A 461,373-nucleotide genomic window follows, 5' to 3' on the forward strand; every position below is an offset into this window, starting at 1 on the left:
GGAAGGGCCGCAGCTGAGCACCAACTGGCGGTGGAGCGCGGACCTGTTCACCGCGGCCGAGGCCGACCGCCTGGCCGAGCTGTGGCAGCGCAGCATCGCGGCGCTGGCCGCCGCCCTACAGCAGACATCAGACAAGGAGTGACAGCGGAATGGAGTCGGCACAGCAACGGGGAGACGCCGCCACGGCGGGCATCGGCAAGGACGAGGTCCGCGCCGCGATCGCGGCGCAACTCGGCCTCGCCGTCGAGGACATCGCCGACGGTGACGATCTCATCCAACTGGGACTCGATTCGATCCGCACGATGAAGCTGGCCGGTGGCTGGCGCAAGCGGGGCGTGGACGTCAACTTCGCCCAGCTCGCCGCCGAACCCACCGTCGAAGCCTGGTACGCCCTGCTCGGCGCGGGTGACGGCGCCGAACCGGTGGCCGCCGAGGAACCCGCCGGGCAGCAGGCGGCGGCCGACGCCGACGAGTCGGCTCCGTTCCCACTGGCCACCATGCAGCACGCCTACTGGATCGGCCGCTCCGGCGAGCAGGAGCTCGGCGGTGTCGCCGCGCACCTCTACGTCGAATTCGACGGCGGCCGTATCGATCCCGCGCGGCTGGAGAAGGCGGTGGCCGACCTGGTCGCGGCGCATCCCATGCTGCGCACCCGCTTCCTGCCCGACGGCACCCAGCAGACCATGCCCGCCCCCGGCAAGCCGGTGTTCAGCGTCGTGGACCTGCGCGACCACGACGCCGACGCGACCGAGGCGGCCCTGGCGGACCTGCGCGAGCAGAAGACCCACCAGCTGCTCGACATCGAGGCCGGGCAGGTCATCGACATCACCCTCACGCTGCGCGACGAGAACAGCACCCGCCTGCACCTCGACGTCGACATGCTCGCCGGCGACGCCATGAGCTACCGGGTGCTGATCTCCGATCTCGCCGACCTCTACCACGGCGCCACCCTGCCCACCCCGGGCTACAGCTACCGCCGCTACCGCACCGAACGGCAGATCGACGAGGCCGCCCGTGAGCGTGACCGCCGCTGGTGGCAGGAGCGCCTACCGGAGCTGCCGGGCGCGCCCGAGCTGCCCACCGTGCCGGTCGCCGAGCGCACCGACCCGCACCGGACCGTCCGCTACAACCACTGGCTGGCCCCCGAAGCCAAACAGCGCCTGCTCGCGGCCGCCCACGAACGCGGCATCACCCCGGCCATGGCGCTGGCGGCGGTGTTCGCCGAGGTGATCGGCGGCTGGTCGGCGCAGAGTCGCTTCCTGCTGAACGTGCCGCTGTTCCACCGCGAACCGGTGCACCCCGACATCGACCGGGTGATCGGCGATTTCACCTCCTCGATCATGCTCGAGGTGGACGTCACCGAGAACATGACGGTCGCCGACCGCGCCCGTGCCCTGCAGCGCAGCATGCACGACAGCGGCGCGCACACCGCCTACTCCGGTCTCGAGATGCTGCGCGACCTCGGCCGTCACCGCGGTGAGCCGGTGCTCGCGCCGGTCGTCTACACCAGCGCGCTCAACCTCGGCGAACTGTTCGCCGACAAGGTCACCGAAACCTTCGGCGAGCCGGTGTGGATCATCTCGCAGGGCCCGCAGGTGCTGCTCGACGCCCAGGTCACCGAGGTGCGCGGCGGCCTGCTGCTCAACTGGGACGTGCGCGAATCCGCCTTCCCCGACGGCATGATCGAGGCCATGTTCGCCTGCTACACCGAGGCGATCGGCCGCCTCGGCGAGGGCGAGGCGGGCTGGCAGGCCGAGGCCGCCGTCCGGCTGCCGCGCGCCCAGGCCGAGGTGCGGGCCGCGGTGAACGCGACCGACGGCCCGGTCAGCGGACGCTGCCTGCACGAAGGCTTCTTCACCCGGGCCGCCGCGAACCCCGACGCCACCGCGGTGGTGTGGGGCATCGGCGCGGACGAAGGCCGATGGACCTACGGCGAGCTGGCCGGCCAGGCGCTGGCCGTCGCGGGCGCGCTGCGGGCCGAGGGCGTCGGCCGCGGCGACGCCGTCGCGGTGCAGCTGCCCAAGGGACGCGATCAGATCCTGGCCGTCCTCGGCGTGCTCGCCGCGGGCGCGACCTACGTGCCCATCGGTTTCGATCAGCCGGTCGGGCGGCGCGCCGAGATCCTGCGGACCGGCGACATCGTGGCGGCGCTGACCGTGCCCGGCGCGGACCTGGGTGTGCCGATCCCGACGCTGTCCATCGACGCCGCCCGCGCCTACGCGGCCCCGCTGGACGCACCCGACATCCCGCCGACCTCCGAGATCGCCTACGTCATCTTCACCTCCGGTTCGACCGGTGTGCCCAAGGGCGTCGACGTGCCGCACAGCGGCGCGATGAACACCATCGACGCGGTCAACGACTGGTTCGAGGTGGGCAGCGCCGACCGCGTGCTCGCCCTCTCGGCGCTCGAGTTCGACGCCTCGGTCTACGACATCTTCGGCATGTTCGCCGTCGGCGGTTCGATCGTCGCGGTGGATGCCGAGCGCCGCGCCGAGGCGACCACCTGGGTGGATCTGCTGCGCCACCACCGGGTCACGATCCTCAACTGCGTGCCGAGCATGCTCGACATGATCCTCGAGATCGGCGGCGACGAGCTGGGCGACTCGCTGCGCGCGGTCACCCTCGGCGGTGACTGGGTGGGCGCGGACCTGGCCCGGCGGCTGGCGCGGCAGGTGCCCGGCTGCCGGTTCTCCGGCCTCGGCGGCGCCACCGAGACCTCCATCCACAACACCATCTGCGAAGTCGTCGGCGAGCCGCCCGCGCACTGGGCGACCGTGCCGTTCGGTGTGCCGCTGCGCAATGTGCGCTGCCGCGTCGTCTCGCAGGCCGGGCGCGACTGCCCCGACTGGGTGCCGGGTGAGTTCTGGGTGGGCGGTGCCAATGTCGCCGCGGGCTACCGCAACGATCCCGAGCGCACGGCCGAACGGTTCGTCGAACACGACGGCATGCGCTGGTACAAGACCGGCGACATGGCCCGCTACTGGCCCGACGGCACCATCGAGTTCCTCGGCCGCGCCGACCACCAGGTCCAGATCCGCGGCTACCGCGTGGAATTGGGCGAGGTGGAGAGCGCGCTGCGCACCGTGCCGGGCGTGCGGCACGCGGTCGCGGCCGTCGTCGGCGCGGGCGCACCCAAGCTGGTCGCCGCGGTGGCGGGGGAGCGCGGGGAGATCGGCGACATCACCGGCGCCGTCGCACACCTGTTGCCCGCCTACATGATTCCCACCCGGATCGAGTACCTCGACCAGATGCCGCTGACCGCCAACGGCAAGCTGGACCGCCGCGCGGTGGTGGCCCTGCTCGAGCCGCGCGTCGACGGCGAGGACGTCGACGGCAGCCCCCGCGACGACGTGGAGGCCGCGCTCGCCGACATCGTCGCCGGTGTGCTCGGCGTCGAGTCCGTCGGCGTGCACGACGACTTCTTCGGCATGGGCGGCGATTCGGTGCTGGCCACCACGGTCATCGCCCGGATCCGCGAATGGCTCGATCTCGACCACGCCCTGGTCGCCGACCTGTTCGCCAGCCGCACCATCGCCGCCCTCGCCACCCGCCTGGCCGAGCGCGAATCCGACCCGAACCGGCTGACCGAGGTCGCCCGCATGTACCTCGAGGTATCCGCGATGACCGACGAGGAGATCCTCGCTCAGATGTGAGCGACGCCCGGGGCGGCTCGCCCGCCCCGGGCCCCTGGATCAGAGCAAGCCGTACTCCCGGCCGACACAGCGGTCGATGCGGGGAACTAGGTCGCGGGAGAGCCGATGATGATGCTGCCGACGCTGCATTCCTCGAGTTCGTCGACGCCCGCCGCGCTGACGAAGGCGGCGGTGTCGCCGAAGCCCTGGGCGCAGGCACCCAGCCCCATGGCGGTGGCGGCGAGATAGATGGTCTGCATGAGGACGCCGACGTGCTTGAGGATCACCGCGTAGGCGACCTGCTCGTAGGTCCACATCACCCGGCCGGACCGCGCGCCCATCACGATCAGCACCTGCGGCTCGGCACCGTCGGCCAGGGTCGCCGAGGTCGACTTGATCAGCTTCTTCACCGCGGGCGAATCCGCGGGCGCCACCGGGCGCAGCACGTGATCGAACGAATCGTAGTGGTACATCCCGGACGCCAGCCCGGCCACATTGCGCACCACCGGATACAGCTCCAGCTCGTAGACGCTGCCGCCGGAGGGATACGGCCGCGACAGCAGTTCCTCCCCGTCCGGTGCGGGCTTGTGTCCCCGCGTGCGCGCCGTGCGATACAGCAGTTCGGCGAGCTGGTCGACGGTCATCGGATGCGCGTCGTCGAAGGCGCGCACCGAGACCCGGTCCTCCATCACCGCCGCCAGGCTCGGGTCGGCGACCCGCAACGCCTCCAGATCCGGCACCGGCAACGGCACCGGCGCGCCCGGGTACTGCGGTTTGCGCGCGGGCGGCTGCGGGAAACTGCCCTTGGCCCACTTGGTCGGGCCGAAGTGGTCCCAGGTCACCACCCGCTCGCCCAGCGTGCTGCGGCGGTGGAACCACAGGTCCGGCGCACTCCAGCTGCGGGTGCCGAACTCGGCGTCCTCGGCGAACTCGTCGGCGACCAGGAACCCGCACCAGTGCAGGTCCTCCACGAACTGGGTCTTGATCGGGATCGGCACGTTGGCGTCGGCCGCGCCGAGCCCGTCCAGCAGCGCGAGCAGCCGCGGATCGTGGATGCGCAGATCGCACCACGACCGCGGATGCTCGAGCACGAACCCCTCGGAATCCCGGTGCAACACCGCGAATTTCGACAGCGTCGCCGACCACGGCAGCGGCGCCGACGGCCGCGGCGCGGGCTGCCCGAAGGGCCGGATGGTGTAGAGGTCGCGCCCGCCGTCGCGGATGGTCACCGACAGCCACCCGCCGTCGGCGAGCCGGTCCATCAGCGTGGCCACGTCGGCGCCGTCGGCGGTCGCGGCCATCTCCGAGACCGTCTTCGGGCCCTGGTTCAGGGTCTTGAGCGCGCGCAGCTGCCCGGCCGCCAGACCGGTGAGCTTCTCGTTGCGCGGCGGGTCGAGCAGCACCGCGCCGGCCGGTGTCGTCAGACAGGTGACGCCGTCACGCAGCGCGAATCTGGTCTGGTCGGGATATGTGACGGCAGGCAAAACCGCTGACCTCCGCGTGTTCGTCGAACTCGATGACTGCGCTGGCTACTTCGCGGCCGCGGCGAACGCGGGCCCCAGCTTGTCGAGGATGTAGGGGACCGACAGGGCCGTCGGCTGGTTGACCGCGCTGATCTCCTGCGTGGTCAGGAACACCACGGCGCCCTTCTGCACCGAGGGCAGCTCGGCGTAGCCGGGCAGCTGGCGGTAGCGCTCGTCCATGCCGGGGGAGTAGCCCGCCAGCAGCAGATCGGCGGTCAGCTCGTCGACCCGCTCCGGGGACAGTGCGACGCGGCCCTGGTTGGCGGGCAGGTCGCGCAGGTTCTGCGGAATGGTCATGCCCAGCTGCTCGAACACCTTGGCCGAGCCGTCGTTCGGATCGGTGAGCACCATCAGCTGGGCCGGGCCGGCCAGCCAGGTGCTGGCGAAGGTCTTGCCCCGCAGCGTCGGGTTGGCCGCCAGGATGCCGGCGATCTTGTCGTCGACGCCCGCGATCACCTTGCTCGCGTCGTCCTGCTTGCCCAGCACCTTGCCCAGCGTGGTGATCTGCTCCTGCCAGGGCGTGACCGCGTCGGAGGTGAGCGCGGGCAGCGTCGGGGCCACCTTGCTCAGCTCGTCGTAGGTCTTCTGATCGGCGATGAACGGATCGGCCAGGATCAGGTCCGGCTCCAGTGCCGCGACCTGCTCGGCGATGTTGCCCGACGGGCTGATCTGGGTCGCGGAGTCCAGCGAGCCGGGCCGCTGCCACGGCGAGGTCGACTTCGACGCCACCGCGACGTTGTCGATGTAGCCGGCCGGGGTGACGCCGAGCGCGAGCGTGCTGTCGAGCCACTGGTTGCCCAGTGCGACGATCTTCTGCGGGGTGCCCTCGATCACCGTCTCGCCGCGCGCGTGGGTGATCGTCACCGACTCGCCGCCGGAACCGCCGTCCTCGGACGAACCACACGCGCCGACGCTCAGCACGAGCGCGCCGGCCAGCACGGCCAGCGCCGCCCGCGCCCAAACGCGCGTCCTCCCAACAGACCTCATCGTGTGCACCCTCCTTCATCGAGGACAGTCCTCGATCGGCTCGCCGAGCCGCCGGTAGTAGTCAGCCAAGGCTAACCTATCTATCTAGGCGGTCCTATGGTCACCTCCCGGTTCGCCCGTTCCACTCGACACCGCGACGCCCGGCGCCCACGCATCTGCCGGGTTAGACTGCGCCGACTTTGTGGCTCGTCGTGGGATGGGAAGCTCTGGGTTGGAAACGTCAAGGGACTGGGGCAACGAGTTCGTCGAATCCCTGAAATGGTTGGGCATCGCCTTCACCGCCACCGCCGTCGGCTTCACCATCGTGGTGGCGCTGCTGCTCACCCTGACCAAGTGGGGCAGGCAGTTCTGGTCCGTCTCCGGCGGCTACTTCCGCGGCCCCGGCGCCTGGCGCACGCTGCTGTTCGTCGGGGCACTGTTGTTCATGACGCTGGTCGTCGTCCGATTGAACGTGCTGCTCAGCTACTGGGGCAACGACATGTTCAGCTCGTTGCAGGCCGGTGGCTCGGCCTTCGCCGCAGGCGACTCCGCGGCGCTGGACCAGGCCGAGGACGCCTTCTGGAAGTCGATGATCGTGTTCACGGTCCTGATCGTCGTCTGGATCGTCAACCAGCTGGTCAACCTCTACGCCTCGATGGCCTTCGACATCCGCTGGCGGGTCTGGCTCACCGAGCACGTCACCACCGACTGGCTGCGCGACCGCGCGTTCTACCGGTCCCGGTTCATCGACAACACCATCGACAACCCCGACCAGCGTGTACAGCAGGACATCACGACCTTCGTGAACCAGTCGCGGGTGCTGTCGCTCGGCGCGGTGGAAGCGGTCGTCTCCATCGTCTCGTTCACCAAGATCCTCTGGGATCTGTCCGGGCCGATGACCCTGCTCGGGGTCACCATCCCGCGCGACGCCGTCTTCCTCGTCCTCATCTACGTGCTCGGCACCACGTTCATCGCCTTCTGGATCGGCCGTCCCCTGATCCGGATCAACTTCCTGCTCGAACGGATGACCGCCAACTTCCGCTACGCGCTGGTGCGCGTCCGCGATTCCGCCGAGAGCGTGGCCTTCTACCGGGGTGAGGGCACCGAGCGCCGCGGCCTGCTGGCCCGCTTCGCCGAGGTCATCCGGGTGCAGTGGAAGTACGTCTTCCGCTACCTGAAGTTCCAGGGCTGGAACTTCACCGTCACGCAGGCCGCGGTCATCTTCCCGTACCTGATCCAGGCCCCGCGCTTCTTCGACGGCGCGGTCAGCCTCGGCGGGGTCAACCAGACGGTGACGGCGTTCGGCAACATCCACGATTCGCTGTCGTTCTTCCGCAACGCCTACGACGAGTTCGCGGCCTACCGTGCCGCGCTCATCCGCATCGACGGCCTGCTGGTGGCCGGCGACGACTCCCGCGAGCTGCCCGAGATCGACGCCGCCGACCTCGCCGAGGGCGTGCGGCTGGACAAGGTCGACGTCCGCAAGCCCGACGGCCACGTGCTCATCGACGACCTGTCGCTGGCGCTGAGCCCCGGCGAAGCGCTGGTGGTGAAGGGCCCGTCCGGCAGCGGCAAGACCACCCTGCTGCGGGCGCTGGCGCAGATGTGGCCCTACGCCGACGGCCGGATCGAGCGCCCGGCCGGCGACGACACGTTGTTCCTGTCGCAGATCCCGTACCTGCCGCTCGGCGACCTGCGGGTGGCCGCCGAATACCCCGGCAAGCCGGAGGACATTTCCGACGACCGGCTGCGCGCCGTCCTGGAGAAGGTGCACCTCGGTCATCTGGTGGACCGGCTCGACGAGGAGGCCGACTGGGCCAAGATCCTCTCGCCCGGTGAGCAGCAGCGGCTGGCCTTCGGCCGCATCCTGCTGCTGAAGCCGAAGGTCGTCTTCCTCGACGAGGCCACCTCGGCCGTCGACGAGGGCCTGGAGTACTCGCTGTACAAGCTGGTGCGCACCGAGCTGCCGGAGACGATCGTGGTGAGCGTCGCCCACCGCAGTACCGTCGACCAGCACCACACCCGGAAGCTGGAACTCCAGGGCGACGGCCCGTGGACCCTGCAACCGGTGGCCGTGACCGCCTGAGCCGAGCGCGATGCGCCCGGATTTGGGCCGACCTGGGCTTTCCCTTACACTAGACCGGTTGCCTGCGGGAGCTCTGCCCGCAACTCGGCCGCGAACCCCCGGTGGTCGGCTCCGGAGTGCCCAACTCGGATCCAGAAAAACCGCTGGTAGGCGCGCGTTCGGGGGGTGACACGACCATGCCCGTCGGGTCGGCAATCCGGCGTGCTTTTACGTCCAGGTCAAGGAGGCTGAAGTGATTCAGCAGGAGTCGCGACTGCGCGTCGCCGACAACACGGGTGCGAAGGAAATCCTCTGCATCCGCGTTCTCGGTGGTTCGTCGCGTCGCTATGCCGGTATCGGCGACGTCATCGTCGCCACTGTGAAGGACGCCATCCCCGGCGGCAACGTCAAGCGGGGTGACGTGGTGAAGGCCGTCGTCGTGCGCACCGTCAAGGAGCGCCGCCGTCCGGACGGTTCCTACATCAAGTTCGACGAGAACGCCGCCGTGCTCATCAAGGCGGACAACGATCCGCGCGGCACCCGCATCTTCGGCCCGGTCGGCCGCGAGCTGCGCGACAAGAAGTTCATGAAGATCGTCTCGCTGGCCCCGGAGGTGCTCTGACATGAAGGTGCACAAGGGCGACACCGTGCTCGTCATCTCGGGTAAGGACAAGGGCGCCAAGGGCAAGGTCATCCAGGCCTACCCCAAGGAGAACCGGGTCCTCGTCGAGGGCGTGAACCGTATCAAGAAGCACGTCGCGAACTCCGCCAACCAGCGCGGCGCCTCCTCCGGCGGCATCGTGACCCAGGAGGCCCCCATCCACGTGTCCAACGTGATGGTCGTCGACTCCGACGGCAAGCCGACCCGCATCGGCTACCGGACCGACGAGAACGGCAAGCGGGTCCGCATCTCCCGTCGCAACGGGAAGGACATCTGACATGACCACCACCGAGAAGATCCAGCCGCGCCTCAAGGTCCGCTACCGCGAGGAGATCAAGGACGCGCTGGCGAAAGAGTTCAACTACGCCAACGTGATGCAGATCCCGGGCGTGGTGAAGGTCGTCGTGAACATGGGTGTCGGTGACGCCGCCCGCGACGCCAAGCTGATCAACGGCGCCGTCGAGGACCTGGCCCTGATCACCGGCCAGAAGCCGCAGATCCGCAAGGCCACCAAGTCCATCGCCCAGTTCAAGCTGCGTGAGGGCATGCCGATCGGCGCCAAGGTCACCCTGCGTGGCGACCGGATGTGGGAGTTCCTGGACCGCCTGGTGTCCATCGCGCTGCCCCGTATCCGCGACTTCCGCGGTCTGTCGCCGAAGCAGTTCGACGGCAACGGCAACTACACGTTCGGTCTGAGCGAGCAGTCGATGTTCCACGAGATCGACGTGGACAAGATCGACCGTCCGCGCGGTATGGACATCACCGTGGTCACCACCGCGACCAACAACGAAGAAGGCCGTGCCCTGCTCAAGCACCTCGGCTTCCCGTTCAAGGAGAACTGAGCCATGGCGAAGAAAGCTCTGGTCAACAAGGCCAACCGGAAGCCGAAGTTCGCGGTCCGCGCCTACACCCGCTGCCAGCGCTGCGGCCGTCCGCACGCGGTCTACCGCAAGTTCGGCCTGTGCCGCGTCTGCCTGCGCGACATGGCGCACAAGGGCGAGCTCCCCGGCGTCCACAAGAGCTCCTGGTGAGCTGACGCTCACCCGAGCACAACCGAACACCGCCCGAAGGCACGGACTCCCCGAGTCCGTGCCTTCGCGCGCATGGGGAGACCGCCACTCCGACTACGATGGGCGCATGCCGAGCCCACAGTCCGGCCCGCCGGACCTCCCCGAGTACCTCACGTGGGACGAGCTCGAGCAATTGCCGGACGAGATCGCCAGCCGGATCGAACTCTGGGACGGCCGCGTGGTCTGGCTTCGGAGGGGGCCCGCCGAGCATCAGGCGTTCACCTTCGCGTTGACGGCCGCGCTGAAACGGTGCACGAAGGAAGCGCACACGCATCGTCCGGACGAATGCTGGCGTGCGGACTTCGAGACGAACGTCTTCTTCGGCTCGACCGGCAAGAACGACTTCGTCACGCCGGACTTCCTGGTCTACCGGTGTCCGGACGCGCCCTACCAGGACATTCGCGCCAAGGATGTGCTGATCGTGGGTGAGGTGCTTTCCCCGTCGAACACCCCGTCCGACATCGAGGACAAGAAGGCGCGCTACGCGAAGGCGCAGATCCCGTGGTACTGGGAGGTGGTGTTGGACCGCGAGCGCAGTGCTATCCGCTACGTCCATGCCTACGCGTTGGAAGCCGGGCACGGGCGCCTGCCCGCCGGCGTCCGTCCGTTGTATCCGGCCAACTACCTGTTGGTGGGCAGGTGGCCGGCCGACGCCACGCCGGGCATCGACCTGGAGGTCCCGTTCCCGATCCGGATTCCGTGGTCGGAACTCGAATTCTGAGTGCTTTCCGGCGTTACGGGATGGCGATCGTGTTCTGTCCCTCGCTTCACCGTAGGGCGATCGCCGCTCCCGGGGAGGCGGGGGCTGCACGGAGGACGAGGGTGGCGGGGGTGGTGTCGGCGGGGAGGTCGAAGGCCAGTTGGAGGGTGGTGCCGACGCCGGGGTTGTAGTCGTGGCGGAACTCGCCGTTGAGGGACATGCTGCCGGGCAGGTCGGGGGTGTGGGCGGCACCGCGGCTGTCGATCAGCTGCTGGTGCGCGTAGTCGAAGGTGACCGGCTCGTCGCCGGTGTTGGTCACCTCCACGCGGGCGACCGCGAACCGGCCCGTGGCGTCCGCGCCGGTGACGGGGCCGCCGAGGTGGGTGGCGCCGAATTCCACGCGGGTCACGACGAATTCGAGCGCGCCGTCGCGGACGGGCAGGGTGCTGCGCGCCGGGATCGGCAGCTCCTCGGGGCCGCTGTCGCCGCCCGCGGCCGTGCCGCCGCAGCCGGTGCCCGACAGGCAGATCGCGGTCAGCGCGATCACGACCCGGACGGGGAGCCTTCGAGGGCCTACTGCACGGGGTCTGCGCCGCTGTCTCACACGAATCTCACTGATGTGGTGCTGATCTCGAGCGGCGTTCCCGGTCACCGTGGTCGGCCGTCTCAGCAGCGTATCCGCGATGTCGCGCGCGAGTGCCGGTTTTGCGACCGAACGGACGGTCCGGACCGTCCCGATAGGCTGTCGGTCATGACTGTCGAGGTATCTCACCTGCCGAGGATCGTTGTCGGTACATACTTTTCGTCGCGCAATACCCGCCGGTGCCCCCGCGCCGCCGCCCGTGCGCTACCGAGCGGCTGACCCGTGGTGGCACATGAGACCGCGCTGGCGTTGATCCAGCTGGGGGCGGTGTTCTTCGGGTTGGGGTTGCTCGGGCGGGTCGCGGCCCGGATCGGCATGTCGCCGATCCCGCTGTATCTGCTCGGCGGATTGGCATTCGGCACCGGTGGCCTGGTCGAACTGCACCAGGTGGACGAGTTCATCCACCTGGCCAGCGAGATCGGTGTCGTCCTGCTGCTGTTGCTGCTCGGACTGGAATACAGCGCGAGTGAACTGGTCACCGGCCTGCGCAAATCCTGGGCGGCCGGTGTGCTGGACTTCGCGCTCAACGCGACACCGGGGGTGCTGGTCGCCTTCGCGCTCGGGTGGGGTTTCACCGGCGCGATCGCGATGGCGGGCGTCACCTACATCTCTTCGTCCGGAATCGTCGCGAAGGTCCTCAACGATCTCGGTCGGCTCGGCAACCGCGAGACACCGGTCATCCTGTCGATCCTGGTGTTCGAGGACCTGGTGATGGCCGGGTATCTGCCGGTGCTGACGGCGGTGCTGGCCGGTGTCGGCTTCGTCGCCGGATTGCAGACGCTCGGTATCGCGCTGGCGGCGGTGACCGTGGTCCTGGTCGTGGCGCTGCGGTACGGGCGGTTCGTCTCGCTGATCGTGGACAGCAAGGACCGCGAGATCTTCCTGCTGAAACTGCTCGGCTCGGCGCTGCTGGTCGCTGGCATCGCCTCCGCGGTGCAGGTGTCGGCGGCGGTGGGCGCGTTCCTGCTCGGCATCGCGATCTCCGGGTCGACCGCGCACAACGCCACGAAACTGCTGGAACCGCTGCGTGATCTGTTCGCGGCTCTGTTCTTCGTGTTGTTCGGGTTGAGCACCGATCCGGCGACGATTCCGCCGGTCCTGGGCTGGGCGTTGCTGCTCGCGGTGGTCACCACGGCGACCAAGGTGGCGACCGGCTGGTGGGCGGCCCAGCGGGCGGGCGCCTCGCGCCTGGGCCGGGCCCGAGCGGGCACCGCGCTGGTCGCCCACGGCGAATTCTCCATCGTCATCGCGGGTCTCGCGGTGACGGCGGGCGCCGTCCCCGCCGAGTTCGCCGCGCTGGCGACCACATATGTGCTGCTCATGGCGGTCGCGGGTCCGGTGGCCGCACGCGTGGTGGAGCCGGTGATGGGGCTGCTCGCGCGCACACCGGCCAAGCCGGCGCCGGCGTCCCTGTCACGGCTCGATGAGCCCGACGCGGATGGCGTAGCGGGTCAACGCCAGCCGGTCGCGCAGCCCCAGCTTCTGGAGGATGTTCGCCCGGTGCCGGTCGACCGTCTTGACACTGATGACGAGAGTGTCGGCGATCCCGCGTGAGGAGTAGCCCTCCGCGACCAGTTTGAGGATCTCCTCCTCGCGGGCGGTGAGGATGTTGTCCGGGGGCGGTGTGCCCGCACGGGTGCGCTGCAACCACTCCCGGATCAGCGACGTCACCGCCCCCGGGTACAGGAACGGCTCACCGCGCAGCGTGGCGCGACAGGCCTCGAGCAGGTCGCGGTCGGCGACCGACTTGAGCACGTAGCCGGAGGCGCCCGCCTTCAGCGACTCGAAGAAGTACTGCTCGTTGTCGTACATCGACAGCATGAGCAGCCGGAGGTCCGGGTGACTGCGGTGGATCTCACGGGCGGCCTGGATGCCCGTCATGCGCGGCATGGCGATGTCCAGGATCACCAGGTCCAGCAGGGTGTCGGCGGCCCGCTGCACCGCCTCGTACCCGTTGGCGGCCTCGGCGACCACGGTGAGATCGGGTTCGGCATCGATGATCAGGCGCAACCCGGCGCGCACCAGGGCGTGGTCGTCGGCGAGCAGGATCCGGGCCGGTGCGGCGGCGGTCATGAACGACTCCCTTGGTCGGTGCGCGGGATCGCCAGGGCGATGTCGGTGCCTCCGCCCGGCGGCGAGTCGATGGTGAGTGTGGCGTCCACGAGCAGGGCACGCTCGCGCATCCCGCGGATGCCCGCGCCGTCGGTGGTCACTCCGCCGCGGCCGTCGTCGCGGACCCGCAGTTCGATCAGGTCGGCGCTGGCGTGCAGGCGCAGCAGGGCGCGGTGGGCCACGGCATGGCGGACCACGTTGGTCAGCGCTTCCTGCGCGACCCGGTAGCAGACCAGCTCGACGTCCGGGCCGAGCCGGGGCAGTGCTCGATCGATCTCGCGGGTCACCTCGATGCCCGCGGTGGCCGCCACCTCGGCGCACAGGGCGTTGAGCGCGCTGGCCAGGCCGAGATCGTCGAGCACGTCCGGGCGCAACCGGCGGGCGATGCCCCGCACTTCGTCCAGGCAGGCCCGCACCGTCTCCTGCGCCCCGCGCAGCTCCTCGCCCGCCGGGCCTGGCGCTTTGTCGATGGCGCGCTTCATCGACAGCAACGCGACGGTGAGGCTCTGCCCGATCTCGTCGTGCAGTTCGCGGGCGATGCGGCGGCGCTCGCCCTCCTGGGCCGCCAGGGCGGAGGCGCTGGCGGTGGTGCGCTCGGATTCCAGCCGGTCCACCATCGCGTTGAAGGCCTCGATCAGCTGGGCGAGGTCACCGTGCACGGGGGCGTCGAGCCGCCCGCTGCGCCGCAGCGGGTCGACCCGGCGCATGGACGCGATCAGCGTGTCCAGCGGGGCGAGGCTGGTGCGCAGCAACACCGCGTTCGCGGCCAGGATCACCGCGAGCCCGACGACGAGCACCGGGATCTCGGCCAGCCGCACCCGCGCGGACACTGTCGCCGGGGAGAGCGCCAGCACGAGCGTGCCCACCGTGAACACCAGGCCGTTGATCAGGAAGATCCGCCGGAACAGTGTGTCGGCGGGGGTCCGGGTGTGCCGCCGGAAGCGGCCGAGCGCGCGCACCGCAGCCTGCATCCTGCCAGTGTGGCCGCTGGGGCGTGGGGTGTCCATGAGGTCGGGCACCCATCCGGCAAGCCTCCGGCTACAGGATCGGCACCGCGGGAAATGGGTGTGTGCGCCGATGGTGGCGGGCCGGATGTCCGCCCAGACTGGAGCCACCGGTTCGGCTGGCTCGGCGGGAGGAGTTCACGAATGGACGTCGACCGCGTGACGGTACCGGGCACCGGCGTGCTGCACCACCTGCGCACCCGCGCGGGCGTCCGGTTCGCCCTGCTGACCCGCGGCGACGACAGGCAGTTGCTCGTCTACGACCAGCAGTGGCCCGACGAACCGGCCCAAACCATCACGCTGGCGCCGGACGAGGCCGATCAGCTGGCCGACCTCCTGCACAGCGCGCCGCTGCCGGACCGAGTGGCCCGGTTGGAGCGACGGATGAGCAGGCTGCTCGCCGAACGGGATCCGGCGTGAGCTCCCGCCGCGCCCGCCTCGATCCCGGCGACTGACCTGCCCCCGGCCGGGACGAGGCGACGATGCACCAACTCCTGGCGCTGACGATCTTCGCGGCGGCGTTCTGGTGCATTGCCACCGAGCGGTTCGACAAGGTCGCGACCGTACTGGTCGCGGCGGCCCTGATGGCCCTCACCGGGGTGATCCCCGGCGACGAGGTCTTCTACGACCCGCACGCGGGTATCGACTGGAACGTCGTGTTCCTGCTGCTGGGCATGATGATCATCGTCGGCGTGGTGAAGCAGACCGGATTGTTCGACTGCCTGGCGATCTGGGCCGCCAAACGCTCTCGCGGCGACCCGTTCCGGCTGATGGTGCTGCTGATGACCATCACCGCGGTCGCCTCGCCGATCCTGGACAACGTCACCATCATCCTGCTGATCGCACCGGTCACCATCGTGGTGTGTGATCGGCTGCGGCTGCCCGCGCAGCCGTTCCTCATCGCCGAGGTGCTCGCCGCCAACATCGGCGGCGCCGCGACCCTGGTCGGCGACCCGCCCAACATCATCATCGGCAGCCGGGCGGGCCTGAGCTTCAACGACTTCCTGATCCACATGGCGCCCGCCGTCGCGGTGATCTTCGCGTTGTTCGTCGTGTTCACGCGGTTCCTGTTCCGCGCGCACCTGCGGGACCGCGCGGCCGACGTGACCGCCGTGCTCGCGCTCGAGGAACGACACGCGATCACCGATCCGCGGCTGCTGCGCCGGTCGCTGCTCGTGCTCGCCGGTGTCGTGGTCGGCTTCGGGCTGCACACCGTGGTGCACGTGGCGCCCTCGATCGTGGCGCTGCTCGGCGCGGGAGCGATGCTGCTGGTCGCCGACCTGGAGGTCGGCACGGTGCTGCGTGAGGTGGAGTGGGGCACCCTGGTGTTCTTCATGGGCCTGTTCGTGATCGTCGCCGGGCTCATCCACACCGGCGTCGTCGATCGGCTGGCGGCCGTCGCGGTCGGCGCTTTCGGAGACGACCCGGTGCTGTCCTCGGCGGCGCTGGTGTTCGGGTCGGCCATCGCGGGCGCATTCATCGACAACATCCCCTACACCACCACGGTGGCGCCGGTGGTGGAGGAACTGGTCGCGCAGGCACCCGACCACGCCACCGGGCAGGCGCTGTGGTGGTCGTTCGCGTTCGGCGCGGATTTCTCCGGCAACGGGACGGCGGTCGCGGCGGGCGCCAACGTCGTCGCACTGGGGATCGCCCGCCGCGCCGGGCATCCCATCACGTTCTGGCAGTTCACCAAGTACGGCGTGGTCGTCACCGCGCTGTCGACCACGCTCGCCTGGCTGTACGTGTGGGTGCGCTACTTCTGACCCGGGTCCGCTGGGAGGGCGGCGGTGAGGGCGGTGCGGAAGTGCGGGCAGGTGCGGACGTCCTCGGCGGTGCAGTCGAGGGCGTGTTCGATGGCGGCGCGGGCGGCCTCGGCGCGGGCGATGTGCTCGGTGAGCCGGGCGTGCTGGGCCTGGAGCAGCCTGCGTCGGCCGGACCGGTCGGCGACCCGGGCGAACAGCTCGCGGATCTCGTCGAGGGAGAAGCCGACGGATTTGCCGATCAGGATGACCCCGACGCGCTCGACGTCGTCGGCTCGGTAGCGGCGCCGCCCGCCCGCGTCCCGGCGCGGGGTCAGCAGGCCCGCGTCCTCCCAGTGCCGCAGCACATGGGTCGCCAGACCGAAGCGCGCCGCGAGTTCCCCGATCGACAACTCCGCCACTCTCCCGACTCTAGGCGCCGCCGGGGCGCGCGGTGATCCGCGTGAACAGGCTGAACCACGACAGCGGTGCGCGCTCGACCGTGCCGAACACCGATCGCAGGGCGGTCAGGGCCGGTGCGGTGCGGACGAACCGGAAGTCGTAGACGACCAGGCGTCCGCCCGGGGCGAGCACCCGCGCGAGTTCGGCCGCCGCCGCGGGCAGATCCGGCCATTCGTGCATCGACAGCGTCGAGACCACGTAGTCGAGGCTGCCGTCGGGAAACGGCAGGTCCGCCACGTCCGCGACGGCCAGCCGGGCGCCCGGGGCGCGTCGGGTGGCGAGCTCGATCATGTGTGGGGAGAGGTCGGCGCCGGCGAGGACGAGGTCGGGGCGGCGGCGCGCGATGCGGGCCAGCAGCCGCCCGGGCCCGGTCCCCACATCCAGCAGCCGGGCGCCGGGTGGTGCGTCCACCTCGGCGGCGACGCGGTCGTAGAAGCGGGTGAGCAGCCGGGTCGCCCGGCGGTCGTAGGCGGTGCTCGCGGCCGGGTCGAGGAAGGTGTTCATGGACCGAGCGTGCGAGTTCAGGTCGACCTGAAGTCAAGGCCGCTACGATCGGACGATGGCGTCGCTGGTCACGAAGGTTCTCGGTACGGTCGCCGGCCAGCTGGGCAATCCGCACGGTGTGCTCGGCAAGGGCGTGGCGCTCATGCTCAACCGCACCAACCGGGCGATGATCGCGGCCGCGGTGGACGCCGCCGAGGTCGGCCCTGGCGACATCGCCGCCGACGTCGGTTTCGGCGGGGGCGTCGGCCTGTCGATGCTGCTCGACCGGGTCGGCCCGGACGGCTCCGTGGTCGGTGTGGAACTCTCGCCGGACATGCTCTCGCGCGCGCGGTCGGGGTACGCCCGCGAGATCGCGGCGGACCGGCTGACCCTGCGCGAGGGTTCGCTCACCGAGCTGCCGCAGCCCGACCGCAGCCTGGACGCGCTCATCACGGTCAACACCCTCTACTTCGTGCCCGAACTCGACCGCGCCTGCGCCGAGCTGGCGCGGGTGCTGCGCCCGGGCGGGCGTGCGGTGGTCGCGGTCGGCGATCCCACCGACATGGCGAAGCTGCCCTTCACCGAGCACGGTTTCCGGTTGCGCCCGGTCGCCGAACTCCGGGCCGCGCTGACCGCCGCCGGCCTGACGGTCGAGCACGTCGGGCGACCGCGCAAACCCGTCGGCCTGCACCTGCTCGTCGGCCGTCGGCCCTGACCGTTCGCCCGTGTCGGCGGGACCACCCGCCCCGCCTCGGGTGATGCGAAGCGGGGCCCGATTTTGTCCAGGTCGGCCGGTTGCCTACACTAGAGCGGTTGCCTGGGCACTTCCATGCCTTCGTGCGTGTCGTGCGCCCGGGCGATACGTACCCCGCCGGTCGGCAGCTGCCGCCCGGACCAGCCGAATTGTTGTAGGCCCACCATCCGTGTGCGCGAGCACGTGGGTGCTGCATGGGAACCGCAGCGAGAAAGGTGTCGAGGTCGAACCATGACCATGACCGATCCGATCGCAGACTTCCTGACCCGTCTGCGCAACGCCAACTCGGCGTACCACGATCAGGTGAAGGCTCCGCACTCGAAGCTCAAGGCGAACATCGCCGAGATCCTCAAGCGCGAGGGCTACATCGCCGACTACCGGACCGAGGATGCCCAGGTGGGCAAGACGCTCGTCGTCGACCTCAAGTACGGCCCCAGCCGTGAGCGCAGCCTCGCCGGCGTGCGCCGCGTGTCCAAGCCCGGTCTGCGTGTGTACGCGAAATCCACCAACCTGCCCAAGGTCCTGGGCGGCCTCGGCGTGGCGATCATCTCCACGTCCCAGGGTCTGCTCACCGACAAGCAGGCGGCCAAGCAGGGCGTGGGCGGCGAAGTCCTCGCTTACGTCTGGTAAGGGAGTCAGGACAAATGTCGCGTATTGGTAAGAAGCCCATCGCAGTCCCGTCGGGCGTCGAGATCACCATCGACGGCCAGCACGTGTCGGTGAAGGGGCCCAAGGGCACCCTGACCCACACCGTCGCGGAGCCGATCACCGTCACCCGTGGCGAGGACGGCCAGCTCGAGGTCGCCCGCCCCAACGACGAGCGCCGCAACCGCTCGCTGCACGGCCTGACCCGCACCCTGATCGCCAACATGATCGAGGGCGTCACCAAGGGCTACGAGAAGAAGATGGAGATCTTCGGCGTCGGTTACCGCGTGCAGGCCAAGGGCTCGAACCTGGAGTTCGCGCTCGGCTACAGCCACCCGGTGCCGGTCGAGGCCCCCGAGGGCATCACCTTCGCGGTGGAATCGCCCACCAAGTTCTCCGTGTCCGGAATCGACAAGCAGAAGGTCGGCCAGATTTCGGCGGTCATCCACGGTCTGCGCAAGCCCGACCCGTACAAGGGCAAGGGCATCCGCTACGCAGGCGAGGTCGTTCGCCGCAAGGTCGGAAAGACGGGTAAGTGATCATGGCGCAAACCGAAAACCAGAAGTCCAAGCGCATTCCGCTGGGCAAGGACGTCTCCACCCAGCGCCGTCTGTCGAAGGCGCGCCGCCACTTCCGCCTGCGCAAGAAGATCGCCGGTACCACCGAGCGTCCGCGCCTGGTGGTCCACCGCTCCTCGCGGCACCTGCACGCGCAGCTGGTGGACGACACGGTCGGCAAGACCATCGCCGCCGCCTCCTCGATCGAGCCCGATGTGCGGGCCGTCGAGGGCGACAAGACCGCCAAGGGCAAGAAGGTCGGCGAGCTGATCGCCGCCCGCGCCAAGGCGGCCGGTGTCGAGGCCGTCGTGTTCGACCGTGGTGGTCACGACTACCACGGCCGCATCGCGGCGCTGGCCGATGCCGCTCGTGAAGGCGGGTTGAAGTTCTGATGATGAAGACTGCGAACGGAAGGAACGTCTGATGCCGGGACGTCAGCGGCGTGACGGCGGAAACGGACCCGCCGGACAGAACAGCAATGGCCCCGAGGGCCGTGACAACCGTCGTGGCGGCGGCGACCGCCGCGGTGGCGGTGACCGTCGGGACAACGCGGCCGAGAAGAACCAGCTCGAGCGCGTCGTCGCGATCAACCGTGTGTCGAAGGTCGTCAAGGGCGGCCGTCGCTTCAGCTTCACCGCGCTGGTGATCGTCGGCGACGGCAACGGCCTGGTCGGCGTCGGCTACGGCAAGGCCAAGGAAGTTCCCGCGGCCATCCAGAAGGGTGTCGAGGAAGCGCGCAAGGGCTTCTTCCGCGTCCCGATGATCGGCTCCACCATCACCCACCCGGTCCAGGGTGAGGCGGCCGCCGGTGTGGTCATGCTGCGTCCGGCTTCGCCGGGTACCGGTGTGATCGCCGGTGGTGCGGCGCGCGCCGTGCTGGAGTGCGCCGGTATCCATGACATCCTGGCGAAGTCGCTCGGCAGCGACAACGCCATCAACGTCGTGCACGCGACCGTTGCGGCTCTCAAGCAGCTGCAGCGCCCCGAAGAGGTGGCGGCCCGCCGTGGCCTGCCGCTCGAGGACGTCGCTCCTGCGGGCATGCTGCGTGCGCGCGCTCAGGCGGCTGGAGGTGCCAGGTAAATGGCAGATCTCAAGGTGACCCAGATCAAGAGCTCGATCGGCGCCAAGAAGAATCAGCGCGACAGCCTGCGGACGCTCGGTTTGCGTGGCATCCGCAAGTCGGTCGTGCGGGAGGACAACCCCCAGAACCGCGGGCTGATCAACGTCGTGCGCCACCTCGTGACCGTTGAGGAGGTCTGACATGACCATCAAGTTGCATCACCTGCGTCCCGCCCCGGGCGCCAAGACCGACAAGACCCGCGTGGGTCGCGGTGAGGGCTCCAAGGGCAAGACCGCGGGCCGTGGTACCAAGGGCACCAAGGCGCGCAAGAACGTCCCGGCCGCCTTCGAGGGTGGCCAGATGCCGATTCACATGCGGCTGCCGAAGCTCAAGGGCTTCACCAACAAGTTCCGCACCGAGTACCAGGTCGTGAACGTGGGCCGCATCGCCGAGCTGTTCCCGCAGGGCGGCACGGTCGGCAAGGCCGAGCTGGTCGCCGCGGGCGCGGTGCGCAAGAACCAGCTGGTGAAGGTCCTCGGCGACGGCGAGATCGGCGTCGCGGTCCAGGTGACCGCCGACAAGGTGACCGGCTCCGCCAAGGAGAAGATCACCGCGGCCGGTGGCACTGTCACCGAGCTGGCCTGACGGTAGGCTCTGACGTAGTGGCACCGGACGAGAAGCCTCGTCCGGTGCCACTGTTAGAGTTCAATAGCTCTGCCAAGCCAAGCCTCGTCATGGTTTTCGGCGTCCTCAGCTGAAACATCCATGTCTTGACCATGTCGTTCGCGCCAGGAGGATCTGTGCTTTCCGCCTTCGTATCGGCCTTCCGGACTCCGGACTTACGGCGGAAGATTCTCTTCACGCTGGGGTTGGTCGCGCTGTACCGAGCCGGTGCCTCGTTGCCGTCTCCCGGCGTGGACTACAAGGCCGTGCAGGAGTGCGTGGACCTGGTCTCCGGCGGTGAGAACGCCGGCATCTACCAGCTGATCAACCTCTTCTCCGGTGGTGCGCTGCTGCAGTTGTCGGTCTTCGCGATCGGCATCATGCCCTACATCACCGCGAGCATCATCATCCAGCTGCTCACCGTCGTCATCCCGCGGTTCGAGGAACTGCGCAAGGAAGGCCAATCCGGCCAGACGAAGATGACGCAGTACACCCGGTACCTGTCGATCGCGCTGGCGATCCTGCAGGCCACCGGCCTGGTCGCGCTCGCCGCGCGCGGGCAGCTGTTGCAGGGCTGCCAGCAGGACATCCTGGCCGATACCAGCATCTTCGGCATGATCATCATCGTCCTGGTGATGACCGCCGGCGCGGCGCTGGTGATGTGGTTCGGCGAGCAGATCACCGAGCGCGGTGTCGGCAACGGCATGTCGCTGCTCATCTTCGCCGGTATCGCCGCCCGCATCCCCACCGAGGGCAAGGCGATCCTGGACAGCCGCGGCGGCATGGTCTTCGCGCTGGTCTGCGTGGCCGCGTTCCTGATCATCGTCGCGGTCATCTTCGTCGAGCAGGGCCAGCGCCGGATTCCGGTGCAGTACGCCAAGCGCGTGGTCGGCCGAAAGATGTACGGCGGCTCCTCGACCTACCTCCCGCTGAAGGTCAACCAGGCCGGTGTCATCCCGGTGATCTTCGCCTCATCCCTGCTGTACCTGCCGAACCTGATCGCACAGCTGACCGGCTCGCAGACCGCCACCGATCCGAGCTGGTGGCAGGAGATCATCCAGAAGTACCTGGTCAACCCCAGCAACCCGATCTACATCGCGATCTACTTCGGCCTGATCGTCTTCTTCACCTACTTCTACGTCGCGATCACCTTCAATCCGGAGGAACGCGCCGACGAGATGAAGAAGTTCGGTGGCTTCATCCCCGGGTATCGTCCCGGTAAGCCGACCGCCGATTACCTGAATTTCGTGCTGAGTCGCATCACGCTGCCCGGCTCGATCTACCTCGGTCTCGTCGCCGTCCTGCCCAACGTGTTCCTCGACATCGGCAACTCCGGTGGCATCCAGAACCTGCCGTTCGGCGGCACCGCGGTACTGATCATGGTGAGCGTCGGTTTGGACACGGTGAAGCAGATCGAAAGCCAGCTGATGAACAGAAATTACGAAGGGTTCCTCAAGTGAGAGTTGTACTGCTCGGTCCGCCGGGTGCCGGCAAGGGCACCCAGGCCGTCCTGCTGTCGGAAAAGCTGGGCGTCCCGCACATCTCCACCGGGGACCTGTTCCGCGCGAACATCAGCCAGCAGACCCCGCTGGGCCGCGAGGCCCAGAAGTACATGGACGCCGGCGACCTGGTGCCCAGCGATGTGACCAACCGCATGGTCGAGGCGCGGGTGAACGAGCCCGACGCCGCCAACGGGTTCGTCCTCGACGGGTATCCGCGCACGGTCGACCAGGCCGACGCGCTGGAGAAGATCCTCGGCGACATGAACTCCAAGCTGGACGCGGTGCTGTGCTTCGTCGTCCCGGAGGACACCGTCGTCGAGCGCATGCTCGCGCGCGGCCGCAACGACGACACCGAGGACGTCATCCGCAACCGCATGCGGGTCTACCGCGAGGAGACCGAGCCGCTGCTCGACCACTACGACGGCCTGGTCGTCACGGTCGACGGTGTCGGCGAGGTCGACGAGGTCAACGAGCGGGCGCTGCGGGCGCTCGGCCGTTGACGCCGGAGCGCTGAACCAGTGGTCTTCGGCCGGAAGAACAAGAAGGTGGTGCCGTTCCGCACCGCCGGTGAGCTCGACGCGATGGCGGCGGCGGGCGCGGTGGTCGGCCGCGCTCTCGTCGCCGTCCGCGCGGCCGCCAAGCCGGGGGTGTCCACCCTCGAGCTCGACGAGGTCGCCGAGCAGACCATTCGCGAGGCGGGCGCGGTGCCCTCGTTCAAGGGCTACCACGGTTTCCCCGGCTCCATCTGCTCGTCGGTGAACGACCGGGTCGTGCACGGCATCCCCAGCGCCGAGGAGATCCTCGCCGAGGGTGACCTGGTGTCCATCGACTGCGGCGCCATCCTCGACGGCTGGCACGGCGACTCCGCCTGGACCTTCGGCGTCGGCTCGATCATCGAGGCCGACCGGCTGCTCAGCGAGGCGACCCGCATATCGATGGAGGCGGGCATCGCGGCCATGGTGCCCGGCAACCGGCTCACCGACGTCTCGCACGCCATCGAGCTGGGCACCCGGGCGGCCGAGCAGGAGCACGGCCGCGCCTACGGCATCGTCGACGGGTACGGCGGTCACGGCATCGGCCGCGAGATGCACATGGACCCGTTCCTGGCCAACGAGGGCGAGCCCGGCCGTGGCCCGCAGCTGGTCGTCGGTTCGGTACTGGCCATCGAGCCGATGCTGACCCTCGGCACCACCCAGACCAAGGTGCTCGACGACGACTGGACCGTGGTCACCGTCGACGGCAGCCGCGCCGCGCACTGGGAACACACCGTGGCCGTCACCGAGGACGGGCCGCGGATTCTCACCCCGCGGCCGGAGTAGGTCTCAGATACCCCGTCGAGCGCGGCGACCCGCGGCGATCTCGACGGGGTCGCCGTTCTCATCCCATTTCCGGCGCCGGATCATGCGTCCGGCGTCGTCGAATTCGCGTTCCTCGGCCAGCTGTCCGTTGCGGTGCCAGAACCGGTGCACGCCCACCGGCATGCCGTGGCGCATCTCGCCCTCGGCCTTGCGCCCGCCGTCGGCCCACCATTCCCGTTCCGGCCCGTGCGCGATGCCGTCGACGTAGAACTGCTGGGATACCAGCTGTCCGCCGACCTGCTCGACCACCTCGCCGGTGAACGGCTCGCCGTCGTGCTCGAGGCGCTGGTCGTCGGCGTACGAAACGGCGTCCACCGCGAGGTCGATGCGTTTCACTGGCCCTCCTGCTCGTGCTCGGTGCGGCCCGGCTCGTCGTTCGGTGGCTCGGGTGTGTCCGAAACCCGGTGGGGTTCGGGGACGTACCCGTCGACCAGGTGCGCGGGCAGGTGCGGGAAGCTGTGGTACCGGCCGCTGTGGTTGGTCGCCCTGCCCATCGTATGGTGGCAGTTCGCGCAGTACGGCTTGGGTTCCAGCGGCAGCGGATCGCCGTTCTCGTCCTTGGGTGGGACCAGGGAGTACGTCTGCGAATAGAACTCGGCCATCGCGGCGGGCGAGGCGTCGAGTCCGTGCTCGTCGCGCGCCCACAGTGCCTCGTTGGCGGCCTTCACCTCGGCGTGCCCGTAGGGGTTGTCGAAGTGCGGGTAGGGGCGGGTCAGCGCGGGCGATTCCGGGTTGCCCGCGCGATCGAGCGCGGGATAGCCACCGTTCTCCAACACGTGGCCGCGCCTGCGCATCTCGGTGATGTTGTGTTCGATGGTCGGATGGGTGTCGTCCGCGGCGAGAGTGTCCGCGCCCGAGCCGTTGAAGCCTTCGTACACCACGCCGGTCCGCAGATCCATGACGACCGCGGACACCTTGCCGTGCGACTTGAAGTTGGCGTAGATGCCCTTCTCCTGCCACCGGGCCACCCGGCTCCGGCCCGCCGCGTTCGACTCGCCGGCCGGCGTGGCGCGGGCGGCGGTGAACTTCTCGGCCCGGTCGCGGGCGATGGCGTCGACCACCTCGCCGACCGGCCGTCCGCCGATGCGGATGATGAGTCCGTCGCTGTTCCTGGTCACGCCGTCCGGATGGTTGCTCAGGTCGGCGATGGCCTTCGGGCCGGGATCGATCGGGGCGACGGTGTGGTCGTGGGGTGGATACGCGCCGAGTTCCCAGCGCGCGACCTCCACCGCGTGATCGGGATTGCGGGCGGCGGGCAGGTCCTTCGGCAGGAAGGCGTGCTCGACGCGCGCGGCGAGTTCGGCGCGGTCGGTGGGGGCCGCGGGGATCTGCTCGAGCAGCGCGCGCAGATGAGCCGGTGTGCCGGGTGCCAACAGCCGCACCGCACCGTCGACGACGACCGCCATGAGCCCCCGGGGGCGGTGGTCGATGTCGGCGGCGAGGGCGAGCCGCTGACCGTAGCCCTGCCACGCGCGGTAGTCGTCGGGGTCGAAGTCGGGGTCGTTGGTCAGTTCCTCGATCAGGGCGGCGCGCGCGGGGTCCGTCGTGGCGTCCGGGCTCGCGGTGTCGTCCGCTGCGGTGTCGTCGGAATCGGCGGCGGGCGTGGTCGATTCGACGGGCGCCGCCCCGGATTTCGCGGCGATGTCGTGTTGTTCCTCGGGGGAGCGGAAGACCGGGACGTCGCGGTGGGCGGCCAGGGCGTCGGCGACGGCACGGCGCACGTCCTCGGGGGTGCTGAGGGTTTCGGCGCTGCGGCGGATGAGGGCGACCTCGTGTTCGGGGGTGCCCGGGCGCAGCTCACCGGCGAGCTCGTCGTCGGCGTCCAGCCACGAGCGGTAGGTGGCGATGTCGAAGCCGGGATCGGCGGTCAGTTCGGTGACGCGGTTCACCATGTCGCCGGTGTCGCCGGGTAGCCGGCTCAGCGCGTCGGCCACGTGCCAGGAGGTCATGGTGCGGTCGACGCCCTCGACCGACAGATCGGCCCACTCGACCCGCGGCGGCCGCAGCGCCCCGAACACCACCAGCGGTTCGTTGTCGGTGTCCGGGTCGGGGTCGGGCTGGTGCGAGTCGATGATCTTCTCGAAGTTGCGTTCCCGCTGGTAGGCCGAGGGCGGGTCCCAGTAGACGTGCGGGCCGTGCTGCACACCCGCGCGCAGGATGGCCAGGTTGCGTTCGTGCTCGCGCAGTTCGGCGGGCGTAAGGCGGGTGCCGTCGGCATGTCGCAGGTCGAACAGGTCGTGGTCGCCGGTGATGGGGCGGAATTCGCCGTCGACGGCGGCTTCTACGATGCCCTGCTCCGTGGTTCGGAAGGTGCCCTGCCGCTCGAACTCGCGCATGCTCGTCTCGTAGGCGTCGAAGTCGGCGGTGCGGTCCTGCAGCCGCTTCTTCAGTGCCGCACTGTGTTCCGGTGTCATTCCGGCGGTGTCGGGCATCCGCAGCATGCCGGGGGCGAACCGGCCGACCAGCCCCTTGGCTTCCGGTGGTGCGCCGAGTTCGATGTCGAGGTCGTTGATCGTCTTGTCCTTGATCGCCATCGGTTTGGGGACCGCGCCGCGTTTCAGATGCGGCACCGAATCCGGGTTGGTGGGCCGCACGAACATCCGCAGGCCGTACCGGTCGACGTAGCGCTGGAGCTTCTGCTGGTTCTCGATCGGGATGCCGTAGAGCTCCTCGATCTGTTCGGGTGTCGGTTCGTCGTCGCCGGGCACGGGCACGGCGGTGTCGTCGGTGCCGTCGCCGATTCCGCCGTCACCGGGGGCAGGGGTGCCCTCGGCCGGTGTGGTGGCGGCGGGAGTTGTCGAGGCCGGGGTGGTCGCGGCCGGCCCGGTGGGCTCGTAGACGATCACCATGCGGTGGTCGGGCCGCGGGGGCGTGAACTTCGCCATCTTGCCCGCGTCGAGGACGTTGCTGCCGCCCGCGTTGATCGTGTAGTCGTAGTCGTCGTTGCCCGCGCCGGGGAACTCCGTGCGCTCGTCGATGCGGAACGGCAGCTCCGAGTCGGCGAACAGCCGCTCCAGCGCTTCCCACAGCCGGTCGCCGTCGATGTGGCCGCGGTCCCCGGGGTAGCCGCCGTCGGCCTCGGACTTCTCCGGTTTCATGTCCCACTGCAACTCGATGCGCGCGCCGGGCGCCAGGCCGTCGATCATGCTCCGGGCCAGTGCGTCGTAGACGTCGTCGTCGAAGTGGGCGCTGACATTGTTGATGTAGATGCGGCCGATCCGCCCCGCACCGTCCTCGGCCAGGACGTGCCCGTCGAAGAGCATGTCACCGAACACCATCACCGTGCCCGGCTCGGTGAGCGGGCCGGGGTCGAGGATGCCGCGGTCGCGACGGCGCTGGGCGGCCACCGGGAACTCCGAGGCGAGTTCGGTCTTGATGATCAGGCCCTCGCCCACGCGGTCGGGCGTCGGCGTCATCTCCACCGCGAAGGCGCTGCGGCCGACGCCGACATCGATGGTGTGCGCGCCCGTGGCGGCGGCGGGCGCGGCGGGCCGTGGCCGGTGCGCGATGCGCTCGTTGTCCTCCCCGAAGACGTTCTGCTCCAACGGCAGCCGGTGCTGCGGGCGGGGGCGCGGCAGGATCTCCACGGCCGCGCGTCCGTCGACCCGATCGTGCACCACCACGGTGTACTCGACGTTGACGCCGAGTGCGGTCGCGGCCCGGTTGGCGCGGTCGACCTCGCGCAGTAGATCCGCGAACGGCATCGTTTCGCCGTCGAGGGTGACGGTCGCGTCGGCGTGGTTCAGCTCGGTCGCGAAGCGGCGCGGTTGCGTGCCCAGGTCGTCGGCGGCCTCGTGCATGCGGCGGAAACCGTCCTCGCCCAGGGTCTCCCGGAAGGCGTCGGGCAGGGCGGCCCGGAGGTTGTCGATGGCGGCGTGCACGGCCGCGGCACGCTGGACCTCGGTGAGCGTGGTGTCGTTGAGGGCGGCGTTGATCGGGTCGAGCGCCGCGAACAGCTGTTTGGCCGGCACGGTCTTGCGCGCGGCGGCCGCCTGCTTGCCGGTGAACACCGGGTCGAACACGCGGCGGACCAGCTCCTCCCGGATGCGGCCCTGCGTCGCGAGCGTTTCCATCCTGACCAGGCTCTCGTCGCCGAGGCGCTGTTCGAGCAGCGTCCGGTAGTCGGCGAGGTCGCCGAAGTCCGCGGTGTCGGGTCCGATCGCGGGACGGTGCGCGAAGGGGCTGTCCTGTTCGAGGTCGAATCGCCCGGCCAGCACCGGGTCGTACCGGGACAGCAGCTCGTGCGCCTGCGCGGCGCGGGCCGGGTCGGTCAGGCCGAGATGAGCGGCCAGGTCGGCCAGGTCCCGGCGCAGGGCGGGCAGTTCGGCGGTGCGGGCGGGGTCGAAGGTGGCGCGGTCGATGTGCGCGAGCAGCACCCGCAGTTCGGCGAAGCGACCGCCCAGGTGGGTGGTGAGCGTGGCGGGTGTCTCGGTGGCCGGGTCGATGTCGATCGCCGGTTCCAGCGACAACGCGATCTCGGCGAGCTCGTGCGCGACCGCGCGCGGGATGTCCGCCGTTCGGGCCGTGGGCGACACGCGCACCTCGTAGCCAGCCTCCGGGCGGCCGTCGAGCGGCCCGAACTCGGCGACGGCGCCGTCCTCGGTCGGCGCGACCCGCACGTGGATCTCCCGGCCGTCGGGGAGGACGAAGTAGCCGCCGTCCCGGTTCCAGGCGATCGATCCCGGGGTGATCAGCAGCAGATTGTTGCCGATCTCGGCCAGCAGCTGGCCCTGGTCCAGTCCGGGCAGGTCGGCGGGCCGGGCATCGCCGCGGAAGTCGCCCACCGGGCCCGCGGTACCGCGCTGGTCGCCCGGCCGGTCGTTCCACGGCATCCGCGGGTTGGATTCCGGCACCGGGACGACGGGCCCGACCGGGACCACGAGACCGGCGTCGCCGCCACGGTCGGCGGCGGGCACGTCGACACCGGTGGACCGGGCCTGCACCGCGACCACGGGCGGCGCGACGCTGCCGTCCACGATCCCCGCCCTGGCGGCACCGGCGGAAGCCGGGGCAGCCGGGGATGTTTCGGTGATCGAGCCGGTCGGCGCGCCCGCGGCCGGGGCGGATGTGGCGCCGGGGGCGGCATCGACTCGACCGTCCGCGGTGGGTGCGGTGCCCGGGGTCCCGGGTGCGTGACTGTCGACGGTCGCGGGTGCGGCGTGCGTGGCTGCCGACGGGGCCGCGGACAGGTGTCCGTCGACGGTTGCGGGGGAGGCGTGCGTGGGGGCGATCGAAGCACCGGGTGCCGTGCCGGGGGACGCGGGTGGCCGGCCATCCGCGGTGGGCGTCGGCTGCGGCTGGGCAACCGTTGCGGAGGGTGCGCCGTCGCCAGGAGCGGTCGATTGGTTCGCGGTTCCCGTCGCCGCCGAGGTGCCCGCCGGCGTAGGGGTGCCCGGCGAGGTAGACGTGCCCGGCTGTGTGGGGGTGCCCGTCGACGTGGAGGTGCCCGGCTGTGTGGGGGTGCCCGTCGACGTGGAGGTGCCCGGCTGTGTGGAGGTGCCCGCCGACGTGGAGGTGCCCGTCGACGTGGAGGTGCCCGGCGGCGTAGCGGTGCCCGACGACGAAGTGCCGCCGACCGGGGCGGTACCGGGGCCGGGGGTGGGCGCACCCGCGCCGGGCGCCGCAGTGGCAGCGGGTATTCCGGCGCCGGGCAGCGCACCATTCGGTAGCGCCGTGCCACCGGCCGTCGCCGCGCCGGGCGTGCCCGCCGTCGCGGCCGTCGACACACCGGCGCGGGTGTCGAGTGGGTTGCGGTCGGTGACCCCGGTCCGCTCGCCCTGGCCCGGCGTGCCGGTGGAGTCGCGGGCCTCGCCCGTCGGGGTGTCCGCGGCGGTGTCCCGAGGGGTGGGGGTGGCCGAGTCGGCGGTCTGGTGGCCCGGCGCTTCGTCGCCGGTATCGGATTCGCGTCTGGTGTCCGCCGCGGGCGGGGACCCACCGTCCGTCGCGGTGTCCGCGTCCGGGGTCGGGGTGGCCTCGGTGGTCGGCCCGGCGTCGGCCTGGGCGGACGGCACGTCGCCGACCGAGCCGGCCGGTTGGGTGGACTGCGGGGTCGGACCGCCCGCGGACTCCGCGCCGGGCGCGGCGGCTGCCGCCGGTGTGGTGGCGCCCGGCGCCGCGTCGTCGGCCGTGCGGGTGCCGGACGCGGGGTCGGTCTGCCCGGGTGCCTCCGCGGTGGGGGAGCGGTCGGCGGCCGGTGTGCCGCGGTCGCCGGTCGCGGGATCGGTGCCGCGGTCACCGGTGGTGGGCGTCTGGCCGGGAGAGCGCTCGCCCGGGGTTCCGGTCGCGGTCGGGTCGCTCGCCCTCGGCTGTCCGGCACCGGGATCGGTGCCGCTGTCGCCGGCGGGGACGGTGGCCGGGTCACCCGGGACGGGTGGGGCGAGGCTGCCGTCGACCGGCGGGACGGTCTGTACCGGTCCGCCGCCTGGCCCGGTGAACTCGCCGGTGCCGCGGTAGCCGTAGATGCCGCCGGGCAGTGCGCCGGAGAACGCGCCGCCGGTGATGCTGCGCGGATCGAAATCCCAATTGCCCGTGAGCAATCCGGTGGCACCGTAGGCCGCCGCCGCGCCGCCGGTGCCCGCCAGCCCGCTGACCAGTGCGCCGTTGAACGCACCCCGCCAGCCGCCCATGCTGGTGTCGATGTGCCTGCCCGCGCCGAACCCCACGAGGCCGCCCGCGCCGCCCGCGACGGCCGAGATGGCGGCGTTGAGCCCGACCGCGTTCCAGTCGTACCCGTCGATGTGGCCCTTGGCGTTCTGGTAGGCCTGCACCGCCAATTCCTGGGTGGTGCCCTGGAAGGTCTCGATCAGTGCTTCCTGCATCACCTCGAAGGTCATGTGCCCGATGAGGTCACCGACCCGCTTGGCGGCGACGGCGCTCATCCGCCGCCCGATCATCCGGACGATGATCTCGCTGATCCGCCGGATGAAGGCGTTGCTGATCGCCCGGAACGCCACCCGGGCGCTGGCGAACACCGCCGCCGTGGCGAACGGACTCGCCGGGCCCGATGCCAGCGCCCACGCCACCTCGGCCACCAGCCAGCCGCCCGCGATGTAGAAGTTCAGCTTCGCGGCCTCGAGCTGATCGCCCATGGAATCGGCGGAGTCGGCCAGCGCTTGGTAGTTGTCGGCGAACTGGCGCAGCGAACCGTGCGCCTCGGCGGAACCGTCGCCGTCGCGCAGCGGCTGGATCCACTCGAGGATCTTCTCGCCGCCGCTGCCGTCGGGGTAGGCGTTGGCGAGGCCGCTGATGATGCCGTCGAGATCGGGGATCAGCTCGCGGATGTCCCCGGCGACCTGCTGGAGTTCGCGGCCCATCTGCCACATCAGGTCTTCGTTGCCGTGCGGCCAGTCCGCGCCGATGAGCCACTCGAACGGCTCCAGCCACGAGGGAAAGTACAGGGCCACGGGGAACCTCAGTTCTCAGCGGCGTGGCCGGGCCGCGAGCCGGACGAATGAGCCGATGGCGCGAACCCTCCCACTCCAAGCTCCTCGCTCAGCACGCCGGCGTGTCCCGCCGGACTCTCCTCCCTCGGAAACGACTGTCCCGATCCGGCTTTCGATTGGTGACGCAGAATCGACTCTGTCACAACCGCTCGATGAAGACAATACGAACAGCGGGTTCCGCGCGTCGCGCCGGGGGCCCGGTCCGGATGCCCGGCGGTGTGCGCGGGCAGCGCGATGATCACGGGTTTCGGCGGTGGTAGCGTCGACTGGCGGAGGACGGAATGGCAGAGATGGCGGACGCGCGGGCCGAACTGGACCGCTGGGGCGGCGAACTGCACGAGCGGGTCGCCGAGCTGGTCGCGGTGTGTACTCCCGGCGCCGAGGTGCGTCCGCCGGCGGAGCCACGGGTGGCCGACTGGCACGAGCCGGTGCGCTACCGGCACACGCTCACCGTCCGCGCCACCCGTGATCCCGCGGTATCTCCGGCGACACTGGCCGAGCGGGCCGCCGCCGCCCTGGCCGCCGCGGGCTGGACCGTGCACCGGGAAGCACCCGACGGGCCGGACGGGCCGTTGATCGTGTCCGGCACCCGGCCGGAACTCGCGCTGCGCGTGCGCTTCTCGACCACGTCGACGGTGGTGCTCTATACCGGCGAGACCGCCGCCGTCGCGCTGCGTCCCCCGGCGTCCCTGGACGTGCCGCCCCCGGTCCGCACCGCCGACGACGTCGACGACGGCTATCTGCTCTGCTACGAATGCGCGGGCACCGGCTGGTGCCCGCAGTGCCACGGCCGCGGCTGGGTACCCGACGAACAGCGGGGCAGGCGTCGCTGCCCCGAGTGCTTCGACCGCCGCGTCTGCCCGGTGTGCGAGGGCGCCGGGCAATTGGCGGTCGCCACGCTGACACCGGCCCAGCGCGCCAATTACGGTCACGAGGCATGAGGGGAGCCGCTGTGCCGCAGTCACTTCCGCTCGCCCGCAGCAACGCCGAAGCCAGGGTGTTCCTGCGGTTGCAGCCGTGCCACGTGTGCGGCTCCAAGGACTGTGCGTTCGACAGCGCCGTGCTCCGGGTGGACGGCGAGCTGGTCGGCCGCTACCGCGGCGGCTGCGCGGTGTGCGGAGCCGAGCGGGAATACCTGTTCCGGATCCCCGAACAGGTGCTCGTGCCGCCCGCGGACGGGGTGCGCTTCGGCGACGAGCGACCCTCCCAGCTGCTCGATCCCGGGGTGTGGCTGTGGTATTCCGACCGCTGCGCGCGCCGGCTGCCCGAACCGGGGGCGGCGCTGGACGACTCCCGGCGCCGGACGGCGCGGCACACGCTGGCGACCGCACTCGCGGCCGTCGAGGAGGTGCTCAAGTTCGTACCCGCCGGGGCGAGCGCGGTGCCCCCGGCCGCCTTCACCTCCGTGGACGGGCGCGCGGTCTACGAACGCGAACCCGGCCGGTTCGACGCGGCGCGGCTGGCGGCGCTGCGCGACCACTACGCGAGCACGCTCGCCGGCTGGTAGACCCCGGTCACCATCCCTCGTCGGTGACACCGGTGGCGCGGGCGGCGCGCCAGGATTCGTAGTCCTCGACCGGTTCGGAGCCGGCCGGCATCGGGTCGGCCGTGGGCTGTTCCCGCGCGCTGAGCGGCGCCATCGAGGCGGGCGGGATCGACGGCCGGTGTGATTCGAGGTCGGGCATGCCGTCGATGAGGTCGGAGAGCTTGGGCATGCGCGCCCGCTGCTCGGCGACCGGCGCCAGCAACTCCTGCGCTTTCCGTGCGGCTTCCTTGGCGGCCTCCTGCGCGGCCGCGGTGACGGCGCGGGCGATCTCGTCGTAGTCCAGATCGCCGATGTCGGCGGAGAATCGGGTCTCCAGCACCGCGCCGTCGGCGTTGACCGTCACCTTCACCCGCTTGCCCTGGGCGTAGGCGGTGGCGGTGAGTTCGGCGCGCTGCTCGGCGGCCGTCGCGATGGCGCGCATCTGGGCGGCGAACCCGTCCAGGATGTCGGCGGTGGCGGCCTCGGCGAAATCCTTCGGCATGCGTGCCTCCCGGCGTCAGAAGGTCAGCTTGTTGCCCTGTTCGAGCCGGGCGAGTTCACCGGCGGCCGTGGCCAGCCCGCCGGCGAGATTGTCGAAGGTGGTGGCGATGGTGCGCGCGTTGGTGCTCATCGTGGTGGCGCCCGGACGGAAGCCCTTGGCGTCCTCGCCCTCGGCGAACCGGGTGCCGAACTCGTCGTCGCCCCAGGCCGACGGGCCGGGGGAGGTCGCCGCGTCGGCCGCGTCGGCGATGCGGCGCAGCCGTTCACCGAAGCTCTCCACGTCACCGGCCAGCGCGGACAAGCTCTGCGAGGTCACCTGGACTCTGCCCATCGTGGAACTCCCTCCCGGTTACGCAGCACGTGGAATCGACTGTGCCACAGCCGGAAGGTGAACTCAATATGAACACGGCCGCTCAGAAGCGGATGACGCGTCCCTGCCGCACCAGTTGCAGTCGCCCGTCGCCGTCGACGGCGGTGTAGGGACAGCCGTCGGTGCCCTCGCGCAGTGTCGCGGTCGGGTCGCCGGGGGCGATCCACCGCAGCTTTCCGGACGTCAGCCAGGGCGCCAGGTCGAAGTCGTAGTCGGCGGTGTTCTGCTGGTGTTCGGCCCAGCCGCGCCAGTGGCCGCGCGCGTCGTAGGTGTCGTAGCGCCGGGTGCCCCAGAGGTTCTCCAGGGCGACGTCGGTGGGCCGCGCGGTGCCGAAATAGGTGATGGCCCAGCCGGTGTGGGCGCCGATCGGCAGTTCGACGACGACCGCGCGCACCTCCTCGCGCGCGAGCAATCGGGGGACGACGTAAGGGCGGTCGGGGCCGGGCATGCAGTCGAACGGCGCGGGGGTCACCGGCTCGGACAGCCGGACCGCGCCGCCCATGGCCAGCCAGGTGGGCGGGACCGGATCCACCAGCCGGCGGGTCGGCACGTCGTAATCCCAGTACCAGCCGTCCAGGTCGACCAGGTCGATCGGCCAGGACACCGGCGTGCCGGTGAAGGGGCAGCGCGCGACCACCACGTCGGGAAGCAGTTGCTCGTACTGCTTGTGCACGTCGAACAGCGCGAACACGGCGTCGGGATCGGTGTCGCGCAGCGCCCGCAGCCGCTCGCCCTCGGCGAGCAGTCGAGCGCGTTCGGCGGCGAAGGTGTCGGCGGCCACGGCCCGCGATCCTACCGGCCGCCGGTCACGGTGCGTCCGTGCGGAAGTACAGCACGTGATCGTGGTCGAGCAGCGGCGCGGTCTTGCGCACCTGCCGGATTCCGCTGTTGGGCAGGTAGGTCAGGTTGGCGAAGCTCTGGGTGTTGCCGAAGGCGACGCGCAGCTTGTTCTCGGTGGCGAAGCTGGCGCCGTAGGCGGCCAGCCAGCCGAAATCCAACGGCGCCAAGGGCTGGTCGAGTGTGCTCGTGCCGGGCGGCCTGCCCATCGCCGCGTACTGGGTCGGCTTACCGCCCTCGTACCGGCACAGTTCGTAGGCCTGGTTGTCGGTGGCGGTCACGCTGACGACCGGCCACTGCTGGGACAGCCGCAGTGCGAGCGGATGCCTGCCGACCGGCGCGAGTTCCCAGTTGAGGCTCATCACCGTGATCCAGCCGCCGTAGGACAGATCCACGATGACGATGTCGTCGCCCAGCGCGGTGGCGGGGTTGGGCGTGGCCGCGCCGATGGTCCAGTCGGTGCCCTCGCCGCCGTAACCGGCGGCGTCGACCGGGCGCGCGTCGTCCATCGCGTATGCGGCCACGATGGCGGCCTTGACCTGGGCGATCGCGTCGCGGTCGGGGCAGCGCACGCCGAGCGCGCCGAAGGTGGGGCCGATCTCGACCGGCATGGCGGGCGGCTCGGGGTCCTCACCCGGCGCCAGCGGCCGTAGCCCGACCAGGGCCAGCCGCCAGTTGATCTCCTCGACGGTGGAGAGGTCGCCGGAGGTCTTGCGCAGGATCTGCTGCTGGGTGAGCCGGGCGGCCTGCTCGAGGGTTCGGCAGTCCAGTTCGGTGAGTGCCCGCAGCGATTTCGGGGTCAGGTCCAGGTCACGGATGCCGCAGGCGCGCAACCGGATCTGTAGCCCGGTCGGGGTGAACGAGGCGTACCGCTCGCGGTACATCGACACCGCCAGTTTGCGCGAGCGTCCCACCATCAGCGTGCGCAGCAGGGTGCTCAGGCTCGCCAGGTACTTGCCCGCCAGTTCGGGATGGGCGGCGGCCAGCTCGGCGCGGATGCGGGCGGCGTCCTCGGTGGCCGCCACGGCCGCGTTCTGGTCCAGCCTGCCCAGCCACACCCCGCACTTGCCGAGCCCGTCGGCACAGGTGCCCGCGACGGCCGGGTAGGCCTGCGCGACCTGGCGGTAGGCATGGCAGGCGTTGCGGATGGTGCTCACCGCCAGTTCCCGGTGCCCGGTCTGCCGGGTGGCCTGCTCGAACACGCGCAGCGCCTCCTGCACGTCGCCCGCGTGCCGCGCGGTGACGTGCCCGTGGGTGAGCCAGTGCAACCGGATGCCGACGGCCTCCTGGGCAGGCGCGATGGCCTCCGCCGTCCGGTCGCGCAGCGCGCCGTTGGTTCTGGTCTCGAGCAGGGCTTTCGCCAGTTCGCACAACGAGGCCGCCAGCCGCAGTTCGCTCTCGGCGGTCCGGTCCCGCGCCGCACTGCGATCCGCCGCCACCCGGCGCTCGATCGCGCTCGGTTCCATCGCGATCTTCAACTCCCGCATCACCTTCCGCACACGGTCGTCGATTCGGCCGCACTCGTGCCCGCCGAGTTTGCCACATCCGCCGCCGCGGCGCTGCCGAAGGGGCGAGCCGAATCGGCCGCCACTGGGTGGGACGCACGGTGCGCGCGGCGGTGTTGTTTGGCACACTCCGTCGCAGTCGCAACGAAGGGACAGGACATGGGCGTCTACGCGGTGACCGGGGCCGCCTCGGGCATGGGCAGGGCTGTCGCCGAGAAATTGCGGGCCGAGGGGCACCGGGTGATCGGGGTCGACCTGCGCGACTGCGAGGTGGTCGCGGATCTGGCCACGCCCGCGGGCAGGCGCAGCGCGGTCACGGGGGTGCTGGCCGCCGCCGACGGCAGGCTCGACGGCGCGGTGCTGGCGGCCGGGCTCGGGCCGGTGCCGGATCCGTCCCGGCTGCCGGTGATCGCGGCCGTCAACTATCTCGGTGTGGTCGAACTGCTGGAGGGCTGGCACGGCGCGCTGGCCGCGTCCGGGGCGGCCCGGGTGGTGGTCTTCGGCAGCAATTCGAGCACCACGGTGCCCGGCGTGCCAGCCCGCACGATCCGGGCGTTCCTGGCCGGGGACACCGACAAGGCGGTGCGGACGGTGAAGATCTTCGGCAAGAACGCCGCCCCGTTCGTCTACGCCGGGTCCAAGATCGCGGTCAGCCGCTGGGCCCGCAGGCACGCGGTGACGCGGGAATGGGCGGGCGCGGGCATCCGGCTCAACGTCATCGCGCCCGGCGCCATCCGGACGCCGCTGCTGGAGCGGCAGCTGGCCACCCCGGCCGAGGCGAAGGCGATCAAGTCGTTCCCGGTGCCCACCGGCGGCTTCGGCGAACCCGATCACATCGCCGACTGGGTGCTGATGATGCTCTCCCCGGCCGCGGAATTCCTCTGCGGCAGTGTGGTGTTCGTGGACGGAGGTTCCGACGCCTATCTGCGCGCCGACGACTGGCCCCGTCCGGTTCCGCTGCGTCAGATCGGTTCCTACCTGCGGAAGTTCCGCGGCTTCCGGGCCAGTCGCTGAGTGGCGGTCAGGATTCCAGCAGCAGCGTGACCGGGCCGTCGTTGGTCAGTTCGACGTGCATGTGGGCACCGAAACGGCCGGTGGCCACGGTGGCGCCGAGCTCGCGCAGGGTCGCGGCGAAGGTGTCGACGAGCGGTTCGGCCACCGGGCCGGGCGCGGCGGCCGACCAGGACGGGCGGCGGCCCTTGGCGGTGTCGGCGTAGAGGGTGAACTGGCTGACGACCAGGATCGGGGCACCGAGGTCGGCGGCGGAGCGCTCGCCGTCGAGGATCGCAGCCGCCAGAGCTTGTCGGCCAGGGCGCGGGCGGTGGCGTCGTCGTCGCCGTGGGTCACGCCCACCAGCGCGACCAGGCCCTGCGGGTTCGGCTCGATCCGGCCGACCACCTCGCCGTCCACGGTGACCTGCGCGGATGTCACGCGCTGCACGAGTACACGCATGGCAACGATCATCCCATCGCCGCGGCCGGCCGCTCGGCGCCGATCGTCGTTCCGTGGAAGGTCAAGAGCGGCAAGGTCTTCGACGTCACTCGGCTGTCGTGCGTCACCGGGGTGCCATAGACTCGTCACCACCCGGGGCTAGGGTGCCCGCGACGGGAGTCGTCGGTGGCGGATCGAGGAGCGTTGGCGTGGGTGCGGAATCGGCGTGGTCGGGACTGGCGGGGGCACGGAAGGTCTCGGTCTGGCCGGACGCGGCGCTGCAGAGCGCGAATGCCTGCTCGGACATGATCGCGGCCATCAAGGGATACAAGAATCTCTACGACGGGCAGGGCCTCGGCAAGTTCACCGGGGCGCAGTTCGGTGGTCTCGACTCGGGTGGGCGGCTGGCCACGGCGTTCAACGACCGCGCCGTCGACATCTATGAGCAGTTCGACAAGCACATCGAGACGCTCACCGACCTGGTGGAGCTGTTCAAGGCGGCGGGCGCGGCCTACAAGGGCACCGACCACCAGTCCGGTGACACGTTGCGCAGGCTCGGCGAGGTGGTCGGCGATCCCGCCGCGAAGAACATCCCCTGGACCAAACCCGACCAGAACGCGCAGAACGGGAAGTTCTACTTCCCCAAAACGATGCTGAACGACAGCGAGCCCGCGGTGCCGAAGGGGCTCAGCCAGCCACCGCCCGCCGTGCAGTTCGCCCCGGTGACCGTGACGGTCAAACCGGAGGAGCCGGAGAGCATGTCCTGGTCGGAGCTGTACGACCTCGGGCAGAAGATCGATGTGTGGCCGCTGATGACGGTCGCCCCGATCTGGGGTGAGATCGCCGACAAGTCCTACGACGCCGCCTACGATCTCTACCGCAAACTCCAGGTCATCACCACCGACAGCTGGCGCAGCGACGGCGCCGACCAAGCCGTCCAAGCCATCGGGAAATACGCCGAGAGCGTGGTCGCGCTGAGCCGCGGCATCCAGGTGATGGAGACCAACATCGAGTACACCGCCGACTGGTTGCACCGGACCAAGACGGAGATGCCGTCGCAGCCGGAGAAGCCGTGCGGTGGGCCAAGCCTGGGCGACTACCAGGCCGAGTTCGGCAAGTACTACGTCACCGGGGCGTTGCAGTCGGAGAAGTCGTTCCCGATGGTGAGTGATCCGCCCGGTCCCGGCGCGCCGCCGCCACCGCCGCGGACGGACGACCCGGGCAAGGGTGACCCGCGCGGTGACGGTCCGCGCGGTGACAATCCGGGCAACGGCAACCCGGGGTCGGGTACCCCGGGTTCCGGGAATCCTGGTTCCGGTAACCCGGGTTCCGGTAACCCCGGCTCGGGTAAGCCCGGTTCCGGCAATCCCGCCCCGACCCCGACCCCGACCCCGTCACCCGCGCCGACCGCGCAGACACCGCAGATCCCCGGTGCGGGCGACCCCAACGCCACACAGAACCCGACCGGCACGCCCGCACCCGGATCGACCGGCACCGGCACCGGACAGAGTCCCACGGGTCAGCGCGACACCGGCCAGGGAGTGCCGATGCTCAGCGCCCTGACCTCGGCGATGTCGTCCATGCTGCCCGCCCTCGGCCAAGCCGTCCCGGCACTGGCGCAGGCGCTGCCCGGTCTCACCCAGGCACTGCAACAACTGCCCCAGCAGCAGGCCGCGGCCGCGGGGGTCGACACCGGTGCGCTGGCCCAGCTGTTCGACCGGTTCCCGGAGCTGCGCACGATCCTGGCCGACTCGCCGCAACTCGCCGAACTCATCGCGGCCCACCCGGAACTGCGACCCCTCGGGGATCTGCTCGGCATTCCTGCAGGGCCACAATCCATCGAGCCGCAGGCCGCCGAGCCGCAGACGACCGAGTCGCAGACCACCGGACAGAGCACCGCGCGGCCCGCCGAGACCTCGGGGACGCCCGCGCCCGCGGATTCCGGCGGTTCGCGGCTGTTCCCGCGCGCGGCGCTGCCCGACACCTCGTTGGCCCCGTTCCCGACCCCGGGCGTGCCCGCGGATCCCGGTGTCGCGGTCTCCGCGGGCCCGTCGCGCGCGGCGGCCTACGAGTCCGGTGCCGGCTGGACCGTGCCCGGCGTGGTCGCCGGGTCCACGCCGGGTGAGCCGCTGGTCCGGCAGAGCACCGACGGCGTGGAACAGGAAGCGGTGGACGAGGATTCGCTGCACTACGCCCGCCCCGTGGTCGAGTCGTGAACCGCACCTGGGAGTTCACCGATCTCGAGTTCCGCGTGCTGTGCGAGCGCTACGGCGACAGCCGTATCCCGGAACCGCTGACGTACCTGGCGCGCATCCGTTACGCCGAGGACTACGACCGGGCCAAGTTCGAGGTGTGGGAACGGTTGCGGGCCACCGCGGATCCGGACTTGCGCGAGATCATCCCGATCCTGATCCGGCCGGAAGTATCCGTGCGGGTGCTCACCTGGTACGACCGCGGCCGCGACGACCCCGCGCTGTGGGTGCGGGCACGCGGCGGGCGCACCGGGGCCCGCGGCTACCTGGTGGTGCAGAAGCCCGGTGAGACCGTCGAGCACAGCGGCGGGTACGTCATCCACGACTGCGGGCCGCGCGGTTTGGCCGAGGCGATCGTGCGCCTGCTGCCGCCGGGAGTGGAGGCGGGGCGCGCGGGCAGCATCCCGGTGGTCGCCGAGCACGTCGACGATCTCGAGAGTTACGGCGGCGTCCGGTCGCTGGTCACCGACGACCGGGACGATTCCGGGATCGCCCGCAGCCGTCGGTTCTTCGAGACGCCGGCCGAGCGCACCGGCGCCGTCACCGTGCATCAGGGCCACTCCCGGTACGGGCCGCGCGGCATCATCGAACACATCCTGCTGTGGCGCGACCTGCCCGGCGACGGCCGCTACGTCATCGAACTGCCCTCGGCGGCACCGATGGCGGTCGGCATGGGCCGCAAATGGCTGACCAAGAAGATCGACGATGCGGTGGAGACCATGCTCGACCGCACCGAGAGCCACTGGGAGCTGCGCGGCTGAGCGCCCGCATGCCCGCAGCGCTACCGAACCAGGTGCCGTCGAACCAGGTGCCACCGAATCACGTTGTGCCACCGAACGTCAGCCGGGCGGCACCTCGCGTTCACGTTGGCGATACCGGGCGGTCGCCCGCCGCTGGCACGGTCGAATCCACGCACGCGCTTTCGAGGAGCGAACATGGGTGTGGAGAACTATCCGCCGTTGCTGGACAAGGCGGCGCAGAAGACCGGTGAGGTCAGGGACCGGATCAACGCCGTCCTGACCACGCTGTCGGCCTCGCTGGCCGGCCGTGGCGCGCCGTGGGGCAACGACAAGATCGGGGACCAGTTCACCCAGGGCGAGAACGGCTACTTCGTCTCGCGGGAGAACCTGACCACCAGCGCCGCCAACATGGCCACCACGTTCGACAACTTCAGCACCTCGCAGACCGACGCCGCCTTCCACCTGCGCACGATGGACCTCGGCAACGGCGACCAGTACCGCACCTGAACGGGTCGCACCAGCGCATGAGCAACGAATACGCCAAGGCCGAGATGCTCTCCGTGCTCGACGAGGTCCGGCAGCAGATGCGGATGATCGGGCGCCTGCAACAGGAGCGATCCCGGCTGGTCGCCAGCGCGACCGTCCGCAAGCAGGTGACGGTCACCGTCAACGCCGACGGAGTCGTCATCGAGACCAAGTTCGGTTCCGGCATCGAGGATCTCGGCTACCCCGAGATCGCCAAGGCGGTGACCGAGGCCGCGCAGCAGGCCGCCGCCGAGGTGGCTCGACGCGGCCAGGATCTGCTGGCGCCCCTGCAGGATCGGCGCGCGCGGCTGCCCAAGATCTCCGACCTGGTCGAGGGGATGCCCGACCTGAACGCCGAGATCCCGGCGCCGCCGCCGGTGTCGACCGCACCGCCCGCCGCCCGGCAACGGTCCGTGGTCGACGACGACGACAGCTCCGCCCTGCGGTTCGAGGACGTGGAGGCGATCGATCCGGCCCGGCACGACCGCGGCGTCACCGACTCCGGTTGGTGAGCCGGGTAGGCGCTGATGGCTGAGCTGCCTGGTTATCTCCGGTGGCTGGAGTGGGTCGCGGGCTCGGACTGGCCCGCCGGTGAGCCCGAGGGGATGTGGGGGATCGCCGACGACTGGCGCACGGCCGCCCAGGGGTTGCGCGAGATCCTCGACGACATCGACGCCGCCAAGAGCGCCTCCCTCGCCGCGTATCCGCAGGGCGAGGGCATCGACAAGATGGTCACGATGTTCGACGACCTGCGCAGCGGCGATCAGTCGCTGGAAAAGCTCGCCGAGAACTTCGACCTCATCGCCGAATCCGCGGACGGTGTGGGCACCGAGATCGAATACGCCCAGCTGATGATGATCACGTCGCTGGCGATTCTGGCGGCCGAGATCGCGGCCGCGTGGATCTTCCCGCCGACCGCGCCCGCCGTACAGGCCGCCGCCATCGGTGTCACCCGGGTGGGTATCCGCATCCTGGCCCAGCAGGTGATGAACCGGATCATCCAGTGGACGGCACGCCTGGTCGGGCGCAAGGTGGCCACATTTCTGGTGCGGCACATGGCCATCGACACCTTCATCGGCACTTTCCAGGAAGTCGGCATCCAGGCCTACCAGGTCGAATTCGGCCGCAGGCCCGACATCAACTGGGAGCAGGTCGCCGTCACCGCCGTCAGCTCGGCGGCGGGCGGCGCGGCGGCGAGCCCGTTCGGCGACTGGATCGCCAAGAAACTGCCCGACGCCATGCCGAATTGGCTCAGCGGCGCGGTCACCGGTGCCACGGCGGGCGCGGTGGGCGCGGGCGCGGGTTTCGCCGCGAGCGTGGCGACCCAGTTCGGCATCGACGCCTACCAGGACGGCTGGGACAAGGCCTGGGAGAACGCCAAGAACACCGAGTTCGACCCGCGCATGCTCACCGCGGGCGTCTCCAACGGTGCGATGTCGGGTGCGAGCCGGGCGATGGCGGACGGTTTTTACCACAACCGGCATCCGGAGTGGTATCCCGCGCCGTCGCAGGACCCGCCGCGTCCCGAACCGAGGATCGGCGGCACGCCACCGGGATTCGATCCGGCGGGCAACGGCACCGACCCGGGCGGCACCGGCAACGCCGACGGCGGCCACACGAACGGCACCGGCCCGGTGGGAGGCGATCAGAACGGCACCGACCCGGCGGGAAGCACCGGCGCGGGCGCCGACCGCGCCGGGATCGCGCCGGAGACGACCGCGCCGGGAACCGCCGCCCCCGAAGCGGGGCCGGCCGGGGAACCCGCCAGCCAGACCTCGCCCGCGGCGGGCGCGACACCGCCCGAGACCGGCGCCGCCGACCCGACCACACCGCGGGGGGAGGGGAGCACCGCACCCGCCGACGGGGAGACCGCGCCGGGCCGCGCGGCGGACCACGCCCCGCAGGACGACGGCGACACAGGCACCCGGGGCGAGTCCGACGGGCCGGGCCGGACCGACGCGGACGGCCGTCCCGCCGAGGGCACCGACACGGCCGGCGACGGGCAGCGCGCGACCGATGGGGAAGCGACGCGGGACGGCTTCGACCCGTCGACACCGGGCGACCGCGCCGCGACCCCCGAATCGGCAGACGGCGGCGCCCGGACCGCCGCACCGGAGGCGAGCCCGGCCGCATCACCCTCGGATACGGGTGCCGCGCCGGGCGCCGACGCCGCAGCCGCCGCGCCTCGGCCCGACGCAGCACCGGAGGCGAGTCCCGTCGCAACCCCCTCGGACACGGGTGTCGCGCCGGGCGCCGACGCCGCAGCCCCTCGGTCCGACGCCGCCGCGGAGGCGAACCCGGCTGCGATCCAGTCGGATACGGGCGCGCCGCGCGCCGATACCGCCCCCGCCGACACGGCCGCCCCGCGCGACGCAGGGCACCCGTCGACCTCGGTACCCGAAGGACGGACCGGCGGCAGCGCGGACGGCACCGCCGCCCCGCGCGTCCTCGACGGGACCGCGCCCGCCCGGCCCGACAGCGCACCGCAGCCGACCGGTACCGCGTTCGGCTTCCCCGGCGCCGCCCCGATCCCCGCCGCGACACCGCCACCGCCGGGCGCTCTCTCGGCTGCCGCGCCACCGAGCGCGGTCACACCCGGCACCGGCGCCGTACCGGCGAGTTCGACACCTGGCACCACCCCGGGCACCGGCTCATCCCCGGCGGGATCGCTCGCCCAGCACACCCCCGGCCAGCACGGCACCGACCGGCCGAGCGCCCCCGGGGAATCCCGCCAGACGCCCGGCCCGGCGGCCCGCCCGTCGGCCGCACCGGCGGCCCGCGCGGGCATCGCCGACGGCACCTCGCCGTTCGGCCGCGAGGGCGGTGTGCAGGCCCGGCACGCCGACGCACCGGCGCCGCTCGCGGAACGCCCTGTTGCACAAGATGTTTCCTCCGAGGACGCCGAAAGCGTCCAGGTGCCGCCGGAGGGCATGCTCGCCGTCCCGCCGCTGGTCGCCGACCTCGCCGCACCGCGCGCGGGCCGCACCGACGGCGCCGACCGCCCGGCGTCACGCCCCACCCCCGAGGACAGCGACCGCGTCGCGGGCGACGACCGGGCGCGTCCGTCGCGCGCCGGCACCGACGCACCCACCACCCCGCGCGCCGACGATCCGAACCGGGACGGGGGCACGTCGAGCGACCCGGATCGCGTCGGCGCTCCCCACCACGATTCCGATCCGGCCCGGCGCGGCCGGTGCGCTCCGCTGTCGCTGGGCGAGATCGCCGACGCGACCGGCAGCACGTCCATCCGCGTTCCCGAGGACGTGGGCCCGGAGGGATTGTCGGCCGCCGAGTTGGAGCACTACGCGGGGGGCCGGTTGCACGGCGTGCCCACCCCGGCCGACCCATCCGCACCGCGCCACCAGGCCCTCGCCGACCTGCTGCTGTCGGAGGACAACCCCGCCACGTGGGCGCTCGTGGTCGACGAATACCGCGGGCCGGTCGACGAATACGGTGTCGGCGCGCACGCCTACGTCCTCTCGGTCCAGGTCGATCCGGCCACGGGCGCGCGCTCGGTGGTGGTGAGCGACCCCGCCACCGGCGTGCGCCGTGGCTTCCCCCCGGTCGTGCCGCCGGAGCTCGGCCGTGTGCACGCGATCCTGTTCGACGCGGGCGGCCATGCGCTGCCCGAGGACGCCGCCCATCCGTTGGCGGATCTCGTCGGCGAGGGTGGCGCGCGCATCGGCCGCTCCGCCGACGAGCACCGCGATCAGATCCGCGAACTGCTCGCGCTGACCCCCACCGGCCGCGACATCCTGGCCACGCTGGACAGTGGGCCGGTGCGCGACGCCTACGAGCGCGGGGCCGAGGACGGGCGGGTCGGCTCGTTCCGGCGCGGCGCGCTGGCGGCGGTCGCGTTCACCGAGGGCAACAGTCATCTGCGCCAGGCGTTGGCGTTGGCGCACGAGTCGGTGCACGCCCAGCGCTTCGTGGACGGGCAGACCGCGCACACCCGCGACGGCATGCGGTCGATGAGCCGCGACGACTACGTGCGGGCGATGATCGAGGAGGAGGCCGCGGCCACCGGCAGGCGGTTCCAGTTGGCGCGGGAGCTGCGCACGCTGGGCTTCGACATCCCCACCAACCAGTTGGAGGCGGTCTACACCGACGCCTACGAGCGCGCCGAACTCGGTCTGTCGCGCTCGGAGCCGGAGCTGCCCCCCGCCGAGGTCGCCCGGATCGCCCACGAGGTGGCGGTCGACGCGCTGCGCGGCCCGTTGGCGGACTACGAGTTCGACAACGGCGTCACCTACACCCGCTTCTACGGCGAGGCATGGGACCGGGTGCGGCTACCACCGGCCCACGGCGCCGACGCGCCGACCGCGGACCTGGTGTTCCGGCCCACCGATGCCGGCGTCGTGCAGGACCTGCGCCGCGCCGTGCTCGCGCTGCGCGCCGACCTCCTTGCGCTGGAGGACATCTCGCAACGGTTGACCGCGCTGGCCGCGACCGTCGATGTCGACGCGACCGCGCCGCGGCAGGTGTTCGACGCCAGTATCGCCGAGCGGCTCGCCGATCTCGCCGCGGGCGGGCGGGCGAGGGACAGCGATCCGGCGCGGGCCGCCGAACTGCGCCGGGTCGAACACGATCTGCGCACCCTGTCGGGTCTGGCCGACCAGCGCGACGCCGCCCAGCGGGCGGTGGACGAGCGGTCCCGTGACCTCGGTCTGCGGGCCGCGCGCGAGTACGTGCACGCGCGCGCCGAGTCGACCACGGACGCGCGGGTGCTGACCGACCAGATCGTGCTGGTCCCGGGGGAACCCGACCGGGTGCTCGTCGCCGCGCCGCCCGGAGAACATCCCGCTGTTCTCGACGGCGCCCGTACCGATCCGGAGCTGGCCGCCCTGCTCGACCGCGCGGAGGTCGAGCCGTTCGAGGTGCGGGTCGACAACGACGGCCGCGTCTTGCTCGACGCCGTCGATCCGCGGGCGATGCCCGGCGTCGACCCGCGTCCGAGCCCCGAGGGGTCGGCCGATCGGCCCGAAGACGCGGTGGCACCGCGGGATCCGGCGGGAGCGGCGGCCGATGCCCGCATCGCCCGGGTGCGCGCCGAACTGGGCACCACCGAGGTCGGGCGGTGGGCCGACGACGTGCTCGACCGCGCCGGGGTGCAGGTCGTCTACGGTTCCGACGGCGCGGACCGCTACCTGCCCGCCCGACGCACCCTGCGCCTTGACGTCGGAGCCACCGACGCCGAACAGATGGTGGCGCTCGTGCACGGCGCCATCCACGCCGACACCGCGCACGCCCGGGACACCCCCGGTGGTGCCCGGGAGCGGATGCTGCTGCCGCGAGCCGAGTACGTCGGCCGGATGCTGGACGAGGAGACCAGGGCGCACGCGCTCGAGATCGTGGCCCGCCTGCAATTGCGCGCGGCCGGGCACGACCTGCCGGTGACGGACCTGGAACGGGCCTACACCCGCGCCTTCGATGCCGCCCGCGCGGCCGCCGTCCGCGAGCACCCCGACGCGCCCGCCCACGACCTCGACCGGCGCGCCAACGAGGCGGGCCTACGGGCACTGCGTCCGCTGGTGGCCGACCTGCCCGCGGATCCGACCGGCATCACCTACGGCGAGGCCTACGGCGCGGATTGGGATCGGGCACACGGCATCCGCCCGTTCGACGCCCTGGTGCGCACGGCGCTGGCGGCCGGCGAGGTGTCGGCGCAGATGCGGCACGAGGGCACCTCGGTCAACAGCGCCCGCCGGGTGGAGCTGGTCACCTTCGCCGACGGCACCCAGCTGATCCGCAAGACCATGATCAACTCCCGGCACGCCGACGCCGAGCAACTGTTCTCGGCCCTGGCGCGGGCGGTCGGTGCGCCGGTGCCCGAGGCGTTCCGCGCCGGACGCAACGTCGTCTACCTGCGCCCGGTGCCCGGGGTGACCGCGCACCAGCGCTGGCCGGGCTTCCTCGACCCGCACGAACTCGGCGCGCTGGACTCCGACGCGGGCCGCGCGCTCGGCCTGGCCGACGCGCTGGCCGGGGTGCCCGACCGCGATGCGAGCGGCTGGATGGTCGACTCGGACGGCGGCATCCACGGCATCGGCAACCACCGTGCCTTCGAGGGCACCGTCACCCCGGCGACGCTGAGCCCCTTCGCCTCCCATTTCCTGCGCGCCACCGCGAACGGCGCCCTCGAACCTGTCGAGCATCCGCTCACCGATCGTGAGATGGCCGATCTGCGCGAGCGGGTGGCGGCGCTGCGCCCGGAGTTCGAGCGACTCGGCCGCCCCCGCTGGCTCGACGGTGCGCTCGCGACTCTCGACGCGCTGGCCGAGCACGCCCGCCCCGCCCCGCCGCCCGACCCCGGGCTGCCGGTCGACGCGGGCGAGGACGACCTGGTGTATGTCAACCGGTACGGCGGGACCGGCCGCCACGGCATCTCCGGTGTGGTCGACGCCGACGGCGTGCTGCACTACGAGATACGGGCGGGCCGGGCCACGCCCTCGGGCCGGGAGATGTTCGCCGACATGATGCGCGAACTCGGGCACGCGGTCCGCGCCATCGAGGACGACTGGTTCGCCGAGGGTGGCTTCGACGACCAGCTGGCCACCTTCAACGCGGCGATCCAGGACACCTTCGCCACCCCCGAGGAAGCGGCCCTGTCGACGTTCACCGGACGTCTGGCGGCCGAACTCGGGTTCACCCGAGTCGAATTCGGCCCCGACGGACTGGAAGGCCCGCTGGGTGAGAACACCGCTGTCACGGTGCGATTCCTGCGCCCGGAGGAGGCGTTGCCCGCGCCCGGCCTTCGTCCATCCGAGGGCGGCCGGACCGACAGGCCGCTCGGCATGCCGCCGTTCACCTCGCGCGACACCGACAACCCGACGCGCCCGGTCGACCGCGACCGCGGCACCGACGCCGTCGATCCACCGGAGTTTCCCGCCGAGCACGGAGCCGGCGATGCCGATGCCGACCGGGCCGCCGCCGCGCAGCAGCGGCGCGCGGAGCTGGACCGCCTGGCCGCCGAACGCGACGCCGCCGTCCGGGACCGCGAGCACGCGCTGGCCGCCGGGGACCGCGAGCGGGCCGAAGCCGTCCGGGAGCGGATCGACCGGTTGGGCGAGCAGATCGGCGCCGCGATCGAACGGGACGCGCTCGCCGGGGTCGATGCGCGGCCGCTCACCGACCGGGTCGGTGTCATCGACGGCGCGCGGCCGGTCGTCGTGGTCGCCAACCGCGGGGGCGCGGACGTACGGGCGCTGCTCGCCGAAGCGGCTGGGCGAAACCCCGAGCTCGCGCGGCTGCTCGCCGATCCCGAGGTCACGGTGCGGGAACTGCGGATCGACGAGTCCGGCCGCGTCGCCGTCGTGCGAGTCGAGAACCCCGGGCCGGCAGGGCGTTCCGACGACCCCGGGGCACCGTCCACCCCGGCCCAGACGCCACCGCTCGCCGCGGACGGCGGTGCGGGCAAGCCGCCCTCCGAACCGCCGGTGTCGGCCGGACCGGACCCCGGCGAGCCCGATCCCGGCGCCGGATCGACCGGGCGCGACTGGACCGCGGACGGCCCGGCGCGGACGCACCAGCCGACCACCGACCGGGCCCGGCGGGACCTGGCCGGGGCGGGGGAGCGGATCGCCGATGCCGTCGCGACCCGCCGGATGGCCGAGGAACGCCTCGCCGACCTCGCGTGGCAGGCGGGGATCGACCCGGATGGGCGCACGCCCCACCAGCTTTCGCGACTCGCCGACGACCTGCTCGCCGCGGCCGAAGCACGCGTCGAAGCCTTGCACGGCCGGACCGCGGTGCCGCGCGAGGAGATGGTCCGGTACTTCGACGAGTTGCGGGCGGCGCAGGCGGAGCTGGGCCGGACCGTGCGCGCGGTCGGTGCGTTGCGCGCGGAGGTCGGCCGCTGGACGGCCGCGGTACGGGCCGAGGACGAGGCCAGGACGACGGCGGGTGTGCTGGCCGCCCGCGATGTACTGACCGCCGAGGGCACGCGGATGATCAGCGAAGGCGTCGGCCTCGCGCCGGACGGGCAACGCGTCGTGGTCGCCTCGCCGCTGACCCGGCCGGACGCCGTGATGCCCGCCGAGGTGCGGCGCATGCTCGCCGACCGCGGTGTCGCCGTGGACTATCGGCTCGTGGCGGTGGACGCGGCGGGCCGGGTCACCGTGACCGACCTGCGCCCGCCCGCGGCGGAGGCGGAACCGGCCACCGGGCCGGAGAGTGCTCGACCGGACCCCGCCCGGTCCGCCGCCGAACCCCGGCCGCGCGTGCGGCAGCCGGACACTTCGGTGGAGCAGCCGGTCCGTCCGCGACCTGCCGAACCGGATACCGATGTCACCCCCGAGCCGACCGCGCCGCCTGCGCGACCGGACGGCGGCCCCGACGACTACGACGCGCTGCTGCGCGACCGGGCGGCCCTGGCGTCCGAGCGTGAGTTCTGGCGGGCGAAGCGGGACGATCGGGCGGATCGGTTGGGTCTGGCCGATTCTGATCGGGAGCTGGGTCCGGACCGGCTGGAGCCGACGTTGCAGCGTTTGCTCGGTGAGGTGGTCGGTATTCGGGAAACCGCGGGGACCGGTGAGGAGTTGCCGGGGCGGACGTCGGAGCTGGTGGGTTCGGCGGAGCTGTCGCAACGGCGCGAGCGGATCTTCCGTCTCCAGGACGCGGCGGAACGGTTCATCGCCGCTTCCGACGCGCTGGCCGAGCTCGACCGCCGGATCGCCGCGCTCGAAGCGGCGAGCGCGGGTGCGGGCAGACACCCCACCGCCGAGGTCGCCGCCGAGCTCGACCGGCTCGGCCGCGAACGCGCCGGACAGGTGCTTGCGCTCAAGCCGTGGCGGGTGATGCGTGACGACATCGCGGCCCGGCTGCGAGTCGACCCGGACCGGTTGGGTCCGGAGGATCTGCCGGCCACGCTCGACGAAGTGGCGAACCGTCGGGTGCGCGCGGACGAGATCGAGTTGCGGATGCGCAACCTGCGGTTGCTGGCCGAAGCCGCCGAACAGGTGAATCGGCGGGAGAACGAGATCGGCCGAGTGCAGGACCGGATGGCCGAGCTCGCCGGGTCGGCGCGGGCGTTGTTCGACGCCGCCGGCGCTCGTCCGATCACCGATCGGGTGGGGTTGGTGGACGGGCCGAATCCGCGGATCGTGGTCGTCGGTCCGCGCGGGCGGTGGGATGCGCCGTTCGCCGATCACGACGCGGCGTTGGCGGAGGCGCTGCGCCGGAGCGGTGCCGTGGCGCAGGCGATGGTGCGGCCGGAGACCACGATCGAGTACCGGCAGATCGTCGCCGACCGGGACGGCACCTGGCGGCCCGTCGATCTCGCCCCGCCGCGCCGGGAGTTCATCGATGCACCGCCCAGCAACGGCAGGCCCGGCATCCACCTGACCCGCTGGCGCGACGGCGACGGCGAATGGCACCACGTCGACGCCGCGCGGCCGGACTGGGACACCGGCCGGGACGAGAGCGGGGCGCCGAAGAAGTTCGAGCCGCGTGACCTGCCCGAGGGGGTGAGCGGGTGGGCGGTGAATCCGTTCCAGGCCGCCGTGGTCGACCCGTTCGTCGACCCCTCCGGCGGCACACCCGCGGGCGCGATCAACGAATCGTTCCTGCCGACGATCCCGGGTGGCATGCCGCCCGGCGACATCCCCAGCTACTCGCTGCCGTTCGCGGACGCGTTCTATCACACGATGCGGATCATTCTGGAGTCCGCGAAGTTGTCGGGCTTCACCTGGTACAGCGACAGCGAACATCCCGGGCGGATTCGTCCCGGCTTCAAAGGACATCCGTGGTTCCGCGCCCCTCGCGCGGACGTGCAGCCGATGGTGCGGGAGTGGAATGCCGCCGACCGTATCCCCGACGACGGCAACCTCACCCGCCCCTTCCTCGACCGCCAGGAGGCGGCGCGGCAGCGATGGGCGCGGGTGCAGGCCTGGGCCGACGAGCAGTACCGGACCTTCCGCGCCGACGACAGCGACATCACCCGCATCGCCGACAACCTCGCCGACCGGGCCGCCGCCGACCGGATCGCGCACGCGCGGGAACTGATCGACCGCGTGCGCGCGGTACTGCGCGGCGACGCGGAGGTGGACGCGCTGGTCGACGACCTCACGGGCGCGCTGGCCGACGAACGACCCGGTGACGCCGCCCGCCTGGTGGCCGACCTGCTCGACGTGGTGGGCAGGCCGATGGACCCCGCCGACCACGCCGAGGTCACCCGACTGGTGGCCGACCAGCTGGCCGACCGCGGGCCGACCTTCACCGCCGAGGACATCGAGCGGATCAAGAACCACCTGATGCGCGACGAGCACCTGATCCGCGATCCGCACGACGGCACCCTCGTCCGCAGGCCGCTCGATGCCGTCGCCGACGTCGCCGAAGCCTGGCATCGCCTCCTCGCCGGCGAGCCACTGCCGCAGGACATCCTGCTGCTCCAGGACGCCCGTGCCGAGTCGGACTTCCTGCGCGACAACCCGATCGCCACCTGGCGCGACGCCAACCAGCACGCGATCAGCCTCGGCTACGACTGGAACGCCGACCGGCCACCGCTCACCGACTGGCGCGCGAACATCCCCTACGCACCCGCACCGGTCGGCCCGCAAGCCCCGCCCGCCGCCGGACCTCCGGCGAGCAGGCCGGAGTCGCCGGAGGGACAGCCCGACCGCCCGCCCGCCTCGCCGGCGCCAGCCACGCCGGAGCCCCCGGACGATTCGGCTTCGCCACCCCATCCCGAGGCCGAGGCGACGCGTCCCGAACTTCCGCCGGCGCCGCCCGAGCTTCCCACCTCGCGGGCCGAACCTCAGCCGACACGGGGCGAACGCCCACCGACGCAACCGGCTCCGACCCCACCGGTTCCGGCCGAGAGCGCAGGCGTCTCCGAGGCCCGTCCGGATACCGCGCTGCCCGCGGCCGTCTCCGACCCGGTCGAGGGCATGCCATCGGCGGACGACGGACGGGCGAGCGCCGCACCCGCGCGGTCGCGGCCCGTGGTTCCGGAGGAAACCGGCTCGCCCACAACGGAATCCAATGGCGGTGCGGGTCGCCCGCCGTCCGATCCGCCGACCCGGGGCGCGCCCGACCCCGACGAGCCCTCGGAGTGGTTGCGGGCGCGGTTGGCCGAGCAGGAGGAGTGGAACGCGCGGATGCGCGCGGAGCTGGCCGAGTGGGCGGCGCGGATGCGCAACGGTGCGGTGGCGCGCGAGTTCGAGGGCATCCAGCGCGATGTCGACGACGCCTTCGCCGCGATCGATCGGCGCCTCGCCGAGCAGCGCGCCGACGAACGCCGCCGCAACGACGAGTTCTTCGACGAACTACTCCGCCGAGTCGCTCTGCCCTGGGCGCCGGCCGACCCCGCCACCGAGGGACAGGTCGATCCCCGCCGCGGCTCCGAGGACGATCCCGACAACCGCGCGGAAACGCCCACCGGCGGCGAGCATCACACCCGGCACGACGGCGCGCACCACCCCGAGCGCGGCGGCCATCGCGACTATCCCACCGACCCGGAGGACGGGACCGACGGTGCCGCGGGCCATCCCGCGGACCCACCCTCGCGTCCCCCCGCCGCCCCGTCCGCCGCCGCCCCGGAGTCGGTCCCAGACCATGTGGCGCCGGTATCGGAGGACGGACGGTCCACGGGCGAACCGGCGGCGGGTGACAGCGCCGAGCGGGACGGTCCCGCCGCATGGTCGCCGGTCGGGCCCGGACAGGAGGTCGCGCCACCGTCGGAGGCGGTGGCGCGGGAGTTGCGCGCGCTGGGTGAACGGGCCGCCGCGGCGGCCGCACGCCGCGCGGATATCGAACGGCAGCTGCTGCGGCAGGTGGGTGAGCTGCCGATCGATCGCGCGGATCTGTCGGTCGAGGAGGTCGTGCGCGCCGCCGAAGAGCATCTGCGCGAGGCCCGCGCCCGCGAGGACGAGCTGCGCGACCGGTGGGATGTGGCGCTGGACGAGGTCGACGGGCATCAGCGTGCGGTGGCCGAGGCGGCCCATCTGGCCGACCGGGCGGGCCGGGTGGTCGAGGCGATCCGTGCGGCAATGCGAGAGCGTGCCGAGGCGATCCGCGCCGAACACGACGCGCGGATGACCGCGGGTGTCCTGGCCGCGCGTGCGGTCCTGGACGCCGAGGGTGTGCGGATGATCGGTGAGGGCGTCGGACTGTCGCCGGATGGCCGCCGGGTCCTGATCGCCTCGCCGCTCGCGGACCCCGGCGCGCTGTTGCCGCCGGAAACCAGGGCGCTGCTGGCCCGCAACAACGTCGAGATCGACTACCGGCTGGTGGAGGTCGACGGGACCGGCCGGATCACCGCCACCCCCATCGCCCCGCCCCGCACGCCGGAAACCTGGAGTACGCCGGAATCCACCGCCGAGGCACCGCCGAGCCGGGAGCCGGACGAGCATCGCAGCCGGCTGCGGGAGCAACTCGACGGTCTGCGCGAGCGGCGCGCCGAGGCGGCGGACCGGGCCGAGCGGCTGCGCGACGAGATCGCCGACCTCGCCCGGAGCACCGCCGACGACCCGACCACCGACGCCGCAACCACCGAGGCCGACGTCCTCGACCGGCGGGTGCGCGATCTGGCCGAGGCCGAAGCCGAGGTCGCCCGTCTCGACGAGATGCTGGACTACCTGCGGACGGCCGCCACCCCGGACGCGGACCACGAAGCCCTGCTGCGGGAACAGGCCCGACTGACCTCCGAGCGTGAGTTCTGGCGGGCGAAGCGGGACGATCGGGCGGATCGGTTGGGTCTGGCCGATCCTGATCGGGAGCTGGGTCCGGACCGGCTGGAGCCGACGTTGCAGCGTTTGCTCGGTGAGGTGGTCGGTACTCGGGAAACCGCGGGGACCGGTGAGGAGTTGCCGGGGCGGACGTCGGAGCTGGTGGGTTCGGCGGAGCTGTCGCGACGGCGGGAGCGGATCTTCCGTCTCCAGGACGCGGCGGAACGGTTCATCGCCGCCTCGGACGCGCTGGCCGAGGTCGACCGCCGGATCGCCGCGCTCGAAGCGGCACGTGGTCTGCCGGATCGCTCGCGCGCCGCGGAGGTCGCTGCCCAGCTGGAACGACTCGGCCGGGAGCGGGCCGGGCAAGTGCTGGCGCTCAAGCCGTGGCGGGTGATGCGTGACGACATCGCAGCCCGGCTGCGGGTCGATCCGGACCGGTTGGGTCCGGAGGATCTGACGGCCACGCTCGACGAAGTGGCCGGTCGCCAGGTCCGTGCCGACGAACTCGAACTGCGCGCCCGCAACCTGGAATTGCTGGCCGAAGCCGCCGATCAGGTGAATCGCCGGGAGAACGAGATCGGCCGGTTGCAGGACCGGATGGCGGAATTGGCGGGAGCCGATCGCGAGATCTTCGATACCGCCGGTGCGCGCGGCATCACCGACCGGGTGGGGTTGGTGGACGGACCGAATCCGCGGATCGTGGTGGTGGGTCCGCGCGGCCGGTGGGATGCGCCGTTCGCCGATCACGATGCGGCGCTGGCGGAGGCGCTGCGGCACAGTGCCGCGGTGGCGCAGGCGATGGTGCGACCGGAGACCACGATCGAGTACCGGCAGATCGTCGCAGACCGGGACGGCACCTGGCAGCCGGTGGATCTGCCGTCCCCGCGCCGTGAATTCGTCGACGCCCCACCGCGTAACGGAGGACCGGGTATTCACCTGACCCGCTGGCGCGACGGCGCCGGCGAATGGCACGAGGTGAACACCTCGCGTCCGGACTGGAGTACCGGCCGGGACGAGAGCGGGGTGCCGAAGAAGTTCGAGCCGCGTGACCTGCCCGAGGGGGTGAGCGGGTGGGCGGTGAATCCGTTCCAGGCCGCCGTGGTCGACCCGTTCGTCGACCCGTCGAACGCGCCGCCCGGCGCGATCAACGAATCGTTCCTGCCGACGATCCCGGGTGGCATGCCGCCCGGCGACGTGCCGAGCTACTCGCTGCCGTTCGCCGACGTCTTCTATCACACGATGCGGATCATCTTGGAGTCCGCGAAGTTGTCGGGCTTCACCTGGTACAGCGACAGCGCGAATCCGGGCCGGATTCGGCCGGGGTTCAAGGGGCATCCGTGGTTCCGCGCGCCGCGGCCGGATGTGCAGCCGATGGTGCGGGAGTGGAATGCCGCCGACCGCATCCCCGACGACGGCAACCTCGGCCCCGAGTACCGCGCCCGGCAGCAAGCGGCACGCGAGCAATGGGCGCGGGTGCAGGCCTGGGCCGACGAGCAGTACCGGATCTTCCGCGACATGGGTGACGACGATCTCGCGGCCATCTTCGACAACCTCACCGAGGCCGCCCGGGCCGACCGCGCCGCCCGGGCACAGGATCTGATCCAGCGCCTGCGCGAACTGGCGGCCCAGGACGACCCCGATGTCGAGGCGATCATCGCCGAACTCACCGGGACGTTGCCCGACGAACAACCCGGCGACGCGGCACGGCTGGTCACCGACCTGTTGGCGGTGGTCGGCAGGCCGGCCGACGCGCTGCGCCCCGACGAACTGGTCGAACTCGTCGCTCAGCAGCTGGGCGCCGACGAACCGGAGTTCACCTGGGAGGAACTCCAGCGGATCAAGAACCATCTGATGCACGACGAGCATCTGATCCGCGACCCCGAGGACGGCACCCTCGTGCGCCGCCGCCTCGACGCCGTCGCCGACGTAGCCGAGGCCTGGCACCGCCTCATGAACGGCGACCACCTACCCCAGGACCTGCTGTTGCTGCGCGACGCCCGTGCCGAGTCGGACTTCCTGCGCGACAACCCGATCGCCACCTGGCGCGACGCCAACCAGCACGCGATCAGCCTCGGCTACGACTGGAACGCCGACCGGCCACCGCTCACCGACTGGCGCGCGAACATCCCCTACGCACCCGCACCGGTCGGCCCGCAAGCCCCACCCACCCGCCCGACCCCGCCCCCAATCCCGCCCAGCACACCGGGCAATGCCGCGTCACCCGGCCCCGGCGCGGACCGCACCCGTCCAGCCGACACGGCTCCGCACCGACCATCGGAGGCGGCGACCACCCCTGCCGACGACCCGTCCGCACTGTCGCCCGAGGTCACCGGCGACGGCGGCGAGTCCGGCCCGCAGCCAGCGCGGCCGGACGGGACCATCCGTGCCGAAGACCGGGCCGCCTTGTCACCGGAGGGCATAGCCGACGATGGCGAGTCCGGCTCACGGCCAGCGCGGCCGGACGGGACCACCGACGATCGGGCCGCCCCGTCGCCCGAGGTCACCGGTGAATACGGCGAGACCAGCCCAGCGCGGCCGGACGGGACCATCCGCACCGAGGAACCTCCCCCCGACGAGGACGAGGGCGACGACCCACCGGCCGCCGCGCCGCCCGCGGGGCCGCCGTCGCAACCCCCGGCCGCCCCGCCGGCCGCCGGTGACCGGGGAGACCCCGGGGACGAGGGCGATGCGCACCGCGCGCGGGAGTCCGCGACCACCGCGGAGTCCACGGACTCGGCGTCCCGGGTCGCGCCGCCGGAAGCCAGGGGTGCCGATGCCTCGTCGGAGTCCACAAATCGTGTCGGCACGTCCGAGACCACACCGGTCGATCCCGCGCCGGAGCCCCGGCCTGCCGCGCCGACGCGGCCGGCCGCCGACCCGACTGCACCCCCCGCGGCCGACACGCAATCGCAGCGGCGCGACGCGGTGCCGAACCGGCTCGCCGCCGACATCGAAGCGGCCGTCCGGGAACGGGACGCCGCCCGGATCGCGGGCGACGATCGGGCCGTCGAGGCGGCGACCGAGCGGATCGAGCGGCTCGCGGGCGCCCTGCTGACGGCCAACGCCCAGCACGCGCTACGGGCAGCGGGCGCGCACCTGGTCGGCTCGCGCGTGGGTGTGCTCGGCGGTGAACCGCCGCGGTATCTCGTCGCCGGATGGGGTGGTGCGGACACCGGCGCCGCGCTCGCCGATGCCCTGGCCGCCGACCCGGCGCTGGCCGAATTGCTCCGGCTGCCCGGCGTCGAGATCCGCGAATTGCGCCTCACCATCGACGAGAACGGCGCCATCAGCGCTCACCTCGTCGACCCGCCCGCGTCCGCAGCCGATCGCGGTGATCAGACGGCGGATCGCGACACGGTCGGCCAACCACCCGCCACCGCACCGGAATCGGACGCGCCACAACGCGACCACACCCGCGTCGGAGCCGGGGAACCCGCGAACCCCGGGGACGATCCAGCACGTGACAGCGCCGACGATCCCGGCGCGCGCGACTCCGCCCAGGCCGAGGCCCGCCGGGCGCACGCGGAAGCCCTCGCCCGCCGCGACGAGCTGGCGGCCCGGATCCGGGAGCTGGGGGAGCGGTTGCCGATCCGCGAGCCGGAAGCACTCGACCCGGACCACATCGCGGCCACCGTGCGGGAACTGTCCACCTGGAACTTGTCCGAGCCGGACCAGGTCGCCGCACTGGCGGAGCTGGTCGATCTGGTGCCGGGCTTCCTCGAGGCCCACGCCGATGCCGCCCTGCTGGCCGCCCGCATCGGCCTGCTCGACGACTACGACCGGTTGCTCGCCGAGCACAGGGAGTTGGTGCGGGAGCGCGAGTTCGTCCGCGCCAAGGCCGACGAGCGTGCCGAACACCTGCTCGGCACCGACGACCCGCCGTGGACCACGCGCGACTCGGACAGCCGCGACGACGCCATCCGCGCCCGCTACGCCGAGGCGCGCACCGATCTGATCGACATCCCCGCCGGACCCGACGAGGTCGGTCACCAGGAGCGCAGGCTCGCCGACCCGGACGACGTGCGCGAACGCCGTCGCGCGCTGGAGAAACTGATCGAGACCACCGGTCGCTTCGACGATCTCGCCGAACAGGTCAGGCAGGTGGAACAGCGACTGGCCGACCTGGAGAACGCCGGCATCGCGCAATACCGCCCGCCCACCGCCGAGGTCGCCGACCGCCTCGACACGCTGGCGCGCGAGCGTGCCGCCGAACTACGCCGCATCAAACCGCGCCGCGCCATGCGCGACGATCTGGCGCTGCGCCTGGGCGTCGTCGACGACACCGGCGCACCCGACGAGCCCGCGCTGAGCCGCGATCTCGACCGCACGCTCGCCGACCTGCGCGGGCGGGTGGCCGCCGACCTGCGTTCCGGCGCCCTGCCGGTGAACGAACTGCCCGCGCGGTTGCGTGCGATCGCCGCGCTCGCCGACGCCGCACCCGAGGTGGCACGGGCGCACAACCGGATCGGCCGGCTGCAGGACGAGATGGCCGGACTGGCGGGTGCGTGGCGCACGCAGATCGAGGCCGAGGGCGGACGGATGGTCACCGACCGGGTCGGCATCGTCGAGGGCGAGCGGCCGCGCATCGTCGTGTTCGGCCCGCGTCCCGACCCGGAGTCTCCACGGGCCGAACACGATCGGGCCTTCGAGGCCGCGCTGCGCACCGCCGCGCCGGTGGCGCAGGCCGTCGTGCGCCCCGAGACGACCGTCGAATACCGGCGGGTGCTCGCCGACCGCCGGGGCGAGGTGCGGTCGGAGACGATGCCACCGCCGGAGGTGGAGCGGTTGTCCGCGGGCGGTGTCGGCGGCCGTCGCCTGGACATGACCCGGTGGCGCGACGCCGAGGGCACCTGGCATCCGGTGGATCCCACCCGGCCGGACTGGACGACCGGACGCGACAGCGGCACGCTGCCGAAGAAGTTCACGCCCAAGGACCCGCCCGACGGCGTCAGCGGCTGGGCGATGGAGGACGTGGTCAACGACATCACGCTGCCCACCGACGACGTGCCGCCCGGCCAGATCCCGGAGAGCACGCTGCCCGTCAACGCCCCGATGGCGCCCTCGCAGTACAGCACCGCGGGCGTGCCCGACGGCGCGACGGTGTTCGGCCAGCACTGGGGCGCCGACTCCTACAACGTGGTGCGCCTGATCCTGATGGCCGCGCAGGTGCCCAAACACCCCGCGGTGCAGGCGTGGATCCAGCGGCATCCGGAGATCGGCCGCTGGGTGCAGGCCAGGCCGTGGTTGCGGCACATCCCACCCTTCGGCACCGTGTTCCGCGACTACCAGTGGTTCGCGCCGCCGGAACGCAACGTGCAGCCGATGTTCCGGGCCTGGGACGTCGCCGACCACGCCCCGCCCGCGGAGCGGGTGGACATTCCGGAAGGACTGCGCGCGGAGTGGGACCGCGAGGTCGCCGACTGGCAGCGCGTGCAGGACTGGGCCGACGCCGAGTACGAGCGGTTCCTCGCCGACGACTCCGATGTCGACGCCATCGTCGAGGGCCTGGACGCGCATCGGCGGGATCGGCAGCGGGAGCTGGCCCGCGAGGTGGTCGACGTCGTGCGCGCCGAACTGGTCGACAGCCACCGCGGTATCGACCCGGTCGGCGACATCGACGCGCAACTGGCCATGGTGGCCGCCGACATCGATCGAGTCGCCGCCGACCTGGCCGACCGCTTCGCCGCCGCCGACCCACCGGCCGTGCGGTCCACGGTCGAGGACATCAGGGAGCTCCTGCTCGCCCCGGACCAGCCCGCGAGTTTCGCGGCCGAGCTGCGCCCCGGCGAGACCCCCGAGGACGCGATCGCCCGCCTGCTCGCCGAGCACATGCGCGACGACGTGCCGGTGTTCACCCGCGAGCAGATCCAGCAGATCAAGGACCACCTGATGCGCGACGAGCATCGGGTGCGCGACCACACCGACCCCGGCGGCGGCTACGTGCGCCGCCCGATGGACCGCCTGGCCGACGTGGCCGAGGCGTGGCACCGCCTGAGCACGGGCAGGCCGCTGCCGCAGGATTTCGTGCTCCTGCGCGACGCCCTCGCCGAATCGGAGTTCCTGCGCCGTCATCCCACCGCGGGCTGGCGCGAGGCCAACACCCACGCCGTCGGCCTCGGCCACCACTGGGACGCCGACCGCCCCCCGCTCACCGACTGGCGAGCAGGCATCCCCTACGCCCCCGCACCCCTGCCCGTCGACCCGGGCTGGACTCCGCCGGGTGAACGCGGCACCGCCCTGCCCGCCCCCGACGGACCCGAAACCGGGCCGCCCGGCGGGCGCTCCGCCCAGCTCCCACCCGGCGAGACCGCCCGGCCCGGCGATCCCGCGACCGACGGCGCCCCACCACATCCGGGCGACCGCCGGGTGTGGCCGCCGGAGCCGCCCACGCCACGTGATTCCGCCGACACCGAGGCCGACGAGTCCACGACTCAATCGAGGTCGCCCGGGCCCCCCGCTGATTCCCAACACAGCGACCCGATCACCGAAGCCGATGCGCCGCACCGGCCGGCGGAGACGCCGTCCCCCGAGTCGACGACCGGCAGCGGGCAGTTGTCCGCCGACGAGGGGCACCGGCAGGCGCGGGACCGGGTCGACGGCGCCGGGCCGGTCGGTGGCCGCGGGCCCGGCGAGGTGCCGGATTCCGCCGAGGGACCTCAGGTGCCGGACGGCGGGGAGCCGGGCGACGCATCGGCGACGGAGGGCTCGGCGGCACCGCGGACCGGGTCCACCCTCGGTGCCGAGTCCGAGTCCGAGTCCGAGTCCGAGTCCGAGTCCGAGTCCGAGTCCGAGTCCGAGTCCGAGCCCGGCGTGCGGCACGACGGTGATGATCCGGACGGTGCTGCTGGTCGGCGGTCGACGGGGCCGGACGCTGAGGAGGGTGCTGTCCGGTCGGAGGGCGACATGCGGACCGACGGTGATCGCCGCTCGGACGGTGCCCCCTCGGACGGTGCTGCCCGGACCGACGGTGACGCCCGATCGGACGGTGACGTCCGCCCGGACGGTGACGCAGGGACGGACAGTGACGCAGGGACGGACGGTGACGCAGGGACGGACAGTGACGCCCGTCCGGACGGTGACGCAGGGACGGACAGTGACGCCCGTCCGGACGGTGACGCACGGACGGAGGGAAACGCGCGGACGGAGGTTGACGCGCGGACGGAGGTTGACGCGCGGACGGAGGGTGACGCGCGGACGGACGGTGGCGCGCGGACGGTGGGTGACGCGCGGACGGAGGGGAACGCACCGCCGGAGGGGGATGCCCGCCCGGACGGTGACGCACGGACGGACGGTCAAACCCGCTCGGAGGGTGACGCCGACCAGGGCGGCCGTGCTCGAGGCGCCGATGGGGGTCCGTATGAACCGGGCACCGGGGAGAGCCCCGCGGCGTCCCGTCCACCGCGGCTGCCGGGGTCGTCCATGCGGTCGCACATCCCGCACCCGCCCAAGGACCACGACATCGAGTTGCCGCCGACCGGGATCATCCCGCCGCGGGACCCCGGACCGTGGCCGTTGCCCGACCCGCCCACCGAGCCCGGTCCGGGCGATCCGCCGCACGACCCGCCGCACGATCCGCCGGGTTCCGATTGCCCGCCGACCCCGCCCGCCACGGACTGCCCGCTGCCGCCCGCTGCGGACTGCCCGCCGCTGCCCGGCGCGGACAGTCCACCCGCGCATTCCACGCCGGTGCCCCCTGCCCCGCCGACACCCGACCCGTCGTGCCCGCCGGCCCCCGCCGAGCCGGACCCGCCCTGCCCACCCGACGGCACCCGACCGCCGGACCAGCAGCTCCCAGCCGACACCTGCCCGCCTGGTGGGTGGTCGCCGGGTGAGGTGCCGTCTGGTGGGTGGTCGCCGGGTGAGGTGCCGTCTGGTGGGTGGTCGCCGGGTGAGGTGCCGTCTGGTGGGTGGTCGCCGGGTGAGGTGCCGTCTGGTGGGTGGTCGCCGGGTGAGGTGCCGTCTGGTGGGTGGTCGCCGGGTGACGTGCCGCCCGGTAAATGGTTCCCCGGCGAGGTTCCCCCCGATGGTTGGTTCCCCGGTGCGATCCCGCCCGGTGACCGGCCGTCGTATCCCGGCCCGACGGGACCGGGCGACGTGCCCGGTCCGGGCCGGCAACCGCCCGCGAACGGTTGGCAGCCGCCGCACGCACCGCAGCCGAACGGCGCCCCGCCCGGTACACCGCACACGTCGGACACTCCCGGCCGGTGGAACCCACCGGATTCCTGGCTGCCGCCGGGCGCGGGACCGAACGGTCCGACGTCCGGCGCCACCCCCGGCACCGGCGCCCCCACCCAGGGCGGCGACCGGCCGGACCGGTGGCCGGCGAACGGCTCCGGCGGATGGCCGCACGGTACGCCGACGCCCCCACCGGTCCAGGACCAGAGCCACCCCGCGACGGCGGCGCCGATGATGCCGCCCGGTGTCCCGGGCATGCCGGGGGCGAGCGCGCACCCCGCGGGCGCTGCTCGGCGTCGTGGCGCCGACGGCTACCGTCCCCCCGATGCCGCCGAACCCACCACGCTGCTGGTCCGCCCGCATTCGGGTTTCGGCGTCTCGGCCGAGTTCGACCCGGAGACCGGCGCACTCCAGGCCACGTCGCTGCGCACGGGTGTGGAGTCCGGTGTGTACGGCGAGCTCGCCGGCGTGCCGGTGGTGCTGTACCGCCACGACTCCCGGTTGCGGGCGCGGGTCGGGCAGCAGAGCATCGATCTGGACGGCCCGGTGACGGTGAACTGGGTCGCGGGCGCCCAGCGGCAGACCACGTTCACCATCAGCGCGGGGGAGACGGTGCTGTGCACGCTGACCTACCGGACGGTGCCCGCCGAACTCGACATCGGCCGGTTCATCCGCGAGGTCTGGGCCGATCCGGACCGGCGTGCGCGGATGTTCGCCTGATGGCGGCGACCGGCCGAGCCGATCACCGCCGCTGTGCCAGGATTGGGCGTCGGCGACGGCGATGAACCAGCGGCACAAGGCCTTCCGCTCGCAGCGGCGGTGCAGGCACGAGGACGAGGAGAGGGCTGCGACGTGACCACCCCAGACGACCGGACCCCCGACGAGGAGCCCGCCGCGGCCGCTCCGGAGCCGGACGGCCCGCGCCCCGATGCGGTCGAGACGGCCACCGCCGCCCACGCCGAAGCCCAGGACGGCGACGCCGAAGACGACGACCCCGACATCGGGTTCACCCTCGCCGAGGACCCCGCCGAGCTGGCCGAGCGGGCGAAGCAGTTGTGCCACCGCATCGCCCGCGGCCTGGCCGCGCAGGGACCGCAGGGCTGGGCCCGGCTGGACGCGGTGTTCACCCTCACCACCACCACCGAGATGGTGCAGGTCTTCTTCTCCGACGAGCAGCGCCGCGCGGTGCGGGTGCAGCCGGCGCCCGACGTGCTGGCCCTGGTGCGCGACCACCGCAGGCTGTCGGCCGAACTCGGGGACGGCCCGTGGTGGCGGCTGCTGCTGACATTGCACAACGACGGCGCGATCGAGGTCGATTTCGACTACGGCGACGAGCCGTTCCCCGACGACCAGCTGTTCCCGCCGGAGGTCTACGCCGCCGATCTACAGACCTATCCGCGCGCATCGCTGCCGGTCTGGCTGGCCGCCTACGTCCGGCACGGCGGCCGGCAGTCGCGTCCGGCGCACGTGGCGGCCGCGCAGGCCCGCGCCGACCGCGCCGCGCAGGTGCGGCCGGTGCGCAGCGACACCGATTTTCCGGCATTGCCGGTGATGTGGGGCCGATGGGCGGTGATGGCGGCGGCGTTCGTGGCGGCGGGCTCGCAGTGGGGGCCGCGAATCCTGCCCGCGCTCGGCTTCTTCGAGGGCGCGCGGCGCAGCGGCGCGACGCTGTACATGGTGCCGGGTGGCCGGGCCGTGCTGTCCGGCGGCGTGTGGAACGCACCCGAGCTCGACGCCGCCTACAACGGCGGCGCCGACCTGCCGCGGGTGTATTCGGGCGCGCCGGAATGGGTGGCCAACCCGGTGCTCAATCCGCGCGCGGGCAACGGGCTGCTGACGTTCTGCTACTGGTGGGAGGCGGGCAGCTGGTATCGCGGCGAGTCGCCCGCCGCCACGGCGCTCGCCGACGCGGTGCCCGGCATCTGGACCACCGACACCGTGGTCGACGTGGTGTGCGGGCTGCTGGCCGAGCGGCCGACCGAGGCGCAGCGCGCTGCCGTCGCGACGCTGGTCGCGGCCGCCGAGGTGGGCGTGGTCACCCGGGACACGCTGGTGGAAGTGTTCGGGGAGGGCGGCGATTTCGATGTCGACAGCGCCTTCTACCAGCTGACGATGGCGGGTGTGGCGGTGACCGTCCCCGAGCCGATGCCGCAGGAGGACGCGGTGGCGAAGGTCCGGCGGTTCATCGTCGAGCGCGGCATGGACGCGGCGGGCTACCCGGTCGAGGACCTGCGCGCGGAACGGATCAGCGTCGGCTGGATGGTGTACGCGCCCGCGCGGGAGCTCGCCGTCGGCCGGGCGGTCTTCTACATCGCCGACGACGGTGTGCTCGAGCAGTCCTCGTCGTCGGTGGCGCCGTCGGTGTTCGTCGCCGAGTTCGAGCGGCGGTTCCAGCAGCGGCACGGCGCGGTCGGCGCGTGAGTACGAGCCCGCGCGCGGGGCCGGGAATCGCGCGCCGGGCGAGCACGATTCACGCCTGCGCTACTGACCGTTCACGTGATCCGTGGGATGATCGGCGGGAGTGGCAGGGGCCGAAGCGATGTCGAGCGACAGGCTGCACTGAGCAGGGCAGGAGTTGACCGATGGCTGAACCGAATCCCTACGAGGGTTTGCGGAGCGCCGCGCAGAACCGGGTCTTCAAGATCGACGAGCAGGTCGCGACGGACGCGGTGAAGATCATCGCCGACGCGATGGACATCATGGAGTTCGCCGCGGGCGATTTCAAGGCCGATGCGCCGGGAGGGCAGCTCAGCCAGGGCGAACAGGCGGCCTACGACCAGCTCTACAAGGACATCAAGACCGTCGACCACTTCGGCAATCTCGGTTCGGGCAAGACGCTGTCGAAAGCGTTCCAGGATCTGGGCATCGAGCTGATGGACACCACGCTGCCCGCGTTCAAGAAGTCGCTGCGGGACCTGGCGGAGGCGTTCATCATCGCGGGCGGGATGGTGAAGAACCAGGAAGACACCAGCGAATCGGTCTTCAACGCGCTGAAGAACGAGAGCGCCGCCGCCGGTCAGGTGCACCATGTCGGAATGCGCAGGCACGGCGATCGCTACATCTCCAACGATCCGGTGATTCCCACCAACGTCGGCGGCGAGAGCTACAGCGGGCGGCCGCTGGACGCGAAGGCACCCGGCATGCGCTCGATCAACACCTTCCTCGAGCCCGCGGCCTCGCTGACCTACCCGGTGGCGAACTCGCTGCGCAATTCGCTCGAGGGCCGGATCAACGGGCTGACCATGCTGGCGGGCGAGTGGCAGCGCATGGCCGATCGGCTGACCATCGGCTTCAACAACATGGCTCGCGGTATGACGGGCCTGACCGAATCCCGTTGGCGCGGCGACAGTGCCGAGCAGGGCATGGGTGCGGTCAACCGCTACAGTGCGGCGGCAGGCCAGCTCACGACCGCGATGAACCACGTCGGCACGCTGTTGGAGAACGCCTCGGCCTGGATGTCGAAGTTCTACGCCGAGCTGCCCGACGCGCCGGTGGCCGCCAGCGACACCGCCGAGAACCAGGCCGTGACGCGCGCGCAGGCGGCCTTCACCGCGTGGTACGCCCCGGGCGTCACCGCCTCGTCGGTCCTGCCCGAGCTGCCCGGCCCCACCGGTATCCAGGGCCAGAACCCCGGACCGCGCGAGACGGTGCCCACCGGCAATCCGACGGGCAATCCCACGTCCCCGACCGGTAGCCCGAGCCCGAACCAGCTGCAACCGGCGTTCACCCCGGTGTCGCAGAACCAGCCCAACGCGCAACTCGCGCAACTGCAGAGCCAGGCGAGTCAGCAGGACAAGGCACTGCGCGACCTGGCCGCCCAGCAGGCCGCCGCCCAGCAGGCGGCGCAGCAGGCCGCCGCCCAGCAGTCCGCCCAGCAAGCGGCGCAGCAGGCCGCCCAGCAGGCGCAGCAGGCTTTGCAGCAGGGCTTGCAGGGCGCGCAGCAGGCGATCCAGGAAGGCTTGCAGGGCGCCCAGCAGAACATGCAGCCCGCGGGCCTGGCCGGTCTGCCCGGCTCGTTGTCGGATCTGCAGAAGGACCTGGCGAAGAAGGGCGGCGGTGGTGGCGCGGGCAAGGGCGCCGGTGGCGGTGGCGGCGGTGGCGGCGGCCTGCCCGGTGGTGCCAATCCCAAGGACCTGGCGGCCACGTCGAAGCTGTTCCCCCGCGCCTCGCTGCCGACGACCACCGGCATGGAAGCCGCGCGGGCGGGCATCGCCGCCACACCGGGCATGCCGGGCGCGCCCGGTGCGATGGGTGCGGCGGGCCAGGGCGCCAACCAGGGCCAGAAGGAATACAAGCGGGCCGACTACCTCGATTCGGTGGAACACCTCGAGGAAGCGCTCGGTGAGGCGCCGATCGTCGTGAAACCCGTTGTGGAGAAATGAACCAGACCTGGAAGTTCACCGACCTCGAGTTCTACGCGCTCTGGTACGACAGCGAGCGCGAGGCACTGCCGTGGCCGTTCTTCTTCGCCACCCGCACCGAACTCGACAGCGTGTTCCGGGTGGAGCAGGCCGAGGCGCTGGCCAACGCCCGCCGGACCCACGGGGCGTTGTGCCGGGAGGTGATCGAGGCGCTGGTGCGACCCGACCTGCGGATCATCGCCAGCGGCCGGGACGGTCGCGAGCCGCGCAAGCCCGCGGGCCTGGTCCGTATCCACGCGGTGCGGCGGGGTGATCGCGGGTTCGTGGTGAACCAGCTGCCGGGGGAGACCTTCTACCACGGCACCTCGTTCACCGTGTCCGAATGCGACGCGGTCGCGCTCGCCGAGGCGGTGGTGCGCGCCATGCCTGACGCCACGCCGGGCCGGCTGGCCGATGTCACCCTGGCGGCGCGCGCCGACACCGAGGAGTTCGACTACAGCTACGGCCGTTCCGCGGTGCAGGACTCCTTCGACGACTCGGTGGCCGAGCGGGCCGCGCGGTTTCTCGCCGAGCCGGTGCAGCACCAGGGCAGTATCGAAGTGATCCAGGGCCGTTCGCTGTTCGGGCCGCGCGGCATCACCCGGCACCGGCTGGAGTGGCGCGACCTGCTCGACGACGGCCGCTACGTCGTCGACGACCAGCATCCGCCGTTGGCCGTCGCCGCGGACCGCAAGCGGCTGATCTCGATGATCAATATCCGGGTGGCCGAGGTCGTGCGTGCCATCAAGGACGAACGACCGTGACCGGCCGCGCATCCGACCGACCGCGACACAGGCAGGAGTACCGATGAGCGAGCAGCAGGGCCCGGTGGAGTGGACCGCCTCCTCGCGGGACGGCTCGATCACCGTGCGCACCACCGAGCAGGGGTTGCCGCGCGGCATCGCGATCGAGCCCGCGGAATTGCGCCGCGACCCCGCCGATCTGGCGGCGCAGGTGCTGCGGCTGTGCAAGCAGGCGGCCAACCGCGCCGGGGTGGCGCGGCGTGAGCAGTTGACGGCGGCGGGCATGGCGCCGGAGATGCTGGCGTTGCTCGGATTGCCCACCCAGGAACAGGTGGCTGGTCAGGAGCTCGCCGACGAGGAAGAATACGAGGATCAGCCGCGCAGCTGGCTGCGTGAGGTGTAGCCGAGCGGGGCGGATGGCGCGGCGGGAGAGGGGATCCGATGTACGAGACGATGGACGAGCTGGAGGCCGCCGTGCGCACGCGGCTGTACCGGCTGCGCGACCTGGCCGAGGACATGTCGGGGGTGCGGGCGAGTGCGACATCGGCGGACGGGGCGATCACCGTCGAGGTCGACGGTAACGGCACTCTGCTGAATCTCACTTTCAAACAAGGGATTTCCACAATGTCGCCGGCAGAGTTCGAGCAGGCGTTGGTGTCGACCTCGACCGCGGCCGCGGCGGCGGCCTTCGCGCAGCGTGCGGATCTGGTCACCGCATTCAACGAGGAAGTCGCCGGGTAGTCATCCCTCGTTCACGAAATTGCGGCACAGTCTCGATGGAGTCGAAAGAACTTCCGAGAACCGGCGCTTCGTTGGTATGTTCGACTGGGTAGGTCAATTCCTTTACAGGAACGGGGAATACGATGAGCGACCTCGTAGCTGCACCTGACGTCATCCGCGGATACGCGGACGCCGCCGCCGCGATGGCCGCCGGGGTTGCGACCGCGGGCACCGTGGACCAGGCCGCCACCATGGCCGCGGTGGTCCCGGTCTTCGGCCTGATCGGTCAGGATTTCCTGTTCGCGTTCGCCGGCGCGCAGGCCAATCATCTGTCCTCGGTGATGGAACTCGCGGCCGTGCACGCGGCCACGGCGGTGACGGCGCAGCAGAGCGCCGCCGCCTACGAGGCCACCGAGGCGACCTCGGTCGCCGGATTCGACGCGGCGGCACACGGCCTCTCATGACCTCGCCGGTGGATCCCACGGTCCTGGACCTGTTGCGGGGCAGCGTGCTCGCGCCGCTCATCGACCGGCCCGTGAACGACATCCTGCGGGACATGGGGTTACCGCCGCTGCCGGATCCGGCAGCGGCACCGCCGCTTCCCGAACTGCCGCCGCTGCCGGTGATCGACATCGCGGCCCTCGCGCGCCCGCTCACCGACATGGCCAGCAGTTTCGGCACCGGCGCGCTGGACGCCGCGGCCGGTGCCGGGCCCAATCCGGCCCAGATGCTGTCCGGCATCGGTACCGCGCTGCAGACCGCGATGACCCTGGGCAGCACGGCACTACAGGCCGCGATGGCGGCCTGGCAGGGCATGGGTGCCACCGCCGCCGCCGAGAAGGCGGGCCAGGCACAGCAGGACGGCGCCGAGCTGGCCACCCAGAGCACCCAGGAGAAGGCCGTGCTCACCGGCGCGGCCACCTCGGTGGCGGTCGGGGCGGGGCTGATGTCGGCGGTGATCGCCAAGTACGTCGCCTCGATGGTGGCGGCCGCCCCGCTGCTCGGTTCGCCGGGTGGCCAGCTGTTCATGGTCGCCGCGACCACCGAGGCGATCGCGGAGGCACTGGCGGTGATCGCCAAGACCCGCACCGAATTGACCGCCCATTCGGCGAGCATGACGCAGGCCGGACAGAAGGTCCCGATCACCAGCGCGCCCAAGGGCGTCGACTCCATGCAGCAGGCGATGCAGATGCTGCAGATGTTGACCCCGCTCATGACGATGGCCGGCCAGAGCGCGCAGAGCCTGACCCAGCTGGCCGCCGCGAACACCGCGCTGCTGGCGCCGAAGCCGGCCGCCGATCCGGCGGCCGCGGACGCCGAGCAGCTGGACGAGGCGAAGGCGCTGGGTGGCGGTGCGGGCGGCGGCGCCGCGGGCGGCGGCGTCGGCGGCGGTGGCGGCGGCTTCGCGCCCGCCGCGACGCCGTTGAGCCCCTACACCGGCACCAGGGCCGCGGGCGTCTCCCCTGGTGTGCCCGGTACGGGCGCCGAACTCGGCGCGACCGGCTCGACGGCGCGGCCCGGCGGCACCGTGCCCGCGGGCAGTCCGGGCGGCATGGTGCCGATGGGCGGCGCCGCGGCCGGGGCGGCGGGTGCGCGCGGCGCGGGCGACAGCGGCGAGGTGCCCGGCTTCCTGGTCAACGCTCAGCACGGCGACGAAGTCGTCGGCGACATCGAGGGGGTCGCGCTGCCGGTGGTCGGCGCGACCGAGCAGATGTCGGCAGAGGCACCACCCGACAAAGATCTCACGCTCTGATCAGGAGGTTCGGCATGGTTCGCGGTGGAGTGGATTTCGCGGGAGTGCAATTCGACCCGACGGTCGCGCGGGAGGTGGCGACGCGGCTCGACGACCTCGCCGACCGGCTCGAACAGGGCTTGCGGGACAACGAACCCGCCCTGACGGTCGAACCCGCGGGGCTGGACGCGGTGTCGACGCGCGCGGCGCAGACCATGAACCAGGTGGCGGCGAACTACGCCGAGAACGCCGCCGCGGGCGTGCTCGAGCTACGCAAGCTGGCCGCCGTCCTGCGCGGTCAGGTCGACGAGTTCGGCCGCGCGGAGGACGACAACACCGCCGATTTCGGTGGCGCCGGTTCCGGCGGTGCCGCCTGAGATCCGGGCGGACCCGGTACGGAGCACGACGATGATCGAACCACCGCAGCCCGGATTCACCGGGGTCGTCTGGGAGGCCATGGAGCCGGACCGGATGGCGCGTGAGCTGCGCACCGGTCCCGGCTCCGTCCCGCTCGCCGAAGCCGGCGCGGCGTGGGGCAGGCTCGCCGAGAGCTTCGGCGCGGCGGTGGTCGAATACGAGCTGGTGATGGCGACCCTCCGGGGCGCGTGGCAGTCGACCACCAGCCGGGATGTGCTCGAGAAGGTGACCGGCCTCCGTGATTGGCTGATCGAGGCGGCGGGTGCGGCCGCCGATCACGCCGCGAAGGCGCACGCCCAGGCCGCCGCCTACGAGGTGGCCCGGCTCGCGATGCCCGACGGCGGGGAGCTGGCCGCGCTGGCCGAGGCCAAGCGCATGCTGGAGGCGATGACCGCCGGGCTCGGCGCGCCCATCCGGGCGGTGGCCGCCGAGACCGACGCCGATGCCGATGTGGCCAAGGCCGCGGCCTCCCGGGTGATGCGCGCCTACGAGGCCGCGACCGAGCCGCTGGCGATGCCGTGGGAGCAGCGCGAACCGCCCGCACTCGTCTCGCCCGCGGCGCTGGCGGCCGAGCAGACGGCCGCCGCCGCGCCACCCGTGACCGCCGGCGCGGTGCCGCCCGCGGCGCCGGGTGTCGTCCGCGCGGGTGGCTACGGCCTCGGCGCGATTCCGCGCGCCAAGACCGCCTACCAGGCGCCGGTGTTCGTGCAGTCCGCCGAGACCGAAACCGTCACCCACACCGCGCCGGCGCCGCAGCCGGTGCCCGCGGGCGGATCGGCGGTGCCGCTGGTGCCCGGTGCGGTCGGCGCCGCGGCGGCCGCCCAGGAACAGGAGTACGAATCGCCGTCGGGCGCCACCGCCGTCGGTGACGCACTCGGCGCCGAACTGGGGATCGTCGCCGCGCCCGCCGTGCTCGGTGCGCCGGAACCCGGTGCGGTGCCGCAGGATCGCGGAACGACCGGGAGCGCGCCGTGACGACTTTGACCAACGACGGCGTGCTCGCCCTCGCCGAACGGCTCGGCATCCAGACCATGCCGCTGGTGCTCGGCATCGGCCCGCGCCAGCAGACCTACGACGCGTGGACCGCGGCCCAGCGTCGCGCCGTCGCGGATCTGACCGGCGCGGGCCTGATCGACGGGTACGGCGAGGTCGACCCCGAACTGGCCGATGCGATGTACGTCCTCGCCCAGCCGGACCGCGAGCTGGTGGCCCGGGTCTACCCCGGTGACGGCGCGCCGACCAGGTTGTGCCTGGCGCTGCGTGGTGAGCGGCACGCGCTGGCGCTGCGCCGCGGGGACGACATCCGGATCGAGCCCGCCTGGTCGGACGAGTCCGGGTCGGCGCTGGTGGCCGCGCTGCTGCGCGCGCTCGGCCCGGCCGAACCCGCCGACGTCGCGCCGTTCAGCGCACCGGCGGCCGAACTGGCCGAGCGGCTGTCGGCGGCGCGCACGTCGGCCGACTTCACCGACGCCGTCTACGCCCTCGGCGTCGCCGAGCGCGACGCCCCCCGCTACGGACTCGCCTTCGAGTCCTGCCGTGCCTACGCCGAGATCGTCGCCTACGCGCACGTCGACGGCGTGACCACGCGACCGCCCTGCGCGGCCGTGGTGTACGAGACCGGTCGTGGCCGCATCGTGGTCGCCCCCGGGATCGCGCCGGACCAGCAGGTCTGGTCCACCGTCACACCGGGCACCGATCACCGTGTCGCCCAGGCGATTTCCGGGCTGATCGAAACCTTGCCCGGGGGGAGGTGGCTACCGCAGTAATCATCTCCGACTCGGGTGATGCCGTCCCGGCATCACCTTCTGGCACACCGCATACACCCAGAAGGAAGGTGCACACGTCATGGTGCAAGCACAGCACGACATAGCCGAAGCCGCCAAGAACGAGATGGCCGACGCCGTCGACGCGATCCAGCGCACGCTGGCCGCCATCGACACCGCCGTCGACGCCGCGCGCGCCGGCTGGAAGGGCGAGGCGAACACGGCCTTCGCCCAGGCCGTCGCCGAATGGGACGCCGAGACCCACCGCCTCAACGGCGTGCTGCGCGAGATCGAGCAGCAGGTCGGCACGGGCACCGTGCAGCTGCGTGAGATGGACGCGCAGGGCTACGAGGAGTTCGGCGGCCTGCGGCTCGCCTGATCCTCCAGGACACAGACTCCACTAGACGAAGGGCGGGATTATGTCCGACCACATGCTTTACGACGAAGCCACGATGACCGAGTTGTTCAACAACTTGAACGAGAACTACGCCAAGCTCCAGCAGGAGGGCGAAAACCTCGAGACCGCCGCCGCCAAGCTGTCCCAGGCCTGGGAGGGCAACGCGGCGCTGGCCGGCTTCACCACGGTGAAGTCCAAGTGGGACAACGAGTTCGGCGACACCCTGGTCATCCTGAACAAGGTGGCCGCGGCCGTCGAGAACGCGCTGCAGCGCGCGCTCGGCACCGACCAGAAGATCGGCGACGGCTTCAGCTTCTGAGCGCCCGAGCCACGACGGCCGGTCGACACCGTGTCGGCCGGCCGTTGTCGTGCGCGCGGATCAGCGCGCGGCAACCAGGGATTCGCCGATGTAGCGCATTTCGTCGGGGGTGGTGACCATCGTGACCGTGGTGGTCGCGGTGGAGGTGCGCACGGTGATGGAGTTGGGCGCCGCGGGATCCTGGATCAGCACCACATCGGCGTCCACCGCACTCGCCGGTGCGTGCGGTGCGCGCACGTGCACGATCGTGGCGCCACCGGCCTGCGCGGTCGGCGCGATGCCGTCGAAGACGATGACCGTGGCGGCCGGGAACGGACCCGGCGTGGCGGCGGCCGGGGGAGCGGGGGGATGGCCGGTGCCCGCGAAGCGCGGGGCCAGCGAGAGCGCGTACGGGTCACCGACGTTGACGACCATCGAATGCCACGCCTCCGGCCGGTCGGTGTGCACCACCACGTGCGCGCCCAACGCGATCGCGCGCAGGATCACCTGCTGGGCCAGGTCGAGCTTGCCGATCACCTCGAGGTGCCGGGTGCCCTCGCCGATCAACGGCACGGCGATGCCCTGTCCGAGTTCGTCGGCGCCGATCAGCTGGCCACAGCCCGCGGTCGGCAACGCGATGCCGTCCAGCGCGTCGAGCGGGCCGCGGTAGTCGCTCACGCCGTCGTGCCCGGTGAACTGGGCGGGCAGGCAGTCGAGCAGGGCGCGGAACTGCCGTCCCGGCAGCGGCCGCAGACCGGCCACGGGCGGGGCGGTCGGCTCGGCCTCGGTGTCGAAGCGCACCAGCGCGCCCAGGGTGATCGGCGGGGAGTCCTCGGGCTGCGCGGACCGCTGCTCGCCGGGGCGCAACCGCACGGTGACCGTGGTGCTCATACTCGGGGTCGCCCAGATGTCGGCGAACCCGCGGGAACCGATCAGTTCCGGGCCGATCTCGTAACTGGTCAGGTGCACACCGTCGTACACGAGCGAGTGCGGCGTCTCCGCGAAGTCCTCCAGGGCGACACCGCGGGTGAGCACCCGCACGGCCGCGTTCATCTCGCTCGCCGTCAGCACCGAGGTGGAGATGTCGAGGGCGGCGAGCCGATTGGCCACCCGCCGGGTGGCGATGATGGCGGTGCGCAGGGTGCCGGTCGCGCCGCCGCCGCGATTGTCCACCGCGCGCACGTTCGCCAGCGGGTCGAGCCGCAGCACCAGCCACACCGTGCGGTGCGCGATGGCGGGCAGCGGGCCGATGATGCTGTCGTAGAGGCGGGCGACGATGCCGTTGCTCGCGGTGCGTGCGCCGGTGCTGATGACGTCGATCGAGGCGAGCTGGATGTCGAACTGGCTCAGGCACCTGCCGATCTCGGTGAGCGGCAGCACCTGGTCGGTGCTCAGCGAACCGCGGCGTAGCAGGGTGAGCGCGTCCGGCGGCGGGTCGATCCGCATCATGGTGATCAGCAGGCCGTTGTCCCAGCGCACGCCGTAGCTGCCGCCCTCGGCCAACGGCACGTCCACCGCCTCGCCGCCCGCGGGCAGCTTGTCCGGCCGCACCCGGCGACGCCGGAACGCGATCGCCCGCGCGATCATCCCCACCACATTGCGGGGGTGGCGCCGCCGCACCGGCGCCGCACCGGCGATCAGCACCACCGCGACGACGGTCGCGATCACGGCGGCGGGTGCGTCGAATGCGGTCGCCACCCAGGCCGCCAGCGCCGCGAACAATGCCAGCGGAATCATGTAGCGCAACGGAATATGGCGGAACAACCAGAATTCCGGGTCACGCAATGCGGCGTTCACCGTATTTCGGTTCTCCGTTCGCTCGCGCGCGCTGTGCGCGGATTCGGAATTCGGTTCGTTCACGGCCTCGTCCACGATTGATCGGCTCCGAGCGCGCACCGGATCACCCGCTCCGGCGGCATCTTTCGTGCTCACCCTACCGCCTGGCCGGGCGCGCCGCCCGTGCCCGCGATACTGTAAAGAATCACCGGACAACCGGCCGTGAAGCATTCGATGGAGCCAAGCATTCGATGGAGACCACGTGCCCGCTCAGCTGACCACGAAGGCTCAGGTCAACGGATACCGATTTCTGTTGCGCAGGCTCGATCACGCCCTGGTGCGCCGGGATGTGCGGATGCTGCACGACCCCATGCGGTCGCAGGCCCGTTCGCTGATGGTCGGCGCGGTGATCGGGCTGCTGGTGGTGGCGGGCGCGGCGATCATGGCGTTCCTGCGCCCGCAGGGCGCCATCGGCGACGCGCTGATCGTCGTCGGCAAGGACAGCGGCGCGCTCTACGTGGTGGTCGAACGCGAGGACGGCGAGCGCAGGCTGCATCCGGTGCTCAACCTCGCCTCGGCCCGGCTCATCGCGGGCAGCAGCGAATCGCCGCATTCGGTCAAGGACAGCAAGCTCGCCGGTGAGCCGCGCGGCCCGCTGCTCGGCATTCCCGGTGCGCCGTCGGCGCTGCCCGGCTCCGCGCAGGGCGACCGCTCCGACTGGACCATCTGCGACACCGTGGCGTTGTCGGTCACCGGCAGCGCGGCTTCGGCGACGGGCGTGCAGACGACGGTCGTGGCGGGAGAACCGCAGCTCAGCGAGCGCATTCGCGCGTTGGGTGCCGACGAGGCCGTGCTGGTGCGCCGCGCCGACCGCACCTACCTGCTCTACGACGGCAAACGCGCCGCGCTCGATCCGGGCAACTCGGTGATGGCGCGGGCCCTCGACCTGTCCGGGCATCGGCCGCGCCCGGTCGGTGCGGGACTGCTCGACGCGGCCGCCGCCGTGCCGCCGCTGGCCGCGCCGGAGATCCCGGACGCGGGCAAGCCGGGGCCGGGCCGGCTGGCCGAGGTGCCGGTCGGCGGCGTCATCTCCGTCGGGGGCTCCGGCTCCGGCGAGCTGTACGTGGTGCTCGCCGACGGCGTGCAGCGCGTCAGCGCCTTCACCGCCGAGGTCATCCGCACGGCGGACTCCCAGGGCATGAGCCAGATCAAGACCATGCCCCCGGATGTGCTGGCCGGTATCCCGCTGCTGAATACGCTGCCGGTGGACCATTTCCCGGAGACCGCGCCGCGGATCGTGTCCGCCGAGGACGCGCCGGTGAGCTGCCTGACCTGGGGCAAGACCGACCCCACCGAAGACGCCACCGCCGAGGGCAGCGCCGACCGCGCCACCGTGCGGCTGCTGGCGGGCACCCGCACGCCGATGCCGGAATCGGCCCTTCCGGTCACCCTGGCGACCTCCGACGGCATCGGCGACCGCGTGGACACCGCCTACCTGCGCCCGTCGTCGGGGGAGTTCGTCCAAGTGACCGGCATGGAGCCGGGCAGCCCCCGCCGGGGCAGCCTGTTCTACGTGGCCGACAACGGAATCCGCTACGGCATCCCGGATCTGGCCACCGCGGCGGTGCTCGGACTCGGGGAGGAACCGCGGCTGGCCCCGTGGGCCGTCATCGGGCAGCTGGTGCCCGGTCCGACGTTGTCGGCCACCGACGCGCTGGTCCAGCACGACGCCCTGCCGACCACCCGCTGATGCGGCTCAGGCTGTGCCTGATTGCACCTGAGCGGGGCGGCCTGCGTGGTGATGCTGCGCTGCCGCCTCCGGCCGCTGACCCGCTCAGGCGGTGCCTGATCGCACCTGAGCGGGGCGGCCTGCGTGGTGATGCTGCGCTGCCGCCTCCGGCCGCTGACCCGCTCAGGCGGTCGGCAGGTCGGTCACTCCGAGCGAGGACAGCACCCCGGCGAGCGCGGCCCGCATGTCGGCGGCCTCGATGCGCATCAGCACCGACGCGTCCACCGTGCTCAGATCGAGGGAATCGTCGTTGGCGAGCCGGAATTCGCGTTCCTCCTCGGCTGCCTCGATGACATTGCGCACGAAGCGCCCGTTGCCCGCCAGGTCGATGCCGCGCCGCGGCTGACCGCTCTGATCGATGCGCTCGGAGTGGTACAACCCGTCGCAGGCCTGTTCCAGCAGTGCCAGCGCCTCGTCCGAGAGTTCCGAATCCCGCGAGGAGGCGATGAGTTTGCCGATCTGGCCCAGCTCGGTGGGAGTGTAGGACGGGAATTGCAGGCGTTTGGCAAAGCGTGAGGCCAAGCCGTCGTTGGCGGCCAGCAGCCGGTCGATCTCGCCGTCGTAGCCCGCGACGATGACGACCAGCCGATCGCGGTCGTTCTCCATCCTGGCCAGCAGGGTGTCCACCGCTTCCCGGCCGAACGCGTCACCGCCGGACAGCCCGGTCTGGATCAGCGTGTACGCCTCGTCGATGAACAGCACACCGTCCATCGCGCTGTCGATCAGCTTGTCGGTCTTGATCGCGGTGCTGCCCAGGTGCTGGCCGACGAAATCCATGCGCTTGGCCTCGACCACCTTGTCGGTCTTGAGCAATCCGACGCCGCAGTAGATCTTGGCGACCACGCGGGCGATCGTGGTCTTGCCGGTACCGGGCGGGCCGGTGAAGGCCAGGTGGTTGCCGCGCGGTACCGACGCCATGCCCTTCTCGGCACGGATCTTCGCCAGCTGCGCGGTCGCCTGGAGCTTGGCGACCTGCGTCTTCACCGACTCCAGGCCGATCTGGCGGTCGAGTTCGGCACGGGCCTCGGCGAGGATCTTCTTGGCGCGGTCCTCGGCGTCGGCGTTGCGCATCTGCTCGGCCGAGGGCGCCGAGGCCGGATCCCACTTGTCGGTGCGGGCGTCGATCACCTCCTTGGTGGTGACCGTGATGCGGTAGGTGCGGTCGCGCATGGCCGCGGTGTTGGCCGCGAAATCCGGTGACTGCGAATACACCTTCTCGAACAGCGCCTGCGCCTTGTCCTCCTCGCCGGTTTCGCGCAGGCACAGGCCGCGGCTGTACATGGCGGTGGTGCGCGCCGCCGGGATCGGCCCCGCCTCGGCCTGCTCCAACCGCCGGATCGCCTCGCCGAACAGGCCGAGCTGCGCGCAGGCGGTACCGACCATCACGTGCGCGCCGGCGGCCAGATACGGGTCGTCCCACTCCGCGGAGCCGGCCAGCACCGACATCACGTCGGGCCAGCGCTGGGTGGTGAAGTGCAGGACACCGCGCACATACGCACAGATCCGGTCGTCGGCCACCCGCTCGGGTTCGGGGGTGCTCACCCGGCGCCGGTGTTCGGCGAGTTCGTCGAGCACCTGCTCGGCCTCGCCGAATTCCTTCTCCGAGATCAGGTGCGCGGCCTTGGCCAGCCAGATCTCGGTGTAGCTGGCCAGCGGGTAGTCGATGTACAGACCGGAGAGGAACCGGCCCGACAGCGCCCGCGGCGGCAGGCCGAGGCGGCGCTGCTCACGAAACAGCGTGGTGGTGCTGGTCTTGTAGAGGTTGTGCAGTACCTCGCCGGTCACCTCACCGGCGGCGGCGCGCCCGAGCCAGGCGTCGCACATCGTCGGATCCCATTCGGTGGCACGCTGGAACGCCAATTTGGCGTATTCGAGATCGCGTGTCGACTCCTGGCCGTCGATGGTGAGGCCCAGCGAGAGGACCCCCGCGTCGAAGGCGCGCTGAGCCTGCCGGTTGCCGCTCATCGGAACCGGCCCCCGAGCTGTTCACCAGTGATACTGCCTGCGTTCATATTTCAGCCAGCCTACCGATCGCGTGCGTTGAGTCTGTCCGATACATTAGGTTTCGCTGCCGGTCCGCCGCAACGCGCGTACCCGCAGCGCGCGAATGCGCAAGGGTCGTGTAATGGTCGGGATTTGTTCAGTAGGGAACTGGGGTCGTTCAGCAATTGACCGAATCGCTGAGCAGCGGCGCGGTAGCCGCTGAGCCCGAACTGTGCCGTGTCTCGGTGATCGGCGGCAACACCCAGGTGGATGTGGGCCTGCCCGCGACGGTGCCGATCGCCACCTTCATGCGGGATCTGGTGGCGTTGATCGAATCCCGCAACCCCGACCCGGTGGACAGCGAGGAGGGCGCCGCGCCGCTCGAGACCCAGCACTGGACGCTGGCCCGGCTCGGTCGCGACGCCATCCCGCCCAGCCGCACGCTGACCGAGGCCGAGGTCTACGACGGCGAACTCCTGGTGCTGCGCTCGGTGACGGCCAAGGAGTCGCCGGCGCTGTTCGACGACGTCATCGACGCCGTCTCCCGGCTGACCGCCGAAGACCACCACAGCTGGTCGCCGCGGTCGGCCCGCTGGACCGGCCTGGCCGCCTGCGTGACGGTGGTGCTGCTCGCGCTCGGGTTGTTCGCGGTCGGCCGCGGCCACGGTGGTGGCCTCGCCGCGCCGTTCCTCGCGACCGGCGCCGGGCTGGCCGCGGTCGCCGCCGCCGTCATCGCGGTGCGCAAGTACGACGACCGGCTCACCGCGCTGTGGCTGTCGCTGACGGCGCTGCTGCTGTTCTTCGGCGGCGCCGCCCTTTTCGTGCCCGGTGAGCTGGGCAGCCCGCACCTGATGCTCGGCTGCTCGGTGAGCCTGGTGATCGCCGTCGGGCTGTACCGTGCCACCGGCGTCGGGGCCACCCTCTGCGCGGCGGCGGTCACGCTGGCGCTGTTCGGCGGGGTGGCGGCACTGGTGCGGATGGTGTGGGACACGCCGCTGCCCCGGATCGCGGTCGGCCTGCTGGTGGGCGCCATCATCCTGCTGTCGATGATCCCGCGGCTCGCCGCCGTCGCCGCCCGGCTGCCGGTGCCGCCGGTGCCGACCGCGGGCGCCGCCATCGACCCGGCCGACCACGAGCAGCGCCCGACCATCGAGGGCATCGGTGCGATCGGTGCGACCGCGCTGCCCTCGGCCGTCGGGCTCGGCGAGCGCGCCAGGGCCGCCAATCAGTACCAGACCGGCATGGTGATCGGCGCGGCCGTCGTCGCGGCGGTCGGCGCGCTCGGCACCGCCGACCCGTTGGGGCACGTGCGGTGGCAGGGCCTCACCCTGGCCGTGATCACCGCGATCATCCTGTGCCTGCGCGGCCGCGCGTTCGCCGATCTGGTGCAGGCGGGCACGCTGATCGTGGCGGGTGCGTCGGTGATCGCCGGCCTGCTCACCGCCCTGGCCTTCGGCGATTCCGGGCTGTGGCTGCTCTCGGGTGGGCTGCTGCTGGCATTGGCCGCCGCCGTGGTCGCCTTCGGTGTGATCGGCCCGCACATCGAGATCACCCCGGTCACCAGGCGCGCCGGTGAGATCTTCGAATATCTGCTGATCTGCGCGATCATCCCGCTGGCGCTGTGGCTGCTCGGCATCTATTCGATGGCGAGGAACCTGAACCTATGAACCGGCGGCTGGGGCTGCGCCGCGGCGCCGGAACAGTCGGCGCCGCCGTGGTTCTCGGCGCGGCGGTGTTCGCCCTGCCTGCCTCGGCGGCGGCGATCGGGCCGCCGGTCGTCGACGACGGCGCCCTGGGCGCGGCGCTGGCCATCAGCGGCAGGCCCGCCCCGCTCGAGCCCACCGAGCAGCGATCGGTGTGCGCGGAGCCGATCCTCACCGGTGCGCCGCCGGTGGAACCGCCACTGGCGCAGGCCGTGCTCGACCTGCCCACGGCCTGGCAGTTCAGCCGCGGCGCGGGCCAGAAGGTCGCCGTCATCGACACCGGCGTCAACCGGCATCCGCGGCTGCGCGCGCTGCAGGCGGGCGGCGACTACGTCGCCGACACCGACGGCACCGTGGACTGCGACGGCCACGGCACGCTGGTCGCGGGCATCATCGCCGCCGCGCCGAGCCCCGACGACGCCTTCGCCGGGGTCGCCCCCGACGCGGAGATCCTCGCCATCCGCCAGCTCAGCCTGGCCTACGAGCCCAAGGACCGCCGCTCCGGCGAGCAGTCCGGGGCCATCACGACCTCCGGCTACGGCAATGTGCTCACCCTGGCCGGCGCCGTGGTGCGTGCGGTCGACATGGGCGCCACCGTCATCAACATCTCCGAGGTGGCCTGTTCGGCGGCGGGCGCGACACCCGAGGACGCCGCCCTCGGCGCCGCGGTGAAGTACGCCTTCGACCGCAACGTCGTGGTGGTCGCGGCCGCGGGCAACCTCACCGCCGAAGGCGCCTGTAAGACCCAGAACGAGCGGCCCGGCTGGTCGTCGGTGCAGACGGTGGCCAGCCCGGCCTGGTTCGATCCGTACGTGCTCTCGGTCGCCTCCATCGATCCCGACGGCATGGTGTCGGAGCTGTCCCTGCACGGCCCGTGGGTGCGCGCCGCGGCGATCGGGCGCCGCATCGTCTCGCTGGACAGCAAACCGGGCGGGACCGGGCTGGTCGACGGTGTGCAGACCAGCGAGGGCATCAGCCCGATCGAGGGCACCAGCTTCGCGGCACCGTACGTGTCGGGCCTGGTCGCCCTGGTGCGGGCCCGGTTCCCCGAGCTCAGCGCGGCCCAGGTCATCGACCGCGTGGTCCGCACCGCGCACGCGCCGGGCACCGGACGCGACGACAAGCTGGGCCACGGCCTGATCGACCCGGTCGCCGCACTCACCGCCGAACTGCCCGACCAGCCCGTGCACGCCGGTGCCGACACCCCGCGTCCGCTGGCCGAACCGGCCCGCCCGCCCGGCCCCGATCCGCTCCCGCGCCGGGTCGCCGTCATCGGCTCGATCACCAGCCTGGCAGTGCTGGGGGTCGGCGCCGCCCTGTCGATTCCGTTCCGCAACCGGCGCGAGCTCGACCTGGACCACCTCGATCGGGAAGTCCTCGACCGGGAAGTCACCGAGGGATAGCGAATGGTTACCGAAGGTTTCGTGCGTCGTCCGCGGATCGCGCCGCCGCGTGCGCCCGGTGGTGAGGTCGCGCTCAATCCGCCACCGGAGATCCCTCGGCCGCTGCCCGCGCCGCTGCTGATGAAGCTCATGCCGGTGGTGATGGTCATCGCGGTGGTCGGCATGATCGCGATGATGGCCATGATGGGCCGCAATCTGCTGGCCAATCCGATGGCGATGATGTTCCCGATGATGATGATCATGTCGATGGTCGGCATGATGATGGGCTATCGCGGCGGCACCTCCAAGACCGCGGCCGAACTCAACGAGGAACGCAAGGACTACTTCCGCTACCTGGACCAGATGCGCAAGGACGTGCGCAGGACCGGGAAGAAGCAGCTCGAGTCGCTGCTGTGGAGCCATCCGGAGCCGCGCGATCTCGTCTCCGTGATCGGCACCAGGCGGATGTGGGAGCGCAGGCCCAACGACCCCGACTTCGGTCACGTGCGGGTCGGCGTCGGCAGTCACCGGCTGGCCACCAAGCTCGCCCGGCCCGAGACCGGTCCGCTCGAAGACCTCGAACCCGTCTCCACCGTCGCGCTGCGCCGGTTCGTGCGCACGCATTCGGTGGTGCACCAGTTGCCCACCGCGGTCTCGCTGCGCGCGTTCCCGGCCGTCAACATCGGCGGCGACCCCGACCAGGCGCGCACACTGGTCCGGTCGATGCTGATGGAACTCACCGCCTTCCACGGACCCGACCACGTCGCGATCGCGGTGGTGTGTGCCGATCCCGACGCGCCGACCTGGGCGTGGCTGAAATGGCTTCCGCATCTGCAACATCCGACCGCCCGCGACGGCATGGGTTCGGCCCGCATGATGTACGGCTCGCTCGGCGAGCTGGAGACCGCGCTCAACGACGAACTGCTCGAACGCGGCCGGTTCATGCGCAATCCGCAGCCCACGCAGGGGCGGCTGCACCTGGTGGTCGTGATCGACGACGGCTACGTCAACGGCACCGAGCGCCTGATCAGCGAATCCGGCCTCGACGCGGTGACCGTGCTCGACCTCAACGCCCCGGAGAACGGCCTGGCCGCGCGGCGCGGGCTGCAACTGGTGGTCGAGGACGGCGACGTGAGTGCCAAGAGCGCCGCGGGCGTGGAGAAGTTCGCCGTCGCCGACGAGGTGAGCATCGCCGAATCCGAGGCGTTCGGACGCGGGCTGGCCCGCTACCGGATCGCCACCGCCGCCCAGATCGTGAGCCTCGGCGACGAGACCCGCGCCGACCCCGGACTGATGGCGCTGTTGAAGATCCCCGACGCCGCCCAGATCGACCCGGCCAAGGTGTGGCGGCCGCGGACCGCCCGGGAGCGGCTGCGGGTGCCGATCGGCGTGACGCCCGACGGCACCCCGGTGGAGATCGACATCAAGGAGTCCGCCGAGAACGGCATGGGCCCGCACGGGCTGTGCATCGGTGCGACCGGCTCGGGCAAGTCCGAATTCCTGCGGACGCTGGTGCTCTCACTGGTCACCACGCACTCCCCGGACTACCTGAACCTCGTGCTGGTCGACTTCAAGGGCGGCGCCACCTTCCTCGGCCTGGAGCCGCTGCCGCACGTCGCCGCGGTCATCACCAACCTCGAGGAAGAACTCTCGATGGTCGACCGCATGAAGGACGCGCTGGCCGGTGAGATGAACCGGCGTCAGGAACTGCTGCGCGCGGCGGGCAATTTCGCCAACGTCACCGACTACGAGAAGGCCAGGGCCGCGGGTGCGCCGCTGGACCCGCTGCCCGCGCTGTTCGTGGTCGTCGACGAGTTCTCCGAACTGCTGTCGCAGAAACCGGATTTCGCCGACCTGTTCGTGATGATCGGCCGCCTGGGCCGCTCGCTGCACGTGCACCTGCTGCTGGCCTCGCAGCGGCTCGAGGAGAACAAGTTGCGCGGCCTGGACTCGCACCTGTCCTACCGCATCGGTCTGCGCACCTTCTCGGCCAACGAATCACGCGCGGTCCTCGGCATCACCGACGCCTACCATCTGCCCAGCGTGCCGGGCTCCGGCTACCTCAAGAGCGACGCCGACGACCCGCTGCGCTTCAACGCCACCTACGTCTCGGGTCCCTATGTCTCACCCAGTGGTACCAGCGAGGTCGACGGGCGCACCGTCGGCGGGCAGAGCCCCACGCTGTTCACCGCCGCGCCCGTGGAGATCACCGCCCCGAGCGAACCCGCGTCGGCCGTCCGGTCCGGCCTGCCGGAGCTGCCGCCCCCGCCGCCCGCGGCACCCACGCAGGAGGAGGGCCTGCCCGACACCCTGCTCGAGGTCGTCGTCAAACGCCTGACCGGCCACGGCCGCCCCGCCCACGAGGTGTGGTTGCCGCCGCTGGACGAATCGCCGAGCGTGGACATGCTGCTGCCGGAGCCGGACTGGCGTTCGCCGGTGAACCGGCACGGTCAGCTGTGGCTGCCGATCGGCATCATCGACAAGCCCTACGAGCAGCGCCGCGACGTGCTCACCGTGCACCTGGCCGGCGCGGCGGGCAACGTCGCGGTCGTCGGCGGTCCGCAGTCGGGCAAGTCGACCACCGTCCGCACGATCGTGATGGCCGCCGCCGCGACCCACACGCCCGAGCAGGTGCAGTTCTACTGCCTGGATTTCGGCGGCGGCAGCCTGGCCGGCCTGTCCGGCATCCCACACGTCGGCTCGGTGGCGGGCCGATTGGACAGCGATAGGGTGCGCCGCACCGTCGCCGAGCTGACCACGCTGATGCGCCAGCGCGAGGAACGCTTCACCGAACTGGGCATCGAATCGATGGCCGAGTTCCGCCGGCGCAAGTTCGCGGGCCTGGAAGCCAGGATGATCAACGGCACCGCCGCCGACCCGGCGCGCGACCCGCTGGCCGCCGACCAGTTCGGCGACGTCTTCCTCGTCATCGACGGCTGGGCCGCGATGCGCGAGGAGTTCGACGTGCTCGAACCCCAGATCAACGCCATCGCCGTGCAGGGCCTGTCGTACGGCATCCACCTGATCATGACCGCCTCGCGCTGGGGCGAGATCCGCCCGGTCATCAAGGATCAGATCGGCACCAGGCTGGAGTTGCGCCTGGGCGATCCCACCGATTCCGAGATGGGCAGGCGCACCGCCGCGCTGGTGCCGATGGGCAGGCCCGGCCGCGGCCTGACCCCGGAGCAACTGCACATGCTGATCGCGCTGCCGCGGCTGGACTCCAGCTCCGATGCCGCCACCGTCGCCGACGGGGTCGCGCAGGCCAAACAGGACCTGGTCCAGATGTACGGCAGCAGGCGCGCGCCCGAGGTGCGCATGCTGCCGCTCGAGATCAGCCGCGAGAACGTGCTCGCGATCGCCGCCGACCACGATGTGAAGCCCAGCCCCACCAAGGTGGTCGTCGGCCTCGGCGAGAACGAACTCGCCCCCTGGGTGATCGATTTCGAGGCCGAACCGCACTTCATGGCCTTCGCCGACGTCGAGTGCGGCAAGACCACCCTGCTGCGCAACATCGTCATGGGCGTGGTGGAGAACTCGACGCCGCAGGAGGCCAAGGTCATCCTCATCGACTACCGGCGCACCATGCTCGGCCTGGTCGAGGGCGACCACCTGGCGGGCTACTCGACCTCCTCGCAGACCTCCGGCAAGATGCTCAACGGCCTGGCCAAGTACATGTCTCAGCGCATTCCCGGCTCCGACATCACCCCGCAGCAGTTGCGCGAACGCAGTTGGTGGACCGGCCCGGAGATCTACCTCGTCGTCGACGACTACGACATGGTGGCGACCGGCGTCAACCCGCTGCTGCCGCTGGTGGAATACCTGCCGCAGGCCCGGGACATCGGCCTGCACCTGATCGTCGCCCGGCGCATCGGCGGCGCCTCCCGCGCGCTGTTCGACGGCGTGCTCGGCACCATGAAGAACATGTCCGTCGACACCCTGATCATGAGCGGTCCCCGGGACGAAGGAAAGCTGCTCGGCGACGTGCGGCCCACGAAACTGCCGCCCGGCCGCGGCGTGCTGGTCTCGCGCTCACGCGGTCAGGAGATGGTGCAGATCGCGCATCTGCCACCGCTCTGAGGAGGAAACGACCGGTCGGTGTGCGATCGGAAAATCGCTGTGCGACATACGAAAGACGCCGTGTGGCGCGCTTGGACCCCGGCCTGCCCGCGTCTATTGTGAGGACGTCCTGATCCGGTGTTGTGCGGCTAGGAATGGCGAGGCAACGTGGCAGGTTCGGATTCATCCACGGTCGTGATGGCGATCTCCCCGGCGACGGCGTGCGCCGGTCCGGCGGTCGGGGCCGATGCCCCCGGCGTGCTCCCCTCCTCGGATCTGCTCGTGCGGGCCTGTCGCGGGCACCGCGTCGTCGGCGGTCCGCTGCTGTGGTTCGCGCGGGATCTGGCCGTTCTGCACGAACGGCGCCTGGTCGGACGCGGCGGCTCCATCGAATCCGATCCGGCGGTCATCCTCGAAAACCAGCGCCGCCGTGGCGAACTGGTGATGGCCATCGACGACTGGGTGCTGCGCAGCGTGCCCCAGCACCGGCTCGGCGCCACCCTGCACACCGAAACCGTCGGCGCCGTCATCGACCGGCTGGCCGAATCCGCCGTCCGCGCCCACCACGCGCTGGTCACCCTGGACGCCCACGACGAGATGCTGCACGGCGCCTGGCACCACCTCGCCGAACTGGCCGACGCCTACGACGCCCTGGTCCGCGAGGTCGTCGCCGGACGCCGCCGACTACCCGAATGGTGAACCGGCGGGCCCGGGCACCGCACCGCTGTCAGTGATAGCGACGGTGGTCGACGCCGAACTGGTCGGCCACCGTGGCGGCCAGTTCCACGTAGGCCCGCTTGGCCTGCTTGCTCAACCGGTGCAGATCGATCTCGGCGCCCTCGGACAGATGCTGGTCGTAGGGGATGATGTGCACCGCACGACAGCGCGAGAGGAAGTACTCCCGCAACTGCTGCACCCCGACGTTCGGTGAACCCTCGCGCGGCAGGTTGATCACCACGACCGCATTGCGCACCAGGTGGTCGTGCCCGTGCAGCGAGAGCCAGTCCAGCGTCGCCGCGGCACTGCGCGCGCCGTCGATCGCCGCCGAGGACACCAGCACCAGCGAATGCGCCAGATCCAGCACACCCGCCATCGCCGAGTGCATCAGGCCGGTGCCGCAGTCGGTGAGGATGATGTTGTAGAAGCGCTGCAGGATCCGCGCGACCGCCCGGTACTCCTCGTCGTTGAACGCCTCCGACGCCGCCGGATCGCGTTCGCTGGCAAGCACTTCCAACCGGCTGGTGGCCTGCGAGGTGTGCCTACGCACATCCGAGTAGCGCTCGATGGACGGGTCGAGCAGCAGATCGCGCACGGTCGACCTGGTCTGCAGTGGCACCCGCTGCGAGAGCGTGCCGAAGTCGGGGTTGGCGTCCACCGCGATCACGCGGTCGCCGCGGATGGAGGCGAAGATCGAGCCTAGGCCCATCGTGGTCGTCGTCTTGCCGACGCCACCCTTCAACGACAGCACCGCGATCCGGTAGTCACCGCGCACCGGCTGCCTGATCCGCGCGACCAGCTCCTGCAGCCGTCGCTCCTCGGCCGACATGCCCGGATTGATCGCGCCACCGGACATGTGGTGCACGGCCTTGCGCCAGCCGCTGCCCGGCGCGCGCTTGGCCCGTCGCATCGGCACGTCGTCGAGGGAGGGATGGCCGGGCTGCGGCGCCTGCGGCGGCACCTGACCCCACTGGGATGCGCCACCCGCCGGGTTCCACGGCGGGGTACTCGACGGTGGCGGCGCCTGGGGAACGGGTGCGACCTGCGCCTGCACCGGGGGCTGCCCGGACTGCGGGGGGTGCTGTTCGCCGGGCGCCGCCGGGTAGCCGGGCTCGGGCAGGTAGCCGGGCTCGCCGGGTCGCCGGTCGCCGGGGATGTGGTAGTTGCCCGGTGCCGCCGCGAACGGCGGTGCGGCCGGGTACCCCTGCTGCGCGGCCGGAGCGCCGTAGGGGGAGTGCGGCGGGGCGCTCGGCTGCGGCTGGTTCCAGCCGGGCATCGACGGATCGGCCGGGGCCTGGGCGAAGACATTCGGGTCGCGTCCGAGGACACCCGGTGCGGGCTGATCGCTCACCGGGGCGCGATGGGCCGCGACGCCGCTGTCGGGAGATGGTCCGGGAAGGCCGGTGGGCAGCCGGTGCCTGCCACCGGTTTCCGCGCCCGCCGACGGTGCCTGCCGATCACCCGGACCGAAACGCTGCCCCGCCCGATGATCGACCGGGGTGAACCCGTCGATCGGCGCGCTGCCGCTGAAACTGTCCGCACCCGGCCGGAGGGTGGGCGCACCACTCGCGGAGGCACCGGCGGACGGAGTGGAGTCCGTGGATGCGGGGGTGTTCGTAGGCCCGGTGGGGTTCGTGGACGCCGCGGTGGTTGCGGGCGGGGCGGGGCTTGCGGATGCCGCGGAGTGTGCGGGCGGCGTGGACTGGATGGGCGCCGACAGATTCGGCGGAGCGTCGGCGTCGGCGCGCGCGGTGGATGCGGTGGAGGTAGTGGGATGTCGAAGCGATTCGGGTGCGGCGGTATCCGCGGGCGCGCCGGTGTTCGTCGGCGCGCTGGAGTCTGTGGGGGCCGCGGGGTTTGCGGGTGTGGCGGTGTCGGCGTGCGCGGTGGTTGCGGCTGTGGTGGGGGTCGCGGGTTGCCGAAGCGATTCGGGCGCGGTGGTATCCGCGGGCGCGCTGGCATCCGCGGGCGCGTGGGTATCTGCGGGGGCGCTGGCATGCGCCGGCGCGTGGGTATCTGCGGGCGCGCTGGCATTCGCGGGCGCGCTGGCGTTTGCGCGTGCATTGGCGTTCGGGGGCGCGCTGGAGTCTGTGGGGGCCGCCGGGTTTGCGGGTGTGGCGGCATCGGCGTGCGCGGTGGCGGGTGCGGTGGGGTTCGGAGTTCGCCGAACTGCTTCGGGCGCGGCGGCATCCGCGGGGCGGTCGATGTTTGCCCGCGCGCCCGCATCGGGGGGCGTGTCGGCGATCGTCGGGACCACGGGGCCGGTGGGCACCGCGGGAGTTCCGGGCGCGGTGCCGTTGTCGGGCGCGGTCGGGTCGCCCGTCGCCGTAGTGCTCGTGGGAGCGGGAGGCGTGGTGCCGTCTGCTCCCGACCACGCGGGTGGGAGATCGGACGCGTCAGGAGGTGAGGCGGGCTCCGATGTCGAAGACGATGCGGGCGACCGCATTCCCGGTGGCGGTGGCGGTAGGTCCGGCAGAGCCCGAGGCCGTCGCGGCGCGTTGTCGTCCGCCGCGTCGGTGGCCGTGGACGACGGGGCACCGGCTGCGGGGTTCTCCGCGGCGGTGGCACCGGCGGCCCTCGACGCGCCGCCCGGCGCCGATCCACCCGGCGGCGTGGCGCCCTGGCCACGGTCGGAGGGGTCGGTGCCGGTCGGCGCGGGGGAGCGGCGGCCCAACGGCTGGAAGGCCTCGGAGGGCTGGCTCGGCCGACGAGTCGGAAGACCCGGCACCGCGGACGTTCCCGCGCTCGCCCGAGACCCCACCGCTCCCGGCGAAGGCTCGCCGCCCGACCCGGGAGCACCGGGGACGGAACCCGGCCCCACGGGCGCAGACCCACCCGGAATCCCCCGACCCCCGAACGGCCCACCGAGAGCGGGCCCGTCGCCCACCGATCCGCTCGGATCGGAGCCCGGCACGCCACCGGGTGCGCCCATCCCGTGGGTCGGACTGGCAGGAGTGGGGCCGCCCGATATCGGCGCGCTGGGGATGGGGCCGCTCGGGGTCGGACTGGCAGGAGTGGGGCCGCCCGATATCGGCGCGCTGGGGATGGGGCCGCTCGGGGTCGGACTGGCAGGAGTGGGGCCGCCCGATGCCGGCGCGCTGGGGATGGGGCCGCTCGGGGTCGGACTGGCAGGAGTGGGGCCGCCCGATGCCGGCGCGCTGGGGATCGGGCCGCTCGGGGTCGGACTGGCAGGAGTGGGCCCGCCCGATACCGGCCCGCTCGGGATCGGCCCGCTGGGGATCGGCCCGCTGGGGATCGGCCCGCTGGGGATCGGCCCGCTGGGGATCGGCCCGCTGAAATCCGAGCTGCCCTGGTCAGTCCCGCTGAAACCCGGCCCGCTGGGGATAGGTCCACTTCCGATCGGCCCACCGTGGCTCGTGTCGGAGGGCGCCGGAACGCCGGGCGCCGCGTTCGGGGGCGGCCCTACCGAACGAGATCCCGGCGCGAACGCCGGTGCGCCGCCCTCCCCGCCGGGATGGCCGGAGATCGGGCCGGACGGTGCGTCCTGGGGGTGGGGCGGCTGGGTGAAGCCTGCGGGGTGGCCGTGTGGTCCCGGGCCGGGCGCGGGTGTGCCGGGGGAGTACGGGGTGGGACCCGAGTGCGGCGCGGGTGCGCGGTCGAGCGGTGCCTGTCCGGGGTGGCCGGGAAGCGGCGGCTGTCCGACGCCGGGGCCGGGCATCATTTCGCCGGGGTGCGTCCCGTTGGGCCGGGTCTCGTTCGGCCCCGGGCGACCCGCGATCGGCCCGGACGGGCCAGCGGGCTCCGGTTGCGTACCGGGCTGCCCGTATCCGGACGGCGCCCGGTCGGTGCCGGGCGCGTGGGATGCGGGATCGGACGACGCGGGATCGAACGACGCGGAGCCGCCGGGCCCGTCGAAGGCCGGGCTCCCCCACGACCCGCCGGACCGTGGATCGGGTTCCGTCCACCCCTGGGCGGGTTCCGGCTTGTCGGCGTCGCGGTCGCGGCCCAACCAGCCGCGGCGTTTCTTGTCCTTGCGGCCCGCGCTGTGACCGGGGTCCTGCCTGCCGTCGGGGGACTGGCGGCGACGGCCACGCTTGCGCTCGGGAGCGTCGTCGATGAGGTCTTCGTGCGGGAGATTCTGGACCGGTGCTTCGTAGCCGCCGCCGGCTTCGCTCTCGGACAACCAGGGTGGCAGCATGGGGAGGCCGTCGTCACTACGGCTCAACACATCCCCCTAGATCTGCTCGACCGATGCCTGGACTGCGCCCAGTTTACGGGACGGGTCACCGCCCTCGTGGGCCAGGGAGCGCCGCTGCGCCCGGGGGTCGGAGGGGGTGCTTTTTGCCGGATCGCGCGGCGGTCGGTAAGCTGGAGCGGCGGTGCACCTATGCGCCGACTGTTTGCGTGCCGCCGGTGGGAAACACCCGACCGGTCCATCCAAGCAGAAGCCAGGCAATCAAACCAGGTTTGAGCATAAACCGGGATCGCGGAGGACATGGCGAAAAAGGACGGGGCCATCGAGGTCGAGGGTCGGGTTGTCGAACCGCTGCCCAATGCGATGTTCCGTATCGAGCTCGAGAACGGGCACAAGGTTCTCGCGCACATCAGCGGGAAGATGCGGCAGCACTACATCCGTATCCTCCCCGAGGACCGCGTGGTCGTGGAGCTCTCGCCGTACGACCTGTCCCGCGGTCGCATCGTTTACCGCTACAAGTGAGCCCGTCGTCCCGGTCCGCCGGGACGGCCCGGGTGGGTCCGGGCGGGATGTCGGAGCGATCCGCCGCGCCCGGAACGGAATGAAGACTTCCCCAGTCGCCGACTGGGGAAAAACTGTGTTCACACCCCAGTGAACCCGGAACAGATTGGACGGACGTGAAGGTTCAGCCGAGCGTCAAGAAGATCTGCGAGAAGTGCAAGGTGATCCGCCGTCACGGGCGGGTCATGGTGATCTGCGACAACCTGCGCCACAAGCAGCGCCAGGGCTGATCGCGGGAAGCACCGCCGGGCACCGATCGCATGATCGGCTTGGCCACAAGTCAGTGAAGAAACTCCCAGCTCCAGCGGCACGCTGTGGAAATTCGGGTCCCTCCCACGGAGGACAGCCCGGGGTGTGCACGCCAACCACCGGTACGGAGGCCGGTGCCCCAACTCGAGACGCGGGGACGGACAGGGAGCAGACCTCCGCCACACCGATAAGGAACTGCCACCATGGCACGTCTGATGGGCGTCGATCTCCCGCGCGAGAAGCGCATGGAGATCGCGTTGACCTACATCTACGGCATCGGCCGTACCCGCTCCAAGGAGATCCTCGAGGCCACCGGCGTCAGCCCGGACCTGCGGTCGAAGGATCTCAGCGATGACGACCTGACCAAGCTCCGCGACTACATCGAGGCCTCGGAGTTCAAGGTCGAGGGTGACCTGCGCCGCGAAGTGCAGGCCGACATCCGTCGCAAGATCGAGATCGGCTGCTACCAGGGTCTGCGGCACCGCCGCGGTCTGCCGGTGCGCGGCCAGCGCACCAAGACCAACGCGCGGACGCGCAAGGGTCCGAAGAAGACCGTCGCCGGCAAGAAGAAGTAGGGACAGCATGCCTCCGAAGAGTCGGGCCTCCGGCCCCAAGAAGACCCAGAAGTCGCGGCGCCGGGACAAGAAGAACGTTCCGCACGGCAACGCGCACATCAAGAGCACGTTCAACAACACGATCGTGTCCATCACCGACCCGAACGGCAACGTCATCTCCTGGGCGTCCTCGGGTCACGTCGGCTTCAAGGGTTCGCGCAAGTCGACCCCGTTCGCCGCCCAGCTGGCCGCCGAGAACGCGGCCCGCAAGGCGCAGGAGCACGGCGTCAAGAAGGTCGACGTGTTCGTCAAGGGCCCGGGTTCGGGCCGCGAGACCGCGATCCGCTCGCTGCAGGCCGCCGGCCTGGAAGTGGGCACGATCTCCGATGTCACCCCGCAGCCGCACAACGGCTGCCGTCCGCCCAAGCGGCGTCGCGTCTAGCGGGAAAGGAAGGTAGAACGACATGGCCCGTTACACCGGACCCATCACCCGCAAGTCGCGTCGTCTGCGCGTCGACCTCGTCGGCGGCGATCAGGCGTTCGAGCGTCGCCCCTACCCGCCCGGCCAGCACGGCCGCGCGCGGATCAAGGAGAGCGAGTACCTGCTCCAGCTGCAGGAGAAGCAGAAGGCGCGCTTCTCCTACGGCGTCATGGAGAAGCAGTTCCGCCGGTACTACGAGGAAGCCAACCGCCAGAAGGGCAAGACGGGTGACAACCTGCTGCGCCTGCTGGAGACCCGGCTCGACAACGTGGTCTACCGCGCCGGTCTGGCCCGCACCCGCCGCCAGGCCCGTCAGCTCGTCAGCCACGGCCACTTCCTGGTCAACGGCGTGAAGGTCGACGTGCCCAGCTACCGGGTGAGCCAGTACGACATCATCGATGTCAAGGAGAAGTCGCTGTCGACCCTGCCGTTCCAGGTCGCGCGCGAGACCCTCGGCGAGCGCCCGGTGCCGGGCTGGCTGCAGGTGCTCCCGGGCCGCCTGCGGATCCTGGTCCACCAGGAGCCCGAGCGCGCGCAGATCGATGTGCCGCTGCAGGAACAGCTGATCGTCGAGTACTACTCGAAGTAATCAGCGCGCTGTGCCGCTGGTGCGTGGCCGTCCGACGTCGAACGGCCACGCACAACCCCTGAAACGTGGCGTCAAATAGCGGGCGCCCTAGAAGGAGGAAGATCCTCATGCTGATTTCTCAGCGACCGACGCTGACCGAAGAGGTCATCGCCGAGAACCGGTCGAAGTTCACCATCGAACCCCTCGAGCCGGGCTTCGGTTACACCCTCGGCAACTCGCTGCGGCGCACCCTGCTGTCCTCGATCCCGGGGGCCGCGGTCACGAGCATCCGCATCGACGGCGTCCTGCACGAGTTCACCACCGTGCCCGGTGTGAAGGAGGATGTCACCGACATCATCCTGAACCTCAAGGGTCTGGTCGTGTCCTCGGAGGAGGACGAGCCGGTCACGATGTACGTGCGCAAGCAGGGCCCCGGCACCGTCACCGCGGGTGACATCGTGCCGCCCGCCGGTGTTGTCGTGCACAACCCGGACATGCACATCGCCACCCTGAACGACAAGGGCAAGCTCGAGATCGAGCTGGTCGTCGAGCGGGGTCGTGGCTATGTGCCCGCGGTGCAGAACAAGGCGTCCGGTGCGGAAATCGGCCGGATCCCGGTGGACTCGATCTACTCGCCGGTGCTCAAGGTGACCTACAAGGTCGAGGCGACCCGTGTCGAGCAGCGCACCGACTTCGACCGGCTCATCCTGGACGTGGAGACCAAGAACTCCATCAGCGCGCGGGACGCGCTCGCCTCGGCGGGCAAGACCCTGGTCGAGCTCTTCGGCCTGGCCCGTGAGCTGAACGTCGAAGCCGAGGGCATCGAGATCGGCCCCTCGCCGGCCGAGGCGGATCACATCGCCTCCTTCGGCCTGCCGATCGAGGACCTGGACCTCACCGTCCGGTCCTACAACTGCCTCAAGCGCGAGGGTGTGCACACGGTGGGCGAGCTGGTCGCCCGCACCGAGTCGGACCTGCTGGACATCCGCAACTTCGGCCAGAAGTCCATCGACGAGGTGAAGGTCAAGCTGCACGCGCTCGGCCTCTCGCTCAAGGACAGCCCGGCGTCGTTCGACCCGTCCTCGGTGGTGGGCTACGACGCGAGCACCGGTACGTGGAGCGACAGCGGCACTTTCAGCGACAACGACGGCGGCGAGCAGGACTACGCCGAGACCGAACAGCTCTAGGCCGGCAGGGGTAGGCAACCCGGCCCGGCCTTGACCCGCGGCGTGCGCGACGGGCCCGGAGACGGTGGTGAAACGCCACCGCGAAGGGCCCCGCGACCACCGCAATCAGACACAGGAGAACAACAATGCCTAAGCCCAAGAAGGGTGCTCGCTTCGGCGGGTCGGCGTCGCACCAGAAGGCGATCTTCGCCAATCTGGCGACGGCGCTCTTCGAGCACGGCCGGATCACCACGACCGAGGCCAAGGCCAAGGCCGTGCGCCCCTACGCCGAGAAGCTCATCACCAAGGCGAAGGCCGGCACCCTGGCCGACCGTCGCGAGGTGCTGAAGGTGATCCGCAACAAGGACGTCGTGCACTCGCTCTTCGCGGAGATCGGGCCGTCGTTCGAGGGCCGCGAGGGTGGCTACACCCGCATCACCAAGACGCTGCCCCGCAAGGGTGACAACGCGCCGATGGCGATCATCGAGCTGGTCCGGGAGAAGACCGTGACCAACGAGGCCGATCGTGCCCGTCGCGTCGCCGCCTCCAAGAAGGCCGAGGAGCAGGCTCCGGCCGCCGAGGCCGAGGAGCAGGCGCCCGCCGCCGAGGCCGAGGCCCCCGCTGCCGACGCCGCTGCGGAGGCGAAGGCCGACGAGGCCGCCGAGGACAAGAAGGACGCCTGATCCTGACTCGGGATGCCACGCATGAGCCCGCCGCCCTTCCGGGTGGCGGGCTCATTCGCGTACGCCTCGACATCGCCTACGACGGCACCGATTTCGTGGGCTGGGCGCGGCAGCCCGGCCTGCGTACCGTGCAGGGCGTGCTCGAGGACGCGCTCGGCACGGTGCTGCGCGAGCCGATCCAGCTCACGGTCGCCGGACGCACCGACGCGGGTGTGCACGCCGAGGGGCAGGTCGCGCACTTCGACACCGCGGCGGAGTTCGACGGTCCGCAGCTGGTGCACCGGCTGGCCCGGTTCCTGCCCAAGGACGTCCGGGTCAAGCGCGCGGACGTGGTCCCACCGGATTTCGACGCCAGGTTCTCCGCGATCCGCCGCCACTACGTCTATCGGCTGACCACCGCGCCCTACGGGGCCGAACCGCTGGCGGCCCGCAGCGTGGTGCCGTGCAAGAGCGCGGTGGATGTCGATGCCATGCGCCGTGCCTCGCGCATGCTGCTGGGGCTGCACGATTTCGCCGCGTTCTGCCGTCGCCGGGAGGGCGCCACCACGGTGCGGGAACTCCAGCGGTTCGATTGGGAGCGGCAGGGGGATCTGCTGCTCGCGCACGTGAGTGCGGACGCGTTCTGCTGGTCGATGGTGCGCAGTCTGGTCGGCGCCGTACTCGCGGTGGGGGAGGGCAGGCGCAGCCCGGAGTGGGTGGCCGGGCTGCTGCGCGAGACGCAGCGCTCGAGTTCGGTGACGGTGGCGCCCGCGCACGGCCTCAGCCTCGTCGCGGTGGACTATCCGGCCGATGACGAACTCGCCGCGCGCAACGTCCAGACCAGGGAGATGCGGTCGGCGCCCGCGGTGGAGGGGTGCTGCGGGGAGTGAGCGCCCCGTGGACGGGCATCGCGAGCCGTCCGGAGACGACTCGCGATGCGGTGTTCGTGGCGATCCGCGTCAGCTGTTGGAGCTCGCTTCGATCGTTTTCTGTTCGGATCCGCCGGTGATCTCGATGCGGCGCGGCTTGGCCTTCTCGGCGATCGGGATGGTCACCGACAGCACGCCGTTGTTGTAGGTGGCGCTGATCTTGTCGGTGTCGACGTTGTCGCCGAGCGACAGCTGGCGCATGTAGGTGCCCGCGAAGCGCTCCGAGGCGATCCACTGGACGCCTTCCTCGCTCGGGACGCTGCGCTGGGCGCGCAGGGTCAGCGTGCCGTTGTCCACGCTCACATCGACGGAACCGGGATCGACACCGGGCAGGTCGGCATTGAGCACGTAGTGGTCACCGGCCTTGAACAGATCCATCGGCATGAATCGCGGCGCACGTGCCGTACCGGTTCCCTCGCCGAGCAGATGGCGAGCAACGGTGTCGATGTCATGGAATGGATCGAACCGCAGCACAGCAATCACCTCCATTTCCATCACGGCGGTGCTCGCCACGGCGGCGAGCGCCGGAAGCTGTGCACCATCAAATTTAGCACTCTCCGGGCGAGAGTGCTAACACTTTTTCCGCTCGATTCCGCCCTCGGCGGAATAGCCGTTGGCGTCGTCGCGGTTGCTCGGGGCATGACGGCACACGAGCTCGGACTTTTCGGGGTATGGCGCGGCTACAAGGGATTTCGGCCCGAGGAGGCCGCCGAACTGGAACAGCTCGGCTACAGCGCGCTGTGGCTGGGCGGCTCGCCGCCTGCCGCGCTGCCCACGGTGGAGCCGCTGCTCGCGGCGACCACCACGCTGACCGTCGGCACCAGCATCGTCAACATCTGGACCGCGCCCGCCGCCGAAGTCGCCGAATCGTTCCACCGCATCGACGCGCGTTACCCCGGACGGTTCCTGCTCGGCATCGGGGTCGGTCATCCGGAGGCGGTCAGCGCCTACCGCAAGCCGTACGACGCGCTGGCGGAGTACCTGGACGACCTGGACGCGGCGGGCGTGCCGCGCGAACGCCGGGCGGTCGCGGCGCTCGGACCGCGAGTGCTGGAACTGGCCCGGGATCGGTCGGCGGGCGCGCTGCCGTATCTCACGACTCCCGAACACACCCGTCGCGCGAGGGACGTCCTCGGGGCGGCGTCGCTGCTGGCGGTGGAGCAGAAGCTGGTGGTCGACGACGACGCGGAGCGGGCCAGGGCGGTGGGCCGCCCGGTGGTCGCGCGCTATCTCGGCTTGCGCAACTACGTCGCCAATCTGCGCCGACTCGGCTACGAGGAGTCCGACGTCGCCGGTCAGGGCAGTGACCGGTTGGTCGACGCGCTGGCCGTGCACGGCACCGCGGCGCAGGTGGCCGATCGGCTACGCGCGCATCGGGACGCGGGCGCCGACCACGTCGCGCTGCAACCGCTCGAGGAGGACTATCTGGCGCCGTTGCGCGCGCTCGCCCCGCTGTTGCGTTGAGCGGACGTCAGGACCGCACCAGGCGGGCGATGGCGTCGGTGGCTTCCTTGATCTTGGCCTCGGCCTCCGGGCCGCCGGCCACCGCGGCGTCCACCACGCAGTGGCTGATGTGATCCTCGAGCAGGCCCATCGCCACGGCCTGTAGCGCCTTGGTCATGGCCGAGACCTGCGTGAGGATGTCGATGCAGTACTTCTCCTCCTCGACCATCCGCTGCAGGCCGCGTGCCTGGCCCTCGATGCGGCGCAGGCGCTTGAGGTAGTCGTCCTTGCTCGTGATGTAGCCGTGTGCCGCGTGGTCGTGGGTGCTGCTCGCGTCCGGGGTGGTCACCGACTGTCTCCTTGCTGCGTGTGGCCCGCCGATCGGCGAGTCAATACCCCCCTAGGGTACAGGGGATCGGGCGGCTTGTCAGGTGGCCTGGGGGCCCGGCGCGGGCACCTCCGACGCGGCCGGACGGCGCTGCCCGCCCGACCGCGCCAGCGCGATGCCGCCGACCACCAACAGCGCGCCGACCATCTGGATCGGCGCGATCGCCTCGCCGAGCAGTATCCGCGACAGCGCCACGGCGAACAAAACCTCGCTCAGCAGCACCGGCGACATCAGGGTGGAACCGATCCGCGCGGCCCCGGCCACCCCGCACGCGTACGCCACCACCGTGCTGATCGTGATGAGCAGGGCCAGCGCGGCCCACACCGGCAGCTCCCGCGCGGCCAGCACCGCGGTGCTCGTGCCGAAGTGCAGCGGCAATACGCTGCTCAACCCGAGTGCCCAGCTGGTCACCGCGGCCACCCCGAGACCCGCGCCGAGCAGCGTGACGGGTGCGAGGCTGTCGGAGGTGCGCGCCGAGAGCAGGAAGAACGCCGCGTTGCACAGCATCGACAGCGCCGCCCAGGCCAGGCCGACCGGGCGCAGGCCCTCGGTGTGGAAGACGTCGATCACCAGGGCCGCCCCGCCCAGCGCCACCGCGGCGCCCAGCAACGTCAGCGGGGTGGGCCTGCGCCCGCGCACCACCCAGTCCCACGCGATCACCACCACCGGCGCCAGGAACTGGATCATCAGCGCGACGCCGACCTGCAGGTGCTGCAGCGACAGGAAGAACGTGGCCTGCACGCCCGCCACCGCGACCACACCGAACCCGCCGATGGTGCGCAGGTGACGCGGACTGCGTGCCAGCCCGCGCGGGTCGGCCAATGCCGCGGCCACCAGCATCACCGCCGCCGCGCCGGTCAGCCGCACCGCCAGCACCGCCCCGGGCGACCAGCCCGCAGCCAGCACCGATTTGGCCAGCGGGCCGGAACTGGCGAACGCGAGTCCGCTCGCCACGGTGAGCCACACACCCGCACGCGCTCGCGACACCACACCTCCCACGACAACCGATGAATCGTCCCATCATTGCCCATCCCGGAGGGCGGTCCGGACACCGGTGACCTCCGTCACGACCGCCGTGGACCTGGTGTGCGCCACCCGCGGGCCTCGGGAAGAATCCAGCCCATGAGCGCGCTTCCCCGCCCCGCCCTCGCCGTCATCGGCGGCACCGGTTTCTACGACTTCTTCGACACCGCGACCCAGGACGTCGAGATCGACACCCCCTACGGCGCACCCAGCGCCCCGATCGCGGTCGGTGAGGTCGCCGGACGACCGGTCGCGTTCGTGCCGCGGCACGGCAAGCGGCACGAGTACGCCCCGCACACGCTGCCCTACCTGGCCAACATGTGGGCGCTGCGGTCGCTGGGCGTACGGCGGATCTTCGCACCGTGCGCGGTGGGCAGTCTGCGCGCGGACTGGGGTCCCGGTACCGTCGCGGTACCCGAGCAGCTGGTGGACCGCACCTCGGGTCGGCCGCAGACCTACTTCGACGGCGGCGGTGTGCACGTCTCCTTCGCCGACCCGTACTGCGACGAATTGCGCGGCGCCGCCATCGGTTCCGCCGTCGAGGAACTGCCGATGCAGCCCGGCGGCACGATGGTCGTGGTGCAGGGCCCGCGATTCTCCACCCGCGCCGAGAGCCGCTGGTTCGCCGGGCAGGGCTGGGATCTGGTGAACATGACCGGTTATCCCGAAGCTGTGCTCGCCCGGGAACTGGAGATGTGCTACTGCGCCGTCGCACTGGTCACCGACCTCGACGCCGGTCTCGAAAGCGGCGAAGGCGTGCACGCGGTCGACGTGTTCGCCGAGTTCAAGCGCAACATCGAGCCGTTCAAAGAGCTGATCCGCGGGGCCATCTCGGCGGTCGAGGGTACGGACACCTGCGCGCGCTGCCGGGTGCACGAGGGCGTGACCCTGCCCTTCGACCTGCCCTGACCGTCCGCGCGGCCGGGCGATGTACCCTCGGGCCGTGGACACACCGCTGCGGCTCGAGGTCATCGTGGCCAGCGTGCGGCCGGAGCGCTTCGCCCCGGTCGTGGCCGACTGGTTCCTGCGTACGGTGCGCGCGCGTCCGGAGTTCGACACCGGGGTGATCGATCTGCTCGACACCCCGCTGCCGGTGGATCTGACCGAGAACAGCGAGGTCGCCGCCTTCCGGGCGCGGCTGGCGGCGGCCGACGCCTTCGTGGCGGTGACGTCGGAGTACAACCACGGCTATCCCGCGTCGTTGAAGACCGCCTTCGACTCCGCCAAGCACGAATGGCGGGCCAAGCCCATCGGTTTCGTCTCCTACGGCGGGCTGTCCGGTGGCCTGCGCGCGGTCGAGCAGTTGCGTCAGGTGGTCGCCGAGATCCACATGGTGTCGGTGCGCGAGACGGTCAGCTTTCATCAGGCCAAGCGTCGCTTCGACGCCGACGGGCAGACCGCCGACGGTGCCGCTGTGGACGCCGCCGGCCGCATGATCGGCCAACTGGCTTGGTGGGCAAGGGCATTGCGCGACGCCCGGCGCGCCGATCCCTATCCCGGCTGACTCACTGCGCGGCCGCCATCGGCCGCCGCCCGCGCGGATGCCCGATGTAGGTGGCCTCTTTCGCGATCGAGACCAGCGTCAGATCGACCTGGGTGGTGCCGGTGCGCACGATCACCCGGTTGCCGATCGCGCCGGGCTGGTGGATGGACAGGTCCGGCCGGGTGGCGGGCCAGCCCATCGGGTCACCGGTGACATAGATCGTGGTGACACCGGCGTGCGGCGCCGGTGCGAGCACCCCGTCGACGACCGCGGCGGTGTATCCCGCGTCGGACTGGTGCGTCTCCACCGCGATGGTCAGCCGTTCCGGGTTGCCGATGGTCTGCACCAGGTGCTCCCAGGTATGCGGCCGGTCGGTGCGGATGAGGATGCGCTCGCCGACGGCCAGCGCGCGGAACACCAGCTGCTGGGCCAGATACAGCTCACCGGCCACATAGACCGTCGAGATGCCCTGACCGATGATGCGCACCGCGACGCCCTGGTTGTTCTCGTCCGAGCCGATCAGCTGGCCGCAGCCCGAGGACGGCAGGTGCAGCGCGCCCACGACGTCGATCGGGTACTCGGTCATCGGCACGGTGTCGTCGACGTTCGGCACCGCCAGCGGCAGATTGGCGAGCAGGCCCTCGCGGTGGCGGCCGTTCATCGAGATCATGCCGGTCTGCTTGGCGCGCTCGGGCAGTTCACGCGCGGTGAGCCGCCAGGAGGCGCCGATGTTCACCGTCTCCGCCGAACTGCCCGGGCGCAGCCGCACCGTCACGGTGGTGCCGCGCGACGGCGCCACCCACAGCTGCGCGAGCAGGTCCGAGCCCAGATGATCGGGGTCGACGGCCGACCCGATGTTCACCGCGTTGCCCAGCTCGGCATAGCGCCAGCGGTGGGTCAGTGCGCGCGGGTCGTAGCCCGCGGTGATCTGCAGGACGGCCTTGCGGATCTCCGGGGCGGTGAGGATGCGGGCGTTGCAGTCGGCGTCCTCGAGCGCGCGCATGATTCGTTGGGTGGCAATGGTGACCGCGCGCGAGGCGCCTTCGGTGCCACCACCACGTCGCTCGGCCGCACCGGGGCAGGCGACCGCGTCGAAACTGATCGCCAGCCACACCGAGCGGTGCGCGGTGGCGGGCAGCGGGCCGAGCAGTGTCTCGTAGATCTTGCCTGCGGGCGTGCCCGCCCTGCTGCGGTGGCCGTGGCTGATGATGTCGATGCCGCTGAGCAGAATGTCGTGCTGGTTCAGGCATTTCGCCAGTTCCGGCAGCGGCAGCAGGTGCGAGGCGAGCACCGTGCTGCTGGAGATACGGGTCAGTCCGCCGCGCGGCGGCAGCACCTCCACCACCGTGACCACCCGGCTGCCGTCCCAGTAGAGGCCGAGGGAGCGGTCGTCGGGACCGCGGAAGTCGACGGTGTCGCCCAGTTCGTACTCGCGGCGGGTGCGAAAGCGCCACCAGGTGACGATCCAGTCGAGCACCGTGCGTTTGGCGACGGGGATCAGCGGCAGCAGCATCGCGACCACCGCGACGGCGAGGGCGACGACGGCGTCGAGCCCGGCGAGCAACGCGACGGTTCCGGCGAGGAGACCGATGACCTGCGCGGCCAGCAGATTCGGCATCGAGATGCGTCCGAAGAGCGGGCGCGGCCCCGCTCCGGTGGCTTCGGCCATCACGTCCCCCAAGTAACCGGTGTCGGCCGAATCCGCCCGGCCGAGCTGAACAACAGTCCCACGGAACTGTACTGTGTTCGGCGGACGTGAGCACTGTTCGGGGGAGGAACCATGCCTTCAAAGCCCACCACTCGCTGGCAGGTGAGCGGCTATCGCTTCCTGGTGCGCCGGATGGAACACGCGCTGGTCCGCCGGGACGTCCGGATGCTGCACGATCCGATGCGCTCGCAGTCGCGCGCGTACGCCGTCGGCCTGGTGCTCGGCTGCGTGGTGCTGGCCGGTTGCGGCATTCTCGCGCTGCTGCGCCCGCAGGACAAGATCGGCGACAACGTCCTGCTCATCGGTAAGGAATCCGGTGGTGTCTACGTGGTCATCGACGGCGTGGTGCATCCCGCGCTCAACCTCGCCTCGGCTCGGCTGGCCTCCGGTGATTCCGGAAAAGCGGTGATCGTCAAGGAATCCGAACTCGGCAAGAAGCCGCGCGGGCAACTCATCGGCATCCCCGGTGCGCCCGCCGCTCTGCGCTACGACAAGGACGGCAAAGGCAGGCCGTGGTCGGTCTGCGACGTGCTGAAGGTCGACGGCAGCAAGGATCTCACCACCTCGGTGCTCGCCGGTGACCTGGAGCTGGGGGAGAAGGCCTCGGTGCTCGGCGCGGACCAGGCGCTGCTGGTGAAGGTCAAGGAACAGGCCTACCTCGTCTACGACAACAGCCGCGCGCGGGTGGACATGTCCGACCGCAAGGTCACCGACGCGCTCGGCATCACCGGCATGACGCCGCGCCCGGTCGGTGAGGGGCTGCTCAACGCGATTCCCGAAGTGCTGCCGATCATTCCGCCCAAGATCAACGACCCGGGCGCGAGCGTGAGCTACCAGATCGGCGGCCACCGGGTCGGCGACGTGGTGCAGGTGGCGACCGAACCGGACAAGGACTACGTCGTGCTGCAGGACGGTCTGCAGCCGGTCACCAAGCTGACCGCCGACATCATCCGCAACACCTACCGGTCCTCGGCGACCAGCACCCACATCGACCAGACCGACCGGGTCAGCGCGCCGGTGGCCGCGTCGCTGCCCGTCGACACCTACCCCGAACGCCAGCCCTCGATCGTCGAGGTGAAGGACCGGCCGATCAGCTGCCTGTCCTGGAAGCCGATCCCGGCCGCCGCCGACAACAGCGACGGCGGCAGACGCGCCGAACTGTCGGTGATCACCGGTGTCGCGCTGCCCATCCCGGACAACGCCAAGCTGGTGCCGCTGGCCCAGGCCGACGGTTCCGGCGCCAACGCCGACTCGGTGTACGTGCCGCCGGGCACGGGCGCGTTCGTGCAGACCACCGGCATCGAGCCGGACAGCAGCCGCAAGGACTCGCTGTTCTATGTCGCCGACACCGGCGTGCGCTACGGCATCAAGAACGCCGACGCGCAGAAGGCGCTCGGCCTCGACAGTGAATCCGGGGTGAAGCCGGAGCCCGCGCCGTGGCCGATCGTCGGGCTGCTCGCGGGCGGTCCCACCCTCGGCCGGGAAGAGGCGATGGTCGCCCACGACGGTGTCGCGCCGGACCCGTCGCCGGCCAAACAGCAGGTGGGTAAGCAGAACTGAGCGTTCAGGCGCGGTCGAGGGCCCCGGGCGGATCGACCGCGCCGTCGTTCCCGGCGCCGGGCGACGACCGCGCGTCGCGCAGGGCCGCCACTTCCGCCCGCAGCTCCTTCAGCTCGACGAGCAGCCCGCCGATCTCGCGGTCGGTGCGCTCCTGGGTGGCCTCGACCGTCTTCAGCTGGTCCATCACCCAGCTGGTCGCCGTGCCGATCGCGAAGCTGATCAGGCCGATGCCGAAGGTCATCAGGATCAGCGAGACCAGTCGCCCCTCGGCGGTCACCGGGTAGATGTCGCCATAGCCCACAGTCGTCACGGTGACGGCAGCCCACCACAGGGCGTCGCCGTAGCTGTCGATCTTGCTGTCGCTCGCGCCGTACTCGGCGTCGAAGAACGCCAGGCTGCCCAGCAGCAGGATCAGCACCGAACTGGCGCCGACGAACACCGCGAGCCGGGGCCGGGTGATGGAGCTGCGCTGGAAGGTCCCGAGCAGCAGCAGCGCGGCGCGCAGCAACCGCAGCGGCCGGAACGGCGGTACGACGACGATCAGCAGATCGAGCGGGTGGGTGCGGACGAACCGCAGCCGATCGGTCGACAGATAGGCCCGGATCAGGAAGTCGGCCGCGAACAACGCCCAGATCACCACGTCTATCCAGGTCAGCCAGGCATCCAGGCGCGGTGACGCACCGGTGTCGAGCACGTGCCAGGCGTAGACGGCGATGAACACGACCGCCAGCACCAGCATCGGTACGTTCGTCGCGCGCTCCCATACCTGCCTGCGGGTCAACTCGGGAGATTCGGTCATGGGCTCACCTGCGTTGGGGGATGACCTGGGGTTATCGCCCGGGCCGCCGCAGACGCTACGCTCCCGGCCGCCGCCGTGCGACCGGAAACGCGGCTACATGTCGTCGCCGGAGACGCCGAAGCGGCGGCGGATCGGGAACGAGGCGAGATAGCCGAGCACCAGCGCACCCGCGATCACGCCGCTGCCGATCAACGCGACATTGCGGGGGGTGTTGTTCGGCGGCGGGGGCGGCGCGGGCACCGCGAGCTGCCTGCTCTTGGCCGGGGTGGGCCGCTTGGGTGGCAGCTCACCGGGCACGGCGTTGGTCAGCGCCGCGATGGGGTCGACGGCGCCGTAGCCGATATAGGGATTCCAGCCCTCGGCGGGCGCATGCGCGGTCGCCTGGATACGCTTGATCACCTCGAGCGCGCTCAGCTCCGGGAACCGGGCGCGCACCAGGGCGGCCACCCCGGCGACGATCGGTGTCGCGAAGCTGGTGCCACTGACCGCGCCCTGCTGTCCGCGCTGGTCGACCACACCGATCGCGGTGCCGGTGCCCCGCGGATCGAGCGAGACCATGTTCTCCCCGGAGGCCGCGACCCCCAGCCAGGGGCCGGGGATGGTGAAGCTCGACGGCGCACCGTTGGCGTCGATCGAGCCGACCGAGAGCACATAGTCGTCCCAGCGCGCCGGGCTGATGTTGTAGGTGACCTTGCTCCACGGGTCGGCGGTCGGGTCGAGCGGGTCGATGACCTGGTTCTCGCCCTTGCACTTGTCGTCCTTGTTCCCGGCCGCCACCACGACCACGACGTCCTTCTCGATCGCGGCGTAGTGCAGGGCCGCGCCGACCTTGTTGTCGGCGTCGGGGCTGCCCGTGCCACACCAGACCTCGGAAATGTTGATCACGGTGGCGCCGAGGTCGGCGGCGCGCACGATGGCCGAGGCCATCGTGTTGAGGTTGCCGTAGCTGTCGGGGAACTCGTCGGGCGCCTTCTCCGCCGAGCGACCCTCCTTCTGGTACATCTTGCTGGTCTGGCGGATGGTGATGATCTGCGCTTCCGGCGCCACCCCCGCGAAGCCCTGGCCCTCCACCTGGGAGGCGGCGATGATGCCCGCGACCAGGGTGCCGTGGCCGTCGCAGTCCTCGGTGCCGTCGCCCGAGTTCGCCACGAAATCGCCGCCTGCCTCCAGACCGGGGAGCCGCGGGTGCCGGGCGACACCGGTGTCGATCACCGCGACACGCTGGCCCGCGCCCTTGGAGAACTTCCAGGCCCGCTCGAGATCCAGCGCGCGCTGGGCCTCCGGAATGGTCGGGCCGTCGCCGCCGGTGAGGATGTCGGCGCAGGCCGAGTTGGCGGGGCGCTCGGTCTTCTCCGGCGGCGCCGCGGGATCACCGGGCGGTTTGAGCCCCGGATTCACCGCGGGCGGCCGATCCGCGTGCGCCACACCGGCGTTCGCGCCGATTCCGAAGGACGCGCTCATGCCGAGCGTCACCGCCGCGGCGGCGACGCGCCACCGCTGCCTCACAGCCCGCGGACGAGGGAGTAGAGCGAGGTCACCCAGAACACCAGCGGCAGCACCGCCGCCACGAACGCGTACTCGAGCAGTTCCACGCCGCGGCGCATGGGCGGGGTCGCCGATTGGTTCGGGATGATGATGCCCAGGATCAGCGCGGCCACCAGCATCAGCATGGTCGCACCGAAGACCGCCAGCGGGATCTCCATGGTGAAGGCCGCGCCGACCAGCATGATCAGCACGATCGCCGCACCGCCCGCGATGAGTACCACGGCCTGTTCAGCACCCGCGTAGGTGCGGCTGCGGAACATCAGCACCACCGCGCAGACCAGGGCCAGCGCGATGCCCTGCCAGTACGGGTCGTCGGCCTGCGGGTCGGTGGCCGCCAGCGCGCCGGCGGCGGTGACCAGTGTGGTCGCCGCGACCAGCCCGGCCAGATACATCCTGGCCCGTTCGGATTTCACGCGCAGCGCCTCCATGGTCGGCAGCGCGCGGTGATCGTCCGGGTCGTCCTCGGTGGGGTCGATCGGGGTGCCGGGCGAGGGCACCGGCGGCAGCGGCAACTTCGCGAGCAACATCGACAGCCGCGGCGCCAGCGAGAGCCCCGCCAGCCCCAGCGCGGCCGCGACCGCGCCGATCGCCCGGAGCGGCTGATCGGTCAGCAGGCCGACGAGCGCCGCCGGTACCAGATACACCGCCACCGCGGCCGTGCCGATGAAAAGCGCCAGGCCGACGCCGGTCACGCGCCAGGCCAGGATCGCGGTCGCGCCCAGCAGGGTGCCGCCCAGCAGCAGATGCGCCCAGCCGTAATGGTCGGGCACATAGAGCATTCCGGCGGTGAACGCCGCGGGCAACGCGCATCCGCCCAGCACCAGCGCGGTCGCGGTGTCGCCGTACATCCGGCTCAGCACCATGCCCGCGACCACGAGCAGGATCACCACGGCCAGCGCGATCGAACCGCTCACCCACTCGGGCATCGCGGCGGGCGAGGCCAGCAGGCCGAGGCAGCCGACCAGCATCGTCACCGCGGCGAGCACCGAGCCGGTCAGCCGCGCGGTCTTGGGGGTCCACCCGCGGAAGTGGTCGGCGTCGGCGATCGCGACGTTGTACATGATGTCGTCGAACAGCGGTGTCGGCGCGGTGTGCGAGGCGCTCTCCAGCATGAGCAGCTCACCGTCGCGCACGCCGTGCTCACCGAGGCTGAGCGAATTGGAGAAGGGCGGATGCCCGATCCGGGCGAGCACCCACTCGGCAGGCTCGAAGCGTTCGCCCTCGTTGTCGAAGTCGTTGCTGCGGCTGTGCTGGGCGACCATGTCCACGACGCTCGGAATCACCAGGGCGACCGGGACATCGACCGGAATGGCCATGTCCACCTGCGTGTGCTTGGCCAGAATCGTCACCCGGGCCAGGTCCGGCGCACGAACGATGCCGCGCGAGGAGTCTTCGTCGATGTGGTCAAGTCGCGCGTGCGTCAAGATTCCCCCAACCTGGTGTTCTACCTCGGATTTCCGCTGACCCGCGCGCGTGGGGGCGAGTTTGCGAACCCTGACGTCCGGGCAGCAGAATGCAGGTCGAACTGTACGACATGTCGGCGTCGGCCTCTACACTGAGCCCGAAGTCGCCGCATGCGAAGAGGGGGAATCTCGTCGATGAGCACTGTCCGGTTCCAGCGCCGTGCGCGCCGGGAGATGCCCCGAACTCCGGGCGGTGAGGTCACCCTCCAGCCGCCGCCCGAGATCCCCCGCGTCACACCGGGCAACCTGCTCATGAAGATGATGCCGGTCGTCATGATCATCGGCATGGTGGGCATGATGGCGCTGCTGTTCACCCAGGGCAGCGGCATCGCGTCCAATCCGATGACCTTGATGTTCCCGGTCATGATGCTGTTCTCGATGGTCACCATGTTCGCCGGGCAGGGCGGGGGCAAGGGGCAGAAGGCCGCCGAGGCGAACGAGGACCGCAAGGACTACCTGCGCTACCTGGACCAGGTGCGCAAGGACGTCGACGAGACCGCGCGGCAGCAGCGCGCCTCCGTGGAATGGAGTCATCCGGAGCCGGGCCTGATCTGGATGCTGGCGGGCACCAGCCGCATGTGGGAGCGGCGCGCGGGGGACAAGGACTTCTGCCATGCCCGCATCGGCATCGGTCCGCAGCGCCTGGCGACCCGGCTGGTGGCGCCGGAGACCGGCCCGGTGGAGGAACTCGAACCCATCGCCGCGGTCTCGCTGCGCCGCTTCGTCCGCGCGCACTCCACGGTGCCCGACCTGCCCACCGCCATCGCGGTGAAGGGCTTCGCGACCATCGCCCTCGACGGTGACCGTGCCCAGGCGCGCGACATGGTGCGCGCGATGTTGTTGCAGCTGTGCATGTTCCAGGGCCCCGACCAGGTGCTGGTCGCGATCGTGTGCGGTCCCGACACGGCCCGCGAGTGGGAGTGGACCAAGTGGCTGCCGCACACCCAGCACCCGGACGCGCAGGACGGCATCGGCACCCAGCGGATGTTCTACGGGTCGATCCGGGAGGCCACGGCGAGCCTGCACCCGCTGCTGGGCAATCGCGTCAGGTACTCGCGTAACCAGCCCGCCAACCCCGGCCTGGTGCAGGTCGTCATCGTCGTGGACGGCGGCCTGCTCGAAGCCGAGGAAGACCAGCTGCGCGAGTCCGGCTACGAGGGCGTCACCATCATCGACCTGTGCGGATATGCGCCGCGGCTGGCCGTCTCGCGCGGCATCAAGATGGTCATCGAGGACGGTGAGTGCGTCGGCCGCGGCGCCACCGGCAACCTGGAGCGCTTCGCCGCCATCGACCGCATCAGCATCGAGCAGGCCCAACAGGCCGCGCGCAGGCTCGCGCCGTACCGCGCCGCGACTCAGCGCAGCAGCGATGTGGAGGCCGAGGACACCGAGGTCATCTCCTCGTGGGCCCAGCTGATGAACCTCGGCGACATCGGCACCTTCAATCCCGAGAGCGCCTGGCGGCCGCGCTACGGCCGGGAGCGGCTGCGCGTGCCGTTCGGTGTCGGCGCCGACGGCCTGCCCATCGAACTCGACATCAAGGAGGCCGCCGAGAACGGCATGGGCCCGCACGGCCTGTGCATCGGCGCCACCGGCTCCGGTAAGTCGGAGTTCCTGCGCACGCTGGTGCTGAGCCTGCTGGCGACGCACTCGCCCGACCAGCTCAACCTGGTGCTGGTCGACTTCAAGGGTGGCGCCACCTTCCTCGGCCTCGAGGGTGTGCCGCACGTCGCGGCGGTCATCACCAACCTCGAGGAGGAGGCCGACCTCGTCGACCGGATGAAAGACGCGCTGGCCGGCGAGATGAACCGCCGCCAGGAGGTGCTGCGCCAAGCCGGCAACTTCGCCAATGTCTCCGAATACGAGAAGGCCCGCGCCGCGGGCGCCGATCTCGATCCGCTGCCCGCGCTGTTCGTCGTCCTCGACGAGTTCTCCGAACTGCTCACCCAGCACCCGGATTTCGCGGAGCTGTTCGTGATGATCGGCCGCCTCGGCCGCTCGCTGCACGTGCATCTGCTGCTGGCTTCGCAGCGGCTGGAGGAAGGCAAGCTCAAGGGCCTGGAGAGCCACCTGTCCTACCGGATCGGCCTGAAGACGTTCTCCGCCAACGAGTCCCGTCAGGTGCTCGGTGTTCCCGACGCCTACAACCTGCCCAACAGCCCCGGCGGCGGCTACCTCAAGTCCGACTCGGGCGAGATCCAGCGCTTCCAGGCCGCCTACGTGTCCGGGCCCTACGTCGGCGGCGGTTCCCAGCGGGAGGTCACCCAGGCCGGTGTCGCCGGTGGCGAAATCGACGTCAAGGCAAGGCCTTTCACCGCGCACCACGTCGACTTCCGGCCGATCGACCGGGTGCCGCTGCCCACCCAGGCGGCCGACGAGCCCGAGGAGCACGGCGAGGACGGCGAGCAGATCTCGAACCTGAACATGCTGGTCTCGCGGATCCGCGGCCACGGCCGTCCCGCGCACGAGATCTGGCTGCCGCCGCTGGACGAGGCGCCCACCCTCGACCAGCTCATTCCGCGCTCCATCCTCACCGGCGACTACTCGCCGATGGCGACGTTGCGCGCACCCATCGGCATCGTGGACCGGCCCTACGATCAGCGGCGTGACCCGCTGGTGGTCGACCTGTCCGGCTCGCGCGGCAACGTCGCGGTGGTCGGCGGCCCACAGTCCGGCAAGTCGACCGCGCTGCGCACGCTGATCATGGCCATGTCGATGACCCACACCGCCGAGCAGGTGCAGTTCTACTGCCTCGACTTCGGTGGCGGCACGCTGGCCAGTCTGGAGGGGCTGCCGCACGTCGGCTCGGTGGCCAGCCGGCTCGACGAGGACAAGGTGCGCCGCACCGTCGCGGAGATGACCACCATCGTGCGCCAGCGCGAGGCCAGGTTCCGCCAGCTCGGCATCGAATCGATGGCCGAGTTCCGCAGGCTGCGATCGATGGATCCGGCGAGCAGTCCGGCCGCCGCCGGGGCGCACGAGGACCCGTTCGGAGACGTGTTCCTGGTGATCGACGGCTTCGGTTCCATCCGCCAGGATTTCGACCCGCTCGAACAGCCGATCATGAACCTCGCCGTGCAGGGCCTGTCCTACGGCGTGCACGTCGTGATCGCGCTGGCCCGCTGGGCCGAGGCGCGGCCCGCGCTCAAGGACCAGATCGGCACCCGCATCGAGCTGCGCCTGGGTGATCCGATGGACTCCGACCTCGGCCGCAAGTTCGCGGCACTGGTGCCGATGGGCAGGCCGGGCCGCGGTATGACCCCCGACTGCCTGCACATGCTCACCGGCCTGCCGCGCATCGACGGCAGCGCCGACCCGGACACCCTGGGCCAGGCCGTGGCCGACGCGGTCGCCACCATCGCCCGGCTCACCCCGGGCAGGCCCGCGCCCGCGGCCCGCATGCTCCCCGAGGTGCTGCCGCGCGAGCAACTGCTGCACCTGGCGGGCAACTGGCCTTCGCAGCTCACCGCGGGGGTCAAGAACATGCGAATCCCCATCGGCATCAACGAATCCGAACTCGCGCCGGTGTACATCGACTTCAACGAGAGCCCGCACTTCATCATCATCGGCGACACCGAGTCGGGCAAGACGACGCTGTTGCGCTCGATCATCGAGGGCATCGCCGCCGCCAACTCGCCGAACGAGGCCCGCTTCATCCTCGGCGACTACCGCCGCAGCATGCTCGGCCTGGTGCCCGACGGTTACCTGGCCGGCTACGGCTCCACCGCACCGCAGTTCACCAAGAACATGAACGACCTGGCCGCCTATGTCGCCCAGCGCACCCCGGGCACCGACGTGACGCCGCAGCAGCTGCGCGAGCGGTCCTGGTGGAGCGGCCCGGAGCTGTACGTCATCGTCGACGACTACGACCTGGTCGCCACCTCGATGGGCAATCCCGTCTCGGCGCTGCTCGAACATCTCCCGCACGCTCGCGATCTCGGCTTCCACCTCATCGTGGCCCGCCGCGCCGGTGGCGCCAGCCGCGCGATGTACGAGTCGACGATGGCGCGGATGAAGGATCTGGGCTCGGCGGGCCTGATCATGAGCTGCCCCAAGGACGAGGGCGTGCTCATGGGCACCGTCCGCCCGAGCCCGCTGCCGCCCGGCCGCGGCACCTACATCACCCGGAACGCGCAGGAGTTGATCCAGCTGGCCTGGATGCCGGCGGCCGAGTGATGTCCGCGGTCGATCTGGTCCTCACCGACACCAGGATCTGGGCCCGCGGTCCGGCCACCCACTGGGACGGCGCACCAACGGTCGTGCTCGGCAGCGACGGCGGCCTGGTGGTCGGTGCCCCGTTCAGCCCGCCGGACCAGGTCAGCTCGGCCGTGCAGTTCGTCGATGCCGAACGGATCGCCCTGCCGCCGCGCATCCCGGCCGTCGCCGAGACGCTCACCGCGCTGTTCGGCACGGTGCTGGGCCATCTCGGGCTCACCGCCCCCTGCGTGCGGATCACCGTCGTCTGCCCGACCGAATGGGGTGCACGTCGCCGCGGGGTGATCGCCGCGGCGGCGCGCCGCTACACCGACGACGTGGCGTTCGAGGAACTCGCGGTGCGGGCCGTCGCCACCGACGACGGCACCCTGCGCGCCCGCCGGATCGTGGTACTGGAATTCGGCTCCCTCACCACCACGGCCTCCGTCGTCGCCCGCACCCACCAGGGCATCCACGTCGAATCCTGCGAATACGAGCCGGATCTCGCCGCCGCCGACCTCGGTGTCGACCCGTTCGCCGCCGAAGGTCTCACCGCCCTGCTGCGCCGTCTCCTCGACGGCGGCCGCGCCGACGTCGTCCAGGTCTTCGGCACCGCCGACCCGGCCACCGTGGACCTGGTCGACGGCATTGTCCGCGACATATGCGGCGCGGAAACAGAATTGCGCCCCGTCTCCGGCGTCGACCTCGTCCGCGGCCCCACCCCGCCACCGTCGTACCGTCCCGACCCGGTCCGCGCCATGCCCGACACCGAATGGCTGCAACCCCTGCGCCAGCGGGCCGCCGCCGCCCACACCCCGCGCCGCCCCGGCACCGCCTATCTCGGCGCCGCCGCGGCCGCCGTCGTCCTCGCCGCCGCCGCGATCGGCGCCTTCCTCGTCCTGGGCGGGAGCGACGACCCCTCGGCCGCCACCGCGGCAGCCCCGACATCCCCCGCACACTCGGTCCCGGCCACCACCACGCCGACCACCACCACCGCGCCGCCCACGCCGCGAACCACCAACCCCCGAGAAGCGTTCGGCCCCATCACCTTCCAGGTCCCCGAAGGCTGGCGCATCACCACACCCACCCGATCGGGCAACCGCCTCGACCTCACCCCCGAGGACGGCGCCCGCCTGCGCCTGACCCTCGTCCACACCCCCGTCGACCCCGCCGCCGGCTACACCCGCATCGCCGCCGACCTCGAAGCCCAGATGGCACAGAAACCCTCCCTGAGCGACCTGCGCCGCGACGTCGTCTTCGCCGGCCGCCCAGGACTCTCCTACATCGAACGCCCCGACGGGGGCTCCACCGTGCACTGGCACGTCCTCGTGGAACACGGCACCCAGGTGAGCATCGGCTGCCAGTACGCCGGAGACGGGTGGGAGCGGGTGGAATCGGCGTGCGAGAGGTTCGCGGAGTCGATCGACGTGCGGGGGTAGGGGGCGAGCTATCGGCCGAGCAACATTCGGAAACCTCGGTGATACCAAAATTCGAGCCCCGGGCGGTGCGCCCGGGGCTCGAATTCCGTGGGGTACAACCTCAGAAGAGGTTGGCCAGCGCGGAGTCGGTGCTCTGCAACTCGGAGTTGCCACTGCTCACCAGCTGACCGGCACCGGCCAGGGTGGTGTTGAGCTGGTCGACATTCTGCTGCCAGGTGCGCTGCAGCTGCGCGAAGGCCTCGTTCGTCGCACCCTTCCAGTTGGTGGTGACGAATTCCTCGACCTTCTTGTGAAAGGCCTCGAGTTCGTCCCGAATGCCCTCGGCGCGCTTGATGATCTGCCGGGCACCGTCCTCGACGCCGGCGAAATTGGCGGAGATTTGCTGCGACATTGTTCAGGCTCCTTTTAAGTCCGAATCTGCGGAGATTACACCGGGGGCAGATCCAGGCTCGACACCTGAGCCTGCACCTTGGAGGCGAAATCCGTGTCCTGATCGGCGAACGACGAACCGGCCTTGATGAGCTTCTCCGACGTCTCCATCAGCTTGTCGTTCAGCTTGTCGGCCTGGAAGTAGTAGCGCTCCATGAACGCGTTGAACGCGTCGCGCGCCTGGCCCTTCCAGTTGGCCCCGTTGGTGACGGCGTCCTCGTCCGCCTTCAGGGTCCGGATGGCCGCCATCAGGTTGGCGTGCTGCTCCTGGAACTCCTTCGCCTTCTGGGCGATCAGCTCGGGGCTGGCATCAAGACTGCCTGCTTCAGCCATTGCGGCTCCTCCTGTTTGTGTTCACGGTCAACGTAGTAGGTGCCCAGCTGACCTGTTCATATGGTTTGACGCGGTCCGCGCTCGATCGGTTCCATCGACTTGGGTGGAACTCCGACGGAGTTTTCCTGCGTCCGCACGCAATACCGACAGGCCGCACCGTGGACGGAGGGCCTTGACGAGATCCCCCCGGACATCTCGGACCGCGGTGCCGTCACGTCGGTCGCCGCCAGCGCTCGTTCCCCTCCTTCCCCCTGCTCGGCACACTTGAACCGGCGAGTGGGCTGGCTTGGATCACCCTAACCCAACCGGTTGTGTCGGCGCTAGCAGGGAACGGCACGACCGCGCAGGTCGGCGGCGGTTCGGGCGTGTCAGCTACTCGGTGACGGTCTTGGCGATCACCGGCACCATCTTGTCGACCAGGACCTGCGGCGACTGGTCGGTCCAGACCTGGAAGGCCTGCACGGTGGCGAGATCGTCGATCACCACGATCTGTGCCGAACTGGCCATCAACGCGTTCGGCAGTCCGCGCAAGCCACCGTTGCCCGCCTCGCGATCCGAGCGCAGCACGATCACCACTTCGGAGTCGATTTCGGTGGAGTAGCCGCTCACCGAGAGCGGACGTGGGGATTTCTCGTCACCGACCGCCTTGTATTTCGCGCTGTACTGAAAGCCGATGTCCTGCAGGAACTTCGCCTGGGAACTCGGGGTCAACACGGCCGAGAGCGTGGCGTCGCCGAAATTGAACGCGGTCACCGTCTTCCCGCTGAACTGCGGATAGTGCGTGCGGACCGCGGCGACCGGGTCACCGCCACCGGCGGCCGCGTCGGGACGGGTGAGAAAATAGGTGCCCGCGGCGACAGCGGTGGCGACCACGAGCGCAAGGATCGCGGGCAGGAGCAGGCGGCGCGCACGGGGCCGCCGCGGGCGCCCGTTGCGCAGCGTGTCGATCAGGTGCTGATCGGTCTGCTCGTAGGGCGAGACCGACGGACCGAACGGGCCGGGGGACGGCTGGGCCACGGTCGCCAGCTGCGGCTCGGAGGGATGGCGCGACAACGGCATCCGTGGATCGGTGCCACCCGGTGTCCGGCTGGGCGCCTGCGGCACCGGTCTGCCGTACAGCGCGGCCTCGGCGTCCTGCACGAACTCGCGGCAACTGGCGTAGCGATCGGCCGGATTCTTGGCGAGCACCTTCGCCATCACCGCGTCCAGCGCCGGTGGCAACCCGGGCCTCGCCGCGCTCGGCTTGGGTGGCGCCTCGTGCAGGTGGCCCATCATCACGACGGCGGGCACCGTCGACGGGTAGGGGTTCTGCCCGGTGAGCATGCGATAGAACGAGCAGCCGAGGCTGTAGATGTCGGACCGGTGATCGAGGCGCTCACCGAGGAGTTGCTCCGGCGAGGCGTAGGCGACCGTCGCCATGAAATTGCCGGTCGCGGTCAGGTCCTGCCCGTCTTCGGCGGACTTCGCGACACCGAAATCGGTGAGCAGCACCCGCTCCTCGTCATCGCCGTCCACGGCGGACAACAGGAAGTTGGCGGGTTTGACGTCGCGGTGCAGCAGGCCGCGCCGGTGCGCGTAGTCGAGGCCCTTGCCGACTTCGGAGACGATGCGCAGCGCACGCTGTGGCGTCATCACCGACGGTCCCTTGGCCGCTTCCTCCGCGGCGTCGGTGCCGTCGACGTACTGCATCGCGATCCAGAGCTGACCGTCCTCCTCACCGCGGTTGTAGACCGCGACGATGTTCGGATGGTCGAGTCCGGCGGCGAGATTCGCCTCCCGCTCGAACCGCGCGCGGAACTCGTCGTCGGTGGACAGATCCGCGCTGAGCACCTTGAGCGCGTCCCGGCGCGGCAGGATCGGATTCTGCGCCAGATACACCGTGCCCATGCCGCCGCTGCCCAGAACCTGGATCACCCGGTAGCCGCCCACGATCGCGCCGGGCCGCAACGCCATCCGATCCTCCCTCATCGATGTCCGTCGGCCGGACACGAGCCTTGCAGCAATCTAGCAAGCCCGGCCCGGGTATTCGACCGGCGCGGTGTCAGGATGCGGCCAGGATCTTGTATTGCGCGGCGGTCTGTTGGTACACGTGCTGCTGGTTGTCACCGGTGAGTACCGCGACGAATCGGTCGTAGCCGAGATAGCAGACCGGGGGATAACGCGTGGCGGAGTCCTTCGGATCCTTGCGGTCGTGGCACCGGACGCCGGGCATGTGCGGCGGGCTGTCCATCGGGGCGTAGTGCGCCGAGTCCTCGTCGGCGAGCGCGGCGACGAGCCGTTCGGCCGCGGCAGCGTCGGCGGTGCGGTAGAGGGTGGCTCCGGAGACGGCGACGAGATCGACACCCGCGTCGGCGTAGGCGGCCTTGGCCCTGGTGGGGAAGTGCGACGAGTGCAACCACGCCTGCCGGGTCAGCACCATCGACGGATCGGTAGCCCGGGTGAACTGAGTCGCGTCCTCCAGCGGCAGCGTGCGCCGCAGCATCTGTTCGGCGTCCACGGGCAGGGTGGCGAATTGGTCCACGGGAGTCGGTGTATAGCGGTTCAGGCCGTTCAGCATCTCGGTGAAGGCCCGTCCGGCCAGCGCCGCCTGCGGAGCGCTGTCGGGAGGTTCGGTGACGGGGTCCTCGACCCGGACCAGCAGCAGCATGCCCTCGCGCGCGAGCTGGGCGTTCAGCTGCCGGTTCGACACCGACCAGGTCGCGGTGGCGTCGCCGAGGCCGGGTACGGCCACGGGATCACCGGGTGTCCGCGAGTGCAGCCGCTCCGCGAGTCGCCGCCCGGCCGTCTGCGCCGCGGCCTGCGACTCGAAACGCAGCGCGAACATCTCCAGGGCACTGCCGAGCCCGGGCCGTTCCCGGCGTTGCCCCCTGGTGTTCCAGCCGGCCACCAGGCCCTCGGTCAGCTCGGTGAACTCGGCGAGATCGGCAAAGGTCGAAACGTCGGGTGGAACCTTCACCGGGGTGATGCGCCGGTCCACGTACACGGTCGGCCGGAACGCGAACTTGCCGTCGATGTCGGCCGCCAACGGCAAGGCCGCGCCGAGGCGAGCGGCTTCGAGCATGGCGCCGGTGTATTCGGTCCTGGCGGTTTCGGCGTCGCGCGGGACGGTCGGATAGTTCCCCGAATCGACCTGTGCCAGGTCGTATCGCGAGGCGGCGTGGTCGGGGTCGCTCGTGCACGCGGTGAGTCCGGTGAGCGCGGCGGCGGCCACGCAGAGCAGGGTGCGGATACGCATGCGGTTCACTCGCTTTCGGCCAGGATCGCGTACTGTGCCGCGGCCCGCTCGTACAGTCCCTGGTCGATGCGGGAGGACGCGGGGAAGCGGCTGACGACCACGGCGACATAGCGCCCGTGGACCACCACGCACAGTCCGTCGTAGTGGCGCACCGGGTCGCGGTCATCCAGGCGCAGGCAGCGAGCGTCCACCAGGCCCGGTGGTGGCGGCAGTTCCTCGTCGTTGCGTCCCGGGGCGGCGAGCACGGATTGCAGCCGGAACGCGCCCGCCAGATCCCGGGCGCGGTACACCACGCCCGCGCGCCTGCCCACCAGGTCGACGCCGCTCTCCTCGAAGGCGCGGCGCACCCGCGCGGGGTCGCGCTCGAAGTGCAGCTGCCCGGCCGGGGTGAAGGCACCGAAGTCGTCGTCGCCGAAGAACGGGTCGGTCGAGGCCGTCGAGGTGGGCAGGGCCCGGCGCATGATGCCGTCGGGATCGGCCGGTATGTCGAGCAGATCGTCCATCGGCACCGGCTGCTGCCGATCCAACCGCGCCGTCTGCAGGTCGAGGGTGGTATCGATCATCGCGGCGAGCGCCCCCGGATCGGGCTGTGGCACCGCAGCGTTGACCATGATCACGTACGCGCCGTGTGCCAGGAAGGAGACGGCCGTGATGTCGTCGGCCGAGGAGGTGCGGGCGTCCGGGCGATCGGGCACGGCGATCGGATGCCGGTCCGGTGCGTCGTGGGTGATCTGGTCGAACTCCGCCGCCGCCTGCCTGCTCGCGGCATCGGTCGGGAATCGCAGGACCGAGATGATCAGCTTCTTGCGGCTGCGCAGGTCACCGTTGGTGCGTGACACGTACACCCCGGCGATCAGATTGTTGTGGTCGGCGGCGGGCTGGTACTGCGGCGGGAAGGTCTCCGACTGGGCCATCGACTGGCCGTTCCAGAAGAACGCGAGATCGCCGAGCGTATCGATCTCCGGGTCGACCTCGTCGGAGTGCACCAGGTGGCCGAGCATGCGGCGCGCTTCGATCAGGCGGATGTCCGGGACACCGTCGATGCTCGGTTCGTAGGCGGTCGGTTCCGGCCGGTAAGGACCGGTTTCCAAGGTGGAGAGGTCCACGGCGGTCAGGCCCGGCTGTGCGGTCCCGGCAACGGTAGAGGCGCAGCCGACCGCACACGCGGTGACCATCGCGGCCAGTGTTGTTCGCCGCACTCGTCGCAGCAGATTCATGGTTCCCCCCGAGCCCATCACTTCGCGGTCAACAGTACATACTGTGCCGCCATCTTCTGGTGCAGGTCCCGCAGGTTCCGGCCGTATGCCTGCACGACGTAGCGGTCGACCTGGAACATGCAGATGTTCATGTCGAGGGTGCTGGACTCTGCCGACGGCGAGTCCAGCAGGCATTCGACATGGTCGCCCAACCCGTCGGGCGCGTCGACCAGGGTCTGATCGGGGTCGAGATGGGTCGAGAACTGCCAGTCGCGCCACAGCTGGGTGGCGCCGGCCGCCGTCTTGCTGCGGAAGACCACGGCGTCACCGAAGGACATCAGGTCCACTTCGGCCCGGTCCAGTTCGGCCAGCAGTTCGGCGCCGCCGTCCATGAGGGTCACCGCGCCGCGGCGGGTGTAGACGCCGTCCGGCTCGGCGCGCGGCGGCCGGTTCGCGTCGCTGGGTAGCGTGCGTCCGAGCAGCCCGGTCGGATCGAGCGGAATCTTCGCCAACTGGTCGGGCGGAGTGGGTTCGAACTCGTCGAGCAGCGGGATCTGGACGTCGAGGATGCGTTCGACGTGGCCGACCAGGTTCGGCAGATCCGGCGGTACCAGGTTGTCGTCCACCTTGACGAAGACGACGTAGCGGTCATGCACCGTCCAGGAGCCGAGCGACGAGACCCCGGGCCGCCAATGTGCCGTGGTGGTCGGGTATTTCGTGATGGGGACCGGTTGATTGTCGATGTTGTAGGTGAAGTCGTCGTGTTCGAGCGCTGGACCGACGCGTTGTGCGGTGGCGGCGTCGGGGAACATCAGCACGGCGATGCTCAGCGTCCGGCGCGGCGCCTCCGGCGGGCCGCCGGTCGACCAGGAATTCACCCAGCCGGCCACCAGGTCTTCGGCCACGTCGTCGAAGGTGTCGTTGATGACGAGACTGCCGAGCGCTTTGCGGTTGAGCACGATGTGCGGATTGACGAACCAGGCGTCCTGCACGTAGCTCGGATCGGCTTCGAAGGGCAGCGCGACGTAATCGGCCAGCCGTAGGGCTTCGACGCTGCGGGCCTGCTTGTCGTTCTTGGCGTTGCCGAGCACTTGCGGCTCGACCCGGTAGTTGCCGGCGTCCACGGTCGACGGATCGGTCGTCACTCGGACGGGGGTGCCGGTCACTGCGGAACCGCAGGCTGTCAGGGCCACGGCGCAGCCGAGGGCGAGCAGGATGGCCTTCGCGGACCTCACGGGCGTCGTTCCTTTCCGGGCGGGGGAGTGCTCACAGGTCTGCCATGAGCAGGTACTGGGCGGCGAGGCGTTGGGTCAGGTCCTGGGGTTGGGTGGAGCCGACCAGGGCGACGTAGCGGCCGCGGACGAGGTAGCACTGGGTGACGCCGCCGGGGTCCTGGCTGGAGACGGGGCGTTCGGTCAGGCAGGTGGCGGGTGGGCCGCCGGTGGGCGGCTCGGCGGGATCCATGTCGTCGGACTGGTGGGTCACCAGGGCGCCGGCGAGCCGTTCGGCGGCGTCGGCGTCGGCGGCGCGGAACAGGACCGTGCTGCCGCGGGCGACGACGTCGACACCGGCGTCGGTGAACGCGCGGGCCATCAGGTCGGGGCGTTTGACCATGTGCAGGAACACCCGTGCCGGGTAGACGCCGGTGGGGTCGTCGTAGCTGTTGGCGCCGTAGGGCAGGGTGCGGGCCAGCATGCCGTCGGTGTCGGCGGGCAGGGTGCCGAGCCGGTCGGGCGGCGTGGGCCGGTACTCGGCGAGCATCGCGATCTGGCGGTCGATCACGGCGCGGGCGGTGTCCAGCAGTGGCGCGGTGTCGGGTGGGGTGGCCAGGCCGTCGGAGACGTAGGTCCACAGCAGGTACTCGTCGTGGACGGTGTAGGACTGCACCGCGTCGTACATCGTGTGATAGGTCCGCTCGGTCTCGTGGCCGGGTAGATCGAGCGGGCCCTTGGGCGGGTATTTCGCGTTCGCGGCGTCGGCCAGCTGGTTCATCGCCTGGATCGCCTGTTCGCCGGTGGTGAAGCGCAGCACCGCCAGGGTGACGTCCAGGCCAAGCGCGGTCGCGGCGCGGCGTGCGGCGCCGGTGCGCCACCCGGCGATCAGGCCGGGCAGGCGTTCGTTGAAGTTCTCCAGGTAGCTGACACCGCCGCTGGCCAGTGGCGGGTGCTGCGCGGTGAGGTGCGCGGTGTTGTAGCCGCGACCGAAGACCAGCTTGCTGTTGATGTCCATCAACAGCGGCACGTGCTCGGCCAGGCGGATCGATTCCTGGAGTGTGCCGGTGGCCGGGGTGCGGGTGGCGTCGATGTCGCGCGGGGAGGTGGGATAGTTGCCCGGGTCGAGGGCGAGGTCGGGTGCGTCCGGTTCGGTGGCGCCGGTGCAGGCGCTGGTCGCGGTCAGGAGCAGCAGGGTCACCACCGCCGCGCGCCACCGGCGCCGGCGTGCGGGGGGATTCGGTTGGCGTGCAGAGGGAATCAATGGCACGGTCACTCGCTTTTCGCCAGGATCGAGTACTGGGCGGCGGCCCGCTGGTACAGGCCCGCGTCGAAGGTCATCCGGGCGGATTCGACGACCGCCACGTAGCGGCCACGCACCAGCGCGCACTTGTAGGTCGAGCTGCGGACCGGGTCGCGGTCGTCGATCTTCCAGCAGCGGGCGTCGGTGAGGCCGGGCGGCGGGTCGATTTCCTCGTCGTAGCGGCCGAGCCGGGCCAGCGCCGTCTGCAACAGGAAGGCCGACTGCAGATCTGCCGTGCGGTACACCACGCCGCTGTACTGTCCGACCAGGTCCACCCCGGCCCGTTCGAAGACCGGGCGCAGCGCGGCGGCGTCGCGCTCGAAGTGCAACCGGGCGGCGGGGGAGAGCGCGCCGACGAACTGGCGCGGCAGGTCGGAGTATTCACCGTCGCCGGGCGGCAGGGTGCGGCGCATGATTCCGTCGGGATCGGCAGGCAGATCCAGGATCTCGTCGACCGGGACCACGGGGGTCTTGTCGATGCGGTCGTACTGCAGGGTCACCAGCTTGCCGATCCGGTCGCCGAGCCCGGCCGGGTCCGGCGCGGGCAAGGTCACCATGCTGAGCAGGGTGAAGGGGCCGCGCGCGGCGAACAGGAAGCCCTTCTTGTCGTCGGCGGTGAGGAACTCCAGGCCGCTGTGTCCCGGCACCGGTACCCGGCGCCCGCCGGGCACGAGTTCGGCCATGGTCGTGGCGAGTTCGGCGGCGGCAGTGCGGGCCGCGGCGTCGGACGGGAAGCGCAGCAGCGAGTGCAGGGTGTTGCGGATGGTGCGCGGCGTGTTGTTCGAGCGGGTGGTCGTGACGCCGGCCAGCAGGAAGTTGCGGTCCATCACCGGTTTGAACGCGGCGGGATAGATGCCGAGCGGCGGCTCGCCGAACAGGCTGTCGAGCGATTCCACCACGCGCAGCTCGTCGAGATGGTCCATCTCCGGGTCCACCTCGTCGGGGGAGACGAGGAAGCCGAGCATGCGCCGGGCTTCGATCCGGAAGACGTCCATCTTGGTGGAGACCTCCGACTCGTAGTCGACCGGTTCACCGGGGTAGGGGCCCAGATTCAGCGCGGTGAGCTCGACCGGCGCCATCCCGGCTTGCGGCAGGCCGGGCACGGTCTGCCCGCATCCGGCCACGGCGGCGACCACGACGACGAAGCCCGCGGCGCGACGCACCCAGTGTCTGCCCGGCACAGAGCATCCCCCCTCGCTGTTCTTGCTCGGCCCCGCGCATCCTACGACAGGACGCGCATCCGGGCACTCCGCGTCACCGGCGCATCACAGGCTGTTGGCGAACAGCGCGTACTGCGCGGCCACCTTCTGCCGCACGTCGGGTTCCTTGTCGCTGGTGACGATGCCGACGTAGCGCTTGTACGGCACGTAGCAGCGATACTTGTATTCGCGTTCGAGGTCGCCTCTGTCGTTGAGCTGCAGGCATTTCGCGCCGGGCACGTCCTTGGGGGCGTCGATCGGATCGAATTGCTCGCCCGCGGTGTCGATCATGCCGTCGATCAGGCGGGGTGCGGCCTCGGCGTCGCGGACCCGGGTCACCGAGCCCGCGTCGACGACGGCGATCTTGTCGGCGCCGGTCTGTTCGACCAGGCGCAGGGTGGCGGACTCGTCGTCGGAGACGTGCACGGCGTGGTTGGGGCCGTAGATCGCGAAGTCGGCCGGATCGGGTTCCCGGTCGGTGCGCTCGGCGACGACGACGCGCGCGAGCAGGCCGTCCGGGTCGACCTTCAGGGTGTCGAGCCGGTCGACCGGGGTGGGCTGGAAGCGGTCGAGGGCGGGCAGCTGCGCGTCGAGGGTCTTGTCGATCCACTTCACCAGGTCGGTGCTGTCGGCGCGGGGGCGCTGGATGAACAGCGACACGACGAACTGGCGGTGCGCGATGAAGGCGCCGACGTTGGCGATGCCGGGCCGCCAGTGGATATAGGCATCGGGGTATTTCGTGGAGCCGAGCCGCTGATTCTCCGGCGAGACACCGATGTCGGCGTCCTCGAGTTCGCGGGCGGCGAGCTTGGCGGTGGCCTCGTCGGGGAAGCGCAGCACCACGTCGGTGACGGCGGTGGTGTCGGGCGCGGGGCGGGTCTCGCCGGCAGGGTCGGGCTCGTCGGCGCCGCTGGCCGCGAAGCCGGTGACGAGTTTCCGGTTGTCCAGCACGGGTTTGGACACCTTGGCGAGGAAGTCGAGCGCGTGCTCGCTGTCGGTGAGCACGGTGCTGCCGCGGCCGAACTTCAGCGACGGGTCGATCGTCACCGTCGGCACCACGGCCTCCGACATGCGCATGCCTTCCAGCAGCGCGCCCTTGCCCGCGGAGTTCTGGTCGTAGGAGTGCCGGGTGACCGGATAGGTACCGACCTCGAGGCGGCGGACATCGGGTTCCGCCGGTAGCGCGGTGCCGCTCACCGCACCGCACCCGGCGAGCGTCGCCGCTGCCGCCACCCACGCCACGATCGTCGCGATGCGCGAAGTCCGAACCATGACAGGCCCCTCGTTCCTCCCGTACGTGCTGATGAAGTTACCGGACGGAGGGCAGGGAGAGCGAGGCATCGGTCCGGGAGGTGCAATACCCTGGTGCCCATGGCCAGCACCCCTGCCCCGACCGTCCGCGGAGGCCGATTCCGGTGAAGGATCGGCAGGTCGAGGTGGTCGCGGGCGGTCATGCGGTGGCGCGGGTTTCGGGGGCGCTGCTGGTGGTGGCCCACCGCGGTGCGGCACCGCTGACACCGGCGTCGCCCGCGGCGCTGGCGCTCACCGACCTGGCGGAGTTGGTGCGCGAGGCGCAGCGCCATCGGCCGGACAGGCCGGGCGCCCTGGTCGCCAGGGAGGCGACCCGCTGGCTGATGAAGCGCGCCGAACGCATCAGCCCCGGCGTGCCCATCGATTTCGGGATCGTCTCACCGGCCGAGCACGGCGGGCTCGCGGTGTTCCTGCACGGCGCGATCACCGCGGTGCTGGCCGGTGACGGCGGCGTGGAGCTGTTGCGCGGCAGCGATGCGGCGTTCACGGTGGACCGGGTGGCGCCGGTGCCCGCGCGGGCGGCCGCGTTGTTCGCCGACGACGCGCACGGCCGGGTGCCCGATCTCCCCGCGGCGCCGGGCATCGGATCGCTGGTGGAGGGCGTCGCGCAGGCGGGCGGGGCGATCCTGTGGACCGATGCCGCCCTCGCCGAGACGGCTCCCGCCGGCCGGGGCGCCGAGCCCGCGCCGGTGCCGACGGCGCGCATCGACCGTGAACCACGGGCGTACGCGCCCACCGAGCGCGACCTGGCACCCGCCACCGGTGCCCAGGAACAGGTGCCCGGCCGCACCGAGACGCAGGCCTCGACCTCGATGCTGGACTCGGTCGAGGAGCAGCACCCGGACCGGCACGCCGCGCACACGCTGGCCGGTACCAACCCGGCTCCGCGCCCCGATCCCGACCTGCAGCGCAGGCTGGAGGCGACCGCGAAGGCGACGGCGCTGACGGTGAAGGTGCTCGGATTCAAATGCGCCCGAGCGCATCCCAGCGACCCGCGCTCGGCGTTCTGCACCGTGTGCGGCATGCCGGTCGACCAGACCCAGGCGTTGATCGAGGTGGTGCGCCCGCCGCTGGGCATGCTGGTGCTCGACGACGGGATGACCTACATGCTGGCGGCCGACGCGGTGCTCGGCCGCGACCCGGAACATTCCGATGCCGCGCAGCGCGGCCTCGTCCCGTTGAAGGTGGACGACGCCTCGGGCGGGATGTCGCGCGCGCACGCCGAGATCCGGCTGGTCAACTGGGATGTGACGGTGGTCGACCGGGGTTCCACCAACGGCACCAGGACGCGGTTGCCCGGCTACCGGGACTGGGTGCGCCTGAACCCGGGGCAGCCGATGATCCTGGTGCCCGGTGCCGAGGTGATGCTCGGCAACCGGGTGCTGCGGTTCGAGCCGATCGCCCCGCCGCCGTTCGGCGGGTGAGGGTGTGTCCGGTCAGGAGTAGCGCGACATGCAGGTGTTCTCGCCGTAGAGCACGCCGGCACGGAAGGCGTCGACCCGGGAGAAGCCGCTGGGCACGGTCTTGCCCTGCACGTCGCTGGCGGCCAGCCCGTCGGTGAGCAGGCCCGAGACCGCCTCGTCCAGGTCGCCCGCCGCCAGTGAGATGTTGCCTTGGGAGCGTTGCCGATTCGGGTCGGCCAGCTTGCCGGTGACCACGCCGGCCAGGCAGGCGGCGCGCAGGCCGGTCTTGGCGCCGGTGAGCGATTGACCGTGGCTGTGCTGCACCGCCAGCGTGTAGCGGGCGATGAAGACGACGTAGCCGTTGTAGTCGCCGGTCACCTTCAGCGGCAGTGGATCGGTCTCGTCGACGTCGGCGGTGCCGCGTTCGGCCAGCAGCGGGATGTCGGTGGCGATGGTGTTGTCGCTGGGACAGTAGGAGACCGGTGCGGTGGTGACGCCGTCGCGGCAATCGATCCCGGCGCCGGAGTAGACGTAGGTCGGGCTGTCGGGCACCGGCAGGATCGCGGCCAGGGCCTTGCTGAGCTCGATCAGGCTCTCCTTGTCGATCGGGTACTCGCCGTCGGTGCCGCCCAGCGTCTGCGGGAGGTTGCCGCGGCGCTGGTTGATCTCGTCGATATCGATGTTCTTGCAGGCCTGCGGGCCGTCTGTGAAGCCGATCTGCACGGCGGTCACCCGCTCGAAGGCCGAGCCGTGCACGCTCTCCGGGTCGTCGGGGTCGGAGTCGCGGATCGCGACGGTGGCGGCCAGCACCGAATTCAGGCCGTCGGAGGTGTTGATGGTGAAGTGCGCCGACTTGCCTTCGGCCACATGGCGGATGAACGCGCCGGCGAAGCAGTCGGCCTGCTGCTCCTTGACGATCACCGGATCCTTCGGATCGACGATCTCGGCCTGGTCCTGGATGGCGTGGCCGTATTCGTGGGCCAGCACCATCACCACGGCCATCTGACCGAAGGTCTCGGCCATGGTGGGCAGCAGCACCGCCCGGTCCCAGCCGATCGAGGTGTCCAGCCGGCAGTAGGCCGCGTTCACCAGCCGGTAGGTCGACTCCTTGCAGAACTCCGCGGCGTCGGCTCGGCTCTCCTTCGCGCTCCAGGAGACCAGCCGTTCGACCGGGGTGAATTCGCCGCCGAACGCGCGCGGGTATTCGGTGCGCCAGTAGGACTGGATGTCGTCGATGGCGTTGAGGGCGAGGGTGTCGATCTCCCCGCCGTCGCCGTCGATCGCGGTGAGGGTGCTGTCCGGGACGCCCGAACGCGGTCCGCTCGGCCCGCTCGTGGTGGGCAGGCCCGCCACCTTGAACGGGTCGTCGTAGACCGAGACCGCCCGGCCGTCCACCTCACGGGTGCATCCGGTGAGCAGGGCGATCGCGCACACGGCGACCGTGAGGAAGACCCTCGCTCGGAGTTTCGCCAAGGCTCCCCCTCATCGGCCCGTTACGGTGGTCGGATCAGTGCCCGGATCGGGGCGAAAGGCGCATCACGGGCACCTCCGATGTCCGGTTGATGGCATAGTATCCGCTGCATGTCTTCACCGGGGGCGCAGACCATCACCGTGCGCCATGATGGAACCGAACGGGTCTTCGATTCGAGCCAGTTGGTCACCCTGGGCCGTGCGCCGGAGGTGACGCTGTTCGTCGACAGCCCGTTGGTGTCGCGGGTGCACGCGACGTTGACCTGGCAGGGGAGCGGCTGGGTCCTGACCGACAACGGAAGTACGAACGGCGTTTTCGTCGACGCGCGCCGGCTCACCCAGCCGGTCTCGATCGACCGGCCGACGCAGGTGCGGCTGGGCGACGCGATCAACGGCCCGCTGCTGCATCTGCTGCCCGCGGCGCCCGCCCAGCGGCCGCACCCGCCGCAGGGATCACCGCCGCAGGGGGCACCGCAGCAGGGGACACCGCAGCACCGTCCGCCGCAACGGCCCAGCTATCAGCGTCCGCCGACGCCGCCGTACCAGCCGCCGCACGCCGCTGCGCGTCCGGGCGCGGCCGCGTCCGGACCTCAGCAGGCGGCACCGCCACCGACCGGTGCGGCGCCCGCGCGCCCGACTCCGCCACCGGCGTCCCAGCAGCAACCCAACGTCAACATGACCACCAAGGCCGATACCTCGGCCCTGCCGCCGCTGCGCGCCCGCGCGTCCACCGCCGCGATCGCCCGCGCCGACCGGCTGCCGCCGGGCGGGCTGGCGATCGGCCGTACCACCGACAACCAGATCGTCGTCAACGACCCGCTGGCCTCGCGCAAGCACGCGCGGCTGGTGGCGGGCCGCGAGGGCCTCACCATCGAGGACCTCGGCTCGGCCAACGGCACCTTCGTCAACGGCACCCGGCAGCAGCGCGCGGTGCTGCGCGAAGGCGATGTCATCACCATCGGCAACATCGACTTCGTCGTGCAACAGGGCACGCTGGTGCTGCGGCAGAAGCCGGTCGCCGAGCAGGGCCTGCACGTGCACGGCGTCGGCTTCACCGTCGAGGGCAACAAGCAACTGCTCGTCGATGTGAACATGCAGGCCGGCCGCGGCACACTGACCGCGCTGATCGGCCCCTCCGGCGCGGGCAAGTCGACGCTGTCCAAGCTCATCGCGGGCAGCACCCAGCCCTCCGGCGGCGTGGTGACCTTCGAGGGACGCAACCTGCACGCGGAGTACGAGGCGCTGCGGTCCCGCATCGGCATGGTGCCCCAGGACGACGTGCTGCACCGTCAGCTCACCGTGCGCCAGGCACTGGGCTACGCCGCCGAGCTGCGGCTGCCGCCGGACACCACCAAGGCCGACCGGCAGCAGGTCATCGACGGTGTGCTGCAGGAACTCTCGCTCACCGAACACGCCGACACCCGGGTGGACCGGCTCTCCGGCGGCCAGCGCAAGCGCGCCTCGGTCGCGCTGGAACTGCTGACCGGTCCGTCGCTGCTGATCCTCGACGAGCCGACCTCGGGTCTGGATCCGGCGCTGGACCGGCAGGTGATGGTGATGCTGCGCGAGCTCGCGGACGCGGGCCGCGTGGTCATCGTCGTCACCCACTCGGTGGCCTGCCTGGACATGTGCGATCAGGTGCTGCTGCTGGCGCCCGGCGGCAAGACCGCCTTCTGCGGGCATCCGGCCGGTGTCGGCGCGGCGCTGGGCACCAGCGACTGGGCCGAGATCTTCGCCAACGTCGCCGCCAATCCCGATCAGGCGTTCGCCGCCTATCGTTCGCGGCAGGCCGTCGCACCGCCGCCGCCTCCGCCGCCGCGCTACGGTCCCGCCGGTTCGCCGCCGCAGACCAGCTCGATCAAGCAGTTCTCCACGCTGGCCCGCAGGCAGCTGCGACTGATCGTCTCCGACCGGGTGTACTCGCTGTCGCTGTTGCTGATGCCGATCATCGTCGGCGCGGTCACGCTGGCGACGCCGGGCAAGAACGGCTTCCAGCCGCCGCCGCTGGTGCAGACCCCCGAGGGCATCGGGCCCGCGGTGAGCGGTGAGGCGCAGACCCTGCTGTCGTTCCTGGTGATCGGCGCCTGCTTCATGGGCATCTCGCTGAGCGTGCGCGACCTGGTCGGCGAGCGGACCATCTTCCTGCGCGAGCGCGCGGTGGGGTTGTCCTCGACCGCCTACCTGCTCGCCAAGATCCTGGTGTTCAGCCTCGCCGCGGTGTACCAGGTCGCGGTGATGCTGGCGATCGTGCTGGTCGGCAAGAACGGGCCCCGCGCGGGCGTGGTGATCCCGCCCGGCGCCGTCGAACTCTTCGTCGACATCACCCTGCTCGCGGTGTGCAGCGTCGTGCTCGGCCTGCTGATCTCCTCGCTGGTCAAGTCCAACGAGCAGGTGATGGTGGTGCTGGTGATCGCGATCATCGTGCAGCTGGTGATGATGGGCAGCTTCATCCCGGTGACCGGACGGCCCGGCCTGGAACAGGTGTCGTGGCTGTTCCCGTCGCGCTGGGGATTCGCGGCCAGCGCCTCGACCGTGGACCTGACCACGCTGTTCGTCAAGGCCGAGCAGGACACGCTGTGGCAGCACACCGTGCAGTGGTGGGTGATCGACGTGTCGGTGCTGGCCGCCATCGCGCTGGTGCTGGCGTTGTTCACCCGGCGCAACCTCCGGCTGAAGAAGTCCGCGACGTGAGCGTCCCGGCCCGCCGCCCGCGCGCCCGGCACCCGATCGCGCGCGCCTCGCGCACGCACCAGGCACACTTATGCCTGTGACGGTGCGAGTAGGGGCGGTACATCTCGGGTGGGATGTGGTGTCCGTGGCTGCGGGTGGTGGCGGCACCCCGATCCGCCCGGTGAAGGTGGAGGGTACCTACACACCGCCCGCGTATCTGCTGGCCGACGCGGCGGGCAGGCTGCACACCGCGGGGGCGGAGCGGCAGCGGCGCGATCTCGGGATGGCGATCGCCGACGTGCGTGACATCCTCGGCTATCCGCAGATCGTCGTCGCGGGCGCGACCTGGCCCGCCGAACTGGTGTTCCACGCCAGGATGTACCACCCGCTGGCCGCCATCGGCGGTTATCTGCGCGGCAAGCCGGACGTGGTGGCGCTGCCCTTCCCGGACGGCTGGCCCGACGAGAAGGTCGAGCTCTACGCCGAGCTGGTGGAGAAGCTCGACATCGCGGTGGAGCCGCTGCCGGAGAGCGTCGCGCTGTCCGGCTACGTCCGGGCGATCGGCCTGGTCCGCCCGCCGGACGAACGCGACCCGCGCGGTGTCGGTGCCACCGGTGTGTACTCCGACGGTCGTACGATGCTGGTCGTGGCGGTGCACGGCGACGACGAACAGCCCACCGAATCCATCGAGGTGCCGGTCACGGCGGACGCGATGCGCGATGCCCACTCCGCCGACAACGTGGTGATCGAGGCCATGGCCGCGGCCCGCTCGATCGGCGCGGACACCGCCACCGTGCTGCTCACCGGCAACGTCTGTTTCAACGAGGCGCTGCGGCTGGCCTTCCAGAACCACCTCGGGCACCGCCTCCAGGTGGCCCAGCATCCGATGCACGCGCTGGTGCTCGGCGCCACCCACCTGCTGGTCACCGAGGCGGCCGAGGCCGGTCCGCCCGCGGCGCCGCCGTACCCGCCGCACCAGGCGCCGCGGCCGGCCACCGCGCCGGGTTCGCCGGTCGTCACCTACGGTCCCGGGTACCCGACGGGGGCGCCCGTGGGTGAGGAGCCGACCACCCGGGTCACCCGGCCGGATCCGTCCGGTGGCGTGCCGCCGCACGCGGCCGGGCCGGGCAGCCGGTTCACCCGTCCGCCCGGTCACGGCGACGACCAGACCACGGTGCTGGCGCGGCCGCACGCGGCGCAGGGCACCGGCGCCGCGGGCACGGTCTGGTCGAAGATGAAGGACAATTTCTTCGGCGCCCCCGCCGTGATCGGCGCGGTGGCCCTGGCCGTGGTCGCCCTGCCCGGCGACGCCGGGGCACCCCCGGCGTCCGGCACGGAGGCGGCGGCCGTCGACCGGGTCGTGCGCACCTGCGGGACCACGCCGCGGGTCGAGCAGCAGCGGCAGGGCATCGCCACCGTCCGGGACGGCACCACCACCGAGCCCGACTGCACCCAGCCGAACATGGACACGCTGCGCTACGTCGTGCCCGGCCCGCCCGGCGCCGTCGATCCCGGCCCTCCGGTCGAGATCTAGGGCTCGACCACGCGATTCTTTCCCGGCGATACCCTCCTGGTATCGTGGCTCGTTGGCGTGTGGGCCCTACCGAGGCCCGGGTCTCCACCGGCCGCCGGGAGCACCTCGGCCACACGCTTGGCTGGCAACACCGACGACAGACAGGGAAGCACTGTGCCTACGTACAGCCCCAAGGCGGGTGACGTGACCCGGCAGTGGTACGTCATCGACGCCACTGACGTAGTGCTCGGCCGTCTCGCCGTGCAGGCAGCGAATCTGCTGCGCGGCAAGAACAAGCCGACCTACGCCCCGCACGTCGATGGTGGCGATTTCGTCATCATCATCAACGCCGAGAAGGTCGCGATCAGCGGCAACAAGCGGCAGGACAAGCTCATCCACCACCACTCCGGGCACCCGGGCGGCCTCAAGTCGCGCACTGTCGGTCAGGTGTTGGAGACCCGTCCCGAGCGTCTCGTGGAGAAGGCCGTCAAGGGCATGATCCCCAAGAACAAGCTGGGTAACGCCATCGCGGGCAAGCTCAAGGTCTACGCGGGCCCGAACCATCCGCACGCGGCGCAGCAGCCCGTTCCGTTCGAGATCAAGCAGGTGGCCCAGTGACCGCTCCCGAGGAATTCAACGAGGACTACACCGCCGAGGACGCGGCCGTGGAGGTCGTGGAGGAGGACTACGGCTACGAGGCCGAGCCCGCCACCTACGCCCCGGTCGTCATCGACCGCCCGGTGCAGACCGTCGGCCGTCGCAAGGAGGCCGTCGTGCGCGTGCGCCTGGTGCCCGGCACCGGCCAGTTCGTGCTCAACGGTCGCAGCATCGAGGACTACTTCCCGAACAAGGTGCACCAGCAGCTGGTCAAGTCGCCGCTGGTGACCGTCGAGCGGACCGAGTCCTTCGACATCCACGCCCGCCTGGTCGGCGGCGGCCCGTCGGGTCAGGCCGGCGCCCTGCGCCTGGCCATCGCGCGCGCCCTCATCGAGGTCACCCCGGAGGACCGTCCCGCGCTCAAGCGCGCCGGCTTCCTGACCCGTGACCCGCGTGCCACCGAGCGCAAGAAGTACGGTCTCAAGAAGGCCCGCAAGGCGCCTCAGTACTCGAAGCGCTGATTTTCCCCGCGTCGGTTCCGGCGCCCGGCACCCCGGTGGTGCCGGGCGGCGAGTCAGGCGCGGCAGCTGTGCGAGAGCAGGCTTCCAGCATCGCTGGTCGCCTGCTCTCGTGCTGTATATGAACGCATGTCCACCGATAGGGGCGAGGTATGGGACGTTTGTTCGGCACCGACGGTGTGCGCGGGCTTGCCAACGGGTCGTTGAGCCCGGAGCTGGCGCTGCGTGTGTCGGGTGCGGCCGCACAGGTGCTCGGCCGGGGGAAGACCCGGGCGCTGGCGCTGGTCGGCCGTGATCCGCGCGCGTCGGGGGAGATGCTGGAGGCCGCGGTCACGGCCGGGCTCACGGCCGCCGGGGTGAACGTGCTGTCGGTCGGTGTGCTGCCCACGCCCGCGGTCGCCTACCTCACCGGCCTGTACGACGCGTGCCTCGGCGTGATGATCTCCGCCTCGCACAATCCCATGCCGGACAACGGGATCAAGATCTTCGCCGCGGGCGGGCACAAGCTCGACGACGCCGTCGAGGACCGCATCGAAGCGCTGGTCGCCGCCGACGACCCGGTCCGCCCGACCGGCGCGGGCATCGGCCGCGTGCTCAACGCCTCCGGCGCGCGCGACCACGGCCTGCACATTCCCGACCAGTACAGCGTCGAGGGCACGCACGAGCGCTACGTCGAGCACTTGGTCGAGGCCACCGGCCGGGATCTGAGCGGGCTGACCGTCGTGGTCGACTGCGCCAACGGCGCCGCCGCCGAGGTCGGGCCCGCCGCCTACCGGGAGGCAGGCGCCACGGTCATCGCCATCAACGCCGAACCCGACGGGCTCAACATCAATGACGGCTGCGGCTCCACGCACCTCGACCAGGTGCGCCGGGCGGTCGTGGAGCACGGTGCCGACCTGGGCCTGGCTCACGACGGTGACGCCGACCGCTGCCTGGCGGTCGCCGCCGACGGCAGCGTCGTCGACGGTGACGCCATCCTCGCCGTACTGGCGATCGCGATGAAGGAGTCCGGCGAACTCGCCCAGGACACCCTGGTCGCCACCGTCATGAGCAATCTGGGGCTGCATCTGGCGATGCGGGCGGCCGGAATCGCCGTGCGCACCACCGCGGTCGGCGACCGCTACGTGCTCGAGGAACTGCGCGCGGGCGGCTACACCCTCGGCGGCGAACAGTCCGGGCACGTCGTGTTCCCCAAGTACGGCACCACCGGTGACGGCGTGCTGACCGGGCTCAAGCTGATGGCGCGGATGGCGCAGACCGGGCGATCGCTGGCCGATCTGGCCGGTGTGCTGACCACCGTCCCGCAGGTACTGGTGAACGTGCCGGTGAGCGACAAGGCGGCCGTCGCCGCGGCACCGGATGTGCGCGAGGCCGTGGCCGACGCCGAGCGCGAACTCGGTGACTCGGGCCGGATCCTGTTGCGCCCCAGTGGAACCGAGCAGCTGGTCCGGGTGATGGTGGAGGCCACCGACCCGGTGAAGGCCGAGCAGTTGGCCGCCGATCTGGCGAAGCTGGTCGCCTCTCTGTAGCAGCGGCGGTGGCCCCGCCCGCCGCGGTTGTCCACAGCGGCGGGCTTGTCAACAGACCTGCTGTCCGCGCAGGTCGGCGGAGGTGCCGTCGGCCCGCGCCCGGCCATCCTCGAACCCATGAAACCGGGATTGGCGCAGGTGCGCGACAAGCAGTTCGGGGTGTTCACCGGCTGGCAGGTGTTGTGCGAGTACAGCCGGGCGGAGATGCGGGAGCAGATCGACCGCGGCGTCTGGGTGCGGGTGTTCCGCGGGGTCTACCGGGAGGCGGACTCGCCGCCGACCGCCCGGCTACGGCTGGAGGCCGCGCGGTTGTTCCTCGGCGTGCCCGCGCTGGTGGCCGCGTACGGCACGGCGGCGCAACTGCACGGGTTTCCGGTGCGCGCCGATCACGTCACCCACGTCCTCGGTGCGCATCCGGCGCGCTACGCCCGCCTGATCGTCCATGCCGATCCGATCGACGCGCGCGCCCTGGAGACGATCCAGGGCGCGGTCGTCACCGGCGCCGCCCGCACCGCCGTCGATGTGGCCCGCACGGCGAGCCGTGCGGAGGGACTGGCGGTGATCGAAGCGGCCATGCGCGCGGGGGTTTCGCACACGGCGCTGGTCGTGGAGTGGGACGCCCAGCGTGGCAGGCGCGGCCGTGGGCAAGCGGACGAACTGATCGACGCGGCACGGGCCGGGGCGGTGTGCGAGCCGGCAGACGGTAGCGGCCGCCCGCGAGCCGCCTGCGCGGGTGGTGCACACCGGGCAGGGCGGATCTCCGTGTCGGCGAACGGTTCGCGGTGAGGTCAGTCCTCGTGCAGCAGTCCGTCGCGCAGGTGCCAGCGGCGGGTCGCGCGGACCGAGTCGAGCATCCGGCGGTCGTGGGTCACCAGCAGCAGCGTGCCGGTGAAGGAGTCGACGGCCTGTTCGAGTTGCTCGATGGCGGGGAGGTCGAGGTGGTTGGTGGGTTCGTCCAGGACCAGCAGGTTCACCCCGCGCGCCTGCAACAGTGCCAGGGCGGCACGGGTGCGTTCACCGGGGGAGAGCGTGTCGCAGGCGCGCAACACGTGCGGGCCGCGCAGGCCGAATTTGGCCAGCAGCGTGCGGATCTCCGCGTCCGGCGAGTCCGGCATCTCGCGGCCGAACCGCTCGGCCAGCGGTGTCGTGCCGCGGAAGAGGCCGCGGGCCTGGTCCACCTCGCCGATCTCGACGCCCGAGCCGAGCGCGGCCGATCCGCTGTCCGGTGCTATCCGGCCGAGGAGCAGGCCGAGCAGGGTCGACTTGCCCGCGCCGTTGGCGCCGGTGAGCACGATCCGATCGGCCCAGTCGATCTGCGTGGTCACCGGGCCGAGCCGGAAATCGCCGCGGGTCACCACCGCGTCGGTCGCGGTGGCGACGACGGCGCCACTGCGTGGCGCGGCGGCGATCGTCATCCGCAGCTCCCACTCCTTGCGCGGCTCCTCGACCACCTCGAGACGCTCGATGCGCCGTTGCGTCTGGCGCGCCTTGGCGGCTTGCTTCTCGGTCGCCTCGGCACGCATCTTGCGCCCGGCCTTGTCCGAGTCCAGCTTTCGCGGATCGCGGGCCTTGCGGCGAGCGTTGCGCACCCCGTGCTCGAGCCAGTTGCGCTGCATCTGCGCCCTGGCCTCCAGGGCGGCCCTGGTGTCGGCGTACTCCTCGAACGCCTCGCGCGCGTGCCGTCGCGCGATCTCCCGCTCGGCGAGATAGGCCTCGTACCCGCCGTCGTAGAGTCCCACCTGCTGCTGGGCCAGATCCAGCTCCACGATCCGGTTCACGGTGCGGGCGAGGAATTCTCGGTCGTGGCTGATCACCACCAGCGGTACCCGCACGCCGCGCACGAAGTCCTCGAGCCGGGCCAGGCCGTCCAGGTCCAGGTCGTTGGTGGGCTCGTCGAGCAGCAGGATGTCGTAGCGGGACAGCAACACCGAAGCGAGCCCGGCCCGGGCGGCCTGCCCGCCGGACAGGGCGGTCATCGGGGTGCCGAGGCCGTCGGCCAGCGACTCGGCGAGCCCGAGGTCGGCGGCCACCTCCTGTGCCCGCGCCTCCAGATCGGCGCCGCCCAGCGCGAGCCAGCGTTCCAGCGCGGGGGAGTATTCGTCCGGTCCGCCCTCGGCCAGGCGCTCGGCGGCGGCATCCATCGCGCGCTGCGCCGCGGTCACGCCGGTGCGGCGGCCGAGGAAATCCAGCACGGTCTCGCCCGGCACCCGTTCCGGCTCCTGCGCCAGGTACCCGACCGTCGCGTCGGGCGGGCTCAACGTGATGGTTCCGGTGGGCGTCTCGCGCGCGGCGAGCATCCGCAACAGCGTCGACTTGCCCGCACCGTTCACGCCGACCAGGCCGATCACATCGCCGGGCGCGATGGTCAGGTCGAGGTCGTCGAACAGCGTTCGTTCCCCGTGTCCGGCGGAGAGGCCGCGCGCGTGCAGAGTGGTGCTCACGGGGTCGAGTCTGCCTGGTCGCCGCACCCGCATCCGCGCGGCCCCGGCGACCCGTCCTCCGGGTCGCACCCCGAGTCCGCGCCGCCGGAAATCAGGGTCGGGATGGGTCGGTCGACCGATGCGCGGCACGGCGCGGACGGCGACAGTGGAAGACGTACCGATCGACACGAGAGGGAATCCGATGACCGCACCGACCCGCCGCCTCACTCGCTCCGACGACAAATGGATCGCAGGCGTCTGCGGTGGCATCGCCGAGTACTTCGGCTGGAGCGCAGGCGTCGTCCGACTGTTGTTCGTGCTGTCCTGCCTGCTGCCGGGCCCGCAGTTCCTGCTCTACGCGGTCCTGTGGGTGGTCATTCCCAAGCGCTGACCGGCGCGGGGCTGGGGCTGACGCATGGGCGCGGGGATGACAGGATGAGCACATCCCCGCGCCCGCGTTTCGAGGAGGAGCCATGGTCACGTCCGGCGAGTTCGGCGGTCTGGAGCTACCCGGCATCGACACGTCCTCGTCCCTCGGCGGCCTCGGTCCCGTCGAACTCGAACACCCCACCCAGGACATCGACGGCGACGGTCTCCTCGACACCGCCACCACCCGCGGTGAGGACGCCATGCAGGTCTGGACCGACTTCGACCACGACGGCATCGCCGACCACGTCACCGTCGTCGAGAACGACGGCGACTACAGCGCGTGGGAATTCCACCGCCACCCCGACGGAACCTCCGAATGGGTCCGCACGGACCAGGGGAAATTGGGGGAGTGAGGGCGGTCCTCCGCGCGTCGAGACGCCGCGGCTCGCCCCGGAGGGCGGGAACCGGATCGCGTCCGAGCGCGTCCAGTCCTTTGTGACCATCACTGGATTCGACGGGGATTCGTCGGTGGATGCCGGATCCGACAGGAAGGGGTGGAACCGTGAGTTCGCAGAATCTCGGCGTGCAGACCGGTGAGCTGGGCAAGTTCGCCAACGACCTGCGGCTGTCGGCCGGTGTCGTGGGAACCAGCGCGCAACGGGTGTCGCAGCACATGTTCGGGGACGGCTCGAACGGGCACGGTCCCGAGGCCGGCCGCAACTACGTGTCGCAGGGCGCGGCGATCCACACCGGTCTCGAGAACGTCGTGCAGTGGCTGGAGAACTGGGGGTCGGCCGGAAAGGCCGTGGCCGACAGCATCGGAGCCGCCACCGTCGTCTACTCCGACACCGACGCGGAGGCGGCGAAGAAGACCCGGCAGCAGACCCAGAACGTGTAGCGCGGTGACGATCCAGGGAAGGAACTGACATGGCGAGCACCACGCTGCCCGACCTCTCCGGTGACAATGTCGACCGGATGCTCGACGACGGCGCCACCGGCCTGCAGTATTTCGCCCAGCTGCACGGTCGCTACACCGAGGCCTTCGGTCACGAGCCGAGCCACTCGCTCGACCGGATCTACGCGCTCTACGACGAGCAGCGGGGCATGGATTTGGACAAGCTCGCCGCGACCGCCGGTGCCTTGGCCACCACGCTCGGCGAGGTCGACGAGCAATGGGACACGCAGAAGGCGTTGTCGGAGCGGCTGCCGACGTTGTGGCAGGGCCAGGCCGCCGAGGCGGCGCAGTACATGTTCGGCCAGCAGGTCACCATGGCCGACGACGACCGGGCCAAGGCCCGCGCAGCTCTCGACGCGATGACGACCGCGATCCCCGCGCTGCGGACGGCCGTGCGCGCGAAGGCCGATCACGTGAAGAAGCTGGTGAACGGTCAGGTCGAGGTCGGTTCGCTCACCGTCGACGATCTCGACACGCTGATCGCCTGCGCCGCGGGCGGGGTCGGGCGAGCGCTGACCCACGACTTGTCGGATCTGCTGAGCAAGGCGGCCGGAAACGTCCTCAACTACTACGTGGGCGGTTTCGGCCTGTCGTATCTCGGTGGCCGCGTCGTGGCGAGCCGGATACTCGAGCGGGTCTTCAAACCGCACTTCGACGCTCGGCTGCAGAACTACGTCGACATGTGCAAGCTCACCGACGATGCGGTGAAGAGCGCGTACGCGGCCCTCGTCACCGCCGTCGAGGAGCTGGACCGGAACCCCTACCCGCAACCGGCCGCCCAGAATTCGACGCCGAGCACTCCGGGTGACAACACGACCAACCCCGGCACCAACACGACGAATCCGGGCAGCAATACCACCAATCCAGGCGCCAATCCGACGAATCCGGGCAGCAATACGACGAACCCGGGTACCAACACCACCGACCCCGGCAACGACACGAGTACGCCCGGCACGCCCGGCTCGGACGACCCGGGGCAGACGAACCCGGCGGGGACCGCGAATCCGCTGAGCGGTCTGGCCGGGCTGAGCCAGCTCGCCCAACAGCTCTCGCCGCTGGCGACCACGTTGGCCCAGGAGATCCAGACCGGGCTCACGTCGTTGAGCGGGCAGGTGAGCGACGGCATCGACAAGGCCGTGGAGCAGTGGCAGTCGGCGCTGCAGCACGACACCGCGGCCGAGGACGATGCTCCCGGCACCGACGCCGACGATCCCGACGGCGATGCGAAGGAGAAGGGCGTGTCGGCCGAATTCGACCTCGGCGACAAGCACATGGAATTCACGGTGGGACCGGACGGACAGCCGAAGCTGGTGGCGACCGGTCCGGACGGGTCCGTGCAGGAGTACACGCTGGAACTGGACGAGAACGGCCGCCCGGTGATCGTCGAAAGCGGCGCTGGGAAAGACGATTCGGACGGCGAGCAGCCGCCCGCCTCGGACCGCCCGTCGGGCGACGAATCGAATCCGCAGCAGCCCGCGGGCCGGCAACCCGCTGAGGCGATGTCGCCGGGAGAACAGCCGGACGCCGGGCAGCCCCCGGCGGCGCAGCCCACGCCGCCCGCCGACGATCCCTCCGCCGAGGAGGGCAGCCCGGCCGGAAATTCGCAACCCGCTCCCGGGGTTCCCGGAGTTCCCTCCGGTGTCCGCCGCGAGGAGGACGGCGAGTACCAGCCGCAGCCGTTGCCCGTCGACGCCCCGGCCGCCGACATCGATCAACCCGCCGATAGTGGTGCCCAACTGGCCGAGGCGGGCCCGCTGTGAACTACGCCGAAGCCATCGAGCGGGAACTCGAGGAATTCCGCCGCCGCGCCGGGCTGCTCGGCCTGGAACTGGACGAGATCGATCAGCGCAGCGGTGCGACGCTGCGCGACATCGCCGTGGAAACCGCGGCGGAGATCCAGCGAGCCCTCGACGAGCAAGCCGAGCGTGAACAGGCGGATCGGGAACGGGCCGAGCGTGAACAACCGGAGACCGAGCGGGCGGAGTGCGAGCCGACCGGGTCGGCGCGCACGGAGTGGCAGCGCTCCGAGTTCGAGCGGGCCGGGCGTGTGGAGACGGACCGCCGATGGCTCGAGCACGGCTCGCAGGTCCACGGCGCTGTCGGGCCTACCCACCACTCCGGCAGCGACCTGACGGCGGACCGGGCCTTCGGTGAGCCCACCGAGCGGGAGCGGATGGCGGCCGAGTTGCGCGCGCAGCGCGAGGCCATTGCGCGATCGATCGCGGCGCGCCGGGCCACGGATGTCGTGACGCCGATCGACGAGGACGACGATCCGGAGGGGGAGTACTACCGCAGGGAGAGCTGGCTGGTGTAGTCGCGGCCGGCGGGCGGTGCGTGGCGCCGACCTACCCCCGCACCAGCTTGCGGAGGGTGCCGACGGAGAGCTTCGGCTTCTCCTGTTCCTCGTCGCGCGGGGCGTTCGGGTCGACGACGGTGGTGCGCGGGATCTCGGTGTCGGGGTCGGCGAACGGCGCGTAGGTCTTGTCGTCGGTAAGGGTGTGCAGCAGGTAGCCGGTGAGCAGGGCGCGGACGGTGCGGGCGGTCTTGGGTTCGTGCTTGCCCGCGCCGAGGGCGGCCAGCGCGCGGCGGCCTTCGACGAGGCCGTTGTGGGTGGCGCCGTCGACGACGCGCAGGGTGGCCGGGCCGGACCAGGCGGCGGCCAGGGGGAGCGCGTTGGAGCTGACCGAGGAGATGTCGACGGCGCCGGCCAGCAGGAGGGCGGGAATGTCGAGGTCGGCGGCCAGGGGTTCGGCGGCGGGGGCGGTGGGCGCGGGGAAGAGGGCGACCACCGTGCCGACGCGGCGCTGGGCGGCGGCGATGACGGCGGCGCCCGCGCCCATGCCGTGTCCGGCGAGGGCGAGCCGGTCGGGGTGCACCGTGACGGTGCCGTCGCCCAGGCGCACGCCGGTGCAGATGTCGAGGGTGGTGAGCAGGTCGGTCGCCAGGCCGAGGTGTGACGGGATCGGTCCGCGCTCGGTGTCGGGGGCGGCGGTCACGATGCCCCAGGAAGCGAGGTGCTCGAGCATGCCCCGATAGTGCGACACGCCGGTCAACCAGCTGTGACCGAAGGCGACGGCGGGTAGTCCGCGGCCGGTCTCGGGGGTGTAGACGACCCCGGGCTGGCCCGCGATGCCCAGGTTGCCGCGCAGTACCCGGTGCGGGCCACGGCGGGTCAGGGTGCTCAGAAGCTCTTTCACAGACGCCGACACGACGTGAACGTTATCCGATAAGTACTCTGGGGAGCCATGTGCGGAATCGTTGGCTACGTCGGGTACCGGGACGCGCTCGGCGTCGTCGTTGACGCGTTGCGCCGCATGGAATACCGCGGGTACGACTCCGCCGGGGTGGCGATCCTGGACGGCGCGGGCACCCTCGCGGTGGAGCGCAAGGCCGGTCGGTTGGCGAATCTGGAAGCCGAGCTGGCCGAGTCCGGTGCGGGCGCGTTCGCGGGCACCACCGGCATGGGACACACCCGCTGGGCCACCCACGGCGCGCCGACCGACCGCAACGCGCACCCGCACCGGGACGCAGGCGGCAAGGTCGCCGTGGTGCACAACGGCATCATCGAGAACTTCGCGCCGCTGCGCCGCGAACTCGAGGACGCGGGCATCGAACTGCACAGCGACACCGACACCGAGGTCGCGGTCCACCTGGTCGCGCGCGCCTACGCCGAGGGTCCGACCGCGGGTGACTTCACCGCGAGCGCGCTGGCCGTGCTGCGCCGCCTGGAAGGCGCGTTCACCCTGGTCTTCGTGCACGCCGACCATCCGGACACGATCATCGCCGCCCGCCGCAACACGCCGCTGGTGGTGGGTGTCGGCAAGGGCGAGATGTTCATCGCCTCGGATGTGACGGCGTTCATCGAGCACACCCGGGAAGCCGTCGAGCTCGGCCAGGACCAGGCCGTGGTGATCACGGCCGACAGCTATACCGTCACCGACTTCGCGGGTCGCGGCGACGGCGTGCGCACTCGGCCGTACACCATCGACTGGGACATCGCCGCCGCCGAGAAGGGCGGCCACGACTACTTCATGCTCAAGGAGATCGAGGAGCAGCCCGCGGCGGTCGCGGACACCTTGATCGGGCATTTCACCACCGACGAGGCCGGCGGCCGCATCGTGCTCGACGAGCAGCGGCTGGCCGATCAGGAGCTGCGCGAGTTCGACAAGGTGTTCGTCGTGGCCTGCGGCAGCTCCTACCACGCGGGTCTGCTGGCCAAGTACGCCATCGAGCACTGGACCCGGCTGCCGGTGGAGGTCGAGCTGGCCAGCGAGTTCCGCTATCGCGACCCCGTGCTGGACCGCTCCACGCTGGTGGTGGCGATCTCGCAGTCCGGCGAGACCGCCGACACGCTGGAGGCCGTGCGCCACGCGAAGGAGCAGAAGGCCAGGGTGCTGGCCATCTGCAACACCAACGGCGCGCAGATCCCGCGCGAATCCGACGCCGTGCTCTACACCCGCACCGGTCCGGAGATCGGGGTCGCCTCGACCAAGGCGTTCCTGGCCCAGGTCGCGGCCAACTACCTGGTCGGCCTGGCGCTCGCGCAGGCCCGCGGCACCAAGTACCCCGACGAGGTGGCCCGCGAGTTCCAGGAACTCGAGGCGATGCCGAAGCTGGTCTCGCGGGTGCTCGAGACCGCGCCGCAGGTACGCGCGATCGCGCGCGAGCTGGCGCACGTGCCGACGGTGCTGTTCCTCGGCCGCCACGTCGGCTACCCGGTGGCGCTGGAGGGTGCGCTCAAGCTCAAGGAATTGGCCTACATGCACGCCGAGGGCTTCGCGGCGGGCGAGCTCAAGCACGGTCCGATCGCGCTGATCGAGGACGGGCTGCCGGTGATTGTGGTGATGCCCTCCCCCAAGGGGCGCGCGGTGCTGCATTCCAAGCTGCTCAGCAACATTCGCGAGATCCAGGCCCGCGGCGCGCGCACGATCGTGATCGCCGAGGAGGGCGACGACACGGTGCGCCCGTTCGCCGACGACCTGATCGAGATCCCGTCGGCGCCGACGCTGTTCCAGCCGCTGCTGTCGACGGTGCCGCTGCAGATCTTCGCCGCCGAGGTGGCCCAGACCCGCGGCTACGACGTCGACAAGCCGCGCAACCTGGCCAAGTCGGTCACCGTCGAATAGCGGTTACTCGACGGTGACGCTGCCGCGCATCTGCGGGTGCAGTGTGCACAGGTAGCGGAAGGTGCCGGGCACGGTGAAGGTGTAGCTCCATTCGCCGCTGTCCAGGATCGGGCTGTTGATGCCCATCGCCTTGTCGCCGATGCCCTGCACGGAGTGCGGCGCGCTGTCGGAGAACTTCCAGGTCACGGTGTCGCCGACGCCGACGGTGATGTTCTCGGGGGAGAAGGTCATGTCGTCGACGGTGACCGTGACGCTGGACGGGCCCGCCGGGGCGGAGGTCGCGGGGGCGCTGGTGGTGGAGGCGGAAGTGCTGCTCGGTGCGGACTCCGACGCGTCGGAACCGCATCCGGCCAGCGCGATCGACGCGGTCAGGGCGAGGGCGGCAACGGCTCGGGCGGACAGGCCACGGTGCAGGGTCGGCATATTCGTCGAGCGTAGTCGCCGGGCGGGTAATGTCCGGATCCGCGGCTCGCGCGGTGTGGCGGGCCCGACGCAGGGCCCGATCGAATCGTGGAGGCGAGCGCTCATGTCCGGTCGACACGGCTATTTCACCGCCGACGAGGTGCGGGCGGCCGAGGCGGAACTGTTCACCCGGGTGCCTGCCGGTGTGCCGATGCAGCGCGCGGCGCACGGGCTGGCACGGGTGGTGGCGGAGGAACTGCGCGAGCGGACCGGCGGGATCGCGGGACGGGCGGTGACCCTGCTGGTGGGGTCGGGGGACAACGGTGGCGACGCCCTGTGGGCGGGGGCGAAACTGCGGGCGCGCGGGGTGGCGGTGACCGCGGTGCTGCTGGACCCGGATCGAGCCCACCGAGCCGGTCTGGCGGCCTTGCGCCGGGCGGGCGGCCGGGTGCGGACCGACCTCGGGGAGCCGGACCTGGTGGTGGACGGCATCGTCGGCATCTCCGGGCGCGGGCCGTTGCGACCGGCCGCGGCACGTCTGGTCGCCGAGGTGGACGCGCCCATCGTCGCGGCCGATCTGCCCAGCGGCGTCGATCCCGACACCGGCGCGGTGACCGGGCCCGCCGTGCGCGCGGAGGTGACGGTGACGTTCGGCGCGTACAAGCCGGTGCACGTACTGGCCGCCCCGTGGTGTGGGCGAATCGAACTGGTGGACATCGGATTACGGCTGCCCGAGCCGCGGCTGGCCGCGCTCGCGCCCGCGCTGATCGGTGCGGCCTGGCCGGTTCCGGGGCCGGCCGACGACAAGTACACCCAGGGCGTCACCGGGATCTGCGCGGGCAGCGCGACCTATCCCGGCGCGGCGGTGTTGTGCACGGGTGGTGCGGTGGCGGCCACCTCCGGGATGGTCCGCTACGCCGGAACCGGCGCGGAGCAGGTGCTGGCCCGCTTCCCCGAGGTGATCGCGGCGCCGGACGTGCGAGCGACCGGGCGGGTGCAGGCGTGGGTGGTCGGTCCCGGCGCGGGCACCGACGCCGCCGCGCGCGAGCGGCTCGCCGAGATCCTGGCCACCGATCTGCCCGTGGTGGTCGACGCCGACGGGCTGACCCTGCTCGCCCGGGACCCGGACCTGGTGCGCGGACGAGCCGCCGCGACCGTATTGACCCCGCACGCGGGCGAATTCGCGCGGCTCACCGGGCGGCCGGTGGGTGATGACCGGGTCGGCGCGGTACGGGAACTGGCCGAGAGCTGGGGCGTGACCGTCCTGCTGAAGGGCCGCGCGACCCTCGTCGCGCAGCCGGGCAGGCGGGTGTTGGTCAACGAGGCGGGTGGGTCCTGGGCGGCCACCGCCGGTGCGGGTGACGTGTTGTCGGGCGTCATCGGCGCGCTGTTGGCCGCCGGACGGGACCCCGCCTGGTCGGCCGCCGCGGCCGCCCGGGCGCACGCCCTCGCCGCCGCCCTGGCCGCCCACGACCGCGGCCCGGTCGGCGCCCCCGTCTCGGCCTCGCCGCTGCTGCATCAGCTGCCCGCCGCGATCCGTACGCTGCGCGCGCTGGGCGAGGTGGGGGCGGAACCGCATCCGGCATGAGTCCATCGGTCGCCGGTTGACGCGAGTTCGGTGGGCCGCGATCGCCTCGTCACCGCCCATCGGAGCGGGTCGGGGACGTACCGGTCCGGCCGATTGCGCGGAGTTGTCTGGTGCATCCCATCCGGGGCGCGCACAGCCCCGGGCCGACCATGTCCCGGCCGGGCCGGGCGCCACCGGTTCGCCTCGCGTCCACCGCCCCCACTTGTGACGTTCCCGACCATCAGCCCAGGTGAGGTCCGAACCCACCCCCGATGACCTGCCTTTTCTTCGGGAACTTGCACAGGTGCCCACAACACTCGGGGCAGCGGGTGGCAGGATCGGGAGACGTGAGTGCCCAAGTGGAGGCCGTGGTCGACCTCGATGCGATTGCCCATAATGTGCGGGTCCTGCGTGAGTACGCGGGCGATGCGGCGATGATGGTCGTCGTCAAGGCGGACGGCTACAACCACGGGGCGGTGGAGGTGGCGCGCACGGCGCTGGCGGCGGGGGCGCGGGAACTGGGCGTGACCACCGTGGCCGAGGCGCTGCGACTGCGCGAGGCGGGGATCACGGCACCGGTGCTGTGCTGGCTGAACACCCTGTCCGCCGATTATGCCGCCGCGGTCGCCGCCGACATCGAGATCGGCGTCTCCGGCACCGAGCAACTGCGCGCCGTCGCCACCGCGGCCCGCGCCACCGGCCGCACCGCCACCGTGACGCTCAAGGTCGACACCGGACTCAACCGCAACGGCATCGCCGCCGACGAGCTGGCGACCGTGCTCGACCTGCTCGGTGAGCTGGTCGAGGAGAAGACGGTGCGATTGCGCGCGATGTTCTCCCACCTGGCCCACGCCGACGAGCCCAAACACCCGTTCCTCGACGAACAGCGCGACCGCTTCACCGCCGCGGCCGCCGCGGCCACCGCCCGCGGGCTGCGTCCCGAACTGCTGCACCTGGCCAACTCCGCCGCCACCGTGACCCGGCCCGACCTGGCCTTCGACATGGTGCGGCCCGGCATCGCCGTCTACGGCCTGAGCCCAGTGCCCGAACTCGGCGATTTCGGGCTGCGGCCCGCCATGACCTTCCAGGCGCAGGTCGCGCTGGTCAAACGCGTCGCCGAGGGCGAGGGCGTCTCCTACGGCCACCAGTGGATCGCTCCCCGTGACACCACCGTCGCGCTGATACCCGCCGGGTATGCCGACGGCGTGTTCCGGCCGCTCAGCGGCCGCTTCGACGTGTGGCTCGGCGGTGCCCGCCGCCCCAACGTCGGCCGGGTCTGCATGGACCAGTTCGTCGTCGACCTCGGCGACGATGCCGCGGGCGTGGCGGCGGGCGACACCGCCGTGCTGTTCGGCGGTGGGCCCGGCGTGCCGGGTGCCCAGGAGTGGGCCGACCTGCTCGGCACCATCCACTACGAGGTGGTCTGCTCGCCGCGCGGCCGGGCCGTCCGCCGGTACGTCGGAACGGGCCGCTGACGTGCGCGGCCGGATCGGCCGCGGCGGCTTCGCCACGGCTGTCCTCGTCGGCGCGCTCGCCGGTGCCCACGTGGTGCGCAGGCTCGGGCAGTGGGTGCTGCACCTCGATGTGCCCGACGACTACGTGGCCGAGGACTTCGCCCTGTTCGAAGCCGACGAACCGAGCACCGTCACCGCCACCGACGGCGTGCCGCTCGCGGTGCGCGTCCACGGACCCGAGAACGCCGACGTCACCATGGTTTTCGTGCACGGCTTCTGCAACAGCATGGAGTCGTTCCACTTCCAGCGCCGCGATCTGCCCGCCCGGTGGGGCCCGCGCGTGCGGCTGGTGTTCTTCGACCAGCGCGGCCACGGCCGCTCCGGGACCCCGTCGACGGACAGCTGCACGGTACCGCAACTGGGTCGCGACGTGGCCGCGGTGCTGGCGGCGGCCGCGCCCAGCGGTCCGGTGGTGCTGGTGGGCCATTCGCTCGGCGGGATGGCGGTGCTCGCCGCCGCGGCACAGTTCCCGGCCCTGTTCGGCAGCCGGGTCGCCGCCGTCGCACTGCTGTCCACCTCGGCGGCGCAGGTCACCTCCACCGGCATCACCCAGCTGCTGCGCAATCCCGTGATCGACGGCTTCCGCCTCGCCGTCGAGGCCGCACCGGCGCTTGTGCAGGCGGCCAGGACCGCGGGACGGCACGTCATCACCCCGCTGCTGCACGTGACCTCCTTCCACGGCCCGGTCAGCCCGGCGCTGTCGCGCTTCACCGCGCGCATGATCGACCGCACCCCGGTCGAGACGATCGTGAAATTCCTGGAAGCCATTCGTGTGCACGACGAATCGGCGGCGCTGCCCACCCTGGCCCAGCTGCCCGTGCTGGTACTCGGCGGTACCCGCGACGTGGTGATGCCGTTCCGCAATTCCGAGGCGCTGGCGCGCGAACTGCCCGACAGCGAGCTGGTGCTGCTGCCCGGCGCCGCCCACATGCCGCACCTGCAATACCCGGACCTGGTGAACGACGCGCTGCACCGGCTGATGGTGCGGGCGGGCGTGTTCCGGCGCGATCGGTCCCGCCGCGACGGCCGGACCGGGTCGGCCTGAGTGTTCCGGCCGGGGCGGTCGAGCCCGCGCGGCGCTGCGCCGGCCGCCGTCCCGCCCCGCGCGGCCCGGTCGGCCCCGCGGGTACGCTGGCCGCGGCCGGAAGGTGAACCCGGAAGGTGAACGAGGACGAAAGGACGGTCGTGGCCAAGCACCAGCGCACCCTGCCCACCGTCGCCGACACCGAGGCGCTCGGCCGGGAACTCGCCGCGCAGCTGGCGGCGGGTGATCTGGTGGTGCTCGACGGACCGCTCGGTGCGGGCAAGACGGCGCTGACGCGCGGCATCGCCGCCGGGCTCGGCGTGCAGGGCCGGGTCAGCTCACCGACGTTCATCATCGCCCGCCAGCACCGGGCCGGGCCGCGCGACGGCGCGCCGCCGGTGCCGATGGTGCACGTGGACGCCTACCGGCTCGGCGGCGATCTGGACGAGCTGGACGCGCTGGACCTGGACACCGATCTGCATCAGGCGGTCGTGGTGGTCGAGTGGGGGCGCGGGGTGGTCGAGCATCTGACCGACCGGCACCTGTGGGTGCGGCTCACCAGGGAACCCGATTCGGAGGTCCGAACCGCCGTGTGGGAGTGGGTGGACCGGCAGCCGTCGCCGCCGAGCCGGTAGCTGCGCGAAGGGGTCGGCTACCACCCGGTATCGTGGGGGCAATCATGCTTGTACTAGCCGTCGACACCGCGACCCCCGCCGTTACCGCGGGACTGGTGGAACTGGAACAGGCCGCGGACGGCTCGGCCACCGCGGCCCGGCTGTGCACCATCGCCGCGCGGGTCCGGGTCGATCCCCGCGCCCACGCCGAGGTCCTCACCCCGCAGATCCTCGAATGCCTCGCCGAGGCAGGACGTTCCAGGACCGACCTGGCCGCGGTGGTCGCGGGCATCGGGCCCGGTCCGTTCACCGGTTTGCGGGTGGGCATGGCGACGGCGGCGGCCTTCGGTGACGCGCTCGGCCTGCCGGTGCACGGGGTGTGCAGCCTCGACGCCATCGCGGCGGACGTCACCACCGCCGCCGACCTCCCCGCCGGGGGTGAGCTGCTGGTGGTCACCGATGCCCGTCGCCGCGAAGTCTATTGGGCCCGCTACCGTGACGGAGTTCGCATCGCGGGCCCGGGTGTGATCAAGCCCGCCGAGCTGGATACCGCCGGTGCCACCTCGGTGGCCGGATCCGCTTCGCACGTCGACTACTTCGATCTCCCCGTGGTCCCGGTCGAGACGCCCTCGCCGGCCGGCCTGGTCCGGGTCGCGGCCGCGGACCTGCTCGCCGGCGTGGCGCCCGAACCGCTGGTCCCGCTGTACCTGCGCCGACCCGACGCCGTGGAGAACGCCTACCGCTCGCTCGACCGGACGGGGGCCTGACGGTGGCCGAATCGAGTGTCCGCGCCGCGGGCTTCCACATCGAGCCGATGACCGTCACCGACATCGAGCGCTGCGTCGAACTCGAGCACCTGCTCTTCCCCGAGGACGATCCCTGGCAGGCGGTGGCCTTCCACTCCGAGCTGGCCGGACCACACAACCGCTACATCACCGCCCGCGACGCCGACGGCCGGATGGTCGGGTACGCGGGGATCGCGCTGCTCGGCGACGACGAGCACCCCGAAGCCGAGGTGCACACCATCGGCGTCGACCCCGACTACCACCGCGCGGGCATCGGCACCCTGCTGCTGGAGGCGTTGCTCGCCGAGGCGGGCAAACGGGGCGGCCCGGTGTTCCTCGAGGTGCGCACCGACAACGCGCCCGCCATCGCGCTGTACGCCAAGCACGGATTCCACATCATCGGGCTGCGCAAGAACTACTACCACCCCAGCGGCGCCGACGCCTACACCATGCGCAGGCCGGAACTGACCGCGCAGGGCCGCGAATGGCGCGCGAACCAGATCGACGAGGTGCTGTCGTGATCGTCATGGGCATCGAATCCTCCTGCGACGAGACGGGAGTGGGCATCGTCCGGTGGCGTCCGGACGGCACCTGCGAACTGCTCGCCGACGAGGTCGCCTCCAGCGTCGACCAGCACGCCCGGTTCGGCGGGGTGGTGCCGGAGATCGCCTCGCGCGCCCACCTCGAGGCGATCGTGCCCGCCATGCGGCGCGCGCTCTCCGCGGCGGGCATCGCCAAACCGGATGCGCTGGCCGTCACCATCGGGCCGGGGCTGGCGGGTGCGCTGCTGGTCGGTGTCGCCGCCGCGAAAGCCTATGCGGCGGCGTGGGATGTGCCGTTCTACGCGCTGAATCACCTCGGCGGGCACGTGGCCGTCGACACCCTCGAACACGGGCCGATGCCGCCGTGCGTGGCGCTGCTCGTCTCCGGTGGGCACACCCATCTGCTGCACGTGACCGATCTGGCCGCGCCCATCGTCGAATTGGGCAGCACCGTCGACGACGCGGCGGGCGAGGCCTTCGACAAGGTCGCCCGGCTGCTCGGACTCGGCTTCCCCGGCGGCCCCGCGCTCGATGCCGCGGCCCGCGACGGCGACCCGCACGCGATCGCCTTCCCGCGCGGCATGACCGGGCCGCGCGACCCGCGCTACGACTTCTCCTTCTCCGGCCTCAAGACCGCGGTCGCTCGCCACGTGGAGGCCGCCCAGCGCGCCGGCGTCGCCACCGCCGACCTGCCGATCCCCGACATCGCCGCGTCCTTCCAGGAGGCGGTGGCCGACGTGCTGACCATGAAGGCCGTCCGCGCGGCCCAGGACGTGGGGGTGGACACCCTGGTGCTCGGCGGCGGCGCGACGGCCAACTCCCGCATCCGCTCGCTGGCCGAGGAACGCTGCGCGGCAGCGGGTTTGACGCTGCGGGTGCCCAAGCCGCGGCTGTGCACCGACAACGGCGTGATGATCGCGGCGCTGGGGGCCCATGTCATCGCGGGCGGGGCACGGCCATCGCCGCTGACGGTGGCCAGCGATCCCGGGCTGCCGGTCTCGGTCAGCCAGACCGCCTGAGCGCGTTCGCCTCGACTATTCGGTGTTCCCGCTCGCGGAGCCGGAACCGGCGCGCGGGAACGGGACTCGGGACTGCGCCGGCGCCTGTGTGGGCGTCGGCGCCGTGGTCGAGGGCGACGTGGTGACGGGCGGGCTGCCCGCGTCCGGCTGCTCCGACAGCGGCGGCTCGGAATTCTGCTCCTGCGGGGCGTTGCGATCCAGCAGCGGGCCGAGGAGTTCGGGGAACGGGATCGGCGGCAGGTTCGGATCCGGGCGCAGCGTCGGCGTGGTCGACGGCGCGGTGGTGGGAGCGACCGGGGACCCGGTGGTGCTCGGCACGCCGGTGCGCTCGGTGGTGGTGGGCGCGGCCGAGGTGGGCGGCGCCAGGGTGGTGATGCCGCCCGCGGTGGGAGCCGGAGCGGTGGTCGGCACGACCGCGACGGGAGCGCCCGGCAGCCGGGTACCGCTCGTGGTGCCCGCGGGGGAGACCTCGTCGTCGGCGGTGGGGGCCAGGGTCTTCACGCCGTAGCCGATGATCAGCCCGACCACCACGACGGCGCCGACGAGAGTGCCCGCGACCTTGGTGAAGGTGCTCACCGAGGATTCCGCGCCCATCGCGCCGACCGGGAGCGTGGCGGGCTGGGCGGCATCGGCCACCAGCGCCGCGCCCTTGGCGATCACGGCCTCGGGATCGTCGACCGTCAGCACCGGGACGTCGAGGCTGCGGCGCAGCGTCTCGACCACCGCGGGGATGTTGGCGCCGCCACCGATGACGGCGACCGCCTCCGGTGCGCGCGGCGACCGGGCGAAGGCCCCGGACACGTACGCGGCGGTGTCGGCGAGCAGGTCGGCGATGAGTACCTCGAAATCGGACCTGGTGAGCTTGAGCGGCTGCCCGGCCACGTGGTCGATGGTGACCGCGGGCGCGATCGACAGATGCTCCTTGGCGGCCCGGCCGCGATTGACCAGCATCGCGCGATTCGGGCGGGTGCCGCGGCGGGCGAAGTGCAGGTCGACCAGGTGGTGGTAGATGAGGTCGTCGATGGCGTTGCCACTGATGGCGTGGGTGCGCTGGGTGTGCAGCAGGGTGTCGTCGGCCTGCTCGGCCACCGAGACGCTCAGGCCGGTGGCGCCGAGGTCGACCACGGCAACGGTGCCGTAGCGGTCGGTGAGGCCGGTGTGGCGCAGGTAGGTCAGCGCCGCGGTGGCCTCGTGGACCAGCTCGAGCTCGCGCTGCCTGCCGGTCGCCGAGCGGATCACCTGCGCCTGTTCCCGGCTGCGGTAGGCGACGGCGACACTGGTCGGCGGTTTGCTCGCGGCGGCCTGGAGGCCGAGACCGCTCTCGCCGCCGACGCCGATCGGGTGGGCGGGCCACGCGACGTCGTGCGGTACCTGCCGGGCGGGCAGCTGGGTGGTCATCAGGTCGATGGAGGATGCGACCAGATCGCCGATGTCGGAATGGGCGGCGTCGGCCGAGACGACGCGGTAGTCGAAGCTCTGGGCGCCGTTGGGCGCGGTGGCGACGAGCGCCGAGCAGACGACCTCGTTCCCGGCGGAGATGCCGAGAGACGTTCGCATGGTTCACCTCCCTTCGAGCGGATGGTCGCGGTGCGGCCGACCATCGGCGAATGGATTGCCGGAGCACCGCTGGTCGGCGACGTTCCGGACGCGTGGTCCGGCCGACCCGCCGACCGGTGGGTCGGACGGTCGACCCGGGGATCACGTGTGTACTTGCCCTGGTGAAGCTGGTGGTGCGCAACGTCTCGTGACGAAGTACCGGTCTTCTCGTGATGCCCGGACCGCGCACGAGGCGCCGACCCGTGACGGACACCGGCAGCCGTGGTGCGGGCAGCCGTGGTGCGACCGTCGCCAATACTGTCACAATCCGTTATCCGAACGTTACAGTTTCCGCGATCCGAAGGGAAGTCCCGGCGGGTTTCGTCATGAACCCTGAACAGTGTTGGCACCGCCCGCCCTTGAGCGCTGGCACTCTCGTGTATAGAGTGCTAGTGACACTGGTGAAACGCGGCGGCCGGGCCTTCACCCGCCCTCGCGCAGCGCCGGTGTCGACGCAGTTGTGACTACTGAGCAGGGGTCCCGGCACCCGCGACGACGGGGCTATGCGCAGGGTCAGCACCGTGACCGAACCGATGGTCCGGGACAACAGTCCCGGACGACCGTATCCCCTGAAAGTGGAGGGCTCAACGTGGCGAGCGTGAACATCAAGCCGCTCGAGGACAAGATCCTCGTCCAGGCCAACGAGGCCGAGACGACGACGGCCTCCGGCCTGGTCATCCCGGACACGGCGAAGGAGAAGCCGCAGGAAGGCACCGTCGTCGCCGTCGGCCCCGGCCGGTGGGACGAGGACGGCGAGAAGCGCATCCCGCTCGACGTCCAGGAAGGTGACACCGTCATCTACAGCAAGTACGGCGGCACCGAGATCAAGTACCAGGGTGAGGAGTACCTGATCCTCTCCGCGCGCGACGTGCTGGCTGTCGTCGGCAAGTGACCGCGCTCGGCGCCGCCTGCTCCGGCGCGCGCCACCCGGCTCCGTCCGGGATCGAGTCGTAGCGACGTGCCCCGGTTCCCCTCCCACGGGGCCGGGGCACCGTCGTTTCGGGCTCCTCCTCTCCGGCCCCCATCCAAGGAAAAGGACTCATGGCAAAGCAGATCGAGTTCGACGAAAAAGCTCGCCGGGCTCTCGAACGCGGCGTCGACAAGCTCGCCGACGCGGTGAAGGTCACGCTCGGGCCGCGCGGCCGTCACGTGGTGCTCGCCAAGGCGTTCGGCGGACCGACCGTCACCAACGACGGCGTCACCATCGCGCGTGACATCGACCTCGAGGATCCGTTCGAGAACCTCGGCGCCCAGCTGGTCAAGAGCGTCGCCACCAAGACCAACGACGTCGCGGGCGACGGCACCACCACCGCCACCGTGCTGGCGCAGGCGCTGGTGCGCGGCGGCCTGAAGAACGTCGCGGCGGGCGCCAACCCGATCGCCGTCGGCTCGGGCATCGCCAAGGCCGCCGACGCGGTCTCCGAGGCGCTGCTGGCCGCGGCCACCCCGGTCTCCGGTGAGCAGGCCATCGCGCAGGTCGCGACGGTGTCCTCGCGCGACGAGGAGATCGGCGAGATGGTCGGCAAGGCGCTGACCACCGTCGGCAAGGACGGCGTGGTCACCGTCGAGGAATCCTCGACGCTGCAGACCGAGCTCGTCGTCACCGAGGGCGTGCAGTTCGACAAGGGCTACCTCTCGCCCTACTTCATCACCGACACCGACACCCAGGAAGCGGTGCTGGAGGACGCGTTCGTACTGCTGCACCGTGAGAAGATCAGCTCGCTGCCGGACCTGCTGCCGCTGCTCGAGAAGATCGCCGAGGCGGGCAAGCCGGTGCTGATCGTCGCCGAGGACGTCGAAGGCGAGGCGCTGTCGACGCTGGTGGTGAACTCCATCCGCAAGACCCTCAAGGCCGTCGCGGTCAAGGCGCCGTTCTTCGGCGACCGCCGCAAGGCGTTCCTCGACGACCTGGCCGTGGTCACCGCGGGCACCGTGGTCAACCCGGACCTGGGTATCACGCTGCGCGAGGCGGGCATCGACGTGCTCGGCAAGGCGCGCCGCGTGGTGGTCACCAAGGACGAGACCACCATCATCGACGGTGCGGGCACCGCCGAGGACATCGCCGCGCGCGCCGCCCAGCTGCGCCGCGAGATCGAGGCGACCGATTCCGACTGGGATCGCGAGAAGCTCGAGGAGCGGCTGGCCAAGCTGGCCGGCGGCGTCGCGGTCATCAAGGTCGGCGCGGCCACCGAGACCGCGCTCAAGGAGCGCAAGTACCGCGTCGAGGACGCGGTGAGCGCGGCCAAGGCGGCCGTCGACGAGGGCATCGTGCCCGGTGGCGGCACCGCCCTGGTGCAGGCGGCCACCAAGCTGGTCGAGCTGCGCGACTCGCTCTCCGGTGACGAGGCGGTCGGCGTCGAGGTCGTCCGCAAGGCGCTGGAGGCGCCGCTGTTCTGGATCGCCAGCAACGCGGGCCTGGACGGCGCCGTGGTGGTCAGCAAGGTGGCCGAGGGCAAGGAGGGCTTCAACGCCGCCACCCTCAGCTACGGCGACCTGCTCACCGACGGTGTCGTCGACCCGGTGAAGGTCACCCGCTCGGCCGTGGTGAACGCCGCGTCCGTGGCGCGCATGGTGCTCACCACCGAGAGCGCCGTGGTCGACAAGCCCGCCGAGGAGGCCGAGGACCACAGCCACCACGGTCACGCGCACTGACCGTACGGCGGTAGCGAGGCCCCCGGGAAATCCCGGGGGCCTTCGTCGTTTCCGCGGGGCGGTCGAGCCCGCGCCGAATCACGAGGCGGCTACCGGGCGGGCGCGACGGCTACGCGACTGGGCTGCCCGTGCGCCGGAGACGGTACGGCCGACGGGACGATGGAAACGGCTGGCTCGTGGGGAGATCCGCGGGGGCTCGTTCAGGAGGCCACGGGCGGCTGCTCGGCGGCGATCGCGGCCAGCAGCCGGGCGCGCAAGGCGGGTGGCGGCGCGGTGGCGGTCAGCTCCGCCAGCGCGGTGAGCGCGTCGGCGCTCTGCTGTACTTCGGTGTGGAACGCGGCGCGGACCTCGGGGTCCGCGCTGTCGAGCAACTGCTGCACTTCGTCCTGGTCTTCGTCGTCGATCGATCCGAGCGCGACGGCGTGCGCGAGATCGATCCGGCTGTCGGTCATCTCACGTCACCCCCAAACTTTTCTTCAGTCGTGTCAATCCATCCCGTATCCGGGACTTCACGGTCGGCAGCCCGACCCCGAGGTGGGCGGCCACCTCGGCGTAGGTGCGGCCGCCGTAGTAGGCGAGCGAGATGGCTTCGCGTTGGGTGTCGGTCAGCTCGGCCAGGCTCGCGCGCACCGCGTGTTGTTCGGCCCTGCGCTCGACCTCCTCGACCACCTCGTCGAATTCGTGGTCGAGCACCCGCGCGCCGTAGGCCGCCTCCCGGGAGGAGTGCGCCTGCTCGGCCCGCACGCGGTCGACAGCGCGCCGGTGGGCGAGCGTCATCAGCCAGGTCATGGCGGAACCGCGATCGGGGTCGAAACTGGCGGCGGTGCGCCAGATCTGGAGGTAGACCTCCTGGGTGGTCTCCTCCGCGTATCCGGGGTCCTGGAGCACCCGGAGTACCAGACCGAACACGCGCGCGCTGGTCCGGTCGTACAGTTCGGCGAAAGCGTGCTGGTCGGCCCGGCCGCAACGATGCAGGAGTGCGGCCAGCTCGATGCTTTCGGCTGCGCGTGACGCTCCGTTCTGTGTCATCGGCCACCACGCTAGCGCGGTGCTATCACCAGCCCTCCGCTGGGGTGCCCCGGCAAACGCCAAGCGCCCCAGCTACTTTGCGGCAATTCGCGACACGCCGCGCGCAATGCTGCCCGACGACCCGCGAACCACCGATAGTTGTCGCAAAACTGCCCGGGCCGACAGGGCCTGCGGCGGACCGGACAGGTCCACCGTGGGCGTGTCGGCCCGGGCATCTGCAAGGGATTCGGTGCCCTGCGGGGGCCGGATGGGTCGGCGCGACTACACCGCCATGCGGCGCCGGTTGCGCCGGGCGTGCATCTCGCGTTCGGTCTCGGACATGCCACCCCAGATGCCGTAGGGCTCGCTCACCTTCAGTGCGTGGCTGCGGCACTGCACGAGTACCGGGCAGGTACGGCAGATCTCCTTGGCGCGCATCTCGCGCGCGGTGCGGGCGCGGCCGCGCTCGCCGTCGGGGTGGAAGAACACCGCCGAGTCCACGCCTCGGCAGGAACCGCGCATCTGCCAGTCCCAGACGTCGGCGTTCGGTCCGGGGAGGTGGGTCGGCATGGGCATGGTGAACTCCTCGTGATGCGAGCTCGTCAGCGTTGTCGAGCAGTTTCGTCTCTGCACAGTCATGGGCCACGGCGCGATCGGCTGCTTCGGCAGGTCTCGCCCTGGGGGATCGCTGCAATTTCGCGCGGCGCGGTCCGTGGCGATGAGCTACGTTAGGGCCAGCCGGGAAATTCCGTCAATAGTTCGACGCACCGGTTTTCCAAATCCGCGAAGGCGAGATTTAACCTTCCAGCTGTTTACTTTTTACGTGTGCTCCGGTAGTACTGGACGGTTGGCCGGTTGGCGGCTGACTGCCCGCAGGGCCCGCCGGTGGGGTATCCGTCCAGGTCATAGGCACTTTTTAGGTCGGCTCACGAGTTGCTGGCCGGTCTCGCGGTGCGGTAGCGGACGTGACCCGGGCCACCGGCGGTGCGGCGCGTACGACGATTCGAGATGGCGGAATCGGGGCGCTCAGGTTAATTGCGAGAAACGCATGTGAATTCGCGACGCCGTTCATGCTCGGACTCGCATACGAGTTTTACCCGATGGAAACATGGGGTCCGTACCAGAAAGCTGAAAGGTTGCCGGAAAGGCCCGGGCATTGCCGGGGAGCCCGCGCACCGCGGCGCCGGGTTAGGCTGCCGTCCGTGTTCGTGCCCGCTCCGCTCGCGGATCCTCGCTTCGAAATCCTCGTCGATGCCGCGTTCGGCGCCGGTGACCGCACGGACGCCGCCGGGTTGCCGACCCCGCCCGGACCCGGTGCCGGATGGTTGCGGGCGGTCGCGCTCGGTGGTCGTGGTCACTACGCCGCCGCGCGGACCGAACTGGCCCGCGTGCGCCGGACCGGCCCCGATCCGGTGCTGCGCGCACTGGTCGACAGCACGACCGGATCGCTGCTGCGCCAGCTCGGTTGGCACGCGGCCGCCGCGGAGTTCGACGGCCGGGCCGCCGCCGCGGTGGTCCCGCACCTCGCACGCGCCCGGCACCCGGCGGCGCCCGGCCTGCCGGACGGCGTGGACGCCGCCTGTGACGCGCTGACCGGGCTGGCCGCCGACGCGCTCGGCGTGGGGCGGCTCGATTTGGCCCGACGCCTCCTCGACCGGACCGCCGCGCTGCTCGACACCGACGCCGATACCGCCACCACCGCGGGCACCGCCGACATCACCGACCGGACCCGCGTCCGCATCCGCCTGCACTGGGTCGCCGCCGAGACGGCGCTGGCCGCGGGGGACGCCGCGAGGGCCCGGCCGCACGCGGAGGCGGGGCTGCGGCTGGCGCAGGACTGGTCGTCGGTGCGGCACCGGGTGAAATCGCGTCTGCTCGTCGCCGCCACCGCCGCGGCGGCCAGCGATCGGGCCGATTCCGCCGCCCGCGCCACCGCCGTGGCCGCCGAGGCGCGCGCGCACGAACTGCTGCCGCTGCGGTGGGCGGCGGCGATGTTGCTCGCCGGCGTCGGTGATTCCGAGCACGCGCGCGCGGCCGCCGCGGCGGAGGCCGCGACCTGCGCCGCCGAGATCGCCCGCCGCGGAGGCCGCTTCCGACCGGCCCAGACGTGCTGAAAGTCACTTCTACGGCCCCGTAGGTTGTAGCGACAAGTGACCATGTTGACCGATGCGCTCGCGCCGGTCGCTATTGTTGGTTCCGTTCCGCCACTTCGGTGGAAGCACAGGTCATCGGGCCCGTGCCACTTGTAACGCCAGGAATATCTCTGACGATGACGCACACGGGCGAAGAGTTGGACCTCGCCGTCGCTGCCGCTGCGCAGGGCGACAGGACAGCTTTAGCTCAGGTACTGGAGCTTGTCCGCCCGCTCGTTGTCCGTTATTGCCGCGCGCGTATCGGCGCGGCGGAGCGCGGTCAGCTCTCCGCGGATGACGTTGCGCAGGAGGTATGTCTGGCCGTGATGACCGCCTTGCCCCGCTATCAGGATCAGGGCAGGCCCTTCATGGCCTTCGTATACGGAATCGCTTCGCACAAGGTCGCCGACGCCCATCGCAACGCCGCCCGTAACAAGGCGGAGGCAATGGCCGAAGTACCAGATGTCATATCCACCGACCAAGGGCCGGAGCAGCGAGCTCTCGAGTCAGAAACGAGCAGGCAGATGAACCGCTTGCTCGCGACGCTTCCTGAGAAGCATCGAGAGATCCTGGTCCTGCGTTTGGTCATGGGTTTGTCAGCGGAGGAAACCGCGGCCGCCGTGGGCAGTACGGCGGGCGCTATACGAGTGGCCCAGCACAGGGCGCTCGCGAAACTGAAGTCACAAGTGGCGAGGGCAGGTGAAATGTATGGCTAGGGATGGCGAGCGCGGTCGGGGCGACTGGAAGGCGCGGCGCGGATCGCGGAACAGCGGTCCCTACGCCGGGGGGGCTGGAGACACCGGACCGGTGGACATCGCCGCGGTGCGCCGCGACGATGCGCTCATCGACGCCATCGCCAGCGATGGCCCGGTGCAGACCGACAGTGCGGAGGAGTTCCAGCTCGCCGCGCTGCTCGCGGACTGGCGTGCGGAGCTGATCGCTGCGCCGCTGCCGAGCGCTCCCGACCTGGACACGGTGGTCGCCGCCGTCAACCAGGAGATCGGTGCGCGCAAGGTCCGTGTCGGTGCCCAGGCGCGTGGGAAGCTGCGACTCCTCTACCCGATCACGGGGGCGGCCGCCGCCCTCGCGTTGATCATCGGCGGTACCACGGCGTTCTCCTACGGCGCCGAGCCGGGCGATCCGCTGTGGCGGGTCAAGGAAGTTGTGTTCAGCGAGCAGGCCCAGACCACCGTGGTGCAGCGCGCGGACACCGAGCTCGATCAGGCGAAACAGGCGCTGGCGCAGGGCAACACGACGCAGGCCGTGGCGCTGCTCGAGCGGGCGCAGGGCAATGTCGACCAGATCAGCGACGGCGCCAAGAAGCAGGATCTGCAGAACGAATGGCAGCGCCTGTTCGCCCAGCTGCGCAGCATCTCCCCGGAGCTGGCCACCCAGCTGGAGCAGACGGTGCAACCGAGCCAGCCGCAGCGGCCGGAGCCCGGACCCACCGGCACGGTGCTACCGACCAGGCCTTCGCCCGGGGACGGCAGCACGGTGACCATGCTGCCGGGCGGAACCACCGAGCCCACGCAGCCCACCCAGCCGACGCAGCCCACCGAGCCGGTCGAGCCGACCACCGAGGAACCCCCGGTGACGCCGACCCAGCCGCAGCCCACCACCGAGCCGCCCGCGACCGGCGGGCCCACCCAGATCCCGCCGACGGTCGTGCCGACCGGGAACACCGGCTCGCCGGGCGTTCCCGACACCGGCGCGCCGACGATGGGCCCGGGCGGAATCCAGATTCCGCCGGGGCTGTTGCCTCCGGGTGTGCTGCCGGCGCCGTCGAGCTAGCGGTTCCCGCGCAGCGGATCGCGGAGACTTCGATTCAGCGGCGCGTTGTCGGAAACGAGTTGCACAGAGACCGATCGCCCGACGGCGATCGGCTTTCGTGTTTTCGCGGGCCTGTGCTGTCGGGCACGGGGTGACCCCGCCGATCGACGGGGCCGGGGATTCAGCTGTCGAACCCGTCGAAACCGTCGCCGTGGAACGCCTCGTTCATCGAGGCGTCCGCGTAGCCGCGGCAGTAGTCCCAGGTGACGTACGCCTCGGGAGTGGGATCGTAGGCGGGCTCATGGGGGCGCACCGTGCCGTCGACCAGCAGTTGCAGGAGGTTGGCCCGGAGCATGTCCCAGTCGTGGTAGTGATCCTGTCTACAGTCCTCGCAGCTGACCACGAGTCCGCGGATGCCGCGGTGGGCCAGGAGAGCTTCGTACACGGCGAGATCGGCGAGATCCTCCTCGACCGCAAGGCGCTCGTGGGGATCCAGCGGTTCACCGGGCTCGATGGCATCGAGCGCGGCGGACGGGTCGGAGGGATCTCCGGCGAATGGATCCGGCGGCAAGCCAGGTGGTAGATGGTCACGCACACACCCACGGTACGCAGAACAGGGCGGTCTGCGCCAGCGCTGCCGGGTGCCAGTTTTCGACGGCGGGATCGGTTCCCCGGCCTGTTTGCGCGACAGATACCATGGTGGGCAGGCGCCGGACAGTACCCGACACGCTGATCTCGCCGCCACCGTCCATCCCATCAGTTGTGCGCGACGCCGGTCGGCGTCTCTCGCTTTCGACGTCCAGGAGGGGTCGATCCGAATGAGTAATCCCGTAACGGGCGAACGAAACACAGTCCGCCCCCCTACGGGTGGCGACGATCCGAACAAGATCGCCATGCTCGGCCTCACGTTCGACGACGTGCTGTTGCTGCCTGCCGCATCGGATCTGATTCCCAGTTCGGTCGAGACCTCCAGCCGGCTCACCCGGGAGATCCGGTTGCGCACCCCGCTGGTGAGTTCGGCCATGGATACCGTCACCGAGGCCAGGATGGCCATCGCGATGGCGCGTGCGGGCGGCATGGGTGTGCTGCACCGCAACCTGTCGGCCGCCGACCAGGCCGCCCAGGTGGAGACCGTGAAGCGCTCCGAGGCGGGCATGGTGACCGATCCGGTGACCTGTCGTCCCACCGACACCCTCGCCGAGGTCGACGCCATGTGTGCCCGCTTCCGTATCTCGGGCCTGCCCGTGGTGGACGAGACGGGCGCCCTCGTGGGCATCATCACCAACCGTGACATGCGGTTCGAGGTGGACCAGAACCGCCGGGTCGCCGACGTGATGACCAAGGCGCCGCTGATCACCGCCCAGGAGGGTGTCACCGCGGAGGCCGCGCTGGGGCTGCTGCGCCGCCACAAGGTGGAGAAGCTGCCGATCGTGGACGGCAACGGCAGGCTGCGCGGTCTCATCACCGTGAAGGACTTCGTCAAGACCGATCAGTACCCGAACGCCACCAAGGACCGCGACGGCCGCCTGCTGGTCGGCGCGGCGGTCGGTGTCGGTGAAGACGCCTGGTCGCGAGCGATGACGCTGGCCGATGCCGGGGTGGACGTGCTGGTGGTCGACACCGCGCACGGGCACCAGTCCCAGGTGCTGCAGATGGTGGCCAAGGTGAAGGCCGAGGTCGGTGACCGCATCCAGGTCGTCGGCGGCAACATCGCCACCCGCGCCGGCGCGGCCGCGCTCGTGGAAGCGGGCGCGGACGCGGTGAAGGTGGGCGTCGGCCCCGGCTCGATCTGCACCACCCGCGTCGTCGCGGGCGTGGGCGCGCCGCAGATCACCGCCATCCTGGAGGCCGTCGCGGCCTGCAAGCCCGCCGGTGTGCCGGTGATCGCCGACGGTGGCATCCAGTTCTCCGGCGACATCGCCAAGGCCATCGCGGCGGGCGCGTCCACCGTGATGCTGGGTTCGCTGCTGGCGGGTACGGCCGAGTCGCCGGGCGAGTTGATCCTGGTGGGCGGCAAGCAGTTCAAGAGCTACCGCGGCATGGGTTCGCTGGGCGCGATGCAGGGCCGTGGCCAGGCCAAGTCGTTCTCCAAGGACCGCTACTTCCAGGACGACGTGCTCGCCGAGGACAAGCTGGTCCCCGAGGGCATCGAGGGCCGGGTCCCGTTCCGCGGGCCGGTGAACCAGGTGATCCACCAGCTCGTCGGCGGCCTGCGCGCCGCCATGGGCTACACCGGCTCCCAGTCCATCGCGGACCTGCAGGAGGCCCAGTTCGTGCAGATCACCGCGGCGGGCCTGAAGGAGAGCCACCCGCACGACATCACCATGACCGTGGAGGCCCCCAACTACACGGGCCGTTCCTGACGAGCGCCCCAGACGGCCGGGCACCCCAGCGGTCCCGGCCGTCACTGCTGTCCGGCCCACCCCACCGAGCCGTACCCGGAGCGGCGCGACCCCCCGCTCACCGCAGGCGATAGTCTCGAGCCGACCCCCGAGCAGCAAACAACACGCTCACCCGCCCGGATCACCATGAGGGACGAGCCCCGTTCGCGGCCCGTCTCGCGGTCGAGTGGCCGATGCGCAAGCGACGAAGGAGCAAGCATCGGCGACTCGACCGCGAGACACCAGGGGGCCGCGAACCCGCCGCGACGAAGGAGCGGCAAATCCAACACCGAAAGGACAACTCACGTGCGCGACATGGTCGAGATCGGCATGGGCCGGACCGCCCGGCGTACCTACGAGCTGGACGATGTCGACATCGTTCCGTCGCGGCGTACCCGCTCGTCGAAGCAGGTGTCGTTGGCATGGCAGCTGGACGCGTACCGCTTCGAGATCCCGCTGGTGGCGCATCCGACCGATGCGCTGGTTTCGCCGCGGTCGGCGGTGGAGCTGGGTCGTCTCGGTGGGCTCGGGGTGATCAACGGCGAGGGCCTGTGGGCCAGGCACGCCGATGTCGAGACCAAGATCGAGCAGCTGACCGAGCTGGCGGCGCAGGGTAGGTTCGACCGGGCGGTGGCGTTGCTGCAGCAGTTGCACGCCGCGCCGATGCAGCCGGATCTGCTGGCGGCGGCCGTCGCCGAGGTGCGCGCGGCCGGGGTGACGGTGGCGGTGCGGGTGAGCCCGCAGAACGCTCGGACACTGACGCCCGCGCTGTTGCAGGCGGGCATCGATCTGCTGGTGGTGCACGGCACGATCATCTCGGCCGAGCATGTGGGCGACGGTGAGCCGCTGAACCTGAAGACCTTCATCGCCGAGCTGGATGTGCCGGTGGTGGCGGGCGGGGTGAGCGATCACCGCACCGCCCTGCACCTGATGCGCACCGGTGCGGCGGGCGTGATCGTGGGCTACGGCTCGTACCCGGGCGCGACGACGACGGGTGAGGTGCTCGGTATCGGGGTGCCGATGGCGACGGCGATCGCGGACGCGGCGGCGGCGCGGCGGGACTACCTGGACGAGACGGGCGGTCGTTACGTGCATGTCATCGCCGACGGCGACATCGCGACGTCGGGTCAGCTGGCGAAGGCGATCGCCTGCGGTGCGGACGCGGCGATGCTGGGGGTGCCGCTGGCGGTGGCGGCCGAGGCGCCCGGCCGCGGCTGGTACTGGCCGTCGGCGGCCGCGCATCCCTCGGTGCCGCGCGGTTCGCTGTTGCAGGTGGGTGACGGCTGGGATCTCGGTGCCGAGGACGAGGCGGACGAGGCCGCGCGGCCGCCACTGGAGCGGGTGCTCTTCGGCCCGTCCGACGATCCGTTCGGTTCGCTGAACCTGGTCGGCGGGCTGCGGCGCTCGATGGCGAAGGCGGGTTACTCGGATCTGAAGGAGTTCCAGAAGGTCGGCTTGAGCGTGCGGGCGTGACCTGGCGCGCACCGGGCATGCCCGTGCGTTCCGGGCGCGGGTCCGCTCACTAGACTGGGCCGGTGGCAGAAACCCAGAGACCGGTCCTCGTCGTCGACTTCGGTGCCCAATACGCCCAGCTGATCGCTCGCCGGGTCCGCGAGGCGAGCGTCTACTCCGAGGTGGTTCCCCATACCGCCACGGTGGAGGAGATCGCGGCGAAGAAGCCGCTCGCGGTGATCCTGTCCGGTGGCCCGTCCAGCGTGTACGCCGAGGGCGCGCCGCAGCTGGATCCGCGGCTGTTCGATCTGAACCTGCCGGTCTTCGGCATCTGCTACGGCTTCCAGGCGATGGCGCAGGCGCTCGGCGGCACGGTGGCCCACACCGGCACCCGCGAATACGGCCGCACCGAACTCAACATCGACGGTGGCGTGCTGCACGGCGGCCTGCCCACGATTCAGCCGGTGTGGATGAGCCACGGTGACGCGGTGACCGACGCGCCGGAGGGCTTCGAGGTGACCGGCACCACGGCGGGTGCGCCGGTCGCGGCGTTCGAGGACCGCGCGCGGCGGCTGGCCGGTGTGCAGTACCACCCCGAGGTGCTGCATTCCCCGCACGGCCAGCAGGTGCTGAGCCGGTTCCTGCACGAGCTGGCCGGTATCCCGGCGAGCTGGACACCGTCGAACATCGCCGATGTGCTGGTGGAGCAGGTGCGCGCGCAGGTCGGCGACGGCCACGCGATCTGCGGCCTGTCCGGCGGCGTGGACAGCGCGGTGGCGGCGGCCCTGGTGCAGCGCGCCATCGGCGACCGGCTGACCTGCGTGTTCGTCGATCACGGGCTGCTGCGCGCGGGCGAGCGCGAGCAGGTGCAGCAGGATTTCGTCGCGTCCACCGGTGCCAAGCTGGTGACCGTCGACGCGGTGGACAAGTTCCTCGGTGAGCTGAAGGGCGTGACCGATCCCGAGGAGAAGCGCAAGATCATCGGCCGGGAGTTCATCCGGTCCTTCGAGGACGCGGTGCGCCAGATCGTCGACGAGCAGGGCGCGGCCGAGGGCAAGCAGCCCGAGGTGGAATTCCTGGTGCAGGGCACGCTCTACCCGGATGTGGTGGAGTCCGGCGGCGGCACCGGCACCGCGAACATCAAGTCCCACCACAATGTCGGCGGACTGCCGGAGGACCTGGAGTTCGAGCTGGTCGAGCCGCTGCGGTTGCTGTTCAAGGACGAGGTGCGCGCGGTGGGCCGCGAGCTCGGCCTGCCCGAGGAGATCGTGGCCAGGCAGCCGTTCCCCGGGCCGGGGCTGGCGATCCGCATCATCGGCGAGGTCACCGCGGACCGGCTGGCGACGCTGCGGCAGGCCGACGCGATCGCCCGCGAGGAGCTGACCGCGGCCGGGCTGGACCGGCAGATCTGGCAGTGCCCGGTGGTGTTGCTGGCCGACGTGCGCAGTGTCGGGGTGCAGGGCGACGGCCGCACCTACGGTCATCCGATCGTGCTGCGTCCGGTGTCCAGCGAGGACGCGATGACCGCGGATTGGACCCGGCTGCCCTACGAGGTGCTCGAGCGGATCTCGACCCGGATCACCAACGAGGTCGCCGAGGTCAACCGCGTGGTGCTGGATGTGACGAGCAAGCCGCCGGGGACCATCGAGTGGGAGTGATCCCGAGGCAGTGAACGGCCCGCACCGCTCCGGTGCGGGCCGTTCGTCGTTCGCGGGTCAGTCGCGCACGGTTCTGCCGTGGTGGCCGTAGACCAGGTGGCCCAGGCGCAGGCCGGGAATTCCCCGGCTCCCGCCGCGGACCAGCCGGGCCAGCGGAGTGCCTGGATCGCGGTCGGCCTGGGCGGGCGGGGTCGCGGTGCTCCCCTCGGTGGGGCCGGTGCCGGTCATCGGCGGCGCGGGGAGATCACCAGCAGCAGGCCGACGACGATCGCGCCGATCACCAGGATCCAGCCCAGGGAGACGGCGCCACCGGCGGTGGCCGCGGGGCCGACGAAACCCCACACGCTGACGGCCAGGGCCAGCAGCCCCATGATCAGCAGGGAGGCGGACGGGCCGCCGTTGCCCACGCGCTCGGTTTCCTTGCGCTCAGCCACGCTGCACCTCCACGCTGCCCATCCGCACGTCCACGTTCAGGTCGAGCACCGGCGCACCCGGGGTGTTCGGGCCGGTGATGCCCTCGGGGCAGAGGTTCTCACCCATCCGCACCGAGCAGTCGGTGTGCACCGTCATCCCGGCGGGCACGAGGATGCGCGCCTCACCCATCTGCACGTCGAGGTTCACCGTGCGGTTCTCGGTGAGTTCGATCGAGCGCAGGTCCAGCGTGCCCGACCCCATCGTCACCCGGTAGTCCGACCGCAACTCCGCCGCGGTCGGCGGCGCCCAGACGTGTTCGCCCATCGCGCCGCGGTCGAATTCGATCGGGCCGATCAGCGAGGCCAGCAGCACGAACCCGGCGAGCGGGGCGGTCACCACGAGCAGGCCGTAGCCGCGCCGCAGGAACGCGCCCAGCACCAGCCCGAGACCGATCACGGCCAGGGCCACCGCGCCGATGCGGCCGGGTGTCATCCACTCGACGCCCGCCGCGGCCAGCGCGCCGGCGCCCGCGGCAGCCATGATGGCCAGGCCGAGCACCACCGGGGTGAGCCGGGAGCGGGGCCGTTTCGGCGGGGGCGCGACCACGGGGCGCGCCGGGGTGGGTTCGGGAAGATCCCAGGCCAGCGGGGCGACGCCGAGCGGATCCCAGGACGGGGGGACCGGTCCGGCGAGCACCGGGGGCGGGGCCGCCGCCAGGGTGCTCGGCGTGGGGCGGGAGCCGGCTGTCCCGGCGGGCGACGGGGCGTCCGCGGAGGTGGCCGCCACGGTGGCGCCGTCGCGGGCCGTCTCGGCCGAGTCGGATCCGGCCGCCGGGCCGGGCTCGGCGGGGTCGGCGGTGGTCTGCTCGGGCGGCGCCGATGCGCCGGATTCGGCGGCGACCGTGTCGTCGGCGGTCGGGCGGGCCGTGTCGGTGGGTGCGGGACGATCCGATGCCGCTGGTGCCGCGTCGGTCGTGGCGGCCGGTTCCGGTCGCTTGTGCAGTTCGACGGTCGGCGCGTCGGCCCGGTCGTCGGGGATGTAGGCGTCCGGCAGCTTGGTGTAGGGCGTGTACATCGGTGTGGTGTGCGTCGCCTGCGCCATCGGGAAGCCGCCGGTGGTGCGCATCGGGCCGGTCGGGAAGGCGGTACCCGGATAGCCGGTCGCGGTGCCGCCGGGGTAGCCCGCGTCCCAGAGACTGGTGCCCGGCGGTGGTTGCGGGCAGCGCATGAACAGCATCCACCAGCCGGCCAGCATCAAGGCGAGGCTGATCATTCCGGAACCGGCCAGCCCGACGCCGATCGGTCCGACGGTGGTGACCGCGATGGCCAGCGCCACGATGAGCACGACCGTCTTGGTCTGGGACTGCGAGCTGTGCCCCTTGCCGAACAGCGATTCGGCCGGGGAGGACCGCTCGCCCGCTTCGCTGAGCATCAGCCAGGCGAACAGGTAGAGCACGATGCCCGCGCCGCCGAACATGCTCGACACCACGAACGCGACCCGGATCAGCACCGGGTCGACGTTGTAGCGCTGGCCGAAACCCGCGGCGACGCCCGCGATCGGCCCTTGCCGCGGCAGCCGTACCGGCCGCGTCTGCCACATCTGCTGAAGCTGATCGCCGAAGGTCGTTCTCGTCATGTTCTCCATGGTGAGCGCGCACGACCGCCACCGCATCGGGGGTAACCCTGAAAATCCACGGAACTCCCGGACCGCGCCGCCTGTCGGCACACGGCGCGGTCGCGGGCGGCGGACCTGCGCGGATGCGGTGGGTGGGGGTGAAGATCAGGGAGAATCCCGATGCCGGTGGTCGGGGTGGCGTGCCAGTATCGAAGGCATGTACCCGACCGGCCCCGCGTTCGACGCTGCCCGGGGCGCAGGCTCCGCGTGGGGGGCAGGCGCCGCGCCCGGCCATCCCGCCGGCGGCCCCGATCCGTCCGGAGCGGGGATGCCCCGCGGGTTCGGGCCCGCCCCGGTGCTGGCGCTCGGGCAGACGCCCCGGTTGCGGCTGGTGCGCCGGTCCGGCGGGCGGATCGTCGGCGGTGTCGCCGGTGGTCTGGCCGATCATCTCGGTCTCGACGTGTTCAAGGTGCGGATGGCTTTCGTGCTGCTGTCCGCGCTGGCCGGGGCGGGCATCATCGCCTACGGCATGCTGTGGGTGTTCACCCCGGGCGGCGTCGACACCGCCGAGCCGTCGGGCACCGAGCGGCGGCAGGCGATCGGCCTGGCGATGCTCGGGCTCGGGCTGGCGATCGCGGTCTCCTGGGCGATGAACGCGACCGTGGCGGCGAAGGTGATCGTGCCGATCGTGGTGGTCGCGGTCGGCGCGGCGCTGGTGTGGCGCGAATACGACACCGACGGGCCGCGGTCGCTGCTCGGGCTGCCCGCGCGGCCGTCGGTGGTGACCTGGGCCCGCATCGTCACCGGCGCGACCCTGGTGGTGCTCGGGCTCGGCGTGCTGGTGCTGGCCAGGATCGACCTCGGTTCGCTCGGCTCGGCGCTGATCGCGGTGGTGGTGACGCTGGCGGGCGCCGGTCTGCTGACCGTGCCGCTGTGGCTGCGCATGATGGGCGCGCTGAACGCCGAACGCGCCGCCCGCATCCGCAACGAGGAGCGCGAGGAGATCGCCTCGCACCTGCACGACTCGGTGTTGCAGACGCTCGCGCTGATCCAGCGCCAGGCCGACGATCCGCACGAGGTGATGCGCCTGGCCCGCAGCCAGGAACGTGAACTGCGCCGCTGGCTCTTCGACGACTCCGGTCCCGCGCATTCCAGCCTGGCCGCCGCGCTGCGCACCATCGCCGGTGAGGTGGAGGACCAGCACGGCGTGAAGGTCACCCCGGTGACCGTGGGCGATGTGACGATGGACGTCGACGATTCCGGTTTCGGCCTGCCCAAGGAGCATTTCACCGCCCTGCTCGGCGCGGCCCGCGAGGCGATGGTGAACGCCGCCAAGCACGCCGGGGTGCCGACCGTCGACCTGTTCGCCGAGGTGGAACCGCATCAGGTGAGCGTGTTCGTACGCGACCGCGGCGCCGGATTCGATCCGGCGGCCGTGCCGCAGGACCGGCAGGGCCTGGCCAAATCGATCCGCGGGCGGATCGAGCGGCGCGGCGGCCGGGTCGAGATCCTGTCCACGCCCGGCCGGGGCACCGAGGTGCGGATCCACATGCCGCGCAGCGACGCCGCCGGGCTGGACTGCGCGGGGGAGCCGGACGAGGACGCGACCGAGCGGACGCGCGAGCCCGCGGGCCGGGCCGACTGACGCGGCGCGCGGGCGGGACAGTGGTGGTGTGATACCGATGGAGGTGCGGTCGGCGCGTGGGCTCGGGCCGCCGACAGGTGAGGAGATGTAGGTGACCGTGCGGGTCTTTCTCGTCGACGATCACGCGGTGTTCCGCTCGGGGGTACGGGCGGAGCTGAGCAGGGAGGCCGATCTGGAGGTGGTCGGCGAGGCGGGCGGTGTCGCCGAGGCGATCGCCGGGATCAAGGCGACCGAGCCCGACGTGGTGCTGTTGGACGTGCACATGCCCGACGGCGGCGGTGTCGCGGTGCTCTCCGGTATCGAGGACGGGCCGGTGTGCCTGGCGCTGAGCGTCTCCGATGCCGCCGAGGACGTCATCGCGGTGATCCGGGCCGGCGCGCGCGGCTACGTCACCAAGACGATCTCCGGCGCCGAACTGGCCGACGGCATCCGCCGGGTGGCCGGCGGCGACGCGGTGTTCAGCCCGCGACTGGCCGGTTTCGTGCTCGATTCGTTCACCGGCCGCTCGCCGGTGCCCGAGCCGCCGCTCGACCCGGAACTGGATTCGCTCACCCCGCGCGAACTCGAGGTGCTGCGCCTGCTGGCCCGCGGCTACACCTATCGCGAGATCGCCGAGACCCTGTTCATCTCGGTGAAGACCGTCGAGACGCACGCCTCCAATGTGCTGCGCAAGACCCAGCAGTCCAATCGCAACGCGCTGACCCGTTGGGCACACCGCCGCCGCATCGACTGAGCCGGCGGCGCTACATCGCCACGACGATGACGCCGATGATGATGATCAACCCGATCAGCAGCCCGATGGTCACCGCCAGCGCGGCGTTGGTCTGCCGCGGCGCGGCCACCCTGGCTCGCTGGGCGGCGGGCGCGTTCGCCGCCGACGCGCCGCGATGCGGGCGGGGGAGCGGGGCCGAGTGCGGGCTGCGCAGGCCGATGGCTCCGTTGCGGGTCGCCCAGGACGGGATGGTGCCGTCCTCGGTGCGTACCGGCGCGCCGAGGATGTAGGAGGCGGTGCCGGGACCGAATGCGGCGGTGAGGATTTCGTCGCGCGCCTCGGCCATCGTCGGCCTGCGCTGCGGGGCGGGCTCCATCATGTGCAGCAGCGCGTCGGTGAGCACGCCGCTGCGCGAGGGCGGGATGATCTGGGCCATCGCGGCCCGCTGTACGACGGCGTCGCTGTCGTCGTCCATGCCGAACGGCGGCTGACCCTCGATCGCGGTGTAGAGGGTGGCGCCGAGGGAGAACACGTCGCTGGCCGCGGTGGGCTGCGCGCCGCGGGCCACCTCGGGCGGCAGGTAGGCGGGGGTGCCGGTGATGATGCCGTCCGGCTCGTCGGATGTCTCGCCCGCGCCGCGGGAGATGCCGAAGTCGCTGAGCTTGGCGAAGCCGACCCGGGGCCCGCGGTCGGCGACGAGGATGTTGCCGGGCTTGATGTCGCGGTGCACGATGCCCACCGCGTGCGCGGCCGCGAGCGCGTCGGCCACCTGGGCGCCGATCTGGGCCACCTCGAGTACCGGCAGCGTGTCGACCAGGCCGAGCGCACGCGCGACGCTGCGTGAGGGCAGATGCTCCATCACCAGCCAGGGCTCGCCCGCCTCGAGTACCACGTCGTAGACGGCGATGGCGTGCTCGTGCGAGAGCTTGGCCGCGACCCGGCCCTCGTGCATGATCTGCTCGCGGATCCTGGCGGCCTCCGCCTCGGGCAGCCCGGCGGTGGAGAGCACCTGTTTGATGGCCACGTCGCGATCGAGCAACCGGTCGTGCGCCAGCCACACCGCGCCCATGCCGCCGCCGCCCAGCTTCGACTGCAGGCGGTAGCGACCCGCGACCAGATAGTCGGGGCCGACGATGGGACGGGCGCGATCGATCATGGTGTGCAGAGTATCCGAATTCGGTGGTAGGGGACCTGATTCGAGACCAGCGGCACCGCCCTCGGACGATCGGCCCGGCGCGGGCCGGACGGTGGCGGTGAGGGTACCGCGCGGCCCCGCCTGCCGATCCCCGGGGTGGGCTTCTGTTCGCCGACTATCGAACGTATATTCGATAGCGATCGATAGCTGAATCGGTGCTGGCGCTCGCTTCGCCTCGGAGTCCATCTGGGAAGTAGGTGGTTGTGATGGGTTCGGACGCGCGGGTGGGGGAGACGGAAAGACAACAGAAGCTGGCCGAACTGCGGCGCAGGATGGCGGCGATTCCCGGCCGGGGCGAGTCCGCGGCGGCTCGCAGCCCGGTGGCGCCGCGGTTGCGGCGCGAACCGCTGCCGGTGCCGCCCGCGCTGGCCGGGCTGCTGCCCGACGGCGGGCTCGGCAAGGGCACGGTGGTCTCCTACGCCGGGGCGCGTTCGCTGCTGGCCGGGTTGCTGGCCGCGGTCACCGAGCCCGGTGGGCACGCCGCGGTGGTCGGCGTCCCCGGTTTCGGGCTGCTCGCCGCCGCCGAAATGGGCGCCGACCTGGGCAGGCTGGCCGTCATCCCGGATCCGGGGCCCGATCCGGTCGAGGTGGCCGCGGTGCTGCTGGACGGACTCGACCTGGTCGTGCTCGGCCTGCGCGGCGCCGCCGTACCGCCCGCGCGCGCCCGGGTGATCGCCGCCCGCGCCCGCAACAAGGGCGCCACCCTGGTGGTCACCGACGGCCGCTGGCCCGACGCCACCCTGCGGATGGACGCCAGGATCGCCGGCTACACCGGTCTCGGCGCGGGCTACGGGCGGCTGCGCTCGTTCTGCCTCGACGTCACCGCCGCGCACCGGGCGGGACCGCCGCGGCGCGGACGCATCGAACTGCGTCCGCACGGTGGGCGGGTGGCCTGGTTCGACGTGGACACCGGGCACACGGTGAGCGATCTTCCGGTGGCGGGGGAGGCCGCGTCGTGACCCCGGCCGCGGCGCGGGCGAGCCGGGTGCTGGCGGTGTGGTGCCGGGACTGGCCCGCGGTCGCCGCGGCGGCGGTGGCGGAGGTGCCGCCCACCCGGCCGGTGGCGGTGCTGTCGGCCAACCGCGTCACGGCGTGCTCGGCGACCGCGCGGGTCGCGGGGGTGCGCCGCGGCCTGCGCCGCCGGGAGGCGCAGGCGCGCTGCCCCGAGCTGCATCTGGCGCAGGCCGATCCGGACCGCGACGCGCGGCTGTTCGAGCCGGTGGTCGCCGCGGTCGACGCGACCGTGCCCGGCGTGGAGGTGCTGCGCCCCGGGCTGCTCGTGCTCGGGGCCCGCGGCGCGGCCCGGTTCTTCGGCTCGGAGGAGGCCGCCGCCGAACGGCTCGTCGACGCGGTCGCCGCGGTCGGCGTCGAGGCGCAGGTCGGCATCGCCGACGAGGTGTTCACCGCGGTGATCGCGGCCAGGCACGGCGCCGTCGTCGCACCCGGCGCGGGGGCGGATTTCCTCGCGCCGCTGCCGGTGGCCGAGCTGGCCGTCGAGCCGAGCCTGGCCGCGCCCGAACGCGCCGACCTGGTCGATCTGCTGCACCGGCTCGGCCTGCGCCGGGTGGGCGACTTCGCGGCGCTGCGCCCGGCCGAAGTGGGCTCGCGTTTCGGCACCGATGCCGTGCTGGCGCACCGCAGCGCGCGTGCCCTCCCGGAACGGCCGCCCTCGGCGCGCAGGCCCGCGCCCGACCTGGTCGTCGAGCATCGCTGCGATCCGCCGATCGACCGGGTGGACGCGGCCGCCTTCGCGGGCAGGCTGCTCGCCACCGAGTTGCACGGCGCGCTGGCGGCGGCGTCGCTGGCCTGCACCCGGCTCGCCGTGCACGCCGAAACCGAAGCGGGCGAACAGCTCTCGCGCACCTGGCGGTGCGCGCAGCCGCTGACCCCGGCCGACACCGCCGACCGGGTGCGCTGGCAGCTCGACGGCTGGCTGACCCGCGGCGACCGCCCGAGCGCGCCCGTCACGCTGCTGCGCCTGGAACCGGTGGAGGTGGTGCGCGCGGGTGCGTTGCAGCTGGGGCTGTGGGGCGGGGTCGGCGAGGAGGACGAGCGGGCGCGGCGCGCCCTGGTCCGGGTGCAGGGGCTGCTCGGCGGTGAGGCGGTCCGGGTCGGGGTGCTCAGTGGCGGGCGCGGGCCCTCCGAACGCGTCACCCTGGTGGTGCTCGGTGACGAACGCGTGCCCGCGGCCGATCCCGACCAACCGTGGCCGGGCCGGCTGCCCGAGCCCGCACCCGCGGTCCTGCTGACACCCCGCCCGCAGGTGCGGTTGCTCGCCGCCGACGGCGCACCCGTGGAGATCACCCCGCGCGGGCTGTTCACCGCCGACCCGGTCCACCTGCACTGGGAGTCGCGCAGCTGGCGGTTGACCGGGTGGGCCGGGCCGTGGCCGGTGGACGAGCACTGGTGGGCGCCCGGCGGTTCGGCGGCGCTCGCCGCTCGCGCCCAGGTCCGCATCACCGACTCCCAGGACCGGGTGCTGCTGCTCGGCTACCGGGACGGGGTCTGGGAGGCCGAAGGGGTGTACGGCTAGCGGGCACCGCGTCCTCGTAGACTCCCCTCGTGAACTCGACGTTTGCCCACCTGTCGTCCCACGGCGTGCGCATCGCCTACCGCGACTCGGGTCCGGCCGACGGCGTGCCCGTGCTGCTGGTGCACGGCATGGGCGGCGACGGCCACACCTGGGACCGGTTCGCGCGCCGCCTGCTGCGCGACGGCCGCCGGGTGATCGTGCCCGATCTGCGCGGCCACGGCCGCAGCTCCCGGGCCGCCACCTACGGATTCGACGAGTTCGGCGCCGACCTGCTCCGCCTGTGCGAGCACCTCGGGCTCGACGGTGTCGACCTGGTCGGTCATTCGTTGGGCGGCTACGCCGTCTCCTGCGTCGCGCAGGAGCGGCCCGCGCTGGTGCGCAAGCTGGTGATCGAGGAATGCCCGCTGCCGTTGCGGTCCGGCGACGAGGAACTGAGCCTGACCCGCCGTTTCCCCACCGTGCCCGAACTGTGGCACGCCGCCTCCAGCCTGGTGCGGCATCCGCGCGCGGTGTGGGCCTTCGACCGGTCGATGACCCGCGTCGCCCTCGAACAGTTCCGCAAGCCGAACCCGCAGTGGTGGGAGCGGCTGAGCGAGATCACCGCGCCCACCCTGGTGCTGCGCGGTGGACCCGGCGGCATGGTGGACCCGGAGAAGCTGGCGGTCCTGACCGCGGCCGTGGCCGACTGCACGGTCACCGCCTTCACCTGCGGTCACAGCATCCACCGCGACCGCTACCGGGAGTTCGAGGCGGCCGTGTTGCCGTTCCTGACGGCATGACCGGATTCGCGGGCATGCCGTGCTCGGCGGCCGCCGTGGACGTGCCGCTGGCGGGCACCGCCACCCGGGTCGACGGCTGGCTCTGTGTCGAACACCCCGGCGCGTGGGGCCGCGACGTGCTCGGCGACCAGGTGCTCGGCCCGCGGATCAGCACCGAACTCGCCGCCCGCACCGCCGCCGCGCGCGTGCGCCCCACCCTGATCCGCAGACCGGGCCGCACCGAGTTCACCGGCGCCCGCACCGTGCTGCTGGCGGCCTCGCGCCCGCAGGGCTCCTGGTGCGAGCGGCTGCTGATCGACGACCTGGACCAGCTGCTCGACATCGATCTCGGCCTGCTCGCCGGGCCGCCGCCCGGCCTCGGCGAACCGGTCGCCGACCCGCCGGTGCTGGTGTGCGCGCACGGCAAACGAGACCGGTGCTGCGCCCTGCTCGGGCGCCCGATCGCCGCGAGCCTGGCCGCCGCGTTTCCGGGCCGGGTGTGGGAGTGCTCGCACACCGGCGGGCACCGGTTCGCGCCCGCGATGGTGCTGCTGCCCGCCGGGCTGACCTACGGCCGGGTGGACGCCGACACCGCGGTCGCCGCCGTGCTCGCCGCCGACCGCGGGGCCGTCTCGCTGCCGGGTCTGCGCGGCCGCAGCTGCTACCCGCCCGTCGAGCAGGTCGCCGAACTCGCGGTGCGGGAACGGATCGTCGCGGGTATCGATGACCTCACCGTCGCGCCCGCCGACCCGGGCACCGCCGAGGTGGCGCACCGCGACGGCCGCCGCTGGGTGGTGCGCACCCGGACGGTGGGACTCGCGCCGCGCCAGGCCAGTTGCGGTGCCGCGGCCAAACCGGTCACCGCCGTCGTCGCCGACACCGTCGAGGAGGCGGACGGGCCGCACCGACCGCAGTGATGTCCGCCTGGTCGGGCCCGGTCGATGCGGTGCCCTCGTGGGCGATGTGCCCGGAGCGGTAGGGTCGCGTGTCGGACGGGGCAGCGCCGAGGGCTTCATTCGGCAGCTGGTCGCCGTGCCGCCGCCGGGGCTGCTCGATCGGGGCAGGGGCGAACGGGCAGGGTCGAAGTGAGTAGGGAGGGAACGCATGTCGACGCCGTGGGGGAAGAGTCCGACACCGCCGGACGGGGGCACCGGTGGGGGTGCGGCTGTGCACCCCGCCGCACCGCCACCCGCGCCGATGCCAGGACCGGGGTACGCGTCCGGTCCCGTCCCCGCGCCGCCGGGCAGCGGACCGGTGAATCCCGCACCGCCGCAGGGATATCCGCCGCATCCCGCCGCACACCCCGGAGCTCCGATGTCGCCGTCGGGTGCTCCGGCGCATCGGTGGGCCGGTCCGGCGCATCCGGTTCCGCCGCACGCTCCCGCGCCGCCGGGGCAGCGGCACGGTGTCTCCGGGCCGCCCCCCGCGGTCGCGCCGCATCCCGCTGTCCCGCACGGGCATCCGGGAGTACCCGATGCCGCAGCCACGCAGGCGCATCCTGCCGCGCCGGGTCCCGCGCACATGCCGCATCCCGTCGTCGTGACGGGACAGCCTGGCGCCCCGGCGCATCCGGTTCTCTCGGTGCCCCCGCACCCGCCCACCGACGGGGCTTCCGTCGCGGTTCCGGGACAGGCCGTCGATCCGATGCAGGACGAGGTGGAGCGGTATCTGGCGGCCGTCGCCCACCAGATGGCGATGGGCCGGTTGCAGGTCGGCCGGAACTGGATCGGTCCGGTGTGGAGCCTGCTCGGGGTCGGGATGGCCGTGGCCACCGAGTTGAATCCGATCGAGCTGGCGGTGTGCGCGGCGGGCGTCGCGGAGATCACCCCCGCTGCCGTCACCGACTTCCCCTGCCGGGTGGACGAATTCGCGCAGTCTCTGCGCAGGCGCAGCGCCTTCGTCGTCAAGGGTGGTGCCTTCGGGGTGGCCGCGCTGGTCTCGCACCGCGTTCACCCGGAGGCGCTGCGGGCGTTGAAGAACCGGTCCCTCAGCTACGGTTCGGTCATCGTCCCCGCCGTCGTCGACCTGGCCGCGCGGCGCCTCCACATCCCGGACAACACACCCCTGATCGGGTTCGCCGTCTGGGGCAGTGTCCGCTCGCAGGCCCGCACCTACCTGCCCGAGCCCCGTCTCGTCCTCGGCTGACCGGGTCCACTCGTGCTTTGATCGTGACCATCGGACCGACGAGCAGAAACAGGTGTGCCCGATGTCGAAGATCGTGCTGTTCGGGGCGACCGGTTATACCGGCCGTCTGACCGCCGCCGAGCTGGTCGCCCGCGGCGCCACACCCGTGCTGGCCGGGCGGGACGCCGCCGCCCTGGCCGCGCTCGCCGCCGAACTCGGCGGGGCACCGACCGCGGTCGCCGACGTGGGCGACCCCGCCTCGGTGCGGGCGCTGCTGGGGCGCGGCGATGTCCTGGTGACCACGGTGGGCCCGTTCCTGCGCCACGGCCGTCCCGCGCTGGACGCCGCGATCGACGCCGGGGCGCACTACATCGACTCCACCGGGGAAGGCCCGTTCATCCGGAGCGTGTTCGAGCGGCACGATCGGGCGGTGGCCACGGGGTCGGTGCTGCTGAGCGCGTTCGGCTTCGATTACGTGCCCGGCAACCTGGCCGCCGGACTGGCGCTGCGCGAGGCGCCCGACGCGGCGCGTGTCGAGGTCGGCTACTTCATCGACCGGCCCGGCACCAGCGGTGGCACCCGCGCCTCCATCGCGGGGATGCTGTTCGAATCCGGCTTCGCGTTGCGCGGCGGCGCGCTCGTCGACGAACGCGCCGGTGCCCGGCTGCGTCGCTTCGACGTGGCGGGCGCGACCCGCGCGGGTGTGTCGATCCCCGCCTCGGAACAGCTCGCCCTGCCGCGCTCCTACCCGAACCTGCGTGAGATCGATGTCTTCCTCGGCGTTCCGGAACTCGCCGGACGCGGTATGCAGGCGACCTCGGTGCTGACCGCGGCGCTAGGTCACCTCCCGCCGCTCGAGCGGGGGCTGCGGGCGGGGGTGACCGCGCTCGTGCGCGGCTCCACGGGCGGGCCCGACGCCGCGTCCAGAGCCCGCACCCGGTCCTGGGTGACCGCCCGGACCTTCGACGCCGCGGGCCTGCCCCGCGCGACCGTGACGCTCGCCGGCGGCGACCCCTACGACTTCACCGCGCGGATCATGGCGTGGGCGGCCGACACCGTGCGCGACGACGGCGTCTCGGGCACGGGCGCCCTCGGCCCGGTCGACGCGTTCGGCCTCGACCCACTGCACGCGGCCTGCGCCGAGGCGGGCTGGCGTCCGGCGCGCTGACCGGGGTCCCGGTCGGGCCTTCCTCGCGCCGCCACCGCCACGATGCCCGGCGATCCACTCGGCCGACCGGCCGGGTCGGAGCGGATGAGCCCTGCGCTGTCGGGCCGAGGGCCGAGTCACCGGGCCCCACGACGGCAGTTCGGGTGCACGGCACCCCGGCTCGGGCGGGTCAGTTCGGGCGCAGGACGACGATGCCCGGGACCGTGCGCAGGTAGTCGGTCAGCGGGGTGTCCACGACCCGGTCGACGCCGGGGACCGAGGAGGCGTTGCGGAAGACGGGGCCGTCGGGGGTCTGCACGACGAGGCCGACGTGGGTGACGTCGAGGCCGGGGGCATCGGCGTAGGCGCCGAGGAAGTCGCCCGTGCGCAGCCCGGCCAGGACGGCGGCGTCCACGGCGCTGGCCGGGATGAAGCCGAGGGTGCGGTCGACGACGGGCAGGCCGGGCAGGTAGGCACTGCCGTCGGCCTTGGCGTTGAGGTGCTTGGTGACGGTGACCGTGGCGGGGCTCAGGCTCGCGGTGATGTCGGTGGCGGCGATCCGGTCGACGTGCGCCCAGTCGGTGAAGAAGTGCTTGCGGTGGGCGAAGTCGACCTGTCCGCCGGCGTAGCGGGTCTCGATCAGGTGCCGCACGAAGTCGTCGCGGTCGCCGGACCGGCTGAGGGCCGCCACGTAGTCCAGGAAGGTGAAGCAGTCCACCCGGCGCAGGTCGACGACCAACTGCTCGGGTTCGCCGGCCGAGCCGATCAGCATGTTCGCCCCGTACGGGGTGCCGAGCAACGGCCGTGACAGCGCCTCGAGCAGCTCACCCGTCGGCAACCCGGCCGATGCCGCGCGCACGGCGAGCAGTTCGTCGATCCGGCGGGCGGTGACCTCGTCGACCGCCACGCCCGGCGCGGCCACCGCGGCGGGCAGCAGCGGGACCAGGCCGCAGACGAGCGCGATCACGGCGGCCAGTGCGCGGGCGAGGAACCGCAAGACGCCTCCAACGGGTAGCGGGCGACGGACCCCTCCACGGTAGCCGGGCGCACGCCCGCTCGCGTCAGGTCCGGCACGACGGTTCCGATGCCGCTCGAAGGTCGGGACCGTACCCGGGTGGCCGTCGCCGCGACCCCTCGCCGCCCGCGCCGAACCACCCGGGTACCACCCGCCAACCGGGTACCGCGCTGTCGCGGTGCCCCGGCCCCCTGGTCTCACTCGCGCCCGCCGTGGGCGCTCCGCGAACCGCCTACCAATAGACCCCCGGCACCAGTCGTGCGGCTCGGCGCAGGGCGGTCCCGGTGAGGCGGCGGGCGGTCGACGGGCCGGAAGGTGCCGGTCGCGGGGACGGTGCGGGTAGGTGCGCACCGTTCGCGCCCGCGCTGTCCGAATCGCTGATCTCCCCCTTGGCCGCGGGGGAGTCCGGCAGTGCCCGGTAGTAGCGGTGCAGCACGCGGTCGCGGAACTTCGGGGTGAACAGCGCGCCGAACTCGGCGATCGTGCCGAGCGGCACGTCGATGCGCTTGGGGCGCTCGACGAGCGCGCGCACGATGAGCGCGGCCGCCCATTCCGGCGATTCGGCGCGGCCCTGCCGACCGCTCGGGGCGATCATCGGCGTGCGCACCAGCGGCATGTGGATGGTGGTGAAGGTGACCCCGTCGGCCATCGTCTCCACCGCCGCCACCTCGGTGAACTTGTCGAGCGCGGCCTTGCTCGCCAGATACGCCGAGAACCGGGGCGTGGCGGCCTGCACGCCCGCGCTGCTGATCTGCACGATGTGGCCGGACTTGCGGGCCCGCATCTGCGGCAGCAACGCGAAGGTCACCCGCAGCGCGCCGAAGTAGTTGACCGCCATCGTGCGTTCGTAGTCGTGCAGCCGGTCGGTGGAGCGGTGGATGGCGCGGCGGATGCTGCGGCCCGCGTTGTTCACCAGCATGTCGACGTGGTCGTGCTCGTCGAGGATGGCCTTGATCGTGTGGTCGACGGACTCGGATTCGGTGATGTCGCACTGGTAGCCGTGGGCCTGCCCGCCCGCCGCCCGGATCTCCTCGACCACGGCGGTGAGTTCCTCGCCGCGGCGGGCCAGCAGGAACACGGTGGCGCCCTTGCGCGCGACGGCCACCGCCGCCGCGCGCCCGATGCCGGAGGAGGCGCCGGTGATGAGGACGTGCTTGCCGGTGAGATCGCGCCCGTGGTCGGAGGCTGGGGCCATTGATCGCTCCTCGATGCCGAAGCGGCGCCGGAGTGGGCGCCGGATGGGCTTGAACTTACTCCAAAGTAAGTTAGTTCTCCATCGAACATATGTGCGATACTCGTGCGCATGGCGGACGATCGGATGGCGGACATCTTTGCCGCGGTGCGGCTCGGCAGCGACAACCCGGAGGCGGCCCGCAAGGCGCTCGGGGCGCTGTGGGACGAGCTCGACCCGTCCGCCGCCCCGCTCCAACGCTGCGTGGTCGCCCATCACCTCGCCGTCCTCCAGGACGACGACCAGGAGGCGCTGGCCTGGGATCAGCGTGCGTTGGGCGCGGTGTTCGGTCCCGGCGTCGCGCTGGACGAGGGCATGCGCTGCTTCCTGCCCTCGCTGTATCTGAACCTGGCCGACAGCCATCGCCGCGTCGGTGATTTCGACGCCGCCCGCATGCAGCTGGCCATCGCCCGCGGGCACCTGCGCATCCTCGCCGAGGACGCCTACGGCGAACTGATCCGGTCCGGTCTCGACCGGGTGGCCGCGGCGATCGCGGCAGGCTCGACCGAACGTCTGCGCCGGGAGTAGGCGCATGGGCTGGGGTACCGGGCCGCCCTCGTGGTCGGAGCTGGAACGGGTGCTCTCGGGTCGTCCCGGCCGGACGGACCCGGAAGCCATGTACCCCGGCGACGGCGGCGACAGCCCGGCCTGGTCCCGCAAGCGCGAGCCCTACCTGGCCGAGCCGATCCGACCCGTCGACCGCCCGACGGTGCCCTACGCCGAGCTGCACGCGCATTCGGCCTACAGCTTCCTCGACGGTGCGAGCCAGCCGGAGGAACTGGTGGAGGAGGCCGTGCGGCTGGGGCTGGAGGCCATCGCCCTCACCGACCACGACGGCTTCTACGGCACCGTGCGGTTCGCCGAGGCCGCCAAGGAGTGGGGCATCGCCACCGTCTTCGGCGCGGAGCTGTCGCTCGGCGTCGCGCGGCCCGCACCCCGGCGGAGTGCCCGCAAGGCGGCGCGGGGCCGCGGCGGTGCCGTACGGTACGCCGCCACACCGGAATTCGAGCACGCCGCGGCTCCCGACTCGGCGCCGCGCACCGGCGAGCCCGACCCGCCGGGACCGCACCTGCTCGTGCTCGCCCGCGGGCAGGAGGGGTATCGCCGGTTGTCCCGCGAGATCGCGGCCGCGCATCTGGCGGCGGGGGAGAAGGGCGTGCTCCGCTACGACATCGATGCCCTCACCGCCGCGGCCGGCGGGCACTGGCACATCCTGACCGGCTGCCGCAAGGGGCATCTGCGCACGGCACTCGCGGACGACCTGGCGGCGGGCGAGACCGGCCTGCCGCGCGCCGAGGCCGCACTGCGCGACCTGGTCGAGCGGTTCGGCGCCGACCGGGTGAGTGTGGAACTCACCCACCACGGCGTCCCGGCGGACGACGAGCGCAATGCCCTGCTCATCGCCCTCGCCGACCGGGTCGGCCTGCCCGTGCTGGCGACCACCGGTGCCCATTTCGCCGGTCCCGAGCAGCGGCGGCGGGCGATGGCGCTGGCCGCCATCCGCGCCCGGCGCAGCCTGGACGAGATGGCGGGCTGGCTGGCCCCGGCCGGCGGCGCGCACCTGCGTTCCGGCGCGGAGATGGCGCGGCTGTTCGCCGCCTGCCCCGACGCGGTCGCCAATGCCGTTGCGCTGTCCCGGGAATGCGCGTTCGACCTGCGCCTGATCGCGCCCCAGCTACCGCCGTTCGCGGTGCCGGACGGTCACGACGAGAACTCCTGGCTGCGCGAACTGGTACTGCGCGGCGCGGCGCGGCGCTACGGCCCGCCGCACGCCAACCCGCCCGCCTACCGCCAGCTCGAACACGAGCTCGAGGTGATCGCCACCCTCGGCTTCCCCGGCTATTTCCTGGTGGTGCACGACATCGTCAGCTTCTGTGAGCGGAACGGAATCCTCTGCCAGGGCCGCGGTTCGGCGGCCAACTCCGCGGTCTGCTTCGCCATCGGCATCACCAATGTCGACCCGGTGGCCAACGAGCTGCTGTTCGAGCGCTTCCTGTCCCCGGAACGCGACGGGCCCCCCGACATCGACATCGACATCGAGTCCGACCGCAGGGAGGAGGCCATCCAGCACGTCTACGCCAGGTACGGCCGGGAATACGCCGCGCAGGTGGCCAATGTGATCACCTACCGCGGCAAGTCGGCGGTACGTGACGCGGCCAAGGCACTGGGGTTCTCGCCCGGCCAGCAGGACGCCTGGAGCAAACAGGTCAGCCGCTGGACCGGGGTCGGCGCCGAGACCGGCACCGACATTCCCGAACAGGTGTTGCGCCTGGCCGCCGACCTCGAGGGCCTGCCGCGGCACATGGGCATCCATTCCGGCGGCATGGTGATCTGCGACCGGCCCATCGCCGACGTGTGCCCGGTGGAGTGGGCGCGCATGGCCGGGCGCAGTGTCCTGCAGTGGGACAAGGACGATTGCGCCGCGGTCGGGCTGGTGAAGTTCGACATGCTCGGCCTGGGCATGCTCTCGGCACTGCACTACATGATCGACCTGGTGCGCGAGCACGAAGGCGTCGAGGTGCGGCTGCACGAGCTCGACCTGAAGGAACCCGCGGTCTACGAGATGCTCTCGCGCGCCGACTCGGTCGGTGTCTTCCAGGTGGAGTCGCGGGCGCAGATGGCGACGCTGCCCCGGCTGCGACCGCGCGAGTTCTACGACCTGGTGGTGGAGGTCGCGCTGATTCGGCCGGGTCCGATCCAGGGCGGTTCCGTGCACCCCTACATCCGCCGCCGCAACGGCACCGAGCCGGTCACCTACGACCATCCGGCGCTGGAGAATTCGCTCGGCCGCACGCTCGGGGTGCCGCTGTTCCAGGAACAGCTCATGCAGATGGCGGTCGACGTCGCCGGCTTCACCGCCGCCGAGGCCGACCAGCTGCGCCGGGCGATGGGGTCCAAGCGCTCGCCCGAGCGGATGCGGCGGTTGAAGGAACGCCTCTACCGGGGGATGGCCGAGTTGCACGGCATCACCGGCGAGGTCGCCGACCGGATCTACGAGAAGCTCTATGCCTTCGCCAATTTCGGCTTCCCGGAAAGTCATTCGCAGAGCTTCGCGGCGCTCGTCTTCTATTCGGCCTGGTTCAAGTTGCACCATCCGGCCGCGTTCTGCGCCGGGCTGCTGCGCGCGCAGCCGATGGGGTTCTATTCGCCGCAGTCGCTGGTGGCCGACGCGCGCAGGCACGGGGTACCGGTGCACGGGCCCGACGTCAACGCCAGTCTGGCCGAGGCCACCCTGGAGAACGGCGGGCGCGAGGTCCGGCTCGGCCTGGCCGGGGTGCGCCACATCGGGTCGGAGCTGGCCGAGCGCATCGTCGCCGCCCGCGTCGAGCACGGCCCCTACACCTCGGTTCTCGACCTCACCGGGCGCGTGGAACTGACCGTCGCGCAGGCCGAGGCGTTGGCCACGGCGGGCGCGTTCGACAGTGTCACCGGCCCGTCCGGCGCCGAGCGCTCCGGTGGGCGGCGGGCGGCGCTGTGGGCGGCGGGGGCGGCGGCGCGGGAACGCGCGCATCTGCTGCCCGGCACCGGCCCGGCCGCCGACGCGCCCGCCCTGCCCGGGATGAGCGCGCTCGAACTCGCCGCCGCCGACGTCTGGGCCACCGGGATCTCGCCCGGCAGTTATCCGACCGAATTCCTGCGCGCCCGCATGGACGAACTCGGCGTGATCCCGGCGGGCCGGCTGCTGGAGGTGCGTGACGGTTCGCGGGTGCTGGTGGGCGGGGCGGTCACGCACCGGCAGCGCCCGGCCACCGCGGCGGGCGTCACCTTCCTCAATCTGGAGGACGAGACCGGGATGGTGAACGTGGTCTGCTCGGTGGGCTTGTGGACGCGCTATCGCGCACTCGCCCAAAGCGCTTCGGCGTTGCTGGTGCGCGGGCGGGTGCAGAACGCGGAGGGGGCGGTCAGCGTGGTCGCCGAGCATCTGCAGCTGTTGTCGTTGGGCATGGGGTCGCGCTCACGCGATTTCCGTTGACGCCGCGGCGAACTCCGGCCGTGCGCGGCGCGGCGATCCGTACGATGATCCCTCGTGTCTGTGATCCTCGCGTCGGTGCTGATCCTGCCGACCATCCTGCTCAGCCTGCTGATCGTCGGCACGGCGGGCGCGCTGCTCGGGTCCTGGGCGGTCCTGGTGCTCGGCGGCGCCTGGCTGCTGTACGGCGTGGTGCTGGTGTGGATCGCCTGGTACGCGCCGGAGCGCGCGAGGATCGCGGCTGTGCTCGACGGTTACCGCCGGCCCGAGCCCGCCGAGGCGCGGCTGCTGGCGCTCGTGTGGGAGCCCGTCGCCCGCGCGGCGGACGTGCCGGGGCGGCATCCGTTGCGGGTACAGGACGGTGCGCGGGCCACCGCGACGCCCGCGCCGTCGTCGGCGATCGCGGTCACCGCGTGGGCACTGCACGATCTGCCCGCGGCACAGGTGTCCGCTCTGCTGGCGCAGGCGCTGGGGCATCACGCGGGCGCCGACCCGCGGCTGCGGCTGTGCGGTGCCTGGTGCGCCTGGCCCGCGGCGATGCTGTGGCGGGTGCTCGCCTTGGTGGGCAGGCCGTTCGACCTGCTCGGGTACCGCGCCCCCGTGGTGCGCGCCGTCCTCGGACTGGTCTCGCTGCCGGTCCTGGTGGTGGTGCTCGGCCACCGTGTCGGGCTGCCTGCCGCGATCTTGCTGGCGGCGGTGCTCGCCGTCGAACCCTTCGCGCGCGCCGCTCGTTCCCGCGCCGCCGAGACGGCCGCCGACCGCTACGCGGTCGCCCTCGGGTACGGTCCGCCGCTCGCCGCGGCCCTGCGCACCTGGGCCGCCGCGCACGAGCCGCCGCTGCCGCTGTGGTATCGCCGCCTGCTCGGCAGCGAAGCGCCGACGCCGGTGCGGCTGCGCGAGATCGAACGGGCCGCACCCGAACGCCCGGTCCCCGGCGGCCGGGCGGCATGACGGTCTCGGCGCCGCGCCGAATCCACTTCCGTCGCCGTCCCGGCCGCTACGCTGCGACCATGCGGAAGCTTGCGGTCCTGTGTGTCGCCCTGCTCGGGTCGGTGTTGCTCGTCTCGTGCGGCGGTGACGGCGAGGATTCCGGCGCCCGGCCCGACATGGGCACCGCCGCGCCCGCGATCAGCCCGCCCGGCCTGCGCGAGCAGGCGCCGAGCCCGGCCGACAACGCCCCCGACACCTCGACGCTCGACCGCAAGGAGGTGGTCACCGGCAGCGTCGAGATCACCACCGCCGACCCGATCGCCGCGGCGGGCCGGGTCGCCGACCAGGTGCGCGCCGTCGACGGCCGGATCGACAGCCGCACCGAACAACCCGGCACCGACGACACCGACCCGTCGGCCACCCTCACCGTGCGCGTACCCGCCGACCGCACCGACGCCTTCGTCGACGGACTCGGCGGGATCGGCGAACTCACCCGGGTCAGCACCAACCGCGACGACGTCACCATGCAGTGGGAGGACCTCGACGCCAGGATCAAGGCGTTGCAGGCCTCGGTCGACCGGTTGCGCGCGCTCATCGCGGGCGCCACCACCACCGCCGACCTGATCGCCGCCGAGGAAGCGCTCGGCAGCCGCCAGGGCGAACTCGACAGCCTCACCGCCCAGCAGCGCCGCCTCGCCGACCAGGTCGCGCTGTCCACCCTGACCATCTCGATCACCGCCGCCGACAAGGGGTCTCGCGACGACGGGCCGACGAACTTCTGGGACGGCGTGGTGGCGGGCTGGCATTCGCTGGTCGACTGGTTGCAGGACGCGATCGTGTTCCTCGGCAAGGCGGTGCCGTGGCTCGGCTTCCTCGCGCTGCTCGGCGCGCTCGGCTGGGCGCTCCTGCGACTGGTGCGCCGCCGCCCCGCGCCCGCCGCCGGCACCCGACCCACCGCGGCCGCCGGCCCCGATCGACGCGAAAGCGCTCCGCAGACAGGAGGTTCCGGTGCCGACCAGGGTGGTGCGCGCGACGATCAAACCGAACAGCCGTAAGGGCCCGCTGGTCGAGACCGCCGCCGACGGCACCCTCACCCTCTACGTCCGCGCCCCCGCCGTCGAGGGCAAGGCCAACAAGGCCGCCATCGACCTGCTGGCCGCCCACTACGGTGTCCCTAAGTCGGCCGTCCGCCTCACCGCAGGCGCCACCTCCCGCCACAAACGTTTCGACATCGACGAATAGGCGCGGCTCCAGCCGACTACGGCCACGCGACTACGGCCACGGCGCCGGACCGGTGGCCGACGCCCACGCGGCCGGCGCCCTGTTGTCCACCAGCCGGATCGCCATCCGCTCCGCGTAGGACCGCGCCTGTGGGGTGAACGCGGCCGCCGTCGTCACCACCGCCGCGACATCGAGCACAGTAGCGGCGCCCACCGACAGGCGGGGGCGGATCCGGGGATCAGATCGCGCCGGGGAAGCCCTGTTGGCGCCAGGCCTCGTAGACGGTGACGGCGGCGGCGTTGGAGAGGTTCATCGAGCGGCGGCCGGGCAGCATCGGGATGCGCAGGCGGTCGGTGATGTGCGGGTCGGCGAGTACCTCGGCGGGCAGTCCGGTGGGCTCGGTGCCGAACAGCAGCACGTCACCCGGGCGGTAGGCGATGTCGGTGTAGCGCGTGCTGCCCTGGGTGGTGAAGGCGTACACCCGCTCCGGCGCCAACGCCTCCCACGCCGCCGCCAGGCTCTCGTGCACGGTCACACTGGCCAGGTCGTGGTAGTCCAGCCCCGCCCGCCGCAGCTTCGCCTCCGACAGGTCGAACCCCAACGGCTCGATCAGATGCAGCGCACACCCCGTCCCCGCCACCAGCCGGATCGCATTACCGGTGTTCGGCGGAATCCGCGGCTCATGGAAGACCAAATGGAACACAACGCAGAAGCTTCGCACGACCGCCCGGCGGCGCCGCGGTCCGGTCCGCGACCGTGCCCCTTCGCATGGAAGAATCGCGCGGGTGAGTGATGTGGAGGGTTCCGGCGAGCCGCGGGGCGGGGCGGGCCAGTTCCTGCGTACTCATCTGCCGATGGTGCTGGTGGGGCTGGTGGTGCTGGTCGCGGTGGTGTTCGTGGCCTCCGACCGGTGGCGGCGCGGTGCGCTGATCTTCGGCGGGGCGGCGTTGCTCGCGGCGGCGCTGCGGCTGTGCCTGCCGAGCATTCGGGTGGGGGTGCTGGCGGTGCGCAGCAAACCCTTCGACGTGGCGGCGCTGACGCTGCTCGGCTCGGCGATCGTGTTCCTGGCGGTGACCATCAACACGCTCGGCGTGGGCTGATTCAGCGGTGGGCGCGCGCCAGCCGCATCGTCTCGACCAGCAGTTTGCCGATGGCGGCGGTTTCGGTGAGGAACCCGTCGTGTCCGTCGCGGGAATGCACGACCTCGAGCCGCGCGCAACCGGGTAGCTGGTCGGCCAGCTCCTGCTGGGTGTGCAGCGGGTAGAGCCGGTCGGAATCGACGCCGCCGACCACGCACGGCACCGGGGTGGCGGCCAGCGCGGCCGCGACGCCGCCGCGCCCGCGCCCGACGTCGTGCCGGTTCATCGCCTCGGTGAGCAGCACATAGGTGGCGGGATCGAAACGCCTGCACAGCTTCTCGGCCTGGTGCTCGAGGTAGCTCTGCACCGCCCAGCGCCCGCCGTCGAACGGATCCTCGCCGTCCTGGGCGTGATTGGCGAAGCGGTGGTCGAGTTCGTCCTCGGTGCGGTAGGTCAGGTGCGCGATGCGGCGCGCGATGCCCATTCCGGTGGTGGGTGCGCGGCCGGTGTCGTGGTAGTCGCCGCCCTGCCAGTCCGGGTCGGCGGTGATGGCGGCGATCTGGGTGGTCTGGGTGCCGATCTGGTCGGCGGTGGCGCGCGCGCCGACCGCCAGCACCAGCGCGGCGGCGACCCGCTCGGGAGCGCCGACCATCCATTCGAGCACCCGCATGCCGCCCATCGAGCCGCCGACCACGGCGGCCAGCCGGTGGATGCCGATCCGGTCGAACAGCGCGGCCTCGGCGGTCACCTGATCGCGGATCGAGATCGCCGGGAAGCGCGAGCCCCACGGCTTGCCGTCGGGTGCGGTGGAACCGGGGCCGGTGCTGCCCTTGCAGCCGCCGAGCACGTTGGTGGCGATGACGCACCATTCGTCGGTGTCCATCGGCGCGCCGGGCCCGACCATGCCGTTCCACCAGCCGGGCAGCTGGTGCACGTCGTCGGCCGGGCCGACGACGTGGGAGTCGCCGGTGAGGGCGTGCTCGACGAGCACGACGTTGTCCAGGCCGGGGGAGAGCTCGCCCCAGCGCTGCACGCCGAGGTGGACGTCGGGGATGACGGCGCCGCTCTCCAGCCGGATGTCGCCGACGGGCACGATGGCCAGGGTGCCGTCCGGCGGCGGCAGCAGTTCCGCCCCGGTGGCCGAGGGGCAGGGGCTCTGATCGGTGCTCACGGTCACGCGGACCACTCGATCATGTCGGGAAAACCTCCTGCGAGCGCGCTTGCCCCCGACCTTCGGGAGCCCGGTCATCACCCGGAGCACCCCACCGCAGCTGGAGGGTTGCCGGCCAGCGAGCCGGGGCTTGACGCTGGCGCTCATGACCTGACCGCCATGGTAACCGGGCGGGCCGCGATGGCCGAAATCCGGCCCCCGGTGTCATCATGGGTGAGGTGCTCGAGATCACTCCGAGCTTACTGGCCGGTAACCGTCACATCGCCCGCACAGGGCCCCCTCCCCGCACGGTGCGGACGGCGGCAGCAGTACGCTCGTCTTGTTTGCACCACGTGTCCCGCGGACAATGCGGGGCATATACGTTGTCTGTTGAACAGCTGGGGTCCGCTCACAAGCGTGTTCGCCTGGCCGTGCAATGAGGGCACACATCCTAGGAGGACACGAAGATCCATGTCCAAGATCAAGGTTGAAGGCACCGTCGTCGAACTCGATGGTGATGAGATGACCAGGATCATCTGGCAGTTCATCAAGGACAAGCTGATCCACCCGTACCTCGACGTGAACCTCGAGTACTACGACCTGGGCATCGAATACCGCGACAAGACAGACGACCAGGTCACCGTCGACGCGGCCGAGGCGATCAAGCGCCACGGCGTCGGTGTGAAGTGCGCCACCATCACCCCGGACGAGGCGCGCGTCAAGGAATTCGGCCTGAAGAAGATGTGGCGCTCGCCCAACGGCACCATCCGCAACATCCTCGGCGGCACGATCTTCCGCGCCCCGATCATCATCTCCAACATCCCGCGCCTGGTGCCGGGCTGGACCAAGCCGATCATCATCGGCCGCCACGCCTTCGGCGACCAGTACCGCGCCACCGACTTCAAGGTGTTCCAGGGCGGCACCGTGACCCTCACCTTCACCCCCGACGACGGCAGCGAGCCGATCGTGCACGAGGTCGTGAAGATGCCCGAGGACGGCGGCGTCGTGATGGGCATGTACAACTTCAAGAAGTCCATCGAGGATTTCGCGCGGGCCTCGTTCAACTACGGCCTGCAGCAGAACTACCCGGTGTACATGTCGACGAAGAACACCATCCTGAAGGCCTACGACGGCATGTTCAAGGACACCTTCCAGGAGATCTTCGACACCGAGTTCAAGAGCCAGTTCGACGCCGCGGGCCTGACCTACGAGCACCGCCTCATCGACGACATGGTGGCCTCCTCGATGAAGTGGGAGGGCGGCTACGTCTGGGCGTGCAAGAACTACGACGGCGACGTGCAGTCCGACACCGTCGCGCAGGGCTTCGGCTCGCTGGGCCTGATGACCTCGGTGCTGCTGACCCCGGACGGCAAGACCTGTGAGGCCGAGGCCGCGCACGGCACCGTCACCCGGCACTACCGCCAGCACCAGCAGGGCAAGCCGACCTCGACCAACCCGATCGCGTCGATCTTCGCCTGGACCCGTGGCCTCGAGCACCGCGGCAAGCTGGACAACACCCCCGAGGTGATCGGTTTCGCGCAGACCCTCGAGGACGTCGTCATCAAGACCGTCGAGGGCGGCCAGATGACCAAGGACCTCGCGCTGCTCGTCGGCGGCGACCAGGGCTACCTGACCACCGAGGAGTTCCTCGGCGCGCTCGACACCAACCTGGCCCGCGCGCTGCGCTGACCCAGCCGACGGGGCGGGGCCTGTCGGACCCACCCCGCCCGGCGCCGGGCACACGGACCCGGTGCCGGATCGAACGGGCACCCGCCCACCGCATGCCGCGGTGGCACGGGTGCCCGAGCCGTCTGCGGGGTCAGGAGGTCACCGGCGCCGCGGTCAGCGCCGCGACCGCGCGGGTGAAGCTGGCCGCGCCATGACCCGCGGCGACCTCGGCGTCGAAGATCCGCTGCAGCGGGTCGAGCAGGTCGGTGGTCACCCCCTCGGCCCGGGCGGTCGCGCGGATGTCGGCCAGGCCGCTGCGATTGACCGCAAGGTCGGAGTAGTTCACCGGGTACTCGCCCGAGTCGATCTCCGCGGCGAGGGTGGGCAGCATGTCCAGCAGCGCGCGCAGCCAGGGCGCGAGGTAGGTCTCGGTGAAGCCGACCGCGCCGGCCCGCTCGCCGCGCGTCATCGCCACGGCCTGGAAGAACCCGCCGAACAGCCCGTACATCCCGGCGAGCACGGCCATGTCGTGCCTGGCCGCCGAGCCCGGGTCGGATCCCACGTAGCGGGCGTCGCCGAGCAGCGCGACGACCGCGCCGAACTCGGTGTTCGCCGCGGGCGACCCGCTGTAGACGAGCAGGGTGTCGGGGGTGCCGAGGGTCTGCGGGACACCGAAGATGCCGGCGTCCAGCACCGGGATGCCGCCCAGCCGGGTGGTGAGTTCGGCGGCCTGGTCGGGGCGTCCGGTGGCCACGTTGAGCACCGTGCGTCCGGCCAGCGCGTCGGCGAGCGGGGTGAGCAGTTCGGTCGCGGCCGGGGTGTCGGCGAGCACGGTGATGATCAACCGTCCCGCCGCGACCGCCGTCCGCGGGTCCGGTGCGCGCCGGGCGCCGAGGGCGTCGAGATGCGCGGCCCGGCCGGGGGTGCGGTTCCACACCGTGGTCGGGTGGCCCGCGCGCACCAGGATCTCGGCGACGGCGGCGCCCATCCGGCCGAGGCCGAGCACGGTCACGGGTGTCTTGCTCATGGTTCCTCCGTGGATTTCGGGGTTGTCGGGTGGGCGCCCTGGATTCAGTTTCCGGACGGATGCACCGCAGCGGTGAGTGGCAGAACCGACCACAACCGAACGTTTCCTGCCACACTGGTGCCATGACCGGACGGACCGTCGCGATGGCGATCGCGCCGGGTGCGCTGCACCCCTGGGATCTCTACGAGCTGGGCGTGGTGGCCGCGATCTTCGGGACGCCCCAGCCGGACCTGGCCGACCCCTGGTACACGCTGCGGGTGTGCGCGGTCGCACCGGACCAGGGCGAACAGTCGATCGGCTTCGGCGCCTTCCTGCGTCCCGAACACGGTCTGGCCGAGTTGCTGGCCGCCGATACCGTGATCGTGCCCTCGGTGGCCGCGCACTGCCGCACGGGCGAGCGCGCGCTACCCGCGGAACTGCTCGACGCGCTGGTGGCCGCGCACCGCCGGGGCGCCCGGCTGGTCGCGCTGTGCGACGGGGTGTTCGCGTTGGCGGCGGCGGGCATCCTGACCGGGCGGCGGGTGACGGTGCACTGGGAGCACGCCGGCCTGCTGGCCCGCCGCCACCCCGATCTCGTGGTCGACGACTCGGTGCTCTACCTCGACGACGGCGACGTGCTCACCAGCGCGGGCATGACCGCGGCCCTCGACCTGTGCCTACACCTGGTGCGCCGCGACCTCGGCGCGACCGTCGCGAACCGGCTGGCCCGGCGCATGGTGATTCCCCCGCACCGCTCCGGCGGCCAGGCGCAGTACGTCGACCGCGCGGTGCCCGCCGATCCGCGTGACGACCTCGGTCCGGTACTGCAATGGGCGGCCGCGCACCTGGACCAGCCGCTCACCGTCGACCTGCTCGCCGCCCGCGCGAACATGAGCACCCGCACCTTCCACCGGCGCCTGCAACGGGCCGGCGGGGTCACACCCAAGCAGTGGCTGCTGAACCAGCGCCTGGCCTATGCCAGAAGCTTGCTCGAGTCGACCGACCTGACCGTCGAGGCCGTCGCCCGGATGGCCGGGCTCGGCACCGCCACCAACCTGCGCAGGCACTTCACCACGGCACTCGGGGTGACGCCCGCGGACTACCGCCGCACCTTCGCCCGCCGCGAGCCCGGGACCCCGCCGCGGGACGGCGCGGTGGCGTAACTCACGCGATCTCGGGAAGCGATGCCGGTTGCCGGTCGGTTACATGGACACGTGACGAGTCCCGCGACCATCGCCCCCGTCCGTTCCGACTCCCCGCGCACCGAGTGGCACGTGCCCGCGATGCTGGCACTGGCGCTCGGTGGTTTCGGCATCGGCACCACCGAATTCGTCACCATGGGCCTGTTGCCCGACATCGCCGTGGCCATGCACGTCTCCGAGCCGACCGCCGGGCACGCGGTGTCGGCCTACGCGCTCGGCGTCGTGGTCGGTGCGCCGCTGCTGGCCGCGCTGTGCGCGCGGGTACCGCGCAAACGTCTGCTGGTGGCCCTGATGGTGGCCTTCACCCTCGGCAATCTCGCCACCGTGCTCGCGCCGACCTTCCACACCCTGGTCGCGGCGCGCTTCGTCGCCGGCCTGCCGCACGGCGCGTACTTCGGCGTCGCCTCGCTGGCCGCGGCCTCGCTCGCGCCGGTCGGCCGGCGGGCGAAGGCGGTCGCCGCGGTGATGCTCGGCCTCAGTGCCGCGAACGTCGTCGGCGTGCCCGCGGCCACCTGGCTCGGCCAGCACTTCGGCTGGCGCGACGCCTTCGTGGTGGTGGCGCTGATCGGCGCGGCGACGGTGGCGGCGCTGCTGCGCTTCGTGCCCGAACTCACCGGGTTGGTGATCACCAACCCGCTCACCGAACTCGGCGCGCTGCGCAGGACGCAGGTGCTGGCCACTCTCGCCGTCGGCGCGATCGGCTTCGGCGGCATGTTCGCTGTCTACACCTACATCGCGACCACCTTGACCGACGTGGCGGGCATGGCCGCGGGCGCGGTGCCGTTGGTGCTGGCGCTGTTCGGCCTCGGCATGGTGGCGGGCAACGTCGCCGGCGGCGTGCTGGCCGATCGCGGCGTGGACCGTTCGATCTTCGTCGCGATGGTGACGATGGCGGTCGTGCTCGCGGCCTTCGCCGCCGCCGCGCACCACCCGGTGACCGCCGCGATCGGCGCGTTCCTCGTCGGTGCCTCGGGCGCCGCGCTGGCGCCGGGCCTGCAGACCCGCCTGATGGACGTGGCCGCCGACGCGCAGACCCTCGCCGCCGCCCTCAACCACGCCGCGCTCAACATCGCCAACGCGGCGGGTGCCTGGCTGGGCGGTCTGGTGATCGCCGCGGGCTTCGGCTACACCGCGCCCGCGTTGGTCGGCGCGGGCCTGGCGGTGACGGGCGTGCTGCTGTTCACCGTGACGGTGTGGGCCGCCCGCCGCGGCGCGCCGGCGGCGCAGTGACCGACAGGCGCACCGACACAGACACATCGACATCGGACGCACTGACATACAGCTCTGTATGTAACCGTAGAATCGCCGGATGACCACGACCGGCAGGCGGCCGCGGCGCACCCAGGAGCAGCGCAGCACCGAGATGCGCACGCGGCTGCTCGACGCCACCATCGAATGCCTCGTCGAGTACGGCTACGCGGGCACCACGACCCCGCGCATCGCCGAACGCGCCGGGGTCACCCGTGGCGCGCAGGTGCACCACTTCGGCTCGAAGAACGATCTGGTGATCGCCGCGATCAACCACCTGGCCCAGCGCCGGGTGCAGGCGGTGCTGCGCGAGATGGCCGACCTGGCGCCGGGCGCCGATCCGGTGGCGTCCGCCCTCGATTTCCTGTGGGAGCTGCACCAGGATCCGCTGTTCACGGCCACCGTGGAGCTGTGGGTGGCCGGTCGCACCGAACCCGTCCTCGCCGCCGCGATGGCGGAGGTGGAGCCCTTCGTCAACGGCGCCGTGCTCACCGCCGTGGAGCGGTTCGTGCCCGACGAGATGCGCCGCAAGGGCGCGCGCGACTTCGTCTACACCGCGATGGACACCCTGCGCGGCATCCTGCTGGCCGGCTCCGGTGACACCGACACCGAGCGTGCGCACCGGCGCTGGCGGCGCGCCTGCGCCCTGCTGCGTGCCGCCGCGCGCGCCTCGGACACCTGACCGGCGAGCCGCGCGCCACCCGTTGCGCCGTTACATACAGCTCTGTACGTTTGTGGCAGCTCGATCCGCCGGACTCGGCGAGCGGCGCAGCGACGGGAGTGAACGACGATGTTCGAATGGTCCGAGACCGATCTGATGGTGCGCGACGCCGTGCGCGGTTTCATCGACCGCGAGATCCGGCCCAACCTCGACGCCCTCGACAGCGGCGAGATGCTGCCGTACCCGATCCTGCGAAAGATGTTCGCGGAGTTCGGCATCGCCGCCATCGCGACCGAGTCGCTGGAGAAGTCGCTGGCCGCCGAGGAAGCCCGCACCGAGGGCGGTGACGCGCCCGAGCGCGGTGGGTCCGGTGCGTTCGGTCAGCAATCCATGATGGCCGTGGTGGTCAGCGAACTGTCCGGCGTCTGTCTCGGCCTGGTCAGCGCGATGGGCGTGAGCACCGGGCTCGGCGCGGCCACCATCATGGCGCGCGGCACCCTCGCGCAGAAGAAGCGCTGGCTGCCGGAACTGGTGACGATGGAGAAGGTCGCCGCCTGGGCGATCACCGAACCCGACTCCGGCTCGGACGCCTTCGGCGGCATGAAGACCTACGTGCGCCGCGACGGCGAGGACTACCTCCTCAACGGCCAGAAAACCTTCATCACCAACGGCCCCTACGCCGACGTCATCGTCGTCTACGCCAAGCTCGACGAGGGCGACGCCGGCGTGGACAAGCGCGACCGCAAGGTGCTGACCTTCGTCCTCGACAAGGGCATGGAAGGTCTCACGCAGGGCAAACCGTTCAAGAAGATGGGTCTGCACGCGTCTCCCACCGGCGAACTGTTCTTCGACAACGTGCGGCTCGGGCGCGATCGTCTGCTCGGGGAGACCGAGGAGCACCGCGGCGGCGACGGCCGCGAATCCGCGCGCACCAACTTCGTCGCCGAGCGGGTCGGGGTGGCGTTCCAGGCGCTGGGCATCATCGAGGAATGCCACCGGCTCTGCGTCGAATACGCGAAGAACCGCAGGCTGTGGGGTCAGGAGATCGGGCGGTTCCAGCTGGTGCAGCTCAAGCTGGCCAAGATGGAGATCGCGCGGATCAACGTGCGCAACATGGTGTTCAGCACGCTGGAGCGCGGCCGGGCGGGCAAGCCGCTGTCGCTGGCCGAGGCCTCGGCCATGAAGCTGTACTGCTCGGAGACCGCCACCGAGGTGGCGATGGAGGCGGTGCAGCTGTTCGGCGGCAACGGCTACATGAGCGAATACCGCGTCGAGCAGCTCGCCCGCGACGCGAAATCGCTGATGATCTACGCGGGCAGCAACGAGATCCAGGTGACCCACATCGCCAAGGGGCTGCTCGGCCGCTGAGGCCCCGTCGGTTCGCGGCGATCCGTCGAGAAAGGCACACAGATGAGTTCAGCCGCACGGATAGCGGGCAAGGTCGTCGTCATCACCGGCGGCGCGCGGGGTATCGGGTACGCCACCGCGCGCACGCTGCGCGATCTGGGCGCGCAGGTCGCCATCGGCGACGTCGACGAGGCCAAGGTGAAGGAATCCGGCGCCGAACTGGGCCTGGACGTCTACGGCGCGCTCGACGTCACCGATCCGGACAGCTTCGAGGCCTTCCTCGACCAGGTCGAGCGCACCCTCGGCCCGATCGACGTGCTGGTGAACAACGCGGGCATCATGCCGACCGGCCACTTCGCCGACGAGCCCGACCGCGTCAGCCGCCGGATCCTCGACATCAACGTCTACGGTGTCGTCCTGGGCAGCAAGCTGGCCACCCGGCGGATGCTCGAACGCGGCCGCGGGCACGTCATCAACATCGCCTCCCTCGCCGGTGTCGTCGCCACCCCCGGCCTGGCCACCTACTGCGCCAGCAAGGCCGCCGTGCTCGCCCTCACCGACACCCTGCGCCTGGAGTACCGTGACCGCGGCATCGAATTCTCCGCCGTGACACCGACCTTCACCAACACCGAACTGGTCGCGGGCACGGCGGGCGCGAAGGGCATGCGCAACGCCGAGCCGGAGGAGATCGCCGCGGCCGTCGCGGCCCTGATCACCACCCCGCGCCGTCGCGTCGCGGTGACCAAGCTCGCCGGCAGGCTGGCCAACCTCCAGTACTACGTGCCGGAAAAGGTGCTCGACTTCCTCGGCGACAAGCTCGGCATGAAGGAGGTCTTCCTCAGCGAGGTGGACCAGCAGGCCCGCGCCGCCTACGAACGCCGCGCCCGGGGCGAGGACGACGAATCCTGAAGTCCGGCACTGCGGCGGCCTGCGTGGTGATGCTGCGCTGCCGCCTCCGGCCGCTGACCCGCTCAGGCTGTGTTGGATTCGCCTGAGCGGGGCGGCCTGCGTGGTGACGCTGCGCTGCCGCCTCCGGCCGCTGACCCGCTCAGGCTGTGTTGGATTCGCCTGAGCGGGGCGGCCTGCGTGGTGATGCTCCGCTGCCGCCTCCGGCCGCTGACCCGCTCAGACGGCGCGCAAGCGGGTGCGGCTGGCGTAGACGTGTTCGGCGATGAGGGTGGCGATCCGGTCGGGTGCTTCCAGCATCGGCACGTGGCCGACCCGGTTGACCAGGATGCGGTCGGCCGAGTCGGGCAGCTCCTTCAGGAACCGTCGCGCGTAGACGCGGTTGGGGATCACCCGGTCGTACTCCGACAGCAGCAGCCGCACCGGCGTGGCCAGATCCGACAGGTCGGCCAGCGCGGGCGCGCGCAGGCTGCCCAGGATCAGCGGCACCATCGCCCGGCAGTTCACCGCCGCGGTGACGGTGGCGACGGCGTCGCGGCGCGCCACCGCGGTGGGATTCTTGACCACCGGGAACAACGCCAGCCGCCGCACCACCGGGTTGCGCGCGGCGAAATCGGCCATCCGCGCACCCAGGCGAGTCACCGGCACCAGCGACAGGAATTTCAGCGCGACCCGGAACTGGGTGAGCGAGGGCACATTCCAGCCGCCCGCCGGTGCGATGAGCGTCAGGGTGCGGGCCCGCCCGCGCCGGGCCAGCTCCACCCCGACCCACGCGCCGAGTGAATTGCCCGCGATATGGCAGGTGCGCCAACCCATCTCGTCGAGTTGCCGCTCCACCGCGTCGGCCAGCGCGGCGATGTCGATGGTGCGTCCCGGCGCGTCCGGCCCACCCCAGTGCCCCGCCAGGGCGGGGGCGAACACCTCGCAGTGCGCGGCCATCAGCGTCGCGGTCTGCTCCCAGCAGTGCGGCGAGAGCAGGAAGCCGTGCAGCAACAGCAGCGGATCACCCGAACCGATGTGCAGCGCCGCCATCGCGGCGGGCCGCTCCACGGGCTTCTTGCGGGCCGGCTTCGCGCCCGTGGCGGCGCTCGCACGCGCGGCGGGGGAGGCGGGGGACGGGGAGGTGTCGGACGTCATCGTCAGCACCCCTTCCTGGACGGCGGAGTCCGGGGCAGGTACATCTGACCAGCATTGTACGGTCGGACGGTGCCGAACATCGTCGCAACGATCAACGTCAACGGGGTCAGGGCCGCTGCGGGCAAGGGGATGCTCGCGTGGCTGGCCGCCACCGAGGCCGACATCGTCTGCCTACAGGAGACCCGCGCCACCGACGAGCAGACCGCGGCCGCGCTGGCGCCCGCGCTCGCGGACGGATGGCAGCTGGCCCACGCCGAGCCCGGCGCGAAGGGGCGCGCCGGGGTCGGGATCCTGTCGCGGCGGGCACCGGACGCGGTGCGAATCGGGTTCGGCAGCAGCGAGTTCGACGGCTCGGGCCGCTATCTCGAAGCCGATTTCGGGGATGTGACCGTGGCCAGCGTCTACGTGCACTCCGGTGATGCGGGTACGCCACGGCAGGACGAGAAGTACCGCTTCATGACGGAATTCGGCGCGTACCTGAAGGCCCGCACCGGCGATTTCGTGGTGTGCGGCGACTGGAACATCGCCCACACCGAACGGGACCTCAAGAACTGGAAGGGCAATCGCAAGTCCGCCGGATTCCTCCCCGAGGAACGCGCCTGGATCGACGAACTGCTCGCCGCGGGCTACGTCGACGTCGTCCGCGCCCTGCACCCCGACGTCGACGGCCCCTACAGCTGGTGGTCCTACCGCGGCCGTGCCTTCGACAACGACTCCGGCTGGCGCATCGACTACCACCTCGCCCGCGGCGAACTGGCCGGCCGCGCCAAACAGGCCGTGGTCGAGCGCGCCCCGTCCTACGACCAGCGCTGGTCCGACCACGCACCCGTCACCGTCCAGTATCGCTGAGGGAGGGCCGTCCACGATGTCTCCGAAGGTGCTTCGACTGGTGGGGGCCTTGGGAGCCCTGGCGGTGGTGGTGCTGATCTCCGTCCTCACCACCCGCGGCTCGGACACCGCGCCGAGCGCGATCTCGGCCACCGCGACGCCCGCGGCGGGTGCGAGCTCGACCGGCAAGCCCGCGGCTCCGGTCACCTCGCCGACGCGGGTGGCGGGCGTGCCCGAGCGGGCCTACACCACGCTCGCCGAGATCGATGCGGGCCGCTGGCCGGATTCGGCGAACGCGCCGGGCACCAAGGGTGGGGAGCGGTGGATGAACCGCGACGGTGATCTGCCGCGCGCCGATGCGGCGGGCAGGCCGATCACCTACCAGGAGTGGGACGTCAATCCCAAGCAACGCAACCGGACCCGGGACGCTGAACGCATCGTCACCGGCAGCGACGGTTCGGCCTGGTACACCGGCGACCACTACCAGACCTTCACGAGGATGCGCTGATGCCTGTTCCGCTGTCGCGATTCCTGGCCCGCCCCACCGAAGCCCGGCCGGAATCCGCTACCCCCGAGCCGATCGCCGCCGCCGCGGAACCGGTGTTCGGCGCGCTGGCAGTGAGCGCGCCGGAACTGACCGAGGTGCGCTATCGCGCGCCCGCCGGTTACGCGGTGCGCGAGTTGCGCGGGACGCGGATGCGGACGGTCGCGGGCGTGTTCGACGAGTGGGCGGCGGCCTTCCAGTTCCCCTACTACTTCGGGCAGAACAAGAACGCTTTCGACGAATGCCTACGTGATCTCGACGATTTCGTGGGTGAGGCCGCCGGGTATGTCGCGGTGGTGCGCGACGCGGCCGACCTGCTGGCCGAGCAGCCCGCCGAACGGGATTGGTTCGACGAGGCCATGCGCGACTGCGCCGACTACTGGCGCCGCCGCGACGTCAGCTTCCGGGTGGTGTTGCAGGGCGATCCGGACACCACCGCGGTGGAGCTGGAACTCGACTAGGGCTTGGGCAGCCGGCCCGCCAGATCCTCGCCGAGCAGCACGAACACGTCGGTGGTGTGCTCGACGAGTTCGTCCCGGTCGAGCGCGATCTCGCCCTGCAACCACGAGGTCAGCGTGTGGACCAGGCCGCCGACCAGGTAGGTCGCGCGGAAATCGATCACCGCGTCGGACACCGGCTCGCCGCGGCCGTAGAAGCCGACGCCCTGCGCGGCGACCATGCGCGCGAACGCGCGGACGGTCTGGTTGCCGCGCGCCCGCAGCTCCGGCGTCGACATGCCCGCGATCAGTGCCGCGCGTGCCTTGCGCGGGTCGTCGGTGAGCAGGTGGATACCCGCGGCGATGGCGGCGTGCGCCTTGGCGCGCGTCTCGTCCGGCGCCTCGCGCAGTGCCGCGAGGATGGCCAGCGCCAGTTCCTCGGCGATCTGGTCGAACAGGGCGGCCAGCACGGCCTCGCGGCTGTCGAAGTTCTCGTAGTAGTAGCGCTCGTTGAGACCGGCGCGCGCACAGAGCCCGGACACGGTCAGTTTGGCCGTGCCCTCGGTGCCGACGATCTCGAGCGCGGCGTTCAGCAGCGCGGTGCGCCGCTGCGCCCTGCGCTCCTCGGCGGAGACGCCGCCGTAGGTCCGCTGCGCAGTCACCCGTCCGATTCTGGCACGCCGACCGTTCTGAGGTTTTTGGCAGAGTGTCTTGCCAGAATGGGCAATCTGGTGGATTCTGTTGCCAGATGACTCGATGAGGAGGCCGCCATGTCCGAGCCCGGATACTTCGCCGAGCACTCGATGATCCGGCGGGTGATGCGCAAACGCGCGGTGGGCATCACCTACGGACTGCGGGCGCTGGTGATCGGCGCGGTGCACCCGCTGCTGTATGTGGGCACCGCGGAGAGCACCCACCACCGGAGCACGCCCTACACCCGGCTCGCGATCACCGGCAAGCTGTTCGAGGCGGTGTTCCTGGGCAGCAAGGACGAGGCCGACCGGGCGCTGTCCTACACCGGTAAACGCCACGTCCGGGTCAGCGGCGCGCTGCCGGAGGACGCGGGCCCGCACCCGGCGGGCACGCACTACTCCGCGCTCGACCCGGACCTGATGTTCTGGACCATGGCGTTCACCTTCGACTCCGCGGAGGTCATGCACGACCTGCTGGTCCGCAGGCTGACCGACGGTGAACGGGAGGCGCTCTACCACGACTACGTGCGCTGGGGCGAGCTGTTCGGGATGCCGCGCTCGGCCGCCCCCGACAGCTACGCCGGTTTCCGGGCGCGCTACGACGGCTACCTGGCCTCGAACCAGCCGCATCTCACGCCGGAGGCGCGGATGGTGGGCTCGTACCTGATGGGGCAACGGGTGCCCTACCCGCTGCCGGTGCCCGCCCAGCAGGTCACCGGCGGGTACTACCTGCTCGTGCAGGGCAGCCTGCCCGAGCCGGTGCGGCGGTTGTACGGCCTCGACTGGGGGTGGGCGCAGGAACGCCGGTTCCGGCTGCTCGCGGCCGGGGTGCGGGCCGCCCATCTGGCCCCGCCGGTGGGCCCGCGCCTGCTGGCGAACACCCTGCGCGGTCCGAGCGCGCCGCTCTACCAGGTGGCCTCGCGCCGCGAGCAGGACCTGCAACGCTCCGGAAAGCCGAGTATGCCCGGTGTCGATCCGCGCTCGTGGGCGGAGCGGAATTCCGCTTGAGCGGCATGGAAAGATCGGGGGTATGTCCAGTCCTGCATCAGCCCCGGCCGCGGAGCGCAAGCAGCGTGTGCTGTCCGGGATCCAGCCGACCAGCAATTCGTTCCACCTCGGCAACTACCTCGGTGCGCTGCAGTACTGGGTAGGGATGCAGGACGACTACGACGCGCTGTACTTCATCCCGGACATGCACGCGATCACCGTCGCGCAGGAGCCCAAGCAGCTGCGCGCCCGGACCAGGGCGGCCGCGGCCCAGCTGCTGGCCATCGGCATCGACCCGAAGCGCTCGACGCTGTTCGTGCAGAGCCAGGTGCCCCAGCACGCCGAACTGGCCTGGGTGCTCAGCTGCATCACCGGTTTCGGCGAGGCGAGCCGGATGACCCAGTTCAAGGACAAATCGGCCCGTCACGGCGCGGACAACGCCACCGTTGGCCTGTTCACCTACCCGGTGCTGATGGCCGCCGACATCCTGCTCTACCGCCCGCATCAGGTGCCGGTCGGCGAGGACCAGCGCCAGCATCTCGAGCTCACCCGTAACCTCGCCCAGCGGTTCAACACCCGCTTCAAGAAGACCTTCGTGGTGCCCGAGGCGCACATCGTCAAGGGCACCGCCAAGATCTACGACCTGCAGGATCCGACCTCGAAGATGAGCAAGTCGGCGGCCTCGGACGCCGGTCTGATCAACCTGCTCGACGATCCGAAGGTGAGCGCCAAGAAGATCCGCTCGGCGGTCACCGACACCGGCCGCGAGATCCGCTACGACCCGGACACCAAACCCGGTGTCAGCAACCTGCTGGTGATCCTCGGCGCACTGACCGGAACCTCGCTCGACACGCTCGAGCGCGATTACGACGGCAAGGGTTACGGCGACCTGAAATCCGACGTCGCCGACGCGCTGGTGGAGTTCGTCACGCCGTTGCAGGCGCAGGTGCGAGAGTATCTGGCGGATCAGGGCGAACTCGATCGCATCCTCGCCGCCGGAGCCGAGCGCGCGCGCGAGATCGCCGGCAACACTCTCGCACAGGTCTACGACCGAGTGGGTTTCCTGGCACGCTAGCCCGGGTACGACGCTTGCGAGGGTAGGCGTCGAAGGGGTGTACAGGTGCAGGTGATCGACAACGTCAAGGCCGGTATCGAACGTCGCGTGCAAGCGCGACCGTGGCTGGATCACCTGATCCGCGCCGGTGGGCAGTACCAGCGGCAGCGCGGCGACTACTTCGCCGCGGGCATCACCTATTTCACGGTGCTGTCGCTGTTCCCGCTGCTGATGGTCGCATTCGCGATCGCGGGCTTCGTGCTGGCGGGCAACCAGGACCTGTTCACCGAGCTCCAGAACAAGATCGTCGAGAACATTCCCGGCGAATTCGGCACGCAGGTCAACGATCTGGTGGACCAGGCGGTCGAATCCCGCGGCACGGTCGGTGTCCTCGGCCTGATCACCGGCCTGTGGACGGGGCTCGGGTGGATGGCGAACCTGCGCGCGGCGCTCACCGAGCAATGGGAGGGCAAGCACGAGGACGGCAACTGGTTCCTCACCAAGCTCTCCGATCTCGGCGCGCTGCTCGGCCTCGGTGTCGCCCTGGTGCTGTCGCTCGGTCTGTCGGCGGTGGGTTCGAGCGATCTGGGGGAGCGCGTGCTCGACGGCCTCGGCCTCGGCGGGGTGCCCGGTGCGCGGCTGCTGCTGACCGCGGTGTCGATCCTGCTGGCGCTGGTGGCCAGCTGGGCGGTGTTCGCCTGGATCATCGCGCGGCTGCCGCGCGAGCCGGTCACCCTGGCCAGCGCCGCCAAGGCCGCGCTGCTGGCGGCACTGATCTTCGAGGTCTTCAAGTTCGTCGCCTCGATCTACCTGCGCACGGTGCTGCGCAGCCCCGCGGGGGCGACCTTCGGGTCGATCATCGGCCTGATGGTGTTCAGCTACGTCACCTACCGGATCATCCTGTTCGCCACGGCCTGGGCCGCGACCGCCGAGGAGAACCGGAAGGACGCCGAGGTTCCCACGCCCGCACCGGCGGTCATCCGGCCGCGCGTGGTCGATCGCGGGGTGTCCGGCGGGGCGGGTGCGGCCGCGTTCGGAGCGGGCGCGCTGGCGGCGCTGGCGTTGACGATGTTCCGGCGCAAGTGAAGTCGTAACGGTCCCGGTGCCGAAGCCTGCGCCCGAATTCGTGGAACCGACCGGCGGGCTGCGGCGTCCAATCTCATGACGCGATATCCCGATCGGGGATCGCGGGGACCGGCGGGACGAGGGCTGCGTGCGGCCGGTCACGGGACAGGCCGGTGCCCGGCGAGGGGCGGGCACCGGCACGCACCCGAACGATTCCCCCGCGCGGGCGGTGTCAGCGGCGGGGGCGGCTGACCCGGCGCGCGCCGAGCAGCAGCACGGCGATCGCTACGAGACCGCCGACGATCAGCAGCGTGCGGGCGCCCGCGTGCCTGCGTTCGGGTTGTGCGGCGGTGGCCGTCTCGTCGTCGCCCGGCGGCGGCGCGGCCAGTACCACGTTCTGCTCGGTGTCGGTGGCGTCGGTCGCCGCGCCGGGCAACGACCCCACCGAAGCACCCGCGGGCAGCGCGAAGCCGTAGTCGAGCAGCCGGGCGGCCTGCTCCCACGGACGGATCGGCAGCACGTCGGCCTTGAGCAGGGTCACCACCAGGCGGCGGCCGTCGCGCTCGGCGGCGGCGACGAAAGTCTGGCGGGCGTCGTCGGTGAAGCCGGTCTTGCCGCCGAGGGCGCCCGCGTAGTTGTAGAGCAGCTGGTTGTCGTTGCCGATCGGGAAGCCGGGGTGGTCGGTGTCGTCGGGGATCAGCGGGTTCTTCGGATAGCCGGGGAAATCGATCTGCTCGGTGCGGATGAGTTCGGCGAACAGCGGGATCGTCATCGCCTCGCGGAACAGCAGGGAGAGGTCGTAGGCCGAGGTGGTCATGCCCGGTCCGTCCAGTCCGGAGGGCGTGGCGGCGCGGGTGTCGAAGGCCGACAACGACTTCGCGACCTCGTTCATCCGCGCGACGGTGGCCTTGTCGCCGCCGAGTTGCGCGGCGATGGCGTGTGCGGCGTCGTTGCCCGAGGCCATGATCAGCGCTTGCATCAGCTGCCGGTTGGTGTAGCGGCCGCCGGGGCCGATGCCGACGCGGGTGCCGTCGACGTCGGCGTCGGCCTGGGTGCCGGTGACCACCCGGTCCAGGTCGAGTGTGCGCAGCGCCACGATGGCCAGCAGCACTTTGATGGTGCTGGCGGGACGGTACCGGCCGTGCGGATCCTTGGCCGCCAGCACCTCGCCGGTGTCCAGGTCGGAGATCATCCACGCGGTCGCGGAGATGTCGCGGGGCAGTGGCGGCGCGTCGTCGGGCACCACCACACCGCATTCGCCCATCCGCGCACCCCCGATCGGCGGCACCGGCACCGGCAGCGGGGTGGGCGCCGGCTCACCGGGGGCGGGCACCTCGGAGGTGTCCACCGCGGGCGGCGGGACGTTCTTCTGCGGGCAGGTGTCGGTCTCGGGGGTGGTGAACGGCGCCGTCGTGGTGGGTGGCGTCGGCGCGGTGGGCGCGGCCGCGGCGGGGATCGCGACCGCCGCGCCGAGTGCGGCCGCGACGGTGAGCGCCGCCGTCAGCCTGCGCAGGGGGACGGAGAGGCGAGCAGTCATCGACAGCGAGCCTATCGGGCGCTCCGAGTCCAGCCGCGCGGGCGGCGGCCGGTGTTGCCCGGCAGATATTGACAGAAGCTCCGAAATGAGAGTTACTATCAAAATCCATAAACTTCCATTTTCGGAGGATTCGTGCGAACCGACTCCGCTTCCCGTCTGCTCGCCCTGGGCGCCCTGTCCGTGGCGACGCTGACCATCGGGCTCGACATGACGGTGCTCACCGTCGCGCTGCCCACGCTCGCCATGGATCTGCACGCCGACGTCGGCGCCCTGCAGTGGTTCAGTACCGCCTACACCCTGGCGCTGGCCGCGCTGATGCTGCCCGCCGGCGCGCTGGGCGACCGTTACGGCCGCAAACGGCTGCTCCTGGCGGCGTTGGTCGTCTTCGGATCGGCCTCCGCCGCGTGTGCTTTCGCGACATCCTCGGGGCAGCTGATCGCCGCCCGGGTGGTGCTCGGCGCGGCCGCGGCGGCGATGATCCCGCTGTCGATGGCGGTGCTGCCGGTGTTGTTCCCCGAGCCCGGAGAACGCGCCCGCGCGTTGTCGATCTGGGTCACCGCGATGGGGCTCGGCCTGCCGCTGGGCCCGGTGCTCGGCGGATGGCTGATCGACAACTTCTGGTGGGGGTCGGTGTTCCTCATCAACGTGCCGATGGTCGTGGTGGCCGCGATCGCGGTGGCCGCGCTGGTGCCCGAATCCCGCGACCACGCCCGGCGACCGCTGGATCTGCCGGGAATGGGACTGTCGACCACGGGCATGCTGGCGCTGACCTACGGACTGATCCGCTGCGGTGAGCAGGGGTGGGGCGACCCGCTCGCCCTGGCCTGCGTCGCCGCCGGTCTGGTCGCCGGTGCCGCGCTCGTCGCCTGGCAGCGGCGCGCTACGCATCCGCTCATCGACCCGGGCCTGTTCCGGGCGCCCGGCTTCCGGTGGGGCGCGGTGTTCGCCGTGCTGATCAGCTTCGCGCTGTTCGGGTTGTTCTTCACGGTCCCGCAGTACTTCCAGGAGGTGCTCGGCACCGACGCGCTCGGTAGCGGACTGCGGTTGCTGCCGATGATCGGCGGACTGATCGTCGGCGCCAGGGTGGGGGAGCGGCTGTTGCCGAAAGCCGGCGCGCGCGCGGTGCTGACCGGCGCGATGGTGGTGCTGGCGCTCGGCCTCGGCTGGGGTGCGCTCACCGGCGTCGACAGCCCGTACTGGTTCACCGCCTGCTGGATCGCGCTCGTCGGTGCGGGCATGGGCGCCGGCCTGCCGGTCGCGATGTCGATGGCGCTCGACGATCTCGACCTGGACCACGCCGGCGTCGGCACCGCGTTGCTGCAGGCGGTGCGCCAGGCCGCGGGCACCCTCGGCGTCGCGGCCCTGGGCGCGGCGCTGGCCACGCGGTACCGCAGCGAACTCGGCGCGCTGAACACCGCCCCCTACGACGCCGGGGTCAGTGCCGGGGTCGCGACGGCGAAAGCCACCGGCGACACCGCCGCGCTGGCGCAGGTGCAGTCGGCGTTCACCGGCGGGATGGCGCTCATGCTCTGGGTGTGCGCGGCGGTGGCGGCGGCCGGGGTGGTACTCGCGCTCGCCGCGCTGCCGCGGCGGGCCGACGCACCCGTTGATGCGTCAGAATCGACGCATGTCGGTTGAACCATCGGACGCCGCGCCCGCACCAGGCCTCCGGGAACGCAAGAAGGAACGGACCCGGCGCGCCCTGCGGACCGCGGCGTTCCGGTTGTTCCGCGAGCAGGGGTACAGCGAGACGACCGTCGAGCAGATCGCGGCCGCGGCGGAGGTCTCGCCGAGCACCTTCTTCCGGTACTTCCCGTCCAAGGAACACCTGGTCGTCGCCGATGATCTCGACCCGGTCATGATCGCCGAGATCCGCGCCCAGCCGCGTGGACTGTCGCCCTTCCTCGCCTTTCGCAACGCGATGAGTGCCGCCTTCGCGACGCTGACGCCCGAGGAACTCGCGTTCGAGCAGGAGCGCCAGGCGCTGCTGTATCACGTGCCGGAACTGCGGGCCGCGATCGGCCGGGAACTCGAGCGGGGCATCGAGATGATCGCCGGCCTGCTGGCCGAATACCTGGAGCGCTCGCCCGACGACTTCGACGTCCGCGCGGCCGCGGGGGCGATCGCCGGAGCGGGTATCGCCGTCTCGCTCCGGTCCCCGGTCAACGCCGAAAACCTCGGCCGGGTGATGGAATTCCTCGACGCGGGCATGCCGCTGGGGGCCGGCCGCCCCGGCTGAGCTCCGGACCCGCCCTAGCCTCGCGAGCCGGACCCGACGCGCCGCGCGCGCAGCGGGGTCTCGTCGTCCATCTCCGCGAAGAACCCGCCGATCACGTCCTCGATCTGGCCGATCGACTCCGCGCAGTACAGCACCGGCTGATAGTGCGTGATGTCGTACGGTTCGGTGCCCATCGCGACCACGTCCAGCGGACGCAGCCGGGCCCGCCGGAACTCCTCGATCTCGCCGAACGAGGACAGCAGACCCGCTCCGTAACAGCGGATCTCGCCGCGTTCCCGGACCACCCCGAACTCCATCGAGAACCAGAACACGTCCGCCAGGAACTTCAGCGCCGCCTCGGTACGCAGGCGCGCCACCGCCGCGCCGACGGTCCGGTAGATCGCGGCGAACCGCGGGCTGGCGATCTGGTTCGCGTGCCCGATGATCTCGTGGATGGCGTCCGGCTCGGGGGTGTACAGCGGTGCGGAATGGTGGCGGATGTACTGGGTGGAGTGGAACACCGACTCGGCGAAGGAGCCGAAGAACTCCCGCAGCGGCACCAGACCGGCGGCAGGGACGTAACGGAACCCGCTGAGCGGGGCCAGCGCCGCGCTCACCTCGTCGAGCTGCGGGATGTGGTCGGTGGGCAGGGCGAGGCGCTCGGCGGCGGCCAGCACCTCGGCGCTGGCGTAGGTGCGGTGCTTGCGCGCCAGCTCGGTCGAGACCATCCGCCAGACCCGCTGCTCCTCCTCGGTGTAATCGACCCGGGGAAGGGCCGCGCCGGGCGTGTAACCCAGCGCCAGCGCGGCGATGGCGTTGCGCCGCGCCCGGTAGTCCGGATCGCGCACGCCGGGGTGCTCGTCGCTCAGGTGCACCGTCACCGCACCGTCTCGGTCACGGGTCACCGGCGAGTACAGCTGCGCTTCGGTGAACATGATTCGATGCAAGCACCGGTGCGCCGCCGGGACAACGAACACCCGGACAACTGGACAATCTGCTCAGTTCCCCCGGCCGGTACCGCTCGATTGCGGCAGCGCGGGCGGAATCGATCAGTGGTAGGCGTGCACGACCGCGTGGCCCTTGCCGCGGCCGATCAGCCACTTGTTCACCGGCGTGGTCACCACGAACGCCACCGCGAAGGCCAGGGCCAGTGAACCCCAGAACAGCGCGTCGGTGATGCCGGCGTGCATGGCGCCCGGCACCAGGAGCAGCACGCCGTTGTCGACGATCTCCATGACGGTGATCGACACCGTATCGGCGGCCAGCGCCACCGACAGCGCGGCGCCGAAGGCGACCCCGGCTCGCATCACGCCGCGCATGGTCAGGCCGTAGCCGAAGACGAAGGCGAGCACGATCGCCAGCACCATGGTCTGCACGTTGCCCCAGCCGAGCGCGGTGCCGATGACCATGCCCAGCACCTCGCCGATGGCGCAGCCGGTGAGGCAGTGCAGGGTGGCGGTCATCGCCATCTGCCAGGTGGAGTGGTCGCTGTGGGCTGCGTGGTCGGCGTGGGCAGCGTGGTCCGCGTGGTCGATGTGGTCCGCGTTGTCGGTGTGGTCGGTGTGGTCCGCGTGGGTGGCGTGGTCGTGGGCAGGGTGATCGGCATGGCCGGAGTGGTGGCCTTGCATGTCCTCCATACCCCGGACTATACCCCTATAGGGTATATCGTCAAGGCGAGTCGTCGCCCCGGTGTCGGTGGGCGGTGGCATGATCGCCCCGTCACGTCGGATGGCGAGGGGGGATGGGGATGTCGGTACCGATCGCGCGGATGCCCAGCTCACAGCGGCCGCGAGAGCGTCTGCTCACGCTCGGGCCGATGGCGCTCAGCGACGGTGAGCTGCTGGCGCTGCTGCTCGGCCAGGGCCGCCGCGGCGCGAGTGCGCTGGAACTCGCCGCCGAGCTGCTGGCCGACCACGGCGGCATCGCCGGCCTGGCCGCGGCCAGGCCGGAAGAACTGGCCCGCCGCACCGGCGTGGGCTCGGCGAAGGCGGCGGCCCTCATCGCCGCTTTCCACCTCGGCCATCGCGCCCGCGCCGAGTCGGCCGCGGCGCCGCGGCTCACCCACGCCGCCGAGGTCGCCCGCGTCGCCGCGCCCCTGTTCGCCGGTGCCCGCGTCGAACGCCTGCTCGTGCTGATCTGCGACACCCAGCACCGGCTACGCCGCCACGTCTTCGTCGCCGAGGGCGCCGTCGACCGCGTCGCCGTCCCGGTCCGCGAGATCCTCAACACCGTCCTGCGCCACGACGGCCGCTCCTTCGCCGTCGTCCACAACCACCCCTCCGGCGACCCACACCCCAGCCCCGACGACCGCCGCGCCACCACCCTCCTGCACGCCGCCGCCACCACCGTCGGCCTCCGCTTCCTCGACCACATCGTCCTCGCCGGCGAACACTGGTCCCGCGCCGCACCCCTGGACGATGCGCCGTACTGAAACGCGAAGGCCGCCCGCGTCTGTCGACACGGACGGCCTTCGTGGGCGGCCTGGACTCAGCGGGCGAAGAGGAGGGCTCGCTTGACTTCCTGGATGGCCTTGGTGACCTCGATGCCGCGGGGGCAGGCGTCGGTGCAGTTGAAGGTAGTGCGGCAGCGCCACACGCCTTCGACGTCGTTGAGGATGTCGAGGCGTTCGCGGGCGCCCTCGTCACGGCTGTCGAAGATGAAGCGGTGCGCGTTCACGATCGCGGCCGGGCCGAAGTAGCTGCCGTCGTGCCAGTACACCGGGCACGAGGTGGTGCAGCAGGCGCACAGGATGCACTTGGTGGTGTCGTCGAACCGGGCACGGTCGGCCTGGCTCTGGATGCGCTCGCGGGTCGGCTCGTTGCCCGAGGTGATCAGGTACGGCTTCACCGCGCGGAAGGCATCGAAGAACGGCTCCATGTCCACCACGAGGTCCTTCTCCACGGGCAGGCCGCGGATCGGCTCGACGGTGACGGTGATGCTCTTGCCGTCCTTGGGCAGCATGTCCTTCATCAGCACCTTGCAGGCCAGCCGGTTCACACCGTTGATCCGCATGGCGTCGGACCCGCACACGCCGTGGGCGCAGGAGCGCCGGAAGGTGAGGGTGCCGTCGAGGTAGGACTTGATGTAGATCAGGACGTTCAGGAAGCGGTCGGTCGGCAGGACCGGCACCTGGAAGGACTCCCAGTGCGCGCCCTGGCCGTCCTCCGGGTTGAACCGCGCCACCTTGACGGTGATCATGGTCGAGCCCTCGGGCACCGGAGCCGGATTCGACGCGCTGGTCTTCTCGAGTACGGCAGTCATCAGTACTTACGCTCCATCGGCTCGTAACGGGTCTGCACCACCGGCTTGAAGTCGAGCCGGATGTCGGACAGCAGATCCGTGCCCTCCTTGTAGGCCATGGTGTGCCGCATGAAGTTCACGTCGTCGCGGTCCGGGTAGTCCTCGCGGGCGTGGCCGCCGCGCGACTCCTTGCGGTTGAGCGCGCCCACCACGGTGACCTCGGCCAGCTCGAGCAGGAAGCCCAGCTCGACGGCCTCGAGCAGGTCGCTGTTGTAGCGCTTGCCCTTGTCCTGCACCGTGATCCGCGAGTACCGCTCCTTGAGCGCGTGGATGTCGGTGAGGGCCTGCTTGAGCGTGTCCTCGGTGCGGAACACCGAGGCGTTGTTGTCCATCGACCGCTGCAGCTCGGTGCGGATGTCGGCGACGCGCTCGTTGCCGTGGTCGGACAGGATCAGCGCCAGCCAGTCCTGCACCATCTGCGCCGGGTTCTCCGGCATCTCGACGAAGTCGGTGCGCTCGGCGTACTCGGCGGCGGCGATGCCCGCCCGGCGGCCGAAGACGTTGATGTCCAGCAGCGAGTTGGTGCCGAGGCGGTTGGCGCCGTGCACCGAGACGCAGGCGCATTCACCCGCGGCGTAGAGGCCGGGCACGATGTCGTCGTTGTTGCGCAGCACCTCGCCGCGGATGCGGGTGGGGATGCCGCCCATCACGTAGTGGCAGGTCGGGAAGACCGGCACCAGCTCCTTCACCGGGTCCACGCCCAGGTAGGTGCGGGAGAACTCGGTGATGTCGGGCAGCTTCTCCTCGAGCACGTCCTCGCCGAGGTGGGTCACGTCGATGTAGACGTAGTCCTTGTTCGGCCCGGCGCCGCGGCCCTCGAGCACCTCGAGCACCATCGAGCGGGCGACGATGTCGCGCGGGGCGAGGTCCTTGATGGTGGGGGCGTAGCGCTCCATGAAGCGCTCGCCGTCGGCGTTGCGCAGGATGCCGCCCTCACCGCGGACCGCCTCGGAGATGAGGATGCCCAGACCGGCCAGACCCGTCGGATGGAACTGGTGGAATTCCATGTCCTCGAGCGGCAGGCCCTTGCGGAACACGATCGCCATGCCGTCACCGGTCAGGGTGTGCGCGTTCGAGGTGGTCTTGTACATGCGGCCCGAGCCGCCGGTGGCGAACACGATCGACTTGGCGTGGAAGACGTGCAGGTCGCCGGTGGCCAGCTCGTAGGCGACCACGCCGGTGGCGACCGGACCGCGGTCGGTCTCGGTGAGCACCAGGTCGAGCACGTAGAACTCGTTGAAGAACTGCACGTCGTGCTTGACGCAGTTCTGGTACAGCGTCTGCAGGATCATGTGGCCGGTGCGGTCGGCCGCGTAGCAGGCGCGGCGCACCGGCGCCTTGCCGTGATCGCGGGTGTGACCGCCGAAGCGGCGCTGGTCGATCTTGCCCTCGGGCGTGCGGTTGAACGGCAGGCCCATCTTCTCCAGGTCGAGCACCGCGTCGATGGCCTCCTTGGCCATGATCTCCGCGGCGTCCTGGTCCACCAGGTAGTCACCACCCTTGACGGTGTCGAAGGTGTGCCATTCCCAGTTGTCCTCTTCCACGTTGGCCAGCGCGGCGCACATGCCGCCCTGGGCCGCGCCGGTGTGGCTACGGGTCGGGTACAGCTTGGTCAGCACGGCCGTCCGGACGCGCGGGCCCGCCTCGATGGCCGCGCGCATACCCGCGCCGCCGGCACCGACGATGACGACGTCGTAGCGATGTTCCTGAACAGGACGGGCTGCGACGGCGCCGCTGTTACGTTCGCTGGACTCACTCATGCGAGGTGGCCTGTTCCTAACTGATGTTGGGGTCGAAGGTGAAGATGACGTAGGTGCCGACGCCCATGATCAGGATCATCGAGACCGCGAGCAGGGTCTTGAGCCAGAAGCGGGTCGAGTCCTTGCGGGAGTAGTCGTCGATCACGGTGCGCAGGCCGTTGCCGCCGTGCAGCTGGGCCAGCCAGAGCATGGTGAGATCCCAGATCTGCCAGAACGGCGAGGCCCAGCGGCCGGCCACGAACGCGAAGTTCAGGCGCTGCACGCCGCCGTCGATCATCAGCATGATGAACATGTGACCCAGGACGAGCACGATCAGCAGCAGCCCGGAGAAGCGCATGAACAGCCAGGCGTACTTCTCGAAGTTGTTGCCCGCGCGCCCGCGCGGCGCCCGGGGTAGGTCCAGGCTGGCGGGGCGGTCGTAGGACTTGCCGAGAACAGGTGCGGTCATCGTGATCAGTGCTCCGTCAGCAGGTAGAAGAACTGGCGGCCGACACCGGCGGCCGAGGCCACGATCCAGATGGCGAGCACGATCCACAGCATCTGGCGCTGGAAGCGCGGGCCCTGGGACCAGAAGTCGACGAGGATCACGCGGACGCCGTTGAGCGCGTGGAACAGCACGCAGACGACCAGGCCCATCTCCATCAGGGCGACCAGCGGGTTCTTGTAGGTCTCGATGGCTTCGTCGTAGACCTCCGGGCTGACCCGGACCAGCGCGGTGTCCAACACGTGCACGAAGAGGAAGAAGAAAATCGTGACACCGGTGATGCGGTGCAGCGCCCAGGACCACATTCCCGGGTCGCCTCGATACAGCGTCTTCCGCTTCGGCTGGGCCGGAGCTTCGATCGTGGTCATAGAGTGCGGTGCCTCCAACGTCGTTGATGGACCCGGTTTCAGGTCCGGTGCCGACCGCGTGGGAGGGGCGAATGCCCAGGTGGCTGCGCTGTGCTCCTGAAGCGCATGCCCGCTGCCGGGAACCTGAACCGATCTGTCTTGGACTCTAATCCCCTCCGATTCGCGGAACTAATTCGGCGTGCCGTGCGTTGCGTGGTAATGCGGTGGGTTAGGTTTACCTTTGTTGCTGCGTAACGGGGTGCGCTGCGGCACTCGCGCGCGTGGGTGCGGCCCGTGGAGGAGAAGGTCCGCTGTGCCCGAAATCGACTGGAATTCTTTGCGCGACAATGCTTTTCGGGTAATGCATAACGCCTATGCGCCGTACTCGCGGTTCCCGGTCGGCGCGGCGGCTCTCCGTGCCGACGGCGGAATTGTGAGCGGATGCAATGTGGAAAATGTCTCATACGGACTCGGCCTCTGTGCCGAAACTGTACTGGTCGGTAACTTCATCGCGGGTGGGGGCGGGCGGTTGCTGGCGGTCTCGGTGACCGATTCGCGCGGCGAAATCCTGCTGCCCTGCGGGCGCTGTCGCCAGGTGCTCTACGAGCACGGGGGAGCGGGGTTGCTGGTGGACCACCGGGCCGGTCCGGTCCCGCTGGCGCGGTTGCTGCCCGATGCCTTCGGCCCCGACGACCTCGCCGCCGGGCAGCGGTGAGTGCCAGACTGGCCGCGTGACGGCTCTGGACGCGGTTTCCCTCATCACCACCAAACGCGACGGCGGACAGCTCTCCGACGAACAGATCGACTGGGTGATCGACGCCTTCACCCGGGGCGCGGTCGCCGACGAACAGATGGCGGCGCTGGCGATGGCGATCCTGCTGCGCGGGATGACCAGGCGCGAGACCGCCCGCTGGACCGCCGCCATGATCGCCTCCGGGCAGCGCATGGACTTCACCGACCTGCCCCGGCCCACCGTCGACAAGCACTCCACCGGCGGCGTCGGCGACAAGATCACCCTGCCGCTGGCGCCACTGGTCGCCGCCTGCGGCGCGGCGGTGCCCCAGCTGTCCGGCCGCGGGCTCGGGCACACCGGCGGCACCTTGGACAAACTCGAGTCGATCCCGGGCTGGCGGGCCGACGTCCCGGTGGCGCGGATGCGCGACATCCTGGCCGACCCGGCGATCGGTGCGGTGATCTGCGCCGCCGGCGCCGACCTCGCTCCCGCCGACAAGCGCCTCTACGCACTGCGCGACGTCACCGGCACCGTCGAGTCGGTGCCGCTGGTCGCCAGTTCGATCATGAGCAAGAAGATCGCCGAGGGCACCGCCGCGCTGGTCCTCGACGTCAAGGTCGGCTCCGGCGCGTTCATGAAGGACCGCGCGACCGCGACCGAATTGGCCACCACGATGGTCGAGCTCGGCGCCGACGCGGGCGTGCGGACGGTGGCCTTGCTGACCGCGATGGACAGCCCGCTCGGCCGCACGGCGGGCAATGCGCTCGAGGTCGCCGAGGCGGTCGCGGTCCTGGCCGGTGGCGGGCCCGCCGACGTCGTCGAGCTGACCCTGGCACTGGCGCGCGAGATGGTCGCCCTCGCCGGCCTGGACACCGATCCGGCCGACGTGCTCGCCTCCGGCCGCGCGATGGACCACTGGCGCGCGATGGTGCGCGCCCAGGGCGGCGACCCGGACGCGCCGCTGCCGCGCGCCACCCACACCGAGATCCTGCGCGCCGACCGTGACGGCGTACTGACCCGCCTCGACGCGATGGGCGTCGGTGTGGCCGCCTGGCGGCTCGGCGCGGGGCGGGCACGCCAGGGCGACCCGGTGCAGCACGGCGCGGGCGTGGCACTGCACGTCGGGGTCGGCGACCGCGTCACCGCTGGCCAGGCGCTGTGCACCCTGCACACCGACACCCCCGAGGCGTTCGACTCCGCGGCCGCCGCGCTGCGCGAGGGGATCGAGATCGGCGACGCCACCGCCGGCACGGGCCCGCTCGTGCTCGACCGGATCGGTTGAGCGCCGGACGTCCGGCGCTCAACCGAGCGTGGCCGCCAGTTCCGCGAGGTACCCGGCGACCGGTCCCGCGGTGAACAGCCCGCCCGCCGCCCGCGGACTCGGCGGCCGCGGGCAGCAGCGCCGCGCGCGCACGCGCGACGGAGTCGCGGCCACCGGCCAGCAGCGCGTCGCGACCGATCACGCACCACAGCGCCTCGGCGTGCGGGTCCGCCGGCGGATCGGGCAGGTCCCGCAGCGCGGCGCGGGCGCAGGCGAGATCGCCGTCGGTGGCGTGCAGCAGCGAGATCCGGGCCGCCTGCCTCGCCGCATCCCGTGCCGCGGTGCCATCGATCGTCGCCGACTACCGCGCCTCCGCGACCGTCGACGTCGAGCACGACCGCGCCGGCCGGGCGCACCCTCGGCATGCCGGTCGCGGTGCTCCCACAGGACTGGGGAGCCGCGCTCGGTTACGACGCCGCCGCACTGTGGCGAACCTGGGCGCCCGACCTGCGCCATCGCACCGTCTCGGCCGGTCATTTCCTAGCCGAACAGGACCCCGCCCTGGTCGCCGCGGAGATCCGCGCCCTGCTCGCTCGCCCGGCCCCGGATCGGGCGGCCACACGGTCGTGATCGCACCCCTCGGCCCACCGCCGAATGGCCGCGGACCGACAAGTCCGTGACCGTGCGGCGACGGGTGTGTGGCCCGCGCCCGTGTCGCCTGCCGAATCGGCCGGGCGCGGCTACCGTGTGGACATGACAGGACCGACGCCGCTGACCCTCGCCTCGATCCGCCGAGCACCCAAGGCCCTGCTGCACGACCACCTCGACGGTGGCCTGCGGCCCGCGACGGTGCTCGAACTGGCCGCCGAGTGCGGCTACGACGAATTACCCGCCGACACCGAGGCCGAGCTGGCGGCCTGGTTCCGGGAGGCCGCCGACAGCGGCTCGCTGGAACGGTATCTGGAGACCTTCGCCCACACCGTGGCCGTCATGCAGACCCCCGAGGGGCTGCGCCGGGTCGCCCGGGAATGCGTCCTCGATCTCGCCGCCGACGGCGTGGTCTACGCCGAGGTCCGTTACGCGCCCGAGCAGCACCTGGAACGCGGGCTCAGCCTCGACGAGGTGGTCGAACACACGCTGGCGGGCTTCCGCGAGGGGGAGCGGGCGGCCGCGGCCGCCGGCCAGCCGATCGTGGTGACCTGTCTGCTCACCGCCATGCGGCACGCCGCGCGTTCCCGCGAGATCGCCGAACTCGCGGTGCGCTGGCGCGATCGCGGGGTCGGCGGTTTCGACATCGCCGGGGCCGAGGCCGGATACCCGCCCACCCGGCACCTGGACGCCTTCGAGTACATGCGTGCCAACAGCGCGCACTTCACCATCCACGCCGGTGAGGCCTTCGGGCTGCCGTCGATCCACGAGGCACTGGCCTTCTGCGGCTGCGACCGCCTCGGGCACGGCGTGCGGATCACCGACGACATCCGGGTCGGTGATTCGGTGGCCGACGCCGAACTCGGCCTGGTCGCCCGGTACGTGCGCGACAAGCGGATACCGCTCGAGCTGTGCCCGTCGTCCAACGTGCAGACCGGCGCGGTGCCCTCGCTGGACAAGCATCCGTTCGACCTGCTGGCCCGGCTGCGCTTCCGCGTCACCGTCAACACCGACAACCGGCTGATGAGCGACACCAGCATGAGCCAGGAGATGCACAAGCTGGTGCAGACCTTCGGCTACGGCTGGAGCGACCTGGAACGGTTCACGATCAACGCCATGAAGTCGGCGTTCATCCCGTTCCCGGAACGGTTGCGCATCATCGACGACATCATCAAGCCCGGCTACGCCGTGCTGATCGGCTGACGTCTCACTCGCTCACCAGGCGCGCCTCGAAGTTGCGTTCCAGCTCGCGCCAGGCCTGCGCCTCGGCCGCGTAGGGCGGGTTCGGGGCCAGCCTGGTCGGGTCGGGGTTCAACAGGTAGGAGACGTACCAGCCCAGCGGCGTGGACTTGGCCAGCGCGGTTTCCACCGCGTCGTCGTCGGCGTAATCGGCTGCGTCGGTGAACAATTCGACCGCCAGGTCGAGCTGATCGATGTCCACCGCACGCGGGCCCTCGGCCAGGTCCTCGGCCAGGCCGGGCAGCACGTAGACGTTCTCGTCGGTGACCTCGACCTCGAGCGAGCCGTCCACGGCGGCGGTCTGCACGTCGCCGTAGGTGCTCACCCGGGCCAGGTCGTGATCGTGGTCGTCGGCCAGGTAGCGGGCCAGCGCGCGCTCGGAACCGAACACCAGGATCGAGCCGTCGCGGCCCAGGAAGATCGGTTCGTCGTCGAGGTAGCAGCGCAGCGTGAAGTACGTGCCCTCGGAGGTGACGATCTTGACCGGGTCGATGCCGACCTCGTGCCAGAACGACTCCTCCTCGTCCTCGTCGTCCGCGTCCAGATCGACGGGCTCGAACTCCTCTTCCTCCTCGGCGTCGGCGACGTCGTCGGCGTCGACCACGTTCTCCTCGGCGGCGAGCAGCTCCGCCTCGGCCACGGCGAGCGCGTCGGCGTCGACCTCCGGAATGCTCACCACGGTGTCGACCGCGTCGAGTACCGCGTCCCAGTCCTTGGCGATGGCGGCGCCGATCTGGTCCCACAGCTCCTCGCCGTCACGGCCGACGAACGCGCTCACCCCGCTCGGCAGCGCACCGAGCACCGGGTGGGAGCTGAAGAACTTGGTCACCGTCTCCAGCTCGCAGACATCACCGATGTTGCGGACCATCTCGAGGGTCTCCTCGAGTTCGGCGATGGTCTCCGGATCCGGATCGCCCGCCGCCAGCTCGGGAACGCCGACCAGATCGTAGGAGTAGTTCTCCTCCGGCTCCAGCTCCGCCGCCGACAGCCCCACCACCACCTTCCAGGCGGGATGGTCGACGAGATCGTTGTCGGAGTTGGTCCGGACGAACGCCGCCAGCTCGGCGACGCCCTCGAAACCGTAGAGGGTGTCCTCGTGTCCGAGGAACGCCATCCACTCGTCGTCACCGTCACGCCAGCGCGGTGCCCACAGGGTGACGAGATCGCCGTCGGTCAGGCCGAGCTCGATCGGGACGATGTCTCCAGAAGCCATGTGCGGAAGCCTATCGACCTTCCGGCTCAGGCACTATCCGGCCTGCCTCCCGGCGACCCCGGAACCGAGGTCGTGTCCGAAGCGAACGATTCGTTCAGTGTCGCAACGACCTTCGACCGCTGGGCGCCCGCGTCCTCGGCGGCCTGCCGGCAGGCCCACACGATGAGCTGACCGACGTCGGCGGGCGCCATCGCGGTGACCGCCTCCGACAGCCGCAGGCCGACCAGCGCGCCGTCGCTGTTCACCTCCACGCTCACCGCGCCGTCCTCGGTGGTGAAGGTGCCTTTCACCTGCTTCAGGCCGTACAGCGCGGCCTCGAGCGCCTCCAGTTTCGCGGTCGCGCCGGCGACCAGGGCATCCATTTCCGCGCTCATGCTGTGCCTCCCTCAACGCGCATCGCGCGCCCTCCCGTCATACCGGCCTCATCCAGCTCGTCGGACCGGTGTCGGCGTCATCGATGCGGTCCAGCTCGTCGACGGCCTGCTGCCGGGTGGGCAGCCCGAGCCGGTCCAGGATGTCGGCGGGCATGCCCGATTCGGCCAGCACCTCGCGGCGTTTGGCCCGGGCGGCGACGGCCGAGCGCTGCGTGAGCCGCAGGATCTCGTTCGCCAGCGCCTGTGCGCCGTAGCGGTATTCGCTGCGCTCGAACTTGATCTCCACCGGCATGCCCTGGTCGGTGGCCTTGACGGCGATGGTGCCCGACCGGTTCTGGCTGACCGCGACCGTGACGTTCGGGATCTGCTGCTCGCTCATGCGGTGGGCCTGTAGAAGCCGTAGAACTCCATACCCATGTTCTCCGTTCGGATGGAACTGATCGAGACCGGATCACCGGCCTCCACGAGCTGCCCGTTGCCGATGACCATCGCGACGTGGCCGTCCCACACGGCCAGGTCGCCGGGCATCAGGTCACCGGGCGAGACCTGGGGGTGGCCGATGTGCTGTTCCTGCGCCAGCCGCGGCAACTCCACCCCCGCCTCGCCGTAGGCGTACTTGGTGAGACCGCTGCAGTCGATGCCCGAGCCCGGGTCGTTGCCGCCCCACACATAAGGCGTGCCCACGGCCCCGATCGCGGCCTGCACCGCCGTGGCGGCCTTCTCGTTCGGCGCCTCGACCACGCTGCCGTCGGGCAGGGTGATCTTGACCCCGTCGGTGGTGGCGGTCGTCGACGTGGACGAGTTCGGGTTCTGCCCGCTGGGCGCGGCCGAACTCGGCGTCGTGCCGGTGGTCGCCGCCTTCGACACCTGCTTCAGCGGGGTGCTCGCCATCGTGGTGGCGAGTGAACCGGCCTGGCCCACCACGCCCATCAGGCCCTGTAGGCCCGAGGACGCGCCGCCCGCGAGCGCGCCGGGCAGCGAGGCCACCGGCGGGGTGGAGGGCGGCGGGGTGAGCTGGGTGATGGCGGCGGTCTGGGTGTCGAGTTCGCTGCGCACCCGCCCGACCACCGCCAAGCCCTGGTTCAGGTGTTCGATGGCCGAGCCGACCAGCACCGTGAGGCCCTGCGGCGTCGCCAGCGTGGGACCGAGCGCGGTGGCGGTGTTCACGAAGGACTGGACGATGCCGTTGAGATCCTTCTGGCCCGTCTCCACCTGGGCGGCAGCCTGATTCACCACGGTGGCCATCTCGGTGCCCCGGTCGGAGATGGTGGCGGCGGAGGTCTGCACCCGCAGCGCCTTGGCGGTCGCGGCGTCGGCGGCGACCCCGTCCCAGGCGCTGTTCATCTGGTTGATGCTCGCGCGGCCCTGCTGGTGCAACTGCTCGAGGGCGGTGGACGCCGACACCAGCGCGTCGGAGGGGCCGCCGCTGGGCAGCACGCCGGAACCGAAACTGCTCAGCAGGTCGAGCAGCGGTTTGACGAGCACGTTGATGTCGATCACCGGCTCATCCGTCCAACTCGGCGCCGCGCAGGGCGGCGGCGTTGGTGAGGTCCGTCTCAGTGAGCACCGTGGCCGCGCCCGCCGCGGCCCCGCCCATGCTGGACAGCACGGCCGACAACTGCGCGATCGAGGCGACGTGCCCGGCGTGCGCCGCGCTGTAGGCGGCCACGAAATCGCCGCCGATCAACCCCATGACGGGCCCGAGCAGCGCCGGTGCGGCGGCCGCGGCCCCCGCCGCGACACCCGCCATCTCGCCCGCCATGACACCGGCGGTCGCGCCATACGCGGCGATGCCCTCGGTATCCGCCGACATCTTCGACATAGTGCTTCCCCCATCCGTTGTTCCCAGGCAGAGTACGTCATCCACCTAGTTCGACGCGCCGCCTCGCCCCGCGGTTCCACCCCCGCGGCAACATTTTCCACCGCCTCGCCCGACTGCGCACTCGCGTCGACCTTATCGTTCCCTCATGCGCACGCACACCGTGGATCACCCGCTGGCCGCTGCCCTGTTGACGACGATGCGCGACGAGCGCACGCCCAATGCGGTCTTCCGCGCGGCGCTGTGCGATCTGACCGGCATCCTGGTCTACGAGGCGCTGCGGGAGGCGCCGGTGGACACCTACGAGATCAACACGCCCGTCGCCCCGGCCACCGGTGCCCGGCTCGCGCAGCCGCCGCTGTTGGTGCCGGTGTTGCGCGCCGGGCTCGGCATGGTCGATGCGGCCGCCGGGCTGGTGCCGGACGCGCGGGTGGGTTTCGTCGGGATCGCGCGGGACGAGAGCACCCATCAGCCGGTGCCGTACATGGAGTCGCTGCCGGAAGACCTCGCGGGCGTGCCGGTGTTCGTGCTGGATCCGATGCTGGCCACCGGCGGGTCCATGCGCCACACCCTGGAACTGCTCGCCGCCCGCGGCGCCACCGACATCACCGCCCTGTGCGTGGTCGCGGCGCCGGAAGGCATTGCCACGCTGGAACGCAGCGGCCTGCCGGTACGGCTGGTGACCGCCGCGGTCGACGAGGGATTGAACGAGAACGCCTACATCGTGCCCGGTCTGGGTGACGCGGGCGATCGGCAGTTCGGGCCGCGCTGAGGGAGCGTGGCGAACGCGATCGAGGCCGGTGTCAGAGCCTGCGGCAGTAATCCGCCAGCTCCGCGAGCCGTTCCCGCGCAGCCTGTTTCGCCGCGGCCAGGGCCGCGGGTGCGCGTACCGGCTCCACCACCTCCAGGTAGCACTTGAGCTTGGGCTCGGTGCCGGACGGCCGGATCACCACCCGCGAGCGTTCGCCCTCGAAGATCAGCGCGTCGGTGCGCAGCCGGCCCCGCACCCGCAGCTGGTCGGTGTAGCGCATCGGTTCGCCCGCGAGTGCCGCGGGCGGGTCGGCGCGCAGCCGTTCGACCACGGCGGCCGCGGCGGCGGTGTCGGCCGTCCGCAGCGAGACCTGGTCACCGGCGTGCACGCCGAATCGCACCGCGTAGTCGTCGAGTTCGTCGAGCAGGGTGCGTCCGGCGGCCTTGCCGGCGGCCACCATGTCGGCGGCCGTCACCGCCGCGGAGATGCCGTCCTTGTCGCGCACGGTGGCCGGGTCGACGCAGTGCCCGATGGCCTCCTCGTAGGCGTACACCAGGCCGTCACCGGCGCGGGCCAGCCACTTGAAACCCGTCAGGGTCTCGGCGTAGCGGGCGCCGCGCGCGGTCGCGACCTTCGACAGCAGCCGTGAGGACACGATCGTGGTCGCCACCAGCGCGTCGGCGGGTGCGGTGCGCAGGACGCGGTCCCCGAGCAGCACGCCGGTCTCGTCGCCGCGCAGCATGCGCCACCCGTCCGGGCCGGGCACACCCAGCGCGCAACGGTCGGCGTCCGGGTCCAGCGCGATGGCCAGATCCGCGCCGACCCGCCGCGCAGTCGCCAGCACCAGGTCGGCCGCGCCGGGTTCCTCCGGGTTGGGGAAGGCGACGGTCGGGAAGTCCGGATCGGGGTCGAACTGCTCGGGCACCACGTGCACGTCGGTGAAGCCCGCGGCGGCCAAGGCGCGCACCGCGAGGTCGCCGCCGACGCCGTGCATCGGGGTCAGCGCGATCCGCACGGCCGCGCGCGGGCCGGGTCCGCCGATCAGCGACGGCAGCGCGGCCACCCGCGCGAGGTAGTCATCCACCAGCTCCGCGCCCGATGGCGCGACGGCCGCCCGGTCGAACGGGGGCCGCGCGGCCTCGATACACCGTTCGATCTCGGCGTCGGCGGGAGCGATGAGCTGCGATCCGCCGTCGAGGTAGAGCTTGTAGCCGTTGTCGGCGGGCGGGTTGTGCGAGGCGGTGATCTGCACGCCCGCCACCGCGCCCAGCGCCCGCACCGCGTAGGCGACCACCGGCGTCGGCAGCGGTTCGGGCAGCAGCGTCACCGGGAAACCCGCCGCCTGGAAGATCTCGGCGGTGACGGCGGCGAACTCGGCCGAACCGTGCCGGGCGTCGCGCCCCACCACCACCCGGCCGCCGCCGAGGCAGCGGCCGCGCAGCCACTCGACCACGCCCGCGGTCGCGCGCGCGACCGTCTCGGTGTTCATCGCGTCCGGTCCCGGTCCGACCGGTCCGCGCAGTCCCGCCGTCCCGAAGCGCAGCATGGCTAGCGACCGTGTCCTTTCCACCCGCCGCGCCGGATCACGGTGCGTCGCCGGGGCGGGACGATCGACGCGATCATGCGGCGCCGTCGGGCGCCGAGCCGAGCCGCTCCAGCACGCCGCGCAGGAGTTTGCCCAATCGCGGCGCGGCCGCGTTGCCCTCGGCGAGCACCTCGGCATGCGAGAGATGTTCCCCGGTGACGCCGGCGGCGAGATTCGTGACGAGGGAGATGCCGAGCAGGCGGGCGCCCAGCGACCGGGCCGCGATGGCTTCGAGGACCGTCGACATGCCGACCAGGTCCGCGCCGACGGTGCGCAGCATCCGGATCTCCGCGGGCGTCTCGTACTGCGGACCGGTCAGGCCCGCGTACACGCCCTCGGTGAGTTCCGGGTCCAGTTCCCGTGCCAGGGCCCGCAACCCCGGATCCCAGGCGTCGACGAGATCGACGAAGGTGGCGCCGGCCAGCGGGGAGCGGCCGGTCAGATTCAGGTGATCGGCGATCAGCACCGGCTCGCCGACCCGCAGGCCCGCTCTGATGCCGCCCGCGGCGTTGGTGAGCACGACGGTCTCCGCGCCCGCGGCCACCGCGGTCGCGACCGGGTGCACCACCTCGGCGGGGGAGTAGCCCTCGTAGAGGTGCTGCCTGCCCATCAGCACGAGCACGTGCTCGGACCCGACCGGCACCGAGTGCAGTACGGGCACGTGGCCCTGGGCGGACGGGGTGCCGAAGCCGGGCAGCTCGGGCATCGGCACCGAGGCCGACGGCTCGCCGATCTCGGCGGCCGCGGCCTGCCAGCCCGATCCCAGCACCACGGCGGCCCGGTGCCGCGGCACCCCGGTACGTTCGGCGATCGCCTCGGCGGCCTCTGCGGCAAGCATGGGTCAAGTATCGCCGTGATCGGCCGCGGGCGCCGGGCAGGGGGTGCTACCCACGAGTAGGACCGCGCTCCGGTTGGTTAGGCTGCCCGCATGCCGTATCTGGAACGTCAGGGCGATGTGTTCGTGCTCCACCTCGGAAACGAGGGACAGACCGACAGCGAGAACCGCTTCCATCCCGACTGGATCGACCGGTTCAACGCGCTGCTCGACGAGGTCGAGGCCAGTGAGGGCCCCGCGGCGCTGGTGACCACCGCCACCGGCAAGTTCTACAGCAACGGCCTGGACACCGACTGGCTGTTCGGCAACCTGAAGCAGATGCACGGCTACCTGGACCGGGTGCACGCGATCTACAGCCGCCTGCTCACCTTCCCGCTGCCGACGGTCTGCGCGATCAACGGGCACGCCTTCGGGGCGGGCGCCATGCTGGCCAGCTCGCACGACTTCCGGGTGATGCGCGCCGACCGCGGCTTCTGGTGCCTGCCCGAGGTGCACCTGGGCATGCCGTTCACCGTCGGGATGAACGCCCTGCTCACGCATCGCCTCGGCAACCAGGTCTGCGTGCAGGCCATGACCACCGGTCACCGGTTCCCGGCCGCCGAAGCCCGCGCCGCGGGCATCGTCGACGACGTGGCCGAGGCGGACGCGCTGCTCGAGCAGGCCGTAGCGCGCGCGGCGGCGCTGGCGGCCAACCGCAAGCCGATTCTGCCGATCATCAAGCGGGCGCTGCACGCCGACGCCCTGGCCGGACTCGCCGTGCACACCACGCCGGAGAACCTGGCCTTCGCCCTGGGCTGACCCGGCGCCGACCCGCCCCGCGGGTGCGTGCCGCGCCGCGGGCGGCCAGCAGTGCCAGACTGTGTCCCATGCCACCACCTCCGCCCGTCCCGCCGTCCCGCGACGGCGCGCGGGCGGACGCGGGCGCGCGGGTGGACGCGGCGGCGCGCGCGGATGCCGCGATCGGTGCCGCCGGCCCGCGGTTGATCGCCCTCTCGCACGCCATCCACGCCGAACCGGAGCTGGCCTTCGCCGAGCACCGCAGCGTCGCCAAGACGCTCGAGCCGCTGGCCGAACGCGGCTTCGAGATCACCACCGGCGTCGCGGAGCTGCCGACGGCCTTCCGCGCCGTCTACGGCAGCGGATCGCTGACCGTCGGACTGTGCGCCGAATACGACGCGTTGCCCGAGATCGGCCACGCCTGCGGGCACAACATCATCGCCGCCGCGTCGGTCGGCGCCGGACTCGGCCTGGCCGAGGTGGCCGACGCGCTCGACCTCACCGTGGTGGTGCTGGGCACCCCGGCCGAGGAGAGCGGCGGCGGCAAGGTGCTGATGCTCGAGCGCGGCGTGTTCGACGACATCGCGATGGCGATGATGGTGCACCCCGGCCCCTGCGACATCGCCGGTGCGCGGTCGCTGGCCCTGGCCGACATCGCGGTGCGCTTCCACGGCCGCGAGGCGCACGCCAGCGCCGCACCCGACCAGGGCCGCAACGCGGGCGACGCGGTGACGGTCGCGCAGGTGGCGCTGGGTCTGCTGCGCCAGCACCTGAAACCCGGCCAGCAGCTGCACGGTATAGTCAGCGACGGTGGCATCGCCCCCAACATCGTGCCCGGCCATGCGGAACTGCTGTACTACCTGCGCGCAGCCGACTCCGCGTCCCTCGACGACCTGATGCGACGAGCGTCGGCCTGCTTCGAGGCGGGCGCCCTGGCGACCGGCTGCACCCACGAGATCCGGACCCTGGCGCCGACCTACACCGAGCTGACGCCCGACCCCGGCCTGTTGCGGGTGTACCGGGAGCAGATCGCCGATCTCGGCCGGGTGCCGATCGCGGCCGACCTCGAGGCGGCGCGCCCGCTGGGCAGCACCGATATGGGCAACGTCACCAACGTGGTCCCGGGCATCCATCCGGTCATCGGCATCGATGCGGGCGGGGCGGTGACGCATCAGCCGGGTTTCGCCGCCGCCAGCGTCAACGCCTCGGCCGACCGGGCGGTGATCGACGGCGCGCGCGCCCTCGCGCGTACCGCCATCGCGGTGGCCCGCGATGAAGAACACAGAGGCAGGTTGTGGCAACGGCTGGTTCGACGACAGGAGGACATTCGGTGAGCACATCCGGGCAACCCGTCGGGCATGCGAGCGGCTCCGCGGCGGCGGCATGCGTGACCGCTCAGGCGGCGCCGCCGACGCGTCCGCCCGCCCCGGATGTGACCGTGCGCGCGGTGGCCGACGCCCCGGACGGTGAACCGGTGCCCGAGCCCGCGTTGGACGGCCGCGCGGCGGTCGAGCGGTGGCTGACCGCGCACGGTGCCGACCTGATCCAGTGGCGCAGGCACATCCACGCCAACCCCGAACTGTCCCGCACCGAGTTCGCCACCACCGAATTCGTCGCCACCTGGCTCACCAAGGCCGGGCTCACCCCGCGGCGGATGCCGGGCGGCACCGGTCTGCTGTGCGACATCGGACCCGAGGACGGGCCGCGCATCGCCCTGCGCGCCGACATGGACGCGCTGCCACTCCAGGAGTTCACCGGGCTGCCGTTCTCCTCCACCGTGCCGGGCGTCTCCCACGCCTGCGGCCACGACGCGCACACCACCATCCTGCTCGGCACCGCCCTGGCGCTGGCCGAGGTGCCCGAGCTGCCGGTCGGCGTGCGGCTGATCTTCCAGCCCGCCGAGGAGGTGATGCCCGGCGGCGCGCTGGACATGGTGGCCGCGGGCGCGCTGGACGGCATCGAGCGGATCTTCGCGGTGCACTGCGATCCCCGGCTGGAGGTGGGCCGGGTCGGCATGCGGGTGGGTGCCATCACCTCCGCCGCCGACACCGTGGAGCTGGTGCTGGACTCGCCCGGCGGGCACACCTCGCGCCCGCACCTGACCAGCGACCTGGTCTATGCCATCGGCACCGTCATCACCGGGCTGCCCGGCCTGCTCAGCCGCCGCATCGACCCGCGCACCAGCACCGTGATGGTGTGGGGCGCGGTGTCGGCGGGCAAGGCGCCCAACGCCATCCCGCAGACCGGTATGCTCACCGGCACCGTCCGCACCGGCGACCACGCCACCTGGTCGCTGCTCGAGCCGATGGTGCACGAGATCGTCGACGGCCTGCTCGCCCCGACCGGCGTGCGCTACCAGCTGAACTACCGTCGCGGCGTGCCGCCGGTGGTCAACGACGAGCACTCGGCCCGCCAGTTCGAGGACGCGATCCGCGCGCTCGGGCCGGACGCGCTGTCGGACACCCCGCAGTCCGGCGGCGGCGAGGACTTCTCCTGGTACCTCGAGGAGGTGCCGGGGGCGATGGCGCGCCTCGGCGTGTGGTCCGGGCACGGCGAGCAGCTCGATCTGCACCAGCCGACCTTCGACATCGATGAGCGGGCGCTGGCCGTCGGCGTGCGCGTGTTCACCAACCTGGTGCTGCAGCAGCGACCCCGCTGAGACGCCGTCGAGCCCCCGGTTCCCGCGTCGGAACCGGGGGCTCGACGGGTGTCGCTCAGCCGGAGAAGTTGCCCGGGCCGACGTTGCGGCTGTTCCTGGTGCGCAGCGCGTGCACGTAGTCGGCGGGCGCGCCCGCCTTCTCCGCCGCGTCGGCCATCACGCCGAGGTACCGGGCCGAGGGCAGCCCGCCTTCGTAGGCGTCGAGCACGTACAGCCACGCCAGGCGCGGCTCGGTGCCGCTGCCGGGGTTGGGGGTGACCCGCAACCGGATCTTCTTGTGGATGCCGAAGTCGGAACCCTCCCATCGGTCCAGCCGCTGCTCGTCCTCCGGCGAGACGTCGTAGAGCACGACGAACACCCGCGAGCCCGGGTCCTCCACCACCGTCGCCAGCGGCCCCTCCCAGCCGATGTCGTCTCCGGCGAAGGTCAGCCGCCAGCCCTCCAACCAACCGGTCCCGGACATGGGGGAGTGCGGACAGCGCTCGAGCATCTGCGACGAGTCCATGTTCGACCCGTAAGCGGCGTAAATCGGCACGTAGCAAAGGTTAGCCTGCTCGGTGCACAGTTCGCCGGGCATACGCGCGTGGGAATGCGGGCACGGCACGGCAGGTGTGTGGCGAAGACGACACCGGGGGGCCGATTAACGTAAGCCTCATACCGGAGATCCCGGTCGACGAGCTGAAGGGGAGTACCCATGACCCGTATTGCGATCATCGGTGGCGGACCGGCCGGTTACGAGGCCGCGCTGGTGGCGGCGCAGCACGGCGCCCAGGTGACACTGATCGACCGCGACGGGATCGGTGGCGCGTGCGTGCTGTGGGACTGTGTGCCGTCGAAGACCTTCATCGCCTCCACCGGCATGCGCACCGATCTGCGCCGGGCCCGCGATCTCGGCATCACGCTCGACCCGAGCCAGGCCGCCGTGCAGTTGCCGGAGGTGAACGCGCGCGTCAAGGCGCTGGCGTTGGCGCAGTCCTCCGACATCCGCTCCAAACTCCTGTCCGCGGGCGTGACATTGATCTCGGGTACCGCGTCCTTCACCGACCCGGCGCCCGGCCGGGCGCCGCACCGCATCACCGTCCGGCCCACCGGCGAGCGCGCCGGTGAGCGGGTGATCGATGCCGAGGTGGTGCTCATCGCCACCGGCGCCAGCCCGCGGGTGCTGCCCGGGGCCGAGCCGGACGGCGAGCGCATCCTCACCTGGCGTCAGCTCTACGACCTGCGCGAGCTGCCGGAGACGCTGGTGGTGGTCGGCTCCGGTGTCACGGGTGCCGAATTCGTCTCGGCCTATACCGAATTGGGCGTGCAGGTGAAGCTGGTCTCCAGTCGCGACCGGGTGCTGCCCGGCGAGGACGCCGACGCGGCGCTGGTGCTGGAGGAGGCGCTGGCCGAGCGCGGTGTCGAACTGGTCAAGCACGCCAGGGCCGACGCGGTGGAGCGCACCGCCGACGGCGTGGTGGTCAAGCTCTCCGACGGGCGCACCGTCACCGGCACGCACGCGCTGATGACCGTCGGCTCCACCCCCAACACCGGCGACCTGGCGCTGGACAAGGTCGGCATCGAACTCGACCGCGGCGGATACCTGCGGGTCGACCGGGTCTCGCGGACGGCGGTCTCGGGCATCTACGCCGCGGGTGACTGTACCGGCCTGCTGCCGCTGGCCTCGGTGGCCGCGATGCAGGGCCGTATCGCGATGTACCACGCGCTGGGCGAGGGCGTGAGCCCGATCCGGCTCAAGACCGTCGCCTCGGCGGTGTTCACCCGCCCCGAGATCGCCACCGTCGGCGTCAGCCAGACCGCCATCGACAACGGCGAGGTGCCCGCCCGCACGGTCATGCTGCCGTTGAACACCAATCCGCGCGCCAAGATGTCGGGCCTGCGCCGCGGTTTCGTCAAGATCTTCTGCCGTCCGGCCACCGGCGTGGTGATCGGCGGCGTGGTGGTGGCGCCGATCGCCTCCGAGCTGATCCTGCCGATCGCGCTGGCGGTGCAGAACAATCTGACCGTGAACGACCTCGCCCAGACATTCTCCGTTTACCCCTCGCTCACCGGCTCGGTCACCGAAGCGGGCCGGCTGCTCATGCGGCACGACGACCTGGACTGACCCGCCGCGCACCGGCGCGAGTGCCGTTGCCGGTGGACGGCTTTCGGTCGCATTGCCTCGAACCGCGCTGATGTGGTTGACTCGCTCGCGAGAGACGCGATCGGCGGGCGGTCGCGGGGTTCTGGTGGGGGATCGTCCTTTTCCGGGCCTCGTACAGTGCACGGGGTCGCCGGTGGTGCCGCGTGCCCGCACAGGCGGGCGCCGGCCCAGGGGGTGACCGTCGGTCATTCGGCGACCGGACGCGTCTCGTCAGGGACGAACTGAGTGCGACCGCCTCGGCCGCACCCGGGAAGGGATTGGGCGAAAAGTGAAACATCGTAAGCCGAGTCGGGCGCAGCGAGCGATGGCCAGCACATCGTTGCCTCTGGCCACCGCGGCGGCTGTGGCTACCCTGTTCGCTGCGCCGGCGGGGGCCGTTCCGAACGAGCCGAGCACACCGGCCACGCCGGCGCCGGTGCAGCCGGGCACCAACGACGCACCGCAGGGGACCGACACGCCCGGCACCGCGCAGCCCGGGCAGGGCTCGCCGGAGCAGGGCTCGCCGGGTCAGGGAGACGAGAAGAAGAAGCCGGAGAACAAGCCGACGCCGAGCCAGCCGGGTGTCACCACGCCGGAGCCGGAGCAGGTGATGCCGGAGCCGGAGAAGGATCCGAAGCTGGCCACGCCGACCCAGCCGGGTGTCACCACCCCGCGCGTCGCACCGCTGCCGGTGCCGGGTCAGAGCGACCAGCCGCAGCCCGCCGTCGCGCCGGAGAACGGCGCCCAGACCCCGGAGTCCGTCGCACCGGGCGCGGGCGAACACGGCGCGCAGCAGGACACTCCCGCCGCCGACGACGGCCAGGCACGCCCGGCCCAGCCGGAGCGCCGCGTGACCCCGAGCCAGCCGGAGTCGCAGACCGAGACGCTGGTGCAGGAGCCGCGCTGGGAGGCGCCGCGCCTGGAGGCCGCCCCGGCCGCCCCGGTCGTCGAGATGACCGGCCCCCACCAGGAATTCGGCGCGAACGTCGACGGTGGTGCGGTGCTGCCCGGCTACGTGGCCAACACCCACCACTTCAGCAACGAGGCCGGCTACGTCGGCACCATCGGCTACCGCACCCCCACCGGCGCGGGCGAGGCCGGCGCCTCGGTCGAGTTCCTCGACGTGAACACCGTCAAGGTCACCACCTACACCGGTGGGGAAGGCCTGGCGGACAACAAGAACGCCTTCGTGCTCGACACCACGCAGGTCAACGCGGCCAAGGCGGCCGTGGAGCAGTGGATCGCCGCGCAGCCGGGCGGCGCCGCCGCGCTCGAAGCCGCCGCGCAGGTTAAACTGCCGCCGCTCGTTCCCGCCGGCGACCTGGCGCCGCAGACGGTGAACGTCGCAGGCGTGACCACCCAGTGGGGTGGTTCGTTCCAGTACTGAACGGGATGATTCGACGGGTGGGGCGGTCGTTCGCGGCCGCCCCACACGTGTGTCCCGGGGAGAGGAATGGGTGTGGTTTCCGAGGATGACGCGAAGGATCGCGACACCGATCGGCCCGGGTCGCAATTCGGTTCACCGGTAGGCGATTTCGGCCCACCGGTCGGCGACTTCGGTCCTCCGGTGGGCGATTTCGGGCCGCCGGTCGGCGACTTCGGTCCTCCGGTCGGCGAGCCCCCGACGGCCGATTTCGGGCCGCCCGTGGCCGAGTTCACCGGCCCGCCGCTGGCCGAGACCGGGCCGCGCTGGCAGCCTGCGGGTGAGCAGCCCGAGATCGGCTGGCGTCCCGCCGATCAGCCGCCGCCGCCCGCCACCGCGCCGGGTGGCCGGTTCCGCGCGCCCGAGAGCGGCCCGGCTCCCGAGACCTCCGCGCCCACCCGCCCACCCGCCGGCGCCGAGCGCCCTGGCCGGAATGAATCCGAACCCGACGTCTCCACCGAGGAGACCGTGCGGCACAGCGCACCCGTGCCCGAAGCCACCCCGCAGCGGTGGTGGAACAGCCCCACCGAGTCCGGCGAGGTGCCCAAGCCGCCCGCCGAGCCCGCGGGACTGTCCTGGGCCGACGACCCGATCGCGCAACGCCTGGCCCCCGGCACGCCTGCGGCGGGCCCGAAGAAGTCCGGCGGCGACAACCGGCGCATTCTGCTCGGTGTGGCCGCCGCCGTGGTGGTGCTGATCGGCCTGGTGGTCACCATCGTGTCGGTGTCCGGCGGTGACGACGGCACCGGCCGCGCCGCGGGCCCCACCACCACCGCCGCGCTGAGCTGCCCGGCCACCAAGGACGGCAAGGTCGCCGTCGGCAACGGTCAGGGCTCCACCGCGAGCGGGCCGGACGCGATCCTCGGCTTCCAATACGCCTTCTACGTCGAGCGCAGCGGGGAGCGGGTGCGCAGGTTCGTCGCGCCGGACGCGGAGAACATCTCCACCGCGGCGATCATCCAGCAGGCCATCGACGAGCAGATCCCGGTCGGTACCACGCATTGCCTGCGCATCACCGAGGTCGCCGCCGACACCTTCGAGGTCGACCTCACCGAACACCGCCCCGACGGTACGACCACGGTGTATCCGCAGACGGTGACCACCGTGAACCGGGACGGCAAGACCCTGGTGTTCGCCATCCGCGAGCGGCTCTGATCTCGGGATCTGGGATACTCGTTTCACTCTCTGGTCGGGGATGTGAAACAGTGGGGTATCCCGTTCCGTGCCGTTCCCGGAGGTTTCGATGTCGTCGACCCTGCCACCGCTGGCCGGTAAGCTCGGCGGACTCACCAGCTCGGCGATCCGTGACCTGCTGAAACTCACCGCCGACGCCGACATCGTGAGCCTCGCCGGCGGCCTGCCCGACGCCGAGCTGATGCCGCGGGAACGCATCGCGGCCGCCGCCGACGCGGCCCTGCGCGGCCCCGGCTGTCTCCAGTACACCGAATCGCCGGGGTGGGGGCCGTTGCGGGAGGTGCTGGCCGCACGCGAGTCCGCCCGGCTGGGCCGGACCGTGCCCGTGGCGGAGGTGTTCGTCACGCACGGCTCGCAGCAGGCGCTGTCGCTGCTGGCGGAGGTGTTGCTCGACCCGGGCGCCCTGGTCGTGGTCGAAGACCCGGCCTACGTGGGCGCGCTCCAGGTGTTCCGCGCCGCCGGTGCCCGCATCGTCGCCGTGCCGCTGGACGCCGAGGGCATGCGGGTGGACGTGCTGCGCGAGCTGCTCGGACGCGGCGAGCGACCCGCCGTGGTGCACACGGTGAGCAATTTCCACAACCCGGGCGGGGTCACCATGAGCCCGGCCCGCCGCCGCGAACTCGCGGAACTGGCCCAGACACACGGCTTCTGGGTGATCGAAGACGATCCCTACGGCGAACTCTGGTTCGACCGGCCCGCACCGGCGCCGGTGGCGAGCCACGCCCCCACCGTGATCCGGCTGTCCAGCGCCTCGAAGATCATCGCGCCCACCCTGCGAGTCGGCTGGATGGTCGCGCCGGACCCGGTGTGCCGGGCGGTCGAGCTGCTCAAACAGGGCGCCGACCTGTGCGGTTCGGCGCTGACCCAGCAGATCGCCGCCGAGCTGCTGGCCGACACCACCTGGCTAACCGGCCACGTGGACCGGGTGCGCGCGGTCTACGGCGCCCGGGCCACCGCCCTGGTGCACGCGGTGCGGGAGACCTTCGGTGAGCGCATCGTCTGCACCGATGCCGCGGGCGGCATGTTCGTGTGGGCCGACTTCACCGACGGCACCGACACCGGACAGATGCTGCCGCGCGCCCTCGAAGCCGGTGTCGCGTACGTCCCCGGCCAGGCCTTCGCGGTGAGCGAGGGATACCGCGGCTCCCTGCGGATGTGCTTCACCACCTCCGAAGCGCCGGTGCTCGGCGACGCGGTGCAGCGCCTGGCGAAAGCCCACGCGGCGGGCTGACCCGGCTCAGGCTGTATCTATCGTGCCTGTGCCGGGGCGCCCTTCGTGGTGATGCTGCGCTGCCGCCTGCGGGCGCTGACCCGGCTCAGGCTGTATCTATCGTGCCTGTGCCGGGGCGCCCTTCGTGGTGATGCTGCGCTGCCGCCTCCGGGCGCTGACCCGGCTCAGTCGGTCCAGTTGTAGGTGCGTTCCACCGCCTTGTTCCAGGCGGCCAGGTGGGTGGCGCGGTCCTGGTCGCTCATCGTCGGGCGCCAGGTGGTGTCGGCGGCCCAGTTGGCGCGGATGTCGTCGGTGCCCGACCAGTAGCCGACGGCGAGGCCGGCGGCGTAGGCGGCGCCGAGCGCGGTGGTCTCGGCGACCACCGGGCGCACCACCGGCACGTCGAGGATGTCGGACTGGAACTGCATGAGCAGATCGTTGGCCGTCATGCCGCCGTCCACCTTCAACGTCGTCAATTCCAGGTCGAGCTGCTGGGATTCGGCGTCGGCGCGCATGGCGTCGACCACCTCGCGGGTCTGGAAGGCGGTGGATTCGAGCACCGCGCGGGCCAGGTGCGCCTTGGTGACGAACCGGGTGAGGCCCGCGATCACCCCGCGCGCGTCCGGACGCCAGCGCGGGGCGAACAGGCCGGAGAAGGCGGGCACGATGTAGGCGCCGCCGTTGTCGTCGACACTGCGCGCGAGCGGTTCGATCTCGTCGGCGGAGGAGATCAGGCCGAGGTTGTCGCGCAGCCACTGCACCAGCGACCCGGTGACGGCGATCGAGCCCTCCAGGGCGTAGACGGCGGGCTGGTCGTCGAGCCGGTAGCACACCGTGGTGAGCAGGCCGTGTTTGCTGAACACCGGCGTGGTCCCGGTGTTGAGGAGCATGAAATTGCCGGTGCCGTAGGTGTTCTTGGCCTCACCGGGCGACAGGCAGGCCTGGCCGAAGGTGGCGGCCTGCTGGTCACCGAGGATGCCCGCCACCGCGACACCGGCCAGCGGGCCCGCGGTGATCTCGCCGTAGACCTCCGAGGAGCTGCGGATCTCCGGCAGCATGGCGGGGGGCACCCCGAAGTCGGCGCAGATGTCCTCGTCCCACCGCTGGGTGCGCAGATCCATGAGCATGGTGCGCGAGGCGTTGGTGACGTCGGTGATGTGTGCGCCGGTGAGGTTCCACAGCAGCCAGCTGTCCATCGTGCCGAAGCACAACTCACCGGCCTCCGCGCGCTCCCGCGCATCCGGGACGTGGTCGAGGATCCAGCGCAGCTTGGGTCCGGCGAAGTAGGTCGACAGCGGCAGGCCGGTGCGGTCCTGGTAGCGGGTCGGCCCCTGCGCGCCGCCGAGTTCGCCGACGAGGCGGTCGGTGCGGGTGTCCTGCCAGACGATGGCGTGGTGGATGGGCTTGCCGGTGGCGCGCTCCCAGACCAGCGTGGTCTCGCGCTGATTGGTGATACCGACGGCGGCGATGTCGGCGGCGCTCAGCTCGAGGGTCCGCATCGCCTCGGCGAGGACGAGTTCGGTGTTGCGCCAGATGGTTTCCGCGTCGTGCTCCACCCAGCCCGGGCGCGGGAAGATCTGCTCGTGCTCGCGCTGGGCCAGGCCGAGCACGCGACCGCCGTGGTCGAAGACGATGCACCTGGTCGAGGTCGTGCCTTGATCGAGGGCGGCCACATAGCGACGCATGGCAGCAGGATACGCAACGGCGAGCCCGCCGGGGATCACATCGCGACCGCCGCCCGCCGGGACTAAGCTCCGTAGTTACCGGCGAGTAGTCCGTGTCGACGCGGGGACGACCGCGTGCGGCCGGGGTAGCTCGTGGATTGCCTGAGCCGGTCAGCGGCCGGAGGTGGCCGCGGAGTGTGACCACGGAGGCCGCCCCGGCTCGGGCAGATGGGCACAGCCTGAGCGGTTCGTCGCCCGGCGGCGGACGCGGAGTGCGACCCCGCGGGGCGTACCGCTCGGGTGACCGGGGAATTGCTTAGCCTGTAGGGAAGCGCTCGCAGACCAGTCGGCTGGAGGAGTCGAGATGACCAAGAGACCGCAATCGCAGTGCCTCGGCCCCGAGCAGCGCCGCACGGCCTGGGAGCGACTCGGCAAGGAGCATTTCGACGTGGTCGTCGTGGGCGGCGGCGTGGTCGGCGCGGGCATCGCGCTGGACGCGGCCACCCGCGGCCTGGACGTGGCGCTGGTGGAGGCACGTGACCTCGCCTCCGGCACGTCGAGCCGCTCGTCGAAGATGTTCCACGGCGGCCTGCGCTATCTCGAGCAGTTGGAATTCGGCCTGGTGCGCGAGGCGCTGCGCGAGCGCGAGCTGGCGCTGTCGACGCTCTCGCCGCACCTGGTGAAGCCGCTGCGGTTCCTCTACCCGCTGACCCATCGCGGCTGGGAGCGGCCGTACGTGGCCTCGGGCCTGGTGCTCTACGACACCATGGGCGGCGCCAAATCCGTTCCAGGGCAACGCCACCTGACCAGGCACGGCGCGCTGCGGCTGGCACCCGGCCTGCGCCGCGACGCGCTGATCGGCGGGGTGAGCTACTACGACACCGTGGTCGACGACGCCCGCCACACCATGACCGTGGCGCGCACCGCCGCCCACTACGGCGCGGTCATCCGCACCTCCACCCAGGTGGTCGGGTTCCTGCGGGAAGCCGACCGGGTGGTCGGGGTGAAGATCCGCGACACCGAGGACGGGCGCACCGGCGAGGTCAGGGCGCACGTGGTGATCAACGCCACGGGGGTGTGGACCGACGAGGTGCAGGCGCTCTCGCAGACCCGCGGCCGGTTCCACGTGCGCGCGTCCAAGGGTGTGCACGTGGTGGTGCCGCGCGACCGGATCGTCAGCGACACCGCGCTGATCCTGCGCACCGCGACCTCGGTGCTGTTCGTCATCCCGTGGGGCGCGCACTGGATCATCGGCACCACCGACACCGACTGGAACCTGGATCTGGCGCACCCGGCCGCCACCAAGGCGGACATCGACTACCTGCTGGACCGGGTGAACCAGGTGCTGGTCACCCCGCTGACCCACGACGACATCACCGGTGTGTACGCCGGGTTGCGCCCGCTGCTGGCCGGGGAGAGCGATTCGACCTCCAAGCTGTCGCGCGAGCACGCCGTGGCCAGGATCGCGCCCGGTCTGGTGGCCATCGCGGGCGGCAAGTACACCACCTACCGGGTGATGGCCTACGACGCGGTCGACGAAGCCGCGCAGGACATCCCGGCGCGGGTGTCGCCCTCGATCACCGAGAAGGTGCCGCTGCTGGGCGCCGACGGCTATTTCGCGCTGGTGAACCAGACCGTGCAACTCGCCGAGATGTACGGCGTGCACCCGTACCGGATCAAGCACCTGCTCGATCGCTACGGCTCGCTGATCGACGAGGTGATGGTGCTGGCCCAGGACCGCCCGGAGCTGTTGCAGCCGATCACCGCCGCACCGTCCTATCTGCGGGTGGAGGCGGTGTACGCCGCGGCGGCCGAGGGTGCGCTGCACCTGGACGACATCCTGGCCCGGCGCACCCGCATCTCCATCGAGTACGCCCACCGCGGCGCGGACTGCGCCGAGGAGGTCGCGCGGCTGGTCGCGCCGGTGCTCGGCTGGGACGAGGCCGAGATCGAGCGCGAGATCGACACCTACCGCTCCCGGGTGGAGGCCGAGGTCCGCTCGCAGACCCAGCCCGACGACGCCTCCGCCGACGCGCTGCGCATCGCCGCGCCCGAGCCGCGCCCGCAGATCCTCGAACCGGTGCCGAGCGAGGGCTGAGACTCAGTCCGGCGCACCCTGTTCGACGCGTACCGCCCAGGCCACCAGGGAGCGCAGGTAGCGCAGCACCACCTCGTCCGGACACGCCGCCGGATCGGCCAGGTGCTGACGCAGCAGTTCCTCGAGCGCGGCGTGCACCAGCCGCTGGGTGGGCCCGTCCGGGTCCACCGGCACCCCCGCGTAGCGGGACAGGTGCCTGGCGCCGATGGCGCGGGCGTAGCGGCGGCCGATCTCGACACGCTCGCGCAGCAGGGCCGGGCCGCCCTCGGGCGGGCTGAGCAGGATGCGCCAGCTGATCGGCGCGGCGTGCAGGTAGGCGAGAATGCCGCGGCCGACCCGGTCGATGTCGGCGTCGGCCCAGTCCACGGTGAGCATGCCGCGCAGGGCGGTCTCGGTCTCGCGTTCGAGCAGCGCGGTGGTGAGTCCGGTCAGATCGCCGAACTGCTGGTAGATCAGTGCCCGCGCGACCCCGGCGATACGGGCGACGCGGTCGATGCCGACGGCGGCGAAGCCTTCGGCGACCACGATGTCGCGGGCGACGTCGAGCAGTTGATCGCGCCGGTCGGCCGCCGACATACGCCGCCGCGGCTCGCCCACGTCCGCTCCTCCCGATCAACTGACGGATTGTCAGTCAATCCGGCGGTGCGGCCGGGCGTCAAGGGTGCGGTGCGACGATCGCGGGCCGCGGGGTCTCGGCGGTGCCGGCCGGCGTGGGCAGTTGCAGCAGGGCATAGCTGAACAGCGCGGTCGCGGCGCAGCAGAGGACGGCGACGAGCAGCCTGGTGGCTACCGCGAGGATCGGCGGCCCGGCGGTGCGCGGTCGGCGCGGCATGGTCGTTCTCCCGGGGATCGGCGGGTTCGGCGCGCGGTGGACGGCGCCGTTCGATCTGTCGCGCGCGGCGGCCGGGTTGTTAGCAAACGTAAGGCAACGGGATGGTCAGGGGAGCCGGAGGCTCCAGCGGCCGCGGTGACGCAGGCGCACCACGGCACCGGGGCCTACGTCCAGGCGCCAGAACGCGGCGGGCGGCGCGTCCAGCGCGACCACCAGGGCAGCCCGGATCACCGCCGGATGCGTGACCGCGACGGTGGATCGCCCCGAGTCGGCCACGTCCGCGAGCCACCGGCCGGTCCGGGCGAGCACGTCGAGCACCGATTCGCCGCCGTGACCGCGGAATTCCGGGTCGCTCAGCCAGTCCCGCAGGTGCTCCTCGGGGATCGCGGCCAGGTCCGCGCCCCGCCAGGCACCCGCGTCCAGGTCGCGCAGCCGCTCGTCGACCGTGGCGGTGAGGCCGAGCAGTTCGGCGGTTTCCAAGGCCCGGCGTTCCGGCGCGGTGAGTACCGTCGCGGCGCGCGACGGCCGGCGCCCGGCCAGTGCGTTGCGGCCGCCCTCGGTGAGCGGCTCGTCGGCGGGGAAGCGGGCGGCGCGCATCGCCTCGGTCATGCCGTGGCCGACCAGGTCGAGTCCGAGCACCGTACGCACGCACCGAAGCGTACGGGCACTCGCGCGGCGGCGCGGGTCGGCGGCGGCGGGCCTGTCGGTGCGCGGGTGCACACTGAACTCATGGTCTCGTTCTCCACCGCGGTGTTCTCCCGCGCGACCCAGGAGTGGTTCGACGGCGCCTTCCCCGCGCCGACCTCGGCCCAGCTGGGCGCGTGGCAGGCCATCGCGGCCGGGGAACACACCCTGGTGGTGGCGCCGACCGGCTCGGGCAAGACCCTCTCGGCGTTCCTGTGGGCCATCGACGAACTCGCCGCCACCGCGCCGGACCCGGACGCGCCAGGCGGCACCACCGTGCTCTACATCTCCCCGCTCAAGGCGCTGGCCGTGGACGTCGAGCGCAACCTCCGCGCGCCGCTGGTCGGCATCACCCAGACCGCCAAGCGGCTCGGGCTCGACCCGCCCGAGATCACCGTCGGCGTGCGCTCCGGCGACACCCCCGCCGCGGCCCGGCGCAGTATGCAACGCACCCCGCCCGACATCCTGATCACCACGCCGGAGTCGCTGTTCCTCATGCTGACCTCGGCGGCGCGGGAGACGCTGCGCACGGTACGCACCGTCATCGTCGACGAGGTGCACGCCATCGCCGGTTCCAAGCGGGGCGCGCACCTGGCCCTGTCGCTGGCCCGGCTGGACATGCTGACCGAACGGCCGGTGCAGCGGATCGGGCTCTCGGCGACGGTCCGTCCGGCCGAGGAGGTGGGCCGGTTCCTGGTGGGCGCGGCGCCGATCACGATCGTCTCCCCGCCCGCCCCGAAGACCTTCGACCTCACCGTGCGGGTGCCGGTGCCGGACATGACCGAGCCGGGCGAGTCCGACCAGCCGGGCTCGATCTGGCCGCACGTGGACGAGGCCATCGTGGATCTGGTGCTGGCGCACCGCTCCTCAATCGTGTTCGCCAATTCGCGCAGGCTCGCCGAGCGGCTCACCGCCCGGCTCAACGAGGCCTGCGCCGCGCGCGTCGGTGACCCGGTGTCCACCTCGCACGCTCCGCCCGCGCAACTCGGTCCGTCCACCGAGGTGATCCACGGCGCCGAGCAGTTGCTCGCGCGCGCCCATCACGGCTCGGTGAGCAAGGAGCAGCGCGCCCTCATCGAGGACGATCTCAAGAGCGGGCGGCTGCGCTGCGTGGTGGCCACCAGCAGCCTGGAACTCGGTATCGACATGGGCGCGGTCGACCTCGTCGTGCAGGTGGAGGCGCCGCCGTCGGTGGCGAGCGGGCTGCAGCGGATCGGCCGGGCCGGGCACCAGGTCGGCGAGATCTCGCGCGGTGTGCTGTTCCCGAAGCACCGCACCGACGTCATCCACTGCGCGGTCGCCGCCGAACGGATGGTCACCGGCCGCATCGAGGCACTGCGCATTCCCGCGCACCCGCTCGACATCCTGGCCCAGCAGACCGTGGCGGTCTGCGCGCTCGAACCGATCGACGTCGACGCCTGGTTCGACGCGGTGCGCGCCACCGGCAGCTTCGCCACCCTGCCGCGGTCGGCCTACGAGTCGGTGCTCGATCTGCTCTCCGGCCGCTACCCCTCCGACGAATTCGCCGAGCTGCGGCCCCGCCTGGTGTGGGACCGGGACGCGGGCACGCTCACCGGGCGGCCCGGCGCGCAGCGGCTGGCGGTCACGTCCGGCGGCGCCATCCCCGATCGCGGCATGTTCGCGGTGTACATGGTGGGGGAGAAGAACACCCGGGTCGGCGAACTCGACGAGGAGATGGTCTACGAGTCGCGGGTGGGCGATGTGTTCGCCCTCGGCGCGACCAGCTGGCGCATCGAGGAGATCACCTTCGACCGGGTGCTGGTCACCCCGGCGTTCGGGCAGCCGGGCCGGTTGCCGTTCTGGCACGGTGACGGGCTGGGCCGTCCCGCCGAATTGGGCGCCGCGCTGGGTGAATTCGTGCGCAAGGCCGCCAAACAGACCGCGAACCGGGCGGACGCCGCCGCCGACACCGACCTCGGCGGGTTGCTGGCCGGGGCCGGCCTGGACGCCAACGCCGCCGCGAATCTCGTTGCGCTGCTGGACGATCAGCGCGCGGCCACCGGGCAACTGCCCACCGACAAGACACTGGTGGTGGAGCGGTTCCGGGACGAACTCGGGGACTGGCGGTTGGTGCTGCACTCCCCGTTCGGGCTGCCGGTGCACGCGCCGTGGGCGCTGGCGGTCGGGGCGCGGCTGCGCGAGCGCTTCGGCGTCGACGCCGCGCCGAACGCCTCCGACGACGGCATCGTGGTGCGGCTGCCCGACACCACCGACGATCCGCCGGGCGCGGAGTTGTTCGTCTTCGAACCCGACGAGATCGACGACCTGGTCACCGAACAGGTCGGCGGTTCGGCGCTGTTCGCCTCCCGGTTCCGGGAATGCGCGGCGCGGGCGCTGCTGCTGCCGCGCCGCGACCCGGGCAAGCGCGCGCCGCTGTGGCAGCAGCGGCAGCGCTCGGCGCAGCTGCTCGACGTGGCCCGCAAGTTCCCCGACTTCCCGATCCTGCTCGAGACCGTCCGCGAATGCCTGCGCGACGTCTACGACCTGCCCGCCCTGCGGGATCTGCTCGGCCGGGTCGCGCGCAGGCAGGTGCGCTTGGTGGAGGTGGAGACCGCCACGCCCTCGCCGTTCGCGAACGCGCTGCTGTTCGACTACATCGGCCAGTTCATGTACGAGGGCGACAGTCCGCTGGCCGAGCGCCGCGCCGCCGCCCTGTCCCTGGATTCCGGCCTGCTCGCCGAACTGCTCGGCCGGGTGGAACTGCGCGAACTGCTCGACACCGCCGTGCTCGAACAGACCGAACGCGAACTCCAACGTCTCACCCCCGAACGCCGCGCCCGCGACGCCGAGGGCCTGGCCGACCTGCTGCGGCTGCTCGGCCCGCTGACGCCGGAGGAAGCGGGGCAGCGGTGCGTGCGCGGGCGAGCCGACGAGGTCGCCGACACCGGGCTACCGGAGGCCGATCCGTCCGTCGCCGCGGCGACGACGCGGTCCGCGGACGGTGCGCCGGACGGGTCGATGGCCGGCGCCGAACCGGAGCCGTCGGAGTTCCCGGCGGACGACGGGACCGGCCCCCATCACCGCTGGTTCGCCGAACTGGTCGCCGCCCGGCGCGCCCTCGAGGTGAGTTTCGCCGGCCGGACCTGGTGGGCCGCGGTCGAAGACGCGTCCCGGCTGCGCGACGCGCTCGGCGTGCCCTTGCCGATCGGCACCCCCGCCGCGTTCATCGAGCCGGTGGCCGATCCGCTCGGCGATCTCGTCGGCCGCTATGCCCGCACGCACGCCCCGTTCGGCCTCGACGCGGTGGCGCGGCGCTTCGGGATCGGACCGGCGGTGGCCGCCACCGCGCTGCACCGCCTCGTGACCGAAAAACGTGTCGTGGAGGGCGAATTCACGCCGGGCGCGAGCGGCCGGGAGTGGTGTGACACCCAGGTGTTACGGCGGCTGCGGCGCCGTTCGCTGGCGGCGGCACGGCACGAGGTCGAGCCGGTCGCCACCGCGGCGTTCGGCCGGTTCCTGCCCGCGTGGCAGCACGTGGGCACCGGGGAGCTGCGCGGCGTCGACGGCGTCGCCACGGTGGTGGAACAACTGGCCGGGGTGCCCGCGCCCGCCTCGGCGTGGGAATCGCTGATCCTGCCCGCCCGGGTGCGCGACTACACCCCCGCCATGCTCGACGAGTTGACGGCCACCGGCGAGGTGATCTGGTCCGGGCACGGCGCCATCACCGCCAAGGACGGCTGGATCGCCCTGCACCTGGCCGAGCAGGCGCCGTTCACACTGCCCCCGCCCGACGACATCGAACTCTCCGAGACCCACCTACGGCTGCTGGCGGCGCTCGGCGCGACGCCCGCCCCGCGCGCCGGCGCCGACGGCCCGGTGCCGTTGCCGCCGGTCCTGCACGGCGGCGGCGCCTACTTCTTCCGTCAGCTCAGCGATGCCACCGGCCTGCTCGACGACACCGCCGTCGCCGCGGCGCTGTGGGAGCTGGTGTGGGCCGGGCTGGTCGCCGGGGACACCTTCGCCCCGGTGCGCGCGCTGCTGTCGGGCACCACCCGCACCACCACCGCGCACCGCACCCCGCGCCGCGCCCCCCGTGGCCGCGCCTACCTGCCACGTCCCAGCCTGCCGACGCGCACCGGCCCGCCCGCCGTGGCCGGGCGCTGGTCGCTGCTGCCCGAGCGGGTCACCGACAACACCGTGCGCGCGCACGCCACCGCCGACATCCTGCTCGAGCGCTACGGCGTGCTCACCAGGGGCTCGGTGCAGAACGAGGGCGTGCCGGGCGGCTTCGCGCTGATGTACCGGGTGCTCACCGAGTTCGAGGATCGCGGCCGCTGCCGCCGCGGCTACTTCGTCGACTCGCTGGGCGGCGCCCAGTTCTCCACCACCGACGTGGTGGATCGGCTGCGCTCCCACGACACCGACCGCGGCAGGCCGGACGATCGTGCCCCCGCGCCGAGCGGTCTGGTGCTGGCGGCCTGCGACCCCGCCAACCCGTACGGGGCGGCACTGCCCTGGCCCAAGAACGAGGGGGAGGGTGGGCACCGGCCCGGCCGCAAGGCGGGCGCGCTGGTCGTGCTCGTCGGCGGTGAGCTCGTGCTGTACCTGGAACGCGGTGGCAAGACGCTGCTCACCTTCACCACCGACCCCACCGCCCGCCGGGCCGCCGCGACCGCCCTGGCGGAGGTCGTGTTCCACGGCCGCGTCGATGCGCTGGTGATCGACCGCATCGACGGGGAAACCGTGCACGGCAACACCTTCGCCGCCTTCCTCACCGACGCCGGTTTCGCCGACACCCCGCGCGGCCTGCGCCTGCGGAGCACCCATGCCCGAAGGTGACACCGTCTTCCGCGCCGCCCACCGGCTGCACCTGGCGCTGGCCGGAAAGACGCTGGTGCGCAGCGACTTCCGGGTGCCCCGCTATGCCACGGTCGACCTGGTGGGCGAGCGGGTGGAGGAGGTGACCAGCTACGGCAAGCACCTGTTCATCCGCACCGCCGACGCCAGCATCCACACCCATCTGAAGATGGAGGGCGTGTGGCGCACCTATTGCGTCGGCGAGCGCTGGACCCGTCCGCGGGTACAGGCCAGGGTGGTGCTCACCACCGACGACACCGAGGCGGTCGGCTTCGCCCTCGGCAAGGTCGAGGTGCTGCGCCGCGCCGACGAACACACCGTGATCGACCACCTGGGCCCCGACCTGCTCGGCCCGGACTGGGACCCGGCCGAGGCCGAACGGCGGCTGGCGAGCGTGCCCGAGCGGCCGATCGGACTCGCGCTGCTCGACCAGCGCAACCTGGCCGGCATCGGCAACATCTACCGCAGCGAGATCTGTTTCCTGCGCCGCGTCCACCCCGCCACCCCGGTCGCCGCGGTACCGGATCTGCCCGCGGTCGTCAGCGAGGCACATCGCGTGCTCGGCGCCGCCGCGCACCAGCCGCCGTGGCGGCCGATGGTCTACGGACGCACCGGCCTGCCTTGCCGCCGCTGCGGCACCCGCATCCAGGCGCGCCCGCTCGGCGAACCCACCCCGGTCTCCGACCGCATCGTGCAACGCGAACGAGGAATCTTCTTCTGTCCGCGCTGCCAACCGACCGGCGAGTAACCAGAAAACTCCGCTTTACTCCGGTAATTCACCGGAGTAGGTTTCAGGTCGTTCTGATCTATGTGAGCCGCAATTCATGTTGCGTTGCCACACCACGGCCTTGGAGTCACACCCTATGGAGCTCTCGGCAAAGCAGCGCGCGGCGCTCGAGCTGATCTGCGACACCTTCGCCCCCGGAGACGGGCTCGCGCTACCGTCGGCCACCCAACTCGGCGTGCCCGACGTCATGCTGCGCATGCTCGGCCGCGACCCGAACGAGGCGGCGGGCAAGCAGTTGGCGACCCTGCTCGGCATCTGGGACACGCCACTGCTCGGGCTGCTCGCGGGTGCGGGGCCGCGCCCGTTCTCCCGGCGCTCGCCCGCCGAACGCGAGCAGCTGCTGCTGAAGCTCGGCGCCTCCCGGCTGGGCGTCAAACGGGCCCTGTTCCAGGCGCTCAAGCAGGGCTCGCTGCTGTCCTACTACGTCACGCCCGGGCCGGACGGCTTCAATCCCCTGTGGAAGGAGATGGGCTATCCCGGTCCGCCCGGACAGCTCGCCGCCGCGCCGAGGCCCGCGCTCGACCCGCTGCGCTGCACCGCGCCCACCACGCTGGACTGCGACGTCGTCGTGGTCGGTTCCGGCGCGGGCGGCGGCACCGCGGCCGCGGTGCTGGCCGAAGCCGGCCTGGACGTGGTCGTGCTCGAGCGCGGCGACTACTACGACGACGCCGACTTCGGCAACGGCGAACTCGACGCCCTCACCCGCCTCTACGCGCCCGGCCCGAACGCCACCGCCGAGGGTCAGCTGACCCTCGTCTCGGGCACCTGCCTGGGCGGCGGCACGGTCGTCAACTGGAGCACCTCGCTGCGGACGCCGGATTCGGTGCGCGCGGAATGGGCGAGCCTCGGTGCCACCCAGTTCGCCGAGGACGAGTTCGGCGCGGCCCTGGACGCCGTCGAGCGGCGGTTGTCGGTCACCTACGACAAGTCGCCGATCTCGCGGCGCGACAGCGTGCTCGAGCGTGGCGTGCGCGCGCTCGGCTGGGACATCGGTCCGCTGCCCCGCAATGTCACCGACGCCTGCGACGCGGGCGAGGAGTGCGGGCGCTGCGGCTACGGCTGCCGGGTCGGCGCCAAGCAGTCGGTGACCAAGACCTGGCTGGCCGACGCCGCCGCCCGCGGTGCGCGGCTGGTGGTCGGCGCCGACGTGCGCCGCATCGTCGTGCGCGGCGGCACGGCCGAGGGCGTCGTCGCGGTCACCGACAACGGCGCGGAGCTGACCGTGCGGGCCAAGGCGGTGGTGGTGTCGGGTGGCGCGATCCAGACCCCGGCGCTGCTGCGCCGATCCGGCCTGCGTAACAAGAACATCGGCGCGCACCTGCGGCTGCACCCGGCCTCGGCGGTGTTCGGCACCTTCGAGGAGGAGGTGCGCCCCTGGGAGGGCGGCCTGCAGACGCGGATCTCGCGTAAGCACGCCGATCTCGACGGCGCGGGCTACGGCGTCATCTACGAGACCGGGCCGATGCATCCCGGCATGCTGGTCGGCTTCATGAACTGGCGCGGCGGCGCCGAACACCGCCGCGCCATGCTCGATCTCGCGCACACCGCCGCCATCGGTGTCATCACCCGCGACCGCGACAGCGGCCGGGTGGAGGTGGACAAGGCGGGCCACCCGATCGTGCACTACACGATCTCCGATCGCGACCGCGACCACCTCCACACCGGAATCCTCGGTGCGGCAAGCATTCTGGAGGCCGCCGGGGCGAAGAAGATCTTCTCCGGCCATCAGGCGGGCCCGGTCTACCAGCCGGGCGTGCGCGGGTCGCACGCGGAGTTCGCGGCGGCCTGCCAGGCGGCGGGCTACCGGCCCGGCCGGTGCGGCATGGCGGCGCTGCACATCATGGGCTCGGCCCGGATGGGCGGCAGCCGCGACACCTGCGCCCTGGATCCGGACGGCGCGACCTGGGAGGTGCCCAATGTCGTCGTCGCCGACGCCTCGTGCTTCCCGACCTCGTCGGGGGTGAACCCGATGGTGTCGATCGAGGCGATCGCCTACATGAACGCCACCCGCCTCGCCGCGCGCTTGTCCTGAACGACAGGCGGTGGCCGGTTCCCGGAGGGATCGGCCACCGTCGTGCCGAGGTCGACCGGCCCGCCGCGATGACCGCCCCTGCTGGGAGCAGCGTCAGAGTGCCTGGATGCCGCGCAACACCGCCCGCAGCGTGCCCAGGTCGCGTGGTCCGGCGTCCGGGGTCGGCTCGGGCGCCCGGAAGTCGAGCAGACCGTCGTCGATGAGATCGCCGACCAGCACCTTCGTCGTGGTCAGCGGCAGATGCAGCTGCGCGGCGAGTTCGGCGATGGATTGCACCGTGCGGCTGAGCCGCAGGATCTCCGCGTACTCGGGTTCGGTCCGGCGCAACGTCCCCGACCCCGAGTACACCACGAGCGTGAGCATGTTCAGGTCCGGACGAGCGTCCGACCGTCCGCGGGTGACCGCGTACAGCCGGACGAGCGGACCCGCCTCGTCGTCGAACCAGGACTCACGCCGGTTGTTCATGGCTGCCGCATACCGACCTCATCGAAGGGATGAGGCCGTGGGTCGACGGACAGATGCGCGCCGACGCGCTGCACCGTCTGGTTCATCTCGTAGGCGACCATGCCCATGTTCGCCGACTCGGAGGTGAGCACGGCCAGGCAGGCGTTGTCGCCCGCGGCGGTGATGAACAAGACGGCTCGGTCCAGCTCCACCACCGTCTGGCACACCCCACCCGCCTCGAAGTGCACGCCCGCGCTGCGGGCCACGCCGTGCAGGGTGGAGGCCATCGCGCAGAAGCGCTCGGCATCGGAGCGGTCGATCTTGGTGCTGTGCCCGAGCAGCAGGCCGTCGGTGGACAGCACCACGGCGTAGCGGACATCGGGCAGCCGCTCGATGAGATCGTCGAGCAACCAGTCGAGGCTACGGGGCTTGGAAATCGTCACCAGCACCTTCTTCGTGATCGGACGCCGTGGGCGTGGAGTCGACGTCGACGCGGTTCAGCCTGCCCTGCCGGGTGCCGTTCTCGATCGCCGACATGAGATTGCGCGCCTGTTCGGCGGTGCGCGGTCGCGCCGTGGTCGGGGCGGCCGGTGCGCTCGCCGTCATCGGCTGGGTGGCGGCGGGCGACTGGCGCCGCCGCCGCGGCAGCGCCGGACGCGCCGCCGGTGCGGCCGGAGCCGCGGATTCGACCGCGGACCCGGTGGTGGCCACCGCGCTCACGGTCGTCACCGGCGGGACGAACCCGTTGAACGAGCCCTTGCTCATCAGGTTCGTCGGCGGCATCGTCGTGGTGGTCGACGCGGCCGCCGGCACCTGGGCCGGTTCCCGGCCGGTGGACAGCAGCTGGGTGGGCACCAGCACGATCGCCTTGACCCCGCCGTAGTCGGATTCGGTCAGTCGGACCGAGATGCCGTGGCGCGACGCCAGTTTCGCGACGACGAACAGGCCGAGGCGGGCGTCGCCGGACAGCGCCGCGACGCTGAAGTCCGGCGGCTCGGCCAGCAGCGCGTTGCGCTCGGCCAGCTCCGCCTCGGACATCCCGAGGCCCTGATCGGTGATCTCGAGCGCCAGGCCCTTGCCCACCAGGTTGCCCGAGACCTCGACCCGCGATTCCGGTGGCGAGAACGCGGTCGCGTTGTCGGTGAGCTCGGCGATGAGGTGGATCAGGTCGGCCACCACATTGCCGAGGATGCGGACCTCGGGCAGCTTGCCGGTCTGGATGCGGGTGTAGTCGAGGCTCTCGGCCACGGCGCTGCGGACCAACTCCACCAGCGGCACCGGGTTGCGCCACTTGCGGCCCGGCTGCTCGCCGCCCAGGATCACCAGGTTCTCGGCGTTGCGGCGGGAGCGCGTGGCCAGATGGTCGAGCTGGAACAGCAGGTCGAGCCGGTCGGGATCCTCTTCCTCGCGCTCGGCCTTGTCCAGCAGCACCAGCTGCCGGTGCACCATCACCTGGCTGCGGTGGGCGATGTTGAGGAACACCGCGTTCACGCCCGCCCGGGTCTTGGCTTCGGCGACCGCGGCCGCCACCGCGGCGGCGTGGGCGCGGTTGAACGCGTCGGCGACTTGGCCGATCTCGTCACCGCCGAAGTTCAGCGGCGCCATGTCGTCGGGCTGGACCTCCTTGCCCGCGCTGAGCTGGCGGATGGTCTCGGGCAGTCGCTCGTCGGCCAGCTGCAGGGTCTCCCGGCGCAGCCTGCGCATCCGGCCGACGAACCGGTTGGCCAGCAACATGGCCGCGACGAACGCGAGCAGGGTCAGCGCGGCTACACCGGCGCCCGCCCACGACGAGCCGGTCGCCTGATCGTCGCCGATGGCCTTGGCCAAGGCGTGCGAGTCGCGGCTCTGGTCCTCCCACAGCTTCAGCAGCTGCGCGGTGACGGCGTCGGCGGCGTGCTCCCAGTCCTCCGCGGTGAGCGGCAACTCGACGTCGTCGGTGGCGCTGCCGGAACCGGTGGTGGATCCGCTGCCGGAACCACTGCCGGTGCGGGCGGTGCTGTCCTCGGGTAGTACCGGGCCGCGCTGGATGAAGGCGTCCTCCATGGCGGTGAGCCGTTGCCAGTCCGGACCGGCGACGATCGCCTTGGCCTGCTCGAGCCGCGGCCCGGTGAGCACCGCGGTGACGTAGCCGACCTCACCGCGGGCATCGCCGACATAGCGGCTGAATTCGGTGAGCTGCCCCGGCGGCAACTGCTCGGTGAGCAGCGCCGTGACGCCGAGCGCGCCCGCGCGCGACACGGCCTCTCCGGCGCGCAGCGCGTGCACGGCCTTGTAGAGACCGACGGAGACCTCGGCACTCGGCGCGACCTCGGCGGCCAGCAGGGAGGCCTGCACGATGGTGTCGATCACCAGCCCGAAGGCGGCGAAGACCTGCGCGGCGGGCACGGCGCGCGCGTCGATGCCGCTGCGCAACTGCGGAAGTTGTTGATACAGCTGGTCGTAGCTGTCGATGTCGTCGACGACGTCGCCGCGCAGCTTCTTGGCCGCCTCGCCGTTGGCGAACAGGCCGTCGATCGCGGCGTCGGAATTGCGGCGGGCCGCGGCCAGGCTCTCGGTGCCCCGCGGGTCGCCGGACAGATGCAGCATCGAGGCCCGCCGCTCCTCCTGCATCGCCTCGATCATCCGGATGGCCGGTTCGGTGGTCGAGGCCGCGACGTCGGCGAAGTCCTTCGCCTTGCGGCCGTCCTGAACGAGATACACGGCGCCGCCGATGCCGATCGCCAGCAGCGCCACGCTCGGAATGAGCACGATGGCCAGCAAACGGGTTCTGACTCCGATGGGTCCGCGGAAACGTGCGCGAGAACTCGGCTTCAGCACATCGGTCGGTAATACGCGCTTGATACTGCTGCTGATCACCGATCTTGCCTACTTCTGGGCAGTGAACGCCCTTTGCGGATTTGGGCGTAACACTATCCAGTGCGGGAGGGGGCCGCAACCAATTCGTGATCCGAAATGCCCGATCCGGCAAGCCCGCTCGGCAATTCCGCGCGCGTGCCGAGTTATTCGGATCCGCTACCGCCGGAGGCGTCGAAATGCCGCCGGGAAAAGCGGAAGGCTCCCGGAGAATCTCCGGGAGCCTTCGTAGTAGCGGGGACAGGATTTGAACCTGCGACCTCTGGGTTATGAGCCCAGCGAGCTACCGAGCTGCTCCACCCCGCGTCGGTGTGGAACCAACCCTACACACAGCCGGTGGTGCATGCCTAATCGCCTGGTCGGCGGGCGGTTCTCAGCCGAACTCGACGCCCTGGGCCAGCGGTAGCTCGGTGGAGTAGTTGATCGTGTTGGTGGCCCGGCGCATGTAGGCCTTCCAGGCGTCGGACCCGGATTCCCGGCCGCCGCCGGTGTGCTTCTCGCCGCCGAACGCGCCGCCGATCTCCGCCCCGGAGGTGCCGATGTTGACATTGGCGATGCCGCAGTCGGATCCGTCCGCGGCCAGGAAACGTTCGGCCTCGCGCTGATCGGTGGTGAACACCGCCGAGGACAGGCCCTGCGGCACCCCGTTGTGCAGCCGCACCGCGTGCTCGAAATCCCGATAGGTGAGCACGTACAGGATCGGGGCGAACGTCTCCTCCCGCACGATCGCGGTCTGCGCGGGCATCCGCACGATGGCGGGGCGCACATAGAACGCGTCGGCACCGAACCCGGGCACCCGCTCACCGCCGAACACCAGTTCGCCGCCGTCGGCCAGCGCGCGGTCGAGGGCGGCGCGCATGTCGCGGTAGGCGCCCGCGCCGATGAGCGGGCCGACCAGCACGCCGTCCTCGCGCGGATCGCCGACCGCGAGGCTGCGGTAGGCCCGGGTCAGCCGGTCCAGCAGCGGCCCGACGACGTCGACGTGCGCGATCAGGCGGCGCAGCGTGGTGCACCGCTGACCGGCCGTGCCCGCGGCGGCGAAGACGATCCCGCGCGCGGCCAGCTCCAGATCCGCCGACGGCGTGACGATCGCCCCGTTGTTGCCGCCGAGTTCGAGCAGGCAGCGCCCGAACCGGGCGGCCACCCGCGGCGCCACGGCGCGGCCCATCCGCACCGAGCCGGTCGCGCTCACCAGCGCCACCCGCTCGTCGTCCACCAGCACCGCGCCGACCGCCGCGTCGCCCTGGATCAGCTGGTGCACCTCGGGATCGGCGCCCACGTCGGCGGCGGCGCGGCGCAGCAGGGTGTGGCAGGCCAGCGCCGTGAGCGGAGTGGTCTCCGAGGGCTTCCAGACCACCGTGTCACCGCACACCAGCGCGATCGCGGTGTTCCACGACCACACCGCGACCGGGAAGTTGAACGCCGAGATCACCCCGACCACGCCGAGCGGATGCCAGGTCTCCATCAACCGGTGCCCGGGCCGCTCCGACGGCATGGTGCGTCCGTAGAGCTGGCGCGCGAGGCCGACGGCGAACTCGCAGATGTCGATCATCTCCTGCACCTCGCCCAGCGCCTCCGCGCGGATCTTGCCCGCCTCCAGCGTCACCAGCCGGGCCAGGTCCGCCTTGTGCGCGACCAGCAGCTCGGCCAGCCGGCGCACGACGGCGGCCCGGACCGGCGCGGGCACGGTCCGCCAGCGCTGGAACGCCGCGCTCGCGCGCTCGACGGCGGCCTGTGCCTCGGCCGGGGTGTCGGCGGGCAGGGTGAGCAGCCGCTCGCCGGTGATCGGCGTGCGGGCGACCAGGTCGCCCGGCGGCGGCATGTCGACGCCGAGGGCGCGCAGGACGGCGGCGGCCTCGTCGCCGAGGTCGGTGCGGGCGGCGGTGCCGAGGGTGTCTGTCATCGGTTGTTCCCCTTCGTCTTCGGGCCGGTGCGGCGGTTCCGATCCCGCCGCGCCGGGTGGGCCGGCATCGCGGCGGTGATCGCGGACAAGTTCTCGACACGGGTCGCGTCGGCTGGGTTAGCCTTCGCTGATGGCGGATACACCGGCAAAACCCGTACTCGACGACATCGATCGCCTGCTGATTCGTGAACTGATGGCCGATGGTCGCGCCACCCTGTCGAATCTGGCCGAGAAGGCGAGTCTGTCGGTCTCCGCCGTGCAGTCGAGGGTGCGCAGGCTGGAGGCACGCGGGGTGATCCGCGGCTACACCGCCAAGGTCGATCCGGAAGCGCTGGGGCAGTTGCTCTCGGCATTCGTCGCCATCACTCCTCTCGACCCGTCGCAGCCCGACGACGCGCCCGCCGTGCTGCAACACATCCCCGGCATCGAGGCCTGCCATTCGGTGGCCGGTGACGAGAGCTACGTCCTGCTGGTCCGGGTGGCCTCGCCGCGGCATCTGGAGCAGCTGCTGCAGGAGATCAGGGCCACCGCGAACGTTCGCACCCGCAGCACCATCATCCTGCAGACATTCTACGACAGGTAGTCGTTGGATGTAATTTGTCCGTTAAGTCATGGAGTTTGCCTGAATATTTTCGTACCCTACGGGTGTGACCCTCGAACTGGACCGCACCTCATCCGGTGCCGAGAACGCGCAGGACGTCCCCGCGACCCGGGTGCACGACGTGCTGTCCGCGCATCTGCTCGCCGACGGGTTCCCGCTCGTGCTGGATCTGCGCGCGTCGCGGGGCTGCCTGCTGGTGGACGCCCGTGACGGCAGCACCTACCTCGACATGTTCGGCTTCTTCGCCTCCAACGCGCTGGGCATGAATCACCCAGCGCTGGCGGACGATTCGCTGTTCCGTGCGGAACTGGCCACCGCCGCGGTGAACAAGCCGAGCAACTCCGACGTCTACACCGTCGAGATGGCGCGCTTCGTGGCCACCTTCGCGCGCGTGCTCGGTGATCCACGGTTGCCGCACCTGTTCTTCATCGACGGCGGCGCGCTCGCGGTGGAGAACGCGCTCAAGGTCGCCTTCGACTGGAAGAGCAGGCACAACGAAAGCCGCGGCAGGCCGGCCGATCTGGGCACCAAGGTGCTGCACCTGACCGGTGCCTTCCACGGCCGCACCGGCTACACGATGTCGCTGACCAACACCGAGCCGGTCAAGACCGCGCGCTTTCCGAAGTTCGACTGGCCACGCATCGACACCCCCTACCTGGCGCCTGGCCGCGACATCGAGGCCGCCGAGGCCGCCGCCCTGGCCCAGGCACGGCGCGCCTTCGCCGAGAACCCGCACGACATCGCCTGTTTCATCGCCGAACCGATCCAGGGCGAAGGCGGCGACCGGCACCTGCGCCCGGAGTTCCTGCGGGCGATGCAGCGGCTGTGTCACGAACACGACGCGCTGGTCGTGCTCGACGAGGTGCAGACCGGCGCGGGCGGCACCGGAACAGCCTGGGCCTACCAGCAACTGGGCCTCGCGCCGGACGTCGTCGCCTTCGGCAAGAAGACCCAGGTGTGCGGGATCATGGCGGGCGGGCGGGTGGACGAGGTGCCCGAGAACGTCTTCGCGGTCAGCTCTCGGCTCAACTCCACCTGGGGCGGCAACCTCACCGACATGGTGCGGGCCCGCCGGATCCTCGAGGTACTCGAGCGCGACCGGCTGATCGAGGCGTCTCGCCCGCTCGGCGCCCACCTGCTGAGCAGGCTCACCGACCTGGCCGCCGCGCATCCGGCGGTCGACGACCCGCGCGGACGCGGCCTGATGTGCGCGATCACGCTCGCCTCCACCGAACTGCGCGACGCCGTGGTGACCGCGCTGCGCGACCGCGAGCACGTGCTGATCCTCGGTACCGGTACCCGGGGCATCCGGTTCCGGCCGCCGCTCACGGTCACCGTCGAGCAGCTCGACCGCGCCGTCGACGCCCTCGACCGGGTCCTGACCGAGCTGGCCTGAGACTCAGGCGGTGCGCAGGCCGAGCGCCCCCTCGGCGAACCGGGCCACGGCCGTGCGGGCCGCCGCCAGGGCGGGTTCCTGCCCGGCGCGGGCCCAGCCGGTGATCTCCGCGGTGCCGTCGGCACCCGGGGTGAGCACGATCTCGGCCATCAGCTCGGCGGTGGTCGGCTCGCAGACCGCCCACGAATAGCGGGTCTCTTCGGCCCAGTCGGCGGCGCGCCGCGCCACGTGCTCCGGGTCGGTGATGCCGCCCTCGGCCAGGGCGGGCCGGTCATCGATGCGCTCGTCGGCCCGCAACGCCCGCAGGTACCAGGTGCCCGCGTTGATCTCGATCGGTTCCATCACGTCTCCCACATCGACAACCCGCTGCCCCGCTCAGGCGAGAGCCAGTACAGCCTAGTGGGGGTCTGCGAACTCACACTGCTGGGCGTTTCCGGGTCCGGGTACGCTCCAGGTACGGCTCGGCCCGGTGAACTCGGTGACGTGGACAGGACTTCCGCCGGGACGCCCCGGTGCCGGCGGCGGGAGGTGTGGCGATGGAGGCGGCGCAGTTCGGTCCCTACCGGCTGGAACGGCCGCTCGGCAGCGGCGGGATGGGCCAGGTCTGGGCAGCGCACGACACCCGCCGCGGGCGGCGCGTCGCACTCAAACTGCTGCCCGCCGACCTCGCGGCCGACGACGGCTATCGCGCCCGCTTCGAGCGGGAGGCCGAGCTCGCCGCGACGTTGCGGCACCCGCACATCGTGCCGATCCACGGCCACGGCGCGGTCGACGGACGGCTCTACATCGAGATGGAACTCGTCGAGGGCACCGACCTGGGCGCCCGGCTGGCGGCGGGAGGACCGCTCGACCCGTCCACGGCCCTGGACATCCTCGATCAGGTGGCCGCCGCGCTGGACGCCGCGCACGCCGCCGGTCTGGTGCACCGCGACGTCAAGCCCTCCAACATCCTGCTGCGGCCGGACGGCTTCGCCTACCTCATCGATTTCGGCATCGCGCGCGGGGTCGGCCAGACCTCGCTCACCGCCACCGGCCTGACCATCGGCACCTGGGCGTACATGGCTCCCGAACGCTTCAGCGGGCACGCCGACGCCCGCTCCGACGTCTACTCCCTGGCCTGCGTGCTCTTCGAATCCCTCACCGGCCGCCGCCCCTACGGTGACACCGATCCCGCACAGCAGATGCACGGCCACCTGATGAACGACCCGCCACGCGCCGCCGCCGTGGACCCCACCATCGGCCCGCGCCTGGACGCCGTCATCGCCCACGGCATGGCCAAGGACCCCGCGCACCGGCACGCCTCCGCCGGCGAATTCCTCCGCGCCGCCCGCGCGGCCCACGCGGGCGCGGGCGCGCCCTCACCGACCCGAACACTGCCCGCCTCCGGCCCCACGCCGACCAAGGCCGTGACAGCGCACGAGCCTGCGGGCCGGATACCGCCGGGTGCTGCCGCGGGTGGTTCGTCGGGTGCTGCCGCGGGTCGCTCGTCGGGTGTGGTCGCCGCCCCGGGGCGGGACGCCGTGGGGTCGTCGCCGGTGCCCGATCCGGCCCACCACGGCGTCGGCGCGGGTTCGGCGGTGCCGGGCCGGAACCCGCATCCGACGAAGGTCATGCCGGCACCGATGACGGGAACGACCGGCACCCCGGCCCCGGTGCATCGGGAACACGTCAGAGCGCGGTGGGTCCCGCCGTCGGCTCCCGCGCCGGATCCATTGCGGCACGACCCACCCGCCCCGGAACCCTTGCGGCACAACCCCCCTGCCCCGGACCCGGCGCGGGGCATCCCACCTGCCGCGGATCGGGCGCGGTGCACCCCACCTGCCGCGGATCGGGTGCGGGGCACCCCACCGGCGTCGATTCCGGCGCGGCGCAATCCGCTCGTGCCTGCTCCGGCGCGGCGCAACCCACCCGCGCCGGCGCCGTCCCGGGGAACCGCTCCCGCGTCGATCGCGCGGCCGGTGCTGCCCGCACCCGGCGCACGGCAGTGGTACCTGCGCCGGAAGGCGTCGACCCAGAACGCGGTCCGCCGCACCTGGGGTCCCTCCTGGCCCGCGCGCAGGCCGGGCCCCGTCGCACCGCCGCCACCCCGGCGCAGGCGGCGGGGCGGACTGGTTCGGAAGCTGCTGTGGGCGACACTGCTGGTCGTGCTCGCGCCGTTCGTGCTGGCGGTAGGCTGCCTGGCCGCGTTGGCGGCGAACTCCGGCGACGGCGGCGAGCCCGCCACCGGTGCGCCACCGCCCGCCGCGGTGGTCGAGGAACCGCCGCCCGGCGAGCCCGACCCCGCCGGTCCAGATGCCGGACCCGCGCCCGCCGGCACCCCCGTCCGCGACGGGAAATTCGAATTCCGAGTCGCCGCGATGGAGTCCGGCGTGCCGCGGGTGGGGCTGCAGACCGCGCGCGGTGCCTTCGCGATCGTCACCCTGGCCGTGCGCAACATCTCCGACCAGCCCAAGTGGTTCCTGCCGTTCGGGCAGAAGCTGGTCACCGGCGACGGCACCGTCGTGGAACACGACACCACCGCCACGGCATGGCAGGCCGTACAACACCGCCTCGGACACAGTTTCGAAGTGGCACCCGGAGCGTCCGGCACCGCGGTCCTGGTCTTCGACGTCCCCGCCCACACGGCGCCGGCGCACCTCGAACTCCACGACTTCGTCCTCTCCGGCGGTGTCACCGTCGCGGTGAGCTAGCCCGCCGGCGCTCGGGCGGGCGGACATGACCGCGGGCGCGGCCGAGCCCCCGGGCCGGCAGACGAACGGAACTCAGCTCGTGGTGACCGGCGCCAGCGACGAATGCACCGCTCGGCGGCCGAGTTCCAGCGCGCGGCTGAGCAAGCCGGTGTCGCGGGCGGTGCCGTCCACGACGGGGGAGCCCGGCGGGGGATGGATCTGCCACACCTTCTCCCCGAGGTCGGCCAGCAGCCGGTCCTCGGCGCGCTCCTGGTCGGGCCGCGCCAGCCAGGCGCGGTAGGCGCCGGGCGCGCGTCGGCGCAGGTAGCCACCGCCCACCAGCCGGTGCACCCGGGAGGCGGGTGGCCGGGACTCGTCGGCGCGGCGGGTGCGCAGCACCAGGAAATGCGTGCCGCCGCCGCGCACCGCGGCGTGGATCGGAATCGGTTCGGCGAGCCCGCCGTCGAAGTAGGGCACACCGTCCAGCAGGATCGGCCCGCCCGCCAGGATCGGCAGATTGGCGCTGGCCCGCAGGGCGCGCATCAGGCTGCGCTTGTCGTAGATGTGCGGGCGCAGGTCCACCGCGTTGCCGGTGCGCGCGTCCGTCGCGATGGGGTGGAACGTCGTCGCATGGTTCAGGATGGCGTCGAAGTCCATCGGCTCCACGCCGTCGTAGACCCGGTGCACCAGATACCGCACATCGAAGGCCGCGCCGCCGCGCAACAGTCGCGCCGGATCGATGACGGCGCGCATGATGTCGGGATTCGACCACGACCGCATGCCGGGCACCGCCCGCCCGCACAGCAACCAGGCCCCGTTGATCGCGCCGGCCGAGGTGCCGTACACGGCGTCGAACACCGCCGACAACCCCAGCTCCTCCAGCCCCTGCACCATGCCGCTGGAGTACACCCCGCGACTGCCGCCGCCCTCGATCACCAGGACCAGGCGATGACCGTCGGCTCGGGAACCGGAGGTGCTGCGGCCGCGGATGATCTCGGCCACGGTATCGCTGGACACCCGACCACGATACGACAAGAGCGGGTGCGGACCCGGTCCACACCCGCTCTCGACGGTCGGTCCTACTTGATCTCGGCCAGCACCGTGCCCTGGGTGATGGCGGCGCCCGCCTCCACCGCGAGACCGGTGACCACACCGGCCTTGTGCGCGTTGACCGGGTTCTCCATCTTCATGGCCTCGAGCACCACGATCAGGTCGCCCGCCTCGACGGACTGGCCTTCCTCGACGGCGACCTTGACCACGGTGCCCTGCATCGGGGCGGTCACGGCGTCACCGGAGGCGGCGCCGCCGCCCGCGCCACCGCGCTTGCGCGGCTTGGGCTTCTTGCGGATCGCGCCGCCGCCACCGTTGCCACTGCCGCCGCCGATGCTGAAGTTGCCGGGCAGCGAGACCTCGACGCGACGCCCGCCGACCTCGACGACCACCTTCTGACGCGGCCCGTCCTCGTCCTCCTCCGCGGGAGCGCCACCGCCGGTGTACGGCTCGATGGTGTTCTCCCACTCGGTCTCGATCCACTTGGTGTAGACGTCGAACTTCTCACCGTCACCGATGAAGGCGGGGTGCTCGACGATGGCCCGGTGGAACGGGATGACGGTGGCCAGGCCCTCGACCTCGAACTCGGCCAGCGCGCGACGGGCACGCTCGAGCGCCTGGGTGCGGTTCTCGCCGTAGACGATCAGCTTGGCCAGCATCGAGTCGAACTGACCGCCGATCACGCTGCCCTGCACGACGCCGGAGTCGACGCGCACGCCGGGACCGGCCGGCTCGCGGTACACGGTGACCGGGCCGGGGGCGGGCAGGAAGTTGCGGCCGGCGTCCTCGCCGTTGATGCGGAACTCGAAGGCGTGCCCGCGCGGGGTCGGGTCCTCCTTGATCTCCAGTTCCTCACCGTTGGCGATGCGGAACTGCTGGCGCACCAGGTCGATGCCCGCGGTCTCCTCGGTGACCGGGTGCTCGACCTGCAGGCGGGTGTTCACCTCGAGGAACGACACGGTCTCGCCCTGCACCAGGTACTCCACGGTGCCCGCGCCGTAGTAGCCGGCCTCGCGGCAGATCCGCTTGGCGGACTCGTGGATCTTGGCGCGCACCTCGTCGGACAGGAACGGCGCGGGCGCCTCCTCGACGAGCTTCTGGAAACGGCGCTGCAGCGAGCAGTCGCGGGTGCCCGCGACCACGACGTTGCCGTGCTTGTCGGCGATGACCTGGGCCTCGACGTGGCGGGCCTTGTCCAGGTACTGCTCGACGAAGCACTCGCCGCGGCCGAAGGCGGCGATGGCCTCGCGGGTGGCCGACTCGAACAGCTCGGGGATCTCCTCGATGGTGTGGGCGACCTTCATGCCGCGACCGCCACCGCCGAAGGCCGCCTTGATCGCGACCGGCACGCCGTACTGCTTGGCGAACTCGACCACCTCGTCGGCGTTCTTCACCGGGTCCTTGGTGCCCGCGGCCATCGGCGCGTTCGCGCGCTCGGCGATGTGCCGGGCGGTGACCTTGTCACCGAGGTCGCGGATGGACTGCGGCGACGGGCCGATCCAGATCAGGCCCGCGTCGATGACGGCCTGGGCGAAGTCGGCGTTCTCGGAGAGGAAGCCGTAACCGGGGTGGATGGCGTCGGCGCCGGACTTGGCCGCGGCGTCGAGGATCTTGTCGAACACGAGGTACGACTCGGCCGAGGTCTGGCCGCCCAGCGCGAAGGCCTCGTCGGCCAGCTTCACGAAGGGTGCGTCGGCATCGGGCTCGGCATACACGGCGACGCTGGCGATGCCTGCGTCCTTGGCCGCCCGGATCACGCGCACGGCGATCTCGCCGCGGTTAGCTACGAGTACCTTCGTGATCCGCGCGCTGGCATGGCTGGGCACTGAGCCTCCTGGTTTGCAATCTTCTGGTCGCTTCGCGGGATGGTGGCCGCGCGGCCCGATCCCGGTAGGGGTACGAACACCGCGCAGGCTCCGCGCCCGTGTCGACAATGTACGTCTCGGGCGAGTGTAGGCAGTCTGCCAATTCGCGCCGAACTCGGATAGCCCTACTGAACAGTAGGTGGCGGATCACACTCGGCCACGGTTGTGTGCGGAGTCCTGTGTGCGGGCATCCGACCTCACTTTAGCGTGCGGTCACCGCGCCCGTGCACGCCGCCCGGGTCGGACCGGCGCCTCGCCCGGCTCGTCGCCCTTGGCAATCGGCAACCGTACCGAATTGCCCCATTCGGTCCAGGAACCGTCGTAGTTGCGCACGGCGGGCAGGCCGAGCAGGAAGGTGAGCACGAACCAGGTGAGGCTGGAACGCTCGCCGACCCGGCTGTAGACGATCAGTTCCTCGGACCCGGCCAGCTCGCGGTACACCTCGTCCAGCTCCGCGCGCGACCGGAACCGGCCGTCGGCGCCGAACGCCTCGGTCCAGGGGATGTTGCGGGCGGTGGGGATGTGGCCGCCGCGCAGCGCGCCGTCGACGGGGTTGCCGGGATCGTGCGCGAGTTCCCCGGAGTACTCCCGCGGTGAGCGCACGTCCAGCAGCGGTTTGCCCAGGTGGGCGAGCACGTCGTCGCGGAAGGCGCGGGCGGTGGTGTCGTCGCGTCGCGCGGCCGGGTAGTCGCTGACGGTGAGGTAGGGCGGCTCGAAGGTGGTGTCGCGGCCCTCGGAGATCCAGGCCTCGCGGCCACCGTCGAGCAGCCGTACGTCCTGGTGCCCGAACAAGGTGAACAGCCACAGCGTGTGCGCGGCCTGGGCGTTACCGCGGTCGCCGTAGATCACCACCGTGTCCTCGCGACCGATGCCCTTGGCCCGCATCAACTCGGTGAAGCGCGGGCCGTCGATGTAGTCGCGCATCAACGGATCTTCCAGATCACCGCGCCAGTCGATCTTGATGGCGCCGGGCACGTGGCCGATGTCGTAGAGCAGGATGTCCTCGTTCGACTCCACGATCTTCAACCCCGGCGCGCCGATGTTTGCCGACAGCCACTCCGTGGTTACCAATCGGTGAGGATGTGCGTAGGCACCGAATGGGGTGTGAGGGTCCGGGGCAACGGGCACGATCGGTTTCCTTCGCACGAGTAGGCGGTGTCACGAAGTTCGGGTCTCACAGCGATGGTAGAGGTGGGTCGATACTGAAACTCGTTTCAGATGCCCAATCGACCGAATGGACGAATAGATCGAACCGGCATCCGATAAAGTCTCCGGAGAGGAGGGGTGAGCTATGTCCGATTCTTGGCCGCGGCGGCGACTGCTCGCGATCCTACGTGGCGCAAGCGAGCCCCTCGATGCCCAGGAACTGGCCAGAATCACCGGACAGCACGTCACCACGGTTCGTTTCCACCTCGATGTACTGACCAAGGAATCGCTGGTCCGGCAATTCCAGCAACCGCCCCGCGGCCGGGGCAGGCCACGCATCGGCTATCGCGCGGTGCAGCGCACCCTCGGTTATCAGGAATTGGCCCAGGTGCTCGCCGAGCAGCTCGGTCCGGATTCGCGCAGCCGTTCCGAGGCGGCGGTCGCGGCGGGCCGGGCCTGGGGCGCGAAGCTCGACGCCGAGGAGCGCCGCATCGAGACACTCGCCGACGTGCGGGAGGTCACCGTCGGCCTGCTGTCCGAACTCGGCTTCGCCCCCGAACGCGACCCCTCCGGCGAGGAGAGCGATCAGGTGGTGATCCGGATGACCGGCTGCCCCCTGCGCGATCTGGCGCGCACCCACACCGACGTGGTGTGCGGCGTGCATCTGGGGCTGATCGAGGAGGTGCTCGACCGCAGCGGCGAGCGTGGCGCGGTGAACGTGCGCCTGCATCCGTTCGTGGAGCCGGAGCTGTGCGTGGCGCGCCTGGAGCTGGCGCGCCGGGCCGCCGTGCCGATCGGCGCGGAGAACGAGGCCGAACCGGCCCTCACGCCGCCCTCAGCGGGCCGGGTGGCGCCACAGCTGCGCAACACCGACCCCAACGTCGCCAAGCAGTCGGCGCAGCAGTGGTAGGCCGATCCCGATGACGCTGGACGGGTCGCCCTCGATCCGGTCGACGAACCAGCCGCCGAGCCCGTCGAGGGTGAACGCACCGGCCACCTGGAGAGGTTCACCCGAGGCCAGATAGGCGTCGAGTTCCTCGGGCTCGGGCTTCGCGAAATGGACCGTGGTGGCGCTGCAGTCGGTCGCCTCGGCGACGACGGCGCCCCCGCGCAGCCGCAGCACGCAGTGCCCGGTGACGAGTTCGGCGCTGCGCCCGGCCATCTGCGCCCAGCGGGCGCGCGCCACCTCGGGAGTATGGGGTTTGCCCTGTAGCTCACCGTCGAGCAGCAGCATCGAATCACAGCCGACGACAACGCAATCGGTGGCGTACTCGGGAATGTCGGCGGCCACCGCCGCGGCCTTGGCGCGGGCGAGTTCGACCACCACCGTCGCGGGCGCGGTGTCCGGCGGCAGTGCCGCGGCCACCGCGTCCTCGTCGACGTCGGAGCCCCGGACGACCGGGTCGATGCCCGCCGCGCGCAGAACCTGCCTGCGCGCGGGGGACGCGGACGCGAGAACCAGCGTCGAGGTCATGTCCCGCCGTCAGCGCAGCTGCGACAGCTGCGGGAACGCGTACGGCGAGAAGGGCGACGTCCCGCGGTGCATGAGGGTCGGCCTGCCCCACATGTCGAGGGGCCGGGCCGGACCGGAGTCCTGGCCGCCGTTGCCCGCCGCCGCCGCGAATACGCACACCAGCGCGGCGATTTCCGCATCGGTGGGTGAGCCCTTGAGGATGCGCAGGAACGGAGCCGCACCGGCCTCCGCCGTCGGCGCGTCGGTGCTCGCTTCGCTCTCGGCCGCGTCGGTGACCGGTTCGACGGCGAGATCCAGCTCGGCGGCGGTCAACACCTCTTCTTCTGCCACGGTCGTCACAGTGCCAGATCCTCTCTCTATCTCGATCAGGCGTGTTCCCTCGGATCGGCTCATCGCCTCTCGTTACCAGTGTGCGCGGCCTACCGAGGGTATCGCTTATTCAGAGCGGGATGTTGCCGTGTTTCTTCGGCGGCAGAGTGACCATCTTGCGCTCGAGCAGACGCAGCGCCGAGACGATCTGGCCCCGGGTGTGCGAGGGCGGGATGACCGCGTCGACGTACCCGCGCTCGGCGGCGACGTAGGGGTTCACGAGGGTGTCCTCGTACTCGTTCTGGAGCTCGAGCCGCAGCGCATCGACGTCGGCGCCGTCCTTGGCGGCCTGCTGCAACTGCTTGCGGTAGACGAACCCGACGGCGCCGGAGGCACCCATCACGGCGATCTGCGCGGTCGGCCAGGCGAGGTTCACATCGGCGCCCATGTGCTTGGAACCCATCACGTCGTAGGCGCCGCCGTAGGCCTTGCGGGTGATGATCGTGATCTTGCCCACAGTGGCCTCGCCGTAGGCGTAGAGCAGCTTCGCGCCGCGGCGGATGATGCCGTTGTACTCCTGGTCGGTGCCGGGCAGGAAGCCGGGCACGTCCACCAGGGTGATGATCGGGACGTTGAACGCGTCGCAGGTGCGCACGAACCGCGCCGCCTTCTCCGAGGCGTCGATGTCGAGGCAGCCGGCGAACTGGGTCGGCTGGTTGGCCACGATGCCCACGCTGCGGCCGTCGATGCGCCCGAAGCCGACGATGATGTTCATCGCGCGCTCGGCCTGCACCTCGAGGAACTCGTCGTCGTCGAGCAGGCGACGGATGACCTCGTGCATGTCGTAGGGCTGGTTCGGCGAGTCCGGGATGATCGTGTCCAGCTCGAGGTCCTCGTCGGTGAGCGAGTCCTCGATGGCGCCCTCGATCGGGTCGGAGGCCGGGAACCGCGGCGGCTCGGCACGGTTGTTGCTCGGCAGGTAGGACAGCAGATCCTTGACGTAGTCCAGGGCGTCCTGCTCGCCGGAGGCGACGTAGTGGGCCACACCGGACTTCACCATGTGGGTGTGGGCGCCGCCCAGCTCCTCCATGGTGACTTCCTCGCCGGTGACGGTCTTGATGACGTCGGGACCGGTGACGAACATCTGGCTGGTCTGGTCGACCATCACCACGAAGTCGGTGAGCGCGGGGGAGTAGACGTGCCCGCCCGCGGCCGGGCCCATGATCAGCGAGATCTGCGGGATCACGCCGGAGGCCTGGATGTTGCGGTGGAAGATCTCGCCGTAGAGGCCGAGCGAGACCACGCCCTCCTGGATGCGCGCGCCCGCGCCCTCGTTGATGCCGATCAGCGGACGGCCGGTCTTGAGCGCCAGGTCCATGACCTTGACGATCTTCTCGCCGTAGACCTCGCCGAGGCTGCCGCCGAAGACGGTGACGTCCTGGCTGAAGATGCAGACGTCGCGGCCGTCGATGGTGCCGTAGCCGGTGACCACGCCGTCGCCCAGCGGGCGGTTGTTCTCCAGGCCGAAGTTGACGCTGCGGTGCCGGGCCAACGCGTCGAGCTCGACGAACGAGCCTTCGTCGAGCAGCGCCAGGATGCGCTCGCGGGCGGTCATCTTGCCCTTCGCGTGCACCTTGTCGACCACGGCCTCACCCATCGGGTGTTTGGCCTCTTCCAGCCGATTCCGCAGGTCAGCCAGCTTCCCGGCGGTGGTGTGGATATCGGGGGAGCCCGCCGAACCTGATGCGGACTGCTGCTGGACACTCGTCATGGCTTCGGAGTGTAACCAGAGACAGGAATGGTCTGTAACGGCGCGGGGGCTACCCGTGAGTAGAAAAGCGCAGGTCGAACCCCACGTCGAGCCCTCTTGCCACGGCTCTGCCCTGCGCGAATGATCCCTCCGGCCCGGCGGTAGCCTCACCGTGTGCAAAGCCCTTCGTCGGATGCGTCACGGCGCCCGCCCCTGGATGTGACCCGGCTGCGGCGCGGTGTCGAATCACCGGAGTTGTCGTTGTTCTCGCGGGTCGAGGTGGTCGAGGCCACCGGATCGACCAACGCCGACCTGATCGCGCGGGCGAGCGACCCCGGCGCGGCGGGCACCGTCCTGCTCGCCGAGACGCAGCAGGCCGGGCGCGGCAGGCACGCCCGCAGCTGGACCAGCCCGCCGCGTGCGCAGATCGCCATGTCGATGCTGGTGCGCCCGCGCGGGCTCGAGCCCGCGGTGCTCGGCTGGCTGCCGCTGCTGACCGGGGTGGCCGTGGTGGACGCGCTGCGCGCCGCCGCGGGCGTGCCCGCGGATCTCAAGTGGCCCAACGACGTGCTCATCGGCGGGCGCAAGGTCGCGGGCATCCTGGCCGAGGTCGCCGCGAGCGGCGGCACTCCCGCGGTGGTGGTCGGCGTCGGCGTCAACGTCAGCCTCTCGGCGGCGGAACTGCCCGTGCCCCATGCCATCTCGCTCGAGCTCGCCGGTGCGGCCCAGGTGGACCGCACCGCGGTGGTGCTGGCGATCCTCGCCGAGTTCTCCCGCCGGTTCGACGCCTGGCGCCAGGCGGGCTGGGACACCACCGAACTCGCGGCCGCCTACCGGGAGCGGTGCGCCACCATCGGCGCCCAGGTCATGGCCGAACTGCCGGGTGGGCGCACGCTCACCGGCATCGCCACCGGCATCGACGACGCCGGGCGTTTGCTGATCGGCGACGACGCGGTCTCCGCGGGCGACGTCACGCATCTGCGCGGACAGTACTGAGTTCGCGCGACCGGCGAAATCCGCTGTGATGGCCCGTGTCACGGGCCGGGTTGCCGGGCGCGTGACGGTCGCGAGAGTAGGGTTTGCCCACATGGGTTACCCGGAGGATGTGCTCGCGCCCGACGAGCACCTGATACTCCACCGCCATCCGCATTGGAAGATGCTGTTCTGGCCCATCGTGACGCTCATCGTCGCCACGGCCCTCGCAGGATTCGCCGGCGGACTCGCCTACCGCACCACCGAGGGCACGCTGCGGACCGCGCTGTTGATCCTGGTGCCCGCGCTGTGGGCGGTTGTGGTGGTGTGGCGCGTGGTCGCGCCCGTGCTCGCCTGGAGGTCAACGCATTTCATCGTCACCGAGCGCCGGGTGCTGGTGCGGCAGGGCGTGGTGACCCACACCGGCATCGACATCCCGATGAGCCGCATCTCCAGCGTGCAGTTCCGCCACGGGCTCTTCGACCGGCTGCTCGGGACCGGCACCCTGATCATCGGCTCGTCGTCGGAGGAGCCGCTGGAATACGACGACATCCCGGCCGTGCAGAAGGTGCACGCGCTGCTCTACTACCAGGTGTTCGAGGCGCAGCGCGAGCACTGAACCGTAATCTGGTGGCATGACCGCCGTACTCCTGGCCGAAGACGACGAGGCCATCGCCGCCCCGCTGTCGCGCGCCCTGGGGCGGGAGGGCTACACCGTCACCGTGGAGAGCTTCGGCCCGGCCGTGCTGCGCCGGGCCCTGGAGGGCAATCACGATCTGCTCATCCTCGACCTCGGCCTGCCCGGAATGGACGGGCTCGAGGTGTGCCGCCAGGTCCGGGCCCGCGGCGCCGACCTGGCGGTGCTGATGCTCACCGCGCGCACCGACGAGGTCGACTTCGTGGTCGGCTTGGACGCCGGCGCCGACGACTACGTGGGCAAACCCTTCCGGCTCGCCGAACTGCTCGCCCGGGTCCGGGCCTTGTTGCGGCGCAGCGGCATCGGTGACGAGGCGGTGGAGGTCGGCGGCATCCGGCTGGAGCCGGCCGCGCGGCGGGTGCTGGTCAACGGCGTCGAGGTCGGTCTGGCGAACAAGGAATACGAGCTGCTCAAGGTGCTGATCGACCGGGCGGGCCAGGTGGTGCCGCGCGAGACGATCCTGCGCGCGGTCTGGGGCGACGCCGAACTGCGCGGGTCCAAGACCCTCGACATGCACATGTCGTGGTTGCGCCGCAAGATCGGCGACGAGGGCCCGATGGCCGAACGCCGCATCGTCACGGTGCGCGGTGTCGGCTTCCGGCTGAACACGGACTGACGTGCGCCGCCGGATCCTGCGGTCCATGCTGGCCGTGCTGACCATCACCACGGTCGTGCTCGGCGTGCCGCTGACCTACCTGGCGTGGCTGTGGGTGGAGGACATCACCCGCAACGATCTGCGCAATCGCCTGGACCGCATCGCCGCCGAGGTGGTGGCCCAGGAAGGTGTCGACGGGATGGTGCACGGCGGGCTCGACGTGCGGGCGGTACGTGCGCTGGTGCCGGTGAACGGCAAGCTGACCGTCGTCTATCCGGCCCCCCAGGACAACGCCTCCCGGGTCGACCTCGGCGCGGCACACGTCGACGATCCGCTGGTGGAGTCGCTGGCCATGGGCACCTCGGGTTCGCTGCGGCTCGAGGTGCCCGCGGCGCCGATGAAGGAGATGCAGCGCCAGGCGGTCGCGGTGGTGGCGTTGGCGGTGCTGGCCTCGCTCGGCGCCGCCGCCAGTGTCGCGGTGGTCACCGCGCGCCGGGTCGCCGACCCGCTGCGTGACGTCGCGGCCCGGGCGGCGCGCCTGGCGATGGGCGATTTCCGTCCCGATCCGCGCAGGCACGGCATCGCCGAACTCGACCGCGTCTCCGACGTGCTCGACTCGGCGACGGTGGAGATCGCCGGTCGGCTGCAACGCGAGCACGCGCTCGTCGCCGACGTCTCCCATCAGCTGCGCAGCAGGCTCACCGCGGTGCGGTTGCGGCTGGACGAGCTGTCCGCGCACACCGACCCGGAGGTGGTGCACGAGGCCGAGGAGGCGATGGCGCAGGTCGACCGGCTCACCGAGGCCATCGACGATCTGGTGCGCGCCTCCCGCGACGAGGACGCCGCCGACCGCGACCCCATCGCGGTGCTGGAGGAGCTGCGCGGTGTCGTCGAGGAGTGGAAGCACCCCTTCGACGAGGCGGGCCGTGCCCTACTGCTGGCCGGGGACGAGACGCTGCGTGCGCCGGTGACCGCGTCCCGGCTGCGCGAGGCGGTGACCGTGCTGGTCGACAACGCGCTCATGCACGGCGACGGCACCTGCACCGTCTCGGTGCGCTCGGTGCGCCCCGGCTACGGCCGCGAGCCGCTGGTGTGCGTGGAGGTCGCCGACGAAGGGGAGGGTGTGCGCGACGAACTCGCCCCGCACATCTTCGATCGCGGCTTCTCCGCGGGCGGTTCGACCGGCGTCGGCCTCGCGCTGGCGCGCGCCCTCATCGAGGCCGACGGCGGCAGGCTCGAACTACAGCGCCGCCGCCCCGCGTTGTTCCGGGTGTTCCTCGGGTCCTCCGCGCCGAACCGGCCGGTCGCGATCACCCCCGAGCCGCGTTGATCAGCTGCGCCCGAGCTGCTCTTCCTCCATGAGCTCCTCGAGCTCGGCCTCCAGTTCCCCCATCTCGTCGGGGAACACCCAGCGGCGCATGGCCCAGAACCGGAACGCCATCTGCAGCAGGTTGCCGATGATGAAGGCGCTGACGAAATCGGCGATGTTCTCCACGGTGAAACTGACCGCGGGTTGCCGCAGGTCGAACACGTAGCTCGAGATCCACAGCGGGATGTTGCTCAGCGCCACGCCGATGCCACTGACCACGAAGAACAGCAGGGCCTCGTGATGGCGCTCGCGGCCGCCGCGATTCTTGAACGACCATTCGCGGTTGAGCACGTAGGAGGCGATCACGGCGACGACGCCGGAGATGATCTTGGCGGTGACCGGCTTCTCGGTGAGCACGGTCCACTTCAGGGCATAGAAGATGCCGCTGTCGATGACGAAGGTGGTGGCCCCGACGATGGCGAACTTGATCAGCTCGTGGTGGCGGTAGGCGATCTCCCGCAAGGGCTCGGGGAGGACGCTGACCGCGTCGTCGGCAATGGACACGAGTGCCGAGTGTACCGGTAGGGGTCCCGCGGACCCGACGTGACAAGATTGCATGACGTGAGCACCCGTAGCTTCGATCCCGCGACCATGCCCACCGTCACCATGATCGGCGGCGGGCAGCTGGCACGGATGACCCACCAGGCCGCGATCGCCCTCGGCCAGCGGCTGCGGGTACTGGCCGAGAAGGTCGACGACCCGGCCGCCCAGGTCAGTCCCGAGGTCGTGCTCGGTTCGCACACCGATCTGGCCGCGCTGCGCAAGGCGGCCGTCGGCTCGCACGCGCTGACCTTCGACCACGAGCACGTGCCGACCGAACATCTCGAGGTGCTGGTCGCCGAGGGCGTCAACGTCGCGCCGCCGCCCACCGCGCTGGTCTACGCCCAGGACAAGCTGGCCATGCGCACCCGGCTCGCGGAACTCGGCCTGCCGGTACCCGCGTTCACCGCCGTCACCGCGCCCGCCGAGGCGATCGCCTTCGGCGACGAGCACGGCTGGCCGTTCGTGCTCAAGGCCGTCCGCGGCGGCTACGACGGGCGCGGGGTGTGGATGCCCGCCGACGCCACCGAGGCCGAGCGACTGGTCACCGACCAGCTCGCCCGCGGCACCCGGTTGCTGGCCGAGGCGAAGGTGGACCTGCGTCGTGAGCTGTCGGCGATGGTGGCCCGCTCGCCCTTCGGGCAGGCCGCGACCTGGCCGGTGGTGGAGACCGTGCAGCGCAACGGGCAGTGCGCGGTGGTCATCGCGCCCGCGCCCGATCTGCCCGACGAGATCGCGACCGCGGCGGAGACGATGGCGCTGAACCTGGCTCGTGAACTCGGCGTCGTCGGGGTGATGGCGGTCGAGCTGTTCGAGACCCACGCGGGCGAACTGCTGGTCAACGAGCTGGCCATGCGTCCGCACAACTCCGGCCACTGGGGCATGGACGGCGCCCGGACCGGTCAGTTCGAGCAGCACCTGCGCGCGGTGCTGGACTATCCGCTCGGCGACACCGCGCCGCTGGCGCCGGTCACCGTGATGGCGAACATCCTCGGCGCGCCCGAGGCGCCGGCGATGTCGATGGACGAGCGGCTGCACCACCTGTTCGCCCGGATGCCCGAGGCCAAGGTGCACCTGTACGGCAAGGGGGAGCGGCCCGACCGCAAGATCGGGCACGTCAACGTGCTCGGCGACGACGTCGCCGTGGTGCGGGAGAAAGCAGAGCGGGCGGCGCACTGGATGTCGCACGCCGTTTGGACCGACGGATGGGATCCGCATGAGTGAGATGGACACCGCAGGCCCGGCCGTGGGGCTGATCATGGGCAGCGACTCGGACTGGCCGACGATGGAGGCCGCCGCCGAGGCGCTGGCCGAGTTCGGCGTCCGGTTCGAGGTGGGTGTCGTCTCCGCGCACCGCACCCCGCAGCGCATGCTCGATTACGCGCGCCGGGCCGCGGACCGCGGGGTGAAGGTGATCATCGCCGGTGCGGGCGGCGCCGCCCACCTGCCCGGCATGGTCGCCTCCGCCACCCCGCTGCCGGTGATCGGCGTACCCGTGCCGCTGAAATACCTCGACGGCATGGACTCCCTGCTGTCCATCGTGCAGATGCCCGCGGGCGTGCCCGTGGCCACCGTCTCCATCGGCGGCGCCCGCAACGCCGGCCTGCTCGCCGTCCGCATCCTCGCCGCCACCGACCCCACCCTGCGCGCCCGCATGGAACAGTTCCAGGCCAACCTGGAAAAACTCGTCCTCGACAAGGACGAAGCCCTCCGCACCAAACTCCTCGGCTGAACCGGACGGTTTACCGCCCAGTCCGCAACGCGGCGACGGATTCGACCAAGCCGGCGCTCTCGAGTGCCTCGAGCACGTCGTCGACGGTCTCGGGAGGGTTGCGGCGAGAATCCGCGATCTGTTGGACGCAGGCCCACACCACGCGATCGTCGAGGTGCACTTGGTCGAGGACGAACTCGTCCGGGCCTCGTGCCTCGATGTTCCACTGCCGCAGCTGGGCAGCGGGGAAGTCGGCCAGGTTGGCGGTGACTATCACCTGGGCGCCCGCCTTGATCGCGGCCGCCAGCACGTGCCGGTCGTCGGGGTCGGGTAACCGGAGTCCGGCGATCAACGGCTCGTAACCCTCGACCAGGCAATCGGGTACGGCCGCGACGATCAGTTCGCGCAGGCGGTTCAGCTTGGATTCGGCGATGTCGGGTCGCTTCGCCGCTAGTGTCCGCATGGTCTCGTCGAGGATCGCATCGGTCCATTTCGCCTGGACGACCCCGGATCGAGCGAGGCGGATCAGCATGTCGCGCAGCGTGTTGCCGTAGAGAACATTCGCGTCGTACAGGGCGATGAACGGCATCAGATGCCGAGCTCCTGACCGAGGTCGGACAATTCGTCGGCGGCGGCGCGGCTGTGTCCCTCGCTACGCCGCTGGTACTCCTTCAAGTCATCGAACCTGATGCGGCGGTGGGTGCCCACCAGTCGGAACGGGATCTCGCCCGATTCCAGGAGCCCGACGACATAGGGGCGGGAGACGTTCAGAATGTCCGCAGCCTGCTGGGTGGTCAGTTCGGCGTTGGACGGAACGAGGGACACGCCTCGTCCGGCGGCCGCTTGGGCGAGGATGAACGCAACCATGTCCACCACGGCACGCGGCAGAACCAGCGGCTCGTCCGGCCCCGTTTCCGCGGTTACCGGGACCGTTTCTTCGGCGGGGTGCTTTACCAGGTAGTCCTTGATCCGCCGCATCGCTCGGGCGGCGAGCTCGGCGTCGATGGTGCCTGGCTCGATGCGTTTGGCTGCGTGGGTTGGAGACATCGCACACACCTCCTCGCTATCCGAATATACGCAATAAACGAAATATTCGAAACGTTCTCGGTCGGGGAAGCCCGGTCGTCCAGCCGATACGGTTGGGGGGTGAGCGAGGAGAGTGGGCGGGCGCGGGTGGGTGTGGATCCGGCGCGGTTCCGGTTGACGGTGGTGGATCAGGCGCTGCGGCTGTTCGCCGACAAGGGGTACGAGGCGACCACGGTCGACGAGATCGCGGAGGCGGCGGGGATCTCGCGGCGCACCTTCTTCCGGCAGTTCCGGTCCAAGGAGGACGTGATCTTCGCCGATCACGAGGCGCAGCTGGCCGCGGCGTCGGCGTTCCTGGAGGCGGCGCAGGGCGATCCGTGGGACGCCGTGTGCGAGGCCGTCGTGCAGGTCTTCGAGCGGTTCACCCAGTGGCGCGACATCGCCGCGCGCCGGTATCGCGTGGTGCGACGCGTGCCCGCGTTGCGCGAGCGCGAGATCGTCACGGTGTTCCGCTACGAGCGGCTGTTCACCGACTACCTGCGCGACCGGCTGCCGGATTCGCCCGATCTGGCCCGGGTCCAGTTCACCGCCGCGGTGACCGCCACGCACAACTACCTGTTGCGGCGCATGGTGCGGGGCGAGTCCGACGCCGGGGCGGCGGATCTGCGGGTGGAGCTGGCCGCCATTCCGCGCGGCACCGAGCGCCCGGCCGCGTCCGACGAACTGGTGGTTGCGGTGTTCCCGCGCGATCTGCCGCCGCGTCGCGTCGCCGACCTGCTCACCCGCAGACTGGGTAGTCTGTGATCGGGCGCACGGCCCGGTGTGACACCGAGTGCCATAACGTATCCCCAAGTGCCTCGCTGGTCGTGCGTATACTGGGAGGCGGCATGGCACTGAGTGCCGAGATGCACGGTGCCGATGTGCCGAGAGGCTGCTGACCGCGGCGAGACCCACCCGAAACCCAGGAGCGTGCCCGATGGCGGGAAACCCCGATTTCGATCTGTTCAAGCTCGAAGACTTCCATGACGAACTGCGTGCGGCCATCCGCGCGCTGGCGGAGAAGGAGATCGCGCCCTACGCCAAGGACGTCGACGGCAACTCGCGCTTCCCCGAGGAGGCGCTGAGCGCGCTCAACGCCGCGGGCTTCAACGCCGTGCACGTGCCCGACGCCTACGGCGGGCAGGGTGCCGACTCGGTCGCCACCTGCATCGTGATCGAGGAGGTCGCCCGCGTCTGTGGTTCGTCCTCGCTCATCCCCGCGGTCAACAAGCTCGGCACCATGGGCCTGATCCTCAACGGCTCCGAGGAGCTCAAGCAGAAGGTGCTGCCCGACATCGTCAACGGCGAGATGGCCTCCTACGCGCTGTCCGAGCGTGAGGCGGGCTCCGACGCCGCGAGCATGCGCACCCGCGCCCGCCAGGACGGCGACGACTGGATCCTCAACGGTTCCAAGTGCTGGATCACCAACGGCGGCAAGTCGTCCTGGTACACCGTGATGGCGGTGACCGACCCCGACAAGGGCGCCAACGGCATCTCCGCGTTCATGGTCCACAAGGACGACGAGGGCTTCGTGGTCGGCCCGCTCGAGCACAAGCTCGGCATCAAGGGTTCGCCGACCGCCGAACTGTACTTCGAGAACTGCCGCATCCCGGGCGACCGCATCATCGGCGAGCCCGGCACCGGCTTCAAGACCGCGCTGCAGACCCTCGACCACACCCGCCCGACCATCGGCGCGCAGGCCGTCGGCCTGGCCCAGGGTGCGCTCGACGCCGCGATCGCCTACACCAAGGACCGCAAGCAGTTCGGCCAGGCCATCGCCGATTTCCAGAACACCCAGTTCATGCTGGCCGACATGGCGATGAAGATCGAGGCGGCCCGTCTCATGGTCTACACCTCGGCCGCCCGTGCCGAGCGCGGTGAGAAGAACCTCGGCTTCATCTCCGCCGCCGCCAAGTGCTTCGCCTCCGATGTGGCGATGGAGGTCACCACCAACGCCGTGCAGCTCTTCGGCGGCGCGGGCTACACCACCGACTTCCCGGTCGAGCGCATGATGCGCGACGCGAAGATCACCCAGATCTACGAGGGCACCAACCAGATCCAGCGCGTGGTCATGAGCCGCGCCCTGCTGCGCGGCTGACCCGCCCGACGCGAAGGGGTGGCCCGGAACTTCCGGGCCACCCCTTGTGCTCGTCGATCCCTACGGGGCGAGCAGGTCGGCGTATTCGCGGTGCTCGGCGATGAACTTCTCCACATACCAGCAGGTGGGGACGACCGTGAAGCCCGCGGCCCTGGTGTCGTCGAGGGCATATTCGACGACCTTGCCCGCGATGCCCTGCCCGCGGAACTCCGGGAAGGTGATCGTGTGGTGGAAGTCGCGGACCTTGGCGTCCTCCCGCTCGGCGTAGTCGGCGTACCCGGCGAGGGTGTCGTCGACGTAGATCTCGTAGCGGGTGTCGGCGGCGTTGTGCTCGAGCCTGGTCGTCATGATCGGATGCAACTCCTTCGCTGGCGGGAATGTTCCTCGGCGGTCAGAGGATGGCGCCGGGGTTGAGGATGCCGTGTGGGTCGAGGGCGTCCTTGATGCGCTTGGTCAGCGCGATCACGTCCGGCCCGAGCTGATCGGGCAGCCACGCCTTCTTCAAGCGTCCGACACCGTGTTCGCCGGTGATGGTGCCGCCCAGGGCGATCGCCAGCTCCATGATCTCGCCGAAGGCGCGGTGCGCGCGGGCGGTGTTGTCGGCGTCGGTGGGGTCGTGCACGATCAGCGGGTGGGTGTTGCCGTCGCCCGCGTGCGCGATCACCGAGACGGTGACCTCGTTGCGCCGGGCGATCTCGGCGATCCCGGTGACGAGCTCGCCGAGCCGCGGCAGCGGCACCCCGACGTCCTCGAGCAGCAGCGGCCCGAGCCGCTCCACCGCCGGGATGGCGAATCGCCGCGCCGCGGTGAACGCCTCGCCCTCCTGCGCGTCCTCGGTATGGAAAACCTCGGTGGCGCCGGACTTCTCGCATGCCTCGGCCATCAGCTCGGCCTCCCGCGCGGCGAACTCGCCCGGCGCGTCGGAGCGTGCGACCAGCAGCGCGGCGGCCGAGCGGTCCAATCCCATGCGCAGTTCGTCCTCGACCGCGTTGATCGCCACGCTGTCCATGAACTCGAGCATCGAGGGCCGGAGCGCGGCGGTGATGGCGAGGATGGCCTCGGTGGCGGCGGACAGGTCGGCGAAGCTCGCCACGACGGTGCTCTGCCGCGGCTGGGCGGGCAACAGGCGCAGGGTGAGTTCGGTGATGATGCCGAGCGTGCCCTCGCTGCCCACGAACAGCTTGGTCAGCGACAAGCCCGCGGAGTCCTTCAGGCGTGGCCCGCCGAGGCGCACCGGGGTGCCGTCGGCGAGCACCACTTCCATGCCGAGGACGTAGTCGGTGGTGACGCCGTACTTCACGCAGCACAGCCCGCCCGCGTTGGTCGCCGCGTTGCCGCCGATCGAACACATCTCGAACGAGGACGGGTCCGGCGGATACCACAGGCCGTACTCGGCGACGGCGCGCTTGACCTCGGCGTTGAGCAGCCCGGGCTGCACCACGGCGGTGCGGGTGACCGGGTCGACGGTGATCGCGCGCATCCGCTCGGTGCTCACCACGATGCCGCCGTCGAGGGCGGTGGCCCCGCCGGACAGCCCGGAGCCCGCCCCGCGCGGCACCACCGGCACCCGATGCTCGTTGGCCCAGCGCAGGGTCGCCACCACATCGTCGGTTCCGGCCGCGCGGACCAGCGCCAGCGGTACGCCGGCGGCGGGATCCTTGGCCCAGTCCTGTCGGTAGGATTCCAGCAGGTCGCGGTCGGTGTGCAGGGCGCCGTCGGACAGCGCGGCAGCAAGGTCGTGCAGGTCCACCCGTGCCACGCTACCCGGAGCGCCCGGTGTTCCGGGCGGGTTGCCCGGATGTGAATTGGTACGCCCGGGCTGGTATTTCGCACGTTGCCGGGCAAGAATCGCCGGGTCGGGTCGTCGGCGAAGCAGGACCGTTGGAAAGCGAGAACGACCTCGGGTAGCAGCGCTCCGCGCGCGCCCGGGGATGAGCCCAGAGAGGTTATGCGATGCGCACCGAAGGACCGGACCTCGACCTCGTCGCCGCCGTCTTCGCCGACGATCTCGGCGACACCGCGGTCGACCTCGACACGCTGCGCCGGATCCACGCGGGCGAGTTCGGCCCGTGGGCGGCCGCCCTGGAGGGCTCGGGGTTGTTCGACAAGCAGGCGTTGGAACGGATCGTCGGGCGCTGGCGGCGGGATCCGCGGACCCTGCTGGACGCGCTGCTCGCCGACGCCGACGACGTCACCCGGCGCCGGTGGGCCATGGCCTGGTCGGCCCTCGAGCGTCCCGAACCGGTCAGCCGCATCGGCTGACCGACCGGATCGTCTCCGGTTCGCCCGATGATCATCCGGCCGTCACCTGCCGCTGCCATCCTGGCGGCGTGCCCGCCGCTGTCACCACCGACAACCTCGCCGACCGGTTCAGCGCCTGGTGCGCGGCCGTGGTGCGACGGCTGCCGTGGAGGCTGGACCGGATCGTCCCGCCGACGTTCCTCGGCTTCGCGCTGATCAACAGCGGCACCTTCGGGCTGGATCTGCTGCTGTTGACCGCCATGCACGGTGGTCTGGGGTGGCCCCTGCCGGTGGCGATCTCGATCGCCTACGCCTGCGCGTTCGGCGTGGCCTTCGTGCTCAACCGCACCCTCAACTTCCACTCGCACGCACCGGTCGGCCGTCAGCTGGTCGTCTACGTCGTGGTCGTGGTGGTGAACTATCTCGCGTTCATCCTCGGCGTGGGCAGCGGGCTGGCGGCGGCGGGCCTCGACTACCACCTGGCGCGGCTGGTGGCGGGCGGGTGCGAGGCGATCTACATGTACTCGGCGATGCGCTGGATCGTCTTCCGCCGCTGACCCGTCCGCGCAGGCACGGCCGGGCCGATCGGTCCGGGAGTGCTCACCCCAGCCGTTCGAACTCGTCCCCGTCCACCACCAGTACCTCGTCGTCGGTGAGCGCGTGGTGCGGCACCCCGGCCGCCCGGTACCTCTCGGCGATTCGACGGCACGCGCCGTCCGGGTCGGTGGGGGAGTCGAGATGCGGGACGATCCGGTAGGGCACCAGGCCGAGGCCGTCCCAGCGCGGCGCGACGCCACAGGCCGTGACCACTTCCTGCGGATCGTCGACGACGTCGAGCCCGTGCAGGTCGGGCGTGAGCACGCACGCACCGGCGCTGTACCCCGCGTAGGCGAGCCGGTCCTCGGCCAGCAGGTCGGGTATCACGCGGTCGGCCCCGCTGCGCGCGAACTGCGCCCGCAGCACGAAGGTGTTCCCACCCCGCACCCACAGCAGCGGGAACTCCCGGAGCCGCCGCTCCAGCGCCGCGGGCTGTCCGAGGTGGTCCCGCAGGTCGACCACCTCGGGGGCGTAGCCCGCCCGCCGCAGCGGCACCAGGTCGCTGGTCACCGCCGCCTGCCAGGCGCTCGGCCAGGCGTCACAGGCGTTGGGCACCACCGCGACCCGGCCCGGCCCGCCGACGAGCCGGGCCAGCCGCTGCGCGTGCCGCCCGAAGCGGTAACTCGCCAGGAACAGGCGCACGGTTCAGATCGTGAACGCGAGGTTGCGGACCACCTGGAGTCCGAGCTGCTCGTCACCGGTGATGTCGACGTCGCCGAGGTGGTCTTCGATCGGGGTGCGTCCGCCGCCGAGTCGCACGAAGAGACCGGAGTCGAGGGTGATCTCGACGCCGGCGGGCTCGGCGAAGCGCTCGACGAACGCCGCGCGCTCGCCGACCTCGATGCGCAGGGTGCGCGCGAGCTCACCGGTGAGCACGAACGCGATGCGGGATCCGGCGGGCGCCTTGCCGAGTTTGGCGACCACCCGGGGGAGGGAACCGGCGAACTCGGCGAAGGCCACCTCGCCGCGGCGGCCGCCCTCGGCCACGCGCACCCCGAGGGCGTCGGCGATGTCGAGTTCGTGCATCCAGCAGTCGAACAGCCGCACCCGCATGAACCGGCCGTAGGGCACCTGGCCGATCGGGGACACGGTGGGGGTCGCCCACTCGGCGTCGGTCTTGTCGGCCAGTGCGGCGCGGCGGCGGTCGGCGACCTCGCGGAAGAGCGCGAGCAGCCGGTGGCCCGGCATCGGCCGCAGCCGGTCGATCCAGATCTCGTTCAGCACGGCGGTTTCGTTGCGCACGTGCGGAAGTGCGCGCACGTCGGTCTTGGGCCGCACCGGATCGTGCGGCGGTGGCTTCTCGCCGAGCAGCCAGGATTCGGTGCCCACGACGTGGGCGACCACGTCGAATACCGTCCAGCCCGGCAGCGGCGACGGCTGCCGCCAGGCGGGCTCGTCGAGGTCGGCGACCAGGCGATCGATGGCCGTCCACTGTTCCGAGAGCAGCGGTACCAGTTCGTCCTTGGCCAGGGTGGGGTCGTTCACGGCTGGGTTCCTTCCTCCAGTGCGGTCAGACCGGCCCGGATCGCGGCGGCGGTCGCCCCGGGGTCGTGCGGTCTGCGCAGCAGAAAGCCTGTGGCGAAGCGGATTCGGTCGCCGTCGCGGCGTGGGATGACGTGCAGGTGGACGTGTCCGACGGTCTGGAAGGCCGCCCGGCCGTCGTTGAGCACCAGGTTGGCCCCGTCCGCGGCGAGCCCGCCGCGGCGCATCGCCAGCGCGATCCGGTGCGCGGCACGGAACATCGCCGCGCCGAGTTCGGGGTCGAGGTCGGGGAGCCCGGCGGCGTGCTGCTTCGGGATCACCAGTGTGTGCCCGCGCGCGATCGGCCTGATATCGAGGAAGGCGCACAGCGTTTCGTCCTCGTAGACCTTGGTGGCCGGCGCCGCGCCGGCCACGATGCGGCAGAAGACGCAGTCGTTCACATCCGCGACCATACGGTGTACGGGCCGGGCGGGGACAGCCCGGCTCCCGCGGACAGGAACCGTGTGGCGACGGTGTTCGCCGCAGCTGGACGTGGGTACAGAACCGACGAATCGGTCTTATCCGGCTGCGGCTGTGACGGGCATCTCAGCTAGGCTCACCGCGAGCCGGGTACAGTTGCGAGGATTTCAGGCGAACTTACTCGTGAGTAGCTTCGTCCGGCCGTCACTCGGTGGTTCCGACCACCCTGAGAAGGAAGTCTGACAAGTGGAGACAACGCAAAACGTGGGCGATTCGTCCCCGCGCGGAGCGCGTGTCGGAGTCGTTCGCGAGACCAACGCGGGCGAACGGCGTGTCGCATTGGTACCCAAGATCATTCCCGCCCTGCTGAAGCAGGGCGTGGAGGTGGTCGTGGAGTCCGGCGCCGGGCACGGTACGCTCATCCCCGACCAGGCGTACGTCGAGGCGGGTGCGGTCATCGGCGACCCGTGGTCGGCCGATGTGGTCGTCAAGGTCGCCCCGCCCAGCGACGCGGAGGTGGCCAAGCTGTCCAAGGGACAGACCCTGATCGGCTTCCTCGCCCCGCGCAACGCCGAGAACCAGATCCAGGCGCTGAAATCGGCCGGGGTGCAGGCGTTCGCGGTGGAGGCGATTCCGCGTATCTCGCGCGCGCAGGTGATGGACGCGCTGTCCTCGCAGGCGAACGTGGCCGGGTACAAGGCGGTGCTGCTGGCGGCCTCCGAGTCGACGCGATTCTTCCCGATGCTGACCACCGCCGCGGGCACCGTGAAGCCGGCGACGGTGCTGGTGCTCGGCGTGGGCGTGGCGGGTCTGCAGGCGCTGGCCACGGCCAAGCGACTCGGCGGGCGCACCACCGGTTACGACGTGCGGCCCGAGGTGGCCGACCAGGTGCGGTCGGTGGGTGCGCAGTGGCTGGACCTGGGCATCGACGCCGCCGGTGAGGGCGGTTACGCCCGGGAACTCACCGACGAGGAGAAGGCCAAGCAGCAGCAGGCCCTCGAAGACGCCATCAAGGGGTTCGACGTCGTGATCACGACCGCGCTGGTGCCGGGCCGCCCGGCGCCGCGGCTGGTCACCGCCGCCGCGGTGGAGGGCATGAAGCCCGGCAGCGTGATCGTGGACCTGGCCGGGGAGACCGGCGGCAACTGCGAGCTGACCGAGCCGGGCAAGACCGTGGTCAAGCACGACGTCACCATCGCCTCGCCGCTGAACCTGCCCGCCACCATGCCCGAGCACGCCAGCGAGCTGTACTCGAAGAACATCGCGGCGCTGCTGGAACTGATGCTGGTCGACGGTGCGCTGGCGCCTGACTTCAGCGACCAGGTGCTCGCGGATTCCTGTGTCACACGTGAGGTGGACGCCTGATGTATTCCGAACTGCTGGCCAACATCGCGATCCTGGTGCTGTCCGGGTTCGTCGGGTTCGCCGTCATCTCCAAGGTGCCCAACACCCTGCACACCCCGCTGATGTCGGGCACCAACGCCATCCACGGCATCGTCGTGCTCGGTGCGCTGGTGACGCTGGGCAAGATGGAGGATCCCTCGATCGGCATCCAGATCATCCTGTTCGTCGCGCTGGTCTTCGGCACCTTGAACGTGGTCGGCGGCTTCGTGGTCACCGACCGCATGCTCGGCATGTTCAAGGGCAAGAAGGCCCCGGCGGCGAAGGCTGGTGAGTGAGTCCGATGGACAATCTGGTCAACATCCTCTACATCATCGCGTTCGCGCTGTTCATCTACGGTCTGATGGGTCTGACCGGCCCGAAGACCGCGGTGCGCGGCAACTGGATCGCCGCGGCGGGCATGGCCATCGCCGTGGTCGCCACCCTGATCGCGGTGCGTGACACCGGCAACTGGATCCTGATCGTCGCGGGCCTGGTGCTCGGTGTGGTGCTCGGCGTGCCACCGGCCAAGTACACGAAGATGACCGCGATGCCGCAGCTGGTCGCGGCGTTCAACGGTGTCGGCGGCGGCACCGTCGCGCTCATCGCCTGGGCCGAATTCCTGGACACCAGCGGCTTTTCCGCCTTCAAGCACGGCGAGGAGCCCACGGTCCACATCATCGTCGGCTCGCTGTTCGCCGCGATCATCGGCTCGATCTCGTTCTGGGGTTCGCTGATCGCCTTCGGCAAGCTGCAGGAGATCCTGCCCGGCCGCCCGATCGGGCTGGGCAAGCTGCAGCAGCCGCTGAACCTGCTGCTGCTGGTCGGTTCGGTCGCGGCCGCGGTCGTCATCGGCCTCGGCGCCGCCGACGGCGGTGCCGCCTGGTGGTGGATGGTGCTGCTGCTGGTGGCCGCGGGCGTGCTCGGCCTGATGGTCGTGCTGCCCATCGGCGGCGCGGACATGCCGGTGGTCATCTCGCTGCTCAACGCCCTGACCGGCCTGTCGGCCGCGGCGGCGGGCCTGGCGTTGAACAACACCGCCATGATCGTGGCGGGCATGATCGTCGGCGCGTCCGGCACCATCCTGACCAACCTGATGGCCAAGGCCATGAACCGCTCGATCCCGGCGATCGTGGCCGGCGGGTTCGGCGGTGGCGCCGCGGCCGCCGGTGGTGGCAGCGGGGAGCAGAAGCAGGCCAAGGCCACCTCCGCCGCCGACGCCGCGATCCAGATGGCCTACGCCAACCAGGTGATCGTGGTGCCCGGCTACGGTATGGCCGTCGCCCAGGCCCAGCACGCGGTCAAGGAGATGGCCGCGCTGCTCGAGGCCAAGGGCGTGGAGGTCAAGTACGCCATCCACCCGGTCGCGGGCCGCATGCCCGGTCACATGAACGTGCTGCTGGCCGAGGCCGAGGTCTCCTACGACGCGATGAAGGAGATGGACGACATCAACGGCGAATTCGCCCGCACCGATGTCGCCCTGGTGATCGGCGCCAACGACGTCACCAACCCGGCCGCCCGCGAGGACGCGGCCAGCCCGATCTACGGCATGCCGGTGCTCAACGTCGACCAGGCCAAGTCGGTGATCGTGCTCAAGCGCTCGATGAACTCCGGCTTCGCCGGCATCGACAACCCGCTGTTCTACGCCGAGCACACCTCGATGCTGTTCGGCGACGCCAAGAAGTCCGTCGGTGAGGTCACCGAGGAACTGAAGGCGCTGTAGCACATCGGTTTCGGTGAACCCCGGCGCGCCCGTCCACGGGCGCGCCGGGGTTCACCCGTTTCTGCGCTGTTCACCGGCGTCCCGGACCGCTCAGCGGTTCCCGCGCGCCCGCTCCTCGACGGCGGCCACGGCCTCGCCGAGCCCCGCGCCCGGATCGACCTGGCGGTACTTCTTGACCGCCTCGATCTTCTTCCCCGCGCGCACCAGCGCGTCCACCTCGGCCAGGCCCTCGACCGAGCGCGGGTCCTCGAGCCCCAGATGCGCCAGGATCAGATCGAGCTTGCGCTCGACGCGGGCCAGCCGGTGCTCGAGTCTGTCGTTGCCGAACATGCCCCGACCCTACCGAGCGCGCGCGTGGGCGGGACGGCCCGCGCCGACCACCCCCGCGCTCAGCGCACAGGCCAGCACCGCGAGCAGCGGCACGATCAGCGCGGCGGTCAGCGGGATCAGCTCGGTCAGCCAGCCGATGATCGCGGGCCCGGCGAGCAGGCCGAGGTACCCCAGCCCGAACACCCGCGACATGTCCGTCGCGGCGGTCGTCGAGCCGAGATTTCCCGCCGCGGTGAAGATCTGCGGCACGCTGCCGGACAGGCCGAGCCCGCACAGGGCCCACCCGGCCAGCGTCAGCGGCACCCACGGCGACACCATGATGACCGCCAATCCCAGCGCGGCCAGCAGGGTGCCGTAGCGGACCACCGCGACCGGACCGAAGGCGCCGCTCACCCGGTCGGTCACCAGGCGGCCGCCGGTCATGGTGACCGAGAAGGCGCCGAAGGCCAGCGCCGCGGTCGCGTCGTCGGCGCCGAGCCGCTCGCGCATCTGCAGGGTGCTCCAGTCCGTGGCCACGCCCTCGGTGAGCAGCACCGCGAACGCGATCACGGCCAGCGCCAGCACCTTCCGGCCGTGCGCGGACGGTCGCAGGCGGGCACCGGGGCCCTCGCGGGTCGGCGCGCCGGGGCCCGTGTGCTCGGCGGCGGTGCGGTGCTCGGCGGCGGGTATGTGCTCGGCGGCGGTGTGCTCGGAAGCGGTGCTCGGCTCGACGGCCGGGGCCGGGCGATCGGCGAGCAGCCGCGGCACGCTCAGCGCGACCAGCGCCAGGCAGGCCAGACTCGCCAACACGAGCGTGACGCGCAGGTCGAGACCGGCGCGCAGGGCGGCCGCGCCGAGCAGGGAGCCCAGCAGACCGCCGCCGGAGAACAGCGCGTGGAACGCCGACATGATGGGACGGCGATAGGCTCGTTCCACGTGCACGGCCTGTGCGTTCATCGAGACGTCCAGCGCGCCGTTGCCGAAACCGAAGCAGGCCAGCGCGATCGCCAGCCCGGCGGGCGCGGTGGCCAGGCCGGGGCCGATCACCGCGAGCGCGGCGACCACGGCGGCCGCCGCGACCAGGGTCCGGCTGCCGAACCGGTCGGCCAGTGGCCCGGCCGCCCGCATCCCGACGATGCCCGCCCCGGCCATCAGCAGGATGAACATGCCCAGCGTGGAGTGCGCGATCCCGGTGCGGTCGGTGACCACGGGGATGTGCACCACCCACATCGCCAGCAGGAAGCCGTTCAGGCCGAAGACGGTGAACACGGCCGCGCGCGCGATACGCAGGCGTCGATCGATCGGAACGTCCAGCACTGTGTCGACGGTACCGAGCGATCCGGCGCCGACTAGGGTCGGCCGGGTGACGCAGCAGTATCCCGTGCTCTGGCCGATGCCGACCCGGTGGGCCGACAACGACCACTACGGCCACGTGAACAACGTGACCTACTACTCCTACTTCGACACCGCGGTCAACGCGTGGCTGATGAAGGCGACCGGCACCGACATCCGCGAGCTGCCCGCCCTCGGCGTCGTCGCGCAGACCTCGTGCCGGTACCACGGCTCGATCAGTTTCCCCGACCGGTTGCAGGTGGGGCTGCGGATCGCGCGGCTCGGCCGCTCCAGCATCACCTACGACCTGGCGATCTTCCGGGAAACCGACGACGGGCTGGAACTGTCCGCCACCGGTGAGTTCGTGCACGTCTACGTCGACGCGCAGACCCGCAAGCCCGTCGAGATCCCCGCGGTGATCCGCACGGCGGCCGCCGAACTCGTCACCGACTGAGGCCCTCGCCCAGCAGCGCGGACTGGAACCGGCGCATGCCCGCCAGCCAGCGGTCGTAGTCGGCGCCCTTGCGCCGGTACATCTCCAGCACCTCCGGGTGCGGCAGGATCAGGAACTGTTCGGCCGCCATCCCGGCGATCACCACGTCGGCGACCTCCTCGGGGGTCAGCACCGCGCCCGCGGTGGTGACGGCCTTGACGGCCAGCGTGGCGGCCTCGGCGTTCCCCGGTACCAGGTCGCCGTGCAGCAGCCGGGTGTCCACCCCCATCGGGCACACGCAGCTCACCCGGATCCCTCGGTCGCCGTAGGTGACCGCCAGCCATTCGGCGAAGCCGACGGCCGCGTGCTTGGTCACCGAGTACGGCGCGGAACCGATCTGGGTGAGCAGCCCGGCCGCCGAGGCCGTGGCGACGAAATAGCCCGTGCCGCGCGCCAGCCAGCCCGGCATCAGTGCCCGGGCGGCCCGCACGTGCGCGAGCACGTTGACCTCGAGCGCCGCCGTCCACTGCGCATCGGTGCTGTCCAGGCCGGGGCCGCCGCCGATGCCCGCGTTCGCGAAATACAGGTCGACCGGGCCGAACTCGGACTCGGCCCGCTCGATCATGGTGGCGATCACCTGTTCGTCGGCCACGTCGCCGGCCACCGGCACCGCCGCCGCGCCGATGGCCTCCGCCACCTCTCGTGCGGCCGCGGGGTCGATGTCGGCGACCACGACCCGCGCGCCGCCCGCGGCGAGCCTGTGCGCGAGCGCCGCCCCGATTCCCCCGCCGGCCCCCGTGACGATGGCTACCTTGCCCGAAATCTCCATGCCCGCACAGTAACGGTGCCCGCGCTACCCGGTGCCCGCCAGCCGCTCCAGCAGCGGAGCGGTGCGTGGGCCGACCAGCTCGCGCATCACCAGCGCCATGTCGGTGCGCTCCACGCCGGGGATCTGCAGGATCTCCTCGGCGAGCCGGTAGAGGTCCTCGGCGTCGCGGGCCACCACCCGCACCGTCAGGTCGACCCGGCCGGTCATCCCGCACACCTCGGTGACCTCGGGGATCTCGGCGAGCGCGTCGACCACCGCGTCGAGGCGGTGCTGATCGAGCACGACGGAGACGAACGCGGCCAGCGGATAGCCGAGCGCTCGCGGACGCACCCGCCGCTCGACACTGGCGAGCATGCCGGTGGCCTCCCAGCGCGCCAGGCGCGCCTGCACGGTGTTGCGCGACAGGCCGAGCCGGGTGGCGAGTTCGACGCCGGTCGCGCGCGGCGTCGCGATCAACTCCAGCAGCAGGCGCGCGTCGGTCGCGTCCAGGGTCGCCTCGACCTGTTCAGTACTGGGCATACGACGCAGTATGACACCGCGGCCCCGGTGTGAATTGAGCATTGTGCACATTCCCGTGTCGATCACTTGCGCATGCCGCTGAACGGTGCATGCTGTGAGGTACAACACACGCACGAGTCGACCGGCCCACAAGGCCGCGACTCGACCGTGATCGGAGGAGGCGCCACCCATGCCGGACAAGCCCGCGTACCCCGTACAACTGATCCAGCCCGACGGGGCAAGGGTCCTCGACCGCGAGCACGCCGCGCTCGTCGCCGACATCGGCCCGCACGAGCTGCGCGAGCTGTTCGCCGACATGACGGTGGCGCGCCGGATCGATGTCGAAGCCACCGCGCTGCAACGGCAGGGCCAGCTGGGTCTGTGGCCGCCGCTGCTCGGCCAGGAGGCCGCCCAGGTCGGTTCCGCCCGCGCCCTGCACCCCGACGACTACGTGTTCTGCAGCTACCGCGAGGCCGCCGTCGCCTACTGCCGCGGCGTGCGTCCCGGCGAACTCACCCGGTTGTGGCGCGGGGTCGCCCACCACTGCTGGGACCCGGACGCGGTCGGCATGACCAACCCGAACATCGTCGTCGGTGCCCAGGGCCTGCACGCCACCGGGTACGCCTACGCCGCGCACCTCGACGGCGCCGAGATCGCCACCATCGCCTACTTCGGTGACGGCGCCACCAGCCAGGGCGACATCGCCGAAGCCTTCGGCTTCGCCGCGAGCTGGAGCGCGCCGGTGGTGTTCTTCTGCCAGAACAACCACTGGGCCATCAGCGCCCCGGTGCGCGTCCAGAGCGCCACGCCACTCGTGCGACGCGCCTACGGCTACGGCATGCCCGGCCTCCAGGTCGACGGCAACGACGTGCTCGCGGTGCTCGCGGTCACCCGGCAGGCGGTCGCGCGCGCCCGCACGGGCGGCGGTCCCTCGTTCATCGAAGCGCTCACCTACCGGATGGGCCCGCACACCACCGCCGACGACCCCACCCGCTACCGCGCGGCCGCCGAGACCGAGGAATGGACGCGGCGCGACCCCATCGACCGGCTGCGCAGGCTGCTGGAACGGGAAGCGCTGTGGGACGCGGCCTTCGAGCGCGAGGTGGGCGAGCGGGCCGACACCGCGGCCGCCGAACTGCGCCGCGCCACCCTCGAGATGCCCGATCCCGATCCCGCCCAGCTGTTCGACCACGTCTACGCCGCACCCCACCCCCTGATCGAGGCGGAGCGGCGGGCCTTCGCGGAGTACGCGGCCGGCGATCCCGGCGCCGCCTTCGCCCGACCGGAAGGAGTCAGCCGATGATCACCACCTTCGCAGGCGCCCTCAACACCGGCATGCGCCGGGCGCTCGAGGACGACCCCAAGGTCGTGCTGATGGGGGAGGACATCGGCAGGCTGGGCGGGGTCTTCCGGGTCACCGACACGCTGCAGAAGGACTTCGGCGACAACCGGGTGATCGACACCCCGCTGGCCGAGTCCGGCATCGTCGGCACCGCGTTCGGCATGGCGTTGCGCGGTTACCGGCCGGTGTGCGAGATCCAGTTCGACGGCTTCGTCTACCCGGCCTTCGATCAGATCGTCTCCCAGGTCGCCAAGATCCACTACCGCACCGGCGGAAAAGTCAGCGCTCCCATCACCATTCGCATCCCCTTCGGCGGCGGTATCGGATCGGTGGAGCATCATTCGGAGTCGCCGGAGGCGTACTTCGCGCACACCGCCGGGCTGCGGGTGGTCACCCCCAGCACGCCCGCTGACGCCTATCACATGCTGCGCCAAGCCATCGCCGCCCCCGATCCGGTGATCTTCTTCGAACCCAAACGCCGCTACTGGGACAAGGCCGACGTCGATTTCGACGCGCCGCCGGAGCTGCCGCTGCATCGGGCGCGGGTGTGCCGGGCGGGCACCGATGCCACCGTCGTCGCCTACGGCGGCACCGTCGCACCGGCACTGGCCGCCGCGGAGATCGCCGCCTCGGAGGGGCATTCGCTCGAGGTGATCGACCTGCGCAGCCTCGCGCCGCTGGACGTCGACACGGTCGCCGAATCGGTGACCAGGACGGGTCGGCTGGTGGTGACCCACGAGGCCCCCGTGTTCGGCGGTCTCGGCGCCGAGATCGCCGCGCGCATCACCGAACGCTGCTTCTACCACCTGGAGGCGCCGGTGCTGCGCGTCGGCGGCTACGACATCCCGTACCCGCCCGCCAAGCTGGAGAAGCACCACCTGCCCGACCCCGACCGCATCCTCGACGCGGTCGACCGTTCGCTGGCCGCCTGAGCGGTCAGCGGCCGGAGGCGGTAGCGGAGCGTGACCACGGAGGCCGCCCCGCGCAGGCGCAGTCGACACAGCCTGAGTGGGTCAGCGGCCGGAGGCGGTAGCGGAGCGTGACCACGGAGGCCGCCCCGCGCAGGCGCAGTCGACACAGCCTGAGCGGGTCAGCGGCCGGAGGCGGTAGCGGAGCGTGACCACGGAGGCCGCCCCGCGCAGGCGCAGTCGACACAGCCTGAGCGGTCAGCGGCCGGAGGCGGTAGCGGAGCGTGGCGGTACCACCGCATGCGACCCGATGCGAAGGAAGGTGACTTGTGCACGACGACGGCAACGTCCTGGAGTTCCGGCTGCCGGATCTGGGGGAGGGACTCACCGATGCCGAACTGGTGTCCTGGTCGGTCGCCGTCGGCGACCACGTGGACCTGAACCAGACCATCGCCGAAGTGGAGACCGCGAAGGCCGTGGTCGCCCTGCCCTGCCCGTATGCGGGGACGGTGGCGGCACTGCTGGCCGACCCGGGGGAGACGGTGCCGGTGGGGGCGCCGCTGATCCGGGTCCGGGCGGATGGCGCGGGGTCGGCGGTGGGGAGCGGTGGTGACGCGGCGCGCGGTGCCGAGAACGGTTCCGGCGCCGGGAGTGGAGGCGGCGCCCCGGGCGGTCGCGGAGCCGCCACCGCGGACGGTGCCGATATCGGGAACGGCGGCGGGTCGACGGTCCCCGCCGAATACGCCGGTGCGGGTGCCGATGCCGGTGCCGGTGCCGGTGCCGATGTCGGTGGCGATGCCGATGCCGATGCCGGTGGCGATGTCGGTGGCGGCGGCGGTGGTGCTGGTGCCGACTCCGATGCCGGTGCGGCGAGCGGGAACGGCAGGCGCTCGGTGCTCGTCGGCTACGGGCCCGAAGCCGAGCAACAGACCCGGCGCCGGCGGACGACCGGCCCGGTGCCGGTCGCCCGTCCGGCCGCGGTCGCCGCGCGCCCGGCCGCCACCCCCGCGGCCCGGAAGCTGGCCCGCGAGTTGGGGGTGGATCTCTGGCAGGTCGACGGCTCGGGCCCGAACGGGGCGGTGACCGTCGACGACGTGCGCGCGGCCGCGACACCGACCGGTGCCGCCGTGGCCGAGCCCGGCCAGGCGCGCGAGGAGCGCACCCCGGTCACCGGGGTGCGCAAACGCACCGCGGCCGCCATGGTCACGAGCGCGACGACGATCCCGCAGGCCAGTACCTTCGTCACCGTCGACTGCACCGCAACGATGGAGCTGATCGACCATCTGCGCACCACCCCGGCGTTCGCCGGGCTCAGCCTGACCCCGCTGGTCGTGGTGGCCAAGGCGGTGCTGGCGGCGCTGGCGGAGTTCCCCGGAGTGAACGCGCAGTGGGACGAGGAGCGGCAGCAGATCGTCACCAAGCGCTACGTCCACCTCGGCATCGCCGCCGCCACCGACCGCGGCCTGCTCGTGCCGTCGGTCAAGGAGGCGCACCGGCTGAGCCTGCGCGAGTTGTGTGCCGAGATCGGCCGGACGATCGAGGCCGCCCGGGCGGGCACCGCCACCCCGGCCGACCTCACCGGTGGCACCTTCACGATCACCAACGTCGGCGTTTTCGGCGTGGATTCCGGTGTGCCGCTGGTCAATCCGGGGGAGGCGGCGATCCTGTGCCTGGGCGCGATCGGCAGGCGGCCGTGGGTGGTGGCCGACGAGCTGGCGGTCCGCTGGGTCACCACGCTCGGGCTGAGCTTCGACCACCGGCTCATCGACGGCGAACTCGCGGCCCGTTTCCTCGCCACGGTCGCGGGTCTGCTGACCGATCCGCTCACGCTGCTGAGCCGGTTGTAGCGGCCGGACGCGAGAAGTCGCTCGCGCGCGCCCATCGGTGCGTAGGGTGGTCCGGGTCGGCGCGCGAGGGTGACTGGACGAGGAGCTGGGGTTGAGCGCGGTACTGATCTCCGCGGAGGAACTGCGGAAGGAATTGGCGGACAAGCGGGTACGGCTACTGGATGTGCGCTGGGCGCTCGGGGACCCGGACGGCCCGCAGCACTATCTCGACGGCCACATCCCGGGCGCGGTGTTCGTGGACCTGGAGACCGAACTGGCCGCGCCGCCCTCCCCGGCCCGCGGGCGGCATCCGCTACCCGATCTCGCCGCGCTGCAGAAGTGTGCGCGCAGCTGGGGTATTCGCGAGGGTGACCCGGTGGTCGTCTACGACGCCACGGGCGGGATGGCGGCGGCGCGGGCGTGGTGGCTGCTGCGCTGGGCGGGGCTGGCCGACGTGCGCATCCTCGACGGCGGGCTGCCCGCGTGGACGGCGGCCGGCGGGGCGACGGCCACCGGCGCCGAACCCGATCCCGAGCCGGGCGACGTCACCCTCACCGCGGGCAACCTGCCCGTCGTCGACGCCGACGGCGCCGCGAAGTGGCCGGGTGTGCTGCTCGACGCGCGCGCGGCGGAACGCTACCGCGGCGAGGTGGAGCCCGTGGACCCGCAGGCGGGCCACATCCCCGGCGCGGTGAGCGCGCCGACGGCCGAGAACCTGGACGAGACCGGGCGTTTCCACGATCCGGACCGGTTGCGCGCCCGGTTCGGGCGGTACGGCGCCGGTCCGTTCGCGGTCTACTGCGGGTCGGGCGTCACGGCCGCGCACCAGATCGCGGCGCTGGCGGTCGCGGGCATCGACGCCGCCCTCTACCCCGGCTCGTGGTCGCAGTGGTCCAACGACCCCAAGCGCCCGGTGGCGACGGGCGACTGATCCGCCGCTGCGCTCAGGGGCAGGTGCGCGCGATGGCGTGCAGCACCGCGTTGTCGGCGGCGGTGACCGGCAGGTCGTAGCGCACCGCGACGGTGAGGTACTTGCCCGCGTAGAAGCAGTGGTTCGCGCGCGCCGGGGGCAGCCACTCGGCCGGCGTGGCATCCCCTTTCGCCTGGTTGACCGCGCCCGCGGTGGCGAGCAGGTTGGTCACCGTGTCATTGGCGAAGCGCACGCGCTGTTCCGGGCTCCAGCCGGCGGCCCCGAGATCCCAGGCCGCCGCCAGCGGATACACGTGATCGATCTGCACGTCACGTGCGTCGGCCTTGCGGAACTCCAGCAGGCGCCCGGTGTAGGGGTCGCGCAGGGTTCCCGCCACCACCACGCAGTCCCGGGTGCCCTCCCGGTACCGCACGTCGCTCAGCTGCGCCGCCAGCACGTCGTTGCGGGTGTCGCAGCCGTTGTGCCCCTCGGCTCCGCCGTGGTCGTCGGTCCAGGCCGGCCCGAACACGCATCCGCCGCCCCGGCCGCAATCGCGGTCGTATCCGCCCGGCCGTCCGCGCTCGGCCACCACCCGCACCCGCCCGAGCAGGTCCTCGACCTGCGCGCGCGTCGGACTCCCCGGCGCGGGCTCGACCTGCCCCACCCGCACCTGCCCGCACCCGGCGACCGCCGACGCGACAACCACCATCAGCACGACGACCGCAGGCACGACGACCGCCGCCGGTAACCGCACCACCACCCGCTCACGCACCCCGTCACTTCTACCCGTTCCCCCGGACGGTCGGGTCGTCACCGTCGGCGCGGTTGTGGATTACGTGGCGTCCACAATTCCGGTGCCACGGGTGCGGCCGTGCACCGGTCAGGGCCGCCGACGCGGCGCCGCCGGACATCCGGTGGCCGAAAAGGCGTCGGCCGAAGAGGCGTCGGCCGACGGCGCGTCGGTGGGGTAGAGGCTGCGGAACGCCTCGCGCAGGGGTCGCGCCGCGGCGGCGTGCACGCCTTCGACGCCGGTGACGACCTCCTCGAGTCGCAGGCGGTCGGCGGGCACCAGGCACCCCGACGTCACCGCGGTCATCGCCTCGTGGGCCGCCTCCTCGGGCCTGCCCGCGGCGAGCAGCGCGAGCCCGAGATCCAACCGGGCGGCGGCGAGGCGCCGGGGGCGCACGTAGAGCGAGTTCTCGATGTGGCGGATCACGTGGCGGGCGAACGATTCCGCGGCTCGGTCGCCGAGCCAGGCGAGCGTGGTCGCCATCGCGCTGTCGGCCTGGACGGTGTCGAAGCGGAAGCGGTGTTCGGCCATCTCGACGGTCGGCAGGTCGGCGACGAGCCGCGCCAGGGTGCGCAAGGCGGTGTAGGCGTCCTGCTTGTCGCCGTACCGGGCCAGCGCCGCCGCCTCCTGCGCGGTCGCCTGGATCATGGCGTAGCTGCCCCGCGGTGCCGCCTGCTGGGCGATCTGCGCCGCCACCACCGCGACCAGGTATTCGCCGAGGGCGAGCTGCTGCCGGGCCATGATCTCGGCGCGCCAGGCGTCGATCTCGGTGTGTTCGGCTTCGATCGCCACCTCCCGCGCCACCCACAGTTGCGCGGCGGCGGCCCTGCCCTCGCCGAGGTCGACGTGGCAGGCCGCGGCCAGCATCGACAACCAGCCGAGCACGACCATCAGCCTGCGATGCTCCATCAGGGTGGTCCGGCCCTGGAGCAGCGCCCGGACCCCGCGGATGCGCCACTGGATTTCGGCCAGCAGCTGATCCGGCCGCGACTTCGGGTAGGCGCGGGAGAGGTCGTCGGCGATGAACTCGAGAAACGCGGGCAGGCTTTCGGGGAGCTCGGAAGTGATCACCCGCGGCACTCGATCACCCTGCGGTTCCGGTGTTTCCGCGCGCAGCGAGCCCGGACCGAGAATCAGCTCGTAGGCGGCGACGACCTCGCGCGTCACCGGCCGCTTCCCGGTCTCGATCAAGCTCAGATACGACGGTGCGAAATGCACCAACTCCGCCATGGCGCGCAGACTCCACCCGGCCGCTTCCCGCGCCGTCCGCAGCTGTGCACCCTCGATCACGCCCACCCCCGAAAAACTCCCGGAACTGCTGTCAACAGGTCTGTGAACACGGATTTCCGCGTACGCCAACGCCTCTGCGCCACGCTACTACCGGAGCATCCGCCCGGTGCCGAACCGGCGGCTTCCACCACCCATTCGACACGGCAGAGGGAGCAGATCGATGCCAGGCGAACGCCGACCCGCGATCGGTGTGATTCGACGATCGTCCGTCACCTCGACGAATTCGCGGCGGCGGCGGTGACGCCTCGTCACCCCATCGCGCGCCGACCCGCGCGGCTACCGCTGGCCCGGACGGGAGGACGAAGTCGGAGAAATCCTGGCAACCACTCGCGGAGCCGAAGGCGCGCACGGACAATCGGACCATGACTGCGCTCGTGTTGACACCGGAACGTCGATCGGAGCTGGCTGCGCTGCTCGGGGACGGATTGCGGCTGCGGGCTGAGTTTCCCAAGGTGGCGGACTATCTCGACATCGCGCCGATGTTGGCCGGGACCGGGGATCAGGAAGCCGATGCCGCGTTCGACCTGCGGTTCGTGCACTACATGACCGGCGGCAGCGAGGAGTCGGCGAACCCGTACTGGGACATCGTGGCTCCGTCGATCACGGTCGACGGGGAACGCCGGGTAGTCGACGGGGGGAATCCGGGCGGAAGTGCCCGGCTGGGTTTTGTACAGACGATCTTGCAAAGTGCGTACGCCTACGCGGTCCCCTCTCCGGAGACGCTCAGCTGGATCGGAGCGTTCAGCGAAGGACGGCGCGTGCTCGAACTGGGCGCAGGGCGTGGTTACTGGGCGAAGCAACTGGCCGACCACGGCGTCAACGTACGTGCCTTCGATGCGGAACCACCAGACAGCACAGCCAACCCGTCCTTTCCCGGAGCCGAAGGCCAACGAGACGTGTGGTTCCCGGTGTCGGGCCTTGATGAGTTCGACGCCGATTTGGACGGCGAATCGGTTCTGTTCCTCTGCTGGCCGCCGGGCTGGGGTGACCCGATGGCCTCCGCGGCGCTGGAGAAGTTCGAGACGCGAGGCGGTCGGCGCGTGATCTTCATCGGGGAACCGCAGGGCGGCAAGACCGGCGATGACGCGTTCTTCGCCCGACTCTCGGAGGCGTGGAGATTGGAATCGGAGGATCCGCACCACGTCTCGTGGTGGAACCTCGGGGATGTTGCTCAGGGCTGGGTGCGCCCCGGATAGCCGACCAACAAACGATGGCCCGATCGTAGGCGTCGGGCCATATCCGACGGGCTGTGCCTAGGACTCCGGTTCGAGCGTCATCCGGAAGACGAACGATTCGTACCGGTCCTTCGGGTAGGATACGTCCGACACCATCAGAATCCTCCCGTGCCGGAGAAAGCGCTGGCGAATGGCCTTCACCAGGTCGCCCGCCGGCACTTTCAGCCATACCGCATGCGTCGGCGCGGGCACCTTGTCGGCAATGGTCTCCTCGAGAACGGTCGCGGTGGCAACATCGGTGCCGGGCAGCTGATAGCTGTCCGAGATGGAGACCGGTCGGCCGAGTTCAGCGACAGCTGTGACGATGTGCTCGACCTCGGTGCCCGGGTTGATCCCGAGCAGTCCCGCCACTTCATCGTCGGCGGGAACCAGAGTTGTCGTGCGCTCGATCCGCACATCATCCACCCTGTGGGGTGACTCGTTGCCGAAGGTCGTTGCCGGGTCTTCCATTTGACGTTCGGGTGATACTCGAACCAGCGTCGGCCGAGCGGCTACGAAGGTCCCGCGGCGCTCGATTGTGTAAACGAGACCTTGGCGCAGCAGCAGGTCGATGACCTTCCGAATGACGATCTCGGACACGCCGTGTCGCTTCGCCAGCTCGGAATAGCTCGGCAGCTGTGTCCGTGCGGGTAGGGCCCCTGCGCGGATCTCCCGCGCGATCTCCCCCGCGATCAATACGTAGGCAGGCTCACTCATGGCTCCACTCCTCGGGGTCGGCGTCGGCGTTTGAGCATACACAACTGCGTATACACACTACAGCCTATTCGGGATCAGCATCTGTCGCGAAGGCGCTGAGTCGCGCGGCTCGGACGCAGCCAGCTTGTGCGTATACGCAACTGCGTATACGCTGCTGTGTATGCGCAGAAGCGGGCGGCCATTATCCGAAGGTAAGGAGGCCGGGACGGGCCCGTTGCCAGGCTTGGCGTTTCCCGATCGAGTTCGGCAAGGCGTTCTCGCAGGGTTGGAGCTGCATTGGTGATATCGCGACGGCGAAGTGCAATCCGAACCCGCGTCCGGTGCCGGAGCGAATGGGCGGTATCGACCCGAAGACCGGCAAAGAATGGGTCAGGCGGAGTGGCGAACTCGGGAATCCCGCGCCGTCCGCAGCTGTGCCCCCTCGATCACGCCCACCCCCCGAAAAACTCCCGGAACTGCTGTCAACAGGTCTGTGAACACGGATTTCCGCGTACGCCAACGCCTCTGCGCCACGCTACTACCGGAGCATCCGCCCGGTGCCGAACCGGCGGCTTCCACCACCCATTCGACACGGCAGAGGGAGCAGATCGATGCCAGGCGAACGCCGACCCGCGATCGGTGTGATTCGACCAGAACTCTTGCGCGGCAAGCAGATCGACCTCGCATCGATCGCCGGGCCCGATTTCCGTTTGGTGTTCACCGTCTTCCTCGACGCGGGTCCGATGCTGACGGCCCTCGCGATCGCCCGCCACCTCGACGAGTTCGCGGCGGCGGCCGTGGTGACGCCCGGCCTCGAACACGTCGACCCGGTCCGTCACGTCGTGTCCGACCTGGCCGCCCTCGTCACCCCGTCGCGCGTCTACCCGCGCGGCTACCGCTGGCCCGAACGGGAGGACGAATGAGCCTGGCCGACGGGGTGCTCGTGGTGCTGGTCCTCGGGCTGATCGGCCTCACCGTGGCGCTGTCCTGGCCCGTCGCCGAGGACCCCGTCGACGAGGACGACGACCGTGACCGGGAAGACGATTGACCCACCGCAGGAGGGGGCGGACATGGACGAGGACGCGGACCGGACCGCAGGGCACGAGGAGGACGTACGGCGGCTGCCGCGGCGCACACCGCCGACGGACCCGCCTTGGCGGCCCGGCACCCACGAGCCACTGCCGATCGAGGTGCTGGCCCGAGTCGACGACGCGTTGCGCGCCTGGGCGGCGCGGCCGCCGGAGCGGGACTAGGCGCAGAGCGCACCGAAGGCGCTCGGCTACGGGTCAGTCCAGCTGCGGGGCGATCTCGGCCGCGACCAGTTCCAGGTGGTCCAGATCGCCGAGGTCGAGGGTTTGCAGGTAGAGGCGGGTGATGCCGGTCTCGGCGCGGTAGCGGCCGATCTTGTCCACGACCTCGGCGGGCGTGCCGGCCAGGCCGTTCTCCTTCAGCTCGGCGACCTCGCGGCCGATGGCAGCGGCGCGCCGGGCGACCTCGGCGTCGTCGCGGCCGACACACAGCACCTGCGCGGCCGAGCGCACGATCTCACCCGGATCGCGGCCGATCGCGCGCGCGGCGTCGGCGACCCGCTCGAACTGGGCGGCCGCGGAGGTGGCATCGCTGAACGGGAGGTTGAACTCCTGGGCGTAGCGGGCGGCCAGCTCCGGGGTCCGCTTCTTGCCGGTGCCGCCGATGATCACCGGCGGCCGCGGCGACTGCGCGGGCTTGGGCAGCGCCGGGCTGCCCTGCAGCTCGTAGTGCTTGCCGACGAAGTCGAAGGTCGACCCCTCGGGGGTCTCCCACAGGCCGGTGATGATGGCCAGCTGCTCGGCGTAGCGGTCGAAGCGTTCGCGCACCTCGGGCAGGGTGATGCCGTACGCGGTGTGCTCGGCGTCGAACCAGCCCGCGCCGAATCCGAACTCCACCCGGCCGCCGGACATCCGGTCCACCTGCGCGACGGAGATGGCCAGCACGGACGGATGCCGGAACGTGGCCGAGGTGACCAGCGTGCCCAGCCGGATGCGGGAGGTCTCCCTGGCCAGCCCGGCCAGCGTGATCCAGGCGTCGGTGGGGCCGGGCAGGCCGGACACCTCGCCCATCTTCAGGAAGTGGTCGGATCGGAAGAAGGCGTCGAAGCCCGCGTCCTCGGTCGTCTTCGCGACCCGCAGGAGGTCGTCGTAGCTCGCGCCTTGCTGGGGTTCGGTGAAGATGCGTAGGTCCACGGTGACCACGGTAGTCGGCGCGGTGGCGAGCGCACGGTGAGCTGCGGCATGGTGGGCGCCGGCGGCCCGCCGGGTGTCGGTGCCACCTGCTTGGATGGACGGATGCTGCACGGACTGTGGTCACCGGGGTCCGGCCTGGTGCTGTGGACCGAGGGCGAGGTGCCGCCGGCGCTGCCCGACCCGGCCGGTGCGTTGCTGCGCGCATCGCGGTTCCGGCATCGGGCGCAGGTGCTGGTGCCGGGCCCCGTCGGCCCACAGCTCACGCAGGTGCGCGCGCACGCCCTGGTGCCACAGGCCGCGGTCGACGTGCTGCGGCAGCGGTTACCCGTCGAATCAGTGGCCGGTGACCTGCGCTTTCTCGCCCACGTCGCCGACGGGATCGATCGGTGGGTGCGGGCCGGTCGCGTGGTGCCCGACCTGCACCGGGCCGACGGACAGTGGTGGGCGCGCTGGCGGCTGGTCGGCGGTGCCCGGCAACGGGCCTGGCTGGCCGAACTCGCGGTGGCGATGCCCGCGGCGCTGCGGGTGGCGGGGCAGCCCGCGGCGGTGCTCGACGATCTGGTCACCGAGCTGACCGATCCGATCGTGCGCGCCAGGCTCGCCGACGCGCCGGTGACGCACCCGCTGGTGCGCGCACTGGTGCGGGACCAGCCGCTCGAGACGGGTAGCCACCAGCTGGCCGAGGTGCTGCGGCGCTGGCGCGAGAGCCTCACCGTCGACGAGCCGGAGCTGGTGTTGCGGCTGCTGGAACCGGACGGGGAGACCGGTATCGACGGGGACGGCGGGGACGACCGGGACGACACCGTGGCGCTGTGGCGGCTGGAGGTCTGCCTCCGCACCGAGGGCGAGACCCCGGCCCCGGTGCCGACGACCGCCGACCCGAACCTGCTGCGCATCGCCGTCGAGCAGCTCGGCCGGGCGCAACGGGCCTACCCCCGGCTGCGCGATCTGCCCGGTGATCCGCACAGCCTCGACCTGCTGTTGCCCACCGAGGTGGTGGCCGATCTCGTCGCGCACGGTGCGCAGGCGTTGCACGAGGCGGGGGTGCGGTTGCTGCTGCCGCGCGCCTGGACCATCGCCGAACCCACCCTGCGGCTCGCGGTGAGCAGCGCCGCGCCCGCCGCGGAGAGCACCGTGGGCATGCAGGGCCTGCTGTCCTATCGGTGGGAACTGGCGGTCGGCGACAAGGTGCTCACCCGCGCCGAGATGGAGCGCCTGGTCCGCGCCAAATCCGACCTGGTGCAGTTGCGCGGGGAATGGGTGCAGGCCGACCACAAGGTGCTCGCCGCCGCCGCCCGCTACGTCGCCGCGCATCTGGACACGTCGCCGGTCACCCTCGCCGACCTGCTCGGCGAGATCGCCGCCACCCGCGTCGACAAGGTGCCGCTCACCGAGGTCACCGCCACCGGCTGGGCGGGCGAGTTGTTCGACGGCGGCCGCGAGCCGGTGGCGACCCCGGGTGGGCTGAAGGCGCAGCTGCGCCCGTATCAGCTGCGCGGCCTGAGCTGGCTGGCGACGATGAGCCGGATGGGCTGCGGCGGCATCCTCGCCGACGACATGGGTCTCGGCAAGACGGTGCAGGTGCTGGCCCTGCTGGTGCACGAGCGCGAGACCAGCACGGCACCGCCCGGCCCGACACTGCTGGTGTGCCCGATGTCGGTGGTCGGCAACTGGCAGCGCGAGGCGCAGCGGTTCGCCCCCGGGCTGCGGGTGCTGGTGCACCACGGCGCCGACCGCCGTCGCGACGCCGAACTCGATGCCGCAGTGGCGGATTCGGACCTGGTGCTCACCACCTACGCCATCCTGGCCAGGGATGCGGCCGAACTGTCGCGCCAGTCGTGGGACCGGGTGGTGCTCGACGAGGCGCAGCACATCAAGAACGCCGCGACCAGGCAGGCACGTGCCGCCCGTGCCCTGCCGGCCCGGCATCGCCTGGCGCTCACCGGAACCCCGGTGGAGAACCGGCTCGAGGAGTTCCGCTCGATCATGGATTTCGCGGTGCCCAAGCTGCTCGGTACCGCACCGACCTTCCGCGCCCGGTTCGCCGTCCCCATCGAACGCGAGCAGGATCCCAACGCCCTGTCCCGCCTGCGCTTCCTCACCCAACCGTTCGTGCTGCGCCGGGTCAAGACCGATCCGGCGGTCATCGGCGATCTGCCCGACAAGCTCGAGATGACGGTGCGGGCGAACCTGACCGTCGAGCAGGCCGCCCTGTACCAGGCCGTCGTCGACGACATGCTGGTGAAACTGCGCAGTGCCAAGGGCATGGCCCGCAAGGGTGCGGTGCTCGGCGCGCTCACCCGGCTCAAGCAGGTGTGCAACCATCCCGCGCACTTCCTCGGTGACGGTTCCCCGGTGCTGCACCGCGGCAGGCACCGCTCCGGCAAGCTCGCCTTGGTCGAGGACGTGCTCGACACCGTCGTCGCGGACGGGGAGAAGGCGTTGCTGTTCACCCAGTTCCGTGAGTTCGGCGACCTGCTCGCGCCCTATCTGTCCGAGCGGTTCGGCGCGCCGATCCCGTTCCTGCACGGCGGCGTGACCAAGAAGAACCGGGACACGATGGTCGAGCGCTTCCAGTCCGGCGACGGCCCGCCGATCATGCTGCTGTCCCTCAAGGCCGGCGGCACCGGGCTCACCCTCACCGCCGCCAATCACGTGGTGCACCTGGATCGCTGGTGGAATCCGGCGGTGGAGAACCAGGCCACCGATCGCGCCTTCCGCATCGGCCAGCGCCGCGACGTCCAGGTGCGCAAGCTGGTCTGCGTCGACACCATCGAGGAACGGATCGACGAGATGATCACCGGCAAGAGCAGGCTCGCGGACCTGGCCGTGGACGCGGGGGAGAACTGGATCACCGAGCTGGGCACCGAGGAGCTGCGCGAGTTGTTCACCCTCGGGGCCGAGGCGGTGGGCGAGTGAGCCCCGCGCGCGGTGACCGTTACGGCAGGCCACGCCCCGTGGACGGCGGGGTGAAAGCGCGCAGCGCCCGCGGCGGCTTCGGGCGCACGTGGTGGGGGAAGGCGTTCATCGAGGCGGTGGAGGCGATGTCGGAGCCGGGCAGGCTCGCCCGGGGCCGCAGCTACGCGCGTGCCGGGCAGGTGGTGAGCTACCGGATCGGCGCCGGCAGCGTGGTCGCCGAGGTGCAGGGCAGCCAGCCGCGCCCGTTCACCGCCGAATTCACCGTCCGTCGCCTGCGCGAGGAGGAACTCGAGCTGCTCGTCGAGACGATCCGCGACACCCCCGGCATGCTCGCCGACATCGCCTCCGGTGTGTTGCCGCCCGCCCTCGGCCCGCACCTGCTGCCCACCACCGCCGCCGACCTCGACTTCTCCTGCACCTGCCCGGACCCGGGCTGGCCGTGCAAGCACGCCGCCGCGGTCTGCTATCTGCTGGCCGAGCGGCTCGACGAGGCGCCGCGCGAGATCCTGACCCTGCGCGGTCTCGATCTGGACACCCTCATCGGCGGCCTGGAACGCGAGCCGTCGCCGGAATCCGACGACGATCCCTACGGCGAGCGCGGCACCCTGCCCGCCCTGCCCCGCCTCGAATTCCACGCCGCCCCGGACGATCTCGATCCGGTGCTGCTGCGCAAGGCGGCGCGGATGGTGTCCGAGGACGAGACCGCGGCGGCGACGGCGGTGCGGGAACTCGAGGCGCTGTACGAACGCCTCGACCGGACCTGAGCGTGTTCGGCTGGTCGGCACCCGGCAGCGGGGCCGATCGCGGCGGCCGGACTTCGTCGGGCGGATCCCGTCCGGTGCGCGGGCTCGGAACATCCCGGCGCCGGGTGCCGATTCCCAGTGTGCGGCGTGGGCCGTGACCGGCGGAACGTCCCGGCACTGCCCCGCCGCTGCCCGAACACCGCACCCGGGCGGTGCGCCTCACCTAAGCTGGCGCAGGTGACGGCCGTGATCCGGGACGACCTCGGCGCCGAGGTCCCGCTGTCGGCGCCCGCCCGGCGGGTGGTCTCCCTGGTGCCCTCGCTCACCGAGGCGGTCGCGCACACCTGCCCGGAGACGTTGGTGGCGGCGACGCGATGGTGCACGCACCCGGCGGAGCTGGCGGTCGAACGGGTGCGTGGCACCAAGAACCCCGACGTGCGCCGCATCGTGGCCCTGGCGCCGGACCTGGTGCTGTGCAATCAGGAGGAGAACCGGCGTCTCGACGTGGACCGGCTGCGTGCCGCGGGCGTGCCGGTGTGGGTGACCAGGATCGAAACCCTCGCCGGGGCCGTCGCCTCGCTGGCGCGGCTGTTCACCACCGCCTTCGGGCACGAGGTGCCCGCGTGGCTGGCCGAGGCCGAGAACGCCTGGGCCGCACCGCCACCGCGCCCGCCGATTCCGGCGGTGATCCCGGTCTGGCGCAACCCCTGGATGGTCGTCGGCCGCGACACGTTCACCGGCGATCTCGCCGCCCGCCTCGGCCTGCACCTCGTCCACGCCGAGCGCCCCGAGCGTTACCCCACCCTCACCGACGCCGACCTCACCCGGGGCGTCGACCTCGCCGTCCTCCCCGACGAGCCCTACGTCTTCACCGCCGACGACGGTCCCGACGCCTTCCCCGGCATCCCGGTGGCCCTCGTCGAAGGCCGCGCCCTCACCTGGTACGGCCCCTCGCTGACCACCGCCCGAAGCCACCTCACCGCCCGGATCGAGGCGGCGATCGGCTGAACGGTCAGCCCGCCCGGGCGAACCGGTAGTCGTCGAGGTCGAAATGGCCGCTGCGCCAGGCTGCTTCGAGCGTCGTGGTGGGGCGCAGCGGCACGTCGCCGTGTTTGTCGAAGTAGTAGCTGTTGGCACGGGCGCAACTGGCCTCCCAGAACACCTGGCCGCCGCGGCGGGCCAGCATCTCCTGGAAGTAGCGGTCGTTGGCGGCCTCGGTGACCTCGACCAGGGTCGCGCCTCGCTTCCTGGCGTGCCGCAGGCAGCGCAGGATGTGGCGGACCTGGTTCTCGATGAGCGCGAAATAGGACGAGCCGTTGTAGCCGTAAGGGCCGATCACCGAGAAGAAGTTCGGGAAGCCGGGCACGCTCACGCCCTCGTAGGCCTGGAGCCGGTGCTCGTCCCACCACTGTTCGAGGTTGCGCCCGCCCACGCCGAGCAGTTCGAAGGTCGGCATGTTGCCCGACTCCATCACCTTGAACCCGGTGGCCAGGATCAGCACGTCGGCCGGATGCTCGGTGCCGGTGGTGGTGCGCACGCCGCCGCGGGTGATCTCGGCGATCGGGTCGGTCTCCAGCGTCACGTTCGGCCGGTTGAACGTGGCGAGATAGTCGTTGGAGAAGCTGGGGCGTTTGCAGCCGAGGGTGTAGCGCGGGGTGAGCGCGTCGCGCACGACCGGGTCGTGCACCTGACGCCGCAGGTGGGCCAGCGCGAGCCGCTCCGCGACCGCGGTGGTGGGCACCGTGTTGTGGTAGTGCGCCGCGATCGGGAAGGTCAGTTCCACGTAGGTCTGGCTGGCCAGGCGGGTGAGCGAGCGGCCGCCTGGCACCCGCAGCGCCAGCCGCAGCGGCGCGGGCAGCGGCAGGTCCGGGCGCGGCAGGCACCAGATGGGGGTGCGCTGGAAGACGACCAGCCGCTCCACCGTGGGCGCGATCTCCGGGATGACCTGCACCGCCGAGGCGCCGGTGCCGATGATCGCCACCCGCTTGCCTCGCAGGTCTCGACGGTGGTCCCAGCGCGCGGTGTGCATGGTGACGCCGCCGAACTCGCGCACGCCCGGGATGTCGGGCAGCTTCGGCCGGGTGAGCACCCCGGTCGCGCCGACCACGAACCGCGCCCGCAGCCGCTGTCCGTCGGCGGTGCGCAACGTCCACACATGCCGCTGCTCGTCGAATTCGCCCGCGGTGATCGTGGTGGAGAAGCGGATCTTGGGCCGCAATCGGTAGGTGTCCACGCACCAGTCGGCGTAGGCCTTCAACTCCCGCCCCGGCGCGTACACCCGCGACCAGTCCGCCCGCTGCGCGAAGGAGAACTGATAACTGAACGACGGAATGTCCACGGCGACACCCGGATAGGTGTTCCAGTGCCAGGTTCCGCCTGCGCCGTCGGCGTCGTCGACGACGAGGAAGTCCTCGAACCCGGCCTCGCGCAACTTGATCGCGGCCCCGATCCCGGAGAAGCCGGCGCCGACGACGATCACCTCGTGGTCGAACTCCGCTGTCATGGCTGTTCTCCTCCCGCTCGGCTCCGCCCGCTCACTCCGGCGGTTCGATGCGATAGACCCGTTCGGCGTTGCCCCCGAACACCCGCGCCAGATCCGCGCGGTCGCCCCCGTGCTCGGTGAGCGCGGTGCCCACCGCCTGCGCGCTGTCGGCGATGGTGGTGATGGGTTTGTCGACGGGGAAGTTGGAGCCCCAAATCAACCGCTCGGTGCCGAAGCAGTCCATGGCGTGGGTGAGCAGCGGCCGGATGCGGTCGAGCAGCACCGGCGCGGTGGTGGTGCTGCCGCGGCGGGGCACCGGGTGCCCGAGGATCGGCATGGCCAGGCCGCTCACCTTGGCCACCACGTTCGGGTGTTCGGCGAGCGCGGCGAGGTCGTCCTGCCAGCGCAGCAACAGGTCGCGGCGGTCCTCGGGGGTGCCGCCGGTGTGCTTGCCGATCCGGCCGAACAGGCCGACCGGGGTGGCGAGGTGGTCGAGCACGATGGTGGCCTCGGGGTAGCGCTTGGCCAGGCCGGTGACCTGCGGCAGCTGGTTCGAGTACACCCAGGCCTCGAAGACGAGGCCGCGGCGGACCAGCTCGGCGAACCCGTCCAGGAACGCCGACGAGGTGAGGGCGTCCTCGGTCGGCGCGAACTGCCGCACGCCGGGGTCGGGATGATGGGCCACCATCGTCCGGATGCCGCGGAACAGCGGCGAGGCGGTCTGGTGGGCGTCGAGCAGCTCGGGGAAACCGGGCGCGGCCGGGTCGGCCGAGCCCAGGATCGCGGTCAGCCGCGGCGTGTCCACCCCGAACGGCAGGCTCGCCACCCAGCGGGTCTCGTCGGCCTTGGCGGTGGGGCCGGTGTTGCTCCAGTCGACCTCGATGTGGGCCACGCCCGCCACCGGCACGCCCACCGCGTCGGCGCGGTAGTCGGCGGGCAGGTACGGATGCGCGTAGGCGGTGGGGTCGCCGACGAACTCGCGGTCACTGCGGCGCGCCAGTTTGGCGGCGAGATGGATCGGCACGGGCAGGTACCTGAACAGCCGGGCGAGGTGGCTGAAGTCGCGCGGCGTCGCCAGCGGGTCCCACTGGTGGATGTGGGCATCGATGATGCGCAAATCGCTGAGGTCCATGCAGGCCCGTCCTGTCCTCGTCGATCGGTACGGCTGGCGCGATTCTCACACGCCCGTGGCCCGGCCCGGCGGCAAACGCATACCCGGGCCGCGCCGACTTCACACGTTGCGCCGGTACTGTCCGCCGACGGTGAAGAACGTCTCGGTCACCTGCTGCAACGAGCAGACCCGCGCGGCGTCCATGAGCACCTCGAAGATGTTCTCGTCGGTGCGGGCGACCTCCTCGAGCCGGGCCAGCGCCGCCTGCGCCTGGGTGCGGTGCCTGCGCTGGAACTCGCGCACCCGGTCGAGCTGGGACTGCTTCTCCCGTTCGGTGGCGCGGGCCAGCTCGAGCGTGCGTTCCGGCTCGCCGTGTGGATTGCGGAAGGTGTTCACGCCGATGATCGGCAGCGAGCCGTCGTGCTTGCGGTGCTCGTAGAGCATCGACTCGTCCTGGATCTTGCCGCGCTGGTAGCCGGTCTCCATCGCGCCCAGCACGCCGCCGCGCTCGCTGATCCGCTCGAACTCGGTGAGCACCGCCTCCTCCACCAGGTCGGTGAGCTCGTCGATGATGAAACTGCCCTGCAAGGGGTTCTCGTTCATCGCCAGCCCCCATTCCCGGTTGATGATGAGCTGGATCGCCAGCGCCCGGCGCACCGAGTCCTCGGTGGGGGTGGTCACGGCCTCGTCGTAGGCGTTGGTGTGCAGGCTGTTGCAGTTGTCGTAGATGGCGATGAGCGCCTGCAACGTGGTGCGGATGTCGTTGAAGTTCATCTCCTGCGCGTGCAGCGAGCGGCCCGAGGTCTGCACGTGGTACTTCAGCTTCTGCGAGCGCTCGGCGGCGCCGTACTTGTCGCGCAGCGCGATCGCCCAGATCCGGCGCGCCACCCGGCCGATCACCGAGTACTCCGGGTCCATGCCGTTGGAGAAGAAGAACGACAGGTTGGGCGCGAAGTCGTCGATGTGCATGCCGCGCGCCAGGTATGCCTCCACGTAGGTGAAGCCGTTGGCGAGCGTGAAGGCCAGCTGGCTGATCGGGTTCGCGCCCGCCTCGGCGATGTGGTAGCCGGAGATCGACACCGAGTAGAAGTTGCGAACCTTGTTGCGCACGAACCACTCCTGGATGTCGGCCATCATGCGCAGGCTGAACTCGGTGGAGAAGATGCAGGTGTTCTGGCCCTGATCCTCCTTGAGGATGTCGGCCTGCACGGTGCCGCGCACGGTGGCCAGGGTGCGCGCGCGGAGGTCGGCGGCTTCGTCGGCGGTGGGCTCGCGGCCCTCGGCCGCCCGGAACCGGTCCAGCGCCTGGTCGATCGCGGTGTTGAGGAAGAAGGCGAGGATGGTCGGCGCGGGGCCGTTGATCGTCATCGACACCGAGGTGGTGGGCGCGGTGAGGTCGAAGCCGTCGTAGAGCGCCTTCATGTCGTCGACGGTGGCGATGGAGACCCCGGAGGTGCCGACCTTGCCGTAGATGTCGGGCCGCTCGTCGGGGTCGCGCCCGTAGAGGGTCACCGAATCGAACGCTGTGGACAGGCGTTTGGCCTCGGAATGCTCCGAGAGCACCTTGAACCGGCGGTTGGTGCGGAACGGGTCGCCCTCGCCGGCGAACATCCGCGCCGGATCCTCGTTGTCGCGTTTGAACGGGAACACCCCGGCGGTGAACGGGAAGTGCCCGGGCAGGTTCTCCGAGCGAAGGAACCGCAGCAGCTCACCGTGGTCGGTGAAGCGCGGCAGCGCCACCCGCGGAATACTGCTGCCCGACAGCGATTCCCGCCGCAGCGTGGTGCGGATCTCGCGATCGCGCACCCGCACCACCTGTTCGGGTCCGCGGTAGCTCTCGGCGACCTCGGGCCAGCGCGCCAGCAGGGCGGCGTTCTCGGGGTCGAGTTCCGCGCGGGCGCGGGCCAGCAAGTCGGCGACGGCCGCGTCGCCGGGCAGCTCCGCGGCCACCAGTTCCAGCCGCTGCACCCGCTGCGCCGCCGCCACCTGGTCGCGGGTGCGCGCGTGATGAGCCCGCACGGTGTCGGCGATCTCGGCGAGGTAGCGCACCCGTGCGGTGGGGATGATCTGGGCGAAGCGGGTGGAGACCCGGGTCTGCACCCGGGGCAGCACGCCCTCGTCGACCGGGAGTCCGCGCGCGCCGAGCAGCTCGAGCAGATGCTGGTAGAGGGCGGTGACCCCGTCGTCGTTGAAGGTGGCCGCGCTGGTGCCGAAGACCGGCATGTCCGCCGGGTCGGCACCGAACGCCTCGCGGTTGCGCAGCAGCTGGCGCGAGACGTCCCGCACGGCGTCCGCGCCGCCGCGGCGCTCGAACTTGTTGATCGCCACCACGTCCGCGAAGTCGAGCATGTCGATCTTCTCCAGCTGCGAGGCGGCGCCGAACTCCGGTGTCATCACGTACATGGCGACGTCGACATGGTCGACGATCGCCGCGTCGCCCTGGCCGATGCCCGGCGTCTCCAGGATCACCAGGTCGTAGCCCGCCGCCTTGCACGCGGCGATGACGGCGTCGATGTCGTGCGGGAGTTCGTGCCCGCCGCGGGTGGCCAGCGAGCGGAAGAACACGTGCGTGCCGTCGAGGGAATTCATCCGGATCCGGTCGCCGAGCAGCGCACCGCCGCCGCGGCGCCGCGTCGGGTCGACGGCCAGGATCGCCACCCGCAGCTTGTCCTGCTGGTCGGTGCGCAGCCTGCGGACCAATTCGTCGGTGAGCGAGGACTTTCCGGACCCGCCGGTACCGGTGATGCCGAGCACCGGCACCGTCCGGTCGCGGGCGGCGGCCAGCAGCGCGTCGCGGTCGGCGGCGGGTAGCGCGTCCTGTTGCAGGCAGGTGATGACCCGGGCCAGCGCGGTGCGCTCACCGGCCAGCACCGCCTCGACGGCGGGCCGCTCGCCGGTCAGGTCCACATCGCAGGTCTGGATCAGCTCGTTGATCATGCCCGGCAGGCCGAGCCGCTGGCCGTCCTCGGGCGAGAAGATCCGCACTCCCGAGCGGGCCAGCCGCTCGATCTCCTCGGGCACGATCACCCCGCCGCCGCCGCCGAAGACGCGCACGTGCCCGGCGCCCGCCTCGCGCAGCGCGCTCGCCAGGTATTCGAAGTACTCGACGTGGCCGCCCTGGTAGGAGCTGACCGCGACGCCCTGCACGTCTTCCTCGACGGCGGCCGCGACGACCTCGTGGACCGCGCGGTTGTGGCCGAGGTGGATCACCTCCGCGCCCTGGCTCTGCAGGATGCGCCGCATGATGTTGATCGCGGCGTCATGCCCGTCGAACAGGGCGGCCGAGGTCACGAAGCGGACCGGATAGGCGGGTTGGTGGAGCGTGCTGTCGGCCACGGGAGTCCTCCGGCGAGTCCTTATGGCGCCCGATACTAGGACGTCATAGGAAGTCTACGGTGATGCCGATCACACCGCCATGCGAACGACCGCCGCGTGACGCACCGGCGGTTCGGTTCTTCCGGGTGGTATGAATCACACTCCCCTTTTTACTTGGATGTCCAACTATAGGATGACCGAGATCGCGCGGGTGCCGCGCGTCGCGACGACAAGAGAAGGACTGACATGGTTCGGGAACTCACTCACTTCATCGGCGGGCAGCACGTCGCGGGCACGTCGGGCAAGTTCGGCGACGTCTACGACCCCAACATCGGCCAGGTGCAGGCCAGGGTGCCGCTGGCGAGCAAGTCCGAGGTCGAGGCCGCCATCGCGAACGCCGAAGCGGCGCAGCAGGAGTGGGCCGCGTTCAACCCGCAGAAGCGTGCCCGCGTCATGATGAAGTTCCTCGCCCTGGTGCAGGACGAGATGGACAGCCTGGCCGCGCTGCTGTCCAGCGAGCACGGCAAGACCATCGCCGACGCCAAGGGCGACATCCAGCGCGGCCTCGAGGTCATCGAGTTCGCCGTCGGCATCCCGCACCTGCTCAAGGGCGAATACACCGAGGGCGCGGGCACCGGCATCGACGTCTACTCGATGCGCCAGCCGCTCGGCGTCGTCGCGGGCATCACCCCGTTCAACTTCCCGGCCATGATCCCGCTGTGGAAGGCCGGACCGGCGCTGGCCTGCGGTAACGCCTTCGTGCTCAAGCCCTCCGAGCGCGACCCCTCGGTCCCGCTGCGGCTCGCCGAGCTGTTCCTCGAGGCCGGCCTGCCCGCGGGCGTGTTCAACGTGATCAACGGCGACAAGGAAGCCGTCGACACGCTGCTGCACGACCCGCGTATCAAGGCCGTCGGCTTCGTCGGTTCCACCCCGATCGCGCAGTACATCTACGAGACCGCCACCGCCAACGGCAAGCGCGCCCAGTGCTTCGGCGGCGCGAAGAACCACGCCATCGTCATGCCCGACGCCGACCTCGACGACGTGGCCGACCAGCTCATCGGCGCGGGCTACGGCTCCGCGGGCGAGCGTTGCATGGCGATCTCGGTGGCGGTGCCGGTCGGGGAGGAGACCGCCGATCGGCTGGTCGCCAAGCTCACCGAGCGGGTGCACAAGCTCAACGTCGGCCGCTCCGACGACCCGGGCGCCGACTTCGGCCCGCTGGTCGGCAAGGACGGTGTGGACCGGGTGAACAACTATGTGCAGATCGGCATCGACGAGGGCGCCGAACTGGTGGTGGACGGCCGTGGCCTGACCGTCGAGGGCGGCGAGGACGGCTACTTCGTCGGCGCGACCCTGTTCGACAAGGTCACCCCGGAGATGCGCATCTACAAGGAGGAGATCTTCGGCCCGGTCGTCTCGGTGGTGCGTGCCAAGGACTACGAGGAGGGCCTGCGCCTGGCCAACGAGCACGAGTACGGCAACGGCGTGGCGATCTTCACCCGCGACGGTGACACCGCCCGCGATTTCGCGGCCCGCGTGCAGGTCGGCATGGTCGGCATCAACGTGCCGATCCCGGTGCCGATCGCCTACTACACCTTCGGCGGCTGGAAGCGTTCCGGCTTCGGCGATCTCAACCAGCACGGCCCCGACTCGATCCGCTTCTACACCAAGACCAAGACGGTGACGCAGCGCTGGCCGGACGGCGGAAGCCGAGCTGTGCTGTCGGGACGCTCCGCAGCCTCCGCGTCCAACGCGTTCGTCATCCCGACCATGGACTGATCGCGGCGATGTTCACACTCGACGAGGACGAAAAGGCGATCCGCGACACCGCGCGCGAGTTCGCCGACGAGTTCCTGGCGCCCAACGCGCTGGACTGGGACGAGCACAAACACTTCCCCGTGGACGTGCTGCGCAAGGCGGGCCCGCTCGGGCTCGGTGGCATCTACGTGCACGAGGACATGGGCGGTTCCGGCCTGCGCAGGCTCGACGCGGTCCGCATCTTCGAGCAGCTGGCCACCGGCTGCCCGTCGGTGGCGGCCTACATCTCCATCCACAACATGGCCACGTGGATGATCGACGCCTACGGCTCGCCCGACCAGCGGTCCCGCTGGCTGCCCGGGCTGACCGCGATGGAACTGCTGGGCAGCTACGCGCTCACCGAACCCGGCGTCGGCTCGGACGCGGCGGCGCTGAGCACCAAGGCGGTGCGCGACGGCGACGACTACATCCTCAACGGCGCCAAGCAGTTCATCTCCGGCGCGGGCGCCAACGACGTCTACGTGATGATGGTGCGCACCGGCGACGACGGCGCGCGCGGCATCTCGGCGTTGATCGTGCCCGCCGACACCCCGGGCCTCTCGGTCGGACCGAACGAGAAGAAGATGGGCTGGAACGCTCAGCCCACCCGTCAGGTGATCCTGGAGGACGCCCGGGTGCCGGTGGCCAACCGGCTCGGCGCAGAGGGTGACGGCTTCCGTATCGCCATGAACGGGCTCAACGGCGGCCGGCTCAACATCGCCGCCTGCTCGGTCGGCGGCGCGCAGGCCGCGTTGGACAAGACCGTGCCGTATCTGGCGCAGCGCAACGCCTTCGGCAAGCCGCTGCTGCGCAACCAGGCCCTCCAGTTCGACCTGGCCGACATGCGCACCCAGCTGGAGGCGGCCAGGACGCTGCTGTGGCGGGCCGCCGCCGCGCTCGACGCGGACGCCCCGGACAAGGTGGAGCTGTGCGCGATGGCCAAGCGCTTCGCCACCGACGCCGGGTTCGAGGTCGCCAACAAGGCCCTGCAACTGCACGGCGGCTACGGTTACCTGGCCGAATACGGCCTGGAGAAGATCGTCCGGGATCTACGGGTGCACCAGATCCTGGAGGGCACGAACGAGATCATGCGGGTGGTCGTCGCCCGCTCGGTGGTAGGAGCAGCATGACCGACACGTCCGACGTCATCATCGACAAGCGCGACGGGCTCGGCCTGATCACGCTGAACCGGCCCAAGGCCATCAACGCGCTGAACCATCCGATGGCACTGGCCATCACCGAGGCGCTGCGCGCCTGGGCCACCGACGACGAGGTCCGCACGGTCGTCGTCACCGGCGCGGGGGAGCGCGGCCTGTGCGCGGGCGGCGACATCGTCGCCATCCACGCCGACGCGAAAAGCGGTAACACGGGCGCCGATTCGCCCACCGGCCGGTTCTGGCGCGACGAGTACATCCTCAACGCGCTGATCGGCCGCTACCCCAAGCCGTACGTGGTGGTCATGGACGGCATCGTGATGGGCGGCGGCGTCGGCCTGTCCGGCCACGGCAGCCACCGCATCGTCACCGAGCGCTCCAAGGTCGGCATGCCCGAGGTCGGCATCGGCTTCGTCCCCGACGTCGGCGGCACCTACCTGCTCTCCCGCGCGCCGGGGGAGATCGGCACCCATGTCGCGCTGACCACCGCGCGGATGAGCGCCGGTGACGCGATCGCGGCGGGCTTCGCCGACTACTTCGTACCGTCCGAGCACATCCCGGCGCTGCTGGACACCCTGCGCAGCGAGACCGCCGACGTGGCCATCGCCAAATTCGCCACGACCGCACCGGAATCCGCGCTCGTCGCGCAGCGCGACTGGATCGACAGCTGCTACAGCGCGCCCACCGTCGAGGAGATCGTGGAGCGGCTGCAGACCGCCGACGCGCCCGAGGCCCGCGCCGCCGCGGCCGACATCCTCGGCAAATCGCCGGTCGCGCTGAAGGTCACGCTGCGTTCGCTGCGCGCCGCGCGGGAACTCGACAGCCTGGAGGCCGTGCTCGACGAGGAATATCGGGTGTCGATCGCCTCGCTCGGCTCGCACGACCTGGTCGAGGGCATCCGCGCCCAGGTCATCGACAAGGACCGCAACCCGCGATGGTCCCCGGCCACCCTCGCCGAGGTCACCGACGAGCAGGTCGCGGCCTACTTCGCCGAACTCGGCGACAAGGAACTCGCACTGGCGACACCGGAGGCACAGCAGTGAGCAAGAAGATCGGATTCCTCGGCCTCGGCCACATGGGCGCGCCGATGGCGGCCAACCTGGTGAAGGCGGGCCACGACGTGCTCGCCTACGACCCGGTGCCCGCCGCGCAGGAGCAGGCCCGCGCCGACGGCGCCACCGTCGTCGCCACCGCCGCCGAGGCGGCCGCCGGCCGCGAGATCGTCATCACCATGCTGCCCAACGGCAAGCTGGTCCTCGACGTCTACGCCGACCTGCTGCCCGCCGCCGCACCCGGCACCCTGTTCATCGACTGTTCGACCATCGACGTCGCCGACGCCAAGGCCGCCGCCGAACGCGCGGTCGCGGCGGGGCATCGCGCGCTGGACGCCCCGGTCTCCGGCGGGGTGGCCGGTGCGGCCGCGGGCACGCTGACCTTCATGGTCGGCGGTGCGGCCGACGATTTCGCGGCCGCGCTGCCGGTGCTCGAGGTGATGGGTGGCAAGGTGGTGCACTGCGGCGGCGCCGGCGTCGGCCAAGCCGCCAAGATCTGCAACAACATGCTGCTCGGCATCTCGATGATCGCGCTGTCGGAGGCGCTGGTGCTCGGCGAGAAGCTGGGCCTGAGCCACCAGTCCTTCTTCGACGTGGTGTCCACCGCGTCGGGCCAGAGCTGGGCGTTGACCAGCTACTGTCCGGTGCCGGGACCGGTGCCGACCAGCCCGGCCAACAACGACTACCAGCCGGGATTCGCCACCGCGCTGATGACCAAGGACCTCGGCCTGGCCGCGAACGCCTTGCGCGCCAACGGCGTCGACGGGCAGCTGGGCGCGCTCGCCGCCGAGATCTACACCCGGTTCAACCAGACCGATGCCGACCGGGACTTCTCGGCTATCGTCACCGATGTCCGCAACCGATCCGAGCAAGAGGGTGACCAGTGACCGACTTCGAGACGATTCTGCTGGAGCGCAAGCCCACCAGCGCCGGTAAGGGCGCGGTCGGGTGGATCACGCTGAACCGTCCCAAGGCCCTCAACGCGCTCAACGCGCAGGTCCTCGACGACGTCATCGCCGCGCTCGACGAGCTGGAGCGCGACGACGAGGTGGGCGCGGTCGTGATCACCGGTTCCGAGCGGGCCTTCGCCGCCGGCGCCGACATCAAGGAGATGCAGCCCAAGTCGTACATGGACATGTTCATGGACGACTACTTCGCGCGCTGGGACCGGCTGGCCAACTTTCGCAAGCCCACCATCGCCGCGGTGGCGGGCTACGCGCTCGGCGGCGGCTGCGAGCTGGCGATGATCTGCGACATCCTCATCGCCGCCGACACCGCCAAGTTCGGCCAGCCGGAGATCAAGCTCGGCGTCATCCCGGGCATCGGCGGCTCGCAGCGCCTGACCCGTGCCATCGGCAAGGCCAAGGCGATGGACCTGGTGCTCACCGGCCGCAACATGGACGTCGAGGAGGCCGAGCGCGCCGGACTGGTGTCGCGGATCGTGCCCGCCGCCGAGCTGCTCGACACCGCGCAGCAGGTCGCCGAGACCATCGCCTCGATGTCGCTGCCGGTCGCGATGATCGCCAAGGAAGCGGTCAACCGGTCCTTCGAGACCACGCTGGCCGAGGGGCTGCGTTTCGAGCGGCGGGTGTTCCACTCGCTGTTCGCCATCGAGGACCAGAAGGAGGGCATGGCCGCGTTCGTGGAGAAGCGGCCCGCCCAGTTCGGCAACCGCTGAGCGTTTCCCGCACCGACGGCTCGCACGCGTACGGCGTGCGGGCCGTTCGTGTCAGTGCAGGTAGCCGTCGTAGTGGCCGACCGGGTACTGCCCGCCCTGGAACGACTGCGCCAGATCCATCCCCGCGAACGCCGGGGGCGTGCGCCCGTCCACCGCGAACCGATACAGCGCCGCCTGGTAGACCGCGTTGGCGGCGGAATAGAAGGCCAGCGCGGTGATGAAGGCGCTCAGCCCGAGCCAGCAGCCGATCGTCGCCATCGTGACGCCGCCGATCATCGCGTCGACCAGCGCGCCGATGGCCGTGCCGAGCACCATGCTCAACAGGCCGCCCACCAGCACCAGGACGTAGCCGAGGGTGCCCAGCCGCGTCGTGCCCGCCACGCCGGGACCCCACACCCGGCCCAGGCAGTCTCGCGCCGCGCGCACCGCGTCCACCGGGCCGCGCCGCTCCAGCACGATCATCGGCAACACCAGGTAGGCGACATCCGACCACGGGGTGGCGCGGTTCGGGCGCGGCACGCCTGGCTCGCCGGCGTTGCGCTCGACCAGGCGCAGCACCGGCAGCACGATCGCCACCGCGAACGACCAGGTGAGCACCGCGAAGAACCGGCTGTTCGCCGCCCGCCTGCCCGCCGCGGTGCTCGGGTAGCCGCCACGCAGCACGATGTCGGCCTGCGAGACGAGGGCGGCGTTGCCGAACGTCGTGACGATCACACACAGCAGGTACAGCGCGGCCACCAGCGGATACGGCACCGCGGAGGTGGCGTCCAGGCCGGTCAGGTGCAGGGTGATGAAGGTGGCGCCGGTCAGGCCCGCGCCGACCAGCGCCGAGGTCACCGGGAACCGGCGCAGTCCGCGCTGCGCACCGAGCAGGCCGTTGGCTGTGCTGAACATGGTTCGCGCGGTCGTGTACGACACGTGGCACCCCCGGGTCGAGCGGTCGATCGGTCCGCCGCCCATGCTAGTCACGCGGTGCCGGTCCTCATTTCGTCGGCAGTGGCGCGACCGTGCCCAGCTCGATCCTGGTGGGCGCCGAACCCCCGCCCGGCCGGTCGGCCGAATCCCGTTCCAGCGCGAGCAGCCCGGCGACGGTCCCGCCGAGCGCGACCGTGACCGCGGCCGCCGCCAGCACCTTGCGCCTGCCCACCCCGGGGCGGGGGAGGGCGGCCAGGGCGGCGCGCGTGCGCACCCGCGGCATGTGCACATCCCCCGACGGCCGCTCGGCGGCCAGCAGCACCGCACCGCGCGCCGAGACCACTTCCGGTTCGGGGTCGTAGACGATCGGCAGATCGATCGCCCGCACCAGCTCGGAACGCACGATCGGACTGCGCGTGCAGCCGCCGACCAGCACCAGCGCCGCGGGCGGCACGCCCGTCTCCTCGATCAGATGCCGCACCAACGCCGCCGAATGCTGCACGCCCGCCGCGCACAGGTCCGCCAGGTCGCTGTGGGTGAGTACGGCCCGGTCGCCGGACTCGGGATCGATCGCGGTCACCACCCGCGCACTGCTGAGTTCCTCGCGGTGCCTGCGGGTGGCCGCTCGGTCCGCCCGCACGCCCGCCCGCGCCAGCCTGCGCCGCAGCAGCAGGTCGTAGCCGTCGCCGCCGAGCACCGTGCTGCGCGTGCCCGCGATCACCGCCTCCGACCGGCAGTCGGCCTGGGTGAGCGTGAGTCCGGAACTGCCCAGGTCGTAGAGGATCACCGAGCCGGACTCCGGCAGTCGGCCGGTGAAACGCAGATAGCGCAGCTGCGCCAGCGGCTCGTCCACGATGGTGAGGCGGGTGCGCCCGGCCGCGCGCCGGATGGCCTCGGCGTGCAAGGGGCAGCGGCAGGTCACCGCGGTGCTCGCGATCAGCTCGTCGCGCTCCTCGGCCGAGCGGCACATCTGGCGGATCGCGTCGAACACCGGCTCGTCCACCCCGCGCCCGGGACGGCGCGCGACCAGGCAGGAATCGATCGGCGGTAGATGCGGCTGGTCGGAGTGCGTGAGGATGGCCCGCGCACCGCCGGCGCCCGCGGAAACCCCCAAGACCAGCACCATGGGTCAATGGTGGACCTTCACCGACCGGCTGCCAAGAGCAAATGTGCTTACAGATGTGCGATCACTCGCCTGCCGGGCGGCCGGTTCGTTCGCGCGAGCGGGTGTGCCCCGTGAGTCGGGGGCCCGGCCGCGCGATGCCGGGAGCGGTTCGGCGGGGCGGAGTGATCAGCCGTTGCGCGCCCAGCGCACCGGGGCGTCGCCGGTGTCGAAGTCGCCCGCGGCATGGCGGAACTCGGCCAGCAGTTGCAGCAGGGTGTGCAGCCGCTCCGGCGGGAGGCCGGGCTGGGCGAACACCTTGTCGTTGAGCTCCTTGGTCGCGCGGGCCACGGAATCCCTTCCGGCATCGGTGATCTCGATGAGCGTCGCGCGCCGGTCGCTCGGATGCGGCACCCGGGTCACCAGGCCGGCGGCCTCCAGCCGGTCGACGGTGTTGGTGACGCTGGTCGGGTGCACCTGCAGCCGCGCGCTGGCCTTCGCCATCGGCAGCGCCCCCGTCTTGCTGAAACTCAGCAGCCGCAACAACTCGTAGCGCGAGAACGTCAACCCCGACGGCCGCAACGCCTCGTCCACCCGCGCCATCACGATCTGCTGCGCCCGCACCAGCGAGGTCACCGCCGCCATCCCGTCCGCGGCATCGCCCCACCCGTGGTCGACCCACTGACGGTGGGCCTCCTCGATCGGATCGAGCGGAAGCGGACGTGGCCGAGACATGGTCCCGATCATCGCACGTCACCTGCCCCCCGACACCACTCCGCGACACCGGAACCGCCCGATTCCGCACAACCCTTCCGATCACCCTGACCACAACCCTGTCCCACCCCACCCCTGTCCAGGCACCCTGAACAGGCCGCGCGGGCGTGGCTGAGAGGTTTAGGCAACGGTCTGCAAAGCCGTGCACGCGGGTTCGATTCCCGCCGCTCGCTCCCCTGCCGGGCACGGGGGTATCGGTCGTCACCCGACCGATACCCCGTCCCCGGACCACATCCCGTCCGCGACGTCGTCGCCACAGCCACCTGTGCCGCAGCGTTTTTCGTAGCAGTCCGACAACGGCCCCGTCATGGTCCCGGCGACACCGAACTCCACGGTTGCCGAGTCGGTGCAGCCGGCGCACCCGAAGCTCGCCCTGAACCAGCTCGTCCCCCCAACACCTGGGCGGCCAGGGTTTCTGGTAGTCGCGGGTGCCTGTTCGTGGGGCCGGCTCCGAGACCAGGCGGATTCGGGTGCCGCCATGGAATTGCTCGACAACTCCACTTACTCGGACGCCTGGTACATCGCGCTCGCCCGCCGCCTCGCCTACCCGTTGATGACGTTGGACGACGGGATGCCGAAGTCCGCTCGAATCCACGGCGTGGCAGTGATCGGTGCGCCGGACTGAGGGGTGTCGACGACGTCAGTGGTGTGATCGTCGAGTGAGAAACGCCGAAGGCCCCGACCAGCAGGACTGATCGGGGCCTTCGGCAGCTGTGCCCTCGGCAGGATTCGAACCTGCGGCCTTCTGCTCCGGAGGCAGAAGCTCTATCCCCTGAGCTACGAGGGCGGGATAGCGGGCGATCGGGGCGCGGGGCCGGTCGATCGGGCGGGGCAAGCGTATCGCATGGCCGGGGTGGACACCAAAACGGTGGTGGGGTGGGTCAGTTGAGGGGCAGGGGGGTGCCGCCGCGGGCGGTGAGCATGGTGGTCAGCAGGTCGGATTCGTTGCGTTGGCTGGCGACCATGCCCGCGGCGAGGGTGCGCACGGCGGTGGTGGCGGCGTGCTCGGCGGCGTACTCCATCATCGGCATGCCGCCCTGGTGGTGGCGCAGCATGAGGCTCAGGAACAGGGTGTCGGCGGCCGGGGAGGACGCGTCGCGCAGGGCGGTCAACTCCTCGCGGGTTGCCATGCCGGGCATCGCCGTCACCGGCCCGCTGTCGCCGTCGGCCTGGCCGCCGTGCCCGTGGCCGCCGGTCTCGGCCATCCAGCCCATGTATCCGTCGACGGCCTGGACGGGCTGGTCCCACAGCTGCAGCCAGCCCTGCATCCGCCCGACCTGGCTCTGCTGCGTGGTCAGGATGTCGTAGGCGATCCTGCGCACCTCGGTGTCGGTCGAGCGCAGCAGCGCGATGCCCGCCATCTCCACGGCCTGCGTGTGATGGACGGACATGTCCTGCAGGAAGCCGACGTCGACGGCGTTCGGATCGGGTTGCGGGTCGCCGTCGAGCGGCAGCCGGATCAGGGCGCCGATCGCGATGCCGAGCAGGATCGCGCCGAGCGCGCCCAACACCAGCAGCGCACCGCGCTGCCGACGGACCTGGGCGCCGAACCCCTGTTCCGCGGAGGTCTCCATCTACTGCGTCGGCTGACCGGGAACGGGCGCGCTCGGCACCCCGGGAATGCCGGGCACACCGGGCACCATGCTGCCGAACTCCGAGACGTCGGCCGCGATGCCGCTGCCGTCGACGGGCTTGGCGTCGGGGCCGGGCGGCGTGGGATCGAACGGGTTCGGGTTCTCGCCGAACGGCGGGTTGGAGCAGGAGCCGCCCACCTCGGGATGGGTGTAGGGGTTCTGCCGCAGGGCGGTGATGAACTGGTTGATCCGCTTGTCGTCGGGGCTGTCCACCTTCAGCTGGTGGCCCCACGCCTGCAACGAGACCGCGGCGTCCAGGCCGGGGTAGGGCGACATCATCGTGTACTGCTTGCCCTCGACCTTGCCCTTCAGCGTGTCGAGACCGGCGTTGTCGATCTTGTCCGGGTTGTAGGCGATCCACACCGCGCCGTGCTCGAGCGAGTGCACCGCGTTCTCGGTGCGGATCGGCTGGTCGTAGACGGCCCCGGTGCAGTCGGCCCACTCCTGGTCGTGGGAGCCGCCGAAGGCCGGGGTGCGGTCGTAGGCGACCCGCTCGGCGGCGCTGACGTGCTTGCCGGTGGCCCCGCTGTAGTCGACCTCGACGATGCCGGGGATCTGCTCGGCGGGATCCTGCTGCTCCGCGCTGGGGGTGTAGCGCTCCAGCTCGGCCTGCTCGCGGTATTTGGGGACCAGGCTGTAGGCGAGGGCGCCGACCAATGCGATGATGACCGCTGCCGCGCCGATGGCCAACCACGGGATGGGGCGTTTGGTCGGCAGCTGGCCCTTGCCACCACCCCGTTTGCGGGAAGAGGTCTTCCCGGCGGCGCGGACGGCCTTGGCCGACTTCGAGGCGCTGTTGCTACTCGGCATCGCTCGTGTGTGCTCTCTCGATGTGGTGAACCGTGTGGGGTTCGTTACGGACCGGTCCGCGGCGGTGCCCGCCCGAAGGTGTTCACCTGCCCAGACCATAGGATAGAGACTCGTGACTCCAGCTGACCTTGCCGATCTCCTTCGTGCCACCGCGGCGAAGGTGCTAGCCGAACGCGGGCTGGACCCCGCGGTCCTGCCCGACGAGGTCACCGTGGAGCGTCCCCGTAATCCCGAACACGGCGACTATGCCACGAATCTGGCGATGAAGGTGGCCAAGAAGGCGGGTACGAATCCGCGCGATCTGGCCGGCTGGCTGGCCGAGGCGCTCGGCGCCGCCGACGGCATCACCTCCGCCGAGGTCGCCGGTCCCGGCTTCCTGAACATCCGGCTGGCCGCCGCCGCGCAGGGCGCCGTGCTCGAGCAGGTGCTCGCGGCCGGGTCCGGCTACGGCACCGCCGACACCCTGCGGGGCACCAAGATCAATCTCGAGTTCGTCTCGGCGAACCCGACCGGGCCGATCCACCTCGGCGGCACCCGCTGGGCGTCGGTGGGCGACGCGCTGGGCCGCATCCTGGCCGCCCAGGGCGCCGACGTGACCCGCGAGTACTACTTCAACGACCACGGCGCCCAGATCGATCGCTTCGCGAACTCGCTGGTCGCCGCCGCGACCGGGCAGCCGACCCCGGACGACGGTTACGCGGGCGCCTACATCGGCGAGATCGCCGAGCAGATCGTGGCCGAGCATCCCGAGGCGCCGACCCTGCCCGCCGACCAGCGCCACGAACTGTTCCGCGCCGAGGGCGTGGAGTTGATGTTCGCCCACATCAAGCGGACCCTGCACGAGTTCGGCACCGATTTCGACGTCTACTTCAACGAGAGCACGCTGTTCGCCTCCGGTGCGGTCGAGCAGGCGGTCGAGACCCTGAAGGCCTCCGGCGACCTGTACGAGAAGGACGGGGCGTGGTGGATCGCGAGCTCCGAATACGGCGACGACCAGGACCGCGTGGTGATCAAGAGCGACGGCAACGCCGCCTACATCGCCGGTGACATCGCCTACTTCCAGAACAAGCGGTCGCGCGGGTTCGACCTGTGCATCTACATGCTCGGCGCCGACCACCACGGCTACATCGGCCGGTTGAAGGCCGCCGCGGCCGCGTTCGGCGACGACCCCGCCACCGTCGAGGTGCTGATCGGCCAGATGGTCAACCTGGTGCGCGACGGCCAGGCGGTGAAGATGAGCAAGCGCGCGGGCACCGTCGTCACCCTCGACGACCTGGTCGAGGCCATCGGCGTCGACGCCGCCCGCTACGCGCTGGTGCGCTGGTCGGTGAACTCCAGCGTCGACATCGACCTGAACCTGTGGACCAGCCAGAAGAACGAGAACCCGGTCTACTACGTGCAGTATGCGCACGCCCGCACCGCCTCGATCGGCCGTAATGCCGCCGCGTTCGACTACGCGAGCGTCACGCCGGATCTGTCGCAGCTCACCGCCGACGAGGAGGGCGAGCTGATCCGCACGATCGGCGAGTACCCGCGGGTGGTGGCGAGCGCGGCGAGCCTGCGCGAGCCGCACCGGGTGGCCCGCTACCTCGAGGAACTCGCGGGCGCCTACCACCGTTTCCAGACCAACTCCAAGCTGCGCGTGCTCCCGCTGGCCGACGACCCGGTGAGCCCGCTGAACGCCGCTCGGCTCGTCCTGGTCAACGCCACCCGTCAGGTGCTGGCCAACGGCCTGGCCCTGCTCGGTGTCAGCGCGCCGGAGCAGATGTGATGAGCTGCTGCTGTAGGAAGGACGCCCCGTGAGCGCGCACCCCGCCGGTCCCCGGCATGCCGAATCGAGCGCCACCCCCCATCTGGCGCAACGGCCGGTCGACCCGAAGCAGATGATCGAGCTGCCAGCCAACGTCTGGCCGCGCAACGCCACCCGCGACGAGGCGGGCCAGGTGCGGCTGGCGGGTGTGCCGGTGCGCGAACTGGCCGAGCAGTTCGGCACGCCGCTGTTCGTGGTCGACGAGGACGACTTCCGGTCGCGCTGCCGCGACATGGTGCGCGCCTTCGGCCCCGACGCGCGGGTGCACTACGCCTCCAAGGCGTTCCTGTGCGGGGAGATCGCGCGCTGGCTGCGTGACGAGGGCCTCTCGCTGGACGTGTGCTCCGGCGGTGAGCTGGCGATCGCGCTGCACGCGGGCTTTCCCGCGGAGCGGATCGCGTTGCACGGCAACAACAAATCGGTCGCCGAGCTGGAAGCGGCGGTCGCCGCGGGCGTCGGCCACGTGGTGGTCGACTCGCTGATCGAGATCGAGCGGCTCGAGGCGGTCGCCGAGCGCGCGGGCGTGGTGCAGGACGTGCTGGTGCGCGTCACCGTCGGCGTGGAGGCCCACACCCACGAGTACATCTCGACCGCGCACGAGGACCAGAAGTTCGGCTTCTCGATCGCGGGCGGCGACGCGATGGAGGCGCTGGCGCGCGTGTTCGAGGCGAGCAACCTGCGCCTGGTCGGCCTGCATTCGCACATCGGCTCGCAGATCTTCGAGATCGACGGCTTCGAGATCGCCGCGCGGCGCATGCTCGGCCTGCTGCGCGCGGCCATCGACACCTTCGGCGTCGAGCGCACCGCGCAGATCTCCACCCTGGATCTCGGTGGCGGTCTCGGCATCTCCTACCTGCCCGAGGACAACCCGCCGCCACTGGACGAGTTCGCCGCGAAGCTGCGCGCGATCGTCGCCGAGGAGGCGGCCCGCGCCGGCCTGCCCGAGCCGACCATCGCGGTCGAGCCCGGCCGTGCCATCGCCGGACCCGGCACCGTGACCGTGTACGAGGTCGGCACCATCAAGGACGTCTCGCTCGACGCCGGGCTGCGTCGCCGCTACGTCAGCGTGGACGGCGGCATGAGCGACAACATCCGGCCCGCGCTCTACCAGGCCGACTACGACTGCCGGCTGGTCTCGCGGCCCTCCGAGGCCGAGGCGGTGCTCGCCCGCGTCGTCGGAAAGCACTGCGAGAGCGGCGACATCGTCATCCGCGACACGTGGATGCCCGCCGATGTCGGCCCCGGTGACCTCATCGCGGTGGCCGCCACGGGCGCGTACTGCTATTCCATGTCCAGCCGGTACAACCAGCTGACGCGTCCGGCGGTCGTCGCCGTGCGCGACGGCAGCGCCCGGCTGGTGCTGCGCCGGGAGACGGTGGCGGATCTGCTGAGTCTGGAGGTTGAGTCATGACCGAAGTGGCCGAGAACGGTGGCTGGGGCGCCGATCGCCCGATCGGTGTCGCGGTGCTCGGAATGGGCAACGTGGGCACCGAGGTCGTGCGGATCCTGCGCGAGCACACCGACGACCTGCGCGCCCGGGTCGGCGCTCCGGTGGTGCTGCGCGGTGTCGCGGTGCGCAACCTCGACAAGGATCGCGGCCTGCCCGCCGACCTGCTCACCACCGACGCCGAAGCGCTGGTCGCCCGTCCCGACGTGGACCTCGTCGTCGAGGTCATCGGCGGCATCGACCCGGCCCGCGCGCTGATCCTGGCCGCTCTCAACGCGGGCAAGTCCGTGGTGACCGCGAACAAGGCGCTGCTGGCCGACTACACCGGCGAACTGGCCGCCGCCGCCGAGCGCAACCGGGCCGACCTGTATTTCGAGGCCGCGGTGGCGGGCGCGATCCCGGTGGTGCGGCCGCTGATCCAATCGCTGTCCGGCGACCGGGTCAACCGGGTGGTCGGCATCGTCAACGGCACCACCAACTTCATCCTGTCCGCGATGGACGAGACCGGCGCCGACTACTCGGCGACCCTCGCCGAGGCGACCCGTCTGGGCTACGCCGAAGCCGACCCGACCGCCGACGTCGAGGGCTACGACGCCGCCGCCAAGGCCGCGATCCTGGCGTCGCTGGCCTTCCACACCCGGGTCACCGCCGCCGACGTCTACCGGGAGGGCATCTCCCGGATCACCGCCGAGGATCTCGAGACCGCCTCCGCGGTGAACTGCACGGTCAAACTGCTGGCTATCTGCGAGCGGGTCGCCGCGGGACCGGGCGAGCCCAGCCCCGCCGAGGGCGGCAAGGAGCGCGTCTCGGTGCGCGTCTACCCGGCGCTGATCCCGCGCAAGCATCCGCTGGCCGCGGTCAGCGGCGCGTTCAACGCCGTGGTCGTGGAGGCCGAGAACGCGGGCAGGCTGATGTTCTACGGCCAGGGCGCCGGCGGCGCGCCGACCGCGTCCGCGGTGCTCGGTGACCTGGTGATGGCCGCGCGCAACAAGTTCTACGGTGGCCGCGCGCCGGGCGAATCGGTTTATGCTGAGCTACCGATCGCGCCGATCGGCGATACGCCCACCCGCTATCACGTGAACCTGCAGGTCGAGGACCGTCCCGGTGTTCTGGCGAAGGTGGCGGGCGAGTTCGCCAAGCACGAGGTCAGCATCTCGACGGTCCGCCAGGAAGGACACGGCGAGGGTGCGCGCCTGGTCGTCGTGACCCATCACGCGATGGAGTCGGCGCTCGCGGACACCGTCGCCGCCCTGGCGGAGATGGAGTCCGTCACGTCCGTGACAAGTGTCCTGAGACTGGAAGGCACCGAAGAATGAGTACCGCAGGAGTCGCCCCCCAGGCCGGCGTGCATTCCCGCTGGCCGGGTCTGATCGCGGCCTACCGTGATCGGCTCGCGGGCGCGGCCGACTGGGAGCCGGTCACGCTGTTCGAGGGCGGCACCCCGCTGGTGCCCGCTCCGTACCTGTCGGAGCTGACCGGCTGCGAGGTGTACCTGAAGGTCGAGGGCGCCAACCCGACGGGGTCGTTCAAGGACCGCGGGATGACGATGGCGATGACCGACGCCAAGTACCGCGGCCAGCAGGCGGTGCTGTGCGCGTCCACCGGCAACACCTCGGCGTCGGCCGCGGCCTACGCCACCCGGGCGGGCATGACCTGCGCGGTGCTGATCCCGCAGGGCAAGATCGCGATGGGCAAGCTGGCGCAGGCGGTCATGCTGGGCGCGCAGATCATCCAGGTCGAGGGCAACTTCGACGACTGTCTCGAGCTGGCCCGCAAGGTCACCGCCGAGTTCCCGGCCGTCGGCCTGGTCAACTCGGTCAACCCGGCCCGCATCGAGGGCCAGAAGACCGCCTCGTTCGAGATCTGCGACGTGCTCGGCAAGGCGCCGGACGTGCACGCGCTGCCGGTGGGCAACGCGGGCAACATCACCGCCTACTGGCGCGGATACCGCGAGTACTACGCCGACGGCATCACCGGCTCGCTGCCGCGCATGCTCGGCGTGCAGGCCGCGGGCGCGGCGCCGCTGGTGCACGGCGCGCCGGTGAAGGAGCCCGAGACCATCGCGACCGCCATCCGCATCGGCGCCCCCGCCTCGTGGAACGGCGCGGTCGCGGCCAAGGAGGAGTCCGGCGGTGCGTTCCGCGCGGCCACCGACGAGGAGATCCTCGCCGCGTACCGCCTGGTGGCCGCCAAGGAAGGCGTGTTCGTCGAACCCGCCTCGGCCGCCAGTGTCGCCGGTGTGCTCGCCGCGCGTGCGGAAGGCTGGCTGGAGCCCGGGCTCACCGTGGTGTGCACGGTGACCGGCAACGGCCTCAAGGACCCCGATACGGCGCTGCTCGGCATGCCGCAGGTGGAGGCGATCAAGGTCGACCCCGTGGCCGTGGCCACCCGACTCGAGCTGGCCTGAGTTGAACCCGCGCGAGAGTCAGTTGATGACACGGACGCTGCCCGCCGGTCTCACCGTGACCGCGCGCGTGCCCGCGTCGAGCGCCAACCTCGGGCCCGGATTCGACTCGCTGGGCATGGCTTTGGGCATCTACGACGAAATCGAGGTGCGCACCACCGATTCCGGGCTCACCATCCGGGTCGAGGGCGAGGGTGCCGACGACGTGCCCTGGGGCCCTTCGCATCTCGTGGTGCGCGCCATCGAGCGCGGCCTCGAGCATGCCGGGGTGTGGGCCGACGGCCTCGATGTGGTGTGCCGCAACGTGATTCCGCATTCGCGCGGGCTCGGCTCCTCCGCCTCCGCGGTGGTCGGCGGCCTGGCGGCGGGGTGCGCGCTGGCGGCGAAGCTGGACGAGAGCCTGGCCACCGCGGCCGACGAGCTGGTGCAGCTGGCCTCCGAATTCGAAGGCCACCCCGACAACGCGGCGGCCAGCGTGCTCGGCGGCATCGTGGTGTCCTGGACCGAGACCTCGGCCGAGGCGCAGGCCGAGGTGCCCGACCACGGCCGGGTCTACCGCGCCGTGCGGCTGGATCCGCACCCCACGCTGCGCCCGGTGGTGCTGATCCCGGAGGTGCGCTCGTCCACCGCGCACACCCGCGGGCTGCTGCCCGAATCGGTGCCGCACGGTGACGCGGCGTTCAACGTCAGCCGGGCCGCGCTCGCGGTCGTGGCGCTCACCACGCGGCCCGACCTGCTCATGCCCGCCACCGCCGACCGGCTGCACCAGGCCCAGCGCGCGCCCGCGCTGCCGCTGACGACGCGCTGGATCGACCGGCTGCGCGCGGCGGGCATCCCGGCCACCGTGTCGGGGGCGGGGCCGACGGTGTTGGCCCTGGGTACCGGGGAATTTCCCGCCGAGCTCCGCGCACTGGCGGCGGAGGAGGGGCTGCGGGTCGTCGAGCCGGGACTCGCCGAAGGCGTCCTGGTCGACTGACGGCGAGTCTGCCTTGCCGAGCTTCACCGTTGCCAGCTATCCTGGGCAAGTCCGTACATCGTGCGCATCAGACGCCGGTGCTTCATCAGGGCAATCGCTCCAGCAGGCTCCAGGCTCGAGCCTCCAGGCCATGGGGGTACTGCGTAGCTGCGCAACTGGAATGATCTCTCCCACCTTTCATCACCGGTGGCGAAGCCTCCGGTCCGGCGGGGCAGGCGATACGGCAACACCGAGTCCGGCACAGTGCCCGGACTGCGGGACGAACCCTCGAAACAGCAGACGGCAGTCGAGGGAAGGAAAGGATTTCCGTGACAGATACGGACCTGCTCGCGACACCCGGGGTGGATTCCAACCCAAGTTCCTCGGGCGGCCGCGAAAGTGAATCCGGACAGATTTCGAAGATGAGCGAACACACCGACGTCGCACGATCGGGGCTGACTGGGATGTTGTTGCCGCAGTTGCGCGCCCTCGCCGGGGAGCTCGGTATCCGAGGTACCTCCGGGATGCGCAAGGGCGATCTGATCGCCGCCATCAAGGAGAATCAGGCCGGCCGGGCCGCCAAGGCCGACAAGCCCGCTCGCTCCGAGGCGAAGTCCGAGCAGACCGCGCTCGACGTGCAGCCCGCGAAGGACAAGACCGCGCCCGCCGAGAGCAAGGCCGCCGAGGTGAAGGACGCCGCGCCGACCGCGCAGGCCGCCGCCCCGACGCAGGCCCCGGCCGCCGCGCCCGAGCGGTCCGCCGAATCCGCCCCGGCCGAGTCCGGCGCGGGGGAGGGCAAGACCGCCGAGGGCAAGGCTGCCGAGAGCGGTGAGGACACCGGTCGCGAATCGGGTCAGCGTGGCCGTGGTCGCCAGCGGCGTGGCCGTGACCAGGCGCGTTCCGGCGGTGGCGAGAACGCCGAGGCTCAGGAGTCCAAGACCGATGCCGACCAGGGTGAGCGGCGTCGTGACCGCAACCAGGGCGACCGGCAGGGTCAGGGTGAGCGCGCCCAGCAGGGTGAGCGTGCCCAGAACGCCGAGCAGCGCAACCAGAACGCGGGTGGCCGCAACGACGGCGGCCGCACGGACGGGCGCGGCGGTGACGACGAGGAAGGCGGCCGCGGCCGGCGCGGGCGCCGGTTCCGCGAGCGCCGTCGCGGGCGTGACCGCGAGAGCGGCGGCGGTGAGAGCCGCGAGCTCGAGATCCGCGAGGACGACGTCCTGCAGCCGGTCGCGGGCATCCTCGACGTGCTCGACAACTACGCGTTCGTGCGCACCTCCGGCTACCTGGCCGGGCCGAACGACGTGTACGTGTCGATGAACCTGGTCCGCAAGAACGGCCTGCGCCGCGGTGACGCGATCACCGGCGCCGTGCGCGCCCCGCGCGACGGTGAGCAGGGCAACCAGCGGCAGAAGTTCGATCCGCTGGTGCGGCTGGACACCGTCAACGGCGGCGACGTCGAGGCGGCCAAGCGGCGCCCCGAGTTCGGCAAGCTCACTCCGCTGTACCCGAACCAGCGGCTGCGGCTGGAGACCACGCCGAACAAGCTGACGACCCGCGTGATCGACCTGATCATGCCGATCGGCAAGGGCCAGCGCGCCCTGATCGTGTCGCCGCCGAAGGCCGGTAAGACCACGATCCTGCAGGACATCGCCAACGCGATCGCGACCAACAACCCCGAGTGCTACCTGATGGTGGTGCTGGTCGACGAGCGTCCGGAAGAGGTCACCGACATGCAGCGGTCGGTGAAGGGCGAGGTCATCGCCTCGACCTTCGACCGTCCGCCGAGCGATCACACCTCGGTCGCGGAGCTGGCCATCGAGCGGGCCAAGCGCCTGGTCGAGATGGGCAAAGACGTTGTGGTGCTGCTCGACTCGATCACTCGACTCGGCCGCGCCTACAACAACTCCTCGCCCGCCTCGGGTCGCATCCTCTCCGGCGGTGTCGACTCGACCGCGCTGTACCCGCCCAAGCGGTTCCTCGGCGCGGCGCGCAACATCGAGAACGGCGGCTCGCTCACCATCATCGCCACGGCCATGGTGGAGACGGGTTCGACCGGTGACACGGTGATCTTCGAGGAGTTCAAGGGCACCGGCAACGCCGAGCTCAAGCTCGACCGCAAGATCGCCGAGCGGCGCGTGTTCCCCGCGGTGGACGTCAACCCGTCCGGTACCCGTAAGGACGAGCTGCTGCTGAGCCCCGACGAGGCCGCGGTGCTGCACAAGCTACGGCGCGTGCTGTCCGGTCTCGACTCGCACCAGGCGATCGACCTGCTGATCGACCGCTTGAAGAAGTCGAAGAACAACCTCGAGTTCCTGATGCAGGTCAGCAAGACCGCGCCGGGCGCACTCGACGAATAGTTCGCTCGCCACCGAGAGGGCCTCGCGCACGCGGGGCCCTCTCGGCGTCTGCGGCCGGAAGAACACCAGCCCGATCGTCGCCGCGCCGGAGATCATGCAGGTGAACAGCGCCGCGAGCGACGCAAGCGCCGCGTCGACGTCGGCGGGTGTGGTGGCCGGGTAGGAGGTCAGCTCGGCCTCGGCGGTGGCGGGTTCGGGCGGCAGCGCCCAGCCGAGTGCGGCGAGAAGTACCAATGACACGAAGATCGCCCCGGCGATGCGACCGGTCATGGTGCTCCTTCCCGCGCTGTACGGAAGATTCGGTGTGGTGGGCCACCGTGGATTCCCGGATTCACGGTAGAAGTGGGACGGTCGTCCCTACGCGGGTAGCCGGCTACTCGAATCTCGGGAAGGACGCGGAACAAAGTGGTGCGCCGGGGTGTTTTGGGTGGGTGACGGCGGTTCTGGCATACTGGATCGCTGTGCGTCTGCGGCTCGCGCAGACAATCCCGCCTAGTCGGTTCCGGTTCACGTTCACGCCCGTGGGCGACCCGGCGACCAATATCGAGAGGACATCCATGAAGGCAGGAATCCACCCGGCCTACGTCGACACCACCGTCGTCTGTGGCTGCGGCAACACCTTCCAGACTCGCAGCACCAAGGAGTCCGGCCACATCACCGTCGAGGTCTGCTCGCAGTGCCACCCGTTCTACACGGGCAAGCAGAAGATCCTGGACACCGGTGGTCGCGTGGCCCGCTTCGAGGCCCGCTACGGCAAGCGTGCCGGCAAGAAGGCCGACGCCAAGTAGCTTCCTCGCCGACGCCCGGTCCTGCTGTGCAGGCCGGGCGTCGGTGTTTTGTCGGGCACCCGCACCAGAGGAAGAGGAAGCACCATGACGCAGCCGTCCGCGATCGACGACATCCTGGCCGAACACGCCGGCCTGGAGACCCAGCTGGCCGATCCGACGCTGCACAACGACCCGTCGGCCGCCCGCCGGGTCGGCAAGCGATTCGCCGAGCTCGCGCCGATCATGGCCACCTACCGCAAGCTGGAGTCCGCGCGCGCGGATCTGACCGCCGCCCGGGAACTCGCCGCCGACGACGCCTCGTTCGCCGCCGAAGTTCCCGAGCTGGAACGCCAGGTCGACGAGCTGGAGCAGGCACTGGCCGATCTGCTCGCCCCGCGCGACCCGCACGACGGTGACGACGTGGTGCTCGAGGTCAAATCCGGCGAGGGCGGCGAGGAGTCGGCCCTGTTCGCCGCGGATCTGGCGCGCATGTACATGCGCTACGCCGAGCGCCGCGGCTGGCGCGTGGAAGTGCTCGACGCCACCGTCTCCGACCTGGGCGGCTACAAGGAAGCGACGCTGTCGATCAAGAGCCGCGACGCCGCGCGCGACGGGGTGTGGTCGCGGTTCAAGTTCGAGGGCGGCGTGCACCGCGTGCAGCGGGTGCCGGTCACCGAGTCGCAGGGCCGCATCCACACCTCGGCGGCGGGCGTGCTCATCTACCCCGAACCCGACGAGGTCGCCGAGGTGCAGATCGACGAATCCGATCTGCGCATCGATGTCTACCGCTCCTCGGGCAAGGGCGGTCAGGGCGTCAACACCACCGACTCGGCCGTTCGCATCACCCACCTGCCCACCGGCATCGTGGTGACCTGCCAGAACGAGCGCTCCCAGCTGCAGAACAAGGCCCGCGCGATGCAGGTGCTGGCGGCCCGGTTGCAGGCGCTGGCCGAGGAACAGGCCGAGCAGGAGGCCGCGGCCGGGCGCGCGAGCCAGATCCGCACGGTCGACCGGTCCGAGCGCATCCGCACCTACAACTTCCCGGAGAACCGGATCACCGACCACCGCATCGGCTACAAGTCGCACAATCTCGACGCCGTGCTCGACGGCGACCTCGATGCCCTGCTCGACGCGCTGGGCAAGGCCGACCGGGAAGCGCGGATGGCCGCGGAATGACCGGAATTCCGGCATCCGCCGCTCACGGCCGGGCGATCTCGGGCACAGTGATGGCGTGAGTCGAACAGCGTTGCGCCCGGTCATCGAGGAAGCCGCCGAGAAGCTGCGGGTGGCGGGCGTGCCCAGCCCCCGCACCGATGCGGAATGCCTGGCCGCGCATCTGCTCGGCGTGGAGCGCGGGCGGCTGGCGCTGGTCCCGCTGGCCGAGCCCGAGGTCGTCGAGCGCTACCGCGAACTGATCGACCGCCGCGCCGAGCGGGTGCCGTTGCAGCACCTGACCGGCGTCGCGGCGATGGGGGAGATCGACCTGGCCGTCGGACCAGGGGTGTTCGTCCCGCGGCCGGAAACCGAACTGCTGTTCGCCTGGGCGCTGGCCCACCTGGAGACGCTGCCGCACGATCACCAGCCGATCGTGATCGATCTGTGCACCGGATCGGGGGCGCTGGCGCTGGCCATCGCGCACGCCAGGCCGGACGCGCAGGTGCACGCGGTGGAACTGGACCCCGCCGCGCTGCGCTGGGCCCGGCGCAACGCCGACGAGCGCATCGCCGACGGCGACACTCCCATCACCCTGCACGCCGACGACGTCACCGATCCGAGCCTGCTCACCGACCTGAACGGCCGCGTCGACCTCGTCGTCGCCAATCCGCCCTACATTCCCGAGGGCGCCGTGCTCGACCCCGAAGTCGTCGACCACGACCCGCACCTCGCCCTGTTCGGCGGTGCCGACGGACTCGACGTGATCCGCGGCATGGTGCCCACCATCGCCCGCCTGCTGCGTCCCGGCGGCGCCACCGGGATCGAACACGACGACTCCAACGGCGGTGCGCTCGCCGCGCTGCTCACCGCCCACGGCGAGTTCAGCGAGGTCGTCGAACACCCCGACCTGGCCGGAAAACCGCGCTTCGTGGTCGCCGTCCGCAGCTGAGCGCGGCCGTGGGTTCCCCGGTCGCCGCCAAGGTGGCGGGGGATGGTGGAGCGGGCGCGCTCGCGTGACAGGATGGTTGCCGTGAGTACCGTCTACGACTGCGCGGATCCCGACTCGCGCGCCGCCGGACTGACCGCGGCCACCAGTGCCCTCAAGTCCGGGCGACTCGTGGTCATGCCCACCGACACCCTGTACGGCCTGGCCGCCGACGCCTTCGACTCGACCGCGGTGGCCGAGCTGCTGGCCGCCAAGCGGCGCGGCCGTGACATGCCGGTCCCGGTGCTGGTCGGATCCTGGAACACGATCGATGGACTGGTGTTCTCGGTGCGTCCGCAGGCCAGAGACCTGATCCGGGCGTTCTGGCCCGGTGGCCTGAGTCTGGTTGTGCAGCAAGCTCCTTCGCTGGCCTGGGATCTCGGGGACACCCGCGGCACGGTGATGCTGCGGATGCCGCTGCACCCGGTCGCGCTGGATCTGCTGCGCGACGTCGGCCCGCTGGCCGTGTCGAGCGCCAACGTCTCCGGACAGCCGCCCGCCACCACGGCCGCCGTGGCGCGCGAGCAGCTGGGCAGCCTGGTCTCGGTCTATCTGGACGGTGGCCCGGCCGCGCACGCGGTGGCCTCCACCATCGTCGATCTCACCGCCGACCGGCCGCGGATCCTGCGCGAGGGTGCGGTCTCGGCCGCCGAGATCGCCGAAGTGCTCGGCATGTCGCCGGACGAACTGACCGGCACCGCGGCGCGGTGAGCCGCATGCAGCGACGCATGATCGGGCGGTATCGCGGGTGATGCTGGCGTTCTCGCCGTTGGCAGGCTCCGGTTCGGTGGTCCCGCTGCGCGAGCTCGTGCTGGTCCTGCTCGTCTCCGCCACGGTGACCTTCCTGGCGACCGGCGGCGTGCGGGTGCTGGCGATCGGCTTCGGCGCGATCGCGGTGCCGCGGGAGCGCGATGTGCACCTCGAGCCGATTCCGCGGATGGGCGGGGTGGGCATGTATGTCGGCGTCGTCGCCGCCGTGCTGTTCGCGCACCAATTGCCCGCGCTGCGAAGAGGTTTCGACTATGCCCCGGACATTCCGGCGGTCCTGGTCGCGGCCACGCTGATCGTCGCGGTCGGCATCGTGGACGACCGCTGGGGTCTGGACGCGCTGACCAAGTTCGCCGGGCAGGTCACCGCCGCCGGGGTGATGGCGGTGATGGGCCTGAGCTGGTACGTCATCTACAACCCCTTCGACGACTCCACCGTGGTGCTGGACGCGCTGCAGGGCGGCCTGGTCACCGTCGCCATCACGGTGACGCTGATCAACGCGATGAATTTCGTCGACGGCCTGGACGGCCTGGCCGGCGGGCTCGGCTTCATCGCCGCGGGCGCGGTGTTCGTGTTCTCGGTCGGTCTGCTCTACGAACAGGGCGGCTCGGTGGACACCTATCCGCCCGCCCTGCTCGCCGCCGCGCTGGCCGGTGCCTGCCTGGGATTCCTGCCGCACAATTTCCAGCCCGCGCGGATATTCATGGGCGATTCCGGATCGATGCTGATCGGATTGATGCTGGCCGCCGTCTCCACCGGCGCCTCGGGGCGAATTCCGCTCCAGGGATACGGCCCGCGCGACATCGTCGGTCTGCTCTCGCCGGTGCTGTTGGTCGGCGCGGTGATGTTCATTCCGGTGCTGGATCTGCTGCTGGCCATCGTGCGCCGGGTGCGCGCCGGGGTGAGTTTCTCCACCCCCGACAAAATGCACCTGCACCACCGGCTGTTGCAGATCGGGCATTCGCACCGCCGCGTCGTGCTGCTGATCTACCTGTGGGTCGGGGTGCTGGCCTTCGGCGCCGTCGGCACGTCGCTGATGGATCGCAGGCTGGTGGTGCTGTTGATGGCGGGCGGACTGGTGTTCGCGCTGGTGGTGACGGCCGTACCGGGTCTGCGGCGTGGGGAGGCGGCGCAGCGCCGTCCGCCGTCTGGGTAAAGTCGGTGGCGTGAGTTTCACCCCCACCCCCGTCCCCGGTCCCGACGCGCCGCTGAAGTCGGCGCTGCGCTACGGCCTGATCGGGCTGGCGGTGCTGGTCGTGCTGAGCGCCGCGATAGCGGGCGCCGCCGCCGGCCTGCCCGGGCTGTGGGGGGCGCTGCTCGGCGCGGCCATCGGCGGCGTCTTCATCCTCACCACCGCGGCGGTCGTGCTCTTCGGCGCCAAGCTGCCGCCGAGCACCGCGGGGCTGGTGATGCTGGTCAGCTGGGTCGCCAAGGTGCTGCTGGTGCTCATCGCGGTGGCGATCCTGAACCGCTTCGACTTCTACGACCGGGTGGCGCTGTTCCTCACGGTGATCGGCGCGTTGGTGATCGTGCTCGGCGCCGAGACGTACGGCGTTCTGCGCCAGAAGGTTCCGTATGTCACTACCACCGCGGGCGACCCCGACCCCGCCGATCGGGCGGACTGACTTCACCCCCCTACACAGCGTCGTAGATACCTTGGTAAAGTGTTGGTAAGCAAGCGACCAAGCGAGGGGCACTCACCTCGATGGCCCTCCGTGCCGCTATGCTTACTGCCGTGCCGGACTCCGAGGGTTCCGGTTCTGCATGTCGACGATGTCGCCGACACACGTACAGACGCCTAAGCGGTTTGCCGCACAGCTGCTGACGAACTTCGAGCCGACCTGAGTCGACCAAATTGATCGTCAATGTCCGATCGAACCGCGGGAATGACCGAACCCGCGGCCCGAACACGGGAGAGAACGCTGAGCGTCACCACTTTGGCGGCGGGTGAGTTCCACGCGCCGTCGCTAACCGACTTCTTCCCTCCAGCTGTGCTGTTCGAGGGAACGCCGTTCGAACTCGATCGTTTGATGCTGGTCCGGCTGCTGATGACCGCGGTGCTCGTGGCCGTGATGCTGCTGGCATTCCGCAGCCCCCGGATCATTCCGCGCGGCCTGCAGAATGTCGCCGAAATCGGCCTGGTCTTCGTCAAGGAACAGATTGCCGAAGAGGTGCTCGGCAAGGAAACCGGCCGCAAGTTCTTCCCGCTGATCGCGACGATCTTCTTCACGGTCCTCTTCCTGAACTTCTCCGGCATCGTCCCGCTGCTGAACATCTCCTCGAACGCGCGGATCGGTATGCCGCTGGTGCTGGCCGTCGTGGCGTACATCGCGTTCAACTACGTGGGCATCAAGAAGTACGGCTTCTTCACCTACATGCGCAGCAGCATCGTCGTGCCGAACGTGCCGCCCGCGCTGCACGTGCTGCTGATCCCGATCGAGTTCGTCTCGACGTTCATCCTGCGTCCGTTCACGCTGACCGTCCGACTCATGGCGAACATGCTGGCCGGCCACATCATGCTGGTGCTGTTCTTCAGCGCGACCTGGTACTTCCTGTTCGACGCGACCGCCTGGATGAAGGTGTTCTCGCCGTTCTCGCTGCTCGCGGGGCTCGGGTTCACCCTGTTCGAGATGCTGGTCATCTTCCTGCAGGCCTACGTGTTCGCCCTGCTGACGGCCGTGTACATCGGTCTCGCCGAACACGCCGACTCCCACTGACCGCACTACCCATCACCGCCAGACCTGCTACACCGCGCCACCCGGCGGGTGAGCAACAGAAAGGGAAAGAAGACTCATGAGCCTCTCGTACCTGGCCCAGGAAGCTGCCAACGAGTCGACGCTGAAGGGCCTCGGCGCCGTCGGCTACGGCCTGGCCGCCATCGGCCCGGGCATCGGCGTCGGCATCGTCGTCGGTAAGGCGATCGAGGGTATCGCCCGCCAGCCCGAGCTGCAGGGCACGATCCGCACCAACATGTTCCTCGGCATCGCGTTCACCGAGGCGCTGGCCCTGATCGGCCTCGTCGCCGGCTTCATCTTCTGATTCCGATGTACGAGTACTCAGTACTGGCAGCGGAGAGCGGAGAGGATGTGAATCCTCTCATCCCCGCAACGTACGACATCGTCTGGTCGGTCGTCTGCGTCGCGATCATCGCGGTCGTCTTCTACAAGTACGTCATTCCGCGCCTGACCAAGGTGCTGAACGAGCGGGCCGACAAGATCGAGGGCGGTATCGCCAAGGCCGAGGCCGCGCAGGCGGAGGCCCAGCAGACGCTGGAGCAGTACCAGCAGCAGCTGGCCGACGCCCGGCTGGAAGCCGCGCGCATCCGCGAGGACGCGCGCACCCAGGGCCAGCAGATCCTCGCGCAGATGCGCGCGGAGGCGCAGGCCGAGAGCGACCGCATCGTGGCCGCGGGCCACGCGCAGCTGGAAGCCCAGCGCCAGCAGATCCTGACCGAACTGCGCTCCGAGGTCGGCCGCACGGCCGTCGACCTGGCCGAGAAGATCATCGGTCAGTCGGTCTCGGACGAGGCCAAGCAGGCGGCATCGATCGAGCGCTTCCTGAGCGAGCTCGATTCCTCCGATGCCGGCATCGGGGTCGGAAGGTAACGACGCGAAAGTGAGAAGCATGTACGCAGCGAGCCGCGAGGCCAGCTCCCGGTCCCGGGAGGCGCTTCGGGCCGCTCTGACCGGAAGCGACAGTGTTGCCGCCACGACGGGCTCGGAACTGTTCGCCGTTGTCGCCGTGCTGGACGACCAGCGTTCGCTGCGTGTTGCGCTCGCGGACGTGTCGGTTCCCGGCTCGGCGCGCGCCGAGCTGAGTGAGCGGGTCTTCGGCGGCAAGGTCAGCGTCGCCACCCAGGCGGTGCTGACCACCGCCGTGGCGCAGAACTGGTCGCGCACCTCCGACATGGTCGACACGCTGGTGCTGCTCGGTCAGGAGGCGCTGCTCGAGTCGGCCGCCAACGCGGGCAGGCTGGACGCGGTGGAGGACGAGCTGTTCCGGCTCGGCCGGATCATCGCCGACAACGCCGACCTGGAGCAGGCGCTGTCGGATCGCGCGAAGCCCGCCGCGGCCAAGCGCGAGCTGCTCGCCCGGCTGCTGGCGGGTAAGGCCGAGCCGGTCACCATCTCCCTGGCGGAGCAGGTGGTCGGCCGCAACACCACCCGCATCGGCGCGGCCTTCGACGAACTGTCCGATCTGGCGGCGGCCCGCCGCGATCAGATCGTCGCGCACGTGCGCGCCGCGATCGCCCTGACGTCGCAGCAGCGGGAGCGGCTCGCCGCCTCCCTGCAGCGCATCTACGGCAAGCCGGTCACGGTGCACGTGCAGGTCGACCCGAGCCTGCTCAGCGGGCTGGTCGTCCGGATCGGCGACGACGTGATCGACGGCAGCGCCGTCGGCCGACTGGAGCGGCTGCGCCGGGAACTGGCCTAGGGCGGGCCGGCGCCACGGGCGGCCACCACACCGACATTCGAGACCCTTACAGCGAGAGCAGGAAGAACATGGCGGAGCTGACGATCTCCTCCGACGAGATCCGTAGCGCGATCGAGAGCTACACCCAGAGCTACACCCCCGAGACCTCCATCGAAGAAGTGGGTGTCGTCACCGACACCAGCGACGGCATCGCGCACGTCAGCGGCCTGCCCTCGGCGATGGCCAACGAGCTGCTCGAGTTCCCGGGCGGCGTGCTCGGCGTGGCGCTCAACCTGGAGGACCGCGAGATCGGCGCGGTCATCCTCGGCGAATTCGCCGAGATCGAAGAGGGCCAGCAGGTGCGCCGCACCGGCGACGTGCTCTCCGTGCCGGTCGGCGACAAGTTCCTCGGTCGCGTGGTCAACCCGCTCGGCCAGCCGATCGACGGCCTGGGCGAGATCGAGGCCGAAGAGCAGCGCGTGCTCGAGCTGCAGGCCGCGACCGTGCTGCAGCGCCAGCCGGTCGAGGAGCCGCTGGCCACCGGCATCACCGCCATCGACGCCCTGACCGCCATCGGCCGCGGCCAGCGCCAGCTGATCATCGGCGACCGCAAGACCGGCAAGACCGCGGTCTGCATCGACGCGATCCTGAACCAGAAGGCGAACTGGGAGACCGGCGACCCGACCAAGCAGGTCCGCTGCATCTACGTCGCCATCGGCCAGAAGGGTTCCACCATCGCCGGCGTCAAGGCCGCGCTGGAGGAGCACGGTGCGCTGGAGTACACCACCATCGTCGCCGCCCCGGCCTCGGACTCCGCCGGCTTCAAGTGGCTGGCCCCCTACACCGGCTCGGCCATCGGCCAGCACTGGATGTACCAGGGCAAGCACGTCCTGATCGTGTTCGACGACCTGACCAAGCAGGCCGAGGCCTACCGCGCCATCTCGCTGCTGCTGCGCCGCCCGCCGGGCCGCGAGGCGTACCCGGGTGACGTCTTCTACCTGCACTCGCGCCTGCTCGAGCGTTGCGCCAAGCTCTCCGACGAGATGGGCGGCGGCTCGATGACCGGTCTGCCGATCATCGAGACCAAGGCCAACGACATCTCGGCGTTCATCCCGACCAACGTCATCTCGATCACCGACGGCCAGGTCTTCCTCGAGTCCGACCTGTTCAACAAGGGTGTCCGCCCGGCGATCAACGTCGGTACCTCGGTCTCCCGCGTCGGTGGCGCCGCCCAGACCAAGGGCATGAAGAAGGTCGCCGGTTCGCTGCGTCTGGAAATGGCCCAGTACCGCGAGCTGGAGGCGTTCTCCGCGTTCGCCTCCGACCTCGACGCCGCGTCGCTGGCGCAGCTCGAGCGCGGCGCGCGCTGGGTCGAGCTGCTCAAGCAGGACCAGTACTCGCCGGTTCCGGTCGAGGACCAGATCGTCTCGATCTTCCTGGTCGACCAGGGCTACTACGACTCGGTGCCGGTCGGCGACATCCGCCGGTTCAACGCCGAGTTGCTCGAGGACCTGCACCGCTCCGCGGCGGACGCCTTCAAGTCCATCGAGGGCGGCAAGGTGCTCGAGGGCGAGGCGGCCGAGGCCATCAAGGCGGCCACCGACAAGTTCAAGCAGGGCTTCCTGGCCTCCGACGGCAGCCGTGTCGTCAACGAGGCCGCGGCGGGCGAGCTGGGCCACGAAGAGGTCGAGTCGCTGTCGGTCACCCGCAAGCACGTCGAGAAGTAATCGGTCGAGCAATGCGCTATTCGATTGTCGGCATCACGCCGACCACAGCGAATGAAGGGGTGAACCGTGGCTAGCTTGCGCGAATTGCGCTCCCGCATTCGTGGTGTGAATTCGATCAAGAAGATCACCAAGGCCCAGGAGCTGATCGCCACCTCGCGCATCTCCAAGGCGCAGGCCAGGGTTGCCGCCGCGAAGCCGTATGCGGAGGAGATCACGAAGGTGCTCGGCGAGCTGGCGAGCGCGTCGAAGAACCTCTCGCATCCGCTGCTGACCGAACGCCCGAACCCGCGCCGGGCCGCCGTGCTGGTGATCACCAGTGACAGCGGCATGTGCGGTGGTTACAACTCGAACGTGCTCAAGCGCGCCGAAGAGCTGATGACCACCCTGCGCAACGAGGGCAAGGAACCGGTGCTCTATGTGATGGGCGCCAAGGGCCTGACCTACTACACCTTCCGCAACCGGCCGTTCGTGTCGGCGTGGACCGGGTTCTCGCAGCAGCCGAAGTACACCGATGCTTCGGCCGCCTGCCGCCACCTGGTCGACGCCTTCATGGTCGGGTCGGACGGCGAGGTGCCGCACCCGAACGGCACCGGCGACATCGCCGGCGTCGACGAGCTGCACATCGTCTACACGCGGTTCGTCTCGATGCTCACCCAGACCCCGGAGGTGCGCCGCCTGGCGCCGATCCAGGTGAGCTTCGTCGACGAGAACTTCGACATGGGCGAGGACTCGTTCTCCGATTCCCCGACCGCCGAGGTTCAGGCGCAGTACGAATTCGAGCCCGACGCCGATGTGCTGCTGGCGGCGCTGCTGCCGAAGTACGTCAATACGCGTATCTACGCGTCGTTGCTCGAGGCAGCGGCATCCGAGTCCGCGGCTCGGCGCACCGCAATGAAGGCGGCCACCGACAACGCCAACGAACTCGCCAGCGTGTTGCAGCGTGAGGCGAACTCGGTGCGCCAGGCCCAGATCACGCAGGAAATCAGCGAAATCGTCGGCGGTGTGAACGCGCTGGCGTCGAGCTCGGACCGCGACTAGAAGCGCCGCGGCATGAGCGAACGGCCCGAAGGCGGGAGCTTGCGTAGCCACGTAGGGCCCGCGAATGCCGCCAACCGACACAGAGAGAACCAATCCAAATGACCGCAGCTGTCACTCAAGACAACACGAGCCGGACCGGCGCCGCCGCAGGCCGCGTCGTCCGGGTCATCGGCCCCGTCGTGGACGTCGAGTTCCCGCGTGGCGCGATTCCTGAGCTGTTCAACGCTCTGCACGCCGACATCACGCTGACCTCGGTGGCCAAGACGCTGACCCTCGAGGTCGCCCAGCACCTCGGCGACAACATCGTCCGCACCATCTCCATGCAGCCGACCGACGGCCTGGTCCGCGGCGCGACGGTCACCGACACCGGCAAGCCGATCTCGGTGCCCGTCGGCGACGTCGTCAAGGGCCACGTCTTCAACGCCCTCGGCGACTGCCTGGACACCCCCGGCCTGGGCCGCGACGGCGAGCAGTGGGGCATCCACCGCAAGCCGCCGAGCTTCGATCAGCTCGAGGGCAAGACCGAGCTGCTCGAGACCGGCATCAAGGTCATCGACCTGCTGACCCCGTACGTGAAGGGCGGCAAGATCGGTCTGTTCGGTGGCGCCGGTGTCGGCAAGACCGTTCTGATCCAGGAGATGATCACCCGTATCGCGCGGGAGTTCTCCGGCACCTCGGTGTTCGCCGGCGTCGGCGAGCGCACCCGTGAGGGCACCGACCTGCACCTGGAGATGGAGGAGATGGGCGTCCTCCAGGACACCGCCCTCGTCTTCGGCCAGATGGACGAGCCGCCGGGCACCCGTATGCGCGTGGCGCTGTCCGCGCTGACGATGGCGGAGTACTTCCGCGACGTCCAGCACCAGGACGTGCTGCTGTTCATCGACAACATCTTCCGGTTCACCCAGGCCGGTTCCGAGGTCTCGACCCTGCTGGGCCGCATGCCCTCGGCAGTCGGTTACCAGCCGACCCTGGCCGACGAGATGGGTGAGCTGCAGGAGCGCATCACCTCGACCCGTGGCCGGTCCATCACCTCGCTGCAGGCCATCTACGTGCCCGCCGACGACTACACCGACCCGGCGCCGGCGACCACCTTCGCCCACCTGGACGCGACGACCGAGCTCTCCCGCCCGATTTCGCAGAAGGGCATCTACCCCGCCGTCGACCCGCTGACCTCGACCTCGCGCATCCTCGAGGCCTCGATCGTCGGCGACCGGCACTTCGCGGTGGCCAACGAGGTGAAGCGGATCCTGCAGAAGTACAAGGAGCTGCAGGACATCATCGCCATCCTCGGCATGGACGAGCTCTCCGAGGAGGACAAGGTCCTCGTCGGCCGCGCCCGTCGCCTGGAGAAGTTCCTCGGCCAGAACTTCATCGTGGCCGAGAAGTTCACCGGTCAGCCGGGTTCGGTCGTGCCGCTCGAGCAGACCATCGACGACTTCGATCGCGTCTGCAAGGGCGAGTTCGACCACTACCCCGAGCAGGCGTTCAACTCCTGCGGTGGTCTCGACGACGTCGAGAAGGCCGCCAAGAAGATCGCCGGAAAGTAGTCACCGATGGCGGCTGAGTCCACGAAAGACATGTCGGTTGATCTCGTCGCGGTCGAGCGGCGGCTCTGGTCGGGCCAGGCCACGTTCGTCAGCGCGCAGACCACCGAGGGCCAGATCGGCATCATGCCGGGTCACGAGCCGCTGCTCGGCCAGCTGGTCGAGGGCGGGATCGTGAACATCGTCCCGGTGGAGGGCGAGCGGATCGTGGCCGCCGTGCACGGTGGCTTCTTCTCGGTCACCGCGGGCACGGTGCGCATCCTGGCCGAGTCGGCGGAGTTCGCCGGTGAGGTCGACGTCGACGAGGCTCGCAAGGTGCTGGCGGATTCCGCCGCCAGCGACGAGGAGCTGCGCGTGGCGCAGGGCCGGGTGCGCGCGGTCGAGCAGGTCGCGAGCGCCTAGCTTCTGGTTCGAGAACATCCCCGTTGTCGGCGGCGAAGGTAATCTTCGCCGCCGACAACGCTATTCGGGACCGGTGCGAGTCGGTTTGTAGACTCGTGTTTGAATGTCCCCACGGATGGGTATCCGGCACCGTTGCGCACGGGTCGCCGAACGAAAGGACGGACCGCATTGCAAACCGGGATGGTTGTCTTGATCATTCTGGTGTTGCTGCTGGTCGCGGTCGCCGTGGTCTCGCTCTATCGGCTCGTCATGATCCGGCGCGGGGGCACCTCGGCCATCCTGCGGGTACTGCCCGCCAGCGGCGGTCAGGGCTGGCGGCACGGTCTCATCCGCTACGACGAGGATCGCCTCGTCTTCTTCAAGCTCACCAGCCTCAAACTGGGCCCGGACGCGGTGATCCATCGCCGCGGTATCGACATCGGCAATCGCCGGGGCCCGGTGGGCGACGAATACGACATCATGACCGACGAGATCATCGTGACCGAGGTCTCCGATTCCGAAGGCCGCTACGAGCTCGCGCTGGACCGCGGGGCCCGGGCGGCCTTTCTGTCCTGGGTGGAATCCCGCCCCTCCGATCGCGCCCGGCGCATGCGGGGACTCTGAACTCCCCTCTAGGCTGGACGCGTGAGCGTGCACCTGACGCGGATCTACACCCGCACCGGCGACGACGGCACCACCGGCCTGAGCGACTTCTCCCGGGTCCCCAAGACCGACCCGCGCCTGGTCGCCTATGCCGACTGTGACGAGACGAACGCCGCGATCGGTGTCGCGCTCGCGCTGGGTGACCCCGACGAGCGGGTGCGGCCGGTGTTGCGGCAGGTGCAGAACGACCTGTTCGACGCGGGCGCGGATCTGTCCACCCCGGTGGTCGCCGAGCCGAAGTACCCACCGCTGCGGATCACCCAGGACTACATCGATCGCCTGGAGAAGTGGTGCGATGAGTTCAATGCCGAACTGGCGCCGCTGAATTCGTTCATCCTGCCCGGCGGCACCCCGCTGGCCGCGCTGCTGCACACCGCGCGCACGGTGGCGCGCCGCGCCGAGCGCTCGGCCTGGGCGGCCGTGCGGTCCTACCCGGACGACACCAGCGTGCTGCCCGCCAAGTACCTCAACCGGCTCTCGGACCTGCTGTTCATCCTCAGCCGCTACACCAATCCGGACGGCGATGTGCTCTGGCGGCCCGGCGGTGCCGAATCCGCGCGGTGAGGATGCCCTACACGCGGGTGTCGCCGGCCGACGGTGGATAAGCTACCCGGTGTGAGTGAACGGTTTCTGGTCACCGGGGGCAATCGGCTCGTCGGCGAGGTCGCAGTGGGAGGCGCGAAGAACAGCGTCCTCAAGCTGATGGCGGCCGCGCTGCTGGCCGAGGGCACGACGACGATCACGAACTGCCCGGACATCCTCGACGTTCCGCTGATGGCGGAGGTGCTGCGCGGCCTCGGTTGCGAGGTGACCATCACCGACGACGCGCCGGGGGACCGGTCGGTGGTGACCATCACCACCCCGGCCGAACCGAAGTACCACGCCGACTTCCCGGCCGTCACCCAGTTCCGCGCCTCGGTGTGCGTGCTCGGGCCGCTGATGGCCCGGTGCAAGCGCGCGGTCGTGGCACTGCCCGGCGGTGACGCCATCGGTTCCCGTCCGCTCGACATGCACCAGGCTGGTCTGCGGCTGCTCGGTGCGACCAGCGAGATCGAGCACGGCTGCGTCGTCGCCCGTGCCGAGGAACTGCGCGGCGCCCGGATCCGCCTCGACTTCCCCTCGGTGGGCGCCACCGAGAACATCCTCATGGCGGCGGTGCTCGCCGAGGGCGAGACCGTCATCGACAACGCCGCCCGCGAGCCCGACATCGTCGACCTGTGCAACATGCTCGTGCAGATGGGCGCCCGGATCAGCGGGGCGGGCACCTCGGTGCTCACCATCCAGGGCGTCGAGCGCCTCCATCCCACCGAACACCGCGTGATCGGCGACCGCATCGTCGCCGCCACCTGGGGTATCGCGGCCGCCATGACGATGGGCGACGTGCGGGTGACCGGCGTGAACCCCAAGCACCTGGCCCTGGTGCTGGACAAGCTGCGCTCGGCGGGTGCGCGAATCTCCTTCGATGTGGACGGCTTCCGGGTGGTGCAACCCGATCGCCCGCGCGCGGTGAACTTCTCGACGCTGCCGTTCCCCGGCTTCCCGACCGACCTGCAGCCGATGGCCATCGGCCTGGCCGCGATCGCCGACGGCACCTCGATGATCACCGAGAACATCTTCGAGGCGCGGTTCCGGTTCGTGGAGGAGATGATCCGGCTGGGCGCCGACGCGCGCACCGACGGTCACCACGCCGTGGTGCGCGGAATCCCGCGGCTGTCGAGCGCGCCGGTGTGGTCCTCCGACATCCGGGCGGGCGCCGGCTTGGTGCTCGCCGGCCTGGTGGCCGACGGCACCACCGAGGTGCACGACGTCTTCCACATCGACCGCGGGTACCCGAACTTCGTCGAGCAGCTGCAGTCGCTCGGCGGGCTCGTCGAGCGGGTGGGCGGCGCGGAGTAGGTGGTCCGGCCGGAGCCGCACGCCGACAGTGCGCGAAAACGGTTCCTGACCAGGCGATTTGACATGATCATCCGCAGCACGTAACTTATTCCAGGTCAGAGCGACACGGACACCGACCCGGAGCCGCAACGCTGAGCGGAAACGCTGAGCCGAGACGCCAAGCCGAGAGGCTGGGCGGGGCCTGGGAAACGAGGTAGGACGAGGAGCGCCTGACGGTCACACTGGCTCGACCGAGACCCCGATTTGGTTCGGGAGAACGGCCGCGCTAAACTGGTGAAGTTGCCTCACTGAAACTCGGAAGAAGTTCCGATCGGATGTGTGTGCGTGTGTTCTTTGAGAACTCAATAGTGTGTCGATGAATGTCAGTGCCAAATTTTTTTTGGTTCCGGTTCCTCATACCCCCGTGTGAGGGTCGGACATTTTTTGTCAGCTAATTTCCGGCTGGCGATTGTTTTGCTGGGTTTTCGGACTCTAGTTTTGTACTTTTGATTGCGCCCTGTGGGGTGTGATTGTGAGTCTTCAACGGAGAGTTTGATCCTGGCTCAGGACGAACGCTGGCGGCGTGCTTAACACATGCAAGTCGAGCGGTAAGGCCCTTCGGGGTACACGAGCGGCGAACGGGTGAGTAACACGTGGGTGATCTGCCCTGTACTTCGGGATAAGCCTGGGAAACTGGGTCTAATACCGGATATGACCTTACATCGCATGGTGTTTGGTGGAAAGATTTATCGGTACAGGATGGGCCCGCGGCCTATCAGCTTGTTGGTGGGGTAATGGCCTACCAAGGCGACGACGGGTAGCCGGCCTGAGAGGGCGACCGGCCACACTGGGACTGAGACACGGCCCAGACTCCTACGGGAGGCAGCAGTGGGGAATATTGCACAATGGGCGAAAGCCTGATGCAGCGACGCCGCGTGAGGGATGACGGCCTTCGGGTTGTAAACCTCTTTCGACAGGGACGAAGCGCAAGTGACGGTACCTGTAGAAGAAGCACCGGCCAACTACGTGCCAGCAGCCGCGGTAATACGTAGGGTGCGAGCGTTGTCCGGAATTACTGGGCGTAAAGAGCTTGTAGGCGGTTTGTCGCGTCGTCCGTGAAAACTTGGGGCTCAACCCCAAGCTTGCGGGCGATACGGGCAGACTTGAGTACTGCAGGGGAGACTGGAATTCCTGGTGTAGCGGTGAAATGCGCAGATATCAGGAGGAACACCGGTGGCGAAGGCGGGTCTCTGGGCAGTAACTGACGCTGAGAAGCGAAAGCGTGGGTAGCGAACAGGATTAGATACCCTGGTAGTCCACGCCGTAAACGGTGGGCGCTAGGTGTGGGTTTCCTTCCACGGGATCCGTGCCGTAGCTAACGCATTAAGCGCCCCGCCTGGGGAGTACGGCCGCAAGGCTAAAACTCAAAGGAATTGACGGGGGCCCGCACAAGCGGCGGAGCATGTGGATTAATTCGATGCAACGCGAAGAACCTTACCTGGGTTTGACATACACCGGAAACCTGCAGAGATGTAGGCCCCCTTGTGGTCGGTGTACAGGTGGTGCATGGCTGTCGTCAGCTCGTGTCGTGAGATGTTGGGTTAAGTCCCGCAACGAGCGCAACCCTTGTCCTGTGTTGCCAGCGCGTTATGGCGGGGACTCGCAGGAGACTGCCGGGGTCAACTCGGAGGAAGGTGGGGACGACGTCAAGTCATCATGCCCCTTATGTCCAGGGCTTCACACATGCTACAATGGCCGGTACAGAGGGCTGCGATACCGTGAGGTGGAGCGAATCCCTTAAAGCCGGTCTCAGTTCGGATCGGGGTCTGCAACTCGACCCCGTGAAGTTGGAGTCGCTAGTAATCGCAGATCAGCAACGCTGCGGTGAATACGTTCCCGGGCCTTGTACACACCGCCCGTCACGTCATGAAAGTCGGTAACACCCGAAGCCGGTGGCCTAACCCTTGTGGGAGGGAGCCGTCGAAGGTGGGATCGGCGATTGGGACGAAGTCGTAACAAGGTAGCCGTACCGGAAGGTGCGGCTGGATCACCTCCTTTCTAAGGAGCATCTGCTCGGTCGTCTCGAAGAGTCGAGGTCGGTCGTGCCAGAGCCGCTGATGTCCCCGAGTGTGGGACTGCGGAGCTCATGGGTGGAACGCTGACAGCTTCCGTCATGGATGGTCAGGGCTCAGTTCCTGATCGTGGTGGATATATCGACACACTGTTGGGTCCTGAAAGAACAGACGTTCTTTCCAGGCAAGAGATACGATCCGCTCGGGTCTTCGGTCATACCGGCTTCGCCTTTCGGGGTGGGGTGCTGGTGCCGAGTCGAGGTTTGAGTGGGTGTGTTGTTTGAGAACTGCACAGTGGACGCGAGCATCTTTGTTTGTAAGTGTTTAAGAGCGTTCGGTGGATGCCTTGGCACCAGGAGCCGATGAAGGACGTAGGAGGCTGCGATAAGCCTCGGGGAGCTGTCAACCGAGCTGAGATCCGAGGATTTCCGAATGGGGAAACCCAGCACGAGTGATGTCGTGTTACCCGCGCCTGAATATATAGGGTGTGTGGAGGGAACGTGGGGAAGTGAAACATCTCAGTACCCACAGGAAGAGAAAACAAGAGTGATTCCGTGAGTAGTGGCGAGCGAAAGCGGATGAGGCTAAACCATGTAGATGTGATAGCCGGCAGGCGTTGTCTATGTGGGGTTGTGGGGTTGCTCTTCCCGGTTCTGCCGAGCTGGGCGTGAGTCAGAAACCGTTGTGTTAGCTGAAGTGGTCTGGGACGGCCTACCGTAGACGGTGAGAGTCCGGTAAGTGAAAACATGACGGCTCATGTGAGTGATACCCGAGTAGCAGCGGGCCCGTGAAATCTGCTGTGAATCTGCCGGGACCACCCGGTAAGCCTGAATACTCCCTGGTGACCGATAGCGGACTAGTACCGTGAGGGAAAGGTGAAAAGTACCCGGGAGGGGAGTGAAATAGTACCTGAAACCGTGCGCTTACAATCCGTCAGAGCCTGCGCCCAGTTTTCTGGGGTGGGTGATGGCGTGCCTTTTGAAGAATGAGCCTGCGAGTTAGTGGCATGTGGCGAGGTTAACCCGTGTGGGGTAGCCGTAGCGAAAGCGAGTCCGAATAGGGCGTTGAGTCGCGTGTTCTAGACCCGAAGCGGAGTGATCTACCCATGGCCAGGGTGAAGCGACGGTAAGACGTCGTGGAGGCCCGAACCCACTTAGGTTGAAAACTGAGGGGATGAGCTGTGGGTAGGGGTGAAAGGCCAATCAAACTCCGTGATAGCTGGTTCTCCCCGAAATGCATTTAGGTGCAGCGTCACGTGTTTCACGCCGGAGGTAGAGCTACTGGATGGCCTAGGGGGCCTACAAGCTTACCGAAGTCAGCCAAACTCCGAATGCCGGTGTGTGAGAGCGTGGCAGTGAGACTGCGGGGGATAAGCTTCGTAGTCGAGAGGGAAACAGCCCAGATCGCCGGCTAAGGCCCCTAAGCGTGTACTAAGTGGAAAAGGATGTGGGGTCGCGAAGACAACCAGGAGGTTGGCTTAGAAGCAGCCACCCTTGAAAGAGTGCGTAATAGCTCACTGGTCAAGTGATCCTGCGCCGACAATGTAGCGGGGCTCAAGTACACCGCCGAAGCCGCGGCACTCCAACATGACATCCGCATCGGGTTACGGTCCGGTGCGCAGTGGTTGGGGTGGGTAGGGGAGCGTCGTGCAGCCAGGGAAGCAGCAGTGTGAACTAGTTGTGGAGGCTGTGCGAGTGAGAATGCAGGCATGAGTAGCGAAAGACGAGTGAGAAACTCGTCCGCCGAATGACCAAGGGTTCCTGGGCCAGGTTAATCCGCCCAGGGTGAGTCGGGACCTAAGGCGAGGCCGACAGGCGTAGTCGATGGACAACGGGTTGATATTCCCGTACCCGTGTATCCGCGCCCAATGGCGAATCAGTGGTGCTAAGTGCCCAAAAGCGGATGGACCTCCTTCGGGAGGCCGGAAGTGGCTGCGCACGACCCCTGCTGTAGTAGTCAAGCGATGGGGTGACGCAGGAAGGTAGCTGGGCCAGTGAGTGGTTGTACTGGTGTAAGCCTGTAGGGCGTTGTGTAGGCAAATCCGCACAACATGAGCCTGAGAGGTGATGCGTAGCCGATTGAGGTGAATTCAGTGATCCTATGCTGCCGAGAAAAGCCTCTAGTGAGTTGGTACACGGCCCGTACCCCAAACCGACACAGGTGGTCAGGTAGAGAATACCGAGGCGATCGAGAGAACTGTGGTTAAGGAACTCGGCAAAATGCCCCCGTAACTTCGGGAGAAGGGGACCTGATCTGGTGACCGGTCTTGCACCGTGAGCTGGGTTGGGTCGCAGAGACCAGAGAGAAGCGACTGTTTACTAAAAACACAGGTCCGTGCGAAGTCGTAAGACGATGTATACGGACTGACGCCTGCCCGGTGCCGGAAGGTTAAGAGGACCGGTTAGCGCTTCGGCGCGAAGCTGAGAATTTAAGCCCCGGTAAACGGCGGTGGTAACTATAACCATCCTAAGGTAGCGAAATTCCTTGTCGGGTAAGTTCCGACCTGCACGAATGGCGTAACGACTTCTCTGCTGTCTCAACCACAGACTCGGCGAAATTGCATTACGAGTAAAGATGCTCGTTACGCGCGGCAGGACGAAAAGACCCCGGGACCTTCACTATAGCTTGGTATTGGTGTTCGGTACGGTTTGTGTAGGATAGGTGGGAGACTGTGAAAGCCACACGCCAGTGTGGTGGGAGTCGTCGTTGAAATACCACTCTGATCGTATTGGACTTCTAACCTCGGGCCATGATCTGGTTCAGGGACAGTGCCTGGTGGGTAGTTTAACTGGGGCGGTTGCCTCCTAAAATGTAACGGAGGCGCCCAAAGGTTCCCTCAGCCTGGTTGGCAATCAGGTGTCGAGTGCAAGTGCACAAGGGAGCTTGACTGTGAGACTGACGGGTCGAGCAGGGACGAAAGTCGGGACTAGTGATCCGGCACCGGCATGTGGAAGCGGTGTCGCTCAACGGATAAAAGGTACCCCGGGGATAACAGGCTGATCTTCCCCAAGAGTCCATATCGACGGGATGGTTTGGCACCTCGATGTCGGCTCGTCGCATCCTGGGGCTGGAGTAGGTCCCAAGGGTTGGGCTGTTCGCCCATTAAAGCGGCACGCGAGCTGGGTTTAGAACGTCGTGAGACAGTTCGGTCTCTATCCGCCGCGCGCGTCAGAAACTTGAGGAAGGCTGTCCCTAGTACGAGAGGACCGGGACGGACGAACCTCTGGTGTGCCAGTTGTCCTGCCAAGGGCACTGCTGGTTAGCTACGTTCGGAAGGGATAACCGCTGAAAGCATCTAAGCGGGAAGCCTGTTCCAAGATGAGGTTTCTCACCCCCTCGAGGGGGTAAGGCCCCCACAGACCATGGGTTGATAGGCCAGAACTGGAAGCGCGGTAACGTGTGGAGGTGACTGGTACTAATCGGCCGAGGACTTACCAACAACGATGTTACGCGTCCACTGTGCGGTATCTGAAACAACACACAACCCACCGTTGGCACCCGCCCCATCACCGAGGAATGGTGTGGGGTGTGTGCGGGGGTGTGGATAGTTTCATAGAGTTACGGCGGTCATAGCGGTGGGGAAACGCCCGGTCCCATTCCGAACCCGGAAGCTAAGCCTGCCAGCGCCGATGGTACTGCACTCGACAGGGTGTGGGAGAGTAGGACACCGCCGGAACATCCTTTCCTGATAGGGGACCCACTAGTGGGTCCCCTATCGGCATTTCCGGACCGGAACCGTTCGGCGACCGGAACATCGAGGCCTCCAACAGCGTTGGAGGCCTTTGCTGTTTCCTCGACCACCGCCGTTTGTGCCGACATCCTCGACTCGGCCGACCCGCCCCCCTGATCGCAGCGCCCATTCGCGCACGGTCCCGGTCACTCGAGCGCAGCGGTCACCGGTGGTCCGCCCCACTCGAGCGGAGGCCGGCCGACCGGTGGCGCACGGTCCCGCGGACTCCTGCGCAAGCCGGGCCACTGTGGCGCACGGTCCCGCCGGCTCCTGCGCAGGCCGGGCCACTGGTGGCGCATGGTCCCGCGGACTTCCGCGCAGGCCGGGCCACTGTGGCGCACGGTCCCGCGGACTTCTGCGCAGGCCGGGCCACTGGTGGCGCACGGTTCCGCCGGCTCCTGCGCAGGCCGGGCCACTGGTGGCGCACGGTTCCGCCGGCTCCTGCGCAGGCCGGGCCACTGGTGGCGCACGGTTCCGCCGGCTCCTGCGCAGGCCGGGCCACTGTGGCGCACGGTCCCGCGGACTCCTGCGCGAGCCGGGCCACTGGTGGCGCACGGTCCCGCGGACTCCTGCGCAGGCCGGCCACCCGAGCGCCACCCCGCTGATTCGAGGCGCCGTTACCGGCGCGCTGCCTACTCGGGCAGGTCGCCGCACTCCTGGTGAGCCGGCCCCGCCTGCCGGAGCGCGGCCCCGCTCGTGCGTGCGCACGCCATCGTCGAGCGCCGCCGTCAGCGCCGACGCTCAGCAGGCCGTTTGCGAGCAACCGTCACCACGGGCGCGCCTCGGTGCCGGTGACGACCACGTGCGTGAGGTGCAGCGTCGGCCGGGCGACGGTGTAGAGCACGAGGACGACGAACACCGTCGCCAGGTCGGACCAGGCGGTGCCGCTTCCTCGTCGGCGTCTGCGCCGGCCGCCGGGCACGCGGTCCGCGCCGCGCCACCGCCTGCCCCTTCCCGCTGCACGCTCTGTCCTGCTCCAGGCCGGGCCCTGCGACCATTGCCTCGGTACTCGACGGCGCGGCATCGGTACTCGACCGCGGGGCATCGGTACTCGACGGCGGGCATCCGCAGCCGTCGGAGATGCCCGCCGCATTCCCTCGCCTGCTGTTGCCCTCCGGGCACGCGATTCCGGTCCACACCGGCAGACCCACCCGGGCATCGCTGGACCGCTACGCCCCCACAAGTCATCGGGCCACATCGCCCAATAGCGCCCGCCCGATCCGGCCGGTCGTTTCCGACGAATCCTCGGCCCCTGGCGGGCACAGGTGGTGCGTGCTGGTCCGTGGACATCGAGCCCCTAAACTGTTACCGGTGCGCCTCGTGATTGCTCGTTGCCAGGTCGACTACGTCGGTCGTCTGACCGCTCACCTCCCGATGGCCCGCCGGCTGCTGATGATCAAGGCCGACGGCTCCGTGCTCGTGCACTCCGACGGCGGCTCCTACAAGCCGCTGAACTGGATGAGTCCGCCGTGCTGGCTCGACGAGCGCGATCTCGCCACCGCGGAGGTGCCCGAAACGGCGAAGGCGCTGTGGGTGGTGACCAACAAGGCCGGTGAGGAACTGCGGATCACGATCGAGGACATCGAGCACGACTCCTCGCACGATCTCGGCATCGACCCCGGGCTGGTGAAGGACGGTGTCGAGGCGCATCTGCAAGAACTGCTCGCCGAGCACGTGCAGACGCTGGGGCCCGGCTACACCCTCATCCGGCGCGAGTACATGACCGCCATCGGGCCGGTGGATCTGCTGTGCCGGGACGCCGGCGGCGCCACGGTCGCGGTGGAGATCAAACGCCGCGGCGAGATCGACGGTGTCGAGCAGCTGACCCGCTACCTCGAACTGCTCAACCGCGACCCGCTGCTGGCCCCGGTGTCCGGGGTGTTCGCCGCGCAGCAGATCAAGCCGCAGGCGCGCACACTCGCCGAGGATCGCGGCATCCGTTGCCTCACACTCGATTACGACGCGCTCCGCGGCACGGAGAGCAACGAATTCCGGCTGTTCTAGGCTTGGGTACGTGCCCCGTCGCAAACCGCGTGCCGACCGCAAGGCGGGCCGCCTCGACGGTGGCCGGCCGCTGAGCGACGTGTTCGGCTCGGTGGAGCCGGGGCCGGACGGGGACGAGGACTACGCGGTGCGCACGATCCCGGCGGCGCGGGCGCTCAAGACCTACCGGTGCCCCGGATGCGATCACGAGATCGCGCCGGGCGTCGCCCACATCGTCGCCTGGCCGCGGTTCGGTGGCGAGGACGACCGTCGGCACTGGCATCGCGGCTGCTGGAACGGGCGCCGGACCCGGCGCATCACGCGCCGTTGGTCCTGATCGGCGCAAAGCCGATCCAGCCACCCGGAAATTAGGGAAGGCCGCCCCCGGCGAAACCGGGGACGGCCTTCGGGCTGAACCGTGGTGATAACCGCGTCGTCGCCTTCCGGGAACCGACGTCAGTTGGCGATCTCGGCGTTCTCGCGCTCGTCGGCGTCGATGTCCTCGTCGTCCTCGGCGGCCTCGGGGATCGCCTTGGTGGTGCGGGCACCGACCGACTTGGTGTTGTTGCCGCCGATCGACTTACGCTGTTCCGGCACGCCGTCGAGCAGCTCGCTCTCGCGGTTGACCGCCGCGAGCATGGCGGGCACCGAGTCGAGCTGACCGCGGATGCCGAGCAGCTGGGCGAGCACGCGGCCGCGCAGCACCCGCATCTCCTCGGCCAGTTCCTTGGCGTGGGCGATCTTGCGCTCGGAGGTCTGGGTCGCCGAGGTGATGAGGCGGTTGGCCTCGTCGGTGGCGTCCTTGATCCGCTGCGCGGCCTCGGCCCGGCTGGTGGCCTCGAGCTCCTCCATCTGGCGGGTGAGCTTGGTGCGCCGCTCGGACATCGTGACCTCGAAGTCCTGCTGCGCCGCCTTGCGCTTGGCCTCGGCCTCCTTGAGGATCCGCTCCGCCTCGGCCTGGGCGGCCTCGATGATCTTCGCGGACTCGGTGCGCGCGTTCGCGAGCGTCTGCTCGTACTCGATCTCGAGCGCTTCGCGCTTTTCCTTCGTCTCCGCCAGCAGCGACTCGTACTTGCCGCGCATCTCGGCGGCCTGCTGCTCGGCGATCGACACCATCTCGGCGGCCTCGGCCTGGGCCAGCGCCCGGACCTCGGAGGCCTCGTCCGACGCCAGCCGCAGCATGCGGGAGATGCGGTCGGACATGCCTTCGGCGGTGGTCGGCGGCACCGAGAGGCGGTCGACCTCCTTACGGAGCTCGTCGATCTCGTCCCGCGCGTCCTCCAGCTGCGCGGCAAGGTTACGGGCCTGCGCCGCAGCGGCATCGCGGTCGGTGGCCGTGACCCTCAGTTCGGCATCGAAGCGGTCGAAGTAGTTACGCACCTCGTCTTGTGCATAACCCTTCCGCACAACGGTGAAGGGCAATGCGACGAAGCGATTGCGATCGGACTCAGGTGACGACATGGCACACAAACTACAGCCTAGGCGCGGCCGATGGTGACTCGACCGCGAATGTGAAGGGGGCTGGTTTCCGGGCGTCCGGGCCGATACTAGTGCGTAACATCCGGGTTCGGTTCGACCAACTCGACCAGCACACCTCCAGCATCCTTCGGGTGGATGAAATTGATGCGGGAATCGGCGGTTCCGTGCCGCGGAGCCTCGTACAGCAAACGCAGTCCGCGGCCGCGCAGGTACGCCGAGACGGCCTCGATGTCGGTGACCCGGTAGGCCAGTTGCTGGAGTCCCGGTCCGTTGCGATCGATGAACTTGGCGATGGTGGAGGACTCGTCCAGCGGGGCCAGCAACTGCAGCGCGGTGGCGCCGTCGGGGGCGCCGGGCAGCGACAGCATCGCCTCGTGCACGCCCTGGCTCTCGTTCACCTCGCGATGCGTTTCGACCATGCCGAGATTCTCGGCGTACCAGGCGATCGCGGCGTCCAGGTCGGGCACGGCCACGCCGACGTGGTCGACGGCGACCACGTAGTCGCCGGGAATGAAGTCGCCGGGGGTGGATTCGGATGTCTGATTCGCGTTGCTCACACCTCGACGGTAGCGCCCCACCTGCGCGATGTCCGTTCCGCCCGACCGGCTACCGTTGAGTAGAACCACTTGACATCGCGTCGTCGCCGTGCGATGGCGCGGCCGCGAAGAATGCGAGGCTCGTCGTGACCACATCCGTCATCGTTTCCGGTGCGCGCACCCCGGTCGGTCGCCTGCTCGGCGGACTGAAGGACTTCTCGGGCTCGGACCTGGGCGGGTTCGCCATCAAGGCGGCGCTCGAGAAGGGCGGCGTCGCTCCGGAGCAGGTCGAGTACGTGATCATGGGCCAGGTGCTCACCGCGGGCGCGGGCCAGATCCCGGCCAGGCAGGCCGCCGTCGCCGCGGGCATCCCGATGGACGTGCCCGCGCTGACGCTGAACAAGGTGTGCCTGTCGGGCATCAACGCGATCGCGCTGGCCGATCAGCTCATCCGCGCCGGCGAGCACGAGATCGTGGTGGCCGGCGGCCAGGAGTCGATGAGCCAGGCGCCGCACCTGCTGGAGAAGAGCCGCGAGGGCTTCAAGTACGGCGACGTGACGCTGCGCGACCACATGGCCTACGACGGCCTGCACGACATCTTCACCGATCAGGCCATGGGCCTGCTCACCGAGCAGGGCAACGACCGGCAGCCGATCAGCCGCGAAGACCAGGACGCCTTCGCCGCCGCCTCGCACCAGCGCGCCGCGGCGGCCTGGAAGAACGGTGTCTTCGACGACGAGGTGGTGCCGGTCGCGGTGCCGCAGCGCAAGGGCGACCCGGTGCTCGTGACCACCGACGAGGGCATTCGCGCCGACACCACGGTGGAGTCGCTGGCCAAGCTGCGCCCGGCCTTCCGCAAGGACGGCACCATCACCGCCGGGTCGGCCTCGCAGATCTCCGACGGCGCCGCCGCGGTGGTCGTGATGAGCAAGGCGAAGGCGCAGGCGCTCGGGCTGAGCTGGATCGCCGAGATCGGCGCCGCCGGCGTGGTGGCGGGCCCGGATTCGACCCTGCAGGACCAGCCGGCCAACGCCATCGCGAAAGCCTGTGCCAAGCAGGGCATCTCGCCGGCCGACCTGGATCTGGTCGAGATCAACGAGGCCTTCGCCGCGGTGGGTATCGCCTCCACCCGCAAGCTGGGCATCGACCCGGCCAAGGTGAACGTCAACGGTGGCGCCATCGCCATCGGGCACCCGCTCGGCATGTCCGGTGCGCGCATCCTGCTGCACCTGGCGCTGGAGCTGAAACGGCGCGGCGGCGGCATCGGCGCGGCGGCGCTGTGCGGCGGTGGTGGGCAGGGCGACGCGCTCATCGTCAAGGTCTGACGGGTAGCCGATACGCCGCGTCCCGCGTCCGCGGGGCGCGGCGTTCACATGTCCGGATCCGACCGATCTGTCCGATGTGACCGGTTCAACTACGACCCGGTGTAGTTGGTGCGGCACAATAGGGCGCATGGGCTACTTCGATCTGCGCAGCGTCGCCGGGAGATTCCGATTCTTCGCCGTCCTCGAGGCACTGTCGTGGCTGGGACTGCTGATCGGCATGGGCTTCAAGTACCTGCCCGAGCCGGGCAACGAGGTGGGCGTGAAGATCTTCGGCCCGGTGCACGGCGCGATCTTCATGCTGTTCGTGCTCACCGCGCTGCTGGCCGCGCGCGAGCTGAACTGGAACTGGAAGACCACCGTGCTCGCGCTGCTGTCGAGCATCCCGCCGTTCTTCACCGTCGTCTTCGAGGTCTGGGCGGTGCGCACCGGCAAGCTGACCGCCGCCGAAACCGCCGATTCCGCCGACGGCGCGGGAGCCGTTCGCGCCTCCTCGTGACAAACTGGAAACCGTGACTCGACCAGCCGCACGCCGTCCTTCGCCAGCAGTCGCCGCAGCCATGTCCGGAGCGGTGGACCTGTCCAGTCTGAAGCAGCCGCCCGCGGGCGCCTCCGGTGGCGCGGCCGGCGGATACGCCGTCTCGGAAGCCGATTTCGAGACCAAGGTGCTGCGCCGGTCGCTGCAGGTGCCGGTGGTGGTCGCGCTGTACTCGCAGCGCAGCCCCGGCAGCGTCGAGCTGGTCCGCACGCTCGAGCGGATGGTGGCGGCCGACGGCGGCACCTGGGATCTGGCGACCGTCGAGGCCGAGGCCAACATGCGGATCGCGCAGGCGCTGCGGGTGCAGGGCATTCCGACGGTGATCGCGATCGCCGCGGGCCAGCCGCTGGCCGATTTCGAGGGCGCGCAGCCGGAGCCGCAGGTGCGTCAGTGGATCGACGCGGTGGTCCAGGCCGTGGCGGGCAAGCTCGAAGGCGACGGCGGCGAGCCCCAGCCGCAGGAGGACCCGCGGTTCGTCGCCGCCGAGGAGGCGCTCGAACGCGGCGACATGGCGGCCGCCGAGGCCGCCTACGAGCAGATCCTTGCCGCCGAGCCGAACAATACCGAGGCCAAGGGCGCGCTGCGGCAGCTGCGGTTCCTGGCCAGGGCGCAGCAGGTGCCCGCCGACGCCGTCGCCACCGCCGACGCCGACCCCGCCAACGTGGACGCGGCCATCGCCGCGGCCGATCTGGAACTGCTCAACCAGCAGCCGGAGGCCGCGTTCGACCGGCTCATCGCCGTCGTCAAGCGCAGCGCGGGTGACGATCGCACCAAGGCCCGCACCCACCTGCTCGAGCTGTTCGAACTGTTCGACCAGGCCGAGCCGTTCGTGGTGGCGGCGCGGCGCAAGCTCGCGGCCGCGCTGTACTGATCCGGCTGTAGTGATCCGGCGCCGCCTACGCGCGCGGCGCCGCCAGCCAGACCGCGCTGTTCGGCGCCAGCGCGACGGTGGCCGACACCGGCCGTCCGTGCCAGGGGATCTCCTCGGTGCGGACCACTCCGTAGTTGCCGACGCCGGAGCCGCCGTAGTCGGCGGCGTCGGTGTTGAGGATCTCGGTCCATTCCCCGGCGATCGGCAGGCCGACCCGGTACTCGCCGTGCAGTGCCCCGGAGAAGTTGAACACGCAGGCCACCGTCGAGCCGTCCGAGCCGTAGCGCAGGAACGCCAGCACGTTGCGGTCCCGGTCGTCGGCCTCGATCCAGGCGTAGCCGCCGGGGGTGGTGTCCTGGCTCCACAGCGCGGGCGTGGCGCGGTAGACGCGGTTGAGGTCCCGTACGGCGGTGGCGATGCCGCGGTGCAGCGGGTTGTCCAGTTCGCCCCAGTCCAGGCCGCGGTCGTGTGACCACTCGCGGAACTGGCCGAAGTCCTGGCCCATGAACAGCAGTTGTTTGCCGGGGTGCGCCCACATGTAGGCCAGCAGTGCGCGCACTCCCGCCGCCTTGGCGAAATCGTCGCCGGGCATCCGCGTCCACAGCGTGCCCTTGCCGTGCACCACCTCGTCGTGGCTGATCGGCAGCACGTAGTTCTCGCTCCACGCGTACACCAGCGAGAAGGTGATCTCGTTGTGGTGCCAGGATCGGTGGATCGGGTCGCGCGCCAGGAACCCCAGCGTGTCGTGCATCCAGCCCATGTTCCATTTCATGGTGAAACCGAGGCCGCCCACCTCGGTGCCGCGGGTGACACCCGGCCAGGTGGTGGACTCCTCGGCGATGGTCACCACGCCCGGGTGCGCGCGGTGCACGACGTCGTTGAGCTCGCGCAGGAAGGCGACGGCCTCCAGGTTCTCCCGGCCGCCGTGGATGTTGGGTTCCCAGTTCTCGCCGCGCGAGTAGTCCAGGTAGAGCATCGAGGCGACGGCGTCCACGCGCAGGCCGTCGATGTGGAACTCCTCGATCCAGAACCGGGCGTTGGCGACCAGGAAGTTGCGCACCTCGTTGCGGCCGAAGTCGAAGACGTAGGTGCCCCAGTCGAGCTGTTCGCCGCGGCGCGGGTCGGGATGCTCGTAGAGCGGGGTGCCGTCGAAGCGGGCCAGCGCCCACTCGTCCCGCGGGAAATGCGCGGGCACCCAGTCCAGCAGCACGCCGATGCCCGCACCGTGCAGGTGGTCGACGAACGCGCGGAAGTCGTCGGGGGAGCCGAAGCGGGCCGTGGGGGCGTAGTACGAGGTGACCTGGTAGCCCCAGGAGCCGCCGAAGGGATGTTCGGCGACCGGCAGCAGTTCGACGTGGGTGTAGCCCGCCGCCCGCACGTAGTCGGCCAGTTGCTCGGCCAGTTCGCGGTAGCCGAGGCCGGGCCGCCACGAGCCGAGGTGCACCTCGTAGACGCTCATCGGGGAGCGGGTCGGGTCGGTGCTGCGCCTGCGCTCCAGCCACTGCGCGTCCTGCCAGGTGTAGTCGCTGCCGGTGACGACGGAGGCGGTGGCGGGCGGCAGCTCGGTGGCGAAGGCGAGCGGGTCGGCGTGATCGACGACCCGGCCGTCGGCGCCGTGCACCCGGTACTTGTATTTCGTGCCGGGCCCCACGTCCGGCACGAAAACCTCCCAGATGCCGGAGGTGCCGAGGGCGCGCATGGGCGCGGTGTTGCCGCTCCAGCCGTCGAAATCACCGATCACCGTGACACCGCGGGCGTTCGGTGCCCAGACGGCGAAGGACGTGCCCGACACCGGTCCGTCCAGTGTCGTGTACCGGCGCGGATGGGCGCCGAGCACGTGCCAGAGGTGTTCGTGGCGGCCTTCGCCGATCAGGTGCAGGTCGAGTTCGCCGAGGGTGGGCAGGAAGCGGTAGCCGTCGGCGGCGATCACCGTCGGACCGCCGGGGTACTCGGTGACGATCCGGTAGTCCATCAGCTCGGGGTGCGGGAGCACCGCGGCGAAGACGCCGTAACCCACCGAGTCGAGTGGATGGTCGACGCCGCCCACGCGCACGCTCACCTTGGCCGCGTGCGGGCGCAGTACCCGCACGACGGTGCCGTCGGGGTGCGGATGCGCGCCGAGCACCGTGTGCGGATCGCGGTGCGTGCCCGCGGCGAGCAACATGAGATCGCGGCGTTCGACCAGCGGGCGCGGAATGTCGCGGCGAGGTGCGGGCAACTCGCCGTGGCGGCGGTCGGCCGGATCCTCGGGGCCGCTCATCGCAGGCTCCGCCGGTGCGCGAGCGGGGTGCGCAGGGCGGCGGGCACCGGCGGCAGCGCGATGATGTGCGCGACGGCGCGGGCCGGGTCCAAGCGCACCCAGTTGGTCTGTCCCCAGTGGTATTCCTCGCCGCTGACCTCGTCGAAGACCACCGGGTGGTCGTGCCATTCGCGCCCGATCGCCGGCAGATCCACGGAGATGAAGCCCTCCTCGGGTCCGAACGGGTTGAGGTTGACGATGGTGAGGACCGCGTCACCACTGACCGGGTCGAACTTCGAGTAGGCGATGAGCGCGTCGTTGTCGACGTGGTGGAAGTGCAGGCAGCGCAGCTGTTGCAGGGCCGGATGCGCGCGGCGGATCTCGTTGAGGCGGGTCAGCCACGGTTCGAGGGATTCCCCGCGCGCCAGCGCGCCGGCGAAATCGCGGGGGCGCAGCTCGTACTTCTCCGAGTCCAGGTATTCCTCGCTGCCCGGGCGGACCGCCTGGTGCTCGAAGAGCTCGAAGCCGGAATACACGCCCCAGGTGGGGGAGAGGGTCGCGGCGAGCACCGCCCGGATGGCGAACATGCCGGGACCGCCGTGCTGCAGGCTCTCGTGCAGGATGTCGGGGGTGTTGACAAACAGGTTGGGGCGCGCCTCGTCGGCCTTGGCCGCGAGCTCGTTGCCGAACTCGGTGAGCTCCCACTTGGCCACCCGCCAGGTGAAATACGTGTACGACTGGCTGAATCCGCGCCGGGCCAGGCCGTAGAGGCGGGCGGGGCGGGTGAACGCCTCGGACAGGAAGACCACGTCGGGGTCGTCCTTGCGCACGGTGGCGATGAGCCATTCCCAGAAGTCGGCGGGCTTGGTGTGCGGGTTGTCGACCCGGAAGATCTTGACGCCCAAGCCGATCCAGTGCCGGACGATCCGCAGCACCTCGGCGTAGAGGCCGTCGGGGTCGTTGTCGAAATTGACCGGGTAGATGTCCTGGTACTTCTTCGGCGGGTTCTCCGCGTAGGCGATGGTGCCGTCGGGCAGCGTGGTGAACCACTCCGGATGTTCGCGCACCCAGGGGTGGTCCGGCGCGCACTGCAGAGCCAGATCGAGGGCGACCTCGAGGCCGAGTTCGGCGGCGGTGGCGACGAACTCGGCGAAATCGGCCTCGGTGCCGAGCGCGGGGTGCACCGCGTCGTGGCCGCCGTCCTTCGAGCCGATGGCCCAGGGCGAGCCGACATCGCCGGGCTCGGCGACGAGGGAGTTGTTGCGGCCCTTGCGGTTCACCTCGCCGATCGGATGGATCGGCGGCAGGTACACCACGTCGAAGCCCATGCCGGCGATGCGCGGCAACTCCTTGGCGGCGGTGGCGAAGGTGCCGTGCACCGGCCTGCCCTCGGCGTCCCGGCCGCCGGTGGAACGCGGGAAGAACTCGTACCAGGAGCCGAACAGCGCGCGCGGGCGCTCGACGGCCACGCAGTGCTGCGGGCCGCGGGTGACCAGATCGCGGAGCGGGGTGGTGCGCAGGATCTCGGCGACCTCCGCGCCGAAGGCGGGCGCCACCCGGGCAGGCAACTGCTCGTCGCTGCGCAGCGCCGCGGCGGCGGCGCGCAGTTTCTCGAACTTCGCCTTGGGCAGCGCCTGCGCGGCGCGCTCGAGGAGGCGGGCGCCGAGCTCGAGATCGTTGGCCAGGTCGGCCGCGCTCTGCCCCACGGCGAGCTTGGCCTCCACCGCGTGGCGCCAGGTGGCGATCGGGTCGCCCCAGCCCTCGATGCGGAAGGTCCAGGTGCCCGGCGTGTTCGGGATGAAGGTGGCGTTGAACACGTCGGGCTCGGGATCGGGGGTCATCCTGATCCGGGTGGGCCGGGTGGCGCCGGGCCCGCGCACCGCCAGCGTCGCGGCGACGGCGTCGTGCCCCTCGCGCCAGACCACGGCACGCACCGGGAACACCTCGCCCACCACGGCCTTGGCCGGGCGGCCGCCGGGAATGGACGGGGCAGTGTCATCGATGGCGATGCGGCCGGTCACGTGCACCAACCTACTGGAAGATCACCGGCCGCGGCGGCTCGGCATCCACAGGGCGACCGGGGGCGGTTGTGCCTGTTGAGAGCGTTGTTCGTGGACGGCGACGGCCGCGGCGGCCGTGTAGGGTCTAGCCGGTGAAGGCTTTGCGCAGGTTCACTGTCCGTGCCCATCTGCCCGAGCGGTTGGCGGCCCTGGGGGAGCTGTCCACGAATCTGCGGTGGTCGTGGCATCCGCCCACCCAGGATCTGTTCTCGGCGATCGATCCGCAGCTGTGGCGCGAGGTCGGCCGCGATCCGGTCCGGATGCTGGGGGAGGTGCCCGCCGCCCGGCTCGACGAGCTGGCCGCCGACGCCGGCTACGTGGCGAGGGTCGACGCGGCCGCCGCGGATCTGCGCGGTTACCTCGACGCGGCGACCTGGTTCCAGCGGCAGGGCCGCGAGGACGGGGTGCGCGGTATCGCCTACTTCTCCATGGAGTTCGGCGTCACCGAGGTGTTGCCCAACTACTCCGGCGGTCTGGGCATCCTGGCGGGCGACCATCTCAAGGCCGCCTCGGACCTGGGGTTGCCGCTGATCGGTGTCGGGTTGCTGTACCGGTCCGGGTACTTCCGGCAGTCGTTGTCGGCCGACGGCTGGCAGATCGAGCACTATCCGGCGCTGGATCCGCAGGGTCTGCCGCTGCGGTTGCTGACCAGCGAGGGCGCGCCGGTGCTGGTGCACGTGGCGATGCCGGATCAGCGGGTACTGCGGGCCCGGGTGTGGATCGCGCAGGTGGGGCGGGTGCCGCTGCTGCTGCTGGACTCCGACATCGCGGAGAACGATCCGGAGTTGCGCGCGGTCACCGACCGCCTCTACGGCGGCGACCAGGACCACCGCATCCGCCAGGAGATCCTGGCCGGGATCGGCGGCGTGCGCGCGGTGCGGGCGTTCACCCGCGCCGAGGGGCTGCCCGATCCGGAGGTCTTCCACATGAACGAGGGCCACGCGGGCTTCCTCGGGGTGGAGCGCATCCGCGAATACGTGGCCGACGGGATGGATTTCGACACCGCGCTGGCGGTGGTGCGGGCCGCGACGGTGTTCACCACGCACACTCCGGTGCCCGCGGGCATCGACCGGTTCCCGATGCCGATGGTGCGCCGGTACTTCGGCGGCGCGCACGGCGAGCCGGAATCGGCGCTGCTGCCCGGGCTTTCGGTCGACCGGATCCTGGCGCTCGGCCGCGAGCCGGACCCGGCGGTGTTCAACATGGCGCACATGGGCCTGCGGCTGGCGCAGCGGGCCAACGGCGTCTCCCGGCTGCACGGCGAGGTGAGCCGCGGCATGTTCGCCCCGCTCTCGCCGGGTTTCGACGCCGAGGAGGTGCCGATCGGATCGGTGACCAACGGCGTGCACGCGCCCACCTGGGCCGCGCGCGAATGGATCGACAAGGCGCGCGAACTCGTCGGGGTGGAGCTGGCGGAGGAGGGGCGCGGCTGGGAGAAGCTGCGCGAGGTCGATCCGGCCGAACTGTGGTCCACCCGCAACACCCTGCGCGCCACGCTGGTGGCGGAGGTGCGGCGCAGGCTGCGGGCCTCCTGGCTGGAACGTGGCGCCGCCGAGGCCGAGCTGGGCTGGATCGATCAGGTCTTCGACCCCGATGTGCTCACCGTCGGCTTCGCCCGCCGGGTGCCCACCTACAAGCGGCTGACCCTGATGTTGCGCGACCCCGAGCGGTTGCGCGCGCTGCTGCTGCATCCCACCCGGCCGATGCAGCTGGTGGTGGCGGGCAAGAGCCACCCCGCCGACGACGGCGGCAAGGCGCTGATCCAGCAGGTGGTGCGGTTCGCCGACGACCCGGAACTGCGGCACCGGATCGTGTTCCTGCCCGACTACGACATGTCGATGGCCCGATACCTGTACTGGGGCTGCGACGTGTGGCTCAACAACCCGCTGCGCCCGCTGGAGGCGTGCGGCACCTCCGGGATGAAGTCGGCGCTCAACGGCGGGCTCAACCTGTCCATCCGGGACGGCTGGTGGGACGAGATGTACGACGGCGAGAACGGCTGGGCCATCCCGACCGCCGACGGCGTGCGCGACGAGCACCGCCGCGACGACCTCGAGGCCGCCGCCCTCTACGAGCTGTTCGAGCGTTCGGTCGCGCCGCGCTTCTACGACCGCGACGCGAACGGCATGCCGGTGCGGTGGGTGGAGATGGTGCGCCACACCCTGCAGACGCTCGGCCCGAAGGTGCTGGCCTCACGGATGGTGCGCGACTACGCCGTCGAGTACTACGGCCCGGCCGCGGCGGCCTACCGGCGGGTGAGTGCCGACGACTACGCGGGCGCCAGGGCGCTGGCCGAGTATCGACGGCGGGTGGAGGCGGCCTGGCCCGCGGTCAAGGTGATCCAGGTGGACAGCGCCGGCCTGCCCGACACCCCCGTGATCGGTGCGCCGCTGTCGCTGACCGCGCGCGTCGACCTGGGCGGGCTCGCGGTCGCCGACGTGACCGTGCAGGCGGTGCTGGGCCGGGTGTCGCCCGGTGACGACCTCAGCGATGTGACCACCGTCGAGATGGCCCACACCGGTTCCGACGGCGGTGTCGAGTTGTTCACGGTCGAGACGCCGGTACCGCTGTCCGGTGCGGTCGGCTACACCGTGCGGGTGTTGCCGCGCCACGAGCTGCTGGCCTCGCCCGCCGAGCTGGGCCTGATCGCGGCGCCGCGCGGCTGACGCCGGGCCGCCGGTGCACGCCCGGCACGGTCACTCTCGACCGCCGCCGGGCGGGGACCGGCACGGCAGCGGCCGTGTGCCGGGTCACTCCGGCGCCCGGCAGCGGGACCCCGCGGCGCGAACCGGTGAATTCTCCGCTACCGTCCGTTCATCCCCCTGCCCCACCTGGAAGAACCGGAGAACCGCCTTGGCCACCGACGCGCAGCCCCGCGGCCTGAGTCGTCTCGACGACTACTTCGGCATCACCCGCACCGGATCGACGGTACGGCGGGAGATCATGGCGGGCACCGTCACGTTCCTGGCGATGTCCTACGTGCTGGCGGTGAACCCCGGCATCCTCGGCGACGGCGGCGCGCTGGGCGACAAGGGCATTCCGATGCAGGCCGTCTTCACCGCGACGGCGGTCGCGGCCGTGTTCGGCACCTTGGTGATGGGCCTGTGGGCCCGGTACCCGATCGCGCTGGCGCCGGGCATGGGCCTCAACGCCTTCTTCGCCTACTCGGTGGTGCTCGGGATGGGGATCCCGTGGCAGGTGGCGCTCTCGGGCACGTTCCTGTCCGGGGTGATCTTCTTCGTGCTCGCGGTCACCAAGGTGCGCGAGCGGATCCTGGACGCGATCCCGCTGCAACTCAAGCTCGCCGTCGGCGCGGGCATCGGGTTGTTCGTGGCGTTCCTCGGCCTGAAGAACGCGGGCATCGTCGCCTCCAGCGAGGCCACCTTCGTGACCCTCGGCGACTTCACCGAGGGCCGCACCCTGCTGGCCCTGTTCGGTCTGGTCGTCACGATCGTGTTCCTGGTCAAGGGCTGGCACGGCGCGGTGCTCTACGGCATCGTGCTGACCGCGGTGCTCGGCATCGTCACCGGCCTGGTCGATCTGCCGAGCGGGGTGGCGGCGCTGCCGCGCGGGCTGGACCAGACCTTCGGCCAGGCGATCATCCACCTGCCCGACGCGTTCACCGCGCAGATGGCCGTCGTCGTGCTCACCATGCTGTTCGTCGACTTCTTCGATGCCTCGGGAACGCTGATCGGCGTGGCCAATCAGGCCGGCCTGCTGGACAAGCAGGGCAAGCTGCCGCGCGCGGCGAGCGCCTTCGCCGCCGATTCCGTCGGCACCACCGCGGGCGCTGTCATCGGCACCTCCACCACCACGGCCTATGTCGAGTCGACCGCGGGCGTCACCGCGGGCGGGCGGACCGGGCTCACGGCGGTGACCACGGCGGGCTGGTTCCTGCTGGCGATGTTCTGCTACCCGATCTTCTCGGTGGTGGCCGCGTCGGGGGAGGTCACCGCGCCGGCGCTGATCGTGGTCGGCATCCTGATGGCGCGCTCGCTGGGGCAGATCGAGTGGACCGCGCTGGAGTACTCGATCCCGGCGTTCATCACCATCATCATGATGCCGTTGACGTACTCGATCGCCAACGGGCTGGCGATGGGCATGGTCTTCTACCCGATCGTGATGGCGGCGCGCGGCCGGATCCGGGAAGTACACCCGGCGATGTGGGCGTTGCTGGTGGTGTTCCTCGGATATTTCTTCTTCCTCGCGGAATAGGTCCGCGGGCTCGCCGGTTGGAAGGGGTTGTGCGACAAGCGGACTGGAGTCCGTTTAGTTGCCGAGCCTAACGACCGAGCCGGAACGACCGCAGGGACTGATCATGACCACGACGCATACCGCTCCCGTCCGCGACCGCGACACCATCACCACCACCGCACTCGACAACGCCGCCGCCGCCGACATCGGCCTGCTGATCGTGCGTGTCGTCTTCGGCGGCCTGCTGGCCGCGCACGGCGCGCAGAAGTTGTTCGGCTGGTTCTCCGGCCCCGGCCTGGACGCCAACAACGCCATGTTCGAGGCGATGGGCTACAACCCCGGCGCGCTGTTCGGCACCCTGGCCGGGCTCACCGAACTCGTCGGCGGCCTGTTGCTGGCATTCGGCCTGTTCACTCCGCTGGCCGCGGCCATCGCGCTCGGCACCATGATCAACGCGATCAACGCGACCTGGGGCCCCGGCCTTTTCGGCCAGGGCGGCTGGGAGATGGGGCTGTTGTTCGGTGCCGTCGCCGCGGGGCTCGGCTTCACCGGTGCGGGTCGCTACGCCCTCGATGCCGGGCGGCCGTGGGAGCGCAACGGATTGGTGTGGGGCGTCGGCGTGCTGGGGTTGGCCGTGGTGTCCGCGGTGCTGACGCTGATCCTCAAGTGGGCCTTGTGATCTCGGTACGGGACTGAGACCGCCGGGGCGCGCGGCGTGGGGGCCGGGATCGGCCGCCCGCGCCGCGCTCGCGTGAAAACCCTATCCGCCGTGGGCGATCGGGGAAGGCGGTGGCCCCGCGCCGCGTGCAGGGCTTGGCGCGGGGACCGGATACGTCGGCGCGGGAATTGGGTATCCACCGAGGTACCGGTGCTCAATGTAGTTCCGTCCGGAACCATAGAGCAGGTTTTGTGCGTCAGATCACAGTTTAGCGGCGTCGGCGGTGAGTCGGCGCAGCGCCTTGGCCACCACGTCGGGATCCGTTGTCTCCCAATACGGTGGCAGTGTGGCCCGCAGGTAGCCGCCGTATCGCGCGGTGGCCAGGCGGGAGTCGAGCACCGCGATCACACCGCGGTCGTCCACGCTGCGCAGCAGCCGGCCGGTGCCCTGGGCGAGCAACAGCGCGGCATGGTTGGCGGCCACGGTGAGAAAGCCGTTGCCGCCGCGGGATTCGACCGCCCGCTGGCGCGCGGCCAGCAGCGGATCGTCCGGGCGGGGGAACGGAATGCGGTCCAGGATCACCAGACTCAGCGACGGGCCCGGCACATCCACCCCCTGCCAGAGCGACAGGGTGCCGAACAGGGAGGTCTCCGGATCGTCGGCGAACTTGCCGACCAACGCGCCGGTGGCGTCCTCACCCTGGCACAGCACCGGGGTACTCAGGCGGTCGCGCATCGCGTCGGCGGCCGCGCGGGCCGCGCGCATCGAGGAGAACAGGCCGAGCGTGCGTCCGCCCGCGGCGTCGATCAGCCGCTCGATCTCGTCGAGGTAGGCCGGCGGCAGCCCGTCGCGGCCGGGCGGCGGCAGATGCTTGGCGACGTAGAGGATGCCGGACTTGGCGTGGTCGAACGGGGAGCCGACATCCAGGGAACTCCAGCGGATCGACTCGGTGTCCGAGGGCGCTCGGCCGCCGTTCGCCGTCGCGGGGTCGACGCGATCGCCGGACTGCGCGGGCAGGCCCCAGGTGACCGCGAGATTGTCGAAGGAACCGCCGATCTGCAGTGTCGCCGAGGTGAGGACGACGGTGGCCGCACCGAACAGCCGGGCGCGCAGCAGCCCACCGACCGACAGCGGCGCCATCCGCACGGTCTTGCGCGGCACCCCGCCCCGGCTCTCCTCGGCCGCCAGCCAGATCACGTCGCGCCGGGCGGCCGGGTCGGGCTCGTCGAAGGCGGTGAGCGCGCGCACCGCGCTGTCGTGCACCTCCTCCACGGCCGCCACCGCGAAGTTGCGCGCCGCCGCGGTGTCCGGGTCGCCCTGGGCGGTGGAACTGCCGGGCGGGGACAGCTCGGTGCGGGCGTTCCACGCGGAGTCGCGGATGAGCGCCAGCACCTGCGCGGCGCCCTCGGGCAGCCGGTCCCACCGGGCGGGCGGCAGATTGTCGAGGATCTCGTGCCAGGCCTCCGCGGCGCCCTCGAGCCGGTCGACCTCGCGCTCGTCGATGAGTTTGGCGCAGCGGCGGGCCGCGGCGCTGATGCTCGCGGCCGACAGCTCCGCGGTGGCCACCCCGGTGACCCGGTCGACCAGCTCGTGCGCCTCGTCGATGACCACCACGTCGTGCTCGGGCAACACCTGGATGCCGCTGATGGCGTCGATGGCCAGCAGCGCGTGGTTGGTGACGACCACGTCGGCCTGGGCCGATTCGCCGCGGGCGCGCTCGGCGTAGCAGTCCTGCCCGAACGGACACCGGGACTTGCCCAGGCATTCGCGGGAGGAGACGCTCACCTGCCGCCACGCCCGGTCGCTGACGCCGGGCGCCAGCTCGTCCCGGTCGCCGGTCTCGGTGTCGGAGGCCCATTCGTTGAGCCGCTGCACCTCGCGGCCGAGCCGGGAGATGGCGAAGGCGTCGAAGAGCTCGGCCTCGGCGGGCTCGTCCGGGACGGCGCTGTTGATCTTGTTCAGGCACAGATAGTTGTTGCGGCCCTTGAGGATCGCGAAGCGCGGCGGGCGGCCGAGCGGCCCGGCCAGTGCCTGCGCCAGGCGCGGCAGGTCCCGGTCGACCAGCTGACGCTGCAGGGCGATCGTCGCGGTGGAGACCACCACGGTGCGGCCGGTGCGCACCGCGTGCCGCAGGCTCGGCACCAGGTACGCCAGCGACTTGCCGGTGCCGGTGCCCGCCTGCACGGCCAGGTGCTGTTTGGTGTCGATGGCGTGGTCGACGGCCGCGGCCATCCGCACCTGGCCCGGACGTTCCTTGCCGCCGAGCGCGCGCACGGCGGTGGCCAGGAGTTCGGCGGTGGGAGGCAGTTCGGGCACGCGTGCAGCCTACTGCCCGGCACCGACACCGCGAGCGAGCGAAGGCGCGCGGCGGCGTCCTACCGGCCGGGCAGCTCCCCGGCCAGTTCCACGCCCGCCTCCCGCAGCTGCACCAGGGCCTTGTCCACGGTCTCCGGCGCCACGCCCGCGGTCAGGTTCAGCAGCACCCGCGTGTCGAAACCGGCCGTGCGCGCATCCAGGGCGGTGGCGCGGACGCAGTGGTCGGTCGCGATGCCGACCACGTCGACGGCGTCGATGCCGCGGTCGCGCAGCCACTCGGCCAGCGCCGTGCCGTCGGCCGCGGCACCCTCGAAACCCGAATAGGCGGCCGAGTATTCGCCCTTGGAGAAGATCTCCTGCACCACGGCGGTGTCCAGGTTCGGGTGGAAGTCCGCGCCCGGTGTGCCGACCCGGCAGTGCGGCGGCCAGCTGTCGACGTAGTCCGGAGCGGTGGAGAAGTGCGGGCCCGGGTCGATGTGGTAATCGCGGGTGGCCACGACGGCGGCGTAGTCGCTACCGGTGACGTGATCGCTGATCCGATCGGCGACCGCGGCGCCGCCGGTGACCGCCAGGGAGCCGCCCTCGCAGAAATCGTTCTGCACGTCGACGATGATCAGCGCCCGCCTCATGCCCCGAGGCTACCCCGCCCGACAGGGTAGGCCCCGCTCAGGAGACGAAGGTGGTGGGCACGGCGGGTTCGCCGTCGGAGAGCTTGAGGCCCTCCCACGGCAGGCTCACCAGCCCGCGCGCGACGAGGTCGCGGGCGTCGGTGAGCGTCGGCAGGTCGTCGACGACCGCACCGCCGCGCACCAGCGGCACCAGCAGCTGCCTGGCCTCGAAGCCGTCGGTGGGCGGCGGCTCGGCAGTGGCCGGGTAGACGATCTCCTCCACGATCGTGCCCGAGCTCTTGGTCAGCCGCAGTGCCCGCTTGGCACCGCCGCGCGATTCCTTGTGGCTGCTGCGCTTGACCACCGGCACACCCTCGACCTCCACCAGCTTGTAGACCATGCCCGCGGTCGGCGCGCCGGAACCGGTGACCAGCGAGGTGCCCACGCCGTAGACGTCGACGGGTTCGGCGCGCAACGCGGCGATCGCGTACTCGTCGAGGTCGCCGGAGACCACGATGCGGGTCTTGGTCGCGCCGAGGGCGTCCAGTTGCTCGCGGACCTGCCGGGCCAGCACACCCAGGTCGCCGGAGTCGATGCGCACGCCGCCCAGCTCCGGCCCGGCCACCCGGATCGCGGTCGCCACCCCCTCGGTGATGTCGAAGGTGTCGACCAACAGGGTGGTGCCGACGCCGAGCGCGGCGACCTGGCTGCGGAACGCCTCGGCCTCGTGCGCGCCGTCGCGGCCGCTGTGCAGGAGGGTGAACGCGTGCGCGCTGGTGCCCGCGCCGGGCACGCCGTAGCGGCGCACCGCCTCCAGATTCGAGGTAGCGTCGAAACCGGCGAGGTAGGCGGCCCGGGCCGCGGCGGGTGCGGCCGCTTCGTGGGTGCGGCGCGAGCCCATCTCGATCATCCGGCGGCCGTCGGCGGCCGAGACCATGCGGGCCGCCGCCGAGGCGATGGCACTGTCGTGGTTGAAGATCGACAGGATCAGCGTCTCCAGCACCACGCACTCGGCGAAACTGCCGCGCACGGACAGGATCGGGGAGCCGGGAAAGTACAGCTCGCCCTCCGGATAGCCGTCGATGTCGCCGGTGAAGCGGTACTCGCGCAACCAGTTCAGCGTGCGCTCGTCGAGGAACCCCGCCACCACCGCGAGCTCGGGCTCGCCGAAGCGGAAGTGCCGCAGCGCCTCGAGCAACCGCCCGGTACCGGCGACCACGCCGTAGCGGCGCCCGTGCGGCAAGCGCCGGGCGAACACCTCGAACGCGCAGGTGCGCGCGGCCGAACCGTCGGCGAGCGCGGCGGCCAGCATGGTGAGCTCGTATTGATCGGTCAGCAGCGCGGTGCTCGTGGTGACCTGGTCGCGGATGTCCACTCCGTCACTGTAGACAGCGGGTACCGGGGGCGCGCTCGCCCGATCCGGCCGGGTCCGGCGGGGGTGTTGAGTATCGCGAGCCGCGTCGTACCCTTGACGTTATGGGCTTGTGCAATACGAACCTGACACTGTCGGCGGCACAGGCGACTCCGGAAGCGGTGGAATACACCGAGATCCTGGAGGCGGAGGACCGTCCGTGGGTGACTGTCGTGTGGGACGACCCGGTCAACCTGATGCACTACGTGACGTACATCTTCCAGAAGCTTTTCGGCTACAGCAAAGCCAAGGCGACCGAGTTGATGCTGCAGGTGCACAACGAAGGCAAAGCCGTTGTCTCGTCCGGATCGCGCGACAAGATGGAGCACGACGTCCGCCGACTGCACGCCGCCGGCCTCTGGGCCACCATGCAGCGAGACGACTGACCCTGCGACTACCCTGGCGCTCGTGCGTGATGGGACGAGCAGCCGTGCGTAAGTGGACCAGGAAGAACTCGCTGGGCGGCCTGAAGCTGCGCGCCGAGATGGACGCGCACGAGGCCGAGGTGCTGCGCTCGCTGGTGGGCGCGGTCTCGGGACTGCTGGCCGAACGGGCCCAGTCCGCGCCCGAGGACGAACTGAGCGCGCTCACCGGCCTGCGCACCGGCAACACCGCGCCGCCGGACGATCCGCGGCTGGCGCGGCTGCTGCCCGACTTCCATCGCAGCGAGCCCGGTTCCCCCGACGCCGACCGGGCCGGACTCAACAGCGCCCTGCGCGCGCTGCACGAACCGGAGATCATCGACGCCAAGCTGGCCGCGGGTTCGGTCGTGCTCGACACCGTGCCCGCCCGCGGCGGCAAGATCGTGCTCACCCCCGAGCAGGCCGACGCCTGGCTGAGCGCGCTCACCGACGTGCGGCTGGCGCTGGGCACCGTGCTCGGCATCGACGCCGAGACGCCCGACCAGCTCGATCCGGACGATCCGCGGGCGCCGCACCTGGACGTCTACCACTGGCTCACCTGGATGCAGGACAGCCTGCTGCAAGCACTCGCGCCCTAGGGGAGGACTACGGCATGACGGCGGTTCCCGGTCCGCGCGACGCGCTCACCGATGTGGCCGGGCTGCTGGTCGGCCACCACCACGTCCTCGACGCCGACGCCTCGCTCGGTGCGGGTGCGGCCACCGGCTGCACCGTGGTGCGGGCGCCGGGCGGGGTCACCGCCGCGGTCGACGTGCGCGGTGGCGGGCCGGGCACGCGGGAGACCGATCTGCTCGATCCGGCCAATACGGTGCGCCAGGTGCACGCGCTGCTGCTCACCGGCGGCAGCGCCTATGGTCTGGCCGCCGCCGACGGGGTGATGCGCTGGCTGGAGGAACACGGCGAAGGCATCCCGATGGACCCGGCCGAGCCCGCCCGGGTGGTGCCGATCGTGCCCGGCGCGGTGATCTTCGACCTGCCCGTCGGCGCCTGGGACATCCGCCCCACCGCGGAGTTCGGCCGGCTGGCCGCGCAAGCCGCGGGCACGGAGTTCGCGCGCGGCTCGGTCGGCGCGGGCACCGGCGCTCGCGCGGGCTCGATCAAGGGCGGTGTCGGCACCGCCAGCGTGGTACTCGGTGACGGGCCCGCCGCGGGTGTCACGGTGGCCGCGCTCGTCGTGGCCAACCCGGTGGGTTCGGTGTTCGATCCGCGCACCGGGCTGCCGTGGGGGGTGGGCACCGACGGTCCCGAGCGATTCGGTCTGCGGCCGCCGACACCCGAACAGCTCGCCGCGGCCAACGCCTTGCCCGTCAAGGGCACCGTTCTCAACACCACCATCGGGGTGGTGGCCACCGACGCCGCGCTCGATCCGGCGGGCTGTCGCCGCATGGCGACCACCGCGCACGACGGGCTCGCCCGCGCGATCCGGCCCGCGCACTCCCCGCTCGACGGCGACACCCTGTTCGGCGTCGCCACCGGCGCGGTGCAGCCGCCCGGCGTCCCGCTGCCCTCGGCGTTTCCGGCCGAACTGCTGGTGCTCGACGCGGTCTGCACGGCCGCCGCGGTCTGCGTGGAACGGGCGGTGGTCGACGCCGTGCTCACCGCCACCACGGTGGCGGGCGTGCCCGCCTACCGCGACCTGTTCCCCTCCTGAGCCCGCCGCCCCGGGTCCGATCCGCCGGGAATAGCCACATATCCTGGCTCGTTGACGGCTGTGACGAGCAGGTGCGCGGAAAGGTTCGAATCTGGTGCTGGTGATCAAGTCCGATCTGGTGGCGGCGATGGTCGCCCACGCCCGCGCCGATCACCCCGACGAAGCCTGCGGCGTCATCGCCGGGCCCGAGGGCTCCGACCGCCCCGAGCGCTTCATCGCGATGACCAACGCCGAGCGGTCGCCCACCTTCTACCGCTTCGATTCCGGGGAGCAGCTGAAGGTGTGGCGCGAGATGGACGCCGCCGACGAGGAGCCGGTGGTCATCTATCACTCGCACACCGCCACCGAGGCCTACCCCAGCCGCACCGACATCTCCTACGCGTCCGAGCCGAACGCGCACTACGTGCTGATCTCCACCCGCGATCCGGAGCAGCACGAGCTGCGCAGCTACCGGATCCTCGACGGCGTGGTCACCGAGGAGCCGGTCCGCGTCGTCGACGATTACGACACCGCCACCGGCACCGACGACCACGACACCGTCACGCCCGGCGCCTGAGCCGGTTTCGTCCCCGAGCATCACCGAACGAGCAACTCCGAGGAGAACCCATGTCGGTAACCGTGTCCATCCCGACCATCATGCGCGGCCTCACCGGCGGCGAGAAGCGCGTCCAGGCCGAGGGCGCGACGCTGTCGGCGCTCATCGAGAACCTCGACGCCAACCACCCCGGCTTGGCCGAGCGACTGCTCAAGGACGGCAAGCTCAACCGCTTCGTCAACATCTATGTCGACGACGAGGACGTCCGCTTCGCCGGCGGGCTCGCCGCCGAGGTGCCCGAGGGCGCCAGCGTGACCATTCTGCCCGCGGTGGCGGGCGGCGCCCCGGATCCGCGCTGAATCCGTGGCACGCTACGAATCGCTGATCGCCACCCTCGGTGACACGCCGCTGGTCGGCCTGCGCACCCTGTCGCCGAAATGGGACGGCGACGACCACGTGCGGCTGTGGGCGAAGCTGGAGGACCGCAATCCCACCGGGTCGGTCAAGGACCGGCCCGCGCTGCGGATGATCGAGCAGGCCGAGGCCGAGGGGCGGCTGCGCCCCGGCTGCACCATCCTCGAGCCGACCAGCGGCAACACCGGTATCTCGCTGGCGATGGCGGCCAAGCTCAAGGGTTATCAGCTGGTCTGCGTGATGCCGGAGAACACCTCCGTGGAACGCCGTCAGCTGCTCACCATGTACGGCGCGCGCATCATCGATTCGCCGGCGGCGGGCGGTTCCAACCAGGCCGTCGCGCTGGCCAAGCAGATCGCCGCGGAGAACCCGGACTGGGTGATGCTGTACCAGTACGGCAACCCCGCCAACGCGCAGGCGCACTACGACACCACCGGACCCGAACTGCTCGCCGACCTGCCCGAGATCACCCACTTCGTGGCCGGGCTCGGCACCACCGGCACGCTGATGGGCACCGGCCGCTTCCTGCGGGAGCAGGTGCCCGGCATCGAGATCGTCGCGGCCGAGCCCCGCTACGGCGAGCTGGTGTACGGGCTGCGCAACATCGATGAGGGCTTCATCCCCGAGCTCTACGACGAGACCGTGCTCACCACCCGCTACTCGGTGGGCCCCTACGACGCGGTCAAGCGCACCCGCGAGCTGGTCGGTGAGGAGGGCATCTTCGCCGGGATCTCCACCGGTGCGATCCTGCACGCCGCGCTCGGCATCGGCCGCAAGGCGCTGCAGGCGGGCAGGCGCGCCGACATCGCGTTCATCGTCGCCGACGGCGGCTGGAAGTACCTGTCCACCGGCGCCTACGACGGCACCCTGGAGGACGCCGAGAGCAGGCTGGAAGGCCAGCTCTGGGCCTGAGCCGCCGGCGAGCCGGCGACGCCGTGGGCTCGCGACGCGCGAGCGTTCACGTGCTCATGGCGTCGTCCCAGGCGCGCACCACCCAGTTCTTCACCACGCCGTTCAGCACGAACGGGTCCGCGCGCGCGAATTCCTCCGCCGCCTCCCTGGTGCGGAAGATCGCCATCGAACCCTCGGTCTGCGGATCGCCGAAGGTGCCGATCCCGAGCAGCGTGCCCGCCTCGGCGAAGGGCTGCCAGTGGGCCTGGTGGGCGGGGAAGTGTTGCATGGCCAGCGGCATCACGTCGTCGGCCGACTCGTAGAACAGGACGTAGCGCATGGGGGGATGCTACGAGCGGGTGCCGACATCGACCGGGCTTCTGCGCGAGCTGCCGGAAACGCCGGTTTCGGTACCCTCGAAGGCGTCGAGTCCGTCAGCCTCCGGGAGGTGGCCGTGTCCGGTGGTCCGGGTATGGGTGCGTCGTTCGATCCGGAACGCATCGCGGCACTGCGCGCGCGGGCGGACGGCGCGACGACCACCACGCCGTCGCGGCCGGGCGGGTTCGCGGGGATGCGGCAGCTGTGGGCGCGGGCCGCGGTCCTGATCGCGGGGTTCGTCGCGCTGCTCTACGGCATCGAGGGCGTCGACAGCCTCGACGGCAAGGCCCAACTCGACGACGCCGGCATCCACCCCCGTCAGCTGGACGGCCTGTGGGGCATCCTGTGGGCGCCGGTGCTGCACCACGGCTGGGATCACCTGCTCGCCAACACGCTGCCGGTGCTGGTCCTCGGGTTTCTCGTGCTGATCGCGGGCATCCTGCGCGGTCTGGCGGCGACCGCGATCATCTGGGTGGTCGCCGGGCTGGGCACCTGGCTGACCGGTGGGAGCGGCACCGTGCACCTCGGCGCGTCCGCACTGGTGTTCGGCTGGCTCACCTTCCTGATCCTGCGCGGGTGGTTCGCCCGCAATCTCGGCCAGATCGTGCTGGGTCTGGTGGTACTGGCGTGCTACGGCTCCCTGCTGTGGGGCGTGCTGCCCGGCCCCGACCGGATCTCTTGGCAGGGACATCTTTTCGGGGCGGTCGGCGGCGTGGTCGCGGCCAGGACGCTGGCCGGGCGCCGCCGCGGGGCCCAGGCCGGGCCACCGGCCGCCGCGCGGGTGTAAAGCCTTGGGCCGCGCCGCATTCGGGCTCGCGGGCATGGCCGGAGTGCCCGGTGGGTACCCTCGGGCAATGGACGTCGATGTTCGTGGCCGGGTGGTGGGGGGATGCACGGCGCCCCAGCACGACCGGGAGGCCCGCGGGGATTTTCGGGGGATCGTTTCGTGAGCGAGATTTCGTCGTGGCAGCATGTGGGCATGCGCCTTACCGTCCTCGGGTGCTCGGGCAGTGTGTCCGGCCCGGACTCCCCAGCGTCGGGATACCTGCTCACCGGCCCGGACATGACACCGGTGGTCATCGACTTCGGCCCCGGGGTGCTCGGCGCGCTGCAGCGCTACGCCGATCCCGGTGAGGTCGACATCTTCCTCACCCACCTGCACGCCGACCACTGCCTCGATCTGCCCGGCCTGCTGGTGTGGCGGCGCTACCATCCGACCCCGCCGGTCGGGCGCGCGATCGTGCGCGGCCCCTCCGATTCGGCGCTGCGCATCGGCAACGCTTCGGCCGAGGTCGGCGGCGAATGCGACGACTGGTCCGACGTGATCGATCTGCGGCCCTGGCAGGAGGGCGAGACCGTCGAGTTCGGCCCCGGCCACACCATCGCCGCGCGCCGGATGTTCCACCCGCCGGAGTCCTACGGTCTGCGGATCACCACCAACGCCGGGCGCACCTTCGTCTACACCGGCGACACCGCCATGTGCGATGCGGTGCAGGAGCTGGCCCAGGGCGCCGACGTGCTGATGGCCGAGGCGTCCTGGACCCACGACCCGGCCAACCGGCCGCCCGGCATCCACCTGTCCGGCACCGAGGCGGGCCGCATCGCCGCCCGCGCCGGGGTCGGGGAGCTGCTGCTCACCCACATTCCGCCGTGGACCTCCCGGGAGGACGTGATCGCCGAGGCCAAGGCCGAGTTCACCGGCCCGGTCCACGCCGTCGCGCCCGGCGAGGTCTTCGATCTCTGAGCCGTCGCCGAGCGGCCTGCGCGCCACGCTCGGGGGATGGGGGTTGCGCCGGAGACCGTCGCGGCACGTCGTTTAGGCTTGGCCCGTGTCGAGACGAGCCGATGGCAGGGCGGACGATGAGCTCCGCGAGGTAAGGATCACCCGTGGATTCACCACGCATCCAGCCGGTTCCGTGCTGGTCGAGTTCGGGCAGACCCGGGTGATGTGCACCGCCAGCGTGACCGAAGGGGTGCCCGCCTGGCGGCGCGACTCCGGGCTGGGCTGGCTCACCGCCGAATACGCGATGTTGCCCGCGGCCACCCACACCCGCTCCGGCCGTGAGTCGGTCAAGGGGCGCGTGGGCGGGCGCACCCAGGAGATCAGCAGGCTGGTCGGGCGCTCGTTGCGGGCCTGCATCGACCTGGCCGCGATCGGGGAGAACACCATCGCCATCGACTGCGATGTGCTGCAGGCCGACGGTGGCACCAGGACCGCCGCCATCACCGGTGCCTACGTGGCACTCGCCGACGCGGTCACCTGGCTGGGCGCGGCGGGGGCGCTGGCCGATCCGCAGCCGATCTCGTGCGCCATCGCCGCGGTGAGCGTCGGCGTGGTGGACGGCCGGGTGCGGCTGGACCTGCCGTACGAGGAGGACTCGCGCGCCGAGGTCGACATGAACGTGGTCGCCACCGACACCGGCACCCTGGTCGAGATCCAGGGCACCGGCGAGGGCGCCACCTTCCCGCGGTCGACGCTGGACAAGCTGCTCGATGCCGCGCTGGCCGGCTGCGAGCAGTTGTTCGCGGTGCAGAAGGAGGCGCTGGCGCTGCCGTATCCGGGTGTGCTGCCCGAGCCCGCCGAACCGGCGAAACGGAAGTGACGATGGCGCGCGTCCTGGTCGCCAGCCGTAACGCCAAGAAGCTGGCCGAGTTGCGCCGCATCCTCGACGACGCCGGGGTGGCGGGGGTGCAGATCGTCGGACTCGACGACGTGCCGCCCTACGACGAGGCACCCGAGACCGGCGCCACCTTCGAGGAGAACGCGCTCGCCAAGGCGCGTGACGGCGCCGCCGCGACCGGATTGCCCTGTGTCGCCGACGATTCCGGCCTCGCCGTGGACGCGCTCAACGGGATGCCCGGCGTGCTGTCGGCGCGCTGGTCGGGCACCCACGGCGACGACGCGGCCAACAACGCGCTGTTGCTCGCCCAGTTGCGCGACGTGCCCGACGAGCGCCGCGGCGCGCGCTTCGTCTCCGCGTGCGCGCTGGTGGTGCCCGGCGGTACCGAGACCGTGGTGCGCGGCGAATGGCCCGGGACGATCGGCCGGAAACCGATGGGGGAGGGCGGTTTCGGGTACGACCCGCTGTTCGTGCCGGACGGCGGCGACGTCACCGCCGCCCAGCTGACACCCGCGGCCAAGGACGCGGCCTCGCACCGCGGCCGCGCCCTGCGCCACCTGCTTCCGGCCCTGGCCGCGCTCGCCGACCGAACGGACTGAGCGGATCGGTCGGGGGGCGGACTCAGACGCCGAAGTCGCGCTTGACCTGTTTGGCGTTGGCGTGTTCGACGAAGAACGACAGCAGCGGAACGGTGCCGGCGAGCAGGGTGCCCACGGTGCGGCCCAGCGGCCAGCGCACCTTCAGCGCCAGGTCGGCGGTGAGGATCAGGTAGACGAAGTAGACCCAGCCGTGCACGATCGCGATCCAGCTCGGCGGGTCGGCGTCGAATCCGTACTTGGCGATCATCTCGCCGGTGAGCAGCAGCAGCCACAGACCGGTGAACCAGGCGAGCACCCGGTAGCGCAGCAGCGCGCTCTTGATCTTGGCCCGCCGGGCGGGGTCCACCGCGGACGCCGGGGCGGCCGGCCGGTCGACGGAGACGGTCTCGTTGTCGCCGGCGTTCACCCAGCGCTCCTCTCGGTCTTGCCGAGGTCGAGCCGGGCCGCGCGGACCTGCTCCTCGACATCGGCGGCGTGCAGTTCGGCCAGGTAGCGGTTGTACTCGGCGAGCACCGGATCCGCGGCGCGGGCGGCGGTGGGCCGCTCGGGCAGGATGCCCGCGGGAATCTCGCGCGGCCGGTCCTTGCGCGGCCGGCGGGTGGCGGCGGGTTCGGCGGGGGCCGGTCCCTCCGTCGACTCGCTCTCCAGCCGCACGAACCGGAAGTAGGCGAAGACCACGAACGCGGCGAACAGCGGCCACTGCAAGGCGTAGCCGAGGTTCTGGCCGGTGCCGCTGGCCGATTCGAACCGCTCCCACTGCCACCAGCCCAGGGCCAGGCAGATCACGGCGGCCACCAGCACGAGCGCGATCAGGGCCGGGCGGTTGTACGCCCGGTCCTTGCCGGCCGGGCGACGCGGTGAAGCGGACACGCCTACCACGGTACCCCGTCTACTACACGACACGTAGGCGGAGGTGGGTGCTCAGACGGGGTAGGTGACCCCGGTCATCCGCTCGGACTCGGCCCAGAGCCTGCGCATCAGTTCCGGGTTCTTCGACAGCCGCGTCGAGGGCGAGGGCTCCACCGGGCCCTGGCTCTGGAACAGCCGGTTCGGGCCCCAGTAGGTGCCGGGGTCGGCGTCGGGCATGGTCGCGGCGAACAGCGTCGAATGCGCGGCCTTGGCGGGCGGATGCCCGACGAGCCGGATGATCGGCTTGGCGATGCGGTCGAGCGGGGTCTCGGTGCGGGCGAACAGTTCGGTGGCCGAGACGCCCGGGTGCACCGCGTAGGAGCGCTTCGGTGAGCCCGCCTCGGCGAGGCGGCGCTGCAACTCCCGGGCGAACATCAGGTTGGCCAGCTTGGACTGGGCGTAGGCGAGATTGCGGTAGTAGCGGCGCCGCTCGTAGTTGAGGTCGTCGATCCACAGCTTGGGCGTCTGCCGGTGCGCGATGCTCGCCAGGGTGACCACCCGGTCGCGGATCTTGTCCAGCAGCAGGCCGGTGAGGGCGAAGTGCCCGAGATGGTTGACGCCGAACTGGGTCTCGAAGCCGTCCGCGGTGCGGGAGAACGGGATGTACATCAGGCCGGCGTTGTTGATCAGCACGTCGAACTCCTCGGCCCGCTCGGCGAACGCGCGCACCGAGGCGAGGTCGGCGAGGTCGAGTTCGGCGACGCGCACATCGCCGGGGATGCCGTCGGCGACCTGCTGCGCCTTGGCGACGTTGCGGCACGCCATGACGACGGTCGCGCCCTTGTCGGCCAGGGCTTTCGTCGTCTCGGCGCCGAGGCCGCCGTTCGCGCCGGTGATCACGAACGTCCGGCCGGTCTGGTCCGGGATCTGGGTCGGGTTCCACGCCATGCGACAACCTTACTTTGGAGTAAGTTCCGGGGGAAGAGGCGATCGGGACCGGGCTTCGGTTCGCACGCTACGGGCTCGCGGCCGAAAATGCCGGGCGGCCGGGCGGGTTCGCTACGGTGGGGACGTGACGACCTCGGTGGGCAGGCAGTACGGCGGGCGGGCCGTGGCGGAGCGCAAGGCCGAGCGCCGGCTGCGCTTCCTCGACGCCGCCACCCGGCTGTTCGCCGAGCGCGGCTACACCGACTGCTCGCTGGCCGACGTGTGCGCCGCCGCCGGACTGTCCAAACGACAGTTCTACGAGGAGTTCGAAACCAGGGAAGACGTGCTCGCAGCCGCCTACGACCGGATCCAGGACGAGGCGGCCGACGCGGTCGTGGGCGCACTGGCCGGGGTCGGCCGGGGTCGTGATCCGAACATCGCAGACCCGCATACCGCGCTCACCGCGGTGCTCACGGCCTACCTCGAGTCGATCGGCGCGGACCCGTTCCGGGCGAAGCTGGCCTTCATCGAGGTGGTCGGCGTCAGCGAGCGGATGGAGCGCCACCGCAGGCAGCGCAGGCACGCCTGGGCCCGGCTGTTGGAATCGGCGGTGGTGCCGAGGATCGTGCCGGGCGGCCGGGTCCGGGGCCGGTCCGGGCTGGCGGCGGCCGCGCTGATCGGCGCCATCAACGGACTCACCCACGAATGGCTGCTGTCGGACCCGCGCCCACCGGTGGACGATCTGGTGGCCCTGCTGGTGCCGGTGGCGGTCTCGCTGATCGAGACGTCCTGAACCCGCGGCGGTTCGCCGCCGTGTCGCTGGCTGCCCGGTCCGTACGCATCCGCCCATACTGAGGTGATGAACGGTGCCGTTGCTGTCGCCGATGCGCCGGACCAGCCGATGAGCCGGGCGCGGATCAACGTCGTGTTCGGCACCATCGTGCTCGGCATGCTGATGGCCGCCCTCGACCAGACCATCGTCTCGACCGCGCTGCCGACCATCGTCGCCGATCTGGGCGGCGCCGGACACATGGCCTGGGTGGTGACGGCCTACCTGCTCGCCGAGGCGGTGGCCACCGCGCTGGCGGGCAAGCTCGGCGACCTGTTCGGCCGCAAGCTGGTCTTCCAGCTCAGCGGCCTGATCTTCATCGCGGGCTCGATGCTGGCCGGGCTGGCGAACGGAATGCTGCTGCTGATCCTGGCGCGCGGCGTGCAGGGGATCGGCGCGGGCGGGCTGATGGTGACCTCGATGGCGTTGATCGCCGACATCATCCCGCTGCGCGAACGCGGCAAGTACCAGGGTGCGCTCGGCGCCGTGTTCGGTGTCACCACGGTCGTCGGCCCGACCCTCGGCGGCCTGTTCACCGATCACGCGGGCTGGCGCTGGTGCTTCTACGTCAACGTGCCGCTGGCGATCCTGATGATCCTGGCCGCGGCGCGCACCATCCCGCGGGTGCGGGCCGCGGCCAAGCCGATCGTGGACTACGCCGGCATCGGGCTGGTGGCACTGGGGGTGTCCTGCCTGATCCTCGGCCTGGAATGGGGTGGGCAGGAGTACGCGTGGGGCTCCTGGCAGATCCTCGGGCTGTTCGCCGCGGCGGTGGTGTTGCTGGCGGGGTTCGTCGCCGTGGAATCGCGCGCCGCCGAGCCGATGCTGCCGATGCGGCTGTTCCGGTCCAACGTCTTCACCGTCTGCTCGATCCTGAGCTTCATCGTCGGCTTCGCCATGCTCGGCGCGATGACCTACCTGCCCGCGTATCTGCAGTACGTGGACGGCATCTCGGCCACCATGTCCGGCGTGCGCACGCTGCCGCTGGTGGCGGGCCTGTTCCTCACCTCGATCATCTCCGGCCAGGTGGTCGGGCGGACCGGGCGCTACCGGTACTTCCCGATCGCGGGCACCGCGGTGATGGCGCTGGGTCTGCTGCTGATGTCGACGATGGGGCGCGAGACCAGCACTTGGCTGGAGTCGCTGTACATGCTGATCCTCGGCCTCGGGATCGGCCTGGCCATGCAGGTGCTGACCATCGTCGTGCAGAACACCGTGCCCTACGCCGACCTGGGCACGGCCACCTCGGGGGTCACCTTCTTCCGCACGCTGGGCAGCGCGTTCGGCACCGCGGTGTTCGGCACCCTCTACAGCAATCAGCTGACCCCGAACCTCACCGCGGCCCTCACCGAGGTGCGGGTGGTCTCGCCGGAGGCGGCGGCCGATCCGGAGACGTTGCGTGGCCTGCCCGCCGAGCAGGCGGTGCCGATCATCGACGCCTACGCGATGTCCATCGAGCACGTCTTCCGGTGGGTGGTGCCGGTGGCGCTGATCGGTTTCGTGGTGGCCTGGTTCCTGAAAGAGGTGCCGTTGCGCGACAGCGCGCGCACGGCGGCGGGGGAAGTGGGCGAGGGGTTTTCGGCGCCGCAGTCGGCCGATCGGGCCGATCTGCTCGAGCGCACGGTCGCCGAGGCGCTGCGCCGGGCGCGGGCGCAGGGGCCGGTCACGCCCGCCATCCTCGCCGACGCGGGCGGTGGTATGGGCCGGGGCGAGGCGTGGGTGCTCGGGCAGATCGCCCTGCACACCCGGTTGCGTGGCGCGGCGCGGTTGTCGGCGATCGCGGCGGCGCACCGGCTGCCCGGGGAGGTGCTCGAACCGTTCTTCGCCCGGGTCGCGGCCGCGGGGCAGGTGGAGATCGGCGCCGACGAGGTGCGGCTGACCCCGGCCGGGGAGGCACAGATGGATCGGGTGCGCGCGGCCTGGCGGCGCTGGCTGCGCGAGCGCCTGCAACTCGCGGACGACGGCGATCCGCGCGACCGCGAACTGCTCGAGCAGGCGCTCGACGTGATCGCGAACAAGTTGCTCGACGAACAACTGCACGAACCCGAGGCGGTGGCGGTGCGCTGACGGCTTGCCGCCGAATACTCGCGGACGTATATTCGTCTGCGAGTAGGAGGTGTGATGCCCGCCAAGCGCAAGGTCGACAATCTGCTGGCGCTGGCGATCCTGTCGGTGATCGCCGAGCGGCCCATGCACCGATACGAGATCGCCTCGAAGTTGCGCGAGCGCGGCAAGGACCGCGACATGGACATCAAGTGGGGCTCGCTCTACACCGTCGTGCGCAACATGGTGAAGGCCGGATTCCTCGAGGAGGTCGGCAGCGAGCGTCAGGGCGGGCGGCCGGAGCGGGTGATCTACCGGATCACCCCGGCCGGGCAGGCCGAAATGACCGACTGGACAAAGGAACTGCTGGCCGAGCCGCGCGCCGAGCGCAGCGCCTACACAGCGGGACTCTCGGTGACCGCGCTGCTGCCACCGGACGAGGTGGCCGAATTGCTCGACGCCCGCATCACCGCGCTGGAGACGATCATCGCCGGGGTGCGCGCCGAACTCGACGCACTCGCCGGGACGCTGCCGCGGCTGTTCCTCATCGAGACCGAATACGGGCTGGCCATGCTGGAGGCGGAGGTGGCCTGGACGCGTGGCTGGCGCGCCGAACTGCTCGACGGCACCTTCCCCGACCTGGAGATGTGGCGCAACATCCACGCCGGGGGCTTCACCCCCGGTACCGCCGTGGCGGCGGTGGAAAGGGGGATGCACCAGTCCTCGTCGTGAGACCGCGGCGGTGATACCGCCGCAATGAAACCCGGCCCGGCGGCGGTGCGGCAACACCGCCGCCGGGACCGGTGACCTTCTCGCACCGCGCACGTGCACGCACCCGGCCACGAGGTCGGCAACCACAGGATAGCCGGGGGTGTGGCGGGCGCGGTGATTCGCCGAACCCACCCCTGGAGGTACATCCATGTCCGCAATTCGTTCCGCGCTCGTCGTCGGCGGCGGCATCGCCGGACCGGTCGTCGCCACCGCCCTGCTCGAGGCCGGTATCGAGGCGCAGGTTCACGAGGCCTACCCCGGTCCGTCCGACGGCATCGGCAGCGGGCTCGCGCTCGCGCCCAACGGTGTGGCCGCACTCGACCTGCTCGGCGCCGGAGATCGCGTACGCGCCATCGCCACGCCGGTCACCGGCATGATCCTGTCGGTCGGCGGCAGGCACCACCGGCTGCCGACGGTCGCCGACGAACCGCCGCTGCAGGTGGTCGATCGCGCCGAACTGCATCGGGTGCTGCACGAGCACGCCGTCGCCGCGGGCGTGCCGTTCCACTACGGCAAACGGCTGGTCGGCGCCGAGTCCGACGCGACGGGCGTGACCGCGCGCTTCGCCGACGGCAGCACCGCCACCGCCGACGTGCTCATCGGTGCCGACGGCGTCCGATCCACGGTCCGCGGGATCATCGACCCGGACGCGCCCGGCCCGGAGTACACCGGCCTGCTCGGCTTCGGAGCGACCATCGAGTGCGAGATCGACACTCCGGCCGACGCCATGGTCTTCGCCTACGGCAAACGCGCCTACTACCTGTACTGGTCCGACGGCGACGGCCGGGTCGGTTGGGGCGCCAATCTGCCGCACAAGCAGTACCTGTCGCTCACCGAGGCGCGGGCGGTGCCGGCCGAGCGCTGGCTGGCGATCCTGCGCGAGACCTACGGCGCCGACACCCCCGGTGGCGAACTGGCGCGGCGCACCCGCCCGGACCAGCTCGAGGTCGTCGGCGGCCTGCACATCATGCCGCCGGTGCCGCGCTGGTATCGCGACCGCATGGTGCTGGTCGGCGACGCGGTGCACGCGCCGTCCAACAGCTCCGGGCAGGGCGCCTCACTGGCCGTGGAGAGCGCGGTGCAGCTGGCCCGTTGCCTGCGTGACCTGCCCGATCCGGGCGCGGCCTTCGCCGCCTACGAACGGTTGCGGCGCACCAGGGTGGAGGGCATCGCCGCCCGCGCCGCGCGGATCAACCGCAGCAAGGCGCCCGGTCCGGTGGGCCGCGCGATGATGAACCTGCTGATGCCGCTGCTGGTCCGGACGGTCATGAAGCCGGACGAGAAGGTGGCCGGCGAGCGGAGCTACCGCATCGAATGGGACGCACCCGTGCCGGGCGAACCAATCCCCGCCTGAGCGGGTCAGCGGCCGGAGTGGTAGCGGAGCGTGGCCGCGGAGGCCGCCCCGCTCGGGCGGAATCGGGCAGACCCTGACGCCTCGACCCCCACCGAGGGTGGGAAAACGCGCACCCTCGGAGGCGGGTGGGACAGCACTGGGGTTCCTGTCGCGGCGGGCGAGTCGGCGAGAGAGTGGAGACACCCCTCCGATCCACCCGTCGACTCGTCAGGAGCCCCTCATGCAGACCACGGCCGACACCCTGCTCATCCGCCCCGTCTCCCGGTCCGACGCCGCCGTCGCGGTGTCCACCCCCGAGGGCACGCTCACCCATCGCGAGCTCGACAGCTGGTCCAACCGGCTCGCGCGGGTGCTGCTGGGGATGGGTGCCGGGCCGGGCGTGGTCGTCGCCGTCGCCGTCGAGCCGCTGATCGAGGACATCGTCAGCCGCACCGCGATCGCCAAGACCGGCGCCACCGCCGTGCCCGCGGGTACCGAGGTGCCCGCACCCGCCTTCGGCATCACCACCGAGGACGCGCGCGGCGGCCTCGGTGACGGCATCGCCTGGCTGGTGCTCGACGACCGGTCCACCCTGCTGCGATACCTGACCGGTTCGGACGCGCCGCTCACCGACGCCGAGCTGCGCGGGCTCCGCCCGGCCTCCTGACGGGGCCGGGCGGCGCGCGCCCCCGACATCCGCAATCCGAGCAGTCGCGACCTGCACCGGCGCTAAACTTCCAGCGGAAGTACCTCCACGCGCACGCTGGTCGATCGACCCGCCGGAAATCTCGTCGCGAGCCCGGCCCGCCGGCGGCTGAGCGCGTCCACCACGCGGACGCGCCGTCCACCCCTGTCTGTGTCGATTCCCCTCCTGAGCACGCCCACTCTCGAGCACGCAGGACACTTCCCATGCCTCAGCGTTCCGTTTCCCCGGTCGCCGCGCGCGAGCAGCTGCCCGCCGACGCCTTCCCCCTCTCGGCCGCGCAGCGCGGTATCTGGTTCGCCCAGCACTTCGCCGGGGACACCCCGATCTCCATCGCGCAGTACGTGGAGCTCACGGGGCCGGTCGACGTCGAGCTGCTCGCCGCGGTGTCGCGGCAGGCGGGCCGCGAGTTCGGCACCGGCTACCTGCGGTTGATCGAGGTCGACGGCCTGCCCTATCAGGTGGTGGACACCGGGATCGAGCACGACCTGCCGGTGATCGATCTGCGCGACGCGGCGGATCCGGTCGCGGCGGCACAGGAGTGGATGCGCGCGGAGTACAGCGCGCCGCTGGATCTGCTCAGCGATCGCCTCGGCGCGTTCGCGATGCTGCGCCTCGGGGACGAGCACTGGTACTGGTACCAGCGCATCCACCACATCGTGCTGGACGGTTTCGGCGCGGTGACGATGGTGCGGCGCATCGCCGAGCTGTACACCGCGGCGCGCACCGGCACACAGCCTCCGCCGAGCACCGCCGAGGACCTGCGCGCGATCGTGGCAGCCGATGCGGCGTACCGGGATTCGGCCCGGTTCGAGGCCGACGGCGCGCACTGGCGCGAGCACCTGGCCGGGATGGCCGAGCCGGTGGGGCTGGCCGGGCGCACCGCACCGGTGGACGCGCATCCGATCGTCGCCGCGGGCGAACTCCCTTCGGCCACCGCCGAACTCATCGACGCCGTGGCGCGAGCGGAGTCCTCCGGGGTGGCCCCGATCGTGGTCGCCGCGTTCGCCGCGTATCTGGCCGCGGCGACCTCCGCGGCCGAGGTGACGTTGAGTCTGCCGGTGTCCGGACGCACCACCGCCGCGCTGCGCCGCTCCGGCGGCATGGTCGCCAACGTGGTGCCGTTGCGGTTGCGGGTGGACCCCGCGATCACGGTCGGCGCGCTGATCCGGGCCGCGCAGGGCGAGCTGACCTCGGCGCTGCGCAGGCAGCGCTACCGCCAGGAGGACATCGTGCGCGACCTGGGCTGGGCGGTGGACGAGGCCGCCTCGTTCGGTCCCACGGTGAACCTGATGATGATCGACACCAGGATCACCCTCGGCGAGGTGGTCGCACGCACCCACGTGCTGACCTCCGGGTTGATCGAGGACCTGTTCCTCAACCTGTATCCCGGTGTCGGCGGGGAAACCACGCACCTGGACTTCCAGGCCAACCCGAACCTCTACGCCCCCGACGAGCTGGCCGGGCACCACAGCCGATTCCTGGACTTCCTGCACGGCTTCCTCGCCGCCGGGACCGCCGCGCCGCTGCGGGACGTGCCGGTGCTGAACCCGGCCGAGCGCGCCGAGCTGCTGCCCGCGCGCGGCCCGGCGGGCCTGCCGCCGCGCACGCTGCCGGACCTGCTGATCGCGGGCGCGACCCGCGATCTGGACGCGATCGCGGTGCGGGCGGGGGACCGGGCGCTGACCTATCGGGAAGTCCTGGCCTACGCCTCGCGGGTGGCGCGACTACTCATCGCGCAAGGTGCCGGCCCGGAAACCGCGGTGGCCGTGGCGATTCCACGCTCGATGGAATCCGTGCTCGCCACCTGGGCGGTGGCGTTGACCGGCGCCGCGTTCGTGCCGATCGATCCGGGCCTGCCCGCCGACCGGATCGAGCACATGGTCGGTGACAGCGGCGTGCAGGCCGGGGTGACCGTCGCGGCGGCCCGGCCCGCCCTGCCCAGTCACCTCACCTGGCTGGCGCTCGACGACCCGGCCACGGCGGCGATCGTCGCCGATCAGGATCCGGCCACCGTCACCGCGGCCGACCGCCGCGCGCCCGCGCACCCCGACCAGCCCGCCTACCTGATCTACACCTCCGGCTCGACCGGGCTGCCGAAGGCGGTCGTGGTCCCGCACCGGGGGCTGGCGAACCTGGCCGCGGGCTCGGGCGCCGCGTTCGGCGTCACCGCCGAGGCCGTGGTGGCGCACGCGGTCTCGCCGTCGTTCGACATCTCCGTGGAGGAGTTGCTGGTGACCTTCGCGGCCGGGGCCACCCTGGCCGTGGTGCCGCCGCACGCCTACGCGGGCGAGGAACTGGCCGAGGTGCTGCGGGCGCACGAGGTGACCTGCCTGAATGTGACTCCGGCGGTGGTCGGTTCGCTCGACCCGGCGAGCCTGCCCGCGGTGCGGACGGTGGTGGTCGGTGGTGACGCCTGCCCACCGGAGCTGGTGGCGCGCTGGGCGGGGCGGCGGCTGCTCAACGGGTACGGGCCCACCGAGACCACGGTCACCGCGACGCTCAGCGCACCGCTGTCCCCGGACGGGCCGGTGACGATCGGCAGCCCGGCCACCGGGATGACGGCGCTGGTGCTCGACCCCTGGCTGCAGCCGGTGCCGCCCGGCGTCACCGGCGAGTTGTACCTGGGCGGACCGGGTCTCGCGCGCGGCTACCACCGGCGCAACGGCCTGACGGCGAGCCGGTTCGTGGCGAACCCCTACGCGCCCGGCGAGCGCATGTACCGCACCGGTGACCTGGTGCGGTGGCGGCGCGCGGGCGAGCGGCTGGAGCTGGATTACGCGGGCCGCACCGATTTCCAGGTCAAGGTGCGCGGCTACCGCATCGAACTCGGCGAGATCGACGCCGCGCTGGAACACCGGCCCGAGGTCGAGTTCGCGCTGACGATCGGGGCGACCACGCCCGCGGGCGCGACCGCGCTGGTGTCGTACGTGGTCGCCACCCCCGGCTGCGAGGTGCAACCGGAGGCGCTGAAAGCCGCGGTGGGCGAGACACTTCCGGGGTACATGGTGCCGAGCGTGATCATGGTGCTCGACGCCGTCCCGCTCACCCCGGTCGGCAAGGTGGACCGCCGGGCGCTGCCCGCCCCGGATTTCGGCGCCCGGCCGGGCGTGCATCGGGCGCCGAGCACGCCGCGGGAGGAGACGCTGGCGGGATTGTTCGCCGAGGTGTTGGGTCTGGACGCGGTCGGCGTGGACGAGAACTTCTTCGCCCTCGGCGGCGACAGCATCGTCTCCATCCAGTTGGTCTCGCGGGCGCGGGCGGCGGGCCTGCGGTTCAGCGCCCGCGACGTCTTCGAGCGCAAGACGGTGGCCGCGCTGGCCGCCGTGGCCGCCGACGCCGCCGACACCGCGGTCACCGAACTGCCCGGTGGCGGCGTGGGGCCGATCCCGATCACCCCGATCGTGGCGGCGATGCTCGCGCAGGGACCGACGTGGCACCGCTACGGCCAGGCCGCGCTGCTCGCCGTGCCGTCCGACGCCGACGCCGTGCAGCTCACGAACGCCGTGCAGGCGCTGGTCGACCGGCACGACATCCTGCGGTCCACCCTGCACGAGGGCGACGGGTGGGCGTGGACGGTCGCCGCGCCCGGCGCTGTCGACGCCGCCGCGCTGGTCGAGGTGATCGAGGTCGCCGAACCCGAGGTTCCGGAGCAGGTGGTCGAGGCCGCGTTGCAGGCGGCGGCGGATCGGCTGGACCCGGTCGCCGGGCCGCTCGCCCGGTTCGTACTGCTGCGCCCGGCCGCCCCGGCGGGCACGCCGCTGCTGTGGCTGGTGCTGCACCATCTGGTCGTCGACGGGGTGTCGTGGCGCATCCTGGTGCCGGACCTGGTGACCGCCTGGGCCGGTGGGGAACTCGAGCCCGTCGGCACCTCGTTCCGGCGCTGGGCGCACGCCACCGTCGAGCAGGCCGAGGCCCGCGTCGGCGAGCTGCCGGTGTGGCAGGCGATCGCCGCGGTCCCCGATCCGCCGCTGGGCAGGCGCGCCGCCGATCCGGCCGTCGACGTGGTCGCGACCGCCGGCGAGCGGCGCACGACGGTGCCGGGCGCGATCGCGACCACTGCCGTGGACGTGCTGCCCGAGCTGTTCCACTGCGGCGCCGACGACGTGCTGCTGGCCGCGCTGGCGATGGCGGTCGCGCGCTGGCGGGGCCGGACCAGGACGTTGTTCACGATGGAGGGACACGGTCGCGAGGAATCCGTGCTGCCCGGCGCCGATCTCGCGCGCACCGTCGGCTGGTTCACCAGCGTCTACCCGATCGCGCTCGACCTGACCGGCATCGACCTCGCGGACGCGTTCGCGAGTGGGCCCGCCGCGGGCGCGGCGATCAAGGCGGTCAAGGAACAGGTGCGGGCGATCCCGGACAAGGGCGTCGGCTACGGAATGCTGCGCTACCTGAATCCGGCGACCGCGCCCGTGCTCGCGGCCGGACCGACCCCGCAGATCAGCGTCAACTACCTCGGCCGCGCCACCGCGGACTCCGACGGGAGCCACTGGCTGCCGAGGCGATTCGCCGGCACCACCGACGAGCGCGCCCCGCTGCCCGCCGTCGTCGACATCAACGCGATCCTCGGCACGGCCGGAATGGAGATCACCTGGACCTACGCGAGCGGCATCCTCGACGCCGCCGAGGTCGACGAACTCGCGCGGCACTGGGCCGACGCACTGGCCGCGCTCGCCGCCCACGCCGAGCGCCCCGGCGCCGGTGGACACACCCCCTCCGACTTCCCGCTCACCACCGTCACCCAGGAACAACTCGTGCGGTGGGAGCGCGAATACCCGAACCTGGCGCAGGTGTGGCCGCTGTCGCCGTTGCAGTACGGCCTGCTCTTCCACGCCTGGTACGACACCGACACCGCCGACGGCTACACCGTGCAGACCAGGCTCACCCTCGCGGGCCGGGTCGACGGCGCCCGGCTGCGCGCGGCCGCCCAGGTGCTCGTCGACCGGCACGAGAACCTGCGCGTGGCATTCGTCGAAACACCGGACGGCCCACGGCAACTCGTGCTGGCCGACGCCGAGGTCAGCTGGCGCGACACCGACCTCACCCACCTGCCGCCGCGGGAGCGGGCCCGTGAACTGGACCGGGTGCTGGCCGTGGACGCGGGCACCCGCTTCGACCTGGCCCGTCCGCCGCTGATCCGGTTCCAGCTGGTCCGCACCGACGCCGACACCTACACCCTGCTGATGACCAACCATCACCTGGTGCTCGACGGCTGGTCCACGCCGCTGCTGGTGCGGGAGCTGTTGACGGTCTACATCGCGGCGGGGCTCGGCGCGCCGGTGGCCGACGTGCTGCCGCCCGCCCCCTCCTACCGGGAATTCCTCGCCTGGCTGGCCGAGCAGCGTCCCGCCGACGGCGACGACTCGCTGACCGCCTGGCGGCGGGCGCTGACCGGCGTCGACGCACCCACCCGGGCGGTGCCCACCCTGGCCGGGATCCGCTCCACCGAATCCGGCATGGTCTCGGTGGATCTGCCCGCGACCGCGGTGGCCAGGCTCGAGGCGACCACCCGCGCGGCGGGCGCGACGGTCAACGTCGCGGTGCAGGCCGCCTGGGCGCTGCTGCTGACCATGCTCACCGGCCGCACCGACGTGGTGTTCGGCGGCACCGTCTCGGGCAGGCCGCCGCAGCTGCCCGGGGTGGAGGAGATGGTGGGGCTGTTCATCAACACCCTCCCGGTGCGGGTGCGCCTCGACCCGGCCGAGACGGTCGGCGAACTGCTGGCGCGGGTGCAGGCCGAGCAGGCGGCCCTGCTCGATCACCAGCACGTGGGCCTGGCCGCCATCCACGAGGCGGTCGGCCTGCCCGAGCTGTTCGACACCCTCACCGTGTTCGAGTCGTATCCGGTCGACCGCGAGGCGCTGTCGCAGTCGCTGGACATCGCCGGCATGCGGGTGCTCGACGTCGCGGGCACCGACGCCACGCCGTACCCGTTGAACCTCATGGTCATTCCGTTGCACGCGGCGCCCGGCGAACCCGGCGACCGGCTGCGGCTGACGATCAAGTTCATGGCCGACCACCTGCCCGAGCCCGCGGCCGCCCGGCTGCTGGACCGGTTCGTGGCGCTGCTCGAACAGATCGCCGCCGACCCGCACCGGCGCGTGGCGGCCGTGCAGCACTGCGACCCCGCCGAGCTGGCCGCGCTGGCACCGGTGCGCGGGCCCGCCTCGGTGCCCGCGCGCACGCTGCCGGAGGTCCTCACCGCCGCCGCGGCGCTCGACCCCGATGCCGTCGCGGTGAGCGCCGGGACCGACAGCATGACCTATCGCGAGCTGGACGCCTGGTCCAACCGCTTCGCCCGGGTGCTGCTGCGCCGCGGGGTGGGCGCCGAGGTGTTCGTGGTGCTCGCCCTCACCCGCTCGGTGGAGTCGGTGGTGGCGGTGTGGGCGCTGGCCAAGACCGGCGCGGCCTTCGCGCCGCTGGACCCGAACTATCCGGTGGAACGCATCGAGCACATCCTCACCGATTCCAAGGCGCCCATCGGCGTGACCGTCAGCGCCACCGGCGAAACCCTGCCCGGCACCATCGACTGGCTGCTGCTCGACGACCTCGCCACCATCCGGCGGGCGATGACGGTACCCGACGATCCGATCACCGACGCCGAACGCGGTGGAGCGATCCGGCTGGACCAGACGGCCTACCTCATCTACACCTCCGGTTCCACCGGCAAGCCCAAGGCCGTGCTGCTCAGCCATCGCGGGATCGCGGATCTGGTGGCGGCCCAACACGAGTCGCTCGATCTCGAGCCGTCGGCGCGCGCCCTGCAGGTCGCCTCACCGAGCTTCGACGCCTCGGTGTTCGAGCTGCTGACCGCGCACGCCGTCGGCGGGCACCTGGTGCTCTCGCCGCCGGAGGTCTACGGCGGGCCGGAACTGGAACGGCTGCTGCGCGACCGACGGGTCAGCCACGCCGTCATCACCCCCTCGGTGCTGGCCACCATGGACCCGCGCGAGCTGCCCGACCTGAGGGTGCTCGCGGTCGCGGGCGAGGCGTCCGGCCCGGAGCTGACCGCGCAGTGGGCGGTCGGGCGGCGCATGCTGAACCTCTACGGCCCCACCGAGTTCAGCATCTGGGCCACCGGGCCCGGCGAACTGCGGCCGGGCGAGCCGGTGACCGTGGGCGGGCCGATCCGCGGCGCCGCGGTGCTGGTACTGGACACCTGGCTGCGGCCGGTGCCGATGGGCGTGGAGGGTGAGCTGTACCTGGCGGGCCCGGCCATCGCGCGCGGCTACTTCAACCGATTCGCGATGACCGCCGCCCGTTTCGTCGCCAACCCCTGGGGCGCGCCCGGCGAACGCATGTACCGGACCGGAGACATGGTGCGCTGGATCGAGGTGTCGCGCGACGGCCGTGCGGTGCGCGAACTGGAATACCTGGGGCGCAGCGACTTCCAGGTCAAGATCCGCGGCCTGCGCATCGAGCTGGGCGAGATCGACGCGGTGCTGGCCGCCGACGACGCCGTCGACTACGCCGCCACCATCGGCCTTCCCGGCCCGGCCGGCGAACCGGTGCTGGTGTCGTATGTGGTGCCCGTCCCCGGTCGCACCCCGGGCGAGCTGGACGCCGAGCGGCTGCGGTCGCGGGTGGCGGGCGTGCTGCCGGGCTACATGGTGCCCGCCCACCTGGTGGTGCTCGACGAGGTGCCGCTGACCCCGGTCGGCAAGCTGGACCGCAAGGCCCTGCCGGTGCCCGATTTCACGGTGTCGCAGCGGCCGTACCTGGCTCCGCGCACAGCGGTGGAGCGGGCCGTCGCCGAGGTGTTCGCCGAGGTGCTCGGCACCGAGCGGGTCAGCGTGGACCACTCCTTCTTCGAGCTGGGCGGCAACTCGCTCAGCGCCACCAAAGTGGTCGCGCGGGTCAATGCCGCGCTGAATGCGACCGTCGCGCTGCGCGACCTGTTCGACGCGCCCACCGCCGCGCAACTGGCCGCGCGGGTGGTGCCCGCCGTCGACGGACCGAGCGGGCTGCCGGTGCTCGCGCCGCGCCTGCGGCCGGACCGGGTGCCGCTGTCGCCCGCACAGCAACGCATGTGGGTGCTCAACCGGCTCGAACCCGACTCCCCGGCCTACAACATCGCGGTCGCCCTGCGGCTGACCGGCGTCCTCGACACCGCCGCGATGCGCCGTGCGCTGGCCGCGGTGGTGCGCCGCCACGAGAGCCTGCGCACGGTGTATCCGGCCGATGCCGAGGGGCCGCGGCAGGTGGTGGTCGGCGTCGAGGTCGCTGCCCCCGAGCCGGCCGTCCAGCCGATCGACGACGGTGCCGCGCTGCGCGCCGCGATCGCCGAACTCGCCTGCGCCGGTTTCGATCTCACCACCGATCCGCCGCTGCGGGTCGGGCTGTTCCGGCTGCCCGTGGACGCGGGGGCCGCGCCCGAGCACGTGATCGCGCTGGTGGTGCACCACATCAGCGCCGACGGCGCGTCCATGGCGCCGCTGGCCGCGGACCTGATGACCGCCTACGCCACCGAGACCGCGGGCGGCACCGCCGAACTGCCGCCGCTGCCGGTCCAATACGCCGACTACGCGCTGTGGCACCGCGAACTGCTCGGCGACGAGGACGATCCCACCTCGCGCACCGCCGCCCAGACCGCGTTCTGGCGCGAAACCCTGCTCGGCGCACCGGAATCGATCGAACTCGCCGCCGACCGGCCGCGACCCGCCGTGCCCTCGCTGCGCGGAACGGACCTGCCTTTCACCGTCGACGCCGACCTGCACCGGCGACTGGCCGCACTCGCCGCCGCGACCGGGGTGAGCCTGTTCATGGTGGTGCACGCCGCCTTCGCGGTGCTGCTGGCCCGTCTCGGCAGCACCCGCGACGTGGTGCTCGGCACCGCGGTGGCCGGGCGCGGCGAGCCCGCGCTCGACGGCATGGTCGGGATGTTCGTCAACACGCTCGCGCTGCGCACCGAGGTCGATCCCGACCGCTCGTTCCGGGAGTTGCTCGGCGCCGTGCGCGAGCGCGACCTGGCCGCCTTCGCCCACGCCGATGTGCCCTTCGAGCGGCTGGTCCAGCACCTGGACCCGCCCCGCTCGACCGCCCACCACCCGATCTTCCAGGTGACCCTGTCGCTGCAGAACTACACCGAGCCGGTCCTCGAACTGCCCGGCCTGCGCATCACCGTCGAAGACCTCGACCGCGACGCCACCCAGTTCGACCTGGCCCTGGACCTGCGCGAACACACCGACGGCACCGACCAGGCCGGCATCGACGCGGTCCTGACCTACGCCACCGACCTGTTCGATCCCGGCACGGCCGAGGCGATGGCGCGGCGCTGGGTCGCGCTGCTGGCGACCATCGCCGGGAACGCCGATGTCCGGGTGGGCGACCTGGACCTGCTGCTGCCCGAGGAACGCAGCCGCCTGGTGCCGGCCATCGACCCGCGCGCGGCGGCGGCCACCACGACACTGCCCGGCCTGCTCGCTCGCACCGCCGCCGCCCACCCGGACCGGATCGCGCTGATCGCGGGGGAGACCGTGCTGACCTATCGCGAACTCGACCGGCGGGCCACCGACGTGGCACGCCTGCTCGTGGCCGCGGGTGCCGGACCGGAGACGGTGGTCGCCCTCGGCCTCCCCCGCGGCGCCGACCTCTGGATCGGCATGTGGGCGGCGGCCAAGGCGGGCGCGGCGTTCCTGCCCGTCGACCCGAAGCACCCGAGCGACCGGATCGAGCACATGCTCACCGATTCCGGCGCGCTGCTCGGCCTCACGGTCGCGGCCCACCGCGACCGGCTGCCGGGTTCGGCCCACTGGCTCGTCCTCGACACCACCGCCCCGGCACCGGCGTCGGGTGACGGTCGTGCGACACCGTTGCCCGGCACCGTCCATCCCGACCGGCCCGCGTGGATGATCTACACCTCCGGTTCGACCGGAATCCCCAAGGGCGTCACCGTCACCCACCGCGGCCTCGCCGATCTGGAGGCAGCGCAACGAGATCTGCTCCGGCTCGACGAGCGGGCCCGGGTATTGCAGGTCGCGTCCCCGAGTTTCGACGCCTCGGTGTTCGAGGCGCTCATGGCCTTCGGGACCGGCGCGGCGTGTGTCGTCGCACCGCCCGACGTGTTCGGCGGGACCGCGCTGGCCGAGTTGATCGCCGCCGAGCAGGTCACGCACATGGTGATCACCCCCTCGGCGCTGTCGACGCTGGAGCCGGAGTCGACGCCGTCGGTGCGCGTGCTCGCCGTCGCCGGGGAGGCCGTCGGCGCCGAGGTGGTGCGGCGGTGGGCGCGCGGGCGCACCATGCTGAACCTGTACGGCCCCACCGAGACCACCATCTGGGCGACCGCCTCGGCACCGCTGACGCCGGACGCGCCGGTCACCATCGGCGGACCCGTGGCCGGGGCGCGCGCGGTGGTGCTCGATGCCCGGCTGCGCCCGGTCCCCGCCGGGGTGGCGGGTGAGCTGTACCTGGCGGGACCGGGCCTGGCGCGCGGCTACCACGGCCGGGCTGACCTGAACGCGACGCGGTTCGTGGCCGACCCCTACGGCGGCGCGGGCGAGCGCATGTACCGCACCGGCGACCTGGTGCGCTGGACCCGCGACGGCGAGCTGGAGTACCTGGGCCGCACCGACTTCCAGGTCAAGGTGCGCGGTCAGCGCATCGAACTCGGCGAGATCGACGCGGTGCTGACCCGCGCCGCCGGTGTCGACTTCGCGGTCACCCTCGGCGTGGCGGGGCCCGGCGGCGGTACCGCCCTCGCCGCGTACGTGGTACCCGAGCCGGGCGCCGACCTCGATCTCACCCGGCTGCGCGCCCACGCCGCGGAAACCCTGCCCGGATACATGGTGCCGTCCGCGTTCGTGGTGCTCGACGCGATCCCGCGCAACGCCGTCGGCAAGCTGGACCGGGCCGCGCTGCCCGCACCGGTGTTCGGCGGCGCGGACACCGAGTACGTCGCCCCGGCCACGCCCACCGAGCAGACCCTGGCCGCCCTGGTCGCCGACCTGCTCGGCCGCGACCGGGTCGGCACGCGCGACTCGTTCTTCGCCCTCGGCGGCGACAGCATCGTGGCCATCCAATTGGTCTCCCGCGCCAAACAGGAAGGCATCACGCTGACCCCGCTGCAGGTGTTCGAGCATCGCACGGTCGCGGCGCTGGCCGCCGCGGCCGACGACGCGGGCGTGGCCGTGGTGCTCGAGGAGCTGCCCGGTGGCGGGGTGGGGGAGCTGCCGCCGACCCCGATCGTGCGCTACATGATCGAGCGCGGCGGCGACTTCGACCGGTTCGCGCAGACCGCGGTGCTCGAGCTGCCGCTCGGCATCACCGCCGAGCAACTCCACACCACCCTGGCCGCGGTCGTCGACCGGCACGACATGCTGCGGGCCCGGCTGCTCCGGGTCGACGGCGACTGGCGGATCGTGACCGGTGCGCCCGGCACCGTCGACGTGGCCGCGCTGGTGCGCCGCATCGAGTTCCCGGCCGACGCCGATCCGGTGGACCTGCGCGAATTCGCCGTCACCGAACTCGACGCCGCGCTGAACCGGCTCGACCCCGCCGACGGCCCGGTGCTCCAGTTCCTCTGGCTCGATCCGGTCGGCACGGCGGGGGCCCGACCCCGCACCGGCAGGCTGGTCGTGGTCGCCCACCACCTGGTGATCGACGGCGTCTCCTGGCGCATCCTGGTGCCCGATCTCATGGCGGCGTGGGCGCAGGTCTCGACCGGGGCCACCCCGGTGCTCGCCGACACCGGCACGTCGATGCGGCGCTGGGCGCACGCCCTGGCCGAGGAAGCGCACAGCGAGCGACGCCGGGCCGAGCTGCCCTACTGGCAGCAGGTCGTGGCCGGTCCCGACCCCGGCCTCGCCGCGCGCGACCTCGACCCGGCGATCGATCAGGCGCGCACGCTCACCCAGGTGGAGGTCGAACTCCCGGCGGAGCTCACCACCGACCTGCTGACCGCCGTCCCCGCGCTCGTGCACGGCGGCGCCGAGGACGGGCTGCTCACCGGTCTCGCGCTGGCCGTGCGGGCCTGGCGGGCGCGGCGCGGCACCGACACCGCCGACGTACTGGTCCGCCTGGAAGGCCACGGGCGGCAGGAGGACGTGATTCCCGGGGCGGACCTGTCCCGGACGATCGGCTGGTTCACCAGCATCTACCCGGTGCGCCTACCGGTCGCGGTCGACGTGGACGCGGCGCTGGCGGGCGGCGCCGAACTCGGCGCGGCGATGCGCGCGGTGACACACGTGATGCGGGCCGTCCCCGACAAGGGACTCGGCTTCGGCATGCTCCGCTACCTGAACAGCGACACCGCACCGCACCTTCCGCCACGGCTGCCCGGCCGGATCGCCTTCAACTACCTGGGCCGCTACGCCGCCGCCGACATCCCCGCGGGCCTCGAGGGCCTGGGCTGGCTGCCCACCGACGACCTCGGCGAGCTGCCCGCGACCGAACACCCCGGCGTGCCGTTGCAGGCCGAGGTGGACGTGAACGCCGTGGTGATCGACGACCGGCTGCGGGCGAGCTTCGGGTTCCCCGCGACGCTGCTCGACCTCGCCGACGTCGCCGAGCTGGCCGAATCGTGGGTCGCGGCGCTGACCGCGCTGGCCCGCTTCGCGCACAGCCCGCTCGGCCGGGAGACCGCCGAAGCCGAACAGCGGCACCTGGCCGAACAGGCCGCGGTCACCCCGGTCGCCGGTCTCGGCCTGGATGTCCTGTTGCCCATCCGGCTCGGCGGCGACGCACCCGCCCTGTTCTGCGTGCATCCCTCGTCGGGCATGGCGTGGACCTATCTGGGCCTGGCCGACGCGCTCGCGCCCGGCCGCCCGATCTACGGCCTGCAAGCACCCGATCTGAGCGGTCGCGAGCCGTCCCCCGGCAGCATCGAGGCCTTCGCCCGCCGCTACCTGCGCGAGATCCGAGCCGTGCAACCGGACGGGCCCTACCACCTGCTGGGCTGGTCCTACGGCGGCCTGATCGCGCACGCGATGGCCGCGCAGCTGGCGGCGGAGGGCGCCGAGGTCGGTGTGCTCGCGCTGCTGGACGCCGACACCGCCGACATCGACGGCGACAGCATGGAACCGCTCACCGCGGGCACCTTCGTGCACACCTTCGGCGCCGTCTTCGGCATCGAGGACGTGCCCGCCGCGGCCACCGCCGAGCAGGCGGCCGAGCTGATCGCGGCACGGATGGGCGGCGCGGCCGTGGTCGATGCCGCCACCCTGGAGCGGATGGCGGCGTCCTACAACGCCTCCGCGCGCACCCGCACCGGCTACCGCAGGCCGGTCTTCCCCGGCGACGCGGTGTACTTCCACGCCACCGTGGACAGTTCCGAGATCTTCGGACCGGACGGCTGGCGGCCCTACATCACCGGCCGCCTCACCTGTCACGACATCGAAGCCACCCACGACGAGCTGACCGCACCGCACGTCCTGCCGCGGATCGCCCGGCTGCTCGACCAGCACCTTGGAGGCACCCAGTGAACGACACCACGGTAGTGGTCGACGGCGTCGAGAAGTCCTTCGGAGCCGTGCGCGCGCTGCGCGGCGTCGACTTCGTCGCGCACCAGGGGGAGGTGCTCGGCATCCTCGGCCCGAACGGCGCGGGCAAGACCACGACGGTCAACATCCTGTCCACCCTGGTCACCCCGGATGCGGGCCGGGCGAGTGTCGCCGGGCACGACGTGGTCGCCGACCCGGCGGGCGTGCGCCGCTGCATCATGTTGACCGGCCAGTTCGCCGCGCTCGACGACATGCTCAGCGGCTACGAGAACCTGGTCATGTTCGGCAGGCTGATGGGACTGCGCAAACGAGCCGCCCGGGCCCGTGCCGAGGAACTGCTGGTCGAATTCGACCTCACCGACGCCGCCGGACGCCGGGTGGGCACCTACTCCGGCGGCATGCGCAGGCGCATCGACATCGCCTGCGGACTGGTCGTCCGGCCCGACGTGGTGTTCCTCGACGAGCCGACCACCGGCCTCGACCCGCGCAGCAGGCAGGGCGTGTGGGATCTGGTCGGCGGATTCCGCGCGCACGGCATCACCACCCTGCTCACCACCCAGTACCTGGAGGAAGCCGACGCGCTCTGCGACCGGATCATCGTCATCGACCACGGCGTCGTCATCGCCGAGGGCACCGCCGACGAACTCAAATCCCGCACCGGCGGCAGCTACTGCGAGGTCGTGCCGCTGCGACTGGAAGACCTGCCCGCCATCGCGGCCGTCCTGGGTCCGCTGCTGCCACCGGGCCATCCGGCGCCCGGCCCGGACGCCGACCGCCTCGCCATCCCCGCCCCCGACGGCGCCAAGACGCTCGCCGAGGCCCTGCGCCGCCTGGACGCCGCCGGGCTGGAGCTGGTCGACATCGCCCTGCGCCGACCCTCCCTCGACGACGTCTTCCTGCACCTCACCGGCCATCCCGCCGCGACGGAGAGCGAGGTGCCCGCATGAGCGGGCCGACACCCGGCGGCGGCGCGGCATCCGCACGCAGCGCTTCCCGGGCCGGCGCGGTGCCCGTGATCGAGGCGGTCGCGACCGAGCCCGCGGCACCCGCCCATCGGGGCGCCTGGCTCACCGATCTGCGCGCGCGGCCGGTGCGCGCGCGGCAGTGGTGGGTGCTCACCACCCGGCTCATCACGCCCTCGGTCAAGACCGGGGAGGTGCTCACCTCGGTGTTCGCGCCCGCCGCCTTCACCGCCAGCTTCTACATCCCGCTCAAAACGGTGATGACCTTCGCGGGCACCGGATTCAGCAGCTACGCGCAGTTCATGATGCCGTTGGTGATCCTGCAGGCCGCCGCGTTCACCGCGATCGGCGCGGCCTTCCGCTCGGCCACCGACGCCGTCGCGGGACTGGACCGCCGCTTCGGCTCCATGCCGATCGGGAAGCTGGTGCCGTTCGGGGCGCGCATGTCCGGCAACGTGTTCCGGCTCGTCATCGCCCTCACCGCGGCGCTGGTGTGCGGGCACGTCATCGGGTTCCGGTTCCGGCTCGACGCCCTGCACACGCTCGGGTTCCTGGCGCTGGCACTGGCGATCGGCATCGCCTTCACCGTCGGCGCGGACGTCATCGGCACCGCGTCGAAGAGCCCCGAGGCCACCACCCAGGCGCTGGTGCTGCCGCCGCTCATCCTCGGCATGCTCTCCACCGCGCTCGCACCGGCCACCCAGTTCCCGCAGTGGGTGCAGCCGTTCGTGCGCAACCAGCCGATCTCGCAGTTCGCCATCGGGCTGCGGGCACTGGCCGGAGACACCGCGGGCAACGCCGGAGTGGTCAGCTGGTCGCTGCTCGGGCCGTCGCTGCTGTGGCTGGCGGGCATCCTCGCGCTCGCACTGCCCCTGGCCGTTCGGTTCGCCACGAGGAGGTCGTGATGGGGGCGGCACATCGCGCGAAGCCGACGTATCCGGAGAACTCGCCGATCACGTTGGCCGCCAACGTCTCGGTGCAGACCCAGCGGCTGCTGCTGCGCTGGTCGCGCAGCCCGGTGGCGCTGCTGGAGACCTTGATCATCCCGTGCCTGCTGCTGTTCATGCTCGACACCGTCGTGGGCGGGCAGATCCAGAAGTTCGCCGGCGACGACGCCCTCTACGGATCGGTGCCGATGGTGGCGGTGGTGGGCGCGCTGTCCGGCGCCGTCGCGGGCGGGGTGATGCTCGGCCGCGAACGCGACGACGGCCTGCTCGCCCGCTTCTGGGTGCTGCCCGTCCACCGCGCCTCCGGGCTCGTGGCGCGGGTGCTCGCCGAGGGCTGCCGCATCCTGCTGGGCACCCTCGTCGTCGTGGGCGTCGGCTATCTGCTCGGGTTCCGCTTCCACCAGGGGGTGCCCGCCGCACTGGCCTTCGTGGCCGTCCCGGTCCTGTTCGGCCTCGCCTTCGCCACCCTGGTCACCGCCGTGGCGGTGTACACGGCCAAGGCCGCGCTGGTCGAGGGGGTCGCCATCCTCAGTTCCCTGCTCATGTTCTTCAGCACCGGGTTCGTTCCGCTGATCGCCTATCCGGAGTGGATCCAGCCCGTTGTCCGCAACCAGCCCATGTCGGCCGCCGTGGACGCGATGAAGGCGCTGTCACTGGGTGGGCCGCTCGCCGATCCGCTGACCCGCACGGTGCTGTGGTCGCTGGGCATCATCGCGGTGTGCGCGGTCCCGGCGGCCATCGGCTACCGGCGGGCCAGCCGCAGCTGACGGGGTTCTCCGGCGGACGGGACGCGGTCAGGGGCGGTACTCGTCGTCCCCGGTCAGCGGTACCCGCGCTGGAATCGGAGGGCGGGGCGTGGGCGTCTGGGACGCGTCGTCGGCGGGCGCCTCCTCCTGGGCCAGTCGTGGTGCTCGCAGTGGCAGTGGGGATGCTCGGGGTCCCGGCGTCGCCGGAGCCGGTGTCGGAGCGGGCGGACTACCGGGTCGAACGGGGGTCGTCCGCCGCTTCGGTGGAGCCGGCGCCGGTGGGGGCGGGGTTCGTGGCGGTGCCCGTGCTCACTGCGTCGGTGGCAGTGCCCGTGGCGGACGCGTCGGCAGCGGTGCCTGCGGAGGCCGCGTCGGTGGTGGCGGAGGCAGCGTCGGTGGGACCGGGGACCGTGACGGTGTCGGTGGACGCCGCGTCGGTGGCTGTTGCGGTGGCCGAGGGCGCGTCGGGGCCGGTCGCGTCGGGGCTGGTGTCCAGGGGAGCCGCGTCGATGGTGCCCGCGGAGGCAGCGCCGGTGGGTCCGGGGTCCGTGGCGGTGCCCGCGGAGGCCACGTCGGTGGGGGCGGGGTTCGTGGTGGGGCCTGCGGAGGCCGCGTCCGTGGTGGTCTCCGTGGGAGCCTCGTGGGTGGTGGTTGCGGAGGCGGTGTCGGTGGGGGCCGGGTCGGCGGTGGTGCCGGTGGGGGTCGTGCCGGTGGGGGTCGTGCCGGTGGGGGTGTCCGGGGAGATCGTGTCGGCGGAGTCCGCGTCCGTCGCGGTCTTGCCCGTGCCGGTCGTGCCCGTCTTGCCCGTGCCGGTCGTGCCCGTCTTGCCCGTGCCGGTCGTGCCCGTCGTGGTCGGGCCGGTGGCTGTCTGCGCGGGGATGTCGGACGTGGTGCCGGTCCCCGCGGTGGGTGGAGCGTCCGGCCCGTCGGGTGCGGGGGTGTCCGCACCGGCCGCGCTGTCGTCCTCGGGGAAGACCTCGAAGGGGATCACGTTGCCGGCGGCGTCGCGCGCACCGAGATCGGCTTCGATCGCGGCCGCCAGGCGTTGCACCGAGTCCCATGGGTGCGGCGGTTCGCCGTCCAGATTGCCGATGGTGTACCAGGTGTCGGTGTCGCGATAGCGCACCAGGCCCCTGCCCGCCTCGTCGAGGGTCACCTCGAGGTCGCCGGAGACCGTGCCTTCCTCGTCGGTCATGACGGCGGCTCTGCCCGAGATTGCCACGATGTCGCTTATCGGAACCCTCCTTGCCGCACGCAGTCGTCGACCGCGGTGCGCAGCGCGGCCTGCTCGGCCGAGTCCACGGTCAGCCCGTACTTTACTTTCACCCGCAGGTACCGATCGACATAGGCACACCGGAACTTTCCCGGCGGCAGGTAGTTCGCGGCGTCCTGGTCGCCCTTGGAGCGGTTCGCGGTCGGGTCGGAGGCCTGCAGGTTCAGCGCGTCGTTGGCGATCCGGCGGCGGGTCTGTTCGTCCATTCCTGCCGCGCCCGAGCGCCATGCCTCGGCCAGCGCCACGATGTGCTCGGCGTCCACCGCCGCCGGGTCGGTGATCCACTTGTAGGGCTTGAGCTGACCGGTCTTCCGGTCGAGGGTGCCGTACTCGTCGCGCCAGCCACCGCCGGAGCCGACCGTGAGCTGACAGGTTGCCGGGTCCAGTTGCACCGCGCCTTCCGCGTCGCGCAGCATCATCACCTCGCGCGTGGTGCACCGGCTGTAGCGGGTGAACTCCGCACCGAAGCCGTGCTCGGCCTTGTTGGAATCCCAGTGCGGGAACTTCTCTCGGCTGTAGCCGTTCATCGAGGCTTCCGGGGCGACCTTCAGCTGTGCGAGCATTCCGGTGACCTCGGCGGCCGAGCCCGGTGCCGAACCGGCGGTATCGGTGCGCCCGCTGACGGTTCCGGTCCGCTCCTCCACCACGGCGAACGCGGCCGCGATGAGCGCGGCCAGCACGATCGGCCCCACCACTCCCAGGAAACGGCGAATCCGGCGGGACGACAACACCTTCACAACGACTCCCTACCGAAACGGGAGCTCACCCGTCCCGCACTCACTACCATGCGCTACCGAAAATGCTGCCGTAGCAAGCAGACCGATGTCACGCATCGATTCGGCATCGTCGGTGGCGTTCCTACCTCAGCGGCCGTCAAGCTACCCCGCCGGTCACCGATGCGAGCGGACCGACCGCTATGAGGTTGCGCACACTCAGTCGGCCGGGAGTTCCGGTCCGGGCTGCGCGGTGGGCGGAATCCCGGTGTCCAGGAAGCGGATCAGCCGATCGATGCGCTCGGCACGCTCCACGCAGCGTTCCAGGTGACTGCCGAGCAGCGTGAGATCGATGACGACGGCCGGAGTTTCGGGACGGTCCGGATCGCTCAGCGCGGCGTGCAGCCGGGCGCGCAGCTCGGCCACGGAGGCACCGGGCGCGGGGTCGTCGGCGGGGTGGCCGGTGGTCACCGCCTCGCCCGCGGCGGCCAGCCGGGCCGCGGCCACCCCGCCGAGCTCGGTCAGCGCGGACAGGATCGGCTGCGCCGCAACGTGTTCGGGGTGGTGGCGGTAGACCTGGTCGGCGACCGCGCTGGTGAGGGTGCCGATGCCGGAGAGCTGGTCGGCGATCTGCATCGCGGTCACCACATGGCGCAGGTCGCGGGCGACCGGCGCCTGCAACGCCAGCAGCGCCACCGTGCGCGCCTCGCAGGTGCCGTGCATCTTGTGTAACTGCTCCTCGAGCGCGAACACCTCGTAGGCGGCGGTGAGATCGGCGCCCGCCAGCGCGTCGACGACCCGTTCGAGGGAATCGTGGGCGAGACGGCACATCAGCGTCAGATCGTTGGTCAACGCGATGAGCTCGTGGGTGAACTGGGTCCGCACACGGGAATTCTCGCCCATGCCCCGGCCGGTGCGGAATCGATCGCCACAATATCGCCGCGGGCGACTCGGCCACGTGCCTCGATCTTGATGTCCGATTCTGCTGGGACGATGGAAGCATGATCCGTGCGCTGAGAGACCGCTGGACCGTGTTCGTGCCCCTGCTCGCCGCCGTCGTCCTGGCCGCCACCTGGGGGCGAAGTCTGCCTTCGGTGGGTGTCGTGGTGGTTGCCGCGTTCCTGATCGGGGCGGTGCTCTCGGCGGTCTATCACGCCGAGGTGGTCGCCGAGCGGGTCGGTGAACCGTTCGGGGCGCTGGTGCTCGCCGTGGCCGTCACCGTGATCGAGGTGGCGCTCATCGTCACGCTGATGATCTCCGGCGGGGAGAAATCGGCGACGCTGGCCAGGGACACCGTCTTCGCGGCGGTGATGATCACCTGTAACGGCATCTTCGGCCTCGCCCTGTTGGTCGCGGCGCTGCGCAGGCGGGTGGCCGAGTTCAACGCCGAAGGCACCGGCGCGGCGCTGGCGACGGTGGCGACGCTGGCCACGCTCAGCCTGGTGCTGCCGACCTTCACCTCCAGCGTGCCGGGCCCGGAGTTCTCCACCCCGCAGCTGGCCTTCGCCGCGATCGCCTCGCTGTCGTTGTACGGGCTGTTCGTGATGGTGCAGACGGTGCGGCACCGCGACGACTTCCTGCCGCCGGTCCAGGCGGACGGGGTGGTGACCGACGACGATCTGCACGACGAGCGGCCCTCCACGCGCGCGGCGCTGCTCAGCCTTGCGCTGCTGCTGCTCGCGCTGACCGGAGTGGTCGGGCTGGCCAAGGTGGTCTCGCCGTCGATCGAGTCGGCGGTGGCGACGGCCGGGATGCCGCACGCGGCGGTGGGTGTGGTGATCGCGCTGCTGGTGCTGCTGCCCGAGACGCTGGCCGCGGTCCGGGCCGCGCGGCGCGACCGACTCCAGATCAGCCTGAACCTGGCCCTCGGCTCGGCGATGGCGAGCATCGGGTTGACCATCCCGGTCATCGCTGTAGCAACTATCTGGCTACCGGGTCCGTTGATTCTGGGACTGGGCGCCACGCAGATGGTGTTGCTCGCGCTGACCGTCGTCGTCGGCGTGCTGACCGTGGTTCCGGGGCGCGCCACGCTCCTGCAGGGCGGCGTGCACCTGGCTCTGTTCTCGGCTTTTGTGTTCCTCGCCGCCAGTCCGTAGCCGAAGTGGTGCGGATCACGAATAACCGGAACGGTGCTCGGGTTCGGCTGGAAAGTGGTCAGCGTCACGGCTCCCTGATTTTGTTGTGACGCAGAGTACCTATTAGCTTGGCCGACGTTGGCATCGAAGCCGGATTCGGAGAGCGCCATGAACATCCAGACGTCCCGTGCGGCGGGCGCGGCCCGCGGGCCCGCCGAATGACGCCGGAGATCCGCACGGCCGACCGCGTATCCGCGACGGCGATCGTCCGGAAGAACTTCTCCGATACGGTCGTCTCCTCGCTGCGCACCTTCGGCCGCGCGGTCGGCATCGCCCAGGAATCGGTCACCGGCACCGTCGGCGACCTGATCCGCCGCGAATTCCAGTGGCGTGAGGCCCTGCTCCAGGCGTGGCGGTTGGTCACCGTGACCGCCGTGCCCGCGATCTTGATGGCCGTCCCGTTCGGCGTGATCGTCTCCATCCAGGTCGGCAACCTGATCCACACCCTCGGCGCGGACTCCCTCGTCGGCGCGACCGGCGGGCTCGGCGTCATCAAGCAGGGCGCGCCGATGGCGACCGGCTTCCTGCTCGGCGGCGCGGGCGCGGCCGCCATCGCCGCCGACCTCGGCGCGCGCACCATCCGCGAGGAGATCGACGCGCTGCACACCATGGGCATCAGCCCCATTCACCGGCTGGTGATCCCGCGCATGGTGGCGATGCTGATCGTTGCGCCACTGCTCAACGTCCTGGTGATCTTCGTCGGCGTGCTCGCCGGGTACGCGGTCGCCATCGGCGGCCAGGACGTGACACCGGGCAGCTACTGGGTCACCTTCGGCTCGTTCACCTCCACCGCGGACGTGTGGGTGTCGCTGGGCAAGGCGCTGATCTTCGGCTTCCTGGTGGTGATCATCGCCTGCCAGCGCGGTCTGGAGGCCAAGGGCGGCCCGCGCGGCGTGGCCGACGCGGTCAACGCCGCCGTGGTGCTCTCGGTGGTCTCGATCGTGTGCGTGAACCTGCTGCTCACCCAGGTCACCGCCATGTTCCTGCCGACGAGGCTGGCCTGATATGGCGGTCTCCTCGTACGTGCCCAAGGGGCTCGGTCCGCTGGTGCGCTACGTGCGGCGCGGCGGGCTGGTGCTGCGCGGCATCGAATCCTTCGGCTTCGTCGCGGTGTTCGTCTGGCAGGTGCTCTCAGCGGTGCCACTGACGCTGTCGCGCTACCGCGCCGAGACCATGCGCGCCATCACGAACATGACCTGGGGTCGCGGTTCCATCGTGGTCGGCGGCGGCACGGTGCCGATGATGGTGGTGCTCGGGCTGGTGATGGGCGCTTCGGTGGGCGTGGAGTCCTTCGCCACGCTGGACATGCTCGGCATGGGCCCGGTCACCGGCATCGTCTCCGCCTACGCCACCACCCGCGAGCTGGCGCCGATCGCGGCCGCGGTCGGGTTCGCCGCCCAGGCGGGCTGCCGGATCACCGCCGAGATCGGGTCCATGCGCATCTCCGAGGAGATCGACGCGATCGAATCACTCGGCCTGCGCTCGGTGCCGTTCGTGGTGACCACCCGGGTGATCGCGGGCGCGCTGGCCATCGTGCCGACCTTCCTGATCGCGCTGATCCTGGCCTACGCGGCCTGCCGCGGGCTGATCACGCTGCTGCACGGGCAGTCGGCCGGTGTCTACGACCACTACTTCTTCCAGTTCGTCTCGGGCTTCGACGTGATCGCCGCGGTGATCAAGGTCGCGGTCTTCGGGACGGTGGTGATCCTGGTCCACAGCTACTACGGCTTCTTCGCCAAGGGCGGGCCCGAGGGCGTCGGCATCGCGTCGGGGCGCGCGGTGCGCACCAGCTTCGTGGCGATCATCGCCATCGACATGGTGCTCTCGATCGTGCTGTGGGGCTTCAACTCGGCGATCAGCTTCACGGGGTGAACGGTGCCTGAATACGGATTGCCCGGCGTCGCCGCCGACCGGACCCGCGCGCGCACCCTCGGACTGGTGCTGGTGGCGCTGGTCGTGGTGGTCGCGCTGGTGACGGGTCTCTATCGCGGATTGCGCAGCGAGGACGGGCTGCGCATCACGCTGCGCACCGAGCAGATCGGCGACGGCGTCACCGAGGGCACCCAGGTGCGGGTGGACGGCGTGCTGGCCGGTGAGGTGACCGCGATCGCACCCGACGAGCGCGGCACCCAGCGCATCGACCTGCGCCTGGACGCCGACGCGCTGCCCGGCATCGACGACTCGCTGCGGCTGGACTACGCACCGGCCAACCTGTTCGGCATCAGCGAACTGGAACTGCTGCGCGGCCCCGGCGGTGCGCCGCTGCGGGCGGGCACCGTCGTCGACCTCACCGGCCCGCGGGCGGGCGACGTCTACGACGCCACCATGGGCGCGATCCTGCGCAGCCTCTCCCAGGTGGGCGAGACCGCGTTCTCCCCGCGCCTGGCCACCGTGATCGCGCAGATCTCCGCCGACGTGCAGGCCTTCACCCCGCTGGTGCAGGCGCTGATCACGGTGGCGCGCACCATCGCCGACCACCAGACCATGCCGGCCTCGGAACTGCTCGGCAATCTCGGCCCCGCCTTCGACGGCGGCGGCGAGTTCGCCGGCGCGACGATCCGGATCCTCGACCAGTTCCACGACATCCGCATCCTGCGCACCGACCAGAACCGCTACGACGTCGGGGTCGGCGCCCTGACCGGCTCGATCCTGCCCGGCCTGGCCACCACGGTCAGCACGGCCGGCGAGGAACTCGCCGAGGCCACCGACATGCTCGCGCCGATGCTGGCCGTGCTGGCGCAGATGGTGCCGCGCCCGGCGCAGTCCGGCGCCGAGCTGCGCGAACTGCTCGGCCGGCTGCGTGCGGCGATGCCGGAGACCCCGGACGGCCCGGTGCTGAATCTCGAGGTCGAACTCGCGCACGTGCCCGGCGTGGCGGTCCCGCTGCTCGGAGGTGCCCGATGACGGTGCGTGCCGCCGCCTGGCGGCTCGGCCTGTTCGCCGCGGTGATGGCCGTGGTGCTCGCGCTGGTGCTGGCCGCGATCCAGCGCCCGGTCGCCGGGGACACCGAGACGCACGAGGCGCTGTTCACCGACGCCAACGGCCTGAAGGTCGGCGACGACGTGCGCATGTTCGGCGTGCAGGTCGGCAAGGTGGAGCGGATCGGCCTCGAGCAGTCGATGGCGAAGGTGCGGTTCACCGTCACCACCGCGACGCCGATCTACGACAACTCGCGCCTGGCCATCCGCTACCAGAACCTCACCGGCCAGCGCTACATCGACCTGCAGCAGGAACCGACGCCCGGGGTGCGGCTGGCCCCCGGCGCGGTCGTCGGCGCCGACCGGACGGTGCCGTCGTTCGACGTGACGAGCCTGTTCAACGGCCTGCAACCGGTGCTGGCCACGCTCTCCCCGGAGGCGGTCAACCAGTTCACCGAGAGCATGCTCGCGGTCATCGAGGGGGACGGCACCGGCCTCGGCCCGGCGATGGCGGCCATCGGGCAGCTCAGCGAATACGTCGGCGACCGCCAGCAGGTGATCGCCACGCTGGTGAAGAACATGTCCGAGCTGGCCGACAAGGTCGGCGGCCGGGTGCACCACCTGGTACCGCTGCTGGCCCGGCTCAGCGACATCTTCCAGGCGCTGCAGGCCAACATCGGCGGCCTGGCCGACTTCGCGATGAGCGCGCCCTCGGTGCTCGCGCCGCTGGACCGGTTGCTGGGCACGCTCGGCCTCGACCCGGACCGGGCCACCGACATCGACGCGCTGGTGCGCTCGCTGTTCCCGGATCCGCGGGAGGCCGTCGAGGTGTTCGGCCGGCTGCCCGGCCTGCTCCAAGCCGTCGACAACGCGCTGCCCCGCACCGTCGCGGGCTGGCAGCCCGAATGCGGCAACGGCCCCGCCGAGGTGCCCACCCCGCTGCGGGTGCTGATCGCCGGACAACAGGTGACGATATGCAAACGATGATCTCGCGCTGGTTCGGCGGCGACCGCCCGGTGCTCGACGACGCGGCCCGCACGCGCCGGGAGGTGCGGCTGGGCATCGTCGGTGTGCTGGCCGTGGTGCTCGGCGTGGTCGCCGCCGGGGTGCTGTACGCGGTGCCGCTGGGCAAGTCGACCTACACCGCGGAGCTGACCGAGGCGCAGTCGGTGAAGGTCGGCGACGACGTGCGCCTGGCCGGGGTCACCGTCGGCGCGGTGACGAGCCTGGAGCTGAAGCCGGACCGCGTGGTCATGCGGTTCACCGTCGACGACGACGTGTTCGTCGGCGACCAGACCTCGCTCGACATCCGCATGCTCACCCTGGTCGGCGGGCACTACGTGGCGCTGTTCCCGGCCGGGACCGAACCGCTGGGCGACGGCGTCATCCCGGCCGACCGGGTGCGCCTGCCCTACAGCCTGATGGAGACCTTCCAGGACGCCACCGCTCCGCTGCGCGAGGTGAACGGCGACACCCTGCGCCGCAACCTCGCCGAACTCGACCGCGCGGTCACCGACGCGCCGGAGACGCTGCGCACCACCCTCGACACCGTCGGCAGCTACGTCGACGCGATCGACCGGCAGCGCGCCCAGGTCTCCAACGCCATCGCCGTCGCCGACGAGTACGTCACCATGTACGACGGCGCCAAGAGCGATCTGCGCAGGCTGATGGAGAACGTCATCCTGCTCGAGGACGTGCTCATCGACAAGCGCGCCGAACTGCGCGAGGCGGTCGCGCTGTTGACCAGCGTGGTGCAGCGGGTCGCGGCCCTGGCCCCGGCCTGGGAGTCGTCGGTGCGGCCGCGCGCGGACCAGTTGTCCGCGGCGATCGGCCGGCTCACCGAGATGGGCGGCACGCTCGAACCCGTCATCGCCACCACCCGGGAACTCGGCGAGAAGCTGCGCACCCTGGTGATTCCGGAGGAGGGCCTGGTGATCGATCAGTCCGCGCAGACCGTGCCCGCGCCCGCGGGCCTCGAACTGCCGGATGTGTGCGTGCCGGTGCCGGGGAGGCAGTGCTGATGGTCAAGCGTCTGCTGGGCAGTCAGGCCTTCATGTCGGTGGCCGGTGTGGTGGTGATCGCGGTGGTGGCCGTGGTCGGTTACGTGCTCGCCTTCGAGCCGTTGCGGCGCACCGAGAGCTATTGCGCGATCATGCCCGACAGCATCGGTCTCTACGAGGGCAACCAGGTGACCATGCGCGGCATCGTGGTCGGCAGTGTCACCTCGGTGCGCAACCAGGGCAGCGGTGTGCGGGTGGATTTCGAGGTCGACGCCGACCATCCGGTCTACGCCGACGCCTCCGCGACCACCGTCTCCGACACCGTCGTCGCCGACCGGGAGCTGGCCGTCCTCGCCTCGGGCGCGACCACCGAGCCCTGGGACAGCGGCACGTGCATCACCCGCACGCTGACACCGAAGAGCCTCACCGAGACACTCACCGCCTTGGCGCAGCTCTCCGACGAACTCGTCGGCGCCGACCCGGCACAGCAGAATTCGCTGGCCGCCGGGCTGGCCTCGCTGGATCGCGCCACCGCCGACACCGGCCCGCAGATCAACGCGCTGATCCACAAGCTCGGCTCCGCGTTGAAATCGCCGGACGCCGACATCGCCCATCTGGCAGGCATCTTCGACGCGTTCTCCTCGGTGTCGAAGAAGGTCAACCAGTACTGGGGCGACCTGGAGACCATGCTGGTGCGGGTGGGGCCGGTGCTCGACCAGGCCACCGACGACCTGCTGGTGCCCGGCGCGCAGTTGTTCGACGCCTTGCACGAGGTGCTGCCGATGCTCGACGACCTGACCTCCCTGTTCGGGACGGAGATCCTCGGGCTGCTCGACCGCACGGTGCCGCTGCTGAAACTGTTGCGCGCCAACGTCGGATCGCTGCGCGACATCGTGCTCACCACCCCGGTGCTGGCCTCGGCGTTCCGCACCGCCGCCGATCCCGAGACCGGCGCGAGCGGGCTGACCTACGCCCCGCCCCGGGTGGCGCTCCCGCAACCGGCCGCCGAACAGGTCTGCGCCGCGGTCGAGGCGATCGCCCCCGGCCGGTGTGCGGGCGCCGAGAACGGCCTGGTGCGGGTGGATCTGGTGTCCCTGGTACTCGGAACGGTGGGTGCGCGATGAGAGTCCCGGCCGGACGTGTCCTGCGCCGCCTGTTCCTGGCGCCGCTGCTGACCGGCACGATCGCGCTCGCGGGGTGCGCGTTCGACCCGTCGGCGGTGCCGGTGCCCGGTAACTCGGTGCCCGGACCGACCTATGCGCTCGACATCGAATTCGCCAACGTGCTCAACCTGCCCGCGCGGGCGAAGGTGATCGCCAACGGCGCCCAGGTCGGCACCGTCGAGCAGGTGACCGTGGTGCCCGCCGACCAGGCGCCGCCCGGCCGCGGCGGGTACGTGGTGGTGCGCACCGCGATCTCCGCATCGGTGCGGCTGCCCACCGCGACCATCGCCGAACTGCGGCAGAACACCGTGCTCGGCGACATCCACATCGCGCTGACCACCCCGCCGGACGGGTTCGGCGAGCTGCTCGCCCCCGGCGCCACCATCGGCCTCGACCACACCCGTCCACCCGTGCAGCTCGAGGACACGATGGCCGCGATGGCGTTGTTCGTGCAGGGCGGCGCGGTGAACCAGTTGCAGGACATCGTGCACCGGATCAACGCGGTAATGCCGCAGGATCCCCGCGAGACCGCCCGGATCGCCGGCGTGCTCGGCGCCGACGCCGCCGACCTGGCCGCCAACCTCGACCAGGTGGATCTGCTGCTCTACGGCCTGGCCACCAATGCCGAAGTGCTGCACGAGATCCGGCCCGAGCTCGACAACATCCTCAGTGCCGCCTCGGTGGAGCGGATGAACGCCAACGCCGCCTCCATCGCCGGGGTCACCGAGATCTTCGACGGTCTCGGCCCGGTCGGCCAGTCGCTGTCCTGGCTGGCACCGTTGGCGCGCTCCGGCGACGCCGCGGCCACCGCGTTCGCGCCGCTGGTCACCGGCGGCCCGCTGGATCTGGGCAGGCCGGGCAATCTGGCGCTGCTGGTCGCGCTGTTGCGGGACAAGATCATCCCGTTCGCCGAGCGCGGGCCGAAGGTGAATGTCACCGGGGTACGGGTGGAGGGCAGTCCCGTCGCCGAGGACGAGCAGGTCGAACAGATCGTCCGGACACTGCGCATGATCGGAGCGGTGCGATGAAGGCGGGTTCGCTGGCCTCGCTGGGCGGTATCGCCGCCATCATGATCCTGGGTGCGGCCTACCTGGCCTTCGGTGTGGTGCGGGTGGACCCGTTCGCCGAACACACCGAGGCCACCATGGTGCTGCGCAATTCCGGCGGCCTGGGGGTCGGCTCCCCGATCCTGCTCACCGGAATCGAGGTCGGCGAGGTCACCGCGGTGCGGGCGACCGACGCCGGGGTCGAGGTGGGCTTCCGCGTGGACGGCGACCACCGGCTGCCGGTGGACAGCGTGGTGACCATCGAGCATCTGTCCGCGCTCGGCGAGCCCTACGTGCAGTTCGTGCCCAAGGCCGCGGGCGGGCCCTACCTGCGCGACGGTCAGCGCCTGGACACCTCCGACGTGCGCACCCCGATGTCGGTGGCCGAGGTGGCCCGGCTGGTCACCAAGACCATGAACCAGCTCGACCCGACCGTGGTCGGCTCGCTGGTCGAAACGGTGAGCACCGCGCTCACCGGCACCGAGGCGGTGGTGCCGGAGCTGGCCCGGTCCGGCGACCTGCTGGCGGCCACCATCATGGCCAGGCAGCCCCGGATCGCCGAGCTGCTCACCAGCTTCCAGCTCGCCGCGGCCGACATCGACTGGGCGGGCCCGGCCACCTCCGCGGGCGCGCCCGCCCTGGTCCGATTCGGGCAGGCCCTGGACGAACTCGTCGAGGCGGTCGGCCGGGCCATGCTCACCGAAGGCAGCCCGCAGCGGTATCTGGAGGACGACGGCCTGGTGCCGTTCCTGGAACGGCTCACCGCCTGGCTGCGCGAGGCGGGTCCGGAGATCGGCGAGCTGCTGCCCGGCCTGCAACCCCTCACCGGCGCCGTCGCCGAGGCGGGCCCGCAACTGGACCTGAGCGCACTGATCGAGCAGGCGCTCGCGGGCACCGCCGAGGACGCGGTGAAGGTACGGGTCGCGGTGCGCTGACGCGGTGTGCGCGATGGCCGGACGCCGCGCCACCGCCGACCGGGCCGGGCGTGGTGCCCGGCGGAAGCGACGGCCCGGCAACGGTTCCGGGTTAGCGTGATCGGCATGGCTGGTCAGGATGCGCCGGGTGCGGTGCGGCGCGAGTTCGAGGCGCTCTGCGGCGTCGCGGTGTGCGGAGTGCTGGTGCCGGGGATCTGGCGGGCCGTGGACATGCGCGACACCGACCCCTCCGGGGAGCGGCTCGACGGCGTGCGGCAGGTGCTCGCGGTGTCGCTCGACGGTCGCTTCCTGGCGATGCTCGCGTTCCTGTTCGGCCTGGGCTGTGCCCGCGCGATGGACGCCGCGGTCCGGCGCGGGCAGCGGTCCCACGCGGTGCTGCTGCGCGGGCTGCTGGTCCTGAGCGTGCTCGGCGCGATCGAGCTGTGGTACCGGCCAGGGGCGGTGCTGCTGCCGCTGGCCGTCGCGGGCGCGGTGGTGCTGGCGCCCGCCGCCCTGTTGCCGCGCGGCGCGGTGCTCGCTCTCGGGCTGGGGGTGACGGTCGCGGTCGCCCTGGCCCTGGGCGGCGATCTGGCGCCGGTGCCCGGCCTGCTGCTGCTCGGCCTCGCGGCCCAGCGCTATCGCCTGCTCGAGCGGGCTGTCGAGCGTCCCGCCTGGCTGGTCGCGGTCTTCCTGCTCGCCGTCCCCGCGGCGGTCGCGACGGCCGTATGGCAGTGGCGCACACCCTATCTGGAGCTCTGGAGCAGCCCGAGCGGCCCGGTCGCCGCGCTCGCCGGTGCCCTGGCCTACCTCACCGGGCTCCTGCTGCTGCTGCGGACCGAGACCGGCGCGCTGCTGACCGAGCTGCTGGCGCCGCTGGGCCGGATGGCGCTGACGGCCTCGCTGAGTGCCACCCCGCTGATCCTGCTCGCCGAGCCGCAGCTGCGGCTGACCGACTCGACCCGCTACGGCGCCGTGGTGGTCCTGGCGGCGGGCGTTCTCGTCGGGCAGATCTTCTGCAGCCACCTGTGGTTGCGGTGGCTGTGCGACGGGCCGGTGGAGTGGGTGACACGCAGCGTCGCCCGGTGGGCGCCGGCCCCGGTGCTGCGTCGGCGAGAGAGTGCGACGGCACCTCTCGGATTGCCGCGCTATTGAGAACCTTCCGGTCCGGACATCGTCGCCGTGCCGGATTTTCTCGTTTAGGGGCATTTCCTTCTCGCTGGTGACCGTTTGGGCGCCCGATTCCCGGGAATAGCCGACATGTCAGAACATTTCAGCGAAGCGGGATTGTCATGTTCATAGTTCTGGGACTTCTCGTCCTGATCGCCGCGGTCGTCGTCGGGGTGTCGATCGCCGCAGCCGACCTGGATCGGATGCGCGCACCGGCGGGCGATTTCGAGATCTTCGGCTCTCTGTTCACCCCCACCGTGGGGGAGGTCTTCGGTGTCGGCATTCTCGTCGGCGCCGCGGGCATGCTCGGCCTGCTGCTCCTGTCGACCGGTGTGTGGCGTAGCGCCCGCCGCGGCAGCGAAGCGCGCCGGGAACTTCGTCGTTCGCGCCGGGAGGTCGCGGCCGCGCGCCGCGCCGCCCCCGCACCACAGGCGCCGGCCGGCGCACCACCCGCCCCGCCGCAGACCGGCGGGCCGATGTGGAGCGCCAACCGATTCCTGCGCAGGCCACCGGGCTCCGGTCCAGCCAAGGCGTGAACGACGTTTCAGTCGAGAGACGACTGATGAGGAAAGGGTAAGACCGTGATCATTCTCGGATTGATTCTGCTGATCGTCGGCTGGTTGCTCGGCATCAACCTGCTCGTCACCGCGGGCATCGTGGTGTTGCTGGTCGGCGCGGTGCTCTGGATCGCCGGCTCGGTGGGCCGTCCCGTCGGCGGCCGCAGGCACTATTACTGACCTACCGCCGGGGTGACCCGAGATCGGCTCACCCGAAATCGGCGGTGACCCGCGATCGGCCGGGTGGCGAATTCGCCACCCGGCCGTTCAGCGTACCGGGCGGAATTCGGCCGCGCGCCGGGCGCGCTGCCGGAATTCCGCGGCCGCCCCGTCGAGCAGATCACACACCCGCGCCGGCTCCACCGGCGCGAAATCCCGGTACCAGTGCCCGATGGAATGGAACATCTCCGGCGTCTCCAGGCACACCACGTGGTCGGCGACCGCGGCCAGCGCCCGGATGCTGCGCACCGATCCCACCGGCACCGCCAGCACCGTGCGCAGGGCGCCCCGGGCGCGGGCGGTGGCCAGCGCGGCGCGGGCCGTCGCACCGGTGGCGACACCGTCGTCGACGATCACCACGGTGCGGCCGTGCAGGTCCAGCCGTTCGGCGCCGCCGCGCAGGCGCAGCGCGGTGCGGGCCAGTTCGGCGCGCTCGTCGGTCTCCACCTGGGCGCGGCCGGAATCGGAGACGAACGCCCGCACCAGGATCTTGTCGTCGACGACACGCACGCCGTCTTCGCCCAGCGCGCCGAACACCAGCTCCGGCTGGTAGGGCACCCGCAGTTTGCGTACCACCGCCACGTCCAGCGGCGCACCGAGCGCGGCCGCCACCTCGTAGGCGACCGGCACACCGCCGCGGGGCACACCGAGAACCACGGTGTCGGCAGTGTGGAACCCGCGCACTCTCTCGACCAGACGCCGGCCCGCTTCCCGGCGGTCAAGAAAAGGCATGCTCGTCCTCCTGAATAGGGACTTCGCAGGATTCGAGCCACGCACATCGGGACTCGCAGAGTCGAACCGAAGTCTACGCCGCGGCGACCGTCGACGGCCCGTCGTCGGAAAGAAAGGTGCCCGACACCGGCGTGTCAGATTCCGGCGACGTCGGCGATCTGCCCGATGCAGTAGGTGATGGTCATCGCCAGCGCGCCACCGACCACCACCCGGACCACCGCGCGCAGCCGGTTGCTGCCGCCCAGGCGCGCGCTGATCGAGCCGGTGAGGGCCAGCGCGACGAGCACGGCGGCGAAGGTCACCGGGATACGGGCGGTGACCGGGGGCAGCAGGATCGCCAGCAGCGGCAGCAGCGCGCCGAGGGTGAACGAGACCGCCGACGAGGCCGCGGCCTGCCACGGATTGGTGAGCGCGCCCGGATCGAGCCCGAGTTCGGCCTCGGCGTGCGCGGTGAAGGCGTCGTGCGCGGTGAGCTCCTCGGCGACCGTGCGGGCGGTGGCCGGGGACAGCCCCTTGGCCTCGTAGATGTCGGCCAACTCGCGCAGCTCGTCCGCGGGGTCCTCGCGCAGTTCCCGGCGCTCCTTGGCCAGCAACGCCTGCTCGGAGTCGCGCTGCGTGCTGACCGAGACGTACTCGCCGACCGCCATCGAGATGGCGCCCGCGGACACCCCGGCGATGCCCGCGGTGAAGATCGCGGACTGCGTGGTGGTCGCCGCGGCGACGCCGACCACGAGTCCGGCCGTGGAGACGATGCCGTCGTTGGCGCCGAGCACCGCGGCGCGCAGCCAGTTCAGCCGAGTCGACAACCCTCGGGAGTGCGGTTCGTGGTGGGAGATGCGCTCGTCCGAGTCCGCCATGCCCGAACCATACCGCCGGGGGCGGGTCAGGCGCCGACGGCGGCCAGCAGCATCGGCAGCGCGTTGCCCAGCTGCCGCTGCCAGGCGGGCCAGTCGTGCCCGTCGGTGGGCACATAGCGTTCGTCCACCTGGGCGCCCACCGCGCGCAAGCGGTCGGCGAAGCGGTAGTTCTGTTCGTAGATCGTCGATTCCACGGTGCCGGTGCGCCCGTAGGAGACGAACAGCGGGATGCCGACCAGGTCGGCGGCGCGGCTGTAGGGGTTGTTCTCCTGCCAGATCGCCCGCTGCGCCGGAACGGCGTGATCGCCCCACACGCGCTTCCAGTCGGCGCCGCAGCCGAGGCCGGGCAGGTCCGGGCCGCCGGGTGCGCCGGACTCGCGCAACGGGTCGACGTTGCCACTGAACGAGGCCGCGGCGCGGAACATGCCCGGGTACTCCGCCGCGAACTTCATCGCACCGAGCCCGCCCATGGAATTGCCCGCGACGGCCCGGGTGGTGTTGGCCCGGTAGCGCGATTCCAGCAGCCCGCGCACGTCCTCGAGCAGGTACTTCTCCCAGGCGGGCGGGCCGTAGGCGCCGTAGTTCCACCAATCGGAATAGGCGCTGCACCAACTGGTCTCGGGGAGGACGAAGATGGCCTCACGACCGGCGGTGAGTGCTTCCAGCCCGCCCTTGTCGGTCCAGGACTTGTGATCGTCGAAGCCGCCGTGCAGCACCCACACCGTCGGCCAGGTGCGGTTCGCGGTCGGCGACCAGCCCGGCGGCACCACCAGCCGCACCACCTTCACCGACCAGTCGGGCCCCTCCAGATGCGGTGAGGACACCCCGATGTCGAGGATCCGGTCGCTGACCCGGGTCTCCCAGCGCACGATCGGCGCGGCGTGGGCCTGCGGCGCGAGGAGTGCGGGGACGGCGATGCCCGCCAGCGCGGTGAGCACCACGACGAGGACTCTGCTCAGACCGGACATCGAGATGTTCCTTCCGATTCGACCTGTGCTCGAACGGTAGAACAGCGCGGGCGCCGCCGACCGCGGCTCTGAGGGAATGTGTCGTGCGTCACCATCCTCGAATTCGCCGGTGCGCCTGCGCTTTCCGGTGTTCGGCGCGTCGTCGGCACGGACCGCGCGGTCGGTCGTCGATTCGTTGATCGGCCGCCCTGCTGGCATGCTGGCCCGCATGATCACACTGCGTTACCCGGGAACACGACTGCTGGCCGGATTGGCGGCGGGCGCGCTGCTGCTGGCCGGCTGCGGCGGCAACGACGAGACCACGCCGAGTTCGGCGCCGCCGAGCACCCCGCGTGACCAGCTGCTGCTGAGCATCGACGAATTCCCCGAGGGCGCCGAGAAGGTCGACCTCCCGCAGGACCGGCTGCAGGACGCGGTCGCGGACATGACCGGCATGCAGCAGAATTCGACCGTCACCCCGGCCGAGTGCGGGCAGACCCAGCAGGACCTCAGCACCGCCACCAGCGAGCTGCTCGCCGATTCCGCCGTCATCGCCGCCAACGACAACAAGGCCGGTCTGATGTACATGGAGTTCGTCGCGGGCCGCACCGGTGAGCCTGCCCGCGTGCGCGAGGTCAACGCGCAATGTCCCGAGGTGACCGTCACCTCGACCGTGGAGGGCAAGGAGATCACCACCGTCGGCCGGGTGGAGAACCTCGCCGTGCCCGCGGGGGTGAACGCGAACGACGCGGTGGCCTTCAAGGCCGTGAGCACCTCGACCGTCGGCAGCGGCAAGCCGCTGACGACCACCGCGTATCAGGGCATGGCCGTGGTGCGCGGCACCACGGTCGTGGTGCGGGTGGGCGCGTTGCAGGACAGCGTCGACCAGGCCGTGTTCGACCAGCTCTTCCGCGACGCCGTGCGCAAGGTGGAAAAGGCCGCCTGACGACCGGGTTCACGCGGGTGCGCCCAGCCCGGCGCGGCGCACCTGGGTCGGCGTGCGGCCCCACCAGCGGCGGCAGCAGCGGGTGAGGGTGGCCTGTTCGGCCAGCCCGAGCAGCGAGGCCACCTGCGCCAGCGGCATGGTCGTGGTGGTGAGGTAGCGGCGGGCCTGCTGGCGGCGCACGTCGTCGAGGATCGCGGCGAAGCCGGTGCCCTCGGCGGCGAGACTGCGTTGCAGGGTGCGCGGATGCACGGCGAGCAGGCGGGCGACCACGCCGATCTCGGGCGGGGTGGTGCCGAGCAGTTGCTGCACCGCCGCGCGCACCTTCGGCGCGGTCGCCGCCCCGGTCTCGGTGGCCTGCTCGGCGAGGAAGGCCAGCGCCAGCCGGTGCAGGTTCTCGTCACCGCCGGAGAGCGGCCGGTCGGCGAGTTCGGCGGGCACCCGCAGCAGCGCCGCGGGTCTGCCGGTGCGCACCGGCGCGCCGAAGAACTCCTCGTAGGCCGCCGGGGGCGCGCTCGGGCGGTAGGGCAGTTCCACCGACCGCAGGCCGTAACGCGGCGCGACCAGGCGCTGGATGGCGCGGTGCACGAACCCCAATCCCAGATCCGTGCCCTGCACCGGCGTCGGCAGGCCGGGGCGCACACCGTAGCGCAGCGCCAGCACGCCGCGTTCGCCGTGCGGATCGGGTTCGATCTCGAGGCTCAGCGACCGCGCGTGCACGAACAGGTAGCGCGAGGTGCATTCGAGCACGTGGGCCAGGGTGGGGGAGTTGCGGATCGCCAGCGCCAGCGGGCCGAGCATGTCCAGATCCTGGCGCCGCGCGATGCGCAGGCCGAGATCGGGGCGGTCCAGCCGATGCGCGGCCAGTTCCAGCACCGCCGCCACGGCCTGGTCGGGGACCAGCAGGTCGTCGGCGTCGAGCGCGGCCACCGGCAGGCCGACGGCCGCGGCGAACTCCTCGGCGTCGCCCCCGAGTTCGGCCACCGTGGCGCGGAAACCCCGCAGGCCCGCGGATCGAATCACCGACATGTCGTCGAGAATCAAATACTTGTCGCGCGAAGTCAAGAAGAGGGGCGTGGCGATCGGGGAGACTGGTAGCCATGACCCAGACTGAGCCGACCGTGGAACACCTCGACGTCGTGATCGTCGGAGCCGGGCTGTCCGGCATCGGCGCGGCCTACCGGCTGCAGACCGAATGCCCGGGCAAGAGCTACGCCGTCCTCGAGGCGCGCGAGGCGCTCGGCGGCACCTGGGATCTGTTCCGCTACCCGGGCATCCGCTCGGATTCGGACATGTTCACCCTCGGCTACCCGTTCAAGCCGTGGCGCGACGCCAAGTCCATCGCCGACGGGCCGTCCATCCTGCGCTACATCCGGGAGACGGCGCAGGAGTTCGGCATCGACCGCCACATCCGCTACCGCACCCGGGTGGTCTCCGCCGACTGGTCGCGCGAGCAGGCGCATTGGCGCCTCACCCTCGCCGTGCGCGAGGCCGACGGCACGGTCGTCGAGCGGCGGCTGACCTGCGGCTTCCTCTACGCCTGCGCCGGTTACTACGACTACGACCGCGGCCACGACCCCGAGTTCCCCGGCGCCGCGGAATTCACCGGCCGTATCGTGCACCCGCAGTTCTGGCCGGCGGACCTCGACTACGCGGGCAAGCGCGTGGTCGTCATCGGCAGCGGCGCCACCGCCGTCACACTCGTGCCCTCGATGGCCGAGCAGGCCGAGTCGGTGACCATGTTGCAGCGCAGCCCCACCTGGATCAGCGCCGTGCCCGGCCGCGACAAGCGCGCCGACAAACTCCGCGAACTGCTCCCGCCCGACCTGGCGCACCGGCTGATCCGCACCAAGAACATCCTGTTCAACATCGCCTTCTACCAGTACTGCCGTCGCCGCCCGCAGTCCGCGCGCAAGCTGCTCACCGGGCTCACCACCCGAATCCTGAAGGACGAGCAGGCCGTCGCCGAGCACTTCACCCCCAACTACGACCCGTGGGACCAGCGACTGTGCGCCGCACCCGACGCCGACTTCTTCAAGGCGATGAAGAAGGGCAAGGCGCAGGTGGTGACCGACCACATCGACGCGTTCGTGCCCGAGGGGATCCGGCTGAAGTCCGGGCGGGTGCTCGAGGCCGACATCATCGTCACGGCCACCGGCCTGCGCCTGCTCGCCTTCGGCGGCATCACCCCGCACATCGATGGTGTCCCGGTGCCGCTGGCCGAACAGTTCGTCTGGCAGGGCGCGATGCTGACCGGAGTCCCGAACTTCGCCGTCTGCATCGGCTACACCAACGCCTCCTGGACGCTGCGCGCCGACCTGACCTCCCGGCTGGTGTGCAAGGTGCTGCGGCACATGGACCGCAACGGCTACGCCGCCGTGGTACCGCGCCCGCAGGGCGAGTTGAGCGAGCGCCCGCTGCTGGACCTGGCCTCCGGCTACATCCAGCGCTCGATCGGCGAGTTCCCGCGCCAGGGCGACCGGCATCCGTGGAAGGTGCGGCAGAACTATCTGGTGGACTCGGCGACCACGCTGCGCACCGATCTCGGCAAGACGCTCGCGCCGGTCCCCGCCGGTCGCGGTGCCTCGGCGGTGGCCGCCGCGGGCTGAGGATCGCCCAGCCCGAGCGGGTCAGCGGCCGGAGGCGGTAGCGCAGCGTCACCACGGAGGCCGCCCCGCTCGGGGACGGACGGGCACAGGGCGTCGATCGCGACCGCCCGCAGGTGATCGACGGAACCGATGAGCGCCGCCGCGTCGGCGAGCGCCACGGCGTGCCGGGCCCGCGCCCGCGCCACCGCCGTGTCGCCGTCGAGCATCGCCGCCAGCGCCAGCCGGGCCAGCGCGCGCACCCGCAGCCGGGCCGCGTCCATCCGGTCGGCCAGCACCAGCGCCCGGCGCAGCCCCCGGCCACCGGTGTCGGTGTCGCCGCGCAGGACATGCGCGGTGCCGAAGGACAGTTCCAGGTAGTAGTCGAGCGGGGTGTGGCCGGTCGGTTCGGGGCGGCGCGCGATGCGCAGGGCGCGCAGCGTGTCGCGGGTGCCGGTGCCGGTGGCGTGCTCGATCGCCACCGCGGCCGCCAGGGCGGCGAGGACGCGCTCGTCGACGACGCGGGAGGCGCGCGGCGGGCCCGGCGGCGGCACCGGCTCGCCGCGGACCAGGGCGTCGGCGGTGTGCAGCAGGGCGAGGAACGGGTCGTCCAGCACCCAGGCGCGCGCGGACTCCAAGCGGCCGAACAGGATCGGGCCCGCCCCGTCGAGCACCAGGCGGACCGCGTGCTCGCGCAGGAACGCCACCAGCTCCGGCCGGCCCGGCACCGACAGCACGTGCGTCAGCGCGTCCGCGCCCCGGCAGGCCGCCCGGTGCGCCCCCGGCATCCGATCCGGCTGTGACCTGCGCACCTCCCCGACGAGCTCGGCGCGCAGCAGCGGGGGATAGGAGTAGCGCACCACGCCCTCGCGCACCCGGCGGCGCAGCGGGAAATCCCGGCGCTCCAGCTCCTCCACCGCCGACGCCGCCCCGTCACCGGCGAGTTCCTCGGCCAGCTCCATCGTGAAGTCGGCGGGCAGGCAGGTGGCGGCGAGGAAGGCGCGCAGCCGTGGGGCGAGACCGCCGAGCACCTCCTCGGCCAGGAAGTCGGCCACCGGCCGCGGAGCGTGTTCGAGCATTCCGAGCGCCGCGTCGCGGTAGTCGCGATGCGTGTCGACGTACTCGGCGGCCAGGTGAACGAGGGCGGGCCAGCCGCCGGTGAGGCGATGCACGGCGGTCAGCTCGGCGGCGCTGAGCGCGACACCGTGGCGGTCGAAGACGGCGGCGGTGCGCGCGGCGTCCAAACGCAGGTCGGCCGCGGTGATCCGGGTCAGCCTGCCGGTCGCCGCCCACCGGTGCCACGGCAGCGGCGGGGTGTGCCGGGCGGTGAGCACCGTGGTGGTGGCGGGGGCGGCGGTGTGCAGGAACCGCGCGAGGCAGGCCAGCGCGCGGGGGTCGGTGAGATGGTGGGCGTCGTCGAGGACCAGGAGGGTGTCGGCGGTGCGAGTCCGGTTCTCACCGCGGGCGTTTCGCGGGGCGGGCCGCCTGCGCCGCCGCGCGTCGGCGGGATGCGGGGCAGCCGCCGGGTCGGTCGACGGCGTGCCCGTAGCCGCCGGATGCTCCGGCTGGGCGGGCGCTCGACGGACCGCGTCCTCGCGCGGTGTCGCCGCGGTGGCCGGCGTGTCCAGGGCCGCGGCCAGCGCGGTGGGATCGTTCAGCGCCGGGGTCAGGGTCAACCGGGCGACTCGCGTTCCCGGACGGGCGAATTCGGCACACGCCTGAGCGAAGGCGGTCTTCCCGCTGCCCGCCGGGCCGACCACCAGGATGATCGGTGCCGCACTCGCCGCGATCGCGCGGTCGAACCGGGCCAGCAGCGCGGGCGAGAACAGCGGACGGCCGGTCGGCTCCGGATGCGGGGCGGCCGGTCGATCGGGGATGGGACGTGCGGAGTCCACGGTGCCTCCTCGAAGCTGTGCCCGCGGGCGAGACGAACGGGATGCCCCCCATATACCGACCGAGCGGCATGATCAACGCTATGCACCGGCGCGGCGCGGCGGTTCACCCGAAACGGGTGAGCTCCCGGACCCCCGCGGTGTCGTGTCGCTCGCTAGGACCGCCTGTTCGACCTCGGCCAAGGCGGTGCGGATCATCGCGCCGTAGGTGTCGTCGCCGAGTTCGGACAGGTGGGTGCGAGCGGCGGCGAGTTCGCGCAGGGCGGCGTCGAAGGCGCCCAGCCTGCGGTAGTCGTCGGCGAGGTTGAGGTGCAGGGACGGGTAGAAGCCCGCGACCGTGAGCCCGGGGTGGTGTGCCTGCGCGCACTCGTCGGTGAGGCAGTCGGCCGCGTCGAGGGCACGCACGTTCCAGACCAGGGCCTGGGCCGCATCCGGTTGCAGGTCGGCGAGGTGGTGGGCGAGCGTGCAGCGGTGCAGGGGATCGCCGTGCGGACCGAGCGTGCGCCACAGGTCGGTGAGCGCGGTGCGGGCGGCGTCGCGATCGCCCGCCCGGCCGCGCTCCACGGCATCGATGATGGCGGTCATGACGGTGTCGGTCACGGGTTCTCCTGGATCGGTTCGGGTCTCGGGCGGTTCGGTGTCAGTGAGCCGGATCGACGGGCATCACCAGCGTGGTGAGGTCGCCGTCGGTGGCCGAACGCAGGACCACCGGCTGGTCGGGGGCGGTGAGGTCGAGCATCAACTCCGGTCCGAGCGCGTCCTCGACGGCCGGGCGCAGCACACGCGGGTCGAAGGCCAGCCGCAGCGGCGCCCCGGTCACCGTCGCGGGCAGGGTGACCGGAACCGGACCGCCCAGCGCCACGCCGGCCCCGGCGACGACGAGCGGCACGGGCGCGGTGGCCGCTTCAAGCGCGGCCAACAGCGGTGCGCGGCCGAGCAGCACCCGCGTGCGCGCCGGGCCCAGGCCGGCGAGCACGGCGCGGTAGTCGGGGAATTCGGCCGCGATTCCGGGCAGCCGCCGGGAAGACGCGCCGGTCACGATCCGCACGCCGCCCTCGTCCTCGGCGAGGACGAGCTCACCCGGCGCCTCCGCGACCGCGGCGGTGAGCACACCCGCCTCGACCACCGCCGACCACGATCGCTCGACGCCGCGGCGGGGAGCCACCGACCGGGTGGAGAGCCGGTACCGGTCCGTCGCCGTCACCGTCAACCCGGTGTCGTCCACCTCGAGCAGCACGCCGGCCAGGACCGGCAACTCCGGATCGACCACCGCCGCGCGCACCACCTGCCGCACGGCGCGGGCGAACCCGGCGGCGTCGACGGTGACGCCGCCGCGGGCCGCCAGCACCTGCCGCACCTCCCCGGCCACCGCGGCGGCCGCCGCGGCGCGACGGGCCAGCTCGGCCACGTGCCGGTCGAGCACCTCCCTGGCGCGTGCGGCACCGGCGTCGAGAACCTCGGCCACTTCCGGCAAGGGCAACTCGATGCCGCGCAGGCGCCGGATCAGCACCGCCCGCGCGCACTGCTCGGGGGTGTAGTAGCGGTACCCGGTCACCTCGTCGACCACGGCGGGCGCCAGCAACCCGCAGTCGCCGTAGAACCGCAGCGCACTGGCGGTGAGCCCGCTGGCCCGCGCCACCGCGCCGATCGTCAGCAACCCCTGGTCGCGCGTCTCCGTCACGCGGCCATCATGGAGTCTCGACAGACCTGAAGGTCAAGCCGGCGCCGCTCAGCGCCGGTGGGTGCGACCGTGCGGCTCGGCGCAGTGCGGGGCGGTGGCGGGCGCGGCGGCGTGGTCGATCTGCAGGGTGGTGTGCGCGAGCGCGAATTCGCCGAGCAGCGTGTTCTCGATGGCCTGGCGGACACCGTGGCAGTCGGCCCGGTCGTCGACGAGGACGTGTGCCGAGAGCGAGGGTTCGCCCGAGGTGATGGTCCAGACGTGCAGGTCGTGCACCTCGGTGACGTCGGGCACGGCGCAGATACGGGCGCCGATGGCGTCGGGGTCCAGGTGCGCGGGCGCCGCCTCGAGGAAGATCCGCCCGGATTCGCGCACCAGCGACCAGCCCGCCTTGACCATCAGCGCCGCGACGATCAACGCGGCGACGGCGTCGGCGCGCGGGTACCCGGCCAGCCAGACGACCGCGCCCGCGACGGCGGTGCCGATGAAGGCGTACATGTCGTTGAGGATGTGCTGGAAGGCGCCTTCGACGTTGAGGCTGGTGCGGTTGGCGTGACTGATGCACCATGCCGCGGCGATGTTGACCGCGATACCGGCCAGCGCGGTGATCAGCACCAGCGGGCCCGCCACGTCCGGGGGCTCGATGAGGCGGTGGATGCCCTCGTAGCAGAAGTAGGCCGCGAGCAGCAGCAGGGTGATGCCGTTGGCCTGGGCGGAGAGGATCTCGGCGCGCTTGTAGCCGTAGGTGTAGGCGCCCGCGGCGGGACGGCGGGACAGCCGGATCGCGACGAGTGCCAGCACGATCGCGGCGGCGTCGGTGAGCATGTGCGCGGCATCGGTGATCAGCGCCAGCGATTGGGCGATGATGCCGACGACCACCTCGACGGCCATGAAGCCCACGATCAGCGCGAGGGCGATGCTCAGCCAGCGCGGATCGGACTCGGCCGTCACGCCGTGGTCGTGGCCGGCGTGGTCGTGGCCGGTGTGAGCGTGGCCGGTGTGAGCGCGGGCGGTCCGAGCGTGGGCGGTGTCATCGTTTCGCTGCCCACCGGTGCGGCGGCCGCCGTGCTCGTGGCCGTGCTCGTGGCCGCCGGGCGTCGGCGCCATCCGCTGTGCGCCGCTGGAGCCGCACTGTTCTCCCATGCCGAGGTCGTCCCTTCCGTCTCGCGCCGGTCCCGATCGAACGCCGGTCCGATCGAACGCCGGTCCCGATCGAACGCCGGTCCGATCGAATACAGTCGTGATCAACTGAGCTCAGCCTAACTTCTTGACATGCGAATGTCTGCATCCATCTTCGGCGATTCTCCGCGGCACGGCGCGGGCGCATGTCACCGCGGCGGATTACCATCCGTGAGCACCGGGCGGTTCGCGCGCCGGTGCGGATCGTCGCGGCGATCCGGTCGTGGCAGAGGGGATTTCGATGGACAGGCCGTCCTGGGCGCCCGAGGGCGTCGACATGAATCAGGCCAGTCCGGCACGCATGTACGACGCGTTGCTCGGCGGCTCGCACAACTTCGAGGTGGACCGGATGGCCGCCGAGATGGGCAAGCGGCTGGTGCCCGATCTACCCCGGCTGGCGCTGAGCAACCGCGCCTTCCTGCGCCGCGCGGTCCGCTTCCTCGTCGACGCGGGCATCACCCAGTTCGTCGACATCGGCTCGGGCATCCCCACCGTGGGCAACGTGCACGAGGTCGCGCAGAGCCTCGACCCGCGCGTCCGGGTGCTCTACATCGACATCGATCCGGTCGCCGTCGCGCATGCCCGCTCGATCCTGCGTGACAACGACAACGCCGATGCCGTCGAAGCCGATCTGCGCAAGCCCGAGGATCTGCTGGCCCGGGTGCGCGAATCCGGTCTCATCGATCTCGACCGGCCGGTGGGGCTGCTGCTGATCGCGGTGCTGCACCTGCTGGCCGACGACGACCGTCCGGCCGAGCGGGTCGCCGCGCTGCGAAACGCGGTCGTCCCCGGGTCGTACGTGGCGATCTCGCATCTCACCTCGGAGTTGCGCCCCGACGACGCCGCCGCGCTGGGCGCCAGCGCCGCCGACTCGAGCAAGGTGGGCATCCACTTCCGGCCCGCCGCGGCCATCGCCGGTATGTTCGACGGATGGGCGCTGGTGGAACCAGGGGTCGTCGAACTGCCGTTGTGGCGGCCCGAATCCGACCGCGACCGGCACGAGGCGCCGGGCCGCTCGCTCGGCCTGGCAGGAGTGGGCCGCAAGGCCTGACAACGCGCCGAGGGAGGGGGTAGCGGCCGGTGGGCTTGCGTGAGCTGTCGTTACGGTGGGCCGACGCGCTGGACGGCGTCGTGGCCCCCGCGCTCACGCGTACCGAGATCGAGGCGATGCTCGCCGACCTCGCCGAACTGCTGGTCGGCGCGATCCGCGGCCGGGACGAACCCGACGCCGCCCAGGGCGCGGCGGTGATGCTGGTGGCGGCCAATTATCGCGATCCGCTGGCCGTCAGCCGTACCGTGCGGGTGATCTGCACCGACATGGTCGAGGATTGCTGCGCCCGCGAGGATCCGGAGTTCGAACGGTGCCGTGCCAGGGCGGTCGACGTCGCCGCCGAGTTCGCCGCGGGCTTCACCGGTGCGCTGCGCGCGGTCGCGCTGGCCGAGCAGGAGACCACGCTGGGCGCCGCGCTGGCGGCCGCGCAGGAGGCCGAGGCCAGGCGGCAGCTCTCGGAAGCCCGGTTCGAGGCGGTGTTCGCGGGCGCGTCGGTGGGCATCGGCACCATCGATGTGCACGGCCGGGTGCTCGAGGTCAACGCCGCCTTCGCGGAAATGCTCGGCCTGCCGCAGGAGCGGATGCCGGGCCGGTCGGTGGCCGAGCTGATGGGCCCGGCCAATCTCGGCGAGGCGTTCGTGCAGATGCAACGGATGCTGGCCGACGAGATCCGCCGCTTCCGCATCGAGACCCACTATATGCGCCCCGACGGCGAGGTCTCGGTGATCGACCTGTCGATGTCGGCGGTGCGCGATGCCGACGGGCAGGTCCGCTTTCTCATCGGGGTCGCCGTCGACGTCACCGAGCGCAAGCAGCTGGCCGACCGGCTCTGGCACGACGCCAACCACGACAGCCTCACCGGGCTGCCGAACCGGGTGCTGTTCTTCGACCGGCTCGCCGCCGCGCAGGCCCCGATCGGCATCTGCTACCTGGACCTGGACGGCTTCAAGGAGATCAACGACCGCTGGGGCCACAGCGTCGGCGACAGCGTGCTGCACGACGTGGCCCGCCGCCTCAGCGCGGCGGTCGAATCGTGGGGCCTGCCCGCGCGTATCGGCGGCGACGAGTTCATCGTCCTGGTGGAGCGCTGCGAGGGTCGCGAGCAGTTGGACCTGCTCACCCGGCGGCTGCACGCCGCGCTGCTCGACCCGCTCGACGTATTGGGCCAGCCGGTGCGGGTGAGCGCCAGTATCGGCGCGGTGTTCAGCCGGGAGCGGCCCGCGGAGGTCGACGAACTCATGCGGGCCGCGGACGCCGCCATGTACCGGGACAAGCACGCGGCGCCCCGGCCGGGCCGCCGCGGCTGAGTGTCAGTTCCAGGCCAGGCCGTCCTCGCGGCGGAACTGCGGGTGCTCCTCGGCGCGGGTCCACCGACCCCAGGTGGCCTGGCCCTCGTCGTCGCGGCGGATCGGGCTCACCCAGGCGCGTCGGGGCAGCTGGCCGCCGCTGCACGGGCCGTGCGTCACCAGCGGAACCTGCCGCGCGACCAGGTAGCAGTCGCCGTCGGCGCCCGCGCGGGGCAGATATTCGCACAGTTGCTCGGCGGCGTCGGGCAGGCTGGCCGAGGCCACGACGCCGGGGCGCGGGGTGGGTCCGTCGGCCTCGACCACCACGGCCGAGACGGTCCACATGCTGTTGCCGGGCAGCCGCGCGGCCGGGCCGTCGGGTTCGCCCGCACACCGCTGGGACAGGTCGGTGGTGTCCGTCGCCTCGGCCGCGTACGCACTCTCGATCATCTCGCACCTCCGGTGGGACGTGGGCGGGCGCGCTGTGCGGGGTCGAACAACGCACCTCCCGACGTCGATGGATGAGAACAGCCGGTCACAGGTCGGGACATCGTGTGCCCGAAGCCAATTCGAATTGAAAGGAGAACTGGCCTGCAAATCAGTGTATAGCGAACGGCTACTTCTCGCCGCTGCAATCATCCGAGGCGTACGGCCACCGCGGGGAGTCTTTCGATCATCGCGATCGTGAAATCCGCCAGCAGGTCGATCAATCCCTCGCGGTCCACGTCGAGACCGCCGTCCAGCCAGACCAGCACCAGCTCCGCCGCGCCGCCGGTGATCAACTGCGAGGTGGCGGCCACGGCGGCGTCCTGGCCCTCGGGCAGATCCAGCACCACGCGGGTCTGTTCGATGATGGTGGCCGCCACCGTGCGCATGCTCGCGAACCGCGAACGCATCAGCGCTTCGCTGCCGAAGGCCTGCGCGAAGACGATGTGGGCGCGGCGCGGATCGTCGGTGAGGTCGGTGATGAGCGCGGCCACCCCCGCCCTGATCCGCTGGGCGGGCGTGCCGGCGGTGACCGCGATCGCGGTGCGGGCGCTGTCCAGGGCGGAATTCTGCACCTCGAGCTGCAGCGCGATGGCGAGCGCGTCCAGATCGGGGAAGGCTTCGTAGAAGAAGCGCGGGCCCACTTTGGCCTGCTCGCAGACGCCGCGGACGGTCAGCGCGGACAGGCCGTTGGTGCCGACGATGTCGAGCGCGGCGTCCAGCAGGCGCCTGCGCCGGTCCTCGCGCCGCTCGGCGGTGGAGGCGCCGCGATACGTGCCGGTCGTTGCGCGGGTCATCGAGACAGCTTTTCACAGCACGAATCGGGAAACAACTGTGTACGGAAACGCTTGTTTCCGATATGGTCGAGATCACTCGCAGCGTCGCGAAGGGATTCGGCATGAGTCTTCAACTTCCCACCACGGTCAGCGCGGTCTCCGACAACGCCAGGCACCTGCGCACCCGCCTGTCCTGGCAGGCGCAGCGCGCGGGGCTGCAGGTGGTGAAGCGGTATCCGACCCGGATCCGGCCGCTCGCCGAGCCGCCGCCGGGCAGCGGCCTGAAACCGGTGCTCGGTGACTTCGGCCCGCCCGGCATCGGGTACACCCTGCACACCCTCGCCGACCCGATGGGCTTCTCGCGCGAGCGGTTCGAACGCCTCGGCCCGGTGTCCTGGCTCGGCGTGCTCGGCAGGCCGGTGGTGTCGGTGGCCGGTCCGGAAGCGTTCGAGCAGGTGCTGCTCGATCGCGACAAGGTCTACTCGGCCCAGCGCGGCTGGGAATGGCTGATCGGGCCGTTCTTCCACGGCGGGGTGATGCTGCGCGACTTCGACGACCACATGTTCCATCGCCGGATCCTGCAGCAGGCCTTCACCCGGCCGCGGCTGCACGGGTACCAGGACCTGACCAGCCCGCTGCTGCGTCGCGGCATCGAATCCTGGCGTCCCGCAGCCGAATTCCACATCCACACCGCGATCAAGCAGTTGCTGTTGCAGCAGGCCACCGAGGTGTTCGCCGGCGCCGAACTCGGCCGCGAGAGCGTCGCGCTGGCGCACGCGTTCGAGGACGCGGTGCACGGCGGCACCGCGATGGTGCGCGCGAACGTGCCCGGCGGCGTGTGGGCGCGTGGACTGCGCGGCCGCCGCCGACTCGAGGACTACTTCCGCCGCGAACTGCCCGCCAAGCGCGCGGGGGAGGGCAACGACCTGTTCAGCGTGCTGAGCCGGGCCACGACGGAGGAGGGGCACACCTTCACCGACGAGGAGGTCGTGCAGCACATGATCTTCGTGATGCTGGCCGCGCACGACACCAGCACCATCGCCTCCTCGATGCTGGTCTACGAGCTCGGCAGGCATCCGGAGTGGCAGGACAAGCTGCGCGCCGAGGCGATCGGGCTCGGCAAGGAGTCGGTCGGCTACGACGACCTCGACGAGCTGCCGCTGCTGGACATGGCGTTCAAGGAAGCGCTGCGGATGTACGCGCCGGTGGCGCAGCAGGCCCGCGAGACCATCGCCGACACCGCGCTGTGCGGGCACTACCTGCCGCGCGGCACGCTCGTGATGTGCGGACCGTACATGATGATGCGCACCGCGCAGTACTGGCGCGATCCCGACGAGTTCGATCCCGAGCGGTTCGCGCCGGAGCGCCGCGAGGACAAATCGCACCGCTTCGCCTGGGCGCCCTTCGGCGGTGGCGCGCACAAGTGCATCGGCCTGTACTTCGGCGGAATGACGGTGAAAGCCGTGCTGTACCAGATGCTCACGCGGTTCCGCTGGAGCGTGCGGCCGGGCTACGAGCCGCTGTTGGTGGCGGGTACCGGGCCGACGCCCGCCGACGGGTTGCCCATCCGGCTGGAACGGCTCGCGCGATGAGGGTGGTCGTCGATCGGGACCGGTGCGAGGGCCACGGCATGTGCGAGGCGCTGGCGCCGGATCTGTTCCGGGTGGGCGACGACGACGTCGCGCGCCCGCGTACCGACACCCTCGGCCCGGCCGACCGGGACGTGGCCGAACTGGCCGTGGACAGCTGCCCGGTGCAGGCCCTGCGGCTGGAAGGGAGCTGAGCACCGCGCGGCTATACTCCGGCATGGCCGGCTCGACACGACCCAGGCGGAGTTGGGAGCAGATCCATGCGGGAGCAGCGGCGCCCCGGTGGTCCGGCGTTGTCGCGGCGGACCGTGTTGAGCGCGGGCGCCGCGCTGGCGGCGTTCGGCGCGACGGCGGCGTGCGGGCGATCCGAGCGCGTCACCGAGCGGCCGCCCTCGGGTGAGGACCCGCAGACCATCGTCTCCGACGCCTATGTCTTCGGTTATCCGCTGGTGCTCATGGACGCGACCCGCCGGGTCGCGCGGGCGAGCACGCCGGACAACCAGTTCCGGCACGCGGCCGGACTGCCGACCCCGCGACGGCGCGGTCCGGTCCGGCCCAACATGGACACGCTGTACTCGATCGCCTGGCTCGACCTGTCCGCCGGACCGATGGTCGTGCAGATGCCCGAGGTGGAACCGCAGCGCTACTGGGTGCTGCAACTGCTCGACGCCTGGACCAACACCGTGCACAACCCCGGCAACCTGCGTCCCCGGGTGGCGGCGGGTGCGGCGCCGCCCTACACCTATGTGGTGACCGGTCCCGGCTGGACCGGTGAACTGCCCCCCGATCTGGTGGTGTTGCCGATGCCGACCCCGACGGTGTGGCTGCTCGGCCGCATCCAGGTCGACGGACCGGAGGACGTACCCGCGGTGCGGGCGATCCAGGAACGGATGCGGCTGGTACCGCTGGCCGACTGGCCCGCGGGCCGCGACCCCGGTCCCGGGCGCACCGATACCGGCGACGGCGACGTGCCGCCGGTGCAGCAGGTGGCCGCGATGGACCCGGCGGAGTTCTTCGAGCGGTTGTGCGCGCTGATGGCGGTGAATCCGCCCGCCCCCGCCGACGGGCCCGCGCTGGCCCGGTTCGCGCAGCTGGGCATCGCCCCGGGCGGCGCGCTGACCGGGATCTCCGACGACGATCTGGCCGAGGCCGTGCAGGCGGTGCGGCACACCATCGAGGTCTACGTCGATCCGGGGATCCGGATCGACAACGGCTGGCTGGTCGACCCGAACATCGGCGTCTACGGCGACGACTACCTGCGCCGCGCCAGCACGGCCGCCAAGGGCCTCGGCGCCAACCGGCCGGAGAGTGCCGCCTATCCCACCCTGTTCGCCGCGGCCGACGACGACGGCATTCCGACCCGATACCGGCTCACCTTCGCGCCGGGCCAGGCGCCGCCGGTGGACGCCTTCTGGTCGGTGACCGCCTACGACGGCGACGGGTTCCTGGTGCCCAACGACGCGGAGATCTACTCGGTGGGCCATCGGATTCCGGTGCCGCCCGCGCCGGACGGATCGCTGGTGCTGGTGATCCAGCACGCGGACCCCGGTCCCGGCGTGCCCGCGGGCAGTTGGCTGCCGATCCCCGACCGCGGCACCTTCTCGCTGACCCTGCGCCTGTACGCGCCGAGAACCGAAGTGCTGGACGGTAGTTGGCACCCGCCGCCGCTGGTTCCCGTGCCCTGAACGGAGATTCGAGTAGCGCGCTACTCGGGTGCGCTCCCGCGCCCGGATCGATGATCGTCGCCGGAACCGGTCGTGAGGAGGGGTAGGGATGAGCGAGGGACGGAAGGCGTTGTCGCGCGCGCCGCAGGGGGAGCCGCCATTTCGGAGTGCCGGCGCACCCGTACGGGCCGGCAGGCCGGCGCCGCGGCGCTCGGGTGCGCGCTCCGGCGCCGGGATCCAGCGGACGCTGCGCGCGGTGCACGCCGCCGAACGCGCGGCGGCCGCCGACGGGGCGACCCGGTTCGCCGAGCGCGCGGTGCGGATGGCGCTCGAGGTGCTCGACCGCCGCAGACCGGTGGGGCAGCTGGCCGGACTCGCCGATCCCACCGTGCTGGCCGCCGTGCGGACACTGGTGAGCGCGGATCTCGTGCCCGGCCGCGCGCTCGGCTCCGCGGTGCACCTCCGAGTGCGCTTGCGGCTGCTCGACACCGACACCGCGGAGGTCTGGGCCGGCTACGACCGCGGTGGGCGGCACTTCGCCCTGGCCGCGCGGGTGGCCCGTACCCGCGCCACCGGCTGGCGGCTGACCGCGCTGCGCGTGCGCTGAGCGGTTGCCCGAGCGCGGGACATCCCCGCGCGTCGCACCCCCGGCGCGCCGGACTCGACTACCTTGGAACTGGTGCGGCGCTGTTCGGTGTCGATCGAGCTGTTCACGGTGTACCTGTCCGCCGTGATCGGCGGACTGGCGCTCACCACCCCGATCTCGCTGGCCTGGGCACACGGCACCGCCTCCCTGGAGATGGAGCTGCTGGTCTACAGCCTGCCGCGCGCCACCGCGGTCGGCGGTGTGGCCGCGGTCATCACCGCGGTGTTCGCCACGACGACCAGCTCGGCGGTGGTCGCCTGGGGATCCGCGGTCGGCGGCTGCGTCGTCCTGCTGGCCAATCACGTCCTCGGCCAGTACTTCTCGGGATTCGCCCCGCTCACCACCCTGAACTACATCGATTGCCTCGCCGGTGGGGTGCTGCTGGGTGGTCTGGCCGCGGCCGTGCAGTTCCGGCGGCTGCCCACGCTGATGGCCGCGCTCGGCGCGATGACCAGCATCATGCTCAGTGATCTGAGTGTCTCCGACGCGGAGTTCACCGGCACCGCGGGCAACTCGCCGTTGGCCTGGTTCGTGGTGGATTCGCCGTCGCAGTGGCTGTTGTGGCCCGCCACCGCGTTGATCGCGGTGTGTGCCTACACCCATCGCGGCCGGGCCGAGGAACAGGCGATCTCGGTGGAACTTCCGTTGCGCCCGATCGTCGCGGTCCTGCTGATGGCGCTGAGCACGGTGGCGGGTTCGGCGTGGTTGGTCCGGGAGGAGAGCACGATCGCCGACGCGTTGCCGGTGGCGTTGGTGACCGTCGTGACGGCGATGCTCACCGCCTTGCTGCTGCCCGGTCGCGACGGCGAGCTGATCCTGTGCGCGGTGGCGGTGGCGGCCGCGGGCGGCGCCACCGTCGTGTTGCCGTTGACGGGCTGGATGGTGCCGTTGCTGATCGCGGCCGGCGTCGGCGGCATGGTGCTGGGCCGGTACCGGCCGATGCCGCTGGCCGGTGTGGCGGGCACGGCGGGGCTTTCGCTGTTCGCCGTGCTCACCGCACGCCCGGAGGGACCGGTACCGGCCGCCTCGGTGGCCGGTTGCCTGCTGCTCACCCTGGTCACCGGCTACTGCCTCGCGGCGACGATGCCCCGTAGCGGCGCGCCGACGCTGCTGCTCGGGTTGATCGTGCTGTTCCTACCGGGTGTGGTGGTCGCCGTGCGCGCCAGGATCTTCGGCGTGGGTTTCGCGCTTCCCCGGCAGTGGGAGGTGCCGCGCGCCTACGGCCGCTCCGACCTGCTGCTCTACGCGTTGCCGGGCGCCGTGGCGGCGCTGGTGACCGTCGGCTGCGCGCTGGGCATCCTGCTGCTGTGGCGGTGGCGCAAACCCGCCGCCGCCCGGGCGGAGGAGGGAGCCACCGGCGTGGATGTCGGCCGGGCCGACTAACGTCGCGGCCATGCGGCTTCACGTGGGATGTGCGATGTGGACGCATCCGGCGTGGCAGGACCGGCAGGTGCCCTCGGCCCAGCGGCTGCGGTGGTACGCCGAGCGCTGCGACGCCGTCGAGGGCAACACCACCTTCTACGCGAGCCCGTCGCCGGGCACCGTGCGCTCCTGGGCACAGCAGACCGGCCCGGACTTCCGGTTCGTGGCCAAGCTGCCGCGCACGATCACCCACGAGCGCAGGCTGACCGGCGCCGACGCCGAGCTGCGCGCGTTCCTCGATGTGCTGGCGCCGCTCGGGCCGCGCCTGCACACGGTGTGGATTCAGTTGCCCGCGTCGTTCGGGCCCACCGATCTCGGTGCGCTGGCCGCGTTCCTGCGCACGCTCCCGGCCGGTCCGTGCCGCGCGGTCGAGGTGCGCCATCGCGCCTTCTTCGACGACGAACGCGCCGCGGCGGCGCTCGAGCGGGTGCTCGGCCGGGCGGGCGCGGAGTGGACGATCTTCGACACCACCGTCCTGTTCGGCGCACCGCCGCGCGGCCCCGCCGAGGAGGAGGCGTGGGCGAAGAAGCCGCGGGTGCCCCGGCGCACCCGGGCACTGACCGCGCATCCGATGGTGCGCTACCACGGCCGCGACGATCCCGCCGAGACCGTGGCGGGCTGGCAGCCGTGGCTGCCGGTCGTGGCGGGCTGGCTGCGCGAGGGCCGTTCACCGACGGTGTTCGTGCACACCCCCGACAACGCGGGCGCTCTCGACCTGGCCCGGCGCTTCCACACCGAGGTGCGCGCGCTCGTGCCGGAGTTGGACCCGCTGCCCGAACCGGTCGACTCCGAGCCCATGACGCTGTTCTGAGCCCTCGACGCTGTCCCGGCCGCGCTCGGTCGCCGCGCTCAGTCCAGGCCGAGCACGGTGGTGGTGAACGCGATGAACAGCGGTGCCGATCGGGGCACCGCCTCGGGTCCGTCGGTGAGGATCAGCCTGCGGGTGCGTTCGCCGACCGCGTCGGGGATCAGCGAGATCAGCTCTGCCGAGACCGGTGGCACCGAGGGGTCGCCCGCCCTGGCCACCGCGTGGAAGTGCCGGTAGAGGTCGGTGAACCGGTCGACGGCCCGGTTGCGCACCGCCTCGGCGGCCCGTTCGACGCGGAACGCCTCGACCAGCACCAGCCGGGCGAACCCCGGCTCGGCGGCGACGGTTTCGCAGAACGTGGTGATCACCGAGGCGATCTTGGCGCGCGGGTCGGCGTCGCGGGGCAGCTGCGCCAGCTCCCCGTTGATCCGGGCGGCCAGGATGTCGATGCCCGCGTGCACGGCCTCGACGAAGCAGTGTTCCTTGTTGGCGAAATGTTCGTAGAAGGTGCTGCGCGACACCCGCGCCCGGGCGACGATGTCGCTGAGCGTGGTCGCCGGATAGCCCTTGGTTTCGACACAGTCGACGATCGCGGCGATCAGCCTGCCGCGCGGTGAGGTGAGGACGGCCTCCCGGACCGCGCGGTGACGATCGGCGAACTCGCTGTCGGACAACGACTCCCGTTGCGTTGTCGGTGGGCGCATGGCTGCCTCTCTGTCGGTGTGTTGCGCGGGCGCGCCGAACGCACGGGACCGTTCCGCGCGGACCGCCCCGACGCCGCCGCTCGCGGGTTCCGATTATGCGCGCATCGACGCCGGTGGTCGCGTCGTGGCCGCTCCGGCGCGCCCGATCGGCCCATTCGCCCGCCATTATCCGCGGACATGTGCAATCTTGTTACTGCGCAACGGTATTGACAGGGGAAGGTGCGTCGATCATGGCGTCGAACGCGGTGGGGTCACGCCGTGCGGCGCCGGGTGCGCGGACACCGCTGTGGCCGGGCATGATCGCGCCGGGGGCGACCCCGGGCAGGCATCGTGGCCGCCGACCGCCGCGGCGGCGGGGCCGGAGCGCCCGCCCGCACCGGCCGTGGCTGGTGGCCGCCGTCGCCCTGGGGGTCTCGCTGGCCGCGGTCGCGGTGGTGCTCGCCTACGTGGCCTCCGCCGCCGGGCCGCGACAGTCCGCCACGGTGGCCGACCCGGTCCTGGGCGGTGGGCCCGGCTGCGAACCGGTCCGCACCCCGCAACTGGTGCGCGGCAACGGCACCGGATCGACCGCCGACGGCCCCGACGCCGTCCTGGCCTTCCAGTACGCCTACTACGTCACCCGATCCGGCGCGGCCGCCCGCGCGGTCACCACCCGCGACGCCGCCGTCTCCGCGGTCGCGACCATCGACGCCGGCATCGCCTCCGTGCCCCCCGGCACGCGCCACTGCGTGCTGATCACCCCGCTCCCCGACGGCCGCTACGACGTGGTCCTCACCGAAATACGCCCCGATGGCGTGGTGAAGACCTATCGACAATTCGTCACGGTCGCCGACCACGCCGACGGCACCCGCATCACCCGCATCGCACCCCCGGACCGGTGACCCCCGGCCCGGCGCCGGCAGCCGCCCGGGGACGGGCCCGCTGGTCGTGACGATTCGCCGCGAGTCCCATCCGGGTAGGTGAGTCGAGCAGTTATATGAAACGCCCCCCTTTTGGACGGCCGATCAGCTAAGTTACGGCTACGCCGGACTGTCGGCGATGAGGAATCGGAGGACACCGTGGAATTTCTTGGCTCTGTGGCCGGGCTCGCCCAGATCGTGATCGGCACGATCCTGGCCAACACCGGATCGGGTGGCTCCGGCTCCGGCTGGTGAGGGTTGCCGGATCCGGCTCGCCGGGGGCGGGCCGGATCCGGTCGGCCGAAGTGCTGACGCCATCGCGGCGCTTCTGATACGTTTCTGTATCGAATACGCCGGTGTATCGAACCGGCGCGAGGAGGTCCGGTGGCATCGCACGCGGCGGCCAAGGCGACGAGCAGGCGTCGGGTACACACGCGCAATCGGTTGCTCGCCGCCGCCTACGAGGTGTTCGCCGCGGAGGGCTTCGGCCGGGCCACCGTCGAAAAAGTTTGTGAGCGAGCCGGATTCACACGAGGCGCGTTCTATTCGAACTTCACCTCGCTCGACGAGCTGTTCCTGGCGATGTGGGAGCAGCGCTCGGCGGAGCTGCTGACGGACGTGCGCGCGGCGCTGGACGAGATCTCCGTCGACGGCGTGACCGATGTCCGGGCCGCGGTCGACGGCCTGCTGCGCGCGGTGCCGCTCGACGACGCCTGGTTCCGGATCACCGCCGAATTCACCGCGCACGCGCTGCGCACCCCGGCCCTGCGCCGGGTGATGGCCGCGCGCGAGGAGGCGATCGTGGCGGCGCTGATGCCCACCATCGTGGCGGCGCTGGCGCGCGCGGGCCGCACCGTCGCCGACCCGGTGGCGCTCGGTCAGGCGCTGGTCGCGGTGCACGACGGCACCGCGGCGCAGGTGCTCATGGAGCCGGACAACGCCGCCGTGCACCGGCGGCGCGCCGAGCTGTTCTGTCACGTGGTGCTGGCCTACAGCACGCCCAACGGAGGATGACGATGACCAACTGCAGTCCCGAGTTCGCGCGCCAGGCCGACGTGATCGTCGTCGGCGCGGGTCTGGCCGGGCTGGTGGCGGCCCACGAGCTGGCCCTGGCCGGACGCACGGTGCACCTGCTCGATCAGGAGAACCGCAACAACCTGGGCGGACAGGCCTTCTGGTCGTTGGGTGGGCTGTTCCTGGTCGACACCCCCGAGCAGCGGCGGCTGGGCATCAAGGACTCCTACGAACTGGCGCTCCAGGACTGGCTGGGCTCGGCCGGGTTCGACCGCGACGACGAGGACCATTGGGCGCGGCAGTGGGCCCAGGCCTACGTCCGCTTCGCCGCCACCGAGAAGCGGGACTACCTGCGCGATCTCGGCCTGCGGGTGACGCCGCTGGTCGGCTGGGCCGAGCGCGGCGGGGGACTGGCCGACGGGCACGGCAACTCGGTGCCGCGGTTCCACCTGACCTGGGGCACCGGGCCCGAGGTGGTGCGGGTGTTCGCCGAACCGGTGCTCGACGCCGAGCGCCGCGGGTTGGTGGGCTTCAGTTTCCGGCACCGGGTGGACGAATTGATCGTCGAGGACGGCGCGGTCGTCGGGGTGCGCGGCAGCGTGCTCGAGGACACCGATCTCGCGCGCGGTCGGGCGTCGTCGCGCACGGTGGTGGACGAGTTCGAGTTCCGCGCCAAGGCGGTGGTGGTCACCTCCGGCGGCATCGGCCACAACCACGAGATGATCCGGCGCAACTGGCCCACCGAGCGCCTGGGCCGCTGCCCGGAGACCCTGATCTCCGGCGTGCCCGCACACGTGGACGGGCGCATGCTGGCCATCTCCGAGGCCGCCGGCGGCGCGATCGTCAACCGGGACCGCATGTGGCACTACACCGAGGGCGTCCACAACTGGGATCCGGTCTGGCCCGACCACGCGATCCGCATCATTCCCGGCCCCTCCTCGATGTGGTTCGACGCCACCGGAAAGCGGCTGCCCGCACCGTGTTTCCCCGGTTTCGACACCAATGCCACGATGAAGGCGATCCTGGCCGCGGGCTACGACTACTCGTGGTTCGTGCTGACCCAGGCGATCATCGAGAAGGAGTTCGCGCTCTCGGGGTCGGAACAGAACCCCGACATCACGGGCAAGGACATCAAGCTCACCCTCAAGAGCCGGGTGGCCAAGGGCGCGCCGGGGCCGGTGGAGGCGTTCAAGCAGCACGGCGTGGATTTCGTCGTCGCGGACACGCTGGCCGAGCTGGTGCAGGGCATGAACAAGATCGCCCGGGGCCCGCAGCTCGACCTCGCCGAACTCGAACGCCAGATCGTCGCGCGCGACCGGGAGATCGACAACAAGTTCAGCAAGGACGCCCAGTTGATGGCGATCACCAACGCCCGCCAGTCCTTCGCCGACAAGGCGGGCCGGGTCGCCAAGCCGCACCGCATCCTGGATCCGAAGGCGGGCCCGCTGATCGCGGTGCGCCTGAACATCCTCACCCGCAAGACTCTGGGCGGCCTGCAGACCAACCTGGACTCGCAGGTGATGCGGCCCGACGGCACACCCCTGCCCGGTCTCTACGCCGCGGGCGAGGTCGCCGGCTTCGGCGGCGGTGGCGTGCACGGGTACAACGCCCTCGAGGGCACCTTCCTCGGCGGCTGCATCTTCTCCGGCCGCGCCGCGGGCCGAGCCCTGGCGAGGTCACTCGCCTGAGGTGAGGTCGTCGCACCCCTCAGGGGGTGGCGAAGGCCGCGGCGATGTCGCGGGCGGTCACCTTGGCCAGCTCCACGAAGAACGGCACGCGTTCGGGAATCATCAGGGTGGTCGGTCCGCGCAGGCCGAGCGCGAAGCGGCAGCCGCCGTCCGGGTCGGGGATGGGCAAGCCGATCGTGCGGAAGCCGGGGTCGAGTTCCTCGTCGTTGTAGGCGTAGCCGCGCTCGCGGGTCAGGGAGAGTTCGGCGCGTAGTTCCGCCGGTCCGGTGACCGACCGTTCGGTGCCCTCGTCGTAGGGGAGGGCGCGCAGGTCCGCGTCGCCGACGTCCGACCAGGCCAGCAGCGCCTTGCCGAGTGCGCTGGCGTGCAGGGGCAGGCGCACGCCCTGGAGCCGGTGCCCGTCGGATTCGCGCCAGCGGCTGGTGCCGAGCAGCACCGCGTGGATGTCGTGGCGGGTGGCGATGGAGGCGCTGGCGCCGGTGGTGCCCGCGAGTTGTTCGAGCAGCGGTTCGGCCAGGTAGATCCGGTGCTGCCGGTAGGCGATCTGCCCGTACTCGGCCAGTGCCCGGCCGATCCGGTAGCGGCTGGAGGCCGGGTCCTTCTCCAGGAAGCCGGCACGCACCAGGGCGGTCAGCAGGCGGTGCGCGGTGCTGACCGGGATGCCTTGCGCGCGAGCCACTTCCGAGACGCCGCGGGAGTCGCCGCCGCGGAAGCAGTCCAGGACCGACAGGGCGCGGGAGACGGTCTGCACACCGGAGGGTTCCACGGCCCGACGGTAACACAGCCGACCTTGTGGACAACCCGGGAACTTTCCGTCATGTGGAAAGCGCGGGCGCTCGCGGAGTGGATCGCCGGAGATCGGGTGCGGGAATTGGCCGATCGATGCCCCTATGTCCAACGAGGGCCGGTTGTCAACCTTTCCGATCTTCGGCAAGCATTCCCTGTCGGGTCGGTGACCGGCGTCCCTACGCTGCGAGGGCATTCGCTCGATCACTTCCCCGAACAGGAGTCACCCACGATGTCCCGCAGGCGCGCCTTCTTGCGCATCGCGTTCGCGATCGCCCCCGTCGTCGCACTCGTCGCCGCGTGTGGCTCCGAGCCGGACGCGGGGTCCGATTCCGGCACCTTCGTGTTGAAGGTGACCGACCCGGGCAACTCCGGTCCGCTGGCCGTCGGCAAGCGCGACGGGCTCTTCGACGCGGCGCTGGCCCCGCTCGGCGCCAAGGTCGAATGGGTCAACACCACACCGGGTTTCAGCTCCAACCTCAAGCTGTTCAACACCGGCGAACTCGACGTGTCCGGTGCCGCCTTCAGTCCGGTGGTCGGGGCGCTGTCCAAGGACGTGGGCGTGCGCATCGTCGCCGTGCAGGACCCGGCGGGCAAGGACCAGAGCGGCATCATCGCCACCCCGCAGTCGGGTATCCGCTCGGTCCAGGACCTGGTCGGCAAGCGGGTCGCGGTCAACCCGGCCGCGAAGGGGGAGTACATCCTGCTGCGGGCGCTGGCGCAGGCGGGGGTTCCGGCCGACCAGGTGACGCGGGTGCCGCTGCAACAGAAGGAAGCCGCCTCGGCCTTCGCCACCGGCAAGGTGGACGCCTGGGCTTCGTTCCTGGTGCCCTACCAGGAGGCCAAGGCCAACGGTGGCGTCGAGATCGCCACCGAGGCGAGCATCGGCTCGCGCGACAACACCGTGGTGGTGTTCCGCACCGAGGTGCTCGACGAGCGCCCCGACATCGCCGCGAAGTACCTCGAGGTGCTCCAGCAGCTCAGCCAGCGCCAGCGGGCGAATCCGGCCGAGTTCGAGAACGTCTTCGAGCAGACCGGGCCGCGCGCGCTGAGCGGCCAGCGCCTGGCCGACGCACTGCGGGTCGGCGGCGAGGCGACCGTCCCGCACCTGCCCGATCAGGAGGATGCCGAGGCACTGGCCGACGTGGTCGACATCTTCCTCGCCAACGGCGTGATCAGCCGCGCCATCACCCCGGCGGACATCTTCTACGATCTGCGCGCCAAGCTGACCCGGGATCAGCTGGCCGCGGTGCGGGCGGGGAGCTGACATGGCCGTGCTCACCCCGCCACTGCCCGCGACCGCGCAGGCCACCCCGCTCACCGCGCCTCGCGCGCGCACCGAGAGGTCGCGGCCCGCGTGGGTGTCGGTGCCCCTGCGCTTCCTGCTGCCCGCGTTGTTCGTGGCCGCGTGGTGGATCGGCTCGGCCACCGGGGCGATCTCCGAACGGGTCATCGCCGGACCGCCCGCGGTGTGGACGGCGTTCACCGAACTGCTCGGCAACGGTCAGCTGATCGACTTCGCGCTCGCCTCGTTCGTGCGGGCGGCGCTCGGCGTCGGGATCGGCGTCTCGGCCGGGCTGCTGCTCGGGCTGGTGTCCGGCCTGTCCGCGCTCGGTGAGGAACTGGTCGACTCGACCATGCAGATCCTGCGCGCCGTGCCGTTCCTGGCGCTGGTGCCGCTGTTCATCGCCTGGTTCGGCATCGACGAGCTGTACAAGATCCTGCTCATCGCGGTCGCCACCGTCGCGCCCATGTACGCCTACACCTATCTCGGGGTGCGCAACGTCGACCGCAAGATGGTCGAGGCGGCCAGGGGGTTCGGGCTCTCCGGCGCGCGGCTGGTGCGCGAGGTGGTGTTGCCCTCCGCACTGCCCGGCGTGCTCATGGCGCTGCGGGTGTGCCTGTCGATCAGCATCACCGGCCTGATCGCGGCCGAGCAGGTGGGCACCCGCGAGGGCGTCGGCTACCTGGTCACCCTGGCCCAGGAGTACAACCGCACCGATTACATGGTGCTGTGCGTGGTGCTCTACGCGCTGCTCGGCCTGGTCTTCGACGGCCTGGTCCGGTTGCTCGAGCGTTTCGCGATGCCCTGGCGCAAGCAGGTGGCGATCCGATGAGCACCGAACCGATCGCGGTCTCGATCACCGGACTGCGGAAGTCCTTCGGCGACAAGACCGTTCTCGACGGGGTCGACCTGACCATCCGCCGCGGCGAGTTCGTGGTCCTGCTCGGGCCCAGCGGCACCGGCAAGACCACGCTGCTGCGGCTGCTGACCGGGCTGGAGGTCCCCGACGCGGGCGAGGTGCTGGTACCGGGCCGCCGGACCACCGTCTACCAAGAACCTCGGCTCATCCCGTCCAAACGGGTGCTCGCCAATGTGCTCGTCGGCTTGCGCCGTACCCGGAGCAACCGGGAGGCCGGGCTGGCCGCGCTGGCGGAGGTGCATCTCGACGGCAAGGCCGACCAGTGGCCCGCCACGCTCTCCGGCGGTGAGGCACAGCGTGCCGCCCTGGCCAGGGCGCTGGTCCGGGAGCCGGAGCTGCTGCTGCTCGACGAGCCGTTCGCCGCGCTCGACGCACTGACCCGGCTGCGGATGCAGGACCTGGTCGGCGATCTGGTCGCCCGGCACCGCCCCGCCGTGTTGATGGTCACCCACGATGTCGACGAGGCCGTGCGCCTGGCCGACCGGGTGATCGTGCTCGACCGCGGCCGCTTCGCGGTCGACACCGCCATCACCGCGCCCCGTCCGCGCGAGCGCGCCGACCCCGACATCCTGCGCTACCAGACCGAATTCCTCGCCCATCTCGGCGTCGGCGGCCCCGACCGCCGCCCCATCAGGAGTGCTTCATGACCGACACCCTTTGGTACACCCGCTGCCCGGTCCCCACCGCGAGCGGCCTGGCACACAGTCTCGGCTGGCTCGGCGAGACGGCCGCGGCCGCCGGCCTGGAGTTCGGCGTGTTGCAGGACGCCGGCCCCGAGTTGGCCGGCCATCACTTCCTGCACGACCTGCCGAGCCTGATCCGCGAGGGCGGCAACGTACCCGCGCTGGCCGCCCGCGCGCAGGGCTCGCCCACCCGCCTGATCGGGCTCACCTGGATCGACGAGGCGCAAGCCATCCTGGTCGGCCCGGATTCGCCGGTCGCGAGCCCGGCCGAGCTGGCCGGTCTGCGGATCGGTGTCCCCGGCTGGGCCGCCGACCAGGCGCGCAGCTTCCCCCGCGCGATGGCGCTGCACGGCTTCGCCAACGCGCTGCGGCTGAGCGGGCACACCCTCGCCGATGTGTCCGTCGTGGAGGTGGGTGTGGACCGAAATCCGCAGGTGCGCAACGACGTTCAGCGGCAACGCGGCACCACCTGGGGCGTCGCCGAACTGCTCGACGGCCGGGTCGACGCCATCTACGTCAAGGGCGCGCGGGCCGCCGAGGTGGCCGCCGAGCACGGTCTGCGGGTCGCGGTCGATCTGGACGCCACCCCCGAGCGGCGGCTGCGCGTCAACAACGGGACCCCGCGCCCGATCACGGTGCATGCCGACCTGCTCGAACACCACCCGGAGGTGGTCGTCGGTTTCCTGGCGCAGAGCCTGCGCGCGGCCGACTGGGCCGCCGACAACCTCGACGGCGTGCGCGCGGTGTTGCAGCGGGAGACGCTGTCCGGCCCGGCCGGGGTGCACGCGGCGTACGGCGCCGATTTCCACCGCGGCCTGCATCCGTCGCTGTCGGCGGAGCGGCTCGAACTGCTCGGTGTGCAGAAGCAGTTCCTCTACACCCACGGATTCCTCGCCGCCGACTTCGATCTCGGCTCCTGGGTGGCGACCGAACCGCTGGATCGCGCGCGCGAACTCGTCGAGGCCGAGAGGGCGGCGGCATGACCGCGTTCCTGTGGCGGCTGCCCACCCGCGGCGACGGCAGGCGCGCCCGGCCGGAGTCGCGGCACCGGGGCGGTTTCGGGGGCCCGCCGCCGACGACCCCTGCCACGGATCCGCGACCGGGCCGTTACGGCCCCTTCGACGATCTCGCCCAGATCGTGGATGCCGCCGAACTGGCCGGGCTGGACGGCGTGCTCGCGCCGTACGACCCGCTCGGCGAGGAGTCCTGGATCGTCGCAGGCGGTGCGCTGCGCGCGACCCGCTACGCGACGGTGGTCGTCGAGTTCGAGCCCGGCTTCGGTACCCCGGTGTACGCGGCGAAGATGTCGGCCACGTTGCAACGACTCTCGCGCGGCAGGCTGGCCTGGCGGCTGGCGGTCGACACCGACGCCGCGCAGGCGGCCGCGCGCGGTGACACCGTGACCGGAGTGGACCGCTACGCCCGGGCGGCCGAATTCCTCACCGTGGCCCGGGGCGTGTGGAACGCCGAGCCCGTGCCCGGCTCCGGGTTCGACGGCACGGGCTTCGACTTCGACGGCGACCACTACCACGTGATCGACGGCGGATTCCGCGGCATCCTGTCCGGTCTGCCGTTCCCGCAGGTGCAGCTGAGCGGGGATGCCCCCGAGGCACTCGACCTGTCGGCACGGCACGGCGACCTGCACGTCTTCACCGAGTCGGCGCGCGGTCCCGCCGCCGCGCTCGCGGAGCTGCGCGACCGCGCGGCGGCCGTGGGCCGCACCGTGCGCGCGGGTCTGGAGCTGCCGGTGGTGGCCAGGCAGACCGAACGGGAAGCCTGGGCCAGGGTGCACCGGCAGTGGCGGGAAACCGGCCGCGACATCGCCGAGGCGCGCGCACTCGACCTCGGCGACGGGCGCTGGGCCGGCTTCGCCGCCTTCGGCTACCCGCATCCGGTCGGGTTGGTCGGCAGCTACGAACAGGTGGCGGCGCGACTGCGCGACTACGCCGCGGCGGGCATCGACACGGTGGTGCTCGGCGGCCACCCGCACATCGAGGAAGTGCACCGGGCGGGCGAGCACCTGCTGCACCTGGCCGATCCGGCCGGGCGCACGCTCACCGGCGCCGAGGAGGTACCGGCATGACCATCGACATCTACTGGCGCATCGGCATGGAAGGCGATCACGCGTCGCTGCGCACCCCGCGCCGCTACAACCGGGGCCACGCCAACGGCTACGGGCCGGGCAACATCGCCCCGGCGGTGCGGGACGGTCGCCTCGACGACTACGGCTACATCGACCACATGGCCGCCGTCGCGCGCGCCTCGGAATCGGCGGGCTTCCTCGGCGGGCTGCTGCCCTCCTTCCCGGTGACCGACGATCCGTGGGCGGTGTCGGCGGCGCTGGCCCGCGAGACCACCACCTACCGGTTCATGGTCGCCTTCCAGCCCGGCTTCCTGCACCCGGTGCAGGCGGCGCGGATGTCGGCGAGCCTGCAACGGGCCACCGGCGGACGGTTGGTCTACAACATCATCAGCGGCGGCGGGGGACCGGCGCAGCTGTGGTGGGGCGACAAGGTCGCCCATGACGACCGCTACGCGCGCACCAGCGAGTTCCTCGACGTGCTGCGCGGGGTGTGGGACGGCGAGCCCTACGACCACAGCGGGCGGTTCTTCACCACGCGCGGTGCGGCGCTGCCGCCGGGGCTGGCCGGGCAGCCCTTCCCCGAGGTGTACTTCTCGGGATCCTCCGGTGCCGCGGTGGCGGCGGCCGGGCGGCACGCCGACTACTACCTGTCCTGGCTGGAACCGTTCGACGATCTGCGCGCCAAATTCGACGGTGTCCGCGCCCATGCCGAAAAACTGGGCAGGACACCGAAATTCGCGGTGCGTATCGACATCCTGGCCCGGCACACCGAAGAAGCCGCCTGGGCCGAGATCGAACAGGGCTGGGCCTTCGTCGACCGCGGCGCCGCCGAGCGCGCCGCCCGCGGCGACTCCGTCGGGGCCGCCAGGATCGCCGGCTGGGTGCCCGAGACCATCACCGGCTACCGCGATCTCGAGGTGTCGCCCAACGTGTGGTGCGGCTTCAGCCTCATCCGCGGCGGACCCGCCTTCGGGCTGGTCGGCAGCTACGAGCAGGTGGCCGAACGGCTCGACCAGCTCATCGATCTCGGCGTCGACGCGTTCATCCTCGCGGGCAACCCGCATCTCGAGGAGGCCTACCGCGTCGGCGAGGAGGTGCTGCCGCTGCTCGGCCGCTCCCGCCTCACCCCGCAGGCCCGTACCGACACCCTCACCGTCGTCCGATGACAGGAGACCTCATGACCACCACCGAGACCCGGCTGCCCGCCGCCGTCGCCGATTTCGCCGCGGCCGCCGCCCGTGACGCCGAACGGGCCCTGCGGGTGTTCCGCGAGACCGGCACCGTCACCGGCAACGGCACCGTCAATTTCGTCGAGCGGGTGCCCGGCGAGGAGATCGCGGTCGCACTCAACGCACCGGGGCCCTGGGCCGATGACCCGACCGTGCGCCCGATCGTGGCCACCTTCGACGGCACCGTGCTCGACGGTGCAGGTCCCGCGGGATTCGTCACCGGCTACGCCGAGGTGTTCCGCCGCCATCCCGAGATCACCTCGGTGGTGCACGTGCACAGCCCGTGGCTGGGCGGCTGGGCGCAGACCCACCGCACCCTGCCCATCCGCTACGCCGCGGCGCAGCGGCTCACGCTCTCCCGGGAGATCCCGCCGCACATCGACCGCAGCATCGGTGCGGGCGAGTTCATCCTCCAGCGGCTGGCCGAGGACCCCGACCTGGTCGCCATCTTCGAGGCCAACGGTGGCGCGAACGTGATCGGCCGGTCCGGTCTGCTCGAGCTGGCGAAGTTCGTGGTGCTGCTGGAAGAGGGCGCGCAATACCAGGCCATCGCCGAAACCCTCGGCGGCTCCGTCGAATTCGATCCGTCCAACCTCGCCGTGCAGTGGGGCCGTACCGGCCTGGCCGACGAGGCCCGCCGCCGCGGCCTGATCTGACCCCCAGGAGAGCACTCCCATGAGCATTCGCGTCGGGTACTTCCCGCACAACAATTCACTGTTCGTCCTGCGCCACCGCGGCATCCTCGAGCGGCGGCTGCCCGAAGTGGAATGGGTCGACCTGCGCGCGCTGCCCGCCGCCGCCCGGGTCGACCCCCGGTCCGGGCTGCCGACCCTGCATTCGGACTGGCTGTTCACCGAGGGCGGCTACGACGTGATCGGCACCGGTTTCACCCCGCCGATCACCGGCCTGGCGCACGGCCGCGACCTGGTCTACCTGGGCATCTCCGGCCCGCGGGTGGAGAACGGCAGGCTGGTCACCAAGGCCGACAGCGGTATTCGCACACCGGCCGATCTGCGCGGCAAGCGGGTCGGCATCGCGCACGGTTCCTGGCAGACCACGCTGCTGCTGTTCGCCCTGGACCGGGCCGGCTTGCGCTGGTCGGACGTCGTCCCGGTCGACACCGACGTGCACGACGGCGGGGCGGCGCTACTGGACGGCTCGCTCGACGCGTGGGTGGGCGCGTATCCGGGACTGGCGGCGGTGGAGGCCGCCACCGAGCTGCACACCCTGGTGGCGACCGAGCCGCTGTTCAGCCATCCCTCGCTGTGGTTCACCCGCCGCGACTTCGCCGAGCACAACCGTGCGGCGGTCACCGAAATCCTCGCCGCGCTCCAGGAATCCGATGCGTGGATCACCGAGAACCCGCGCGCGGCGGCTCGATACTTCGTCGACGACGCCCACGCGCGCGGCGCGGCCGCCGACCTCGACGCGTGGGAGGCGGCTCTGCGCGGCAGGCCCTTCGGGGTGCGGCCGGTGGACGAGGCCTTCCTCGACGAGCAGCAGCGGGCGGCGGACCTGTTGGCCGCCAACGGGTTGCTGCCACGCACGGTGCGGGTGCGCGACGCGGTGCTGCCGTGGGTCGCGGACGCGGTGACGAGCACCGCCGTACCCTCCTGATCGGAGCCGGATGACGAACGATGCCGCCGGGAAGGGGAGCCCGGCGGCATCGACTCGACTGTGCGCGCACCGCAGGGGGACGGCCCGCGCACCGGTCAGCTCAGGGATAGCTGACGCGGTTGCCGATCGTACGCTGGCCGGTGCGCGGGCACCCGGTCTCCGGCCGGTGACATCGTGGACAATCGCGCGTCCTCGATGGTCCGGAATGATCAGGCGCTCTCGGCGGCCTTGGCCCGATACATCGCGGTGTCGGCATCGTGCAGCACCTCGGTGACCGTCCGGCGATCGCCGGGCCGGAGCCGCGTCGCCCCCACCGAGGCGGCGAGGTCGATGCGGTGGCCGGGCAGGCGGATCGGCTCGGCGATCACCGCGTGCAGGCGGTCGAGTACCGCGCCCAGATCCACGTCGGCGCCGCGCAGCAGGATCAGGAACTCGTCGCCGCCGAGCCTGCCGATCGGGTCGCGGTCGCGTACCGCGCGGCGCAACCGGCGCGCGGTGACCCGTAGCACCTCGTCGCCGGCCAGGTGCCCGAGCCGGTCGTTGACCGATTTGAACCGGTCGAGGTCGACGAACAGCACGGCCGCCACCTGTTCGGCGGACGGATCGGCGAGTGCGCGCTCGAGGCGCGCCAGGATCGTCGATCTGTTCTCCAGTCCGGTGAGGTCGTCGTGGGTGGCCTGGTATCGCAGCCTGCGGTGCCTGGCCCGGCTCTCGGTGATGTCGGTGAAGGAGGCCACCACGGCCGAGTGCCGGTCCGCGGGATCGAGCAGCCGGCAGTTGCCCGCCAGCCAGCGCCTGCCCCGGTGGTGGCCGTCGATGCCGAAGACGAAGCCGGTGACCGCTTCGCCGGTGCGCATGGTGCGCGCCACCGGATGCGCGGTCGCGGCCAGCGGCGCGCCGTCGGCGTCCACCATGCACAGCGACAGCGCCTGATAGCTCGCGCCGACGAGTTCGGCTCCCTCGCAACCGAACAGCCGCAGCGCGGCCGGATTGATCGACTCGATGCGGCCGTGCCTGCCGATGACGACGACGCCCTCCTCGAGCTGGGCGACCACCGCCGCGAAATGTCGTTCCATGCGCTGCCGGGCGGCCTCGGCGGCGCGCTGGGCGCTGAGGTCGTGCAGCACGACCTGGTAGGCGCGGCGGCCCTGCCACACCGTGAGCACGGTCGCGGCCTGCACCGGTACCCGCACCCCGTCGACGCGGACCAACGTGGCGAGGGTGCGCTGGGCCGGCCGGACGGGTTCGGTGCGCGGCGGTGCGCCCTCGGGGATGAGGAACTGGGACAGCGGCCGTCCGAGGACCTGCTCGGCGGCATCGGCCGCGAACAGCCGGACACCGGCGGGATTGAGATAGGCGATGGCGTCTCCGTCGTGCACGCAGATCGCGTCGGGGGAGTGCTCGACGAGCGCGCGATAGCGCTGCGCCAGCTGCGCCACCGCGGTACCGCCCGGTGTCCTGGTGTCCTCGTTCATGCGAATCCTGTTCGTCGAACGATGCGGCTCGTGCCCGGAACTGCTCCTGCCACCCCGCCAGATCCGGCGAATGCCCACCCTGCGCCGCGATCCACCTGCCCGAGGTGCCGATACCGAAGATCGACCAGTCGATGAACAAAAAGAGACTAGTTGGTATCGATGGCCGACAATAGCGGCTGCCTCGGTGCGGACGCAATCACCCACACCCGGACACGACGAAGGCGACCAGCCGAACGCTGATCGCCTTCCTCGGCACCGCTCGGGCGCGGATTCCTCACGCGGCGTCGCGGCGGGCCGGGGTGCGGTCGACGGGGCCACCCCGCATGACGCGCTCCCACCATCCGGTGAGCGGGCTGGGATCGGGCCAGACGACCGGACTCTCGCCCTCGATGGCCGGCCGTGCTGTCGGGGTGGTCGAGCTCTCGGTTGCCGACACGGGCACCTCCCTCTCGCGATGTCAGATAACCTATGCCCGTAGATATAGATTTCTTATAGCAGTGCCACCAATAGAGTTCAACCCCCACCAATATGTAATCTGAGCGCAGAAGGGAACACGGAAGAGGGATCCATGGACGACGATCAGGGCCGGGCGTCACATCTGCCCGCCCCCGACGAGGCCGTGTACGGCATCTCCGTCGCCGCCGGACTGGCGGGCATCGGCGTGCAGACCCTGCGCCTGTACGAGCGTCACGGGCTGCTCACTCCCGCGCGCAGCGATGGCGGCACCCGTCGATACAGCGGCGACGATCTGGCGCGGTTACGGCGCATCACCTCGCTGGTGGCCTCCGGGGTGAACCTGGCGGGCGTGCGCCGCATCCTGGCACTCGAGGACGACAACGCCGCGTTGCACGAGGACAACCAGCGGCTACGCGCCGACAACGAGAGCCTGCGGTCGGAATCCTGACCGGTCAGTGGGCGGGCTCGGCGCGCCCGCCGTGCTCGCCCGTGCGGGTCACCGCGTAGCCGAGCAGCCGCTCGGCCTCCTCGATGCCGCCCTGCAGGTCGCCGACGGCGTTCATCTTCGACAGGTCCAGCCCGATCGTCACCAGCGTCAGCGCGATCTCCGAGGACAGGCCGGTGATGATCACGTTCGCGCCCATCAGGCCCGACGCGTCGACGGTCTGGACGAGATGGTTGGCCACGGTGGAGTCGATGTCGGGCACGCCGGTGATGTCGATGACCACCACCTTGGCACGGTTCGCTCGGATGGCGCGCAACAGTTGCTCGGTGAGCTGGCGGGCGCGCTGGCTGTCGAGCACGCCGATGATCGGCAGGATCAGCAACTGCTCGCGCACCTGCAGCACCGGCGTGGACAGCTCGCGGATGGCCTCCTGCTGCTGGCGGATGATCCGTTCCCGCTCCTCGACGAAGGAGATCGCCACGGTGCTCGCGATCCGGTTGGCGGCGGGTTCGTAGGCGTCGAGCGCGTGGTTGAGCAGTTCGAAGTTGGACTGGTACTTCTCGAACAGCGAGCGCGCGAGCACGTCGCGCAGCAGCAGCACGATGCCGAGCACCTCGTCGGTCTCCACGCCCCGGGGGATGATGCGTTCGGACAGGTCGCGGGCGTAGGCCTGGAGTGCCTCGACGCTGCCGGTCTCGAGCACCTCGACGTAGTTGTCGTAGATGGAGGTGGCCTCGGAGAAGATCTCCTCCGGGGTCATGGCGGTGAGCAGCTGGGCGTCGGTGATGCGCCGCGCCCACTCCTCGCGCAGGGCGGTGCGGTTCTGCCGCAGGTGCTCCACCAGTTCCGAGAGCAGGCGTTCACCGTTGCCGCCCGGCTGCGTCTGCGCGGGGCTGAACACTTCCGACACCGGGTCCTCCATCGATCGAGACGCCACGGCGGCGCGCGTCGGCCCGCCCCGCCGCATCGTATACCCCCGTGCGGGCGCATCGGCGGAGTTTGCGCGCTTGTGCCGCAGCCGAATTCGTCGACCGACCAGTTCGTCGCGCGGGGCGCGCTAGCCTCGGGGTATGTGCCGAAACATCACCGCTCTGCGCGGGCTGGAGCCCGCCGCGACGCCCGAGGAGATCCAGGCCGCGGCGTTGCAGTACGTGCGCAAGGTCGGCGGGCTGTCCAGCATCTCCGCGGCCACCCGGCCCGCGGTCGACGAGGCCGTGGCCGAGATCGCGGCGGCGACCACCCGCCTGCTGGAACGCCTACCCGAGCGCAAGGTCCCGCCCAAGACCGTGCCACCCCTGCGCCGCCCCGAGGTGGTGGCGCGCCTGCACGCGCACGACTGACCGGCGGGCGGATGCGCCTGGGCGGGGCGGCCCGCCCGCCCGGGCTACTGCGCGGCGTCCCCGCGCACGACCTCGAGCAGGAGTTCGACCGCCCGGTCGACCGTCTGCTCGAGCACCTCGACGGGTTCGCCGTCGAACACGTGGTGCCGGGTGAGCTCGCCGTCGCCGGAGACGACCCCGAACCACACCGACCCGGCGGGCTCGCCGTCCTGCGGGTCGGGCCCACCGACACCGGTCACCGCCACCGCCACGTCCGCCTCGAGCAGGCGCCGGGCACCCGCGGCCATCGCGGCGGCGGCCGTCGCGGAGACCACCGGCACATCGGGCACGTCGAGCAGCCGGTGTTTGACCTGGGCGCTGTAGGAGACGATGCCGCCGCGGAACCACTCGGCGGAATCACCCGCCGCGCCGAGCGCGGCCGACAGTTTGCCGGAGGTGAGCGATTCGGCGACGGCGATCGTGATGCCCTGGCGCAGAGCCACTTCGGCGAGTTCCTCCGCCCGCTGCGATTCGTCGGTCACCCGGTACTCCCTTCTGCGGTTCTCGTCCATCGACGCTACCGTGTCTGCGGGCGGCAGGCTCCTCGGCTGCGCGCGGTGTTTCGGCGGCGCGGAAGCGGGAAATCCGCCTGGACTCGCCGCCGACGCCGCGGCGGGACACGATCAGGAGGGAAGCCATGACCTGTGCGATGCCCGCGCCGCCGGAGGCGTCGACCTGGTACCACGGCACGGTCGCGTGGTTCGACGCGCCGAAGGGGTTCGGATTCATCGAACCGGCCGAGGGGCCGCGCGGCCCCGTCTTCGTCGACTTCTCCAGTATCGAGATGAGCGGCTACCGGACCCTGGTCGAGGGCCAGCCGGTGCGATTCGTCCGTTCGGCGGGCCGCGCGGAGGCCGTGGCGGTGCGGCCGCTGGCCGAGACCGGGTCGGCGGGCGTCGCGGCGTAGCCGGCGCGGTCAGACGTCGCGGAGTTCGGCGGCGACGGTCTCGGGGGTGGTGTCGTTGACGAACACGTGCATGCCCGACTCCGACCCGGCCAGATACTTCAGCTTGCCCGGTGCCCGCCGGATCGAGAACAGTTGCAGGTGCAGCCACCAATCCTCGCGCGGCACAGAGGCATCCGCGGTCGGCGCCTGGTTCCAGGCGGCGACATAGGGCATCGGCGCGTCGAACCGGCGGGCGAAGCGGCCGAGGACGTCGAGGTAGAGGGCGGCGAAGCCGTCGCGCTGGGCGTCGTCGAGGTCGGGCAGGTCGGCGACCTGCCGGTGCGGGTAGAGCTGCACCTCGTAGGGCCAGCGTGCGAACGGCGGCACGAACGCCGTCCACTCGTCGTTGGCGCCCACGACACGCAGCTCCGCGCGCCGCTCGGCGTCGAGGATGTCGCCGAAGAGATTGCGCGCGTGGGCTTCCCGGTAACGCCGGACGTTACCGGCGATCTTCGCCACTCGGGGGGTGACGAACGGGTAGGCGTAGATCTGGCCGTGCGGATGGGTCAGCGTCACGCCGATCTCGGCGCCGTGGTTCTCGAAACAGAACACCTGCTCGATGCCCTCGATCGCGGCCAGCTCCGCGGTCCGGTCGGCCCACACGTCGACCACCAGGCGCGCCCGGGCCGGATCCAGATCGGCGAACGACGCGTCGTGATCGCTGGTGAAACAGACCACCTCGCAGCGGCCGAATCCGTTGCGCAGGGCCGACAGCGGCGCCCCGGTGACCGTCTCCGGCAGCTCGATGCGGTCGGTGGACAGCGAGGGGAAGCGGTTCTCGAACACCGCCACCTGGTAGTCCGCCTCGGGGATCTCGGTGGCCCGGTCCGGCGTGGAGGGGCACAGCGGGCACAGATCGGCGGGCGGCAGGAAGGTCCTGGTCTGGCGGTGTGAGGCGATCACGACCCATTCGCCCAGCAACGGATCGAATCGCGCCTGGGAATGGGTCGACGTCGTGGGCAGCTCGCGGCTGTCCGCGGCGGTCCGCGGGACCGGCTCGGCGTCGTAGTAGTAGATCTCCCGGCCGTCGGCCAGGCTGCGCCGGGTCCTGTGCATTCGCGCCTCTTTCGATCAGAGCAGGCCGCTGCGCCGGGCCGTGTCGAGCGCGCCGACGCGGGAATTCGCGCCGAGTTTGCCATAGATGCCGCGGAGGTGGGTCTTCACCGTATTGATCGACACGCCGAGGTCCGCGGCGATCTGGCCGACGGTGCGGCCGGTCGGCAACTGTTTGAGCACCAGCAGTTCGGTGTCGGTCAACGCCGGCCGCGCGATCTCCCTGCGGGCCGCGGGGTTGGCGCGCACGCGGGCGACGAACGGTTCGTCACGGCCGAACCGGCCCGAGAAGACGTCGAGCAGGGCGACCGCGCCCGGCACGTCGAGGAACGGCCGCACGAATTCCTCGTCGGCCGCGTCCCGCACCGCGCGATCGAGCATGTCGCCCGCGGCGCGCGGGCGGTCGAGGCGGTAGCGGGCGATCGCGCACAGCAGGCGCGCGGTGACCCGGCTGCTCGGCCGCAGCGCCGCGGGCTCACGCAGCAGCGGCTCGACCAGCTCCAGGGTCTGGCGCGGCTTCTCCTCGGCGTGCGCGCACGCTCCGCGCGCCAGCGTGACGTCGGGCACGTCACCGAGCAGGTTGCGGGCCCGGTCCACCAGCAGTCGCGCGGTCCGCGGTTCGTGCCTGCGCAGCAGCGCCCACACCACGTGCGGGAGCAGCGCCGCCGTGCTCGCGGCGATCCCGTCGTGATCGAGCAGGGCGATCATGTCGCGGTGCAGGGCGTCCACCGCCGTGCCGGTCTCGGCGGCCAGCAGTTGCCCCACGAGGTGGCCGTGCCTGCCGACGAGCGGACTGTGCGCGCCGTCCCGGTCGCGGTGCATGGCCAGCGCCGCCGCCAGCTGGGTGGGCTCGGGCTGCTCCCCGCGCAGGTAGGCCGCGGCCGCGGCGACCGTCATCGCCTGTGCGGCGTCGGGCGAGTCGAGCAGGTCGTGCTCGCGGGCCAGCGCCAGCGCCCGGCCGGCGCGCTGCCGCATCGCGGTGGTCGATTCCGCGGCGCCCGCCGCGAACGCCAGCCGGGCCGCCGCCCGCACTGCCAGGCGCGGGTGGCAGGCATGGTCGGCCAGGGCGAGCCCGCGGTGCAGCAGCTCCTCACCGTCGGCGAGTTGCCCGCGCACGATGGCCGCGGTCGCCACCTGGATCGCGGTGTAGCAGTCGATGTCCGCGTGGCCGGTCGGTTCCACCGGGCCCGGCGGCTCGGGCAGCCGTCCGGTGGCCGCCGCCACGTCGACGGCGAGGGCGCGCAGCAGCGCGTCCGTCCAGGCCCGCGGGGCGAAGGAGGTGCGGTGGGTGCGCCGGGCCAGGGCCAGGTCGAGGCAGGCGACGGCGTCGGCGGTGTCGCCGTGCACGAGCGCGTCGAGCACCCGCAGCGCCCACACGTACGGGTCGTCGAGCACGTCGTTGGCCGTGCGGGTGAGTTCGGCGAACAGCACCGAGCCCGCGCCGTCGAGAACCAGTGTCGGGCCTGCGGCGGTCACGAAATCCAGCAGTGGCGCCCGGTCACCGGCCGCGCACAGGTGGGTCAGCGCGGCGGGCAGGTGCCCGGCGGCGTGCAACCAGCGCGCCGCGCGCAGGTGCAGCGCGCGGATCCGGTCGCGGCCGAGGCGGTCGGCCTCGGCGCGGAAGTGCGCGCGCAGCATCGGGTGATAGCTGAACCACAGTTCGGTGCCGCGGGGCGTGCGGACGAGCGGGAAGCCGAGCCGGTCCAGCTCGTCGAGGCAGTGGCCTGCGCCGCCGCCCACGAGGTCGTCGGCCAGCTTCTCGGTGAACGTCGCGGGCACGCCGGTGACGGTGAGGAACTCGCGCAGGGTGGGGGACAGGCCGTCCAGGAGTTCGGCGCCCAGATAGTCCACCACCGCGTGCGGCAGCCGGGTCGCCAGCACCGCGAGTTCGTCGCGGTGCGCGGCCAGGTGCACGGCCGTGATACGGACCAGCGCGGCCCAGCCGCCGGTCAGCTCGGACAGCGCCGTCCGGCCCCCCTCGTCGAGGGTGACGCCGTGCTCGGCGCACAGCCCGCCGATCTCCTCCGGGGTGAGGGCCAGTTCGGCCGCGCCCAGCCGGGTCAACCGGGCCTGTAGTTCGAGCAGATGCCAGCGGATCGGCGGATCGAACCGGGCACAGACCACCACGGTGAGTTCCGGCGGGGCCTCGAGCAGGAACCGCTCCAGACCGGCCAGCGCCGCCGGATCGTCCAGCAGATGCGCGTCGTCGAGGATCAACACTCCCGGTGTGGTGGTGGCGAGCCGGGCGCGCACGGCCGCCGCCGGTTCGGCCGCCGCGGTGAACTCGTCGGCGGCGCCCACCCAGTGGACGGCGAGATCACTACGGTGCGTCGCCCAGTCGGCGAGCAGGACCGTCTTCCCGGCGCCCGCCGGTGCGCTGACCAACAGCACCCGTCCGGACCGCGCCGCCACCGCGGCGTCGACGGCCTCGAACAGGACCGGCCTGGCGATCGGAGTGAACGGCGGCACCGGCACAGGTGAACGCCGTGGCCGTCCCGGGTCGTGCGAAGTGTTCACGCCTGCCCTGCCTTTTCGATGTTCCTCCCGGACCGAAAAAACGCGATTCACCACGAGCACACTCAGAGACGGGAATTTACCGGATACTCCCACCTGCGGTTTCGACCCGCCGGATCTTGTTATTCAAATTTCATCCCAGGTTCGGGCCCGCGCGCGTGGCGGCACCCGATACCGTGGGCGTACCGGTTGTCTGCGTCGTGGAGGACGTCATGCAGTGGATGTCGCCGACCGATTCGATGTTCCTGCTGGCGGAGTCCCGCGAACATCCCATGCACGTCGGAGCGTTGCAGTTGTACAGCCCGCCGCCGGACGGCGATCCGGACTACGTGCGGTCGATGTACGAGAAAGTGTGCCAGGCAACCGAATTCCGGCCCACCTTCCGTAAACACCCGGCGCGAATTTTCGGCGGATTCGGAAATATCGCGTGGACCACCGACGACACCGTCGATCTGGACTATCACCTGCGGCGCTCGGCCCTGCCCCGGCCCGGCCGCGTGCGCGAACTGCTCGAGCTCACCTCGCAATTGCACAGCACCCTGCTGGACCGGCATCGGCCGCTGTGGGAAGCGCATCTGGTGGAAGGGCTGGCCGACGGCCGCTTCGCGGTCTACACCAAGCTGCACCACGCGCTGATGGACGGCGTGTCGGCGCTGCGGATGCTGCAACGCACCCTCGACGAGGATCCGGACTCGCCGGAGCTGCGAGTGCCCTGGAACCTCCCGCCGCGCGAATCCGGTGCCCGCGGCGGGGACCGCTCGTGGTTGACCGGGCTGGCCAGGGACGTGGCCCGCACCCCGCCCGCCACGCTGGCGCTGGCCAGGACGGCACTGGCCGAACACGAGGTGCTGCTGCCGTTCTCCGCACCGAAGACCATGCTCAACGTCCGCATCGGCGGCGCACGGCGCTGCGCGGCCCAGTCCTGGCCGTTGGAGCGGATCGCCGCGATCCGGGAACGGACCGGCGTCACCCTCAACGACGTGGTGCTGGCCATGTGCGCCGCGGCACTGCGCGCCTACCTGATCGAGAACGACGCGCTGCCCGACACCCCGCTGGTGGCGATGGTCCCGGTGTCGTTGCGCACCGAGGACGAGTCCGACGAGGGCGGCAACCGGGTGGGCACCATCCTGTGCAACCTGGCCACCGACCTGGCCGACCCCGCCGCCCGGCTGACCGTGATCAGCGAATCGGCCCGCATCGGCAAGGAACAGATGAGCGCCCTGCCCCGGCCGCTCGCGCTGGCCGTGTCGGCGTTGATGATCGCGCCGCTCGGACTCGTCGGCCTGCCCGGCTTCGTCACCGCGACCCGGCCCGCGTTCAACATCGTCATCTCCAACGTGCCCGGCCCGCGGGTGCCGATGTACTGGCAGGGCGCCCGGCTGGACGGGAACTATCCGCTGTCGATCGTGCTCGACGGGCAGGCCGTCAACATCACCGTGAGCAGCCGCGACGCCTACCTCGACTTCGGCATCGTCGGCTGCCGCCGCAGCGTCCCGCACCTGCAACGCCTGCTCGGCCATCTCGAGGACGGCCTCACGGACCTGGAGAAAGCCGCCTGAGCGGGTCAGCGCCCGGAGGTGGTAGCGGAGCGTGGCCACGGAGGGCGCCCCGCTCGGGCACAGTCGACACCGCCTGAGCGGGTCAGCGCCCGGAGGCGGTAGCGGAGCGTGGCCACGGAGGGCGCCCCGCTCGGGCACAGTCGACACCGCCTGAGCGGGTCAGCGACCGGAGGGGCGCGGGGGTGCCTGTAGGGTCTGGAACTCGTGGCGGACAGGGGAACGCTCGCTCCGCGAGGCATCTACACATGGGGCATCATCACCGCGCTCGGCGTCGTCGCGGGGTACGCCGCGGTGCTGGCGGCCAACCCGCGGCACTTCTACACCGACGACACCGAATCCCAGTACGCCCCACTGTGGGTCATGCTCGGGCGCAGCCTGCGCGAGGGCCGGTTTCCGACCATGGTGCCCGAGCACTGGCTGGCGGGTAACTACACGATCGAGGAGGCGGGTCTGCTCAACCCGCCGCAGTTGCTGATCGACCTGCTCGCGCCGTCGATGGACAACCTGGCGCTCTACGCCACCGTCGTGAAGTTGATCTTCGCGGTGATCCTCGCGCTCGGTGTCTACCGGGTGTGCCTGGTCTACGGTGCGCGGGCGCCGTGGGCGGCGGTCGCGGGCGTGGCGATGCCGTTCAGCGGCTGGCTGTTGTTCTTCGACGAGGCCAGCTGGTGGACGGCGCTGACCGGCACCGCCTGGCTGGTGCACGCCTGGGCCTCGGGGGTGCGCTACGCGCGTGGCCGCAGCGGGCCGATCCCCACGTTCGTGTTCCTGTACCTGGTGATGTCGGTGCAGTACATCTTCCCGGCCGTGGAGGCGGGGCTGGTGATCGGCGCGGTGCTCGTCGGCGAGCTGATCCACCAGCGCGACCGGCGCGGTCCGCTGCGCCTGGCGCTGGTGTCGGTGTGCGCGGCCGCGGCCGGGTTGATGACCTACCTGCCGAGCCTGCTGTCGGCCAAGGCCACCTGGCGCGGCACCGCGCAGATCAACAACGAGCAGTTGCTGGCCGTGCCGTGGTCGGAGTCGTTGAATGCCGGTCTGCCGAGCACACTGCCCGCCTTCACCTCGTGGTGGGGGTATGTGCAGCCGATGCCGGTGGTCTACATCGCCTGGTTCCTGATCCCGGGGCTGGCCTTCGTGGACTGGCGCGCGGCGCGGGCGGGACTGCGGGAACTCACCGCTCCCGCGCTGTTCTCGGTGGCGGTGCTGATGTGGACCGCGGGCCCGGGGGCGATCGGTCCGCTGCGCTGGCCCGCCCGGGTGTTGCCGATGCTGGCACTCGGGTTGCTGATCCTGGTGTGCGTGCTGCTCGGCCGCTACGGCACCGTCGCCGACGCGCGCAAGCGGCTGCTCGTGGCGGGCGGTCTGCTCGGCGTGCTGCTGGTCCGTTCGGCCGCCGCGGCGCCCGACGAGACGGTGTGGCACGTGGTCTGGGTCGTCGTGCTCGCCGTCCTCGGCGCGGGAGTGGTGGCGCTGGCCCGTCGCGGGCGGGCCACCGCGGCCTGCGCGGTGGTGATCGTCTCGGTGGTCCCGATCGCCTACGCGCAGGTGTCGGCCGCGCAGCCGACGCCGCTCGGCTGGAATCTGCCGACCCATCGTTCGGAGATGAAGGCCGCCTTCCCGGACTTCGACGGCACCACCCTGCAACTGGCCGACCGCGCGCTGATCCGCCCCGAGGAACGCAGCCTCGACGGCGCGTACGGATCGCTGGTGTTCGGCAATTACGCCAAGAACCTGGAGCGCAGCTACGTCGGCGGCTACACCCCGAACGGGCACTTCTGGTTCGGGGAGACGTTGTGCATGCGCTGGGACACCAGCGTCTGTCCCGACGCCTACCGCCGCGCCTTCGCCACCGAGCCGAGCACCGGCCGTACGATCGTCGATCTGATGAAGATCGACCGTGTGGTGCTCCAGCGCGCGCTCTATCCGGACGCGCGCGACCAGCCCGCGCCGCCGGGCTGGAAGTGGGTCGATTACCCGGGCCACGAGCGCTACATCGCGGTGCTCGAGCGAATCGACGGCCCGGTGTCCACCCGGGACGGCCGCATCGCCGCCGCCCCCGGCGTCACGGCCACCTCGCTCGCCGAATCCGACACCGCCAGCCGGGTGCGGGTGAGCAGCGCCGAGGGCGGCCGGGTGGTGTTCGCGCGGCTCGGCTGGCCCGGCTACCGCGCCACCCTCGACGGCCGGGACGTGCCGGTCGACCTGGTCGGCAATGTCTTCGCCGCGGTGGACATCCCGGCGGGAACCGAGAATGCCGAGCTGGAGCTGACCTGGTCGCCGCCGGGTCGGCCGCTGGGGATGGGCGCGGCCGCGCTCGGCCTGCTCGGCGTGGCGCTCCTGCAGTGGCTGTACCGGCGCGACCGCCGCGACCGCGGCGACTCGGGCGACGCCGACGCCTCCCCGCCGGACGTCGAACGCGAAGCCGATCTGGTCGGCGCGCGACCATGACCGCCGACGCCGTCCGCGCGCCGGACACCCCCGCCACCTGGCCACCGCCGCGGTCCGCCACCGCGACGGCGGAGACCCGCGACGCGGGCGCCGATCCCGGCCCGCTGTTGCGGGTGGTGCGGCGGCAGGAGCTGGCGTTCGCGGTGGTCGGCGCGTTCAACACCGCCCTCGGCATGGCGTTGACCGTGGCGTGGCTGCTGGTGCTCGGTGCCGGGGTGAGCCCGGCCGTCGCGCCCGCGCTGGCCTACGCGGTGAGCATCGTCGTCGCCTTCACCCTGCACCGCACGCTGGTGTTCCGGGTGCGCGGGCGGCTGGTCCGCGACTTCGTGGCCTTCGTGGTGGTGAATTCCGGTGGGCTGCTGATGAACATGGTGCTGTTGCAGCTGGCCGTGCAGGTCGCGCATCTGCCGCGCATCCCGGCCGCGCTCGGGGTGATGGCGGTGGTCGCGGTCGCCAGCTTCTTCGGGCACCGGCACATCTCCTTCCGCAGGCGTCCGCCGCTGCGCTGACGTCGGGGGGAGCGTTACCGCGCTCTTGACCGGGGTATCCGGCTGTCGTCATGATCGTCTGACACCTCGAGGTGTTCCCGGCAGCCGGCGGTGCAACGGAGCCCGCCCGGCAGAGAGGGCAGGTGCGTGATGAGCAGATTGCGTAAGCGGCACTGGGCGGGACGCCTCGCGGTCGTCCTCGGCCTCGCGTCCGCCGCCGGTTTCGGCACCGGCATCGCCCAGGCCGAGCCCCTGTGGCCCGGCGGTCCCGACATTCCCGGCGTCCCGGCGATCATCCAGCCGCCGCCCCCGGTCGCGCCGTGTTCGGCCCAGGCCAGGGCCTGCATGCGGTTGTCGACCAACGAGGCATGGCTGATGGACAACGGCCGCGTCACGTACGGGCCGACCCCGGTCTCACACGGCATGCCCGGCTACGAGACACCGCCCGGGGTCTTCAAGGTGTCGTTCAAGCGCGAATTCCATTGGAGCACCATGCACAACGCTCCGATGCCGTACGCCACGTTCTTCAACGGCGACATCGCCTTCCACGTCGGCCCCATCGAGAAGGAGTCGCACGGCTGCGTCCGGATGACGCACGAGGGCGCCAAGGCCTTCTACGAATACCTGTGGCCCGGCGACGTCGTCGAAGTGGTGGAGTGAGAGAAGTGGTGGAGTGAGAGCTGCCTAGACCGGCGCGGCGGTCGTGGTGGGGATGAAGCTGAACGCGGGCGCCGCGGCGTCGGTGTTGGTGGGGTCGGGGCCCGGGCCGGGCGTGCCGAGCCCCACCTGCGGCAACGGTCGCGGATTCGGTCGCAGGGGCGGCACATCGCGCCAGTGCGGGGCGGCCGCCTCGATCGCGAGCCCGAGCGGGAGCAGATCGGCCTCGCCCCACGGCCGCCCACCCAGTTGGACGCCGAACGGCAGGCCGGTCACCCGGGAGCGGCCCGCCGGGAGCGAGAGTGCCGGTGCGCCGGAGTAGTTCGCCCAGGTGACCGGGACATGGTCGGCGCCCAGGATGGAGGCCGCGGCGGCGGTGCTGCGCGGCATGCCGTCGGTGGCGGCGCCGGGCAGCACCAGGGCGTCGATCCCGTCCTCGTCGAAGAGGCGGTTGTAGGCGCGCTGATAGGTGGCACGGGCCCGGCTGTACTGCAGGTAGTCCGTGGACGGGATGCCGAGTGAGGCCAGCCCGACCTCGACCACGGCCGCGCTGAGCGGCCGGAACAACCCGAGCTGCTCGATCCACTGCCGGTGGTACATGCCGAGTTCCACCGCGTCGCCGGTGGCCAGGCCCTCCGGCTCGGCGGGCATCCGCACCTCGCGCAGCTCGCCGCCGAGATCGGTGACGACGCCGAGGAATTCGGTGAACAGCCTGCCCAGCTCCGCGGGCAGCCGGTCGGCGGCGACCGGGACGCCGAACACCCTGCCGCCCAGCGGTTTCGCCGCCTCCGGCGCGGTGAACGGGAACCCGGCCGCGGGCAGCGGCGGCGCGGTGCCGGTGACCGGATCGTTGGCGTCGGCGCCCGCCATGAACGACAGCAGCAGCGCCGCGTCGGCGAGCGTGCGGCCCATCGCCGCGGGATGGTCCCTGGTCCACATCACCGGGATGACACCGTACTTGCTGCACCGGCCGAAGGTCGGCTTGATCGCGCTCACGCCGCAGCGGGAGGCGGGCAACCGCGCCGAACCGCCGGTGTCGGTGCCCAGCGCCAGGGGCGCGTACCGCGCCGCCAGCGCCGCCGCGCTGCCACCGGAGGAGCCGCCCGCGGTGTCGTCGGTCTTCCACGGATTGCCGACCTGCGGGGTGGCGGTCATGATGGCGAACTCGTCGGTGTGGGTGTGGCCGAGCAGTACCGCGCCGTGCTCCCGCAGCCGCCGCCACACCGTCGCGTCACCGGCGGCGATGTTGCCGTCGAGGACCCGGCTGGACGCGGTGAGCGGCAATCCGGCCACCGCGTAGAGATCCTTGACCGCGATCGGCAGTCCGCACAGCAGCGGCGCGTCGCCCGCGGCCAGCCGCTGCGCGGCCTGTTCGGCCTGGTCGTGCGCCAGCTCGGGGTAGGTGCGGATCCAGGCGTTGGTGGCGCCGTCGTAGTCGGCGCTGCGGCGCAGGCAGGCGTCGAGCAGATCGACCGGATGCAGGGTGCGTGCCTGCAACAGGCTCGCGGCCTCCAGCGCGGTCAGCATGGCTGGGTCGGTGGCCGCCACGGTGGCCGGGTCGGGCAGCCGGGGCGCGGGCCGGCGCGGCAGCGGCACGCCGTGCGCGAGGCCGGGCAGCGCCGTGGCGCCCACCGCGGCCCCCACGCTCGCGCCTCGGAGGAAGGACCTGCGCGAAACGGGTGACTGCACGTGACCCCCTGAGTGTTCGTCGGACGACGAGCATGCACCGGCCGGAACCGATGCGCAGAACCTATCAGAGCAGCACCCGGTGCCCCCGGAACCGGGGGCACTTGCCAGCAGTTTTCGGACATACCTCGCAGCACGGCGCGTACCCCACCGTCGCGCTGCTGTGAGCAGATCCGCCCACGGCAGCGTGGCCCCCGCGCGGGCCGCGAGCGGGGGCAGGGTGGAGGCATGGCTCACGACGACAAGACCCCGCTGTTCGGTTGGCGGGCACGGGAACAGCTGCTGAGCAGGCGCATCCTGGTGCTCGACGGACCGCTCGACGACGACAACGGCACCCTGCTCGCCACCCAGTTGCTCACGCTGGCCGCCGAGAACGACGAGGCGCCGATCTCGCTGTGGATCCACTCGCCGGGCGGTTCGGTGCCCGCGATGCTGGCGATCCGCGACGTGATGCGCCTCGTGCCCTGCGAGGTGTCCACGCTCGCGCTCGGATTGGCCTGCAGCGCAGGACAATTCCTGCTCTCGGCGGGCAGCCGGGGCAAACGGTTCGCGCTGCCGCACGCGCGCGTGCTGATGCACCAGGGATCGGCGGGCATCGGCGGCACCGCCGTCGACGTGGAGGTGCAGGCCGACGACCTGCGCCACACGGTCGAGACGGTGCTCGGGTTGATCGCCGCCGACACCGGCCAGCCCTACGCCCGGATCTACGAGGACTCCCTGCACGACCGCTGGTTCACCGCCGCGCAGGCCAAGGAATACGGCTTCATCGACCACATCGTCGACAGCTTCGGCCAGGTCGTCCCGCAGCGGCCGCGAGTGGGGATCACGCTATGAGCACCTACACCATTCCCAACGTCATCGCCCAGCATCCCCGCGGTGGCGAGCGCATCACCGACATCTACTCGCACCTGCTCGCCGAGCGGATCGTCTACCTGGGCACGCCGATCGACTCCGGGGTCGCCAACGCGCTGATCGCGCAGCTGCTGCACCTGGAATCGGAGAGCCCCGACCAGGAGATCAACTTCTACATCAACTGCGAGGGCGGCGACCTGCCGTCGATGCTGGCCGTCTACGACACCATGCAGCACATCGGCGCGCCGGTGCACACCACCTGCGTCGGGCAGGCCATCGCGGTCGGGGCGGTGCTGCTGGCGGGCGGCGCGCCGGGGCAGCGCGCGATGCTGCCGCACGCCCGCGTCGTGCTGCACCAGCCCGCCGCGCGCGGCCAGGGGCCGATCCCGGACCTGATCCTGCAGGCCGACGAGCTGGTGCGGATGCGGTCCGAGATCGAGGCGATCCTGTCCAGGCACACCGGCCGCTCCCCGGAGCAGCTGCGCGAGGACACCGACCGCGACCGCGTCTTCACCGCGACCGCCGCCCTCGAATACGGGCTGATCGACACGGTGCTGAGTCCGCGGGGTTGAGCGGGGCGGCCTGCGGGGGTGACGCTGCGCTGCCGCCTCCGGCCGCTGACCCGCTCAGGCTGTGTTGGATGTGCCTGAGCGGGGCGGCCTGCGGGGGTGACGCTGCGCTGCCGCCTCCGGCCGCTGACCCGCTCAGGCGGCGCGCAGGGTGAGGGTGGGGCCCGCGCTGCTGCGCCGGGCGAAGGCGGCGCGGCGCCGCCGCATCCGCAGCTCGTCGGCGACCAGTTCGGTCAGCCCGCCCAGGGTGGTGCCCAGGGCGCCGGCCAGCGCCGCGATCATCTCGCTGGAGGGCTCCTTGCGCCCGCGCTCGACCTCGGAGAGGTACTGCGGGGAGATGCCCGCGCGCGCGGCGGTCTCGGCCAGCGTCTCGTCCTGTTCGCGGCGCAGCAGGCGCAGGCGTTCGCCGAGCACCTCCCGCCATAGCGGCTCGGCAGCGGTGTCGGGTTCGGGCCGCCGGTCCGCGCGCCCGCCCGGGATCGAGTGCAGTCTCGGATGCTCGGTCATGCTCGCAGCCTACGATCCGGCCCCCGGTGCGAGCGCTCGATTACGCTCTGGGCGGACGAATTCGGCGTGGCCGTCGGCGGCGCGCGGTCGCAGCGAGCATGATGGGGCCGTGGCCGAGCAGACGAACACCCCCGACCTCAAGCCCCGCAGCCGTGACGTCACCGACGGGCTGGAACGCACCGCCGCCCGCGGCATGCTGCGCGCGGTGGGCATGGGCGACGACGACTGGGAGAAGCCGCAGATCGGCGTCGCCTCCTCCTGGAACGAGATCACCCCGTGCAACCTGTCGCTGGACCGGCTCGCGCAGGGCTGCAAGGACGGCGTGTTCGCCGCCGGTGGCTTCCCGATGCAGTTCGGCACCATCTCGGTCTCCGACGGCATCTCGATGGGCCACGAGGGCATGCACTTCTCGCTGGTGTCGCGCGAGGTGATCGCCGACAGCGTGGAGACGGTGATGCAGGCCGAGCGGCTCGACGGCTCGGTGCTGCTGGCCGGGTGCGACAAGTCGCTGCCCGGCATGCTGATGGCCGCGGCCCGCCTCGACCTGGCCAGCGTGTTCCTCTACGCGGGCTCGATCCTGCCCGGCATCGCCAAGCTCTCCGACGGCACCGAGCGCGAGGTGACGATCATCGACGCGTTCGAGGCGGTCGGAGCGTGCGCGCGCGGGCTGATGAGCCGGGCCGACGTCGACGCCATCGAACGCGCGATCTGTCCCGGCGAGGGCGCCTGCGGCGGCATGTACACCGCCAACACGATGGCCAGCGCGGCCGAGGCGCTGGGCATGTCGCTGCCCGGCAGCGCCGCACCGCCCGCCACCGACCGCCGCCGCGACGGGTACGCCCGCCGCAGCGGTCAGGCCGTGGTCGAGCTGCTGCGCCGCGGCATCACCACCCGCGACATCCTCACCAAGGAGGCGTTCGAGAACGCCATAGCGGTGGTGATGGCCTTCGGCGGCTCGACCAACGCGGTGCTGCACCTGCTCGCGATCGCGCACGAGGCACGGGTGGAGCTCACCCTCGACGATTTCGCGCGGGTGGGCAGGCGGGTGCCGCACCTGGCCGACGTCAAGCCGTTCGGCGCGCATGTGATGACCGATGTCGACCGCATCGGCGGCGTGCCGGTGATGATGAAGACCCTGCTCGACGCCGGACTGCTGCACGGTGACTGCCTCACCGTCACCGGCCGCACCGTCGCGGAGAACCTCGCCCACATCGCCCCGCCCGACCCGGACGGCAAGGTGGTGCGGGCGCTGAACGATCCGATCCATCCCACCGGCGGCATCACCATCCTGTCCGGCTCGCTGGCGCCCGGCGGGGCGGTGGTGAAATCCGCCGGTTTCGACGAGGACGTCTTCACCGGCACGGCCAGGGTCTTCGATCGCGAACGCGCCGCGATGGACGCCCTCGAGGACGGCACCATCACCGCAGGCGACGTGGTGGTCATCCGCTACGAGGGCCCCAAGGGTGGACCCGGCATGCGCGAGATGCTGGCCATCACCGCCGCCATCAAGGGCGCGGGCCTGGGCAAGGACGTGCTGCTGCTCACCGACGGCCGCTTCTCCGGTGGCACCACCGGACTGTGTGTCGGGCACGTCGCGCCCGAGGCGGTGGACGGCGGTCCGATCGCGTTCGTCCGCGACGGCGATCGCATCCGGCTCGACGTGGCCGCGGGCACCCTGGACCTGCTGGTGGAGCCCGCCGAACTCGAGCGGCGCAAACAGGACTGGCGACCGCTGCCGCCGCGCTACACCCGCGGCGTGCTCGCCAAGTACACCAAGCTGGTCGGTTCGGCCTCGGTCGGCGCGGTCTGCGACTGAGCGGGGGTGTCGCGGCGCGGGACGCGCCGTTTAGTAGCTTGGCATCCGGGCTGATCGCACCCACCGGACCGTCGAACGAAGAGAGCTGATCGATGCCGACCTCTACCGCGCGGGCACACATCGGTGTGACCGGACTGGCTGTCATGGGCAGCAACATCGCCCGCAATTTCGCCCGGCACGGCTACACCGTCGCGCTGCACAACCGCTCGGTGGCCAAGACCGACGCGCTGCTGGCCGAACACGGCGGCGACGGCGACTTCGTCCGCACCGAGACCATCGAGGAGTTCGTGGCGGCGCTCGAGCGGCCGCGGCGGGTGCTGATCATGGTCAAGGCGGGCGAGGCGACCGACGCGGTGATCGAGGAACTGGCCGCGGCGATGGAGCCGGGCGACATCATCATCGACGGCGGCAACGCCCTCTACACCGACACCATCCGCCGCGAGGCCGCCCTGCGCGAGCGCGGGCTGAACTTCG

404 protein-coding genes, 3 tRNA genes, 3 rRNA genes, 3 pseudogenes and 1 riboswitch (2 of these 414 only partly in view) are annotated in these 461,373 nt (G+C 71.3%); of the genes and pseudogenes, 268 read left to right on the plus strand and 145 right to left on the minus strand.

The features are described from left to right. A protein-coding gene (locus CRM89_RS25905) for a non-ribosomal peptide synthetase (RefSeq protein ID WP_098086539.1) crosses the window boundary here: on the plus strand, window positions 1-142 show its 3' portion. 4,427 nt of this gene lie to the left of the window's left edge; 142 of the gene's 4,569 nt are visible here — the last part of the coding sequence; its start codon lies off the left edge, out of view; its stop codon occupies window positions 140-142. A gap of 7 nt (window positions 143-149) precedes the next feature. Further along, entirely contained in the window at window positions 150-3,653 is a 3,504-nt protein-coding gene (locus CRM89_RS25910; protein WP_098086540.1) for a non-ribosomal peptide synthetase, read from the plus strand. Between the two features lie 86 nt (window positions 3,654-3,739). Here CRM89_RS25910 and CRM89_RS25915 read toward each other — a convergent pair whose 3' ends face one another. Next, complete coding sequence (locus CRM89_RS25915; RefSeq protein ID WP_086838819.1) at window positions 3,740-5,116, minus strand: SagB family peptide dehydrogenase; 1,377 nt, start codon at window positions 5,114-5,116, stop codon at window positions 3,740-3,742. Between the two features lie 45 nt (window positions 5,117-5,161). Further along, complete coding sequence (locus tag CRM89_RS25920) at window positions 5,162-6,142, minus strand: ABC transporter substrate-binding protein (protein ID WP_172964574.1); 981 nt, start codon at window positions 6,140-6,142, stop codon at window positions 5,162-5,164. Window positions 6,143-6,338: 196 nt separating this feature from the next. On the opposite strand from CRM89_RS25920, the gene CRM89_RS25925 reads away from it, so the two are divergent. The 6 genes from CRM89_RS25925 to CRM89_RS25950 all read left to right on the plus strand — a co-directional run bounded on the left by CRM89_RS25925 (window position 6,339) and on the right by CRM89_RS25950 (window position 10,638). Further along, complete coding sequence (locus tag CRM89_RS25925; RefSeq protein ID WP_060593139.1) at window positions 6,339-8,207, plus strand: ABC transporter ATP-binding protein/permease; 1,869 nt, start codon at window positions 6,339-6,341, stop codon at window positions 8,205-8,207. 232 nt (window positions 8,208-8,439) lie between these two features. Then, entirely contained in the window at window positions 8,440-8,808 is a 369-nt protein-coding gene (gene rplN / locus CRM89_RS25930; protein WP_011207305.1) for a 50S ribosomal protein L14, read from the plus strand. 1 nt (window position 8,809) lies between these two features. Next, a complete protein-coding gene (gene rplX / locus CRM89_RS25935; RefSeq protein WP_011207306.1) occupies window positions 8,810-9,124 on the plus strand; it encodes a 50S ribosomal protein L24 in 315 nt (104 codons plus the stop codon). Between the two features lies 1 nt (window position 9,125). After that, window positions 9,126-9,689 carry a 50S ribosomal protein L5 gene (gene rplE / locus CRM89_RS25940; protein ID WP_011207307.1) on the plus strand — a complete coding sequence of 188 codons (564 nt, stop codon included), beginning with the start codon at window positions 9,126-9,128 and terminating at the stop codon, window positions 9,687-9,689. 3 nt (window positions 9,690-9,692) lie between these two features. After that, entirely contained in the window at window positions 9,693-9,878 is a 186-nt protein-coding gene (locus tag CRM89_RS25945; protein ID WP_011207308.1) for a type Z 30S ribosomal protein S14, read from the plus strand. Window positions 9,879-9,984: 106 nt separating this feature from the next. Further along, window positions 9,985-10,638, plus strand: a complete 654-nt coding sequence (locus CRM89_RS25950) for a Uma2 family endonuclease (RefSeq protein WP_172964641.1) — start codon at window positions 9,985-9,987, stop codon at window positions 10,636-10,638. A gap of 46 nt (window positions 10,639-10,684) precedes the next feature. On the opposite strand, the gene CRM89_RS31155 is transcribed toward CRM89_RS25950, so the two are convergent. After that, window positions 10,685-11,164 (minus strand): DUF4352 domain-containing protein, encoded by a 480-nt coding sequence (locus tag CRM89_RS31155; RefSeq protein WP_172456808.1) that lies wholly within the window; start codon window positions 11,162-11,164, stop codon window positions 10,685-10,687. 318 nt (window positions 11,165-11,482) lie between these two features. On the opposite strand from CRM89_RS31155, the pseudogene CRM89_RS25960 reads away from it, so the two are divergent. Next, a pseudogene (locus CRM89_RS25960) lies at window positions 11,483-12,643 on the plus strand (cation:proton antiporter); the annotation flags it as partial. Window positions 12,644-12,673: 30 nt separating this feature from the next. Here CRM89_RS25960 and CRM89_RS31445 read toward each other — a convergent pair. Beyond that, window positions 12,674-13,333 (minus strand): response regulator transcription factor, encoded by a 660-nt coding sequence (locus tag CRM89_RS31445; protein WP_098086544.1) that lies wholly within the window; start codon window positions 13,331-13,333, stop codon window positions 12,674-12,676. Beyond that, on the minus strand, window positions 13,330-14,343 hold the full coding sequence (locus tag CRM89_RS25970) for a sensor histidine kinase (RefSeq protein WP_060593136.1): 1,014 nt from the start codon (window positions 14,341-14,343) through the stop codon (window positions 13,330-13,332). The genes CRM89_RS31445 and CRM89_RS25970 overlap by 4 nt, the downstream gene beginning before the upstream one ends. Before the next feature lie 177 nt (window positions 14,344-14,520). Between CRM89_RS25970 and CRM89_RS25975 the strand changes: the two genes are divergently transcribed. Then, window positions 14,521-14,796 (plus strand): hypothetical protein, encoded by a 276-nt coding sequence (locus CRM89_RS25975; RefSeq protein ID WP_011207314.1) that lies wholly within the window; start codon window positions 14,521-14,523, stop codon window positions 14,794-14,796. A gap of 62 nt (window positions 14,797-14,858) precedes the next feature. Continuing rightward, entirely contained in the window at window positions 14,859-16,142 is a 1,284-nt protein-coding gene (locus CRM89_RS25980; RefSeq protein WP_011207315.1) for an SLC13 family permease, read from the plus strand. On the opposite strand, the gene CRM89_RS25985 is transcribed toward CRM89_RS25980, so the two are convergent. Then, window positions 16,133-16,540, minus strand: a complete 408-nt coding sequence (locus CRM89_RS25985) for a MerR family transcriptional regulator (protein ID WP_060593134.1) — start codon at window positions 16,538-16,540, stop codon at window positions 16,133-16,135. The genes CRM89_RS25980 and CRM89_RS25985 overlap by 10 nt on opposite strands. A 10-nt stretch (window positions 16,541-16,550) precedes the next feature. Further along, window positions 16,551-17,084 (minus strand): class I SAM-dependent methyltransferase, encoded by a 534-nt coding sequence (locus tag CRM89_RS25990; RefSeq protein WP_060593133.1) that lies wholly within the window; start codon window positions 17,082-17,084, stop codon window positions 16,551-16,553. A gap of 55 nt (window positions 17,085-17,139) precedes the next feature. Here CRM89_RS25990 and CRM89_RS25995 point away from each other — a divergent pair, with 55 nt between their 5' ends. The 10 genes from CRM89_RS25995 to map all read left to right on the plus strand — a co-directional run bounded on the left by CRM89_RS25995 (window position 17,140) and on the right by map (window position 23,563). Next, the gene (locus tag CRM89_RS25995) at window positions 17,140-17,778 is read left to right on the plus strand and encodes a class I SAM-dependent methyltransferase (RefSeq protein ID WP_098086545.1); all 639 of its coding nucleotides are present in this window, start codon (window positions 17,140-17,142) and stop codon (window positions 17,776-17,778) included. 270 nt (window positions 17,779-18,048) lie between these two features. After that, entirely contained in the window at window positions 18,049-18,447 is a 399-nt protein-coding gene (rpsH, locus tag CRM89_RS26000; protein ID WP_011207319.1) for a 30S ribosomal protein S8, read from the plus strand. Window positions 18,448-18,461: 14 nt separating this feature from the next. Next, window positions 18,462-19,001 carry a 50S ribosomal protein L6 gene (gene rplF, locus CRM89_RS26005; RefSeq protein WP_060593131.1) on the plus strand — a complete coding sequence of 180 codons (540 nt, stop codon included), beginning with the start codon at window positions 18,462-18,464 and terminating at the stop codon, window positions 18,999-19,001. A gap of 2 nt (window positions 19,002-19,003) precedes the next feature. Beyond that, entirely contained in the window at window positions 19,004-19,411 is a 408-nt protein-coding gene (gene rplR / locus CRM89_RS26010; RefSeq protein WP_011207321.1) for a 50S ribosomal protein L18, read from the plus strand. Window positions 19,412-19,442: 31 nt separating this feature from the next. Continuing rightward, window positions 19,443-20,099, plus strand: a complete 657-nt coding sequence (gene rpsE, locus CRM89_RS26015) for a 30S ribosomal protein S5 (RefSeq protein WP_011207322.1) — start codon at window positions 19,443-19,445, stop codon at window positions 20,097-20,099. After that, complete coding sequence (gene rpmD, locus CRM89_RS26020; RefSeq protein WP_011207323.1) at window positions 20,100-20,279, plus strand: 50S ribosomal protein L30; 180 nt, start codon at window positions 20,100-20,102, stop codon at window positions 20,277-20,279. Window position 20,280: 1 nt separating this feature from the next. Continuing rightward, on the plus strand, window positions 20,281-20,724 hold the full coding sequence (gene rplO / locus CRM89_RS26025; RefSeq protein ID WP_011207324.1) for a 50S ribosomal protein L15: 444 nt from the start codon (window positions 20,281-20,283) through the stop codon (window positions 20,722-20,724). A 155-nt stretch (window positions 20,725-20,879) separates the two neighbouring features. After that, window positions 20,880-22,202, plus strand: a complete 1,323-nt coding sequence (gene secY / locus CRM89_RS26030) for a preprotein translocase subunit SecY (RefSeq protein ID WP_011207325.1) — start codon at window positions 20,880-20,882, stop codon at window positions 22,200-22,202. Further along, entirely contained in the window at window positions 22,199-22,744 is a 546-nt protein-coding gene (locus CRM89_RS26035; protein ID WP_011207326.1) for an adenylate kinase, read from the plus strand. Before secY ends, CRM89_RS26035 begins: the two co-directional genes overlap by 4 nt. A gap of 18 nt (window positions 22,745-22,762) precedes the next feature. Beyond that, entirely contained in the window at window positions 22,763-23,563 is an 801-nt protein-coding gene (gene map / locus CRM89_RS26040) for a type I methionyl aminopeptidase (RefSeq protein ID WP_011207327.1), read from the plus strand. Between the two features lie 3 nt (window positions 23,564-23,566). On the opposite strand, the gene CRM89_RS26045 is transcribed toward map, so the two are convergent. Both CRM89_RS26045 and CRM89_RS26050 read right to left on the minus strand, forming a co-directional pair. After that, entirely contained in the window at window positions 23,567-23,938 is a 372-nt protein-coding gene (locus CRM89_RS26045) for a toxin-antitoxin system YwqK family antitoxin (protein ID WP_086846095.1), read from the minus strand. Continuing rightward, window positions 23,935-31,005: a hypothetical protein gene (locus CRM89_RS26050; protein WP_098086546.1), complete on the minus strand. Its 7,071-nt coding sequence runs from the start codon at window positions 31,003-31,005 to the stop codon at window positions 23,935-23,937. The genes CRM89_RS26045 and CRM89_RS26050 overlap by 4 nt, the downstream gene beginning before the upstream one ends. A 320-nt stretch (window positions 31,006-31,325) precedes the next feature. On the opposite strand from CRM89_RS26050, the gene CRM89_RS26055 reads away from it, so the two are divergent. Next, a complete protein-coding gene (locus tag CRM89_RS26055) occupies window positions 31,326-31,985 on the plus strand; it encodes a hypothetical protein (RefSeq protein ID WP_127516316.1) in 660 nt (219 codons plus the stop codon). Beyond that, window positions 31,982-32,551: a hypothetical protein gene (locus tag CRM89_RS26060; protein WP_086839522.1), complete on the plus strand. Its 570-nt coding sequence runs from the start codon at window positions 31,982-31,984 to the stop codon at window positions 32,549-32,551. The genes CRM89_RS26055 and CRM89_RS26060 overlap by 4 nt, the downstream gene beginning before the upstream one ends. Before the next feature lie 7 nt (window positions 32,552-32,558). Here CRM89_RS26060 and CRM89_RS26065 read toward each other — a convergent pair whose 3' ends face one another. The 4 genes from CRM89_RS26065 to CRM89_RS26080 form a co-directional block, all read right to left on the minus strand. After that, the gene (locus tag CRM89_RS26065) at window positions 32,559-33,071 is read right to left on the minus strand and encodes a YbaB/EbfC family nucleoid-associated protein (protein WP_011207332.1); all 513 of its coding nucleotides are present in this window, start codon (window positions 33,069-33,071) and stop codon (window positions 32,559-32,561) included. Window positions 33,072-33,086: 15 nt separating this feature from the next. After that, window positions 33,087-33,401, minus strand: a complete 315-nt coding sequence (locus CRM89_RS26070; protein ID WP_011207333.1) for a PE domain-containing protein — start codon at window positions 33,399-33,401, stop codon at window positions 33,087-33,089. A gap of 82 nt (window positions 33,402-33,483) precedes the next feature. Then, complete coding sequence (locus CRM89_RS26075; RefSeq protein WP_011207334.1) at window positions 33,484-34,221, minus strand: hypothetical protein; 738 nt, start codon at window positions 34,219-34,221, stop codon at window positions 33,484-33,486. Between the two features lie 25 nt (window positions 34,222-34,246). Next, the gene (locus tag CRM89_RS26080; RefSeq protein ID WP_082668733.1) at window positions 34,247-35,764 is read right to left on the minus strand and encodes a hypothetical protein; all 1,518 of its coding nucleotides are present in this window, start codon (window positions 35,762-35,764) and stop codon (window positions 34,247-34,249) included. 177 nt (window positions 35,765-35,941) lie between these two features. Between CRM89_RS26080 and CRM89_RS26085 the strand changes: the two genes are divergently transcribed. Beyond that, window positions 35,942-36,796 (plus strand): SDR family oxidoreductase, encoded by an 855-nt coding sequence (locus tag CRM89_RS26085; RefSeq protein WP_011207336.1) that lies wholly within the window; start codon window positions 35,942-35,944, stop codon window positions 36,794-36,796. A 7-nt stretch (window positions 36,797-36,803) separates the two neighbouring features. Here CRM89_RS26085 and dtd read toward each other — a convergent pair. Next, window positions 36,804-37,234: pseudogene (gene dtd, locus CRM89_RS26090) on the minus strand (D-aminoacyl-tRNA deacylase). On the opposite strand from dtd, the gene CRM89_RS31160 reads away from it, so the two are divergent. From CRM89_RS31160 to CRM89_RS26170, 18 genes are all read left to right on the plus strand, one after another. Next, window positions 37,121-37,354 carry a hypothetical protein gene (locus tag CRM89_RS31160; protein WP_172964412.1) on the plus strand — a complete coding sequence of 78 codons (234 nt, stop codon included), beginning with the start codon at window positions 37,121-37,123 and terminating at the stop codon, window positions 37,352-37,354. The pseudogene dtd and the gene CRM89_RS31160 sit on opposite strands and share 114 nt — an antisense overlap. 68 nt (window positions 37,355-37,422) lie before the next feature. Then, window positions 37,423-39,429, plus strand: a complete 2,007-nt coding sequence (locus tag CRM89_RS31890) for a pentapeptide repeat-containing protein (protein WP_228822121.1) — start codon at window positions 37,423-37,425, stop codon at window positions 39,427-39,429. After that, on the plus strand, window positions 39,426-40,226 hold the full coding sequence (locus CRM89_RS26100) for an ESX secretion-associated protein EspG (protein ID WP_098086548.1): 801 nt from the start codon (window positions 39,426-39,428) through the stop codon (window positions 40,224-40,226). Before CRM89_RS31890 ends, CRM89_RS26100 begins: the two co-directional genes overlap by 4 nt. A gap of 174 nt (window positions 40,227-40,400) precedes the next feature. Next, window positions 40,401-40,712, plus strand: a complete 312-nt coding sequence (locus CRM89_RS26105; RefSeq protein WP_060593123.1) for a hypothetical protein — start codon at window positions 40,401-40,403, stop codon at window positions 40,710-40,712. Between the two features lie 17 nt (window positions 40,713-40,729). Beyond that, complete coding sequence (locus CRM89_RS26110; RefSeq protein ID WP_228822122.1) at window positions 40,730-41,242, plus strand: YbaB/EbfC family DNA-binding protein; 513 nt, start codon at window positions 40,730-40,732, stop codon at window positions 41,240-41,242. A 15-nt stretch (window positions 41,243-41,257) separates the two neighbouring features. Next, entirely contained in the window at window positions 41,258-62,293 is a 21,036-nt protein-coding gene (locus CRM89_RS26115; RefSeq protein WP_098086549.1) for a hypothetical protein, read from the plus strand. Window positions 62,294-62,425: 132 nt separating this feature from the next. Beyond that, window positions 62,426-63,994 carry a hypothetical protein gene (locus tag CRM89_RS26120; RefSeq protein WP_229434878.1) on the plus strand — a complete coding sequence of 523 codons (1,569 nt, stop codon included), beginning with the start codon at window positions 62,426-62,428 and terminating at the stop codon, window positions 63,992-63,994. A gap of 161 nt (window positions 63,995-64,155) precedes the next feature. Continuing rightward, a complete protein-coding gene (locus CRM89_RS31165) occupies window positions 64,156-65,955 on the plus strand; it encodes a hypothetical protein (RefSeq protein ID WP_107646877.1) in 1,800 nt (599 codons plus the stop codon). Continuing rightward, window positions 65,952-66,737 (plus strand): ESX secretion-associated protein EspG, encoded by a 786-nt coding sequence (locus CRM89_RS26125; protein ID WP_060593119.1) that lies wholly within the window; start codon window positions 65,952-65,954, stop codon window positions 66,735-66,737. The genes CRM89_RS31165 and CRM89_RS26125 overlap by 4 nt, the downstream gene beginning before the upstream one ends. Window positions 66,738-66,780: 43 nt before the next feature. Further along, entirely contained in the window at window positions 66,781-67,119 is a 339-nt protein-coding gene (locus tag CRM89_RS26130; protein ID WP_011207346.1) for a hypothetical protein, read from the plus strand. Window positions 67,120-67,157: 38 nt separating this feature from the next. After that, window positions 67,158-67,457 (plus strand): YbaB/EbfC family nucleoid-associated protein, encoded by a 300-nt coding sequence (locus CRM89_RS26135; protein WP_011207347.1) that lies wholly within the window; start codon window positions 67,158-67,160, stop codon window positions 67,455-67,457. Window positions 67,458-67,579: 122 nt separating this feature from the next. Continuing rightward, the gene (locus CRM89_RS26140; RefSeq protein WP_011207348.1) at window positions 67,580-67,900 is read left to right on the plus strand and encodes a type VII secretion target; all 321 of its coding nucleotides are present in this window, start codon (window positions 67,580-67,582) and stop codon (window positions 67,898-67,900) included. Next, window positions 67,897-69,189, plus strand: a complete 1,293-nt coding sequence (locus CRM89_RS26145; RefSeq protein WP_098086551.1) for a hypothetical protein — start codon at window positions 67,897-67,899, stop codon at window positions 69,187-69,189. The genes CRM89_RS26140 and CRM89_RS26145 overlap by 4 nt, the downstream gene beginning before the upstream one ends. Before the next feature lie 14 nt (window positions 69,190-69,203). Further along, window positions 69,204-69,545 carry a PE family protein gene (locus tag CRM89_RS26150; protein ID WP_011207350.1) on the plus strand — a complete coding sequence of 114 codons (342 nt, stop codon included), beginning with the start codon at window positions 69,204-69,206 and terminating at the stop codon, window positions 69,543-69,545. Window positions 69,546-69,576: 31 nt separating this feature from the next. Next, window positions 69,577-70,560 carry a PPE domain-containing protein gene (locus CRM89_RS26155; protein WP_098087129.1) on the plus strand — a complete coding sequence of 328 codons (984 nt, stop codon included), beginning with the start codon at window positions 69,577-69,579 and terminating at the stop codon, window positions 70,558-70,560. After that, complete coding sequence (locus tag CRM89_RS26160) at window positions 70,557-71,351, plus strand: ESX secretion-associated protein EspG (protein ID WP_011207352.1); 795 nt, start codon at window positions 70,557-70,559, stop codon at window positions 71,349-71,351. Before CRM89_RS26155 ends, CRM89_RS26160 begins: the two co-directional genes overlap by 4 nt. 79 nt (window positions 71,352-71,430) lie before the next feature. After that, complete coding sequence (locus tag CRM89_RS26165; protein ID WP_011207353.1) at window positions 71,431-71,727, plus strand: WXG100 family type VII secretion target; 297 nt, start codon at window positions 71,431-71,433, stop codon at window positions 71,725-71,727. 52 nt (window positions 71,728-71,779) lie between these two features. Next, a complete protein-coding gene (locus tag CRM89_RS26170; protein WP_041560670.1) occupies window positions 71,780-72,064 on the plus strand; it encodes a WXG100 family type VII secretion target in 285 nt (94 codons plus the stop codon). Between the two features lie 60 nt (window positions 72,065-72,124). Here the strand turns inward: CRM89_RS26170 and eccE (CRM89_RS26175) are convergent, their stop codons facing one another. Further along, window positions 72,125-73,840, minus strand: a complete 1,716-nt coding sequence (gene eccE, locus CRM89_RS26175) for a type VII secretion protein EccE (protein WP_229434880.1) — start codon at window positions 73,838-73,840, stop codon at window positions 72,125-72,127. Between the two features lie 241 nt (window positions 73,841-74,081). On the opposite strand from eccE (CRM89_RS26175), the gene eccB (CRM89_RS26180) reads away from it, so the two are divergent. Beyond that, on the plus strand, window positions 74,082-75,569 hold the full coding sequence (gene eccB / locus CRM89_RS26180) for a type VII secretion protein EccB (protein WP_011207356.1): 1,488 nt from the start codon (window positions 74,082-74,084) through the stop codon (window positions 75,567-75,569). Between the two features lie 162 nt (window positions 75,570-75,731). On the opposite strand, the gene eccA is transcribed toward eccB (CRM89_RS26180), so the two are convergent. Further along, a complete protein-coding gene (gene eccA / locus CRM89_RS26185; protein WP_098086552.1) occupies window positions 75,732-77,573 on the minus strand; it encodes a type VII secretion AAA-ATPase EccA in 1,842 nt (613 codons plus the stop codon). Window positions 77,574-77,776: 203 nt separating this feature from the next. On the opposite strand from eccA, the gene eccD (CRM89_RS26190) reads away from it, so the two are divergent. From eccD (CRM89_RS26190) to CRM89_RS26205, 4 genes are all read left to right on the plus strand, one after another. Further along, entirely contained in the window at window positions 77,777-79,258 is a 1,482-nt protein-coding gene (gene eccD / locus CRM89_RS26190) for a type VII secretion integral membrane protein EccD (protein WP_011207358.1), read from the plus strand. Next, window positions 79,255-80,697 carry a type VII secretion-associated serine protease mycosin gene (gene mycP / locus CRM89_RS26195; RefSeq protein WP_098086553.1) on the plus strand — a complete coding sequence of 481 codons (1,443 nt, stop codon included), beginning with the start codon at window positions 79,255-79,257 and terminating at the stop codon, window positions 80,695-80,697. The genes eccD (CRM89_RS26190) and mycP (CRM89_RS26195) overlap by 4 nt, the downstream gene beginning before the upstream one ends. A 3-nt stretch (window positions 80,698-80,700) precedes the next feature. Further along, on the plus strand, window positions 80,701-84,756 hold the full coding sequence (eccCa, locus tag CRM89_RS26200; protein WP_060593111.1) for a type VII secretion protein EccCa: 4,056 nt from the start codon (window positions 80,701-80,703) through the stop codon (window positions 84,754-84,756). A gap of 177 nt (window positions 84,757-84,933) precedes the next feature. Beyond that, window positions 84,934-85,434: a DUF4254 domain-containing protein gene (locus tag CRM89_RS26205; protein WP_041559843.1), complete on the plus strand. Its 501-nt coding sequence runs from the start codon at window positions 84,934-84,936 to the stop codon at window positions 85,432-85,434. A gap of 28 nt (window positions 85,435-85,462) precedes the next feature. Here the strand turns inward: CRM89_RS26205 and CRM89_RS26210 are convergent, their stop codons facing one another. Continuing rightward, window positions 85,463-86,803, minus strand: coding sequence for a MinD/ParA family protein (locus CRM89_RS26210; protein WP_098086554.1), 1,341 nt, complete (start codon window positions 86,801-86,803; stop codon window positions 85,463-85,465). Window positions 86,804-89,908: 3,105 nt separating this feature from the next. On the opposite strand from CRM89_RS26210, the gene infA reads away from it, so the two are divergent. The 8 genes from infA to truA all read left to right on the plus strand — a co-directional run bounded on the left by infA (window position 89,909) and on the right by truA (window position 94,739). Continuing rightward, the gene (infA, locus tag CRM89_RS26215; RefSeq protein WP_003418601.1) at window positions 89,909-90,130 is read left to right on the plus strand and encodes a translation initiation factor IF-1; all 222 of its coding nucleotides are present in this window, start codon (window positions 89,909-89,911) and stop codon (window positions 90,128-90,130) included. A 155-nt stretch (window positions 90,131-90,285) separates the two neighbouring features. Next, entirely contained in the window at window positions 90,286-90,399 is a 114-nt protein-coding gene (gene rpmJ / locus CRM89_RS26220) for a 50S ribosomal protein L36 (protein WP_011207363.1), read from the plus strand. Window positions 90,400-90,621: 222 nt separating this feature from the next. Beyond that, window positions 90,622-90,993, plus strand: coding sequence for a 30S ribosomal protein S13 (rpsM, locus tag CRM89_RS26225; RefSeq protein ID WP_011207364.1), 372 nt, complete (start codon window positions 90,622-90,624; stop codon window positions 90,991-90,993). A gap of 7 nt (window positions 90,994-91,000) precedes the next feature. Further along, window positions 91,001-91,414, plus strand: a complete 414-nt coding sequence (rpsK, locus tag CRM89_RS26230) for a 30S ribosomal protein S11 (protein WP_011207365.1) — start codon at window positions 91,001-91,003, stop codon at window positions 91,412-91,414. A gap of 22 nt (window positions 91,415-91,436) precedes the next feature. Next, complete coding sequence (rpsD, locus tag CRM89_RS26235) at window positions 91,437-92,042, plus strand: 30S ribosomal protein S4 (RefSeq protein ID WP_011207366.1); 606 nt, start codon at window positions 91,437-91,439, stop codon at window positions 92,040-92,042. A 107-nt stretch (window positions 92,043-92,149) separates the two neighbouring features. Beyond that, window positions 92,150-93,208, plus strand: a complete 1,059-nt coding sequence (locus CRM89_RS26240) for a DNA-directed RNA polymerase subunit alpha (RefSeq protein ID WP_011207367.1) — start codon at window positions 92,150-92,152, stop codon at window positions 93,206-93,208. A 125-nt stretch (window positions 93,209-93,333) separates the two neighbouring features. Continuing rightward, a complete protein-coding gene (gene rplQ / locus CRM89_RS26245) occupies window positions 93,334-93,870 on the plus strand; it encodes a 50S ribosomal protein L17 (RefSeq protein WP_011207368.1) in 537 nt (178 codons plus the stop codon). Then, a complete protein-coding gene (gene truA / locus CRM89_RS26250; RefSeq protein WP_371392073.1) occupies window positions 93,867-94,739 on the plus strand; it encodes a tRNA pseudouridine(38-40) synthase TruA in 873 nt (290 codons plus the stop codon). The genes rplQ and truA overlap by 4 nt, the downstream gene beginning before the upstream one ends. A 69-nt stretch (window positions 94,740-94,808) precedes the next feature. Here the strand turns inward: truA and CRM89_RS26255 are convergent, their stop codons facing one another. Continuing rightward, entirely contained in the window at window positions 94,809-95,252 is a 444-nt protein-coding gene (locus CRM89_RS26255) for an Hsp20/alpha crystallin family protein (RefSeq protein WP_098087131.1), read from the minus strand. 165 nt (window positions 95,253-95,417) lie between these two features. Between CRM89_RS26255 and CRM89_RS26260 the strand changes: the two genes are divergently transcribed. Then, window positions 95,418-96,242 carry an LLM class F420-dependent oxidoreductase gene (locus CRM89_RS26260; RefSeq protein WP_098086556.1) on the plus strand — a complete coding sequence of 275 codons (825 nt, stop codon included), beginning with the start codon at window positions 95,418-95,420 and terminating at the stop codon, window positions 96,240-96,242. 7 nt (window positions 96,243-96,249) lie between these two features. Here CRM89_RS26260 and CRM89_RS26265 read toward each other — a convergent pair whose 3' ends face one another. Beyond that, window positions 96,250-96,570 (minus strand): metal-sensitive transcriptional regulator, encoded by a 321-nt coding sequence (locus CRM89_RS26265; RefSeq protein ID WP_011207372.1) that lies wholly within the window; start codon window positions 96,568-96,570, stop codon window positions 96,250-96,252. Between the two features lie 78 nt (window positions 96,571-96,648). Continuing rightward, on the minus strand, window positions 96,649-97,596 hold the full coding sequence (locus CRM89_RS26270; protein WP_172964575.1) for a DMT family transporter: 948 nt from the start codon (window positions 97,594-97,596) through the stop codon (window positions 96,649-96,651). Window positions 97,597-97,731: 135 nt separating this feature from the next. Here CRM89_RS26270 and CRM89_RS26275 point away from each other — a divergent pair, with 135 nt between their 5' ends. Beyond that, window positions 97,732-98,541, plus strand: coding sequence for an S-methyl-5'-thioadenosine phosphorylase (locus CRM89_RS26275; protein WP_011207374.1), 810 nt, complete (start codon window positions 97,732-97,734; stop codon window positions 98,539-98,541). A 19-nt stretch (window positions 98,542-98,560) separates the two neighbouring features. Beyond that, a complete protein-coding gene (locus CRM89_RS26280; RefSeq protein WP_060593104.1) occupies window positions 98,561-99,136 on the plus strand; it encodes an NADPH-dependent FMN reductase in 576 nt (191 codons plus the stop codon). A 1-nt stretch (window position 99,137) separates the two neighbouring features. Here the strand turns inward: CRM89_RS26280 and eccE (CRM89_RS26285) are convergent, their stop codons facing one another. Continuing rightward, window positions 99,138-100,784, minus strand: a complete 1,647-nt coding sequence (eccE, locus tag CRM89_RS26285; protein WP_098086558.1) for a type VII secretion protein EccE — start codon at window positions 100,782-100,784, stop codon at window positions 99,138-99,140. A 111-nt stretch (window positions 100,785-100,895) separates the two neighbouring features. On the opposite strand from eccE (CRM89_RS26285), the gene eccB (CRM89_RS26290) reads away from it, so the two are divergent. Then, window positions 100,896-102,383 (plus strand): type VII secretion protein EccB, encoded by a 1,488-nt coding sequence (gene eccB, locus CRM89_RS26290; RefSeq protein ID WP_011207377.1) that lies wholly within the window; start codon window positions 100,896-100,898, stop codon window positions 102,381-102,383. 4 nt (window positions 102,384-102,387) lie between these two features. Here eccB (CRM89_RS26290) and CRM89_RS26295 read toward each other — a convergent pair whose 3' ends face one another. The 3 genes from CRM89_RS26295 to eccD (CRM89_RS26305) all read right to left on the minus strand — a co-directional run bounded on the left by CRM89_RS26295 (window position 102,388) and on the right by eccD (CRM89_RS26305) (window position 106,151). After that, on the minus strand, window positions 102,388-103,182 hold the full coding sequence (locus CRM89_RS26295; RefSeq protein ID WP_098086559.1) for a potassium channel family protein: 795 nt from the start codon (window positions 103,180-103,182) through the stop codon (window positions 102,388-102,390). 93 nt (window positions 103,183-103,275) lie between these two features. Then, window positions 103,276-104,643, minus strand: a complete 1,368-nt coding sequence (gene mycP, locus CRM89_RS26300) for a type VII secretion-associated serine protease mycosin (protein WP_011207379.1) — start codon at window positions 104,641-104,643, stop codon at window positions 103,276-103,278. A gap of 41 nt (window positions 104,644-104,684) precedes the next feature. After that, complete coding sequence (gene eccD, locus CRM89_RS26305; protein ID WP_086846592.1) at window positions 104,685-106,151, minus strand: type VII secretion integral membrane protein EccD; 1,467 nt, start codon at window positions 106,149-106,151, stop codon at window positions 104,685-104,687. Between the two features lie 174 nt (window positions 106,152-106,325). Here eccD (CRM89_RS26305) and eccCa (CRM89_RS26310) point away from each other — a divergent pair, with 174 nt between their 5' ends. Both eccCa (CRM89_RS26310) and CRM89_RS26315 read left to right on the plus strand, forming a co-directional pair. Next, window positions 106,326-110,366 carry a type VII secretion protein EccCa gene (eccCa, locus tag CRM89_RS26310; RefSeq protein WP_060593101.1) on the plus strand — a complete coding sequence of 1,347 codons (4,041 nt, stop codon included), beginning with the start codon at window positions 106,326-106,328 and terminating at the stop codon, window positions 110,364-110,366. Continuing rightward, window positions 110,366-111,823 carry a type VII secretion-associated protein gene (locus tag CRM89_RS26315; protein ID WP_098086560.1) on the plus strand — a complete coding sequence of 486 codons (1,458 nt, stop codon included), beginning with the start codon at window positions 110,366-110,368 and terminating at the stop codon, window positions 111,821-111,823. Before eccCa (CRM89_RS26310) ends, CRM89_RS26315 begins: the two co-directional genes overlap by 1 nt. 100 nt (window positions 111,824-111,923) lie before the next feature. On the opposite strand, the gene CRM89_RS26320 is transcribed toward CRM89_RS26315, so the two are convergent. From CRM89_RS26320 to CRM89_RS32150, 9 genes are all read right to left on the minus strand, one after another. Next, window positions 111,924-112,214, minus strand: coding sequence for a WXG100 family type VII secretion target (locus tag CRM89_RS26320; protein ID WP_011207383.1), 291 nt, complete (start codon window positions 112,212-112,214; stop codon window positions 111,924-111,926). Window positions 112,215-112,249: 35 nt separating this feature from the next. Further along, window positions 112,250-112,585: a WXG100 family type VII secretion target gene (locus tag CRM89_RS26325; RefSeq protein WP_011207384.1), complete on the minus strand. Its 336-nt coding sequence runs from the start codon at window positions 112,583-112,585 to the stop codon at window positions 112,250-112,252. A gap of 372 nt (window positions 112,586-112,957) precedes the next feature. Next, the gene (locus tag CRM89_RS26330) at window positions 112,958-114,538 is read right to left on the minus strand and encodes a serine/threonine-protein kinase (RefSeq protein WP_098086561.1); all 1,581 of its coding nucleotides are present in this window, start codon (window positions 114,536-114,538) and stop codon (window positions 112,958-112,960) included. An 88-nt stretch (window positions 114,539-114,626) separates the two neighbouring features. After that, entirely contained in the window at window positions 114,627-115,820 is a 1,194-nt protein-coding gene (locus tag CRM89_RS26335; protein ID WP_127516318.1) for a hypothetical protein, read from the minus strand. A gap of 5 nt (window positions 115,821-115,825) precedes the next feature. Further along, entirely contained in the window at window positions 115,826-116,995 is a 1,170-nt protein-coding gene (locus CRM89_RS26340; RefSeq protein ID WP_106427479.1) for a hypothetical protein, read from the minus strand. A gap of 59 nt (window positions 116,996-117,054) precedes the next feature. Then, window positions 117,055-118,251 (minus strand): hypothetical protein, encoded by a 1,197-nt coding sequence (locus tag CRM89_RS26345; RefSeq protein ID WP_060593097.1) that lies wholly within the window; start codon window positions 118,249-118,251, stop codon window positions 117,055-117,057. 31 nt (window positions 118,252-118,282) lie between these two features. Beyond that, window positions 118,283-119,428 carry a hypothetical protein gene (locus CRM89_RS26350; RefSeq protein WP_127516320.1) on the minus strand — a complete coding sequence of 382 codons (1,146 nt, stop codon included), beginning with the start codon at window positions 119,426-119,428 and terminating at the stop codon, window positions 118,283-118,285. A 71-nt stretch (window positions 119,429-119,499) separates the two neighbouring features. Continuing rightward, window positions 119,500-120,711: a hypothetical protein gene (locus CRM89_RS26355; protein ID WP_127516322.1), complete on the minus strand. Its 1,212-nt coding sequence runs from the start codon at window positions 120,709-120,711 to the stop codon at window positions 119,500-119,502. Window positions 120,712-120,795: 84 nt separating this feature from the next. After that, entirely contained in the window at window positions 120,796-122,001 is a 1,206-nt protein-coding gene (locus CRM89_RS32150) for a hypothetical protein (RefSeq protein WP_011207391.1), read from the minus strand. A 143-nt stretch (window positions 122,002-122,144) separates the two neighbouring features. Between CRM89_RS32150 and CRM89_RS26365 the strand changes: the two genes are divergently transcribed. After that, window positions 122,145-123,464 carry an FHA domain-containing protein gene (locus tag CRM89_RS26365; RefSeq protein ID WP_172964577.1) on the plus strand — a complete coding sequence of 440 codons (1,320 nt, stop codon included), beginning with the start codon at window positions 122,145-122,147 and terminating at the stop codon, window positions 123,462-123,464. Between the two features lie 12 nt (window positions 123,465-123,476). Here the strand turns inward: CRM89_RS26365 and CRM89_RS26370 are convergent, their stop codons facing one another. Then, entirely contained in the window at window positions 123,477-124,916 is a 1,440-nt protein-coding gene (locus CRM89_RS26370; protein ID WP_098086565.1) for a metallopeptidase, read from the minus strand. 108 nt (window positions 124,917-125,024) lie between these two features. Between CRM89_RS26370 and CRM89_RS26375 the strand changes: the two genes are divergently transcribed. The 6 genes from CRM89_RS26375 to CRM89_RS26400 all read left to right on the plus strand — a co-directional run bounded on the left by CRM89_RS26375 (window position 125,025) and on the right by CRM89_RS26400 (window position 132,526). Further along, a complete protein-coding gene (locus CRM89_RS26375; protein ID WP_098086566.1) occupies window positions 125,025-127,604 on the plus strand; it encodes an FHA domain-containing protein in 2,580 nt (859 codons plus the stop codon). A gap of 124 nt (window positions 127,605-127,728) precedes the next feature. Further along, complete coding sequence (locus CRM89_RS26380; RefSeq protein WP_229434885.1) at window positions 127,729-129,117, plus strand: hypothetical protein; 1,389 nt, start codon at window positions 127,729-127,731, stop codon at window positions 129,115-129,117. A gap of 153 nt (window positions 129,118-129,270) precedes the next feature. Next, the gene (rplM, locus tag CRM89_RS26385; protein WP_011207396.1) at window positions 129,271-129,714 is read left to right on the plus strand and encodes a 50S ribosomal protein L13; all 444 of its coding nucleotides are present in this window, start codon (window positions 129,271-129,273) and stop codon (window positions 129,712-129,714) included. 47 nt (window positions 129,715-129,761) lie between these two features. Then, window positions 129,762-130,214 carry a 30S ribosomal protein S9 gene (rpsI, locus tag CRM89_RS26390; RefSeq protein WP_371392074.1) on the plus strand — a complete coding sequence of 151 codons (453 nt, stop codon included), beginning with the start codon at window positions 129,762-129,764 and terminating at the stop codon, window positions 130,212-130,214. 149 nt (window positions 130,215-130,363) lie between these two features. Further along, a complete protein-coding gene (glmM, locus tag CRM89_RS26395) occupies window positions 130,364-131,740 on the plus strand; it encodes a phosphoglucosamine mutase (RefSeq protein WP_011207398.1) in 1,377 nt (458 codons plus the stop codon). A 117-nt stretch (window positions 131,741-131,857) separates the two neighbouring features. Further along, window positions 131,858-132,526: a hypothetical protein gene (locus CRM89_RS26400; RefSeq protein WP_098086568.1), complete on the plus strand. Its 669-nt coding sequence runs from the start codon at window positions 131,858-131,860 to the stop codon at window positions 132,524-132,526. Window positions 132,527-132,528: 2 nt separating this feature from the next. Here the strand turns inward: CRM89_RS26400 and CRM89_RS26405 are convergent, their stop codons facing one another. Next, window positions 132,529-134,214, minus strand: coding sequence for an ABC-F family ATP-binding cassette domain-containing protein (locus CRM89_RS26405; protein WP_228822103.1), 1,686 nt, complete (start codon window positions 134,212-134,214; stop codon window positions 132,529-132,531). A gap of 148 nt (window positions 134,215-134,362) precedes the next feature. Between CRM89_RS26405 and CRM89_RS26410 the strand changes: the two genes are divergently transcribed. The 5 genes from CRM89_RS26410 to CRM89_RS26430 all read left to right on the plus strand — a co-directional run bounded on the left by CRM89_RS26410 (window position 134,363) and on the right by CRM89_RS26430 (window position 137,798). After that, window positions 134,363-134,551, plus strand: a complete 189-nt coding sequence (locus CRM89_RS26410) for a PspC domain-containing protein (RefSeq protein WP_098086570.1) — start codon at window positions 134,363-134,365, stop codon at window positions 134,549-134,551. Between the two features lie 82 nt (window positions 134,552-134,633). Then, the gene (locus CRM89_RS26415) at window positions 134,634-134,942 is read left to right on the plus strand and encodes a DUF6802 family protein (protein WP_011207402.1); all 309 of its coding nucleotides are present in this window, start codon (window positions 134,634-134,636) and stop codon (window positions 134,940-134,942) included. A 149-nt stretch (window positions 134,943-135,091) separates the two neighbouring features. Next, window positions 135,092-135,427, plus strand: a complete 336-nt coding sequence (locus CRM89_RS26420) for a hypothetical protein (RefSeq protein WP_060593088.1) — start codon at window positions 135,092-135,094, stop codon at window positions 135,425-135,427. A 29-nt stretch (window positions 135,428-135,456) separates the two neighbouring features. Further along, a complete protein-coding gene (locus CRM89_RS26425; protein WP_098086571.1) occupies window positions 135,457-137,244 on the plus strand; it encodes a hypothetical protein in 1,788 nt (595 codons plus the stop codon). Continuing rightward, window positions 137,241-137,798: a hypothetical protein gene (locus CRM89_RS26430; protein WP_098086572.1), complete on the plus strand. Its 558-nt coding sequence runs from the start codon at window positions 137,241-137,243 to the stop codon at window positions 137,796-137,798. The genes CRM89_RS26425 and CRM89_RS26430 overlap by 4 nt, the downstream gene beginning before the upstream one ends. Window positions 137,799-137,829: 31 nt before the next feature. Here CRM89_RS26430 and CRM89_RS26435 read toward each other — a convergent pair whose 3' ends face one another. Next, window positions 137,830-138,693: a hypothetical protein gene (locus CRM89_RS26435; protein ID WP_098086573.1), complete on the minus strand. Its 864-nt coding sequence runs from the start codon at window positions 138,691-138,693 to the stop codon at window positions 137,830-137,832. Window positions 138,694-138,729: 36 nt separating this feature from the next. On the opposite strand from CRM89_RS26435, the gene glmS reads away from it, so the two are divergent. After that, window positions 138,730-140,610 carry a glutamine--fructose-6-phosphate transaminase (isomerizing) gene (glmS, locus tag CRM89_RS26440; RefSeq protein WP_086840188.1) on the plus strand — a complete coding sequence of 627 codons (1,881 nt, stop codon included), beginning with the start codon at window positions 138,730-138,732 and terminating at the stop codon, window positions 140,608-140,610. 3 nt (window positions 140,611-140,613) lie between these two features. Here the strand turns inward: glmS and CRM89_RS26445 are convergent, their stop codons facing one another. Then, entirely contained in the window at window positions 140,614-141,033 is a 420-nt protein-coding gene (locus CRM89_RS26445; protein ID WP_098086574.1) for a cupredoxin family copper-binding protein, read from the minus strand. 103 nt (window positions 141,034-141,136) lie between these two features. On the opposite strand from CRM89_RS26445, the gene CRM89_RS26450 reads away from it, so the two are divergent. From CRM89_RS26450 to tsaD, 7 genes are all read left to right on the plus strand, one after another. Continuing rightward, window positions 141,137-142,600 (plus strand): NAD(P)H-hydrate dehydratase, encoded by a 1,464-nt coding sequence (locus tag CRM89_RS26450; RefSeq protein ID WP_098086575.1) that lies wholly within the window; start codon window positions 141,137-141,139, stop codon window positions 142,598-142,600. Window positions 142,601-142,851: 251 nt separating this feature from the next. After that, a complete protein-coding gene (gene alr / locus CRM89_RS26455; RefSeq protein ID WP_228822097.1) occupies window positions 142,852-144,054 on the plus strand; it encodes an alanine racemase in 1,203 nt (400 codons plus the stop codon). A gap of 1 nt (window position 144,055) precedes the next feature. Further along, the gene (locus CRM89_RS26460) at window positions 144,056-145,138 is read left to right on the plus strand and encodes an alpha/beta fold hydrolase (RefSeq protein WP_098086577.1); all 1,083 of its coding nucleotides are present in this window, start codon (window positions 144,056-144,058) and stop codon (window positions 145,136-145,138) included. Window positions 145,139-145,254: 116 nt separating this feature from the next. After that, the gene (gene tsaE, locus CRM89_RS26465; protein WP_011207411.1) at window positions 145,255-145,752 is read left to right on the plus strand and encodes a tRNA (adenosine(37)-N6)-threonylcarbamoyltransferase complex ATPase subunit type 1 TsaE; all 498 of its coding nucleotides are present in this window, start codon (window positions 145,255-145,257) and stop codon (window positions 145,750-145,752) included. Window positions 145,753-145,796: 44 nt separating this feature from the next. Beyond that, entirely contained in the window at window positions 145,797-146,498 is a 702-nt protein-coding gene (gene tsaB, locus CRM89_RS26470; RefSeq protein ID WP_086840181.1) for a tRNA (adenosine(37)-N6)-threonylcarbamoyltransferase complex dimerization subunit type 1 TsaB, read from the plus strand. A 47-nt stretch (window positions 146,499-146,545) separates the two neighbouring features. After that, window positions 146,546-147,037, plus strand: a complete 492-nt coding sequence (gene rimI / locus CRM89_RS26475) for a ribosomal protein S18-alanine N-acetyltransferase (RefSeq protein ID WP_098087132.1) — start codon at window positions 146,546-146,548, stop codon at window positions 147,035-147,037. Continuing rightward, window positions 147,034-148,077, plus strand: coding sequence for a tRNA (adenosine(37)-N6)-threonylcarbamoyltransferase complex transferase subunit TsaD (tsaD, locus tag CRM89_RS26480; protein ID WP_098086578.1), 1,044 nt, complete (start codon window positions 147,034-147,036; stop codon window positions 148,075-148,077). The genes rimI and tsaD overlap by 4 nt, the downstream gene beginning before the upstream one ends. Before the next feature lie 15 nt (window positions 148,078-148,092). Here tsaD and CRM89_RS26485 read toward each other — a convergent pair whose 3' ends face one another. After that, window positions 148,093-149,634: an Hsp70 family protein gene (locus CRM89_RS26485; protein ID WP_098086579.1), complete on the minus strand. Its 1,542-nt coding sequence runs from the start codon at window positions 149,632-149,634 to the stop codon at window positions 148,093-148,095. Between the two features lie 628 nt (window positions 149,635-150,262). Between CRM89_RS26485 and groES the strand changes: the two genes are divergently transcribed. Together groES and groL are read left to right on the plus strand one after the other, a co-directional pair. Next, window positions 150,263-150,565: a co-chaperone GroES gene (groES, locus tag CRM89_RS26490; protein WP_011207416.1), complete on the plus strand. Its 303-nt coding sequence runs from the start codon at window positions 150,263-150,265 to the stop codon at window positions 150,563-150,565. 149 nt (window positions 150,566-150,714) lie between these two features. Next, on the plus strand, window positions 150,715-152,325 hold the full coding sequence (groL, locus tag CRM89_RS26495) for a chaperonin GroEL (RefSeq protein WP_011207417.1): 1,611 nt from the start codon (window positions 150,715-150,717) through the stop codon (window positions 152,323-152,325). Window positions 152,326-152,525: 200 nt separating this feature from the next. Here the strand turns inward: groL and CRM89_RS26500 are convergent, their stop codons facing one another. The 3 genes from CRM89_RS26500 to CRM89_RS26510 form a co-directional block, all read right to left on the minus strand. After that, window positions 152,526-152,777, minus strand: coding sequence for a hypothetical protein (locus tag CRM89_RS26500; protein WP_011207418.1), 252 nt, complete (start codon window positions 152,775-152,777; stop codon window positions 152,526-152,528). 1 nt (window position 152,778) lies between these two features. Next, window positions 152,779-153,354: a sigma-70 family RNA polymerase sigma factor gene (locus CRM89_RS26505; protein ID WP_098086580.1), complete on the minus strand. Its 576-nt coding sequence runs from the start codon at window positions 153,352-153,354 to the stop codon at window positions 152,779-152,781. Between the two features lie 261 nt (window positions 153,355-153,615). After that, entirely contained in the window at window positions 153,616-153,909 is a 294-nt protein-coding gene (locus tag CRM89_RS26510; protein WP_041559855.1) for a WhiB family transcriptional regulator, read from the minus strand. A gap of 626 nt (window positions 153,910-154,535) precedes the next feature. Here CRM89_RS26510 and CRM89_RS26515 point away from each other — a divergent pair. The 3 genes from CRM89_RS26515 (at window position 154,536) to CRM89_RS26525 (ending at window position 157,256) form a co-directional block, all read left to right on the plus strand. Continuing rightward, a complete protein-coding gene (locus CRM89_RS26515) occupies window positions 154,536-155,447 on the plus strand; it encodes a hypothetical protein (RefSeq protein ID WP_098086581.1) in 912 nt (303 codons plus the stop codon). Window positions 155,448-155,602: 155 nt separating this feature from the next. Next, window positions 155,603-156,181 (plus strand): sigma-70 family RNA polymerase sigma factor, encoded by a 579-nt coding sequence (locus CRM89_RS26520; RefSeq protein ID WP_041559856.1) that lies wholly within the window; start codon window positions 155,603-155,605, stop codon window positions 156,179-156,181. A gap of 91 nt (window positions 156,182-156,272) precedes the next feature. Next, complete coding sequence (locus CRM89_RS26525) at window positions 156,273-157,256, plus strand: anti-sigma-D factor RsdA (RefSeq protein ID WP_229434887.1); 984 nt, start codon at window positions 156,273-156,275, stop codon at window positions 157,254-157,256. 160 nt (window positions 157,257-157,416) lie between these two features. Here the strand turns inward: CRM89_RS26525 and CRM89_RS26530 are convergent, their stop codons facing one another. Next, the gene (locus tag CRM89_RS26530; RefSeq protein ID WP_011207424.1) at window positions 157,417-157,830 is read right to left on the minus strand and encodes a DUF5319 domain-containing protein; all 414 of its coding nucleotides are present in this window, start codon (window positions 157,828-157,830) and stop codon (window positions 157,417-157,419) included. 223 nt (window positions 157,831-158,053) lie between these two features. On the opposite strand from CRM89_RS26530, the gene guaB reads away from it, so the two are divergent. The 3 genes from guaB to guaA all read left to right on the plus strand — a co-directional run bounded on the left by guaB (window position 158,054) and on the right by guaA (window position 162,726). Continuing rightward, the gene (gene guaB / locus CRM89_RS26535; protein WP_081433147.1) at window positions 158,054-159,598 is read left to right on the plus strand and encodes an IMP dehydrogenase; all 1,545 of its coding nucleotides are present in this window, start codon (window positions 158,054-158,056) and stop codon (window positions 159,596-159,598) included. Between the two features lie 324 nt (window positions 159,599-159,922). Next, window positions 159,923-161,089, plus strand: a complete 1,167-nt coding sequence (locus CRM89_RS26540; protein WP_041559858.1) for a GuaB3 family IMP dehydrogenase-related protein — start codon at window positions 159,923-159,925, stop codon at window positions 161,087-161,089. 62 nt (window positions 161,090-161,151) lie between these two features. After that, window positions 161,152-162,726: a glutamine-hydrolyzing GMP synthase gene (guaA, locus tag CRM89_RS26545; protein ID WP_098086583.1), complete on the plus strand. Its 1,575-nt coding sequence runs from the start codon at window positions 161,152-161,154 to the stop codon at window positions 162,724-162,726. 57 nt (window positions 162,727-162,783) lie between these two features. Here the strand turns inward: guaA and CRM89_RS31170 are convergent, their stop codons facing one another. From CRM89_RS31170 to CRM89_RS26555, 3 genes are read right to left on the minus strand one after another with little or no spacing between them, the layout of a single operon-like run. After that, window positions 162,784-162,954: a hypothetical protein gene (locus CRM89_RS31170; RefSeq protein ID WP_170986864.1), complete on the minus strand. Its 171-nt coding sequence runs from the start codon at window positions 162,952-162,954 to the stop codon at window positions 162,784-162,786. After that, window positions 162,951-163,160, minus strand: a complete 210-nt coding sequence (locus CRM89_RS26550; protein ID WP_011207429.1) for a hypothetical protein — start codon at window positions 163,158-163,160, stop codon at window positions 162,951-162,953. The genes CRM89_RS31170 and CRM89_RS26550 overlap by 4 nt, the downstream gene beginning before the upstream one ends. After that, entirely contained in the window at window positions 163,153-164,784 is a 1,632-nt protein-coding gene (locus CRM89_RS26555) for a PspC domain-containing protein (protein ID WP_228792514.1), read from the minus strand. The genes CRM89_RS26550 and CRM89_RS26555 overlap by 8 nt, the downstream gene beginning before the upstream one ends. 298 nt (window positions 164,785-165,082) lie before the next feature. Between CRM89_RS26555 and CRM89_RS26560 the strand changes: the two genes are divergently transcribed. Continuing rightward, window positions 165,083-166,399 (plus strand): ATP-binding protein, encoded by a 1,317-nt coding sequence (locus tag CRM89_RS26560; RefSeq protein ID WP_070108878.1) that lies wholly within the window; start codon window positions 165,083-165,085, stop codon window positions 166,397-166,399. A gap of 97 nt (window positions 166,400-166,496) precedes the next feature. Then, the gene (locus CRM89_RS26565) at window positions 166,497-167,132 is read left to right on the plus strand and encodes a response regulator transcription factor (protein ID WP_011207433.1); all 636 of its coding nucleotides are present in this window, start codon (window positions 166,497-166,499) and stop codon (window positions 167,130-167,132) included. A 10-nt stretch (window positions 167,133-167,142) separates the two neighbouring features. Here the strand turns inward: CRM89_RS26565 and CRM89_RS26570 are convergent, their stop codons facing one another. Continuing rightward, window positions 167,143-168,267: a serine/threonine-protein kinase gene (locus tag CRM89_RS26570; RefSeq protein ID WP_011207434.1), complete on the minus strand. Its 1,125-nt coding sequence runs from the start codon at window positions 168,265-168,267 to the stop codon at window positions 167,143-167,145. 245 nt (window positions 168,268-168,512) lie between these two features. Here CRM89_RS26570 and CRM89_RS26575 point away from each other — a divergent pair, with 245 nt between their 5' ends. The 6 genes from CRM89_RS26575 (at window position 168,513) to CRM89_RS26600 (ending at window position 174,889) form a co-directional block, all read left to right on the plus strand. Continuing rightward, window positions 168,513-169,265, plus strand: a complete 753-nt coding sequence (locus CRM89_RS26575) for a hypothetical protein (RefSeq protein WP_041559859.1) — start codon at window positions 168,513-168,515, stop codon at window positions 169,263-169,265. Further along, on the plus strand, window positions 169,262-170,839 hold the full coding sequence (locus tag CRM89_RS26580; RefSeq protein ID WP_098086585.1) for a DNA polymerase Y family protein: 1,578 nt from the start codon (window positions 169,262-169,264) through the stop codon (window positions 170,837-170,839). The genes CRM89_RS26575 and CRM89_RS26580 overlap by 4 nt, the downstream gene beginning before the upstream one ends. Before the next feature lie 29 nt (window positions 170,840-170,868). Beyond that, window positions 170,869-171,618 carry an alpha/beta fold hydrolase gene (locus CRM89_RS26585; RefSeq protein ID WP_098086586.1) on the plus strand — a complete coding sequence of 250 codons (750 nt, stop codon included), beginning with the start codon at window positions 170,869-170,871 and terminating at the stop codon, window positions 171,616-171,618. After that, entirely contained in the window at window positions 171,615-172,514 is a 900-nt protein-coding gene (locus CRM89_RS26590) for a sucrase ferredoxin (protein ID WP_228822099.1), read from the plus strand. The genes CRM89_RS26585 and CRM89_RS26590 overlap by 4 nt, the downstream gene beginning before the upstream one ends. Window positions 172,515-173,136: 622 nt before the next feature. Further along, the gene (locus CRM89_RS26595; protein WP_127516324.1) at window positions 173,137-173,742 is read left to right on the plus strand and encodes a hypothetical protein; all 606 of its coding nucleotides are present in this window, start codon (window positions 173,137-173,139) and stop codon (window positions 173,740-173,742) included. Between the two features lie 61 nt (window positions 173,743-173,803). Continuing rightward, on the plus strand, window positions 173,804-174,889 hold the full coding sequence (locus CRM89_RS26600; RefSeq protein ID WP_098086587.1) for a trans-acting enoyl reductase family protein: 1,086 nt from the start codon (window positions 173,804-173,806) through the stop codon (window positions 174,887-174,889). A 169-nt stretch (window positions 174,890-175,058) separates the two neighbouring features. Here CRM89_RS26600 and CRM89_RS26605 read toward each other — a convergent pair whose 3' ends face one another. Next, window positions 175,059-175,865 (minus strand): DUF1460 domain-containing protein, encoded by an 807-nt coding sequence (locus CRM89_RS26605; RefSeq protein ID WP_098086588.1) that lies wholly within the window; start codon window positions 175,863-175,865, stop codon window positions 175,059-175,061. Window positions 175,866-176,115: 250 nt separating this feature from the next. Further along, a pseudogene (locus CRM89_RS26610) lies at window positions 176,116-177,048 on the minus strand (SDR family NAD(P)-dependent oxidoreductase); the annotation flags it as partial. A 138-nt stretch (window positions 177,049-177,186) separates the two neighbouring features. Here CRM89_RS26610 and CRM89_RS26615 point away from each other — a divergent pair. From CRM89_RS26615 to CRM89_RS26635, 5 genes are read left to right on the plus strand one after another with little or no spacing between them, the layout of a single operon-like run. After that, on the plus strand, window positions 177,187-177,642 hold the full coding sequence (locus CRM89_RS26615; RefSeq protein WP_041559861.1) for a hypothetical protein: 456 nt from the start codon (window positions 177,187-177,189) through the stop codon (window positions 177,640-177,642). Between the two features lie 4 nt (window positions 177,643-177,646). After that, window positions 177,647-181,087, plus strand: a complete 3,441-nt coding sequence (locus tag CRM89_RS26620; RefSeq protein WP_107646880.1) for an error-prone DNA polymerase — start codon at window positions 177,647-177,649, stop codon at window positions 181,085-181,087. A 54-nt stretch (window positions 181,088-181,141) separates the two neighbouring features. Beyond that, window positions 181,142-182,035 carry a M48 family metalloprotease gene (locus CRM89_RS26625; protein WP_107646881.1) on the plus strand — a complete coding sequence of 298 codons (894 nt, stop codon included), beginning with the start codon at window positions 181,142-181,144 and terminating at the stop codon, window positions 182,033-182,035. Window positions 182,036-182,094: 59 nt separating this feature from the next. Next, on the plus strand, window positions 182,095-183,069 hold the full coding sequence (locus CRM89_RS26630) for a DUF4349 domain-containing protein (RefSeq protein ID WP_228822100.1): 975 nt from the start codon (window positions 182,095-182,097) through the stop codon (window positions 183,067-183,069). Beyond that, window positions 183,023-183,256, plus strand: a complete 234-nt coding sequence (locus CRM89_RS26635; RefSeq protein ID WP_086840244.1) for a DUF167 domain-containing protein — start codon at window positions 183,023-183,025, stop codon at window positions 183,254-183,256. Before CRM89_RS26630 ends, CRM89_RS26635 begins: the two co-directional genes overlap by 47 nt. Before the next feature lie 30 nt (window positions 183,257-183,286). Here CRM89_RS26635 and CRM89_RS31175 read toward each other — a convergent pair whose 3' ends face one another. Together CRM89_RS31175 and CRM89_RS26640 are read right to left on the minus strand one after the other, a co-directional pair. Next, complete coding sequence (locus CRM89_RS31175) at window positions 183,287-183,448, minus strand: hypothetical protein (RefSeq protein WP_172964578.1); 162 nt, start codon at window positions 183,446-183,448, stop codon at window positions 183,287-183,289. A gap of 25 nt (window positions 183,449-183,473) precedes the next feature. Further along, window positions 183,474-183,938 carry a tRNA (cytidine(34)-2'-O)-methyltransferase gene (locus CRM89_RS26640; RefSeq protein ID WP_011207450.1) on the minus strand — a complete coding sequence of 155 codons (465 nt, stop codon included), beginning with the start codon at window positions 183,936-183,938 and terminating at the stop codon, window positions 183,474-183,476. A gap of 151 nt (window positions 183,939-184,089) precedes the next feature. On the opposite strand from CRM89_RS26640, the gene CRM89_RS26645 reads away from it, so the two are divergent. Beyond that, window positions 184,090-184,335 carry a DUF3017 domain-containing protein gene (locus tag CRM89_RS26645; protein WP_081433277.1) on the plus strand — a complete coding sequence of 82 codons (246 nt, stop codon included), beginning with the start codon at window positions 184,090-184,092 and terminating at the stop codon, window positions 184,333-184,335. Between the two features lies 1 nt (window position 184,336). Here the strand turns inward: CRM89_RS26645 and CRM89_RS26650 are convergent, their stop codons facing one another. Next, window positions 184,337-185,491, minus strand: a complete 1,155-nt coding sequence (locus tag CRM89_RS26650) for a homoserine O-acetyltransferase (RefSeq protein WP_229434889.1) — start codon at window positions 185,489-185,491, stop codon at window positions 184,337-184,339. A 34-nt stretch (window positions 185,492-185,525) separates the two neighbouring features. After that, window positions 185,526-185,636, minus strand: a riboswitch (SAM riboswitch). A gap of 299 nt (window positions 185,637-185,935) precedes the next feature. Between CRM89_RS26650 and CRM89_RS26655 the strand changes: the two genes are divergently transcribed. Further along, window positions 185,936-187,153, plus strand: a complete 1,218-nt coding sequence (locus tag CRM89_RS26655; RefSeq protein WP_011207453.1) for an NADP-dependent isocitrate dehydrogenase — start codon at window positions 185,936-185,938, stop codon at window positions 187,151-187,153. A 130-nt stretch (window positions 187,154-187,283) separates the two neighbouring features. Here the strand turns inward: CRM89_RS26655 and CRM89_RS26660 are convergent, their stop codons facing one another. Beyond that, window positions 187,284-188,252, minus strand: coding sequence for an NAD(P)-binding domain-containing protein (locus CRM89_RS26660; RefSeq protein WP_324188830.1), 969 nt, complete (start codon window positions 188,250-188,252; stop codon window positions 187,284-187,286). Between the two features lie 29 nt (window positions 188,253-188,281). Here CRM89_RS26660 and CRM89_RS26665 point away from each other — a divergent pair, with 29 nt between their 5' ends. From CRM89_RS26665 to CRM89_RS26685, 5 genes are all read left to right on the plus strand, one after another. Next, window positions 188,282-189,301 (plus strand): helix-turn-helix domain-containing protein, encoded by a 1,020-nt coding sequence (locus CRM89_RS26665; RefSeq protein WP_011207455.1) that lies wholly within the window; start codon window positions 188,282-188,284, stop codon window positions 189,299-189,301. Between the two features lie 51 nt (window positions 189,302-189,352). Next, on the plus strand, window positions 189,353-190,570 hold the full coding sequence (locus tag CRM89_RS26670) for an MFS transporter (RefSeq protein WP_371392020.1): 1,218 nt from the start codon (window positions 189,353-189,355) through the stop codon (window positions 190,568-190,570). A 79-nt stretch (window positions 190,571-190,649) separates the two neighbouring features. After that, on the plus strand, window positions 190,650-191,270 hold the full coding sequence (locus CRM89_RS26675; protein WP_098086592.1) for a TetR/AcrR family transcriptional regulator: 621 nt from the start codon (window positions 190,650-190,652) through the stop codon (window positions 191,268-191,270). A gap of 108 nt (window positions 191,271-191,378) precedes the next feature. Further along, entirely contained in the window at window positions 191,379-192,617 is a 1,239-nt protein-coding gene (locus tag CRM89_RS26680) for an acyl-CoA dehydrogenase family protein (protein ID WP_098086593.1), read from the plus strand. A gap of 42 nt (window positions 192,618-192,659) precedes the next feature. Then, complete coding sequence (locus tag CRM89_RS26685; protein WP_060593060.1) at window positions 192,660-193,505, plus strand: SDR family oxidoreductase; 846 nt, start codon at window positions 192,660-192,662, stop codon at window positions 193,503-193,505. A gap of 216 nt (window positions 193,506-193,721) precedes the next feature. Here the strand turns inward: CRM89_RS26685 and CRM89_RS26690 are convergent, their stop codons facing one another. Then, window positions 193,722-194,639: an alpha/beta fold hydrolase gene (locus tag CRM89_RS26690; protein ID WP_228788179.1), complete on the minus strand. Its 918-nt coding sequence runs from the start codon at window positions 194,637-194,639 to the stop codon at window positions 193,722-193,724. A gap of 69 nt (window positions 194,640-194,708) precedes the next feature. On the opposite strand from CRM89_RS26690, the gene CRM89_RS26695 reads away from it, so the two are divergent. The 3 genes from CRM89_RS26695 to CRM89_RS26705 are packed head-to-tail and all read left to right on the plus strand — an operon-like array spanning window position 194,709 to window position 196,472. Continuing rightward, window positions 194,709-195,488 (plus strand): exodeoxyribonuclease III, encoded by a 780-nt coding sequence (locus CRM89_RS26695; RefSeq protein ID WP_060593058.1) that lies wholly within the window; start codon window positions 194,709-194,711, stop codon window positions 195,486-195,488. Window positions 195,489-195,504: 16 nt separating this feature from the next. After that, window positions 195,505-195,975 (plus strand): ribonuclease domain-containing protein, encoded by a 471-nt coding sequence (locus CRM89_RS26700; protein ID WP_098086594.1) that lies wholly within the window; start codon window positions 195,505-195,507, stop codon window positions 195,973-195,975. Next, entirely contained in the window at window positions 195,975-196,472 is a 498-nt protein-coding gene (locus tag CRM89_RS26705) for a barstar family protein (RefSeq protein ID WP_098086595.1), read from the plus strand. Before CRM89_RS26700 ends, CRM89_RS26705 begins: the two co-directional genes overlap by 1 nt. Here CRM89_RS26705 and CRM89_RS26710 read toward each other — a convergent pair. After that, complete coding sequence (locus CRM89_RS26710) at window positions 196,469-197,110, minus strand: TetR/AcrR family transcriptional regulator (protein ID WP_098086596.1); 642 nt, start codon at window positions 197,108-197,110, stop codon at window positions 196,469-196,471. The genes CRM89_RS26705 and CRM89_RS26710 overlap by 4 nt on opposite strands. A gap of 108 nt (window positions 197,111-197,218) precedes the next feature. On the opposite strand from CRM89_RS26710, the gene CRM89_RS26715 reads away from it, so the two are divergent. The 3 genes from CRM89_RS26715 to yhjD are packed head-to-tail and all read left to right on the plus strand — an operon-like array spanning window position 197,219 to window position 200,267. Beyond that, window positions 197,219-198,148, plus strand: coding sequence for an oxygenase MpaB family protein (locus CRM89_RS26715; protein WP_060593056.1), 930 nt, complete (start codon window positions 197,219-197,221; stop codon window positions 198,146-198,148). A 22-nt stretch (window positions 198,149-198,170) separates the two neighbouring features. Further along, window positions 198,171-199,202, plus strand: a complete 1,032-nt coding sequence (trpS, locus tag CRM89_RS26720) for a tryptophan--tRNA ligase (RefSeq protein ID WP_011207466.1) — start codon at window positions 198,171-198,173, stop codon at window positions 199,200-199,202. Between the two features lie 45 nt (window positions 199,203-199,247). Beyond that, a complete protein-coding gene (gene yhjD, locus CRM89_RS26725; protein ID WP_060593055.1) occupies window positions 199,248-200,267 on the plus strand; it encodes an inner membrane protein YhjD in 1,020 nt (339 codons plus the stop codon). 211 nt (window positions 200,268-200,478) lie between these two features. Here the strand turns inward: yhjD and CRM89_RS26730 are convergent, their stop codons facing one another. Further along, entirely contained in the window at window positions 200,479-201,783 is a 1,305-nt protein-coding gene (locus CRM89_RS26730) for a D-alanyl-D-alanine carboxypeptidase family protein (protein WP_098086597.1), read from the minus strand. 132 nt (window positions 201,784-201,915) lie between these two features. Between CRM89_RS26730 and CRM89_RS26735 the strand changes: the two genes are divergently transcribed. Together CRM89_RS26735 and CRM89_RS26740 are read left to right on the plus strand one after the other, a co-directional pair. Further along, window positions 201,916-203,421 carry an MFS transporter gene (locus CRM89_RS26735; RefSeq protein WP_098086598.1) on the plus strand — a complete coding sequence of 502 codons (1,506 nt, stop codon included), beginning with the start codon at window positions 201,916-201,918 and terminating at the stop codon, window positions 203,419-203,421. After that, window positions 203,411-204,022 (plus strand): TetR family transcriptional regulator, encoded by a 612-nt coding sequence (locus CRM89_RS26740; RefSeq protein ID WP_060593052.1) that lies wholly within the window; start codon window positions 203,411-203,413, stop codon window positions 204,020-204,022. The genes CRM89_RS26735 and CRM89_RS26740 overlap by 11 nt, the downstream gene beginning before the upstream one ends. Window positions 204,023-204,036: 14 nt before the next feature. On the opposite strand, the gene CRM89_RS26745 is transcribed toward CRM89_RS26740, so the two are convergent. Beyond that, window positions 204,037-204,936 (minus strand): phenylalanine 4-monooxygenase, encoded by a 900-nt coding sequence (locus CRM89_RS26745; RefSeq protein WP_011207471.1) that lies wholly within the window; start codon window positions 204,934-204,936, stop codon window positions 204,037-204,039. A gap of 114 nt (window positions 204,937-205,050) precedes the next feature. After that, the gene (locus CRM89_RS26750) at window positions 205,051-205,638 is read right to left on the minus strand and encodes a DUF4396 domain-containing protein (protein WP_228822085.1); all 588 of its coding nucleotides are present in this window, start codon (window positions 205,636-205,638) and stop codon (window positions 205,051-205,053) included. 110 nt (window positions 205,639-205,748) lie between these two features. Between CRM89_RS26750 and CRM89_RS26755 the strand changes: the two genes are divergently transcribed. Further along, entirely contained in the window at window positions 205,749-206,432 is a 684-nt protein-coding gene (locus CRM89_RS26755) for a RadC family protein (RefSeq protein WP_170986867.1), read from the plus strand. Window positions 206,433-206,488: 56 nt separating this feature from the next. On the opposite strand, the gene CRM89_RS26760 is transcribed toward CRM89_RS26755, so the two are convergent. Genes CRM89_RS26760 through sdhC form a run of 4 tightly spaced genes read right to left on the minus strand, consistent with a single transcriptional unit; the run spans window position 206,489 to window position 209,913 of the window. After that, window positions 206,489-207,262 carry a succinate dehydrogenase iron-sulfur subunit gene (locus tag CRM89_RS26760; protein WP_011207476.1) on the minus strand — a complete coding sequence of 258 codons (774 nt, stop codon included), beginning with the start codon at window positions 207,260-207,262 and terminating at the stop codon, window positions 206,489-206,491. Next, a complete protein-coding gene (gene sdhA / locus CRM89_RS26765) occupies window positions 207,262-209,061 on the minus strand; it encodes a succinate dehydrogenase flavoprotein subunit (protein WP_011207477.1) in 1,800 nt (599 codons plus the stop codon). The genes CRM89_RS26760 and sdhA overlap by 1 nt, the downstream gene beginning before the upstream one ends. Window positions 209,062-209,077: 16 nt before the next feature. After that, window positions 209,078-209,509 (minus strand): succinate dehydrogenase hydrophobic membrane anchor subunit, encoded by a 432-nt coding sequence (locus tag CRM89_RS26770; RefSeq protein ID WP_011207478.1) that lies wholly within the window; start codon window positions 209,507-209,509, stop codon window positions 209,078-209,080. 5 nt (window positions 209,510-209,514) lie between these two features. Further along, window positions 209,515-209,913: a succinate dehydrogenase, cytochrome b556 subunit gene (sdhC, locus tag CRM89_RS26775; RefSeq protein WP_011207479.1), complete on the minus strand. Its 399-nt coding sequence runs from the start codon at window positions 209,911-209,913 to the stop codon at window positions 209,515-209,517. A gap of 292 nt (window positions 209,914-210,205) precedes the next feature. Between sdhC and CRM89_RS26780 the strand changes: the two genes are divergently transcribed. From CRM89_RS26780 to CRM89_RS26795, 4 genes are all read left to right on the plus strand, one after another. Beyond that, window positions 210,206-210,607, plus strand: a complete 402-nt coding sequence (locus CRM89_RS26780) for a cytidine deaminase (protein ID WP_011207480.1) — start codon at window positions 210,206-210,208, stop codon at window positions 210,605-210,607. Between the two features lie 16 nt (window positions 210,608-210,623). After that, window positions 210,624-211,907 carry a thymidine phosphorylase gene (locus CRM89_RS26785; protein ID WP_098086600.1) on the plus strand — a complete coding sequence of 428 codons (1,284 nt, stop codon included), beginning with the start codon at window positions 210,624-210,626 and terminating at the stop codon, window positions 211,905-211,907. Window positions 211,908-212,309: 402 nt separating this feature from the next. Next, entirely contained in the window at window positions 212,310-212,516 is a 207-nt protein-coding gene (locus tag CRM89_RS31900) for a hypothetical protein (protein WP_228822087.1), read from the plus strand. A gap of 123 nt (window positions 212,517-212,639) precedes the next feature. Further along, a complete protein-coding gene (locus CRM89_RS26795; protein WP_011207483.1) occupies window positions 212,640-213,737 on the plus strand; it encodes an adenosine deaminase in 1,098 nt (365 codons plus the stop codon). A gap of 4 nt (window positions 213,738-213,741) precedes the next feature. On the opposite strand, the gene CRM89_RS26800 is transcribed toward CRM89_RS26795, so the two are convergent. Genes CRM89_RS26800 through CRM89_RS26820 form a run of 5 tightly spaced genes read right to left on the minus strand, consistent with a single transcriptional unit; the run spans window position 213,742 to window position 217,182 of the window. Beyond that, window positions 213,742-214,986, minus strand: coding sequence for a hypothetical protein (locus CRM89_RS26800; protein ID WP_011207484.1), 1,245 nt, complete (start codon window positions 214,984-214,986; stop codon window positions 213,742-213,744). A gap of 26 nt (window positions 214,987-215,012) precedes the next feature. Next, window positions 215,013-215,360 (minus strand): YbaB/EbfC family nucleoid-associated protein, encoded by a 348-nt coding sequence (locus tag CRM89_RS26805; protein WP_011207485.1) that lies wholly within the window; start codon window positions 215,358-215,360, stop codon window positions 215,013-215,015. Between the two features lie 37 nt (window positions 215,361-215,397). Continuing rightward, on the minus strand, window positions 215,398-215,739 hold the full coding sequence (locus tag CRM89_RS26810) for a hypothetical protein (RefSeq protein ID WP_011207486.1): 342 nt from the start codon (window positions 215,737-215,739) through the stop codon (window positions 215,398-215,400). Then, window positions 215,736-216,860 carry a C40 family peptidase gene (locus tag CRM89_RS26815; RefSeq protein WP_086840226.1) on the minus strand — a complete coding sequence of 375 codons (1,125 nt, stop codon included), beginning with the start codon at window positions 216,858-216,860 and terminating at the stop codon, window positions 215,736-215,738. The genes CRM89_RS26810 and CRM89_RS26815 overlap by 4 nt, the downstream gene beginning before the upstream one ends. A 4-nt stretch (window positions 216,861-216,864) precedes the next feature. Next, on the minus strand, window positions 216,865-217,182 hold the full coding sequence (locus tag CRM89_RS26820) for a hypothetical protein (protein WP_086840224.1): 318 nt from the start codon (window positions 217,180-217,182) through the stop codon (window positions 216,865-216,867). A 145-nt stretch (window positions 217,183-217,327) separates the two neighbouring features. Between CRM89_RS26820 and upp the strand changes: the two genes are divergently transcribed. Next, window positions 217,328-217,951 carry a uracil phosphoribosyltransferase gene (gene upp, locus CRM89_RS26825; protein ID WP_060593046.1) on the plus strand — a complete coding sequence of 208 codons (624 nt, stop codon included), beginning with the start codon at window positions 217,328-217,330 and terminating at the stop codon, window positions 217,949-217,951. A 31-nt stretch (window positions 217,952-217,982) separates the two neighbouring features. Here upp and CRM89_RS26830 read toward each other — a convergent pair whose 3' ends face one another. Both CRM89_RS26830 and CRM89_RS26835 read right to left on the minus strand, forming a co-directional pair. Beyond that, on the minus strand, window positions 217,983-219,476 hold the full coding sequence (locus CRM89_RS26830; RefSeq protein WP_098086601.1) for a phospho-sugar mutase: 1,494 nt from the start codon (window positions 219,474-219,476) through the stop codon (window positions 217,983-217,985). 73 nt (window positions 219,477-219,549) lie between these two features. After that, window positions 219,550-220,353, minus strand: coding sequence for a purine-nucleoside phosphorylase (locus CRM89_RS26835; protein ID WP_011207491.1), 804 nt, complete (start codon window positions 220,351-220,353; stop codon window positions 219,550-219,552). Between the two features lie 90 nt (window positions 220,354-220,443). Between CRM89_RS26835 and CRM89_RS26840 the strand changes: the two genes are divergently transcribed. The 3 genes from CRM89_RS26840 to CRM89_RS26850 all read left to right on the plus strand — a co-directional run bounded on the left by CRM89_RS26840 (window position 220,444) and on the right by CRM89_RS26850 (window position 223,786). Then, window positions 220,444-221,148 (plus strand): enoyl-CoA hydratase/isomerase family protein, encoded by a 705-nt coding sequence (locus CRM89_RS26840; protein WP_011207492.1) that lies wholly within the window; start codon window positions 220,444-220,446, stop codon window positions 221,146-221,148. 68 nt (window positions 221,149-221,216) lie between these two features. Next, entirely contained in the window at window positions 221,217-222,461 is a 1,245-nt protein-coding gene (locus CRM89_RS26845; protein WP_011207493.1) for a M20 family metallopeptidase, read from the plus strand. A gap of 155 nt (window positions 222,462-222,616) precedes the next feature. After that, window positions 222,617-223,786 (plus strand): M20 family metallopeptidase, encoded by a 1,170-nt coding sequence (locus CRM89_RS26850; RefSeq protein WP_098087137.1) that lies wholly within the window; start codon window positions 222,617-222,619, stop codon window positions 223,784-223,786. Between the two features lie 55 nt (window positions 223,787-223,841). Here the strand turns inward: CRM89_RS26850 and CRM89_RS26855 are convergent, their stop codons facing one another. Then, the gene (locus CRM89_RS26855) at window positions 223,842-224,321 is read right to left on the minus strand and encodes a gamma-glutamylcyclotransferase (RefSeq protein ID WP_041559868.1); all 480 of its coding nucleotides are present in this window, start codon (window positions 224,319-224,321) and stop codon (window positions 223,842-223,844) included. 159 nt (window positions 224,322-224,480) lie between these two features. Between CRM89_RS26855 and CRM89_RS26860 the strand changes: the two genes are divergently transcribed. From CRM89_RS26860 to CRM89_RS26875, 4 genes are all read left to right on the plus strand, one after another. After that, window positions 224,481-225,890: an NAD(P)H-quinone dehydrogenase gene (locus CRM89_RS26860; protein ID WP_011207497.1), complete on the plus strand. Its 1,410-nt coding sequence runs from the start codon at window positions 224,481-224,483 to the stop codon at window positions 225,888-225,890. Window positions 225,891-226,272: 382 nt separating this feature from the next. Continuing rightward, entirely contained in the window at window positions 226,273-227,295 is a 1,023-nt protein-coding gene (locus CRM89_RS26865; protein ID WP_098087138.1) for a hypothetical protein, read from the plus strand. A gap of 180 nt (window positions 227,296-227,475) precedes the next feature. Beyond that, window positions 227,476-228,486, plus strand: coding sequence for a hypothetical protein (locus CRM89_RS26870; RefSeq protein ID WP_229434899.1), 1,011 nt, complete (start codon window positions 227,476-227,478; stop codon window positions 228,484-228,486). Window positions 228,487-228,574: 88 nt separating this feature from the next. After that, on the plus strand, window positions 228,575-229,756 hold the full coding sequence (locus CRM89_RS26875; RefSeq protein WP_098086603.1) for a PLP-dependent aminotransferase family protein: 1,182 nt from the start codon (window positions 228,575-228,577) through the stop codon (window positions 229,754-229,756). Window positions 229,757-229,920: 164 nt separating this feature from the next. Here the strand turns inward: CRM89_RS26875 and glpK are convergent, their stop codons facing one another. Then, window positions 229,921-231,420 (minus strand): glycerol kinase GlpK, encoded by a 1,500-nt coding sequence (gene glpK / locus CRM89_RS26880; RefSeq protein ID WP_098086604.1) that lies wholly within the window; start codon window positions 231,418-231,420, stop codon window positions 229,921-229,923. A 343-nt stretch (window positions 231,421-231,763) separates the two neighbouring features. Between glpK and CRM89_RS26885 the strand changes: the two genes are divergently transcribed. Then, window positions 231,764-233,497: a glycerol-3-phosphate dehydrogenase/oxidase gene (locus CRM89_RS26885; RefSeq protein WP_011207502.1), complete on the plus strand. Its 1,734-nt coding sequence runs from the start codon at window positions 231,764-231,766 to the stop codon at window positions 233,495-233,497. Between the two features lie 3 nt (window positions 233,498-233,500). Here the strand turns inward: CRM89_RS26885 and CRM89_RS26890 are convergent, their stop codons facing one another. The 3 genes from CRM89_RS26890 to CRM89_RS26895 form a co-directional block, all read right to left on the minus strand. After that, window positions 233,501-234,073, minus strand: a complete 573-nt coding sequence (locus CRM89_RS26890) for a TetR/AcrR family transcriptional regulator (protein WP_086838500.1) — start codon at window positions 234,071-234,073, stop codon at window positions 233,501-233,503. Between the two features lie 79 nt (window positions 234,074-234,152). Continuing rightward, window positions 234,153-234,329: a hypothetical protein gene (locus tag CRM89_RS31180; RefSeq protein ID WP_011207504.1), complete on the minus strand. Its 177-nt coding sequence runs from the start codon at window positions 234,327-234,329 to the stop codon at window positions 234,153-234,155. 105 nt (window positions 234,330-234,434) lie between these two features. Beyond that, entirely contained in the window at window positions 234,435-234,977 is a 543-nt protein-coding gene (locus CRM89_RS26895) for a histidine phosphatase family protein (RefSeq protein WP_098086605.1), read from the minus strand. Window positions 234,978-235,058: 81 nt separating this feature from the next. Here CRM89_RS26895 and CRM89_RS26900 point away from each other — a divergent pair, with 81 nt between their 5' ends. From CRM89_RS26900 to CRM89_RS26910, 3 genes are all read left to right on the plus strand, one after another. Then, complete coding sequence (locus CRM89_RS26900) at window positions 235,059-239,813, plus strand: DEAD/DEAH box helicase (protein WP_098087139.1); 4,755 nt, start codon at window positions 235,059-235,061, stop codon at window positions 239,811-239,813. Continuing rightward, entirely contained in the window at window positions 239,800-240,579 is a 780-nt protein-coding gene (locus CRM89_RS26905; protein ID WP_011207507.1) for an Fpg/Nei family DNA glycosylase, read from the plus strand. Before CRM89_RS26900 ends, CRM89_RS26905 begins: the two co-directional genes overlap by 14 nt. Before the next feature lie 115 nt (window positions 240,580-240,694). Further along, window positions 240,695-242,650 carry a GMC family oxidoreductase N-terminal domain-containing protein gene (locus tag CRM89_RS26910; protein WP_098086606.1) on the plus strand — a complete coding sequence of 652 codons (1,956 nt, stop codon included), beginning with the start codon at window positions 240,695-240,697 and terminating at the stop codon, window positions 242,648-242,650. A 93-nt stretch (window positions 242,651-242,743) separates the two neighbouring features. On the opposite strand, the gene CRM89_RS26915 is transcribed toward CRM89_RS26910, so the two are convergent. The 5 genes from CRM89_RS26915 to CRM89_RS26935 form a co-directional block, all read right to left on the minus strand. Beyond that, a complete protein-coding gene (locus CRM89_RS26915) occupies window positions 242,744-243,115 on the minus strand; it encodes a DUF742 domain-containing protein (RefSeq protein WP_060593039.1) in 372 nt (123 codons plus the stop codon). Continuing rightward, on the minus strand, window positions 243,112-243,537 hold the full coding sequence (locus CRM89_RS26920; protein ID WP_041560690.1) for a roadblock/LC7 domain-containing protein: 426 nt from the start codon (window positions 243,535-243,537) through the stop codon (window positions 243,112-243,114). The genes CRM89_RS26915 and CRM89_RS26920 overlap by 4 nt, the downstream gene beginning before the upstream one ends. Continuing rightward, the gene (locus tag CRM89_RS26925; protein ID WP_229434901.1) at window positions 243,515-245,842 is read right to left on the minus strand and encodes a nitrate- and nitrite sensing domain-containing protein; all 2,328 of its coding nucleotides are present in this window, start codon (window positions 245,840-245,842) and stop codon (window positions 243,515-243,517) included. The genes CRM89_RS26920 and CRM89_RS26925 overlap by 23 nt, the downstream gene beginning before the upstream one ends. A gap of 337 nt (window positions 245,843-246,179) precedes the next feature. Beyond that, window positions 246,180-246,253 (minus strand) — tRNA-Met (locus tag CRM89_RS26930). Window positions 246,254-246,320: 67 nt separating this feature from the next. Further along, window positions 246,321-247,850 carry an aldehyde dehydrogenase family protein gene (locus CRM89_RS26935; protein WP_011207512.1) on the minus strand — a complete coding sequence of 510 codons (1,530 nt, stop codon included), beginning with the start codon at window positions 247,848-247,850 and terminating at the stop codon, window positions 246,321-246,323. Between the two features lie 130 nt (window positions 247,851-247,980). Here CRM89_RS26935 and CRM89_RS26940 point away from each other — a divergent pair, with 130 nt between their 5' ends. Together CRM89_RS26940 and lat are read left to right on the plus strand one after the other, a co-directional pair. After that, window positions 247,981-248,433 carry an Lrp/AsnC family transcriptional regulator gene (locus CRM89_RS26940; protein WP_041559872.1) on the plus strand — a complete coding sequence of 151 codons (453 nt, stop codon included), beginning with the start codon at window positions 247,981-247,983 and terminating at the stop codon, window positions 248,431-248,433. A 64-nt stretch (window positions 248,434-248,497) separates the two neighbouring features. Then, window positions 248,498-249,847: an L-lysine 6-transaminase gene (gene lat, locus CRM89_RS26945; protein ID WP_011207514.1), complete on the plus strand. Its 1,350-nt coding sequence runs from the start codon at window positions 248,498-248,500 to the stop codon at window positions 249,845-249,847. A gap of 3 nt (window positions 249,848-249,850) precedes the next feature. On the opposite strand, the gene CRM89_RS26950 is transcribed toward lat, so the two are convergent. Continuing rightward, entirely contained in the window at window positions 249,851-250,189 is a 339-nt protein-coding gene (locus CRM89_RS26950) for a hypothetical protein (RefSeq protein ID WP_060593036.1), read from the minus strand. A gap of 194 nt (window positions 250,190-250,383) precedes the next feature. On the opposite strand from CRM89_RS26950, the gene CRM89_RS26955 reads away from it, so the two are divergent. Beyond that, on the plus strand, window positions 250,384-252,537 hold the full coding sequence (locus CRM89_RS26955) for a protein kinase (RefSeq protein ID WP_098086608.1): 2,154 nt from the start codon (window positions 250,384-250,386) through the stop codon (window positions 252,535-252,537). A 72-nt stretch (window positions 252,538-252,609) separates the two neighbouring features. Here the strand turns inward: CRM89_RS26955 and CRM89_RS26960 are convergent, their stop codons facing one another. From CRM89_RS26960 to CRM89_RS26970, 3 genes are all read right to left on the minus strand, one after another. Continuing rightward, window positions 252,610-253,533 carry a patatin family protein gene (locus tag CRM89_RS26960; RefSeq protein WP_229434904.1) on the minus strand — a complete coding sequence of 308 codons (924 nt, stop codon included), beginning with the start codon at window positions 253,531-253,533 and terminating at the stop codon, window positions 252,610-252,612. A 62-nt stretch (window positions 253,534-253,595) separates the two neighbouring features. Then, entirely contained in the window at window positions 253,596-255,392 is a 1,797-nt protein-coding gene (locus CRM89_RS26965) for an acetyl/propionyl/methylcrotonyl-CoA carboxylase subunit alpha (RefSeq protein ID WP_098086609.1), read from the minus strand. A gap of 252 nt (window positions 255,393-255,644) precedes the next feature. Beyond that, window positions 255,645-256,559 carry a sulfurtransferase gene (locus CRM89_RS26970; protein WP_060593033.1) on the minus strand — a complete coding sequence of 305 codons (915 nt, stop codon included), beginning with the start codon at window positions 256,557-256,559 and terminating at the stop codon, window positions 255,645-255,647. A gap of 163 nt (window positions 256,560-256,722) precedes the next feature. Between CRM89_RS26970 and CRM89_RS26975 the strand changes: the two genes are divergently transcribed. After that, window positions 256,723-257,487, plus strand: a complete 765-nt coding sequence (locus CRM89_RS26975) for a metalloregulator ArsR/SmtB family transcription factor (protein WP_060593032.1) — start codon at window positions 256,723-256,725, stop codon at window positions 257,485-257,487. Here the strand turns inward: CRM89_RS26975 and CRM89_RS26980 are convergent. The 3 genes from CRM89_RS26980 to CRM89_RS26990 all read right to left on the minus strand — a co-directional run bounded on the left by CRM89_RS26980 (window position 257,413) and on the right by CRM89_RS26990 (window position 260,131). Beyond that, entirely contained in the window at window positions 257,413-258,051 is a 639-nt protein-coding gene (locus CRM89_RS26980; RefSeq protein WP_098086610.1) for a nucleoside triphosphate pyrophosphatase, read from the minus strand. The genes CRM89_RS26975 and CRM89_RS26980 overlap by 75 nt on opposite strands. 9 nt (window positions 258,052-258,060) lie before the next feature. Continuing rightward, on the minus strand, window positions 258,061-258,390 hold the full coding sequence (locus tag CRM89_RS26985; protein ID WP_060593030.1) for an acyl-CoA carboxylase subunit epsilon: 330 nt from the start codon (window positions 258,388-258,390) through the stop codon (window positions 258,061-258,063). 100 nt (window positions 258,391-258,490) lie between these two features. Next, entirely contained in the window at window positions 258,491-260,131 is a 1,641-nt protein-coding gene (locus CRM89_RS26990; protein WP_098086611.1) for an acyl-CoA carboxylase subunit beta, read from the minus strand. A 153-nt stretch (window positions 260,132-260,284) separates the two neighbouring features. Here CRM89_RS26990 and CRM89_RS26995 point away from each other — a divergent pair, with 153 nt between their 5' ends. The 4 genes from CRM89_RS26995 to CRM89_RS27010 all read left to right on the plus strand — a co-directional run bounded on the left by CRM89_RS26995 (window position 260,285) and on the right by CRM89_RS27010 (window position 263,704). Beyond that, a complete protein-coding gene (locus CRM89_RS26995) occupies window positions 260,285-261,106 on the plus strand; it encodes a biotin--[acetyl-CoA-carboxylase] ligase (RefSeq protein WP_060593028.1) in 822 nt (273 codons plus the stop codon). Between the two features lie 91 nt (window positions 261,107-261,197). After that, window positions 261,198-261,701 carry a PH domain-containing protein gene (locus CRM89_RS27000; protein ID WP_098086612.1) on the plus strand — a complete coding sequence of 168 codons (504 nt, stop codon included), beginning with the start codon at window positions 261,198-261,200 and terminating at the stop codon, window positions 261,699-261,701. Between the two features lie 16 nt (window positions 261,702-261,717). Further along, the gene (locus tag CRM89_RS27005) at window positions 261,718-262,395 is read left to right on the plus strand and encodes a response regulator transcription factor (protein ID WP_098086613.1); all 678 of its coding nucleotides are present in this window, start codon (window positions 261,718-261,720) and stop codon (window positions 262,393-262,395) included. Window position 262,396: 1 nt separating this feature from the next. Next, window positions 262,397-263,704, plus strand: a complete 1,308-nt coding sequence (locus tag CRM89_RS27010) for a HAMP domain-containing sensor histidine kinase (protein ID WP_060593026.1) — start codon at window positions 262,397-262,399, stop codon at window positions 263,702-263,704. Here CRM89_RS27010 and CRM89_RS27015 read toward each other — a convergent pair whose 3' ends face one another. Continuing rightward, a complete protein-coding gene (locus tag CRM89_RS27015; protein ID WP_011207529.1) occupies window positions 263,705-264,247 on the minus strand; it encodes a GtrA family protein in 543 nt (180 codons plus the stop codon). A gap of 57 nt (window positions 264,248-264,304) precedes the next feature. Between CRM89_RS27015 and CRM89_RS27020 the strand changes: the two genes are divergently transcribed. Next, entirely contained in the window at window positions 264,305-265,507 is a 1,203-nt protein-coding gene (locus CRM89_RS27020; RefSeq protein WP_041559875.1) for a 5-(carboxyamino)imidazole ribonucleotide synthase, read from the plus strand. A gap of 1 nt (window position 265,508) precedes the next feature. Beyond that, window positions 265,509-266,015, plus strand: coding sequence for a 5-(carboxyamino)imidazole ribonucleotide mutase (gene purE / locus CRM89_RS27025; RefSeq protein ID WP_371392075.1), 507 nt, complete (start codon window positions 265,509-265,511; stop codon window positions 266,013-266,015). A gap of 10 nt (window positions 266,016-266,025) precedes the next feature. Here the strand turns inward: purE and CRM89_RS27030 are convergent, their stop codons facing one another. Together CRM89_RS27030 and CRM89_RS27035 are read right to left on the minus strand one after the other, a co-directional pair. Continuing rightward, window positions 266,026-266,583 carry a PIN domain-containing protein gene (locus CRM89_RS27030; protein ID WP_086838485.1) on the minus strand — a complete coding sequence of 186 codons (558 nt, stop codon included), beginning with the start codon at window positions 266,581-266,583 and terminating at the stop codon, window positions 266,026-266,028. Further along, a complete protein-coding gene (locus CRM89_RS27035; RefSeq protein WP_050767956.1) occupies window positions 266,583-267,041 on the minus strand; it encodes a helix-turn-helix domain-containing protein in 459 nt (152 codons plus the stop codon). Before CRM89_RS27035 ends, CRM89_RS27030 begins: the two co-directional genes overlap by 1 nt. Before the next feature lie 99 nt (window positions 267,042-267,140). Between CRM89_RS27035 and CRM89_RS27040 the strand changes: the two genes are divergently transcribed. After that, window positions 267,141-267,824 (plus strand): TetR family transcriptional regulator, encoded by a 684-nt coding sequence (locus tag CRM89_RS27040; protein ID WP_060593024.1) that lies wholly within the window; start codon window positions 267,141-267,143, stop codon window positions 267,822-267,824. Between the two features lie 172 nt (window positions 267,825-267,996). Beyond that, window positions 267,997-269,157: an acyl-CoA dehydrogenase gene (locus CRM89_RS27045; RefSeq protein ID WP_011207535.1), complete on the plus strand. Its 1,161-nt coding sequence runs from the start codon at window positions 267,997-267,999 to the stop codon at window positions 269,155-269,157. A 60-nt stretch (window positions 269,158-269,217) separates the two neighbouring features. Here the strand turns inward: CRM89_RS27045 and CRM89_RS27050 are convergent, their stop codons facing one another. Both CRM89_RS27050 and CRM89_RS27055 read right to left on the minus strand, forming a co-directional pair. Beyond that, on the minus strand, window positions 269,218-269,505 hold the full coding sequence (locus CRM89_RS27050) for a GNAT family N-acetyltransferase (protein WP_041559878.1): 288 nt from the start codon (window positions 269,503-269,505) through the stop codon (window positions 269,218-269,220). 43 nt (window positions 269,506-269,548) lie between these two features. Continuing rightward, window positions 269,549-270,907: an FAD-binding oxidoreductase gene (locus tag CRM89_RS27055; RefSeq protein ID WP_098086615.1), complete on the minus strand. Its 1,359-nt coding sequence runs from the start codon at window positions 270,905-270,907 to the stop codon at window positions 269,549-269,551. Between the two features lie 203 nt (window positions 270,908-271,110). On the opposite strand from CRM89_RS27055, the gene CRM89_RS27060 reads away from it, so the two are divergent. Both CRM89_RS27060 and CRM89_RS27065 read left to right on the plus strand, forming a co-directional pair. Then, entirely contained in the window at window positions 271,111-271,419 is a 309-nt protein-coding gene (locus tag CRM89_RS27060; RefSeq protein ID WP_011207538.1) for a hypothetical protein, read from the plus strand. A 68-nt stretch (window positions 271,420-271,487) separates the two neighbouring features. Continuing rightward, entirely contained in the window at window positions 271,488-271,955 is a 468-nt protein-coding gene (locus CRM89_RS27065; RefSeq protein WP_098086616.1) for a GtrA family protein, read from the plus strand. A 43-nt stretch (window positions 271,956-271,998) separates the two neighbouring features. Here the strand turns inward: CRM89_RS27065 and CRM89_RS27070 are convergent, their stop codons facing one another. From CRM89_RS27070 to CRM89_RS27080, 3 genes are read right to left on the minus strand one after another with little or no spacing between them, the layout of a single operon-like run. After that, a complete protein-coding gene (locus CRM89_RS27070; protein WP_098086617.1) occupies window positions 271,999-272,637 on the minus strand; it encodes a Type 1 glutamine amidotransferase-like domain-containing protein in 639 nt (212 codons plus the stop codon). A 3-nt stretch (window positions 272,638-272,640) separates the two neighbouring features. Further along, on the minus strand, window positions 272,641-273,480 hold the full coding sequence (locus CRM89_RS27075; protein WP_011207541.1) for a maleylpyruvate isomerase family mycothiol-dependent enzyme: 840 nt from the start codon (window positions 273,478-273,480) through the stop codon (window positions 272,641-272,643). Next, window positions 273,477-273,917, minus strand: a complete 441-nt coding sequence (locus tag CRM89_RS27080) for an HIT family protein (protein ID WP_086838520.1) — start codon at window positions 273,915-273,917, stop codon at window positions 273,477-273,479. Before CRM89_RS27080 ends, CRM89_RS27075 begins: the two co-directional genes overlap by 4 nt. A 265-nt stretch (window positions 273,918-274,182) precedes the next feature. On the opposite strand from CRM89_RS27080, the gene CRM89_RS27085 reads away from it, so the two are divergent. The 3 genes from CRM89_RS27085 to CRM89_RS27095 are packed head-to-tail and all read left to right on the plus strand — an operon-like array spanning window position 274,183 to window position 277,039. Then, window positions 274,183-275,301, plus strand: coding sequence for a Re/Si-specific NAD(P)(+) transhydrogenase subunit alpha (locus tag CRM89_RS27085; RefSeq protein ID WP_098086618.1), 1,119 nt, complete (start codon window positions 274,183-274,185; stop codon window positions 275,299-275,301). Continuing rightward, window positions 275,301-275,615: an NAD(P) transhydrogenase subunit alpha gene (locus CRM89_RS27090; RefSeq protein ID WP_011207544.1), complete on the plus strand. Its 315-nt coding sequence runs from the start codon at window positions 275,301-275,303 to the stop codon at window positions 275,613-275,615. The genes CRM89_RS27085 and CRM89_RS27090 overlap by 1 nt, the downstream gene beginning before the upstream one ends. A 5-nt stretch (window positions 275,616-275,620) precedes the next feature. Next, on the plus strand, window positions 275,621-277,039 hold the full coding sequence (locus tag CRM89_RS27095) for an NAD(P)(+) transhydrogenase (Re/Si-specific) subunit beta (protein WP_098086619.1): 1,419 nt from the start codon (window positions 275,621-275,623) through the stop codon (window positions 277,037-277,039). Window positions 277,040-277,129: 90 nt separating this feature from the next. Here the strand turns inward: CRM89_RS27095 and CRM89_RS27100 are convergent, their stop codons facing one another. Beyond that, complete coding sequence (locus tag CRM89_RS27100) at window positions 277,130-277,369, minus strand: hypothetical protein (protein WP_011207546.1); 240 nt, start codon at window positions 277,367-277,369, stop codon at window positions 277,130-277,132. A 9-nt stretch (window positions 277,370-277,378) separates the two neighbouring features. Further along, complete coding sequence (locus CRM89_RS27105) at window positions 277,379-278,665, minus strand: MFS transporter (RefSeq protein ID WP_229434908.1); 1,287 nt, start codon at window positions 278,663-278,665, stop codon at window positions 277,379-277,381. Window positions 278,666-278,741: 76 nt separating this feature from the next. On the opposite strand from CRM89_RS27105, the gene CRM89_RS27110 reads away from it, so the two are divergent. Further along, window positions 278,742-279,134, plus strand: coding sequence for a thioesterase family protein (locus CRM89_RS27110; RefSeq protein ID WP_050768224.1), 393 nt, complete (start codon window positions 278,742-278,744; stop codon window positions 279,132-279,134). Here the strand turns inward: CRM89_RS27110 and CRM89_RS27115 are convergent. Both CRM89_RS27115 and CRM89_RS27120 read right to left on the minus strand, forming a co-directional pair. Continuing rightward, entirely contained in the window at window positions 279,124-279,942 is an 819-nt protein-coding gene (locus CRM89_RS27115; protein WP_098086620.1) for an SDR family oxidoreductase, read from the minus strand. The genes CRM89_RS27110 and CRM89_RS27115 overlap by 11 nt on opposite strands. Window positions 279,943-279,966: 24 nt before the next feature. Beyond that, the gene (locus CRM89_RS27120; RefSeq protein ID WP_011207550.1) at window positions 279,967-280,461 is read right to left on the minus strand and encodes an Lrp/AsnC family transcriptional regulator; all 495 of its coding nucleotides are present in this window, start codon (window positions 280,459-280,461) and stop codon (window positions 279,967-279,969) included. A gap of 169 nt (window positions 280,462-280,630) precedes the next feature. Between CRM89_RS27120 and pdhA the strand changes: the two genes are divergently transcribed. The 4 genes from pdhA (at window position 280,631) to CRM89_RS27140 (ending at window position 285,447) form a co-directional block, all read left to right on the plus strand. Beyond that, window positions 280,631-281,743 carry a pyruvate dehydrogenase (acetyl-transferring) E1 component subunit alpha gene (gene pdhA, locus CRM89_RS27125; protein ID WP_060593017.1) on the plus strand — a complete coding sequence of 371 codons (1,113 nt, stop codon included), beginning with the start codon at window positions 280,631-280,633 and terminating at the stop codon, window positions 281,741-281,743. Beyond that, window positions 281,740-282,714 (plus strand): alpha-ketoacid dehydrogenase subunit beta, encoded by a 975-nt coding sequence (locus CRM89_RS27130; RefSeq protein ID WP_098086621.1) that lies wholly within the window; start codon window positions 281,740-281,742, stop codon window positions 282,712-282,714. The genes pdhA and CRM89_RS27130 overlap by 4 nt, the downstream gene beginning before the upstream one ends. A gap of 305 nt (window positions 282,715-283,019) precedes the next feature. Beyond that, window positions 283,020-284,537 carry a dihydrolipoamide acetyltransferase family protein gene (locus tag CRM89_RS27135; protein WP_098086622.1) on the plus strand — a complete coding sequence of 506 codons (1,518 nt, stop codon included), beginning with the start codon at window positions 283,020-283,022 and terminating at the stop codon, window positions 284,535-284,537. Between the two features lie 91 nt (window positions 284,538-284,628). Continuing rightward, window positions 284,629-285,447 carry a sulfurtransferase gene (locus CRM89_RS27140; protein WP_062954118.1) on the plus strand — a complete coding sequence of 273 codons (819 nt, stop codon included), beginning with the start codon at window positions 284,629-284,631 and terminating at the stop codon, window positions 285,445-285,447. Window positions 285,448-285,460: 13 nt separating this feature from the next. Here CRM89_RS27140 and CRM89_RS27145 read toward each other — a convergent pair whose 3' ends face one another. Both CRM89_RS27145 and CRM89_RS27150 read right to left on the minus strand, forming a co-directional pair. Further along, window positions 285,461-286,135 (minus strand): HNH endonuclease family protein, encoded by a 675-nt coding sequence (locus tag CRM89_RS27145; RefSeq protein ID WP_172964642.1) that lies wholly within the window; start codon window positions 286,133-286,135, stop codon window positions 285,461-285,463. Between the two features lie 171 nt (window positions 286,136-286,306). Continuing rightward, on the minus strand, window positions 286,307-287,506 hold the full coding sequence (locus CRM89_RS27150) for a helix-turn-helix transcriptional regulator (RefSeq protein WP_172964579.1): 1,200 nt from the start codon (window positions 287,504-287,506) through the stop codon (window positions 286,307-286,309). Window positions 287,507-287,868: 362 nt separating this feature from the next. Here CRM89_RS27150 and CRM89_RS27155 point away from each other — a divergent pair, with 362 nt between their 5' ends. Further along, window positions 287,869-288,702, plus strand: coding sequence for a hypothetical protein (locus CRM89_RS27155; protein ID WP_098086625.1), 834 nt, complete (start codon window positions 287,869-287,871; stop codon window positions 288,700-288,702). A gap of 57 nt (window positions 288,703-288,759) precedes the next feature. Here the strand turns inward: CRM89_RS27155 and CRM89_RS27160 are convergent, their stop codons facing one another. Beyond that, on the minus strand, window positions 288,760-289,437 hold the full coding sequence (locus CRM89_RS27160; RefSeq protein ID WP_098086626.1) for a GntR family transcriptional regulator: 678 nt from the start codon (window positions 289,435-289,437) through the stop codon (window positions 288,760-288,762). Window positions 289,438-290,027: 590 nt separating this feature from the next. Between CRM89_RS27160 and CRM89_RS27165 the strand changes: the two genes are divergently transcribed. From CRM89_RS27165 to CRM89_RS27170, 3 genes are read left to right on the plus strand one after another with little or no spacing between them, the layout of a single operon-like run. Then, window positions 290,028-290,339, plus strand: coding sequence for a hypothetical protein (locus CRM89_RS27165; protein ID WP_228821151.1), 312 nt, complete (start codon window positions 290,028-290,030; stop codon window positions 290,337-290,339). Beyond that, window positions 290,336-290,464 (plus strand): hypothetical protein, encoded by a 129-nt coding sequence (locus CRM89_RS32065; protein WP_255266208.1) that lies wholly within the window; start codon window positions 290,336-290,338, stop codon window positions 290,462-290,464. The genes CRM89_RS27165 and CRM89_RS32065 overlap by 4 nt, the downstream gene beginning before the upstream one ends. Before the next feature lie 22 nt (window positions 290,465-290,486). Next, window positions 290,487-290,669, plus strand: a complete 183-nt coding sequence (locus CRM89_RS27170; RefSeq protein ID WP_041559883.1) for a hypothetical protein — start codon at window positions 290,487-290,489, stop codon at window positions 290,667-290,669. A 33-nt stretch (window positions 290,670-290,702) separates the two neighbouring features. Here CRM89_RS27170 and CRM89_RS27175 read toward each other — a convergent pair whose 3' ends face one another. Continuing rightward, window positions 290,703-291,638: an LLM class F420-dependent oxidoreductase gene (locus tag CRM89_RS27175; RefSeq protein ID WP_011207560.1), complete on the minus strand. Its 936-nt coding sequence runs from the start codon at window positions 291,636-291,638 to the stop codon at window positions 290,703-290,705. 102 nt (window positions 291,639-291,740) lie between these two features. Here CRM89_RS27175 and CRM89_RS27180 point away from each other — a divergent pair, with 102 nt between their 5' ends. The 3 genes from CRM89_RS27180 to CRM89_RS27190 all read left to right on the plus strand — a co-directional run bounded on the left by CRM89_RS27180 (window position 291,741) and on the right by CRM89_RS27190 (window position 296,308). Then, window positions 291,741-294,557: a DEAD/DEAH box helicase gene (locus CRM89_RS27180; RefSeq protein ID WP_098087142.1), complete on the plus strand. Its 2,817-nt coding sequence runs from the start codon at window positions 291,741-291,743 to the stop codon at window positions 294,555-294,557. Beyond that, window positions 294,554-295,321, plus strand: coding sequence for an SWIM zinc finger family protein (locus CRM89_RS27185; protein WP_011207562.1), 768 nt, complete (start codon window positions 294,554-294,556; stop codon window positions 295,319-295,321). The genes CRM89_RS27180 and CRM89_RS27185 overlap by 4 nt, the downstream gene beginning before the upstream one ends. Window positions 295,322-295,537: 216 nt before the next feature. After that, the gene (locus CRM89_RS27190) at window positions 295,538-296,308 is read left to right on the plus strand and encodes a helical backbone metal receptor (RefSeq protein ID WP_172964581.1); all 771 of its coding nucleotides are present in this window, start codon (window positions 295,538-295,540) and stop codon (window positions 296,306-296,308) included. Window positions 296,309-296,312: 4 nt separating this feature from the next. On the opposite strand, the gene CRM89_RS27195 is transcribed toward CRM89_RS27190, so the two are convergent. From CRM89_RS27195 to icmF, 3 genes are all read right to left on the minus strand, one after another. Then, complete coding sequence (locus tag CRM89_RS27195) at window positions 296,313-297,803, minus strand: NAD(P)/FAD-dependent oxidoreductase (RefSeq protein ID WP_098086627.1); 1,491 nt, start codon at window positions 297,801-297,803, stop codon at window positions 296,313-296,315. 31 nt (window positions 297,804-297,834) lie between these two features. Then, on the minus strand, window positions 297,835-298,914 hold the full coding sequence (locus CRM89_RS27200) for an amidohydrolase (RefSeq protein ID WP_098086628.1): 1,080 nt from the start codon (window positions 298,912-298,914) through the stop codon (window positions 297,835-297,837). A 99-nt stretch (window positions 298,915-299,013) separates the two neighbouring features. Next, entirely contained in the window at window positions 299,014-302,229 is a 3,216-nt protein-coding gene (icmF, locus tag CRM89_RS27205; protein WP_098086629.1) for a fused isobutyryl-CoA mutase/GTPase IcmF, read from the minus strand. Window positions 302,230-302,454: 225 nt separating this feature from the next. On the opposite strand from icmF, the gene CRM89_RS27210 reads away from it, so the two are divergent. From CRM89_RS27210 to CRM89_RS27230, 5 genes are read left to right on the plus strand one after another with little or no spacing between them, the layout of a single operon-like run. Beyond that, window positions 302,455-303,987 (plus strand): CoA-acylating methylmalonate-semialdehyde dehydrogenase, encoded by a 1,533-nt coding sequence (locus CRM89_RS27210; RefSeq protein ID WP_098086630.1) that lies wholly within the window; start codon window positions 302,455-302,457, stop codon window positions 303,985-303,987. Between the two features lie 8 nt (window positions 303,988-303,995). Beyond that, on the plus strand, window positions 303,996-305,135 hold the full coding sequence (locus CRM89_RS27215) for an acyl-CoA dehydrogenase family protein (protein WP_060593006.1): 1,140 nt from the start codon (window positions 303,996-303,998) through the stop codon (window positions 305,133-305,135). Next, on the plus strand, window positions 305,132-306,202 hold the full coding sequence (locus tag CRM89_RS27220; protein WP_086838459.1) for an enoyl-CoA hydratase/isomerase family protein: 1,071 nt from the start codon (window positions 305,132-305,134) through the stop codon (window positions 306,200-306,202). Before CRM89_RS27215 ends, CRM89_RS27220 begins: the two co-directional genes overlap by 4 nt. Then, window positions 306,199-307,098: a 3-hydroxyisobutyrate dehydrogenase gene (gene mmsB, locus CRM89_RS27225; RefSeq protein ID WP_086838457.1), complete on the plus strand. Its 900-nt coding sequence runs from the start codon at window positions 306,199-306,201 to the stop codon at window positions 307,096-307,098. The genes CRM89_RS27220 and mmsB overlap by 4 nt, the downstream gene beginning before the upstream one ends. Then, entirely contained in the window at window positions 307,095-307,889 is a 795-nt protein-coding gene (locus CRM89_RS27230) for an enoyl-CoA hydratase (RefSeq protein WP_060593004.1), read from the plus strand. Before mmsB ends, CRM89_RS27230 begins: the two co-directional genes overlap by 4 nt. 51 nt (window positions 307,890-307,940) lie before the next feature. On the opposite strand, the gene CRM89_RS27235 is transcribed toward CRM89_RS27230, so the two are convergent. From CRM89_RS27235 to CRM89_RS27245, 3 genes are all read right to left on the minus strand, one after another. Further along, window positions 307,941-308,783 carry a DUF6159 family protein gene (locus tag CRM89_RS27235; protein ID WP_127516328.1) on the minus strand — a complete coding sequence of 281 codons (843 nt, stop codon included), beginning with the start codon at window positions 308,781-308,783 and terminating at the stop codon, window positions 307,941-307,943. Window positions 308,784-308,871: 88 nt separating this feature from the next. Then, entirely contained in the window at window positions 308,872-309,930 is a 1,059-nt protein-coding gene (locus tag CRM89_RS27240; protein ID WP_011207573.1) for a hypothetical protein, read from the minus strand. 165 nt (window positions 309,931-310,095) lie between these two features. Next, complete coding sequence (locus CRM89_RS27245; protein ID WP_041560703.1) at window positions 310,096-310,641, minus strand: MarR family winged helix-turn-helix transcriptional regulator; 546 nt, start codon at window positions 310,639-310,641, stop codon at window positions 310,096-310,098. A 140-nt stretch (window positions 310,642-310,781) separates the two neighbouring features. Here CRM89_RS27245 and CRM89_RS27250 point away from each other — a divergent pair. After that, window positions 310,782-310,853, plus strand: a tRNA-Cys gene (locus CRM89_RS27250). Between the two features lie 305 nt (window positions 310,854-311,158). Beyond that, window positions 311,159-311,305 (plus strand): type II toxin-antitoxin system VapC family toxin, encoded by a 147-nt coding sequence (locus CRM89_RS31185; protein ID WP_137354181.1) that lies wholly within the window; start codon window positions 311,159-311,161, stop codon window positions 311,303-311,305. Between the two features lie 89 nt (window positions 311,306-311,394). On the opposite strand, the gene CRM89_RS27255 is transcribed toward CRM89_RS31185, so the two are convergent. From CRM89_RS27255 to CRM89_RS27265, 3 genes are all read right to left on the minus strand, one after another. Beyond that, window positions 311,395-311,467 (minus strand) — tRNA-Arg (locus CRM89_RS27255). 94 nt (window positions 311,468-311,561) lie between these two features. Further along, a complete protein-coding gene (locus CRM89_RS27260; protein WP_098086631.1) occupies window positions 311,562-312,254 on the minus strand; it encodes a DUF305 domain-containing protein in 693 nt (230 codons plus the stop codon). After that, complete coding sequence (locus CRM89_RS27265) at window positions 312,255-313,124, minus strand: DUF3105 domain-containing protein (RefSeq protein ID WP_172964582.1); 870 nt, start codon at window positions 313,122-313,124, stop codon at window positions 312,255-312,257. 112 nt (window positions 313,125-313,236) lie between these two features. Here CRM89_RS27265 and argS point away from each other — a divergent pair, with 112 nt between their 5' ends. The 26 genes from argS to rrf all read left to right on the plus strand — a co-directional run bounded on the left by argS (window position 313,237) and on the right by rrf (window position 343,164). Then, complete coding sequence (gene argS, locus CRM89_RS27270) at window positions 313,237-314,895, plus strand: arginine--tRNA ligase (RefSeq protein WP_098086633.1); 1,659 nt, start codon at window positions 313,237-313,239, stop codon at window positions 314,893-314,895. Between the two features lie 28 nt (window positions 314,896-314,923). Beyond that, window positions 314,924-316,345 (plus strand): diaminopimelate decarboxylase, encoded by a 1,422-nt coding sequence (lysA, locus tag CRM89_RS27275; protein WP_011207578.1) that lies wholly within the window; start codon window positions 314,924-314,926, stop codon window positions 316,343-316,345. Beyond that, a complete protein-coding gene (locus CRM89_RS27280) occupies window positions 316,342-317,697 on the plus strand; it encodes a homoserine dehydrogenase (RefSeq protein WP_060592998.1) in 1,356 nt (451 codons plus the stop codon). The genes lysA and CRM89_RS27280 overlap by 4 nt, the downstream gene beginning before the upstream one ends. Then, window positions 317,694-318,788 (plus strand): threonine synthase, encoded by a 1,095-nt coding sequence (gene thrC, locus CRM89_RS27285; protein ID WP_060592997.1) that lies wholly within the window; start codon window positions 317,694-317,696, stop codon window positions 318,786-318,788. The genes CRM89_RS27280 and thrC overlap by 4 nt, the downstream gene beginning before the upstream one ends. A gap of 25 nt (window positions 318,789-318,813) precedes the next feature. Beyond that, entirely contained in the window at window positions 318,814-319,761 is a 948-nt protein-coding gene (thrB, locus tag CRM89_RS27290) for a homoserine kinase (RefSeq protein WP_011207581.1), read from the plus strand. Window positions 319,762-320,069: 308 nt separating this feature from the next. Beyond that, entirely contained in the window at window positions 320,070-322,100 is a 2,031-nt protein-coding gene (rho, locus tag CRM89_RS27295) for a transcription termination factor Rho (protein ID WP_098086634.1), read from the plus strand. A 557-nt stretch (window positions 322,101-322,657) separates the two neighbouring features. Next, a complete protein-coding gene (rpmE, locus tag CRM89_RS27300; protein ID WP_011207583.1) occupies window positions 322,658-322,888 on the plus strand; it encodes a 50S ribosomal protein L31 in 231 nt (76 codons plus the stop codon). Window positions 322,889-322,972: 84 nt separating this feature from the next. After that, window positions 322,973-324,043, plus strand: coding sequence for a peptide chain release factor 1 (prfA, locus tag CRM89_RS27305; RefSeq protein WP_011207584.1), 1,071 nt, complete (start codon window positions 322,973-322,975; stop codon window positions 324,041-324,043). A 55-nt stretch (window positions 324,044-324,098) separates the two neighbouring features. Beyond that, window positions 324,099-324,971, plus strand: coding sequence for a peptide chain release factor N(5)-glutamine methyltransferase (gene prmC / locus CRM89_RS27310; RefSeq protein ID WP_011207585.1), 873 nt, complete (start codon window positions 324,099-324,101; stop codon window positions 324,969-324,971). A gap of 81 nt (window positions 324,972-325,052) precedes the next feature. Next, window positions 325,053-325,718, plus strand: a complete 666-nt coding sequence (locus tag CRM89_RS27315; protein ID WP_098087144.1) for an L-threonylcarbamoyladenylate synthase — start codon at window positions 325,053-325,055, stop codon at window positions 325,716-325,718. Window positions 325,719-325,758: 40 nt separating this feature from the next. Beyond that, window positions 325,759-326,931: an MraY family glycosyltransferase gene (locus tag CRM89_RS27320; RefSeq protein WP_041560704.1), complete on the plus strand. Its 1,173-nt coding sequence runs from the start codon at window positions 325,759-325,761 to the stop codon at window positions 326,929-326,931. 10 nt (window positions 326,932-326,941) lie between these two features. Further along, complete coding sequence (locus tag CRM89_RS27325; protein ID WP_011207588.1) at window positions 326,942-327,400, plus strand: hypothetical protein; 459 nt, start codon at window positions 326,942-326,944, stop codon at window positions 327,398-327,400. Window positions 327,401-327,640: 240 nt separating this feature from the next. Beyond that, complete coding sequence (gene atpB / locus CRM89_RS27330; protein WP_011207589.1) at window positions 327,641-328,492, plus strand: F0F1 ATP synthase subunit A; 852 nt, start codon at window positions 327,641-327,643, stop codon at window positions 328,490-328,492. A gap of 76 nt (window positions 328,493-328,568) precedes the next feature. Further along, complete coding sequence (locus CRM89_RS27335) at window positions 328,569-328,814, plus strand: ATP synthase F0 subunit C (protein ID WP_011207590.1); 246 nt, start codon at window positions 328,569-328,571, stop codon at window positions 328,812-328,814. Between the two features lie 5 nt (window positions 328,815-328,819). Further along, window positions 328,820-329,380 (plus strand): F0F1 ATP synthase subunit B, encoded by a 561-nt coding sequence (locus CRM89_RS27340; protein WP_011207591.1) that lies wholly within the window; start codon window positions 328,820-328,822, stop codon window positions 329,378-329,380. Window positions 329,381-329,399: 19 nt separating this feature from the next. Then, complete coding sequence (locus CRM89_RS27345; protein WP_060592993.1) at window positions 329,400-330,209, plus strand: F0F1 ATP synthase subunit delta; 810 nt, start codon at window positions 329,400-329,402, stop codon at window positions 330,207-330,209. A 68-nt stretch (window positions 330,210-330,277) separates the two neighbouring features. Continuing rightward, on the plus strand, window positions 330,278-331,915 hold the full coding sequence (atpA, locus tag CRM89_RS27350; protein ID WP_011207593.1) for a F0F1 ATP synthase subunit alpha: 1,638 nt from the start codon (window positions 330,278-330,280) through the stop codon (window positions 331,913-331,915). Window positions 331,916-331,981: 66 nt separating this feature from the next. Further along, window positions 331,982-332,953 (plus strand): F0F1 ATP synthase subunit gamma, encoded by a 972-nt coding sequence (locus CRM89_RS27355; protein ID WP_011207594.1) that lies wholly within the window; start codon window positions 331,982-331,984, stop codon window positions 332,951-332,953. A 98-nt stretch (window positions 332,954-333,051) separates the two neighbouring features. Then, window positions 333,052-334,500: a F0F1 ATP synthase subunit beta gene (gene atpD, locus CRM89_RS27360; protein ID WP_011207595.1), complete on the plus strand. Its 1,449-nt coding sequence runs from the start codon at window positions 333,052-333,054 to the stop codon at window positions 334,498-334,500. Window positions 334,501-334,506: 6 nt separating this feature from the next. Continuing rightward, window positions 334,507-334,899: a F0F1 ATP synthase subunit epsilon gene (locus tag CRM89_RS27365; RefSeq protein WP_011207596.1), complete on the plus strand. Its 393-nt coding sequence runs from the start codon at window positions 334,507-334,509 to the stop codon at window positions 334,897-334,899. A gap of 180 nt (window positions 334,900-335,079) precedes the next feature. Beyond that, window positions 335,080-335,502: a DUF2550 domain-containing protein gene (locus CRM89_RS27370; RefSeq protein WP_011207597.1), complete on the plus strand. Its 423-nt coding sequence runs from the start codon at window positions 335,080-335,082 to the stop codon at window positions 335,500-335,502. A gap of 21 nt (window positions 335,503-335,523) precedes the next feature. Continuing rightward, window positions 335,524-336,105, plus strand: a complete 582-nt coding sequence (locus CRM89_RS27375; protein ID WP_086844379.1) for a cob(I)yrinic acid a,c-diamide adenosyltransferase — start codon at window positions 335,524-335,526, stop codon at window positions 336,103-336,105. 51 nt (window positions 336,106-336,156) lie between these two features. Continuing rightward, window positions 336,157-337,437, plus strand: coding sequence for a UDP-N-acetylglucosamine 1-carboxyvinyltransferase (gene murA, locus CRM89_RS27380; protein ID WP_011207599.1), 1,281 nt, complete (start codon window positions 336,157-336,159; stop codon window positions 337,435-337,437). Window positions 337,438-337,956: 519 nt separating this feature from the next. Further along, window positions 337,957-339,474: ribosomal RNA gene (locus CRM89_RS27385) — 16S ribosomal RNA — on the plus strand. A 328-nt stretch (window positions 339,475-339,802) separates the two neighbouring features. Continuing rightward, a 23S ribosomal RNA gene (locus tag CRM89_RS27390) occupies window positions 339,803-342,927 on the plus strand. A 120-nt stretch (window positions 342,928-343,047) separates the two neighbouring features. Continuing rightward, window positions 343,048-343,164 (plus strand): 5S ribosomal RNA (gene rrf, locus CRM89_RS27395). The 16S, 23S and 5S rRNA genes sit together here, the layout of an rRNA operon. A gap of 820 nt (window positions 343,165-343,984) precedes the next feature. Here the strand turns inward: rrf and CRM89_RS31190 are convergent. Next, window positions 343,985-344,140, minus strand: coding sequence for a hypothetical protein (locus CRM89_RS31190; RefSeq protein WP_172964584.1), 156 nt, complete (start codon window positions 344,138-344,140; stop codon window positions 343,985-343,987). Window positions 344,141-344,529: 389 nt separating this feature from the next. Between CRM89_RS31190 and nucS the strand changes: the two genes are divergently transcribed. Beyond that, window positions 344,530-345,222: an endonuclease NucS gene (gene nucS / locus CRM89_RS27400; protein WP_041559891.1), complete on the plus strand. Its 693-nt coding sequence runs from the start codon at window positions 344,530-344,532 to the stop codon at window positions 345,220-345,222. 10 nt (window positions 345,223-345,232) lie between these two features. Then, window positions 345,233-345,538 (plus strand): hypothetical protein, encoded by a 306-nt coding sequence (locus CRM89_RS27405; RefSeq protein ID WP_011207602.1) that lies wholly within the window; start codon window positions 345,233-345,235, stop codon window positions 345,536-345,538. A gap of 119 nt (window positions 345,539-345,657) precedes the next feature. Here CRM89_RS27405 and CRM89_RS27410 read toward each other — a convergent pair whose 3' ends face one another. Then, window positions 345,658-346,662: a hypothetical protein gene (locus CRM89_RS27410; RefSeq protein WP_041559892.1), complete on the minus strand. Its 1,005-nt coding sequence runs from the start codon at window positions 346,660-346,662 to the stop codon at window positions 345,658-345,660. Between the two features lie 86 nt (window positions 346,663-346,748). After that, window positions 346,749-347,237, minus strand: coding sequence for a methylmalonyl-CoA epimerase (gene mce, locus CRM89_RS27415; protein WP_011207604.1), 489 nt, complete (start codon window positions 347,235-347,237; stop codon window positions 346,749-346,751). A 125-nt stretch (window positions 347,238-347,362) separates the two neighbouring features. On the opposite strand from mce, the gene CRM89_RS27420 reads away from it, so the two are divergent. The 3 genes from CRM89_RS27420 to CRM89_RS27430 all read left to right on the plus strand — a co-directional run bounded on the left by CRM89_RS27420 (window position 347,363) and on the right by CRM89_RS27430 (window position 349,947). Then, window positions 347,363-348,541 carry an acetyl-CoA C-acetyltransferase gene (locus tag CRM89_RS27420; protein WP_060592991.1) on the plus strand — a complete coding sequence of 393 codons (1,179 nt, stop codon included), beginning with the start codon at window positions 347,363-347,365 and terminating at the stop codon, window positions 348,539-348,541. A gap of 127 nt (window positions 348,542-348,668) precedes the next feature. Then, window positions 348,669-349,037 carry a DUF3817 domain-containing protein gene (locus CRM89_RS27425; RefSeq protein WP_098086635.1) on the plus strand — a complete coding sequence of 123 codons (369 nt, stop codon included), beginning with the start codon at window positions 348,669-348,671 and terminating at the stop codon, window positions 349,035-349,037. 61 nt (window positions 349,038-349,098) lie between these two features. Beyond that, window positions 349,099-349,947, plus strand: a complete 849-nt coding sequence (locus CRM89_RS27430) for a tetratricopeptide repeat protein (protein ID WP_041559893.1) — start codon at window positions 349,099-349,101, stop codon at window positions 349,945-349,947. 25 nt (window positions 349,948-349,972) lie between these two features. Here the strand turns inward: CRM89_RS27430 and glgB are convergent, their stop codons facing one another. Further along, the gene (glgB, locus tag CRM89_RS27435) at window positions 349,973-352,207 is read right to left on the minus strand and encodes a 1,4-alpha-glucan branching protein GlgB (protein WP_371392025.1); all 2,235 of its coding nucleotides are present in this window, start codon (window positions 352,205-352,207) and stop codon (window positions 349,973-349,975) included. Next, on the minus strand, window positions 352,204-354,207 hold the full coding sequence (locus CRM89_RS27440; RefSeq protein ID WP_086840006.1) for an alpha-1,4-glucan--maltose-1-phosphate maltosyltransferase: 2,004 nt from the start codon (window positions 354,205-354,207) through the stop codon (window positions 352,204-352,206). Before CRM89_RS27440 ends, glgB begins: the two co-directional genes overlap by 4 nt. A gap of 131 nt (window positions 354,208-354,338) precedes the next feature. Here CRM89_RS27440 and glgP point away from each other — a divergent pair, with 131 nt between their 5' ends. From glgP to CRM89_RS27455, 3 genes are all read left to right on the plus strand, one after another. Further along, complete coding sequence (glgP, locus tag CRM89_RS27445) at window positions 354,339-356,912, plus strand: alpha-glucan family phosphorylase (protein ID WP_060592987.1); 2,574 nt, start codon at window positions 354,339-354,341, stop codon at window positions 356,910-356,912. 277 nt (window positions 356,913-357,189) lie between these two features. After that, a complete protein-coding gene (locus CRM89_RS27450) occupies window positions 357,190-358,461 on the plus strand; it encodes an NCS2 family permease (protein ID WP_170986955.1) in 1,272 nt (423 codons plus the stop codon). A 103-nt stretch (window positions 358,462-358,564) separates the two neighbouring features. Continuing rightward, the gene (locus tag CRM89_RS27455) at window positions 358,565-359,119 is read left to right on the plus strand and encodes a DoxX family protein (RefSeq protein WP_228821978.1); all 555 of its coding nucleotides are present in this window, start codon (window positions 358,565-358,567) and stop codon (window positions 359,117-359,119) included. A 240-nt stretch (window positions 359,120-359,359) separates the two neighbouring features. Here the strand turns inward: CRM89_RS27455 and CRM89_RS27460 are convergent, their stop codons facing one another. Genes CRM89_RS27460 through CRM89_RS27470 form a run of 3 tightly spaced genes read right to left on the minus strand, consistent with a single transcriptional unit; the run spans window position 359,360 to window position 363,397 of the window. Further along, window positions 359,360-361,414, minus strand: a complete 2,055-nt coding sequence (locus CRM89_RS27460; RefSeq protein ID WP_041559894.1) for an ATP-dependent DNA helicase — start codon at window positions 361,412-361,414, stop codon at window positions 359,360-359,362. 59 nt (window positions 361,415-361,473) lie between these two features. Further along, the gene (locus CRM89_RS27465; protein WP_098086637.1) at window positions 361,474-362,043 is read right to left on the minus strand and encodes a nicotinamidase; all 570 of its coding nucleotides are present in this window, start codon (window positions 362,041-362,043) and stop codon (window positions 361,474-361,476) included. Window positions 362,044-362,080: 37 nt separating this feature from the next. Next, on the minus strand, window positions 362,081-363,397 hold the full coding sequence (locus tag CRM89_RS27470) for a nicotinate phosphoribosyltransferase (RefSeq protein WP_011207615.1): 1,317 nt from the start codon (window positions 363,395-363,397) through the stop codon (window positions 362,081-362,083). A 101-nt stretch (window positions 363,398-363,498) separates the two neighbouring features. Here CRM89_RS27470 and clpS point away from each other — a divergent pair, with 101 nt between their 5' ends. The 6 genes from clpS (at window position 363,499) to CRM89_RS27500 (ending at window position 367,367) form a co-directional block, all read left to right on the plus strand. Beyond that, window positions 363,499-363,819 (plus strand): ATP-dependent Clp protease adapter ClpS, encoded by a 321-nt coding sequence (clpS, locus tag CRM89_RS27475; protein ID WP_011207616.1) that lies wholly within the window; start codon window positions 363,499-363,501, stop codon window positions 363,817-363,819. Between the two features lie 44 nt (window positions 363,820-363,863). Continuing rightward, window positions 363,864-364,433, plus strand: a complete 570-nt coding sequence (locus tag CRM89_RS27480) for a DUF2017 domain-containing protein (RefSeq protein ID WP_041559895.1) — start codon at window positions 363,864-363,866, stop codon at window positions 364,431-364,433. 14 nt (window positions 364,434-364,447) lie between these two features. After that, on the plus strand, window positions 364,448-365,506 hold the full coding sequence (locus tag CRM89_RS27485) for a P1 family peptidase (protein WP_098086638.1): 1,059 nt from the start codon (window positions 364,448-364,450) through the stop codon (window positions 365,504-365,506). Window positions 365,507-365,600: 94 nt separating this feature from the next. Then, on the plus strand, window positions 365,601-366,062 hold the full coding sequence (locus CRM89_RS27490; protein ID WP_086839967.1) for a Mov34/MPN/PAD-1 family protein: 462 nt from the start codon (window positions 365,601-365,603) through the stop codon (window positions 366,060-366,062). Between the two features lie 50 nt (window positions 366,063-366,112). After that, the gene (locus tag CRM89_RS27495; RefSeq protein WP_086839969.1) at window positions 366,113-366,400 is read left to right on the plus strand and encodes a MoaD/ThiS family protein; all 288 of its coding nucleotides are present in this window, start codon (window positions 366,113-366,115) and stop codon (window positions 366,398-366,400) included. Window positions 366,401-366,404: 4 nt separating this feature from the next. Continuing rightward, a complete protein-coding gene (locus CRM89_RS27500) occupies window positions 366,405-367,367 on the plus strand; it encodes a PLP-dependent cysteine synthase family protein (RefSeq protein WP_011207621.1) in 963 nt (320 codons plus the stop codon). A gap of 46 nt (window positions 367,368-367,413) precedes the next feature. On the opposite strand, the gene CRM89_RS27505 is transcribed toward CRM89_RS27500, so the two are convergent. Then, window positions 367,414-367,686 (minus strand): YciI family protein, encoded by a 273-nt coding sequence (locus CRM89_RS27505; protein ID WP_011207622.1) that lies wholly within the window; start codon window positions 367,684-367,686, stop codon window positions 367,414-367,416. 132 nt (window positions 367,687-367,818) lie between these two features. Here CRM89_RS27505 and CRM89_RS27510 point away from each other — a divergent pair, with 132 nt between their 5' ends. The 4 genes from CRM89_RS27510 to rdgB all read left to right on the plus strand — a co-directional run bounded on the left by CRM89_RS27510 (window position 367,819) and on the right by rdgB (window position 370,944). Then, entirely contained in the window at window positions 367,819-368,511 is a 693-nt protein-coding gene (locus CRM89_RS27510; protein ID WP_172964585.1) for a rhomboid family intramembrane serine protease, read from the plus strand. A gap of 192 nt (window positions 368,512-368,703) precedes the next feature. After that, on the plus strand, window positions 368,704-369,468 hold the full coding sequence (locus CRM89_RS27515; RefSeq protein WP_076573656.1) for a cyclic nucleotide-degrading phosphodiesterase: 765 nt from the start codon (window positions 368,704-368,706) through the stop codon (window positions 369,466-369,468). Window positions 369,469-369,553: 85 nt separating this feature from the next. Further along, on the plus strand, window positions 369,554-370,327 hold the full coding sequence (rph, locus tag CRM89_RS27520) for a ribonuclease PH (RefSeq protein ID WP_011207625.1): 774 nt from the start codon (window positions 369,554-369,556) through the stop codon (window positions 370,325-370,327). Window positions 370,328-370,329: 2 nt separating this feature from the next. Further along, complete coding sequence (rdgB, locus tag CRM89_RS27525; protein ID WP_098086639.1) at window positions 370,330-370,944, plus strand: RdgB/HAM1 family non-canonical purine NTP pyrophosphatase; 615 nt, start codon at window positions 370,330-370,332, stop codon at window positions 370,942-370,944. 22 nt (window positions 370,945-370,966) lie between these two features. Here the strand turns inward: rdgB and CRM89_RS27530 are convergent, their stop codons facing one another. Genes CRM89_RS27530 through CRM89_RS27540 form a run of 3 tightly spaced genes read right to left on the minus strand, consistent with a single transcriptional unit; the run spans window position 370,967 to window position 372,741 of the window. Beyond that, the gene (locus CRM89_RS27530; RefSeq protein ID WP_050768229.1) at window positions 370,967-371,290 is read right to left on the minus strand and encodes a DUF3817 domain-containing protein; all 324 of its coding nucleotides are present in this window, start codon (window positions 371,288-371,290) and stop codon (window positions 370,967-370,969) included. A 56-nt stretch (window positions 371,291-371,346) separates the two neighbouring features. Beyond that, the gene (locus CRM89_RS27535) at window positions 371,347-371,823 is read right to left on the minus strand and encodes a transcriptional regulator (protein ID WP_098086640.1); all 477 of its coding nucleotides are present in this window, start codon (window positions 371,821-371,823) and stop codon (window positions 371,347-371,349) included. A gap of 42 nt (window positions 371,824-371,865) precedes the next feature. Continuing rightward, the gene (locus tag CRM89_RS27540; RefSeq protein ID WP_086839973.1) at window positions 371,866-372,741 is read right to left on the minus strand and encodes an oxidoreductase; all 876 of its coding nucleotides are present in this window, start codon (window positions 372,739-372,741) and stop codon (window positions 371,866-371,868) included. Window positions 372,742-372,865: 124 nt separating this feature from the next. On the opposite strand from CRM89_RS27540, the gene CRM89_RS27545 reads away from it, so the two are divergent. The 9 genes from CRM89_RS27545 (at window position 372,866) to CRM89_RS27585 (ending at window position 394,517) form a co-directional block, all read left to right on the plus strand. Continuing rightward, on the plus strand, window positions 372,866-373,513 hold the full coding sequence (locus CRM89_RS27545; RefSeq protein WP_086839975.1) for a TetR/AcrR family transcriptional regulator: 648 nt from the start codon (window positions 372,866-372,868) through the stop codon (window positions 373,511-373,513). Window positions 373,514-373,579: 66 nt separating this feature from the next. Beyond that, the gene (locus CRM89_RS27550) at window positions 373,580-375,616 is read left to right on the plus strand and encodes an MDR family MFS transporter (protein ID WP_098086641.1); all 2,037 of its coding nucleotides are present in this window, start codon (window positions 373,580-373,582) and stop codon (window positions 375,614-375,616) included. A gap of 54 nt (window positions 375,617-375,670) precedes the next feature. Further along, window positions 375,671-376,324 (plus strand): PadR family transcriptional regulator, encoded by a 654-nt coding sequence (locus CRM89_RS27555; protein ID WP_041559898.1) that lies wholly within the window; start codon window positions 375,671-375,673, stop codon window positions 376,322-376,324. A gap of 187 nt (window positions 376,325-376,511) precedes the next feature. Next, entirely contained in the window at window positions 376,512-377,717 is a 1,206-nt protein-coding gene (locus CRM89_RS27560; RefSeq protein WP_098086642.1) for an NAD(P)/FAD-dependent oxidoreductase, read from the plus strand. A gap of 220 nt (window positions 377,718-377,937) precedes the next feature. Further along, the gene (locus tag CRM89_RS27565; RefSeq protein ID WP_011207634.1) at window positions 377,938-378,363 is read left to right on the plus strand and encodes an AMP-binding protein; all 426 of its coding nucleotides are present in this window, start codon (window positions 377,938-377,940) and stop codon (window positions 378,361-378,363) included. Between the two features lie 242 nt (window positions 378,364-378,605). Next, entirely contained in the window at window positions 378,606-391,823 is a 13,218-nt protein-coding gene (locus CRM89_RS27570) for a non-ribosomal peptide synthetase (RefSeq protein ID WP_098086643.1), read from the plus strand. Continuing rightward, complete coding sequence (locus CRM89_RS27575) at window positions 391,820-392,788, plus strand: ATP-binding cassette domain-containing protein (RefSeq protein WP_098086644.1); 969 nt, start codon at window positions 391,820-391,822, stop codon at window positions 392,786-392,788. Before CRM89_RS27570 ends, CRM89_RS27575 begins: the two co-directional genes overlap by 4 nt. Continuing rightward, complete coding sequence (locus tag CRM89_RS27580) at window positions 392,785-393,708, plus strand: antibiotic transporter (protein ID WP_082668672.1); 924 nt, start codon at window positions 392,785-392,787, stop codon at window positions 393,706-393,708. Before CRM89_RS27575 ends, CRM89_RS27580 begins: the two co-directional genes overlap by 4 nt. Beyond that, on the plus strand, window positions 393,708-394,517 hold the full coding sequence (locus tag CRM89_RS27585; RefSeq protein ID WP_011207638.1) for an ABC transporter permease: 810 nt from the start codon (window positions 393,708-393,710) through the stop codon (window positions 394,515-394,517). The genes CRM89_RS27580 and CRM89_RS27585 overlap by 1 nt, the downstream gene beginning before the upstream one ends. A gap of 208 nt (window positions 394,518-394,725) precedes the next feature. On the opposite strand, the gene CRM89_RS32070 is transcribed toward CRM89_RS27585, so the two are convergent. From CRM89_RS32070 to CRM89_RS27605, 3 genes are all read right to left on the minus strand, one after another. Further along, window positions 394,726-395,691, minus strand: a complete 966-nt coding sequence (locus CRM89_RS32070) for a hypothetical protein (protein WP_256385955.1) — start codon at window positions 395,689-395,691, stop codon at window positions 394,726-394,728. Window positions 395,692-395,726: 35 nt separating this feature from the next. Continuing rightward, window positions 395,727-396,506: an HNH endonuclease family protein gene (locus CRM89_RS27600; protein WP_086839988.1), complete on the minus strand. Its 780-nt coding sequence runs from the start codon at window positions 396,504-396,506 to the stop codon at window positions 395,727-395,729. Window positions 396,507-396,701: 195 nt separating this feature from the next. Further along, a complete protein-coding gene (locus CRM89_RS27605) occupies window positions 396,702-397,367 on the minus strand; it encodes a PhoU domain-containing protein (RefSeq protein WP_229434911.1) in 666 nt (221 codons plus the stop codon). Window positions 397,368-397,483: 116 nt separating this feature from the next. Between CRM89_RS27605 and CRM89_RS27610 the strand changes: the two genes are divergently transcribed. The 12 genes from CRM89_RS27610 (at window position 397,484) to CRM89_RS31195 (ending at window position 408,562) form a co-directional block, all read left to right on the plus strand. Next, window positions 397,484-398,578, plus strand: a complete 1,095-nt coding sequence (locus CRM89_RS27610) for a calcium:proton antiporter (RefSeq protein WP_011207642.1) — start codon at window positions 397,484-397,486, stop codon at window positions 398,576-398,578. A gap of 197 nt (window positions 398,579-398,775) precedes the next feature. Continuing rightward, window positions 398,776-399,621, plus strand: coding sequence for an ABC transporter permease (locus CRM89_RS27615; protein ID WP_098086645.1), 846 nt, complete (start codon window positions 398,776-398,778; stop codon window positions 399,619-399,621). Between the two features lies 1 nt (window position 399,622). Beyond that, on the plus strand, window positions 399,623-400,489 hold the full coding sequence (locus CRM89_RS27620; RefSeq protein ID WP_011207644.1) for an ABC transporter permease: 867 nt from the start codon (window positions 399,623-399,625) through the stop codon (window positions 400,487-400,489). A gap of 3 nt (window positions 400,490-400,492) precedes the next feature. Then, a complete protein-coding gene (locus CRM89_RS27625; protein ID WP_011207645.1) occupies window positions 400,493-401,521 on the plus strand; it encodes an MlaD family protein in 1,029 nt (342 codons plus the stop codon). Further along, complete coding sequence (locus tag CRM89_RS27630) at window positions 401,518-402,522, plus strand: MlaD family protein (RefSeq protein WP_011207646.1); 1,005 nt, start codon at window positions 401,518-401,520, stop codon at window positions 402,520-402,522. The genes CRM89_RS27625 and CRM89_RS27630 overlap by 4 nt, the downstream gene beginning before the upstream one ends. Continuing rightward, window positions 402,510-403,556 carry an MlaD family protein gene (locus tag CRM89_RS27635; RefSeq protein WP_011207647.1) on the plus strand — a complete coding sequence of 349 codons (1,047 nt, stop codon included), beginning with the start codon at window positions 402,510-402,512 and terminating at the stop codon, window positions 403,554-403,556. Before CRM89_RS27630 ends, CRM89_RS27635 begins: the two co-directional genes overlap by 13 nt. Continuing rightward, the gene (locus tag CRM89_RS27640; RefSeq protein ID WP_098087146.1) at window positions 403,556-404,659 is read left to right on the plus strand and encodes an MlaD family protein; all 1,104 of its coding nucleotides are present in this window, start codon (window positions 403,556-403,558) and stop codon (window positions 404,657-404,659) included. Before CRM89_RS27635 ends, CRM89_RS27640 begins: the two co-directional genes overlap by 1 nt. Further along, a complete protein-coding gene (locus tag CRM89_RS27645; RefSeq protein ID WP_060592969.1) occupies window positions 404,656-405,726 on the plus strand; it encodes an MlaD family protein in 1,071 nt (356 codons plus the stop codon). Before CRM89_RS27640 ends, CRM89_RS27645 begins: the two co-directional genes overlap by 4 nt. Further along, window positions 405,723-406,679, plus strand: a complete 957-nt coding sequence (locus tag CRM89_RS27650; RefSeq protein ID WP_098086646.1) for an MlaD family protein — start codon at window positions 405,723-405,725, stop codon at window positions 406,677-406,679. The genes CRM89_RS27645 and CRM89_RS27650 overlap by 4 nt, the downstream gene beginning before the upstream one ends. A gap of 105 nt (window positions 406,680-406,784) precedes the next feature. After that, window positions 406,785-407,810 carry a DUF418 domain-containing protein gene (locus CRM89_RS27655; protein WP_127516330.1) on the plus strand — a complete coding sequence of 342 codons (1,026 nt, stop codon included), beginning with the start codon at window positions 406,785-406,787 and terminating at the stop codon, window positions 407,808-407,810. A 137-nt stretch (window positions 407,811-407,947) separates the two neighbouring features. Next, a complete protein-coding gene (locus CRM89_RS27660; protein WP_011207652.1) occupies window positions 407,948-408,361 on the plus strand; it encodes a hypothetical protein in 414 nt (137 codons plus the stop codon). Window positions 408,362-408,406: 45 nt separating this feature from the next. After that, a complete protein-coding gene (locus CRM89_RS31195) occupies window positions 408,407-408,562 on the plus strand; it encodes a DUF6131 family protein (protein ID WP_011207653.1) in 156 nt (51 codons plus the stop codon). Between the two features lie 87 nt (window positions 408,563-408,649). On the opposite strand, the gene CRM89_RS27670 is transcribed toward CRM89_RS31195, so the two are convergent. The 3 genes from CRM89_RS27670 to CRM89_RS27680 form a co-directional block, all read right to left on the minus strand. Then, a complete protein-coding gene (locus tag CRM89_RS27670) occupies window positions 408,650-409,333 on the minus strand; it encodes a phosphoribosyltransferase (protein ID WP_011207654.1) in 684 nt (227 codons plus the stop codon). 134 nt (window positions 409,334-409,467) lie between these two features. Continuing rightward, window positions 409,468-410,190 carry a VIT family protein gene (locus CRM89_RS27675; RefSeq protein WP_098086648.1) on the minus strand — a complete coding sequence of 241 codons (723 nt, stop codon included), beginning with the start codon at window positions 410,188-410,190 and terminating at the stop codon, window positions 409,468-409,470. Window positions 410,191-410,216: 26 nt separating this feature from the next. Next, the gene (locus CRM89_RS27680; RefSeq protein ID WP_098086649.1) at window positions 410,217-411,158 is read right to left on the minus strand and encodes an alpha/beta hydrolase family protein; all 942 of its coding nucleotides are present in this window, start codon (window positions 411,156-411,158) and stop codon (window positions 410,217-410,219) included. A 208-nt stretch (window positions 411,159-411,366) separates the two neighbouring features. On the opposite strand from CRM89_RS27680, the gene CRM89_RS27685 reads away from it, so the two are divergent. Further along, complete coding sequence (locus CRM89_RS27685) at window positions 411,367-412,083, plus strand: hypothetical protein (protein ID WP_127516332.1); 717 nt, start codon at window positions 411,367-411,369, stop codon at window positions 412,081-412,083. Window positions 412,084-412,092: 9 nt separating this feature from the next. Here CRM89_RS27685 and CRM89_RS27690 read toward each other — a convergent pair whose 3' ends face one another. After that, window positions 412,093-413,109, minus strand: a complete 1,017-nt coding sequence (locus tag CRM89_RS27690; RefSeq protein WP_060593501.1) for an AraC family transcriptional regulator — start codon at window positions 413,107-413,109, stop codon at window positions 412,093-412,095. Between the two features lie 71 nt (window positions 413,110-413,180). Here CRM89_RS27690 and CRM89_RS27695 point away from each other — a divergent pair, with 71 nt between their 5' ends. Further along, window positions 413,181-414,689 carry an NAD(P)/FAD-dependent oxidoreductase gene (locus CRM89_RS27695; RefSeq protein WP_086840002.1) on the plus strand — a complete coding sequence of 503 codons (1,509 nt, stop codon included), beginning with the start codon at window positions 413,181-413,183 and terminating at the stop codon, window positions 414,687-414,689. Here the strand turns inward: CRM89_RS27695 and CRM89_RS27700 are convergent. The 4 genes from CRM89_RS27700 to CRM89_RS27715 form a co-directional block, all read right to left on the minus strand. Beyond that, a complete protein-coding gene (locus CRM89_RS27700; RefSeq protein WP_098086651.1) occupies window positions 414,587-416,560 on the minus strand; it encodes an AAA family ATPase in 1,974 nt (657 codons plus the stop codon). The two genes, CRM89_RS27695 and CRM89_RS27700, sit on opposite strands and share 103 nt — an antisense overlap. 78 nt (window positions 416,561-416,638) lie before the next feature. Next, the gene (locus tag CRM89_RS27705) at window positions 416,639-417,157 is read right to left on the minus strand and encodes a hypothetical protein (protein WP_371392030.1); all 519 of its coding nucleotides are present in this window, start codon (window positions 417,155-417,157) and stop codon (window positions 416,639-416,641) included. Between the two features lie 40 nt (window positions 417,158-417,197). Continuing rightward, window positions 417,198-418,238 (minus strand): MerR family transcriptional regulator, encoded by a 1,041-nt coding sequence (locus tag CRM89_RS27710; RefSeq protein WP_098086652.1) that lies wholly within the window; start codon window positions 418,236-418,238, stop codon window positions 417,198-417,200. A gap of 48 nt (window positions 418,239-418,286) precedes the next feature. After that, entirely contained in the window at window positions 418,287-419,186 is a 900-nt protein-coding gene (locus CRM89_RS27715) for a cation diffusion facilitator family transporter (protein ID WP_041560715.1), read from the minus strand. Window positions 419,187-419,195: 9 nt separating this feature from the next. Here CRM89_RS27715 and CRM89_RS31200 point away from each other — a divergent pair, with 9 nt between their 5' ends. From CRM89_RS31200 to CRM89_RS27725, 3 genes are all read left to right on the plus strand, one after another. Continuing rightward, complete coding sequence (locus CRM89_RS31200) at window positions 419,196-419,498, plus strand: hypothetical protein (protein WP_172964586.1); 303 nt, start codon at window positions 419,196-419,198, stop codon at window positions 419,496-419,498. A gap of 157 nt (window positions 419,499-419,655) precedes the next feature. Continuing rightward, window positions 419,656-420,465, plus strand: a complete 810-nt coding sequence (locus CRM89_RS27720) for an SAM-dependent methyltransferase (protein WP_011207664.1) — start codon at window positions 419,656-419,658, stop codon at window positions 420,463-420,465. Window positions 420,466-420,494: 29 nt separating this feature from the next. Then, window positions 420,495-421,772, plus strand: a complete 1,278-nt coding sequence (locus CRM89_RS27725) for a sensor domain-containing diguanylate cyclase (protein WP_060592958.1) — start codon at window positions 420,495-420,497, stop codon at window positions 421,770-421,772. A 3-nt stretch (window positions 421,773-421,775) separates the two neighbouring features. Here CRM89_RS27725 and CRM89_RS27730 read toward each other — a convergent pair whose 3' ends face one another. Together CRM89_RS27730 and CRM89_RS27735 are read right to left on the minus strand one after the other, a co-directional pair. After that, window positions 421,776-422,201 (minus strand): hypothetical protein, encoded by a 426-nt coding sequence (locus CRM89_RS27730; protein WP_011207666.1) that lies wholly within the window; start codon window positions 422,199-422,201, stop codon window positions 421,776-421,778. Window positions 422,202-422,386: 185 nt separating this feature from the next. Continuing rightward, the gene (locus tag CRM89_RS27735) at window positions 422,387-423,034 is read right to left on the minus strand and encodes a TetR/AcrR family transcriptional regulator (RefSeq protein WP_011207667.1); all 648 of its coding nucleotides are present in this window, start codon (window positions 423,032-423,034) and stop codon (window positions 422,387-422,389) included. Between the two features lie 101 nt (window positions 423,035-423,135). On the opposite strand from CRM89_RS27735, the gene CRM89_RS27740 reads away from it, so the two are divergent. The 6 genes from CRM89_RS27740 to CRM89_RS27765 all read left to right on the plus strand — a co-directional run bounded on the left by CRM89_RS27740 (window position 423,136) and on the right by CRM89_RS27765 (window position 429,145). After that, window positions 423,136-424,605: a cytochrome P450 gene (locus CRM89_RS27740; protein ID WP_228790270.1), complete on the plus strand. Its 1,470-nt coding sequence runs from the start codon at window positions 423,136-423,138 to the stop codon at window positions 424,603-424,605. Then, a complete protein-coding gene (locus tag CRM89_RS27745; protein WP_098086654.1) occupies window positions 424,602-424,796 on the plus strand; it encodes a ferredoxin in 195 nt (64 codons plus the stop codon). The genes CRM89_RS27740 and CRM89_RS27745 overlap by 4 nt, the downstream gene beginning before the upstream one ends. A 66-nt stretch (window positions 424,797-424,862) precedes the next feature. Beyond that, complete coding sequence (locus CRM89_RS27750; RefSeq protein WP_098086655.1) at window positions 424,863-426,287, plus strand: DUF1254 domain-containing protein; 1,425 nt, start codon at window positions 424,863-424,865, stop codon at window positions 426,285-426,287. An 88-nt stretch (window positions 426,288-426,375) separates the two neighbouring features. Next, window positions 426,376-426,873, plus strand: a complete 498-nt coding sequence (locus CRM89_RS27755; protein ID WP_127516334.1) for an Rv3235 family protein — start codon at window positions 426,376-426,378, stop codon at window positions 426,871-426,873. Window positions 426,874-426,945: 72 nt separating this feature from the next. Next, the gene (locus tag CRM89_RS27760) at window positions 426,946-428,295 is read left to right on the plus strand and encodes a hypothetical protein (protein WP_127516335.1); all 1,350 of its coding nucleotides are present in this window, start codon (window positions 426,946-426,948) and stop codon (window positions 428,293-428,295) included. A gap of 10 nt (window positions 428,296-428,305) precedes the next feature. Further along, a complete protein-coding gene (locus CRM89_RS27765) occupies window positions 428,306-429,145 on the plus strand; it encodes a DUF72 domain-containing protein (protein WP_076573587.1) in 840 nt (279 codons plus the stop codon). 38 nt (window positions 429,146-429,183) lie between these two features. Here CRM89_RS27765 and CRM89_RS27770 read toward each other — a convergent pair whose 3' ends face one another. Beyond that, window positions 429,184-429,846 (minus strand): TetR/AcrR family transcriptional regulator, encoded by a 663-nt coding sequence (locus CRM89_RS27770; RefSeq protein WP_060592952.1) that lies wholly within the window; start codon window positions 429,844-429,846, stop codon window positions 429,184-429,186. Between the two features lie 230 nt (window positions 429,847-430,076). On the opposite strand from CRM89_RS27770, the gene CRM89_RS27775 reads away from it, so the two are divergent. The 3 genes from CRM89_RS27775 (at window position 430,077) to CRM89_RS27785 (ending at window position 433,447) form a co-directional block, all read left to right on the plus strand. After that, on the plus strand, window positions 430,077-430,727 hold the full coding sequence (locus CRM89_RS27775) for a hypothetical protein (protein WP_098086658.1): 651 nt from the start codon (window positions 430,077-430,079) through the stop codon (window positions 430,725-430,727). Window positions 430,728-431,129: 402 nt separating this feature from the next. Then, entirely contained in the window at window positions 431,130-431,759 is a 630-nt protein-coding gene (locus CRM89_RS27780; protein WP_098086659.1) for a TetR/AcrR family transcriptional regulator, read from the plus strand. Then, window positions 431,756-433,447 (plus strand): FAD-binding dehydrogenase, encoded by a 1,692-nt coding sequence (locus CRM89_RS27785; RefSeq protein ID WP_172964587.1) that lies wholly within the window; start codon window positions 431,756-431,758, stop codon window positions 433,445-433,447. The genes CRM89_RS27780 and CRM89_RS27785 overlap by 4 nt, the downstream gene beginning before the upstream one ends. A gap of 19 nt (window positions 433,448-433,466) precedes the next feature. Here CRM89_RS27785 and CRM89_RS27790 read toward each other — a convergent pair whose 3' ends face one another. Then, entirely contained in the window at window positions 433,467-434,213 is a 747-nt protein-coding gene (locus tag CRM89_RS27790) for an IclR family transcriptional regulator (RefSeq protein ID WP_060592948.1), read from the minus strand. A 252-nt stretch (window positions 434,214-434,465) separates the two neighbouring features. Between CRM89_RS27790 and CRM89_RS27795 the strand changes: the two genes are divergently transcribed. The 8 genes from CRM89_RS27795 to CRM89_RS27830 are packed head-to-tail and all read left to right on the plus strand — an operon-like array spanning window position 434,466 to window position 442,049. Further along, window positions 434,466-435,500, plus strand: a complete 1,035-nt coding sequence (locus CRM89_RS27795) for an NrtA/SsuA/CpmA family ABC transporter substrate-binding protein (RefSeq protein WP_098086661.1) — start codon at window positions 434,466-434,468, stop codon at window positions 435,498-435,500. Window position 435,501: 1 nt separating this feature from the next. After that, window positions 435,502-436,350 (plus strand): ABC transporter permease, encoded by an 849-nt coding sequence (locus tag CRM89_RS27800; protein ID WP_011207680.1) that lies wholly within the window; start codon window positions 435,502-435,504, stop codon window positions 436,348-436,350. After that, on the plus strand, window positions 436,347-437,084 hold the full coding sequence (locus CRM89_RS27805) for an ABC transporter ATP-binding protein (RefSeq protein ID WP_098086662.1): 738 nt from the start codon (window positions 436,347-436,349) through the stop codon (window positions 437,082-437,084). The genes CRM89_RS27800 and CRM89_RS27805 overlap by 4 nt, the downstream gene beginning before the upstream one ends. Then, window positions 437,081-438,103: an ABC transporter substrate-binding protein gene (locus CRM89_RS27810; RefSeq protein ID WP_060592946.1), complete on the plus strand. Its 1,023-nt coding sequence runs from the start codon at window positions 437,081-437,083 to the stop codon at window positions 438,101-438,103. The genes CRM89_RS27805 and CRM89_RS27810 overlap by 4 nt, the downstream gene beginning before the upstream one ends. Then, window positions 438,100-439,203: an LLM class flavin-dependent oxidoreductase gene (locus CRM89_RS27815; RefSeq protein WP_098086663.1), complete on the plus strand. Its 1,104-nt coding sequence runs from the start codon at window positions 438,100-438,102 to the stop codon at window positions 439,201-439,203. Before CRM89_RS27810 ends, CRM89_RS27815 begins: the two co-directional genes overlap by 4 nt. Continuing rightward, a complete protein-coding gene (locus CRM89_RS27820) occupies window positions 439,200-440,369 on the plus strand; it encodes an LLM class flavin-dependent oxidoreductase (protein WP_098086664.1) in 1,170 nt (389 codons plus the stop codon). The genes CRM89_RS27815 and CRM89_RS27820 overlap by 4 nt, the downstream gene beginning before the upstream one ends. An 11-nt stretch (window positions 440,370-440,380) precedes the next feature. Further along, window positions 440,381-441,088: a class II aldolase/adducin family protein gene (locus CRM89_RS27825; RefSeq protein WP_041559904.1), complete on the plus strand. Its 708-nt coding sequence runs from the start codon at window positions 440,381-440,383 to the stop codon at window positions 441,086-441,088. A 19-nt stretch (window positions 441,089-441,107) separates the two neighbouring features. Next, the gene (locus tag CRM89_RS27830) at window positions 441,108-442,049 is read left to right on the plus strand and encodes an ABC transporter substrate-binding protein (RefSeq protein ID WP_098086665.1); all 942 of its coding nucleotides are present in this window, start codon (window positions 441,108-441,110) and stop codon (window positions 442,047-442,049) included. A gap of 209 nt (window positions 442,050-442,258) precedes the next feature. Here CRM89_RS27830 and CRM89_RS27835 read toward each other — a convergent pair whose 3' ends face one another. Both CRM89_RS27835 and CRM89_RS31205 read right to left on the minus strand, forming a co-directional pair. Continuing rightward, complete coding sequence (locus CRM89_RS27835) at window positions 442,259-443,524, minus strand: diguanylate cyclase domain-containing protein (protein ID WP_060592942.1); 1,266 nt, start codon at window positions 443,522-443,524, stop codon at window positions 442,259-442,261. Window positions 443,525-443,798: 274 nt separating this feature from the next. Then, entirely contained in the window at window positions 443,799-443,960 is a 162-nt protein-coding gene (locus tag CRM89_RS31205) for a hypothetical protein (RefSeq protein WP_157838347.1), read from the minus strand. Window positions 443,961-444,092: 132 nt separating this feature from the next. Between CRM89_RS31205 and CRM89_RS27840 the strand changes: the two genes are divergently transcribed. Further along, complete coding sequence (locus tag CRM89_RS27840) at window positions 444,093-444,428, plus strand: helix-turn-helix transcriptional regulator (RefSeq protein ID WP_011207689.1); 336 nt, start codon at window positions 444,093-444,095, stop codon at window positions 444,426-444,428. A gap of 4 nt (window positions 444,429-444,432) precedes the next feature. Here CRM89_RS27840 and CRM89_RS27845 read toward each other — a convergent pair whose 3' ends face one another. After that, a complete protein-coding gene (locus CRM89_RS27845) occupies window positions 444,433-445,347 on the minus strand; it encodes an STAS domain-containing protein (RefSeq protein WP_371392033.1) in 915 nt (304 codons plus the stop codon). Between the two features lie 148 nt (window positions 445,348-445,495). Here CRM89_RS27845 and CRM89_RS27850 point away from each other — a divergent pair, with 148 nt between their 5' ends. Then, a complete protein-coding gene (locus CRM89_RS27850) occupies window positions 445,496-445,765 on the plus strand; it encodes a DUF2277 domain-containing protein (protein ID WP_011207691.1) in 270 nt (89 codons plus the stop codon). Between the two features lie 44 nt (window positions 445,766-445,809). Here the strand turns inward: CRM89_RS27850 and CRM89_RS27855 are convergent, their stop codons facing one another. After that, window positions 445,810-446,316, minus strand: a complete 507-nt coding sequence (locus CRM89_RS27855) for a CinA family protein (protein WP_082668670.1) — start codon at window positions 446,314-446,316, stop codon at window positions 445,810-445,812. Window positions 446,317-446,441: 125 nt separating this feature from the next. Here CRM89_RS27855 and CRM89_RS27860 point away from each other — a divergent pair, with 125 nt between their 5' ends. After that, entirely contained in the window at window positions 446,442-446,711 is a 270-nt protein-coding gene (locus tag CRM89_RS27860) for a cold shock domain-containing protein (RefSeq protein ID WP_011207693.1), read from the plus strand. Window positions 446,712-446,720: 9 nt separating this feature from the next. Here the strand turns inward: CRM89_RS27860 and galT are convergent, their stop codons facing one another. Both galT and CRM89_RS27870 read right to left on the minus strand, forming a co-directional pair. Further along, a complete protein-coding gene (gene galT, locus CRM89_RS27865; protein ID WP_172964645.1) occupies window positions 446,721-447,785 on the minus strand; it encodes a galactose-1-phosphate uridylyltransferase in 1,065 nt (354 codons plus the stop codon). 36 nt (window positions 447,786-447,821) lie between these two features. Further along, on the minus strand, window positions 447,822-450,272 hold the full coding sequence (locus CRM89_RS27870) for a LuxR C-terminal-related transcriptional regulator (RefSeq protein WP_127516337.1): 2,451 nt from the start codon (window positions 450,270-450,272) through the stop codon (window positions 447,822-447,824). A 257-nt stretch (window positions 450,273-450,529) separates the two neighbouring features. Between CRM89_RS27870 and CRM89_RS27875 the strand changes: the two genes are divergently transcribed. From CRM89_RS27875 to CRM89_RS27890, 4 genes are all read left to right on the plus strand, one after another. Beyond that, window positions 450,530-451,876 carry a wax ester/triacylglycerol synthase family O-acyltransferase gene (locus tag CRM89_RS27875; RefSeq protein ID WP_098087151.1) on the plus strand — a complete coding sequence of 449 codons (1,347 nt, stop codon included), beginning with the start codon at window positions 450,530-450,532 and terminating at the stop codon, window positions 451,874-451,876. Between the two features lie 204 nt (window positions 451,877-452,080). Further along, entirely contained in the window at window positions 452,081-454,324 is a 2,244-nt protein-coding gene (locus tag CRM89_RS27880; RefSeq protein ID WP_098086667.1) for a hypothetical protein, read from the plus strand. Beyond that, entirely contained in the window at window positions 454,321-454,833 is a 513-nt protein-coding gene (locus CRM89_RS27885) for a GtrA family protein (protein WP_098086668.1), read from the plus strand. The genes CRM89_RS27880 and CRM89_RS27885 overlap by 4 nt, the downstream gene beginning before the upstream one ends. Window positions 454,834-454,962: 129 nt before the next feature. Further along, window positions 454,963-455,472 (plus strand): L,D-transpeptidase, encoded by a 510-nt coding sequence (locus tag CRM89_RS27890; protein ID WP_050767961.1) that lies wholly within the window; start codon window positions 454,963-454,965, stop codon window positions 455,470-455,472. 24 nt (window positions 455,473-455,496) lie between these two features. Here CRM89_RS27890 and CRM89_RS27895 read toward each other — a convergent pair whose 3' ends face one another. Next, window positions 455,497-457,158: an amidase gene (locus CRM89_RS27895; RefSeq protein WP_060592937.1), complete on the minus strand. Its 1,662-nt coding sequence runs from the start codon at window positions 457,156-457,158 to the stop codon at window positions 455,497-455,499. A 225-nt stretch (window positions 457,159-457,383) separates the two neighbouring features. On the opposite strand from CRM89_RS27895, the gene CRM89_RS27900 reads away from it, so the two are divergent. Together CRM89_RS27900 and CRM89_RS27905 are read left to right on the plus strand one after the other, a co-directional pair. Further along, window positions 457,384-457,989: a ClpP family protease gene (locus CRM89_RS27900; protein ID WP_060592936.1), complete on the plus strand. Its 606-nt coding sequence runs from the start codon at window positions 457,384-457,386 to the stop codon at window positions 457,987-457,989. Continuing rightward, window positions 457,986-458,579 carry a ClpP family protease gene (locus tag CRM89_RS27905; protein ID WP_011207702.1) on the plus strand — a complete coding sequence of 198 codons (594 nt, stop codon included), beginning with the start codon at window positions 457,986-457,988 and terminating at the stop codon, window positions 458,577-458,579. Before CRM89_RS27900 ends, CRM89_RS27905 begins: the two co-directional genes overlap by 4 nt. Before the next feature lie 132 nt (window positions 458,580-458,711). Here the strand turns inward: CRM89_RS27905 and CRM89_RS27910 are convergent, their stop codons facing one another. Beyond that, complete coding sequence (locus CRM89_RS27910) at window positions 458,712-459,083, minus strand: helix-turn-helix domain-containing protein (RefSeq protein WP_011207703.1); 372 nt, start codon at window positions 459,081-459,083, stop codon at window positions 458,712-458,714. 109 nt (window positions 459,084-459,192) lie between these two features. Between CRM89_RS27910 and ilvD the strand changes: the two genes are divergently transcribed. Beyond that, window positions 459,193-460,899: a dihydroxy-acid dehydratase gene (ilvD, locus tag CRM89_RS27915; RefSeq protein ID WP_060592935.1), complete on the plus strand. Its 1,707-nt coding sequence runs from the start codon at window positions 459,193-459,195 to the stop codon at window positions 460,897-460,899. Window positions 460,900-460,991: 92 nt separating this feature from the next. Further along, window positions 460,992-461,373 carry the 5' portion of an NADP-dependent phosphogluconate dehydrogenase gene (gene gndA, locus CRM89_RS27920; protein ID WP_172964588.1) on the plus strand. It continues 1,061 nt past the right edge of the window, so only the first 382 of its 1,443 coding nucleotides appear in the window; its start codon is at window positions 460,992-460,994; its stop codon lies off the right edge, out of view.

Source organism: Nocardia sp. FDAARGOS_372, assembly GCF_002554515.1.
Lineage (GTDB): Bacteria > Actinomycetota > Actinomycetes > Mycobacteriales > Mycobacteriaceae > Nocardia > Nocardia farcinica.

What these genes read in the sequence shown, in the direction of transcription:
- CRM89_RS27000 (WP_098086612.1), top strand. Translation starts at nt 261,198, where the DNA reads ATGGGTTACCCGGAGGATGTGCTCGCGCCCGACGAGCACCTGATACTC.
- guaB (WP_081433147.1), top strand. Translation starts at nt 158,054, where the DNA reads ATGAGTAATCCCGTAACGGGCGAACGAAACACAGTCCGCCCCCCTACG.
- CRM89_RS26060 (WP_086839522.1), top strand. Translation starts at nt 31,982, where the DNA reads ATGAGGGGAGCCGCTGTGCCGCAGTCACTTCCGCTCGCCCGCAGCAAC.
- CRM89_RS25975 (WP_011207314.1), top strand. Translation starts at nt 14,521, where the DNA reads ATGGACGTCGACCGCGTGACGGTACCGGGCACCGGCGTGCTGCACCAC.
- CRM89_RS26630 (WP_228822100.1), top strand. Translation starts at nt 182,095, where the DNA reads ATGCGGAAGCTTGCGGTCCTGTGTGTCGCCCTGCTCGGGTCGGTGTTG.
- thrB (WP_011207581.1), top strand. Translation starts at nt 318,814, where the DNA reads ATGACACGGACGCTGCCCGCCGGTCTCACCGTGACCGCGCGCGTGCCC.
- CRM89_RS27565 (WP_011207634.1), top strand. Translation starts at nt 377,938, where the DNA reads ATGCAGACCACGGCCGACACCCTGCTCATCCGCCCCGTCTCCCGGTCC.
- CRM89_RS27235 (WP_127516328.1), bottom strand. Translation starts at nt 308,783, where the DNA reads ATGTTCAGCACAGCCAACGGCCTGCTCGGTGCGCAGCGCGGACTGCGC.
- CRM89_RS27050 (WP_041559878.1), bottom strand. Translation starts at nt 269,505, where the DNA reads ATGACGACCAGGCTCGAGCACAACGCCGCCGACACCCGCTACGAGATC.
- CRM89_RS26845 (WP_011207493.1), top strand. Translation starts at nt 221,217, where the DNA reads ATGCCACCACCTCCGCCCGTCCCGCCGTCCCGCGACGGCGCGCGGGCG.
- CRM89_RS27785 (WP_172964587.1), top strand. Translation starts at nt 431,756, where the DNA reads ATGACGATGACCAACTGCAGTCCCGAGTTCGCGCGCCAGGCCGACGTG.
- CRM89_RS27570 (WP_098086643.1), top strand. Translation starts at nt 378,606, where the DNA reads ATGCCTCAGCGTTCCGTTTCCCCGGTCGCCGCGCGCGAGCAGCTGCCC.
- CRM89_RS26450 (WP_098086575.1), top strand. Translation starts at nt 141,137, where the DNA reads ATGTCCGGTCGACACGGCTATTTCACCGCCGACGAGGTGCGGGCGGCC.
- CRM89_RS26145 (WP_098086551.1), top strand. Translation starts at nt 67,897, where the DNA reads ATGACCTCGCCGGTGGATCCCACGGTCCTGGACCTGTTGCGGGGCAGC.
- CRM89_RS27155 (WP_098086625.1), top strand. Translation starts at nt 287,869, where the DNA reads ATGACTGCGCTCGTGTTGACACCGGAACGTCGATCGGAGCTGGCTGCG.
- CRM89_RS26835 (WP_011207491.1), bottom strand. Translation starts at nt 220,353, where the DNA reads ATGCTTGCCGCAGAGGCCGCCGAGGCGATCGCCGAACGTACCGGGGTG.
- CRM89_RS27495 (WP_086839969.1), top strand. Translation starts at nt 366,113, where the DNA reads ATGTCGGTAACCGTGTCCATCCCGACCATCATGCGCGGCCTCACCGGC.
- CRM89_RS27265 (WP_172964582.1), bottom strand. Translation starts at nt 313,124, where the DNA reads ATGCCGAGTAGCAACAGCGCCTCGAAGTCGGCCAAGGCCGTCCGCGCC.
- CRM89_RS26445 (WP_098086574.1), bottom strand. Translation starts at nt 141,033, where the DNA reads ATGCCGACCCTGCACCGTGGCCTGTCCGCCCGAGCCGTTGCCGCCCTC.
- CRM89_RS27550 (WP_098086641.1), top strand. Translation starts at nt 373,580, where the DNA reads ATGAACGGTGCCGTTGCTGTCGCCGATGCGCCGGACCAGCCGATGAGC.
- CRM89_RS26750 (WP_228822085.1), bottom strand. Translation starts at nt 205,638, where the DNA reads ATGGAGGACATGCAAGGCCACCACTCCGGCCATGCCGATCACCCTGCC.
- infA (WP_003418601.1), top strand. Translation starts at nt 89,909, where the DNA reads ATGGCGAAAAAGGACGGGGCCATCGAGGTCGAGGGTCGGGTTGTCGAA.
- CRM89_RS27145 (WP_172964642.1), bottom strand. Translation starts at nt 286,135, where the DNA reads ATGGTGGTTGTCGCGTCGGCGGTCGCCGGGTGCGGGCAGGTGCGGGTG.
- CRM89_RS27820 (WP_098086664.1), top strand. Translation starts at nt 439,200, where the DNA reads ATGACCATCGACATCTACTGGCGCATCGGCATGGAAGGCGATCACGCG.
- rplQ (WP_011207368.1), top strand. Translation starts at nt 93,334, where the DNA reads ATGCCTAAGCCCAAGAAGGGTGCTCGCTTCGGCGGGTCGGCGTCGCAC.
- rpmE (WP_011207583.1), top strand. Translation starts at nt 322,658, where the DNA reads ATGAAGGCAGGAATCCACCCGGCCTACGTCGACACCACCGTCGTCTGT.
- rplX (WP_011207306.1), top strand. Translation starts at nt 8,810, where the DNA reads ATGAAGGTGCACAAGGGCGACACCGTGCTCGTCATCTCGGGTAAGGAC.
- CRM89_RS27320 (WP_041560704.1), top strand. Translation starts at nt 325,759, where the DNA reads ATGCTGGCGTTCTCGCCGTTGGCAGGCTCCGGTTCGGTGGTCCCGCTG.
- CRM89_RS26770 (WP_011207478.1), bottom strand. Translation starts at nt 209,509, where the DNA reads ATGACCGCACCTGTTCTCGGCAAGTCCTACGACCGCCCCGCCAGCCTG.
- CRM89_RS25970 (WP_060593136.1), bottom strand. Translation starts at nt 14,343, where the DNA reads ATGCAGGCTGCGGTGCGCGCGCTCGGCCGCTTCCGGCGGCACACCCGG.
- trpS (WP_011207466.1), top strand. Translation starts at nt 198,171, where the DNA reads ATGTCCAGTCCTGCATCAGCCCCGGCCGCGGAGCGCAAGCAGCGTGTG.
- CRM89_RS26905 (WP_011207507.1), top strand. Translation starts at nt 239,800, where the DNA reads ATGCCCGAAGGTGACACCGTCTTCCGCGCCGCCCACCGGCTGCACCTG.
- CRM89_RS27505 (WP_011207622.1), bottom strand. Translation starts at nt 367,686, where the DNA reads ATGCGCTACGTCCTGTTCTACGAGTCGGCCGACGACGTGATGCCGCTG.
- CRM89_RS32070 (WP_256385955.1), bottom strand. Translation starts at nt 395,691, where the DNA reads ATGACCGACGAGGAAGGCACGGTCTCCGGCGACCTCGAGGTGACCCTC.
- rplE (WP_011207307.1), top strand. Translation starts at nt 9,126, where the DNA reads ATGACCACCACCGAGAAGATCCAGCCGCGCCTCAAGGTCCGCTACCGC.
- CRM89_RS27810 (WP_060592946.1), top strand. Translation starts at nt 437,081, where the DNA reads ATGACCGACACCCTTTGGTACACCCGCTGCCCGGTCCCCACCGCGAGC.
- CRM89_RS27130 (WP_098086621.1), top strand. Translation starts at nt 281,740, where the DNA reads ATGATCACCACCTTCGCAGGCGCCCTCAACACCGGCATGCGCCGGGCG.
- eccCa (WP_060593111.1), top strand. Translation starts at nt 80,701, where the DNA reads ATGGTTACCGAAGGTTTCGTGCGTCGTCCGCGGATCGCGCCGCCGCGT.
- CRM89_RS27335 (WP_011207590.1), top strand. Translation starts at nt 328,569, where the DNA reads ATGAGCCTCTCGTACCTGGCCCAGGAAGCTGCCAACGAGTCGACGCTG.
- CRM89_RS26560 (WP_070108878.1), top strand. Translation starts at nt 165,083, where the DNA reads ATGCCCCGCGGGTTCGGGCCCGCCCCGGTGCTGGCGCTCGGGCAGACG.
- CRM89_RS27430 (WP_041559893.1), top strand. Translation starts at nt 349,099, where the DNA reads ATGTCCGGAGCGGTGGACCTGTCCAGTCTGAAGCAGCCGCCCGCGGGC.
- CRM89_RS26730 (WP_098086597.1), bottom strand. Translation starts at nt 201,783, where the DNA reads ATGACTGCTCGCCTCTCCGTCCCCCTGCGCAGGCTGACGGCGGCGCTC.
- CRM89_RS26795 (WP_011207483.1), top strand. Translation starts at nt 212,640, where the DNA reads ATGACAGGACCGACGCCGCTGACCCTCGCCTCGATCCGCCGAGCACCC.
- CRM89_RS26955 (WP_098086608.1), top strand. Translation starts at nt 250,384, where the DNA reads ATGGAGGCGGCGCAGTTCGGTCCCTACCGGCTGGAACGGCCGCTCGGC.
- CRM89_RS27345 (WP_060592993.1), top strand. Translation starts at nt 329,400, where the DNA reads ATGTACGCAGCGAGCCGCGAGGCCAGCTCCCGGTCCCGGGAGGCGCTT.
- CRM89_RS27260 (WP_098086631.1), bottom strand. Translation starts at nt 312,254, where the DNA reads ATGGAGACCTCCGCGGAACAGGGGTTCGGCGCCCAGGTCCGTCGGCAG.
- rpsK (WP_011207365.1), top strand. Translation starts at nt 91,001, where the DNA reads ATGCCTCCGAAGAGTCGGGCCTCCGGCCCCAAGAAGACCCAGAAGTCG.
- CRM89_RS27160 (WP_098086626.1), bottom strand. Translation starts at nt 289,437, where the DNA reads ATGAGTGAGCCTGCCTACGTATTGATCGCGGGGGAGATCGCGCGGGAG.
- CRM89_RS27770 (WP_060592952.1), bottom strand. Translation starts at nt 429,846, where the DNA reads ATGCGCCCACCGACAACGCAACGGGAGTCGTTGTCCGACAGCGAGTTC.
- CRM89_RS26940 (WP_041559872.1), top strand. Translation starts at nt 247,981, where the DNA reads ATGGCGGATACACCGGCAAAACCCGTACTCGACGACATCGATCGCCTG.
- CRM89_RS27905 (WP_011207702.1), top strand. Translation starts at nt 457,986, where the DNA reads ATGAGCACCTACACCATTCCCAACGTCATCGCCCAGCATCCCCGCGGT.
- glmS (WP_086840188.1), top strand. Translation starts at nt 138,730, where the DNA reads ATGTGCGGAATCGTTGGCTACGTCGGGTACCGGGACGCGCTCGGCGTC.
- sdhA (WP_011207477.1), bottom strand. Translation starts at nt 209,061, where the DNA reads ATGAGTGAGTCCAGCGAACGTAACAGCGGCGCCGTCGCAGCCCGTCCT.
- CRM89_RS31180 (WP_011207504.1), bottom strand. Translation starts at nt 234,329, where the DNA reads ATGCCGCGCCGACCGCGCACCGCCGGGCCGCCGATCCTCGCGGTAGCC.
- CRM89_RS31900 (WP_228822087.1), top strand. Translation starts at nt 212,310, where the DNA reads ATGCCGGTCGCGGTGCTCCCACAGGACTGGGGAGCCGCGCTCGGTTAC.
- alr (WP_228822097.1), top strand. Translation starts at nt 142,852, where the DNA reads ATGACCTGCCTTTTCTTCGGGAACTTGCACAGGTGCCCACAACACTCG.
- CRM89_RS26140 (WP_011207348.1), top strand. Translation starts at nt 67,580, where the DNA reads ATGAGCGACCTCGTAGCTGCACCTGACGTCATCCGCGGATACGCGGAC.
- CRM89_RS27850 (WP_011207691.1), top strand. Translation starts at nt 445,496, where the DNA reads ATGTGCCGAAACATCACCGCTCTGCGCGGGCTGGAGCCCGCCGCGACG.
- CRM89_RS27200 (WP_098086628.1), bottom strand. Translation starts at nt 298,914, where the DNA reads ATGGACCTCAGCGATTTGCGCATCATCGATGCCCACATCCACCAGTGG.
- CRM89_RS27365 (WP_011207596.1), top strand. Translation starts at nt 334,507, where the DNA reads ATGGCGGCTGAGTCCACGAAAGACATGTCGGTTGATCTCGTCGCGGTC.
- CRM89_RS26170 (WP_041560670.1), top strand. Translation starts at nt 71,780, where the DNA reads ATGCTTTACGACGAAGCCACGATGACCGAGTTGTTCAACAACTTGAAC.
- CRM89_RS26555 (WP_228792514.1), bottom strand. Translation starts at nt 164,784, where the DNA reads ATGGAGAACATGACGAGAACGACCTTCGGCGATCAGCTTCAGCAGATG.
- rpmD (WP_011207323.1), top strand. Translation starts at nt 20,100, where the DNA reads ATGGCAGATCTCAAGGTGACCCAGATCAAGAGCTCGATCGGCGCCAAG.
- CRM89_RS26055 (WP_127516316.1), top strand. Translation starts at nt 31,326, where the DNA reads ATGGCAGAGATGGCGGACGCGCGGGCCGAACTGGACCGCTGGGGCGGC.
- CRM89_RS26425 (WP_098086571.1), top strand. Translation starts at nt 135,457, where the DNA reads ATGGCGAGCACCACGCTGCCCGACCTCTCCGGTGACAATGTCGACCGG.
- CRM89_RS26410 (WP_098086570.1), top strand. Translation starts at nt 134,363, where the DNA reads ATGACCGCACCGACCCGCCGCCTCACTCGCTCCGACGACAAATGGATC.
- CRM89_RS26760 (WP_011207476.1), bottom strand. Translation starts at nt 207,262, where the DNA reads ATGACTGCCGTACTCGAGAAGACCAGCGCGTCGAATCCGGCTCCGGTG.
- CRM89_RS26990 (WP_098086611.1), bottom strand. Translation starts at nt 260,131, where the DNA reads ATGACGAGTGTCCAGCAGCAGTCCGCATCAGGTTCGGCGGGCTCCCCC.
- CRM89_RS26275 (WP_011207374.1), top strand. Translation starts at nt 97,732, where the DNA reads ATGAGCGCGCTTCCCCGCCCCGCCCTCGCCGTCATCGGCGGCACCGGT.
- CRM89_RS27060 (WP_011207538.1), top strand. Translation starts at nt 271,111, where the DNA reads ATGCGCACCGAAGGACCGGACCTCGACCTCGTCGCCGCCGTCTTCGCC.
- CRM89_RS26890 (WP_086838500.1), bottom strand. Translation starts at nt 234,073, where the DNA reads ATGTCGGCGGCCGACCGGCGCGATCAACTGCTCGACGTCGCCCGCGAC.
- rimI (WP_098087132.1), top strand. Translation starts at nt 146,546, where the DNA reads ATGACCGTCACCGACATCGAGCGCTGCGTCGAACTCGAGCACCTGCTC.
- CRM89_RS27165 (WP_228821151.1), top strand. Translation starts at nt 290,028, where the DNA reads ATGCCAGGCGAACGCCGACCCGCGATCGGTGTGATTCGACCAGAACTC.
- pdhA (WP_060593017.1), top strand. Translation starts at nt 280,631, where the DNA reads ATGCCGGACAAGCCCGCGTACCCCGTACAACTGATCCAGCCCGACGGG.
- CRM89_RS31185 (WP_137354181.1), top strand. Translation starts at nt 311,159, where the DNA reads ATGGAATTGCTCGACAACTCCACTTACTCGGACGCCTGGTACATCGCG.
- CRM89_RS27720 (WP_011207664.1), top strand. Translation starts at nt 419,656, where the DNA reads ATGGACAGGCCGTCCTGGGCGCCCGAGGGCGTCGACATGAATCAGGCC.
- CRM89_RS27465 (WP_098086637.1), bottom strand. Translation starts at nt 362,043, where the DNA reads ATGAGGCGGGCGCTGATCATCGTCGACGTGCAGAACGATTTCTGCGAG.
- atpD (WP_011207595.1), top strand. Translation starts at nt 333,052, where the DNA reads ATGACCGCAGCTGTCACTCAAGACAACACGAGCCGGACCGGCGCCGCC.
- eccA (WP_098086552.1), bottom strand. Translation starts at nt 77,573, where the DNA reads ATGAGCGGCAACCGGCAGGCTCAGCGCGCCTTCGACGCGGGGGTCCTC.
- CRM89_RS27370 (WP_011207597.1), top strand. Translation starts at nt 335,080, where the DNA reads ATGGTTGTCTTGATCATTCTGGTGTTGCTGCTGGTCGCGGTCGCCGTG.
- CRM89_RS27890 (WP_050767961.1), top strand. Translation starts at nt 454,963, where the DNA reads ATGAGCAGATTGCGTAAGCGGCACTGGGCGGGACGCCTCGCGGTCGTC.
- CRM89_RS27695 (WP_086840002.1), top strand. Translation starts at nt 413,181, where the DNA reads ATGACCCAGACTGAGCCGACCGTGGAACACCTCGACGTCGTGATCGTC.
- CRM89_RS26700 (WP_098086594.1), top strand. Translation starts at nt 195,505, where the DNA reads ATGTCTCCGAAGGTGCTTCGACTGGTGGGGGCCTTGGGAGCCCTGGCG.
- CRM89_RS27095 (WP_098086619.1), top strand. Translation starts at nt 275,621, where the DNA reads ATGGACAATCTGGTCAACATCCTCTACATCATCGCGTTCGCGCTGTTC.
- CRM89_RS27245 (WP_041560703.1), bottom strand. Translation starts at nt 310,641, where the DNA reads ATGTCTCGGCCACGTCCGCTTCCGCTCGATCCGATCGAGGAGGCCCAC.
- CRM89_RS27775 (WP_098086658.1), top strand. Translation starts at nt 430,077, where the DNA reads ATGGCGTCGAACGCGGTGGGGTCACGCCGTGCGGCGCCGGGTGCGCGG.
- CRM89_RS26500 (WP_011207418.1), bottom strand. Translation starts at nt 152,777, where the DNA reads ATGACCGACAGCCGGATCGATCTCGCGCACGCCGTCGCGCTCGGATCG.
- CRM89_RS26295 (WP_098086559.1), bottom strand. Translation starts at nt 103,182, where the DNA reads ATGACCGAATCTCCCGAGTTGACCCGCAGGCAGGTATGGGAGCGCGCG.
- CRM89_RS27845 (WP_371392033.1), bottom strand. Translation starts at nt 445,347, where the DNA reads ATGGAGGACCCGGTGTCGGAAGTGTTCAGCCCCGCGCAGACGCAGCCG.
- rpsE (WP_011207322.1), top strand. Translation starts at nt 19,443, where the DNA reads ATGCCGGGACGTCAGCGGCGTGACGGCGGAAACGGACCCGCCGGACAG.
- sdhC (WP_011207479.1), bottom strand. Translation starts at nt 209,913, where the DNA reads ATGACCACGATCGAAGCTCCGGCCCAGCCGAAGCGGAAGACGCTGTAT.
- CRM89_RS27455 (WP_228821978.1), top strand. Translation starts at nt 358,565, where the DNA reads ATGACCACGACGCATACCGCTCCCGTCCGCGACCGCGACACCATCACC.
- eccE (WP_098086558.1), bottom strand. Translation starts at nt 100,784, where the DNA reads ATGGCCGAAGCCACCGGAGCGGGGCCGCGCCCGCTCTTCGGACGCATC.
- CRM89_RS27885 (WP_098086668.1), top strand. Translation starts at nt 454,321, where the DNA reads ATGACCGCCGACGCCGTCCGCGCGCCGGACACCCCCGCCACCTGGCCA.
- CRM89_RS27635 (WP_011207647.1), top strand. Translation starts at nt 402,510, where the DNA reads ATGCAAACGATGATCTCGCGCTGGTTCGGCGGCGACCGCCCGGTGCTC.
- CRM89_RS26485 (WP_098086579.1), bottom strand. Translation starts at nt 149,634, where the DNA reads ATGCGAACGTCTCTCGGCATCTCCGCCGGGAACGAGGTCGTCTGCTCG.
- CRM89_RS27835 (WP_060592942.1), bottom strand. Translation starts at nt 443,524, where the DNA reads ATGAACGAGGACACCAGGACACCGGGCGGTACCGCGGTGGCGCAGCTG.
- CRM89_RS27620 (WP_011207644.1), top strand. Translation starts at nt 399,623, where the DNA reads ATGGCGGTCTCCTCGTACGTGCCCAAGGGGCTCGGTCCGCTGGTGCGC.
- CRM89_RS26205 (WP_041559843.1), top strand. Translation starts at nt 84,934, where the DNA reads ATGGCGATCTCCCCGGCGACGGCGTGCGCCGGTCCGGCGGTCGGGGCC.
- CRM89_RS26340 (WP_106427479.1), bottom strand. Translation starts at nt 116,995, where the DNA reads ATGGTCACCGCGTGTGCGGTCGGCTGCGCCTCTACCGTTGCCGGGACC.
- CRM89_RS26335 (WP_127516318.1), bottom strand. Translation starts at nt 115,820, where the DNA reads ATGCGTATCCGCACCCTGCTCTGCGTGGCCGCCGCCGCGCTCACCGGA.
- CRM89_RS27645 (WP_060592969.1), top strand. Translation starts at nt 404,656, where the DNA reads ATGAGAGTCCCGGCCGGACGTGTCCTGCGCCGCCTGTTCCTGGCGCCG.
- CRM89_RS26260 (WP_098086556.1), top strand. Translation starts at nt 95,418, where the DNA reads ATGACGGCACACGAGCTCGGACTTTTCGGGGTATGGCGCGGCTACAAG.
- rplF (WP_060593131.1), top strand. Translation starts at nt 18,462, where the DNA reads ATGTCGCGTATTGGTAAGAAGCCCATCGCAGTCCCGTCGGGCGTCGAG.
- CRM89_RS27855 (WP_082668670.1), bottom strand. Translation starts at nt 446,316, where the DNA reads ATGGACGAGAACCGCAGAAGGGAGTACCGGGTGACCGACGAATCGCAG.
- CRM89_RS27900 (WP_060592936.1), top strand. Translation starts at nt 457,384, where the DNA reads ATGGCTCACGACGACAAGACCCCGCTGTTCGGTTGGCGGGCACGGGAA.
- CRM89_RS26800 (WP_011207484.1), bottom strand. Translation starts at nt 214,986, where the DNA reads ATGGCTTCTGGAGACATCGTCCCGATCGAGCTCGGCCTGACCGACGGC.
- rplR (WP_011207321.1), top strand. Translation starts at nt 19,004, where the DNA reads ATGGCGCAAACCGAAAACCAGAAGTCCAAGCGCATTCCGCTGGGCAAG.
- CRM89_RS26575 (WP_041559859.1), top strand. Translation starts at nt 168,513, where the DNA reads ATGGGTTCGGACGCGCGGGTGGGGGAGACGGAAAGACAACAGAAGCTG.
- atpB (WP_011207589.1), top strand. Translation starts at nt 327,641, where the DNA reads ATGTCCGATCGAACCGCGGGAATGACCGAACCCGCGGCCCGAACACGG.
- CRM89_RS26125 (WP_060593119.1), top strand. Translation starts at nt 65,952, where the DNA reads ATGAACCAGACCTGGAAGTTCACCGACCTCGAGTTCTACGCGCTCTGG.
- CRM89_RS26680 (WP_098086593.1), top strand. Translation starts at nt 191,379, where the DNA reads ATGTTCGAATGGTCCGAGACCGATCTGATGGTGCGCGACGCCGTGCGC.
- CRM89_RS27765 (WP_076573587.1), top strand. Translation starts at nt 428,306, where the DNA reads ATGCGGCTTCACGTGGGATGTGCGATGTGGACGCATCCGGCGTGGCAG.
- CRM89_RS27805 (WP_098086662.1), top strand. Translation starts at nt 436,347, where the DNA reads ATGAGCACCGAACCGATCGCGGTCTCGATCACCGGACTGCGGAAGTCC.
- rpsD (WP_011207366.1), top strand. Translation starts at nt 91,437, where the DNA reads ATGGCCCGTTACACCGGACCCATCACCCGCAAGTCGCGTCGTCTGCGC.
- CRM89_RS26875 (WP_098086603.1), top strand. Translation starts at nt 228,575, where the DNA reads ATGTCGTCGACCCTGCCACCGCTGGCCGGTAAGCTCGGCGGACTCACC.
- CRM89_RS26240 (WP_011207367.1), top strand. Translation starts at nt 92,150, where the DNA reads ATGCTGATTTCTCAGCGACCGACGCTGACCGAAGAGGTCATCGCCGAG.
- CRM89_RS27685 (WP_127516332.1), top strand. Translation starts at nt 411,367, where the DNA reads ATGATCACACTGCGTTACCCGGGAACACGACTGCTGGCCGGATTGGCG.
- eccCa (WP_060593101.1), top strand. Translation starts at nt 106,326, where the DNA reads ATGAGCACTGTCCGGTTCCAGCGCCGTGCGCGCCGGGAGATGCCCCGA.
- CRM89_RS32150 (WP_011207391.1), bottom strand. Translation starts at nt 122,001, where the DNA reads ATGGTTCGGACTTCGCGCATCGCGACGATCGTGGCGTGGGTGGCGGCA.
- glgB (WP_371392025.1), bottom strand. Translation starts at nt 352,207, where the DNA reads ATGAGCGGCCCCGAGGATCCGGCCGACCGCCGCCACGGCGAGTTGCCC.
- CRM89_RS26715 (WP_060593056.1), top strand. Translation starts at nt 197,219, where the DNA reads ATGTCCGAGCCCGGATACTTCGCCGAGCACTCGATGATCCGGCGGGTG.
- CRM89_RS25945 (WP_011207308.1), top strand. Translation starts at nt 9,693, where the DNA reads ATGGCGAAGAAAGCTCTGGTCAACAAGGCCAACCGGAAGCCGAAGTTC.
- CRM89_RS26810 (WP_011207486.1), bottom strand. Translation starts at nt 215,739, where the DNA reads ATGAGCGAGCAGCAGATCCCGAACGTCACGGTCGCGGTCAGCCAGAAC.
- CRM89_RS27675 (WP_098086648.1), bottom strand. Translation starts at nt 410,190, where the DNA reads ATGGCGGACTCGGACGAGCGCATCTCCCACCACGAACCGCACTCCCGA.
- CRM89_RS27045 (WP_011207535.1), top strand. Translation starts at nt 267,997, where the DNA reads ATGGCGGGAAACCCCGATTTCGATCTGTTCAAGCTCGAAGACTTCCAT.
- CRM89_RS26130 (WP_011207346.1), top strand. Translation starts at nt 66,781, where the DNA reads ATGAGCGAGCAGCAGGGCCCGGTGGAGTGGACCGCCTCCTCGCGGGAC.
- CRM89_RS26685 (WP_060593060.1), top strand. Translation starts at nt 192,660, where the DNA reads ATGAGTTCAGCCGCACGGATAGCGGGCAAGGTCGTCGTCATCACCGGC.
- CRM89_RS27650 (WP_098086646.1), top strand. Translation starts at nt 405,723, where the DNA reads ATGAAGGCGGGTTCGCTGGCCTCGCTGGGCGGTATCGCCGCCATCATG.
- CRM89_RS27170 (WP_041559883.1), top strand. Translation starts at nt 290,487, where the DNA reads ATGGACGAGGACGCGGACCGGACCGCAGGGCACGAGGAGGACGTACGG.
- CRM89_RS26330 (WP_098086561.1), bottom strand. Translation starts at nt 114,538, where the DNA reads ATGGCGTTGCGGCCCGGCGCGATCGTGGGCGGCTACCGGGTGATCCAG.
- CRM89_RS27750 (WP_098086655.1), top strand. Translation starts at nt 424,863, where the DNA reads ATGCGGGAGCAGCGGCGCCCCGGTGGTCCGGCGTTGTCGCGGCGGACC.
- CRM89_RS27800 (WP_011207680.1), top strand. Translation starts at nt 435,502, where the DNA reads ATGGCCGTGCTCACCCCGCCACTGCCCGCGACCGCGCAGGCCACCCCG.
- CRM89_RS26400 (WP_098086568.1), top strand. Translation starts at nt 131,858, where the DNA reads ATGAAACCGGGATTGGCGCAGGTGCGCGACAAGCAGTTCGGGGTGTTC.
- CRM89_RS27615 (WP_098086645.1), top strand. Translation starts at nt 398,776, where the DNA reads ATGACGCCGGAGATCCGCACGGCCGACCGCGTATCCGCGACGGCGATC.
- CRM89_RS27735 (WP_011207667.1), bottom strand. Translation starts at nt 423,034, where the DNA reads ATGACCCGCGCAACGACCGGCACGTATCGCGGCGCCTCCACCGCCGAG.
- thrC (WP_060592997.1), top strand. Translation starts at nt 317,694, where the DNA reads ATGAGTACCGCAGGAGTCGCCCCCCAGGCCGGCGTGCATTCCCGCTGG.
- CRM89_RS26065 (WP_011207332.1), bottom strand. Translation starts at nt 33,071, where the DNA reads ATGCCGAAGGATTTCGCCGAGGCCGCCACCGCCGACATCCTGGACGGG.
- CRM89_RS27195 (WP_098086627.1), bottom strand. Translation starts at nt 297,803, where the DNA reads ATGACAGCGGAGTTCGACCACGAGGTGATCGTCGTCGGCGCCGGCTTC.
- CRM89_RS27030 (WP_086838485.1), bottom strand. Translation starts at nt 266,583, where the DNA reads ATGCCGTTCATCGCCCTGTACGACGCGAATGTTCTCTACGGCAACACG.
- CRM89_RS26600 (WP_098086587.1), top strand. Translation starts at nt 173,804, where the DNA reads ATGTCGAAGATCGTGCTGTTCGGGGCGACCGGTTATACCGGCCGTCTG.
- upp (WP_060593046.1), top strand. Translation starts at nt 217,328, where the DNA reads ATGCGCACGCACACCGTGGATCACCCGCTGGCCGCTGCCCTGTTGACG.
- CRM89_RS26740 (WP_060593052.1), top strand. Translation starts at nt 203,411, where the DNA reads ATGTCGGTTGAACCATCGGACGCCGCGCCCGCACCAGGCCTCCGGGAA.
- tsaB (WP_086840181.1), top strand. Translation starts at nt 145,797, where the DNA reads ATGCTTGTACTAGCCGTCGACACCGCGACCCCCGCCGTTACCGCGGGA.
- CRM89_RS26510 (WP_041559855.1), bottom strand. Translation starts at nt 153,909, where the DNA reads ATGCCCATGCCGACCCACCTCCCCGGACCGAACGCCGACGTCTGGGAC.
- CRM89_RS26315 (WP_098086560.1), top strand. Translation starts at nt 110,366, where the DNA reads ATGTCCGCGGTCGATCTGGTCCTCACCGACACCAGGATCTGGGCCCGC.
- CRM89_RS27210 (WP_098086630.1), top strand. Translation starts at nt 302,455, where the DNA reads ATGGTTCGGGAACTCACTCACTTCATCGGCGGGCAGCACGTCGCGGGC.
- CRM89_RS26085 (WP_011207336.1), top strand. Translation starts at nt 35,942, where the DNA reads ATGGGCGTCTACGCGGTGACCGGGGCCGCCTCGGGCATGGGCAGGGCT.
- rplO (WP_011207324.1), top strand. Translation starts at nt 20,281, where the DNA reads ATGACCATCAAGTTGCATCACCTGCGTCCCGCCCCGGGCGCCAAGACC.
- CRM89_RS27005 (WP_098086613.1), top strand. Translation starts at nt 261,718, where the DNA reads ATGACCGCCGTACTCCTGGCCGAAGACGACGAGGCCATCGCCGCCCCG.
- rpsM (WP_011207364.1), top strand. Translation starts at nt 90,622, where the DNA reads ATGGCACGTCTGATGGGCGTCGATCTCCCGCGCGAGAAGCGCATGGAG.
- CRM89_RS27740 (WP_228790270.1), top strand. Translation starts at nt 423,136, where the DNA reads ATGAGTCTTCAACTTCCCACCACGGTCAGCGCGGTCTCCGACAACGCC.
- CRM89_RS26080 (WP_082668733.1), bottom strand. Translation starts at nt 35,764, where the DNA reads ATGCGGGAGTTGAAGATCGCGATGGAACCGAGCGCGATCGAGCGCCGG.
- CRM89_RS27670 (WP_011207654.1), bottom strand. Translation starts at nt 409,333, where the DNA reads ATGCCTTTTCTTGACCGCCGGGAAGCGGGCCGGCGTCTGGTCGAGAGA.
- CRM89_RS26705 (WP_098086595.1), top strand. Translation starts at nt 195,975, where the DNA reads ATGCCTGTTCCGCTGTCGCGATTCCTGGCCCGCCCCACCGAAGCCCGG.
- CRM89_RS26415 (WP_011207402.1), top strand. Translation starts at nt 134,634, where the DNA reads ATGGTCACGTCCGGCGAGTTCGGCGGTCTGGAGCTACCCGGCATCGAC.
- CRM89_RS25920 (WP_172964574.1), bottom strand. Translation starts at nt 6,142, where the DNA reads ATGAGGTCTGTTGGGAGGACGCGCGTTTGGGCGCGGGCGGCGCTGGCC.
- CRM89_RS25925 (WP_060593139.1), top strand. Translation starts at nt 6,339, where the DNA reads ATGGGAAGCTCTGGGTTGGAAACGTCAAGGGACTGGGGCAACGAGTTC.
- CRM89_RS26375 (WP_098086566.1), top strand. Translation starts at nt 125,025, where the DNA reads ATGTCTTCACCGGGGGCGCAGACCATCACCGTGCGCCATGATGGAACC.
- CRM89_RS26690 (WP_228788179.1), bottom strand. Translation starts at nt 194,639, where the DNA reads ATGACGTCCGACACCTCCCCGTCCCCCGCCTCCCCCGCCGCGCGTGCG.
- CRM89_RS26505 (WP_098086580.1), bottom strand. Translation starts at nt 153,354, where the DNA reads ATGACACAGAACGGAGCGTCACGCGCAGCCGAAAGCATCGAGCTGGCC.
- CRM89_RS26615 (WP_041559861.1), top strand. Translation starts at nt 177,187, where the DNA reads ATGGCGGACGATCGGATGGCGGACATCTTTGCCGCGGTGCGGCTCGGC.
- CRM89_RS26980 (WP_098086610.1), bottom strand. Translation starts at nt 258,051, where the DNA reads ATGACCTCGACGCTGGTTCTCGCGTCCGCGTCCCCCGCGCGCAGGCAG.
- CRM89_RS27100 (WP_011207546.1), bottom strand. Translation starts at nt 277,369, where the DNA reads ATGTTCGGCAACGACAGACTCGAGCACCGGCTGGCCCGCGTCGAGCGC.
- CRM89_RS27830 (WP_098086665.1), top strand. Translation starts at nt 441,108, where the DNA reads ATGAGCATTCGCGTCGGGTACTTCCCGCACAACAATTCACTGTTCGTC.
- CRM89_RS27340 (WP_011207591.1), top strand. Translation starts at nt 328,820, where the DNA reads ATGTACGAGTACTCAGTACTGGCAGCGGAGAGCGGAGAGGATGTGAAT.
- atpA (WP_011207593.1), top strand. Translation starts at nt 330,278, where the DNA reads ATGGCGGAGCTGACGATCTCCTCCGACGAGATCCGTAGCGCGATCGAG.
- CRM89_RS27730 (WP_011207666.1), bottom strand. Translation starts at nt 422,201, where the DNA reads ATGATCGAGAGTGCGTACGCGGCCGAGGCGACGGACACCACCGACCTG.
- CRM89_RS26280 (WP_060593104.1), top strand. Translation starts at nt 98,561, where the DNA reads ATGTACCCTCGGGCCGTGGACACACCGCTGCGGCTCGAGGTCATCGTG.
- CRM89_RS27660 (WP_011207652.1), top strand. Translation starts at nt 407,948, where the DNA reads ATGTTCATAGTTCTGGGACTTCTCGTCCTGATCGCCGCGGTCGTCGTC.
- CRM89_RS31165 (WP_107646877.1), top strand. Translation starts at nt 64,156, where the DNA reads ATGGCTGAACCGAATCCCTACGAGGGTTTGCGGAGCGCCGCGCAGAAC.
- CRM89_RS26840 (WP_011207492.1), top strand. Translation starts at nt 220,444, where the DNA reads ATGCCGTATCTGGAACGTCAGGGCGATGTGTTCGTGCTCCACCTCGGA.
- CRM89_RS26165 (WP_011207353.1), top strand. Translation starts at nt 71,431, where the DNA reads ATGGTGCAAGCACAGCACGACATAGCCGAAGCCGCCAAGAACGAGATG.
- CRM89_RS27515 (WP_076573656.1), top strand. Translation starts at nt 368,704, where the DNA reads ATGCGCCTTACCGTCCTCGGGTGCTCGGGCAGTGTGTCCGGCCCGGAC.
- CRM89_RS26110 (WP_228822122.1), top strand. Translation starts at nt 40,730, where the DNA reads ATGAGCAACGAATACGCCAAGGCCGAGATGCTCTCCGTGCTCGACGAG.
- CRM89_RS26105 (WP_060593123.1), top strand. Translation starts at nt 40,401, where the DNA reads ATGGGTGTGGAGAACTATCCGCCGTTGCTGGACAAGGCGGCGCAGAAG.
- CRM89_RS27510 (WP_172964585.1), top strand. Translation starts at nt 367,819, where the DNA reads ATGGGTGCGTCGTTCGATCCGGAACGCATCGCGGCACTGCGCGCGCGG.
- CRM89_RS27860 (WP_011207693.1), top strand. Translation starts at nt 446,442, where the DNA reads ATGACCTGTGCGATGCCCGCGCCGCCGGAGGCGTCGACCTGGTACCAC.
- CRM89_RS27485 (WP_098086638.1), top strand. Translation starts at nt 364,448, where the DNA reads ATGACGGCGGTTCCCGGTCCGCGCGACGCGCTCACCGATGTGGCCGGG.
- CRM89_RS27540 (WP_086839973.1), bottom strand. Translation starts at nt 372,741, where the DNA reads ATGGCGTGGAACCCGACCCAGATCCCGGACCAGACCGGCCGGACGTTC.
- CRM89_RS27280 (WP_060592998.1), top strand. Translation starts at nt 316,342, where the DNA reads ATGACCGAAGTGGCCGAGAACGGTGGCTGGGGCGCCGATCGCCCGATC.
- CRM89_RS27215 (WP_060593006.1), top strand. Translation starts at nt 303,996, where the DNA reads ATGTTCACACTCGACGAGGACGAAAAGGCGATCCGCGACACCGCGCGC.
- CRM89_RS26860 (WP_011207497.1), top strand. Translation starts at nt 224,481, where the DNA reads ATGACCCGTATTGCGATCATCGGTGGCGGACCGGCCGGTTACGAGGCC.
- CRM89_RS26645 (WP_081433277.1), top strand. Translation starts at nt 184,090, where the DNA reads ATGGTGCTGGTGGGGCTGGTGGTGCTGGTCGCGGTGGTGTTCGTGGCC.
- CRM89_RS27410 (WP_041559892.1), bottom strand. Translation starts at nt 346,662, where the DNA reads ATGTCGTCACCTGAGTCCGATCGCAATCGCTTCGTCGCATTGCCCTTC.
- CRM89_RS25990 (WP_060593133.1), bottom strand. Translation starts at nt 17,084, where the DNA reads ATGAACACCTTCCTCGACCCGGCCGCGAGCACCGCCTACGACCGCCGG.
- CRM89_RS26805 (WP_011207485.1), bottom strand. Translation starts at nt 215,360, where the DNA reads ATGAGCGCGGAAATGGATGCCCTGGTCGCCGGCGCGACCGCGAAACTG.
- CRM89_RS25910 (WP_098086540.1), top strand. Translation starts at nt 150, where the DNA reads ATGGAGTCGGCACAGCAACGGGGAGACGCCGCCACGGCGGGCATCGGC.
- CRM89_RS26620 (WP_107646880.1), top strand. Translation starts at nt 177,647, where the DNA reads ATGGGCTGGGGTACCGGGCCGCCCTCGTGGTCGGAGCTGGAACGGGTG.
- CRM89_RS27840 (WP_011207689.1), top strand. Translation starts at nt 444,093, where the DNA reads ATGGACGACGATCAGGGCCGGGCGTCACATCTGCCCGCCCCCGACGAG.
- CRM89_RS26915 (WP_060593039.1), bottom strand. Translation starts at nt 243,115, where the DNA reads ATGAACAACCGGCGTGAGTCCTGGTTCGACGACGAGGCGGGTCCGCTC.
- groL (WP_011207417.1), top strand. Translation starts at nt 150,715, where the DNA reads ATGGCAAAGCAGATCGAGTTCGACGAAAAAGCTCGCCGGGCTCTCGAA.
- CRM89_RS27680 (WP_098086649.1), bottom strand. Translation starts at nt 411,158, where the DNA reads ATGTCCGGTCTGAGCAGAGTCCTCGTCGTGGTGCTCACCGCGCTGGCG.
- CRM89_RS27240 (WP_011207573.1), bottom strand. Translation starts at nt 309,930, where the DNA reads ATGGTGCTGGTCTTGGGGGTTTCCGCGGGCGCCGGCGGTGCGCGGGCC.
- CRM89_RS27630 (WP_011207646.1), top strand. Translation starts at nt 401,518, where the DNA reads ATGACGGTGCGTGCCGCCGCCTGGCGGCTCGGCCTGTTCGCCGCGGTG.
- CRM89_RS27555 (WP_041559898.1), top strand. Translation starts at nt 375,671, where the DNA reads ATGCCCGCCAAGCGCAAGGTCGACAATCTGCTGGCGCTGGCGATCCTG.
- CRM89_RS27560 (WP_098086642.1), top strand. Translation starts at nt 376,512, where the DNA reads ATGTCCGCAATTCGTTCCGCGCTCGTCGTCGGCGGCGGCATCGCCGGA.
- eccB (WP_011207377.1), top strand. Translation starts at nt 100,896, where the DNA reads ATGCCTTCAAAGCCCACCACTCGCTGGCAGGTGAGCGGCTATCGCTTC.
- CRM89_RS27110 (WP_050768224.1), top strand. Translation starts at nt 278,742, where the DNA reads ATGCCGACCCGGTGGGCCGACAACGACCACTACGGCCACGTGAACAAC.
- CRM89_RS26320 (WP_011207383.1), bottom strand. Translation starts at nt 112,214, where the DNA reads ATGTCGCAGCAAATCTCCGCCAATTTCGCCGGCGTCGAGGACGGTGCC.
- CRM89_RS26070 (WP_011207333.1), bottom strand. Translation starts at nt 33,401, where the DNA reads ATGGGCAGAGTCCAGGTGACCTCGCAGAGCTTGTCCGCGCTGGCCGGT.
- CRM89_RS27745 (WP_098086654.1), top strand. Translation starts at nt 424,602, where the DNA reads ATGAGGGTGGTCGTCGATCGGGACCGGTGCGAGGGCCACGGCATGTGC.
- CRM89_RS26590 (WP_228822099.1), top strand. Translation starts at nt 171,615, where the DNA reads ATGACCGGATTCGCGGGCATGCCGTGCTCGGCGGCCGCCGTGGACGTG.
- CRM89_RS26325 (WP_011207384.1), bottom strand. Translation starts at nt 112,585, where the DNA reads ATGGCTGAAGCAGGCAGTCTTGATGCCAGCCCCGAGCTGATCGCCCAG.
- CRM89_RS27610 (WP_011207642.1), top strand. Translation starts at nt 397,484, where the DNA reads ATGATCCGTGCGCTGAGAGACCGCTGGACCGTGTTCGTGCCCCTGCTC.
- CRM89_RS27585 (WP_011207638.1), top strand. Translation starts at nt 393,708, where the DNA reads ATGGGGGCGGCACATCGCGCGAAGCCGACGTATCCGGAGAACTCGCCG.
- CRM89_RS27120 (WP_011207550.1), bottom strand. Translation starts at nt 280,461, where the DNA reads ATGCCCAGTACTGAACAGGTCGAGGCGACCCTGGACGCGACCGACGCG.
- rdgB (WP_098086639.1), top strand. Translation starts at nt 370,330, where the DNA reads ATGGCGCGCGTCCTGGTCGCCAGCCGTAACGCCAAGAAGCTGGCCGAG.
- CRM89_RS26115 (WP_098086549.1), top strand. Translation starts at nt 41,258, where the DNA reads ATGGCTGAGCTGCCTGGTTATCTCCGGTGGCTGGAGTGGGTCGCGGGC.
- CRM89_RS26745 (WP_011207471.1), bottom strand. Translation starts at nt 204,936, where the DNA reads ATGTTCACCGAAGCGCAGCTGTACTCGCCGGTGACCCGTGACCGAGAC.
- CRM89_RS27115 (WP_098086620.1), bottom strand. Translation starts at nt 279,942, where the DNA reads ATGGAGATTTCGGGCAAGGTAGCCATCGTCACGGGGGCCGGCGGGGGA.
- CRM89_RS27220 (WP_086838459.1), top strand. Translation starts at nt 305,132, where the DNA reads ATGACCGACACGTCCGACGTCATCATCGACAAGCGCGACGGGCTCGGC.
- CRM89_RS27910 (WP_011207703.1), bottom strand. Translation starts at nt 459,083, where the DNA reads ATGACCGAGCATCCGAGACTGCACTCGATCCCGGGCGGGCGCGCGGAC.
- CRM89_RS32065 (WP_255266208.1), top strand. Translation starts at nt 290,336, where the DNA reads ATGAGCCTGGCCGACGGGGTGCTCGTGGTGCTGGTCCTCGGGCTGATC.
- CRM89_RS26155 (WP_098087129.1), top strand. Translation starts at nt 69,577, where the DNA reads ATGATCGAACCACCGCAGCCCGGATTCACCGGGGTCGTCTGGGAGGCC.
- CRM89_RS26520 (WP_041559856.1), top strand. Translation starts at nt 155,603, where the DNA reads ATGACGCACACGGGCGAAGAGTTGGACCTCGCCGTCGCTGCCGCTGCG.
- CRM89_RS25995 (WP_098086545.1), top strand. Translation starts at nt 17,140, where the DNA reads ATGGCGTCGCTGGTCACGAAGGTTCTCGGTACGGTCGCCGGCCAGCTG.
- CRM89_RS26950 (WP_060593036.1), bottom strand. Translation starts at nt 250,189, where the DNA reads ATGGAACCGATCGAGATCAACGCGGGCACCTGGTACCTGCGGGCGTTG.
- CRM89_RS26655 (WP_011207453.1), top strand. Translation starts at nt 185,936, where the DNA reads ATGTCCAAGATCAAGGTTGAAGGCACCGTCGTCGAACTCGATGGTGAT.
- CRM89_RS27825 (WP_041559904.1), top strand. Translation starts at nt 440,381, where the DNA reads ATGACCACCACCGAGACCCGGCTGCCCGCCGCCGTCGCCGATTTCGCC.
- CRM89_RS26405 (WP_228822103.1), bottom strand. Translation starts at nt 134,214, where the DNA reads ATGCGGGTGCGGCGACCAGGCAGACTCGACCCCGTGAGCACCACTCTG.
- CRM89_RS27580 (WP_082668672.1), top strand. Translation starts at nt 392,785, where the DNA reads ATGAGCGGGCCGACACCCGGCGGCGGCGCGGCATCCGCACGCAGCGCT.
- glmM (WP_011207398.1), top strand. Translation starts at nt 130,364, where the DNA reads ATGGGACGTTTGTTCGGCACCGACGGTGTGCGCGGGCTTGCCAACGGG.
- rpsH (WP_011207319.1), top strand. Translation starts at nt 18,049, where the DNA reads ATGACCATGACCGATCCGATCGCAGACTTCCTGACCCGTCTGCGCAAC.
- CRM89_RS26935 (WP_011207512.1), bottom strand. Translation starts at nt 247,850, where the DNA reads ATGACAGACACCCTCGGCACCGCCGCCCGCACCGACCTCGGCGACGAG.
- CRM89_RS31445 (WP_098086544.1), bottom strand. Translation starts at nt 13,333, where the DNA reads ATGACCGCCGCCGCACCGGCCCGGATCCTGCTCGCCGACGACCACGCC.
- mycP (WP_098086553.1), top strand. Translation starts at nt 79,255, where the DNA reads ATGAACCGGCGGCTGGGGCTGCGCCGCGGCGCCGGAACAGTCGGCGCC.
- CRM89_RS26975 (WP_060593032.1), top strand. Translation starts at nt 256,723, where the DNA reads ATGTCCGATTCTTGGCCGCGGCGGCGACTGCTCGCGATCCTACGTGGC.
- CRM89_RS26830 (WP_098086601.1), bottom strand. Translation starts at nt 219,476, where the DNA reads ATGCTGCGCTTCGGGACGGCGGGACTGCGCGGACCGGTCGGACCGGGA.
- CRM89_RS26675 (WP_098086592.1), top strand. Translation starts at nt 190,650, where the DNA reads ATGACCACGACCGGCAGGCGGCCGCGGCGCACCCAGGAGCAGCGCAGC.
- CRM89_RS27875 (WP_098087151.1), top strand. Translation starts at nt 450,530, where the DNA reads ATGCAGTGGATGTCGCCGACCGATTCGATGTTCCTGCTGGCGGAGTCC.
- CRM89_RS27425 (WP_098086635.1), top strand. Translation starts at nt 348,669, where the DNA reads ATGGGCTACTTCGATCTGCGCAGCGTCGCCGGGAGATTCCGATTCTTC.
- prfA (WP_011207584.1), top strand. Translation starts at nt 322,973, where the DNA reads ATGACGCAGCCGTCCGCGATCGACGACATCCTGGCCGAACACGCCGGC.
- CRM89_RS27450 (WP_170986955.1), top strand. Translation starts at nt 357,190, where the DNA reads ATGGCGGGCACCGTCACGTTCCTGGCGATGTCCTACGTGCTGGCGGTG.
- CRM89_RS27090 (WP_011207544.1), top strand. Translation starts at nt 275,301, where the DNA reads ATGTATTCCGAACTGCTGGCCAACATCGCGATCCTGGTGCTGTCCGGG.
- CRM89_RS27690 (WP_060593501.1), bottom strand. Translation starts at nt 413,109, where the DNA reads ATGTCGGTGATTCGATCCGCGGGCCTGCGGGGTTTCCGCGCCACGGTG.
- CRM89_RS27815 (WP_098086663.1), top strand. Translation starts at nt 438,100, where the DNA reads ATGACCGCGTTCCTGTGGCGGCTGCCCACCCGCGGCGACGGCAGGCGC.
- CRM89_RS27795 (WP_098086661.1), top strand. Translation starts at nt 434,466, where the DNA reads ATGTCCCGCAGGCGCGCCTTCTTGCGCATCGCGTTCGCGATCGCCCCC.
- CRM89_RS26570 (WP_011207434.1), bottom strand. Translation starts at nt 168,267, where the DNA reads ATGATCGATCGCGCCCGTCCCATCGTCGGCCCCGACTATCTGGTCGCG.
- CRM89_RS27180 (WP_098087142.1), top strand. Translation starts at nt 291,741, where the DNA reads ATGCTGCACGGACTGTGGTCACCGGGGTCCGGCCTGGTGCTGTGGACC.
- CRM89_RS26820 (WP_086840224.1), bottom strand. Translation starts at nt 217,182, where the DNA reads ATGTCGAAGATGTCGGCGGATACCGAGGGCATCGCCGCGTATGGCGCG.
- purE (WP_371392075.1), top strand. Translation starts at nt 265,509, where the DNA reads ATGGACACCGCAGGCCCGGCCGTGGGGCTGATCATGGGCAGCGACTCG.
- CRM89_RS27755 (WP_127516334.1), top strand. Translation starts at nt 426,376, where the DNA reads ATGAGCGAGGGACGGAAGGCGTTGTCGCGCGCGCCGCAGGGGGAGCCG.
- CRM89_RS26755 (WP_170986867.1), top strand. Translation starts at nt 205,749, where the DNA reads ATGTCGGTACCGATCGCGCGGATGCCCAGCTCACAGCGGCCGCGAGAG.
- mycP (WP_011207379.1), bottom strand. Translation starts at nt 104,643, where the DNA reads ATGAGCGCGTCCTTCGGAATCGGCGCGAACGCCGGTGTGGCGCACGCG.
- CRM89_RS26910 (WP_098086606.1), top strand. Translation starts at nt 240,695, where the DNA reads ATGGAGCTCTCGGCAAAGCAGCGCGCGGCGCTCGAGCTGATCTGCGAC.
- CRM89_RS27640 (WP_098087146.1), top strand. Translation starts at nt 403,556, where the DNA reads ATGGTCAAGCGTCTGCTGGGCAGTCAGGCCTTCATGTCGGTGGCCGGT.
- CRM89_RS26135 (WP_011207347.1), top strand. Translation starts at nt 67,158, where the DNA reads ATGTACGAGACGATGGACGAGCTGGAGGCCGCCGTGCGCACGCGGCTG.
- CRM89_RS31170 (WP_170986864.1), bottom strand. Translation starts at nt 162,954, where the DNA reads ATGACCGGCACCGGCCCCACCGAGGGGAGCACCGCGACCCCGCCCGCC.
- CRM89_RS25980 (WP_011207315.1), top strand. Translation starts at nt 14,859, where the DNA reads ATGCACCAACTCCTGGCGCTGACGATCTTCGCGGCGGCGTTCTGGTGC.
- CRM89_RS25950 (WP_172964641.1), top strand. Translation starts at nt 9,985, where the DNA reads ATGCCGAGCCCACAGTCCGGCCCGCCGGACCTCCCCGAGTACCTCACG.
- CRM89_RS26900 (WP_098087139.1), top strand. Translation starts at nt 235,059, where the DNA reads ATGGTCTCGTTCTCCACCGCGGTGTTCTCCCGCGCGACCCAGGAGTGG.
- CRM89_RS27655 (WP_127516330.1), top strand. Translation starts at nt 406,785, where the DNA reads ATGGCTGGTCAGGATGCGCCGGGTGCGGTGCGGCGCGAGTTCGAGGCG.
- glpK (WP_098086604.1), bottom strand. Translation starts at nt 231,420, where the DNA reads ATGCGTCGCTATGTGGCCGCCCTCGATCAAGGCACGACCTCGACCAGG.
- CRM89_RS26150 (WP_011207350.1), top strand. Translation starts at nt 69,204, where the DNA reads ATGGTTCGCGGTGGAGTGGATTTCGCGGGAGTGCAATTCGACCCGACG.
- CRM89_RS27035 (WP_050767956.1), bottom strand. Translation starts at nt 267,041, where the DNA reads ATGTCTCCAACCCACGCAGCCAAACGCATCGAGCCAGGCACCATCGAC.
- CRM89_RS26885 (WP_011207502.1), top strand. Translation starts at nt 231,764, where the DNA reads ATGACCAAGAGACCGCAATCGCAGTGCCTCGGCCCCGAGCAGCGCCGC.
- clpS (WP_011207616.1), top strand. Translation starts at nt 363,499, where the DNA reads ATGGGCTTGTGCAATACGAACCTGACACTGTCGGCGGCACAGGCGACT.
- CRM89_RS26665 (WP_011207455.1), top strand. Translation starts at nt 188,282, where the DNA reads ATGACCGGACGGACCGTCGCGATGGCGATCGCGCCGGGTGCGCTGCAC.